The 461,373-nt window shown below is 70.9% G+C and carries 369 protein-coding genes, 4 pseudogenes and 1 riboswitch (2 of these 374 cut by a window edge); of the genes and pseudogenes, 149 read left to right on the top strand and 224 right to left on the bottom strand.

Going from position 1 to position 461,373, the window contains the following annotated elements; genetic code table 11:
- Both OG917_RS27735 and allB read right to left on the bottom strand, forming a co-directional pair.
- Positions 1-144 carry the 5' portion of an AIM24 family protein gene (locus OG917_RS27735; RefSeq protein WP_328320701.1) on the bottom strand. Its footprint begins 678 nt before the window's first position, so only the first 144 of its 822 coding nucleotides appear in the window; the start codon lies at positions 142-144; its stop codon lies off the left edge, out of view.
- Positions 145-532: 388 nt separating this feature from the next.
- Positions 533-1,870: an allantoinase AllB gene (allB, locus tag OG917_RS27730; RefSeq protein WP_328320699.1), complete on the bottom strand. Its 1,338-nt coding sequence runs from the start codon at positions 1,868-1,870 to the stop codon at positions 533-535.
- A gap of 297 nt (positions 1,871-2,167) precedes the next feature.
- On the opposite strand from allB, the gene OG917_RS27725 reads away from it, so the two are divergent.
- On the top strand, positions 2,168-2,971 hold the full coding sequence (locus OG917_RS27725; RefSeq protein WP_328320697.1) for an IclR family transcriptional regulator: 804 nt from the start codon (positions 2,168-2,170) through the stop codon (positions 2,969-2,971).
- A 93-nt stretch (positions 2,972-3,064) separates the two neighbouring features.
- Here the strand turns inward: OG917_RS27725 and OG917_RS27720 are convergent, their stop codons facing one another.
- Both OG917_RS27720 and OG917_RS27715 read right to left on the bottom strand, forming a co-directional pair.
- Positions 3,065-3,763 (bottom strand): ABC transporter ATP-binding protein, encoded by a 699-nt coding sequence (locus OG917_RS27720; RefSeq protein WP_328320695.1) that lies wholly within the window; start codon positions 3,761-3,763, stop codon positions 3,065-3,067.
- Positions 3,760-4,803 carry an ABC transporter permease gene (locus tag OG917_RS27715; protein WP_328320693.1) on the bottom strand — a complete coding sequence of 348 codons (1,044 nt, stop codon included), beginning with the start codon at positions 4,801-4,803 and terminating at the stop codon, positions 3,760-3,762. Before OG917_RS27715 ends, OG917_RS27720 begins: the two co-directional genes overlap by 4 nt.
- Positions 4,804-4,938: 135 nt before the next feature.
- On the opposite strand from OG917_RS27715, the gene OG917_RS27710 reads away from it, so the two are divergent.
- Both OG917_RS27710 and OG917_RS27705 read left to right on the top strand, forming a co-directional pair.
- Positions 4,939-6,144, top strand: a complete 1,206-nt coding sequence (locus tag OG917_RS27710) for a sensor histidine kinase (protein ID WP_328320691.1) — start codon at positions 4,939-4,941, stop codon at positions 6,142-6,144.
- Positions 6,141-6,785 (top strand): response regulator transcription factor, encoded by a 645-nt coding sequence (locus OG917_RS27705; RefSeq protein ID WP_328320689.1) that lies wholly within the window; start codon positions 6,141-6,143, stop codon positions 6,783-6,785. Before OG917_RS27710 ends, OG917_RS27705 begins: the two co-directional genes overlap by 4 nt.
- A gap of 72 nt (positions 6,786-6,857) precedes the next feature.
- On the opposite strand, the gene OG917_RS27700 is transcribed toward OG917_RS27705, so the two are convergent.
- Positions 6,858-7,166 carry a DUF5955 family protein gene (locus tag OG917_RS27700; protein WP_328320687.1) on the bottom strand — a complete coding sequence of 103 codons (309 nt, stop codon included), beginning with the start codon at positions 7,164-7,166 and terminating at the stop codon, positions 6,858-6,860.
- Positions 7,167-7,501: 335 nt separating this feature from the next.
- Here OG917_RS27700 and OG917_RS27695 point away from each other — a divergent pair, with 335 nt between their 5' ends.
- Both OG917_RS27695 and aceB read left to right on the top strand, forming a co-directional pair.
- A complete protein-coding gene (locus OG917_RS27695; RefSeq protein WP_443059104.1) occupies positions 7,502-8,071 on the top strand; it encodes a nucleotidyltransferase family protein in 570 nt (189 codons plus the stop codon).
- A gap of 213 nt (positions 8,072-8,284) precedes the next feature.
- Positions 8,285-9,907, top strand: coding sequence for a malate synthase A (gene aceB / locus OG917_RS27690; RefSeq protein ID WP_328320685.1), 1,623 nt, complete (start codon positions 8,285-8,287; stop codon positions 9,905-9,907).
- Between the two features lie 225 nt (positions 9,908-10,132).
- Here aceB and OG917_RS27685 read toward each other — a convergent pair whose 3' ends face one another.
- Complete coding sequence (locus OG917_RS27685; protein ID WP_328320683.1) at positions 10,133-10,657, bottom strand: hypothetical protein; 525 nt, start codon at positions 10,655-10,657, stop codon at positions 10,133-10,135.
- 424 nt (positions 10,658-11,081) lie between these two features.
- Here OG917_RS27685 and OG917_RS27680 point away from each other — a divergent pair, with 424 nt between their 5' ends.
- Both OG917_RS27680 and OG917_RS27675 read left to right on the top strand, forming a co-directional pair.
- Positions 11,082-12,644, top strand: coding sequence for an NCS1 family nucleobase:cation symporter-1 (locus OG917_RS27680; RefSeq protein ID WP_328320681.1), 1,563 nt, complete (start codon positions 11,082-11,084; stop codon positions 12,642-12,644).
- A 77-nt stretch (positions 12,645-12,721) separates the two neighbouring features.
- Positions 12,722-13,483: an aspartate/glutamate racemase family protein gene (locus OG917_RS27675; RefSeq protein ID WP_328320679.1), complete on the top strand. Its 762-nt coding sequence runs from the start codon at positions 12,722-12,724 to the stop codon at positions 13,481-13,483.
- A 31-nt stretch (positions 13,484-13,514) separates the two neighbouring features.
- Here OG917_RS27675 and OG917_RS27670 read toward each other — a convergent pair whose 3' ends face one another.
- The gene (locus OG917_RS27670) at positions 13,515-15,044 is read right to left on the bottom strand and encodes a YfcC family protein (RefSeq protein WP_328320677.1); all 1,530 of its coding nucleotides are present in this window, start codon (positions 15,042-15,044) and stop codon (positions 13,515-13,517) included.
- 602 nt (positions 15,045-15,646) lie between these two features.
- Between OG917_RS27670 and OG917_RS27665 the strand changes: the two genes are divergently transcribed.
- Positions 15,647-16,189: a TIGR03086 family metal-binding protein gene (locus OG917_RS27665; protein WP_328320675.1), complete on the top strand. Its 543-nt coding sequence runs from the start codon at positions 15,647-15,649 to the stop codon at positions 16,187-16,189.
- A 51-nt stretch (positions 16,190-16,240) separates the two neighbouring features.
- Here OG917_RS27665 and OG917_RS27660 read toward each other — a convergent pair whose 3' ends face one another.
- Entirely contained in the window at positions 16,241-16,924 is a 684-nt protein-coding gene (locus OG917_RS27660; RefSeq protein ID WP_328320674.1) for an alpha/beta fold hydrolase, read from the bottom strand.
- A 255-nt stretch (positions 16,925-17,179) separates the two neighbouring features.
- Between OG917_RS27660 and OG917_RS27655 the strand changes: the two genes are divergently transcribed.
- On the top strand, positions 17,180-18,049 hold the full coding sequence (locus OG917_RS27655; protein WP_328320672.1) for a chitosanase: 870 nt from the start codon (positions 17,180-17,182) through the stop codon (positions 18,047-18,049).
- Positions 18,050-18,121: 72 nt separating this feature from the next.
- Here the strand turns inward: OG917_RS27655 and OG917_RS27650 are convergent, their stop codons facing one another.
- The 7 genes from OG917_RS27650 to OG917_RS27620 all read right to left on the bottom strand — a co-directional run bounded on the left by OG917_RS27650 (position 18,122) and on the right by OG917_RS27620 (position 24,181).
- On the bottom strand, positions 18,122-19,471 hold the full coding sequence (locus tag OG917_RS27650) for a nucleobase:cation symporter-2 family protein (protein ID WP_328322231.1): 1,350 nt from the start codon (positions 19,469-19,471) through the stop codon (positions 18,122-18,124).
- Between the two features lie 451 nt (positions 19,472-19,922).
- Complete coding sequence (locus OG917_RS27645; protein ID WP_328320670.1) at positions 19,923-21,308, bottom strand: 8-oxoguanine deaminase; 1,386 nt, start codon at positions 21,306-21,308, stop codon at positions 19,923-19,925.
- A gap of 165 nt (positions 21,309-21,473) precedes the next feature.
- A complete protein-coding gene (pucL, locus tag OG917_RS27640; RefSeq protein ID WP_328320668.1) occupies positions 21,474-22,397 on the bottom strand; it encodes a factor-independent urate hydroxylase in 924 nt (307 codons plus the stop codon).
- 7 nt (positions 22,398-22,404) lie between these two features.
- Positions 22,405-22,794 carry a hydroxyisourate hydrolase gene (uraH, locus tag OG917_RS27635; protein WP_328320666.1) on the bottom strand — a complete coding sequence of 130 codons (390 nt, stop codon included), beginning with the start codon at positions 22,792-22,794 and terminating at the stop codon, positions 22,405-22,407.
- 5 nt (positions 22,795-22,799) lie between these two features.
- Positions 22,800-23,369, bottom strand: a complete 570-nt coding sequence (gene uraD / locus OG917_RS27630; protein ID WP_328320664.1) for a 2-oxo-4-hydroxy-4-carboxy-5-ureidoimidazoline decarboxylase — start codon at positions 23,367-23,369, stop codon at positions 22,800-22,802.
- Positions 23,370-23,546: 177 nt separating this feature from the next.
- Positions 23,547-23,924, bottom strand: coding sequence for a helix-turn-helix domain-containing protein (locus OG917_RS27625; protein ID WP_328320662.1), 378 nt, complete (start codon positions 23,922-23,924; stop codon positions 23,547-23,549).
- On the bottom strand, positions 23,921-24,181 hold the full coding sequence (locus tag OG917_RS27620) for a hypothetical protein (RefSeq protein WP_328320661.1): 261 nt from the start codon (positions 24,179-24,181) through the stop codon (positions 23,921-23,923). The genes OG917_RS27625 and OG917_RS27620 overlap by 4 nt, the downstream gene beginning before the upstream one ends.
- A 125-nt stretch (positions 24,182-24,306) precedes the next feature.
- On the opposite strand from OG917_RS27620, the gene OG917_RS27615 reads away from it, so the two are divergent.
- The 4 genes from OG917_RS27615 (at position 24,307) to OG917_RS27600 (ending at position 29,163) form a co-directional block, all read left to right on the top strand.
- Positions 24,307-25,128 carry a TIM barrel protein gene (locus OG917_RS27615; RefSeq protein ID WP_328320660.1) on the top strand — a complete coding sequence of 274 codons (822 nt, stop codon included), beginning with the start codon at positions 24,307-24,309 and terminating at the stop codon, positions 25,126-25,128.
- Between the two features lie 35 nt (positions 25,129-25,163).
- Complete coding sequence (locus OG917_RS27610; RefSeq protein WP_328320658.1) at positions 25,164-26,054, top strand: 2-hydroxy-3-oxopropionate reductase; 891 nt, start codon at positions 25,164-25,166, stop codon at positions 26,052-26,054.
- Between the two features lie 194 nt (positions 26,055-26,248).
- The gene (locus OG917_RS27605; protein WP_328320656.1) at positions 26,249-27,706 is read left to right on the top strand and encodes a catalase; all 1,458 of its coding nucleotides are present in this window, start codon (positions 26,249-26,251) and stop codon (positions 27,704-27,706) included.
- An 890-nt stretch (positions 27,707-28,596) separates the two neighbouring features.
- Entirely contained in the window at positions 28,597-29,163 is a 567-nt protein-coding gene (locus OG917_RS27600) for an alpha/beta hydrolase (RefSeq protein ID WP_328322229.1), read from the top strand.
- Between the two features lie 321 nt (positions 29,164-29,484).
- Here the strand turns inward: OG917_RS27600 and gcl are convergent, their stop codons facing one another.
- Positions 29,485-31,269, bottom strand: a complete 1,785-nt coding sequence (gene gcl / locus OG917_RS27595; protein WP_328320654.1) for a glyoxylate carboligase — start codon at positions 31,267-31,269, stop codon at positions 29,485-29,487.
- A gap of 203 nt (positions 31,270-31,472) precedes the next feature.
- On the opposite strand from gcl, the gene OG917_RS27590 reads away from it, so the two are divergent.
- Entirely contained in the window at positions 31,473-32,321 is an 849-nt protein-coding gene (locus OG917_RS27590) for a hypothetical protein (RefSeq protein ID WP_328320652.1), read from the top strand.
- Between the two features lie 30 nt (positions 32,322-32,351).
- Here OG917_RS27590 and OG917_RS27585 read toward each other — a convergent pair whose 3' ends face one another.
- The 3 genes from OG917_RS27585 to OG917_RS27575 form a co-directional block, all read right to left on the bottom strand.
- A complete protein-coding gene (locus tag OG917_RS27585; protein WP_328320650.1) occupies positions 32,352-33,119 on the bottom strand; it encodes a polysaccharide deacetylase family protein in 768 nt (255 codons plus the stop codon).
- Between the two features lie 77 nt (positions 33,120-33,196).
- Positions 33,197-34,792: an AMP-binding protein gene (locus OG917_RS27580; RefSeq protein ID WP_328320648.1), complete on the bottom strand. Its 1,596-nt coding sequence runs from the start codon at positions 34,790-34,792 to the stop codon at positions 33,197-33,199.
- Positions 34,789-36,468 (bottom strand): AMP-binding protein, encoded by a 1,680-nt coding sequence (locus OG917_RS27575; RefSeq protein WP_328320646.1) that lies wholly within the window; start codon positions 36,466-36,468, stop codon positions 34,789-34,791. The genes OG917_RS27580 and OG917_RS27575 overlap by 4 nt, the downstream gene beginning before the upstream one ends.
- Before the next feature lie 141 nt (positions 36,469-36,609).
- Here OG917_RS27575 and OG917_RS27570 point away from each other — a divergent pair, with 141 nt between their 5' ends.
- A complete protein-coding gene (locus tag OG917_RS27570) occupies positions 36,610-37,437 on the top strand; it encodes a helix-turn-helix transcriptional regulator (RefSeq protein WP_328320644.1) in 828 nt (275 codons plus the stop codon).
- 114 nt (positions 37,438-37,551) lie between these two features.
- On the top strand, positions 37,552-38,406 hold the full coding sequence (locus OG917_RS27565) for a GNAT family N-acetyltransferase (protein WP_328320642.1): 855 nt from the start codon (positions 37,552-37,554) through the stop codon (positions 38,404-38,406).
- Positions 38,407-38,432: 26 nt separating this feature from the next.
- On the opposite strand, the gene OG917_RS27560 is transcribed toward OG917_RS27565, so the two are convergent.
- The 6 genes from OG917_RS27560 to OG917_RS27535 form a co-directional block, all read right to left on the bottom strand.
- Positions 38,433-39,527, bottom strand: coding sequence for a winged helix DNA-binding domain-containing protein (locus tag OG917_RS27560; protein ID WP_328320640.1), 1,095 nt, complete (start codon positions 39,525-39,527; stop codon positions 38,433-38,435).
- Positions 39,528-39,568: 41 nt separating this feature from the next.
- Entirely contained in the window at positions 39,569-40,426 is an 858-nt protein-coding gene (locus OG917_RS27555; RefSeq protein WP_328320638.1) for a hypothetical protein, read from the bottom strand.
- Between the two features lie 237 nt (positions 40,427-40,663).
- The gene (locus OG917_RS27550; RefSeq protein ID WP_328320636.1) at positions 40,664-41,368 is read right to left on the bottom strand and encodes a M24 family metallopeptidase; all 705 of its coding nucleotides are present in this window, start codon (positions 41,366-41,368) and stop codon (positions 40,664-40,666) included.
- A complete protein-coding gene (locus OG917_RS27545) occupies positions 41,355-42,185 on the bottom strand; it encodes a class I SAM-dependent methyltransferase (RefSeq protein ID WP_328320634.1) in 831 nt (276 codons plus the stop codon). Before OG917_RS27545 ends, OG917_RS27550 begins: the two co-directional genes overlap by 14 nt.
- A 709-nt stretch (positions 42,186-42,894) precedes the next feature.
- Positions 42,895-43,491, bottom strand: coding sequence for an ankyrin repeat domain-containing protein (locus OG917_RS27540; RefSeq protein WP_328320632.1), 597 nt, complete (start codon positions 43,489-43,491; stop codon positions 42,895-42,897).
- A 128-nt stretch (positions 43,492-43,619) separates the two neighbouring features.
- The gene (locus tag OG917_RS27535; protein ID WP_328320630.1) at positions 43,620-44,192 is read right to left on the bottom strand and encodes a GlcG/HbpS family heme-binding protein; all 573 of its coding nucleotides are present in this window, start codon (positions 44,190-44,192) and stop codon (positions 43,620-43,622) included.
- Between the two features lie 303 nt (positions 44,193-44,495).
- Between OG917_RS27535 and OG917_RS27530 the strand changes: the two genes are divergently transcribed.
- Positions 44,496-45,728, top strand: a complete 1,233-nt coding sequence (locus OG917_RS27530) for a sensor histidine kinase (RefSeq protein ID WP_443059027.1) — start codon at positions 44,496-44,498, stop codon at positions 45,726-45,728.
- Positions 45,725-46,369, top strand: a complete 645-nt coding sequence (locus tag OG917_RS27525; RefSeq protein WP_328320628.1) for a response regulator transcription factor — start codon at positions 45,725-45,727, stop codon at positions 46,367-46,369. The genes OG917_RS27530 and OG917_RS27525 overlap by 4 nt, the downstream gene beginning before the upstream one ends.
- 146 nt (positions 46,370-46,515) lie before the next feature.
- Here the strand turns inward: OG917_RS27525 and OG917_RS27520 are convergent, their stop codons facing one another.
- The 8 genes from OG917_RS27520 to OG917_RS27485 all read right to left on the bottom strand — a co-directional run bounded on the left by OG917_RS27520 (position 46,516) and on the right by OG917_RS27485 (position 53,574).
- The gene (locus OG917_RS27520; protein ID WP_443059026.1) at positions 46,516-47,493 is read right to left on the bottom strand and encodes an alpha/beta fold hydrolase; all 978 of its coding nucleotides are present in this window, start codon (positions 47,491-47,493) and stop codon (positions 46,516-46,518) included.
- 94 nt (positions 47,494-47,587) lie between these two features.
- Positions 47,588-48,529: an urease accessory protein UreD gene (locus OG917_RS27515; protein WP_443059025.1), complete on the bottom strand. Its 942-nt coding sequence runs from the start codon at positions 48,527-48,529 to the stop codon at positions 47,588-47,590.
- Positions 48,526-49,203 (bottom strand): urease accessory protein UreG, encoded by a 678-nt coding sequence (ureG, locus tag OG917_RS27510; protein ID WP_328322223.1) that lies wholly within the window; start codon positions 49,201-49,203, stop codon positions 48,526-48,528. The genes OG917_RS27515 and ureG overlap by 4 nt, the downstream gene beginning before the upstream one ends.
- Positions 49,204-49,306: 103 nt before the next feature.
- A complete protein-coding gene (locus OG917_RS27505) occupies positions 49,307-49,993 on the bottom strand; it encodes an urease accessory protein UreF (RefSeq protein WP_328322221.1) in 687 nt (228 codons plus the stop codon).
- A gap of 73 nt (positions 49,994-50,066) precedes the next feature.
- Positions 50,067-51,791, bottom strand: a complete 1,725-nt coding sequence (gene ureC, locus OG917_RS27500) for an urease subunit alpha (RefSeq protein ID WP_328320626.1) — start codon at positions 51,789-51,791, stop codon at positions 50,067-50,069.
- On the bottom strand, positions 51,791-52,258 hold the full coding sequence (locus OG917_RS27495) for an urease subunit beta (RefSeq protein WP_328320623.1): 468 nt from the start codon (positions 52,256-52,258) through the stop codon (positions 51,791-51,793). The genes ureC and OG917_RS27495 overlap by 1 nt, the downstream gene beginning before the upstream one ends.
- A 52-nt stretch (positions 52,259-52,310) precedes the next feature.
- Positions 52,311-52,616: an urease subunit gamma gene (locus tag OG917_RS27490; RefSeq protein WP_328320619.1), complete on the bottom strand. Its 306-nt coding sequence runs from the start codon at positions 52,614-52,616 to the stop codon at positions 52,311-52,313.
- A gap of 4 nt (positions 52,617-52,620) precedes the next feature.
- On the bottom strand, positions 52,621-53,574 hold the full coding sequence (locus tag OG917_RS27485; RefSeq protein ID WP_328320617.1) for an urea transporter: 954 nt from the start codon (positions 53,572-53,574) through the stop codon (positions 52,621-52,623).
- A gap of 557 nt (positions 53,575-54,131) precedes the next feature.
- Here OG917_RS27485 and OG917_RS27480 point away from each other — a divergent pair.
- Positions 54,132-54,536, top strand: a complete 405-nt coding sequence (locus tag OG917_RS27480) for a hypothetical protein (RefSeq protein ID WP_328320615.1) — start codon at positions 54,132-54,134, stop codon at positions 54,534-54,536.
- Between the two features lie 82 nt (positions 54,537-54,618).
- Here OG917_RS27480 and OG917_RS27475 read toward each other — a convergent pair whose 3' ends face one another.
- The gene (locus tag OG917_RS27475) at positions 54,619-55,098 is read right to left on the bottom strand and encodes a hypothetical protein (protein WP_328320613.1); all 480 of its coding nucleotides are present in this window, start codon (positions 55,096-55,098) and stop codon (positions 54,619-54,621) included.
- Positions 55,099-55,465: 367 nt separating this feature from the next.
- On the opposite strand from OG917_RS27475, the gene OG917_RS27470 reads away from it, so the two are divergent.
- Positions 55,466-56,611 carry a D-alanyl-D-alanine carboxypeptidase family protein gene (locus OG917_RS27470; protein WP_328320611.1) on the top strand — a complete coding sequence of 382 codons (1,146 nt, stop codon included), beginning with the start codon at positions 55,466-55,468 and terminating at the stop codon, positions 56,609-56,611.
- A 78-nt stretch (positions 56,612-56,689) separates the two neighbouring features.
- Here OG917_RS27470 and OG917_RS27465 read toward each other — a convergent pair whose 3' ends face one another.
- Complete coding sequence (locus OG917_RS27465; RefSeq protein ID WP_443059024.1) at positions 56,690-57,559, bottom strand: UbiA family prenyltransferase; 870 nt, start codon at positions 57,557-57,559, stop codon at positions 56,690-56,692.
- Positions 57,560-57,724: 165 nt separating this feature from the next.
- On the opposite strand from OG917_RS27465, the gene OG917_RS27460 reads away from it, so the two are divergent.
- The 4 genes from OG917_RS27460 to OG917_RS27445 all read left to right on the top strand — a co-directional run bounded on the left by OG917_RS27460 (position 57,725) and on the right by OG917_RS27445 (position 64,921).
- Positions 57,725-58,792 carry a type III polyketide synthase gene (locus tag OG917_RS27460; RefSeq protein ID WP_328320609.1) on the top strand — a complete coding sequence of 356 codons (1,068 nt, stop codon included), beginning with the start codon at positions 57,725-57,727 and terminating at the stop codon, positions 58,790-58,792.
- A 53-nt stretch (positions 58,793-58,845) separates the two neighbouring features.
- The gene (locus OG917_RS27455; RefSeq protein ID WP_328320607.1) at positions 58,846-59,391 is read left to right on the top strand and encodes an isoprenylcysteine carboxyl methyltransferase family protein; all 546 of its coding nucleotides are present in this window, start codon (positions 58,846-58,848) and stop codon (positions 59,389-59,391) included.
- Entirely contained in the window at positions 59,388-60,401 is a 1,014-nt protein-coding gene (locus OG917_RS27450; protein ID WP_328320605.1) for an NAD(P)/FAD-dependent oxidoreductase, read from the top strand. The genes OG917_RS27455 and OG917_RS27450 overlap by 4 nt, the downstream gene beginning before the upstream one ends.
- 227 nt (positions 60,402-60,628) lie before the next feature.
- Positions 60,629-64,921: a discoidin domain-containing protein gene (locus OG917_RS27445; protein WP_328320603.1), complete on the top strand. Its 4,293-nt coding sequence runs from the start codon at positions 60,629-60,631 to the stop codon at positions 64,919-64,921.
- An 81-nt stretch (positions 64,922-65,002) separates the two neighbouring features.
- Here the strand turns inward: OG917_RS27445 and OG917_RS27440 are convergent, their stop codons facing one another.
- Positions 65,003-66,220 carry a cytochrome P450 family protein gene (locus OG917_RS27440; RefSeq protein ID WP_328322217.1) on the bottom strand — a complete coding sequence of 406 codons (1,218 nt, stop codon included), beginning with the start codon at positions 66,218-66,220 and terminating at the stop codon, positions 65,003-65,005.
- A gap of 199 nt (positions 66,221-66,419) precedes the next feature.
- Between OG917_RS27440 and OG917_RS27435 the strand changes: the two genes are divergently transcribed.
- From OG917_RS27435 to OG917_RS27425, 3 genes are all read left to right on the top strand, one after another.
- Positions 66,420-66,599: a hypothetical protein gene (locus OG917_RS27435; protein ID WP_328320601.1), complete on the top strand. Its 180-nt coding sequence runs from the start codon at positions 66,420-66,422 to the stop codon at positions 66,597-66,599.
- Between the two features lie 199 nt (positions 66,600-66,798).
- Positions 66,799-67,782 carry a glycosyltransferase family 2 protein gene (locus tag OG917_RS27430; RefSeq protein ID WP_328320599.1) on the top strand — a complete coding sequence of 328 codons (984 nt, stop codon included), beginning with the start codon at positions 66,799-66,801 and terminating at the stop codon, positions 67,780-67,782.
- Entirely contained in the window at positions 67,779-68,273 is a 495-nt protein-coding gene (locus tag OG917_RS27425) for a GtrA family protein (protein ID WP_328320597.1), read from the top strand. The genes OG917_RS27430 and OG917_RS27425 overlap by 4 nt, the downstream gene beginning before the upstream one ends.
- On the opposite strand, the gene OG917_RS27420 is transcribed toward OG917_RS27425, so the two are convergent.
- From OG917_RS27420 to OG917_RS27395, 6 genes are all read right to left on the bottom strand, one after another.
- Positions 68,248-69,744 (bottom strand): DUF6056 family protein, encoded by a 1,497-nt coding sequence (locus OG917_RS27420; protein ID WP_328320595.1) that lies wholly within the window; start codon positions 69,742-69,744, stop codon positions 68,248-68,250. The genes OG917_RS27425 and OG917_RS27420 overlap by 26 nt on opposite strands.
- Before the next feature lie 144 nt (positions 69,745-69,888).
- A complete protein-coding gene (locus tag OG917_RS27415) occupies positions 69,889-71,040 on the bottom strand; it encodes an XdhC/CoxI family protein (RefSeq protein ID WP_328320593.1) in 1,152 nt (383 codons plus the stop codon).
- A gap of 36 nt (positions 71,041-71,076) precedes the next feature.
- Entirely contained in the window at positions 71,077-72,555 is a 1,479-nt protein-coding gene (locus OG917_RS27410) for an NCS2 family permease (RefSeq protein ID WP_328320591.1), read from the bottom strand.
- Between the two features lie 227 nt (positions 72,556-72,782).
- The gene (locus OG917_RS27405) at positions 72,783-75,167 is read right to left on the bottom strand and encodes a xanthine dehydrogenase family protein molybdopterin-binding subunit (protein WP_328320589.1); all 2,385 of its coding nucleotides are present in this window, start codon (positions 75,165-75,167) and stop codon (positions 72,783-72,785) included.
- Between the two features lie 2 nt (positions 75,168-75,169).
- Positions 75,170-75,763 carry a (2Fe-2S)-binding protein gene (locus OG917_RS27400; protein WP_328320587.1) on the bottom strand — a complete coding sequence of 198 codons (594 nt, stop codon included), beginning with the start codon at positions 75,761-75,763 and terminating at the stop codon, positions 75,170-75,172.
- Positions 75,763-76,653 carry an FAD binding domain-containing protein gene (locus tag OG917_RS27395; RefSeq protein ID WP_328320585.1) on the bottom strand — a complete coding sequence of 297 codons (891 nt, stop codon included), beginning with the start codon at positions 76,651-76,653 and terminating at the stop codon, positions 75,763-75,765. Before OG917_RS27395 ends, OG917_RS27400 begins: the two co-directional genes overlap by 1 nt.
- Positions 76,654-76,939: 286 nt before the next feature.
- Here OG917_RS27395 and OG917_RS27390 point away from each other — a divergent pair, with 286 nt between their 5' ends.
- Positions 76,940-78,643: a PucR family transcriptional regulator gene (locus OG917_RS27390; protein WP_328320583.1), complete on the top strand. Its 1,704-nt coding sequence runs from the start codon at positions 76,940-76,942 to the stop codon at positions 78,641-78,643.
- Between the two features lie 153 nt (positions 78,644-78,796).
- On the top strand, positions 78,797-79,567 hold the full coding sequence (locus OG917_RS27385; protein ID WP_328320581.1) for a hypothetical protein: 771 nt from the start codon (positions 78,797-78,799) through the stop codon (positions 79,565-79,567).
- 34 nt (positions 79,568-79,601) lie between these two features.
- Here OG917_RS27385 and OG917_RS27380 read toward each other — a convergent pair whose 3' ends face one another.
- Positions 79,602-80,417: a GntR family transcriptional regulator gene (locus OG917_RS27380; RefSeq protein WP_328320579.1), complete on the bottom strand. Its 816-nt coding sequence runs from the start codon at positions 80,415-80,417 to the stop codon at positions 79,602-79,604.
- Positions 80,418-80,537: 120 nt separating this feature from the next.
- Here OG917_RS27380 and OG917_RS27375 point away from each other — a divergent pair, with 120 nt between their 5' ends.
- Both OG917_RS27375 and OG917_RS27370 read left to right on the top strand, forming a co-directional pair.
- Complete coding sequence (locus OG917_RS27375; protein WP_328320577.1) at positions 80,538-81,386, top strand: (2Fe-2S)-binding protein; 849 nt, start codon at positions 80,538-80,540, stop codon at positions 81,384-81,386.
- Positions 81,387-81,552: 166 nt separating this feature from the next.
- A complete protein-coding gene (locus OG917_RS27370) occupies positions 81,553-82,623 on the top strand; it encodes a DUF2637 domain-containing protein (protein ID WP_328320575.1) in 1,071 nt (356 codons plus the stop codon).
- Between the two features lie 48 nt (positions 82,624-82,671).
- On the opposite strand, the gene OG917_RS27365 is transcribed toward OG917_RS27370, so the two are convergent.
- Positions 82,672-83,112: an ATP-binding protein gene (locus OG917_RS27365; RefSeq protein ID WP_328320573.1), complete on the bottom strand. Its 441-nt coding sequence runs from the start codon at positions 83,110-83,112 to the stop codon at positions 82,672-82,674.
- A 181-nt stretch (positions 83,113-83,293) separates the two neighbouring features.
- Between OG917_RS27365 and OG917_RS27360 the strand changes: the two genes are divergently transcribed.
- Positions 83,294-86,377: an alpha-mannosidase gene (locus tag OG917_RS27360; RefSeq protein WP_328320571.1), complete on the top strand. Its 3,084-nt coding sequence runs from the start codon at positions 83,294-83,296 to the stop codon at positions 86,375-86,377.
- Positions 86,378-86,423: 46 nt separating this feature from the next.
- On the opposite strand, the gene OG917_RS27355 is transcribed toward OG917_RS27360, so the two are convergent.
- Both OG917_RS27355 and OG917_RS27350 read right to left on the bottom strand, forming a co-directional pair.
- On the bottom strand, positions 86,424-88,166 hold the full coding sequence (locus tag OG917_RS27355) for a pyruvate dehydrogenase (RefSeq protein ID WP_328320569.1): 1,743 nt from the start codon (positions 88,164-88,166) through the stop codon (positions 86,424-86,426).
- 106 nt (positions 88,167-88,272) lie between these two features.
- On the bottom strand, positions 88,273-89,904 hold the full coding sequence (locus OG917_RS27350) for a protein phosphatase 2C domain-containing protein (RefSeq protein WP_328320567.1): 1,632 nt from the start codon (positions 89,902-89,904) through the stop codon (positions 88,273-88,275).
- A 265-nt stretch (positions 89,905-90,169) separates the two neighbouring features.
- On the opposite strand from OG917_RS27350, the gene OG917_RS27345 reads away from it, so the two are divergent.
- The 4 genes from OG917_RS27345 (at position 90,170) to OG917_RS27330 (ending at position 94,726) form a co-directional block, all read left to right on the top strand.
- Positions 90,170-91,174 (top strand): helix-turn-helix domain-containing protein, encoded by a 1,005-nt coding sequence (locus tag OG917_RS27345; protein WP_328322215.1) that lies wholly within the window; start codon positions 90,170-90,172, stop codon positions 91,172-91,174.
- Positions 91,175-91,322: 148 nt separating this feature from the next.
- On the top strand, positions 91,323-91,805 hold the full coding sequence (locus tag OG917_RS27340; protein WP_328320565.1) for a DUF456 domain-containing protein: 483 nt from the start codon (positions 91,323-91,325) through the stop codon (positions 91,803-91,805).
- Positions 91,806-91,942: 137 nt separating this feature from the next.
- Positions 91,943-94,297, top strand: a complete 2,355-nt coding sequence (locus OG917_RS27335; protein WP_328320563.1) for a glycosyl hydrolase family 95 catalytic domain-containing protein — start codon at positions 91,943-91,945, stop codon at positions 94,295-94,297.
- Positions 94,298-94,360: 63 nt separating this feature from the next.
- Positions 94,361-94,726, top strand: coding sequence for a PPOX class F420-dependent oxidoreductase (locus tag OG917_RS27330; protein ID WP_328320561.1), 366 nt, complete (start codon positions 94,361-94,363; stop codon positions 94,724-94,726).
- Positions 94,727-94,760: 34 nt separating this feature from the next.
- Here OG917_RS27330 and OG917_RS27325 read toward each other — a convergent pair whose 3' ends face one another.
- Both OG917_RS27325 and rsgA read right to left on the bottom strand, forming a co-directional pair.
- Entirely contained in the window at positions 94,761-96,089 is a 1,329-nt protein-coding gene (locus OG917_RS27325) for a DNA-3-methyladenine glycosylase 2 family protein (protein WP_328322213.1), read from the bottom strand.
- Positions 96,090-96,186: 97 nt separating this feature from the next.
- Positions 96,187-97,350, bottom strand: coding sequence for a ribosome small subunit-dependent GTPase A (gene rsgA, locus OG917_RS27320; RefSeq protein ID WP_328320559.1), 1,164 nt, complete (start codon positions 97,348-97,350; stop codon positions 96,187-96,189).
- A 628-nt stretch (positions 97,351-97,978) separates the two neighbouring features.
- Between rsgA and OG917_RS27315 the strand changes: the two genes are divergently transcribed.
- Complete coding sequence (locus OG917_RS27315) at positions 97,979-101,065, top strand: BTAD domain-containing putative transcriptional regulator (protein ID WP_328320557.1); 3,087 nt, start codon at positions 97,979-97,981, stop codon at positions 101,063-101,065.
- 67 nt (positions 101,066-101,132) lie between these two features.
- Here the strand turns inward: OG917_RS27315 and OG917_RS27310 are convergent, their stop codons facing one another.
- From OG917_RS27310 to OG917_RS27300, 3 genes are all read right to left on the bottom strand, one after another.
- Positions 101,133-102,404, bottom strand: a complete 1,272-nt coding sequence (locus tag OG917_RS27310; RefSeq protein WP_328320555.1) for an MDR family MFS transporter — start codon at positions 102,402-102,404, stop codon at positions 101,133-101,135.
- On the bottom strand, positions 102,401-103,669 hold the full coding sequence (locus OG917_RS27305) for an ATP-grasp domain-containing protein (protein ID WP_328320553.1): 1,269 nt from the start codon (positions 103,667-103,669) through the stop codon (positions 102,401-102,403). Before OG917_RS27305 ends, OG917_RS27310 begins: the two co-directional genes overlap by 4 nt.
- Positions 103,670-103,803: 134 nt before the next feature.
- A complete protein-coding gene (locus tag OG917_RS27300) occupies positions 103,804-105,168 on the bottom strand; it encodes an aminotransferase family protein (protein WP_328320551.1) in 1,365 nt (454 codons plus the stop codon).
- Positions 105,169-105,393: 225 nt separating this feature from the next.
- Between OG917_RS27300 and OG917_RS27295 the strand changes: the two genes are divergently transcribed.
- Both OG917_RS27295 and OG917_RS27290 read left to right on the top strand, forming a co-directional pair.
- The gene (locus OG917_RS27295; protein ID WP_328320549.1) at positions 105,394-106,578 is read left to right on the top strand and encodes an LLM class flavin-dependent oxidoreductase; all 1,185 of its coding nucleotides are present in this window, start codon (positions 105,394-105,396) and stop codon (positions 106,576-106,578) included.
- Positions 106,545-107,597, top strand: coding sequence for an alpha/beta fold hydrolase (locus OG917_RS27290; RefSeq protein ID WP_328320547.1), 1,053 nt, complete (start codon positions 106,545-106,547; stop codon positions 107,595-107,597). Before OG917_RS27295 ends, OG917_RS27290 begins: the two co-directional genes overlap by 34 nt.
- A 72-nt stretch (positions 107,598-107,669) precedes the next feature.
- Here OG917_RS27290 and argJ read toward each other — a convergent pair whose 3' ends face one another.
- From argJ to OG917_RS27265, 5 genes are all read right to left on the bottom strand, one after another.
- Entirely contained in the window at positions 107,670-108,851 is a 1,182-nt protein-coding gene (gene argJ / locus OG917_RS27285; protein WP_328320545.1) for a bifunctional glutamate N-acetyltransferase/amino-acid acetyltransferase ArgJ, read from the bottom strand.
- Positions 108,852-109,018: 167 nt separating this feature from the next.
- Positions 109,019-109,993, bottom strand: coding sequence for a clavaminate synthase Cs1 (cs1, locus tag OG917_RS27280; protein ID WP_328320543.1), 975 nt, complete (start codon positions 109,991-109,993; stop codon positions 109,019-109,021).
- A complete protein-coding gene (gene speB / locus OG917_RS27275; RefSeq protein WP_328320541.1) occupies positions 109,990-110,940 on the bottom strand; it encodes an agmatinase in 951 nt (316 codons plus the stop codon). Before speB ends, cs1 begins: the two co-directional genes overlap by 4 nt.
- 42 nt (positions 110,941-110,982) lie before the next feature.
- On the bottom strand, positions 110,983-112,503 hold the full coding sequence (locus OG917_RS27270) for an asparagine synthase-related protein (protein WP_328320539.1): 1,521 nt from the start codon (positions 112,501-112,503) through the stop codon (positions 110,983-110,985).
- A gap of 1 nt (position 112,504) precedes the next feature.
- The gene (locus OG917_RS27265; protein WP_328320537.1) at positions 112,505-114,220 is read right to left on the bottom strand and encodes a thiamine pyrophosphate-binding protein; all 1,716 of its coding nucleotides are present in this window, start codon (positions 114,218-114,220) and stop codon (positions 112,505-112,507) included.
- A 378-nt stretch (positions 114,221-114,598) separates the two neighbouring features.
- On the opposite strand from OG917_RS27265, the gene OG917_RS27260 reads away from it, so the two are divergent.
- The 4 genes from OG917_RS27260 (at position 114,599) to OG917_RS27245 (ending at position 118,067) form a co-directional block, all read left to right on the top strand.
- Positions 114,599-115,594, top strand: a complete 996-nt coding sequence (locus OG917_RS27260; RefSeq protein ID WP_328320535.1) for an aldo/keto reductase — start codon at positions 114,599-114,601, stop codon at positions 115,592-115,594.
- Positions 115,595-115,734: 140 nt separating this feature from the next.
- A complete protein-coding gene (locus tag OG917_RS27255) occupies positions 115,735-116,190 on the top strand; it encodes a nuclear transport factor 2 family protein (protein WP_328320533.1) in 456 nt (151 codons plus the stop codon).
- A gap of 49 nt (positions 116,191-116,239) precedes the next feature.
- Complete coding sequence (locus tag OG917_RS27250) at positions 116,240-117,439, top strand: serine hydroxymethyltransferase (RefSeq protein WP_328320531.1); 1,200 nt, start codon at positions 116,240-116,242, stop codon at positions 117,437-117,439.
- Positions 117,440-117,512: 73 nt separating this feature from the next.
- A complete protein-coding gene (locus OG917_RS27245; RefSeq protein WP_328320529.1) occupies positions 117,513-118,067 on the top strand; it encodes a flavin reductase family protein in 555 nt (184 codons plus the stop codon).
- A gap of 115 nt (positions 118,068-118,182) precedes the next feature.
- Here OG917_RS27245 and OG917_RS27240 read toward each other — a convergent pair whose 3' ends face one another.
- From OG917_RS27240 to OG917_RS27230, 3 genes are all read right to left on the bottom strand, one after another.
- Entirely contained in the window at positions 118,183-120,171 is a 1,989-nt protein-coding gene (locus tag OG917_RS27240; RefSeq protein WP_328320527.1) for an AfsR/SARP family transcriptional regulator, read from the bottom strand.
- An 85-nt stretch (positions 120,172-120,256) separates the two neighbouring features.
- Positions 120,257-121,459, bottom strand: coding sequence for a low temperature requirement protein A (locus OG917_RS27235; protein ID WP_328320525.1), 1,203 nt, complete (start codon positions 121,457-121,459; stop codon positions 120,257-120,259).
- A 216-nt stretch (positions 121,460-121,675) separates the two neighbouring features.
- Positions 121,676-122,659, bottom strand: a complete 984-nt coding sequence (locus OG917_RS27230) for a L,D-transpeptidase (protein WP_328322211.1) — start codon at positions 122,657-122,659, stop codon at positions 121,676-121,678.
- Positions 122,660-122,920: 261 nt separating this feature from the next.
- Here OG917_RS27230 and OG917_RS27225 point away from each other — a divergent pair, with 261 nt between their 5' ends.
- Together OG917_RS27225 and OG917_RS27220 are read left to right on the top strand one after the other, a co-directional pair.
- Complete coding sequence (locus OG917_RS27225; RefSeq protein WP_328320523.1) at positions 122,921-126,961, top strand: amino acid adenylation domain-containing protein; 4,041 nt, start codon at positions 122,921-122,923, stop codon at positions 126,959-126,961.
- An 89-nt stretch (positions 126,962-127,050) separates the two neighbouring features.
- Positions 127,051-127,401 carry a hypothetical protein gene (locus tag OG917_RS27220; protein WP_328320521.1) on the top strand — a complete coding sequence of 117 codons (351 nt, stop codon included), beginning with the start codon at positions 127,051-127,053 and terminating at the stop codon, positions 127,399-127,401.
- Between the two features lie 206 nt (positions 127,402-127,607).
- Here the strand turns inward: OG917_RS27220 and OG917_RS27215 are convergent, their stop codons facing one another.
- Positions 127,608-129,920, bottom strand: coding sequence for an ATP-binding protein (locus tag OG917_RS27215; RefSeq protein WP_328320519.1), 2,313 nt, complete (start codon positions 129,918-129,920; stop codon positions 127,608-127,610).
- 199 nt (positions 129,921-130,119) lie between these two features.
- Here OG917_RS27215 and OG917_RS27210 point away from each other — a divergent pair, with 199 nt between their 5' ends.
- Positions 130,120-130,548, top strand: coding sequence for a VOC family protein (locus OG917_RS27210; RefSeq protein WP_328320517.1), 429 nt, complete (start codon positions 130,120-130,122; stop codon positions 130,546-130,548).
- A 280-nt stretch (positions 130,549-130,828) separates the two neighbouring features.
- On the opposite strand, the gene OG917_RS27205 is transcribed toward OG917_RS27210, so the two are convergent.
- On the bottom strand, positions 130,829-131,983 hold the full coding sequence (locus OG917_RS27205) for a YihY/virulence factor BrkB family protein (protein WP_328320515.1): 1,155 nt from the start codon (positions 131,981-131,983) through the stop codon (positions 130,829-130,831).
- Between the two features lie 17 nt (positions 131,984-132,000).
- Between OG917_RS27205 and OG917_RS27200 the strand changes: the two genes are divergently transcribed.
- The 15 genes from OG917_RS27200 to OG917_RS27130 all read left to right on the top strand — a co-directional run bounded on the left by OG917_RS27200 (position 132,001) and on the right by OG917_RS27130 (position 148,101).
- Positions 132,001-133,638: an acyl-CoA dehydrogenase family protein gene (locus tag OG917_RS27200; RefSeq protein WP_328320513.1), complete on the top strand. Its 1,638-nt coding sequence runs from the start codon at positions 132,001-132,003 to the stop codon at positions 133,636-133,638.
- 226 nt (positions 133,639-133,864) lie between these two features.
- Positions 133,865-135,163, top strand: a complete 1,299-nt coding sequence (locus OG917_RS27195; protein ID WP_328320511.1) for a helix-turn-helix domain-containing protein — start codon at positions 133,865-133,867, stop codon at positions 135,161-135,163.
- Positions 135,164-135,299: 136 nt separating this feature from the next.
- Positions 135,300-137,894 (top strand): GNAT family N-acetyltransferase, encoded by a 2,595-nt coding sequence (locus OG917_RS27190; RefSeq protein WP_328320509.1) that lies wholly within the window; start codon positions 135,300-135,302, stop codon positions 137,892-137,894.
- Positions 137,895-137,926: 32 nt separating this feature from the next.
- The gene (locus OG917_RS27185) at positions 137,927-138,505 is read left to right on the top strand and encodes a GNAT family N-acetyltransferase (RefSeq protein ID WP_328320507.1); all 579 of its coding nucleotides are present in this window, start codon (positions 137,927-137,929) and stop codon (positions 138,503-138,505) included.
- Between the two features lie 106 nt (positions 138,506-138,611).
- Complete coding sequence (locus tag OG917_RS27180) at positions 138,612-138,695, top strand: putative leader peptide (protein ID WP_317824784.1); 84 nt, start codon at positions 138,612-138,614, stop codon at positions 138,693-138,695.
- Between the two features lie 172 nt (positions 138,696-138,867).
- The gene (locus OG917_RS27175; RefSeq protein ID WP_328320505.1) at positions 138,868-140,565 is read left to right on the top strand and encodes a nitrite/sulfite reductase; all 1,698 of its coding nucleotides are present in this window, start codon (positions 138,868-138,870) and stop codon (positions 140,563-140,565) included.
- Complete coding sequence (locus OG917_RS27170) at positions 140,562-140,750, top strand: hypothetical protein (RefSeq protein ID WP_328320503.1); 189 nt, start codon at positions 140,562-140,564, stop codon at positions 140,748-140,750. The genes OG917_RS27175 and OG917_RS27170 overlap by 4 nt, the downstream gene beginning before the upstream one ends.
- Positions 140,747-141,448 carry a phosphoadenylyl-sulfate reductase gene (locus tag OG917_RS27165; RefSeq protein ID WP_328320501.1) on the top strand — a complete coding sequence of 234 codons (702 nt, stop codon included), beginning with the start codon at positions 140,747-140,749 and terminating at the stop codon, positions 141,446-141,448. Before OG917_RS27170 ends, OG917_RS27165 begins: the two co-directional genes overlap by 4 nt.
- Positions 141,448-142,017 carry an adenylyl-sulfate kinase gene (cysC, locus tag OG917_RS27160; protein WP_328320499.1) on the top strand — a complete coding sequence of 190 codons (570 nt, stop codon included), beginning with the start codon at positions 141,448-141,450 and terminating at the stop codon, positions 142,015-142,017. The genes OG917_RS27165 and cysC overlap by 1 nt, the downstream gene beginning before the upstream one ends.
- A complete protein-coding gene (cysD, locus tag OG917_RS27155; protein WP_328320497.1) occupies positions 142,014-142,949 on the top strand; it encodes a sulfate adenylyltransferase subunit CysD in 936 nt (311 codons plus the stop codon). The genes cysC and cysD overlap by 4 nt, the downstream gene beginning before the upstream one ends.
- Complete coding sequence (locus tag OG917_RS27150) at positions 142,950-144,308, top strand: sulfate adenylyltransferase subunit 1 (protein WP_328320495.1); 1,359 nt, start codon at positions 142,950-142,952, stop codon at positions 144,306-144,308.
- 237 nt (positions 144,309-144,545) lie between these two features.
- A complete protein-coding gene (locus OG917_RS27145) occupies positions 144,546-145,658 on the top strand; it encodes an ABC transporter substrate-binding protein (RefSeq protein ID WP_328320493.1) in 1,113 nt (370 codons plus the stop codon).
- A gap of 36 nt (positions 145,659-145,694) precedes the next feature.
- The gene (locus OG917_RS27140) at positions 145,695-146,480 is read left to right on the top strand and encodes an ABC transporter ATP-binding protein (RefSeq protein WP_328320491.1); all 786 of its coding nucleotides are present in this window, start codon (positions 145,695-145,697) and stop codon (positions 146,478-146,480) included.
- Positions 146,467-147,345, top strand: coding sequence for an ABC transporter permease (locus tag OG917_RS27135; protein ID WP_328320489.1), 879 nt, complete (start codon positions 146,467-146,469; stop codon positions 147,343-147,345). The genes OG917_RS27140 and OG917_RS27135 overlap by 14 nt, the downstream gene beginning before the upstream one ends.
- A 6-nt stretch (positions 147,346-147,351) precedes the next feature.
- Positions 147,352-148,101, top strand: coding sequence for a sirohydrochlorin chelatase (locus OG917_RS27130; RefSeq protein WP_328320487.1), 750 nt, complete (start codon positions 147,352-147,354; stop codon positions 148,099-148,101).
- Positions 148,102-148,240: 139 nt separating this feature from the next.
- On the opposite strand, the pseudogene OG917_RS27125 reads toward OG917_RS27130, so the two are convergent.
- Together OG917_RS27125 and OG917_RS27120 are read right to left on the bottom strand one after the other, a co-directional pair.
- Positions 148,241-148,479, bottom strand: a pseudogene (locus tag OG917_RS27125) (mycothiol-dependent nitroreductase Rv2466c family protein); the annotation flags it as partial.
- 138 nt (positions 148,480-148,617) lie between these two features.
- Positions 148,618-149,634, bottom strand: coding sequence for a ketopantoate reductase family protein (locus tag OG917_RS27120; RefSeq protein ID WP_328320485.1), 1,017 nt, complete (start codon positions 149,632-149,634; stop codon positions 148,618-148,620).
- 416 nt (positions 149,635-150,050) lie between these two features.
- Between OG917_RS27120 and OG917_RS27115 the strand changes: the two genes are divergently transcribed.
- Complete coding sequence (locus OG917_RS27115) at positions 150,051-150,851, top strand: ABC transporter ATP-binding protein (protein WP_328320483.1); 801 nt, start codon at positions 150,051-150,053, stop codon at positions 150,849-150,851.
- Positions 150,852-150,870: 19 nt separating this feature from the next.
- On the opposite strand, the gene OG917_RS27110 is transcribed toward OG917_RS27115, so the two are convergent.
- The gene (locus tag OG917_RS27110; protein WP_328320481.1) at positions 150,871-151,419 is read right to left on the bottom strand and encodes a DUF1697 domain-containing protein; all 549 of its coding nucleotides are present in this window, start codon (positions 151,417-151,419) and stop codon (positions 150,871-150,873) included.
- 61 nt (positions 151,420-151,480) lie between these two features.
- Positions 151,481-152,692 (bottom strand): macrolide-inactivating glycosyltransferase, encoded by a 1,212-nt coding sequence (gene mgt, locus OG917_RS27105; protein ID WP_328320479.1) that lies wholly within the window; start codon positions 152,690-152,692, stop codon positions 151,481-151,483.
- A 132-nt stretch (positions 152,693-152,824) separates the two neighbouring features.
- Between mgt and OG917_RS27100 the strand changes: the two genes are divergently transcribed.
- Complete coding sequence (locus tag OG917_RS27100; protein ID WP_328320477.1) at positions 152,825-153,676, top strand: phosphotransferase enzyme family protein; 852 nt, start codon at positions 152,825-152,827, stop codon at positions 153,674-153,676.
- Positions 153,677-153,867: 191 nt separating this feature from the next.
- On the opposite strand, the gene OG917_RS27095 is transcribed toward OG917_RS27100, so the two are convergent.
- The 3 genes from OG917_RS27095 to OG917_RS27085 form a co-directional block, all read right to left on the bottom strand.
- A complete protein-coding gene (locus OG917_RS27095; protein ID WP_328320475.1) occupies positions 153,868-154,581 on the bottom strand; it encodes a 3'-5' exonuclease in 714 nt (237 codons plus the stop codon).
- Between the two features lie 87 nt (positions 154,582-154,668).
- Complete coding sequence (locus OG917_RS27090; protein WP_328320474.1) at positions 154,669-154,932, bottom strand: GlsB/YeaQ/YmgE family stress response membrane protein; 264 nt, start codon at positions 154,930-154,932, stop codon at positions 154,669-154,671.
- A gap of 107 nt (positions 154,933-155,039) precedes the next feature.
- Entirely contained in the window at positions 155,040-156,272 is a 1,233-nt protein-coding gene (locus OG917_RS27085; protein WP_328320472.1) for an SAV2148 family HEPN domain-containing protein, read from the bottom strand.
- A 217-nt stretch (positions 156,273-156,489) separates the two neighbouring features.
- Here OG917_RS27085 and glgX point away from each other — a divergent pair, with 217 nt between their 5' ends.
- Complete coding sequence (glgX, locus tag OG917_RS27080) at positions 156,490-158,658, top strand: glycogen debranching protein GlgX (protein ID WP_328320470.1); 2,169 nt, start codon at positions 156,490-156,492, stop codon at positions 158,656-158,658.
- Between the two features lie 48 nt (positions 158,659-158,706).
- Positions 158,707-161,055: a malto-oligosyltrehalose synthase gene (gene treY, locus OG917_RS27075; protein ID WP_328320468.1), complete on the top strand. Its 2,349-nt coding sequence runs from the start codon at positions 158,707-158,709 to the stop codon at positions 161,053-161,055.
- A gap of 40 nt (positions 161,056-161,095) precedes the next feature.
- Here the strand turns inward: treY and OG917_RS27070 are convergent, their stop codons facing one another.
- Positions 161,096-161,620, bottom strand: a complete 525-nt coding sequence (locus OG917_RS27070) for a DUF1707 and FHA domain-containing protein (protein ID WP_328322208.1) — start codon at positions 161,618-161,620, stop codon at positions 161,096-161,098.
- Positions 161,621-161,781: 161 nt separating this feature from the next.
- On the opposite strand from OG917_RS27070, the gene OG917_RS27065 reads away from it, so the two are divergent.
- On the top strand, positions 161,782-162,744 hold the full coding sequence (locus tag OG917_RS27065) for a GNAT family N-acetyltransferase (RefSeq protein ID WP_328320466.1): 963 nt from the start codon (positions 161,782-161,784) through the stop codon (positions 162,742-162,744).
- Here OG917_RS27065 and OG917_RS27060 read toward each other — a convergent pair.
- Both OG917_RS27060 and OG917_RS27055 read right to left on the bottom strand, forming a co-directional pair.
- On the bottom strand, positions 162,725-163,819 hold the full coding sequence (locus OG917_RS27060; protein ID WP_328320463.1) for an alpha-L-fucosidase: 1,095 nt from the start codon (positions 163,817-163,819) through the stop codon (positions 162,725-162,727). The two genes, OG917_RS27065 and OG917_RS27060, sit on opposite strands and share 20 nt — an antisense overlap.
- A 14-nt stretch (positions 163,820-163,833) precedes the next feature.
- Complete coding sequence (locus OG917_RS27055; RefSeq protein ID WP_328320461.1) at positions 163,834-165,213, bottom strand: GH1 family beta-glucosidase; 1,380 nt, start codon at positions 165,211-165,213, stop codon at positions 163,834-163,836.
- A gap of 121 nt (positions 165,214-165,334) precedes the next feature.
- On the opposite strand from OG917_RS27055, the gene treZ reads away from it, so the two are divergent.
- On the top strand, positions 165,335-167,080 hold the full coding sequence (gene treZ / locus OG917_RS27050; protein ID WP_328320459.1) for a malto-oligosyltrehalose trehalohydrolase: 1,746 nt from the start codon (positions 165,335-165,337) through the stop codon (positions 167,078-167,080).
- A gap of 48 nt (positions 167,081-167,128) precedes the next feature.
- Here treZ and OG917_RS27045 read toward each other — a convergent pair whose 3' ends face one another.
- Together OG917_RS27045 and OG917_RS27040 are read right to left on the bottom strand one after the other, a co-directional pair.
- Positions 167,129-168,253, bottom strand: coding sequence for an aminopeptidase P family protein (locus OG917_RS27045; protein WP_328320457.1), 1,125 nt, complete (start codon positions 168,251-168,253; stop codon positions 167,129-167,131).
- A gap of 48 nt (positions 168,254-168,301) precedes the next feature.
- Positions 168,302-168,958, bottom strand: a complete 657-nt coding sequence (locus OG917_RS27040) for a nucleoside/nucleotide kinase family protein (protein ID WP_328320455.1) — start codon at positions 168,956-168,958, stop codon at positions 168,302-168,304.
- A gap of 75 nt (positions 168,959-169,033) precedes the next feature.
- On the opposite strand from OG917_RS27040, the gene OG917_RS27035 reads away from it, so the two are divergent.
- The gene (locus OG917_RS27035; RefSeq protein WP_328320453.1) at positions 169,034-169,423 is read left to right on the top strand and encodes a VOC family protein; all 390 of its coding nucleotides are present in this window, start codon (positions 169,034-169,036) and stop codon (positions 169,421-169,423) included.
- Between the two features lie 34 nt (positions 169,424-169,457).
- Positions 169,458-170,933 (top strand): hypothetical protein, encoded by a 1,476-nt coding sequence (locus OG917_RS27030; protein WP_328320451.1) that lies wholly within the window; start codon positions 169,458-169,460, stop codon positions 170,931-170,933.
- A gap of 70 nt (positions 170,934-171,003) precedes the next feature.
- Here OG917_RS27030 and OG917_RS27025 read toward each other — a convergent pair whose 3' ends face one another.
- The gene (locus OG917_RS27025) at positions 171,004-171,861 is read right to left on the bottom strand and encodes a class II fructose-bisphosphate aldolase (RefSeq protein ID WP_328320449.1); all 858 of its coding nucleotides are present in this window, start codon (positions 171,859-171,861) and stop codon (positions 171,004-171,006) included.
- Between the two features lie 3 nt (positions 171,862-171,864).
- The gene (locus tag OG917_RS27020; protein WP_328320447.1) at positions 171,865-172,749 is read right to left on the bottom strand and encodes an SIS domain-containing protein; all 885 of its coding nucleotides are present in this window, start codon (positions 172,747-172,749) and stop codon (positions 171,865-171,867) included.
- 126 nt (positions 172,750-172,875) lie between these two features.
- On the opposite strand from OG917_RS27020, the gene OG917_RS27015 reads away from it, so the two are divergent.
- A complete protein-coding gene (locus OG917_RS27015; protein ID WP_328320445.1) occupies positions 172,876-173,661 on the top strand; it encodes a DeoR/GlpR family DNA-binding transcription regulator in 786 nt (261 codons plus the stop codon).
- Here the strand turns inward: OG917_RS27015 and OG917_RS27010 are convergent.
- The 11 genes from OG917_RS27010 to OG917_RS26960 form a co-directional block, all read right to left on the bottom strand.
- The gene (locus OG917_RS27010) at positions 173,648-174,856 is read right to left on the bottom strand and encodes a Gfo/Idh/MocA family protein (protein ID WP_328320443.1); all 1,209 of its coding nucleotides are present in this window, start codon (positions 174,854-174,856) and stop codon (positions 173,648-173,650) included. The genes OG917_RS27015 and OG917_RS27010 overlap by 14 nt on opposite strands.
- A gap of 46 nt (positions 174,857-174,902) precedes the next feature.
- Positions 174,903-176,552 carry an extracellular solute-binding protein gene (locus tag OG917_RS27005; protein WP_328320442.1) on the bottom strand — a complete coding sequence of 550 codons (1,650 nt, stop codon included), beginning with the start codon at positions 176,550-176,552 and terminating at the stop codon, positions 174,903-174,905.
- A gap of 34 nt (positions 176,553-176,586) precedes the next feature.
- Positions 176,587-177,534 (bottom strand): carbohydrate ABC transporter permease, encoded by a 948-nt coding sequence (locus OG917_RS27000; RefSeq protein ID WP_443059023.1) that lies wholly within the window; start codon positions 177,532-177,534, stop codon positions 176,587-176,589.
- Positions 177,531-178,463, bottom strand: a complete 933-nt coding sequence (locus OG917_RS26995; RefSeq protein ID WP_328320441.1) for an ABC transporter permease — start codon at positions 178,461-178,463, stop codon at positions 177,531-177,533. Before OG917_RS26995 ends, OG917_RS27000 begins: the two co-directional genes overlap by 4 nt.
- Positions 178,464-178,750: 287 nt before the next feature.
- A complete protein-coding gene (locus OG917_RS26990; protein WP_328320440.1) occupies positions 178,751-179,491 on the bottom strand; it encodes a 4'-phosphopantetheinyl transferase family protein in 741 nt (246 codons plus the stop codon).
- A complete protein-coding gene (locus tag OG917_RS26985; RefSeq protein WP_328320439.1) occupies positions 179,488-180,108 on the bottom strand; it encodes an acyl-CoA-like ligand-binding transcription factor in 621 nt (206 codons plus the stop codon). Before OG917_RS26985 ends, OG917_RS26990 begins: the two co-directional genes overlap by 4 nt.
- A 197-nt stretch (positions 180,109-180,305) precedes the next feature.
- On the bottom strand, positions 180,306-181,811 hold the full coding sequence (locus tag OG917_RS26980) for an arabinofuranosidase catalytic domain-containing protein (protein WP_328320437.1): 1,506 nt from the start codon (positions 181,809-181,811) through the stop codon (positions 180,306-180,308).
- Between the two features lie 326 nt (positions 181,812-182,137).
- Positions 182,138-182,545 (bottom strand): peptide-methionine (R)-S-oxide reductase MsrB, encoded by a 408-nt coding sequence (msrB, locus tag OG917_RS26975; protein ID WP_328320435.1) that lies wholly within the window; start codon positions 182,543-182,545, stop codon positions 182,138-182,140.
- Between the two features lie 9 nt (positions 182,546-182,554).
- On the bottom strand, positions 182,555-183,949 hold the full coding sequence (gene murC / locus OG917_RS26970; protein ID WP_328320433.1) for a UDP-N-acetylmuramate--L-alanine ligase: 1,395 nt from the start codon (positions 183,947-183,949) through the stop codon (positions 182,555-182,557).
- Between the two features lie 46 nt (positions 183,950-183,995).
- Positions 183,996-184,466 (bottom strand): indole-3-glycerol phosphate synthase, encoded by a 471-nt coding sequence (locus tag OG917_RS26965; protein ID WP_328320431.1) that lies wholly within the window; start codon positions 184,464-184,466, stop codon positions 183,996-183,998.
- Positions 184,467-184,570: 104 nt separating this feature from the next.
- Positions 184,571-185,368 (bottom strand): pyrimidine reductase family protein, encoded by a 798-nt coding sequence (locus OG917_RS26960; RefSeq protein WP_328320429.1) that lies wholly within the window; start codon positions 185,366-185,368, stop codon positions 184,571-184,573.
- Between the two features lie 35 nt (positions 185,369-185,403).
- On the opposite strand from OG917_RS26960, the gene zapE reads away from it, so the two are divergent.
- Both zapE and OG917_RS26950 read left to right on the top strand, forming a co-directional pair.
- The gene (gene zapE, locus OG917_RS26955) at positions 185,404-186,474 is read left to right on the top strand and encodes a cell division protein ZapE (RefSeq protein WP_328320427.1); all 1,071 of its coding nucleotides are present in this window, start codon (positions 185,404-185,406) and stop codon (positions 186,472-186,474) included.
- A gap of 31 nt (positions 186,475-186,505) precedes the next feature.
- Complete coding sequence (locus OG917_RS26950) at positions 186,506-186,931, top strand: OsmC family protein (RefSeq protein WP_328320425.1); 426 nt, start codon at positions 186,506-186,508, stop codon at positions 186,929-186,931.
- A 37-nt stretch (positions 186,932-186,968) separates the two neighbouring features.
- On the opposite strand, the gene OG917_RS26945 is transcribed toward OG917_RS26950, so the two are convergent.
- Together OG917_RS26945 and OG917_RS26940 are read right to left on the bottom strand one after the other, a co-directional pair.
- Positions 186,969-187,145: a hypothetical protein gene (locus OG917_RS26945; protein WP_328320423.1), complete on the bottom strand. Its 177-nt coding sequence runs from the start codon at positions 187,143-187,145 to the stop codon at positions 186,969-186,971.
- 36 nt (positions 187,146-187,181) lie between these two features.
- Entirely contained in the window at positions 187,182-187,859 is a 678-nt protein-coding gene (locus OG917_RS26940) for an AIM24 family protein (protein ID WP_328320421.1), read from the bottom strand.
- A gap of 103 nt (positions 187,860-187,962) precedes the next feature.
- Here OG917_RS26940 and OG917_RS26935 point away from each other — a divergent pair, with 103 nt between their 5' ends.
- Positions 187,963-188,691: a peptidyl-tRNA hydrolase gene (locus OG917_RS26935; protein WP_328320419.1), complete on the top strand. Its 729-nt coding sequence runs from the start codon at positions 187,963-187,965 to the stop codon at positions 188,689-188,691.
- A gap of 224 nt (positions 188,692-188,915) precedes the next feature.
- Here OG917_RS26935 and OG917_RS26930 read toward each other — a convergent pair whose 3' ends face one another.
- The gene (locus tag OG917_RS26930; protein WP_328320417.1) at positions 188,916-189,122 is read right to left on the bottom strand and encodes a hypothetical protein; all 207 of its coding nucleotides are present in this window, start codon (positions 189,120-189,122) and stop codon (positions 188,916-188,918) included.
- Between the two features lie 176 nt (positions 189,123-189,298).
- Here OG917_RS26930 and OG917_RS26925 point away from each other — a divergent pair, with 176 nt between their 5' ends.
- Together OG917_RS26925 and OG917_RS26920 are read left to right on the top strand one after the other, a co-directional pair.
- Positions 189,299-190,708, top strand: a complete 1,410-nt coding sequence (locus OG917_RS26925) for a DUF692 domain-containing protein (protein WP_328320415.1) — start codon at positions 189,299-189,301, stop codon at positions 190,706-190,708.
- Between the two features lie 124 nt (positions 190,709-190,832).
- Entirely contained in the window at positions 190,833-192,470 is a 1,638-nt protein-coding gene (locus tag OG917_RS26920; protein ID WP_328320413.1) for an alpha/beta hydrolase, read from the top strand.
- 30 nt (positions 192,471-192,500) lie between these two features.
- Here the strand turns inward: OG917_RS26920 and hemQ are convergent, their stop codons facing one another.
- Positions 192,501-193,238: a hydrogen peroxide-dependent heme synthase gene (hemQ, locus tag OG917_RS26915; protein WP_328320411.1), complete on the bottom strand. Its 738-nt coding sequence runs from the start codon at positions 193,236-193,238 to the stop codon at positions 192,501-192,503.
- Between the two features lie 4 nt (positions 193,239-193,242).
- Positions 193,243-194,661, bottom strand: a complete 1,419-nt coding sequence (hemG, locus tag OG917_RS26910) for a protoporphyrinogen oxidase (protein WP_328320409.1) — start codon at positions 194,659-194,661, stop codon at positions 193,243-193,245.
- 170 nt (positions 194,662-194,831) lie between these two features.
- Between hemG and OG917_RS26905 the strand changes: the two genes are divergently transcribed.
- The gene (locus OG917_RS26905; RefSeq protein WP_328320407.1) at positions 194,832-196,211 is read left to right on the top strand and encodes an FAD-dependent oxidoreductase; all 1,380 of its coding nucleotides are present in this window, start codon (positions 194,832-194,834) and stop codon (positions 196,209-196,211) included.
- A 225-nt stretch (positions 196,212-196,436) separates the two neighbouring features.
- Here OG917_RS26905 and hemE read toward each other — a convergent pair whose 3' ends face one another.
- Positions 196,437-197,501: a uroporphyrinogen decarboxylase gene (hemE, locus tag OG917_RS26900; RefSeq protein ID WP_443059022.1), complete on the bottom strand. Its 1,065-nt coding sequence runs from the start codon at positions 197,499-197,501 to the stop codon at positions 196,437-196,439.
- 92 nt (positions 197,502-197,593) lie between these two features.
- On the opposite strand from hemE, the gene OG917_RS26895 reads away from it, so the two are divergent.
- The 6 genes from OG917_RS26895 (at position 197,594) to OG917_RS26870 (ending at position 206,055) form a co-directional block, all read left to right on the top strand.
- A complete protein-coding gene (locus OG917_RS26895; RefSeq protein WP_328320405.1) occupies positions 197,594-198,244 on the top strand; it encodes a DUF3000 domain-containing protein in 651 nt (216 codons plus the stop codon).
- 407 nt (positions 198,245-198,651) lie between these two features.
- Complete coding sequence (locus tag OG917_RS26890) at positions 198,652-199,308, top strand: response regulator transcription factor (protein WP_328320403.1); 657 nt, start codon at positions 198,652-198,654, stop codon at positions 199,306-199,308.
- 115 nt (positions 199,309-199,423) lie between these two features.
- Positions 199,424-200,707, top strand: a complete 1,284-nt coding sequence (locus OG917_RS26885; protein ID WP_328320400.1) for a ribonuclease D — start codon at positions 199,424-199,426, stop codon at positions 200,705-200,707.
- A 582-nt stretch (positions 200,708-201,289) separates the two neighbouring features.
- A complete protein-coding gene (locus tag OG917_RS26880) occupies positions 201,290-202,519 on the top strand; it encodes a thiolase family protein (RefSeq protein WP_328320398.1) in 1,230 nt (409 codons plus the stop codon).
- On the top strand, positions 202,516-204,648 hold the full coding sequence (locus tag OG917_RS26875) for a 3-hydroxyacyl-CoA dehydrogenase NAD-binding domain-containing protein (protein WP_328320396.1): 2,133 nt from the start codon (positions 202,516-202,518) through the stop codon (positions 204,646-204,648). The genes OG917_RS26880 and OG917_RS26875 overlap by 4 nt, the downstream gene beginning before the upstream one ends.
- Before the next feature lie 339 nt (positions 204,649-204,987).
- The gene (locus OG917_RS26870) at positions 204,988-206,055 is read left to right on the top strand and encodes an LCP family protein (RefSeq protein WP_328320394.1); all 1,068 of its coding nucleotides are present in this window, start codon (positions 204,988-204,990) and stop codon (positions 206,053-206,055) included.
- Positions 206,056-206,200: 145 nt separating this feature from the next.
- Here the strand turns inward: OG917_RS26870 and OG917_RS26865 are convergent, their stop codons facing one another.
- The 10 genes from OG917_RS26865 to ngcE form a co-directional block, all read right to left on the bottom strand.
- Complete coding sequence (locus OG917_RS26865) at positions 206,201-207,247, bottom strand: hypothetical protein (RefSeq protein WP_328320392.1); 1,047 nt, start codon at positions 207,245-207,247, stop codon at positions 206,201-206,203.
- 110 nt (positions 207,248-207,357) lie between these two features.
- Positions 207,358-208,833, bottom strand: coding sequence for an amino acid permease (locus OG917_RS26860; RefSeq protein ID WP_328320390.1), 1,476 nt, complete (start codon positions 208,831-208,833; stop codon positions 207,358-207,360).
- Positions 208,834-208,998: 165 nt separating this feature from the next.
- The gene (gene dxs / locus OG917_RS26855; protein WP_328320388.1) at positions 208,999-210,921 is read right to left on the bottom strand and encodes a 1-deoxy-D-xylulose-5-phosphate synthase; all 1,923 of its coding nucleotides are present in this window, start codon (positions 210,919-210,921) and stop codon (positions 208,999-209,001) included.
- 189 nt (positions 210,922-211,110) lie between these two features.
- The gene (locus OG917_RS26850) at positions 211,111-212,397 is read right to left on the bottom strand and encodes a sugar ABC transporter permease (RefSeq protein WP_328320386.1); all 1,287 of its coding nucleotides are present in this window, start codon (positions 212,395-212,397) and stop codon (positions 211,111-211,113) included.
- Complete coding sequence (locus OG917_RS26845; protein ID WP_266851920.1) at positions 212,394-213,182, bottom strand: ATP-binding cassette domain-containing protein; 789 nt, start codon at positions 213,180-213,182, stop codon at positions 212,394-212,396. The genes OG917_RS26850 and OG917_RS26845 overlap by 4 nt, the downstream gene beginning before the upstream one ends.
- Positions 213,183-213,344: 162 nt before the next feature.
- Positions 213,345-214,454 (bottom strand): ABC transporter substrate-binding protein, encoded by a 1,110-nt coding sequence (locus OG917_RS26840; RefSeq protein WP_328322202.1) that lies wholly within the window; start codon positions 214,452-214,454, stop codon positions 213,345-213,347.
- A 132-nt stretch (positions 214,455-214,586) separates the two neighbouring features.
- The gene (locus tag OG917_RS26835) at positions 214,587-215,786 is read right to left on the bottom strand and encodes an ROK family transcriptional regulator (RefSeq protein ID WP_328322200.1); all 1,200 of its coding nucleotides are present in this window, start codon (positions 215,784-215,786) and stop codon (positions 214,587-214,589) included.
- 265 nt (positions 215,787-216,051) lie between these two features.
- Positions 216,052-216,966, bottom strand: a complete 915-nt coding sequence (locus tag OG917_RS26830) for a carbohydrate ABC transporter permease (protein WP_328320375.1) — start codon at positions 216,964-216,966, stop codon at positions 216,052-216,054.
- 1 nt (position 216,967) lies between these two features.
- Positions 216,968-217,891 carry a carbohydrate ABC transporter permease gene (locus OG917_RS26825; protein ID WP_328320373.1) on the bottom strand — a complete coding sequence of 308 codons (924 nt, stop codon included), beginning with the start codon at positions 217,889-217,891 and terminating at the stop codon, positions 216,968-216,970.
- Between the two features lie 49 nt (positions 217,892-217,940).
- Positions 217,941-219,386 carry an N-acetylglucosamine/diacetylchitobiose ABC transporter substrate-binding protein gene (gene ngcE, locus OG917_RS26820; protein ID WP_328320371.1) on the bottom strand — a complete coding sequence of 482 codons (1,446 nt, stop codon included), beginning with the start codon at positions 219,384-219,386 and terminating at the stop codon, positions 217,941-217,943.
- A gap of 475 nt (positions 219,387-219,861) precedes the next feature.
- Between ngcE and OG917_RS26815 the strand changes: the two genes are divergently transcribed.
- The 3 genes from OG917_RS26815 to xylA all read left to right on the top strand — a co-directional run bounded on the left by OG917_RS26815 (position 219,862) and on the right by xylA (position 226,272).
- On the top strand, positions 219,862-223,686 hold the full coding sequence (locus OG917_RS26815; protein WP_328320369.1) for a GH92 family glycosyl hydrolase: 3,825 nt from the start codon (positions 219,862-219,864) through the stop codon (positions 223,684-223,686).
- Positions 223,687-223,838: 152 nt separating this feature from the next.
- The gene (locus OG917_RS26810) at positions 223,839-224,828 is read left to right on the top strand and encodes an aldo/keto reductase (protein ID WP_328320367.1); all 990 of its coding nucleotides are present in this window, start codon (positions 223,839-223,841) and stop codon (positions 224,826-224,828) included.
- A 274-nt stretch (positions 224,829-225,102) separates the two neighbouring features.
- On the top strand, positions 225,103-226,272 hold the full coding sequence (xylA, locus tag OG917_RS26805; RefSeq protein ID WP_328320365.1) for a xylose isomerase: 1,170 nt from the start codon (positions 225,103-225,105) through the stop codon (positions 226,270-226,272).
- 82 nt (positions 226,273-226,354) lie between these two features.
- Here the strand turns inward: xylA and acnA are convergent, their stop codons facing one another.
- From acnA to OG917_RS26790, 3 genes are all read right to left on the bottom strand, one after another.
- Positions 226,355-229,069 carry an aconitate hydratase AcnA gene (gene acnA, locus OG917_RS26800; protein ID WP_328320363.1) on the bottom strand — a complete coding sequence of 905 codons (2,715 nt, stop codon included), beginning with the start codon at positions 229,067-229,069 and terminating at the stop codon, positions 226,355-226,357.
- Positions 229,070-229,591: 522 nt separating this feature from the next.
- Entirely contained in the window at positions 229,592-230,632 is a 1,041-nt protein-coding gene (locus OG917_RS26795; RefSeq protein WP_328320361.1) for a hypothetical protein, read from the bottom strand.
- A 255-nt stretch (positions 230,633-230,887) separates the two neighbouring features.
- On the bottom strand, positions 230,888-231,562 hold the full coding sequence (locus OG917_RS26790; RefSeq protein ID WP_328320359.1) for a TMEM175 family protein: 675 nt from the start codon (positions 231,560-231,562) through the stop codon (positions 230,888-230,890).
- Positions 231,563-231,820: 258 nt separating this feature from the next.
- Between OG917_RS26790 and OG917_RS26785 the strand changes: the two genes are divergently transcribed.
- Positions 231,821-233,350, top strand: a complete 1,530-nt coding sequence (locus tag OG917_RS26785) for a helix-turn-helix domain-containing protein (RefSeq protein WP_328320357.1) — start codon at positions 231,821-231,823, stop codon at positions 233,348-233,350.
- Here the strand turns inward: OG917_RS26785 and OG917_RS30675 are convergent.
- The 5 genes and pseudogenes from OG917_RS30675 to OG917_RS26765 all read right to left on the bottom strand — a co-directional run.
- A complete protein-coding gene (locus tag OG917_RS30675; RefSeq protein WP_443059021.1) occupies positions 233,307-233,939 on the bottom strand; it encodes a DUF6328 family protein in 633 nt (210 codons plus the stop codon). The genes OG917_RS26785 and OG917_RS30675 overlap by 44 nt on opposite strands.
- Positions 233,940-234,341: 402 nt before the next feature.
- On the bottom strand, positions 234,342-234,620 hold the full coding sequence (locus OG917_RS26780; RefSeq protein ID WP_328320355.1) for a hypothetical protein: 279 nt from the start codon (positions 234,618-234,620) through the stop codon (positions 234,342-234,344).
- Positions 234,621-234,961: 341 nt separating this feature from the next.
- Complete coding sequence (locus OG917_RS26775) at positions 234,962-235,390, bottom strand: hypothetical protein (RefSeq protein ID WP_328320353.1); 429 nt, start codon at positions 235,388-235,390, stop codon at positions 234,962-234,964.
- A 464-nt stretch (positions 235,391-235,854) separates the two neighbouring features.
- Complete coding sequence (locus tag OG917_RS26770; RefSeq protein WP_328320350.1) at positions 235,855-236,325, bottom strand: NUDIX domain-containing protein; 471 nt, start codon at positions 236,323-236,325, stop codon at positions 235,855-235,857.
- A 2-nt stretch (positions 236,326-236,327) separates the two neighbouring features.
- Positions 236,328-236,558 (bottom strand): annotated as a pseudogene (locus tag OG917_RS26765) (XRE family transcriptional regulator); the annotation flags it as partial.
- Positions 236,559-236,942: 384 nt separating this feature from the next.
- Here OG917_RS26765 and OG917_RS26760 point away from each other — a divergent pair.
- Positions 236,943-238,007, top strand: a pseudogene (locus OG917_RS26760) (tyrosine-type recombinase/integrase); the annotation flags it as partial.
- Positions 238,008-238,219: 212 nt separating this feature from the next.
- On the opposite strand, the gene OG917_RS26755 reads toward OG917_RS26760, so the two are convergent.
- The 4 genes from OG917_RS26755 to OG917_RS26740 all read right to left on the bottom strand — a co-directional run bounded on the left by OG917_RS26755 (position 238,220) and on the right by OG917_RS26740 (position 239,745).
- Positions 238,220-238,609: a hypothetical protein gene (locus OG917_RS26755; RefSeq protein ID WP_328320348.1), complete on the bottom strand. Its 390-nt coding sequence runs from the start codon at positions 238,607-238,609 to the stop codon at positions 238,220-238,222.
- A 6-nt stretch (positions 238,610-238,615) separates the two neighbouring features.
- Complete coding sequence (locus OG917_RS26750; protein WP_328320346.1) at positions 238,616-238,798, bottom strand: hypothetical protein; 183 nt, start codon at positions 238,796-238,798, stop codon at positions 238,616-238,618.
- A gap of 325 nt (positions 238,799-239,123) precedes the next feature.
- Positions 239,124-239,411: a DUF7848 domain-containing protein gene (locus tag OG917_RS26745; RefSeq protein ID WP_328320344.1), complete on the bottom strand. Its 288-nt coding sequence runs from the start codon at positions 239,409-239,411 to the stop codon at positions 239,124-239,126.
- Entirely contained in the window at positions 239,404-239,745 is a 342-nt protein-coding gene (locus OG917_RS26740) for a hypothetical protein (RefSeq protein ID WP_328320342.1), read from the bottom strand. Before OG917_RS26740 ends, OG917_RS26745 begins: the two co-directional genes overlap by 8 nt.
- 109 nt (positions 239,746-239,854) lie before the next feature.
- On the opposite strand from OG917_RS26740, the pseudogene OG917_RS26735 reads away from it, so the two are divergent.
- Both OG917_RS26735 and OG917_RS26730 read left to right on the top strand, forming a co-directional pair.
- Positions 239,855-240,058, top strand: a pseudogene (locus OG917_RS26735) (helix-turn-helix domain-containing protein); the annotation flags it as partial.
- Positions 240,059-240,115: 57 nt separating this feature from the next.
- Complete coding sequence (locus OG917_RS26730; RefSeq protein ID WP_328322198.1) at positions 240,116-241,057, top strand: hypothetical protein; 942 nt, start codon at positions 240,116-240,118, stop codon at positions 241,055-241,057.
- Positions 241,058-241,577: 520 nt separating this feature from the next.
- Here OG917_RS26730 and OG917_RS26725 read toward each other — a convergent pair.
- Positions 241,578-242,468: a GntR family transcriptional regulator gene (locus tag OG917_RS26725; protein ID WP_328320340.1), complete on the bottom strand. Its 891-nt coding sequence runs from the start codon at positions 242,466-242,468 to the stop codon at positions 241,578-241,580.
- Positions 242,469-242,676: 208 nt separating this feature from the next.
- Between OG917_RS26725 and OG917_RS26720 the strand changes: the two genes are divergently transcribed.
- The 7 genes from OG917_RS26720 (at position 242,677) to OG917_RS26690 (ending at position 248,449) form a co-directional block, all read left to right on the top strand.
- Positions 242,677-242,988: an SCO3933 family regulatory protein gene (locus OG917_RS26720; RefSeq protein ID WP_328320338.1), complete on the top strand. Its 312-nt coding sequence runs from the start codon at positions 242,677-242,679 to the stop codon at positions 242,986-242,988.
- Positions 242,985-243,173: a hypothetical protein gene (locus tag OG917_RS26715; protein ID WP_328320336.1), complete on the top strand. Its 189-nt coding sequence runs from the start codon at positions 242,985-242,987 to the stop codon at positions 243,171-243,173. The genes OG917_RS26720 and OG917_RS26715 overlap by 4 nt, the downstream gene beginning before the upstream one ends.
- A 1-nt stretch (position 243,174) precedes the next feature.
- Entirely contained in the window at positions 243,175-244,566 is a 1,392-nt protein-coding gene (locus OG917_RS26710; RefSeq protein ID WP_328320334.1) for a cell division protein FtsK, read from the top strand.
- Between the two features lie 35 nt (positions 244,567-244,601).
- Positions 244,602-245,321, top strand: a complete 720-nt coding sequence (locus OG917_RS26705) for a DUF2637 domain-containing protein (RefSeq protein ID WP_328320332.1) — start codon at positions 244,602-244,604, stop codon at positions 245,319-245,321.
- Between the two features lie 151 nt (positions 245,322-245,472).
- Complete coding sequence (locus tag OG917_RS26700; RefSeq protein ID WP_328320330.1) at positions 245,473-246,918, top strand: replication initiator; 1,446 nt, start codon at positions 245,473-245,475, stop codon at positions 246,916-246,918.
- Positions 246,918-247,142, top strand: a complete 225-nt coding sequence (locus OG917_RS26695; RefSeq protein ID WP_328320328.1) for a helix-turn-helix domain-containing protein — start codon at positions 246,918-246,920, stop codon at positions 247,140-247,142. The genes OG917_RS26700 and OG917_RS26695 overlap by 1 nt, the downstream gene beginning before the upstream one ends.
- The gene (locus OG917_RS26690; protein WP_328320326.1) at positions 247,142-248,449 is read left to right on the top strand and encodes a tyrosine-type recombinase/integrase; all 1,308 of its coding nucleotides are present in this window, start codon (positions 247,142-247,144) and stop codon (positions 248,447-248,449) included. The genes OG917_RS26695 and OG917_RS26690 overlap by 1 nt, the downstream gene beginning before the upstream one ends.
- A 169-nt stretch (positions 248,450-248,618) precedes the next feature.
- On the opposite strand, the gene OG917_RS26685 is transcribed toward OG917_RS26690, so the two are convergent.
- The 3 genes from OG917_RS26685 to OG917_RS26675 all read right to left on the bottom strand — a co-directional run bounded on the left by OG917_RS26685 (position 248,619) and on the right by OG917_RS26675 (position 260,072).
- A complete protein-coding gene (locus OG917_RS26685; protein ID WP_328320324.1) occupies positions 248,619-248,870 on the bottom strand; it encodes a hypothetical protein in 252 nt (83 codons plus the stop codon).
- A 4-nt stretch (positions 248,871-248,874) separates the two neighbouring features.
- On the bottom strand, positions 248,875-255,243 hold the full coding sequence (locus OG917_RS26680; RefSeq protein ID WP_328320322.1) for a polymorphic toxin-type HINT domain-containing protein: 6,369 nt from the start codon (positions 255,241-255,243) through the stop codon (positions 248,875-248,877).
- A 518-nt stretch (positions 255,244-255,761) separates the two neighbouring features.
- Positions 255,762-260,072: a LamG-like jellyroll fold domain-containing protein gene (locus tag OG917_RS26675; protein WP_443059020.1), complete on the bottom strand. Its 4,311-nt coding sequence runs from the start codon at positions 260,070-260,072 to the stop codon at positions 255,762-255,764.
- Between the two features lie 1,965 nt (positions 260,073-262,037).
- Here OG917_RS26675 and OG917_RS26670 point away from each other — a divergent pair.
- Positions 262,038-262,259: a hypothetical protein gene (locus OG917_RS26670; protein WP_328320318.1), complete on the top strand. Its 222-nt coding sequence runs from the start codon at positions 262,038-262,040 to the stop codon at positions 262,257-262,259.
- A gap of 307 nt (positions 262,260-262,566) precedes the next feature.
- On the opposite strand, the gene OG917_RS26665 is transcribed toward OG917_RS26670, so the two are convergent.
- A complete protein-coding gene (locus tag OG917_RS26665) occupies positions 262,567-263,550 on the bottom strand; it encodes an Lrp/AsnC family transcriptional regulator (RefSeq protein WP_328320316.1) in 984 nt (327 codons plus the stop codon).
- A gap of 96 nt (positions 263,551-263,646) precedes the next feature.
- Here OG917_RS26665 and OG917_RS26660 point away from each other — a divergent pair, with 96 nt between their 5' ends.
- Both OG917_RS26660 and OG917_RS26655 read left to right on the top strand, forming a co-directional pair.
- Positions 263,647-264,435: an inositol monophosphatase family protein gene (locus OG917_RS26660; protein ID WP_328320314.1), complete on the top strand. Its 789-nt coding sequence runs from the start codon at positions 263,647-263,649 to the stop codon at positions 264,433-264,435.
- Positions 264,436-264,514: 79 nt separating this feature from the next.
- Positions 264,515-264,826: a putative quinol monooxygenase gene (locus tag OG917_RS26655; RefSeq protein WP_328320312.1), complete on the top strand. Its 312-nt coding sequence runs from the start codon at positions 264,515-264,517 to the stop codon at positions 264,824-264,826.
- Positions 264,827-264,965: 139 nt separating this feature from the next.
- On the opposite strand, the gene OG917_RS26650 is transcribed toward OG917_RS26655, so the two are convergent.
- Complete coding sequence (locus tag OG917_RS26650; protein ID WP_328320310.1) at positions 264,966-265,484, bottom strand: hypothetical protein; 519 nt, start codon at positions 265,482-265,484, stop codon at positions 264,966-264,968.
- Between the two features lie 190 nt (positions 265,485-265,674).
- Here OG917_RS26650 and OG917_RS26645 point away from each other — a divergent pair, with 190 nt between their 5' ends.
- The 6 genes from OG917_RS26645 (at position 265,675) to OG917_RS26620 (ending at position 271,177) form a co-directional block, all read left to right on the top strand.
- The gene (locus OG917_RS26645) at positions 265,675-266,790 is read left to right on the top strand and encodes a PP2C family protein-serine/threonine phosphatase (RefSeq protein WP_328320308.1); all 1,116 of its coding nucleotides are present in this window, start codon (positions 265,675-265,677) and stop codon (positions 266,788-266,790) included.
- A gap of 508 nt (positions 266,791-267,298) precedes the next feature.
- Positions 267,299-268,456 carry an ATP-binding protein gene (locus tag OG917_RS26640; protein WP_328320306.1) on the top strand — a complete coding sequence of 386 codons (1,158 nt, stop codon included), beginning with the start codon at positions 267,299-267,301 and terminating at the stop codon, positions 268,454-268,456.
- Entirely contained in the window at positions 268,453-268,857 is a 405-nt protein-coding gene (locus tag OG917_RS26635) for a roadblock/LC7 domain-containing protein (protein ID WP_328320304.1), read from the top strand. The genes OG917_RS26640 and OG917_RS26635 overlap by 4 nt, the downstream gene beginning before the upstream one ends.
- Positions 268,854-269,234 carry a DUF742 domain-containing protein gene (locus tag OG917_RS26630; RefSeq protein ID WP_328320302.1) on the top strand — a complete coding sequence of 127 codons (381 nt, stop codon included), beginning with the start codon at positions 268,854-268,856 and terminating at the stop codon, positions 269,232-269,234. The genes OG917_RS26635 and OG917_RS26630 overlap by 4 nt, the downstream gene beginning before the upstream one ends.
- The gene (locus tag OG917_RS26625; protein ID WP_328320300.1) at positions 269,209-269,799 is read left to right on the top strand and encodes a GTP-binding protein; all 591 of its coding nucleotides are present in this window, start codon (positions 269,209-269,211) and stop codon (positions 269,797-269,799) included. Before OG917_RS26630 ends, OG917_RS26625 begins: the two co-directional genes overlap by 26 nt.
- 10 nt (positions 269,800-269,809) lie before the next feature.
- Positions 269,810-271,177 (top strand): cytochrome P450, encoded by a 1,368-nt coding sequence (locus tag OG917_RS26620; protein ID WP_328320298.1) that lies wholly within the window; start codon positions 269,810-269,812, stop codon positions 271,175-271,177.
- A gap of 8 nt (positions 271,178-271,185) precedes the next feature.
- Here OG917_RS26620 and OG917_RS26615 read toward each other — a convergent pair whose 3' ends face one another.
- From OG917_RS26615 to OG917_RS26600, 4 genes are all read right to left on the bottom strand, one after another.
- Positions 271,186-273,117: an acyl-CoA dehydrogenase family protein gene (locus OG917_RS26615; RefSeq protein ID WP_328320296.1), complete on the bottom strand. Its 1,932-nt coding sequence runs from the start codon at positions 273,115-273,117 to the stop codon at positions 271,186-271,188.
- 582 nt (positions 273,118-273,699) lie between these two features.
- Positions 273,700-274,533: an alpha/beta fold hydrolase gene (locus tag OG917_RS26610; protein ID WP_328320294.1), complete on the bottom strand. Its 834-nt coding sequence runs from the start codon at positions 274,531-274,533 to the stop codon at positions 273,700-273,702.
- A gap of 1 nt (position 274,534) precedes the next feature.
- Positions 274,535-274,933 carry a RidA family protein gene (locus tag OG917_RS26605; protein ID WP_328320292.1) on the bottom strand — a complete coding sequence of 133 codons (399 nt, stop codon included), beginning with the start codon at positions 274,931-274,933 and terminating at the stop codon, positions 274,535-274,537.
- Positions 274,930-276,039 (bottom strand): acyl-CoA dehydrogenase family protein, encoded by a 1,110-nt coding sequence (locus tag OG917_RS26600; RefSeq protein WP_328320290.1) that lies wholly within the window; start codon positions 276,037-276,039, stop codon positions 274,930-274,932. Before OG917_RS26600 ends, OG917_RS26605 begins: the two co-directional genes overlap by 4 nt.
- An 88-nt stretch (positions 276,040-276,127) precedes the next feature.
- On the opposite strand from OG917_RS26600, the gene OG917_RS26595 reads away from it, so the two are divergent.
- Entirely contained in the window at positions 276,128-277,723 is a 1,596-nt protein-coding gene (locus OG917_RS26595; RefSeq protein ID WP_328320288.1) for an AMP-binding protein, read from the top strand.
- Between the two features lie 269 nt (positions 277,724-277,992).
- On the opposite strand, the gene OG917_RS26590 is transcribed toward OG917_RS26595, so the two are convergent.
- Together OG917_RS26590 and OG917_RS26585 are read right to left on the bottom strand one after the other, a co-directional pair.
- On the bottom strand, positions 277,993-280,287 hold the full coding sequence (locus tag OG917_RS26590; protein ID WP_328322196.1) for a bifunctional salicylyl-CoA 5-hydroxylase/oxidoreductase: 2,295 nt from the start codon (positions 280,285-280,287) through the stop codon (positions 277,993-277,995).
- Between the two features lie 2 nt (positions 280,288-280,289).
- Positions 280,290-281,117, bottom strand: a complete 828-nt coding sequence (locus OG917_RS26585; protein WP_328320284.1) for an enoyl-CoA hydratase family protein — start codon at positions 281,115-281,117, stop codon at positions 280,290-280,292.
- Positions 281,118-281,385: 268 nt separating this feature from the next.
- Between OG917_RS26585 and OG917_RS26580 the strand changes: the two genes are divergently transcribed.
- The gene (locus tag OG917_RS26580; RefSeq protein ID WP_328320282.1) at positions 281,386-281,817 is read left to right on the top strand and encodes an ATP-binding protein; all 432 of its coding nucleotides are present in this window, start codon (positions 281,386-281,388) and stop codon (positions 281,815-281,817) included.
- Here the strand turns inward: OG917_RS26580 and OG917_RS26575 are convergent.
- The 12 genes from OG917_RS26575 to OG917_RS26520 form a co-directional block, all read right to left on the bottom strand.
- A complete protein-coding gene (locus OG917_RS26575) occupies positions 281,789-283,240 on the bottom strand; it encodes an amino acid permease (RefSeq protein WP_328320280.1) in 1,452 nt (483 codons plus the stop codon). The two genes, OG917_RS26580 and OG917_RS26575, sit on opposite strands and share 29 nt — an antisense overlap.
- A gap of 143 nt (positions 283,241-283,383) precedes the next feature.
- Positions 283,384-284,391, bottom strand: a complete 1,008-nt coding sequence (gene argF, locus OG917_RS26570) for an ornithine carbamoyltransferase (RefSeq protein WP_328320278.1) — start codon at positions 284,389-284,391, stop codon at positions 283,384-283,386.
- A 62-nt stretch (positions 284,392-284,453) separates the two neighbouring features.
- Positions 284,454-285,680, bottom strand: a complete 1,227-nt coding sequence (locus OG917_RS26565) for an arginine deiminase (protein WP_328320276.1) — start codon at positions 285,678-285,680, stop codon at positions 284,454-284,456.
- An 88-nt stretch (positions 285,681-285,768) separates the two neighbouring features.
- Positions 285,769-288,510 carry a polynucleotide kinase-phosphatase gene (locus OG917_RS26560; RefSeq protein WP_328320274.1) on the bottom strand — a complete coding sequence of 914 codons (2,742 nt, stop codon included), beginning with the start codon at positions 288,508-288,510 and terminating at the stop codon, positions 285,769-285,771.
- Positions 288,507-289,967 (bottom strand): 3' terminal RNA ribose 2'-O-methyltransferase Hen1, encoded by a 1,461-nt coding sequence (locus OG917_RS26555; RefSeq protein ID WP_328320272.1) that lies wholly within the window; start codon positions 289,965-289,967, stop codon positions 288,507-288,509. Before OG917_RS26555 ends, OG917_RS26560 begins: the two co-directional genes overlap by 4 nt.
- 43 nt (positions 289,968-290,010) lie before the next feature.
- On the bottom strand, positions 290,011-290,925 hold the full coding sequence (gene mmuM, locus OG917_RS26550) for a homocysteine S-methyltransferase (RefSeq protein ID WP_328320270.1): 915 nt from the start codon (positions 290,923-290,925) through the stop codon (positions 290,011-290,013).
- Positions 290,926-290,933: 8 nt separating this feature from the next.
- Positions 290,934-291,854, bottom strand: coding sequence for an LLM class F420-dependent oxidoreductase (locus OG917_RS26545; RefSeq protein ID WP_328320268.1), 921 nt, complete (start codon positions 291,852-291,854; stop codon positions 290,934-290,936).
- Positions 291,855-291,959: 105 nt separating this feature from the next.
- Positions 291,960-292,421, bottom strand: a complete 462-nt coding sequence (locus tag OG917_RS26540) for a DUF6099 family protein (protein ID WP_328320266.1) — start codon at positions 292,419-292,421, stop codon at positions 291,960-291,962.
- 122 nt (positions 292,422-292,543) lie between these two features.
- Positions 292,544-292,894 carry a nucleotide pyrophosphohydrolase gene (locus OG917_RS26535; protein WP_328320264.1) on the bottom strand — a complete coding sequence of 117 codons (351 nt, stop codon included), beginning with the start codon at positions 292,892-292,894 and terminating at the stop codon, positions 292,544-292,546.
- The gene (locus OG917_RS26530; protein WP_328320262.1) at positions 292,891-294,015 is read right to left on the bottom strand and encodes an AAA family ATPase; all 1,125 of its coding nucleotides are present in this window, start codon (positions 294,013-294,015) and stop codon (positions 292,891-292,893) included. Before OG917_RS26530 ends, OG917_RS26535 begins: the two co-directional genes overlap by 4 nt.
- 56 nt (positions 294,016-294,071) lie before the next feature.
- Positions 294,072-294,467 (bottom strand): cell division protein SepF, encoded by a 396-nt coding sequence (locus tag OG917_RS26525; RefSeq protein WP_328320260.1) that lies wholly within the window; start codon positions 294,465-294,467, stop codon positions 294,072-294,074.
- 114 nt (positions 294,468-294,581) lie between these two features.
- Entirely contained in the window at positions 294,582-295,460 is an 879-nt protein-coding gene (locus OG917_RS26520; RefSeq protein ID WP_328320258.1) for an ABC transporter substrate-binding protein, read from the bottom strand.
- A gap of 476 nt (positions 295,461-295,936) precedes the next feature.
- On the opposite strand from OG917_RS26520, the gene OG917_RS26515 reads away from it, so the two are divergent.
- Entirely contained in the window at positions 295,937-296,269 is a 333-nt protein-coding gene (locus tag OG917_RS26515; RefSeq protein WP_328320256.1) for a cupin domain-containing protein, read from the top strand.
- A 66-nt stretch (positions 296,270-296,335) separates the two neighbouring features.
- Here the strand turns inward: OG917_RS26515 and hypB are convergent, their stop codons facing one another.
- Together hypB and OG917_RS26505 are read right to left on the bottom strand one after the other, a co-directional pair.
- Entirely contained in the window at positions 296,336-297,190 is an 855-nt protein-coding gene (gene hypB / locus OG917_RS26510) for a hydrogenase nickel incorporation protein HypB (protein ID WP_328320253.1), read from the bottom strand.
- Positions 297,191-297,193: 3 nt separating this feature from the next.
- Positions 297,194-297,523: a hydrogenase maturation nickel metallochaperone HypA/HybF gene (locus OG917_RS26505; protein ID WP_328320251.1), complete on the bottom strand. Its 330-nt coding sequence runs from the start codon at positions 297,521-297,523 to the stop codon at positions 297,194-297,196.
- Between the two features lie 350 nt (positions 297,524-297,873).
- Here OG917_RS26505 and OG917_RS26500 point away from each other — a divergent pair, with 350 nt between their 5' ends.
- The 15 genes from OG917_RS26500 to OG917_RS26435 all read left to right on the top strand — a co-directional run bounded on the left by OG917_RS26500 (position 297,874) and on the right by OG917_RS26435 (position 313,180).
- Positions 297,874-298,929 (top strand): hydrogenase expression protein HypE, encoded by a 1,056-nt coding sequence (locus tag OG917_RS26500; protein ID WP_328320249.1) that lies wholly within the window; start codon positions 297,874-297,876, stop codon positions 298,927-298,929.
- A gap of 34 nt (positions 298,930-298,963) precedes the next feature.
- Positions 298,964-300,757, top strand: a complete 1,794-nt coding sequence (locus tag OG917_RS26495; protein WP_328320247.1) for a nickel-dependent hydrogenase large subunit — start codon at positions 298,964-298,966, stop codon at positions 300,755-300,757.
- The gene (locus tag OG917_RS26490) at positions 300,757-301,701 is read left to right on the top strand and encodes a NifU family protein (RefSeq protein ID WP_328320245.1); all 945 of its coding nucleotides are present in this window, start codon (positions 300,757-300,759) and stop codon (positions 301,699-301,701) included. Before OG917_RS26495 ends, OG917_RS26490 begins: the two co-directional genes overlap by 1 nt.
- Positions 301,698-302,351, top strand: coding sequence for a DUF5947 family protein (locus OG917_RS26485; RefSeq protein ID WP_328320243.1), 654 nt, complete (start codon positions 301,698-301,700; stop codon positions 302,349-302,351). The genes OG917_RS26490 and OG917_RS26485 overlap by 4 nt, the downstream gene beginning before the upstream one ends.
- On the top strand, positions 302,348-303,004 hold the full coding sequence (locus OG917_RS26480; RefSeq protein WP_328320241.1) for a DUF6084 family protein: 657 nt from the start codon (positions 302,348-302,350) through the stop codon (positions 303,002-303,004). The genes OG917_RS26485 and OG917_RS26480 overlap by 4 nt, the downstream gene beginning before the upstream one ends.
- Entirely contained in the window at positions 303,001-304,416 is a 1,416-nt protein-coding gene (locus OG917_RS26475) for a hypothetical protein (RefSeq protein WP_328320239.1), read from the top strand. Before OG917_RS26480 ends, OG917_RS26475 begins: the two co-directional genes overlap by 4 nt.
- Positions 304,413-304,532 carry a DUF6893 family small protein gene (locus tag OG917_RS30670; protein ID WP_443059019.1) on the top strand — a complete coding sequence of 40 codons (120 nt, stop codon included), beginning with the start codon at positions 304,413-304,415 and terminating at the stop codon, positions 304,530-304,532. Before OG917_RS26475 ends, OG917_RS30670 begins: the two co-directional genes overlap by 4 nt.
- Positions 304,533-304,584: 52 nt before the next feature.
- A complete protein-coding gene (locus OG917_RS26470) occupies positions 304,585-305,079 on the top strand; it encodes a hydrogenase maturation protease (protein ID WP_328320236.1) in 495 nt (164 codons plus the stop codon).
- Positions 305,080-305,081: 2 nt separating this feature from the next.
- Positions 305,082-307,688 carry a carbamoyltransferase HypF gene (gene hypF / locus OG917_RS26465; RefSeq protein WP_328320234.1) on the top strand — a complete coding sequence of 869 codons (2,607 nt, stop codon included), beginning with the start codon at positions 305,082-305,084 and terminating at the stop codon, positions 307,686-307,688.
- 82 nt (positions 307,689-307,770) lie between these two features.
- Complete coding sequence (locus OG917_RS26460) at positions 307,771-308,073, top strand: HypC/HybG/HupF family hydrogenase formation chaperone (protein WP_328320232.1); 303 nt, start codon at positions 307,771-307,773, stop codon at positions 308,071-308,073.
- Positions 308,070-309,173, top strand: coding sequence for a hydrogenase formation protein HypD (gene hypD / locus OG917_RS26455; RefSeq protein ID WP_328320231.1), 1,104 nt, complete (start codon positions 308,070-308,072; stop codon positions 309,171-309,173). The genes OG917_RS26460 and hypD overlap by 4 nt, the downstream gene beginning before the upstream one ends.
- An 8-nt stretch (positions 309,174-309,181) precedes the next feature.
- Positions 309,182-310,249, top strand: coding sequence for a hydrogenase expression/formation protein HypE (gene hypE / locus OG917_RS26450; protein ID WP_328322194.1), 1,068 nt, complete (start codon positions 309,182-309,184; stop codon positions 310,247-310,249).
- The gene (locus tag OG917_RS26445) at positions 310,250-310,966 is read left to right on the top strand and encodes a DUF6390 family protein (protein WP_328320229.1); all 717 of its coding nucleotides are present in this window, start codon (positions 310,250-310,252) and stop codon (positions 310,964-310,966) included.
- A 187-nt stretch (positions 310,967-311,153) separates the two neighbouring features.
- Positions 311,154-311,909 (top strand): FadR/GntR family transcriptional regulator, encoded by a 756-nt coding sequence (locus OG917_RS26440; protein ID WP_328320227.1) that lies wholly within the window; start codon positions 311,154-311,156, stop codon positions 311,907-311,909.
- A complete protein-coding gene (locus OG917_RS26435; RefSeq protein WP_328320225.1) occupies positions 311,906-313,180 on the top strand; it encodes a CynX/NimT family MFS transporter in 1,275 nt (424 codons plus the stop codon). The genes OG917_RS26440 and OG917_RS26435 overlap by 4 nt, the downstream gene beginning before the upstream one ends.
- A 107-nt stretch (positions 313,181-313,287) precedes the next feature.
- On the opposite strand, the gene OG917_RS26430 is transcribed toward OG917_RS26435, so the two are convergent.
- The 3 genes from OG917_RS26430 to proP all read right to left on the bottom strand — a co-directional run bounded on the left by OG917_RS26430 (position 313,288) and on the right by proP (position 318,356).
- Positions 313,288-316,161, bottom strand: coding sequence for an FUSC family protein (locus tag OG917_RS26430; RefSeq protein ID WP_328320223.1), 2,874 nt, complete (start codon positions 316,159-316,161; stop codon positions 313,288-313,290).
- Positions 316,158-316,616 carry a MarR family winged helix-turn-helix transcriptional regulator gene (locus tag OG917_RS26425; RefSeq protein WP_328320221.1) on the bottom strand — a complete coding sequence of 153 codons (459 nt, stop codon included), beginning with the start codon at positions 316,614-316,616 and terminating at the stop codon, positions 316,158-316,160. Before OG917_RS26425 ends, OG917_RS26430 begins: the two co-directional genes overlap by 4 nt.
- A 114-nt stretch (positions 316,617-316,730) precedes the next feature.
- Positions 316,731-318,356, bottom strand: a complete 1,626-nt coding sequence (gene proP, locus OG917_RS26420; protein ID WP_443059018.1) for a glycine betaine/L-proline transporter ProP — start codon at positions 318,354-318,356, stop codon at positions 316,731-316,733.
- Positions 318,357-318,639: 283 nt separating this feature from the next.
- On the opposite strand from proP, the gene OG917_RS26415 reads away from it, so the two are divergent.
- Positions 318,640-319,947: an MFS transporter gene (locus OG917_RS26415; RefSeq protein ID WP_328320217.1), complete on the top strand. Its 1,308-nt coding sequence runs from the start codon at positions 318,640-318,642 to the stop codon at positions 319,945-319,947.
- 197 nt (positions 319,948-320,144) lie between these two features.
- Positions 320,145-320,720 (top strand): DUF4232 domain-containing protein, encoded by a 576-nt coding sequence (locus OG917_RS26410; protein ID WP_328320215.1) that lies wholly within the window; start codon positions 320,145-320,147, stop codon positions 320,718-320,720.
- A 174-nt stretch (positions 320,721-320,894) separates the two neighbouring features.
- Here OG917_RS26410 and OG917_RS26405 read toward each other — a convergent pair whose 3' ends face one another.
- Both OG917_RS26405 and OG917_RS26400 read right to left on the bottom strand, forming a co-directional pair.
- Positions 320,895-321,695, bottom strand: a complete 801-nt coding sequence (locus OG917_RS26405) for a DUF4232 domain-containing protein (RefSeq protein ID WP_328320213.1) — start codon at positions 321,693-321,695, stop codon at positions 320,895-320,897.
- A 65-nt stretch (positions 321,696-321,760) separates the two neighbouring features.
- A complete protein-coding gene (locus tag OG917_RS26400) occupies positions 321,761-323,524 on the bottom strand; it encodes a serine/threonine-protein kinase (RefSeq protein WP_328320211.1) in 1,764 nt (587 codons plus the stop codon).
- Positions 323,525-323,588: 64 nt separating this feature from the next.
- Between OG917_RS26400 and OG917_RS26395 the strand changes: the two genes are divergently transcribed.
- Together OG917_RS26395 and OG917_RS26390 are read left to right on the top strand one after the other, a co-directional pair.
- Positions 323,589-324,176 carry an RNA polymerase sigma factor gene (locus OG917_RS26395; protein WP_328320209.1) on the top strand — a complete coding sequence of 196 codons (588 nt, stop codon included), beginning with the start codon at positions 323,589-323,591 and terminating at the stop codon, positions 324,174-324,176.
- 349 nt (positions 324,177-324,525) lie between these two features.
- On the top strand, positions 324,526-324,678 hold the full coding sequence (locus OG917_RS26390; protein WP_328320207.1) for a hypothetical protein: 153 nt from the start codon (positions 324,526-324,528) through the stop codon (positions 324,676-324,678).
- On the opposite strand, the gene OG917_RS26385 is transcribed toward OG917_RS26390, so the two are convergent.
- A complete protein-coding gene (locus OG917_RS26385) occupies positions 324,647-326,101 on the bottom strand; it encodes a class-II fumarase/aspartase family protein (protein ID WP_328320205.1) in 1,455 nt (484 codons plus the stop codon). The genes OG917_RS26390 and OG917_RS26385 overlap by 32 nt on opposite strands.
- 68 nt (positions 326,102-326,169) lie before the next feature.
- On the opposite strand from OG917_RS26385, the gene OG917_RS26380 reads away from it, so the two are divergent.
- Positions 326,170-326,646 carry an RrF2 family transcriptional regulator gene (locus OG917_RS26380; protein WP_328320203.1) on the top strand — a complete coding sequence of 159 codons (477 nt, stop codon included), beginning with the start codon at positions 326,170-326,172 and terminating at the stop codon, positions 326,644-326,646.
- Here the strand turns inward: OG917_RS26380 and OG917_RS26375 are convergent.
- From OG917_RS26375 to OG917_RS26360, 4 genes are read right to left on the bottom strand one after another with little or no spacing between them, the layout of a single operon-like run.
- A complete protein-coding gene (locus OG917_RS26375) occupies positions 326,640-328,586 on the bottom strand; it encodes an FAD/NAD(P)-binding protein (protein ID WP_328320201.1) in 1,947 nt (648 codons plus the stop codon). The genes OG917_RS26380 and OG917_RS26375 overlap by 7 nt on opposite strands.
- A gap of 32 nt (positions 328,587-328,618) precedes the next feature.
- Entirely contained in the window at positions 328,619-328,810 is a 192-nt protein-coding gene (locus OG917_RS26370; RefSeq protein ID WP_328320199.1) for a hypothetical protein, read from the bottom strand.
- Entirely contained in the window at positions 328,719-329,240 is a 522-nt protein-coding gene (locus OG917_RS26365) for a hypothetical protein (RefSeq protein WP_328320197.1), read from the bottom strand. The genes OG917_RS26370 and OG917_RS26365 overlap by 92 nt, the downstream gene beginning before the upstream one ends.
- 58 nt (positions 329,241-329,298) lie before the next feature.
- Positions 329,299-330,315, bottom strand: a complete 1,017-nt coding sequence (locus tag OG917_RS26360) for an Lrp/AsnC family transcriptional regulator (RefSeq protein WP_328320195.1) — start codon at positions 330,313-330,315, stop codon at positions 329,299-329,301.
- Between the two features lie 200 nt (positions 330,316-330,515).
- On the opposite strand from OG917_RS26360, the gene OG917_RS26355 reads away from it, so the two are divergent.
- Positions 330,516-331,895, top strand: coding sequence for an MFS transporter (locus tag OG917_RS26355; RefSeq protein WP_328320193.1), 1,380 nt, complete (start codon positions 330,516-330,518; stop codon positions 331,893-331,895).
- Entirely contained in the window at positions 331,892-333,118 is a 1,227-nt protein-coding gene (locus OG917_RS26350) for an amidohydrolase (RefSeq protein ID WP_328320191.1), read from the top strand. The genes OG917_RS26355 and OG917_RS26350 overlap by 4 nt, the downstream gene beginning before the upstream one ends.
- Positions 333,119-333,205: 87 nt before the next feature.
- Here the strand turns inward: OG917_RS26350 and OG917_RS26345 are convergent, their stop codons facing one another.
- From OG917_RS26345 to OG917_RS26320, 6 genes are all read right to left on the bottom strand, one after another.
- Complete coding sequence (locus OG917_RS26345) at positions 333,206-340,828, bottom strand: non-ribosomal peptide synthetase (protein ID WP_328320189.1); 7,623 nt, start codon at positions 340,826-340,828, stop codon at positions 333,206-333,208.
- Positions 340,825-355,359 (bottom strand): non-ribosomal peptide synthetase, encoded by a 14,535-nt coding sequence (locus OG917_RS26340; RefSeq protein WP_328320187.1) that lies wholly within the window; start codon positions 355,357-355,359, stop codon positions 340,825-340,827. The genes OG917_RS26345 and OG917_RS26340 overlap by 4 nt, the downstream gene beginning before the upstream one ends.
- A gap of 393 nt (positions 355,360-355,752) precedes the next feature.
- Positions 355,753-355,971, bottom strand: coding sequence for an MbtH family protein (locus OG917_RS26335; RefSeq protein ID WP_328320185.1), 219 nt, complete (start codon positions 355,969-355,971; stop codon positions 355,753-355,755).
- Positions 355,972-356,345: 374 nt separating this feature from the next.
- A complete protein-coding gene (locus tag OG917_RS26330; protein WP_328320183.1) occupies positions 356,346-356,945 on the bottom strand; it encodes an ATP-binding cassette domain-containing protein in 600 nt (199 codons plus the stop codon).
- The gene (locus tag OG917_RS26325; RefSeq protein WP_328320181.1) at positions 356,924-357,154 is read right to left on the bottom strand and encodes an ATP-binding cassette domain-containing protein; all 231 of its coding nucleotides are present in this window, start codon (positions 357,152-357,154) and stop codon (positions 356,924-356,926) included. Before OG917_RS26325 ends, OG917_RS26330 begins: the two co-directional genes overlap by 22 nt.
- A gap of 1 nt (position 357,155) precedes the next feature.
- A complete protein-coding gene (locus tag OG917_RS26320) occupies positions 357,156-357,494 on the bottom strand; it encodes an ABC transporter permease subunit (RefSeq protein ID WP_443059017.1) in 339 nt (112 codons plus the stop codon).
- 58 nt (positions 357,495-357,552) lie between these two features.
- Between OG917_RS26320 and OG917_RS26315 the strand changes: the two genes are divergently transcribed.
- Positions 357,553-358,683 carry an agmatine deiminase family protein gene (locus tag OG917_RS26315; protein ID WP_328320177.1) on the top strand — a complete coding sequence of 377 codons (1,131 nt, stop codon included), beginning with the start codon at positions 357,553-357,555 and terminating at the stop codon, positions 358,681-358,683.
- 355 nt (positions 358,684-359,038) lie between these two features.
- Here OG917_RS26315 and OG917_RS26310 read toward each other — a convergent pair whose 3' ends face one another.
- The 4 genes from OG917_RS26310 to OG917_RS26295 form a co-directional block, all read right to left on the bottom strand.
- Positions 359,039-359,431: a type II toxin-antitoxin system death-on-curing family toxin gene (locus OG917_RS26310; RefSeq protein WP_328320175.1), complete on the bottom strand. Its 393-nt coding sequence runs from the start codon at positions 359,429-359,431 to the stop codon at positions 359,039-359,041.
- Positions 359,428-359,622, bottom strand: a complete 195-nt coding sequence (locus tag OG917_RS26305; protein ID WP_328320173.1) for a ribbon-helix-helix protein, CopG family — start codon at positions 359,620-359,622, stop codon at positions 359,428-359,430. Before OG917_RS26305 ends, OG917_RS26310 begins: the two co-directional genes overlap by 4 nt.
- A 166-nt stretch (positions 359,623-359,788) precedes the next feature.
- Entirely contained in the window at positions 359,789-361,117 is a 1,329-nt protein-coding gene (locus OG917_RS26300; protein ID WP_328320170.1) for a class I SAM-dependent RNA methyltransferase, read from the bottom strand.
- A gap of 115 nt (positions 361,118-361,232) precedes the next feature.
- Positions 361,233-363,368 (bottom strand): APC family permease, encoded by a 2,136-nt coding sequence (locus OG917_RS26295; protein ID WP_328320168.1) that lies wholly within the window; start codon positions 363,366-363,368, stop codon positions 361,233-361,235.
- Between the two features lie 236 nt (positions 363,369-363,604).
- Here OG917_RS26295 and OG917_RS26290 point away from each other — a divergent pair, with 236 nt between their 5' ends.
- Positions 363,605-364,273, top strand: coding sequence for a potassium channel family protein (locus OG917_RS26290; protein WP_328320166.1), 669 nt, complete (start codon positions 363,605-363,607; stop codon positions 364,271-364,273).
- Positions 364,273-364,950: a potassium channel family protein gene (locus OG917_RS26285; RefSeq protein ID WP_328320164.1), complete on the top strand. Its 678-nt coding sequence runs from the start codon at positions 364,273-364,275 to the stop codon at positions 364,948-364,950. The genes OG917_RS26290 and OG917_RS26285 overlap by 1 nt, the downstream gene beginning before the upstream one ends.
- 157 nt (positions 364,951-365,107) lie before the next feature.
- Here OG917_RS26285 and OG917_RS26280 read toward each other — a convergent pair whose 3' ends face one another.
- From OG917_RS26280 to OG917_RS26225, 12 genes are all read right to left on the bottom strand, one after another.
- The gene (locus OG917_RS26280; RefSeq protein ID WP_328320162.1) at positions 365,108-365,842 is read right to left on the bottom strand and encodes a DUF3159 domain-containing protein; all 735 of its coding nucleotides are present in this window, start codon (positions 365,840-365,842) and stop codon (positions 365,108-365,110) included.
- 3 nt (positions 365,843-365,845) lie between these two features.
- Positions 365,846-366,196, bottom strand: a complete 351-nt coding sequence (locus tag OG917_RS26275; RefSeq protein ID WP_203599219.1) for an OB-fold nucleic acid binding domain-containing protein — start codon at positions 366,194-366,196, stop codon at positions 365,846-365,848.
- Between the two features lie 124 nt (positions 366,197-366,320).
- Complete coding sequence (locus OG917_RS26270) at positions 366,321-367,019, bottom strand: response regulator (RefSeq protein ID WP_328320160.1); 699 nt, start codon at positions 367,017-367,019, stop codon at positions 366,321-366,323.
- Positions 367,016-369,592, bottom strand: a complete 2,577-nt coding sequence (locus tag OG917_RS26265) for an ATP-binding protein (RefSeq protein WP_328320158.1) — start codon at positions 369,590-369,592, stop codon at positions 367,016-367,018. Before OG917_RS26265 ends, OG917_RS26270 begins: the two co-directional genes overlap by 4 nt.
- 276 nt (positions 369,593-369,868) lie before the next feature.
- Positions 369,869-370,534: a potassium-transporting ATPase subunit C gene (locus tag OG917_RS26260; RefSeq protein ID WP_328320156.1), complete on the bottom strand. Its 666-nt coding sequence runs from the start codon at positions 370,532-370,534 to the stop codon at positions 369,869-369,871.
- A 5-nt stretch (positions 370,535-370,539) separates the two neighbouring features.
- Positions 370,540-372,636: a potassium-transporting ATPase subunit KdpB gene (kdpB, locus tag OG917_RS26255; RefSeq protein WP_328320154.1), complete on the bottom strand. Its 2,097-nt coding sequence runs from the start codon at positions 372,634-372,636 to the stop codon at positions 370,540-370,542.
- Positions 372,633-374,312: a potassium-transporting ATPase subunit KdpA gene (gene kdpA, locus OG917_RS26250; RefSeq protein ID WP_328320152.1), complete on the bottom strand. Its 1,680-nt coding sequence runs from the start codon at positions 374,310-374,312 to the stop codon at positions 372,633-372,635. Before kdpA ends, kdpB begins: the two co-directional genes overlap by 4 nt.
- A 5-nt stretch (positions 374,313-374,317) precedes the next feature.
- The gene (kdpF, locus tag OG917_RS26245; RefSeq protein ID WP_164260163.1) at positions 374,318-374,401 is read right to left on the bottom strand and encodes a K(+)-transporting ATPase subunit F; all 84 of its coding nucleotides are present in this window, start codon (positions 374,399-374,401) and stop codon (positions 374,318-374,320) included.
- A gap of 11 nt (positions 374,402-374,412) precedes the next feature.
- Positions 374,413-374,547, bottom strand: a complete 135-nt coding sequence (locus OG917_RS26240) for a hypothetical protein (protein WP_328320150.1) — start codon at positions 374,545-374,547, stop codon at positions 374,413-374,415.
- Positions 374,548-374,753: 206 nt separating this feature from the next.
- Entirely contained in the window at positions 374,754-375,524 is a 771-nt protein-coding gene (locus tag OG917_RS26235; protein WP_328320148.1) for a DUF3710 domain-containing protein, read from the bottom strand.
- Position 375,525: 1 nt separating this feature from the next.
- On the bottom strand, positions 375,526-376,041 hold the full coding sequence (dut, locus tag OG917_RS26230; protein ID WP_328320146.1) for a dUTP diphosphatase: 516 nt from the start codon (positions 376,039-376,041) through the stop codon (positions 375,526-375,528).
- Entirely contained in the window at positions 376,038-376,634 is a 597-nt protein-coding gene (locus OG917_RS26225) for a PaaI family thioesterase (RefSeq protein WP_443059016.1), read from the bottom strand. The genes dut and OG917_RS26225 overlap by 4 nt, the downstream gene beginning before the upstream one ends.
- A gap of 46 nt (positions 376,635-376,680) precedes the next feature.
- On the opposite strand from OG917_RS26225, the gene OG917_RS26220 reads away from it, so the two are divergent.
- Positions 376,681-377,157: a DUF3093 domain-containing protein gene (locus tag OG917_RS26220; protein ID WP_328320142.1), complete on the top strand. Its 477-nt coding sequence runs from the start codon at positions 376,681-376,683 to the stop codon at positions 377,155-377,157.
- On the opposite strand, the gene OG917_RS26215 is transcribed toward OG917_RS26220, so the two are convergent.
- The 4 genes from OG917_RS26215 to OG917_RS26200 form a co-directional block, all read right to left on the bottom strand.
- Positions 377,154-378,134 (bottom strand): hypothetical protein, encoded by a 981-nt coding sequence (locus OG917_RS26215; RefSeq protein WP_328320140.1) that lies wholly within the window; start codon positions 378,132-378,134, stop codon positions 377,154-377,156. The two genes, OG917_RS26220 and OG917_RS26215, sit on opposite strands and share 4 nt — an antisense overlap.
- Positions 378,135-378,145: 11 nt before the next feature.
- Positions 378,146-378,442, bottom strand: coding sequence for a DUF4193 domain-containing protein (locus tag OG917_RS26210; RefSeq protein ID WP_164260119.1), 297 nt, complete (start codon positions 378,440-378,442; stop codon positions 378,146-378,148).
- Positions 378,443-378,837: 395 nt separating this feature from the next.
- Positions 378,838-380,070, bottom strand: a complete 1,233-nt coding sequence (locus OG917_RS26205; RefSeq protein ID WP_328320138.1) for a sensor histidine kinase — start codon at positions 380,068-380,070, stop codon at positions 378,838-378,840.
- Between the two features lie 7 nt (positions 380,071-380,077).
- Entirely contained in the window at positions 380,078-380,731 is a 654-nt protein-coding gene (locus OG917_RS26200) for a response regulator transcription factor (protein ID WP_327294825.1), read from the bottom strand.
- A gap of 310 nt (positions 380,732-381,041) precedes the next feature.
- Here OG917_RS26200 and OG917_RS26195 point away from each other — a divergent pair, with 310 nt between their 5' ends.
- The gene (locus tag OG917_RS26195) at positions 381,042-381,251 is read left to right on the top strand and encodes a hypothetical protein (protein WP_328320136.1); all 210 of its coding nucleotides are present in this window, start codon (positions 381,042-381,044) and stop codon (positions 381,249-381,251) included.
- 120 nt (positions 381,252-381,371) lie between these two features.
- Here OG917_RS26195 and OG917_RS26190 read toward each other — a convergent pair whose 3' ends face one another.
- Complete coding sequence (locus tag OG917_RS26190) at positions 381,372-382,172, bottom strand: inositol monophosphatase family protein (protein WP_328320134.1); 801 nt, start codon at positions 382,170-382,172, stop codon at positions 381,372-381,374.
- A gap of 34 nt (positions 382,173-382,206) precedes the next feature.
- A complete protein-coding gene (locus OG917_RS26185) occupies positions 382,207-383,319 on the bottom strand; it encodes a ferrochelatase (RefSeq protein WP_328320132.1) in 1,113 nt (370 codons plus the stop codon).
- Between the two features lie 139 nt (positions 383,320-383,458).
- On the opposite strand from OG917_RS26185, the gene OG917_RS26180 reads away from it, so the two are divergent.
- Both OG917_RS26180 and OG917_RS26175 read left to right on the top strand, forming a co-directional pair.
- Positions 383,459-384,733 carry an MFS transporter gene (locus OG917_RS26180; RefSeq protein ID WP_328320130.1) on the top strand — a complete coding sequence of 425 codons (1,275 nt, stop codon included), beginning with the start codon at positions 383,459-383,461 and terminating at the stop codon, positions 384,731-384,733.
- On the top strand, positions 384,663-386,012 hold the full coding sequence (locus tag OG917_RS26175; protein WP_328320128.1) for a D-arabinono-1,4-lactone oxidase: 1,350 nt from the start codon (positions 384,663-384,665) through the stop codon (positions 386,010-386,012). The genes OG917_RS26180 and OG917_RS26175 overlap by 71 nt, the downstream gene beginning before the upstream one ends.
- 64 nt (positions 386,013-386,076) lie before the next feature.
- Here OG917_RS26175 and OG917_RS26170 read toward each other — a convergent pair whose 3' ends face one another.
- Positions 386,077-387,039 (bottom strand): hypothetical protein, encoded by a 963-nt coding sequence (locus OG917_RS26170; protein ID WP_443059103.1) that lies wholly within the window; start codon positions 387,037-387,039, stop codon positions 386,077-386,079.
- A 497-nt stretch (positions 387,040-387,536) separates the two neighbouring features.
- Between OG917_RS26170 and sepH the strand changes: the two genes are divergently transcribed.
- Entirely contained in the window at positions 387,537-388,595 is a 1,059-nt protein-coding gene (gene sepH, locus OG917_RS26165; protein WP_328320124.1) for a septation protein SepH, read from the top strand.
- Between the two features lie 78 nt (positions 388,596-388,673).
- Here the strand turns inward: sepH and OG917_RS26160 are convergent, their stop codons facing one another.
- Complete coding sequence (locus tag OG917_RS26160; protein ID WP_328320122.1) at positions 388,674-389,501, bottom strand: sulfurtransferase; 828 nt, start codon at positions 389,499-389,501, stop codon at positions 388,674-388,676.
- Positions 389,502-389,705: 204 nt separating this feature from the next.
- On the opposite strand from OG917_RS26160, the gene OG917_RS26155 reads away from it, so the two are divergent.
- Positions 389,706-390,479, top strand: coding sequence for a VOC family protein (locus OG917_RS26155; protein WP_328320120.1), 774 nt, complete (start codon positions 389,706-389,708; stop codon positions 390,477-390,479).
- Here the strand turns inward: OG917_RS26155 and OG917_RS26150 are convergent.
- From OG917_RS26150 to OG917_RS26135, 4 genes are read right to left on the bottom strand one after another with little or no spacing between them, the layout of a single operon-like run.
- A complete protein-coding gene (locus tag OG917_RS26150; protein ID WP_328320118.1) occupies positions 390,463-391,131 on the bottom strand; it encodes a thymidine kinase in 669 nt (222 codons plus the stop codon). The genes OG917_RS26155 and OG917_RS26150 overlap by 17 nt on opposite strands.
- 52 nt (positions 391,132-391,183) lie before the next feature.
- Positions 391,184-392,380 (bottom strand): alkaline phosphatase family protein, encoded by a 1,197-nt coding sequence (locus OG917_RS26145; RefSeq protein ID WP_328320116.1) that lies wholly within the window; start codon positions 392,378-392,380, stop codon positions 391,184-391,186.
- Positions 392,380-392,976, bottom strand: a complete 597-nt coding sequence (locus OG917_RS26140) for a DUF5998 family protein (protein ID WP_328320114.1) — start codon at positions 392,974-392,976, stop codon at positions 392,380-392,382. The genes OG917_RS26145 and OG917_RS26140 overlap by 1 nt, the downstream gene beginning before the upstream one ends.
- Before the next feature lie 58 nt (positions 392,977-393,034).
- On the bottom strand, positions 393,035-396,007 hold the full coding sequence (locus OG917_RS26135; protein WP_328320112.1) for a bifunctional acetate--CoA ligase family protein/GNAT family N-acetyltransferase: 2,973 nt from the start codon (positions 396,005-396,007) through the stop codon (positions 393,035-393,037).
- A 126-nt stretch (positions 396,008-396,133) separates the two neighbouring features.
- Between OG917_RS26135 and OG917_RS26130 the strand changes: the two genes are divergently transcribed.
- Positions 396,134-396,415, top strand: a complete 282-nt coding sequence (locus OG917_RS26130; protein WP_328320110.1) for an HPr family phosphocarrier protein — start codon at positions 396,134-396,136, stop codon at positions 396,413-396,415.
- A gap of 296 nt (positions 396,416-396,711) precedes the next feature.
- Here OG917_RS26130 and OG917_RS26125 read toward each other — a convergent pair whose 3' ends face one another.
- The 4 genes from OG917_RS26125 to OG917_RS26110 all read right to left on the bottom strand — a co-directional run bounded on the left by OG917_RS26125 (position 396,712) and on the right by OG917_RS26110 (position 401,565).
- Complete coding sequence (locus tag OG917_RS26125) at positions 396,712-397,389, bottom strand: GntR family transcriptional regulator (protein WP_328320108.1); 678 nt, start codon at positions 397,387-397,389, stop codon at positions 396,712-396,714.
- A 216-nt stretch (positions 397,390-397,605) separates the two neighbouring features.
- Positions 397,606-398,388, bottom strand: a complete 783-nt coding sequence (locus OG917_RS26120) for a M23 family metallopeptidase (protein ID WP_328320106.1) — start codon at positions 398,386-398,388, stop codon at positions 397,606-397,608.
- Positions 398,389-398,400: 12 nt separating this feature from the next.
- A riboswitch (cyclic di-AMP (ydaO/yuaA leader) is annotated at positions 398,401-398,560 on the bottom strand.
- 231 nt (positions 398,561-398,791) lie between these two features.
- Entirely contained in the window at positions 398,792-400,159 is a 1,368-nt protein-coding gene (locus tag OG917_RS26115) for a M16 family metallopeptidase (protein WP_328322190.1), read from the bottom strand.
- Between the two features lie 20 nt (positions 400,160-400,179).
- Positions 400,180-401,565, bottom strand: coding sequence for a M16 family metallopeptidase (locus OG917_RS26110; RefSeq protein ID WP_328320104.1), 1,386 nt, complete (start codon positions 401,563-401,565; stop codon positions 400,180-400,182).
- A gap of 181 nt (positions 401,566-401,746) precedes the next feature.
- Here OG917_RS26110 and OG917_RS26105 point away from each other — a divergent pair, with 181 nt between their 5' ends.
- Complete coding sequence (locus OG917_RS26105) at positions 401,747-404,194, top strand: DNA gyrase/topoisomerase IV subunit A (protein ID WP_328320102.1); 2,448 nt, start codon at positions 401,747-401,749, stop codon at positions 404,192-404,194.
- 113 nt (positions 404,195-404,307) lie between these two features.
- On the opposite strand, the gene OG917_RS26100 is transcribed toward OG917_RS26105, so the two are convergent.
- Positions 404,308-405,435, bottom strand: a complete 1,128-nt coding sequence (locus OG917_RS26100; RefSeq protein WP_328320100.1) for a CobW family GTP-binding protein — start codon at positions 405,433-405,435, stop codon at positions 404,308-404,310.
- A gap of 95 nt (positions 405,436-405,530) precedes the next feature.
- A complete protein-coding gene (locus OG917_RS26095) occupies positions 405,531-406,670 on the bottom strand; it encodes a citrate synthase/methylcitrate synthase (RefSeq protein ID WP_328320098.1) in 1,140 nt (379 codons plus the stop codon).
- Positions 406,671-406,876: 206 nt separating this feature from the next.
- Between OG917_RS26095 and OG917_RS26090 the strand changes: the two genes are divergently transcribed.
- A complete protein-coding gene (locus OG917_RS26090) occupies positions 406,877-408,136 on the top strand; it encodes a citrate/2-methylcitrate synthase (protein WP_328320096.1) in 1,260 nt (419 codons plus the stop codon).
- 106 nt (positions 408,137-408,242) lie between these two features.
- On the opposite strand, the gene OG917_RS26085 is transcribed toward OG917_RS26090, so the two are convergent.
- The 5 genes from OG917_RS26085 to OG917_RS26065 form a co-directional block, all read right to left on the bottom strand.
- A complete protein-coding gene (locus OG917_RS26085; RefSeq protein ID WP_328320094.1) occupies positions 408,243-409,832 on the bottom strand; it encodes a glycoside hydrolase family 13 protein in 1,590 nt (529 codons plus the stop codon).
- A 108-nt stretch (positions 409,833-409,940) separates the two neighbouring features.
- Positions 409,941-410,816 carry a carbohydrate ABC transporter permease gene (locus OG917_RS26080; RefSeq protein WP_328320092.1) on the bottom strand — a complete coding sequence of 292 codons (876 nt, stop codon included), beginning with the start codon at positions 410,814-410,816 and terminating at the stop codon, positions 409,941-409,943.
- A gap of 13 nt (positions 410,817-410,829) precedes the next feature.
- Positions 410,830-411,786, bottom strand: a complete 957-nt coding sequence (locus OG917_RS26075; protein WP_328320090.1) for a carbohydrate ABC transporter permease — start codon at positions 411,784-411,786, stop codon at positions 410,830-410,832.
- Between the two features lie 82 nt (positions 411,787-411,868).
- The gene (locus OG917_RS26070; RefSeq protein ID WP_328320088.1) at positions 411,869-413,281 is read right to left on the bottom strand and encodes an extracellular solute-binding protein; all 1,413 of its coding nucleotides are present in this window, start codon (positions 413,279-413,281) and stop codon (positions 411,869-411,871) included.
- Between the two features lie 125 nt (positions 413,282-413,406).
- Entirely contained in the window at positions 413,407-414,426 is a 1,020-nt protein-coding gene (locus tag OG917_RS26065) for a LacI family DNA-binding transcriptional regulator (RefSeq protein WP_328320086.1), read from the bottom strand.
- Positions 414,427-414,514: 88 nt separating this feature from the next.
- Between OG917_RS26065 and OG917_RS26060 the strand changes: the two genes are divergently transcribed.
- Positions 414,515-416,149 (top strand): sensor histidine kinase, encoded by a 1,635-nt coding sequence (locus OG917_RS26060; RefSeq protein WP_328320084.1) that lies wholly within the window; start codon positions 414,515-414,517, stop codon positions 416,147-416,149.
- A gap of 175 nt (positions 416,150-416,324) precedes the next feature.
- The gene (locus OG917_RS26055) at positions 416,325-417,275 is read left to right on the top strand and encodes an SDR family NAD(P)-dependent oxidoreductase (protein WP_328320083.1); all 951 of its coding nucleotides are present in this window, start codon (positions 416,325-416,327) and stop codon (positions 417,273-417,275) included.
- 136 nt (positions 417,276-417,411) lie between these two features.
- Here OG917_RS26055 and OG917_RS26050 read toward each other — a convergent pair whose 3' ends face one another.
- The 3 genes from OG917_RS26050 to OG917_RS26040 all read right to left on the bottom strand — a co-directional run bounded on the left by OG917_RS26050 (position 417,412) and on the right by OG917_RS26040 (position 420,360).
- Positions 417,412-418,443 carry an ABC transporter substrate-binding protein gene (locus OG917_RS26050; protein WP_328320081.1) on the bottom strand — a complete coding sequence of 344 codons (1,032 nt, stop codon included), beginning with the start codon at positions 418,441-418,443 and terminating at the stop codon, positions 417,412-417,414.
- A 206-nt stretch (positions 418,444-418,649) separates the two neighbouring features.
- Entirely contained in the window at positions 418,650-419,555 is a 906-nt protein-coding gene (locus OG917_RS26045) for an ABC transporter permease (protein WP_328320079.1), read from the bottom strand.
- The gene (locus OG917_RS26040) at positions 419,545-420,360 is read right to left on the bottom strand and encodes an ABC transporter ATP-binding protein (protein ID WP_328320077.1); all 816 of its coding nucleotides are present in this window, start codon (positions 420,358-420,360) and stop codon (positions 419,545-419,547) included. Before OG917_RS26040 ends, OG917_RS26045 begins: the two co-directional genes overlap by 11 nt.
- 169 nt (positions 420,361-420,529) lie before the next feature.
- Between OG917_RS26040 and OG917_RS26035 the strand changes: the two genes are divergently transcribed.
- Positions 420,530-421,252: a response regulator gene (locus OG917_RS26035; protein WP_328320075.1), complete on the top strand. Its 723-nt coding sequence runs from the start codon at positions 420,530-420,532 to the stop codon at positions 421,250-421,252.
- Here OG917_RS26035 and OG917_RS26030 read toward each other — a convergent pair.
- From OG917_RS26030 to OG917_RS26005, 6 genes are all read right to left on the bottom strand, one after another.
- Complete coding sequence (locus OG917_RS26030) at positions 421,226-422,818, bottom strand: solute symporter family protein (protein WP_328322188.1); 1,593 nt, start codon at positions 422,816-422,818, stop codon at positions 421,226-421,228. The two genes, OG917_RS26035 and OG917_RS26030, sit on opposite strands and share 27 nt — an antisense overlap.
- A gap of 11 nt (positions 422,819-422,829) precedes the next feature.
- The gene (locus tag OG917_RS26025; RefSeq protein ID WP_328320073.1) at positions 422,830-423,300 is read right to left on the bottom strand and encodes a DUF485 domain-containing protein; all 471 of its coding nucleotides are present in this window, start codon (positions 423,298-423,300) and stop codon (positions 422,830-422,832) included.
- A gap of 97 nt (positions 423,301-423,397) precedes the next feature.
- Positions 423,398-424,072: a response regulator transcription factor gene (locus tag OG917_RS26020; protein ID WP_328320071.1), complete on the bottom strand. Its 675-nt coding sequence runs from the start codon at positions 424,070-424,072 to the stop codon at positions 423,398-423,400.
- The gene (locus OG917_RS26015) at positions 424,069-425,217 is read right to left on the bottom strand and encodes a sensor histidine kinase (RefSeq protein ID WP_328320069.1); all 1,149 of its coding nucleotides are present in this window, start codon (positions 425,215-425,217) and stop codon (positions 424,069-424,071) included. Before OG917_RS26015 ends, OG917_RS26020 begins: the two co-directional genes overlap by 4 nt.
- On the bottom strand, positions 425,214-425,735 hold the full coding sequence (locus OG917_RS26010; RefSeq protein ID WP_328320067.1) for a DUF1453 domain-containing protein: 522 nt from the start codon (positions 425,733-425,735) through the stop codon (positions 425,214-425,216). Before OG917_RS26010 ends, OG917_RS26015 begins: the two co-directional genes overlap by 4 nt.
- Before the next feature lie 176 nt (positions 425,736-425,911).
- On the bottom strand, positions 425,912-428,032 hold the full coding sequence (locus OG917_RS26005) for a DNA gyrase/topoisomerase IV subunit B (RefSeq protein ID WP_328320065.1): 2,121 nt from the start codon (positions 428,030-428,032) through the stop codon (positions 425,912-425,914).
- A 432-nt stretch (positions 428,033-428,464) separates the two neighbouring features.
- Here OG917_RS26005 and OG917_RS26000 point away from each other — a divergent pair, with 432 nt between their 5' ends.
- The gene (locus tag OG917_RS26000; protein ID WP_328320063.1) at positions 428,465-428,695 is read left to right on the top strand and encodes a DUF7455 domain-containing protein; all 231 of its coding nucleotides are present in this window, start codon (positions 428,465-428,467) and stop codon (positions 428,693-428,695) included.
- A 222-nt stretch (positions 428,696-428,917) separates the two neighbouring features.
- Here the strand turns inward: OG917_RS26000 and OG917_RS25995 are convergent, their stop codons facing one another.
- The 8 genes from OG917_RS25995 to OG917_RS25960 all read right to left on the bottom strand — a co-directional run bounded on the left by OG917_RS25995 (position 428,918) and on the right by OG917_RS25960 (position 441,816).
- Entirely contained in the window at positions 428,918-429,745 is an 828-nt protein-coding gene (locus OG917_RS25995) for a S1 family peptidase (RefSeq protein WP_328320061.1), read from the bottom strand.
- A 153-nt stretch (positions 429,746-429,898) separates the two neighbouring features.
- A complete protein-coding gene (locus OG917_RS25990; protein WP_328320059.1) occupies positions 429,899-431,446 on the bottom strand; it encodes an RNA polymerase sigma factor in 1,548 nt (515 codons plus the stop codon).
- 330 nt (positions 431,447-431,776) lie between these two features.
- On the bottom strand, positions 431,777-432,661 hold the full coding sequence (locus OG917_RS25985) for a FadR/GntR family transcriptional regulator (RefSeq protein WP_328320057.1): 885 nt from the start codon (positions 432,659-432,661) through the stop codon (positions 431,777-431,779).
- A 159-nt stretch (positions 432,662-432,820) separates the two neighbouring features.
- Positions 432,821-434,716 carry an ABC transporter ATP-binding protein gene (locus OG917_RS25980; RefSeq protein ID WP_328320055.1) on the bottom strand — a complete coding sequence of 632 codons (1,896 nt, stop codon included), beginning with the start codon at positions 434,714-434,716 and terminating at the stop codon, positions 432,821-432,823.
- 100 nt (positions 434,717-434,816) lie between these two features.
- A complete protein-coding gene (locus OG917_RS25975; RefSeq protein WP_328320053.1) occupies positions 434,817-435,587 on the bottom strand; it encodes an NUDIX hydrolase in 771 nt (256 codons plus the stop codon).
- Between the two features lie 97 nt (positions 435,588-435,684).
- A complete protein-coding gene (locus OG917_RS25970) occupies positions 435,685-437,718 on the bottom strand; it encodes a glycogen debranching N-terminal domain-containing protein (protein ID WP_328320051.1) in 2,034 nt (677 codons plus the stop codon).
- Between the two features lie 122 nt (positions 437,719-437,840).
- Positions 437,841-439,136, bottom strand: coding sequence for a DUF4192 domain-containing protein (locus tag OG917_RS25965; RefSeq protein WP_328320049.1), 1,296 nt, complete (start codon positions 439,134-439,136; stop codon positions 437,841-437,843).
- A gap of 520 nt (positions 439,137-439,656) precedes the next feature.
- Positions 439,657-441,816 (bottom strand): RecQ family ATP-dependent DNA helicase, encoded by a 2,160-nt coding sequence (locus OG917_RS25960; RefSeq protein ID WP_328322186.1) that lies wholly within the window; start codon positions 441,814-441,816, stop codon positions 439,657-439,659.
- 563 nt (positions 441,817-442,379) lie between these two features.
- Here OG917_RS25960 and OG917_RS25955 point away from each other — a divergent pair.
- Positions 442,380-443,012, top strand: coding sequence for a hypothetical protein (locus OG917_RS25955; RefSeq protein WP_328320047.1), 633 nt, complete (start codon positions 442,380-442,382; stop codon positions 443,010-443,012).
- Between the two features lie 175 nt (positions 443,013-443,187).
- On the opposite strand, the gene OG917_RS25950 is transcribed toward OG917_RS25955, so the two are convergent.
- The 7 genes from OG917_RS25950 to nrdR all read right to left on the bottom strand — a co-directional run bounded on the left by OG917_RS25950 (position 443,188) and on the right by nrdR (position 451,144).
- Entirely contained in the window at positions 443,188-443,841 is a 654-nt protein-coding gene (locus OG917_RS25950) for a hypothetical protein (RefSeq protein WP_328320045.1), read from the bottom strand.
- 96 nt (positions 443,842-443,937) lie between these two features.
- The gene (locus OG917_RS25945; protein ID WP_328320043.1) at positions 443,938-444,648 is read right to left on the bottom strand and encodes a ribonuclease HII; all 711 of its coding nucleotides are present in this window, start codon (positions 444,646-444,648) and stop codon (positions 443,938-443,940) included.
- A 432-nt stretch (positions 444,649-445,080) separates the two neighbouring features.
- Positions 445,081-446,010, bottom strand: coding sequence for an ADP-ribosylglycohydrolase family protein (locus OG917_RS25940; RefSeq protein ID WP_328320041.1), 930 nt, complete (start codon positions 446,008-446,010; stop codon positions 445,081-445,083).
- Positions 446,011-446,022: 12 nt separating this feature from the next.
- A complete protein-coding gene (locus OG917_RS25935) occupies positions 446,023-446,682 on the bottom strand; it encodes a histidine phosphatase family protein (RefSeq protein ID WP_328320039.1) in 660 nt (219 codons plus the stop codon).
- A gap of 46 nt (positions 446,683-446,728) precedes the next feature.
- Complete coding sequence (locus OG917_RS25930; RefSeq protein WP_328320037.1) at positions 446,729-447,334, bottom strand: YdbC family protein; 606 nt, start codon at positions 447,332-447,334, stop codon at positions 446,729-446,731.
- Between the two features lie 286 nt (positions 447,335-447,620).
- Positions 447,621-450,506 (bottom strand): vitamin B12-dependent ribonucleotide reductase, encoded by a 2,886-nt coding sequence (locus OG917_RS25925; RefSeq protein WP_328320035.1) that lies wholly within the window; start codon positions 450,504-450,506, stop codon positions 447,621-447,623.
- Between the two features lie 125 nt (positions 450,507-450,631).
- A complete protein-coding gene (nrdR, locus tag OG917_RS25920) occupies positions 450,632-451,144 on the bottom strand; it encodes a transcriptional regulator NrdR (RefSeq protein ID WP_328320033.1) in 513 nt (170 codons plus the stop codon).
- 541 nt (positions 451,145-451,685) lie between these two features.
- Between nrdR and lexA the strand changes: the two genes are divergently transcribed.
- Positions 451,686-452,480: a transcriptional repressor LexA gene (lexA, locus tag OG917_RS25915; RefSeq protein ID WP_328320031.1), complete on the top strand. Its 795-nt coding sequence runs from the start codon at positions 451,686-451,688 to the stop codon at positions 452,478-452,480.
- 195 nt (positions 452,481-452,675) lie between these two features.
- Here the strand turns inward: lexA and OG917_RS25910 are convergent, their stop codons facing one another.
- The 5 genes from OG917_RS25910 to OG917_RS25890 form a co-directional block, all read right to left on the bottom strand.
- Positions 452,676-454,646: an ATP-dependent DNA helicase gene (locus OG917_RS25910; RefSeq protein WP_328320029.1), complete on the bottom strand. Its 1,971-nt coding sequence runs from the start codon at positions 454,644-454,646 to the stop codon at positions 452,676-452,678.
- Positions 454,647-454,684: 38 nt separating this feature from the next.
- The gene (locus OG917_RS25905) at positions 454,685-456,490 is read right to left on the bottom strand and encodes an IucA/IucC family protein (protein WP_328320027.1); all 1,806 of its coding nucleotides are present in this window, start codon (positions 456,488-456,490) and stop codon (positions 454,685-454,687) included.
- Positions 456,491-456,616: 126 nt separating this feature from the next.
- On the bottom strand, positions 456,617-457,357 hold the full coding sequence (locus OG917_RS25900) for a GNAT family N-acetyltransferase (RefSeq protein ID WP_443059015.1): 741 nt from the start codon (positions 457,355-457,357) through the stop codon (positions 456,617-456,619).
- A 38-nt stretch (positions 457,358-457,395) separates the two neighbouring features.
- Complete coding sequence (locus OG917_RS25895; RefSeq protein WP_328320025.1) at positions 457,396-459,339, bottom strand: IucA/IucC family protein; 1,944 nt, start codon at positions 459,337-459,339, stop codon at positions 457,396-457,398.
- Positions 459,340-459,378: 39 nt separating this feature from the next.
- Positions 459,379-460,776 carry a diaminobutyrate--2-oxoglutarate transaminase family protein gene (locus tag OG917_RS25890; protein WP_328320023.1) on the bottom strand — a complete coding sequence of 466 codons (1,398 nt, stop codon included), beginning with the start codon at positions 460,774-460,776 and terminating at the stop codon, positions 459,379-459,381.
- A 276-nt stretch (positions 460,777-461,052) separates the two neighbouring features.
- On the opposite strand from OG917_RS25890, the gene OG917_RS25885 reads away from it, so the two are divergent.
- Positions 461,053-461,373, top strand: partial view of a trypsin-like serine peptidase gene (locus OG917_RS25885; protein WP_328320021.1) — the beginning only. The gene runs 900 nt beyond the window's last position; only the first 321 of its 1,221 coding nucleotides appear in the window; it begins with the start codon at positions 461,053-461,055; its stop codon lies beyond the right edge, outside the window.

Raw genomic sequence — 461,373 nt, 5'->3', positions numbered from 1 at the left:
GGGGCCGGAGAGACGGGTCTCCATGCTCACGTTCGACGTCTTGAAGAGGAACTTGCCCGCCTCGCAGTAGACGGTCTGACCTGGCTGAAGGCTGACGACGGCCATCTGCATGGCGTTGCCGACGATCTCTTGCTGGAGGGTCACGGCCGGTTCTCCTTGAGGGCAGGGGATGGGCGGGCCGGTACGTCCGCACCGGCAGGTGAACGGCCGGCACCGGTCGTTCGGTTCCGGACCGCGCCGACCGGACTCGCAGTCCGTTTCCTGCTGGCGGAGGCGGCCGTCCGCCGCTTCGCCGGCGCAGGCGAACACTACCGACGAAACCGGTGGACGGGGCACACCGTGCCGTCTCGGCACCGGGCACGGTCCCGGCCGTCCGCCGCCCACCGGGCACGCCGCGCTGACCGGACCGCCCGGATCCCCCCGCCCGGGAGCGGGGCATCAGGTGCTGCCGCGCTCCCCGGCTCCGGCCGTCCGGAGCCCGGGTGCGGGCTCCCCGGCTGCCGGACATCCCGGGAGACCGGGAGCGGCAGACTCAGCTGTTGCGTTCGATCAGCCGGCCCACCGGCTCACCCAGGACTCCGTTCTCCGCGATCCGCTCGCCGCGCAGCCAGGTGGAGCGCACGACCCCGTACAGGGTCTTCCCCGCGTACGCGGTCACCTGGTTGCGGTGGTACAGCTCGGCCGGGTCGACGGTGAACGTGTCGTCCGGCGCGAGCACCGCGAAATCGGCGTCCCGGCCGGCTTCGATCGCACCCTTGCCGCCCAGCCCGGCGAGCTCGGCGGGGGCCGTGGACATCCAGCGCACCACGTCTTCGAGGCTGTGCCCGCGCTCGCGCGCCGCCGTCCAGATCGCCGGGAGCCCCAGCTGGAGCGAGGAGATCCCGCCCCAGGCGTCGGCGAAGTCGGGGGTCTTGAGATCGGTGGTGCAGGGCGAGTGGTCGGAGACGATGCAGTCGATCGTCCCGTCGGCCAGTCCCTGCCAGAGCGCGTCCTGGTTCGCCGCCTCACGGATCGGCGGGCAGCACTTGAACTCCGTTGCCCCGTCCGGGACTTCCTCCGCCGTCAGGGTGAGGAAGTGCGGACAGGACTCCACGGTGACCCGGACGCCCTCGTTCTTGGCGGCGGCGATCAGCGGCAGCGCGTCGCTGGACGAGAGGTGCAGGACGTGGATCCGCGCGTCCAGCCGGCGGGCGAGTGCGATGAGGCCCTCGATCGCCGCGTTCTCGGCGGCGCGCGGGCGGGATGCCAGGAAGTCCGCGTACTGCGGGCCGCTGCGCTGCGGGGCGTCGGCCAGCTGGTGCGGGTCCTCGGCGTGGACGATCAACAGCCCGCCGAAGCCGGCGATCTCGGCCATGGAGCGGGCGAGCTCCTCCTGGTCGAGCTCGGGGAACTCCTCGACCCCCGAAGGCGACAGGAAGCACTTGAAGCCGAAGACCCCGGCGTCGTACAGCGGGCGCAGATCCTTGACGTTGGAGGGGATCGCACCACCCCAGAAGCCGACGTCGATGTGCGCCTTGCTGCGGGCCACATCCTGCTTCGTCCGCAGGTTGTCTGCGGTCGTGGTCGGCGGCAGCGAGTTGAGCGGCATGTCGAGCAGGGTGGTGATCCCGCCGGCGGCGGCGGCCCTGGTCGCGGTCCAGAAGCCCTCCCACTCGGTGCGGCCCGGGTCGTTCACGTGGACATGGGTGTCGACGAGGCCGGGCAGCAGCACGTCATCCCCGAAGTCCGCGAGCCGGGCGCCGTCCGGCACCTCCGCGTCGTAGGGCAGCACTGCTGCGATCTTCCCCTCGGCGACGGCGACCGATGCGGCGCGTGTCCCCTGGGGGGTGATGACACGCGTCGAGCGCAGTACCAGTTCGGTGATGGACACCCGGGCCCCTCTTTCCATATAGCGAAATTCACATTCCAGTAATGGAGTGTTCGCTGCACACCGTGGCTCGTCAAGAGTCGACCGGCCGCCTGGATGATTCCACAAAGCAAAAGCCAAATTTCGGCTACCGGAATGTGCTTCTCGTGGTGCGCCTGGGTCCGGATCGTACCCATCGGGCGCCCCGATCCGGACAAAGGGGTCCTGACCGGCCCCGACGCCGGTCGGCTGAGGGGAGACCGCGGACCGCGGCCCGGTAGGCTGGCGCCTTGCCCCGCCCGCCTCGAAAGGACCGCCGCCGTGCCGCAGTCCCACGCCAGCGCACCCGACGCCAAGACCGCAGCACCGAGCGGTGGCGTGCAGTCCCTGGAGCGCGCCTTCGATCTGCTGGAGCGGATGGCCGACGCGGGCGGAGAGGTCGGCCTGAGCGAGCTCTCGGCCGCCAGCGGCCTGCCGCTGCCCACGATCCACCGGCTGATGCGCACCCTGGTCGCCTGCGGCTACGTACGCCAGCAGCCCAACCGGCGCTACGCCCTGGGCCCGCGCCTGATCCGGCTCGGCGAGTCATCGGCCCGGCTGCTGGGCACCTGGGCGCGCCCCTATCTCGCGCGACTGGTCGAGGAGACCGGCGAGACGGCGAACATGGCCCTGCTTGACGGGGACGAGGTCGTGTACGTGGCGCAGGTCCCTTCGAAGCACTCGATGCGGATGTTCACCGAGGTGGGGCGGCGGGTCCTGCCGCACTCCACCGGCGTCGGCAAGGCACTGCTCGCGCACACCTCACCGCCCGAGGTCAGGGCGCTGCTCGCCAGGACCGGGATGCCGGCCGCAACCGAGAAGACGATCACCACACCCGAGGGGTTCCTGGACGCGCTGGACGTCGTGCGCCGCGCGGGCTACGCGGTGGACGACAACGAACAGGAGATCGGGGTCCGCTGCCTCGCGGTCCAGGTCCCCAACTCCCCCACGGCCGCCGCGATCTCCATCTCGGGCCCGGCGGGCCGGGTGACGGAGGAGGCCACCGAGAGGATCGTGCCGATCCTGCAAGGCATCGCGCTCGAACTCTCGGCCACCCTCGCCAGCGCGGCGCCCCAGCAGAGCTGAGCCCGGCGGACCGGCGGCCGGGGCCCGGCCGATTCCGCACCACCGTGCCGGCCGGCGGTCGGGTACCCGCCCCCGGTCCGTACGGTTCCTGATTCAGGCACCCGGCGTAGTGGCCCGGCTTACCGGCACGGTGAGCCTGCCGTCCACCATCGACACCGTACGGTCCATCCGGTCCAGATGCGCGTGGTCGTGGGTGACCAGCACGGTCGCGGTCCCCCGCGCCCGGGTCAGTGTGACCAGCAGGTCCAGCACGCTCGCCCCCCGCTCGTGGTCGAGGGCGCTGGTGGGCTCGTCGACCAGCAGGACCGAGGGCTCGTTCATCAGGGCGCGGGCGATGTTGACCCGCTGCCGCTGACCGCCGGAGAGCTGGTGCGGACGCCGGTCCGCCTGGCCGGCCAGGCCCACCGCGTCCAGCAACTCCCCGGCACGCCCCCGGGCTTGCCCGTGAGGCCGGCCCGCCAGATGCGCCATCACCATGAGTTGCTCGGCGGCGGTCAGCGCGGGAAGCAGATTGGGCTGCTGGAAGACGATCCCGATGCGTTCACGCCGCAGCGCCGCCTTCCCGGCGCTGCTCAGCGAAGCCGTGTCCGTTCCGTCGACGACCACCCGGCCCCGGTCGGGGGTCACCAGTGTCGCCGCCACGGCCAGCAGACTGGACTTGCCCGATCCGGAGGGCCCGACCACCGCCGTCAGCGAACCCGCTGCCACATCGAGGGTCACCGAGTCCAGCGCCACCACCCGGCCGTCGCCGTCCGGGTAGCTCAGCGTCACATCGTCGAGGGTCAGGGTCATCGTGCGCTCCCGAGGGCGGCCAGGGGGTCGACGGAGGTGATCCGCCGGATGGACAGGGCTGCGCCCAGCACCCCGAGGACGACCGTCACGGCAGCGGGGACGACGGTGGTCAGCGGGTCGAGTTCGAAGGGGACGCTCCCGGGGACGACGGCCCCGATCCCGGCGGCCACAGCGGTGCCGAGCAGGGTCCCGGCCAGCAGTATCAGCACCGCCTGGCCGAGTGCGTCGCGCAGCAGATACGGCGTGGACGCGCCCAGCGCCTTCAGCACCGCGATGTCGCCGCTGCGCTGGATCGTCCAGACCGTGAAGAAGGCACCGATCACCAGGGCGGAGATGACGAAGAGGAAACCCCGCATCAGCTGGAGCGAACCGTTCTCCGCCTGGTACGAGGGGAGCGCGCTCAGCGAGCCGTCCAGGGTGAGCGTCTTCGTACCGGCCGCCCGGTCTCCCGCACCGAGGCCGGCCCCCGCCGTCGTGGTCAGGGCGACCACGCTTGCCTTCTCGCCCGCACGGAGCGAGGTCCACACGACGGGCGTGTGGCTGTACGAGTCGTCCCCGGCGACCGCCGTCACCGTGAGGCTCCGTCCCGCGACCGTGACGGTGTCACCGGCCGCCGCGCCCAGGTCGTCCGCCGCGCCCCTGGAGAGCACCACACCTGAGATCCCGGGTTCCCCGGGGGCCAGGCCGGAGCCGGGCCGCACCGCGAACGCCGAGACAGCGGCGGTCCGGCTCCCCGCTTCGGCGTTGCCGGTGCGGATCGCGAGGGGCTGCGCACCCGTCACCCCGGGCTGCGCGGCCCAGGTCCGCCAGGCGCGCTGGGCCAGCTGCGACCCGGTGAAGGAAGCGGACTGCCCCGCCGGCGGCGCGGCGAAGGCCAGATGGTCGGCGGGCAGGCCGGTGACGGCCGACGTGTTGTCCCTGGCCAGTCCGGCGGTCAGCCCGGACAGCAGGCCGACCAGCAGGGTGATGAGCACGATGACCGTCCCCATCAGGGCGAACCTTCCCCGGGCGAATCTCAGATCTCTCCATGCGACGAACATGGACCCAACCCTGCTGGCACGGAGGGCGCGTGGGCATCGCGCCACGGATGGCATCGCGCGGATCAAAAGACGGAGCCGGCAATCAAACTTTCGATTGAGGGCGTTCCGGGACGATCCGCCTACGCTGGACGGATCATGGATCCACGTGCACTGACGCCCGCGCTGCTCGTCCTGCGGCTCTGCCTCCACCTGCTGATGGCGGGGCTGCTGGCACTGGCCGCGGCGCGAGCACTCGCCGGCCACGCGGCGAACACACCCGGGGTGGTGGCAGCGGCGGCAGTGCTCGGCGCCGTGTACGCGGCGGGTGCGGTCCGGCCGGCGGTACGGGCCTCGCGCCGGTCCGCCGCCGTCTGGCTCGGGGTGCTGGGCCTGGCCTGGGCGGGGCTGCTCATCGTCTCCCCCGACGGCCTGTGGGTGGCGTTCCCGCTGTACTTCCTCCAGCTGCACCTGCTGCCGGTGCGGTGGTCGGTACCTGTGGTCGCCCTGACGGCGGGCGCGGCCATCGCCTCGTATGTGGGACACGGTGCACCCCTCAATCCGGGCGCCTTCATCGGTCCGCCGCTGGGGGCGGCGGTCGCCGTGGCAACCGCCCTCGGCTACCAGGTGCTCTACCGCGAGAGTGAGAGCCGGCGCCGGCTCATCGAGGAGCTGATCGCCACCCGGGCCGAACTCGCCGACGCCGAGAGGGCGGCAGGCACCCTGGCCGAGCGCGAGCGGCTCGCCCGGGAGATCCACGACACGCTCGCGCAGGGCCTCTCCTCGATCCAGCTGCTGCTGCGGGCCGCCGGACGCACCCTGCCCCCCGGCGCTCCAGCCGCCGCCCACATCGAACAGGCCAGGCAGGCGGCGCAGGACAATCTGGCCGAGGCCCGCCGCTTCGTGCGGGCACTGTCGCCGCCCGCCCTGGAGCACGGTTCGCTGGCGGCCGCACTCGACCGCCTCTGCACAGACGGGCCAGGACCGCGCGTCCGCTTCTCGACCAGCGGGACACCGGCCGCGCTCCCCACACCGTACGAGGTGGCGCTGTTGCGCATCGCGCAGTCGGCCCTCGCCAACACAGTCCGGCATGCCGGGGCCTCCCGGGCCGAGATCACCCTGAGCTTCATGGAGACCGCTGTCGCCCTGGACGTCGTCGACGACGGCTCGGGCTTCGATCCGCTGCGCGCCGAGCCCGCGTCGGGTGACAGCGGCTTCGGGCTGCCCGCCATGCGCTCGCGCGCCGAATCACTGGGCGGCACCTTCGCCGTCGAGTCCGCACCGGGCCAGGGGACGGCCGTCGCGGTCACGCTGCCGCTGTCCGAATCCGGCGAGGTGCCCGCATCCGGAGGGGTGTCGTCATGACCATCCGGCTGCTGCTCGCGGACGACCATCCGGTGGTCCGGGCCGGGCTGCGCGCCGTCCTCGACACCGAGCCCGGCTTCCGGGTCGGCGGGGAGGCGGCAACCGCCGAACGGGCCGTGGAGCTGGCCGCTTCGGGAGAGTTCGATGTCGTCCTGATGGATCTCCAGTTCGGCGCGGGCATGCACGGAGCGGAGGCGACGGCCTTGATCGCCTCCGTCGCAGGAGCGCCGCGGGTCCTGGTGCTGACGACGTACGACACGGACGCGGACATCCTGGCCGCGGTCGAGGCGGGCGCGTCCGGCTATCTGCTCAAGGACGCGCCGCCGGAGGAACTGGCCGCCGCCGTGCGCACGGCGGCGGCGGGCCGCTCGGCGCTGGCACCTGCCGTCGCCCACCGGCTGATGGACCGGATGCGCGCGCCGGGCGCGTCACTCACCCGCCGTGAGCTGGAGGTGCTGCAGCTGGTCGCGGACGGTCTGTCGAACCAGCAGATCAGCAAGGAGCTGTTCCTCAGCCAGGCGACGGTGAAATCCCATCTGGTGCACATCTACGCCAAGCTGGGTGTCGACTCCCGGACCTCCGCGGTGGCCGCGGCCTCGGCGCGGCGGCTCATCCGCCGGGCCGGTGGCTCGGCACACTGACGGCCCTGCCGTTCGGACCGCGGAGGAAGAACCGCCGGGCGCCCCCGTCCGGCACGGCTCGGCGGACCGGGATCAGGAGCCGGATCCGAACAGCTCCACCGCGTTTCGGACCTCCGAGAGCGATACCGCGAGGGCGCTGACCGAGCCGATCGCCCCCGCGACCAGGAGCAGGGAACGGCGCAGCGGCAGGATGTCGGGCACCCCGCTCCGCGCCATCGTCTCCAGGGCGGCCAGTTCCTCCTCGGCGATGGCCCGGTCCGCGAACTGAGCCGGGTGAGCGGCCAGTTCACGGCGGAGGCGGGAGACGGACGCGCCGAGCCCCGTCACTCTGGGGTCGTCACTGGTCCCTGTTACGCGCTTCTGCCCCGCACTTCGCAACAAAGCTCCCCCTCGCACCACTCTGTGCCGTTTGTTCCCTGCGGCGGTTCGACCGTGTGGTGCTGGTCGGACACCGCGGGTCACGAGTCAGTTAACGTCACCGCGCGTCGTTCTCGCCACTCCACGACGGGAATTCAGCCGGACGAGGTGATGACATGAGGTATCCAGTCCTCATGCAGGACACGCGGGAGACGGAAGCGGAGTCGCGAGTGCACACGGAACACGGGCAGTCGGAACAGGGCCGGACGCCCGGAACGAGCAGGGAAGCAGCCGCGGAAGCCGGGGCGCGGACGGCACCGCACGGCGCGGACCGGCCCCCCGGGCCGGTGGTCGCCGGGTTGCTGCTCGCCGCCGGCGGCGGCCGGCGGCTGGGCGGCCGCCCCAAGGCCCTGCTGGAACACCGCGGCCGGCCACTGGTCGAACATGCCGTCCGGGTGCTGCGCGAGGGCGGCTGCGGTCCGGTGCATGTCGTCCTGGGCGCGGCGGCGGACGACGTCCGGAAACGGGCCAACCTCTCCGGATGCGTACAGGCGGACAACCCCCGGTGGGAGGAGGGCATGGGGACCTCCCTGCGCGCCGGACTCGCGTCGCTCGCCGCGTCGGGTGCGGACGCCGCCCTCGTCCTCCTGGTGGACCAGCCGGGGATCGGGCCGGCGGCGGTGGCCCGGGTCCGGGCGGCGGGTTCCTCCCCGGCCGGCCTCGTGGCAGCGTCGTACGACGGGAAGCGGGGCCACCCCGTACTGTTCGGCGCCGACCGCTGGGCGGACATCGCGGCGACGGCGGTCGGGGACCGCGGGGCCCGCAGCTACCTGAAGGCCCACGAGCGGGACATCACGCTCGTGGAGTGCTCCGACATCGCCGAGGCGTACGACATCGACACCGTCGAAGACCTGTTCCACTTGGAGTGACCGACCTGGCACTCAGCGACGGCTTCTGTCGATCCGGAGAATCTCGATGTCAACATAGCGTTGAACTTCCACTATGAGGAAACTAGTATCCACACGTCAGAAGCGCTCCGTGTCTCACAGAGCGCCCGCGACCGTATCGCGACCCCTTGGCACTCCGTGCCACCATGAGAGTCCTGCGGCCGCAGATACCGCCCGCTGAAGGAGTGACAGCTCATGTCCGCACCAGCGCCGTCTCCGCTGGCCATCGTCGATGCCGAGCCCCTGCCCCGGCAGGACGAGGTCCTCACCGATGCGGCCCTGGCCTTCGTGGCCGAGCTGCACCGGCGGTTCACCCACCGCCGTGATGAGCTGCTCGCCCGCCGTGCCGAGCGCCGTGCCGAGATCGCCCGGACGTCCTCGCTCGATTTCCTCCCGGAGACCGCGAGCATCCGTGACGACGACAGCTGGAAGGTCGCGCCGGCTCCGGCCGCGCTGAACGACCGCCGCGTCGAGATCACCGGCCCGACCGACCGCAAGATGACCATCAACGCCCTGAACTCGGGCGCCAGGGTCTGGCTCGCAGATTTCGAGGACGCGTCCGCCCCCACCTGGGAGAACGTTGTCACAGGCCAGCTCAATCTGACCGACGCCTACGAGCGCAGGATCGACTTCACGGACCCGGGGTCCGGCAAGTCGTACGCACTGAAGCCCGCCGCCGAACTCGCGACCGTCGTGATGCGTCCGCGCGGCTGGCACCTCGACGAGCGCCACCTGGTGCTGGACGACCGCCCCGTGCCCGGCGCGCTGGTCGACTTCGGCCTGTACTTCTTCCACAACGCCAAGCGTCTCGTCGAGCTCGGCAAGGGACCCTACTTCTACCTGCCGAAGACCGAGTCCCACCTGGAGGCGCGCCTCTGGAACGAGATCTTCGTCTTCGCCCAGGACTACGTCGGGATCCCGCAGGGCACCGTCCGCGCGACCGTCCTGATCGAGACGATCACGGCGGCGTACGAGATGGAGGAGATCCTCTACGAGCTGCGCGACCACGCCTCCGGGCTGAACGCGGGGCGCTGGGACTACCTGTTCTCCATCGTCAAGAACTTCCGTGACGGCGGCGCCAAGTTCGTCCTCCCGGACCGCAACCTGGTGACGATGACGGCGCCGTTCATGCGCGCCTACACCGAACTCCTGGTCCGCACCTGCCACAAGCGCGGCGCGCACGCCATCGGCGGCATGGCGGCCTTCATCCCCTCGCGGCGCGACGCCGAGGTGAACAAGGTGGCCTTCGAGAAGGTCAAGGCGGACAAGGACCGCGAGGCCGCCGACGGCTTCGACGGCTCCTGGGTCGCCCACCCGGACCTCGTGCCGATCGCCCTGAAGTCGTTCGACGCGGTCCTCGGCGAGAACCCGAACCAGAAGCAGCGGCTTCGCGAGGACGTCGCGGTGGCACCGGGTGACCTGATCGCGATCGACTCCCTGGACGCCAGGCCGACGTACGAGGGCCTGGTCAACGCGGTCCAGGTCGGTATCCGCTACATCGAGGCCTGGCTGCGCGGCATGGGCGCGGTGGCCATCTTCAACCTGATGGAGGACGCCGCGACGGCGGAGATCTCCCGCTCGCAGATCTGGCAGTGGATCAACGCGAACGTCGTCTTCGAGAACGGCGAGCAGGCGACCGCCGAGCTGGCCCGGAAGATCGCGGCGGAGGAACTGGCCGCGATCCAGCTGGAGATCGGCGAGGAGGCCTTCGCGGCCGGCAAGTGGCAGCAGGCGCACGACCTCCTGCTGACCGTGTCCCTGGACGCCGACTACGCGGACTTCCTGACCCTGCCTGCCTACGAGCAGCTGGGGAACTGAGGCACCACTTCTCACGCGGGGCAGCCCCGGTGCCGCACGGCGCCGGGGCTGCCCCGTTCGCCGTTCTCCCCGGAACGGCGCCACGCGTCATCCGCGAGGACGCGGGACGGGCGTCATCCGCCGGGGCAGGGTCCGGGCGTCATCCCCTCACCGCCGTCCCCGCCGGCACGGCAGGGCCTGCGCCACGGCGACGAACGGGGCGGTACAGGCACGCAGCGCCGGAGCTCAGGCGCCGGGCGGGACGCCGAGGTCGCGGCGCATCTCAGCCCTCATGGCCCGGAGCAGGTCCCAGATCTCGTCCTGGGCCCGAGCCGCGGCCTCCACGGCATCGGCCTGCCGGGGGTCACCGCGTTCGAGACGTTTGACCTGCCCGTAGACCGCGGTGAGTGCTTGGTTGACGGCGCTCGCACGCCGCAGCACTTCGTCAGGGGCGATCATCTGCGCTTCGGAGTACCGGTCACGGTGAGCTCTCTTCGCCTCTTCGAGCATGTCCCGGTCCGGCTCCGCCACGTCCCGTTCCCTCATGACATGCAAGTGACGGTTGAGCGCCGTGGTGAACTGGCGTGCTTCCCGGTTGAGTTCCACGAAGCAGGTCCGCCGCAGTGAACGGTTCTCGCGGGCTTCCTCCTGCCCGCTGACGAGCTCGATCTCGCGGCGCTTCGCGCGCTCCGAGGCCCGCTGGGTGAGTAACGATCCCCCCAGCGTTCCCCCGACACCTGCTACCGCGATGAGCACGGAACCGAGATCCACCGTGTACCCCCGTCAGCGACTCCGGCCTCGCACGCGCTGCACGCGGCCCCGGGGTCAAGTCTGCTGCCCTGCCGTGCTCCTGAGGCCCGGAGGTCCGCATCCCGCGCCTCGCCACGCCTCGGGCCTGGCCATCGCCCGGCCACGGCCTGCGCGTCGGGGACCCGGCCGGGGCGGGCCGGCCCACCGGCGGGCGGGAGCGCGTGCGGACGGCGGATCCGAGGCGGCCCACCCAGGAATGACACCGGAATCCAAGCCTCCGGTATGCCCCGGTCTCACCCTTCTTGGGGCTTCACAACCGCGCTCACCAGGCATGTTGGCGAAAGCCACAATCCCTTGACAGCCTACTTGGACGAATCTAGCCTTGCCGCATCCCGATACTTATATTCCACATTATGGAATCTACTCAAGGATGAGTGGCCCGGTGATGAGCGCAGAACCGCCCCGAGCAACCCCCTCCGTCGACGCCACCGACCTCGCCACCGCCGTCCGCGACGCATCGGTCCCGCCGGCGGACGGCGGCCGGGCACAGGCCCGCGATGCACCCGCACTGAGCCCCCGGCTGTACAGCGGCGACCTGGCACCGACCGAGGTCCACGGGCGCCGCTGGGGCAGCTACAACATCTTCACCCTGTGGGCGAACGACGTGCACAGCCTGGGCAACTACACCTTCGCCACCGGCCTGTTCGCCCTCGGGCTCGGCGCCTGGCAGGTCCTGCTCGCCCTGGCCATCGGCGCGGCCCTGCTCTTCGGGATCCTGAACCTGTCGGGCTACATGGGCCAGCGGACCGGGATCCCGTTCCCGGTCATGAGCCGTATCAGCTTCGGCGTCCGGGGCGCCCAGATCCCGGCTCTCATCCGTGGCGCCGTCGCCATCGCATGGTTCGGCATCCAGACGTACCTCGCGTCCCACGTACTGAACGTCCTGCTGATCACGGTGCACCACCCGTTCGTGCGGCTGACCGAGAACTCGGTCCTCGGCCTGTCCACCCTCGGCTGGATCTCCTTCGGGTTCCTCTGGTGCGTGCAGATCGGCATCCTCATGTACGGCATCGAAATGGTGCGGAAGTACGAGGCGTTCGCGGGACCGGTCATCCTGTTCACGCTGTCCGCGCTCGCCGTCTGGATGTTCTGGAAGGCCGGCGGCTCCATCGCACTCTCCAACAACCACCCGCTGACCGGCGGGAGGATGTGGCGCGAGATCTTCGCGGGAGCCTCTCTCTGGGTCGCCGTCTACGGCACGTTCGCACTGAACTTCTGCGACTTCACCCGGTCCTGCAAGAGCAGGAAGTCGATCACGATCGGCAACTTCTGCGGGATTCCCGTCAACATCATGCTCTTCGGGACCATCACGGTCGTGCTGGCCGGGGCCCAGTTCAGGATCAACGGGAAGGTCATCAACAGCCCGGCGGACGTCGTGCAGGCCATCCCCAGCACCTGGTTCGTGGTGCTCGCCAGTCTGGCGCTGATCGTCCTCACCGTCGCGGTGAACCTCATGGCCAACTTCGTGGCCCCCGCATACGCGCTCGCCAACCTCTTCCCCAAGCAGCTCGACTTCCGGCGCGCCGGAATCGTCAGCGGGGTGATCGGCATCGTCATCCTGCCGTGGAACCTCTACAACAACCCGACGGTCGTCAACTACTTCCTCGGCGGCCTCGGGGCCTTCCTCGGCCCGCTGTTCGGCGTGATCATCGCCGACTACTGGCTGATCAGGAAGGGCCGGGTCAATGTGCCCGAGCTCTACACCATGGACACGTCGGCCGCGTACCACTACACACGCGGGATCAACCTCCGCGCGCTCGCGGCCTTCGCACCCGCGGCCGTCGCCGCCATCGTCTGCGCGCTCGTCCCGTGGTTCTCGCCCGTCGCGCCCTTCGCCTGGTTCATCGGCGCCGGAATCGCCGCCGCCGTGTACGTCTGCGTCTCGGACCGGAACGCCGTCCACCAGGACGTCCCCGGCGCCTCCATAGCCGTTCCGAACGTGCACTGAACCGGGGCGGGTCGCTGACCTGCGCCCGCCGGGAACCACCAGCCGAACCACCCGACCCTCTGTGAGGTACCACCGGTATGCGGATACTCGTCGTGAACGTGAACACCACCGAATCCATCACGGAGGCGATCGCCGCACAGGCGAGGTCGGTGGCGTCGGACGGCACGGAGATCGTGGGCCTGACACCGCGGTTCGGCGCCGAGTCCATCGAGGGGAACTTCGAGAGCTACCTCGCGGCGATCGCGGTGATGGACCGTGTCCGCTCCTACCCGGAGCCCTTCGACGCGGTGATCCAGGCCGGCTACGGCGAGCACGGCAGGGAGGGGCTCCAGGAACTGCTGGACGTCCCCGTCGTGGACATCACGGAGGCGGCGGCGAGCACCGCCATGTTCCTCGGCCACACCTACTCGGTCGTCACCACACTCGACCGGACCGTTCCCCTGATCGAGGACCGGCTCAAGCTCGCGGGGCTCTACGGCCGGTGCGCCTCGGTCCGGGCCAGCGGCCTGGCCGTACTGGAGCTCGAAGAGGACCCGGTGGCCGCCGTCGCGTCGATCGTGGCCCAGGCCGAGTACGCCGTGAACGAGGACAGGGCCGAGGTGATCTGTCTGGGCTGCGGTGGCATGGCAGGGCTGGACGAGCAGATCAGGCGGCGCACCGGTGTTCCGGTCGTGGACGGCGTCAGCGCCGCCGTCGCCCTCGCGGAGTCGCTGGTGCGGCTCGGGCTCTCCACCTCGAAGGTGCGCACCTACGCGCACCCGCGTCCCAAACGGATCACCGGCTGGCCGGCCGGCGCCTTCGCCGCCGCGGGCCGCGCGGCGGGTCACTCACCCGGCTGAACCTCTGCGGGCCCGCACGCCGGGACCCGCGTCACGTCCACACCGCTCCGAGCGCCACGAACCCCCCGATCAGCACGAACAGGATCGCCAGCAGCGGCCAGACGAACCTCAGGTACCTGTCGTAGCCCACCTTCGCCAGCGCGACCCCGCCGATGGTGACGGCGGTCGTCGGGACCCACAGGTTCATCCAGCCGCTCGCCGACTGCCAGGCCGTGACGACCAGCGCCCGCGACACCCCGGCGAAATCGGCCAGCGGTGCCAGGATCGGCATCGCGAGCGTGGCGTGGCCCGATGTGGAGGGGATCAGGAACGCCAGCGGGAGATTGACGAGGAAGACGAAGAAGGCGAAGACCGAAGAGGACGTGCCGGAGACCAGCCCCTCGATGGAGTGCAGCACGGTGTCCGTGACCTGCGAGTTGTTCATGATGACCGTGACACCGCGCGCCAGCACGATCACCAGCGCGGGCGAGATGAAGTCTGCGGCGCCCTGCACGATCGTGGCGCTCAGCCTCTGCTCCCCGAACCGGGCCACGATGCCGACGATCACCCCGGCGACCAGGAAGAGCGAAGCCAACTGGGGGAAGGACCAGCCCAGTTCGAAACCGTAAGGGGTGGCGGCTGCGTCCCCGGTGAGGGCGCTCGCCCAGGGGACGACCGAGAAGATCATGAACGCGAAGGTCAGGGCGACCAGGACCAGGACGACCTTGTGCAGGGCGGTCAGCGCCGGGGGCTCCTCGGCACCGGTGGCGCTCTGTTCCCGGTCGCCGGGCAGGAAGCCGGAGAGTGACCGCTCAGGGTCCCTTCTGACCCGCCTCGCGTAGCGGATGACGTAGGCGATGGTCACCGAGGTCAGGACGGCCCACATCAGCGCGCGCAGCACGATGCCGTCACCGAGGGAGATGTCGGCCGCCGACGAAGCCACCCCGGTCGCGAAGGGGTTGACGGTGGAGCACAGCACGCCGATCCCCGCGCCCAGGATGATCGTGCCGGTCGCCACCATCCGGTCGTAGCCGAGCGCCAGCATCAGCGGGACGATCAGTCCGTAGAACCCCAGGGTCTCCTCGGCGAAGCCCTCCACCGTCCCGAGGAGCGCGAACACCAGCATCACACCCGCGATGAGAAGCGCTCCGCGCTCGCGGAGCCGGTGGGCCAGGCGGCCGATGCCCAGGTCGAGCGCACCGGTCGCGAAGACGACCGTGATGAAGGCGCCGATCGCGATGACGAAGAGGAAGACGCCGGCGCTGCCGTAGAGCGCGCCGACCATGTCGGGGCCGACCTGGCCGGTTTTCGCGTCCTGGACGCCGTAGAGCCCGTTGACCGGAGAGAGGAAGAGGTCGTCGAGCCTGCGGACGAGACCCCGGTCGGATGCGACACGGTGGTACGTGCCGTGGATCGGCGCCCCTGACTTGTTCCTGTCGTAGGCGCCCGGCGGGACGAGGAAGGCGAGCGCCCAGACCGCGACGGTGACAGCGGCCAGGATAGTGAGGGCGCTCGGGAAGACGAATCCGCCCTTCTCCGGTGGTTCCTCCTCAGGGGCCTGCGGGGCCCGGACCGTGCTCACCGGGCGCCCCCGGCCGCTGGCCCGGGGCCGGCTCCCCCTGTGGTGACGCGGAGCGCGACGCCGAGGGGGAGCGCGGCGCCGGACGGGCGCGGCGCCGCCGGGTGGGTGATGCGGCAGCGCCGGGCCTCCGGGGGTCCCTGCCGCGCATGAGGACGGAGGTTCGGCGGCGCCGTCGCGTACGGCGCCACGGCCGGCGCGCCACGGCCGGGCGGCGGGGCGGCGGTTCCCACGGCGGTGACCGCCGGTCCGCTCCGGAGCCGCGCACCGGGGCCGCCCCGCAGGCCCGTCGTGCGGGCGGGGCTGCCCGGGCGGATGTTGCCCGTGTCTGCGACCATCCGCCCACACGACCACAGGGAGCCCGGCCCCGCACGTTGTCCGCCGTCCCGCCGGTGCGGTCGTACTCCCCGACGACGCGCCGGGCGGGGACGGGGTCCAGGGGCTCCGCATCGTGCGCCCACGGCCCCGGCTGACTCCGCTTTTCCGCCCGACCGATGAGTTCTCGTACCGGATCCGGTCTGAAGGGTATGGACACGGATACGCAGAGAGACGCAGACAGGACTCCGGACGGCGGGCTGCCCGACCTGGCACCGCCGGCCCGGCACATGGCTCAGCTCGCCGGGGCCGTGGGCGAGGGGCAGCTGGACGACGCGACCCCCTGTCCGGACTTCACGGTACGGGACCTGCTCGCCCATATCGCGGGTCTGACGGCCGCGTTCCGCAGCGTGGCCGCGAAGGAGTTCGGCCCGGACACCGACACCGCACCCGGCAGCGTGCCGGGCCCCGAGCTGGCCGCGGACTGGCGCACGGAGCTGCCCCTCCGGCTGGAGGAGATGATCACGGCCTGGCGCTCCCCCGCCGCGTGGGAGGGCGAGACCCGGGCGGGCGGATTCACCCTGCCGGCCCCGGTCGCAGGGCGGGTCGCGCTGAACGAGCTGGTGGTGCACGGCTGGGACCTGGCCCGTGCGACCGGCCAGCGCTACGCACCCGATCCGGCGAGCCTCGGTGTCTCGTACGCGCTGCTCGGACAGGCGGACGGTGCGGCGCGCGCCCCTGCCTTCGGCCCGGCTGTCGGCGTTCCGCAGGACGCGCCGTTCCTCGACCGGGTGATCGGGCTCAGCGGGCGCAGCCCGGAGTGGAAGCCGTAGTGCCCCCGCGGCGGGCGCGGGGGCCCGCCGCTCAGCCGCCGGTCCCGCAGGTCAGCTGGTGAAGAAGTCGCTGACCGCGGCCGAGAACTGCCCGGGCGCCAAGGCGTGCACGGTGTGACCGACCGGGATCGTGATGGTCCGGGCGTCGGGGATCGCCGCCGCCATGTCGGGGATGCGGTCCTGCGGCATGGTGCTGTCAGGGCCGCCGGTCACGATCAGGGTCGGCGCGACGATCTCGCCGAGCCGGTCGGCCCACTCCGACCCGGGCTTCCGGATCTCGCCCCGGATGGCGGGCACCACGTTCCAGTCGTAGTCGACCGGCGCCTCGGGGCGCACCGGTTCGGCCACCTCCCTGGGGTACGGCGGCGGGGTCTCCTCAAGGACGAGCCGCTCCACCCGGTCCGCGTGCTCCTGGGCCAGCAGGTAGGCGACGACACCACCCATGGAGTGGCCGACGACCCCGACCCGGTCAAGCTCCAGCTCGTCGAGGAAACCCAGTACGTCGTCGCGCATGAGCTCGAACGAGTAGGTGTCCGGCCAGTCGCTCTCCCCGTGTCCCCGCAGGTCGAGGGCGTACACCCGCCATTCGTTACCGAGCACCCGCCCGGTCTCCTCCCAGGTCGCGGACGACCCGCCGAGGCCGTGCAGCAGCACCACCGGCGCGCCGAAGGGGTCGCCCCAGGTGCGGTACGCGAGCCGTACGTCGCCGACATCGACTACTGAGTGATCGTCCATACCGCAGACGCTACCGCGCCAGGACAGACACCTCCGCCGCAGTCACTCAACGACATCGCGTGATTACCAGGCGTGATATTCGGGCAAAGTAGCTCATAGAACCTGCCTCGATCATCGAGCTACTGATCACGAACGGTCCTGGACATGCTCCATTCGCTCAACTCCTTTCTCTCCAGGGCTATACGACCTCGTGGGCAGCTGATAGGAAAGCTTCCTAACAGAACCCCCGACGGACGAACTCCCCCTGGAGGACCCGTGACAACCCCCCACCGCAACTCCGCCGGCCGCAGCAGGCGGATCCTCACGCGCACCGTGCTCGGGCTGGCGCTGGTCGCCGTACCGGCCACCGCGTATGCCGCCAACGCCCCAGCACAGCACGTGAGTTCACACAGCGCACGGCAGGTCTCCGCCGCGGCGACCGGACTCGACGACCCGGCGAAGAAGGAGATCGCCATGAAGCTGGTCTCCAGCGCCGAGAACTCCTCGCTGGACTGGAAGGCCCAGTACAAGTACATCGAGGACATAGGTGACGGGCGCGGTTACACCGCCGGCATCATCGGATTCTGCTCCGGCACCGGCGACATGCTGGACCTGGTGAAGCTGTACACCGACCGGGAGCCCGGCAACCCGCTCGCCAAGTACCTCCCCGCCCTGGAGAAGGTCAACGGCAGCGACTCCCACTCGGGCCTCGGCTCCGCCTTCGAGAGCGCCTGGAAGACCGCGGCCAAGGACACGGCCTTCCAGACCGCGCAGAACGACGAGCGCGACCGGGTGTACTTCGACCCCGCGGTCGAGCAGGGCAAGACGGACGGCATCGGCGTGCTGGGCCAGTTCGCCTATTACGACGCCCTCGTCATGCACGGTGACGGCGACGACGGGACGAGCTTCGGCGCCATCCGCAAGAGGGCCCTGGCCAAGGCCAAGACGCCGGCCCAGGGCGGCGACGAGACCACGTATCTCAACGCCTTCCTCGATGCCCGCGTCTGGGCGATGCAGCAGGAGGAGGCCCACAGCGACACCAGCCGGGTCGACACCGAGCAGCGCGTCTTCCTGAAGAACGGCAACCTGGATCTGCACACGCCGCTCAGCTGGAAGGTCTACGGAGACCCGTACAGCATCAGCTGACCGGGGACCGGAAACGGGCGGGGCGCGTTCTGCACCAGTGGTGCGGAACGCGCCCCGAATGTCATGCCACGGTCAGTGCAGTGCGGCGGCCGCCTTGGCGACGGCCTGCTGCGTGGAGTTGTCGTCGACCGCGGGCTCCCCCGCGGTCTCCACATCCGTGGCGTCCTTGCGGCGTCCCAGGTGGTTGAAGGCCAGGTTGAGCACGATCGCCACCACGCAGCCGGTGGATATGCCCGAATCGAGCACCACCAGCACGTTCTTCGGAAACGCGTGGTAGAAGTCCGGCGCCGCGATCGGTATGAGCCCGATCCCCAGGGAGGTGGCGACGATCAGGGCGTTCTCACCCTTCTCCATGGCCGCGCCCGCCAGCGTCTGGACACCGCTCGCGGCGACCGAGCCGAAGAGCACGATCCCCGCACCGCCCAGCACCGGCAGCGGTACGAGTGCTATCGCCGCCGCGGCCATCGGACAGAGACCCAGCAGGATCAGGATCCCGCCGCCGGTCGCCACGACGTAACGGCTGCGCACCTTGGTCATCGCCACCAGGCCGATGTTCTGTGCGAAGGCGCTCGCCATGAAGCTGTTGAAGAACGGGCTGATCAGGCTGGAGAGGGTGTCGGCCCGCAGGCCCCCCTCGATGATCCGCTCGTCGGCGGGGCGCCCGACGACCTTGCCGAGCGCCAGCATGTCGGCGGTCGACTCCGTCATACAGACCAGCATCACGATGCACATCGAGATGATGGCGGAGATCTCGAACTGCGGGGCGCCGAAGTGGAAGGGCGTCGGGAATCCGACCGGGTCGGCGGTGCGCATCGCGTCGAAGCTGGTCATGCCCATCGGTATCGCGGCGACCGTACCGATCACCAGACCGAGCAGGATGGCGATCTGCTGGAGGAAACCGCGGAGCAGTTTCCGCAGTGCCAGGACTATCACCAGGGTGAGAGCGGCCAGGCCGATGTTCTTCATCGACCCGTAGTCCGCCGCCCCCTGAGTGCCCTGCGCCCACCCGAAGGCGACCGGCAGCAGCGAGACCCCGATGAGGGTGATGACGGTCCCGGTGACGACCGGCGGGAAGAAGCGGAGCAACTTGCTGAAGTACGGGGCGAGTATGAACCCCAGTATGCTCGCCACGATGATCGCGCCGAATATCACGGCGATGCCGTCGTGCCCCCGGCCCTTGCCGATGGCGATCATCGGGCTGACACCGCCGAACGAGACTCCGTTGACGAACGGCAGCCGGGAGCCGACCCGCCAGAACCCGAGGGTCTGGAGCAGGGTGGCGATTCCCGCGGTGAAGAGGCTTGCCCCTACGAGAAAAGCGGTCTCCTTGGCGCTGAGCCCCACGGCGGGGCCCACGATCATGGGCGGGGCGACAACTCCCGCATACATGGCGGCCACATGCTGAAGGCCGCTGCTGAACATCTTGAAGGGCGGAAGGACTTCGTCGACCGGGTGACGCTTCACGATGGTCGCTCCCTGTCCCGCTGAAGTGGTGCCGGGGTCCTCGGAGGTCGCTCCGGGGGCTCCGGTCGATTCGGTGTCGGCGGCTGTTTCTGCTGCATCAGTGCGAAACCTGGGCTCGGCGGCCACGGTGGCTCCTCCGGTCGGGTACACGTCAGCGGTGACGTGGGTGTCAGGGAGGTGGTGCGGAATGCAGGTGCGGCTGCGGGAGGGGTGAAGGCGGTACTGCAGTTGTCACGCGTCAAGTACCGGGCGGGGCCCGGGGTTCCGGGCAGGGCTTCCGGGTACGTCACCGCCCCGGAGGGCGTATGCACTCTGGGCACACACCCCCCGGTCACGGCTGCCGTGAACCCCGCTCGGGTTCGCGGCCGCCGGCCGGGGACCGTCCTCCCCGGCCGGAGCTTGTCGGACGTCAGCCCTGGGCGGCGATCTGCGCCAGACGCCGGGCCTCGTCCCGCGTGGAGCGGGCGATGGCGTCCTCGTCCACCGTGATCAGGTGGTTGTCCTCGACGACGGGCTTGCCGTTCACGAGGGAGAGGGTGACGGGGGCCGCGGCTCCGAAGACGAGCGCGGTCACCGGGTCGGCGATGGAGGCATGGGCGAGGGTGTCCATCTTCCACAGCACGAGGTCGGCGAGCTTCCCCGGTTCCAGCGAACCGATCTCCGCGGCACGGCCCAGGACCTGGGCTCCGCCGTACGTTCCGAGGCGCAGCGCCTGACGGGCGTTGAGGGCCGCTTCGCGGTGGGCGCCGAGGCGGTTGATCAGCAGGGCGTTGCGCAGTTCGGTGTGCAGCTCGCCGGACTCGTTGGACGCGGTGCCGTCGACCCCGAGGCCGACCGGTACGCCGGCCTTGAGCATGTCGGGAACGCGGGCGATCCCGGCCGCCAGACGGGCGTTGGAGGACGGGCAGTGGGCGACGCCGGTGCCGGTGCGGGCGAAGGCGGCGATGTCGGAGTCGTTCATATGGACGCAGTGCGCCATCCACACGTCGTCACCGAGCCAGCCGGTCGACTCGAAGTAGTCGGTCGGGCCCATCCCGAACAGCTCCTTGCAGAACTGCTCCTCCTCGACGGTCTCGCTGCCGTGGGTGTGCAGGCGTACGCCCTTGCGGCGCGCCAGTTCCGCCCCCTGCTTGAGCAGTTCGGTCGAGACGGAGAAGGGCGAGCAGGGTGCGACGGCGACCTGGGTCATCGCGTCGAACGAGGCGTCGTGGTGCTGGTCGACGGTCGCCTCGGTGGCCGCGAGCGCGCCTTCGAGGGTCTCGACGGCGAAGTCCGGGGGCAGTCCGCCGTCCTTCTTGCTGCGGTCCATGGATCCGCGGGCCAGCGTGAACCGTACGCCCATCTCGGCGGCGGCGCCGATGACGGCGCTCGACAGGTCGCCGGAGCCCTGCGGGAAGACATAGTGGTGGTCCATCGCGGTGGTGACACCACCGCGGGCCATCATCGCGAGGGATCCCTGCGCGGCCGAGCGGACCATCTGCTCGTCGATGCGCGCCCAGGTCGGGTAGAGCGCGACGAGCCAGTCGAAGAGATTGTGGTCGGTCGCCACACCCCGGGTGATCCACTGGTAGAAGTGGTGGTGGGTGTTGACGAGACCCGGGGTCACCAGGTGCCCGGTGCCGTCGATCCGGCGTACCACGCCGGTGAGCCCGTCGGGGGCCTTGCCCGCGCCGACGGATTCGATGCGATTCCCTGCGACCACGACATGACCCGATGCGTACTCGGTGTCGTGGGCGTCGACTGTCGCGATGGCTACGTTCTCAATGACCGTGCGCGCGGCTGCCGTTGCTGCCATGGGGATACCTTCTCTCGCAGTAGCGATGTGGGCACGGCAGGACCCCAGGAGGATTTGAGTACCGCAGCCGCGTGGCTCCGGGTGCCGAAGTAGTGAAGCGAAGCGATTCCGGTCCGGTGCGCCGCCGCCGGCGGAAGCGGCGGGCGGCGGCGCGCCGGTCGGGTATCAGAGGTTGGTCATGTCGACCGGGATACGGGCCTCGGCGCCGTCCCGCAGGATGGTCGCCTCGATGAGCCCGTACGGCCGGTCGGCCGCGTAGTAGACCTCGTTGTCGTTCTTGAGCCCGAAGGGCTCCAGGTCCACCAGGAAGTGGTGCTTGTTCGGCAGCGAGAAGCGGATCTCGTCTATCTCGCTGCGGCTGTTGATGATGCGCGAGCCCATCTGGTACATGGTCTGCTGCAGGGAGAGCGAGTACGTCTCGGCGAAGGCCTGGAGCATGTGCTTCTTGCTCTGCTCGTAGGACTTCTCCCAGTTCGGCATACGGTCCGCGTCGCTGGCCCAGCTGTACCGCCACTGGGCGGACACCGCGGTCGCGAGGATGCGGTCGTACGCCTCCTTGAGCGTCGTGTACTTGTCCTTGGCGTAGCCCCAGAACTCCGAGTTGGTGGAGTTCATCACCGTCAGGTCCTTCAGACCCGAGATGACCTGCCACTTCTCACCGTCGTAGGTGATCTCGGCGGTGCGCAGCTCCTGGCCCTTGCGGACGAAGGAGTGCTGCACGTCGTCGGCCCCGATGAACTGCGAGCTGGCGTCGGAGGTGGCGATGCGCTCCCAGGCGTACTCCTCGATCCGGATCCGGGCCCGGTGGATCCCTTCCTGGGTGGTCACGAAGTGCCGCGCCAGGTGGATGCCGAACTGCTCGGCGGACTCGATGCCGTACTCCTTGGCGAACGCGAACACCGTGTTCTTGGTGGTGTCGGTCGGCAGGACGCTGGCGTTCGAGCCGGAGTAGTGGACGTCGTCCATGTCGCCGGAGAGGGCGACCGAGACGTTGAGGTCCTTGATGTGGTGGGTGTCGCCGTCCCGCGTGATCTTGACTACGCGGTTCTCTGCTTTGCCGTACTGGTTCTGGCCGAGAATCGTGGGCATGTCGGTGCTAGCTCCCTCGGTATACGGAGTAGCCGAACGGGTTGAGCAGCAGCGGTACGTGGAAGTGCTCACCCGGGACGACGGCGAACGTGATCGCCACCTCCGGGAAGAAAGCGCCGCTGTCCCTTACGCGGGGGGCGTCCTGCTGTGCCTCGGCTTGTTTCTTGGAGAAGTACGTCTCGGTATCGAAGTCGAGGCGTACGTGGGTGGTTCCTTCCGGCAGGGCCGGCAGGTCCTTGCAGCGCCCGTCCGCGTCGGTCGCGGATCCGCCGAGTGCCGTCCACTCCGCAGCGGGGCCACTGCGGGCCCCGAGCGAGATGGCGACACCCCCGGCGGGGCGCCCGACGCTGGTGTCCAGGATGTGCGTGGACACCGAGGCGGTGGTCTGCGTGCTCAAGACCTTCACTCTCCTTCTTCCGCGGCCGCCGCGTTCTCCGCGGCTGCCGCTGCGACCAGGTTCAGCCGGATGCGGTTGATCTTGCCCAGTTCGGTGCGCACGATCGCGCGTTCCTGCTCGGGCGTATGACCGGACCGGGCTTTCATCGCGTCGCGCATCTGCTCGCCGGTGGCACCGGTCGCGCAGATCAGAAAGACATGTCCGAACCTCTCCTGGTAGGCCAGGTTCAGTTCGAGCATCTCGGCCTTGAGCTCCTCGGTCGCTCCGGCCATCCCCCGCTGTTCACGGGAGGATGTCGGGTCTCCGGGTTTGGGCCGCCCGATCGGCGGGTGCCCTGCCATCGCCTCGGCCAGGTCCTCCTCGGTCAGTTCGGCCGTGGCGGCGTCACTGGCGAGAAAGAGGGCTTCGGTGGTGGCGTACGGGCGCTGGGCGAGGATTTTGCTCCCCCAGACCGAACTGGCGCAGACCTCGTGGAGCACGGCTCGCGCCGCGCTGTCCCGCAGGGTGTTGAACCGGGCAAGACCCTCGGGGGTTCCGGGGCTCTCCCCCGGCAAGCGCTCTGGACTCGAAGTCACGGGGACCTCCGTGGCCTTGTATGGGCCTTGTGCTGGACGGGCTGCGGATAGCTAACGCCCTCGGAAACACCACGTCAACACTTTGTTGAAAACTTGGTGAGACAAAAACCGCCGCCCGGTATCCCGGACGGCGGCTGTCGGCTCCGGCGGGGCCCAGTGCCGCCGCGTCGGGGACGCTCAGTCGCCCTTGGCGACGTTTTCCCTGTTCAGGTAGTTGTAGACGGTGAAACGGCTGACCCCGAGCGCGCCGGCGACCGTCTCCACGCCGTGGCGCACGGAGAACGCGCCCCGCGCCTCCAGTATCCGCACCACGGCCTGCTTCGTCCTGCGGTCGAGCTCCGCGAGCGGCACCCCGTGGCGGCGCTCCAGCCCCGCCAGGATGTGATCGAGGGAGTCCGAGAGCTGAGGCAGCCGCACGGCCAGGACATCCACGCCTTCCCAGGCGAGCACCACATCGTCCTCCGTCGCCTGGCCCGGTACGAGGATCTCGGCCCCCATGGCGTCCACCAGCGGCTTCACCGCGGCGACGAGCGGGTGGTCTCCCGGCTCGGTCACTTCTCGTCCTCCCCGTCCTGCCCGATCACGTTCACCTGGAGGGAGACCCGGGTGGCGCCCGCACCCAGGGCCCGGCGGAGCAGCGCGTCCACAGCGGTCAGGACCGCGTCCGAGCCGCCCTCGGCGGTGTTGCCGAACGGCCCGACGTCCACCGCGTCCAGCTCGGCGGCCTGGATGACCTCCCGCGCGACCACCGCATGCGGCGGCGCATCGTCGAGATCAAAGGGCTCCGTCGTGAATTCCACTCTCAATCGCACGCGCACAACCTACTGCGCGGGCCAGGAAAAAAGGCAGGCCCACTTGACAGCTCCGCAGGACGGCAGGCAATCTTCCATCAAGTAGAAAGTAACTTCCGCAATACGGAAGGAGCGCCGAACGCCTTATGGGCTACACGGACCAGCGCTTCGATGTGAACCTCTCGATCCTCTTCACGGAACTCCCGCTCCTGGAGCGTCCCGCGGCTGCCGCCGCGGCCGGCTTCACGGCGGTCGAGCTGTGGTGGCCCTGGATCGAGTCCCCCACCCCTCCGCAGGCCGAGCTCGACGCGCTCAAAAAGGCGCTCGACGACGCCGGCACCCAGCTGGTGGGTCTCAATTTCTACGCCGGCCGGCTCCCCGGCCCGGACCGCGGCGCACTCTCCGTCCCCGGTCAGGAGTCCGAGCGCTTCCGCGCCAACATCGACGTGGCGGCCGACTTCGCCGCATCGGTGGGCTGCAAGGCCCTCAACGCGCTGTACGGCAACCGCGTCGAGGGTGTGGACCCGGCCGTCCAGGACGAGCTCGCCCTGGAGAACCTCACGGTAGCGGCCCGCGCCGCCGACCGGGTGGGAGCGATCCTGCTCATCGAGGCGCTCAACAAGCCGGAGTCGCCGCTCTGCCCGCTGGTGAGCGCACCGGCGGCGATCGACGTGGTCAACAAGGTCAACGCCCTGACGGGGCTCGGGAACGCCAAGTTCCTGCTCGACCTCTACCACCTGTCGATGAACGGCGAGGACCTCAACGAGGTCATCGACACCTACGCCGCGCAGACCGGCCACGTACAGATCGCGGACAACCCCGGCCGCGGTGCGCCCGGTACGGGTTCGCTGCCGCTGGAGGACCTGCTCGACCGGCTCGCCAAGGCCGGTTACGACGGCTGGGTCGGCCTGGAGTACAAGCCGGGTGACCGCCCCAGCGCGGACGCCTTCGGCTGGCTCCCCAACTGACCATCTTCACCCGCGTGTTGAAAGAGGAACCCCGCATGAGCAATCTCCCCAAGGTCGCATGGATCGGCCTCGGCATCATGGGCTCCCCGATGTCCGAGAACCTGATCAAGGCCGGCTACTCGGTGACCGGCTACACCCTGGAGCAGGACAAGCTGGACCGGCTTGCCTCCGCAGGCGGCACGGCCGCGTCCTCGATCGCCGAAGCGGTGCGCGACGCCGACGTGGTGATCACCATGGTGCCCGCATCCCCGCACGTCGAGGCCATCGCGTACGGCCCCGACGGCATCCTGGAGAACGCCAAGCAGGGCGCGCTGCTGATCGACATGTCGTCGATCACCCCGCAGACCTCGGTCGACCTGGGCAAGGCCGGCGGCGAGAAGGGCCTGCGGGTCCTGGACGCCCCGGTCTCCGGCGGCGAGGCCGGTGCCATCGAGGCCGTACTGTCGATCATGGTCGGCGGCGAGCAGGCCGACTTCGACACCGCGAAGCCGATCCTGGACGCGCTGGGCAAGACCATCGTGCTCTGCGGTCCGCACGGCGCCGGCCAGACGGTGAAGGCGGCCAACCAGCTGATCGTCGCCGTCAACATCCAGGCGTGCGCCGAGGCCGTGGTCTTCCTGGAGAAGTCCGGGGTGAACCTCACCGCGGCCCTCGACGTCCTCAACGGCGGGCTGGCCGGTTCCACGGTCCTGACGCGCAAGAAGGACAACTTCCTGAACCGGGACTTCAAGCCCGGCTTCCGGATCGACCTCCACCACAAGGACATGGGCATCGTCACCGACGCCGCCCGCAACGTCGGCGCCGCGCTGCCCGTCGGCGCGGTCGTCGCCCAGCTGGTCGCCTCGCTGCGCGCGCAGGGTGACGGCAACCTCGACCACTCCGCGCTGCTGCGCTCGGTCGAGCGGCTGTCCGGCTCCCAGGCCTGACCCTCCGTCCTGCATCCGGGGCTCCGGCCCCCCTCCGCACTCCGGCCCGCGGCAGCGCTGACACCTGTCCTGTCGCGCCCAGGCGCTGCCGCGGTCCGGTCTCCTCCACTTCAATTTCAACAAACTGTTGACGCGGCGTTCGCAGCGTATTTACGCTCCTCAAGCCGTCAGCAGCCCAGTACGGAAGGTCCACGATGTCGAAGCGCGTGCTTACGACCGAGTCAGGCGCCCCGGTCGCCGACAACCAGAACTCAGCCACCGCCGGCGTCGGCGGCCCTGTCCTCATCCAGGACCAGCACCTGCTGGAGAAGCTCGCCCGGTTCAACCGGGAGCGCATCCCGGAGCGCGTCGTCCACGCCCGCGGCTCCGGCGCCTACGGCTACTTCGAGGTCACGGACGACGTCACCGGCTTCACCCGTGCCGACTTCCTCTCCAGCGTGGGCAAGCGCACCGACACGTTCATCCGCTTCTCCACCGTGGCCGACTCGCTGGGCGGCTCGGACGCGGTCCGCGACCCCCGCGGCTTCGCGCTGAAGTTCTACACGGACGAGGGCAACTACGACCTCGTCGGGAACAACACCCCGGTCTTCTTCATCAAGGACCCCATCAAGTTCCCTGACTTCATCCACTCGCAGAAGCGTGACCCGTTCACGGGCAAGCAGGAGCCCAACAACGTCTGGGACTTCTGGGCGCACTCCCCCGAGGCCACCCACCAGGTCACCTGGCTGATGGGCGACCGCGGCATCCCCGCCTCGTACCGGCACATGAACGGCTACGGCTCGCACACCTACCAGTGGACGAACGCCCAGGGCGAGGCCTTCTTCGTCAAGTACCACTTCAAGACGAACCAGGGTGTTCGCAGCCTCTCCGCCGACCAGGCCGCCGAACTGGTGGGCAAGGACGGCAACAGCCACCAGACCGACCTGCTGCAGGCGATCGAGCGGGGCGTCAACCCGTCCTGGACGCTGCACGTCCAGATCATGCCGGCGGCCGAAGCGGCCGACTACCGCTTCAACCCGTTCGACGTCACCAAGGTGTGGCCGCACAGCGACTACCCGCTGCAGCGTGTGGGCCGCCTCGTGCTGGACCGCAACCCGGACAACGTCTTCGCCGAGGTCGAGCAGGCCGCGTTCTCGCCGAACAACTTCGTTCCCGGCATCGGCCCCTCGCCCGACAAAATGCTCCAGGGCCGTCTCTTCGCGTACGCCGACGCCCAGCGCTACCGCGTGGGCATCAACCACACGCAGCTGCCGGTCAACGCCCCGCGGAACGCGACCGTCGACAACTACGGCCGCGACGGCTCCATGGCGACCCGCTACGGCTCGCGCTACGACAAGAACTACGAGCCCAACTCCCACGCGGGCCCGGCCCAGACGGACGCGCCGCTGGCCGCCCCGATCGCCGTGACCGGCTGGACCGGAGCACAGGGCGCAGCCGAGCACGTGAAGGACGACGACTTCTTCCAGGCCGGCGAGCTCTACCGGCTGATGTCGGAAGACGAGAAGTCGCGCCTGATCTCCAACATCGCCGGCGGCCTCTCGCAGGTCACCCTCGACCAGGTGATCGAGAAGAACCTCGCGCACTTCCACGCCGCCGACACGGAGTACGGCAAGCGCGTCGAGGAAGCGGTCCGCGCACTGCGCGAGGCCTGAGCAGTACCGAACCGATAGACGGCGCAGGTGACTTGACGGGAGGTCAGGTCATCGGCGCAGTCCGGTCCGCCGTCCCGATGAGGGGTGGCCGGTGGTCCGGACAAGCCTGCGGACCGCGGCGGAGTGACGATGCCAGTGCGGTGGTCAAGGCTCCTCCGGCGCTCTCCTGATGTGAAGGAGAGGGGCCGGTCGGCCGATCGCACTCCGCCGCGGTCCCCTGCTGTTCCACCGTGCGCATGCCGCACCGCGGTCCCACCGCGAAGAGCATCACCACAAGCTCCGCCCGGCGGCGCGAACGTCCTGTCGCGCCCAGTCTCGTGCCGCCGGGCGGTACACAGCAGCACGAGCCGGAGTGCGGAACAGGGTCCACGATCCCTTGTTCCGCACTCCTTTTCGTATGCCGGGGCCCGGCGGCTCCACAGCCCCGGGCGGCGGGCGCCACGGGAGCAACTGCCGGAAGCGCGGCCCGGAGAGCCGCCGCGGATCGAAGAGCGAAGAGCGTCGGATCGGGCAGCGGGCAGTGCTGGTGAAGGTCCTTGCCCAGGAGACTGTCCCGGAGCCGGATCGTTCGGATCGTTCGGATCGTTCGGATCAGGCTGGCATCCTGGCCCGCACGGCCGAACCGACAGACCGACCGACCGCTCGCCGATGCCGGGCTCACCGCCTTCATCAGGGCTGTTCGACAGGACCCCGGGCCTCCCGCCCGTGCCGTAGGCGCGGCAGAGCTGCGGCATGCGCAGCGACTCCGCGCCGGGGCCCGGCCTCCGGGCCCCGGGATCGCCCGCGTCGAGGATCTGACGGTCGGGCAGGCTGCCGTGGGGGCCCGCCTCTACCGGCCTTCGGCGGCGCTCCGGCCGCTTGTGGTGTTCCTCCATGGAGGGATGTGAACGATCGGCGATCTGGAGTCGCACGACCGGGCATGCCGGCGACTGGCACTCAGGACCGGCGCCGCCGTGCTGAGCGTCGACTTCCGCCGGGCCCCTGAACACCCGTGGCCGGCCGCGGTCGACGACTGCGTGGATGCCATCCGGTGGGCGACGGCCGGCGGCGTTTCCCGCGCCGGGAGCTCAGGCCCGGCTGTCGTCATGGGCGACAGTTCCGGCGGGAACCTCGCCACGCTCGCCTGCCTGCGTCTGCGCGACGAGGGCGGGCCCCTGCCGGCCGCCCAGATCCTGGTGTACCCCAGCACCGATCTGACACTCTCCAGCCCCAGCGCACGGTCGAAGGCCACAGGATGGGGGCTGACGACCGACGACGTCGCGTGGGGGGCCGAGCAATGGGTCCCGGACCCGTCCCGGCGCGGCGACCCCGGGGTCAGCCCCTTGTATGCCGCCGACCTCGGCGGGCTGCCGCCCGCGGTTGTCGTCACCGCGGAGCACGACCCCCTTCGGGGACGAGGGCGACGCCTGTGCCGCCCGGCTCTCCGACGCGGGCGTTCCCGTCAGACACCGCAGTGAGGCCGGGATGGTCCACGGATTCCTCACCCTCGACACCCTTTCTCCCGCCGCCGCTGAGGCGGGAGAAAGGGTCTTCGCGGACGTCGCCGACGTGCTCGCCCACATCCGCTGACGCCTCGCCACACGGCGACGGCCTCGGCGCACTCGGCGCGTGCGGCCCGATGGGCCCGAGGCCCGGCCGGACCCGCACGCAAACACGCATTCGCCGGGCCCCCGCACCGGCTGGGCGCCGCGCTCCCTCGCCCTCCGGCCGGGGCTCCCGGGCCAACGCGAACAGGGGCGGGCCGCCGTTGCCGGCAGCCCGCCCCTGTTCGCGCGAGGTCAGGAGGTGATCAGGGGACGGATCGCGGTCGGGCTGTGGCCCGGCTCGGTCGCGATGTCCTCGAACTCGTTGACGCTGGCGATGTCCGTGCCGCTCATCGAGATGTTGGTGATCCGCTCCAGGATCGCCTCGACGACGACCGGCACGCGGTACTGCGCGGCCAGCTTCTTCGCCTCCTCGAAGGCGGGCAGCAGCTGGTCGGGCTCGGTCACCCGGATCGCCTTGCAGCCGAGGCCCTCGGCGACCTTGACGTGGTCCACACCGTAGACACCGAGCTCGGGAGAGTTGATGTTCTCGAACTCCAGGTTGACCTCGAAGTTGATGTCCAGGTTCCGCTGCGCCTGGCGGATGAGGCCCAGGTAGGCGTTGTTCACCAGGACGTGCACGTACGGGATGTTGTGCTGCGCACCGACAGCCAGCTCTTCGATCATGAACTGGAAGTCGTAGTCACCGGAGAGCGCGACGACCGTCGCACCGGGGTCGGCGGTGGCGACACCCAGCGCGGCCGGGATCGTCCAGCCCAGCGGGCCGGCCTGGCCGCAGTTGATCCAGTGGCGCGGCTTGTAGACGTGCAGCATCTGCGCGCCGGCGATCTGGGAGAGCCCGATGGTGGTGACGTAACGGGTGTCGGGGCCGAACGCGCGGTTCATCTCCTCGTACACACGCTGCGGCTTCATCGGCACGTTGTCGAAGTGCGTACGGCGCTGGAGCCTGGCCTTGCGGTCCTGAGCCGATGCGGCCCACTCCGTGCGGTCCGGGAGCTTGCCGGCGGCCTTCAGCTCGCGCGCGACCTCGACGAACAGCTCCAGGGCGGCCTTGGCGTCGGAAGCGATCCCGAAGTCGGGGGCGAAGATCTTGCCCAGCTGGGTGGGCTCGATGTCGACGTGGACGAACTTGCGGCCCTTGGTGTACGTGTCGAGCTTGCCCGTGTGGCGGTTGGCCCAGCGGTTGCCGATGCCCAGGACGAAGTCCGACTCCAGGAACGTGGCGTTCCCGTAGCGGTGCGAGGTCTGGAGTCCGACCATGCCGGCGTTCAGCTCGTGGTCGTCGGCGAGGATGCCCCAGCCCATCAGGGTCGGGATGACCGGCGTACCGGTCAGCTCGGCGAACTCCACCAGCAGCTCGGAGGCGTCGGCGTTGATGATGCCGCCGCCCGCGACGATCAGCGGACGCTCCGACTCGTTGAGGAGCGTGATCGCCTTCTCGACCTGGGCGCGGGACGCGACCGGCTTGTAGACCGGCAGCGGGGTGTACGTCTCCGGGTCGAACTCGATCTCGGTGAGCTGCACGTCGATCGGCAGGTCGATGAGGACCGGGCCCGGGCGGCCCGAGCGCATCAGGTGGAACGCCTGCTGGAAGACGCCGGGGACCTGTGCGGCCTCCATGACGGTGGTCGCCGCCTTGGTGACCGGCTTGGCGATCGAGGCGATGTCGACGGCCTGGAAGTCCTCCTTCTGCATCACCGCGGTCGGAGCCTGACCGGTGATGCAGAGGATCGGGATGGAGTCACCGGTGGCGGAGTAGAGACCGGTGATCATGTCGGTGCCCGCGGGGCCCGACGTACCGATGCAGACGCCGATGTTGCCGGGGTGGGTACGGGTGTACCCCTCAGCCATGTGCGAAGCGCCCTCGACGTGGCGGGCGAGCGTGTGCTGCACACCGCCGGCGGCCTTGAGAGCCGCGTAGAACGGGTTGATCGCCGCGCCCGGCACGCCGAACGCATTGCTGACGCCCTCGCGCTTGAGAATCTCGACTGCCGCTCGGGCAGCGGTCATACGAGGCATTGAATACTCCTGCTCGCCAGTCGGAGTGGGCCTCCTGTCGCGCCAACCTGAGATCGCCCAATTCCGTATTACGGAAGTTCATTTCTGCTATACGGAAGCAATGTAAGAGCTGGCTCCGCCTGCCGTCAAGAGAGGGAGGGCGGACTTGCGTCACCTGTGCGAAGTGCGCCCCCCGGCCGGGCCGGTTGATGGACGATGTCTCCATGGGAGAGGGAGCGGGAAAGGGTGCGGGAAGCGCGGACGAGTGGGCGACGAGCGCGGTGGTGTGCTGCCCGGTCTGCCGCAAGGAACATGCCTATCTGGCGACGGTCCTGCCCTGCGCCTGCGGCGCTCCGCTCGCCCCGCCACTGCTGACGGGCGCCCCGCCGGTGCCCATCACCCGCCGGAGCTGGTCGGACGAGTGGGTCGCGGTCCGCTGCGCCCTGTGCGGACGGCAGGACGAATGGCCGCAGCCCGAGCTCGGCTGCTCCTGCGGGACGGTCCTGCGGCTCGCGGTGCGCCCGGCCGCAGCACCCCCGGAAACGTCTTCGCCGGACGCAGCGGCCCCCGACCCGGCGGATCCCTCCGCCCCGGACGGCGCGGGCGCGGATCCGGGCGCGGGCGCCTCCGCCGGGGCGCGGCCCCCGGCCCACATCCCGCTGCCGCGCACGGCCGCGACCCCCAGGCCGGCCTTCCGGCCCGTGATGATCCGCACCTCGGCCGACGTGGTGTCGGCGGCAGCCCGCTATCTGGAGTGGCTGGGCTTCCGCGAGGTCGTGCAGCCGGGGCGGCGCCCCGCCTCCGGGATCGATCTGCACGGGCCGGGCCTGATCGCCACCGTCGAGACCACGACCCGGCCGGCCGCCCTGCGGGACATCGAGTGCCTGTGGCTGCACGGGATGACGTCGGCCGCGGCGTGCGTCTTCTTCTCGCTGTCCGGGTACGCGGACGACGCGCACAGCCGGGCCGGCGAACTCGGCGTTCCGCTCTTCGCGCTCGATCTCACCGGCACCCCGCAACCGGTCAACGGACCGGCCGACGAGCTGGTCAGTACGGGCGCCGCAGCGAGCTGAGCGACGGCCGCCCCGGCCGCAGAGGACGCGCTACGGGCGGTAGATCTCGCCCGGCTTCAGCTTCGCGGGGGCGATCAGCTGCGGCACGGTCACGAAGTGATAGCCGCGCTTCTGCAGCGTGTCGATGATGCCGGAGACCGCGGGCACCGTGCCCTTGTAGATGTCGTGCAGCAGGATGATGCCGTCGGGCTCGGCCTGCTTGAGCGTCCGCTTCTCGATGAGCGCGGTGTCGTTCGTGGAGTAGTCCTTGGCCGTGGTGCTCCACAGCACCTGCGAGACGCCGAGCTCCTTGCAGATCCTGGAGACGTCGTCGTTGGTACGGCCCTGCGGCGGGCGCATCACGCGGGGGCGCTTGCCGGTGAGCTTCTCCACCGCGACCTCGGTCCTGTCGATCTCCGCGCGGACGACTCCGGCCTTCTGCTTGGTGAGGATCTTGTGGGTCCAGGTGTGGTTGCCCACCTCATGCCCCTCGGCCGCTTCGCGCTTGACCAGTCCGGGGTACTTCATCACATGGTCCCGGCCGAGAAGGAAGAAGGTCGCATGGACCTTCTTCTCCTTCAGGACGTCGAGGAGGTGCGCGGTGTTCGGTCCCGGCCCGGCGTCGAAGGTCAGCGCGATGCACTTCACCTTGCGGCAGTCTGCAGGCCCCAGCGGCGCCGCGTCCTTCTTGTCCGCGTGGTCACGCGCGTCGGACGGCGATGTGGTGTCCATGGAGCAGCCGCTCAGCGCCAGGGATATGAGCGCGGCCACGGCAGCGGCGGCCCCGAGCCGTCCTGCCTTCTTCTTCAGCGATGACATGCCCAGGACTATACACAGTATGTATAAACCGAGTGTATAGCGGGTGCCCGGTACCGGGCACCCCGTGGCCCGCCCGGCTAGACGTCCACCGCGCCGTACAGGTTGCGCAGTTCCACCTTTCTGACCTTGCCGCTCACCGTCATGGGGAAGGTGTCCAGGATCCGCAGCCCGCGTGGGACCTTGTAGTGGGCCAGCCGGTCCCGGCAGAACTCCCGGAGGCCTTCCAGCGTCGGCGGGTCGCCCGGATCCCGCGGGATGACACAGGCCAGGATCTCTTCGCCGTAGCGCTCGTCCGGCACCCCGATCACCTGCACGTCGGCGACCTGGGGATGCCCGTGCAGGAACTCCTCGATCTCGCGCGGATAGACGTTCTCCCCACCCCGGATGATCATGTCCTTGATCCGGCCGACGATCTGGACGTACCCGTCCTCGCGGATGACGGCCTGGTCCCCGGTGTGCATCCACCGGCCGGCGTCGATCACCTCGGCGGTCTTCTGCGGCTCCTCCCAGTAGCCGAGCATCACGCTGTAGCCCCGGGTGCACAGTTCGCCCGGCTCACCGCGCTCCACCGTGGCCCCGGTCGCCGGGTCGACGACCTTCACCTCCAGATGCGGCAGGACCCGCCCCGCCGTTCCGGTACGGCGCTCCAGATCGTCGTCGCGGCGGGTCTGCGTGGACACCGGCGAGGTCTCGGTCATCCCGTAACAGATCGACACCTCGGCCATGTGCATCTCGGCGACGACCCGCTTCATCACCTCGGCCGGGCAGGGAGAGCCCGCCATGATCCCGGTGCGCAGCGAACTCAGGTCGTATGCCCGGAAATCGGGGTGGTTCAGCTCCGCGATGAACATCGTGGGCACGCCGTAGAGCGAGGTGCAGCGTTCCTGCTGGACGGCGCGGAGGGTCGCCCCGGGGTCGAAGGAGGGCGCCGGGATGACGATGCACGCGCCGTGCGAGGTGGCCGCCAGGTTGCCCATCACCATGCCGAAGCAGTGGTAGAAGGGGACGGGCAGGCAGATCCGGTCCTGCTCCGTGTACCCCACGAGCTCCCCGACGGAGAAGCCGTTGTTGAGGATGTTGTGGTGGGAGAGGGTGGCGCCCTTCGGGAAGCCGGTGGTGCCCGATGTGTACTGGATATTGATCGGGTCGTCGCAGGAGAGCACCGTGTCGAGCGCCATGTGGCCCCCGGCGGAGGTCAGTTCGTCCCAGGTGGGGTCACCGATGAAGTGGACGGACCGCAGCTGCGGGCAGGCGGAGCGCACCTCGCCGACCAGGGCCCGGTAGTCGCTGCCCTTGTGCTCCGTCGACGCGACCAGGAGACGGACGCCTGCCTGGCGCAGCACGAACTCCAACTCGTGGGCGCGGTAGGCCGGGTTGATGTTGACCATGATCGCGCCGATCCGGGCGGTCGCGTACTGGACGAGCACCCACTCCGGGCAGTTGACCGCCCAGATCCCGACCCGGTCGCCCTTGCCGGTCCCGCGCGCGAGGAGGCCGCGGGCCAGGCCGTCCACCGCCGCACCGAACTGCGCGTACGTCCAGCGCCTGCCGGACGGCACATCGACGAGTGCCTCGCGGTCCGGGAAGGCCGCGACCGCGCGGTCCAGACTCGCGCCGATCGTGTCGCCCAGGAGTTCCTTCGTACCGGTGCCGTGTGTGTAGGAGAGGGTCATCGCAGCTCTCCCTCGGCGTATTCGGCGGTGGAGCCCTCGGCGGTCGCCCTGCGCAGTTCGATCCTGCGGATCTTCCCTGAGACCGTCTTGGGCAGCTCGGCGAACTCGATCCGGCGGATCCGTTTGTACGGGGCGAGCACCGCCCGCGAGTGCGCGAAGAGCACCTTCGCCACATCGGGGCCGGGCTCCCACCCCTCCGCGAGGACCACATAGGCCTTGGGGACGGCGAGCCGCAGCGCGTCCGGAGCGGGCACCACCGCGGCCTCCGCCACCGCCTCGTGCTCCAGGAGCGCACTCTCCAGCTCGAACGGGGAGATCTTGTAGTCGGACGCCTTGAATACGTCGTCGGAGCGGCCGATGTAGGTGATGTAGCCGTCCGCGTCCCGCGAGCCGATGTCGCCGGTGCGGTAGAAGCCCCCCGCCATCGCCTCCGCCGTGCGTTCCGGGTCGCCGTGGTACCCGGTCATCAGGCCGACGGGCCGGGCGGAGAGGTCCAGACAGATCTCGCCCTCGCTCACGCCCGGCTCACCCGTGACGGGGTCGAGCAGTTCGACGCGGTAGCCGGGCGTCGGGCGGCCCATGGATCCGGCCTTGAGGAGCTGGCCCGGGCTGTTGGCCACCTGGACTGCGGTCTCCGTCTGCCCGAAGCCGTCGCGGATGGTGGTCCCCCAGGCCCGCCGTACGGTCTCGATGACCTCGGGGTTCAAGGGCTCACCGGCTGCCACGACCTCACGCGGTGGTGTCCGCAGCCGGGTGAGGTCCGCCTGGATCAGCATCCGCCAGACGGTCGGCGGTGCGCAGAAGGACGTGACTCCTGCCCGGTCCATCTCGTCCATCAGCCGGGCCGGGTCGAAGCGCGTGTAGTTGTGGATGAAGACGGTCGCCTCGGCGTTCCAGGGGGCGAAGAGGTTCGACCAGGCGTGTTTGGCCCATCCGGGTGAGGAGATGTTGAGATGGACGTCGCCGGGGCGCAGACCGATCCAGTACATCGTCGCCAGATGGCCGACCGGGTACGAGGTGTGGGTCTGCTCCACCAGCTTGGGCCGGGCCGTCGTCCCCGAGGTGAAGTACAGCATGAGCGGATCGTCAGCGCCGGTGACCCCGTCGGGCGCGAAGTCGGCGGACGCACCCGCGGCGTCCCCGTAGGACAGCCAGCCCTCCGGGGTGTCCGCGCCGACCGCGATCCGGGTGTAATCGCCCGGCACCTCCGTGAACTTGGCGGTGTCCTCGGTCCGTACGAGCACGTGCCCGACGCCGCCGCGGTCGACCCGGTCGCGCAGATCGGCCGGCCCCAGCAGCGGAGTTGCCGGGATGACGACGGCGCGCAGCTTCATCGCGGCGAGCGCCGTCTCCCAGAGTTCCTGCTGGTTGCCGAGCACGACCAGGATGCGGTCACCTGCCCCGACGCCCTGCGCCCGGAGCCAGTTGGCCGCACGGTCGGACCGCTGAGCCATCTCGGCGAACGACACCGTGGTCTCGCCACCGTCCTCCTCGACGATGTGCAGCGCTGTGCTCTCGTTGCCCCGCGCGATGGTGTCGAACCAGTCGAGCGCCCAGTTGAAGTGTTCGGGGCGCGGCCAGCTGAAGCCCTCGTAGGCCGTGCGGTACTCCTCACGGTGACGGAGCAGGAAGTCCCGTGCGGCCCGGAACTCCTCCGTCGCGTTGTTCGACGTCATGTGTCCTCCTCGTTGCGGGACTGCTGCTCAGCATCGTGTAATCAGTGCCGCGGGTCCCACCACCCCCGAACGGGGGCAATGCCGGTGTGTCCCGCCCGAGGAGCACGGGCGGCTCTGCCCCCGGCGGAGAGGAGCGGCCGCGTGCCGGAGCCGTTCGAGGCAGTGGACATGCGGACGGCGCTGCTGCGGATGCGCCGCGCCACCGGACTGCCGGTGGCGTTCGGCGGGCTGCTGACGGGGACCGGGCAGCTGCGGATCGCCGAGCTGAGCGGTACCGCGACACCGGCGCTGCGCGGCCTCGCGGTGTCGGCGGGCAACGGGCTCGGCGGCAAGTCGATCGCGCTGTCCCGGCCGTGTGCGGTGACGGACTACCGTGCCTCGCTGCACATCAGCCATGAGTACGACACGGCCGTGGGCGCGGAAGGGCTGCACGCGGTGCTGGCCGTGCCCGTGGTGGTGCGCCGGAAGGTGCGCGGTGTGCTGTACGGGGCGGTCCGTGAACGGCTGTCCTTCGGCGACCGTACGTACAACGCGGCGGTCGAGGCGGCCCGCGACGTGGAACAGGCGCTCGTGGTGCGGGACGAGGTGCAGCGGCAGCTGGCCGCGGCACGTGAGCCGGCGATCGAACCGGGGGCGTGGGAGCAGGTGCGTGAGGCGCACGGTGAACTGCGCGCGCTGGCAACGCGCATCGCAGACCCGGAACTGAGCGGTGCGCTCCTCGCCGTCTGCACCCGGCTGGCCGCCGGTGTCGCCTCCCCCGGACACGGCGGGCCCGTGGCGCTGGCACCGCGCGAGGTGGACGTACTGGCCTGGGTGGCGACCGGCGCGACGAACGCGTCGGCCGGTGCACGGCTCGGTCTTAAGACGGAGACCGTGAAGGGCTATCTGCGGTCCGCGATGCGCAAACTGGGCGCACACACCCGGCTGGAGGCGGTCGTGGCGGCCCGCCGGGCGGGTCTGCTGCCGTAACATCCCGGCCGAAGCCATCGGAGAACGCCCCCCGGGAGGATATGCCGTCGCGGAGGTGCGGGCCCCTGGCTCGTACCCAACTCACGGCTTGTCCATATGACTTACGGAGCATGCATGACGTACTCATCCGCCGGGCAGCTCGTCGTCGGACCGGCGGCCGTGGAGGACTGGCCCGTCATCAGCGGGTGGGCGCACGACGAGGGATGGAATCCGGGGCTCAGCGACGCCCGGAGCTTCTTCGCCCAGGACCCCGGCGGATTCTTCCTCGGCCGCCTGGACGGGGAGCCGGTCTCCGCGGTCTCGGTCGTCAACTACGGCGATCACTACGCGTTCCTCGGCTGCTATCTGGTCCGTCCGGACCTGCGCGGGCGCGGTCACGGGCTGGCGACCTGGGAGGCGGCGCGGGCCCATGCGGGAGACCGGACCATCGGTCTCGACGGGGTCGTCGCCCAGCAGGGCAACTACCGCAAGTCCGGGTTCGTGCTCTCCCACACCACGTTCCGCCACACCGGAGTGCTGCCGCCCCGCACGACGACGGGGGTGCGGGGGATCCGGCCCGTGGACCACGAGCCGATCGCGGCGTACGACAGCGCGTGCTACCCGGCCGACCGCCCCCGCTTCCTGGACCAGTGGCTGACCACGGACGGCCACCGCGCGTTCGTACGTCTCGACGCAGGGCGGCTGGCGGGGTACGCGGTGATCCGTCCCGCGGCCGGCGGGATCCTGCGGATCGGTCCGCTCTTCGCCAATACGCCCGCCGACGCCGAGGCGCTGTACGGAGCACTGGCCGAGGAGGCCGGCACGGCGCAGGTCGCCGTGGACGTCCCCGAGTCCAACCCGGCCGCCGTCGCGCTGGTCAGGTCCCTGGGGCTCACTCCCTCCTTCGAGACGGCCCGGATGTACACGGGCCCGGTCCGCCCGATCGCCGGCAAGTGCATCTACGGCGTCACGACACTCGAACTCGGATAGCGCCCGCCCGGGAGCCCGCCCCCGGTTCAGGCGTCCAGGGCGCCGAACCCGATGTCGTGGACGCCGGCCCGTGTCATGCCGGCCAGCAGCCGCTCGCCCTCGTCCGCGAGGGCCGCCCGGTCGGCTCGGGCGAGCCGGGCGAACGGCTCGATGCGCAGCGTGGCCGTGGTCCCGTGCTCCTTCAGCCGCCAGATTCCGGCGAGGAACCCGTCCAGCAGGAAGCTTCCGAAGACCTGGTTGCCCACGCCGTTCCGGCCCCGGTACTCGGCGGGGACGACCCGCGTACGGTCCGCGTGCGCCAGCAGCAGATTGTCGAACTCGGGCAGGAAACGCGGCGGGGCGGGAGTGTCCTCGTCCGGCCGGGGCGCGCCGGGCAGATCGAACAGTTCGTCACCGCCGGGGCCTCGGAAGGTGATCAGCTGCGGTCGCAGCCGCTCGAACGCACCCGACAGCCGGGTCAGCCCCGCCCACCTCTGCATGTCCTTGACCGAGGCGGGCCCGAAAGCACCGAGGTAGCGCAGCACGGTCCCGTCGGGAGCCGGTGCGGGTGCGGAGGCACGGCCGAGCCACTGCTCGGCCGTGGTGAGCACGACCTGCCCGCTGTGCCCCCACAGCCCGCGCGGCGTGACCTGCACCAGCGGCAGGCGGCAGCGGGCGGCGACGGAGAGGGCGGGCGGGTCGGCGTCCGGCCACTCCGTGAGCAGGTGCTCCCTGAGCTCTTTCATGGTCCGGGGACGCTCCTCCACGAGCTCGCGCGCGAGCTCCGTCAGCCGGTCGATGTCGACCCCGGCCAGCCCGGCGCGGAATCCCTTCAGCTCACGCTCCCGCGCGGCCTGGACGAGCGGACGCAGCGTCAGGGCGTCGTCGGCGGTGTGGAGATGCAGGGTGGAGCGCATGGTCACCATCCGTACGGCCGCACGGGACTCCAGCAGCCCCGACAACTCGTGCGGGTCGAAGTCCGCGAGCCGGGACCAGAGCTGGAAATACGGTGGCCTGGTGTTCTGCGCCTGCAGGCCCAGCAGCCGCGTGACGGCTTCCCCGGCGGGCAGCTCGGCGCGGCGGAGCAGGAACTGGCGTTCCAGGGTGGCGCGGTTGAGTGCGCGGGTGCTGATCAGGGCCATGCGGGCATGCTAAGGGCGGACGGGCACCGCCCGGACGGCTCTCACCGGTCTCCGCGGGGGCTCCCGCTGGAGCGGGTCAGCGCTGCCCGCCGGCGGACCACCACCCCGGTGACGACCAGCAGCAGCGCGCACCCTGCCGCGTACCGGACGGCCGCGGGGGCCGCGGCGAGTCCGCGGCGGGACTCTGGTGCGGCCGGGGCGGGGAGGGAGGCGGACGGCCGGTGGTCCTCTTCCGCGCGGGTCACCGGTGCCTGGCTCCGGGGCGGCGGCCCGGCCGTGAACTGCCTGACGACGACCGGGCTCCCGACGACGGACGCGTAGACACCCCTGAGGTGCGCACGGGAGACGGAGGCCGCTGCTTCCAGGGCCTCTCCCCCGGCCGGCGCGGGCCCGCTCACCGGCTCCGGCTGCCACGGCCGGTACGAGCACCGTTCACCCGAGATGCTGACGTGCTCGGGTGCGTGCCAGGTGAACGCGTTGTTGACGGCGGCCGGGTGGTGGCCCGCGGGCGGACGCTTCAAAGGCTGCGAGTTGCCGGGGCGACCGTCGTACGACGTGGCGTGCGACCGCGAACCGGGGATGAGGCCGTGCCCCGCGGGCACCGGCCGCCTGATGCTCGCGGGCCAGAACACCGCCCGGCCGGGCGCCGGTTCTCCGTTCGCGCCCGGAGGCCGGCCACCGGCCGGGTACCAGGCGTCCGCGCCGCTCCCGGCCTCTGCGAGCAGCGCCGTCGGGTGGTAGCCCACGGGTGCGGTGAGCACGTCGGGGGTGTGCAGCGCGACGTGGTAGCCGTGCCCTGCGGGGGCCCCTTCGGAGGCCAGGGCCCTGTCGCGCTCGGTGGGGGCTGCGGCCGGGCACATGGCGCAGGCGGTCACGGAGAGAAGGCTGGTGGGACTCATGCCCGGCACGTTAAGCACATGATTCACGGCTCACCGGGGTGTCGGGCGCTGTCGGGCACCAACGCCCTCCGCACGGGCGCCCGGTGTCCGCCGGATGGCCGCCGCCCGACTGCCCCGGCCGGGCCCGGCGAGGCTCCGGCCGGATGTTCGGGCCCGGGCGGTCGGGAGGGGCGCATGAGGCGGGCGGTGCTGCGGTGCGCCGCCCCGCACCCCTGGCGGGGCCGGGCGGCGTCCGGGTCAGGCGAGGTCGAGGAGTTGCTCGTAGAAACCGCCGAAGTGGTTCTCCTCGTCGACCAGGTGAATCTCCAGGATCCAGTGGCAGCGCCACCCGGCCCGGTCGGTGCGCAGGAGCGGGGTGTCGTTGTCGGGGGTGATGTACGACTCCGTCCTGGCCCCGTCGATCAGCTCGTGCGGGAACTCGCCGACGAGATGGCCCGCGTGCCAGCCGCCCAGCGTCCAGCCCGCTTCGGCGGCCAAGCGCCCGATCTCCGTGTGCAGTTGCTTCCCGGTGATGCCGGGGTCGGCCCGGAACGCCTCCCGCCCGGCCGCGAACACCTCCGCCAGGTCGTCCCGCAGCCGGAGCTTGCCCCGGTCGTCGCCGAAGACGAAGGTGCGCCCGAAGTCCGCCTCGTACTCCTCGAAGATCGGCCCGAAATCGACGAACGCGATGTCGTCGTCCCGGATCACCCGGTCCGGGGGGTTCTCCTGGTAGGGGAACATCGTGTGCGGGCCGGAGCGGACGATCCGCTTGTGCCAGTGCTTCGTCGTCCCGAACATCTCGTTCGCGAGGTCCCGGATCCGGTCGCTGACCTCCCGCTCACCGGCGCCCGGCGCCACCAGGCCCCGCGCTGCGACCTCCGCGAAGAGGGCCACCGCCTTGCGCTGGGCCTCCACCAGCCCGAGGGCGCGCAGTTGCTCGTCCATCCGGTCAGGTACCGCCATGGTGCTGTTCCTCTGCTTCCCGGGATGCTTCCCGTGGTTCCGGCGGGGTCGCGCGCACGATGACGAGCGACCCCTCGTAGTACGGGCGGCTCCGCAGCCGGCCGAAGCGCGCGTCCCACGCTCCGGAGTCCAGATCCGCGCGCAGCCGGTCGGTGAACCGCTCCCGCACCCCGTCGTCCACGAAGCTCCATGCCGAGCACGCCTGCCGGGCCGCGGGGTCGAGCAGCATTTCGGGGCGCCCGTAGTACGCCTCGTTGAACCCGTCCGTGCAGTCCAGCGGGATCGGTACGGCCTGCACGCCGACGGTGCCGCCGAGCGCCTCGGCCATCATCTCGATCGCCGGGTAGCGCCGGGCCTCGGTGTCGAGGACCTCGGGTGCGTACTCGTACAGCCAGAAGTCCCTCACCCGTTCCGGATCGCAGGTCAGCACGGCCACCGGGCCGCGGGTCACCCGGCGCATCTCCCGCAGCCCCTCCTCGACGTCGGACCACTGGTGCACGCTGAAGAGGGTCATCGCCCCGTCGAACTCGTCGTCCGCGAACGGCAGGCTCTCCGCGACCGCGTCCACCGCCCTCGGCAGACCTGTCGAGCGCTGGGCGCGCATCGACTCGGACGGTTCCACCGCCGTGACGGCCTGCGCCGCGGTCTCGTACGAGCCCGCTCCCGCGCCCACGTTGACGACCTTCCTGGCACCACCCAGCGCCTCGGCGATGACCTGGGCGATCCGGGGATCGGGCCGCCGGTAGTGCGCGTAGCCGTTGCCGATGCTGCCGTAGTCGACGTCACCGGCGCTGCCGTCGGAGCTGTGGACATCCATGAAGATCCAAACCTCGCCTCGTGAGCAGGAATCAGAGAAGTGCGGGCCGGGGCGCCCGGTGGAGCGCGGTGGGCCGGGCGTGCGGGGTTTCGGCACGGCACGGCACCGGACGGACGCGGCGGTCGGCCGCCGCGCCAGCGGACACGGGCCACGGATCCCTGCCCCGTGTCCGCCCGGCGGGCGGACCGGACGGACACGGGGCTTCCCGCGTCCTGGAACCCTCCGCGACTCCAGCCACCGTCTCTGCCTCCGCATCTGCCGGGGATCCGCCACCCCATACTGCATCTGCCGCACCCATGACGTAAATCAGCTGGTGAATGCTCGTCCCATCCACCAAATGCCTGGCAGATGTGACCTGTGGACACCTCCAGGGGAAGCCTGCGGGCCCGGCACCCGGCCGAACGCCCTTCTGCCGCATGCGACCGATTCCGATTCTGCCTGCCGGGGGCTCCTGGGTGCCGGACCGCGCTCCGGCGCGGCTGCGGCGGTGACGCCGGCGCTGCGGGTCCGGCGCCTCGCGCTCGTTCCGCGCATGGGTGTCCCCCGGGTGTCCGAGCGGTGGCCCCGGTGCCCGGGCCGCCCGGCACCATGGACCGGGCCGCCCGGGACGCTCACCGTCGCCGGGTCCGGGGCCCGGACCCGGGGGTGGCTGACTCCGCCTCAGGGCCGGTGCGGTGTCACCCCCATCGCTGCGGGCACGGCCGGAGCCTCACCCGGCGGCCCGCAACAGGTCCGCGATCCGGGTGAATCCGCGCTGCTCCGCGTGGTGCAGCGCGGTCACCCCTTCGCCGTCCGGCAGACCGGGCGTGGCACCTGCCGTGATGAGCAGCCCGACGATCTCCTGGTGCGCCCGCCCGCCGTCCCCGAGGATGACGGCCTCCAGCAGGGCGGTCCAGCCGAGGTCGTTGACGTGGTCCACGTCGATGTCCGTCTCCCTCAGGAGGGCGCGTACGTAGTCGACATGGCCGCGCTCGCACGCCGGGATCAGTGCGATCCCGCCGAAGCGGTTGCGGAGCTCCAGATCGGGGCCGGCCGCCAGCAGGACCCGCATCATCTCCACGCTTCCGGTGACCCCGGTGGCCAGCCAGGGACTGTCGTCGCGGTGGTCCTGCGCGTCGGGGTCGGCCCCCTCGGCCACCAGGACCCGGGCGGCCCCGGCGTGGTCGCCGAGGGACGCGAGGAGGAGGGCGGTACGGCCGTGCGCGTCACGGGCCTCGCGGTCGGCGCCGGCGGCCAGTGCGGCGCGTACCGCGGTCGCGTCCCCCGTACCGGCCGCGTCCAGTACGGCCCGGTCCTGCTCGTTCATCCCGTTCCTCCTGTGCTCGCCCGTGCCCGGGTGCCCCGGCCGGCGTTCCGGTCCGGGCCGGGGCCCTGACGGTGTGTATGCGTGCTGCTCATCCTGCTGCTGTCCCTCCGCGCCCCGCGCGGCGCCGCCTACTCGGTGAGGGCCGCGGCGCCCGCCCGGGCGAACTTCTCGTCCAGGTCACCGGAGGGCGCACCCGCCACACCGATGCCCGCGACCGGGGTGCCCTTCACCGTGACGGGCACCCCGCCCGCGAGGAAGAGCGTGCCGGGGATGTCCTTCAGCTGAGGAGTCTGCTCCAGACGCTTGACCAGCTCCGAGGTGGGGGCGCTCCAGGACACCGCCGTGTACGCCTTCTTCGCGGCCGACTCGTAGGACTGCGGGCCCGAGCCGTCCCCGCGGAGGGTGACGACCGTGTTGCCGTCGCGGTCGACGACGGCGACCGACACGTGCTGGTTCTCCTTCTCGGCGGCGTCGAGGGCGGCCTGCGCCGCCCTGGCCGCGCCGTCGACACCCAGATGGGTGGAGACAGTGAGGTCGCCCCTGGGCACGTCCTTGTGCGCGGCCGTACCGGAGGCGGCGGGCGCCGGGGAGGACGCGCTGGCGGAGACCGCGCCGAGCGTGGTCCCTGCGGCCGTCGCCACGAGGACCGCGCCGGCGACGGCGAGGCGGGTGCGCCCGGTGATGTTCTTGAGGTGCTTCACGGGTCCGGCTCCTGAGGGATCGGGGATGGTGGTGGTCGGCGGACGCGGCCGGGCGGGGTGGCTGCCGTGCAGTTCCCGTCCCGTCGTCCGCTCCGGTCTCCATCCTGGGTCCGGACCCGGGCCCGGCCCGTCGGCGTACCGGCTGCGTACCGGGCGCGGACCGGCTGATGGCCGGGTCATCCGATCGGTTGACGCAGCCCTCGCCGCGATCGACCACAATGAGGGTGTTTGCCCTGTGGGGCGGTCCGAGGCCGGCCGCAGGCCTGCGCCGCACGACGCGAACGAGACGAGGGGAGCCCCGCCGTGGCCCAGCACGCAGAAGCCGACCCGGACGCCGGGTGGCTCGCCGCCGTCATGCACGTGGCGTTCTTCCTGCTGCTCGGCGGCGCCCTCACCCGCTTCCTGGTCCGGCACCCGGGCGAGGCGCGCCTCCCCTGGATCATCGCGCTCTCCGGCGTGCTGGCCGTGCTGTACGTGTTCGGCCCTCCGCTCGGCGCGCGCCCCACGCCCCGTCGGCTGGCCTGGCTGACCGTGGTGGTCGCGGTCTGGGTGGTCCTCGTCCTGCTGGCGCCGAGTTTCGCGTGGTGCGCGGTGCCGCTCTTCTACACGGGTCTGCGCACGCTGCCGACGCGCGCCGCCCTCGTCCTCGTGGGGCTGCTGACCGCTCTGGTCGTCGCCGCGCAGCTGGAACTCGCCGGCCGGTTCGACGCCGACCGGCTCCTCGCCCCGCCCGCCGTCGCCGCGCTCGCCACCGCTGTCTTCCTCCATATGGAGCGCCAGACGGACCGGCAGCGCGCCCTGATCGGCGACCTGCTCCGCACCCGCCGCGAACTGGCCGCCACCGAGCGCCGCGAGGGCATGCTCGCCGAGCGCCAGCGGCTGTCCATGGAGATCCACGACACCCTCGCGCAGTCCCTCTCCAGTCAGCAGATGCTGCTCCAGGCGGCCGACCGGATCTGGGAGACCGACCGGGCGCTCGCCCGCACCCACGTGCGTACGGCGGAGTCGGTCACCGAGCGCGGACTCGCCGAGGCGCGCCGCTTCGTGAGGGATCTGGCCCCCGTCGACCTGGCGGAGTCAGAGGCACCGGACGGCGGCCTTGAGGAGGCGCTGCGGGCCCTGGCCCAGCGGGAGTCCGGCGCCGGGGTCGCCGTACGCTTCCACGCCGAAGGCGCCGGAGCGGCGCTGCCCGAACGGGTGCGGTACGCGCTGCTGCGGATCGCCCAGGGGGGTCTGGCCAATGTGCGCGAGCACTCCGGTGCCACGACCGCAGCGCTGACCCTGACCAGCCTGGACGACCAGGTGGTCCTCGACATCGCGGACGACGGACGGGGTTTCGAAGCCGGGCCGTCCGGGGTGCGGCCGTCCCGGTCAGGGCAGGGCGGGCGCGGGCACGGACTTCCGGCCATCCGGGCGCGCGCCCGGCAGCTCGGGGGGACCCTCACCATCGAATCGGCGCCGGGCCACGGCACCGTCCTGTCCGTGTCGGTCCCGCTGACCGCACCCGTCCCGCCGCCGCCCCCGGAGAGCCCGTGAGTACGCCGTCCCCGGTCCGTATCGTCGTCTGCGACGACCACGCCGTCGTCCGCGCGGGGCTGCTCGCCCTGCTCGGCAGCGCGCCCGGCATCGATGTGGTGGGCGAGGCGGGCACCGGCGACGAGGCCGTGGCGCTCGCCGCCAAGCTGATCCCGGACGTCGTCCTCATGGACCTCCAGCTCGGCACGGGCATGGACGGTGTCGAGACCACTCGACGCATCACGTCCGCCGCACTCCCCCCGCACGGCCCCCGCGTCCTCGTCCTGACCACGTACGACACGGACGCGGACGTCACGCGCGCGATCGAGGCCGGGGCGACCGGCTATCTGCTGAAGGCCGAGCGCCCCGAGGAGCTGTTCGCCGCGATCCACGCGGCCGCGCAGGGCCGTACGGCGCTCTCGCCGCCGGTCGCCAGCCGGGTGATGGCACGGATGCGCAGCCCACAGCCCTCGCTCACCGCACGGGAACTGGACATCCTCGCCCAGCTCGCCCACGGACTCGGCAACCGCGATATCGCCCGGGCCCTGTTCATCAGCGAAGCGACCGTCAAGACCCACCTGGGCCGTATCTACAGCAAGCTGGGCGTCGAGACGCGGGCGGGCGCGGTCGTGGTGGCGAAGGAGCAGCGCCTCATCCCCTAAGGGCTGCCCTGTAATCCCCGGCGGGCGCACGACGACAGCTACGGCGCCTCGCCGCGTCGTCGGAACGCCCGAATACATCCAGTATGCGAGCGCCCCTCCGCCTTGCGATGCACCGCATCTGACGCCCCGCGCTGATCCACCAGGGATTACGGGACAGCCCTCAGGAAGGCAAGCGGGTCGGCCGCGCTGCCTGGTGTTCCCTCCGGAGCCCTCCCCCGGCCCGGCGGCAGGGCGCACAGCCCGGGGCCGGTCCCGGGGAACCCGTGCGGGAGGGAGCGCTCAGCGGGTGTGCGCGTCCAGCGCGTCGATGATCCTGGGCCAGAGTTCGCGGGGGCGGTCGTGCCCCATGTCGGGGATGGCTTCCCGCCGTCGGAATCGATCAGTGTGTCGTCCAGACCATGAATCACCAGGGTCGGCACCCGAAGCCCGCGGAGCGCGTCCGCGCGGGAGCCACCGAGGATCATGGCCCCGAGCTGCCGGCCCGCTCCGGCCGGGTAGTACGCGCGGTCGTAGCTCTCGGCGGCCAGCTCGCGCAGGAGCGCCGGGCTGCCGTACCGCCTGGAGGCCCACACCATCTCTGCCTCCGCCGCCGCGATGTACCCCTCGCGATCCGATGGCTTCGAGCTGAGGAGCACGGCCTGGGCCCCGGCGCCGGCCCGGCCGTAGCCGGGCTCGCCGGTCGAGGACATCATCGACGTCAGGCTCAGCACGCGCGCCGGCCGGCTGATGGCCATGGTCTGGGCGATCATGCCGCCCATCGACGATCCGACCACGTGAGCCCGGTCGATACCGAGCCGGGTGAGTAGGCCGAGGCCGTCGTCGGCCATGTCCTGAAGCGTGTAGGGCACCATCGCGAGGGCGGAGGGGATGTTCCCCGAGCTCACCGCGTCGATGAACCGGCCCCTGTCGACGGGGTGGTCGTCGAATGTGGTGGAGAGCCCGCAGTCACGGTTGTCGTACCGGATCACATACCGGCCGCGTGCCGCGAGAGCACGGCAGAAGTCCTCGTGCCAGGCGATCATCTGAGCACTGAAGCCCATCACCAGCAGGACCGCCGGATCAGAGGCGTCGCCGAAGGTCTCGTACGCGAGGGACACTCCGGGCGAGACTTCGGCGATCGGCATACCGGGAGTCTCCCAGCACCGCCCGCCCGCGCGCACCCGGGCCGATCGCACGGCCTGGGCCCCGGCGCCGCGCGGGCGGGTGGTGCGGCCGTCCTCAGGTCTTGCGCAGATCCGGGGCCGGCACCCCGATGAGCAGGCGGCGCACGGCGTCCCACGCGGTGCGCAGCGCGCGGGTGACCGCCGGGGAATCGCTGCCCATGAGGCGGACCCACGCCCCCGCGTCGTCCGGCAGGACACTCACACCGAAGATCAGGCCGGAGTCGAGCAGGGCGTCGTGGAGAGTGTCGGCGACGAGGGCGGCGGGCGCCAGCGGGGTGAGTACGTACAGCGATGCCATCAGATCGTGGCCGGCGAAGACCGCGGGTCCGCTCACCCCGCCCGGCCCGTCCGGTACGAGGCGCACCGAGTCGACCGCCAGCAGCGAGCCGCCGGGGCGCTGGACCTCCAGGTCGCTGAAGAGCATGCGGTAGGCGTGCCGTTCGCCCCGGGCGAGGCGCCCGGCCGCGATCGTCTCGCCCAGCAGCACGGTCGCCGTGGGATCGGCGGTCACCAGGGTGTGCTGGTAGAAGCGCGCGTCCCGGTAGGGGATCAGCGGATCGGGCAGGTACTCGACGTAACTGTCCGCCCCGGCGGTGAGGTTGACGGTCTGGGTCGCGTGGTCGAATTCCATGCGGTGCACTTTGGTGGCGGCCTGCGTCGTGAGGTGCACCGATGATCCAGGGCCGCAGTCGATGTCGATCCGGTTCCGGTCGGCCTGCAGGATGCCTCCCCCGGTCGACATCAGATAGGTCACCGGCAGGTCGGGCCGCTGCGGGTCGATGTACAGCGGACGCATGATCTGGAGCGGTGACTTCTGGTAGCGGTCGACGAGTTCGGTGCGGTCGCCGATGCGCGCGTACCGCAGTTCGAGCAGGCCGACCTTGCCGGGGCGCCCGGCGGCCAGGGTGTCCGGCGGGCCGGCGAGGCCAAGCAGCCGGGCCGGGGTCCGCCGGGGTTCGTAGTGCGCGGGGTCCAGCCGCGCGGGCGCCGTGGTCACGCGGAAGCCGCCGCCTGGGCGGCTTCGTGGGCCAGGACGAAATCGGCGATGGTGTCGAGGCCTTCTCCGGTGAGGGAGTTGGTCAGCACCACCGGGCGCCCCTCCCGGACACGGCGCGCGTCCGACTCCATCACGCCCAGATCGCACCGTACGTACTGGGCGATGTCGACCTTGTTGATGACCAGCAGTTCGCACTCGGTGATGCCGGGGCCCCGCTTGCGCGGCATCTTGTCACCCTCGGCGGTGTCCAGGACGAACAGGAAGAGGTCGACCAGCGCGGGGCTGAAGGTGAGGGTCAGGTTGTCGCCGCCGCTCTCGAAGAGCAGCGTGTCCACATCGGGGTGGCGCTCCAGGAGTTCGTCGGCGGCCGCCTGGTTCATCGTGGGGTCGTCCCGGACCGCGGTGTGCGGGCAGGCTCCGGTCTCGACACCGACGATACGGTCCGCGTCGAGGATCCCGTCCAGCGTGCGCCGGACGTGCTCGGCGTCCTCTGAGGTGAAGATGTCGTTGGTGATGACGGCGGGGGTGCGGCCGCGCGCGAACAGTATGGGGACGAGCGCCTCGATGAGAGCCGTCTTCCCCGAACCGACCGGACCTGCGATCCCGACCCGCAGGACGCCGTCCTTCGGGCGGCGCAGGAGCTCGTCGTCGCTGTGGTGGTGCCGGGCCTGCATGGGGTCGTGCATGGTGATCCTTCTCTGGTGTGGTGTCTTCGCGGGGGTGGCACGCGGTGCCGTCCTGGTCCGTACGGCCGGCCGGGCACGCACCGCACTCCGCCTAACTGGCGAACAGCCGTGCCTCCGCACGCTCGTGGCGGCCGGCCATGACGTCGGCCATCGGGACGAAGCCGCCGATGTCGCCGGCCTCCCGCTGCAGTGCGGCTTCCACCGCCTCCTCGATCACCGGCGCCGCCCGGTGCAGGACGACCTGCGCCTGCCGGTGGTCCGTCAGCCGCAGCCGGAGGGCGGCCCCCACGAAACTGGCCGCGAAAGCGAACAGTTCGCAGGTGACCGCCTGCCGTACGGGTACCGCGTTGCCCGCGTGGACCACGGCGGCGACGACCGGCTGGCAGCCGGGTACGGCGCCGTCGCGGTACAGGGTGCGGTACTGCTCGATCTGCGGGGTCCCGTAGACCTCCGCTGCGAGGTCGAGCAGCTGGCGCCCGGTGCGGACGCATGCCTGCCGGGCCTCACGGCCCAGTTTGGTGGCGTGCAGCCGCTGTTCCACCGCGGTCAGTTCCGCCCAGTCGCCGGCGGTGGCGGCGCGGTGGGCGAGCGCGAGCGCGGTGGCGTCGGCGGGCCCCGCACTGTGGCGCAGCAGGTCGTGCAGGAGCCCGGGCAGGGTGCGCGGGGTCACCGCGCGGGCCTGCTGGAAGCCCTCCAGGCCGTGGGAGAGGGTGTAGTAGCCGCTGGGGAAGGCCGAGTCGGTCAGCTGGAGCCCGGTCAGCAGCGCGGCCGTGGGCATCGGGTCGTTCACGCCGGGGCTCCGTTCGTGCGAGATGGTGGTCCTGGTCCGCGGCCGTCCGGCCGCCGGGCGGTCAGACGATGTAGAAGAGGTGGTTGAGCGGGAGGCGCTCGGCCGGTTCGATCGTCGCGGGTTCGCCGTCGACCGTGACCTTGTACGTCTCAGGGTCCACCTCGATGCGGGGCAGCGCGTCGTTGCGCACCATGTTCTGCTTGCCGATGGTCCGGCAGCGCTGCACGGGCTCGGCCCGCCGCTGCAGGCCCAGCTCGCCGGGGACGCCGGCGGCGATGGACGCCTGCGACATGAAGGTGACCGACGTCTGCTGCTTGGCGCGGCCGTACGAGCCGAACATCGGGCGGTAGTAGACGGGCTGCGGCGTCGGCAGGGACGCGTTGGGGTCGCCCATCAGGGCCCAGTTGACCATGCCGCCCTTGATGATCATCTTGGGCTTGGCGCCGAAGGAGTGGATCGGCCAGAGCACGATGTCGGCGAGCTTGCCCGGCTCCAGGGACCCGATCACGTCGGCGGCCCCGACCGCGATGGCCGGGTTGATCGTCAGCTTGGCCAGGTACCGCAGCACGCGCGCGTTGTCGTTGCGGGAGCTGTCCTCCGCGAGCGGGCCCCGCAGTTCCTTGCAGTGGTGCGCGGTCTGGAAGGCCCGGATGAACGACTCGCCGACCCGGCCCATGGCCTGGGAGTCCGACGAGAAGATGCTGATCACCCCGAGGTCGTGCAGCACGGTCTCGGCGGCGATCGTCTCGGCCCGGACCCGGCTGTCGGCGAACGAGACGTCCTCGGGGATGTCGCGGGACAGGTGGTGACAGACCATCACCATGTCGAGCAGCTCGTCGACCGCGTTGACCGTGTACGGCAGCGTGGGGTTGGTCGAGGCCGGCAGGACGTTGGCCTCGCCCGAGACCCGGATGATGTCCGGGGCGTGGCCGCCGCCCGCGCCCTCGGTGTGGAAGGTGTGGATGGTCCGGCCATTGATCGCGGACAGGGTGTCCTCGAAGAAGCCGCCTTCGTTGAGGGTGTCCGTGTGGATGGCCATCTGGACGTCGTACTCGTCCGCGACCCGGAGGGCGGTGTCGATGGTGGCCGGGGTCGCGCCCCAGTCCTCGTGCACCTTCAGCCCGGCCGCGCCCGCCTCGATCTGCTCGCGGAGTGCCTCGGGCTGGCTGCCGTTGCCCTTGCCGAGCAGACCCACGTTGACCGGCAGGTCCTCCACCGCCTCCAGCATCCGGTGGATGTTCCACGGGCCGGGGGTGCAAGTCGTGCCGTTGGTGCCGTCGGTGGGGCCGGTGCCGCCGCCGAAGAAGGTGGTGATGCCGTTGGACAGCCCCTCCTGGGCCTGCTGCGGCGAGATGAAGTGGATGTGTGTGTCGACGCCGCCCGCGGTGGCGATCATGTGCTCGCCGGAGATCACCTCGGTGCCGGGGCCGATCACGAGCTTGGGGTCGACGCCGTTCTGCAGGTGCGGGTTGCCGGCCTTGCCGACGCCGACGATCAGACCGCCGCGGACACCGATGTCGCCCTTGACGATGCCGAGCACCGGGTCCATGACCACCACGTTGGTGATGACCAGGTCGAGTGCGCCCTCGCGGCTGAGGGCGGACGGGTCCTGGGCCATGCCGTCGCGGATGGCCTTGCCGCCGCCGTAGACGGCCTCCTCGCCGTAGGAGCCGGCGTTGTGGTCGTACTCGACCTCGACGACCAGGTTGGTGTCGGCGAGGTGGAACCGGTCGCCCACGGTGGGGCCGAACAGGTCCGTGTACTGCTTGCGCGGGATGATCGCCATCAGTTGTGAGCTCCCTTGGTGCCCTTGGCGCCCTTGGCGCTCCTGGTGCTGCCGGCGCCTGGCGTGTTCCCCTCGACGCCCGTAGCCGGGGCGCCGGCGGGCTGGGTGAACCCGAGCTCCGCGGCGCGGCGCAGCGCGTTGCGTTTGGTGTCGGGTGCCGACAGGCCCCCGTCGACGAGCCCGGCGAATCCGACGAGCCGCCCGGTGCCGGCGAACGCGCAGAGGCCGACCTCCCGGGTGTCGCCGGGCTCGAAGCGCACGGCGGTGCCGGAGGGGATGTCCAGGCGCATACCGTAGGCGGCTTCACGGTCGAAGCGCAGCGCGCGGTTGATCTCGAAGAAGTGGTAGTGGGAGCCGATCTGGACGGCTCGGTCGCCGGTGTTGGCGACCGTGAGCCTGACCGTGGCCCGGTTGGCGTTGATCTCCACGGGGTCGTCCCCGTAGAGGTAATGGGCTCCGCCCGACATCTCTGTCTCCTCGTGGTTCAGGCTTCGGGGTTCAGGCTTCGGGGTTCAGGCTTCAGGCGCTGATCGGGTCGTGACAGGTGACCAGCTTCGTCCCGTCGACGAATGCCGTCTCGACCTGGAGGACCGTGAGCATCTCGCGCACTCCGGGCATCACGTCGTCCTGAGCGACGATCTTGCGGCCGAGCTCCATGCACTCGGCGACCGTGTGCCCGTCGCGGGCCGCCTCCAGGACGGCTTCGGTGATCAGGGCGGCGGCTTCGCTGTAGTTGAGCTTGGTCCCCCTGGCCCTGCGGCGGCGGGCCAGGTCGGCCACCACATAGACGTGGAGTTTGTCGATTTCACGTGGGGAGAGATTCATGGCGTCACTCTGCTTTCTCGAATGAGATGCCGGGCCGGCCCAGCGCTGGACCCGCCGCGAGGAAGAGCCAGGTCGTCACAACGAACGGCCAGGTGAAGGGGGATCCGCCGGACGGCCGGGTGAACGCCTCCCAGGCGGCGGTGAAGGGGACCGAGGCCACGACAGCGAGCGCGGCGTACCCGGCGGTCCACGGAGTGAGTGTGAGGAAGGTGGCGGCCAGCGCGATGGCACAGAGCACGGCGTTGTACCCGTAGAGGCCTTCGGTGATGCGGTCGGCGGGCAGCCCTGCCGTGCAGGCGGTCAGCAGCGCGAGGGCGCTGGCACCGGCAGCCGCGGCGGCGGCGACGCGTGAGGTGACGAGGAGTCCGACGAGCACGATCAGGCCCGCGTACCACTTGTCGAGGAAGAAGACCTGACCGACGTTGTCGCAGAAGGCCCGGCCGGCCTGGGCGGCGGTCAGTGCGGTGAACCCGCCGGCCCGCGGAGCGGCCCCGGCCACGGCGGGGGCGGTCGGGAGCGCGATCACCAGCACTCCGGCGACCAGGCAGTACGGGGCCGTCAGCACGGGCAGTCCGACGCGCCCGAAGAGCCGGCCGGCCGCCGCGCTCAGGACCGCGCAGACAGCGGCGCCGAGCACCGCCAGCAGGAGGGTCCGCCCCGAGGAGCCGAAAGTGGCGAGGAGGGCTATACCGGTCAGGCAACCGCAGTAGCCGTCAAGTCCCTTGACGAGATTGCCGCGCTCGGCCCCCAGTAAGGCCGCGGTCGCGGTGGACACGCCGGCACCGAGCAGCCCGTAGACCCCGGTGCGCCATCCCCCGGCGAACAGCGCGACAGTGAACAGCAGTCCGGTCCACGGGTTCGCGCTGAGTGCCACCTGGGCTATGCCCCTCAGCTGCACCTGCCCGATCCGGAGCGGCGCCCGGCTCTTTCGCTGCACCGCCTGTTCCGCCGCAGACATGTCTACTCCCTTGAGGACATGGCGATTTGACCAGATCCCCTTGTCGAGCGCGGGCTGGCGCGAGATCAACTTTCTGTTGAAAACCGTACGCCCGGCGAAAGCGGCACAGTGTCGCGCACTTCGGACACCGAGCGTGTCCGGAGCGGTACGGTACGGCATAACCGCTGTTGGGATACGGCGCAGGACCGGCCCGCCGCGGCCTGCACCTGCCGGTCGGGCCGCAAGTCTTGGTAAGAGGTTGAACTTTTGTTGAATGCTTCATACCTGTCATTTGACCCAACCTGGCCTGGGCTGCGGCGCACCCCGCCCACCAGGCATTTCGCCCCGGAATTCGTACCCGGTTGCGGGGCCCTGACGCCACGGCCATGCTGGAACGGCTCCGGCAGCTTCTGCCCCACGCCTCCCCGCCGTCCCGGCAGAGCGACATCTCTCCCAGCGCGGCGGAGTCCGGCCGCACCGTCGCCGCGATCGCCGCGACGGCCGTGCGAGGACCCGCGCAGACCGCCTCTCGGCGGCTCGCCCCGCCACCGCCTTCGACGAGCCGAAGGAGCCCCGCCATGCACCCCGTACTGATCCGTACCGCGCTCGCCACGGCAGTCCTGTGCGCCACCCTCACCGCGGGCGCGGTCACCCCGGGCCATACGGCCCGCCCGGCAGCCGCGGAGCCGGCGGCCGGGCGGGCGGCAGCCGCGGAGCCGTCGGCCAGGCGGGCGGCAGCCGCGGAGCCGTCGGCCAGGCGGGCGGCAGCCGCGGAGCCGTCGGCGCCGCGCACGGAGGGCGACACCAATCCCCCGCCGTACGACCGGCGCGCGTTCACCGAGCAGACCGTACGGCTCAGCTGGCGGGGCACCACCGCGGCGGGCCGCGCCCGGATGTGCGCGCATCCGGACAGCTTCTCCAGTCCGGCTCTCGACGCGCGGTACGCGGCGCGTCTGATCAGGGCGGAGTGCGCGGCACGGTGAGCCCGGGCAGCACGGACCCCGGCGGCGCGGCAGCCCGCCGGGGTCCGCGCCGCCGGACCGTCACGGACGGCGCCCCCCGGGGCTACCGTGCCAGGGCGGCGCGGCGGCGCAGGTGAAGAACCCCGCCGAGGGCCGCGGCGATGAGGACACCGCCCGCGACCAGCTCGGTGGTGTCCAGGTCGGTCAGCGAACCGCTGAGGACGGCCGCTACGCGCTTGTCCCGGGCGCCGGAGAGCGCCAGTGAGGCGGCGCCCCGCTGCCCCGCACAGGCGAAGGTCACGTCGTACCGCTTCCCGGCCCTGGCGTCCGGGTCGACGACGACGGTCGCCGGCTGTCCGTGATGGAGCGTGACGGGGCGGAAGGCGCCGGACGACACGGTCACGGCGGACGCACGGCACCCGGTGGCACCGAGGGTGACCGAGCCGCCGGGGGCGACCGAGCCGGGTGACACGGTGTAGGCGAACGCGGGGGCGCCGCTGCCGTCGCCCGCGGCGGCCGGGTGGGCCGGCGACAGCACAGCGGCACTCAGCAGGACGGCCGCCCCGATACTCGACAAGCGCATTGGACACCTCCGGGCACACGATGCGGGTACTGGACCGCGACAGCGGGACTGCGGCGAGGGCGCTGCGGCGACCGGCTGCGGCCGGCAGAGCCGCGGGGCACGGCAGCACGCGCACGGGCAGGCTACGTCCCGCGGACCGGCGCTCAGCGGGGAACGGACACCACTGCCGGGCCACGGTAGGCCGGTTCGTCCTCGCACGCGAGTCCGGCCACCCGAACGGGGCGCCGGATTGCGCCGGACAGGTCAGCGTCGCCGTCCCGGCACCTCCGAGGGCCTCCGAGATGCGCCGCAGGCGGGCTTCGGCCGTTCGTACCCCTCCGCGGGCCTCCGAGATGCGGGTAACGCCCAGTGTTTTTACCGTGACTGAATGATCATCAGACCAATCGTACAAATCCTCTGCACGGGAGCTGCGGTGGTGGCCACGAGCGTCGCCGCGATCGCCCCCTGCGCCGCGCTGGCCCCGCAGCCCGGCGTGGGACGGCCCGGCGCGACGGGAGGCGGGGCCGGCGCCCCGGCGCTGCCCGGGCAGGTGTCGGCGCTCTCCTGGGTGGTCGCCGACGCCACCACCGGCGATGTGCTGGCCTCGAAGGACTCCCACCGCCGTCTGCCCCCGGCCAGCACCCTCAAGACGCTGTTCGCCCTCACGGTGCTGCCGCACCTGCCGGCGCAGAAGCTGCACACCGTGACCAGCGCGGATCTGAACGGACTCGGTGAGGGAAGCAGCCAGGTCGGAGTCGTCGAGGGGCGCGCCTACCGGGTGGACGACCTGTGGCGGGGGGTCTTCCTCCGCTCGGGCGGCGACGCGGTCCACGTACTGGCCTCCATGAACGGCGGCTGGCAGAAGACCACGGACGAGATGCGCGAGCGCGCCGCGCAGCTGGGGGCCAGGGACACCCACGTCATGTCCCCTGACGGTTACGACACGCCCGGCCAGTACTCCTCGGCTTTCGACCTCGCGGTCTTCGGCAGGACCGGGCTGGCCGACCCGGCGTTCGCCCGGTACTGCTCCACGAGCCTCGCGAAGTTCCCCGGCGGGCTGGACAGGACCGGCCGGGCGGGCGCCCCGTTCGAGATCCAGAACACCAACCGCCTGCTGGCGGGGACGCCGGACGTCAGCCCCTACCCGGGTCTCATCGGGGTCAAGAACGGCTACACCACCGAGGCGGGCAACACCTTGATCGCGGCGGCCCACCGGGGCAGCCGCACGCTGATCGTCACCGTGATGAACCCTCAGGAGGGCACCGTCTACGAGGACGCACGCGCGCTCCTCGACTGGGGTTTCGCCGCGTCCGGCCGAGTACGGCCGACCGGCTCGCTCCGGCCCGCGGTCGCGACCACCACCACCGGCTCGGCCCCTGGCCCGGCGCAGCCGCCCCAGGGCGCGGCCCTCGTGGCGAGCCATCACTCCACGACCAAGAAGGCATCGACGCTGGGAGGCATCGCGGCCGTCGGGGCCCTGCTCGTCTCGCTCTCCGCGTCGCTCTGGCTGATGCGGCGGCGGATGCGCCGGTGACCCGCTTCCAGGGCCGCCGCGGCCCGCCCTGATCCGGTGGGGCCCGAGCGGCCGTCCCGGGGCGGCGCGGGGGTCCGGTCAGGCGATGGCGGCGCCGCTGTACAGCAGCAGCGCCACATCGACCGCGGCCACACAGACCGCCGCGGCGAACGCGGCCCGCTCCCGGCGGCGGCCGATCAGCGTCCCCGCGACGGCAGCCGCCGTCGCAGCGGCGAGCGCCACGAGGGCCCCGCCGGAGGGCGGCCCCGCGGGGCCCAGTACGAGGACGGCCGACGCGGCCACCAGCGGGACCGGGAGCAGCAGCCGTGCTCCGCCGGGGCCGAACCGGTGGGGCCAGCCGCGCACCCCGAGCGCCAGGTCGCTGCGGATGTCGGGCAGGACGTCGCCCAGGTGGGCGCCGATCCCCAGCAGGGCGCCCACCGTGACGATCCACCAGGCGGGCCACGGCTGTCCCGGCAGCCCGAGGGCGACGAAGGCGGGCAGCGCGGCGAAACCCACCGCGTACGGCAGCCAGGACCAGACAGTCGCCTTGAGCCCGAGGTCGTACGCCCAGGCCCAGGCGACCCCGGTCAGATGGACGGCGCCCGCCCACGGGCCGCAGCCGAACGACAGCGGTACGCAGAGCGCCAGCGCGGTGAACGCGGCGGCCCATACGGTCCGTACGCCGACCGAGCCGTCCACGACCGGCTTGCCGCGGCGGCCCGCCGCCCTGTCCCGGCGGGCGTCGACCGCGTCGTTGCACCAGCCGACGGACAGCTGCCCGGTGAGGACGGCGGACGCCGTCAGCACGGACCGCGCGGGGCCCTGGCCCGCCGACACCGCGAGCGCGGTCATCAGTGCGGTGACCGCGGCGACAGGACCGGGATGGCACGAACCGGCCAGGGCCACCGCGACACCGCCCCGGCGGACGGCGGGCGCATCTGCCAGGGGCTGCTCGGGAGTTCCCACCCGGTGATCGTAGGCGCGGCCCGCCTCGCACCGCGGTTGCCCGCGCCCTCCACGCGAAAGGGCGAATCGGCGGCCGGGCCGGGCCGCGGGCCAGGGTGTCGGGGGCCGCGCCCGGGGCAGGGATGCTGCAATGCAGGGCACGTCATCCCCGAGGTGGGAGAACACATGACCCGGATCGCAGCCGTCCACGGTGTCCTGGCACCACACCGCCACGCCCAGCACGAGATCACCGACATGGTCGCTCGGGTCTGCCTACCCGAAGGCACCGACCGGCGGGTCCTCGACCGGCTGCACCACAGCTCCCGGGTCCGCTCCCGGCACATGACGCTGCCGCTCGACGCCTACGAGAAGCTGGACGGGTTCGGGGCCGCCAACGACGCGTTCATCACCGGGGCGACGGAGCTCGGCGCCACCGCGGTCCGTGGCGCCCTGCACGCGGCCGGGCTGCGTCCCGAGGATGTGGATCTGCTGGTCTTCACCTCGGTCACCGGCATCGCCACTCCCTCGATCGACGCACGCCTCGCCGGGCGGCTCGGGCTGCGCCCCGATCTCAGGCGGCTGCCGCTCTTCGGACTGGGCTGCGCCGGGGGCGCGGCGGGCCTGGCCCGGGTGCACGACTACCTCCTCGGCCATCCGGACCACGTCGCGGTGCTGCTCTCCGTCGAGCTCTGCTCCCTCACCTTCCAGCGCGACGACAGCTCGATGGCCAACCTGATCGCGACCGCCCTCTTCGGCGACGGCGCCGCTGCGGTCGTGGCGTGCGGCCCGGACCGCCCGGCCCCGGAGGGGAGCGCGCCGGGGCCGACCGTGGTGGACACCCGCAGCCGGCTCTACCCCGACACCGGTCACGTCATGGGCTGGAAGATCAGGAGCTCCGGCTTCCAGGTGGTGCTCGACCCCTCGGTCCCGGACGTGATCCGCCGTCACCTCTCCGATGACGTGACCGCTTTCCTCGCCGGCCACGGGCTGAAGCCGAAGGACGTGGCCGCGTGGGTCTGCCATCCGGGCGGGCCCAAGGTGCTCGACGCCGTCACCGAGGCGCTGGGGCTCCCCGATGAGGCGCTCGGCGTCACCTGGCGCCACCTCGCCGACGTGGGGAATCTGTCCTCCTCGTCGGTGCTGCACGTACTGCGCGACACCCTGGCAGGCGATCCCCCGGCGCCGGGCACGCCGGGGCTGCTGCTGGCGATGGGGCCGGGCTTCAGCTGCGAACTGGTGCTGCTGCGCTGGTAGGCCGCCCTCTGACGCGCAGGACGCCGTGAAGACGCAGTGATTCGGAGGACCTCATGATCTGGTACGTGCTGCTGGTGGCGGCTGTCGCGGCCGAGCGCATCGCCGAGCTCGTCGTCGCCCGGCGCAACGAGCGCTGGAGCATGGCGCGCGGCGCGACGGTCGCAGGGCAGGGCCACTATCCGGCGATGGTCGCCCTGCACACCGGTCTGCTGGCGGCGTGTGTGGCCGAGGCCTGGCTGGGGGGCCGGCCGTTCGTCCCCGCGCTGGCCTGGCCGATGGCCGCCGTGCTGGTGGCGGCCCAGGGGCTGCGCTGGTGGTGCATCAGCACACTGGGGCCGCGCTGGAACACCCGGGTGATCGTCGTCCCCGGGCTGCCCCTGGTGGAGGGCGGCCCCTACCGGTGGTTGCGGCACCCGAACTACGTGGCCGTCGTCGCCGAGGGGGTGGCGCTGCCGCTGGTGCACACCGCCTGGCTCACCGCGGTGGCGTTCACCGTGCTCAACGCGGTGCTGCTGACCGTCCGCATCCGCTGCGAGAACGCCGCCCTGGCAGGCGCCTGGTCCGCACGGTCCGCCCCGGCGGGAGACATCGCGGCGTGATCGACGTCCTGGTGGTGGGCGGCGGACCCGCCGGACTCGCCACCGCGATCCATGCCGCGCTGGCCGGACTGGAGGCCGTCGTCGTGGAGCCCAGGACCTCGCCGGTCGACAAGGCCTGCGGCGAAGGGGTCATGCCCGGCGGGGTCGACGCGCTCCGTGCGCTGGGGGTCGGGCCGGCGGGGCACGCGCTGCGCGGCATCCGCTATGTCGACGGCCGGCGCCGCGCCGAGGCGGCCTTCAGGGGCGGTACCGGTCTCGGGATCCGCCGCACGGTGCTGCATGCGGCGCTGCACGAGCGCGCCCGTGAACTGGGTGTACGGATCGTCGCGGGCAAGGCGGGCGACGTCCGTCAGGGGCCCGACCGGGTCACCGCCGCAGGGCTCACCGCGCGCTGGCTGGTGGCGGCGGACGGTCTGCACTCGCCGGTCCGCCGCGGTCTGGGGCTCGACCTGCCCGGCCGCTCCCCCGGCCGCTACGGGCTGCGGCGGCACTACCGGTGCGCCCCGTGGACCGACTTCGTGGAGGTCCACTGGTCCGCGGACGGCGAGGCGTATGTGACCCCGGTCGGCGACGAGCTCGTCGGGGTCGCGGTGCTGAGCCGCAGCCGTCGCGGATACGACGACCACCTGGCCGGGTTCCCGGCCCTCCGCGCGGCGCTGGACGGGCCGCACGCGAGCAGCGTGCGGGGAGCGGGGCCGCTCCGCCAGCGGGTACGGCGCAGGGTCGCAGGCCGGGTGCTGCTCGTCGGTGACGCCGCGGGATACGTCGACGCGCTCACCGGCGAGGGCATCGCCCTGGCCCTGGCCGGTGCCGCTGCGGCGGTGCGCTGTCTCGCCGCCGGCCGACCGGCCGACTACGAGGCTGCCTGGCAGCGGCTGACCCGGCGTCACCGGATGCTGACGGGAGCCCTGCTGTCCTTCAGCGGCAGCCCCCGCGCCGCGGGCCTCGTCGTGCCCGCGGCGGCCCGGATGCCCGCCGCTTTCGCGGCGGCGGTCCACCTCCTGCAGTGATCGGCCGGCCCGTCCAACACGGCCTCTGTATGCAGTAGTTGCAGGTAGAGCCAGGGTAATTCCGTTTCTCTGCACACATCTTGCAGCAGCACGCGATGCGACACCCGGGCTCACTTGGCATGAACCCGCCGATTACCTCGGTCAGACCTGTAGACCTCCGTACAACTCTCTGCAATTCTCCAACAATTGAACGCAAGACTCGGACTTGACGAGTATGGGGACAGTAGATGACACGTCACAGAAGCAGCTGGCGGGCCTTGACGGCCGCCTTCGCGACAGCCCTGTTACTGCTCGGACTGCCGGCCCTGTCCGCCGCGGCCGCAGGCGGACCCGACCTCGCCTCCGGCCGGCCCGCCCGCGCGTCCAGCTCGGCGGCCGAGTACGGAGCGGCGAACATCACCGACGGCAACCCCAGTACGTACTGGGAGAGTTCCAGCGGCACCTTCCCCCAGTGGGTGGAGGCCGACCTCGGCTCGACCGCCCGGGTCGACCAGGTCGTACTGAAGCTGCCGGCCGGCTGGGAGAGCCGCAGCCAGACCTTCTCCGTGCAGGGCAGTACCGACGGAACCGGCTACAGCACCCTCGCCGCGTCCGCGGCCCACACCTTCGCCCCTGGCGACAGCAACACCGTGACGGTCGACTTCCCCGCCACCCGGGCCAGGTACGTCCGCATCGACATCACCGCCAACTCCGGCTGGCCCAAGGCCCAGCTCTCCGGGCTCGAAGTCCACTCCGCCGACACGTCCGACTCCTCGGGCAATCTCGCCCTCGGCAGGACACTGACGGCCAGCAGCTACACGGAGACCTACACAGCGGGCCAGGCGAACGACGGCAACCGCGCTTCCTACTGGGAGAGCAAGAACAACGCCCTGCCGCAGTGGGTCCAGGCCGATCTCGGCTCGGCGGTACGGATCAACCAGGTCGTCCTGCGACTGCCGGACGGCTGGGGTGCCCGCACCCAGACCCTGAAGATCCAGGGCAGTACCGACAACACGGACTTCACGGATCTGACCGCGTCCAAGGACTACACCTTCAACGCGGCGGGCGGGCAGGCCGCAACGATCTCCTTCGACGCCACGACCACCCGCTACCTGCGCGTACTGATCACGGCCAACTCCGTCCAGGCGGCGGGCCAGTTGTCGGAACTCGAAATCTACGGTCCCGCGGCCGGCGACGTGACGGCGCCGACCGCTCCCCAGGGGCTCGCGTACACCGAGCCCGCCGGCGGCCAGATCAAGCTCGCCTGGCAGGCATCGACCGACGCGGTGGGTGTCACCGGCTACGACATCTACGCCAACGGAGAGCTGCGCTCCTCCGTCGCGGGGAACGTCACTGCATACACCGACACCCAGCCGGCGGGCACCACGGTCGCCTACTACGTACGGGCCCACGACGCCGCGGGGAACCAGTCGGCGAACAGCAACACCGTGACCCGCAAGGGCAGCACCGGGGACACCCAGGCGCCCACCGCGCCGTCGAATCTGGCGTTCACCCAGTCCGCCGGTGACATCAGACTGACCTGGGGCGCCTCCACCGACAACGTGAAGGTCACCGGGTACGACATCTACGCCAACGGCGACCTGGCCAAGTCCGTCGCGGGCGATGTGACCACGTACACCGACAGCCGGGCCGCCGGTGCCACGGTCTCCTACTACGTACGGGCCAAGGACGCGGCGGGGAACGTCTCGGGCAACAGCAACACCGTCACCCGCCCCGGCTCCTCCGGGAGCGGCTCCGATCTGGCCAGGTCCAAGCCGATCAGCGCCTCCTCCACCGTCTTCACCTTCGCCGCCGAGAACGCCAACGACGGGCAGACCAGCACCTACTGGGAGGGCGCCGGAGGCAGCTACCCGAACACGCTGACCGTGAAGCTCGGCTCCAACGCCGATGTCGGCTCCGTCGTCCTGAAGCTCAGCCCGGACAGCTCCTGGGCCACCAGGACCCAGAACATCCAGGTACTGGGGCGTGAGCAGAGCGCCACGTCGTTCACCGGTCTGGCGGCGGGCAAGGACTACACCTTTGATCCCGCGAGCCAGAACACGGTCACCATCCCGGTGAACGGGCGGGTTGCCGACGTCCAGCTGAAGATCACCTCCAACACCGGTTCCGCCGCGGGGCAGATAGCGGAGTTCCAGGTCATGGGCGTCCCCGCGCCCAACCCCGATCTCCAGGTCACCAAGATCACCTCATCCCCCGCAGCGCCGGTCGAGTCCGATGACATCAGCCTCTCGGCCACCGTCACCAACAGCGGCACCCAGGCATCGGCCGCCACCGACCTCGACTTCGCCCTCGGCGGCACCAAAGCGGGAACAGCCGCCGTACCCGCACTGGCAGCGGGTGAGTCGAAGACCGTCACCGGCTCCGTCGGGGCCAGGGACGCGGGCAGCTACCCGCTGAGCGCCGAGGCCGACCCGGCGAACAAGGTCGTCGAGACGAACGAGGGAAACAACACCTTCACCGCCGCCTCCCCGCTGGTGGTCAAGCCGGTCGCCAGCTCCGACCTGGTGGCATCCCCGGTCGGCTGGTCGCCCAGCTCCGCCTCCGCGGGGGACACGGTGAAGTTCTCGGTGGCACTCAAGAACCAGGGCAGCGTCGCCTCGGCCCCGGGCGCCCACGCCGTCACCCTCACCGTGACCGACTCCAAGGGCGCCACGGTCAAGACCCTCACCGGCTCCTACTCCGGGACGATCGCGGCGGGTGACACCGCTCCCCCGCTGGATCTCGGCAGCTGGACCGCGGTGAACGGCACGTACCGGATCAAGACCGTGATCGCGGACGACGGCAACGAACTGCCGGTCAAGCGCGGCAACAACACCTCCACGCAGTCGCTGTTCATCGGGCGGGGCGCGGACATGCCGTACGACAGCTACGAGGCCGAGGACGGCGTACTGGCGGGCGGCGCCAAGGTCGTCGGACCGAACCGCACCGTCGGAGACCTCGCGGGCGAGGCATCGGGCCGCAAGGCCGTCACGCTCAACAGCACGGGGCAGTCGGTCGAGTTCACCACCAAGGCCGCCACCAACACGCTCGTCACCCGCTTCTCCATACCGGACGCACCGGCCGGTGGCGGTATCAACTCCACGCTGGACCTCTATGTCGACGGCACCTTCCTCAAAGCCGTCGACCTCACCTCCAAGTACGCCTGGCTGTACGGCGCCGAGACCGGACCCGGCAACGACCCGGGGTCCGGCGCTCCCCGTCACATCTACGACGAGGCCAATGTCCAGCTGGGGATGACCGTCCCCGCGGGCCACAAGATCAAGCTGCAGAAGGACGCCGCCAACACCACCACGTACGCGATCGACTTCGTCAACACCGAACAGGCCACGGCGGCCCCCAACCCGGACCCGGCCGCCTACACCGTCCCGGCCGGGTTCTCCCAGCAGGACGTGCAGAACGCGCTCGACAAGGTGCGGATGGACACCACGGGCAAGCTGACCGGGGTCTATCTGCCTGCCGGTGACTACGAGACATCCAGCAAGTTCCAGGTGTACGGCAAGGCCGTCCACGTGGTCGGCGCCGGGCCCTGGTTCACCCGGTTCCACGCGCCGTCGTCGCAGGACAACACCGACATCGGCTTCCGCGCCGAAGCCACGGCCAACGGCTCGTCGTTCGCCGGCTTCGCCTACTTCGGGAACTACACCTCACGGATCGACGGCCCCGGCAAGGTCTTCGACTTCTCCAACGTCTCCGACATCACCATCGACAACATCTGGGACGAACACACCGTGTGCCTCTACTGGGGCGCCAACACGGACCGCGTCACCATCAAGAACTCCCGGATCCGGGACACCTACGCCGACGGCATCAACATGACCAACGGCAGCACGGACAACCATGTGACCAACAACGAGTCACGGGCCACCGGCGACGACAGCTTCGCGCTGTTCTCGGCGATCGACGCCGGGGGCGCGGACGAGAAGAACAACGTCTTCGAGAACCTGACCTCCCTGCTCACCTGGCGTGCGGCGGGGGTGGCCGTCTACGGCGGTTACGACAACACCTTCCGCAACATCCGGGTGGCGGACACCCTGGTGTACGCGGGCGTCACGGTCAGCTCGCTGGACTTCGGGTACGCGATGAACGGCTTCGGCACCGATCCGACCACCCTGGAGAACATCACACTGGAGCGGACGGGCGGTCACTTCTGGAACGGTCAGACGTTCCCGGGGATCTGGCTGTTCTCCGCGTCGAAGGTGTTCCAGGGCATCCGGATCAACGATGTGGACATCGTCGACCCGACGTACAGCGGGATCATGTTCCAGACCAACTACGTGGGAGGACAGCCGCAGTTCCCGATCAAGGACACCGTCCTGACCGACGTCACGATCACCGGCGCCAAGAAGAGCGGCGACGCCTATGACGCCAGGTCCGGCTTCGGCGTCTGGGCCAACGAGCTGCCGGAGTCGGGCCAGGGCCCGGCGGTCGGCGAGGTCACGTTCCACAACCTGAAGATGAGCGGCAACGCTCAGGACATCAAGAACACCACGTCCACGTTCACCATCAACAACCTGCCGTAGCGGCACACGGCGCGCGGGCCCCGGCCGGGACATCCGGCCGGGGCCCGCTGCGCCGTACCGGGTGAGCGGCCACCGCGGGGATCAGCGCGGCGGGGCACCCCGGCCGGGGCCGAGCCGTACGGGAAGCTCCTGCACCCCGTTGCCCACGAAGCCGCCGTGCCGGGGCAGCTCCCCCTCGGGTACCGCCTGCTCCAGCCCGGGGAAGCGGGTGAAGAGGCGTTCCAGGGCGATGGTGGCCTCCAGCCTCGCCAGTGGTGCGCCGAGGCAGAAGTGCGGACCGTGCCCGAGCGAGAGATGGCGGGCATCCCGGGTGACGTCGAAGCGCCCGGCATCCGCTCCGTGGGCCTCCGGGTCGCGGCCGGCGGCCGAGTACCCCGCCAGTACCGGGGTCCCCCGCGGAATGACCGTGCCCCCGACGGAGAGATCGCGGGTGGGGTAACGGAAGGGGAAGAAACTGACCGGACTGTCCCAGCGCAGCGTCTCCTCGACGACGGCCGCCCAGGTCACCCGGCCCTCCTGCACCAGGGCGAGCTGGTCCCGGTGGGCGCAGAGCGCGCGGACCGCGTTGACGACGAGGTTCATCGTCGTCTCATGACCGGCGACCACCATGAGGAGCAGCGTGCCGATCAGTTCCTGCTCGCTCAGCCGGTCGCCGTCCTCCTCACGGGCCGCGATCAGCGCGCTGGTGAGATCGCTGCCCGGCCGCTCGCGCCGGGCCGCCACCACCGCGGCGAGCGCCGCGATCATCTCCCCGTTGGCGGCCACCACCTCCTCGGGTCCGATGCCGGTCGAGACCACCTGCTCCGACAGATGGTGCAGCCGCTCCCGGTGCTCGGGACCGACCCCGAGGAGTTCGCAGATGACACCCATCGGCAGCGGCAGGGCGTAGTGCCGGCGCAGATCGACGGTGCCCGCGCCGTCCGCGACGGCCGTGACCTCGTCGAGCAGCCCGGAGGCCAGCTCCTCGATGCGCGGCCGCAGCGCCTCCACCCGCCGCCCGGTGAACGCCCGGCTCACCAAGGAGCGAAGTCTGCGGTGGTCGGCACCGTCGGCCGTGGTCATCGACCGCACCGTGGCGAAGGTCCGCAGCGGCCAGCCCTCCCCGATCCGGCCCTCCTGGAGCGCGGTGAAGTACCCCGCCCCCTTGGCGACGTCGGGGTGCGCGAGGAACTCCCGCAGCGCCGCGTGCCCGAGGACCGCGGCCCCGGCGACCTCACCGGGGAGAACGACCGGGACCACCGCGCCGCCGGCCAGGAGCCGCGCGTTGGCCGCGTGCGGGCAGCCACCGGACGGATCCATCCGGTGCGGGGAGACAGGTGAGGTGTTCAACTCGTCACTCCTGGCGGGGGCTGGTGGGCGGTGTTCCCGGCCGGCGAGAGGCCGGGGAGGGCCGGGGCGACCGGCCCGCCGCAGGCCCGGCCCGCCGGTCACGCATGGTCCGGCGCTTTCCGGGCAGCAGCGGCAGGACAGGAACCCGAGATCTAAGGAACGTACGACAGTGAGCTACCTCTCCACCCCAGGTTCGCCGATATACGACCAGCTGGTCCAGGAGCAGGGCGATGTTCTCGCCGAAGCGCGGAAACTCGCGGAGGAGGCCCTCCAGAAGGCGGACCCCGCGCAGTACTGGGAGGGCGCCCTGACCCACCGGCCCACACCGGAGAAGGTCGCGCAGAGCTGAGCGATACACCGGCCCGCGCTCCCGCGACAGGTCCGACTCGCACCGTTCGGAACCTTTTCGATCGTCATGCCCCGGTGACGCAAAGTCTGAATCGTTTTGGTCACGACAGGCAACCCCTGCGTCCTCACCACCGTTCTTGATGGGTAGCGATTTCCGGAGGGAAATCGCCGTTCGCACGACAGACACGGAGTGAATGACGATGGTCCACCTTTCGGTTGTCGTACCGTGCTACAACGAAGCAGAGGTGATCGGCTCCTTCCATACCGCGCTGGTCACCGCGCTCGAACCGACCGGGGAGACATTCGAGATCTGCTACGTCGACGACGGCAGCGGTGACCGGACCCTGAGCGAACTGCGCCGGCTGGCAGCCGGCGACTCACGAGTGCGCTTCACCTCCTTCAGCCGCAACTTCGGCAAGGAGTCGGCGATGCTCGCCGGACTGCGGATGGCCGCGGGCGACGCAGCCGTCCTGATGGACGCCGACCTCCAGCATCCGCCCACCCTCCTGCCGCGCATGCTCGACCTGCACCGGCACGGCTACGACCAGGTCGTCGCCCAGCGTGACCGTACGGGCGAGGGCGCGCTCAGGTCCGCGCTCAGCCGGATGTACTACCGGCTGGTGCGGCGCTGCATGGACGTCGAAGTCATCGACGGAGCGGGGGACTTCCGGCTGCTGTCCCGCCGTGCGGTGGACAGTGTCCTGTCCCTCCCCGAGAGCAACCGCTTCTCCAAGGGGATCTTCTCCTGGATCGGGTTCAACACCGTCAGCTTCACCTACCGCAACGTCGAGCGGGCCGCCGGAGAGTCCAAGTGGGGCGGCCGCCATCTGCTGAACTACGGCATCGACGGGCTGCTCTCCTTCAACAGCAAGCCGCTGCGGCTGGCCATCCACACCGGGCTCTGCCTCTTCCTCTCGGCGCTCGTCTACGCGGCGTACATCATCGCGAACGTCGTGCTCGACGGTGTCGACACCCCCGGATACACCACGCTGCTCACGGCGATCGTCGCGCTCAGCGGCATCCAGCTCGCCACCCTCGGGGTCATCGGCGAGTACGTCGGGCGGATCTACCACGAGTCGAAGCGCAGGCCGCACTACGTGGTCAGCGAGACCGACGACCGTCCCAGGGACTTCTCACCGCGCTCCCCGCTGGAGAGCGCGGGTCAGGCGCGGCCGGCCTCATGAGTCCCGAGGAGACCCGCCCGTCCCCCGGGCCTTCCGAGTCACAGGACGGGTCCGGGCAGCCGCAGGGCAGGACCCGCACCCTGGGCCAGTTCGCCACCTTCGCCGCGATCGGGGTCGCGAACACCGCCGTCTACTACGCGGTGTTCGCCACGCTGAACCACTGGCTGCCGTATCTGGCGGCCCATGTGCTGGGCTGGGCCGTGGGCATCACGGTGTCGTTCCTGCTCAACTCGTACATCACCTGCCGCACCCGCCCCACCTGGCGCGCGTTCGCGCGCTACCCGCTCTCCGGCATCGTGAACGTCGTCGGCAGCGGGATCCTGCTCTACCTCGCGGTGAGCATGCTGGGGATGAACGAGGACATCGCCGCTGTGGCGGCCGGTGTCCTCGTCACTCCCGTCTCGTTCCTGCTGGCCCGGTGGGCCATCAGCTCCGGCGCCTCTCCCGCGCAGGGAGAGGACGGGGTCAGGGCAGCCGCTTCGCGTGGGTGACGCGGTCGACGTGGTAGTAGTCGGCGACGCAACCGGCGGGCCAGCCGTTCGGCTTCTTCCCGAAGGGCTCCAGCATCCTGGCCACATGGAGCGGCTTGTAGGGCAGCACCTCGGCCCCGGCCGCCGACTGCTGCCGCATCCACTGGTCCTGCCGGTCCCACTTCCCTGCCCTGACATGCATCTGGTGGCCGAGGGTGTGCAGCGGGACGGCCAGCGAGAGGCAGACCCCGGCGCACACGACGCCCGCCGCCGCGGTCACGGCCAGCGTCCCGGCCGGGCGCCGCCGGACCGCGCGTCCCAGCAGCGCACCGATACCGGTGAGCAGCAGGACGTACAGCAGCAGATAGTCGTTCCAGGTCCGCTCGGTGGTCAGGAGGTGCTCTCCGAACACCGGGTACGTGATGACGGAGCACAGGAAGCCGGAGACCAGGACGGCCACCATGCCGATGCCCGTGAGGAGGAAGGGGCGGCACGGCAGCAGGGCCCCGGGCCGCTCCCGGCGTGCGACCAGGCCGAGCACCAGTCCCGCGGCGACCGCCCCCAGGTACTGCCAGGTCGACAGGACCGTCGCGACGATGTGGACGTACTGGTGCAGTGAGGCGGTGAGCGAGTCCGGGGCCAGCATCGACGTGCCGGCGCCGAACTTCTCCCGGCGGTGGCGTGAACCGGGCGATGTCACGAGCAGCACCACGCCGATCGCGACCCCGGCCATCATGGCGAGTGCCCAGCGGCGGGCGTACCCGCGTACGCCGGTGGTGAAGACCTGCCCCGCGAAGAGCACCACGGCCGCGAGGACCACCAGGAGCACCACGGAGGTCTCTTCGGAGAGCGTCCCCAGGAACGTCCCCGCGAACACGGCGGCGACCAGGGCGGCGATCCTGCCCCGGGGGCCGCGGGCGAGCAGGACCGGGATGACAGCGGCGCAGGCCAGCACGGGTGCCACCGTGTGCGAGACGGAGGCAGCCGGCCAGTAGAACGTCTTGTACGTGTTGGTCGTGGCGAGCAGGAAGACCACCGCCGTGACGGATGCCACGAGCAGCGGCACCCCACGCGGCACGGTCATCCGGCCGGCCCGCAGGGCAAGGGCGGTCACCGCCCAGAGCAGCCCCACCATCAGAGCGCCGCTGACCAGTCCGAACCACTGGTGGCCCGGGACCCCCGGCTCGGCGTAGAGGCCGACGAGCCATCCGTTGGCGATCCGGCCGTTGTCGTGGAAGTAGAACTTGCCGGTGAGCCCGGAGATGCCGTGGTCGCGCACGAAGGGGAGGAAGCACCACTCGTCGGCGCTGGGGCGCACGTACTGCCCGTACCAGGCGGCTGCGGCGAGCAGACCGAGCGGCACCACCGAGAGAAGCAGTGCCCAGGATCCGGCCAGTGCCCGGAGCGGTCCTTCACGTCCTGGGCCTCCCGACGTCCGGTCTCCGCCGCCCGGTTGTCTGGGGACGGTGACGCTCGATGCGTCGACGGCCATGTGCACCACTGCCTCTCGGGGTTGTTACCGGTCTGCCCCGAAGACGTTTCTCGTTGCCCCCGCGTTCCATCCCGTACCCCCTCAGGCCACCTCAATGACCCGATCGGGTGAAAGCCGGACAGCAGATGGCCCAGCGCCGGTGCGTCAGGCGACGGAACCTATCCGGCCGGCCGGGCCCTTCGAGCCGTCGTGGTGGATGGGGGTGTGCGCGCCGGTGAGCGGGGCGCCGGTGCCGCCGCGCCGGTGGGCGACGATCTCCGCGCCGATCGAGAGGGCGGTCTCCTCCGGGGTCCTGGCGCCGAGGTCGAGGCCGATGGGCGAGCGCAGGCGGGCCAGTTCCAGCTCGGTGACGCCGACGTCGCGGAGCCGGGCGTTCCGGTCGAGGTGGGTACGGCGGGAGCCCATCGCGCCCACATAGGCGACCGGCAGGGTGAGGGCCAGTTCCAGCAGCGGCACATCGAACTTGGCGTCGTGCGTGAGGACGCAGAGCACGGTCCTGCTGTCGACCTCGGTCGACTTCAGATAGCGGTGCGGCCAGTCGACGACGATCTCGTCGGCGTCCGGGAAGCGGGTGGCGGTCGCGAAGACCGGGCGGGCGTCGCAGACGGTGACCCGGTAGCCGAGCAGTTTGCCGACCCTGACCAGGGCCGAAGCGAAGTCGATCGCGCCGAAGACGATCATCCGGGGCGGGGGCACGCTCGATTCGACGAGCAGGGTGAGCGGGCGGCCGCAGCGGGAACCGTCCGCGCCGATCGTGACGGTCTCGGTGCGGCCCGCGTCCAGCAGGGCCAGCGCCTCGGCGACGGCGGTGCGGTCCAGCTCCCGGTGGCCGCCCAGCGTGCCTTCGTACGATCCGTCGGTGTGGACCAGTACGGCCCGGCCGAGCAGGTCGTCCGGGCCGTCGGTGATCCGCGCGACGGCCGCCGACGTCCCCTGCGCGGCAGCGGCCAGCGCGGCCGTGCAGGTCTGCCGGGACGGTGCGTCGGCGCGGAGTGGCGTGATCAGTATGTCGATGACTCCGCCGCAGGTCAGACCCACGGCGAAGGCATCCTCGTCGCTGTAGCCGAAGCGTTCGACGACCGTGCGGCCCGTTTCCAGGGCCTCCTTGCAGAGTTCGTAGACCGCCCCTTCCACACATCCGCCGGAGACCGAGCCGATCGCGGTGCCCTCGGTGTCCACCGCGAGCGCGGCTCCCGGGCGGCGCGGTGCGCTCCCGCCGACCGCCACCACGGTGGCGACGGCGAATTCGCGGCCCTGCTCGACCCACCGGTTCAGTTCTTCGGCGATGTCCAGCATGTCGGTCTCCTCACGGATGTGTGAAAGGGGGGCGGGCTAACTGACGCCCAGCCAGCTCTCAATGGGATGGAGTGCGAAGTAAGCGACGAACACTGCGGTGAGCACCCACATCAGCCAGCCGATCTCCCGGAACTTGCCCTGGACGGCCTTGATGAGGACGTGGGAGATGACACCGGCCGCGATGCCCACGGTGATGGAGTAGGCGAACGGCATCAGAACGGTGGTCAGGAACACCGGGATGGAGGTGGCCTGGTCGTTCCAGTCGATGTGCTTGGCGTTGGTCAGCATCATCGAGCCGATGACGACGAGCGCGGCGGACGCGACCTGGGTGGGGATGAGCTGGGCGAGCGGGGTGAAGACCAGGCAGAGCGCGAAGCCGACACCGGTGACGACGCTGGCCAGGCCGGTGCGCGCGCCGTCGCCGACGCCGGCGGTGGACTCGACGAAGACCGTCTGGCCCGATGCCCCGGCGAGACCGCCGACGATGCCGCCGGCGCCGTCGATGGTCAGGGCCTTGTTGAGCCCCGGCATCTTCCCGTCCTTGTCGACGAGGTTGGCCTGCTGGCCGACACCGATGATCGTGCCGATCGCGTCGAAGAATCCGGCGAGCACCAGCGTGAAGACGATGACGCCGACCGTGATGCCACCGACATGGCCGATACCGCTGAACGAGACGCTGCCGAAGAGACCGAAGTCCGGCGCGCTCACGGGCGAGCCCTTGAGCGCGGGGGCGTTGAGTCCCCAGTCCTTCTGGCTGAGCCCGGCGACCTGGTGGACGATCGCGGCGAAGACGGTGCCGCCGACGATGCCGATCAGGATCGCGCCGGGGACCTTGCGGACCTGGAGCGCGAAGATCAGCAGCAGCGTGACGGCGAAGCAGACCACCGGCCAGCCGGTGAGCATGTCCGCGGTGCCCAGCTGGAGCGGCTTCGCTCCGGAGATGCCGCCGGGTCCCTTCATCCCGGTGACGAAGCCGGCCTGGACGAGGCCGATGAGGCAGACGAAGAGGCCGATTCCCATGGTGATGGCGTGCTTCAGCGCCAGTGGGATGGCGTTCATGATGAGTTCGCGCAGGCCGGTGACCACCAGCAGCACGATGATGGCGCCGTAGATGATGCACATCGCGAACGCGTTGCCCCAGGTCATCTCCGGGGCGACCTGGTAGGCCATGACGGCGGAGACGCCGAGTCCCGCCGCGAGGGCCAGCGGGACGTTGCCGATGAAGCCCATCACCAGGGTGGTGACGGCCGCGGCGAGCGCGGTGGCGGTGGTGATCTGGCCGCCGTCCAGGTGGTGGCCTGTGACGTCGGCCCCGGAGAGGATCACCGGGTTCAGGAGGATGATGTACGCCATCGCCATGAAGGTGGTGATGCCGCCGCGCACCTCCGTCCCGACGGTGGACCCTCTCTTGGTTATGTGGAAGTACCGGTCCAGCCAGGACCTTCCGGCCGGCTGGCGTGTGCCCGTGCCTGCGTCTTCCGGCACGGTCTCTGGCTCAAGGGACTGCTGGGTCATGGTGCCTACTCCCAAGGTTCAAAGGGGCACCCGCGTGGAGATTGGAGATGCGGGATTTGGGATGGTGCGTGGGCTGCACGACCCGGGGGACGGCCCGAGGCGAACTGGGTACTGCACTTCGTGGGGGCCAGGACCGCGAGCGGGGCGGTACTGGGGGCTCCGGGCGGCGCGCGCTGGGAAGTGTGACGTTCCTAGGAGGCACACGCCGCCCGGAGAGCTGGGGCGGGTCAGGTGGCGGTGAGGTGCTCCGGCCTGACGGGTGTCCGGTTCAGTTCGAGACCGGTGGCGTTGCGGATCGCCGCGAGGACGGCCGGGGTCGAGGAGAGGGTCGGGGCCTCACCGATGCCGCGCAGACCGTACGGCGCGTGCTCGTCGGCCAGTTCGAGGACGTCGACCGGGATCGTCGGGGTGTCGAGGATCGTCGGGATCAGGTAGTCCGTGAAGGAGGGGTTGCGCACCTTCGCGGTCTTCGGATCGACGATGATCTCCTCCATCACGGCGACGCCCAGGCCCTGGGTCGTGCCGCCCTGGATCTGGCCGACGACCGAGAGCGGGTTGAGCGCCTTCCCGACATCCTGGGCCACCGCGAGCTCGATGACCTTCACCAGGCCGAGCTCGGTGTCCACCTCGACGACCGCGCGGTGCGCGGCGAACGAGTACTGGACGTGGCCGTCGCCCTGGCCGGTGACGAGGTCGAAGGGGACGGTGGGACGGTGGCGCCACTCCAGCTCCAGGTCCACCGCCTCGTCCTCCAGCACGTCGACCAGGTCGGCCAGGACCTCGCCGCCGTCGGTGACGACCTTGCCGCCTTCCAGGAGCAGCTCGGCCGTGGCCCAGGCCGGGTGGTACGTGCCGAGCTTGGCCCGGCCGATCTCCAGGACCTTCTCGCGGACGGCCTCGGCGGTGTTCTTCACCGCGCCGCCTGTCATGTACGTCTGCCGGGAGGCGGACGTCGAACCGGCCGAGCCGACCTGGGTATCGGCCGGGTGGATCGTCACCTGGTTGACACCGAGCTCGGTGCGGACGATCTGCGCGTGGACGGTGACGCCGCCCTGGCCGACTTCGGCCATCGCGGTGTGCACGGTCGCGACGGGCTCGCCGTTGATGACCTCCATCCGCACCCGGGCGGTGGAGTAGTCGTCGAAGCCCTCGGAGAAGCCGACGTTCTTGAGGCCGACCGCGTAGCCGACACCGCGTACGACGCCTTCGCCGTGTGTGGTGTTGGAGAGCCCGCCGGGCAGTGCGCGGACGTCCGCCTCCTCGCCGGCCGAGAGCCACTGCTGCTCGGGCGGCAGGGGGCGGGACTTGACCAGGCGCAGCAGCTCGACCACGGGCGCGGGCGAGTCACAGATCTGGCCTGTGGGCAGCCGGGTGCCCTGCTCCATGGCGTTGAGCTGGCGGAACTCCACCGGGTCCATGTCCAGCTTCGCCGCGAGCTTGTCCATCTGGGCCTCGTACGCGAAGCACGCCTGGACCGCGCCGAAGCCGCGCATGGCGCCGCAGGGCGGGTTGTTGGTGTACAGCGCGATGGCCTCGATGTCGACGTCCTCGATGACATAGGGGCCGACCGCGAGCGAGGAGGCGTTGCCGACCACGGCCGGGGACGCGGACGCGTAGGCGCCGCCGTCCAGCACGATCCGGCACTTCATGTGCGTGAGCTTGCCGTCCTTGGTGGCCCCGTGCTCGTAGTGGAGCTTCGCAGGGTGGCGGTGCACGTGGCCGAAGAAGGACTCGAACCGGTTGTAGACGATCTTCACCGGCTTGCCGGTGCGGAGTGCCAGGAGGCAGGCGTGGATCTGCATCGACAGGTCCTCGCGGCCGCCGAACGCGCCGCCGACCCCGGAGAGCGTCATCCGGACCTTGTCCTCGGGCAGGCCGAGGACCGGGGCGATCTGCCGGAGGTCGGAGTGCAGCCACTGGGTGGCGACGTACAGGTCGACGCCGCCGTCCTCGGCGGGCACCGCGAGCCCGGACTCCGGGCCGAGGAACGCCTGGTCCTGCATGCCGAAGACGTAGTCGCCCGAGACGATGACGTCGGCGCGCTCGGCTGCCTTGTCGGCGTCGCCGCGGATGATCGGCTGGCGGTGCACGATGTTCGGGTGCGGGACGTGGCCGATGTGGTGGTCGTCGCGGCCCTCGTGGATGAGCAGCGCGTCCGGAGCCGTCGCCGACGCCTCGTCGGTGATGACGGGCAGTTCGGCGTACTCGATCTTGATCTTGGCCGCGGCCCGGCGCGCGGTCTCCGGGTGGTCGGCGGCGACGATGGCCACCGGCTCCCCGTGGTGGCGGACCTTCCCGTGGGCGAGAACCGGCGTGTCCTGGATCTCCAGGCCGTAGTTCTTCATCCCGGTGGGCAGGTCGTCGTAGGTGAGTACGGAGTACACACCGGAGGTCGCCAGCGCCTCGGAGACGTCGATCGACTTGATCTCGGCGTGCGCGGTGGTGGAGCGGAGGGTGAAGCCCCAGAGCATGTCCTCGTGCCACATGTCGGACGAGTACGCGAACTCGCCCGTGACCTTGAGGGTGCCGTCGGGGCGGAGCGTGGACTCGCCGATGCCGCCCTTGGTCTTCGACCCCTGCTGGATGTTGGTGGGTGAACCAGTGACGCCCATGATCAGACCGTCTCTTCCTGGCGAGCGGCCGCGAGGCGGACCGCGTCGAGGATCTTCTCGTATCCGGTGCAGCGGCAGAGGTTGCCGGAGAGCGCCTCACGGATGTCCGCGTCGGACGGTGAGTCGTTCTGTTCCAGCAGCTCGTCGGCGGCGACCAGGAGCCCCGGGGTGCAGAAACCGCACTGCACGGCGCCGGCGTCGATGAACGCCTGCTGGATCGGGGAGAGCTCGCCGGCCTCGCCGGTACGGCCGTCGGTCGGCTTGGACTGCCAGCGCTTGGCGTCGTCCAGGCTGGTGCCGCAGCCGGACGTGCCGCACCCCGTGCCCGGGTGGGCGCCCTCGCGGTGCTTGGCGTAGTCCGCCAGGCCCTCGACCGTGACGATCTCGCGGCCCTCTGCCTGACCGGCGGCGACCAGGCAGGAACAGACCGGGACGCCGTCGAGGCGCACCGTGCAGGAACCGCATTCGCCCTGCTCACAGGCGTTCTTGGAGCCGGGCAGGCCCATGCGCTCGCGGAGCACGTAGAGCAGGCTCTCGCCCTCCCATACGTCGTCGGCCTCCTGCGGACGGCCGTTGACCGTGAAGTTCACGCGCATTATGCGACTCCCTCTGTGCTGCGGCCGTTGCCGCGGTACGACTCCCAGGTCCAGCCGAGCGTGCGGCGGGCCATGATGCCGACGGCGTGGCGGCGGTAGCTGGCCGTGCCGCGGACATCGTCGATCGGGTTCGCGGCGCCGGAGACCAGCTGGGCGAACTGCTTGGCGATCGACGGGGTGATGATCTTTCCGCTCTCCCAGAAGCCGCCCTCGTCGAGCGCGGCGTTCAGGAAGTCCTCGGCCGCCTTCGCCCGGATCGGGGTCGGGGCCGCCGAGCCGATGCCGGTGCGGACGGTGCGGGTCTCGGGGTGCAGCGCGATCCCGAAGGCGCACACCGCGATGACCATGGCGTTGCGGGTGCCGACCTTGGAGTACTGCTGCGGGCCGTCGGCCTTCTTGAGGTGGACGGACTTGATGAGCTCGTCGGGGGCGAGTGCGTTGCGCTTCACGCCCGTGTAGAAGTCGTCGATGGGGATCAGCCGCGAGCCGCGCACCGACTCGGCCTCGACCTGGCAGCCGGCGGCGAGCAGCGCCGGGTGGGCGTCACCGGCGGGCGACGCGGTGCCGAGGTTGCCGCCGACTCCGCCGCGGTTGCGGATCTGCGGGGAGGCCACGGTGTGCGAGGCCAGCGCGAGACCGGGCAGCTCCGTGCGGAGGTTCTCCATGATCTTGGCGTACGGAACGGACGCGCCCAGCTGGACGGTCTCCTCGCCGACATGCCACTCGCTGAGGAGGCCGATGCGGTTCAGATCCAGGAGGTACTGGGGCCGGCGGTGGTCGAAGTTGATCTCGACCATGATGTCGGTACCACCGGCGATCGGCACAGCCGTGGGGTGCTCGGCCTTGGCGGCGAGCGCCTCCTCCCAGCTGGCGGGGCGAAGGAAGTCCATGAAGCGGCTCTCTTCTTCTCATTCGGGGTTGTTCGCTGGGACCCGGGACGGCCGGCCCTCGACTGGACGTTCATCTGCTGTTAACGCTTGACGGCACAAGTACACAAGCCGGGCCGCGCGGGGTGCAGTCACCGAAACCATGAAGGAGTTGGCTGGTGACCTTCGTCGTCTTGTATGTTCGAACGAAAGACGAGGGTGAGTTACCTCCTGGCTTTCCTCTGGAAACGACAAGTTCCGCCGACCGGGTGCACCGGAACGGCGGACGACACGGATCGGCGGCGACGAGATGCGGCTGCGCGCACTGCTGGAAACGGACGCACTGGGCCTGCGGCTGCTCGGCGGTGAGGACGAGCTGGACCGCACGGTCCGCGGCGTGATGACCACGGATCTGCGGGACCCGAGCCGGTACCTCACCGGGGGCGAACTGGTGCTGACCGGGCTCGCCTGGCGGCGCTCCGCCGAGGACTCCGAGCCGTTCGTACGGATCCTCGTGGGCGCCGGGGTCGTCGGGCTCGCGGCGGGCGAGGCGGAGCTGGGAGACATCCCCGACGACCTGGTGGCGGCCTGTGTGCGCCACCGGCTGCCCATCTTCGCGGTGGAGGAGTCGGTCGCCTTCGCCGTCGTCACCGAGTACGTGGTGCGGCAGGTCTCGGGCGAGCGGGCCGGGGATCTCGCCGCCGTCGTGGACCGGCACCGCAGGCTGATGACGTCGGGCCCGGCGGGCGGCGGCCCCGACGTGGTGCTCGACCTGCTGACCACCGACCTCGATCTGCACGCGTGGGTGCTCTCCCCCACCGGCCGCCAGATCGCCGGAGCGGGCGCTCCCCTGCCGGAAGGGACCGGCGCCGTGCTCGCGGCCGGACACCTCGCGGCGACCCGGACCGGGCGCCGCGGGCCGCACCGGGTCACCGTGCACTCCACCTCGTACTCGCTGTTCCCGGTGCGGGGCGGCGGGCGCGGCGTGCCGTCCGGCCACCGCGACGTGCGCGAGACGGTGCTCTCCGACTGGCTGCTCGCCGTCGAGGCCGACGCCGGCGACTGGCCCGCCGCCCGGCTGGACCTGCTGCAGGGTGTGACCCAGCTGATCGCCGTGGAACGCGACCGCCGCGACGCGGCCCGTACCGTACGGCGCAGACTCGCCCAGGAAGTGCTCGAACTGGTCCAGACGGGTGCGCCGCCCGCCGAGATCGCGGCCAGGCTGCGGGTGGCCGCGCCGGTACTGATGCCCGGGATCGGGGCGGCGCCGCGCTGGCAGGTCGTCGTCGCCAGGGTCGACTGGGACCAGCAGGACGGCCCGGTGATCGAATCGGGGCCGGTGGCCCAGTCCCTGCTGGAGGAGATCCTGGTCGAGCAGGCCCTGCCTGGCGGCTCGGGCCCCGGGTCGTCCGACCGGATCGCGGTCGCGCACACCGGTGACGAGGCCATCGCGCTGGTCCCGCTGCCGCCCCTCGCACCGGAGGCCGGCGGTGACGGGGCGGCCGAGGGCCCGGACACCGGACTGCACGCGGACGAGCTGCTCACCTCGGTACGCGAACCGCTCACGGCCGGTCTCGCCGACGACGGGCGGCTGACCCTGGGCGTCTCCGCCTCGGTGCACTCGGCCGAGGGGCTGCGCGGCGCCCTGGAGGAGGCCAGGCACGCCCGCCGGGTCGCCGCGGCCCGGCCGGGCCGGGTCTGCGCGGCGGGCCACCACGAGCTCGCCTCGCACGTCCTGCTGCTGCCGTTCGTCCCCGACGACGTGCGCCGGGCGTTCACCGCCAGGCTGCTCGACCCGCTGCGGGACTACGACCGGCGCCACCGGGCGGAGCTGATCCCGACCCTGGAGGCCTTCCTCGACTGCGACGGTTCCTGGACCCGCTGCGCGACCCGGCTCCACCTGCACGTCAACACGCTGCGCTACCGCGTCGGCCGGATCGAGCAGTTGACGGGACGCGATCTCTCGCGCCTGGAGGACAAGCTCGATTTCTTCCTGGCCCTGCGGATGAGCTGACCCGCGGGCCCCGGCGGGGGCCCGCGACGGAGCCGCAACATTGTGAATTGATTCACCCAACCCCTTGGCCCGGCGTGCCAATCCGTGCTGAGATGCGCGCAGACCCATCAGCTCAATGGTGCGCTCGGGGAGGGCAATGTGGCCTATACCGCCATGTCTGGTTACGGAACGACAGCTGATGACGATCCTCCACTCCAGACCGCGGTATGGCGGTTGCGCTCGCGCGGCTGCTGGGCGGACGCGGCCGCCCTGCTGGAACCGCACGCGAAGCACGACGCCGAAGCGGCCCTGCAGCGGGCCGCGCTGCTGATCGAGCGGTGCCTCTACACGGAGCAGGGCTGGACGGACGCGGAGGACGCCCTGCGGACGGCCGAAGCACTCGCCCGCAGTGACGAGGCACGCGGCGCCGCGGCCTGCGAACGCGGCCAACTCGGTTACGCCTCGACGCTGTTGGGCGTACGCGACCGGGCCGACGAGGCGCGGGCCGCGATGGGCAGGGCGGCCGCCCTGATCGCGCCCGGCTCACCGGGCCGCCCGCTCCTCGACTTCCGCCGCGGGCTGATCGCGCAGAATCTCGCCGACTCGGCCCAGTCGGCGCGCGCCGCCTACCGCCGGGCCCACGCGGGCGCCACAGCCCACGGCCAGACGCTGCTGCTCTCCTTCACCTGGCGCCACCTGGCCTCGCTCGCCCTGCGGGAGGGTGAGCTCGCCGAGGCCAGGCACGGCTTCGCCGAATCGCTGCGGATACGGGAGGAGCTGGGCTATCTCGTCGGTACGGCACCCGCGCTCGCCGCGCTCGCCGACGCGGAGCCCGAACCTGAGGCGGCCAGACTGCGGGCCGAGGCGGCCAGGCTCTTCCGGCTGCTCGGCGGCGTACCGACCTGGCTGGCCGCACAGCTCACCCCGCCGGCAACGGCGGTGTGAGCCGAACGGCGGCAGCGGCAGGGGCGGGCGCGGTTCAGCCTGCCGCGCCGGTGAAGTGCTCCCGTACGAGGGACTGGACGACCACGAGATCGCGGGCGATCAGGGCGTCCAGCAGAGCGGTGTGCTCCGAGGCGTCGGCGAGGAGGTCGGCGCGGCGGGTGACCGGCGCGCTCACCAGCGGCCACTGGGCCTTGCGGTGCAGGTCGTCGGCGACGGCCACCAGCTGCTCGTTCCCCGAGAGACCGAGGACGGCCCCGTGGAAAGCACGGTCGCACTCGGCGTAGCGGGCGCGGTCGCCGACCGCGGCCGCCGAGACCGTGGCCTCGGCGAGCGGCCGCAGCTCGGCCCACCGCCCTGGCGGGACGGCGCGCGCCAGCCGCAGCATCACCGGGACCTCGATCAGGGCCCGCACCTCGGCCAGCTCCGCGAGCTCCCTGGGGCTCCGTTCGGCGACCCGGAAGCCCCGGTTCGGGACGACCTCGACCGCGCCCTCGACCGCGAGCTGCTGCATGGCCTCCCGCACCGGGGTGGCGGAGACGCCGAAGCGCTCGCCGAGCACGGGCCCGGAGTAGACCTCGCCGGGGACCAGCTCGCCGTCCACCAGGGCGGTGCGCAGGGCGTCGAGGATCTGGCCGCGCACCGAGTGACGCCGTACCGGCTTCGCGACGGCGCCCGCCGCGAAGCCCTGCCCCCCGGACACCGGCCGCACGGCGGAGGCGTCGGGCCCGCTGCGGCTGTGCTCACCGCCGGCCGGCTGTTCGGGGCTGCGGGCGGGATCGGGAACCCGGGCCGGGCCGGAGTACGCGGGCGCGTACGCCTGTACGGCATCACGCGCTCTGCCCTGTTCCACCTGGCTCCTCCTCCGGCGTCCTGTTCAGCACGATAGGCGGACCGGGCCACAGTTCAAACATCGACCGGATCGGATAAGGTAAGGCTTACCTGCAAACGATCGCGATTCGGTGGTCCCTGCATGACCCTTTCCACCCTGCTGCGCTCCCCCGTCACCGCCTCCTACGAGCGGCTGACCGAGGTGTTCCCCAGCCTCTCCGTCACCGAGTCGGAGGGCGGCCCCACCCCGTCGGGCGACGGCTGGGTGACCGCCACCGACCTGGCGGCGGGCGGCAACGCACTCGACGCCTTCCTCGACTGGGACAGCGCGCAGGTGCTGCGCGACTACGGGCGCCCGGCCCGGCCCGACGTGGTCGCGGGCTTCGGATTCCACCGGTACGCGTGGCCGGCCTGTCTGCTGATCACGGTCCCGTGGTTCCTGCACCGCAGGGTGCCGAGGCTCCCGGTCGGCGCTGTCGCCTTCCAGCGCACGCTGGGCCGGATGGCCGTACGCACCGGCTCCTTCGCCTGCCTGCCGGACGATCCGGCCGCCGGGCTCCCCGGGGCGCGCGTGGTCGCGGACGAGGACGCACTGCGCGCCGAGGTCCGGGCCGCCGTGGCGGAGCACCTGGAGCCGGTGCTCGACGGTTTCGGGCCGCGGATGCGCCGCGGCCGGCGGGCCCTGTGGGGAATGGCGACCGACGAGATCGTCGAGAGCCTCTGGTACATCGGCCATCTGCTGGGCGAGGAGCAGCGCGCGGTGGCGGAGCTGGGGCTGCTGCTGCCGGGGTCGACCGCGCCGTACGTCGGCACCGCCGGTTTCCGGGAGCTGGCCGGCCCGCAGGGGGGCCCGCTGCCGACGCGGGACCGCGCGAGCTGCTGCTTCTTCTACACGGTGAGTCCCGGGGACACCTGCGTTACCTGTCCCCGCACCTGCGACGCCGACCGAGTGGCCCGGCTCAGCGCCGACACCGCTCGTTCGGCTGACTGAATTCGAACTCAACACGGCGTACACGCAAGGCAGTTCGATCAGATCGCCCCTATCCGGTGCTCCCTGCACTCCGTTGGCGTGCTCTTGTCCCGAAACGCTCTGAGGCCCCCGGGATCTGAGCCAATATTGCGGCCGCAAGGCACTGACGCGATGCAAGGGACACCGCATGCGACTGACCGACATATCTCTGGACTGGCTGCTTCCCGGTGGCGTGATGATCGCGGGGGTCCTGGTCGCTGTGGCGGTGCTCGTGCGCGGCAGGCGCTCCGCCGACAAGGGATCCGCCGACGACACCTGGGAGCGCAGCGAGGAACGCAGACGGCACAAGGAGGCGGTCTACGGCACCGCCTCGTATCTGTTGCTGTTCTGCTGCGCGGCGGTCGCCGCCGCGCTGTCCTTCCACGGCCTGGTCGGCTTCGGCCGGCAGAACCTCAACCTCACGGGCGGCTGGGAGTACCTGGTCCCGTTCGGCCTCGACGGCGCCGCCATGTTCTGTTCCGTACTGGCGGTGCGCGAGGCGAGCCACGGCGACGCCGCGCTCGGCTCGCGGCTGCTGGTGTGGACGTTCGCCGGAGCGGCTGCCTGGTTCAACTGGGTGCACGCGCCGCGCGGACTGGCCCACGCGGGCGCCCCGCAGTTCTTCGCGGGGATGTCGCTCTCGGCGGCCGTGCTGTTCGACCGCGCGCTGAAGCAGACCAGGGTGGCGGCCCTGCGCGAGCAGGGGCTCGTGCCCCGGCCGCTGCCGCAGATCCGGATCGTGCGGTGGCTGCGCGCCCCGCGGGAGACGTTCGGCGCCTGGTCGCTGATGCTCCTGGAGGGTGTGCGGACGCTGGACGAGGCCGTCGACGAGGTCCGCGACGACCGGCGCCAGAAGGAGCAGAACCGGCTCAGGAAACGGGAGCACGACAAGCTGGAGCGCGCCCACCTCAAGGCGATCAACCGCCAGCACAGGTCGCTGGGGCGCGGTCGCGGCAGCCGTCAGGTGGAGGCGGCGGCCCCGCCTCCCGCCGTGGGCGCGGCGAAGGCAGTTTCGGAGCCTGCCATACCCGAGCCGGGACAGCTGCCCTTACGCACCAGGCCCTCCCTGCAGGCCGTGACCGGCCATGAATCCGACCGGACCGCGGCCGGGGCCGATGCGGTGACGGTCGACCTCACCGCCGAGGACGACACCCAGACCCTCCCCCGTCTCGACTCCCTGGAGCAGAAGCTGAAGGATCTCGAACAGCAATTCGGCTGAACCGGCCGCCGGATCCCGGCGCGCGGAGCGAAGGCGGTCAGGTATGTCTCATGCCTGGCCGCCTTCGAGTTCGAACCAGACTGATTTCCCCACCTCGTGCGTCCTCACGCCCCAGGCGTCCGCGAGGGCCTGGACCAGGACAAGCCCCCGCCCGTGTGTGCTCTCGTCGCCGGCTCTGCCCGGCTCCGGCTGCCCGGCCGTGAAGTCCCGGACCTCCACCCGGAGCCCCGCCGGGCCTACCCCGGCGGTGACGACCGCCCCCCGGTCGGTGTGGATCAGTGCGTTCGTCACCAGCTCGCTGGTGAGCAGCTCGGCCACATCGGCGCTGCCCTGACGACCGCACCGGCGCAGCAGCTCCCTGAGCCCGTGCCGTACCTCCTTGACCGCCGGCAGATCCCCCCGGCCAAGCCTGCGGCGCAACCGTCCGCTGCGGCGCCCGCCGCCGGGCGTGCCGGATCCCTGGCCGCACCGGTCAGGTGCGGTACTCATGCCACTGTGACGCCCCGTCATATCCCCCGCCTGCACGTCGTGGTGCTGTGTCTTGCTCGAACAGCCTCAGGCAATGCATGCCCGGCAGGCGGGTGCTCACGCATGGCGGGCGGGTGCCGTGCGCTCCGGCGGGGAAGGCAAGCGGGGAACATCACCCCGAGCCGATCCCGTGGGAGCCGCGATGCACGACGACCGATCGCTGGTCGAGGGCCGCCTTGAGCGGGCCCTCAGCCAGTTCATCCGCCCCGCGCAGTACCCGGACCGGGTGGGGCTCGCCCTGTCCGTCTGGCACGTCCCGGGCGAGCCGGTGCCCGTGGCGGAGGCGTTGCGCGGCACGTACGAACCGTTCACGGCCGGGACCCGGTGGGGCAGGCCCTGGTCGACCAGCTGGTTCCGGCTGGAGGGCGCCGTCCCTGAGGCCTGGGCCGGCCGCCGGGTCGAGGCCGTGATCGATCCGGGGTTCACCGGCGAAGGCCCGGGCTTCCAGGCCGAGGGGATGGTCTACGACGCCGGGGGCGTACCGCTCAAAGGCATCCATCCGCGCAACCGCCATGTACCGGTGGCGGCGCCCGCGGCGGGCGGCGAACGGGTGCACCTGCTGGTGGAGGCAGCCGCCAACCCCGTGGTGCTGCGGCACGGCTTCGCACCGACGCAGCTGGGCGACGTACTGACCGCGGGCGACGAGCCGTCCTACCGCTTCACCGCCGCGGATCTCGCCGTGCTGGACGAGACCGTCTGGCAGCTGGTCATCGACATCGAGGTCCTCTCCGAGCTGATGCGGGAGCTGCCGGCCGACCGGAGCAGGCACCACGAGATCCTGCGCTCGCTGGAGGACATGCTGGACGCGCTGGACCTGCACGACGTGCCGGGCACGGCGGCGGCCGGGCGGGCGGCGCTCGCGCCCGCGCTCGCCAGGCCCGCCGACGCGGGCGCGCACCGGATCTCGGCCACCGGCCACGCCCATATCGACTCGGCCTGGCTGTGGCCGCTGCGTGAGACCGTGCGGAAGGCGTCCCGGACCTTCGCCAATGTGACGGCGCTGGCCGCCGACTACCCGGAGCTGGTCTTCGCCTGCTCACAGGCCCAGCAGTACGCATGGGTCAAGGAGCACCAGCCGCACATCTGGCAGCGGATCAAGAAGGCCGTGGCGGACGGGAACTGGGCGCCGGTCGGCTCCATGTGGGTCGAATCGGACGCCAACATGCCGGGTGGTGAGGCGCTGGCCCGCCAGATCGTGCACGGCCGGCGCTTCTTCGCCGAGGAGCTGGGTGCCACGACCGAGGAGATCTGGCTGCCGGACTCCTTCGGCTACACCGCCGCCTTCCCGCAGCTGGCGAAGCTCGCGGGGATCAGGTGGTTCCTCACCCAGAAGCTGTCCTGGAACCAGGCGAACCGGATGCCGCACCACTCCTTCTGGTGGGAGGGCATCGACGGGACCCGGGTCTTCACGCACTTCCCGCCGGTCGACACGTACAACTCCCAGCTCCACGGCGCGGAACTGGCCCACGCCGAACGGAACTTCGCGGAGAAGGGACGGGCGACACGCTCCCTGGTGCCCTTCGGATGGGGCGACGGTGGCGGCGGGCCGACCCGCGAGATGCTGGAGAAGGCGCGCCGGCTCCGGGACCTGGAGGGCTCACCGCGGGTGGAGATCGAGAAGCCCTCGGCGTTCTTCGCCGCGGCCGAGGAGGAGTACGGGCGGCAGGCGCCCGTCTGGTCGGGCGAGCTCTACCTGGAGCTGCACCGTGCCACGTACACCACGCAGGCGAAGACCAAGCAGGGCAACCGGCGCAGTGAACACCTGCTTCGCGAGGCCGAGTTGTGGGCTACGGCGGCAGCGCTCCGGTCGCCCGCGTACGCCTACCCCCACGACGATCTCGACCGGATCTGGAAGACGGTCCTGCTGCACCAGTTCCACGACATCCTGCCGGGTTCGTCGATCGCCTGGGTGCACCGGGAGGCGCGCGAGACCTACGCCCGGGTGCGGGAGGAGCTGGAGGCGGTCGTCGACGGGGCGGTCGCGGCGCTCGAACTCGGCCCCGATGTCCGGCCGTTGGGCGGCGCCCATGAGCCCAGGGCCGTACTCAACGCCTCGCCGTACGGGCGCCGCGAGGTCGTCGGCTCGGCGGACGGCCCCCTGCGTCTCGTGGATGTGCCCCCGCTCGGCTCCGGCCCGCTCACCGGCGCGGCGGACGCCGCAGCGGCGGCGGTGACACGGGACGGGCCGGCGGTCGTGCTCGACAACGGACTGCTGCGGGTCACGGTGGACGCGGACGGGCTGCTGTCCTCGGTACGCGACCTCACGGCAGACCGCGAGGTCCTGGCGCCCGGCAGCCGCGGCAATCTGCTCCAGCTGCACCCCGACCACCCGAATCAGTGGGACGCGTGGGACATCGACCGGCACTACCGGCGCAGCTGCACGGATCTCACCGGCGCCGATTCCGTCGAGGTCGTGAGCGAGGGGCCGCTGCGGGCCGCGGTCAGGGTCGTGCGGAGCTTCGGGTCCTCCCGTATCACGCAGGAGCTGCGGCTCGACGCGGCGAGCCCGCGTCTCGACATCCTCACGGAGGTGGACTGGCAGGAGTCCGAGAAGGTGCTGAAGGCGGCCTTCCCACTCGATGTGCACGCCGAACGCTCCACGGCCGAGATCCAGTTCGGTCATGTCCACCGTGCCACCCACACCAACACCGGCTGGGACGCGGCCCGCTTCGAGATCTGCGCACACCGCTGGCTGCGCGTCGCAGAGCCCGGGTACGGGGTCGCGCTGCTCAACGACTCGACGTACGGCCACGACGTGACCCGGGCGGAGCACCCGGACGGGCTGGGGACGACCGTACGGCTGACGCTGCTGCGCGCCCCGCACAGTCCGGATCCGGAGACCGATCTGGGCACCCACCGGTTCGGCTACGCGCTGTATCCCGGGGCCGGGACGACCGACGCCGTCCGGGAGGGGCTGGCGCTCAATCTGCCGCTCCGGGCGGCGGACGCCCCGGTGCTGGCGCCGCTGGTCACCACGGGCCATCCGGCCGTGACGGTGGAGTCGGTGAAGCTCGCCGATGACCGCAGCGGGGATGTGGTGGTACGGCTCTACGAGTCGGCGGGCGGGCGCGCGGACGCCACGGTCGGCTTCGGCTTCCCTGTCGGGCGGGCCGAGGTCACCGACCTGCTGGAACGGCCGCTGCGTGAGGTGGCGGCGGGCGGGGAGGAGCTGCGGGTGAGCCTGCGGCCGTTCCAGATCCTGACGCTGCGGCTGCGCCCGGCCTGACCCCGCGGTCTCGCCCGGACGGGGGGGGCGGGCGGCGGCAGGGGCGCTACGGCCTGGGCACGTTGCGCAGGTTGGAGCGGGCCATCTGCAGCATCCTGCCCACTCCGCCGTCCAGCACGATCTTCGACGCGGAGAGCGCGAATCCGCTGACCATGTCGGCGCTGATCCGCGGCGGGATGGAGAGTGCGTTCGGGTCGGTGACCACGTCGACCAGGGCGGGCCCCTTGTGCTTGAACGCGTCCGCGAGCGCCCCTGCCAGCTGCTTCGGCTTCTCCACACGGACGCCGTAGGCTCCGGCGGCGCGTGCGATGGCCGCGAAGTCGCACGGGTGGTGGGTGGTGCCGTACGAGGGGAGGCCGCCCACCATCATCTCCAGCTCGACCATGCCGAGCGCGGAGTTGTTGAAGACGACGACCTTCACCGGCAGGTCGTACTGCACCAGGGTCAGGAAGTCCCCCATCAGCATCGAGAAGCCGCCGTCGCCGGACATCGCGACGACCTGCCGGTTGCGGTCGGTGAACTGGGCACCGATGGCCTGCGGCAGCGCGTTCGCCATCGAGCCGTGGCTGAAGGAACCGATCACCCGGCGGCGGCCGTTGGGGGTCAGATAGCGCGCGGCCCATACGTTGTTCATCCCGGTGTCCACGGTGAACACGGCGTCCCCGTCGGCCACTTCGTCGAGCACGGACGCGACGTACTCGGGGTGGATCGGGGTGTGCTTCTCGACCTTGCGCGTGTAGGCCTTGACGACCCCCTCCAGCGCGTCCGCGTGCTTCTTCAGCATCTTGTCGAGGAACTTGCGGCTGGTCTTCGCCTTCACCCGGGGTGTCAGTGCCAGCAGCGTCTCGCGCACATCCCCCCAGACCGCGAGGTCCAGCTTGGTGCGGCGGCCGAGGTGCTCGGGGCGGATGTCGACCTGGGCGATCTTCACGTCGTCGGGCAGGAAGGCGTTGTACGGGAAGTCGGTGCCGAGCAGGAGCAGCAGATCGCACTCGTGCGTGGCCTCGTAGGCGGCCCCGTAGCCGAGGAGACCGCTCATGCCGACGTCGAACTTGTTGTCGTACTGGATCCACTCCTTGCCGCGCAGTGCGTGGCCCACCGGGGACTTGACCCGCTCGGCGAACTCCATCACCTCGGCGTGGGCGCCCGCCGTGCCACTGCCGCAGAACAGCGTCACCCGTTCGGCCTCGTCGATCAGCCGGGCGAGCTTCTCGATCTCCGCCTCTCCCGGGCGCACCGAGGGACGCGAGGTGACCAGCGCGGTCTCGCCGGTGCGGTCCGGGGCCTGGGCGCCCGCGATGTCGCCGGGGAGGGTGACGACGCTGACACCGCTCTGGCCGATGGCGTGCTGGATGGCCGTCTGGAGCAGCCGCGGCATCTGCTGCGGGCTGGAGATCATCTCGCTGTAGTGGCTGCACTCCTGGAAGAGCCGGTCGGGATGGGTCTCCTGGAAGTACCCGAGGCCGATCTCGCTGGAGGGGATGTGCGAGGCGAGGGCGAGCACCGGCGCCATGGAGCGGTGGGCGTCGAAAAGACCGTTGATCAGATGCAGGTTCCCGGGGCCGCAGGATCCGGCACAGGCCGCGAGCTTCCCGGTGACCTGGGCCTCGGCGCCGGCCGCGAAGGCGGCGGTCTCCTCGTGCTTGACCTGGATCCAGTCGATGGCTGCGTTGCGCCGGATGGCGTCGACGACAGGGTTCAGGCTGTCACCGACGACTCCGTACAGGCGCTCCACACCCGCCTGGACGAGGATGTCGACGAACTGCTCCGCGACGTTCTGTTTGGCCATACCTCCATCAACCCATGGGCGCCCCGGTCCCGCCTGCGCTGTTAGGCCTTCCCATCACCTCGCGCCGGGCCGCCCGCGGCCCGGCGCGGTGGGGAGCCGCCGGCCTCTAGGCCTCCCACACCGCTGCGGCCGTGCGGTCGTCGGCGTATCCCTTGACGCGGACCTGTGTGTCGGCGAGGAACTCGGCGAGTCCGGGCGGTTCGGCAGGCGCCCAGCGTGCGGCCAGTTCGTCGGAGAGAGCGGGCTCGCCCCGCAGTGGCTCGGCGAGACCCGCGCTGCACAGCAGCAGGGTGTCTCCCGGCCGGGCCACCGAGGCCCGGAAGCGGAAGGGGCCGGTGGGCGGCGGGTGGGGTGCGCCGTCCCCGGCGGGGAGCGGCGGCGCGGTGCCGGGGTCCGTGGCCGGCCGGTCGCCGGGCAGCGCCCGGCCGGGGCCCGCGCCGTCCTCCCCCGCGCTCCCGGGGCGCCCGGGCAGCTCGGGCTCCATGTCCTGCCAGACCCCGTCACGGAGGCGGAAGAGGCCGCCGCCCCCGACGCCGAAGAAGACCCGGGTGCGGCAGTCGGGGTCCCCGGAGAGCAGCAGGCAGTGCAGGGAAGCGGTGTACTCGTGCGGGGCGAGGCCCAGTTCGGCGGCGCGGGCGCGCAGTCTGCCGAAGCCGCGCCCGGTGAGCCGGTGCAGTCCCGATTTGAGGTCGCCCCTGCGGCCCGCCCTGATGTCCTCGGCGAGCCGCAGCCTGCTGCGTCCGACCGCTGCGCCGATCCAGCGGCAGGCGTCGGCCGCGGCGAGGTGTGCTCCGCCCGGTGTCCGGGCGCCGCCCGCGACGGCGACCAGCACGAGCGCGTTGTCGCCGCTCCCGAAACGGGCGGTGAGCAGGGCGTCCCTGCGGGGCTCGCCCCGGTAGCGCGCGGAGTCACCGCGTACCGAGGCGGCGCGCACGGTGTACGAGCCGTAGGAGGCTCCGTCGAGGACGGTGTCGGCGACCAGCTCGTCCAGGGTGTCGGGCCGGGCGTCGGGCAGCGCGGTGGGCTCGGCGTCGTAGGTGGGCGGCCCGTCACCCACGTGGGTGACGGCGGGGCGCGGGGCTGCGGCGGTGCGTGCCGGAGGTACGGGAGGCCCGGCGGGCGGGGACTCCGGTGCGGGGCCGGGCGGGGCCGCCACCGCTCCGCCCGGGGGCCGGCGGACGGGAAGGGGCGGATGTGCGGCTGGCCCGGCCACCGCGGTGGTCTCCGGCGCGGGGAGCTCCGGCGCCGCGTTCCCGGGCGCGGCGGTCCCGGGCGCGGCTGCCCCAGGCGCGGCGGTCCCGGGCGCGGCTGTCTCCGGCGTGGCGGTCCCGGGCGCGGCTGTCTCCGGCGTGGTGTCGGCCGTGGTGGCCCCGGTCCGCTGGAAGGGGAAGGTACGGGAGGGCAGTACGCCCTCGGCCGGGGGCTCCCACGGCGCCCGTTCCTCCGGCCCGGCAGCCGCTCGCGGGGCGGCAGCCGGAGCCCCTGCCCACGGGGGCGGTCCGGCCGCCGGATCCGGTGGTCCCTCCGGGGCGGGCGGACCGGCTCCCGGGCCCGGTGGTTCCGGGGACCTCGCACCGGGATCCGCATCCGGGGCGCCGCCCACCGCCCCGGCCGCGGATGCGAAGCGGTCGTCCAGGCTGTCCCCCTTGTCCGCGGTCGTCCGGTCCTCTGCGGTCCCGTCGTACAGCCGGCCCCACCAGTCGTCGGCGGCGGCGGGCCTCTCCCCCTGCTGACTCATGCCCCTATTGTCCATCGATGGGGTGGTCCCGGTACAGGGCGCGCGGAATTGCCCGTTGGGCCGCACCGCCCCCCACGGGGGTGCGGTCCAACGGAGTTGGGGGTGGGCCGCCGCAAACCACCCGATACGGTCGGGGAGGCCGGGCCGGCGGCCGGTTTCTGTTACACCAGTTCGATCACCCTGGCAGAAACCGGAGTTGAGCGGCGATGATGTGCCGCGGCGGGAACCCGCCGTGACTCAAAGCCGCCACCGGATCGAGGTCCCCTTGCTCGGCGTCATAGGTCTGGACGATCTGCAGGAGTCGGCGTACCGCTCGCTCGTCGCACTGGGCGCGGCCGAGGTCGCCGATCTCGCGCACCGGCTCCAGCTCTCCGAGACCGAAACGGAACGCGCCCTGCGCCGCCTCGAACGCCACGGCCTCGCCGCGCAGTCCTCCGGGCGGACGGGCCGGTGGGTGGCCGCGCCGCCGGGTGTCGCCCTGGGCGCACTGCTCACCCAGCACCGCCACGAGCTGGAACAGGCGGAGCTGGCAGCGGCGTTGCTGGTCGAGGAGTTCCGGGCGGAGGCGAGGGAGCCCGCTGTACTCGATCTGGTGGAGGTGGTCACCGGGGCGAACGCGGTCTCCCAGCGTTTTCTGCAGTTGCAGCTGGGCGCGACCGACGAGGTCTGCGCGCTGGTGACCGGCGGCAATCCGATCGCGGTGTCCGGCGGTGACAACGATGCCGAGGAGCGGGCCGCGACCCGTGGGGTCTCCTACCGGGTGGTGCTGGAGCGCGTCGTCCTGGAGGAGCCGGGCGGGACGGCCGCGCTGGCGGAGGCCCTCGGCCGCAAGGAGCGGGTACGGGTGGTGGACCGGGTACCGACGAAGCTGGTGATCGCGGACCGGAGCCTGGCGATGGTGCCGCTGACCGGCCGGGGCGCGCAGCCCTCAGCACTGGTCGTCCATGAGAGCGGGCTCCTGGAATCACTGCGCGGTCTGTTCGATGCCGTGTGGCGGGAGGCGCTGCCCCTGCGGCTGGGGCACGACGGAGAGGTCGCCGAGGACGGCGAGCCCGGCCCCGACGCCACGGATCTCCAGATCCTCTCCCTGCTGCTCGCCGGAATGACGGATGCCAGCGTCGCCAAGCAGCTGGAGCTGGGGCTGCGGACGGTGCAGCGGCGGGTGAAGGGCCTGATGGAGCTGACCGGGGTCACCACACGGCTGCAGCTCGGCTGGCACGCGTACGAGAAGGGATGGGTCGCCAGGACCCCGCGTCCGGCACGGAGCTGACCGCCGCACCCCACCGGCGGGGTGCGGCCGGCCGGTCCCCGCTTCGCGCGCCTGCCGGGCGGCGGGCCGGTACGGACGCCGGGCGGGAGGGGCGGCGCGGGTCCGTCGCCGCGCTGCGGGAGACGTGCGCTTACTGCACGCTTGACAGATGAGTCTGTGGCAGCTCGTCGCGGTCGGCCTGGTGATGCTGCTCGGCCTGGTGGGGGTCCTGGTCCCCGGCGTGCCTGGTCCTGCGATCGTATGGGCCGCCGTCGCGTGGTGGGCGCTGACCGACACCACCGGCCTGGCCTGGGGAATCCTCGCGGGTGCGACCGCTCTGCTGCTGCTCAGCCAGGCCCTGCGCCCGCTGCTGCCGACCCGCCGCCCGAAGGAGGCGGGGGTGCCGCGCAGGACGGTGTACACGGGCGGGGCCGCGGGGATCGTGGGCTTCTTCGTCGTTCCCGTGCTGGGCGGCATCGCCGGTTTCGTCGGAGGGATCTACGGAGCGGAGCGGGTACGGCTCGGCAGTCACCGGGCGGGCTGGGCCTCCACCCGGACGGTCATGCGGGCCATCGGTACGGCCCTGCTCGTCGAGCTGCTCGCCTGCCTCTCCGTCACCGGCGCCTGGATCGGCGCCCTCCTGCGCGGCTAGAGCGCTTCACCCACACCGACTCGGACAGCAATACATGGGATCTCTCTCGACTCATTGACGCACCTCTACGCCCTGTCTACCTTTCTCCGGGGGATAGCTCGGATGAATTCTTGGGTTACGAGTCGCCGGGAGGCGTCATGGCCGCTGCACCTGAACCACCGAAGCGACGCACCTTCCTCGCCACCGGCACCGCTGTCGGCGGCGCCCTGCTCACCGGGGGCCTCGCCGCGGTGCCCGCGCAGGCGGCCCCGGGTGGCGCCACGGGTCCGGCGCCCCACCTCACACCGACCGCCGTACAGGCACCGGAGGACAGCTGGGAGGCGATCCTGGCGGACGCCGACCTCGTCTGGCAGAGGATGCCGCAGACCTGGTACGAGGGTCCGTATCTCGGCAACGGCTACCTGGGCTCCGGCATCTACGCCGAGCCCGGCAGGAACGCGGTCCGCTTCAACGTCCAGCACACCGAGGTCACCGACCACCGCCCCGAGTTCGGTTCGCTCTTCGGCCTCGCCCGGCTGCCCATCGGGTACTTCACGCTGGAACCGGCCGGCACCATCACCGCCCTCGACTGGCGGCTGGGGCTGCGCGACGCCGAACTGACGGGCACTCTGACCACCGACCGCGGCACCCTCACGCTGCGCGCGCTGGTCCACGACTCGCTCTCCGTCCTGGCCGTCGAGATCACCCCGAGCGCGGGCGAGAAGGGCTTCCGCTGGGTCTTCCACCCGGCCGATTCGATCAGTCCGCGCGCCGCTTCGATGCCCCTCCCCGACGGGTACACGGCCAATCCGCCCGCCGTGACCGAGCAGCACGGCGGGGTGACGACCGCGGTCCAGCCGCTGCTCGCCGGCGGCCAGCACGTGACCGCGTGGCAGGAGCACACCCATGGTGCGCGGCGCACGCTGTACGCCGCCGTGACGCACTCCCACCCGGAGAACACCGCCCGCGACCGGGCCGTACGGCTGATCCGCAGGGCCGCGCCGCTCCCCTACGACGTGCATGCCCTGACCCACCGCGCCTGGTGGCACGCCTACTACCGCAAGAGCTTCGTCTCGGTGCCCGACGCCCGGATCCAGCGCTTCTACTGGATCCAGCTCTACAAGGTGGCGTCCGCCGCCCGGGCCGACGCGCCCGTCATGGCCACCTCCGGGCCCTGGCTGGAGCCGACACCCTGGCCCAACACCTGGTGGAACCTCAACGTCCAGCTGGAGTACTGGCTGATCCATGGCTCCAACCACCTGGAACTCGACGCGGTGACCAGGGCGTTGGGCGAATTCCGGGAGAACCTGTCGAATCAGCTGGCAGCGCCGTACCGGAAGGACTCGGCGGGCATCCCGCGCACCACCGACCCCCAGCTGGTCAACGGCGCGGCCGTCGCCAACGGCGGTTACGGCGTGGGCATCCCCGGCGAGGATCCGCCCACCCCGGAGGTCGGCAACCTCACCTGGGCCCTGCACAACGTCTGGCTGAGCTACCGCCACACCATGGACGAGCGGATCCTGCGCGACACGCTCTTCCCGCTGCTGCGCAAGGCCGTCAACTACTACCTGCACTTCCTGACCCCGGGGAAGGACGGGAAGCTGCACCTGCCCGCCACCTTCTCACCCGAGTACGGGGTCGACGCCCCGGACACCAACTACGACCTGATGCTGCTGCGCTGGGGCTGCCGCACCCTGGTCGAGTCCGCCGCCACTCTCCGCGTCAAGGACCCGCTGACGGAGCGCTGGCAGGAGGTGCTGGCGAAGCTGGCGCCCTACCCGGTCGACGAGAACGGCTTCATGATCGGCGCGGGTGTCCCCTTCGCGATGTCCCACCGCCACTACTCGCATCTCCTCGCGGTCTACCCGCTCTACGAGCTGACCGGCCGCACCCCGGACGAGCGGGCGCTGATCGAGAAGTCGCTGGCGCACTGGGTCGGCTTCGAAGGGGCCCTCCAGGGCTATACGTTCACCGGTGCCACGTCGATGTCAGCGCTGCTCGGCAAGGGTGACGACGCGCTGAAGTACCTGGGTGAGCTGATGGCCCGCTTCATCCAGGCCAACACCATGTACAAGGAGTCCGGCCCGGTCATCGAGACACCGCTGTCGGCCGCACAGTCGCTGCACGACATGCTCTGCCAGTCGTGGGGCGGTGTGATCAGGGTCTTTCCCGCCGTCCCCGCGGCCTGGCGGGACCTGGTGCTCCATGACTTCCGCACCCAGGGCGCGTTCCTGGTCAGTGCGGTACGGGAGAAGGGGGTGACCCGCTGGGTCAGGGTGACCAGTGAGGCGGGTGCGCCGTGCACGGTGCGCCACGGAGTCACGGGTCCCCTCGACGTACGCGACGCCCACGGCCGCGCCCTGCGGTACGAGGACGGTGGCGACGGCACTGTCTCCGTCCCGCTCCGCGAGGGCGAGTCCGCGCTCATCACCGCGGCGGGCGACCGCCCGGACCTGACGGTCCGGCCGGTCGCCCCCTCCGCACAGGCCCCCCGCTGGGGTCTGCCCGCGTGAGACACGGACGTCCCTGGCCCCGCTGACGCTGCGGTGGCGGGGCAGGCACGCGATGCTTGGCGCATGACTGAATTCACCGAAGCCGAGCGCGCCTATCTCGCCACCCAGCGCCTGGGGCGGCTGGCCACCGTCGACCCCAGGGGGCAGCCGCAGGCCAATCCGGTCGGTTTCTTCCCGCAGGAGGACGGGACGATCCTGATCGGCGGATACGCCCTCGGCACGACCAAGAAGTGGCGGAATCTGCTGGCCAATCCGAAGGTCGCCCTGGTCGTCGACGACGTGGTGAGCCTGCAGCCGTGGCAGGTTCGCGGGGTGGACATCAGGGGCGAGGCCGAGCTGCTGACCGGGCCGCACGAGCTCGGCCCGCACTTCAGCGAAGAGCTGATCCGCATCCACCCCGCGAAGATCCACAGCTGGGGTCTTGACTGAACCGGGGAGTCCCGCCCCGCAACTCCCCGGCTCCTCAGCTCTGTTCGAGCCAGAGGTGGCGCAGCGCGTACGAACGCCAGGGCCGCCAGTTCTCCGCGCCCGCCTCCCCGGTGAACACCACGTCCGGGTCGCCCAGCGCGCGCATCCGGATCAGCGCCGCCGCGTGCGGGATCATGCCGGGCAGCGCGAGCAGGGCCTGTTCGGCCTCGTCGCGGTCGGCTCCGGGGTCCAGGCGCACTCCGGACACGGCGCCCAGTGAGGGCTCGTCGGCCAGCAGTTCGGCCGGGGCCGGGAAGAGATGGGTGAGTCCCCCGGAGGGCCGGTCGAGCGGTGTGCCGAAGCGCTCGACCAGCCACTGCGACTTCTCCCGCCCGGCCAGCGCCCGTACCGCGAACTCCTCGGGCTCCGCGGTACCGGGCGAACGCAGCCCGGGACGGCGTGCGATCAGCGGCGCGAGGCGCGGGTCTGCGGAGAGGCGCTCGTCGATGGCGTACGGGTCCGCGTCCAGGTCGAAGAGCCGGCGCAGACGCTGCACCGCTGTGGTCAGGTCCCGCAGATCGGTGAGGTGGATCCGGGCGTCCAGCCAGCGCCCCGCCGCCCGTTCGCCCACGGACGCGATGCCCGAGCCGTACGGCAGCCGCAGGGTGCGCCGGTAGGTGCGGGAGCCCGGCTTGCCGAGCATCTCCTCGATCCGCGGGATCGCCTCGCGCGCCAGGAGATCGAAGACCTCCCGTGCCGCGTACGGGCCGCGGTGGGCGAGTCGCAGCGGGATACCGCCTGCTGTCCCTGCGGCGCCGGGCACGGACGCGACGGCCTCGGCGCGCAGCTCGCTCGGCGTACGCGCGTAGATCTGCCTGATGGTGTCGTTGAACTGCCGCACGCTCGCGAAGCCGGAGGCGAACGCGACCTCCGTGACGGGCAGCCCGGTGGTCTGGAGGAGGATCCGCGCGGTGTGCGAGCGCTGCGCGCGGGCCAGCGCGACCGGGCCCGCCCCGACCTCGGCTGTCAGCTGCCGCTGGACCTGCCGGGTGCTGTATCCGAGCCGTCCCGCGAGGCCCGGGACGCCCTCGCGGTCGACCACGCCGTCGCCGATCATCCGCATGGCGCGGCCGACCACGTCGGCGCGGACGTCCCAGGCCGCAGAGCCGGGGACGGCGTCCGGCCGGCAGCGGCGGCAGGCCCGGAATCCGCCGCCCTGAGCCGCCGCCGCTGTCGGGTAGAAGCAGACGTTCCTGCGTTTGGGGGTCACCGCCGGACAGCTGGGCCGGCAGTAGATCCCCGTGGTGCGCACGGCGAAGAAGAACTCCCCGTCGAAACGCGCGTCGCGGCTGCTCACCGCCTCGTACCTGGTCTCTTCGTCCATCACGGGGTCCAGTGTGCCCCGGCCCCAGGCCTCCGTCCGGCGGAAATCGGACGGCACACCCGGGGGCCGGGGCCCGGCCCCCGGCCCAGGACAGCCCTCAGCGGATCCTGCCGCGCTTGGCCGCCATGTTCGCCCGGCCCTCCGCGCCCTTCAGCTTCCAGTTCCGCCTGATGTCGGCGCGCATCCGCGCGTCGGTCCTCGCGAGGATGCGCTGGTTCTCCCGGAACAGCTTGCGGTAGCTCTCCAGACGGCGGACCGGCAGCGAGCCGTCATCGATGGCCCTGAGCACCGCGCACCCCGGCTCCGATTCATGGGCGCAGTCGTGGAACCGGCACTCGCCGGCAAGGGCGTCGATCTCGGAGAAGACCTGGCTGACCCCGCTCGACGCGTCCCAGAGCCCGACTCCGCGCAGCCCCGGAGTGTCGATGAGGACACCGCCACCCGGCAGGACGAGCAGATTGCGGGTGGTGGTGGTGTGGCGGCCCTTGCCGTCCACATCCCGGGCGGCCCGCACCTCCATCACGTCCTCGCCGACCAGGGCGTTGGCCAGGGTCGACTTGCCCGCTCCCGATGCGCCGAGCAGGACGCTCGTCCCCCCGGCCACCACGGCGGCCAGGACGTCGACGCCCTCGCCCGTCGTGGCGCTGACGGGCAGCACCTGTACGCCGGGCGCGGTGGTCCCGACGTCCTCGACGAGATACGAGAGCCCGGTGGGGCCGGGCACCAGATCGGACTTGGTGAGTACGACCAGGGGTGTGGCGCCCGGCTGCCGGGAGAGCGCCGCGCCAGGCGGTGGTACCTCACTGCCCGCGCCCGACATGGCGAGGGCGAGGAATCGCTCGATCCGGCCGAGATGCAATTCGGTGGCGAGCGAGACACAGATGACGATGTGGTCGATATTGGTCGCCAGTACCTGGCCCTCGGAACGCTTCGACGATGTCGAGCGCACGAAGGCCGTACGCCGCGGGAGCAGTGTCCGCACGTATCGCGGATCGCGGTCTCCGGGGTCGACCGCGGCCCAGTCCCCCGTGCACACGACCTTCATCGGGTCACGCGGAACCACGAACTCGGTGTCGGCACGTACGGTGCCGGACGCCGTGACCACGTCGCACTGCCCGCGGTCGACCCGCACGACCCGGCCGGGGACCAGACCGCGTTCGGCGTACGGGGTGAACTCGGCTTCCCGGTCCGCGTCCCAGCCGTACGGCGCAAGGGGGTGCGAGGACGCGGAGGAATCCTGGGAGAGAGAGGAGAAAGACAAGGGGTGACCCTTCACAAGGGTGGCCCGGCACCACGCTCACCGGCGTGGAGGAAGAGAGGTCAGCCGGAGGCCACGGAGGTGGACTGGATGAGCTTCCGGGTGCGAGCAGCACCCACCATGACGACAGCCATCGGTCACGCCTCCTTCGTCTTGCGCCGGCCGGTCCGGCAGCGGTCGGCCGCCGGAGGAACGCCCGAACCATAACCACGGGCTCCGGCAGCCCGCCACCTCTTTTCCCGCAGGGCACCGACGCCGTCGGCGTCGGGGCGGGTTCCCGGGCCGCCCTGCGGCCCGCAGCGGGCAGGCAGGATCGTCGGTCCCGGTCCCGCGCCCGCCGTGCACCCCGCTGCGGAAGGTGGGGAAGTGGGACGATACCTCCGGCGGTACACGCCGGATCCCGGAGCGGTAGCGGGCGGGGATTGCGCCGGAACTCCGGTACTGCATATTCACGGGTGTCGGGAGCAGGTCGGGTGACCGGGCCCCCGAAGCGGCACCGAGGGTTGTGGTGCCCGGAACGGTCGTGCATTCCTGCAGGGTTCCAGCGAAGGGTCCGATTCGTTTGAGCCACGGTAACCCGTTGCCCTACAACGCTCTTGAATCCGAACTCCGATTCGAAATCCTCGGCCCGATGAACATCAGTTCCGGCGGGAAACACGTCGCCCTCGGCCCGCCCCGCCAGCGCGCGCTGCTCGCGGTCCTCCTGATCAACGTCGGCCGTGTGGTGCCCCTCGCCTCGATCATCCAGGCCGTCTGGGGGCAGAACCCCCCGCGGCGGGTCACCGGAACGCTCCAGGCGTACGTCTCCCGGCTGAGGAAGGTACTGAGGCACCACGACAAATCGGTGCGGCTCACCCACCATCTCCATGGATATCTGCTGGAGGCCGACGCCCGGCTGGTCGACGCCGTGGTCTTCGAGGCGCGGGCGAAGGACTGCAGGAAGCTCCTTGAGGGCGGTGATGCGCAAGCCGCGCGCTCGGCGGCCTGGTCGGTCCTGGAACTGTGGAAGGGCAAACCCCTGGAGGAGCTCTGTGATTACGAGTTCGCCGTGATGGAGGCGGACCGCCTCGAACAGATACGCCTTCGTGTCCTCGATGTGTGGGCCCAGGCATGCCTTCAGCTGGGTGCCTACGAAGAGGTGACGATCCAGCTCGGTGAGGAGCTGCGCCGGGACCCGGGTCTGGAGCGGCTGGGCGGGCAGTTGATGCTGGCTCAATATCACTCCGGACAGCCCGCGGAAGCACTGCACACGTACGAACGGATCCGGATCTCGGTGGCGAAGGACCTGGGGGCCGATCTCAGCCGGGAACTGCAAGCCCTGCACGGAAAGATCCTCCGCCAGGAGCTCGCGGACCCGGCGGTGCCGGGCCCGTCCTCCCCCGCCGCCCCGGCGTCGCGCACCGCCCCTCCGTCCGGTCCTGCGGCGCCGGAGGACCGGTCGGAAATATCGCCGCCCGGGGCCGCGGCTGCCCGGCCGGCCCCGCTGCCGGGCCGGTGGCTCGCCGGCAGACAGGCCGAGGTGGAGCAACTCCGGGGCCTGCTGGAGGACGCACGTCGCGGCCGGGGCCATCTGCTGCTGGTGATGGGCGAACAGGGCATCGGAAAGACCGAGTTGTTACGGGAGATGGCACAACAGGTCAGTCCCGAGGTGCGCGTGGTCCGCTCGTCCTGCAGCGCGATCCCCTCGTCCCCCATCTACTGGATCTGGGAACAGGCCGTCCAGCAGGTGGGAGACGCGACCGCGCACAGCCCGGATCCGCAGCCCCAGACCGACTGGACGCCTGCCCAGCACTTCGCCCACCAGATGCGCACCTGCCAGGCCTTACTCACCGCCGCGGAACACGGCCCCCTGGTCGTGCTGCTGGAGGACCTGCACTTCGCCGACCCACGCGTACTGGATCTGCTTCACCTGCTGACCCGGCAGATCACCCATGCCCAGGTGGTGGTGCTCGCCTCGATGCGTGACCACGCTCTGGCCGGGGACCGGTCGCTGCGGCGCGCCGTGGGCCGCATCCTCCAGGAGAGCAACACCACCGCGGTCCGGCTGAAGGGCCTCACCGACGCACAGAGCCGCGACCTGATCACCGCGGTCCGGGGCACGGCGCCCCCGCAGGACGAGGTGCGCCGGCTCCAGGAGGCCACCGGCGGCAACCCGTTCCTGCTGCACAGTCTGCTCGCCACCCGGACGACGGCGCGGCCGGAGGGGCAACCTGTGCCCTTCGAGGTGCGTGAGGTGCTGTACGAACGCCTCAGCCAGTGCTCTGCCGACGCGCGCGACGTCCTCACCCTGTGCGCCGTGATCGGCACCCGCGTATGGCGTCCCCTGCTCGCGGGTCCGCTGTCCTCGCGCGGGCTGCCACCGGACCTCGTCGACGAGGTTCTGCGCACCGGTCTGCTGCGGCCCGACGCCGCCGACGAGAGCCACCTCTCCTTCACCCACGGGCTCGTGCGCGACTTCCTCCTGGAGGGCGCACAGCCCCTCACCCGCGCCCGCTGGCACCAGGAGGTCGCCGCCGTCCTGGTCAAGCGGTACCAGCCGGGGGACGACACCGCCGAGATCCGCCATCACTGCCTGCAGGCCGCTCGGATCCTCGGCGCCGACGAAGGCGTGCGCCCCCTCCTCGTCCTGGCCGACCAGGCACAGGGACGCTTCTTCCACCACGAGGCGCAGCGTCACCTGGAGGACGTGGCCTCCGTCATCGCGGCGCTGCCCGGGGACGAGAGGACCTCGGCGGTCGAACTGTGCCTGCACAAGCGGATGATGTGGCTCTACGCCCTGCTGGAGGGCTACGGATCCCCGCGGGTCAAGCGCGCCTTCGGCCAGGCACGGCAGCTGGAGCGGTCCCTGGACAACACGAAGCCCACGGAGCTGCTCCACACCCGGGCGATCGTGGCCATCGCCGAAGGCCAGTACACCACCGCGGCGGAGACAGCCAGCCTGCTGTACGAACTGGCCGAACACGGCGGGGGCCAGGAGGCGAGAACAGCGGCCTGCTACGCGGACGGTGTCACCCTGCATGTGCGGGGCCGCCTCGACGAGGCACTCGCCACGCTCGGGCAGGGGGTCGGCATCATCGACCGGCTCCTGGACGCGTCCGGCGGCCGGAAACGCATGGACAACGGTCTCCTGCACGACCAGCGGATCGACTACCGGGCCTATCTGGCACTCACCCACTGGCTGAACGGCGACCAGTCACAGGCCACGCAGTACCGCTCGGAGATACTGCAGCTGACCCAGTCGGACCGCTACGACCGGCCGTGGGACCGCGCCTTCGCCCGCTACGTGGACGCCCTGCTCGCCATGGCGGAGGGCGACGTCCAGGGCGCCTGGACGGCCGGCAGGGCCGGGGTGGATCTCACCACCAGATGTCAGCTCGTCTACTGGCACGACATGCTCGCCGTTCCGCTCGGCTGGGCCGAGGTGCGCCAGGGCATGCACGAGAGTGGACTGGCGCGGATACGAGGGGCTCTGCAGGCAGCGGCCGGTCACCGGACCCTGCTGCGCCGCACCCTGCATCTGGGGCTGCTCGCCGACGCCCTGCGGCACGCGGGTCGCGAGGACGAGGCGCGGCAGACCATCGCCCTGGCCGCCCGGGAGATCGGGGAGCGGGGCGAGTACGTCTATCTGCGCCCGCAATGGCCCTTCGCCTCCCTCCTGCACGAACACGGCGTCGACGAGACGGCCGCCGGTGTGATGCCGGGGCGCCGGGTGCAGTGATCACGAGCGTCGCCGGCCGTCACAGGGCCCGGTCGCGAGACGCCCGCCCGCCCGGACGCCGCACAGCTCAGCCGACCGACATGTCCGTGTCGACCGGTGCCGTGGTGACCGGCGCCGGCCGACGCATCCGGGCCAGCAGCAGGTGCGCGGAGGCGGCCGAAAGCGCCAGGGCCACACAGGCGGCCCAGACGACGGCAGAACCGAACGCCTGGATGAGCTGCCCGCTGAGCAGCGGCGCCAAGGCCACGGACGCACTCCATACGGACAGGAACCACCCCTGGTAGGTGCCGTGCCCGTCCGGCGGAGCCGAGGCGGCGACCAGCGCCATGCAGGTCGGCCATACCACGATCTCCCCCAGGCTCCACAGCACGACCGTCGCCGCGTACCCGGGAACGGAGTGGACGACGGCGGTCAGTCCCAGACCCGTACCGGTGACCAGCGTGGCCGCGGCCAGCGCGATCTCGGGGCGCATCCGCCCCGCAAGCCTGGTCAACGGCAACTGCAACACGGCGATGACCAGGCCGTTCATCATCATGACGAGGCCGTAGTCGGCCGGGGAGAGGTGATCGGCCGTCATGGTCAGCGGCAGCGCGACCAACGGCTGCTGGAAGAGCACGCCGAGCAGCAGCACCGAACCGAGCAGCACCAGGAACGGCTTGTCGCGGTGGACGGACCGGGCCGGCCGGGCGGGCGTCCCCCGGCTCGTGACGGCCGTCTCGGGACGCGTCTCCGGCACCCACCGGTAGACCATGGCACCGGCGGCCACGTTGGCCAGCGCGTTGACCGCGAACAAGATCAGGAAACCGTGCTCGGCCGCCGCACCCGCGGTCACGGCGGCGGCCGAGAACCCCAGGTTGGTGGCCCAGTACAGCAAGGAGTAGGCGCGCGGCCGGTCGGCCTCGTCCACCAGGTCGGCGACGGCCGCCGCCCTGGCGGGCCTGGATGCGTTGAGCCCCAGGCCCACCACCAGCGTTCCCGCGAGGACCACACCCTCGGAGCGCGCCGTACCGAGCAGCACCATGCCGGTGACGGCCAGGGCCTCACTGGCCAGCAGGACCGCCCGGCGGCCGACCCGGTCCGCGAGTACGCCGCCCAGCAGCGAGGCGATCCCGCTGCCGACGCCGAACACGGCGAGTGTCAGACCCGTGAACGAGGCGGAGTAGCCCCGCGCGGTGGTCAGGTAGATCGCCAGGAACGGCACCACGAACCCGCCGGCCGACGTGATGAGCATGCCGCCCCAGAGCCACCAGTAGGAGCGCGGCAGTCCGCCCACAGTGGGCCGGAGCGATGTCACGAGTCGTTTCGCGCCCCGGCGGGCCGCACCGTCCTCCGTGCTCAACCCTGTTCCTCGTACTCGACGTGCAGGGTCCGGGCGAGATGGTCGCGGTAGGCCACGGCCGCGGCATCCGACTCGTGCCGGGACAGCACGATCGCCGGGTACCCGGACCAGTCCGGGTAGGAGCGCAGCAGCGCTCCGGGTCCGACGGTCTGCACCACGTAGTCCACCTGCGGGTCGGTACGCACGGCGTCCAGGCCGCGCACCCGGTTGATCCGTCCGCCCTTGCCGACCGGCACGAGGTAGGCGGCCACATGGCCGGCCGGTACCGGTTCCTCGCTCCAGCAGACCGGTTGCCGGCCCACATGGATGCGCAGCGCCTCGGCGGCCAGGTCGATCCCGCTGCTGCCGTGGACGAGGTGGTGCATGAAGCCCCCGCCGCCGATGCGCGCGCCCATTTCGAGCAGCACCGGCCGCACCCCGCCGACCAGCCTGAGCTCGGTGTGCGTGGTGCCTTCCGTGACGCCGAAGGCGTGGTGGGCGCCGATCACCTCCGCCTCGATCGCGGCCAGTATCTCGGCGGGCAGCTGGGCGGGGGCCCGCAGCGTGGTCTCCTCGAAGTAGGGGCCCGTCAGTTCCCCTTTCCAGCTGATGGCGCAGACCCGCACCTGCCCCTGGAACACCAGGGACTCGGCGGAGATCTCCGGCCCGTCCAGGTACTCCTCGACCAGCACGCCGGCGTTCTCGGCCGACCCGCCGCCGGGAGCCAGGTGGGTGTCGACGAGCTGCCAGGTGCGGGCGACGGCCTGCTCCAGGCTGTCCTTGTCGTCGACGCGGATCACACCGAGGCTGGAGAACCCGCTCGCCGGTTTGACCACGACGGGGAACCGCAGGGTCAGTGCCCCGGTCCAGGCGTCAGGATCGTCGACGACCGTGAAGCCGGGCGCCCCCAGGCCGGCGTCCCGCAGCCGCCGGCGCATACTGCGCTTGTCGCGCACCACCGCCGCGGCGTCCTCCGACAGGCCGGGGAGACCGAGCTCCCGCGCGGCGCGCGCCACGAACGGCACGACTTTCTCGTTGCCCGCCATGACTCCGGCGAACGGCTCGCGCCGGTAGCGGTCGGCGAGCGTGGACAGCGCCGCCTCCGGGTCCCCGTCGATGTCGAGCGGCAGCACTTCGACGACCCCGCCGGCCCGCGCGGCGGCCTCTGCCGAATCGTCCCCCCTCGGGACGAGGATCAGGTCGATACCGGCCCGCCCCGCGGCGTCGAACACCCAGGGAAGCGTGGACAACTGACCGACGAGGACGAGCTTCGGGCGCTGTGGCATGACGGCTCTCCGAGGGTTCTGCGTGGGCGGGTCCGGGGTACGGTGCGCCAACCGGAACGATCGCGGCACAGACTACCCAGGCGATCTTGATGCCGGCTTGCAAACCGTTTGATGTGGGGGCTCCGTGGGAGCGCTCAGCGCACGTGACCGTCGGGACCGGTCCGGCTGAGCACCGATCGCAGCCCGTCCGCGAGTTCGTCCGCGTCCTCACGGGTGAAGATGAGTGGCGGGTTGACGACCAGGGCGTAGGGGTTGGTACGCAGGATGATGCCCGCCTGTTCGCGCAAGGCGTCCGACACCTCCGGCGTTCCGTGCGGCAGCGGCCGGCGGCTCGCCCGGTCGGAGGTCAGTTCCACGGCCATCAGCAGGCCCAGCCGGCGGACCTCGCCCACGACCGGCAGGTCGGCCAGTTCCTCCAGCCGCCGGCCCAGGTATTCACCGACCGCCGTGGCGTTGTCCAGCAACCCCTCGCGTTCGATGATGTCGATGTTGGCCAGTCCCACAGCACAGGCCGTGGGGTGGCCCGTGTAGGTGTAGCCCACCGGAAAGCCGAGGTCGCCGGTCACTTCGGCGGCGACCTCCTCGGTGGTGAGGACGGCGCCGTGCGGGAGATATCCGGAGGTGATGCCCTTGGCCGTGACCATGATGTCGGGGGTCACGCCGAAGTGCTCCGCAGCGAACCAGTGGCCGGTGCGTCCGTAGGCCGTGACCACTTCGTCGGAGATCAGCAGGATGCCGTAGGAACGCAGGAGTTCCGCCACCCCCGGCCAGTAGCCGGCCGGCGGGACGACCGCGCCGCCGCCGCCCATGACCGGCTCACCGATCATCGCCGCGATCCGCTCAGGGCCGATCCGCTCGATGGTCTCGCGCAGTTCGGCCAGGCAGAAGTCGGTCACGTCGGCGCCGTCGAACAGCTCCCGGCGGTAGGGGTGCGGCGGGGTCAGGAAGTCGACGTCCGGCAGTGAGGGCCCGAATCCCTCGTGGTAGACGGGGAAGCCCGAGACCCCGCCGCTCCCGTAGCCGATCCCGTGGTAGGCCATGCGCCGGGACAGCACCCAGGTCCGCTGGGGCTCGCCGCGCCGGTGGTGGTAGAGGCGGGCCATGCGGAGCGCGATCTCGTTCCCCTCGGCCCCGCCGCTGGTGAAGTACACCCGGTTCAGCCCGTCCGGGGCCAGCCCGGCCAGCCGCGTGGCCAGTTCGACCGCACGGTCGTTGCTGATGGTCCCCCAGGTGTGGAAGTACTCCAGCCGGGTCATCTGCTCGGCCGCGGCCTGTGCGAGTTCCTCGCGGCCGTGACCCACCTGGCAGACGCCGAGCACGGCCGAAGCGTCCAGGTACTCCCGGCCGGCGGCGTCGCGCACCCGGCTGCCGGAGCCGGACACCAGCATCGTCCGGTCGGTGCGGTGCCCGGGGAGTGTGGGGTGGATGAGCGTGGCACGGTCCGCGGCGGCGAGCCCTGCGGCGAGCGCGTCGGGCACGGCGGAGGTTACAGAGGTCACGGTGGGCTCCTTCGTAACGGCTGGGGCTCCCGTCCACCCTCACGGCAGCCGCTTGCCGGACGCTGGACGTTCCGCTGTGTGCCGGACGGGCCCCCGCGCACCGGGCACGGGCCGGGCCGGGCCGCCCGGCAGGCGCCGCGTCAAACGGACGCCAAGAGTTCGGTGGGACAGTCGAGCCGCCTCCCCCACTCTCGCGTCCTGGCGCTGCGACCCGAAAGGACCCTGGTGAAGTCCATCCTCTTCTACCTGCCCACAGTCGGCAGCCACGAGCAGATCCTGCGCGGCATGTCCGGCGTCAACCCGCAGAACTACCAGAACATGCTCTGGCAGCTCACCCGCCAGGCCCAGGCCGCCGACGAACTCGGCTACTGGGGCCTGTCCTTCACCGAACACCACTTCCACATCGAGGGGTTCGAGGTCTCCAACAACCCCATCATGCTGGGGCTCTACCTGGCCATGCAGACCAAGCACATCCGGGTCGGCCAGATGGCGAACGTGCTGCCCTTCCACAACCCCGTACGGCTCGCCGAGGATCTGGCGATGCTCGACCACATGACCCGGGGCCGCACGTTCGTCGGGATCGCACGGGGATTCCAGAAGCGGTGGGCCGAGGTCATGGGCCAGGTGTACGGGGTGGGCGGAACGCTCTCCGACGCCGGCGACAAGGACCGGCGCAACCGCGCGCTCTTCGAGGAGCACTGGGAGATCCTCAAGAAGGCGTGGACCACCGAGACCTTCTCGCACTCGGGCGACCAGTGGACGATCCCCGTCAAGGACCTGGAGTTCCCCTTCGAGGCGGTCCGCCGGTACGGCCGCGGCGTCGACGAGAACGGGATCGTCCAGGAGGTCGGCATCGCGCCCAAGCCGTACCAGCGCCCCCACCCGCCGGTCTTCCAGCCGTTCAGCTTCAGCGAGGACACCTTCCGTTTCTGCGCCCGTGAGGGTGTGGTGCCCATCCTGATGCACACCGACGACCAGATCGTCCGGCGTCTGATGGACCTCTACCAGGAGGAGGCCGAGGCGGCGGGGCACGGCAGGCTGCGGCACGGCGAGCGGGTGGGCGTGATGAAGGACGTCCTGGTGTCGAGGGACTCCGGCGAGGCCCATCACTGGGCGGCCCGCGGCGGCGGCTTCATCTTCGAGAACTGGTTCGGCCCCATGGGCTTCACCGAGGCACTGCGCAACGTCGGTGAGACGGGGCCGATCGGCTCGGACTACGGAACGCTCGTCGAGCGGGGCCTGGAGTGGGTCGGCACCCCGGACGACATCAACCGCAAGATCGAGAAGCTGGTGGAGAAGCACGACCCGGAGTACCTGCTCCAGTGCCAGTACTCCGGTCTCATCCCGCACGAGGTGCAGATGCGCAGCCTGGAGCTGTGGGCCACCGAGATCGCACCGAACTGGCTGTGACAGGAGTGGTGACGGTGGACCACCAGGTCTATGAGATCGGCGAACTCCCGCTGCTCAGCGGCGAGATACTCACCCGCGCCCGGATCGGGTACGCCGTGCAGGGCAGGCTCGACCCGGACGGCAGGAACGCCGTGCTGTGCCCGTCCTTCTTCGGCGGTGACCACACCGGCTACGACTGGCTGATCGGCGAGGGCCGGCCGCTGGACACCGGCCGGTACTGCGTCATCACGGCGGGGCTGTTCGGCAACGGCGTCTCCAGCTCTCCGAGCAACCACGCGTCGGGTGCGGACTTCCCGCTGATCACCCCGCAGGACAACGTCGCCGCGCAGCACCGGCTCCTGACCGGACACCTGGGTGTGACGGAGCTGGCCCTGGTCACCGGATGGTCGATGGGCGCGGCGCACACCTACCAGTGGGCGGTCTCCCATCCGGGGATGGTGCGGCGGATCGCGCCGGTCTGCGGCTCGGCGGTGACCAGCGAGCACAATCAGGTCTTCCTGACCGGTCTGGCCGCGGCGCTGGCCGCCGACGGCGGGGCGGGGCGGGGGCAACGGGCCGCCGGCCGGGTCTTCGCCGGCTGGGCGGCTTCGCACCCCTTCTGGGCCGGGCAGGCCTACCGGGAGCTCGGGTTCACGGACAGGGAGGACTATCTCACCAGGTTCTGGGAGCAGTTCTTCGTGGCAGGGCCCGCCGCCGCGGACCTGCTGTCCATGGTCCGCACCTGGGAACACGCGGACGTGGGGGCGACTCCTGGCTGCGACGGAAGCGCCGAGGCAGCCCTGTCCTCGGTCACGGCCGATGCCGTGCTGCTCCCCGCCGCCCTGGACCAGTGCTTCGCGGTCTCGGACGAGGAGCGGGCCGCCGGTCTGGTGCCGCACACGTCTCTGGAGGTGATCCCGGGAGTGTGGGGGCATCTGGCAGGGGCCGGAGCGAGCCCCGCCGACCGGGAGTTCATCGGGCGCGTGCTGCGCGGGCTGCTGGCGCGAGTGCCCACGTCCGCCGGGGCGCCGGCCATGTGACGGCCGGCGGCCGGGAAGGGGGAAGCGGACGGTGCCCGGCGCACCGTCCGCTTCCGTGCCGGTCGCGCCCGATCACGTCGAGTAGTCGGCGTTCAGGCGCACATAGCCCTCGGTCAGGTCGCAGCCGTACACGGTGAACGCCCCTCCCCCGATGCCGAGTTCGATGCCGATGACGACCTCGCTCCCGGCCATCTCGGCGGCGACGGCGGCCCGTACCCCGTCCTCGTCGCGTGCGCCCGGCAGCCCGGGCGGATAGACCGCCACGTCGCCGAAGCGGATGACCACCCGGTCCTGCTCGATATCGGTGTCGTCGGAACACTTGCCGATCGCCATGGCGACGCGGCCCCAGTTGGGATCACCACCGTGTACCGCGGTCTTCACCAGCGGGGAGTTGACCACGGCCTTGCCCACGCGCTTCGCCTGGGCGTCGTCCCGGGCCCCGGCCACTCGCACCTCGATCAGCTTGCCGGCGCCCTCGCCGTCGGCTGCGATGTCCTTCACCAGCTCCAGCGCCACCTCGTACAGCGCCTCTTCGAACGCGGCCGGGCTCACGTCGCCCGCCAGGCCGTTGGTGAAGAGGGCCGCCGTGTCACTGGTGGAGGTATCGGTGTCGATGCTGACGGCGTTGAAGGTACGGTCCATCACCCGGCGGAAGATGCGGTCCTGCTCGCCGGGGTCCAGCCGGGCGTCGCTGGCGAAGAAGGTGAGCAGGGTGGCCATGTCGGGTTCCATCATCCCGACCCCCTTGGCGATGCCGGTCAGGACCGCGTCGCCGACACGCCGGCGGACCAGCTTGGGCCGGGTGTCCGTGGTCATGATGGCCCGGGCGGCCCGGTCGAAGCCGCCCTCGGGCAGCGTGGCCTTCAGCGTCCCCAGGTGGTCGCGGATGGACGGCATCGGGTACTGACGGCCGATCACTCCCGTCGAGGCGATGAGCAGTTCGCCCTCGGGCACCCCGAGCGCCCGGGCCGTCAGCGCGCGCACCTCGCGGGCGTTGCGCTCCCCCTCGTCCCCGGTGGCGACGTTCGCGTTACGGGCCAGCACCACCACACCCCGGGCGTTGCGGTCCGCGCAGGCGGCACGGCTGATCACCACGCTGGGGCCCGCGAAACGGGACCGGGTAAAGACCGCGCTCACCGTGCCCGGCACGGTGGACATCAGGACGGTGAAGTCGTCGCGTCCGTCGTCCAGGAGACCGACGGGCGCGGTGTGCACCACGAATCCCCGTGGGGCGCAGTCATCGTTGTCTGTCATTCTCGCTCGTCTCCCGGAGCAGTCGTGGGCAGATGATTATCTATACCATGTGATGCATATAAATGTGATCCCGGTGTCGTATTCCGTCCCCGGCGCACACACATGCGGCCGGCCGGCAGGGGCTCGTGCGAGATCCTGCCGGCCGGCTCCCGGGACGGCGCCGCGGCTCAGCCGCGCGGCGTGAAGCTCACCACGTCACCCGCCCTCTCCCCGCCCGAGAGCTGTCCGTTGCGGTCGGTGCGGATGTAGACGCGGTGCAGCCACCGGTCCCGGCCGTCCCAGCGGGGGCTGAAAGGCGTACGGGCGTGCGTGGTACGGAAGTTGTCCACGATCAGCACGTCGCCGGGGGTCAGGTGGACCGCCTCGGTGACCTGGTCGAGCGCCTTCGACAGCGCGTCGACCGCCTTCGCGTCCTCGGGGTCGTCCGGTGTGAGCAGTTCCCGGTCGTAGCCGAGGAAGGGATCGTCCGGGTCCCCGTACAGCGGCTTGACCCGTGCGATCGCGCCCGGATCCGGTACGCCGCCGCGGAACGCGACGTCCACGGAGCACGGCATCCTGCGGTCGTACAGCCGCGCGCGCTCATCGGCGGTGAGCAGCGGCAGTGCCTTGCGGATCGAAGCGACCAGGGTGGCCGCCGTGCGCTCGTGGTCCGCCCGTGAGCAGGCCAGCAGCACGTAGTTCGGCTGGAGGGTGTGGTACGTCATCTCCGTGTGGAACTCCAGCAGTACCTCGGAGGTCTCGGAGGACAGGTAGTGGGCGTTCGGTGAGGGGTACACGTCGTGGTAGACGGTGCCCGCGCGCAGCTCCTGGTAGCCCGTGTGCAGACCCAGGCGGCGGCCGACGGCACCGAGCATGGCCTCCATGACCAGCAGCGGACGGTCCACCGGGGCGGGGGTGCTGTTCGGGGTCGTCGGCAGCGCGTCGTCCTCCTCCACGGGCAGGCCCCGCAGGAGCAGGTAACCGTCCTGATTTCCCCCGGTGTTGAAGGAGTCCAGGGCGGACGCCAGCCCGGCCGGCAGCCCGGTGGCGGCGGTCTTCGCGGCTTCGAGGAAGGTGTACAGGTCGGCGCGGGGGACCCGCGGCAGCGACGCGGCGAGGGCGCGCAGGTCCCCGGCGAATGCGGTGCAGTCCACGACTGTCACAGGGATTTCCTTTCATCGGTGTGGGCGCGGGCGTACTGGTACAGGAGCTCCGCGCCGATTTCGGTGGCGAGGATCGAGGTGATGCCGCCGTGGTCGTAGAGCGGCGAGACCTCCATGACGTCGAATCCGACCGGCCGCAGGTCGCCCACCCCGCGCAGCAGGGCAAGCACCTCCCGGGAGGACGGACCGCCGGGGGCCGGTGTCCCGGTCCCCGGGGCGAACGCCGGGTCCACGACGTCGACGTCGACCGACACATAGAGCGGGGCGTCGCCGATGATGTCCCGGGCCAGCCGTGCGGTGGCCTGGACGCCGAGCTCGGCGAACTCGTCGGATGTGACGATGCGCACGCCGTGTCCGCGGGCGTAGTCGAGTGAGTCGGGCTGCGGGTTGTGTCCCCGGATGCCGATCTGCACCATCCGCTGCGGATCCACCAGCTTCTCGTCGATGGCGTGGCGGAACGGGGTGCCGTGGTGGTATTCGCCGCCGTAGAAGGCGGGGTTGGTGTCGCTGTGGGCGTCCAGGTGGAGCACGGCCAGCGGCCCGTGCTTGGCCGAGACGGCCCGCAGCGCGGCGAGCGTCAGCGAGTGGTCCCCGCCGAGCATGAGGAACGCCGCGTTGTCGGCGAGCAGTTCGGTCAGCCGCTGCTGGGCGGTGTCCATCGCGATGTGCATGTTGAACGGGGTGAGGTCGATGTCCCCCACATCGGCGCACCGGATCAGATCGAAGGTGCCGGGACCGCGGTCGATGCCCACGCCGTGGATGAGCCCGGACTCGTTCCGGATGGCCCGGGGACCGAAGCGTGCGCCCGGCCGGTAACTGGTGCCCCCGTCGTACGGGGCGCCGACGACCACGACGTCCAGGCCGCTGGGGTCCGGATCGTGCGGCAGGCGCATGAAAGTGGGGAGCTGTGCGTAGCGGGGGGAGACGTTGATGTCGATGCGTTCCACGCCGTCATGACTCCTTCGATGTCAGCTGGATGACGGGGACCGTCAGGAAGTCGTCCGTGCGCTGCTCCGCAGCCGGTCGGCGACCAGCTGCACGGTCTGCGCGGTGTCCACCTCGTCCGGGTGCCGTCCCGCCACCACCACCTCGTCGAACAGTTCCTGCACGACGAGGCGCTTGGCGTGGTGCACACCGGCCTCGTCGACACCCGCCCCGGCGAGCAGCCGGCTGAACGACGAGGTGGTGCCTGACCCCTCGTGCACGCCGAGCTTGGGGCGGAGTACGGTCCGGGACGGCAACAGGTCGCCCATGGCGGCGCGGAGCACCCACTTGTCCTGCCCGTAGCGGCGCTTGAGCCCCGCCTCCAGGGAGACCAGGAGGTCGAGGACCTCGCGGTCCCAGTAGGGGTGGGTGGACCAGTGGCCGCCGACGCCGGAGAGCACGGGCGACATCTCGTTGAGGCCGTCGAAGGTCGCCATGTCGTGGGACAGAGCGGTGTCCAGGGCCGGCAACCGGTCCTCGCGGTGCATGCCGCCCAGCGGGATGTCGGCGCCGTATCCGGTCAGGATGCGCCGGCCTGGACCCTCCATCCGCAGGTAGAGGGCGGTGAGCGGGAGCAGGTATTCGATGATGTCCGGGTCGAGGGACTCCGCGGCCCACACGGTGTGGGGCAGTCTGCGCAGCAGTTCCGCGGTGGTGATGGTGATCTCGCTGTGCGCGGTGGCGAGGTGGTCGGCGACGACGCGGGCCTCCGGGAACTCGTCCGCGTCGTCGGTGCCCATCGACACGGTGTCGATGGGGTCTTCCCGCCCGAGGGCGGCCAGTGCGGCCACGCTGGAGGAGTCGATACCGCCCGACAGGACCACCAGCGGTGTCCCGGGGCCGGTGCGGGCCCGGACCGCGCGCTCCAGGCTCTGACGGACCGCTTCCACCGCCTCCTTCTCCGGCAGGATCCGGCGGGAGAGCGGCGGCGTCCAGGTCCGGTGGGCCGTGCAGACACCGGTGCCGAGCGCGATGTCCAGGACCGTTCCGGCCGGGACCTGATGGACTCCGGGGAGCCGGCGGACCGGCCGGGCGGCGGGCAGCGGCCGGCCCTCGGGAGCGCCGCGCAGCGCCTTGGCCTCGGTGGCGGCCACCACCCGGCCCGGTGCGGCAGTCACGTAGAGCGGTACCGAGCCGGCGTGGTCGGTGGCGAGCACGACCCGGTCCGCGGTGTGCACCAGCGCCGCGAAGCGTCCGTTGAGCAGCCGGAACCCGTGCAGGTCGTAGTGGTCGAAGAGCGCGAGGACGAGCCCGGCGTCATCGGCCGGGTCGGTGCCGCGGGGCAGCACCGACCTGAGTTCGCCCTGGTTGTAGAGCTCCCCGGCGAAGACCAGCGCCGACCCCCGTCCCCACGCCCGGGCCCCTTCCGGAGCCCCGGCGTGCAGCAGACTGGTGTGCACGGTGTGACCGCCCGGTTCCTCCCGCGTGTCGGCGCGGAGTCCCAGCGACGCGAAGGTCCCCTGCGGGACCGGCCCAGTACCTCGGTGCACTGCGGTGAGGAAGCCGATGGCGGCAGGCAGTGTCATCTCAGATGCTCAGGGCGCCGAAACCACCGGCCTTGAAGTCATAGTTCACCGGCACCTCGATGAGGAACGGCCGGCCGAGAGCGGCGCCCTTGCGCAGCGCGGCGAGCAGCTCGTCGCGGGTGCCGGCCCGCACCGCCTCCACACCGTTGGCCTGGGCCAGCTTGGTGAAGTCGACCCCGGTGAACTTCACCGCGGGGTCGAAGGAGCGCCGGTGGCCGAGGTTCTGGTACAGCTCGATCAGCCCGTTGGTGTCGTTGTTGACGACCACGGTGACAATGGGCAGGTTGAGCCGTGCGATGGTCTCCAGGTCGGCGCTGTTGGAGTGGAAGCCGCCGTCGCCCGCGATGAGGAACGTGGGCTGTCCGGGCCGCGCCATCTGCGCGCCCATCGCCGCGGGTATGCCGTATCCGAAGCTGGAGCAGCCGGCCGAGGTCAGGAAGCCGAACGGCTGGTCGGCGCGGGCGAAGAGCACCCCGTAGTGCCGGAAGAAGCCGATATCGGACACGATGGTGCCCTCCCCCGACTCGGCGGACTCGTCCATCACGGTGTTCATGCAGTCGATCACCTGGTGGACCCGCATGCCGTCCTCGTAGTGCTCGGGGTCGGCGAGGAACTCGGCGACCCGCTCACGCAGCGGGGTGATGTCGTGCGGGGTCTTCGGCGCGAGCCCCGCTGTCCGGCCTTCCAGGTAGTCGACGAAGGCGTGTACGTCCGCGACGACGTCCACGTCGGGCCGGAACACCCGGGGGACGGGGTTGACCGTCGGGGACACCCGGACGGTCCGCTTCGGACCGCCGCGCTGCCACATCGACGGGCGCAGGTCCTCGGCGTAGTCGTAGCCGAGGGTGAGGATCACGTCGGCCGGGCCGAAGAGGGACTCCAGCGCGGGGAAGGAGAGGATGCCGTCCATGTAGCCGGTGACGGCGCCGTAGTTGAGCCGGTGCCCCTGCGGCAGCACACCCTTGGCGATGTAGGTGGTGATGACGGGGATGTTCAGCCGCTCGGACAGGGCCCGGATCGCCGGAACGGCACCCGACCGGATCGCCGCCGCTCCGACCACCAGCACCGGGTGCTCGGCCCCCGAGAGCAGTTCGGCGGCCTTTTCGGCCGCGTCCTGCCAGCCGTCCTGGACCGCGCCGACGGGCTTGCCCGGTGTACTGGCCGGGGGGACGGCCAGCGTGGTGTCGATCTCGCTGCCGAGCAGGTCGACCGGGAGCGAGATGAAGCTGGGGCCGACCGGCTCGGTCATGGCCGCCGCGACCGCGGAGTCCACGAGGTCGGTGATGTCGTCGGGACGCTGAAGCTCCACGGCGTACTTGGTCAGCGGACGCATCACGCCGACCGCGTCCAGGCACTGGTGGGTGTCGTTGGGGAAGATGTCGTACGACTCGGACTGAGCGGCCAGCGCGATGACCGGCGAGCGGTCCAGGACCGACGTGGCGACACCGGTGGACAGATTCGTCATGCCGGGGCCCAGCGTGGCCCAGCAGGCCTGCGGCCGTCCGCTGATCCGCGCCAGCACGTCGGCGGCGACGCCCGCCGTGAACTCGTGGCGGGTCAGGACGAAGTCGATCCCCTCCACCTCGTCGAAGAGGATGGACGCGGCCTCCCGGCCGACCACGCCGAAGACCGTCTCGACTCCGTGGTCCCGCAGGCGCTGGAGCAGCGCGTGAGCGGTCGTCGGTTTGTTGCTCGGGGTGGTGGACACGCGCGACATGGAAACTCCTCGTGGCTTACGGATACTGCCTCGGTAGAGGGCGGAGATTTCGACCTGAGCCGCTGCGCACCGTTGAATCGGCCCGCCCGGCACGCAGTTCCCACTGTGCTGACATGGCCTTGCACACACATGTATGCCGCGCTTGCAGGAAATTCGCCACGGCCACGGAAATCAATGAGCGGTATTCCAGCGAAGCGTCAAACGCTCACCCCTGCCGGGCGTTGTGGGCTCACGTGCGAGCAGATACCGTGCAGCGGACAGGACATCACAGCCAATTCCACTGTGCGGCCGGGCAATTCGCCGCTCCCCCGCATTCGAGCCATATGTCTTCAGCCATACGTCCGGATTCCGGCGTACGCGTCCATCGGAGGTCCCTTCATGCCCGCGTTCCGCGATCTGCCCACGCGCGACCTGCGCGGTCTGCCGGTCAGCGCCCAGGGGCTGGGCTGCCTGCCGACCACGAGCTTCTACGGCCGGCCGGACCCCGAACGGTCGGTCGCCGCCATCCGCGCCGCCCTCGACGCCGGGGTCACGCTGGTGGACACCGCCGACGTCCAGGGCCAGGGGGCGGGCGAGGAACTGCTCGGCCGCGCCATCGCCGGGCGCCGGGACTGCGTGGTGATCGCCAGCAAGTTCGGCATGGTGCGGGCCGCCGACGGCGCCTTCGAGGGACTGTGCGGCGAACCCTCCTACGTGCGCGCCGCCTGCGAACGTTCGCTGCGTCGCCTGGGCGTGGACCACATCGACCTGTACTACCAGCACTGGACCGACCCGGCCGTTCCCGTCGAGGAGACCGCCGGCGCCGTGGCCGGACTGATCCAGGAGGGCAAGGTCCGGCACTTCGGACTCAGCGAGCCCTCCGCGGCCACCCTGCGCAGGGCCGACGCCGAACACCCCGTGACCGCGGTGCAGAGCGAATGGAGCCTGTGGACCCGGGGCATCGAGGACGAGGTGGTCCCCGCCTGCCGGGCGCTGGGGGTCGGCATCGTGGCGTACGCCCCGCTGGGACGCGGCTTTCTGACGGGCCGGATCCGCACCACCGACGACCTCGCCCCCGAGGACTTCCGCAGGGGCCAGCCACGGTTCAGCCCCGCCGGGCTAGCGCACAACCAGCTGTTGCTGCGACGGCTGCGCCCGGTCGCAGAGCGGCTCGGGCTCTCCCTGGCCCAGCTCGGGCTGGCCTGGCTCCACCACCAGGGGCCTGACGTGGTCCCCATCCCGGGAACCAGTGATCCGGCCCATCTGGCGGAGAACCTGGCCGCCGCCTCGGTCCGGCTGGACGAGGACGGCCTGGCCGCGGTGGCGCGTGCGGTGGATGTTCCGGTGCACGGAGCCCGCTACGCGCCCGCGATGCTCGCCATGACGGGTAACTGAGCACGCTGCAAGCCGCGCGGCAGAACGACGTCAAGGCCTCGCCAAGCGCCCCCTGCGATCGTGGATCACAGCCGCACGGACACCCCGGCCCCGATTGCGGCGAGCCCTTCCGGTCATTCCGGCAGTTTTGGAGGTCGTTCATGCCCGCGGCAGTAACCCCCATGACGGACGAACAGCGAAAGGCTGTCGTCATCGCCTACCTCAAGGCCTTCGACAACGGCGGGACCGGCCACGACGGAACCCCCATTCTCGACTTCTTCGCCGAGGACGCCCAATTCTTTTTCCCCAAGTGGGGACTGGCACACGGAAAAGCCGATATCAGCCGGACGTTCGGAGATCTCGGCGGCACCGTCAAGTCGGTCGAGCACCATTTCTCGTCCTTCAACTGGATCGTCACGGGCACCGACGTGCTCGCGGTCGAGGGCACCACGCACGGCGAACACCTGGACGGGCCGTGGCGGGTGGGCGTGCCCGAGTGGGGGGCGGGGCGCTGGTGCGGGGTCTTCGAGGTGCGTGACCACCTCATCCAGCGGGCCTTCATCTACCTGGATCCCGACTACGCGGGCAAGGACACCGCCCGCTATCCGTGGCTCTGACGCCGCCGTCCCGACCGTCCCGCCCCTCTCCCCCAGCACAGGAGCACTGATGGATGTACTGGCCGCTCTTCAGCGCAAGCCCAGCCTCAACCTCTTCCCGATCGAGAACCGGCTCTCGCCGAGGGCCGCCGCCGCGCTCGCCACCGACGCGGTCAACCGCTACCCGTACTCCGAGACGCCGGTGGCCGTCTACGGCGACGTCGCGGGTCTCAGCGACGTCTACGACTACTGCGTGGACCTCACCAAGGAGTTCTACGGCGCACGCCACGCCTTCGTGCAGTTCCTCTCCGGACTGCACACCATGCACACCGTGCTCACCGCCGTGACACCGCACAGCGGCCGGGTCATGGTGCTGGCGCCCGAGAACGGCGGGCACTACGCCACGGTGACCATCTGCGAGAGCTTCGGATACCAGGTCGACTTCCTCCCGTACGACCGGGAGCGCCTGCAGATCGACCACAGCGCACTCGCCGCGCGCATAGCCGAACAGCCGGTCGACGTCATCTACCTGGACGCCTCCACGACCCTGCACTTCCCGGACGCCCGGGCACTGCGGGCCGCCGCTCCCGGCGCGACCATCTGCCTGGACGCCTCCCACCTGCTCGGCCTGCTGCCCGCCGCGCCGCAGACCCTCGTACTCGACGGTGGATTCGACAGCATCTCCGGCAGTACGCACAAGACGCTGCCCGGCCCGCAGAAGGGCCTGTTCGTCACCGACAGCGACACCATCGCGGAGAAAGTGGCAGCGCGGATCCCGTTCACCGCGTCGAGCTCCCACTCGGCGACGGTCGGCAGTCTGGCGATCACGCTGGAGGAACTGCTGCCGCACCGGGTGGACTACGCGCGCCAGACCATCGCCAACGCCCGCCGGCTGGGTGAGGAACTGGCCCGGCGCGGCTTCGACCTGCCCGGTGGGGACTTCGGCTACACCGACACGCATCAGGTGTGGGTGCACCTTCCCAGGGAGAGCTCCCCGCACGAGTGGGGCCGGATGCTCACCCGCGCCGATATCCGCACCACGACGGTGGTGCTGCCGAGCAACGGCCGCCCCGGCCTCCGCCTCGGCTCCCAGGAGCTGACCCGCTGGGGCATGAAGGAGGCCGACATGCCCGCGGTCGCCGAACTGCTGGCCCGTCTCCTGCTGCGCCGCGAGGACTCCGGCAAGGTGGCCGCGGACGTCGCCGATCTGGCCCGCGAGTTCCCCGGCGTGGCCTACGCCGGGCAAGCCGCCCCGGCGACCGCCACCTGAGCCCCCGCGGGGACGCGCCGCGCCGCTGCGGCACGTCCCCGGCCGGCCGGACGGACCGGAGGAACTCCCCCAGATGTCCCAGTCGATGGAGAACGCCCTTCCGGAGCACGGCAGTCCACCGGCGGCGACCGCCGAGCGGTTCCGCCGGGTGGCCGGCCACTACCCGACCGGGCTTGTCCTGGTCACCGCTCCGCGCCCGGCCCCGCACCAGCCCCCGCCAGCCATGATCATGGGCACCTTCACGTCCGTGTCGCTGCAGCCGGCCCTGGTGGGCTTCCTTCCCGCCAAGTCCTCGACCACCTGGCCCCGCATCCGGGCGGCCGGCCGGTTCTGCGTCAACGTGCTCGCCGCGGACCAGGAGCACCTGTGCCGCAGCTTCACCAGCGCCGCCCCCGGCCGCTGGGACGTACCGCACCGGGAGACGGCCACCGGCTCCACCGCGCTGCTGGACGCCATCGCCTGGTTCGACTGCGAGATGGCCGGTGAAGTGGAAGCGGGCGACCACTGGTTCGTGACCGGCGCCGTCCGTGATCTGGGGGTCCAGCGGCCGGGCCCGCCCCTGCTCTTCTTCCAGGGCGGGTACGGCGCGTGCGGCCCGCTCCCCGAAGCGGCCGTGGCCCAGCCGTGAAGGGCGCGTGCCGGTGGGAGCCGGTGCCGTGTCCGGGCCGGGTCACCCGCCGGCCCGGACCGGGCCGGCGCGCCTTCCGGCCGGCCCGCGGCGCACCCCGCTCCCGGCCGGAGGGTCAGATGGTCGGGTCCGGCTCCAGCCGCAGATGCGTCCTGTCGGCGTCGTCTGCCGCCCGCCAGGACGAGTACCGCGCGCTCACGGCGTAGGACGCGGCGCAGGCATGCTCCACGCCACTCGGGGTGTGCGCGGCGGCCGGGCAGGGCGCAGCGACGGGCCGCTGTGCGGGTTCCGCGGCCGGCAGGGTCCTGGCGAACCAGCGGACCAGGTCGTGGAAGGAGTACCGGCCGAGTTCGAACTGCTCCATGAGATGGACGTCCAGCAGATGTTCCAGCGTCTCCTCCGCCCGGCGCGGCCCGGTGCCCAGGAGCGCGGCCGCGGTGGCGACGTCGAGGTCGGCCCCGGTGTACAGGCTCAGCCGCCGGAAGTCGGCCTGGTGGTGTGGCCGCATCACTTCGTATGAGACCCGCAGCACGCTCGCGACGCTGCGGTCGCCGGACTCCAGCTCTCCCAGGATGCGGGAGCTGTCCCGCAGCCGGTCGGCCAGAAAGCCCAGGGTCCAGTGCGGTCGCTTGCGCAGCCGGGCCCCCGAGATACGCAGGGCCAGGGGAAGATTCCCGCAGAGCCGCACGAGCTCGGAGGCCGCGTGGGGCTCAATGGCGATCCGCTCCGCGCCGAGAATCCTGCTCATCAGCTCGGTGCTGTCGTCATCGTCGAGCAGGCCGAGGGACAGCCCGGCGGACCCTTCGATCTCGGGCAGCCGGACCCTGCTCGTGATGACGACGAGGCTGCCCCGGCAGGTCGGGAGCAGCGGTCGCAACTGTGCGGCCTCGGCAACGTTGTCAAGAATCAGCAGAAGTCGCCGCCGAGCGGTCGTGGACCGCCACAGGGCCATACGGCCGAGTGCATCACCGCTCATGGAGTCCTCCGGTACCCCCAGAGCCCCCAGCAGCGCCCCCAGTGCCGCTCCCGCGGACAGCGGCTCCTCGCCCGAGGTGAAGCCGCGCAGGTCGAGGTAGAGCTGCCCGCCTGTGTATTCGTCCGCCAGCAGGTGCGCCACGTGCACGGCCAGCGCTGTCTTGCCGCTGCCGCCCATGCCGTCGATCACCAGGACGCGCGGACCCGGATGGTCCCCGTTCGTGGGGACGTCCCCGATGAGCCGGCGCACTTCCTCCTTCCGTCCGGTGAAGTCCACCAGGTCGTGGGGCAAGGTGCACGGGGCCGTTCCGGTCACCCCCGGCGGCCGGTCCGGCACGTTCGCCACAGCCCGGCGCGGAACCTCCAGCTCGGATGCCCCGCGCAGGATCGCCATGTGCAGTTCCGCCAGCCGGAAGCCGGGCTCTATGCCCAGATCCTCGGACAGCAGGGTGCGCAGCCGGGCGTACTCCTCCACGGCCTCGGCGTGGCGCCCCGAGCGGTGGAGGGCGAGCATCAACTGGCCGCGCATGGTCTCCCGGAACGGGTGCGCGGCGATGAACTCCCGTAACTCGCTGATCAGTTCACCTGCCTCGCCGCGCGCGAGGCGGAGGTCGAAGCAGTGTTCGGCCGCGGCGATACGGCGCTCCTCCAGACCGGTCGCCGCGGCCTCGATGACGTGTCCGCCGGCGCCGGCGAGGATGGATCCGCGCCACAGGTCCAGCCCGGCCCTCAAGTGGGTCACGGCCTCGTCCAGGAGTCCTTCCGCGTGCGCCCCCTGGGCATGGCGCACCCGCGCGTCGAACACCTTGAGATCCACCTGGCTCTCCGCCACCGTCATCCGGTAGCCGGGAGGTTCGGTGACGATCAGTTCACGTCCCGAGGGGATTCGCCGGCGCAGGGCCGCCACAGCCTTGCGGATCTGCTGGAGGGCCGTGAAGGGGGGCTTCTGGTCCCAGACCGCCTGGATCAGCCGTGCGACCGGCACCACACGTCCCGCCTCCAGCAGCAACATCACCAGGACACGCTCGTTGACAACGCCGCCGAGTTTCAGACGGCGCTCCCCCTCCCATCCTTCCAACGGCCCGAGGATCCCGAAAAAGACGTCGTCATGACTGGAGTTCGACTGCATTGCCCGTGCTCCAACTAGTGTCGGCCCCGTAGCCGTCTATCTGCCCCTGGGACGTCGGCGCCATGCCACTTTTGAGTGGACTTCTTCACGCTCGGACGGGGCCGCGCCGCCCCAGGGTGACGCCGGCGACGACGGCCAGGGCGACGACGAGTCCGGCCAGCGGCACCGCCCAGTGCCCGGCGAAGGTGGTCGCCAGGACCAGGGGCACGCTCACCGGCAGCAGGGACCGCTGGGCCGCGCCCCGTTTGAAATGGCGGGTGTGCAGCAGCGACACGGTGAGCAGGAACAGTGCGGTGGGAACGGTGACCGTGGCCGCCGCGGCGACGGCCGAGAGGTCCGCGTGCCCCGTCACCTGCTCGACGGTGACCTCGATGCCCGAGCCAATCGCAGCGGCCGAAGCGAAGACCAGGTAGTGGCCGTAACCCCAGAGGAAAGCCTGCCGGTTGGAGACCAGATGCTCGTGGATGGGGACCGCGAAGTAGATCCAGTAGGCGCCGAAGACGATGACGAGACCGCCCGCCGCGATCGGCAGCAGCTCACCGAGCGCGGCCGACTCGTCCACCGCCGACTGCACGGCGACGGTGGCGGCAGCGACGGTCTCACCGAGCATGATGATGGTGAAGAGCCCATAGCGCTCGGCGATGTGGCTCGGATGCCAGGGGGTCCGGTGGCGGTGCTCGGCGAAGGCCGGGACCGCCAGGTCGGCCACGGCCATGGGCACGAAACCCCACGTCCACGCGGCGTCCGGCAGGAGCAGCAGCACGACCCAGCCGATCTGCACGATCACGAGCCCGGCCGCGTACCGCAGGGCCGTCGTCCGGGCGGCGCCCGTCTCGCCGCGCGCCGCCCTGAGCCACTGGAGCGTCAGCACGACCCGCATGATCAGATAGCCGACGATCGCGAGCGTGTAGTCCTCGTGGTCGAAGGCGCGCGGGACGCCCGCCGCGAGGACGAGCACCCCGGCGATCTGGATCAGGGTGGCGACCCGGTAGAGCACGTCGTCGGTGTCGTACGCGGACGCGAACCAGGAGAAGTTGGCCCACGCCCAGTAGATCGCGAAGAACACGAACAGGTAGCCGGCGATCCCGTGGGCCGGAGCGCCTGCGGCCAGGGCGTGCACCAGGCGGCTGCCCGCCTGGGAGACCGCGACGACGAAGCACAGGTCGAAGAAGAGCTCCAGCGGGGTCGAGGCGCGGTGCGGCTCGGCGGGATCCCTGGCCCGCATCCGGATCCCCTGCACCGGGAAGCCGCCGTGTGCCGGCCCGGACGCCGCCGTCTCGTCGCTCATCTGCGCGCCATTCCTCCGCTCGCACCCGTCACCGGCCCTGCCCAGGGCCCTCCGCACCACACCCTCGCGCAGATCGTGGCACAGGGCGCCGCCGACACGGCAGCACGGCAGGAGCGGGCAGCACGCGAACCGGCCCGCAGCGAGAGCTGCGGGCCGGCCGGACGCGGTGCGGGATGCTGTGCTGGGCGGTGCTGTGCTGAGCGGTGCGGCGGCGGGTCAGCCGGTGGTCGTCGTCTGCTGACCGGTGGCGCTGTCCTTCAGCCACTGCGACCAGGAGAGGTTGAAGTCGGCGTAGCCGTTGTCACCGGCCGCCTTGCCACGCGGGGAGCCGGTGATGGTGACCGGGTCGCCCTGCTTGACGAAGTCGTAGAACCACTTGGAATCGGCGAGCGACAGGTGCACACAGCCGTGCGAGCCGTAGCTGTGGCCCGGGTAGGGGTCACCGGTCGAGTAGTGGATGTAGGTGCCGGAGTTGGTGAGGTGCACGTCCCACGGCAGGGTCAGGTCGTAGAAGTCGGGGCTGCCCTTGGTGCAGCTGATCCCGACGCTGCACGAGGTCATGTGGACCTCGCGCGCCTTGTCCATCACGGCCATCGTGCCGTCCCACGAGGGGAAGCTGGGGCTGCCCGCGTCGATCGGGAGGGTACGGACCACCTTGCCGTTCCGCATCACCTTCATCGAGTGGCCGGGCACCGAAGCGGTGGCCTCGACGTCGTCACCGATGGTGAACTTGTGCTGGTAATTGTGCGTTCCGTAACGGCCGTTGCCGTTGCTCACGTCCTTCAGTTCCGCGTTCAGCGTCACCTTGGTGCCGGGCTGCCAGTACTTCTCGGGCCGCCAGTCGGCGCGGGTGCTGCTGAACCAGTGCCAGGCGCCGGTGACCGGCGCGGACGCGGAGACCTTGAGGTGCTTCTCCACCCCGGCGCGGGCCGAGGTGGCCACCGGATTGCTGAAGGTCACCGATACCGGCATGGCCACCCCGACGGTCGCCCCGGTCTTGGGGGCGATCGTCTCCAACAGCATGGGCGGGCCCGCCGGGTGGGTGGGTTTCGGGTGCGCGCTCGCCGACGCCTTCCCTGAAGCGCCGTTCGCGGAGTCGCCCGAGGCGGACGCCGAGGCATTTCCCCCACAGGCGCTCGTGCCCGCCAGCACCGCGCTGACCAGCAGTGCGATCCCTATGCTGCCCTTGACCCGGCCCATGCTCATGCTCCGCTCACATCACTTCCCGCTGGACACAACACCCCTAGAGACAGCTGTCCGGGCGGACCGGTTGCAGAACTTCTCGTAAAGCGCAGGCCAAGTCTTGGGACGCGTCCCGGGCCGGGCCGGCCGTTCGGCGCACGGAACTCCGGCACCACCCGTCCCAAAGAGTTTTGCCCGGGACCAATACACCTGTCCGGTGCTGCTCGTTGGCCCTGATGGCCCGTAGAGAACAAGCACCTGCGTCAGGAGACGGCACGCATGAACAGGAAGTCCGGCAACCGGAACGGTCGCTTGCCGCTGACCGCCTCACAGACGGGGATGTGGTTCTCCCAGGAGCTGGACGCGGAGAATCCCAACTACCGCGCGGCCGAATTCGTCGAGATCCGGGGACCGCTCGACCTGGAGCTGCTTGAGGAGTCCCTGCGCGAGGCCGTCGGCGAGACCCAGGTGCTGCGGGCCGGCTTCGAGGCCGACGACGAGGGCCGTACCTGGCAGCGGATCGGGGCCCCGCCGCAGTGGTCGCTGCCGCTGGTGGACCTGCGCGGCACGGACGACCCGTGGGCCGCCGCGCGCGCGTGGATGTGGGACGACATGCGGCGCCCCCTCGACCTCGGGCGTCCGCCGCTCTTCACGTTCGCGGTGCTGAGGACGGCCGGTGACTGCTTCCTGCTGTACATCAGCGTGCACCACATCGCGCTCGACGGTTACGGCTTCTCGCTCTTCATCCAGCGGGTCGCCGAGCTCTACTCCGCGCTGGAGGCCGGCCGGTTCCGTCCCGACTCCTCCTGGGGCACGCTGGAGGAGCTCCTGGCCGACGAGGCGGCGTACCACGCTTCGGAGCGGTTCGCGGAGGACCGGGAGTACTGGGCCGGGCAGCTCGCCGGGTGCGCGACGGCGCCGGACGCCGCGGGCCGGCTGAAGTCGGTCCCGCACCGTTTCGTACGGGTCAGCGGCCCGGTCGGCGCCCAGGCGGCGGCCGGGCTGCGGGCTCTGGCCCGGCAGGCCAGGACGGGTCTTCCCTCGGTCGCGATGGCCGCGCTCGCGCTGTACGTGCACCGGCTGAGCGGACGGGACGAGGTCTCGCTGGACCTGACCGTGACGGGCCGCACCGGCCCGGTCGCCCGTACCGTCCCGGTGATGCTGGCCAATGTGCTTCCGCTGTCGGTACGCCCCGAGCCCGGCGCCACCCTGGCCGGGCTGGTGCGCCACACCGCACGGCAGGCGCGCGGACTGCTGCGCCACCAGCGCTACCCGGCCCCGTACCTCGTCAAGGACCTCGGCGGCATCCCCACCGGCGGGTACCTGGGTGACTGGGGCATCAACATCATGGGATACGACCCGCAGCTGATGTTCGGGCGGCACCCCGCCGTCCTGCACAACCTCTCCAACGGCCCGGTGACCGGGCTCGGCGTGAACGTGTACGAGCGCCAGGCGGACGGCTCGCTGCGGATCGACTTCAACGCGGACCCGGCCCTGTACGACGCCGGGGTCACCGCCGCACACCACCGCCGGTTCCTGGCCCTGCTCGGCACACTGGCAGCGGCCGGCCCCGACCGGCCCGTCGCGGGGATCGGACTGCTGACGGCGGACGAGCGGCACCGGGTGGTGAGCGCCTGGAACGACACCGGGCGCCCCGTGCCCGCCACCACACTGACCGGGATGTTCGAGGCTCACGCCCGCCGTACGCCGGAAGCGACCGCGCTGGTGTGCGGCCAGGACGTCCTCTCGTACGGTGAGGTGAACGCGCGCGCCAACCGGCTGGCCCGGGTGCTGATCGCGCGCGGCGCGGGCCCCGGGAGCTTCGTCGCGCTGGCGCTGCCGCGCACCGCCGACTACCCGGTGGCGCTGCTCGCCGTGCTCAAGTCGGGCGCCGCGTGCGTACCGGTGGACCCCGGGCACCCCGCCGAGCGCATCCGGTACCTGCTCACCGACGCCGCCCCGCTCTGCGCCGTCACCACGGCCGCGGGCGCTTCCGCACTGCCGCCCGCTGTGGCCCCCTTGCTGATCGACGCCCCCGGCAGCATCCGTGAACTGGCCGCCCAGCCGGACACCGACCCCGGCGACAGCGACCGTCTCGCCCCCTTGCTGCCGCACCATCCCGCGTACGTCAGCTACACATCCGGGTCCACCGGGGCCCCGAAGGGCGTGGTCGTCGAGCACCGTTCGCTCAGCAATCTCTGCGCCGACCACCACAGCGAGCTGATCGCGCCGGCGGTCGCGGCGGCGGGCCGGCCGCTGCGGTCCGCGCTCACCGCGACGTTCACCTTCGACACCGCGTGGGAGGGCCCGCTCTTCCTGGCCGCGGGCCAGGAACTCCATGTGATCGACGACGCCGTCCGGCTCGATCCGGCGGCGCTGGCCGACTACGTCGACCGGCACGCGATCGACTTCCTGGATGTCACTCCCTCCTATCTGCACCAGCTGATCGCCGCAGGTCTGCTGACGGGCGCCCGGCACCGGCCGCGGCTGCTGATGGTCGGCGGTGAGCCGCTGGACGCGACGCTGTGGCGGACGCTGCGGGAGTGCCCGGAGACGACGGCCTACAACTACTACGGTCCGACCGAGTGCACGGTCGACGCCGTGTACTGCCGGCTGGACGCGGAGGGGGACGTGCCGGTCATCGGGCGCCCCGGTCACAACGTCCGCGCGTACGTCCTGGACTCCGCCCTGAAACCGGTGCCGCCCGGGGTGCCGGGCGAACTGCACCTGGCCGGCGACCAGGTGGCCCGCGGCTACCTCAACCGGCCCGCGCTGACGGCCGAACGTTTCCTCGCTGATCCGTTCGGTGCGCCGGGCGGCCGGATGTACCGCACGGGCGATCTGGTGCGGTGGACCGGGCAGGGCGCGCTGGAGTACCTCGGGCGCACCGACGACCAGCTCACGCTCCGGGGTCTGCGGATCGAGCCCGGCGAGATCGAGGCGGTGCTCGGCCGGCACCCCCAGGTGGCGCGTGCGGCGGTCGCGGTACGGCGGTCCCCGCAGGGCGAGCCGGTCCTGGCCGCGTACGTGGTCCCCGCCGGCCGGCACGCGCCGCGGGCGGTGCCGGGACCGAGGGCGGCCTCGGACACCGCCCTCGACTCCGCCACGCTGCGCGCCTGGGCCACGGAGCGGCTGCCGGGGTACCTGGTGCCCGCCGCGTACCTGCTGCTCGGCACGCTGCCGCTCACACCGCACGGCAAACTCGACCGGGCCGCGCTTCCGGCGCCGGAGACGGCGGCCGAGCGGAGGGGGAGGCCGGCCCGCAGCGCACAGGAGAAGAAGCTCTGCGCGCTCTTCACCGAGGTGCTGGGCGTCGGCGACGTCAGCATCGACGACGACTTCTTCGCCCTGGGCGGGTATTCGCTGCTGGCCGCCAGGCTCATCGGCCGTATCCGTACCTCCCTGGGGGCGGCCCTCTCCATCGGCGCGGTCTTCGAGGCGCCGACCGTCGCCGGTCTGGCCCGGCTGCTCGACAGCGGTACCGCGCGGGATCCCTTCGCGATGCTGCTGCCGCTGCGCACCGACGGATCCCGGCCGCCGCTGTTCTGCGTCCACCCGGCGGGTGGCCTGAGCTGGTGCTACGCGGGAATGCCGCGCCATCTCGCCTCGGACCTCCCGGTGTACGGGCTGCAGGCGCGGGGGCTTTCGGGACCGGGCGGGCTGCCGGTGACCTTCGAGGAGATGGTCGGCGACTATGTGGCGCACATCCGCTCCGTCCAGCCGTCCGGCCCCTACCATCTGCTGGGCTGGTCCCTGGGCGGTGCGCTGTCGCACGCCATCGCGGTCCGGCTCCAGGACCGGGGCGAGCGGGTGGCGCTGCTGGCCATGCTGGACTCCCGGCCCATCGACCCGCGCAGCCGACTGCGGCCGCTGCCCGACGACCACGCCGCCCTGGCCCTGCTGCTCGAAGCCGCAGGACATACCCCGCAGGGCCCCGGGCTCTCGGCGCTGACCGCCACCGATGTCGCCGCGATCCTCAGCAGCGACGGCGGGAACGGGCGCCCTGCTGCCCTCACCGAGCACGAGGGGCTCGCCGAGCACCATGTGGCGGCGATGACGTCGGTCCTCACCAACTCGGTCCGGCTCCAGCCGACCTTCGTGGAGGGTGTGTTCGAGGGGGATCTGCTGTACTTCCACGCCACCCAGGGGAAGTCGGCCCAGGCCCTCACCGGGGAGGCGTGGCGCCCCTGGGTGACCGGCCGGATCGAGTCGCAGGACATCGCGTGCACCCACCACGCGATGACCCAGGCTGCGCCGCTCGCGCACATCGGGCGATCAGTCAGCCGCCATCTCGACGCCGCGGGCGCCTCTCCCCGCTGACCCGGGCACGGAGGCGCTGCCGCGCCGGAGCCGTCCCCGCGGGGCCCCGCGGAGACATCACCACGAAGGAATCGGACACACTCAGAGGTATGAGCACCCCGGAGAGAGAACCATTCGACGACGAACGCGTGGGTACGAGGTACCGCGCCGAAGTGGAGGCGGCATACCGGAAGGTGGCAGCGGCCGCGGCTCCCGACGCACAGCCGCAGCTCTCACGCGGCGTCCTGAGCGGGTACGAGTGGGCCCTGGGCCGGGCGGCGGCGGCGCCGGTCACCGGTATCACCGGCGGCGCACCCGATCTCGGGCTGCTGACCGCGGAGGTGGACGCGGTGACCGTACAGCTGGAGGACGCGGTGCAGCGCGGTGTCCCGGACGACTACGCGCGGGGGATGTACGACGCGCTGTCCTGGATCTGCGGTCAGAACGACCAGCGGCCCTGACGACCCGCGTTCCGCCGGGGCGGAGGGCGGGGCCTGACGCCGTGCCAGGGAGCGGCCCGGGGCCCGCCCCCTGGCGGCTCCGTCCCGGCGGCTCCGCCCGGCCGGGTACGGCAGCCCGCACCGGTGGGGTTCCACGCGGTACGGGAGCAGCCCGCGGGACCCGAGTCCGCACGCACCCTGCCCCTGCGGGCAGGGCCTGCCCCGCTTCACTCCGCCGCCGCTGCTCCGGTCTCCTCTGTCCGCCCGGCCAGCGCCGCGATCTGCGCGCGGGAGGAGAACCCGAGTTTGGCCAGGATGTGTTCGACATGGGCGTCGGCCGTGCGTTTGGAGATCACCAGCTGTTCGGAGATCTCCCGGTTCGTGAGCCCTTCGGAGACCAGTGCGGCGACCTGCCGCTCACGGCGGGTCAGCGTGTCGCCCTGAGCCGAGTCCTGCTGCCTGGGCAGGGGGGCGGCCGGGGTCTCGGCGTCCATGAGCGCCAGCTCGACGGCCCGGTCCAGCGGAAGTTCGGCGCCCAGTCCGAAGAGCCGGGCGAACTCCGTCTCCCCCAGCTCGGCGCGGACGGCGCTCTCCACCCGGGTGTGGTCGTCGAGGTAGACGGCGGCCCCCATCATCGGTGAGCCGACCCTGCGCCACAGCGCCCCCGCGGCGCCCAGCAGCCAGGCCGCCCTGCTGGGGGAGGCCAGTTCGGCGGCGCCCCAGGCCAGCAGCTCCAGGCTGTTCGCCGCGCCGAACATCTCGCGGACCTCCCGGCTGCGCTGCAGAGCGGAGCGGGCCAGCGCCACGCACTCGGCGGCATCCCCCCGCCCCCACGCGGCCATGGCCTCGACGACCAGGATCTGTCCCTTGATGATGCACTCGCCGCTCTCGTCGCCGAGCAGCAGCAGGGCCTTCTCGCACTCCTCGACCGCGGCGGCCGATTCGCGCAGCACCGCGTGCATATAGCCCTTCTGATAGTGGAAGACGACCAGCCCCAGCCGGTCGTTGATCCGGTGCTGGCGCGCCAGTGCGTCGTCGAGCAGCAGCTGGCCGCCCTCGGGGTCGCCGAGCAGCCAGCGGACACCGCCCGTGTAGCCGGTGGCGAGGGCCAGGTCGAGCTCCGAGCCCGCCTCGCCGGCCGCCTCGCGGGTCGCCTCGAATCCGGCGAGAGCCGGTTCGAGATCTCCCTGTACCAGGGCGAGAAGGCTGCGCCAGAGCATGGCGAGGGCCCGTTCGCGGCAGGGCTCCGGGTCGGCGTCGATGCCCTTGCCCAGCCAGTAGCGGCCCTCCTTGGAGAGCCCGGCCGTCACCCAGAAAGGCCAGAGCCTGGCCGCCATCTCCAGGCCGGGCCTGATGCCGTCGGGCCGGGAGAGCGAGTAGTCGAGTGCGCTCCGCAGGTCGGGCAGGTCCCGGTACAACTCCCAGTAGAGCGGCACCTGTTCGGAGGTGAGCACCGTGTCGTAGAAGTGCTGGACCCGGGCCAGGTAGTGGGTGCGGTGCAGAGCGCGGCAGCGTTCCTGCTCGCCGCCCAGAGCGGCGCAGCGGTCCGTGCCGTACTCCCTGATGGTGTCGAGCAGCCGGTAGCGGGAGCCGTCCGTGCTGTCCCGCAGCACTACCGACTTGTCGACCAGCCCGATGAGGTGTTCGAGGATCTCGTCCCGCGGAAGGCCGTCGCCCGAGCAGACCTCTTCGACGGCCGTCAGATCGAACGGCCCGGCGAACACCGAGAGCCGCGCCCAGAGCAGCCGTTCCTCGGCCGAACACAGGTCGTGGCTCCAGTCGATGGCGGTGCGCAGCGTCTGGTGGCGGGGCAGCGAGGCGCTCCGGCGTCCGCCGGTGAGCACCCGGAAACGGTGTTCGAGCCGGGCGGTCAGCTGATCGAGCGGGATGGCCCGGAGCCGTACGGTGGCCAGCTCGATGGCGAGCGGAATGCCGTCCAGACGGCGGCAGAGGGCCAGCACGTCCTGGTGGTTGCCGGCGTTGATCCGGAAGCCGGGCACCACCGCGGCCGCGCGCTGCTCGAAGAGTGTCGCCGCGTCGTCGCACCCCAGGGGCGGTACGGGCAGGGTGTGCTCACCCGGGACGTCCAGCGGCTGACGGCTGGTGGCCAGCACCGTCACCCCCGGCGCCTCGCGCAACAGCAGGTCGGCGAGGAACGCGCAGGCGTCGAGATGGTGTTCACAGGTGTCGAGGACGAGGAGCAGCCTGCACTCCTGGAGGTGCTCCATGACGACGTCCAGCAGGAGGCGCCCCGGCTGCTCGACCAGTCCGAGCGCGCCCGCCACGGCCTGGGGCAGCATCTCGGGGTCGTGCAGCGAGGAGAGCTCGGCCAGTACGACGCCGTCCGGGTAGTGCCCCTTGAGCGTGAGCGCCGCGCGCAGCGCCAGCCGGCTCTTGCCCACTCCCCCGGGGCCTACGAGGGTCACCAGCCTCGCCCGCGCCGCCAGCTCACGGATCCGGTCGAGCTCCGCGGAGCGGCCGACGAATCCGGTGACCTCCGCCGGCAGTTCACCGGTGCGCCGACTGTAACCGAGTGCCATATCGCCCCCGCCGCACTTGCTGAACGTCTCTGCGCACTCCGCGCCCCTCTGTCGCGCACCCCAGCGTACGGGGTGGACCACGGTCAGTGACACCGCGCGGGTGGCAGAGCCACCGGACGAGCGACCGCAGGGCGCCGTTTCCGCAAGGGCGTCCGATTCGTACAAGACCCCCGGCGCGGCGGCTGTCTACGGTGACGTCATGACCACACCACACCTGGACACCGCTCCCGCCGTTCGATTCGACGCGATCGGCCTGGTCGTCGCCGACATGGCCGCTTCGCTGGCCTTCTACCGCCGTCTCGGCGTGGACGTCCCGGCGGGATCCGACACCCTCCCGCACGCAGAGGCGGTGCTCCCCGGCGGGCTGCGAATCCTCTGGGACACCGAGGAGACAGTCCGGTCGTACGATCCGCGGTGGCGTCCGGCGCCGGGCGGCCGGACCGGGCTCTGTTTCGCCTGCGCGTCCCCCGCCGGGGTCGACGATCTGTACGCGGCCCTGGTCGGGGCGGGTCACCGCGGGCATCTGGAGCCCTGGGACGCGGTCTGGGGTCAGCGGTACGCGACGCTCCTCGATCCGGACGGCTGCGAGGTGTCGCTCTTCGCCGGTCTTCCCCGGGCCACCTCGTAGGCGCTGAGGGTCATACCGGCCAGATCCCGCATCTCACGGGCGAGATACGCCTGGTCGGTGCCGCCGGCGGACGCCGAGGCCCACGGCGTCCGCGCTGGCGGCCACGGAGCGCCCCGCCGCGAGTTGCGCGGCGACGGCTCCCGGCAGCGGTCCGGGCGCGGCGGTGACCTCCGCGCGGCGCAGGACGAGCCCCGATCGAGATCCGGAGGCTCCGGCGTGGGCGGACACACCGGCCGGGCCGTCCGGCGGTCGAACCGTCCTGTCGATGATCCCGGCGCCCTCAGTCCTGGTCGTGCGGGGTGTGCCTGTCCTCGGACTTCTTCGAGCGGAGGCGCGACGTGACGTCCTCGGGGGGCAGGAACTTCGACCAGCGCTCCGGGAATTCGGACGGCATGTCCGATCCGTCCTCGTCCGCCCCGGGGGCTCCGGCGCCCGGGTGTTCCGGGACGTGCGCCCCGCCCTCGGGGCGGGCGGTCTGCTGGAGGCGGAGGCGTTCGTTCGCCGCGCGGGCCGCAGCCGTCGCCACCGATGGCCAGATGCGGTCGATCGCGGCGTTGACCGCGGCGCCGACCAGCACGGCGAAGGCGGAGACACCGATCCAGAGCAGCACCGCGACGGGCGCGGCCAGCGAGCCGTAGATCGTCGGCCCCTCGACCGTGCTCGTGAGGTAGATGCGCAGCAGCAGACTCCCCAGGAACCACATGCCCAGCGCCACCAGGGCGCCCGGCACGTCCTCGATCCAGGGCGAGCGCACCGGTACCGAGACGTGGTAGAGCGTGGTGAGGAAGGCGATCGACAGCAGGATCACCACCGGCCAGTACAGGACCGAGATGAGCTGCTCACCGCCGGGCACGAACTGCACGACCCGGTCGGGGCCCGCCACCGCGAGCGGCAGCACCACCGCCCCGATCACCAGCGCGACGACGTACAGCACGATGGAGAGCAGCCGGGTCATGACGATGCCGCGCCTGCCGTCGAGTCCGTACATCACCGTGATGGTGTCGATGAAGACGTTCACCGCCCGCGATCCGGACCACAGGGCGAACGCGAAGCCGATGGACACGACATCGGGGCGCTTGCCGTGCGTGACGTTCTCCAGCAGGGGCTCGGCGAAGTCGTGGACGCCGCGGTCGGAGAGGACCGTGCTCGCCGCGTGCAGGATGTTCGTCTCCAGGCTGGCGACGGTGTGCGTGTCGGTCCAGCCGTCGACATAGCCGAGCAGGGCGATCAGGCTGAGCAGCAGCGGCGGCAGGGAGAGCAGCGTGAAGAACGCCGCCTCGGCCGCCAGACCCAGGATCCGGTACTCCATGCACGAGTTGACGGTGTCCTTGAGGAGCAACCACGCCATCCGGCGTTTGGAGACGTTGCGATAGAGGGCTCTGGCCCGACGGAGCAGACCTGAATGCCGCTCCCCTGTTTCATTTGCTGCCTGCACCTCCATACCGTAGCCCCATGGCACCGAGCACTCACACCGTGACCAACCAGCCTCCTCCCCTGGTGGGGCATGACGTCTTCACCACGGACCGGGTCCTGTCCGAGGCCGTGGACCGGCACACCGCACCGGACCTCGTCGGCGGTGTGCGGGAGGAGCTGGCCCTGCTGGGCCGCAGCGCCGGGTCCGCGCAGGCACAGGAGTGGGGCTTCCAGGCGAACGAGAACCCACCGCGGCTGCGCACCCACGACCGCTACGGGCACCGGATCGACGAGGTGGAGTTCCATCCCGCCTGGCACCGGCTGCTCGGCAAGGCCGTTTCGGCGGGACTGACGGACGCCTGGGGCAGGCCGGCCGGGCATGTGCGGCGGGCCGCCGGGTTCCTGGTGTGGTCGCAGGCCGAGGCGGGGCACAGCTGCCCGGTGTCGATGACGCATGCGGCGGTGCCCGCGCTGCGGGCCGATCCGGTGCTCGCCGCCGAGTGGGAGCCCCGGCTGACCTCGCACGTGTACGAGCGGGAGCTCGGTGCCCCGGGCAGCAAACCGGGCGCCCTGTTCGGGATGGCCATGACGGAGAAGCAGGGCGGCAGCGACGTCCGGGCCAACACGACCACCGCGGTCCCGGAGCCGGGTGACGACGGGGCCTATCTGCTCACCGGGCACAAGTGGTTCTGCTCGGCACCGATGTCCGACGGTTTCCTGGTGCTGGCACAGGCGCCGGAAGGACCCACCTGCTTCCTGGTGCCCCGGGTGTCCGCGGACGGGTCGCGCAACGTCTTCGCGATCCAGCGGCTCAAGGACAAGCTCGGCAACCGGTCCAACGCGTCGGCGGAGGTCGAGTTCGACGGCACCCGGGCCCGCCGGGTGGGCGATGAGGGCCGGGGGGTGCGCACCATCATCGAGATGGTGGCGGCGACCCGGCTCGACTGCGCGATCGGTTCCGCCGCGCTGATGCGCCAGGCGGTGGCCCAGGCGGTGCACCACGCCACGTACCGGCGGGCGTTCGGCGGTGAGCTGATCGGCAAACCGCTGATGCGCAACGTCCTGGCCGATCTGGCGCTGGAGTCGGAGGCGGCGACGACGCTGGCGATGCGGCTGGCCGCCGCGTACGACAGTGACACGGAGGAGGAACGGGCCTTCCTCCGGCTCGCGGTACCGGCCGCCAAGTACTGGGTGACGAAACGCTGCACGCCGGTGGTGGCGGAGGCCCTGGAATGCCTGGGCGGCAACGGGTACGTGGAGGAGTCCGGGCTGCCCCGGCTGCTGCGTGAGTCGCCGCTCAACTCCATCTGGGAGGGCTCGGGGAACGTACAGGCGCTCGATGTGCTGCGGGCTCTCCAGCGTGAGCCGCAGGCGCTCGACGCCTTCCTTCGGGAGGTCGGCCGGGCCCGTGGCGCCGACCACCGGCTGGACCGGGCCATCAGGGACCTCCTGACCGAACTCGCCGATCTGGAGGGCATCGAGGCCCGCGCCCGCCGGGTCGCCGAGCGCATCGCGCTGGTGCTGCAGGGATCGCTGCTGGTGCGCTGGGCGCCGCCCCAGGTCGCCGACGCGTTCTGCGCCTCGCGGCTCGGCGGTGACTGGGGTACGGCCTTCGGCACCCTGCCGCACACGCTGGATCTCGCGTCCGTCGTCGACCGGGCCCGGGCCGCCGGTTAGCGTGCGGGCCAGCCGGGGTCGATGCTGCGCCGACACGGCACCACCCCGGCTGGCCTCCCACCGTGGAACAACCGGCCGCGCTTACGCCAGGGTTGCAGACGGTTGCACGGGTTGTTCCGAGTCCGGGGCGGCCGGCCCACCGGAGATGCACCATGGGGCACCGCCCCGGACAGGGCCCCGGGCCCTGTCCGGCCCCAGCCGTCACGCATCACACTCGGGAGTACCCATGAGGACCGGAGCCCCCAGGACGGCTTACCCCACGACCGGGCACACCCGGGAGAGCGCCCGCACGCTGCACGGCATACGCGAGGCGGCGCTGTCGGGGGACCGCCCGGAGCTCGCCCCGCGGCCCGTCATCGGTGCGTCCTGGCAGCGGATGCTCCGGATCGGCCTCGACCCGGAGCGGGACACCAGCAGTGTGCTGCTGGGCGCGGAAGAGCTGGAGCACCGGCGCAGGTCCACCGCGCTCGGCGAGCTGCTGCCGACACTCAGCCGCGGACTCGCCTCGGTCGCCGACGCCTCGATGCAGGTCATGGTGGTCACCGACACCGAGGGCAGGGTGCTGTGGCGGGAGGGCAACCGGGCCGTCCTGCGCCGGGCCGAGGGCATCTGCCTGCAGGAGGGTGCGGCCTGGAGCGAGGGATCCACCGGCACCAACGCGGTGGGCACCGTCCTGGCCACGGGTCAGACCGTCCAGGTGCACTCCGCCGAGCACTTCGTCCGCACGCTGCAGGACTGGACCTGCGCCGCCGCCCCCGTGCAGGATCCGCGCGACGGGCGGATGCTCGGCGTCATCGATGTCAGCGGACCCGACTCCACCTTCCACCCGGCGATACTCCCCCTGGTGGACTCGGTGGCACGGCTGGCGGGCGCCGAGCTGCGCGACCGGCACCTCGACGCCGTCGAACGGCTGCGGTCGGTGGCCGCGCCGATCCTGAGCAGGGTGGGCGGCCGGGCCCTGGTGGTGGACGCGCACGGCTGGCCCGCCGCCGTGGCGGGGATGCCGCCGTCCGGCCGGCTTCCGCTGCCCAAGTCCTTCGGTGCGGGCCGTGTCTGGCTGCCCGCACTCGGTATGTGCGCGGTGGAGCCGCTCCCCGGGGGATGGCTGATCCGGCCCGACGGGGAGGGCCCAGGACCGCACGGCCCGGCCGGCGGGGCGGTGAGCCGGGTCGTCCTCGATCTGAGCGGGCACAGGCGCTGGTCGGTGACCGTGTCGGGGGCATCCGGCAGTTGGACCCAGGACCTGACGCCCCGCCACGCGGAGCTGCTGTACGTGCTGAGCATGCACCCCGGGGGCCGTACCGCTGCCGAGCTGGCGGATGACCTCTTCGGTGACCCGACGCGTACGGTGACGGTCCGCGCGGAGATGTCGCGGGTGCGCCGGGGCCTCGCCGAGGTGCTGGCACACCGCCCCTACCGCTTCGCCGAGGGGGTCGAGGTGGAGGTGAAGGGCCCGGCCGAACCGTCGGAGCTGCTCCCGCACTCGACGGCGCCCGCGGTACGCAGGTCCGTTCCGCGGCCCTGACCGTTCCACCGGCGCAGTCCCCGTGGCGCCGCCCTGTCCGCCACCGTCGCGGCCGTCCGCGGACACCCCGGATTGTCTCCCGACCAGGCATGTATTAGCTTAGGCGAGCCTAACCTAATGGGAATGGGGGTGACCGGTGAGCACCGAGGTGCACCGCGACCAGTGGGGCATTCCGCATCTGCGGGCGGACAACGCGCTGGCCCTGGCCCACGCACAGGGCCGCAACGCCGCGACGGACCGCGCCTGGCAGATCGAGACCGAGCGGCACCGGGCCCAGGGGACCACCGCCGCCTTCCTCGGCGCGGATGCCGTCGGCTGGGACCGCTTCGCCCGGCAGGCCAGGCTGGCGGACACCGCCAGGCGCTGCTACGCACACCTGGACGCGGAGACCGCGGAGTGGGTCGGCGCGTACACCGGGGGCGTCAACGCCGGGCTGGCCGAAGGGGCCCTCAACGCACCCGAGTTCGCCGCGACCGGCCTGGAGCCCGGCACCTGGCAGCCGTGGACGCCGCTGGCGGTCTGGCTCTCCACCCACATCCTCTTCGCCGGGTTCCCCGCCAAGCTGTGGCGCGACGCGGCAGCCCGCGTACTCGGCGAACGGGCCGCCGGCCTCTTCGCCACCGACGGGCCGCACTCATCGGGCAGCAACGGCTGGCTGGTCACCGGGGAGCGGACCGCGAGCGGCGCACCGATCCTCGCGGGCGACCCGCACCGCTTCATCGAGGCGCCCGGCGTCTACCAGCAGATCCACCTGTCCTGCCCGGAGTTCGACGTGGCGGGCCTCGCCGTGCCCGGCGTCCCGGGCATCGCGCACTTCGGGCACGCGTCGACGGTGGCCTGGTCGATCACCAACGCCATGGCCGACTACCAGGACCTCTACCGGGAACGCCTGCGGCGCACCGGCACCGCGGTGGAGGCCCTCGGGCCGGACGGGTGGGAGCCCGCCACGGCGCACACCGAGACCGTCGAGGTGGCCGGCGGCGAGCCGGTCGCGGTGGAGGTCGTCGAGACCCGGCGCGGCCCGGTCGTCATCGGCGGCCCCGGGGCCCCCTCGGCGATCAGCCTCCGGTACCCCCCGCGGGTGACCGGTGAACTCGGCTTCGAAGCGCTGCCGCTGCTGCTGCGCGCCCGTACGGCCGACGACGTGGACAAGGCCTTCGACCGGTGGGCCGAGCCGGTCAACGTCGTCCAGGCGGCGGACACCCGGGGCGGCCTGCTGCACCGGGTCGCCGGCGCCGTACCGGTGCGCGACCGGGAGAACGGAGTGCGGCCCGTCCCCGCCTGGGAAGCGCGGTACGCCTGGCGTGCCCCGCGCGCGCCGCTGCCGCGCGAGGCGGTCGAGGGGGTGGCGGTGATGGCCAACCAGCGGGAGCTCGCGGCCCCGCTCGGCGTCGAGTTCGCGTCCCCGCACCGGGCCCGGCGGATACGTGAGCTGCTCTCCGCGGCGGACGACTGGTCGGCGCCGGGGATGGCTGCGGTGCACATGGACGCCCGGCTGCCCGTGGAGCAGCCGCTGCTGGATCTGCTGGACGGGCTCGGCGACCCCGGGCCCGGCGTGACCGCCCTGCGGAAGCGGCTGGCCGGCTGGGACCGCAGGATGGACGCCAAGAGCACGCAGGCCGCCGCGTACGCCGCGCTCAGGGCGTCCGTGGTGCGGCGGCTGGCCGGGCACCCGGAGCTCGCCGCCCTGGCCGGGCCCGGGATGCTCGCGGACCGTCCCGAGATCTTCCACCCCTGGCTGGCGCTGGTCACCCGGGTCGCCTTCGCGGTGGACGGCCTGCTCGCGTCGGAGCTGCTGCCCGGGATCGACCGGGCGGCGGTCGTCAGGGCGGCAGCCGAGGAAACGGCGCTCCCGGACGTCCCGTGGGGCGACCTGCACCGGCTCGCCCCGTGGCAGGCGCTGCCCGACACCCCGGCCGTCGAATGGCCCGGCCTGTCGGGCGACCACGACTGCGTCCTGTCCACCTCCAGCGTGCCCGGACTCACCCATCGCACCACCCGCGCCCCCGCCGCCCGGTACGTCTGGGATCTGGCCCGTCGCGACGACAGCCTCTGGGCGGTCCCGCTCGGGGCGGCCGGATCGCCCGGCGACCCCCACCGGCTCGATCAGCTGCCGCTGTGGGCGAGCGGCGGGCTCGTCCCCGTGATCACCGACTGGAACCGGCTGAGGAGCTCCATGACCACCGTGCACGAGCAGCAGATCGACGGATTCGGGACGGTCCGGATCAGCCCGGTCGACCCGCGGCGCGACAGCGCCCTGATCCACCGCTGGGTCGGCCAGGAGCGCGCCCGCTTCTGGGGCATGGGCGACGCGAGTGCCGAGGACGTCCTGGAGACCTACACCTACCTGGACTCGCTGACCACCCACCACGCCTACCTGCTGTACCGCGACGGTGAACCGGTGGCGCTCTTCCAGAGCTACGAGCCGGAGGCCGATCCGGTCGGCGAGTGCTACGACGTCCTCCCCGGCGACCACGGGATCCATCTGCTGATCGGCCCGGCCGGCGGCAGGCCCGAGCACGGCTTCACCACCACGCTGCTGAGCGTGTTCCTGCGCTTCGTCCTCGCGGACCCCGCCAGGCAGCGCATCGTCGTCGAGCCGGACGTCCGCAACCAGAAGGTGATCGACCGGCTGCAGGGCTTCGGCTTCGAACTCGGCCCGGAGATCGAGAAGCCCGAGAAGCGGGCCCGGCTGGCCTTTCTGCGCCGGGGGACCGCGGGGCTGCTGTGAGCGGCAGCGCCGCCCCGTGATTCGCTGGCCCCATGAGCAGCGTCGAGACGGTCACCGTGACCACCTGGTACCTGGAGCAGACCTCCCCCGCCGATCTCCGCCCGGCCGCCGAGCCCGGCGAGGGCATCCGGATCGTCCGGGCCGAGGTCCCGTCCCCCGAGTTCAGCAGGTACCTCTACGCCTCCGTGGGCGCGGACATCCGCTGGACCGACCGGCTCGCGATGCCGTACGCCCAGTGGCAGGAGCTGCTGGCCCGGCCGGGGACCGAGACCTGGGTGGCGTACGACCGGGGCACCCCGGCCGGTTTCGTGGAGCTATACGCGCACGGCGACGGGGCCGTGGAGATCATGTACTTCGGGCTGATCCCGGCCTTCAGGGGACGGCGCATCGGCGGTCACCTGCTCACGCACGGCGTGCGCCGTGCCTGGGATCTCGCCGACCGCACCCCCGGACTCGCCGCGACCGGACGCGTCTGGCTGCACACCTGCAGCAAGGACGGCGCCCACGCGATGGACAACTACCTGAGCCGCGGATTCCGGCTCTTCAGGACCGAGACCGCGGAGGAAGCGGATGTGCCGACTCCGGGCCCTTGGCCCGGTGCCGCCGGATGACCCCCGGCGAGTGACGGACACCACATCGTCCCACGATGCGGGACCATCCCGTCCATATTTTGGATAGCAGTGGACTGGCGCGAGATCGCCGTGACACGCTTCCGTCATGTCTGGAACTGGAATTGCCTTGGTGAGTCGACGCCACGTCGATCTCTGCCGCATGTCCAGCGCCATCTGTCCGGCGCGCTGATCTCCACCAGCCACGCCGTTATCCCGCCGTCCCCGTCGTAGCGGACGAGCGAAGCCCCCCGCTGGGTCCAGCATTCCCAACGCCACCGTGCCCTGCCCTGAACAGGCAGGTCACAGGGGTTCCTTCCGCTTGATCGACCGCCCCTTGAGCCGCCACAGAAGGACGAAGCATCATGGCCGCCAGCTCTGAAACGCCCCCGCCAGCCACGCCCCGACGCAAGGTGAGCCGTCACCGTGGCGAAGGCCAGTGGGCCAAGGGCCACTTCACCCCGCTGAACGGCAATGAGCAGACCAAGAAGGACGACGACGGTCTCAATGTGCGGACACGCATTGAGACGATCTACTCCAAGCGCGGCTTCGACTCGATCGACGGCGGCGATCTGCGCGGCCGGATGCGCTGGTGGGGTCTCTACACCCAGCGCAGGGAAGGGATCGACGGCGGCAAGACCGCGATCCTGGAACCGGAGGAGCTGGACGCCGAGTTCTTCATGATGCGGGTACGCATCGACGGCGGCCGGCTCACCACCGGGCAGCTCCGCGTGATCGGTGAGATCTCTCAGGAGTTCGCCCGCGGCACCGCGGACCTCACCGACCGGCAGAACATCCAGTTCCACTGGATCCGGATCGAGGACGTCCCGGAGATCTGGCGGCGGCTGGAGGAAGTCGGCCTCTCGACCACCGAGGCCTGCGGTGACACCCCCCGCACCATCCTCGGCTCCCCGGTGGCGGGCGTCGCCGAGAACGAGATCATCGACGGCACCTGGGCCATCGACGAGATCAACCGGCGCTTCATCGGCAACCCGGCGTTCTCCAACCTGCCCCGGAAGTTCAAGACCGCGATCTCCGGCTCCCCGCAGCTCGATGTGGCGCACGAGATCAACGACATCGCGTTCGTCGGCGTCGACCACCCCGGGAACGGCCCCGGTTTCGACCTCTGGGTCGGTGGCGGGCTCTCCACCAACCCCAAGCTCGGTGTCCGGCTCGGCGCCTGGGTGCCGCTGGACGAGGTGCCCGACGTCTTCGAGGGTGTCATCTCGATCTTCCGCGACTACGGCTACCGCCGGCTGCGCACCCGCGCCCGGCTGAAGTTCCTCGTCGCCGACTGGGGCCCGGAGAAGTTCCGGCAGATCCTGGAGGACGAGTACCTCGGGCGGAAGCTGACCGACGGGCCCGCGCCCGAGCAGCCCGCAGACGTCTGGCGTGACCACCTCGGGGTGCACAAGCAGCAGGACGGCCGCTTCTACGTCGGCTTCGCGCCCCGCGTCGGACGCGTGGACGGCGCCACCCTGACGAAGATCGCCGAGGTGGCCGAGGCCCATGGCTCCGGCCGGCTGCGGACCACCACCGAGCAGAAGATGATCGTGCTGGACATCGAGGAGGCGCAGCTCGACCCGGTGGTCTCCGCCCTCGAAGCGCTCGATCTCAAGGTGAACGCCTCGCCCTTCCGCCGCTCCACCATGGCCTGCACCGGCATCGAGTACTGCAAGCTGGCGATCGTCGAGACCAAGGCGCGCGGCGCCTCGCTCATCGACGAACTGGAGCGCCGGATACCCGAGTTCGACGAACCGATCACGATCAACATCAACGGCTGCCCGAACGCCTGCGCCCGGATCCAGGTCGCCGACATCGGCCTCAAGGGCCAGCTGATGCTGGACGGCGACGGCAACCAGGTCGAGGGCTTCCAGGTCCACCTGGGCGGCGCGCTGGGCCTGGAGGCGGGGTTCGGCCGCAAGGTCCGCGGGCTGAAGGTCACTTCGGACGAGCTGCCCGACTACGTCGAGCGGGTACTGAAGAACTTCCGGGCCGAGCGGGAGGACGGCGAGCGGTTCGCGGCCTGGGCCGCGCGCGCGGACGCGGAGTCCCTCTCATGAGCGAGCGAGCGGCGCCCTTCTTCTGCCCGTACTGCGGCGACGAGGACCTGCGCCCCCACGAGGCAGGACACGGCGCCTGGGAGTGCGCTGCGTGCAACCGCGCTTTCCAGCTGAAGTTCCTCGGGCTGCTGGCCCGCGGGCTCCAGCCGAACAAGACCAACGGCGTTGAAGGGGACGGGATATGACCGGCACTCCGGAGACCGGGGATCCGAAGGCCCTCGCCGAGCGCGCGGGCCGCGAACTGGAGGACGCGTCGCCCCTGGAGATACTCCGCTGGGCGGCCGGCACCTTCGGCGAGCGCTTCTGTGTGACCTCCTCCATGGAGGACGCGGTCGTCGCCCATCTGGCGTCCCGCGCCTTCCCGGGCGTCGACGTCGTCTTCCTCGACACCGGCTACCACTTCCCGGAGACCATCGGCACCCGCGACGCCGTCGGGGCCGTGATGGACGTCAACGTCATCACGCTGCTGCCCTGGCAGACCGTCGCCGAGCAGGACGCCGAGTACGGCCCGAAGCTGCACGACCGCGACCCCGACCTGTGCTGCGCCCTGCGCAAGGTCAAGCCGCTTGAGGACGGGCTGAAGAACTACGCGGCCTGGGCGACCGGCCTGCGCCGCGACGAGTCCCCCACCCGGGCGGGCACGCCCGTCGTCGGCTGGGACGAGAAGCGCCAGAAGGTCAAGATCTCGCCGATCGCCCGCTGGACGCAGGACGACGTGGACGCGTACGTCGCCGAGCACGGCGTCCTCACCAACCCGCTGCTGACGGACGGTTACCCGTCCATCGGCTGCGCCCCCTGCACCCGGCGGGTCGCGGAGGGCGAGGACGCCCGCGCCGGCCGCTGGGCCGGCCGGAACAAGACCGAGTGCGGGCTGCACGGCTGATGACGAAGGATCAGGAGAACGAGATGACGACGGACCAGGGAGCCACTGTCTGGCTCACCGGTCTGCCGAGCGCGGGCAAGACCACCATCGCCCGTGAACTCGCGGACACCCTCCGCGGCGAGGGTCACCGCGTGGAGGTGCTCGACGGGGACGAGATCCGCGAGTTCCTCTCGGCGGGCCTCGGCTTCAGCCGCGAGGACCGGCACACCAACGTGCAGCGGATCGGCTTCGTCGCCGAACTGCTGGCGTCCAACGGCGTGAAGGCGCTGGTGCCGGTCATCGCGCCGTTCGCGGACAGCCGCGATGCGGTGCGCAAGCGGCACGCGAGCACCGGCACCGCGTATCTGGAGGTGCATGTCGCGACACCGGTCGAGGTCTGCTCCGTGCGCGATGTGAAGGGCCTGTACGCCAGGCAGGCGGCGGGCGAGATCTCCGGTCTCACCGGGGTGGACGACCCCTACGAGGCGCCCGAGACCCCTGACCTGCGCATCGAGTCGCACACCCAGACCGTGCAGGAGTCCGCAGCCGCGCTGTACGCGCTGCTCACCGAGAGGGGCCTGGCCCGATGACGACCGCAGCCACTGTCACCGAAGGCACCGACAGCCCGTTCGCCCTGAGCCACCTGGACGCCCTGGAGTCCGAGGCCGTCCACATCTTCCGCGAGGTCGCGGGCGAGTTCGAGCGGCCGGTGATCCTCTTCTCCGGCGGCAAGGACTCCATCGTCATGCTGCATCTGGCGCTGAAGGCCTTCGCCCCGGCCGCCGTGCCATTCTCGCTGCTGCACGTCGACACCGGGCACAACTTCCCCGAGGTGCTGGCCTACCGCGACAGCGTGGTGGCCGAGCACGGGCTGCGGCTCCACGTGGCCTCCGTCCAGGAGTACATCGACGCGGGGAAGCTCCGTGAGCGGCCCGACGGGCTGCGCAACCCGCTCCAGACGGTCCCGCTGACCGAGGGCATCCAGCAGCACCGCTTCGACGCGGTGTTCGGCGGCGGGCGCCGCGACGAGGAGAAGGCGCGCGCCAAGGAGCGGGTCTTCTCGCTGCGCGACGAGTTCTCCCAGTGGGACCCGCGCCGCCAGCGCCCCGAGCTGTGGCAGCTGTACAACGGCCGCCACGCCCCCGGTGAGCACGTCCGGGTCTTCCCGCTCTCCAACTGGACCGAGCTGGACGTCTGGCAGTACATCGAGCGGGAGCAGATCGCCCTCCCGGAGATCTACTTCGCGCACGAGCGTGAGGTGTTCAAGCGCTCCGGCATGTGGCTGACCCCCGGCGAGTGGGGCGGTGCCAAGGAGTCCGAGACCGTCGAGACCCGCCTGGTGCGCTACCGCACCGTCGGCGACATGTCCTGCACGGGCGCGGTCGACTCCGACGCCACCACGCTCGACGCCGTGATCACCGAGATCGCCGCGTCCCGGCTGACCGAGCGGGGCGCGACCCGCGCCGACGACAAGGTGTCCGAGGCCGCGATGGAAGACCGCAAGCGTGAGGGGTACTTCTAAATGACCACATCGACCACCCGGACGGCCGAGCACCTGTCGGCCACCACGCTGCTGCGATTCGCCACCGCAGGCTCCGTCGACGACGGCAAGTCCACCCTGGTGGGGCGGCTGCTGCACGACTCCAAGTCGATCTTCACGGATCAGCTGGAGGCCGTCGAGCAGGCCTCGATGAGCCGCGGCCAGGACACCCCCGACCTGGCGCTGCTGACCGACGGCCTGCGCGCCGAACGCGAGCAGGGCATCACCATCGATGTCGCCTACCGCTACTTCGCCACCCCCCGGCGCCGGTTCATCCTCGCGGACACCCCGGGCCATGTGCAGTACACCCGGAACATGGTGACCGGGGCCTCCACCGCCGAGCTCGCCGTGGTGCTGGTCGACGCCCGCAACGGGGTGGTCGAGCAGACCCGCCGCCATGCCGCCGTCGCCGCGCTGCTGCGCGTGCCGCATGTCGTACTCGCCGTGAACAAGATGGACCTGGTCGACTACGCCGAGCCGGTGTTCGCGGCCATCGCCGAGGAGTTCACCGCGTACGCCGCCTCGCTCGGCGTCCCGGAGATCACCGCGATCCCGATATCGGCCCTGGCGGGTGACAACGTGGTGGAGCCCTCCGCCCACATGGACTGGTACGGCGGTCCGACCGTCCTGGAACACCTGGAGACGGTCCCCTCCAGCCACGACCTCACCGGCTGCAAGGCGCGCTTCCCCGTGCAGTACGTCATCCGCCCGCAGACCGCCGAGCACCCCGACTACCGCGGCTACGCGGGCCAGATCGCCTCGGGCGCGCTGCGGGTCGGCGAGGCGGTCACGGTGCTGCCGTCGGGCCGTACGTCGACGATCGCGGGGATCGACGTCCTGGGGCAGAGCGCGGACGTCGCGTGGGCCCCGCAGTCGGTGACCGTACGGCTCGCCGACGACCTCGATGTCTCCCGCGGCGATCTGATCGCCCCGACCGCGCACGCGCCGGTGCCCACCCAGGACGTCCTGGCGACGGTCTGCCACGTGGCCGACTCGGCGCTCGTGGTGGGCCAGCGGGTGCTCCTCAAGCACACCACCCGCACGGTCAAGGCGATCGTCAAGGACATCCCGTCCCGGCTCACCCTGGACGACCTGTCCCAGCACCCGGCGCCCGGCCGGCTGGTCGCCAACGACATCGGCAGGGTGGTGATCCGCACCGCCGAGCCGCTGGCGCTCGACGCGTACGCGGACTCCCGGCGCACCGGCTCCTTCCTGCTGATCGACCCGGCCGACGGCACCACACTGGCCGCGGGGATGGCGGGCGATGCCTTCGCCGTCACGGCACAGAGCGCGGCGGAGGCGGCGGAGGCCGCACCGGACGAAGCCGGGTGGGACTTCTAGTCATGGCAGTCGACATCTACGCGACCTTCGCGAAGGAGGGCGGCCGCATCGGCAGCGGCGCCCTCGGCAGTGGTCAGGGCGGGGTCTCGCGATGTGTGTGAAGGCGTACGCGCACTGCCTGCGCGCCCGGAAGCTCCACTCGCCGCGTCCGACCCGGCGAAGACCTGGAAGAACAGCCGACCGCCCGGCGGCGTCCTGAGGGACGTCCGCACCGGGCCACCGAGAGGAAACCCTCCCGTGCCTGCCAATCTCCCCCTGCGCCGCAGCCTCGCGGCTGCCGCCGCCCTTCCGCTGCTGGCCGTGGCGCTCAGCGCCTGCGGCTACGGATCGGCCAAGTCCGAGGACGATCCGGGGAAGTCCGGGGTCGCGGCGGGGGCCAAGAAGCTCTCCGCCGACTCGGTGAAGATCGGCTACTTCCCGAATCTCACCCATGCCACCGCTCTCGTCGGTGACCAGCAGGGGATATTCCAGAAGGAGCTGGGCGGCACCCGGCTCAAGACGTCCACCTTCAACGCCGGGCCGTCCGAGATCGAGGCGCTCAACTCCGGCTCGATCGACATCGGCTGGATCGGCCCGTCCCCTGCCATCAACGGTTACACCAAGTCCCAGGGCAAGAGCCTGCGCATCATCGGCGGCTCCGCGTCCGGCGGTGTCAAGCTGGTGGTGAACCCGAAGAAGATCAAGTCCCTGAACGACGTCAAGGGCAAGAAGATCGCCACCCCGCAGCTCGGCAACACCCAGGATGTGGCGTTCCTCAACTGGATCGCGAGCAAGGGCTGGAAGACCGACGCCACCAGCGGCAAGGGAGATGTCTCCGTCGTCCGCACGGACAACAAGGTGACACCGGACGCCTATGCCTCCGGCTCCATCGACGGGGCGTGGGTGCCGGAGCCGACCGCTTCCAAGCTGGTCCAGCAGGGCGGCAAGGTACTGCTCGACGAGAGCGACCTGTGGCCGCAGAAGAAGTTCGTGATCACGAACATCATCGTGTCGCAGAAGTTCCTCAAGGAGCACCCTGACGTCGTCGAGGCCGTGCTGCGCGGCTCGGTGAAGACCAACGCGTGGATCAAGGGCCACCCGGACGCGGCGAAGGCGTCGGCCAACGCCGCGCTGAAGAAGCTGTCGGGCAAGGCGCTGCCCGCCGATGTGCTCGACCCGGCGTGGAAGTCCATCCAGACCACGGACGACCCGCTCGCCTCGACGCTCAGCACCGAGGCCTCGCACGCGGTCAAGGCGGGCCTGCTGGAGAAGCCGGACCTCAAGGGCATCTACGACCTGCGGCCGCTCAACAAGGTACTGAAGGCGGCAGGCAGCCCGGCCGTCCCCGACGCCGGTCTCGGCGTCAAGTAAGCCCGGATCCAGACCCGTTCCCAGGAGGTGACGACCATGGCCACAGCACTCGCCAAGGCCGATGACGGGACCGCTGTCACGCACGCGGCCCGTATCGGCCACGTATCGAAGTCCTTCGGCGGACCCGCCGGGCAGCTCGTTCTCGACGACATCACCCTCGACGTCGCGCCGGGTGAGTTCGTCACCCTCCTGGGGGCGTCCGGCTGCGGCAAGTCCACCCTGCTCAATCTGGTGGCCGGACTCGACGCGCCGTCGTCGGGGTCCATCACGACCCCGGGCGGGCGGCCCGCGCTGATGTTCCAGGAGCACGCGCTGTTCCCGTGGCTGACCGCGGGCAAGAACATCGAACTTGCCCTGCGGCTGCGGGGCGTGCCCAAGGCGGACCGCAGGACCGAGGCGGAGCGCCTGCTCGCCCTGGTGCGGCTGGAGGGCGCGTACGCCAAGCGGGTGCACGAGCTGTCCGGCGGTATGCGCCAGCGGGTCGCGCTGGCGCGCGCGCTGGCGCAGGACAGCCAGCTGCTGCTGATGGACGAGCCGTTCGCCGCGCTCGACGCCATCACCCGCGATGTGCTGCACGACGAACTGACCAGGATCTGGCGGGAGACGAACGTCTCCGTCCTGTTCGTCACCCACAACGTGCGCGAGGCGGTGCGGCTCGCCGAGCGGGTGGTGCTGCTCTCCTCGCGCCCGGGCCGGGTGGCGCACGAGTGGACGGTCGACATTCCGCATCCGCGCCGGATCGAGGACTCCGCGGTGGCGGAGCTCTCGGTGGAGATCACTGAACAACTGCGTGGGGAGATCCGCCGACATGGCCAACACTGACGTCAGGACGGACGAGCTGGCCGGCCTGGAAGCAGGCCTGGACGCGCTCGACACCGTACGGGTCGACCGGGTCCCGGTCCGCCAGGTGCTGGTGGGCAAGGTACTGCCACCGGTGGTGGCCGTGGTGCTGGTGCTGGTCGTCTGGCAGATCCTCATCTGGGCGAAGGTCACCGACAGCTACAAGCTCCCCTCGCCCGGCCAGGTCTGGGGCGAGGTGTCCGACGCCTGGGAGCAGGGCACCCTGCTCGGCTACATCTGGACGAGCGTCTCGCGCGGTCTCCTGGGCTTCCTGCTGGCACTGGTGATCGGCACCCCGCTGGGGCTGCTCGTGGCGCGGGTGAAGTTCGTCCGTGCGGCGATCGGCCCGATCCTCTCCGGCCTGCAGTCCCTGCCGTCCGTCGCCTGGGTGCCGCCCGCGGTGATCTGGCTGGGGCTCAACGACACGATGATGTACGCGGTCATCCTGCTGGGCGCCGTCCCCTCGATCGCCAACGGCCTGGTCTCGGGCATCGACCAGGTACCGCCGCTCTATCTGCGGGCCGGCCGTACGCTCGGCGCCTCGGGTCTGCGGGGCACCTGGCATGTGGTGCTGCCCGCGTCGCTGCCGGGATATCTGGCGGGCCTGAAGCAGGGCTGGGCGTTCTCCTGGCGGTCGCTGATGGCCGCGGAGATCATCGCGTCCTCGCCCGATCTGGGCATAGGGCTCGGCCAGTTGCTGGAGCAGGGCCGGGAGACCAGCAGCATGTCGATGGTGTTCCTGGCCATCTTCCTGATCCTCATCGTCGGGATCGCCATCGACCTGCTCATCTTCAGCCCCCTGGAGCGGCGTGTGCTGCGCAGCCGCGGCTTGCTGGTCAGGAGCTGAAGCGGGATGCACGACCACCGCCCGGTGCTCCTCGTCGTCGCGCACGGCAGCCGTGACCCCCGGCATGCCGCGACCGTCCACGCGCTCGTCGAGCGGGTGCGGTCGCTGCGTCCCGGGGTGCGGGTGGAGACCGGATTCCTGGACTTCGCCGCGCCGTCGGTCCCCCGGATGCTGGAGCGTCTGGCGTCGGACGGCGTCCGGGAGGTGGTGGCGGCTCCGCTGCTGCTGACCCGCGCGTACCACGCGAAGTGGGACATCCCGGGGGTGCTCCGTGGTGCCCCGGCCGGGATGCGGGTGCGCCAGGCCGATGTGCTGGGCCCGTCCCCGCTGCTGCTGACCGCGCTGGAACGGCGGTTGTACGAGGCGGGGCTCGCCCCGTCACGGAAGCGCTCGACGGGGCTCGTCCTGGCCTCGGCGGGCTCATCGGACCCGGAGGCGATCGCAGTGATCGCTGAAATGGCGCGGGAGCTGCGGCACACCGGTTGGTGCGCCGTGCGGCCTGCGTTCGCCTCCGCTGCTCTGCCCCGTACCGAGGACGCGGTACGGGAGCTGCGGGCATCCGGCGTCGGCCGTGTCGCGGTGGCGCCCTGTGTGATCGCTCCGGGCCGGCTGCCGGACCGTATCGAGGCCGGGGCCCGCGCGGCCGGCGCCGATGTACTCGCCGGTGTGCTGGGCCCCTGCGGTGAGCTGGCCCGGCTGCTGGTGACCAGGTACGACGAGGCGCTGGTCGCCGGGCCTGCGGCCCTGAGCGCCTGACCCGGCCGGCCCGGCCCCGGCCCCGGCCGACAGCGTCGCGGTCGGCCGGAGTCGGGGCTGCCGGTGCGCGTGCGCTTCAGCTCGAAGGAGTCCCGGCATCCGGCGAGCACCCGGACGCTGTCGAAGATCCGGGCGGCCTCCTCAGCACCTGGCCCCCGTGCTCCTGAGCAGCCGCGGCGGCCACCGCACCGGTCCCATCGACTTGTCGACCAGCTCCCGGTACCAGCCGGGGAGTTCGTTGCCCTCGTTGTGCAGACAGAGGCTCATCCCCCGGAAGCGGACGTCGATGTCACGGTGCTGCTCGACTTCGAGGGTCCAGCGTGAGGTGATCCAGGCGAAGGGGCAGGCGGGGTCGGAGCAGAAGTCGAGAGTCGTCATACGGACGAGGCCAGGACCGCGATGGCGTGCTCCGGTGGGCCACTTGAGGATCGATTCCGCGGGCCACTGCGGTGCCCTCCCGGCGCGGCCCGACGGCCTTGTCCCGCTCCCCGGTGCGCTCTGTGATCGCTCGCCGGTTCAGTACCGCTCCGCGTCGGCGACCATGGCGGCCAGCTCCGCCGCCGGGAGGGAGCCCGCGGGCCTGCGCTCCCGCGCGAAGATGCCGGCCACCCGCTGGAGGACGTCGTTGACCGGGGTCGGGACCCCGTGCACCCGCCCCAGCAGGGCGATCTCGCCGTTGAGGAAGTCGGCCTCGACCGTGCCGGTGCCCCGGCTGAGGCTCTGCCACGAGGAGCCGCCGCCACGCTGCTGCCCGAGTGGCTGCTGGGCGATCTTGTCGCCGCGCGTCCGCTGCTGCTCATCGGGGCTCGCGGCGTCGATCCCGGCCGCCGCGTAGACGGCGAGGCCCTCCTCGTTCGCCCGCCTGAGGAGTACGGCAGCGGGACCGGCGGGGTCGGCGGCGCCGGTCCCGCAGACCGCCTCCAGCGAATTGGCCAAGTTCGAGAGGAGTTTGGCGTACTTCCAGCGCATCACGTCCGTGGTGACCGGCGCCTCGAACGGCGCCTTCTCCAGGTCCGCCGAGATCTGCCGGGCGGTGCTGTCCGCACCCGACGGATAACGGCCGATGTGCAGCATCCCGCTGAGCGGGGAGCCGGCGGCGGCGACGGACCCCGGCTCCAGGAAGGTCGCGGGCAGCCAGACGCACATGCCGTACACCCGGCGGAAGCGGCGCAGCGCGAGGCGTTCACTCTCCACGCCGTTCTGCGCGCAGACCAGCGGCAGCGCCTCGGCGGCCGTCGCACCGGTGCCGGCCACCGGGCGCGGGCCCCAGGCGTCGAGGGCCGCGACGCTGTCCTGGGTCTTCACCGTCAGGACCAGAACGTCGTCGGCGCGCAGCTCCACCGCTCCGGGGCCATCGGCGACCGGCAGCGCGAGGGTGCGGACACCCTCCGGGGTCTCGAACCGCAGTCCGCCGTCCCGCAGGGCTTCGTAGTGCGCCCCGCGGGCCACCAGGACCACCTCGCTGCCACTCTCCGACAGCCGGCCGCCGATGGTGCCGCCGACGGCACCCGCCCCGATGATGATGTAGCGCATACGGAGACTCTGGCACAGCGGATGAGCGCCGGTCCATGATCCGTGACACCTTTCCTGCGCCGGCCACGGACCGCCCGGCCGGGCTGGACAGGGGCGGCACGGGGCAGCGCCGGGCGGCCATCGGGCACACCGCGGCAGGAAGGTAGGATCCGTTCCACCGGCCAGGCCACACTTGCCCGCCGGCCCCTCTGAGCAGGCCCTCTCCCCGACCGGGACCGCCTCGGTGCAGAACGGCTCCGCACTCATCGGTCGCCGCCCGCCGTGCCGGCACCAGGGGCCGGACCGGCGTGACTGCTGCACCGCTCCCCCGTTCGGCCGCCGGCATCCGGCACCGGTCCTCCCGGCTGCCCGGACGGGAACACCGCCGCGGCGCGGCTGCGCCCGGCCGGGACAGAGAAGAAGGAGCTGAACGACCTGTGAGCACCGTCGTGATCCGTGCGGACGACGTCGATTTCGTACGGGACGGGAACCTGCTGCTGGACTCCGTATCGCTGACCGTGCACAGCGGGGAGCACTGGGCCCTGCTCGGCGCCAACGGCGCGGGCAAGTCGACCCTGCTCGGGCTGCTGGGCGCGGTGACGCACCCCACCCGGGGCACGGTGGAGATCCTGGGACGGACCCTGGGCCGGGTGGACCTGCGGGAGCTCCGTTCCCATCTGGGTCACATCAACCCGCGCCATCCGCTGCACTCGCCGCTGCGGGTCCGCGACGTCGTCCTGACCGGTCTCACCAACTCCATCGAGCCGGTGCCGCGCTGGTCGCCGACGGAGGAGCAGGTCCGGCGGGCCGACCGGCTGCTGACCATGCTCGGCATGGGCGGCGAGAAGGCCGGGGCGCGGTGGCCGACGCTCTCGCAGGGCGAGCGCGGGCGGACCCTCATCGCCCGGGCGCTGATGCCGAGTCCGCGTCTCGTCCTGCTCGACGAACCGGCCACCGGACTCGATCTGGCCGCCCGCGAGCAGCTGCTGACCAGCCTGGACGAGCTGCGCGCCGAGCATCCGGAGCTGGCCACGATCCTGGTCACCCACCACCTGGAGGAGCTGCCCGCGTCCACGACCCACGCGATGCTGCTGCGCGACGGCGCGTGCCTGGGCTCGGGCTCCGCCGATGAGGTGCTCACCACCGATCAGGTCAGCAAGTGCTTCGACCACCCGGTGCGGATCACCCGCACGGACGGCCGGTGGGCGGCTCGTTCGGAACGGGCCGCCCGGCGATGACGACGGGCGGCAGGCGAGCTCAGCCGCCCGTCATCTCCGCGAGTCTGAGCACCGTGTTCCAGTTGCGGGAGGTGCCGGTGACGCCCTTGTTCACGGCGGGCCTGTTCAGGGCCACCGCGAGCTTGGAGCGTCCGAGCCCGTCCGGTGCGTAGAGGTAGAGCGCCCGGTCCCCGAGCCTGAACTCCTCGGGCAGGTACGCCTGCTGGTCGATGGCGGCGAACCGCCCGGCGTCCACCGGACCCGAGAAATAGGTGACGTGCAGCTGCTTGCCCTGGAGCCCCGCGGCCGGGAACGGGCATCCGTCAGTCACCGCCCGCAGATAGGCCGCGCCGCGGACGAGGCAGTCCACCGTGAACCCGAAGCGGGCCACGATGGCCTCCTCCACTCCGGCGGCCAGCTGGTCCTCGTCGCGGGTCTCGCTGCTGAAGACGGCGTTCCCGCTGTTCAGGTAGGTGCGGACGTCGCCGTGACCGAGTCCGGTGAGCAGCTCCCTGAGGTCCGCCATGGGGACCTTCCTGTTGCCGCCCACGTTGATCCCGCGCAGCAGCACCGCGTATGTGGTCGTCATGGGTCGAACTTAGACCGCGCGCCGCCCGGCTCCGGCCACCGCGGGGGCCCTGCCGCCAGGGCTACCGCGCGGGGAGTTCCTCCTCGATGAGGTCGGCAGCCCGCCGGGCGCCGCCTTCCTCAGCCATCCCGGCGCCGATACGCGCGAGCCGCCGGGCGACCTCCGGGTCACCGGCCAGGGTGAGCACCGCTTCACGCAGGGCCGCCGCGGTGGCGTCGGCCATCGGGATGTGCCGGGCCACCCCCAGCGACTGGAGCATGTCCGCGTTGGAGAACTGGTCCACGGCGTGCGGCACCGCGACCATCGGTGTCGCGGTGGCCAGCCCCTCCTGGCTGCCGCCCGCGCCCGCGTGGGTGATGAAGGCGTCGGCCTGCCGGAGCACGGCGAGCTGCGGGACCCAGCGCGCCACCTCGAAGTTGGCCGGGATCCGGCCCAGTTCCGGCATCCCGACGTACTTGCCGATCTGCAGCACCACATGCCAGCCGGGCAGATCCCCGAAGGCCGCGATGCACTCACGGTAGAAGGCCGGCTCTTTGGTGAAGGCCGAACCGAGCGAGACGAGCAGCACCTTTTCGGCGCCCGCGGGGCGCTGCCAGCCGCCCTGGTCCTCGCGGTCGCCCTGGCAGGCGCCGACGAAGGTGTACGTGGTGTCGTCCACCCGGTCACCGTGGGGCTGCATCACGCGCGGGATGAGGACGATGCTCCGGCGGGGGTGACCGACGAACGCGTCGGGGTGCCCGTCGATGCCGTTCTCCTCCAGCCACGCGCGGAACCGCGCGTAGTAGGCCCGGCCCCGCTCGGTCGCCATGAGCCGGGCGGTCATCGGCTCGCCGACCTCTTCCTCGGCCCCCTGCCAGGCGACCAGGTTCGGGGAGAGCGAGATGGCGGGGACGCCCCAGCGGCGGGCCAGCACCTTCGCCGGGTAGGAGGTGATGTCGTGCAGGACCATGTCGGGTACGCCCGCCCCGCCCGGCCCTTCGTGCGCCTCGGTCAGGTGCGGCAGCGCGGCGATGGCGTCGTGGAGGAAGAGTTCGACGTTGTCGATCATCTCGGTGCCCCAGCCCCCGGGGTCTTCATCGGTGGGCAGGGTCGACGGGTAGAGGACGGGTTCGGCGCCGGTCTCCGCGACCTTTCCTGCGAAGGACGCCGGGATCGCGTAGGTGACGCGGTGGCCGCGGGCGACGAGCTCCCGGATCACTTCGAGGCCGGGGTTCACGTGCCCGGCCGCAGCGATCGAGAACATGGCGATATGTGCAGGCTTCGGGGAGGTCATGCCGCGACGGTAAACGAGACGATACGTCTCGTGCAACTAGATTCCCCGGGGCTCCCGGCCGCCATCGGATGTCCGGCGCTGCCCGCACGGATGCGAAACTTGGCGCGTTCCATCGAGAGCGGGAGACACCACATGGACGAGTCATCGGCACGGGACATCCTGCGGGCGGCCGGTCTGGCCCCGGATGCGGAGCTGCTGGCACTGGGCGAGAACGCGGTCTTCGCGGCCGGCGGGCTCGTCGTCAAGGTGGGCAGGGCGCCGGAGCTGCTGCAGCGGGCGGAGCGCGAGGTGTCCGTGGCGGGCTGGCTCGCGGAGGCAGGCATCCCCGCGGTGCGCGCGGCCGAACCGTCACCCCGGCTGGTCGACGGCCACCCGGTCACGCTCTGGCACCGGCTGCCGGAGGCGGTACGGCCCGCGGGACCGGAGGACCTCGCGACGCTGCTCCGTTCCGTCCACGCCCTGCCCGCCCCGGCCTTCGCCCTTCCCGGGCGTGAGCTCCTGGGCGGGGTCGAGCGCTGGCTGCGGCTCGCCGGGGACGCCGTCGACCCGGCGGACGCGGAGTACCTCCGCGAGCGCCGCGACGGCTTCGCCTCCGCGGCGGCAGCGCTGACCCCCCGTCTGACACCGGGGCCGCTGCACGGCGACGCGCTCCCGCGCAACGTCCATGTCACCCCGGACGGGCCGGTCCTGGTCGACCTGGAGACCTTCTCGTCGGATCTGCGGGAACACGATCTGGTCGTCATGGCTCTCTCCCGCGACCGCTACGGGCTGCCCGCGGAGGCGTACGGCTCCTTCGTCCGCGCCTACGGCTGGGACGTACGCGAGTGGGAGGGATGCACGGTCCTGCGCGGCGCCCGCGAGACGGCGAGTTGCGCCTGGGTCGCCCAGCACGCCCCGTCGAACCCCCGGGCGCTCGACGAGTTCCGCCGCAGGGTGGCATCGCTGCGGGAGAACGACCCGGCGGTGCGGTGGTATCCGTTCTAGACCCGGTCGCCGCGCACCGCGCCCGCCCGGCACGGCCGGCCGCACGCATCGCCGGGCATGAGTACCGGCAGGGCGGTCCGATGTCCCCCGCCGGGACCGGCTCATGAGAGCCCGTCAGCCGACACCGGCCTGCCGGGCCGGCCTGGCTGCGGCGCCACCGGCTCAGCGGGACGGCCCGCGCGCGGTGCCCCTCACCGGCTCCGGGGGATGACCGGCCAGGCCGCCTCGACGACCGCAGCCGGATCGGCCGTGCGCCGCAGATAGGCCTGCAGCGAGGCCGACTGCTCGGCCGCTGCGCGCACCTGGAGCCCGTGCAGGTCCGCAAGCGGCAGCACCGCGACGGGCTGGTGCATCTCCCCCATGCGGCGCACCACACGGGCGGCCGCCACCGCGTCCGCGCTCGCGTCGTGCGCGGCGTCGAGCGTCACCCCGTAGTAGTCGCACAGCGCCTGGAGGGCGCGCTTGCCCTTGCGGTACTTGTCGACGTGCTTGTCGATCACCAGCGGGTCGATGACCGGCGAAGGCGCCGTGCCGAGCCGCTCGCTGACCGATGCCACCCCGTGCCGCCGGCACTCACGGTCCAGCAGGGACAGGTCGTACCGTGCGTTCATCACCACCAGCGGCACGCCCGAGCGCAGTACCCCGGCGACGGTGTGCGCGATCTCCTCGACGGCGGAGACGGCCGGGACGCCGTGCTCGCGGGCGTGGCCGGTCGTGATGCCGTGGATCGCCGCCGCCTGCTCGGGTATCACCACCCCGGGGTCGAGCAGCCAGAGGCGCTGCTCCCGCACGGCCCCGTCCGCCTCCAGCCGTACGACCGCGGCGGTCACGATGCGGTCGGTCTCGACGTCGGTCCCGGTCGTCTCCAGGTCGAAGCCGACCAGTGGTCCCCGATGCCAGCTCATGGCGGCCCTCCTTCGTGGTGCGTCCCCCAAGTGGTGACCACCCTCGCACGCGCCACTGACAACGGGCCCCGCCGTCCTGTCACCGGGTCAGCGGCGTCCCCTGGAACGGTCGAGCGCGGCGACACCGACGGCCGCCAGCCCGATCTGGATGAGCCACTCGATCCAGTCGACGCCGTTGGTGTCGTCCACCCCGAGGGCATGGGCGATGAACGCGCCGACGAAGGCGGCCACGATACCGACCACGATCGTCAGCAGGATGCCGATGCGCTGGCGGCCGGGTACGACGAGCCGGCCGAGCACCCCGATGACGATGCCGATCACGATCGCGCTGATGATGCCTGAAATCTCCATGGCTCCTCGATCTGTCCGACACGGGGTCCGGCTGCCCGGCAGGGCACCCGGCACGACCCCCGACGCTGATGTCCGCCCCTGTACCCCCGAAGCGGGGATGCACTCCGTCAGGACACCGGCCGGGAGTCCCCCCACACGGACTCGAACTCGTCCCGGTACGTCTCGAAGAGGCCGTGCTCGGCGTCCTGCCCGTGCCGCACGACCGCGCGCCCGCCGCCCCTGAGCACCAGGACCGGTGCCTCCATCCCGCGCGCCCTGCGCAGATACGACTGGACGACCGCGAGACCGTCCGTACCGTCCCCGTCGACCAGGCAGGCCATGAACCGCGGCGTCTCGTCGAACACATGGATCTCGAAGGCACCCGGGTCCCGGAGCCGCGACCGCACCCGGCGCATGTGCAGGATGTTCGTCTCCACCGCGCGGCTCAGCTCACCCTTCTTCAGTCCCAGCTCGCGCTCGCGCCGCTTGACCGCGCTGCTCGCGGGGTTGAGGAAGAGCAGCCTGACCCGGCACCCCGACTCGGCCAGCCGGACGAGCCGGCGGCCCGAGAAGTTCTGGACGAGGAGGTTCAGGCCTATCCCGATCGCGTCCAGCCGCCGCGCCCCGCCGAACAGGTCCTCGGCCGGCAGCTGCCGCTGGAGACGGACACGGTCCGGATGCACCCCGATGACGTCCGCGTACCTGTCCCCCACCAGGTCCTCCACCGCGTCCACCGGCAGCCGGTCGGCGGACGGCGCGCCCGATCCCGCGCCCAGGATGTTCAGCAGCCGCGACGAGGCCCGCTCCGCCTGCGCCAGCACGGCCTCGGAGAGCGCGCGGTTGCGGGAGACCACATTGCGGGTGACCTCCAGCTCGTCCAGGGCCAGTTCCACGTCGCGCCGGTCGTCGTAGTACGGCTCGAAGCACGGCCAGTGCTGGACCATCAGTTCCCGCAGCTGCGGGAGGGTGAGGAAGCTCAGGACGTTGTCGTCGGCCGGGTCGAGCAGATAGCCCTTGCGGCGCGAGACCTCCCGTACGGCCACGGCGCGCTGCACCCACTCCTGGCCGGCCGGGCCGGCCGCCGCGACCACCCAGTCGTCGGCGTGCACAGGCTCGTAGATCGGGCGCAGCACGGCGGCGACCACCGCGCGGAGCCGCTGCTCGACCAGATTCAGCCAGATGTAGGCGCGCCCGGCCCGCTGCGCGCGGGTGCGCACCTCGTTCCACGCGTCCGCACCCCAGTCGAGCTCCGCCCCGATCTCCATGGGCCTCGCCAGGGAGACCGCCCCGGGCGGGACCTCCGTGGAGCCCCCGCCGTGACCCGGGTCACCCGGTGGCAGTTCCAGCCCTCCCGAGCCCACCCGCGTACCGCCTTTCACTGCCCCTGCAACGATCAAGGAAGGGTACTCCGCGCGCGGGAGCCGGTGCAGCCGGATGCACAGGCTCCTTCCCAACTCCCTTGTTCGTGGTGAGCGTTCCCCGCGAAGGCATGGGGCCGAGTGAGGGGATTCATAGCGGTTCGTGGCGAGGACGCGATGACACGCGTGACTCGGCGCCGGATGTGGAAGAGTCGTGCCCATGCAGGTCTGGCCGGGACAGACATACCCGCTCGGCGCCACGTACGACGGCGCCGGGACCAATTTCGCGGTCTTTTCGGAGGCCGCCGACCGAATCGAGTTGTGCCTCCTGCACGACGACGGCTCAGAGACGGCGGTGGAGCTGAGAGAGACGGACGCCTTCGTGCGTCATGCCTATCTGCCCGGCATCATGCCGGGCCAGCGGTACGGGTTCCGGGTGCACGGGCCGTACGAACCCGAGAACGGGCAGCGCTGCAACTCCTCGAAGCTGCTCCTCGATCCGTACGCCAAAGCGGTGAGCGGAGAGGTCAAGTGGGACGAGTCGGTGTACGGCTACCACTTCGGCCGGCCGAACTCGCGCAACGACCTGGACTCCGCCCCGCACACCATGACCTCGGTGGTGGTCAACCCCTACTTCGACTGGGGCGACGACCGGCTGCCGCGGACCCCGTACCACGAGACCGTGCTCTACGAGGCCCATGTGAAGGGCCTCACGATGCTCCATCCGGCGCTCCCCGACGAGATGCGCGGGACGTACGCGGCGCTGGCGCATCCGGCGGTCATCGAGCACCTGACCGGTCTCGGGGTCACGGCGCTGGAGCTGATGCCCGTTCACCAGTTCGTCAACGACCACCGGCTGGCGGACAGCGGGCTCTCGAACTACTGGGGCTACAACACCATCGGATTCTTCGCCCCGCACAACGCATACGCCTCCTGGGGCGACCGTGGCGAACAGGTGCTCGAATTCAAGCAGGCGGTACGGGCGCTCCACGAGGCCGGGATCGAGGTCATCCTCGACGTGGTCTACAACCACACGGCCGAGGGGAACCACCTGGGCCCGACCCTCTCCTTCCGCGGCCTGGACAACGCCTCCTACTACCGGCTGACGGACGATCCGCGCTACTACATGGACACCACGGGCACCGGCAACAGCCTGCTGATGCGCTCTCCGCACGTGCTCCAGCTGATCATGGACTCGCTGCGGTACTGGGTGACCGAGATGCACGTCGACGGATTCCGTTTCGACCTCGCGGCCACCCTCGCCCGCCAGTTCCACGAGGTGGACCGGCTGTCGTCCTTCTTCGACCTGGTGCAGCAGGACCCGGTGGTCTCCCAGGTGAAGCTGATCGCCGAGCCGTGGGACGTCGGCGAGGGCGGCTACCAGGTGGGGAACTTCCCGCCGCTGTGGACCGAGTGGAACGGGAAGTACCGGGACACCGTACGAGACCTGTGGCGGGGCGAACCCCGGACGCTCGCGGAGTTCGCCGGACGGCTGACGGGCTCGTCCGACCTGTACCAGGACGACGGGCGGCGCCCGCTCGCCTCCATCAACTTCACCACCTGCCACGACGGGTTCACGCTGCACGACCTGGTGGCGTACAACGACAAGCACAACGAGGCGAACGGCGAGAACAACCAGGACGGCGAGAGTCACAACCGCTCCTGGAACTGCGGCGCCGAGGGCGAGAGCGACGACCCCGGTGTGCTGGAGCTGAGGGACCGCCAGATGCGGAACTTCATGGCCACGCTGCTGCTCTCGCAGGGGGTGCCGATGCTGAGCCACGGGGACGAGTTCGGGCGTACCCAGCACGGCAACAACAACGCGTACTGCCAGGACAGCAAGCTGGCCTGGGTGCACTGGCCGGGCCAGGAGGCGGCGGGGGCGGAGCAGGAGGAGGACACCGGCCGGGACGGACCGGCGCGGGGCGGGAGCAGCACCCTGCTGACCTTCACCCGTGCGATGGTGGCGCTGCGGCGCGAGCACCCGGTCTTCCGGCGGCGCCGCTTCTTCCACGGCCGCCCGGTGGAGGGCACCCACGACGATCTCTCCGATATCGCCTGGTTCACTCCCGAGGGCGAGGAGATGGTCCAGCGCGACTGGCAGGCGGCGCACGCCAAGGCCCTGTCCGTCTTCCTGAACGGGAACGCCATCTCGGAGCCGGGGACGCGCGGTGAGCGGATCACCGACGACTCGTTCCTCCTGATGTTCAACGCGAGCGCGGAGGAGATCGAGTTCCTGGTGCCGGTGAGCCACGGCAGGCAGTGGGAGGTCGTCGTGGACACCGCCCACGAGGACGGTGTGCCGCCGGGACGGGGCCCGAAGGTGGACGCCGGTGACCGGCTGGCGCTGATCGGGCGGAGTCTGACCGTGCTGAAACGGCCGGCCTGACGGCGCCCAGGTGACAGGGAGCCCGCGAAACGGGGTACGTAGGTTCCCATGACGCCCACAGCGACGTACCGGCTCCAGATCCAGCCGGAGTTCCCGTTCTCGGCCGCCGAGGCAGCGGTGCCGTATCTGGCGGCCCTCGGCGTCTCGCACCTCCATCTGTCGCCGGTCCTTGACGCCGTCCCCGGCTCCACCCACGGCTACGACGTCGTGGACCACACCCGGGTCCGCGACGAGCTGGGGGGCGAGACCGGGCTGCGTGCGCTGGCGCACACCGCGCGGACGCACGGGCTCGGGCTGGTCGTGGACATCGTGCCGAACCATATGGCGGCGGCTCCCCGGTTCAACCGGCCGCTGTGGGAGGTGCTGCGGGACGGGCCCGTCTCGCCGTACGCCCGCTGGTTCGACATCGACTGGGAGTCGGGCGGCGGCAAGGTGCTGCTGCCCGTCCTCGGCCACCGGCTCGGGGACGAACTGGAGCGGCTGCGGGTCGAAGGGGACGTGCTGCACTATTACGACCACTCCTTTCCGCTGCGCGAGGGGACGGCGGAGCTGCCGCTGCCCGAGCTGCTCGACGCCCAGTGGTACCGGCTCGCCTGGTGGCGGCTCGCCCGCACCGAGCTCAACTACCGCCGCTTCTTCACCATCTCCGATCTGATCGGGGTGCGTGTCGAGGACCCGGAGGTCTTCGACGCCACCCACGCCAAGATCCTGGAGCTGATGGACGACGGCGTCATCGAGGGGCTGCGCGTCGACCACCCGGACGGGCTCGCGGATCCCGGCGCCTACCTGCGGAGGCTCGGCGAGGCGACGGGCGGACGCTGGACGGTCGTGGAGAAGATCCTCACCGGCGACGAGCGGCTGCCCGCCGACTGGGCGGTCGCGGGGACGACCGGGTACGACGCGCTGCACCGGATCGACGGTCTCTTCACCGACCCGGCGGGCGCCGCCGGGCTGGCCGGCCGCTACCGCGACTACGCGGAGCCCGCGGGCGACCGCGGCGGGTACTGGGAGCCGACGGTCCGCCGCGCCGCGTACAAGGTCGTCACCCATGAGCTGGCGGCCGAGACCGCGTTCCTGGCCCGCACGGCGGAGCGGATCTGCGCGGCCGATCCGGCGCTGCGCGACCACGCCCCCTGGGCACTGCGGGCAGCTCTGCGTGAGCTCCTCGTACGGATGCCGGTCTACCGGCCGTACGTGACGGCGGGCGGGCCCACGCCCGATACCGCTGAGGCCACGCTCGGCCCGGAGGCGGTGCGGCAGGCAGCCGCGTCCTTCACGGTGGCCGAGGAGTCCGCCGCCGTCGGGGTCGTACGGGATCTGGCACTCGGCAAACTGGGCGGCGGCCCCGACCACACGGCCTTCTGCGTGCGGTTCGCGCAGACCGCTTCGGCGCTGCACGCCAAGTCCGTCGAGGACACCGCCTTCTACCGCTATACGCCGCTGGTCTCGGCGGGCGAGGTGGGCGGTGACCCGGGAGCGCCCGCGGTGAGTCCGGCCGCGTTCCACGCGTTCTGCGCGCGGACGGCCCGCGACTGGCCGGCCGGCGGGACGGTGCTGACCACGCACGACACCAAGCGGAGCGCTGACGTCCGGGCGCGGATCGCGGTCCTCACCGAGTGCCCTGACGCCTGGGCGTCGCTGCTGGCCCGGCTGGACACTCCGGCGCCCGATCCCCAGGTGGCCTGGGTGGCCTGGCAGACCTCGTTCGGCTTCGGGCTCCCCGACGGGGAACGGCTCGGCCCCGCGCTGCTCAAGTCGGTGCGCGAGGCGGGACTGCACACCAGCTGGACCGAGCAGGACGAGGCGTACGAGCAGGCGGTCGCCGACTTCGTCGCCGCGGGGCCCGCGGGTCCGCCGCACGCGGTCGTCGCCGAGTTCGCCCGCGGGCTCGGCGCATACGTACGGGCCAATGTGCTCGGCGCCGCACTGGTCCACCTCACGATGCCCGGCGTCCCCGACGTCTACCAGGGCACCGAGGGGCCGTACATCGCGCTGGTGGACCCCGACAACCGCAGGCCGCCGCTGCCCGTCGACCCGGCGGACGAGAAGGCGGCGCTGACGACCACGGCGCTGCTCCTGCGCCGCGAGTGCCCGGAGGTATTCGGCGAGTCGGGCACGTACACACCGCTGACCGCCGAGGGCTCCGCAGCCGCCCACTGTCTTGCCTTCTGCCGTTCGGGCGAGACGGTCACCGCGGTGACCCGGCTGTCGCTGCGCCTCGAACAGGCAGGCGGCTGGGGGGAGACGGAACTCCCGCTGCCCGCCGGGGTCTGGCTCGATCTGCTCGCTCCCGACCGGGAGTTCACCGGGCGGGCCTCCCTGCGCGAGCTGTTCGCCGTACGGCCGGTGGCCCTGCTCAGGCGGGTCGCGCCGGAAAGGGCCGGGGAGGCGGGCTGAGCGGCCGGGCCGGGAGCCCACTGGCCGGTCCGCCCGCCGGTCACCGGGCGGAGAGCCGGAAGTACATCCGGCCGAAGCCGACACAGTCGCCCTCGCGCACGACCGCCGCGCCGGTGACGCGGATCCCTTCGACCGTCGTCCCGTTGGCCGAACCGAGGTCACGCAGCACCCATACCCCTGCCTGCAGGCCGAGTTCCGCGTGCAGCCGCGACACCGTCTCGTGGTTGAGCCGCAGCCCGTTGACCGGGTCGCGGCCGATACGCAGCGGATACGGGCCGGGCGCCGGCAGCAGCAGCTTCGGCAGCCGCTCGGACGCCCAGGCCCTGCGCATCCGGCCGGGGAAGGCCGACACCCGGCCCACCGCGCCGAGCAGCCGGTGCGACCATCCCGCCTCCGACTCCAGGTCGGCGGTGAGAGCGGCCAGTTCGGCGGGCCTGTGGGTGGCCAGGGCCACTTCCATCCGGCGCATGAAGGTGTCCTGGGACAGCCTGCCCTGAACCGCCCCTTCCTTGAGGACCCCGAGCACCCGGTCCCGCTGGGCGTCGGAGAGCCGGGCCTGCGCCATGTGCGGCTCGTAGGCGGGGGACTCGGAAGAGGAGGTCACAGATCGATTGTCGGCCGGACCCGAGGGGGTGTCCAGGTGGGCCGGGGATTCCGATATCCATGTGACCGGGCCGGATGCCGATTGTTACGGTCTGCGGACATCCGTACTCGCCTGGAGCCGACTTGCCCCCTCCGCCGCACGAACACGAGCTGGTGATCCGCCCGTTGACCGGGCCGGACGAGCTCACTCTCTTCCGCGCGCTGCCCTACGTCCTCGACCACGAACTCGCCGGCGACCTCGCGGGCGGACTGCGCCGCCCCGAGTGGATGTGGGTGGCGCTGCGCGGCGACCGGGTGGTGGCACGGGCTGCCTGGTGGGCCCCCGCGCCCGGCGCCGCTCCGTACGCCCTCGACTTCTTCGACCTCGACGACACCCTGCCAGGACCGGAACGCGGCGACATCGGGGTGCGGCTTCTGGAGACGGCGATGGCGCGGCTCTTCCCCGCAGGCGCGGCGCGCCCCGAGTACGGCAGGTTCGTCCCGCCGGACTGGCACACCGATCCGGTCGCCCGCGATGCGACGGGGGCGCGCATGCGGGCCGTGGAGCGGACCGGGGCCCGGCTGCTGGTCGAACGGCTGCGCCTGGAGTGGACGCCCGGGACCGCGGCGGCCCCGGCGGCCGGCGGCCGGCTGGTGTTCCGCGCGGTGCGCGGCCGGGAGGATCTCGTCCCGCTGCTGGCCCTGGCCGCCGAGGGCACGCTCGACGCGCACAGCAGGGCGTCCCTGGAGTCGGGGCTCAGCCCGCGCGCGGTGGCCGAGGAGCAGTACGACGAGGAGTTCGCGCGCTACCGGAGCCCGGCCGGGTGGTGGCGGATCGCGGAGCTGCCGGACGGGGACCCGGTCGGCTTCGTCGTCCCGGCCCGCAACAACTACCACGCGATCATCGCGTACACCGGGGTGCTCCCCGCTCACCGGGGACACGGGTACATCGACGAGATCCTCACCGAGGGGACCCGGATCCTCGCGGCCCAGGACGTGCCCCGCATCCGCGCGTCGACCGACGTCGGCAACGTCCCGATGGCGCGGGCCTTCGAGCGGGCCGGCTACGTGAACTTCGAGCGGGCGGTCAACATGGTGTGGGACTGACCCCGGCCTCACCGAGCCAGTCCAGCCGGCGCTGCTGCTCGGCCGGGATAGTGGCGTCCTCACCGCGCGGGCCGACGTTGAGCAGCAGGTTGCCGCCGTCGGACCGGACCGTCCGGAGCAGCCCGGCCAGCGCTTCACGGCCGATGAAGGAGTCCTCGCCCGAGTTCCTGTTGTAGCCGAAACTGTGGTCGACGCCGCGGGTGATCTCGAAGGGGTCGGGCCCCGTGTACCGGGAGTACTCCGGGGTCCTGAAGTCGTAGTACGGGGGCTTCCTGGGCACGAACCCCTCGTCGCTGACGACCGTGCGGCGCTCCCAGCTGTTGTAGGCGGCCCGCAGCCCGGGGACCCGGAGCGCCCGCCACAGCGGGTTGCGGGGGAAGAGCCGGTCGTTGACGACGCCGTGCGGCACGGTGAACCGGTAGTACTCGACCAGGCTCCGGATTGCCGCGCGCCCCGCGGGCCAGGCGATGTCGTTCCAGAGGATGTCGGGGTGGTAGCGCCTGATCAGCTCCCGCACCTGGGCGTCCGCGTACGCCGGGTAGGCGCCGCCAGGGACGGCGGCGACGGTATCGGCGCCGGTCGCGATCGGGCGCGGCTGGAACGTCCAGTCCAGACCGCCCGAGTAGTAGACACCGAAACGCAGCCCCTCGGCCCTGACCGCTTCGGCGAACTCCCCGACGACGTCACGCGGGGTGTGCCAGCCGGGGCGGTGGGGGTTGCGCACCTCGGAGGGCCAGAGGCAGTAGCCGTCGTGGTGCTTGGTGACGAGGACCGCGTAGCGGGCGCCGGCCGCGCGGAAGCGGCGCGCCCACTGGGCCGGGTCCCAGCTGCTGAGCGCGTCCGCGAAGTCTCCCCCGAACGCCGTGTAGGGGCGGTCGCCGTAGGTCTCCCGGTGATGGGCGGAGACCGGGCTGTCCGGGAAGCGCAGCGAGTTCTCGTACCACTCGCCGTACGAGGTCCAGCCGAGGTGCCCGCGCCGGGCGGCGTCGTACGGCGGGGCCCAGCCCGGCACGGACGCGGGCGTCCAGTGCACGAAGATCCCCAGCTGAGCCTGTTGCCACCACGGAGCGACCATGGAGGAAGTATTGATCATCCCCGGGGGTGTTCGTAAGGGCGTCCGGCCTGTGAACTGCGGATCACCTCGCGGTACCAGTGGTAGGAGTCCTTGGGGGTGCGCCGCATCGTCGCGTAGTCCACGTGGACGAGGCCGAAACGCTGGGCGTTCCCCTCGATCCACTCGAAATTGTCGGTGAGCGACCAGGTGAAGTAGCCACGGACGTCGACCCCCTGGGCCATCGCGGCGTGCAGGGCGCGCAGATGGCCGTCGAGGAAGTCGATCCTGCGGGAGTCCCGCAGGCCCTCGAAGCTGCAGCCGTTCTCGGTGATGTAGAGCGGCGGCAGCCGGTCGCCGTAGCGGGTCTCCAGCCGGACGAGCATGTCGCGCAGGCCGTCGGGGACCACGGGCCAGCCGGAGCCGGTGCGTTCGTACCCGTCGATCTCCCTTATGCCGAAGGGAAGTTCGGGCGGTATCCCGAAACCGGCGAACGTGTCGAGCGCCTGGGGGGCGGGGGCGCCGACGAGGGTGGGGTTGTAGTAGTTGACCCCGTACCAGTCGAGCGGGGCCGCGATGGTCTTCAGGTCCTCGGCCACGGGCCCCGGCATCAGGGCGGCGAAGTTCTCGTCCGGGTAGGCGCCGGTGAGCAGCGGATCGGCGAACAGCCAGTTGGAGAGCGTGTCGTACAGCGCGGACCCGAAGCGGTCCTCCTCGCTCCCGCCCGCCGTCCAGACCGGGGTGTGCGAGACGGCGATGCCGATGCGGGAGGCCCCGGCCGCGCGCAGCGCGCCGACGGCCAGACCGTGGGCGAGGAGCTGGTGGTGGGCGGCGGGCAGGGCATCGAAGAGCAGCCTCCTGCCGGGGGCGTGCTCGCCCAGCGCGTAGCCGAGGAGCGTCACCTCGGCCGGTTCGTTGAGTGTGATCCACATCGGGACCCGGTCGGCGAGGCGCTCCGCGACGGCGCCCGCGTACTCGGCGAAGCGGAACGCGGTGTCGCGGTTGAGCCAGCCGCCTCCGTGTTCGAGGGCGAGCGGGGTGTCCCAGTGGTAGAGCGTCGGCGCGGGGGTGATGCCGTGGCCGCACAGCTCGTCGACGAGCCGGTCGTAGAAGTCGAGGCCCGCCGGATTGAGGGGGCCCGAGCCGTCCGGCACGACACGCGGCCAGCTCACCGAGAAGCGGAAGGCCCCGGCGCCCAGCTCCGCGAGCAGCGCCACGTCCTCGCGGTAGCGGTCGTAGAAGCCGGTGCCGCGTGAGCCGTCGGTGCCGTCCTTGATGCGGCCCGGCCGGGCCGCGAAGACGTCCCAGCCGGACGGTCCCTTGCCGTCGGTGCCCGCCGCGCCCTCGGTCTGGAAGGCGGAGGCCGACGCACCCCACAGGAAACCGGGCGGGAAGGCGGGCAGTGGCGGAATCGTCATGGCTCGCGACCCTAATGGCCCGAGTGCGCTCGCTCCAGCCCCTGATCTTGCCAAGATGAGACCTGGCGGCCGTTGGTGATCCCGACGACATGATCCGAACGAGTGCTCTGGAGGGGATGCTGTGCTGTTCGAGGTGTGGGCACCGGAGAAGAGCCACGTCACGCTGGAACTGGCCGGGCGGGAGCTGGCCATGGAGCGTGATCTGCAGCGGGACGGCTGGTGGGGCGTCACCGCGGAGGCCGCGGGGGGCGAGCACTACGGCTTCCGGCTCGACGGCGGGCCGGTGCTGCCCGACCCGCGGTCGCGCCGTCAGCCCGCCGGCCCCGACGGCCTCAGCGCCGTCGTCGCGCACGACGCGTACGAGTGGCGCGAGGAGTGGCCGGGCCTGGGCCTGCCGGGCGCCGTGCTGTACGAGCTGCACATCGGTACGTACACGCCCGAGGGCACCTTCGACGCGGCTGCCGCGCGGCTGGACCACCTGGCCGCGCTGGGCGTCACCCATGTGGAGCTGATGCCCGTCTGCCCGTTCCCCGGCCGGCACGGCTGGGGGTACGAGGGTGTCTCGCTGTGGGCGGTGCACGAACCGTACGGCGGCCCCGAGGGGCTCAAGCGCTTCGTCGACGCGGCTCACGAGCGCGGGCTCGGGGTGGTGCTGGACGTGGTCCACAACCACCTCGGCCCTTCGGGCAACCATCTGCCCTCCTACGGACCGTACTTCACCGACACCCACCACACCCCGTGGGGCTCGGCGGTGAACCTGGACGCGCCCGGCTCCGACGAGGTCCGCGCGTATCTGCTGGGCAGCGCACTGGCCTGGCTGCGCGACTACCGGATCGACGGGCTGCGCCTCGACGCCGTGCACGCCCTCGCCGACGGACGGGCGCTGACCTTCCTGGAGGAGCTGTCGGCGGCCACCGACACCCTCTCGGCGGGGCTCGGGCGGCCGCTCTTCCTGATCGCCGAATCCGATCTCTGCGACCCGCGGACGACGACCCCGCGGGAGGCGGGCGGGCTGGGGCTGCACGCCCAGTGGAACGACGACTTCCACCACGCCCTGCACACGGCGCTGACCGGTGAGTCCCAGGGGTACTACGCGGATTTCGCCCGGGAGCCCATGGCCGCGCTGGCCAAGACGCTCACCCGGGTCTTCTTCCACGACGGCACGTATTCGACGTTCCGCGGGCGGACCCACGGGCGCCCGGTGCACCGCGCGTCCACACCCGCACACCGCTTCGTCGCCTTCTCGCAGACCCATGACCAGATCGGCAACCGGGCGCTGGGCGACCGGCTCGCGGCGAACGTGCCGCCCGGTCTGCTGGCCTGCGCGGCGACGCTGGTGCTCACCGGGCCCTCGGTGCCGATGCTGTTCATGGGCGAGGAGTGGGGGGCGGGCACCCCGTGGCAGTTCTTCACCGACCACACCGACCCGGATCTGGCCGAGGCCGTACGGAACGGCCGGCGCCGGGAGTTCGCCGGGCACGGCTGGGCGGAGGCGGACATCCCGGACCCGCAGTCCCCCGCCACCAGGGACCGGTCCTGTCTGAACTGGGCGGAGCTGGACGGCGGCCACCACTCACGGCTGCTCTCCTGGTACCGGGAGCTGGTCGCGCTGCGCCGTACCTGCCCCGACCTGGTCGACGCGGACCTGGCCGCGGTCAAGGTGGCGTACGACGAGGAAGCGCGGTGGCTGGCGCTCCGCAGGGGCGATCTGCGGATCGCGGTCAACCTCGGTGACCAGGAGGCGCGGGTCCCGGTGGACGGGCGCGGCAGCAGGGTCCTGGCCGCCTGGGAGCCGGTCCGGCCGCCGGGCCCCGACGGTCTTCTCCTGCTGCCGCCCGCGTCGTGCGCCGTACTGACCGACTCCTGAGCCCGAGCGGCCGGCGGGGAGGGGGAGGGAGGGAGGGGGCGGCGGACGTTACCCGACGACCGCCAGCTCCCTGCGGGTGGTGTTCAGCCGCCGGCCGCCGTCCTCGGTGACGGTGACGATGTCCTCGATCCGGACGCCGAAACGGCCGGGGAGGTAGATACCCGGCTCGACGGAGAAGCACATACCGGGCACCAGCGGCTGCTCCTCGCCCTCGATCATGTACGGGGGCTCGTGCGTGGTGACGCCGATACCGTGGCCCGTGCGGTGGATGAACCGCTCGCCGTACCCGGCGTCGGTGATCACCGCGCGCGCCGCCCGGTCGATCTCCTGGCAGGCGACGCCTGGACGCACCGCCCGGCACCCCGCCTCCTGGGCCGCACGGACGATGTCGTGCACCCGCTGCTCCTCGGCTCCCGGAGGGCCGACGTGGACGGTGCGGGACGTGTCCGACCCGTATCCGTCCTTGAGGCCGCCGAAGTCCAGTACGACCATGTCGCCGGTGCCGATGACGCGTTCGCCGGCCTCGTGGTGCGGGCTGGCGCCGTTGGGGCCCGAACCGACAACCGTGAAGTCCACCTGTGAGTGCCCGAACTGCCTCAGCAGCGCGGCCAGATCGGCTGCGACCTCGGTCTCCCTGCGCCCGGAGAAGCGCACCTTGAGGATCTCCTCGTAGGTCGCGTCCGCGGCGGCCCCCGCCGCTTCGAGACGGGCCAGCTCGGGCGCGTCCTTCACGGCGCGCAGCATCGGCAGGGCCTCCGTCAGCGACTGGTACGAGCTGTCGGGCAGGGCGCGCTGAAGCCCGAGCAGATGCATCGCCCAGCCGTTGTCGCTGACCGCGAACCGGCCGTCCGGGCCGAGGAGCGCGGCGGTGATGCCGTACGGGTCCTTCCCGTCCGTCCAGTCCAGCAGGGTGAGTGCGGGGGCGCCGACGGCGTGTTCGGCGTCCGCGGCCTCCAGGGCCGGTACGACGAGGACCGGGTCCCGGTCCTCCGTGATCACCAGCAGGGTCATCCGCTCGGTGGCGGCGGTCGGCCGGTAACCGGTGAGGTGGACGAGGTCGGGGCCGGGTGCGACGAGCACCCCGGCGAGTCCGGCGTCCGCCGCGCTCCGTGCGGCACGGGCCATACGGGCGCGGTAGTCGTCGGCGGTGAACGGTACGGGTTCCATGGACATGGACCCATCCTGCCGGGCCCCGCCACGGGACGCGATGCCCAGGACGGTTCAGAGGAGCGGCACGAACAGGTCGGCGCGGTCCCTGCTGCGCTCGACGGTCCGGGCGTTGGCCTCGTCCGACCCGTACACCCAGCGTTCGGCCTCCGCCCGGCTCCTGCCGTATTCCATGTGCCGCTCGATGAGCCTGCGGACGCGTGCGGCCTGCGCGGCGCTCCCTGGCTCCCCTGCCGGCCGGAGGTCCCCAGGAGCCCCGGGGCCGGCGGCGCCGACGAACCACGCCTCGTCCAGCAGGGCCCGCACGCGGGGCCAGTGCAGCAGATAGTTGCCCTCGGTGATCACCAGCGGGACGTCCGGCGCGACCGGCACGGATCCCGCGACCGCTTCCTCCAGCGCACGGTCGAAGGACGGCGCGTACACCACATCGGGTCCCGGCGCCCGCAGCCGGGCGAGGAGCGCCGCATATCCGGCTTCGTCGAAGGTGTCGGGGGCGCCCTTGCGGCCGGCTCGGCCGAGGCGGCGCAGTTCGGCCCCGGCGAGGTGGAAGCCGTCCATCGGGACCACGACGGCGCTCGCGCCGAGCGCGTCGGCGAGCCCGGCGGCGAGGGTGGACTTTCCCGCGCCCGGCGGGCCCGCGATGCCGAGGATCCGCCGGTACCCGGCCCCGGCGAGCAGCCGGGCACGGTCGACGAGGTGCTGCGGAGTCATGACGGTCATTGTGTCCGGGTGATCCCGCTCCCCGCGAGTGGTACGTATAACGCCTCTCCGGTTAGCCTTCCTGCCATGTCCCACATCGCACTGATCACCCTGGTCGTCCACGACTACGACGAGGCCATCGGCTTCTACACCGGCGCACTCGGTTTCGCGCTGACCGAGGACACCGACCGCGGCGACGGCAGCCGCTGGGTGGTCGTCACCCCGCCCGGCGGCGGACCCGGCACCGGTCTGCTGCTGGCCCGCGCGAAGGACGACGCGCAGCGCGCGAGCGTCGGCTCCCAGACCGGCGGCCGGGTCGGCTTCTTCCTGCACACCGGGGAGTTCGCCCGGGACCACGCCCGGATGCGGGCGGCGGGCGTCCGATTCCTGGAGGAGCCGCGCCATGAGCCCTACGGTTCGGTCGCCGTCTTCGAGGACCTCTACGGGAACCGCTGGGACCTCCTGCAACCGGCGTGAGAGTCATGTCCGACATGGCTGTTACGTTTCCCGTATGACGGTTTACGGACGTGCCATCGCTCTCCTCGGGGAGCGGCCCGAGCTGGCCGAAATGGCCGCGCGTACCTTCGGTTTCGACCTGAAGGGGGCCGGCCGGGGCGTGGCGGTACGGCTGGCGTCGGGCGCCCCGCTGCAGGCGGTGGCCGGGGACAGCGCGGGCGGCACGTACTCCGTGTGCGGGGGCGGGTCCGTGCTGTACGCCTCGTCCCGCGGAGCGGCCGGCCTCGTCGCCGCGAGCGCGGACGAGGCGCTGGAGCTGGTCGTCGGGCTGCCCGGCTGGCACGGCCTGCTGCACCTGTCGCCCACCGGCGACGAGTCCGCGCTGCGGGCCGGGCTGGCCGCTTCGGAGGAGGCGGCCCGAGCGTCAGTGCCGGATCTCGGCGACCGGCGGGCCGCGCTGCGCGGGGCGCTGGGGCTTCCGGACCGCTCCCCCGCCGAGCTGTTCGCCCGGCTGCACACCGCCCTGCTCCGTACCGAACCGGACCATCTGCTGCTCGACGCGGCCTGCGGCCGCGCCCACCCCCTGCTGGATCCGCATCCGCGCCCGCCCCTGCGCGAGACGGTCCTGCGTCCCGGTCTCGCTGATCTGGCGCGGCTGCGGGACGATCCGGCGGAGTGGGGCGACGTGGCCGGGGACCCGGTGCGGCGCGCCACGGTGCTGCGCGCGGCGCAGAGCGACCGGCAGGACCGCGATCTGCCGTTGCTGCGCCGTCTGCTGGCCGCCGAGACCGCCGACCCGGGAGCCGGCGATGAGCTGCGCCTCGCCGCTGTGCTGGTCGCCCTGCACAGCGCCCCGGAGGACCTGCCGCTGCTGCGGGCGGCCCAGGCGGCGCCGCAGGCAGCCCGGTGGGGACAGGACGCGATACCCGGGCGGCCAGGGGCCGTCGTGGAGTGGGCGCGCGGACTCGACGGTTCGCCCCCGGGCGGGGACCTCGCACCGGAACCGGAGCTGACCTGGATACGGCTGGCCAGGAGACAGGGTCGCACCGAGCACGCGCGGGTGGCGCTGCTGCGCATCCTGGACGCGAGCGGGCAACAGGCCGATCTGCTGCGGGTGCTGAGCACCGAGCTGGAGGCGCTCGGCGACCTCGGCCAGGCGGCACGGGCCCAGTCCGGGCACGCCGCCCTGGCGGAAGGGGCGCGCGAGCGGGGTGTGGCCTGCCGCAGGCTCGCCGGGCTGCAGCGGCGTACCGGTGAGCTGTCCGCAGCCTGGCGGACCCTGCGGCCGGTCCCGGAGATCCTCGACGCCGACGGCTCCGACCGCCGCTGGCGGCAGCTGGGGCTGGGGCGGCTGGTCGCCGCCGAACACTTCGAACTCGCCCGCGCGGCGGCCGGGGCGGGGCTCGTGTCCATCGCCCGCGAATCGCTGGCCGTCGCCAGGGAACTGCACACCGGCATGGGCAAGGCCGCCCAGCGGAGCCTCGGCATGCTGGCCCAGGAGACCGCGTGGGCCGTGGCCCGGCTGAAGTAGCCCGCCCGCGTGGCGCTCGCGCCGCCGGTGGCGTCACCCGCCCCGCGCGCCGGCCGCCCGGGACATCCCGTCAGGCGCCGGACGCGACCAGCTCGACCAGCCCGGTGACCGTGTCGGCCATCGCCTGCCGGCCGGCCTTGAGGTACTTCCGGGAGTCGACGGCTTCGGGCTGCGCGGTGAGCACCTCACGGATGGCCGCGGTCATGGCGATGTTCAGCGCCGTCCCTATGTTGACCTTGGCGATGCCGCCGGTGACCGCCGCCGACAGTTCGGCGTCCGGCACCCCCGATGAGCCGTGCAGCACCAGCGGGACCCCGAGGGCGTCCCGCAGCCGGCCGAGCAGCTCGTGGTCGAGGACCGCGGTGCGCGAGGTCATCGCGTGCGAGCTGCCGACCGCGACGGCGAGCGCGTCCACGCCGGACTCGGCCACATAGGCCGCAGCCTCGTCCGGCCGGGTCCGCGCGCCCGGCGCGTGCGCGTCGAGCGGCGCCGCGCCGTCCTTGCCGCCGACCTCGCCGAGCTCGGCCTCGATCCACAGCCCCCTGGCGTGTGCCCAGGCGGCCGCGTCCCGGGTCGCGGCGAGGTTCTCCGCGTACGGGAGGTGCGCGGCGTCGTACATCACCGAGCTGAAACCGGCGTCGGCGGCCTGCCGCAGCAGCGCGTCGCTCTTCACATGGTCGAGGTGGAGTGCGACCGGCACACCCGCCGCCCCGGCCAGTTCGGCGGCGGCACGGGCCAGCGGAAGCACCTGGCCCTGCCGGTACTTCACCGCGTTCTCGCTGATCTGGAGGATGACCGGGGAACCGGCAGCCTCGGCCCCGGAGATCACGGCCTCCGCGTGTTCCAGCGTGATGATGTTGAACGCGGCCACCGCGCCGCGGCGCGCCGCGGCGTCGGCGACGAGCGCTCCGGTCCTGGCGAGGGGCATCGCTCAGCCCTCGTCGAGGATGACGGAGCGGGTGAGGTGGCGCGGCGAGTCCGGGTCGAGGCCGCGCACGGCCGCGACGGCGACGGCGAGGCGCTGCGCCCGTACCAGCTCGGCGAGCGGGTCGAGACCGCCCGCCACCCACATCCCGCCGGTGGCACGGACCTGCTTCTCAAGGCCCTCGGGGGCCTCGCCGAACATCCAGGTGGCGGTGGAGTCGGTGGTGATGCTGATCGGACCGTGGCGGTACTCCATGGCCGGGTACGCCTCGGTCCAGGAGAGCGAGGCCTCCCGCATCTTCAGCGCGGCCTCCTGCGCCAGGCCGTTGCTCCAGCCGCGACCGAGGAAGGTGAACTGCGAGCAGTCGACCAGCCCTTCGGGCAGCGGCTCGGCGAGCGCGGTCCGCGCGTCGGCCACGACGGCGTCCGAGTGCAGGCCGAGATGGGCGCGGAGCAGGGTCAGCGCGGTGGTGGCGAAGCGGGTCTGGACGACGGACTGCTCGTCGGCGAAGTCCAGGACGACGATGTCGTCGGCCGCCTGCATCACCGGGGTCTCCGGGTCACCCGTGATGGCCGTCGTCCTGGCCTGTCCGCGCACCCTGGCGAGGAGTTCGAGCACCTCGGTCGTGGTGCCCGAGCGGCTGAGAGCGATCACCCGGTCGTAGGTGCGGCTGAAGGGGAACTCGGACGCGGCGAACGCGTCCGTCTCGCCCTGACCGGCCGCCTCCCGCAGCGCGGCCACGGCCTGCGCCATGAACCACGAGGTGCCACAGCCGACGATCGCGACACGCTCGCCGGCGACCGGCAGGGCCGCCGCCTGGCTCCCCGCCATCGCCGCAGCGCGCTCCCAGCACTCGGGCTGACTGGACAGCTCGTTCTGGACATGACTCATGCTGGTTTCCACCCCTCAGAGTAATGATTGTTTCTGCAAGATACTGCGTTGTTTCAAGCACAATCAAGCACGTGACCGTTTCTGGGTTAAGGTCACAGCGTTCCACCGAAGAGGAGAGTGCGAGAGATGTCCCAGTCCCGCGACGCGCGTTGGAAGGCACTCCTGGAACTGCTCGTCGAGCAGGGCCGCCTCGACGTCGAGGCGGCGGCCCTCGCGCTCGACGTCTCGGCCGCCACCATCAGGCGCGATTTCGACCAACTCGCCCAGCAGCAGATGCTGGTGCGCACCCGCGGCGGCGCCGTCGTCCACGGCGTCAGCTATGAACTCCCGCTCCGCTACAAGACCGCCCGGCGCGCCTCCGAGAAGCAGCGCATCGCGCAGGCCGTCGCCGAGCTGATCACCGCCGGCGAGGCGGTCGGGCTGACCGGCGGCACCACCACCACGGAGGTGGCACGCGCCCTCGCGGTCCGGCCCGACCTGGCGTCCGGCACTCCGGCGCTCACCATTGTGACCAATGCGCTGAACATCGCCAACGAGCTCGCGATCAGGCCCCAGTTCAAGATCGTGGTGACCGGCGGGGTGGCCCGCCCCCAGTCCTACGAGCTGACGGGCCCCCTCGCCGACGGCGTCCTCGGCCAGATCACCATGGACACCGCCGTGCTCGGGGTGAACGGATTCGACGTCGTCCACGGAGCCGCGGCGCACCACGAGGACGAGGCGGGCATCAACCGGCTGCTGTGCGAGCGTGCCGAGCGGGTGGTCGTCGCAGCGGACTCCACCAAGCTCGGCACCCGCGCCTTCGCCAGGATCTGCACCACCGACCAGGTCGACACCCTGGTCACGGACACCGGCATCAGCGAGGAGATGACCACTCTCTTCACCGATGCCGGTGTCGAGGTCATCGCGGTGTGAGCACCGGGGCCGTGCCCCGCCCGTCCTGCTGCTGGCCCGACTCGAAGTAGGCGACCAGCTCCGGGTCCAGCGGCGGTACGTCGTAGGGCGTACCGCCGTCGCGCAGCGACCGCGTGGCCATCACACCGGCGGCCACACTCATCCGGGCGGCGACGGGCGAGGTGTCCGTCACCCCGCCGTGCCTGGCGAAGCGGCAGAACTCGCCGACGATCCGCTCGTCCGCGCCGCCGTGGGAGCCCTTCGACTCCGGCACCCTGTAGACGGCGTCGGCGTCGGCCCGGTATCCGGTCGGCCCGGTGTTCCAGACCTTCACCTCGTCGCCCGGCCGGTCGCCGAAGTTCTCCAGCCGCCCCTCGGTGCCGATGACCGTGTAGTTACGGAAGTAGTCGGGGGTGAAGTGGCACTGCTGGTAGGCGGCGATCACGCCGTTGTCCAGCCTCATGTTCATGACGGACACGTCCTCGACGTCCACCACGTGGTTGAGGTCCTTGCGGGTGGCCGGCGGCCAGTCGAACTCCCGCAGCCATCCGTCGGGCCTCGGAGTACCGGGCTCGCGGCGCGGCAGGTCCCCGTACATCATCAGGTCACCCATGGCGTTGACGCGTGAGGTGTAGCCGTTCGCCAGCCAGTGCACCACGTCGAGGTCGTGCGCGGCCTTCTGGAGGAGCAGCCCGGTGGTGCGGGTGCGGTCGGCGTGCCAGTCCTTGAAGTAGTAGTCGCCGCCGTACGAGACGAAGTGCCGTACCCAGACGGTCTTCGGCTCACCGATGTCGCCGCGCGCGATGATGTCGCGCATCAGCCGCACCACACCCATGTGCCGCATGTTGTGGCCGACGTAGAGCCGGGTGCCCGTCTCGTGCGCCGTCCGCAGGATGGTGTCGCACTGCTCGACCGTGATCCCGAGCGGCTTCTCCACGTACACCGGCTTGCCCGCACGCAGGATGTCGCAGGCGACTTCCTCGTGGGTGTCGTCGGGCGTGGCGACGATGAAGGCGTCCACCGTGTCGTCGTCGAGCAGCTTGCGGTAGTCGTCCACCGCGGCGGCCCCGGGGTACCGGTCCTCCACCCCGGCGCGGACAGCGGGGTCGGTGTCGGCTACGGCGGTCACGACGGACCCGGCGCCCGGACGGTGGGCGGCATCGGCCAGGCTGGCCCGCAGCCCGAGGCCGACCACGCCGATACGGAGGTCTTCCATGGTGCTCCTTAAACGCAGTTGTGCGGAGGGGTGCCGGTACGGCCGGTCACTTGCCGGTGAGCGCGATGGACTTCTCGAACTCGGCGCGGATCCTGTCGCCGCCACCGGAGCGCCAGGTGCGCACCAGACCGTCGTACGCCGAGATCGGCTTGCGGCCGGCGACGATGTCCTTGATGCCGTCGTTGACGTCCGTCGTCAGGGAGGCGCCCTGGCTGGCGTTCGTGTCGGAGTAGTGGCCGACCGTCGGGTTGATCACGGCCATGGCGATGAGCTTCTTCTGCCAGTCGTGGATCCGGCGGGTCAGACCGGACTGGCCCGGCAGGTAGAGGTACTCGGGTGCGTTGGCCAGGAAGGAGACGGGCATACCTGTCGTCACCGCTTCCGCGTTGCCCTTGTCCGTCAGCTCCACGTCACCCTTCGCGGTGCGGTGGAAGTGCGTCCCCTCGATGCCGTTGTCGAGGAAGAGCCGCTCCTCGGTACCGAACGGGGCCGCGAGGTAGTCCAGGACCTTGAGGAGCATCTCCAGCCGCTTCTTGTCGGCCTTCTTGTTGATCGCGGTGAAGCCGACCGAGCCGAGGCCGTAGTAGAAGTGCGGGGTCGCTCCGGCCTTCGCCGCGAACGGAAGGATCATCCCGAAGGGGAAGTTGTACGTCTTGACGTCCACCAGGAAGGACGGGAAGGACTGGACGTACGCCCCGAGCGAGCCCTGTGCCATCTTCTCGCGGGTCGTGGTGAGGTTCGGGTCCGGCCAGAACAGTCCGGCCTTGCTCACCTTCACCCCGAATTCCAGGGCCTCACGGAATTCGTCGGTCTCGAACTGGTGGACCAGCTTGCCCTTCCTCAGCGCCCACCCGGAGGGGGCGCCGAACCACTGGGCGTACATATTGACGTGGTTCGTGTAGGCCGGTTCGAGCACGTATTTGTGACGCTTGGCGTCCAGCAGTTCCTTGCCCTTGGCGAGGAAGTCGTCGGCGCTGGAGAAGGTGGCACCGCCGACCGGCTTCCAGAAGTCCTCATTGGTCACGTAGACCTGGCCCATGCGGCCGTACGCCACCGGCACGCCGAAGATCTTGCCGTTGATGACGGCCGTCTTCCAGGCGAATTCCGGGAGGTTGGCGAGGTTCGGGTACTTCTTGACCGCATTGCCCGAGAGGTGCGGGGTGAGGTCCTGGAATTTCGCTTCCAGCAGTTCGGGGATCCGGCGCAGCCCCTGGTTCGGGGGAATCCACACGAGGTCGGGAATCTCACCGCCCGCTATCGCCGCGTTGAACTTCGACGAGTAGCTGTCGTCGGTCGTCTCGACGACGATGTTCATCCTGAACTCGGAGCCCAGCCGCTTGTTGAGCTCCTTCCAGTACGCGTTCTTCCCCATCGCGGGGGCCGGTGTCGTGAAGGTCTCCGTCAGCGCGGTGATCGGGGAGCCGTCACCGGGCGGGGCGGCGACCGACTTGACCAGGTTCTTCGGGTAGCGGAGGTAGGCGGCGTCCAGTCCTTCGGCGCTGCCCGCGAGGTCCGGCGCCGCGACCTTCGCCGGGACGAAGGCGGGGAGCTCGACCTTGCTGAACGCCTCGGCGCCCTTGCCCGCGGCCGCGGTCCCGGTGGAACACCCGGTGAGGGCCGACATTCCGGTGGCGGTGAGTCCGAGGACGCCCGCGGCGCCGAGGAACGTACGCCTGTTGACGTGCTGAGAGGACATGATTCTCCTGGAAGGACAGGATCGGTGAGCGGGGTCAGCCCTTGACTGCGCCCGTGAGGACGCCCTTGGCGAAGTGCTTCTGCAGGAACGGGTAGACCAGCAGGATCGGCACGAGCGCGATGATCAGCACGGCCATCTGGAGGGAGATCGATGGCGGCAGCACATTCACTCCGAGCGCGTGGGCGTTGATCGTCTCGCCCTGGACGACATACGAGCGCAGGATGACCTGGAGCGGGTACTTTCCCGAATCGTTCATGAACAGCAGGGCGTTGAAGAAGCTGTTCCAGTAACTGACCGCGTAGAAAAGGCCAGCCACGGCTATGACTGCCTTGGACAGCGGCAGCACGATGCGCCGGAGAATGGCCAGTTCACCCGCGCCGTCAAGCCGTGCGGCCTCGTACAGCTCGGTGGGTATTCCCTGGAAGAACGCCCGCACCACGATCACGTTGAACACATTCAGCAGTACCGGCAGGATCAGCGACGCATAGCTGTCGAGCAGACCGAGCTGCTGCACCACGAGATACGTGGGGATGATGCCCGGCGCGAAGAGAAAGGTGCCGAGCACGATCAGCAGGATGGGCTTGCCCATCAGCATGCCGGGCCGCGAGAGGCCGTAGGCCAGCGTGATCGTGCAGAGCAGGCTGAGCGCGGTGCCGATCAGGGTGATCCCGATACTCACCAGCGTCGCCCGTGTGACCACGCCGCCCTGGAGCAGCACGCTGTACGCCTGGAACGTCGGGTGGTGCGGGATGAGGACGTAACCGCCGCGCGCCTCCAGCTCCTTCTGGCCGGCCAGGCTGGTGCCCAGCGCCAGCAGGAACGGGTACGTCACCATGACCACGATCAGCGCGAGCGCGAGTGCCTTGGCGCCCTGGCCGAACCAGCTGGGGCGTTCCATCCACGGCGGCCGCTGCCCCCCGGCCCGCAGCCGGGCCAGGTAGTTCTCCCGCTTCGGAGCGTTCGGAGCGACTGATGACGTCATCGGTAGACCCCCTGCTCACCGAAGCGGTGGGCCAGCTTGTTCGCCGCGATGATCAGCCCGAGGCCGATCACGCCCTTCATCAGCCCCGCGGCCGTGCTCATGCCCCAGTCCCCGTCGATCACCCCGTGGTAGTAGACGTAGGTGTCGAGCACTTCCGACGCGTCGGGTCCGACCGCGTCCCGCTGGAGCAGCATCTGCTCGAAACCGACCGAGAGGATGTCGCCGAGGCGCAGGATCAGCATCATGATGATCACCGGCCGGATCCCGGGAAGGGTGACGTGCCACATGCGCCGCCAGGTGCCCGCCCCGTCCATCGCGGCCGACTCGTACTGCGTCATGTCGATGGAGGCCATCGCGGCGAGGAAGATGATCGCGCCGTAGCCGCAGTCCTTCCAGATCATCTCCGAGGTGACGAGCACCTTGAAGGTGTCGGGGTTGCTCATGATGTTGCCGACCGCGAGGCCGTGGTTCTGCAGCAGGCTGGTGACCGTGCCGGTGCCGCCGAAGACCTGCTGGAACATCGCCACGACCACGACCCAGGACAGGAAATGCGGGAGGTACACGACGGTCTGGACGAGCCGCCTGACCTTCTCCCCGACCAGGGAGTTGAGCAGCAGCGCCAGGGCGATGGGGGCCGGGAAGTAGAGGATCAGCTGGAGGACGGTGATCTCCAGCGTGTTGCGCACGGCGGACCAGAACGCGGGCTGGGCGAGGAGCTCGGTGAAGTTCTGGAAGCCGACGAACGGGCTCGACTTGAAGCCGAGGAACGGCTGGTAGTCCTGGAACGCGACGACGTTGCCCGCCAGCGGCAGGTAGAAGAAGACCGCGAAGTACAGGACGCCCGGCACACAGAGCAGCAGAAGCATGCGGTCGCGCCGGAACCGCTGGCGGAACGACTTCTGCCCGGGAGGGCGTGCAGCCGGAGTCACGACAGGGGAGGGCGGCTTGCCGTCAGGGGCTTCCGGCTGGAATGGGGCCGGACGGGGCGAAGTGGGCACAGCGGCCGACACAGTCACCTCCGCTAGAGGGTGGTCAGGGAGCGCAGACCTGCCGAACCCCGGTGCAAAAGCGGAATCTGGTGTTCTGGCCTGCAAGATGCACTGATCCTGCACTGCCTTCCATAGAATGACAAGACCTGCTCGAAAAAACCTTTGTTAGTGCAGTTGCGAGCAAACTTCGCGCACCATTCGAGCATGGGGCCCACCCGCCCCCGGCCTCATCGGCCGATGGCGACAGCGGTACGGATCAGTCCGTCCTGGACGGTCCAGCTCCCCTCGAACCCGGTGACCCGCTCCCCCGACAGCACAGGCCCCGGCACCAGCAGCCGGGCGGTGAACGTGCCCGTCCCCGGGTCCGGCGTGATCACGGCCTCGTCGAAGCCGAGCCACCGGCCGGTGACCGGGTACCAGGCCTTGTACACACTCTCCTTGGCGCTGAAGAGCAGCCGGTCCCAGCAGATGTCCGGGCGGCGGGCCGACAGCAGCGGGAGGTTGCGCCGCTCCTCGGCCACCGTGACCAGCCCCAGCTCCCCCTCGCCCGGCATCGGCAGGTGGGGCTCGGCGTCCAGGCCGAGCGACACGACGTCCTCGGCGCGGGCCACCGCGGCGGCGCGGTAGCCGGCGCAGTGCGTCATGGCACCGACGGTACCGGCGGGCCACAGCGGCTCGCCCCGCCCGCCGCGCAGGATGGCGGCGGGTTCCACACCGAGCTGGGCCAGCGCCGCGCGGGCGCAGGCACGCGCCGTCGCGAACTCGGCCCTGCGACCGGCCACCACGCCGGCTACCAGCCGCTCCTCCCCGGGGAAGAGCGGGGGCGGATCGGCGGGGTCGCCGTACGACTCGACGAGCACGACCGGGCCGGGCAGCGCCCCCTGCGCGCCCGGCAGTGACGGCCCGAACCGGCCCGTCCGCAGACCCGGTCCCGGGGTCTCCCCCGGCTGCCCTTTCGTCCCGGTCATACCCTCAACCCATGCGCGAGCAATGAGAGCTGGCGGTCGTAGAGCCGCGCGAGATCGCCGGCGCCGCCGCCCTCGGCCCAGTGCCGGACGACCGTGGCGAAGACGGCGGTGATCGCCGCGGCCGCGCAGCGCACCTCCAGGTCACCCAGCGGGCGGCCCGTCCGCTCCACGATCAGCTCGGCGACGGCGTCCTGGCTGCGCAGCTGCTCCTCCACCGCCCGGATCCGGATGGCCGGCACGGTGAGGGCGAGCCGGATCCTGAACAGCAGCTCCTCCCGGTCGGCGTCCAGGAGCCCGGCCAGCGACCCGGTGAGCGCGTGCCGGATCGCGTCCACGACCGGTTCACCGGCCGGCCGGGACCGCAGCGCCGCGGAGACCATGGGGGCGTACTCGTCGTCGAGGACCACGTCCTCCTTGGTGGGGAAGTACCGGAAGAAGGTACTGGGAGAGACCTCGGCCGCCCCGGCGATGCGCTCGACCGTCGTCGCCGCGTACCCGTGCTCGGCGAAGAGGCGGTATGCCTCGCGCCGGATGGCCTGCCGGGTCTTCAGCTTCTTGCGCTCGCGCAGCCCGGGGGCGGGCGGTGCGGAGGGGGCCGGGGTCTCCCTGGGACTCATACCGGTGATTCTCCGTGCCCGGCCACCGGCCCGGCCACCTCGGGCTGCCCTTCCGGGGCGCCGCAGCCCATCCGGCCCGACGGGGGACGCGTCACGGGGGCACGGGGGCCCTCCCCCGTACCCCCGCGCCCGTACGCCGTACCGTGCCTGAGGCCTCAGCGCTGAGTGCTCACGCCTCAGGCCTCAGTGGTCATGCCTCAGTGCAGAGCGAACTTCTGTGCGGCCGAGCCGTTGCAGTCCCAGATCCGCAGCCGGGTTCCGTTGCCGGTCGCACCGTTGGGCGAGTCCAGGCAGCGGCCGGACTGCGGGTTGAGCAGCGATCCGTCGGACTGCTGCTTCCACACCTGGCCGCCGACGCCGTTGCAGCTCCACAGCTCGACCTCGGTGCCGTTGGCCGTGCCGTTCCCGTTGATGTCCAGGCAGCGGCCGATGGTGCTGAGCGACCCGTTGGTGTGGTGCGTCCAGAACTGGTCCTCGGCGTACGACTGGCAGTTCCAGAGCTGGACCGCCGTCCCGTTCACCCCGGTGTCGTCCGCCGCCACGTCGACACACTGGCTTCCGGGGCCGGTGATCGTCCCCTGCGGGCCGTTGGGCACATTGGTCTGGCCCGAGTAGCCGACCGAGACGATGTTCGCCTGGACCGCGTTCTCGGCCGCGTCGGTCGGATAGCCGGAGACCATCACGCCCTCGAAGAACGTGCCCATGTTCCGGTTGCTGTTGTCCCCGCCGGTCCCCAGGATGATGCCGCCCTCCTGCTGCATCGGCCGGTAGCCGCTCCGCGTCGGAAGGGCCCCGTCCCACTGGGTTCTGAGCCCGCCGGACTGCGAATTGCCCCCCTTGAGCGCGTAGGTCGTCTGCCCGTTGTTCTTGAGCATGGCGGTGACATAGGTGCTGTTGTTACCCGTGTTGGCGGTGTTGGATCCGTTGTCGCCCTGGAACATGCCGTTCTCCATGTCGGCCTCGACCCACGGCCCCGAGCCGGTGCACGGCGCGAAGTAGCAGGTGGTGGCGATGGATACGGCGTCCATGTGACCGTTGCCGGTGTCGGCCGGGGTGCTCTCGGCATTGCCGTAGTCGAAGCAGCAGTCGGAGCCGACATGGGTCCCGCTGGCCACCATGTAGGCGCCCTCGGCCTGCCCGTTGACCGCGGTGCCGGACGCCGCACCGCTGGAACGGTAGCCGACTCCCGGCGAGATCCAGATGCCGTACGCCTTGTGACCGCCTGCCGTGACCGAGAGCTCGGCCGCGTCCGCCCCGCGGTCGGCCGCGCCTGCGGTGCCCGCGGGTCCGGGGTTGAGGTCGTTGTGCCGCGAGGTCTGGTCGTAGACCTTCGTGATGGCACAGGTGCTGTCCCCGCAGAACGTGTCCTGCTGGGCGGCGTTGGCGTATCCGCCCTGGGTCAGCAGTCCGATGTCGGCGGTGGCCCCGTCCGAGGCGCGAGTGACCCGGTACAGGGGCCCGTTGTATGACGAGAAGAGGGCGCGCACCGTGCTGTGCGCGGCGACACAGGGGGTGTTGGCGGCCCCGTAGATGTCGCACGGCAGCGAGCCGGCGGCCTGTGCCGCGCCGGGGAGGGCGGTCAGGGCTCCGAGGACGAGCCCGACGGCCGCGACACCGGAGAGCAGGGCCCGCCAGTACCGATGGCCTGGCCGGACCGCGATCTTCTGGACGACTCCCGCAACGGCAGATCTGGTTCTGCGCATGGCGTGCTCCTGAAATGGGGGGGATGGAGCTCCAACTGGCCTGCACGGCAAGCACGTTCACGCTGCCGGGCGACTCGATCGGAAGTTACGCCCGCTGGTCGATTGCGTCAATGTTTGTTGCTTTTATTTTCTTGAGCGCGACGCGTTGTGGGAATTTGTTGCTTCCGTGCTGCCGGCGATCGGCCCCGGCCCGCAGACCGGCCGCACGGTCCGCACCCGGCCCGCCCGGGCGCACAGCAAGGAGCGGACGGCGCCGCGATCGGCTCCGTCCGCTCCCTCACCTTGCGGGCCGCCCCGTCCGGCAGGACGGAGCGGGCCCGTGACTCTCAGCCCGCGTCCGGCGCCAGCCGCAGCGAGATGGAGTTGATGCAGTACCGCTGGTCGGTCGGTGTCGGATAGCCCTCACCCTCGAAGACATGCCCGAGGTGCGAGCCGCACTTCGCGCACCGCACCTCGATCCGGCGCATCCCGTGCGAGCGGTCCTCGATCAGCTCGACCGCGTCCGTGTCCTTCGGGTCGTAGAAGGACGGCCAGCCGCAGTGCGACGCGAATTTGGTATCCGAGCGGAAGAGCTCGGAGCCGCAGGCGCGGCACGCGTAGACACCGGTCGTCTCGGTGTCCGTGTACTCCCCGGCGAAAGCGGGCTCCGTGCCGGCCTTGCGCAGCACCGCGTACTCCGCTTCGGACAGCTCCGCCCGCCACTGCTCGTCCGGCTTCTCGATGTCGTACGGCATGGCGCTCCCTCAGCTCGACAGGTGTTCCAGGATCTGCGGGCCGAGGTCGGTGACGTCGCCCGCTCCCATGGTGAGAACGAGATCACCGGGCTTCGCCATTCCCGCGACCGTCCCGGCGACCTGATCCTTGTCGTGCACGGCGGTGACATCGGCGCCGGCCGCGCGGGCGGCGCCGATGATCAGCTCGCTGGTGATGCCCGGGATCGGGTCCTCGCGGGCCGGGTAGATGTCCAGGACGACCGAGGCGTCGGCGAGCCGCAGCGCCTGGCCCATCTCGGTTCCCAGCTCCTGGGTACGCGAGAACAGGTGGGGCTGGAAGACGACCAGGATCCGCGCGTCGCCGACCGCTCCGCGCATGGCTTCGAGGTCGGCGGTCATCTCGGTCGGGTGGTGGGCGTACGAGTCGACGACCTGGACCCCTGCCGCTTCGCCCTTGAGCTGGAGACGGCGCTTGACGCCGGTGTACTTGCCGAGCGCGGAGGCCAGGTTGTGCGCCGGGATACCGAGGGCGACACCGGCGGCCAGGGCGGCGACCGCGTTGTGGGCGTAGTGCCGTCCGGGTACGGAGACGGTGAAGGTCAGGAACTTCCCGTTGAGCAGGACCGTGACCTCGCTGGTCAGGCCGCGCGGGGTGACCTTGTGGACGCGCACGTCGGCCGTGCCGGACTCGCCGTAGGTGACGACCTTCAGCGTGGAGAGGTCGCGGACCCTGGCGGTCAGCTCGACCGCACCCGGCTGGTCGGCGTTGATCACCAGGGTGCCACCGGGGACGACCTTGCCCACGAACGTCTCGAAGGAGTCGTAGATCTCCTCCATCGAGGCGTAGTTGGCGTGGTGGTCCAGCTCGACGTTGAGGACGACGGCGACATCGGGGTCGTACTTCTGGAAGCTGCGGTCGCTCTCGTCGGCCTCCGCGACGAAGATGTCGCCCGCGCCGTGCCGGGCATTGGTGCCGGGGCCCGCGAGGTCGCCGCCGATGGCGTACGCCGGGTCGAGGGCGAGCTCGGTCAGGGCCACGGCCAGCATCGAGGTGGTCGTCGTCTTGCCGTGCGTACCGGCCACCGCGATCGAGCGCAGCCCCCGCATCAGCGCGGCCAGCGCGTCCGAGCGGTGCACCACGGGGATGGACAGCTCCGCGGCGCGGAGCAGCTCCGGGTTGTCCTCGCGGATGGCGCTGGAGACGACCACACAGGTCGCGTCGTCCGCCAGATGGCCGGCCGCGTGGCCCACGTGCACCGTCACGCCGAGCCCCCGCAGCGCCTCGGCGGCCGGCGAGTCACGGGCGTCGCTGCCCGCGACCCGCGCCCCGCGCTCGGCGAGGATCTTCGCGATGCCCGACATCCCGGCGCCGCCGATGCCGATGAAGTGCGGTCGGTCCATGGCGGTCGGGCTACCGGGTGCCATACGGGTGTCTCCCCAAGCTGTACGTCTGCGGAATGGAAGCCCCAGCCTATTCGCTGTGCGCGAAGAGCTTGAGCACCGGTACGCCGACCTTGTGGCGGGCCCGCGAGGCCCAGTCCCGGTGGAAGAACTCCTCCACGTAGTGCGGTGCGGTGAGGACGATCACCTCATCGGCCGAGTGCTCCCCCACCACGGACTGCAGCACATCGAGCGGCTGCTTCTCGACGACCCGGCCCGCCGCCTCGCAGCCCGCGGACCGCAGCGCCTCCAGTGACTGCAGGAGGGCGGACTCCGCCGGAATCCTGGCCTCCGTCCCCTCCGGCACCTCGTTCTCCCGGCCCGCCTCGTCCAGCTCACCGAGGGCCACATCGTCGATCGCCCGGAGCAGGAAGTCCGCCTGGTCGCCCCGGGGCTGCATGAGCACGACGAAGGAGACCCGCTCCTCCCCGTGCAGCGTGGTCACGAATTCCACGTCCTCGGACGACAGCGGCTTCTCGATCATCAATACGCTCGTGAACAACTGAGGGCCCTTCTGCTGAAACCATCCTTCCCCGTGCCCGCACGGGGTCTGCGTACTAAGTCTGCCCACTGAACAGAAAGCGGAACGGAAGATTCCGCAGATTGTCAGATCCGAAGGTATCGGGCGAAAAGGAACCCGGCCTCTTCGAGCAGCGCGGCCAGCGCGAACCGGTCGGGCACCGTGAGCCCCGGGCCGCCGACGATCCGCTGGGCGTCACCCGATGTGAGCACCGGTGAGAGCGTCAGACACAGCTCGTCCAGTACCCCCGCCGCCACGAACTGACCGAGCATCCGCGGTCCGCCCTCGGTCAGCAGCCGCCGGAATCCGAGACCCGCCAGCTCGCGCACCGCCCTGGCCGGATCCACCGCGCTCGCGTCCCCGGCGATCACGATCCGCGCACCCGCCCGACGCGCCGCTTCCAGCCGGTCGGCCGGGGCCCCGGCGCCGGTGACCACCAGGGTCGGCACGAGCGGGGCGGTGAACAGCGGAAGCGAGAAGTCCAGCTCCAGACTCGCGCTGACCACGGCGATCGCGGGGGCGGGGCCCTGTCCTGCCGCCTCGCGCCGGGCCGCGAAGGCGTCCCGCGCACGCGCCGGCCGGTACCCCTCCCGGCGGGCCGTCTCCGCACCGACCACCACCACGTCGGCCAGCCCCCGCAGCGTGCCGAAGATCCGCATGTCCGTCTCGGTCGAGATCGGCTGCGAGCGCCCGTCGTGCTGGGCCGCGCCGTCGAGGGACGAGACCATGTTGGCGCGCAGCCACGCTCGGCCCGTACCGGTTCCGGCGGGATACGCGTAAGCGTCGGCGAGCTCGTCGAGGCTCCACTCGCGAGCAGCCCCGTCCGGGCCGTCCTTACCGGGGTCAGCAGTTGTCCGGTCGGTCACAGGGAGCAGGCGTCGCATGTCAGGCAGTGTGGCACGGCCCTTACCCTGGGAACGTGTCGACGCCCATAGCTGAAGTGGTCCCCCAGTCCCTGTGCGCCCGCGAGCCTCGCGTCCCCGCCGACCGTCTGGTCGCGGAGATGGTGCCGCCGCCGCGCTTCGACTCGGTCCGCTTCGATACCTACGTACCGGACCCGAACCAGCCGAGCCAGAGCGAGGCGGTGACCGTGCTCAGCTCGTTCGCCGCAGGACTCGGCGGGGCGACGGCGGGCGGGACGGGCCGCAAGCGCTGGTTCGGCGGCCGCAAGCCCGCCGCGCCCACGGGGCCGCGCGGTGTCTATCTCGACGGCGGCTACGGCGTCGGCAAGACCCACCTCCTCGCCTCGCTCTGGCACGCGACGCCCGCCCCCGCCGAGCACAAGGCGTTCGGCACCTTCGTCGAACTCACCAACCTGGTCGGCGCGCTGGGCTTCCAGCAGACCGTCCGCACGCTGAGCAGCCACCGGCTGCTCTGCATCGACGAGTTCGAGCTGGACGACCCGGGCGATACCGTCCTGGTCTCCTCCCTGCTCAGCAGGCTGGTCGAAGCGGGCGTCGCGCTCGCCGCCACCTCCAACACGCTGCCCGGCAAGCTCGGTGAGGGGCGGTTCGCCGCAGCCGACTTCCTGCGGGAGATCCAGGGGCTCTCGGCCCACTTCCGGCCCCTGCGGATCGACGGCGACGACTACCGCCACCGCGGTCTGCCCGAGGCCCCCGCGCCCTACGACGACGAGCAGGTCACCAAGGCCGCGTACGCGACCGCCGGAGCCTCGCTCGACCCCTTCCCCGCGCTCCTCGACCATGTCGCACGGATCCATCCGAGCCGCTACGGCGCCCTGACCGAGGACATCACCGCGGTCTGCCTCACCGGAGTGCGCCCGGTGGACGACCAGTCGACGGCGCTGCGTCTGGTCGTACTCGCGGACCGGCTCTACGACCGCGAGGTCCCGGTTCTCGCCTCCGGACTCCCGTTCGACCAGCTGTTCAGCGACGAGATGCTGAACGGCGGATACCGGAAGAAGTACTTCCGGGCGATCTCCCGGCTGACGGCGCTGGCACGCGACGCGAAGCCGCTGGTGCGCCAGTAGCTTGGGAGAACGCCACCAGAAGGGAATCATCATGGCCACCACGCGTGTCGCTCATACGGTCTGGGAGGGCGAGCTCTTCAAGGGCTCGGGCACCGTCACCTTCGACACCTCGGGCATCGGCGACTACCCGGTCACCTGGGCCTCCCGCGCCGAGACGGCGAACGGCAGGACCAGCCCGGAGGAGCTCATCGCGGCGGCCCACTCCAGCTGCTTCTCGATGGCCCTGTCGAACGGCCTGACCGGCGCGGGCAAGCCGCCCACCAGGCTGACCACGCAGGCGGAGGTCACCTTCCAGCCGGGCGACGGCATCACCGGCATCCACCTGACCGTGTCCGGGGAGGTCCCCGGCATCGACGCGGACGGATTCACCGCGGCCGCCGAGGACGCCAAGGCCAACTGCCCGGTCAGCCAGGCCCTCACCGGTACGAGGATCACGCTCACCGCCACGCTGGGCTGACCCGTGCGGCCGGCCGGCCCGCACCCGGCCGGCCCCCTCAGCCGGAACAGGCGTTCCGGCCTGCCTCCTGCCACTCGCAGACGGGACAGAGCGTCGCACCGCGCGTCGACTCCGGGTACTCGGTCGGTGCGCGGCACAGCACGCACTCGGCGTACGGAGGGCCGCCCGGCGTGGCGGCGGGTGCGGCCGGGGCGTCGCAGTAGGACTCGTCCATGGGTACGAGCCTACTCAGCCCCGCCGGGCGCCCGCCTCAGTGCTGCTGGGCTTTCTCGGGCCTGGCCTCGCTGGGCCGTACGATCACGAACCCCTCGCCCTGGAGCATCAGCTGGACGGCCTCGCCCGAACCGCCGCGGATCATCGAGCCGATCGACTGCGAGCGGTGCAGCGAGGTCTGCAGATGCGCGGACCAGCCGACGATGGCGTCCGTGTCGACGTAGACCGGCTGCTGCGGGGTCACCGGGATGACGAGGGGGTTGCCCTCGCAGATCAGACCGAGCTTGCCGTGCCCGGTGAAGAGGCTGTTGAAGAGCCCTCCGCCGGTGATACCCGAACCCTTCACCGTCTTGATCTCATAGGACAGGGTGGAGTCGAAGCACAGCACGTTGCGGCCGTTGATGGTGAGCGCGTCGCCCTGCTCCACATCGACGATGAAGCAGTTTGCCGCCTCGTGCGCGAACCAGGCCTCGCCCTGCCCGGTGACGGACATCAGCGGCAGGCCCTCGCCGGTGACGGCCCGCTTGAGCATGCCGCCTATGCCCTGGCCCTTGCGCTCGAACTGGAGGTTCCCGCGGAAAGCGATCATGGCGCCCTGCCGGGCGAGCATGTCCCCGTTGACGGCGTACTTGATCGATTTGGCGTTCTCCAGGGTCATGCCGGGGGCCGTCGCCTGCTGTGCCATGTTCTCGGTCCTGAACAGATCGCTCTTCATGGAGGCATCCTCACCCGGAAGATCCCCCTCCGCCAAGAAGCCGCAGAACTCCGCCGGGAATGCGCGGGGATGGCGCCGGGAGCGGGCTGGCAGACTGGGGCGGGTGAGCAGCAACGACAGCCCTTTCCGCGCGGAGCCCACGGCACGCGACGAGGCCCCGCAGTTCGTCCTCCCGCTGGTGGTCCACCTGGAGAAGACCGACCCCCCGGCCCGTACGGACGCTCTGGAGACCGCGGCGCGTGCGGTGCTCGTGATGCTGTCGGACGAGCGCTCGCTGGATGACGGCGAGTGGGCGCAGGCGATGCGGGACTGGGAGGACGCCCGGATCCGCAAGGTCGTGCGCCGGGCGCGCGGCGCCGAGTGGCGCAAGGCGTCGCAGCTGCCGGGCAGCACCGTGACGGGGATGGCCGCCGAGGTGCGGGTCTACCCGCCGGTACCGCTGGACGGCTGGCCCAAGGAGCTGGCGAAGCTCCAGGTCAGCGGTACCGATCTGGAGGACACCGGGCCGCTGCCCGCGCCCGACCCCGGCTCACCGGTCATCTGGCTCAACCCCGGACTGGAGATGTCGGCGGGCAAGTCCATGGCGCAGACCGGGCACGGCGCGCAGCTCGCCTGGTGGGAGCTCTCGGGCTCCGAGCGGGTCGCGTGGCGGGCCGCGCGTTTCCCGCTGTCGGTGCGCACGGCGGAACCCGGGCAGTGGAAGGAGCTGACCGCGAGCGGTCTGCCCGCTGTGCTGGACGCCGGGTTCACCGAGATCGCACCCGGCTCCTGCACCGTGGTCGTCGAAGGGGGCGGCCGTTTCTGCCCGCTCCCGCGCGAGCGGCGGGCCTGAGGGCTGTCCCGTAATTCCTGGTGGATCAGCGCGCGGCGTCGGACGCGGCGCCCCGCGAGGCGGAGGGGCGTTCGCGCACTGGATGTATCCGGGCGTTCCGACGACGCGGCGATGTGCCTCAGCTGTCGTCACGCCCGGCCCGGAGTGCGCGCCCGAGGGCTGTTCCATGATCCCTGGGGGGGCGGCACGACGACAGCTGAACCCCGCGCCGGTGGGCTCGGCGTTCACCCTCCGCCGGACTGCAGGTCGGGCGCGTCGGGATCGGCGGACTTGCGGGGCCTGACCGAGGTGTCCGACATCGCGTCGCCGGTGCCGGCCGGCCGGTCCGACGGGCCGCCCGACGGGTGCTCCGAACCGGTGTCGCGTGACCCCTTCGCGCCCCGCTCCGCCTGCGGTTCTTCCCTGTGTTCGGCACCTCGTGCGTCGGCCATGGACTCCACTTCCCTGCTCGTGTCCCCGTTTCCATGGTCTCTCCCGCCGAAGGGGCCCGCATCCGCTCCGGGAACCTCAAATGAAGCTCTGAACGTCCCACCGGATGGATTCACCGCGGCCCCGCGGGGTCATCACCCCTGCACGCGCCGCGGCAGCTGCGGCTGAGGGGGACACGATGGAGAAGCTGGGAACCGGTATCGGGTGGCGGCCGGAGATCGCCACGGCGGTGGAGGAACTGCCGGGCATCGACTGGGTCGAGGTGGTCGCGGAGAATCTCTGCCCCGGCCATCTCCCGGACTCCCTGCGCCGGCTGCGCGAGCGTGGCGTGACGGTGATCCCGCACGGTGTCTCACTGGGGATCGGCGGCGCCGGACGCCCGGCTGCCGACCGGCTCGCCGCGCTGGCCGAGCGCGCCCTCCTCCTGGAGTCGCCGCTCGTCACCGAGCACATCGCGTTCGTCAGAGCCGGGGGCCCGCTCACCGCGTCCCCAGGTCTTGAGGCGGGACATCTGCTGCCCGTCCCGCGCACCTGGGACGCGCTGCACGTGCTCTGCGAGAACGTCCGGGCCGCCCAGGACTCCCTGCCCGTCCCGCTCGCCCTGGAGAACATCGCCGCGCTGATCTCGTGGCCCGGTGACCAGCTGACGGAGGGGCAGTTCCTGGCGGAGCTGGTGGAGCGCACCGGCGTACGCCTGCTGATCGACGTGGCCAACCTCCACACCAACCACGTGAACCGCGGCGAGGACCCCGCAGCAGCCCTGGACGAACTCCCGGTGGAGGCCATCGCGTACGTCCATGTCGCCGGCGGTGTGGAGAAGGACGGCGTCTGGCACGACACCCACGCCCACCCGGTGACCGCGCCGGTCCTCGACGTGCTGGCGCAGCTGCGCGACCGGGTGGACCCGCCGGGTGTACTGCTGGAGCGGGACGACGACTTCCCGCCGGCGGCGGAGCTTGCCGGTGAACTGTCCGCGATACGGGCGACGCTGGCGGCCGGCGGGGCTGCGGCCGTCCGGGCGTCCGGGCCCGTCCGCCGGGAGGCACTCGCGGTGCGGGGAGCGGCGTCGCCCGGCCGGAACGGCCCGGCTTCCCGGGAGACCGTGACCGCCGGGGCCCCGGGGGCGGCCAGGGAGCGTCCGGCGGCGGAGGCCGCCGCGCCCGCTTCGGCGGAGGCCGCCCGGCAGCGCCTCGCCGTCGCGGAGACCGCGCTGCTCTCCGCCCTGGTCGCCGGCACGCCGCCCCCCGAGGGCTTCGACGCGAGGCGGCTGGGTGTGCAGAGCCGTGCGCTCGCGGCCAAGCGCGCCGACGTCGTATCGCATGTCGCCCCCGAGCTGCCCGTCCTGCTCGGCGCCGGGTACCGGCCCGCGTTCCTGGCGTACGCCACGTCCCGCCCTTTGAGCGGCGGCTACCGGCGCGACGCGCTGGACTTCGCCGAGCAGCTGCTGGACGCCGGACAACCCGCCGACGCCGCCGCCAGGCGACGTCTCGCCCTCTGGTGGCAGGAGCGGGCGGCCCCGCGCCGGCCGACCAGGGCGGCCAGGTTCGCCCGCGCGGCCCGCACCAGGATCGGCCGTACGTACGGCTGACTCCCCGGCTCCTCCGTCGCGGGTCAGCGGGGTCAATGACACCCGACACCGCCGGGCGGTCCTTTACAACGCCGACTACCGGACGAATTATCCCTTTATTCACCAGCTGTGCGAAGGGGAACCGATGAAGGCAGTCGCGCTGTACGGAACAGCCGGCGTTCTGGTGCTGTCCGGCCTCGCCGCCCTCGCAGCGGCGCCGCCCAGCAGCGCGGACGCTCCGGCCGGCACGTACGCGGACGGCGGTAGGGCCGCGGCCACCGGCGCCGCGGAGACCGCGGGCACCCTGGCTGCCGCCGCCCGGGCCGCCGCGGCGGGGATCGCCTTCGGCGCCTGCGCCAAGGCCGAGTCGCTGCCCGCAACCGTGCGGTGCGGCCGCGTCCGCGTCCCGCTCGACTACGCCCGGCCGGACGGCACGCAGATCTCCCTGACCGTCAGCAGGGGGCAGGCCACCGGGAGAGCGGCCGCCCGCCAGGGCGCGCTGATCTACAACCCGGGCGGCCCCGGCGCCTCCAGCATGTTCTTCCCGATGGCGGCAGCCGTCCCCGCGTGGAAGCCGCTGGCCGCCGCGTACGACCTGGTGGGGTACGCGCCGCGCGGGGTAGGGCGGTCGGCGCCGCTCTCCTGCGAGGACCCCGCCGCGTACGCGAAGCCGGCGACGGCGGCCCCGATCCATCCGCCGGAGGCCTTCAAGCGGAAGAAGATCGCCCAGGCGAAGGCCTATGCCCAGGGCTGCGCCCGCCGGGCGGGTGCGGCCCTGGGGCAGTACAACTCCCTGAACAACGCCCGGGACCTGGATGTCCTGCGGGCCGCGCTCGGCGAGCGGAAGCTGACCTTCATGGGCGCCTCCTACGGCACGTACTTCGGTGCGGTGTACGCGACGCTCTTCCCCTCTCACGTACGCCGGATGGTCTTCGACTCCGCGGTCGACCCGGATCCCGCCAAGATCTGGTACCGCGACAACCTCGACCAGTCGCTCGCCTTCGAGCGGCGCTGGACGGACTTCCGTACCTGGGTGGCGCAGCACGACACCACGTACCACCTGGGGAGCGACGCGTCGGACGTGCTGGCCGCTTACGAGACGGCGCGGGCCCGCCTCGCTGAGCGGCCTGCGGGGGGCGTAGGACCGGCGCAGCTGCAGAGCGCCTTCCTCCAGGCCGGTTACTACGACGACGTCTGGCCTGCCGACGCCCGTGCTCTCGCGCGATATCTGCAAGGGGACCCGAAGCCGCTGATCAAACTGGCAGCGCCGGACCCGGCGACAGCGCGGGCGGACGAGAACGGCACGGCGGTCTACACGGCGGTCGAGTGCAACGACGCGGACTGGCCTGCCGACTGGCGGGTCTGGGACACCGACAACACCGCGCTGGCGAGCCGGGCGCCCTTCGAGACCTGGGACAACGTCTGGATGAATCTGCCGTGCGCCTACTGGCCCGCGCCGCGGCAGAAGCCGCTCGATATCGGCAGCTCGGACGGCACGCTGCCGCCGACACTGATCCTGGCCGCCGAGCGGGACGCGGCCACCCCCTACCCGGGCGCGCTGGAGCTCCAGCGGCGGCTCAGGGGGTCGGTGCTGATCACTGAACGGGGAGCGGGTACGCACGGTATCGGCGGCGGCCCCAACTCTTGCGTCAACAAATATCTGGACGACTACCTGCTGACGGGGCGGACGCCGGTGCGGCGCGCGTCATGCGCGCCGCACCCGCTGCCGGACCCGGTGTCGCTGGAGAAGCGGACGCTGCCTCGGCCGCGGCCCGCTCTCTGATCTTCCGGGTCATGGACGACCGGGTCCGCCTCAGGCGAGCCCGGCCACCAGGTCGGCAACCGACTTGCGCCGGCCGGTGTAGAAGGGAACCTCTTCGCGTACGTGCATCCGCGTCTCGGAGCCCCGGAGGTGGCGCATCAGGTCGACGATCCGGTACAGCTCGTCGGCCTCGAAGGCCAGCAGCCACTCGTAGTCGCCGAGCGAGAACGACGCTACCGTGTTGGCCCGCACGTCGGGATAGCCGCGTGCCATCTTGCCGTGCTCGGCGAGCATCCTGCGGCGGTCCTCGTCGGGCAGCAGGTACCAGTCGTAGGAGCGCACGAAGGGGTAGACCGAGATGTAGTCGCGGGGCGTCTCGTCGGCGAGGAACGCCGGGATGTGCGACTTGTTGAACTCGGCGGGGCGGTGCAGGGCCATGTTCGACCAGACCGGCTCCAGAGCGCGGCCGAGGCGGGTGCGGCGGAACAGGTTGTACGCGGACTGCAGTTCGTCCGCGGTCTCCGCGTGCCACCAGACCATCACGTCGGCGTCGGCGCGCAGCCCGGAGACGTCGTAGGTGCCGCGGACGGTGACGTCCTTGGCCGCGAGCCGGTCGAACAGCTCCTGGACCTCGGCGGCCACCGCGGTGCGGTCGGTGTCACCGGGGAGCACGTCGCGCAGCTTGAAGACGGACCACAGCGTGTAGCGCACGACCTCGTTGAGGTCCTTTGCCTTCTTGCCCGCGTTCGGGGCCTTGGAGGACGTCACGGTCTCCGGAGCATCAGTCATGCGGCTATTCTCCCGTGCCGCCGGCGGTGCCCGACGCCAGGGTTGCTGTGATCTCCTTCGCAGCCTGCTGGGCACTGGCGACGCAGGCCGGAATGCCCACCCCGTCGTAGGCCGCGCCGCAGATCCGCAGGGCCGGCAGAGCGGCGACCGCCTCCCGCACCCGGGCCACCCGGGCGAGGTGGCCCACGGGGTACTGCGGCAGCCCGCCGATCCACCGGGTCACATCGGATGCGACCGGCTTCGCCGTGAGGCCGACGGCCTCGCCCAGGTCGCGCAGGGAGAGTTCCACCAGATCGGTGTCCTCAAGGTGGAGATGCTCCTCGTCGCCGTAGCGCCCGAGCGAGGTCCGCAGCACGACGAGGTCCGGATCGGCATCGGACCAGGCCCACTTGCGGCTGGAGAAGGTGGCGGCCTTGATGGCGTGGCCGTCCACGGGCGGTACCAGGAAGCCGGTGCCGTCGGGGAGGTCGAGCTCCGTACGCCGGAAGGCCAGGGTGACGAGCGACATCGACGCGTACTCGACGGCGGCCAGCTCGGCCGAGGCCGCCGGCGCCTCACCGGCCAGCAGCGCGGAGGCCGCCCAGGCGGGCACGGCGAGCACCACGGCGTCGGCTTCGATCTCGCCGCCGTCCGGCCCGCCGGTGCGGATCAGCCAGCCGTCCACGGTGCGGCGCAGCTCCAGCGCGGGCCGGTGCAGCAGGACCTCACCGCCCTGGGCGCGGACCGCGCCGGCCACCGCGGGCGGGAGCGTGCCGATGCCACCGTCGAGCCCCATGAAGACCGGGCCGGACGCGGGCGTGCCGCGCTGCTGGAGCGAGCGCACCGCGGCGCCGAGCGTGGCGTGGCCGCGCGCGGCCTCGTAGAGCGCGGGCACCGCGGCGCGCATCGAGGTGCGGTAGACGTCGCCGGCGTAGACGCCGCCGAGCAGCGGCTCCACGAGCCGGTCGACGACCTCGCGGCCCATCCGGTCCGCCACGTACGCGCCGAGCGCGATGTCCTCGCCGACCTCGGCGGGCGGCAGTTCGGCGTCCCGGCCGATCCGGCGCAGCCCCTCGTCGGAGAGCACGCCGCCGAGCCCGGCGGGACCGGCCGGGACCCCCATGACATGGCCGGTGGGCATCGGGGTCAGGGCGCCCCGGTTCCAGAGGGCGGCGCCGCTGGTCGCGGGCGGCTGGAGCGCCGTCCCCAGGCCGGCCTCACGCGCGAGGGCCACCGCCTCGGGGCGCCGGGCGAGCATCGACTCGGCGCCGAGGTCGATCCGTACGCCCTCGATCTCGCCCGTGCGGAGCTTGCCGCCGACCCGGCCCGATCCCTCCAGGACCGTCACCCGGGCCCCGCCGCCTGCCAGCCGGTGCGCTGCCGCGAGACCGGAGATCCCGCCTCCGATGACGACGACGTGGGCCGTACGCGTGTCCGCATTCATGCCCCTACTCTCTCAAATCCGTTCGGGTGCGCGGTCAGGGCCATGCACCCGAACGCATCCGGCGGGCCCGTGGAGGGAAAGATCCACCGCCCGCGGACGTACGGTCCCTGGAGAGGACCGAGCGGGAGACCCCGAGCGAAGAGCGGCAACAAGCCCCGGAGGGAAGCGCAATGGCAGCGGAGCGACTGGTGGTCATCGGCGGGGACGCGGCGGGAATGTCCGCCGCGTCCCAGGCCCGCAGACTCAGAGGGCCGGAGGAGCTGGAGATCATCGCCTTCGAGCGCGGCCACTTCACCTCATTCTCCGCGTGCGGCATCCCCTACTGGGTGGGCGGTGAGGTCGGTGAGCGCGACGACCTGATCGCCCGCACGCCCGAGGAGCACCGTGCCCGGGACATCGGCCTGCGGATGCGGACCGAGGTGACGGAGATCGATGTCGCGGGGCAGCGGGTGCACGCCCGTGACCTGGAGTCGGGTGAGGCCGGCTGGACCGCGTACGACAAGCTCGTCATCGCCACCGGAGCGCGGCCGGTGCGCCCCGGGCTGCCGGGCATCGACGCGCCGGGCGTGCACGGAGTGCAGACGCTGGACGACGGCCAGGCCCTCATCGAGTCGCTGCGCGCCACGTCCGGCAGCCGCGCGGTGATCGTCGGCGCCGGTTACATCGGCGTCGAGATGGCGGAGGCGCTGCTGCACCGCGGGTACGAGGTGACGGTCCTGACCCGGGGCGCCCAGCCGATGTCCACGCTCGACCCGGACATGGGACGGCTGGTGCACGACGCGATGGACGGCATGGGCATCACCACCGTGACGGGCGCGGAGGTCACCGCGATCCGCACGGACGGACAGGGGCGGGCCCGCGCGGTCGTCACGGACTCCGCCGAACACCCGGCGGACATCGTGGTCCTGGGCATCGGCGTGGAGCCCCAGACGGGCCTGGCCGCCGCCGCGGGGCTGCCACTGGGCGAGTACGGCGGACTGCTGACCGACCTGTCGATGCGCGTGCGCGGCCACCGGAACATCTGGGCCGGCGGCGACTGCGTCGAGGTCCTCGACCTGGTCTCCGGCCGGACCCGGCACATCGCGCTCGGGACCCACGCGAACAAGCACGGCCAGGTCATCGGAGCCAACGCGGGCGGCGGATACGGCACGTTCCCCGGGGTCGTCGGTACCGCGGTGTCCAAGGTCTGCGATCTGGAGATCGCCAGGACCGGGCTGCGGGAGAAGGACGCGGACGCGGCGGGCCTGCGCTATGTGACGGCGACCGTCGAGTCCACCAACAGCGCCGGCTACTACCCGGGCGCGGCCCTGATGACGGTGAAGATACTGGCCGAACTGCGGACCGGGCGGCTGCTCGGCACCCAGATCGTGGGGCGCGACGGTGCGGCGAAGCGGGTGGACATCGCGGCGGTGGCGCTCACCGCGCGGATGACGGTCGAGCAGATGGTCTCGCTGGACCTCGGGTACGCGCCGCCGTTCTCACCGGTCTGGGACCCGGTCCTGGTCGCCGCGCGCAAGGCGGTCACGGCGGTGCGCGAGGCGGGCGGCTGAGGGCTGCCCCGTCATCCCCGGTGGATCAGCGTGCGGCGCCGGACGCGGCGCCTCGCAAGGCGGAGGAATGTTCGCCCACGGGATGCGTCCGGGCGTTACGACAACGCGGCGAGGTGCCTCGGCTGTCGTCGTGCGCCCGCCAGGGACGACCGGACAGCCCTCAGGTCGCGCGGTCGTTCCCGGTGCGCGGGACCATATGGTCCCGCGCACCGGGAGCGGAGCGGCTCAGCGGGACGTGCGGGCGTGTACGTGCTCCACCAGGCGGGTCAGCGCGTCCGGGTCCATCGTCGGCATGACGCCGTGGCCGAGGTTGAAGACATGGCCTTCGAGGCCGGCCGCCGCGGCCAGGACCTCGTCCGTCTTGGCCTCGACCGCCTCGCGGGTGGCGAAGAGAACGGCGGGGTCGAGGTTGCCCTGGAGGGCCTTGCCCGGGCCCACCCGCCGGGCCGCCTCGTCCAGCGGCACCCGCCAGTCGACGCCGACGACATCCGCGCCGGCCTCGCCCATCAGGCCCAGCAGCTCACCGGTGCCGACACCGAAGTGGATGCGCGGGACGCCGTACGGGGCAACCGCGTCGAAGACCTTCGCCGACGCGGGCATCACCGAGCGCCGGTAGTCGGCAGGGGAGAGCGCGCCCACCCAGGAGTCGAAGAGCTGGACGGCGCTCGCGCCCGCCTCGATCTGGATGGTGAGGAAGGCCGACGTGATCTCGGCGAGCCGGTCCAGCAGCTCGGCCCAGAGCTCCGGGTCGCCGTACATCATCGCCTTGGTGTGCTCGTGGTTGCGGGACGGCCCGCCCTCCACGAGGTAGCTGGCGAGCGTGAAGGGCGCGCCGGCGAAACCGATGAGCGGGGTCCCGCCCAGCTCGGCCGTGAGCATGCCGATCGCCTCGGTGACGTACCAGACGTCGGCGGGCTCCAGACCGCGCAGCTGCGCGAGGTCGGCCCGGGTGCGGATCGGCCGGGCGATCACCGGCCCGACACCGGGCTTGATGTCGAGGTCGATACCGATGGCCTTGAGCGGTACGACGATGTCACTGAAGTAGATCGCGGCGTCCACCTTGTGGCGGCGGACGGGCTGGAGGGTGATCTCGGTGACCAGGTCGGGCCGCATGCACGATTCGAGCATGGCGACCCCCTCGCGCACCTTCAGGTACTCGGGGAGTGAGCGTCCTGCCTGCCGCATGAACCAGACCGGCGTGTACGGCACCGGCTCACGCCTGCACGCCTTGAGGAAAACGGAGTCATATGTCGGGTTCTGGGCGCCCATGGGGCGGTCGTTGGCACTCACGTGCAGAAGTTTCGCATGTGCACGGGAAGCGGTTGCCCCGGGCCGGGTGTCCCTCCCCCCGCAACTGCCTCGTTCCGCCTAGTCTTCCCGGCATGGCTGCGGCTCAGGGACGATTTTCAGATGGCACTGACGGTATGAACGGCGCGGAGACGGACTCCGCCCCGCCCGCCTTCAGGCAGGCGGTCGACGCCTTGCAGTCGGCGCGCCTGCGGCCGGAGATGGAGATCGACCCGACCAAGGCGCCCCGCAAACTCGCGCCGTACGCCTACGCCCTGGAGGCCGCGGTCGTCGAGGAGGACAACGATCTGGCGGACGGCAGGCTGGTCCTGCTGCACGACCCCGCGGGGCACGATGCCTGGCAGGGGACCTTCCGGCTGGTGACGCTCGTCCGTGCGGAGCTGGAGCCGGAGATGGCCGCCGACCCGCTGCTGCCCGAGGTCTGCTGGTCGTGGCTGACGGGCGCCCTGCAGGGGCGCGGACTGGCGTACGGGGAGGCCAGCGGCACCGTCACCCGCGCCGGGTCGCACTATTTCGGCGGACTGTCGGAGCGCAAGCCCGCCACGCAGATCGAGATCCGGGCGTCCTGGACTCCGCGCGAGGGCCTGGGCGGCGTGCCGGACACCGGCGCGCATCTGGCGGCCTGGTGCGATCTGCTCTGCCAGATCGCCGGGCTGCCACCGGTCGGGCCGCCGGACTCCGGCGTGGTCTCCCTGCCGCAGCGGCGCGGACCGCGCACGCACTGATCCGCAGGCCCGTCGCCACGCGCCGGCCCTCCACGCCGCACACCCGCCGATCCGCGACCCTCCGGCACCGCAGTCCTCCGGCACCACAGTCCTCCGGCACCGCGCCGATCCACTGCCCCGCGGGGGCGCAGCCGCCCGCCGCCGCACCGGGATACGGGCGCCCGGCGGGGCGTCCGCACCGCGCGCCGGACGGCGCTCCGACGGCACGATCAGCGCCTTCGCGGACACGGGCATCTTTCGAACGATCGGTCATCCATCCGATTTGCCCGAATTGTTACTCACTAAATCGTGATCATTCTCTAAAGGCGGGCGGGTTTGCTGCCGAAGAAGTCTGTGACCCATCAAGCACGGTTCGCCCCGGCTCATCCCCCGGCCGGCACTCGTTCCGCACCTTCCCAGGAGGCCTGGTGTCCGTTCTCCTCGAGCAGCCCGCAAGCCTGGTCGCCTACCGCCCGAACAAGCCGACGGCCATGGTCGTCGTGGCCGACCCCCGCGTCCGCTCCACCGTGACCCGCCATCTGTGGGCCCTCGGAGTACGTGACGTCATCGAGGCGTCGTCCATCGCGGAGGCACGCCCCCGCGTCGGCAAACCACGTGACATCTGCGTGGCCGACGTCCACCTGCCCGACGGTTCCGGGCTGACCCTGCTGTCCGAGACCCGGGCCGCAGGCTGGCCCAACGGTCTGGCACTCTCCGCCGCCGACGACATCGGCGCCGTACGCAATGCCCTCGCGGGCGGCGTCAAGGGCTACGTCGTCACCGGCACCCGTAACAACATCGGTCACCCGACCCGGCCCGGCGCCGCACCCATCGGCGCCGCCCGGATGCAGCGCCGCCCCCCGGGCGCCCCGAGCCACCCGGGTGGATACCGCGAGCTCTCCGGCCGTGAGGTCGAAGTGCTGCGGCTGGTCGCCGAAGGCCAGTCCAACAAGGCCATCGGCGTCTCCATGGGGCTCTCCGCCCTGACCGTCAAGAGCCACCTCGCCCGGATCGCGCGCAAGCTCGGCACGGGTGACCGTGCCGGGATGGTCGCGGTCGCCCTCCGTACCGGAATCATCCACTGACGCACTCCGCCCCGGCCGGGCGGCGCCGCTGCACTGACTGATTTCAGCCCCCTCAGCACCCGTCGACGCAACGTTACGTCGGCGGGTGCTGTGCGTTCACCGATACCCTTGACGGGTGACCGACGCTCAAGAGACCGCAGCAGAGACAGCACTGCGAACCACTGGGGGCGCTCCCCCGGACGACGTCGAACAGGCGCCGATCCCCTTGCTGGAGCCCCGCGAGGGCATTCCGCCGGTGGTTGCCACCGATGAGGCACTGGCCGATGTCGTGGCCGCCTTCGCCGCGGGTACGGGGCCTGTCGCCGTCGACGCCGAACGCGCGTCCGGCTACCGGTACGGGCAGCGGGCGTACCTGGTACAGCTGCGCCGCGAGGGCGCGGGCAGTGCCCTCGTCGACCCGGTCGGCTGCCCCGACCTCTCCGCACTCGGCGAGGCCCTCGCCGACGCCGAGTGGGTGCTGCACGCCGCCACACAGGACCTGCCGTGCCTGCGGGAAATAGGCATGATCCCCACCCGGATCTTCGACACCGAGCTGGCCGGACGGCTGGCCGGCTTCCCGCGGGTCGGTCTCGGAGCCATGGTCGAGAGCGTGCTGGGCTTCACGCTCGAGAAGGGCCACTCCGCCGTCGACTGGTCGACCCGCCCGCTGCCCGAGCCCTGGCTGCGCTACGCCGCGCTCGACGTGGAGCTGCTGGTCGATCTCCGGGACGCCCTGGAGGAGGAGCTGGACCGGCAGGGGAAGCTGGGCTGGGCGATGGAGGAGTTCGACGCCATCGCCTCGGCTCCGCCCGCCCCGCCGCGCAAGGACCCCTGGCGCCGTACCTCGGGTATGCACAAGGTGCGCAGGCGCCGCCAGATGGCGGTGGTGCGGGAGCTGTGGAACACCCGCGACGCGGTGGCGCAGCGGCGCGACGTCTCGCCCGGGAAGGTGCTCGGGGACGGCGCGATCGTCGAGGCGGCCCTCGGCCTCCCGTTGAACCTCCAGGAGCTCACCGCACTGCCTGGTTTCGGCCACCGGATGGGCAAGCGCCAGCTGGAGCAGTGGCAGGCGGCCGTGGACCGGGCCAAGGCGCTCCCCGACTTGGAGCTCCCGCAGCCCGGCCAGCAGGTGGCGGGCCCGCCGCCACCGCGCGCCTGGGCGGACAAGGACCCGGCGGCGGCGGCCCGGCTCTCGGCGGCGCGTGCGGCCGTGTCGGCCCTCGCCGAGGAACTGAACATGCCGCAGGAGAACCTGATGACCCCGGACACCGTCCGCCGGGTGTGCTGGGAGCCGCCGCGCGAGCGGACGGTGGAGTCGGTCTCAGCCGTTCTCGCCGGGCTCGGCGCCCGCAACTGGCAGATCGAGCAGGTCGCCCCGCTGCTGACGGCGGCGGTCCAGGACGGTCCTGGCCAGAGCTGACCCTCCGGGGTTGCGGCGGTCCGCCGCAGCCCCGGAAGCGCCATCCGGCCGCGCCGGACAGTGGCTCTCCGCGATCGACCCCGCCGCCCCCGGGCACCGGATGCCCCGGCGACCACAACGGCGTCATCGCCGGGGCATCCCGGACATCGACGGGCACGGCTCGTATCCGCGGGACTTCATCTGCTCAAGCCCGGACAAGTGGAACGGACCATCCGATCTCCCCGGTGCGAAGAAGGCCGGACAACCGCTATTTCTGGCCGAATTTCAGGGTGGTTCTTCCGCCTCCTTCACCGCCGCCCGGGGAGGGGCCCGGCGGAGCGCGACAGCCCCCAGGGCGGGGAGGCGGCCGGAGACGGCCCCGGCCACGCGGGCCGGGGGCCGCGCCGGTGGGCCTTACCCGCTGAGCACCGTCCCGCCGCGCACGCCGGGCGGTCCGTTCGCGGGCCCGCCCGGCGTGTGACCTTCGACGCTCCCGCCCGAAGGACTGGGCAGCATGGTTACCCGTGGGTAGCATGGCCTTGCGCAGCGCGCCCCGGCGTGCCCGCAGCAGCAGTGCCATCCCGCACCTGGAGGAGAGCCATCGTGCCTCGTACCATCCGGGACGTCGTCTTCGTCGACGGCGTCCGCACCCCGTTCGGCAAGGCGGGCCCGAAGGGCATCTACCACGAGACCCGCGCCGACGATCTCGTCGTGAAGGCGATCCGGGAGCTGCTGCGCCGCAACCCGGATCTCGACCCCGCGAAGATCGACGAGGTGGCCATCGCGGCGACCACCCAGATCGGCGACCAGGGTCTGACCCTCGGGCGCACCGCGGGCATCCTCGCCGGGCTGCCGCAGTCGGTCCCCGGTTTCTCCGTCGACCGCATGTGTGCGGGCGCTATGACCGCGGTGACGGCGACCGCCGGATCGATCGCCTTCGGCGCGTACGACATCGTCCTCGCGGGCGGCGTCGAGCACATGGGACGCCACCCCATGGGTGAGGGCGTCGACCCGAACCCCCGGTTCGTCTCCGAGAAGCTGGTCGACGAGTCGGCCCTCTTCATGGGCATGACCGCGGAGAACCTGCACGACCGCTACCCCACGATCACCAAGCAGCGTACGGACGAGTACGCGGTGCGCTCGCAGGAGAAGGCCGCCAAGGCGTACGCCAACGGCAAGATCCAGCAGGACCTGGTGCCCGTCTCGGTGCGCAGGACCAACCCCGAGGCCGGCGAGACCGGCTGGGGTCTGGCCACCGCCGACGAGCCGATGCGTCCGGGCACCAGCCTGGAGTCGCTCGCCGGGCTCAAGACGCCGTTCCGGGCGCACGGCCGGGTCACCGCCGGCAACGCCGCCGGGCTCAACGACGGCGCCACCGCCTCGCTGCTCGCCTCCGAGGAGACCGCGCGCGAGCTCGGGCTGCCGGTCAAGATGCGCCTGGTGTCGTACGCGTACGCGGGCGTCGAGCCCGAGGTCATGGGGTACGGGCCGATTCCGTCGACCGAGAAGGCCCTCGCCAAGGCGGGGCTCTCCATCGACGACATCGGTCTCTTCGAGATCAATGAGGCCTTCGCCGTCCAGGTGCTCGCCTTCCTTGAGCACTACGGCATCGCCGACGACGACGCGCGCGTCAACCAGTACGGCGGCGCCATCGCCTTCGGCCACCCCCTCGCCTCCTCCGGTGTGCGTCTGATGACGCAGCTGGCGCGGCAGTTCGAGGAGCAGCCGCAGGTCCGCTACGGCCTGACCACCATGTGTGTCGGCTTCGGCATGGGCGCCTCGGTCATCTGGGAGAACCCTCACTTCGACACGACTGCCGGAGGCACCAAGTGAGCACCACCACCTCTGAGCTCCTGAAGGGCGCAGCCGAGCTGTTCCCCGGTGAGGTCGTCACCCAGGCGCATGTGCGCCACCTCGATCTGCCCGGCGGCGCAGGCCGGTTCGCGCTGATCACGCTCGACAACGGCCTGGACCACACCAAGCCGACCACCTTCGGCCCGCAGTCGCTGGCCAACCTCGACGCCGCGATCGACCAGGTCGAGAAGGAGGCCGCCGAGGGTGCGGTCGTCGGTGTGGGCATCACCGGCAAGCCGTTCATCTTCGCGGTAGGCGCCGACCTCAAGGGCGTCGAACTGCTGAAGAGCCACTCGGACGCGCTCGCCATCGGCAAGGGCGGCCACGACGTCTTCAAGCGGCTCTCCGCGCTGGCCGTGCCCACCTTCGCGTACTACAACGGCGCCGCGATGGGCGGTGGCGTGGAGGTCGGTCTGCACTGCGCGTACCGCACGGTGACCAAGTCGCTGCCCGCCTTCGCGCTCCCCGAGGTCTTCCTCGGCCTGGTGCCCGGCTGGGGCGGCTGCGCACTGCTCCCCAACCTGATCGGCGCGGACCGCGCGGTCTCGGTCATCATCGAGAACTCGCTGAACCAGAACCGGCAGTTGAAGGGCGCGCAGGTCTACGAGCTCGGGATCGCGGACGCGATCTTCGAGGGCGCGGACTTCCTTGAGCAGTCGCTGATCTGGACCTCCGCGGTCCTGCGCGGCGAGATCGAGGTCGTACGCCCGGAGGTCGACCGCGGCGACGCCTGGGACCAGGCGGTCGAGCGCGGCAGGGCCATCGCCGACTCCAAGGTGCACGGCGCGGCCCCGGCCGCCTACCGCGCGCTGGACATCATCGCCGCCGCCAAGAACGGCGACCTGGACCAGGGCTTCGACTCCGAGGACCAGGCTCTCGCCGACCTGATCATGGGCGGCGAACTGCGCAGCGGCATCTACGCGTTCAACCTGGTCCAGAAGCGCGCCAAGCGCCCGGCCGGCGCCCCGGACAAGAGCCTGGCGCGCCCGGTGACCAAGGTCGGCGTCGTCGGCGCCGGTCTGATGGCCTCGCAGCTGGCGCTGCTCTTCCTGCGCCGCCTCGAAGTGCCGGTCGTGCTCACGGACATCGACCAGGAGCGTGTCGACAAGGGTGTGGGCTATGTGCACGCCGAGATCGACAAGCTGCTGCTGAAGTCCCGTATCAACCAGGACAAGGCCAACCGCCTCAAGGCCCTGGTGAGCGGTGTGCTCGACAAGGCCGAAGGGTTCTCGGACGCCGACTTCATCATCGAGGCGGTCTTCGAGGAGATCGGCGTCAAGCAGCAGGTGTTCGCGGAGGTCGAGGCGGTCGCCCCGGCGCACGCGATCCTCGCCACCAACACCTCCTCGCTCTCGGTCTCCGAGATGGCGTCGAAGCTGAAGCACCCCGAGCGGGTCGTCGGCTTCCACTTCTTCAACCCGGTCGCGATCCTGCCGCTCCTGGAGATCGTGCGTGGCGAGCAGACCGACGACGCCTCGCTGGCCACGGCGTTCGGTGTCGCACGGAAGCTGAAGAAGACCGCGGTCCTGGTGAAGGACGCCCCGGCGTTCGTCGTCAACCGGATCCTCACCCGCTTCATGGGCGAGATCCAGAACGTCATCGACGAGGGCACCCCGGTCGAGGTGGCCGAGAAGGCCGTGGAGCCGCTCGGCCTCCCGATGTCCCCGCTGGTGCTGCTCGAACTGGTCGGCCCGGCCATCGGTCTGCACGTCTCGGAGACCCTGCACCGCGCCTTCCCCGAGCGTTTCACCGTCTCGGAGAACCTGGCCGCTGTCGTCAAGGCGGGGAAGCGTGGCTTCTACGTCTACGACTCGGGCAAGCCGGAGCTGGACCCGGAGGTCGCGGCCCTCCTCAAGCAGGGCACGTCGGTGCTCTCCGAGGAGCAGACCCGCGACCGTGTCCTGGACGCGGTGGCCCAGGAGATCGGTCTGATGCTGCAGGAGGGTGTCGTGGCCGAGGCCCAGGACATCGACCTCTGCCTGATCACCGGCGCAGGCTGGCCCTTCCACCTGGGCGGCATCACGCCGTACCTGGACCGTGAAGGCGTGTCGCAGCGGGTGAACGGCAAGCCGTTCCTCGCGCAGGGTGTGGCGAGCGTTCCTGCCTGACCCGGTGCTCCGCACGTCCGGAGCCGTCCGTGTGCGTGCCCGTCCCGGCAAGTCCGGGGCGGGCACGTGCCGTTGGCGGCGCGCACGTGCCGTACGGCGGACCCCCCGGCCCGGGCCGTGGGCCGCGGTGGCGACCGGCACCCCGTACGTACGCCAGCACGACAGGCGCACACAAGACGCACACATTTGGCTATATGCTCTGGTGCCAATCGAATCCGGCGGCAACGCCACCCCCCTCCTCGCGCTGTCGCACCCGACCGACCGCCAGTCCCCCCATGCCAGACGCGGTCACCAGTCCGCCACAACCGCCGATCACCGGGACCAGAGGACAACTACGGCATGAGTCAGGCCACCACCACCCCGCCCCACTCGCGCAGAGCCCCCCGGCAGCGCCGTCGCGGGCGCCGGCTGCGCATCGTTCTGCTCGTTCTCCTGGTGCTGTTGCTCGCCGCGGGCGGAACCGCGTGGTGGCTCTACAGCAACCTGAACGGCAACATCAAGGGCGTCGACATCAACAGGTCGCTCGGCAGGGACCGCCCGGAGAAATTGCCCACCACCGGACAGAATCTGCTGGTCCTGGGGTCGGACTCACGCGCCGGGGCGAACGGGAGGATAGCCGGCGGCAACGTCAGCGGGGCCCGCTCCGACACCGCGCTGGTGATCCATGTGCCCGAGGGGCGCAGCCGGGCGACCGCGGTCAGCATCCCCCGCGACACCCTGGTCACCAGGCCCGCGTGCGCCGGGCGGGACGGCTCGGCGGTGCCGGCCGCGAAGCGGGTCATGTTCAACTCCGTCTACTCGCAGGTCGGTCCGGCCTGTGTGGTGAAGACCGTCGAGACGATGTCCCATGTCCGGATCGACCACTACGTGGAGGTCGACTTCGCCGGGTTCAAGGGGCTCGTGGACGCGATCGGCGGCGTGACCGTCGACGTGCCGCAGAACATCCACGGCGGTGCGAACGGCCTCAGCCTCAGGGCCGGTCCGCAGAAGCTGAACGGCACCCAGTCGCTGGAGTTCGTGCGGACCAGGTACGGCATAGGGGACGGCAGCGACCTCGGCCGGATCGGGCTCCAGCAGCAGTTCCTGCTCGACCTGCTCAGCGAGGTGCAGAAGCAGGACCTGCTGAGCAGCCCCACCAAGACGTACAAGATCGCCAACTCGGCGACCAAGTCGCTGACGACCGACTCGGATCTGGCGTCGCTCACCTCGCTCGCGGAGTTCGCCCGCAGCATGAAGGGCGTCGACCCGGACACCATGGAGACCATCATGCTCCCGGTGGCGTACGACAAGGCGGACCCCAACCGGGTGGTGGCGGCCGAGCCGCAGGCCACCCAGTTGTGGAAGGCGATCCGTACGGACTCCGAGGTCCCGGAGTCGGCGAAGAAGTCCCCGGCGCACGGCGGCTGACGGACGGCCCGGCGCCGTACGGACGAGGTCCGGTCCCGGAACGGCGCCGGGTCCGCTGCCCGGGGCGGCTCCGGCGGCATGCCGGGGCCGGGATCAGCTCCGGCGGCTGTCTGCCGAAGGGGAACCGGCTCCGCGCTCCGGCGGCTCAGGCCCGGGTCCACGCCGCCAGGGCGAGGCCCGGTTCGGCTTTCTGCCGCGCCACCCGCAGCGTGCCGTCCGCCGCGATGGCGGCGAGGACCACCCGGCCCTCCCCGTCGACGGCGAGCGCGGGCGCCCCGTGTGACGCCTCTCCGGTCTCCGTCCACCACAGACCGTCCGCCTCGCCCTCGGTGGGGCAGGCGGCGATCGCGGGGCGGCCGTCCCTGCCGCGGTAGGCGAGGACCGTGCAGTCGTAGCCCTCTATCGGGGTCCGCAGCACCGCCACCGCACCGCCGTCCGGCGCGCCGCCCAGAGCGAGGGTGCCACCGCCCGCCCGGTGCGCGCTCACCCCGGCTCCCCCGGGGTCGCAGCCGTAGTACGTGGCGCGGCCGTCCGCCGTGCACAGCCCGGTGACGGATCCGGCCGCGGCCTTCGCGGCGAACGGGTCCGCTTCGGCGAAGTCGCCGCCGGCCTCCTCCTGACACCAGCGCGACAGCTGCTTCTCCGCGGGGGCGAGCACCTCGACACGGTCGCCGACCGCGACGGCGGCGGGCATCGCGTCCAGGAGGTGGCCGCCCTTCAGGTCCTTCCACCCCTCCCACTTGCCGGCCTTGCCCTGTCTGCGCATGCTGAGGCCGCCGTCCGCGTTCCGTACGAAGACATGGACCCGGCCGTCCGCGCCGACAGCGGCGGCCGGGGCGCCGAGGGCACGGGCGCGGTCCTCGTCCTTGTGCGGGTTGCCGAGGGAGTGCCAGGGGCCGAAAGGACGGCCTGTCTGGTACTGGGTCGTGTGCATCAGCTCGACGCCGCGGGCAGTGCTCCGACGGGTGATCAGATGGACGTAGGTGTCCGGGCCCTGCGACAGGGTGGCGTGGGTGAGACCGGGGGCCTCGATGAAATCCGGCCCCGTCCAGTCGGGCCCGCCGGGCCGCTGTTCGGTCCAGCGGAGCAGACCGCCGTCCGCCGGGGCATACGCGCTGAGGCTGCCGTCCTTGCCGCGCAGCAGCCAGCAGCTCGCGACGGGGCCTGCGGCCTGTGCGGAACGCGACGACATGGCTGGCTGCCAGCCTTCCCTCAACCGGTCATACGGTACCGCTGAGAATAACATTCCAGCTGGTGAGAGCGGTGGGTGCCCGGGCCGACCGGCCCGGGCACCCGGCCGGGCTACTGTTCGGCGCGCTCGGACATCCGGCTGTGCGTCCGCCCGTACCAGGCGTACACGACGGCGCCGATGACCATCCAGATACCGAACCGGATCCAGGTCTCGGCCGGCAGGTTCAGCATCAGCCAGAACGAGGCCAGCGCCGAGAGGACCGGCACCAGCGGGACCAGCGGGGTCCGGAAGGAACGCGGCAGATCGGGGCGCTTGCGGCGCAGGACGATGACGCCGACAGCCACCAGGATGAACGCGAACAGCGTCCCGATGTTGACCAGTTCGGCGAGTTCGCTGATCGAGGTGAAGCCCGCCACCAGCGCCACGATCAGGCCGAGCAGGATCGTGGAGCGGTAGGGCGTGCCGAATTTGGGGTGCACCCGCGAGAAGACCTTGGGGAGCAGTCCGTCACGGCTCATGGCGAAGAAGACCCGGCTCTGGCCCAGCAGCAGGAGCATGCAGACGGAGGTGAGGCCGACGGCCGCGCCGAAGCTGATGACACCCGCCCAGAAGGGATGTCCGACCGACTTGAACGCGTCGGCGAGCGGGGCGTCCGTGGACAGCTGGGTGTACTTCTGCATCCCGGTGACGACGATCGACACCGCCACGTAGAGCACGGTGCAGACCGCGAGCGAGCCCAGGATGCCGCGCGGCACATCGCGCTGCGGGTTGCGGGTCTCCTCGGCAGCCGTGGCGACGATGTCGAAGCCGATGAAGGCGAAGAACACGACAGCCGCGGCGGTGAAGATGCCCATCACGCCGAAGGAGCCGGGCGCGAAACCGAAGAGCTGGACGAGCGGGGCGCTGAGGCTGCTGCCTGCTGATCCCTTGACGGTGGGCGGGATGAAGGGGTGGTAGTTCGATCCGGTGATGTAGAACGCGCCCACAATGATCACCAGGAGGACGACCGTGACCTTCACGGCCACGATGATCGTCGTCACGCGCGAGGACAGCTTCATGCCCAGGACCAGGATCCCGGTCAGCACCAGCACCAGGACGGCCGCCAGCAGGTCGAAGCCGAACTTCCCGCCATGCGTTCCCGAGAGGACCTGCGGCATGCCGATACCGGCCGTGTCCATCAGCGAACGCACATACCCGGACCAGCCGACCGCCACCACCGCGCAGCCCAGGGCCAGTTCGAGGACCAGGTCCCAGCCGATGATCCAGGCCGGCAGCTCGCCGAGGGACGCGTACGAGAAGGTGTAGGCGGATCCCGCGACGGGCACCGTCGAGGCGAACTCCGCGTAACACAGCGCCGCGAGGGCGCAGACCACACCGGCCACCACGAAGGCCAGGGCCACCGAGGGGCCCGCGGTCTGTTTGGCGATCAGCCCGGTCAGGACGAAGATCCCGGTACCGATGACGACTCCGATACCGAAGACCGTCAGATCCAGTGCGGACAGGGACTTCTTGAGTGCGTGCTCCGGTTCCTCCGTGTCCCGGATCGACTGCTCCACGGATTTCGTCCGGAAGAGACTGCTGCTCACGGGTGTACCTCCACGCTTGTAGTCCTCGCCATGATTGGGAGCGCGTGAGAGCCATGTACCCCCCGGCGAGGACCTTTCACACGAATGAGCCGGCGGGACCACCCGTACAGGTAGACCCACCGGCTCGTCCGGTGCCGCGCGGCCGGGCGCGGGCGTGGTGCGGGGTCAGTCGCGGGCGGGCTCCGCGGACTCGGCGGAGTGGCTCTCGTACCGGCCGTCGATCTTCGCGACGAGGCCGGTGACCTGCCGCGCGATGTCCGGCGCGGTCAGCCCGATCTCGGCCATGACCTGCTTGCGCGACGCGTGGTCGAGGAAGCGCGGCGGAATGCCGAAGTCCCGCAGCGGCACATCGACCCCGGCGTCGCGGAGCGCCTGTGCGACCGCTGAACCGACGCCCCCTGCGCGGCTGTTGTCCTCGACGGTGACGACCACCCGGTGCTGCTCGGCGAGCGGGGCGAGCGCCTCGTCGACGGGCTTGACCCAGCGCGGGTCGACCACGGTGGTGGAGATGCCCTGCTTGTTGAGCAGTTCGGCGATCTCCAGGCACATCGGGGCGAGCGCGCCGACGGAGACGAGCAGGACGTCCGGCGTGCCGGTGCCCGCCTCGCGCAGCACGTCCATCCCGCCGACCCTGCCCACGGCGGGGACGGCCGGGCCGACCACGCCCTTCGAGTAGCGCACCACGGTCGGCGCGTCCTCGACCCGGACGGCCTCCCGCAGCTGTGCACGTACCTGCTCCGCGTCGCGCGGCGCGGCGATACGCAGCGTCGGGACGCACTGGAGGATGGACATGTCCCACATGCCGTTGTGCGAGGCGCCGTCGTCACCGGTGACCCCGGCCCGGTCCAGCACGAAGGTGACGCCGCACTTGTGCAGGGCGACATCCATCAGCAGCTGGTCGAAGGCGCGGTTGAGGAAGGTCGCGTAGACGGCGAAGACGGGGTGCAGGCCGCCCGTCGCGAGGCCGGCCGCGGAGACCGCCGCGTGCTGCTCCGCGATCCCGACGTCGTACACGCGGCCGGGGAACTCCTTGGCGAACTTGGTCAGGCCGACCGGCTGGAGCATGGCCGCCGTGATGGCGACGATGTCCTCGCGCTCCCGGCCGAGCTTGACCATCTCGTCGCCGAAGACCGAGGTCCAGCTGGCGGCTGCGGTCTTGATCGGCAGTCCGGTGTCCGGGTGGATGGGGCCGATGCCGTGGAAGTGGTCGGCCTCGTCCTGCTCGGCCGGCTGGTAGCCGCGTCCCTTCTCCGTGAGGCAGTGCACGATGACGGGGCCGCCGAAGCCCTTGGCCCGCTCCAGGGCGGACTCCAGGGCCTCGATGTCGTGGCCGTCGATCGGGCCGACGTACTTCAGCCCGAGGTCCTCGAACATGCCCTGCGGGGCGATGAAGTCCTTGAGCCCCTTCTTCGCGCCGTGCAGGGTCTCGTACAGCGGCTTGCCGACCACCGGAGTGCGGCCCAGGAGGTCCTTGCCGCGGGCCAGGAAGCGTTCGTACCCGTCGGTCGTACGGAGCGTGGCGAGGTGGTTGGCCATGCCGCCGATGGTGGGCGCGTAGGAGCGCTCGTTGTCGTTCACGACGATGACGAGCGGGCGGTCCTTGGCGTCGGCGATGTTGTTCAGCGCCTCCCAGGCCATACCGCCGGTGAGCGCGCCGTCACCGATCACGGCGACGACGTGGTCGTCCTTCTTCAGGACCTGGTTGGCCTTGGCGAGGCCGTCGGCCCAGCCCAGGACCGTCGAGGCATGCGAGTTCTCGATGACGTCGTGCTCGGACTCGGCGCGCGAGGGGTACCCGGAGAGGCCGCCCTTGGTGCGCAGCATCCCGAAGTCCTGGCGGCCGGTGAGGAGCTTGTGCACGTAGCTCTGGTGACCGGTGTCGAAGAGCACCCGGTCCTTCGGCGAGTCGAAGACGCGGTGCAGAGCGATGGTCAGCTCGACGACGCCCAGATTGGGGCCGAGATGGCCACCGGTCTTGGACACGGCGTCGACGAGGAAGGTCCGGATCTCGCCGGCCAGCTGTTCCAGCTGCTCCGGGCCCAGCCTGTCCAGATCGCGCGGTCCCCTGATGCGGGTCAGCAGCGGCACCCGTGCCTCCTTGCGTTCGAACTGTGATCGAGCTTTGCCGGGTCTGTCGAGTCTAATGTTCCATCCGGGGAGGTCGTCATCGGGCGGTGCGTTGTACGTCACCCGTTCGGCGTACCCGGACGCACGGGAGCCCGGCACGGGAGAGCCTCCCGGCCGGGCGTCCGATGTGCGGTGCGGGGCTGCGCGTGGTCAGGCGCGGCCCGCGGACTTCTGGGTCTTGCGGGTCACGGCGTCGATCACGACCGTGGCGAGCAGGACACCACCGGTGATCATGTACTGGATGGGCGAGGCGATGCCCTGCAGCGACAGGCCGTACTGGATCGAGATGATCACGAGTACGCCGAGCAGCGCGTTCCAGGTGCGGCCCCGGCCTCCGAAGAGGCTGGTGCCACCGATGACGGCCGCCGCGATGGCGTTCATCAGCAGGTCACCACTGCCGGCGCCCTGGTTGGCGGTGGCAATCTTGGAGGCCAGGAAGAGGCCGCCGACCGCGGCGAACGTACCGGCGATGGAGAAGACAGAGACCCGGATCAGCGTGACGTTGATACCGGCCCTGCGCGAGGCCTCGACGCTGCCGCCGAGCGCGAAGACCTTACGGCCGTACGTGGTGCGGCGGAGCACGAAGTCGGTGCCGATCAGCACCACCAGGAAGATCAGGACGGCGAGCGGCATGCCCTTGTACTGGTTGTACATGTACGCGACGGCGAAGGCCACGACCGCGAGCACACCGGTACGCAGCAGGATCTCGCTGAGCGGCCGGGACGGCACGCCCGCGGCCTCACGGCGCCGGGCGTCGACGAACGAGGTGAGGAAGAAGATCACCACACCGGCCAGCGCGATGCCGTAGGCCACGGCCACGTCGGCGAAGTAGTAGCCGGTCATGTTGGCGATCGGGCCGTCACCGGGCAGGTTGATCGTCCCGTTGTCGCCGAGGATCTGGAGCATGAAGCCGTTCCAGAACAGCAGACCTGCCAGGGTCACCGCGAACGCGGGAACGCCGATACGGGCGAAGAAGAAACCGTGGATCGCGCCGGCGACCGTGCCGGTGAGGATGGCCAGCAGCAGGGCCAGCCACTGGTTCATCCCGTGTGTGACGTTCAGCACGGCGAAGGCGGCACTGGCCACACCGCTCACCGAACCGACCGAGAGGTCGATCTCGCCGAGCAGCAGGACGAAGACGATCCCGACGGCGATCATGCCCGTACCGACCATGGTGACGGAGATGTCGGTCAGGTTGCCCGCGGTGAGGAAGCGCGAATTCAGGCTCTGGAAGACCGCGGCGATGACGATCAGGCCGACGATCACCGGGATGGAGCCGAGCTCACCGGCGCGTATCTTGCGCCTGAACTCGGACAGGTAGCCGGCGAAGCCCTGTTCGCGGACCAGCAGCCGGGGGTCGACGGCGGTCACCGCTTCGGCGGCCGGAGCGGGCGCGTCCACCGGCTCGGGCGCGGTGGAAGTCTTGTCCATGCTCACTTCTGAACCTCCACACCGCGCGACGCACGACGGGTCACAGCGTTGTCCGTGGCGCCGGTGATGGCGGCGATGATCTCTTCCTGCGAGGTGGTCTTCACGTCGAAGACACCGTTGTTGCGTCCGAGCCTGAGCACCGCGACCTTGTCAGCCACTGCCTTGACGTCGGCCATGTTGTGGCTGATGAGCAGGACCGCGTGGCCGCGCTCGCGCAGTCGCTCGACGAGGTCGAGCACCTGCGCGGTCTGCTCCACACCGAGGGCCGCCGTCGGCTCGTCGAGGATGACGAGCTGGGGCTCACCGAGCATGGAACGCGCGATGGCCACGGTCTGGCGCTGTCCGCCGGAGAGCGAGGCGATCGGGATGCGCACGCTGGGGATGCGGATCGAGAGCGTGGTCAGCAGCTCACGGGAGCGGCGCTCCATCTCGACCTCGTCGAGGATGCCGCGCTTGCGCAGCTCCCGGCCGAGGTAGAGGTTGCCGACGACATCGATGTTGTCGCAGAGCGAGAGGTCCTGGTACACCGTCGCGATGCCCAGGTTCTGCGCATCGTGCGGCTTGTTGATCTGCACTGCCTTGCCTTCCCACTCGATGACACCGTCATCGATGGGGTGCACGCCTGCGATCGTCTTGACCAGCGTGGACTTTCCGGCTCCGTTGTCGCCGACCAGGGCGAGCACTTCACCGCCGTAGGCCTCAAGCTCCACATCGGTGAGCGCCTGGACGGCACCGAATCGCTTGGAGACCCCACGCAACGCCAGCACGGGCGTAGCGGACACTTGAACCATCTCCTTCGCCGCCTGACCGGCGGGGATACCGCGCTGCCATGAGAGCGCGGTGGCTGAGCGGGGGTGTGCCGTCCGGCGCCCCGCCCCGGTAGCGGGACGATGAGTGGGGCGGGGCGCCGGACGGGCTTCAGTGGTACGTAACTCCCTTGCGGAGCAAGGGGGTTACTTCAGACCGATCTTGTCGCACGCGGCCTTGTAGGCCGGGGTGCAGATGTCGCTGACCGTGTAGATGCCGTCCTTGATGACGGTGTCCTGGATGTTGGCCTTGGTCAGGGAGTAGACCGGGAAGATCACCGAGGGGATGCTCTTCGTGGTGGCGCTGTCGACCTTGGTCTTGGCGATCGAGTCGAGCTTCTGGCCCTTGGCGAGCGCCACGGCCATCTCGGCCGCGACCGGGCCCTCACGCAGGTACGGCTTGTAGACGCTCATGTACTGCGTACCGGCCACGATGCGCTGCACACCGGCGAGTTCGGCGTCCTGGCCGGTGACCGGCGGGATCGGGTTGATACCGGCGGACTTGAGGGCGGTGATCACGCCGCCTGCCATGCCGTCGTTGGCGGAGAGGACGCCGATGACGTTCTTCTTGCCGATGGCGGTGATCGCACCGTCCATGTTGGAGTTGGCGTTCTCCGGCTTCCACTCCTTGGTGTCGTACTCCTTGCCGATGTTCACCTTGCCGTCGAGGACGGAGTGAGCGCCCTTCTTGTAGTCGGCGGCGTTCGGGTCGGTGGAGGAGCCGTTCATCATGACGATCTTGCCGGACTTGGCCTTGGAGCCGAGCGCCTTCAGCAGGGCGGTGCCCTGCGTCTTGCCGACGGTCTGGTTGTCGAAGGAGACGTACGAGTCGATCGGGCCCGTAGCGAGGCGGTCGAAGGCGACGACGGGGATACCGGCGTCCTTGGCCTTCTTGACCGAGGCGGCTATCGACTTGGCGTCGACGGCGTCCACGATGATGGCGTCCACCCGGTTGGTGACCATGGTGTCCATCTGCTGGCTCTGCTGCGACGCGTCCTGCTTGGCGTTGACGTAAGTGATCTTGCCCTTGCCGTTCGTCAGCTCCTTGACCTTCTTCTCGATCAGGGGCTTGTCGAACTTCTCGTACCGCGCGGTCTGGTTCTCCGGCAGGAGCAGACCGATGTTGAGGGCATCGCCCTTCTTGGCGGAGTTCGAGGACGCGTTGTCCTTGCTCCCGCCCGAGTCCTTGGCGCTGCCACAGGCAGCGAGAGAGACAGCCATCGCGGTGGCGGCCACGGCCACGGCGGCACGACGCATCTGCGTGTTCACTTCAGAAACCTCCCTGACGAGGCCGCGACATTGCGGCCGAGGTGCCTGGAGTCAACTCGGCCGCCAGGCCAGCGTCAAGGAGTAAATCCTTAACGAGATGGCAACGGTGTCATTCGTTATCTAAGTGAAGGCAGGAGTACCCGTCGGCAGCGCAGCGTCCAAAAGACTCGAATCGCCCATTTCGCTGAGCACCAGGGCCAGCGCGCCCAGCACCTCCGCCCGGCCTCCGAGGGCCCCGGGGAGCACCGAGAGCTGTCGCGCCGCGCTGGGGATCGCGTACCTGCCGACGGACTCGCGGATCGGTCCGAGCACCAGCTCACCGGCTTCGGCGAGGTCTCCTCCGAGCACCACCCTGGTGGGGTTGAGGAGGTTGCAGAGATTGGCCACGCCGCTGCCGATGTGCCGGCCCACGTCCGCGATCACCCGGCGGCAGCCCGGATCGCCCCCGCGGGCGAGCTGGACGACCCGCTCGATGGTCAGACCGGTGCCGTGACTGGACTCCAGCAGGGGCAGGACGTACCGCGCGGCCGTGAAGGTCTCCAGGCACCCCCGGTTGCCGCAGCGGCACACAGGGCCCGATTCATCGAGCGTGATGTGCCCGATCTCGCCGGCCGTGCCGCCCGGGCCCCGGTAGATCTGCCCGTCGATCACCAGGCCGGCCCCCACACCGCTGGCCACCTTGATGTAGGCGAGGTCCCTGACCCCGCGCCCGCTCCCCCAGACCAGCTCACCGAGAGCGCCCAGGTTGGCGTCGTTGTCGACGTACACCGGCACTCCGAGCCTGGCCTGCAGCTCGTCGCTCGGGTTGATGCCCGACCACCCCGGCAGGATCGATGTGGAGCCGAGAGTGCCCGACTCGACGTCGATCGGCCCGGGCACCCCGAGCCCGACACCGACCACCTTGTCGGCGCCGATGCCGGTGGCCTCGATCAGCCGGTTGACCAGCTCCTCGGCCCTTCCGAAGCCCTCGGCGGACGAGGCGTCCACGTCGAGCGGCTCGGACTCCTCGGCGAGCACCTGGTGGGCGAGGTTGCCCACCGCCACCCGCAGATGCGTGTGCCCGAAGTCGACCCCGATCACGATCCCCGCCGAGCCGCTCAGCGAGACGCTGCGCGCCCTGCGTCCGCCCGCGGAGGTCGGGGTCACCTCTACGGTGCCGCCCTCTTTCAGTTCGCGAACGATATTGGAGACGGTGGCTGCCGAGAGCCCCGTGCTGCGGGCGATCTCCGCCTGGGTGAGCGAGCCCGCCATACGCACCGCGCGCACGACCCGCTCAAGGTTGGCCCGGTGCAGAGATGTCTGCGACCCCGGAGTCTCCATCGACTCATCCACTCCTGCCATGGGTGGACGGCACGACCGCCGTCCCCGCGCGGGGCGCGTCTACTGAGCCCCGCCCTATCTCCAACATGTGAACTCTCAGCTGACCCTTTAGCGCTCTCTCCCGTCAAGACCTTGAGCAAGGGCAGACACGGATGAGCGGCACACCTCCAGGATGAAACGGGCGAACCGCCCGACAGCGGGTGCCGTCGGGCGGTTCGGGTGGAGAGACGCCTGGCGACAGGCGTACGGAGCGGAAGGGGAACCCTTACTTCAGCGCTCCCGCGGTCAGACCGGCGACGACCTGACGCTGGAAGATGATGTACGCCGCCAGGACCGGCAGCATCGCCATCACCAGTCCGGCGAAGAGGCCGGAGTAGTCGCCCTTGTACCCCTGACTGGTGGCCAGTTCGACGAGGCCCTGGGCCAGCACGCGCTGCTTCGGGTCGGTGTTCAGGACCGTGGGAAGCAGGTACTGGTTCCACTGGCCCAGGAAGTTGAAGATGCCGACGCTGATCAGACCGGGCTTGGCCATCGGCAGCATCACCTGGAAGAAGGTCCGGGTGTGCGAGGCACCGTCGAGTGTCGCCGCTTCGGCCACTTCTCCCGGCAGGGTGCGGAAGAAGGAGGTGAGGAAGAAGACGGTGAACGGCAGTGAGTAGGCGATGTAGACCAGGACCAGGCCCTGGGTCGTGTTCAGCAGACTCATGTTGTTCATGACGAAGAACAACGGCACGAGCGCCAGGATGATCGGGAAGCTCATCCCTCCCACGAACAGGAAGTAGATGAACCGGTTCCCCGGGAAGTCGAAGCGTGCCAGCACGTAGGCGGCCATGGAGCCGAGCAGCAGCGTGCCGACGAGCGAGCAGCCGACGACCACGATGGTGTGCCCGAAGTACTGGCCCATGTGTGCCTGGCCCCAGGCACGCGACCAGTTCTCGAAGTGCAGCCGGTCGGGCAGGTTCCACGGCTTGGCGAGGATGTCGTGGTCGTTCTTGAACGAGGACATCACCGCCCACAGCAGCGGTACGACGACCAGCACCGCCCAGATGATCAGGACGCCGTGCGAGAAGACGTTGAGGGTGGAGCCGCTCTTCCTCTCCGGGGGCGCCGCGGGCTTGGTCAGCCGGGTGGGCTCCGGGTCCTTGGTGACCTCGGCCGGAGCGGTGTCAGTGGTCTTCATCTCAGAACTCCAGCCGCTCGCGCCGGCCCAGCCGCATCACGATGGCGGCGAACACCATGGTGAGTACGAGGAGGGCGACGCCGATCGTTGTCGCGTATCCGGCCTGCCCGTCGCGGAACGCCGTCTGGTAGACGAACAGCGGCAGCACGGTGGTCGATTGGGCGGGGCCGCCCGGGCCCACGCTCATGATGTTCACCGCGGCGAACGCCTCGGCACCGAGCGACAGGATGCCCATGTACACCCAGCCCGACTGCACGGTGTCCCAGAGCAGCGGAAGGGTGATCCGGAAGAAGGTCGTGACCCGGCTCGCCCCGTCCAGCAGCGCCGCTTCGTAGAAGTCCTTCGGGATGGACGCCATACCCGCGGAGAAGAGCACCACGAAGAAGCCGACCTGGGACCAGACGAGGACGGCGAAGATGCACCAGAGGGCCAGCTTCGGGTCGCCGAGCCAGTCCGGCTGGATGCTGTCCAGGTGGACCGCGCTCAGGGCGCCGTTGAGGATGCCCCCGTCGGGGTTGTAGATGAACCTGAAGAGCAGGGCCACGATCGCGATCGACAGCACCTGCGGGAAGAAGTACGCGATCTTGTAGAACCCTGAGCCGCGTACACCGGCGATGGCGGCGCCCTTACGGCGCCGGCCACCGACATTCAGCATGAAGGCGAAGAACAGCGCGAGGCCGAGCGTCACCAGCGGCAGCAACAACACCAACAGCGCGCTGTGTTCCAGTGACTTCCAGAAAGTGGAGTCGTGGAACATCCGGCTGTAGTTGTCGAAGCCGACCATCTCGAAGTCCGGGCTCAGGCCGGTCCAGTCGGTGAACGAGTAATAGATCGACTGAATGAACGGCCATATGACGAAGACTGCGTACAACGCCAGTGGGAGTATCAAAAATCCCACAATGAACCGGTACTTACCTTGTTGCATGGTTACCGACCCCGATCTTCCGGCGGGTGCCGCCGCTGGTGACGCGTGCTCACTGGTGCTTGTAGTGCTTGATCGAAGAGTCCTTGGCCGCCGCGTCCGCGTACTGCTGACACTTCTTGACGGCCTCGGCCGGGGTCATACGGCCGGCCATCATCTCGCCGAGTACGGACACGCCGATCTGCTCCTTCTGGAGCTTCACGTACCAGTCCTGGAGCCGCGGGTTGACCACGTTGTCGCCCGCTGCCTTCAGCACGTCGATGCCCGACTGCAGGGCCGTCGAGAGCTGGAGCCCCTCGGTGCCGCCGTTGAAGGCGGACAGCGACTTCACCTTGGTGGTGAAGTTCTTGGAGGAGGCCTCGCTGAGCATGATGCGCAGCTGGTCCATTCCGGCCTGCGGGTTCTTCGCGTTCTTCGGCACGATGAAGGGCTCACCGCCCGCGGCCCAGATGGTGCCGTACGGCATCTTGTCCGAGGAGTCCAGGCTGGACGGCGCGCCGACCTTCATCTGGAAGTCCTTGGGCGTGGTCTTCGCCGCCTCGTTCTCCACCCAGGAGCCGTCGGGGATGAAGAGCGCCTTGCCCTCGGTCCACGCCGTCTGGGACTGGATGTGGTCGATGCCGGGCGTGCCCTTGAGGATGTAGCCCTTCTTGAAGAGCTCGTAGTAGGCGTCGAACCCGGCCTTGACCGCGGGGTGCTTCCAGGCGTTCGGCGCCAGGTCGTCGATGTCGTCGAGGACCTTGCGGCCGCCGATCTTCCCGATGAAGGGGAAGAGCGAGAACGGCAGGTAGTACGGGTACTTCCCCGCGTACGTCCAGCCCGCGATGCCCTTCTTCTTCGCCTTGGCGCAGACGGCGAGCATGTCGTCCCAGGTCTTGGGGTACTCGACGCCGAGCTTGTCCAGGTTGGTCTGCGAGTACCAGACGCCGTAGACGGTGTACGCGTAGTTCAGGATCCAGCACGGCTCACCGTCGTACTGGCCCATCTCCACGATGCCCGGGCGCAGGGTGTCCCTGACCTTCTTGCTCGGGTCGTCGACGGACGGCGCGTCCAGCAGCGGCGTCAGGTCGGTCAGCTGGTTCTTGCCGACCAGGACACCCATGTCCATCTGCTCGGCGCCCGAGTTGTCGATCAGGTCCGGCGGGGTGCCACCGTTGAAGCGCGGCTGCAGCTCGGACTGGATCTTCTGGGTGGACGAGAAGTGCACCTTCGACTTCGGGTGCGCCTTCGCGTACAGCTTGTTCGCGTCCCTGGCGTACTCGGTGCCGAAGCCGCCGTCGAAGATGACCATGTCGAGCGGGGCGGTCTCGTTCACGCCGAGCGGGTTGCTCGCGGACGTCTTGCCCTTTTTGACCTTGTTGTCGCCGCTGCTGTCACTGCTCGCGCAGGCAGAGAGGAAACTCATCGTCGGAACGGTGATCAGGCCGAGAGCGGCAGACCGCTTGATCAGATCACGACGGCCGAGGCCCTCATTGGTGCGGGCGGAGGTGGATCCCATGCTCAAGTCCTCGCCTTCTACAGGACTCAGGCGGTGTACCGGTCGCCCGTTGAGAATTCGCCTCAGGCGAAGGGCCCCGCCACCGCGGTCAGTTGACGCTGGGGTTGCACTGGCTGGCAGGGGGGAAAGATGGGAATACGGCTGGGGTGCCGAAGCCCCCCCCGTCGTGATCCCCTGTCCCCCCTGGTCCGCCGCCGAAGACACGGCTAGGCGGACGTCGACAGGTATAGTCCACTTCCCTTCGACTGGGCAAGATCGAATGCAGGTTTGAACGCCAGTCTTTCCCGAGTTGAGACCTCACAGACATCTGGTGCACTCCGCCCACCGCGTGACACCCCCGCCTGAGAGCGCGACCAATTCATCCGCCCGCGCGCCGTCAACACCCTTGACTCGGATGCCACTTACCTTCCTACTGGACCATGCGCATCAGCGTGACAACGTTGTCCAAAGCGTTTAGGTGAGAGGAAAGACCCTCATGCAGACCAGACCTCGGCACCGGGCCGGCTCGGCCGCCGCCCTGGTGGCGGCGGCTTTTGTGCTCGTCGTGACGGGGCAGGGCGCGGCTGTCGCCCAGCCCGCCCAACCCCATGTAGGGGACAAGGGATTCAGCTCCTCGTTCGAAACGGACCAGCCGCAGCCCGACTGGCGCAATACCGTAGAAGTGGGCCCGGACGGCCATAAACGCGCCTCAGGTATTGATGGCACGATCAATGCGGGAATACCCGGCAATGTCACGGACCATGTCGTCACTCTGCGCGCCAGTGACGAGAACGCCGGAAGCGGTGAGGGCAAGGGCAGCCTCATCGACATCAACCCGGACACCAAGTGGCTGGCTTTCCATCCCACGGGATGGGTGGAGTTCGATCTGGACGAGGCGGTCACGCTCAAGACGTACGCGATGACGTCCGCCAACGACCACGACGAGCGTGACCCGAAGGACTGGACCCTCCAGGGCTCCACCGACGGGAAGGACTGGAAGACCCTCAGCACCCAGCAGGGCCAGGACTTCGACAAGCGGCTGCAGACGAAGTCGTACGACATCGCGGGCGCGGACACGGCGTACGCGCACTACCGGCTGGACATCACCGCCAACCACGGGGCCACGGACGCGGTGCAGCTCGCCGACGTCCAGTTCTCCGACGGGGACACCAGCACGCCCCCGCCGTCGGACATGGTCACCCGGGTGGACAGCGGGCCCACCTCGTCGCCGACCGCCAAGACGGGCGCCGGCTTCACCGGCACCAGGTCGCTCCGGTACGAAGGTACACAGAAGGGCACGGGCCGCGCGTACTCGTACAACAAGGTCTTCGATGTCAATACCCGGATCAGCCGGAACACCGAGCTGTCCTACAAGGTCTTCCCGGAGATGGGCAAGACCGATCTGGACTACCCGTCCACCGATGTGGCGGTCGATCTGGCCTTCACGGACGGCACCTATCTGAGCGACCTCAAGGCCACCGACTCCAGCGGCGGGCTGCTCACGCCGCAGGGGCAGGGCGCCGCGAAGCGGCTGTACGTCAACCAGTGGAACGCCGTCTCGGCCGACATCGGGACGGTCGCCGCGGGCAAGACCGTCGACCGCATCCTGGTGGCGTACGACTCCCCCAAGGGCCCGGCCACCTTCCGCGGCTGGATCGACGACATCGCGCTGGCCGCCAAGAAGGCGGAGAAGCCGTCCGCGCACCTCTCGGACTACGCCCTCACCACCCGGGGCACCAATTCGAGCGGCTCCTTCTCGCGCGGCAACAACTTCCCGGCGACCGCCGTCCCGAACGGCTTCAACTTCTGGACGCCGGTCACCGACGCCGGCTCCACCAGCTGGCTGTACAACTACGCGAGCGGCAACAACGCCGACAATCTCCCCACTCTCCAGGCCTTCAGCGCCAGCCATGAGCCCAGCCCCTGGATGGGTGACCGGCAGACCTTCCAGCTGATGCCGTCGGTGGCGTCCGGAACCCCGGACGCCTCGCGGACCAAGCGCGCGCTCCCCTTCAAGCACGAGAACGAGGTGGCGAAGCCCGACTACTACGGGGTCACCTTCGAGAACGGCCTCAAGGCGGAGATGACGCCGACCGACCACGCGGCGATGATGCGGTTCACCTACCCCGGTGACAACGCCAGCATGATCTTCGACAACATCTCCAACGACGGCGGCCTCACCCTCGACCCGAAGACCGGCACCTTCAGCGGCTACTCGGACGTCAAGAGCGGCGGCTCCACCGGCGCCACCCGGATGTTCGTGTACGGCGTCGCCGACACCCCGGTCACCGCGAGCTCCAAGCTCACCGGCGGGGGCGGTGACAACGTCACCGGCTACATGCGCTTCAAGCCGGGCAAGAACCGTACGGTCACCCTGCGCATGGCCACCTCGCTCATCGGCGTGGACCAGGCGAAGTCCAACCTCGCCCAGGAGCTCCCCGCGTCGTTGACGTTCGCGGGCACCGAGGCCAAGGCCCGCTCCCAGTGGGACAAGATCCTCGGCAAGATCGAGGTGCAGGGCGCCACGCACGACCAGCTGACCTCGCTCTACTCCTCCATGTACCGGCTGTACCTCTACCCGAACTCCGGCTCGGAGAAGGTCGGTTCGAAGACGCAGTACGCAAGCCCCTTCTCGGCCAAGGCCGGTGACAACACCCCGACGCACACCGGCGCCAAGGTCGTGGACGGCTCGGTGTATGTCAACAACGGGTTCTGGGACACCTACCGGACGACCTGGCCCGCGTACTCCTTCCTCACCCCGAAGAAGGCGGGGAAGCTGGTCGACGGCTTCGTCCAGCAGTACAAGGACGGCGGCTGGATCTCCCGCTGGTCCTCCCCCGGCTACTCCGACCTGATGACCGGCACCAGCTCGGATGTGGCCTTCGCGGACGCCTACGTGAAGGGTGTGAAGTTCGACGCGAAGGCGGCGTACGAGGCGGCCCTGAAGAACGCCACGGTCGTCCCGCCCAGCTCGGGCGTCGGCCGCAAGGGCATGGACACCTCGCCCTTCACCGGCTACGCCTCCACCGCGACCAACGAGGGCATGTCGTGGTCGATGGAGGGCTACGTCAACGACTACGGCATCGCACAGATGGGCCAGGCCCTCTACAAGAAGACGCATGAGGCCCGGTACAAGGAGGAGTCCGAGTACTTCCTCAACCGGGCGCAGAACTACGTCAAGCTCTTCGACCCCCAGGTGGGCTTCTTCCAGGGCAGGACCCCGGACGGCGACTGGCGTCTCCCGGCGGACCAGTACGACCCGAGGGTCTGGGGCTACGACTACACCGAGACCGACGGCTGGGGGTACGCGTTCACCGCTCCGCAGGACTCGCGCGGTCTGGCCAACCTCTACGGGGGCCAGGCGGGCCTGGCGAAGAAGCTGGACACCTACTTCTCCACGCCCGAGACGGCGGGCCCCGAGTACACCGGTTCGTACGGCGGTGTCATCCACGAGATGACCGAGGCACGCGACGTACGGATGGGCCAGTACGGGCACAGCAACCAGGTCGCGCACCACGTCACCTATATGTACGACGCGGCGGGTCAGCCCTGGAAGGCACAGGAGAAGATCCGCGAGGTGCTCGGCCGGCTGTACACCGGCAGTGACATCGGTCAGGGCTACCACGGCGACGAGGACAACGGCGAGCAGTCGGCCTGGTACATCTTCTCCTCGCTCGGCTTCTACCCCCTGGTGATGGGCAGCGGCGAATTCGCCGTCGGCTCACCGCAGTTCACCAAGGCCACCGTGCACCTGGACAACGGCCGGGACCTGGTGGTCAAGGCTCCGAAGAACAGCACGGAGAACATCTACGTGCAGGGCCTCAAGGTGAACGGCAAGGCCTGGAACTCCACCGCGCTGCCCAATGACGTACTGGAGCACGGCGGCACCCTGGACTTCGCCATGGGCCCGCGGCCGTCGAAGTGGGGCACGGGCAAGAAGGCGGCTCCGGTCTCCATCGCCAAGGACGACAAGGTGCCGTCCCCGCGCGAGGACGCGATCAGCGGTTCCGGTGCGCTCTTCGACAACACGTCGAAGACGGACGCGTCGTTCACCTCGGCCGACCTGCCCGTCAAGTCGGCCACGCGAACCGTCCAGTACACGCTCACCTCGTCGGACAGGGCCAAGGCCCCGACCGGGTGGCAGCTGGAGGGCTCCGACGACGGCACGAAGTGGACCACGCTGGACAAGCGCGCGGGCGAGTCGTTCTCCTACGACAAGCAGACGCGGGTGTTCTCCGTGGCCCACCCGGGCACCTACAAGAACTACCGCCTGGTGAACACGGGAACCGCGACCCTGGCGGAGGTGGAACTGCTCTCCTGACCGGGTGAACACCCCCGCGCGGGGTGAACTGCCGGGGCGGGCGCCGGATTTCCGGTGCCCGCCCTCGGCGTGTGCGGATGCGTGTGGCCGGATCGCGTCCGGCTTGGAGTCCACTTGACCTGGAGTGCACTCCAGTGCCTACGGTCAGTCGTATGAATCCCACGCTCCCTCTCCGCCGCCTCGGCCAACTGTCCGTCTCCGCCCAGGGTCTGGGCTGCATGGGGATGAGTCACGGCTACGGCGCGTCGGACGACGACCAGTCCGTCGCGACCATCCACCGCGCCCTCGAACTGGGTGTCACACTGCTCGACACTGCGGACTTCTACGGCGCGGGCCACAACGAGGAGCTCATCGGCCGGGCGCTGGCCGGGCGTCGCGACCAGGCCGTGGTGGCCACCAAGTTCGGCTTCGCCAGCCGGCTGGGCGAGCCGGTCCGGATCCGGGGCGACGCCGCGTACGTCAGGCAGGCCTGCGACGCGTCGCTGCGCAGGCTCGGCACCGACCACATCGACCTCTACTACCAGCACCGGGTTGACCCGGACGTCCCCATCGAGGAGACGGTCGGGGCGATGGCGGAGCTGGTCGCGGCCGGCAAGGTCCGCCATCTGGGGCTCTCCGAGGCGAGCGCACGGACTCTGCGGCGCGCCCACGCCGTACACCCGATCGCCGCCCTGCAGAGCGAGTGGTCCCTGTGGACCAGGGACCTCGAAGCGGAGATCGCCCCGGCCTGCCGTGAGCTCGGTATCGGGCTGGTGCCGTTCTCACCGCTCGGCCGCGGCTTCCTGACCGGCCGGTACACCTCGCTCGACGGCCTGCCCGACGGCGACCTGCGCCGCAGCCAGCCCCGCTTCGCCGACGGCAATCTGGAGCAGAACCTCGCCATCGTGGACCGGCTCGGCGAGCTGGCCGCCGCACGGGGTGTGACAGCCGGCCAGCTGGCACTGGCCTGGGTGCAGCACAGGGGCACCGACGTGGTGCCGATCCCGGGGACCCGCAGGGAGAAGTACCTGGAGGAGAACGTCCGGGCGGCGACCCTGGAACTGTCGGACGCCGAAATCGCGGCGATCGACGAGGCGGCCCCGGCGGGATCGGTCGCGGGCACCCGCTACGACCAGGGCAGTCTGGCCTTCGTCGACCGCTGAGCCGGCGGCGGGGCGGCCGGTGGCGGCGCCGCGGTTTCGATCATACGCACAACAAATACAGAGCAGCAGAAACCCGCGGGCGCCCAGGACGTATCCAGCCGATACGCCCCGGGCGCCCGCATCTGCGAACGGGGCTTCTCACCAGGCATCTCGGGCCGGTGGCATCAGGACCTCTGGAAACATCCGCAGCGATGGCGTATTAGTACTGTCAGCAAACAAATTCGGCGGGCAGCAGCCTGCAGCCGCCCGCGCCCTCGTCGACAAGAGGCTGATCATGCCGGACCGTTTCACCCCCACCGCCGCGGACAGGTTCACCTTCGGTCTGTGGACCGTCGGCTGGAAGGGCAACGACCCCTTCGGTGATCCCACCCGCACCGCCCTCGATCCGGTCGAGTCCGTGGAGCGCCTCGCGGAGCTGGGCGCACACGGGGTGACCTTCCACGACGACGACCTGATCCCGTTCGGCTCGTCCGAGAGCGAGCGCACGGAGCTCGTCCAGCGCTTCCGGAAGGCGCTGGACCGCACCGGCCTCACGGTGCCGATGGCCACGACGAACCTGTTCACCCACCCGGTGTTCAAGGACGGCGGGTTCACGTCCAACGACCGCGACGTGCGGCGCTTCGCCCTGCGGAAGACCCTGCGCAACATGGATCTGGCGGTGGAGCTGGGGGCGCGGACCTATGTCGCCTGGGGCGGCCGCGAGGGCGCCGAGTCCGGTGCGGCCAAGGACGTCCGGGCGGCGCTCGACCGGATGAAGGAGGCCTTCGACCTGCTCGGCGAGTACGTCGTGGAGCAGGGGTACGACCTGCGCTTCGCCATCGAGCCCAAGCCGAACGAGCCGCGCGGCGACATCCTCCTGCCCACCGTCGGCCACGCTCTCGCGTTCATCGAGCGGCTGGAGCGCCCGGAGCTGTACGGGGTGAATCCGGAGGTCGGCCACGAGCAGATGGCAGGGCTGAACGTCAGCCACTCCGTCGCCCAGGCGATCTGGGCGGACAAGCTCTTCCACATCGACCTCAACGGCCAGTCCGGCATCAAGTACGACCAGGACCTGCGCTTCGGGGCGGGCGATCTCCGCCAGGCGTTCTGGCTCGTCGACCTCCTGGAGAGCTCCGGTTACGCGGGCCCGCGCCACTTCGACTTCAAGCCGGTCCGCACCGACGGCTTCGACGGCGTCTGGGAGTCGGCGAAGAACTGTATGCGCAACTACCTGATCCTCAGGGAGCGTGCGCTGGCGTTCCGCGCCGACCCGGCCGTCCGGGAGGCGCTGGCCGCGTCCCGGCTGGACGAACTGGCCCTGCCCACGGCGCCCGACGGCCTCAAGGGTCTGCTGGCGGACCACTCCGCGTACGAGGAGTTCGACGCCGCGGCGGCCGCGGACCGCAGCATGGCCTTCGAGGCTCTCGACCAGCTGGCCATGGAGCACCTGCTCGGCCTGCGCTGACCTCACGGGCCCATGGCGAAGGGCCGTACCCCCGCGGTGCTCAGCGGGGGTACGGCCCTTCGTGGCCTCGCGGCCCGTCCGCCTACTTGCGGATCAGGTTGCGCAGCACGTACTGCATGATGCCGCCGTTGCGGTAGTAGTCCGCCTCGCCGGGGGTGTCGATGCGGACGACCGCGTCGAACTCCACTCCGGTGTCGGTGGTGACCTTGACCGTGCGGGGCGTGGTGCCGTTGTTCAGCTCGGTGACCCCGGTGAAGGAGAAGGTCTCCTGGCCGGTCAGCCCGAGCGACTCGGCGGTCTTGCCCTCCGGGAACTGGAGCGGCAGGACGCCCATGCCGATGAGGTTCGAGCGGTGGATGCGCTCGTACGACTCGGCGATGACGGTCCGGACGCCGAGCAGCGCGGTGCCCTTGGCCGCCCAGTCACGGGACGAGCCCGAGCCGTACTCCTTGCCCGCCAGGACGGTCAGCGGGATGCCGGCGGCCTGGTAGTTCTGGGAGGCGTCGTAGATGAACGACACCGGCCCGTCCGCCTGGGTGAAGTCGCGGGTGTAGCCGCCCTCGGTACCGGGCGCGATCTGGTTGCGCAGGCGGATGTTGGCGAAGGTCCCGCGGATCATGACCTCGTGGTTGCCCCGGCGCGAGCCGTAGGAGTTGAAGTCGCGGCGCTCGACGCCGTGCTCCGTGAGGTACTTGCCGGCCGGGGTGTCGGCCTTGATCGCGCTGGCCGGGGAGATGTGGTCGGTGGTGACCGAGTCGCCCAGCTTGGCGAGGACCCGGGCCCCGGTGATGTCCTCGACCGGGGTCGTCTCCATCGTCATGCCCTCGAAGTAGGGGGGCTTACGGACGTAGGTGGACTCCGGGTCCCACTCGAAGGTGTTGCCGGTCGGGATCGACAGGGCCTGCCACTGGGCGTCACCCGCGAAGACGTCCTGGTAGGACTTGTTGAACATGTCCTCGCCGATGGTGTTCGCCACGACGTCGTTGACCTCGGCCTCGGTGGGCCAGATGTCCGCCAGGTGGACCGGCTTGCCGTCCTGGTCCGTCCCGAGCGCGTCCTTGGTGATGTCCACCTTCATGGAGCCCGCGATGGCGTACGCGACGACGAGCGGCGGGGACGCCAGGTAGTTCATCTTGACGTCGGGGTTGATGCGCCCCTCGAAGTTGCGGTTGCCCGAGAGCACCGACGTCACGGCCAGGTCGTGGTCGTTGACGGCCTTCGAGACCTCCTCGGGCAGCGGGCCCGAGTTGCCGATGCAGGTGGTGCAGCCGTAGCCGACGAGGTTGAAGCCGACCTTGTCGAGGTAGGGGGTGAGCCCGGCCTTGTCGAAGTAGTCGGTGACGACCTTGGAGCCGGGGGCGAGCGTGGTCTTGACCCAGGGCTTGCGGGTCAGGCCCTTCTCCACGGCCTTCTTGGCGACGAGCGCCGCGGCGACCATGACGTACGGGTTCGAGGTGTTGGTGCAGGAGGTGATCGCGGCGACGGTGACGGCGCCGTGGTCGATCTCGTACGTCGAACCGTCGGGGGCCGTGACCGTGGTGGGACGGCTCGGCACACCGTTGTGGGTGGCCGGGGCGTCGGAGGCCGGGAAGGACTCCTTGCCCGACTCCTCGTCCTCGGAGACGTAGTTGCGGACGTCCTGTGCGAACTGCGCCTTGGCGTTGGCGAGGACGATGCGGTCCTGCGGGCGCTTCGGGCCGGCGATGGAGGGGACGACCGCGGCGAGGTCGAGCTCCAGCTTCTCGGAGAAGTCGGGCTCGGCGGCCGGGTCGAGCCAGAGGCCCTGCTCCTTGGAGTACGCCTCGACGAGCGCGACCTGCTTCTCGTCACGGCCGGTCAGGCGCAGGTACTTCAGCGTCTCGTCGTCGATCGGGAAGATCGCGGCGGTGGAGCCGAACTCCGGCGACATGTTGCCGATGGTGGCGCGGTTGGCGAGCGAGGTGGCGGCGACGCCCTCACCGTAGAACTCGACGAACTTGCCGACGACGCCGTGCTTGCGCAGCATCTCGGTGATCGTGAGGACCAGGTCGGTGGCGGTGGTGCCGGCATTGAGCTCGCCGGTCAGCTTGAAGCCGACGACGCGCGGGATGAGCATCGAGACCGGCTGGCCGAGCATCGCGGCCTCGGCCTCGATCCCGCCGACGCCCCAGCCCAGCACGCCCAGGCCGTTGACCATGGTGGTGTGCGAGTCGGTGCCGACGAGGGTGTCGGGGTACGCCTGGCCGTTGCGGACCATGACGGTGCGGGCCAGGTGCTCGATGTTCACCTGGTGGACGATGCCGGTGCCCGGGGGGACGACCTTGAACTCGTCGAAGGCGGTCTGGCCCCAGCGCAGGAACTGGTAGCGCTCCTTGTTGCGGCCGTACTCCAGCTCGACGTTCTGCGCGAAGGAGTCCGACGTACCGAACTTGTCGGCGATGACGGAGTGGTCGATGACCAGCTCGGCCGGGGCGAGCGGGTTGATCTGCGCCGCGTCACCGCCGAGCTCCTTCACGGCCTCGCGCATGGTGGCGAGGTCGACGACGCAGGGGACGCCGGTGAAGTCCTGCATGATCACGCGAGCCGGCGTGAACTGGATCTCCTGGCTCGGCTGGGCCTGCGAGTCCCAGCCGCCGAGCGCCCGGATGTGGTCGGCGGTGATGTTCGCGCCGTCCTCGGTACGCAGCAGGTTCTCCAGCAGGACCTTCAGGCTGTAAGGCAGGCGCGCGGAGCCCTCGACCTTGTCCAGCTTGAAGATCTCGTACGACTCGTCGCCCACGCGCAGCGTGCTGCGGGCGTCGAAGCTGTTCGCCGACACGACAGTCTCCTTCATCAAAGTGCGCGTTCTACCGCGCCGCGCCTCGTTTGCGGCCGGCGCCGAGTGGTGCCGCCTACGGCTGCTCGGCCATCCGCTACAGTGAGGGCTAGTTAGGTAACCCTTACCGAGGTGACGGCCGCGATGCGCCTCGGCAGATATCTCGATGTCGAGATAACTCTAGTACACGTCCGCGCGGAGGTCATGCGGGGCTGCCCCCGACCGCTCCCATCCGGCCGGGGCGCTTGCCCGTCCGACCCGGTCGCTCCTGCTCGCCCGCCAGTCAACCAGGACCTGGCGTTTCCGACGTGTGCGGTGGCCGTGGCAGTCGTCCGTCCATGCGGCCGCGCCCCACCCCCGGCCGGGAGGGGGGCTGCCACCACCCGAGGGGGCCCGCCCGCACGCCCGGCGGGTTCCGGAAGCCGAGGTCGCCGGGTGATCGCCCGGGTCGGGAGCGCGGCAGCTGCGGAGCCGGCGCCCGGCGCCCGCCCCGACGCCGAGCAGCGCACCGAGCAGCGCACGGACTCAGAACGACACGGTGAGGGCGATCACGACGATGTTGGCGAGGAGGTACGAGCCGGTCGCGGTGGCGAAAATGCGGTTGTTGAAGCGGCGCGCCGCCGGCAGGGCCATGGGATCGGTCAACAGCTTCATGAGGTAGGTGGTGTTGGCGACACCGACCAGTACGTAGAGCAGACTCATGAAGTGGATCTCTTCGACCAGCGTCACGTTCAGGAAGGTGCCAAGCGCCTCGTCGACCGCCCGCAGGTTGAGCATGATCGTGAAGAGCGCGGTCCCGAGAATCCCGAGCCGCGCGACCATGGCGACCTCGTTGTCCTTCGACCAGATAAGAAACGAGACCAGGGCGACCAGGAGAGCCACGTACACCGGCAGGATCTGCTTGCCGAAACTCGTGATGTCCTCTCGGGTGAGCTGGAACTCGACCACCAGCTGGGAGTAGTGGCTGCTGCCTCCTTGCTTGAGCCGGGGATCGCCGAAGTTCGTCCTGTAGGGCGCGTCCCCGATACCGATCCGGAATTTCGTGATCTTGAAGTCGGCGGGATGGATCCTGGGGTTGTACGTGGAGTTCTTCGCATCCGCCCGGTAGACGAACCGCGACTTGTCCAGCCTGTTCTCCTCGACCTGGATCCGGACGACCTGTTTGTCGAACGGAAAGTTCGTCAGGTCCAGGGTCTGCCGGAAGGTCCCGGACACTTTGACCTGCGTCCAGTACTCGTTGCCCACCTTCTCGCTGGACGGCGCGGTCAGCATCGTCTTCGTCGCGTTCGTGAATTCGAGACGCTGGACAGCGGCAAGGTCCTTGCGCGGGCACACGCTCCAGAGCCACAGGTCCGCGTTCACGGTGCCCTCGACCGGATCCACCGCGTAGAGGTCGGTGACGTAAGCCCCGACGACGCAACTGGGCACCGCCGCAGCGGCGGGCGGGGCGATGATCAGCGCGCTCAGCACCGCGGCGGCCGCTGCGAGCAGGACCCCCGCTCCACACCTCAGCCGGGCCAGGAAGTCACGCCTCCCGTCCACCGGCCCGCCGTACGAACGGGGCATACCTGCGAGCCTCCAAGAACACCGGCGGGAGCAGCAGGAACTGCCTCAGGGGAGCGTTTCCACGCGGGACCATAACCCGGCGGCCGAGGCAACATCGTGATCACAGCGGCTCACCCCCGCGGACCGGCCCGGGATGCACCCGTACGGCCCATGCCCGGGGCCGCGGCGCGGCTGTCGACGCGGCTCGCCGACCGCCGCACCAGCCCGCGCAACGGCTCCGGCGGCCCACGGCTCCGGCAGAACCCCGCTCCGCGGCTACGCGTCCGGGCGGTTCTCCCGCGCCGTGTCCCTGCGATCGCGCCGCGCGCGGTCCGGCCCGTCCGCCTGCGAGCGCTGCCTGCGGCCGAGCGCCAGCTTGACGGGGGCCAGGACCAGCCATGTCCAGATGGCCGCCTTCGGGAAGAAGAAGGCGACCGGCACCGTCGCAGCGAAGACCAGGATGGTCGAGCCCAGATCCAGGACGATGTTCTGGGCGACGTGGCGCGAGATCGGGTGGGCCATCCACGGGCGGAACCAGACCGTGAGAAAGAGCGCCAGTTCCAGCAGGTCGATGACGACGACGGTCGCGGCGTAACAGGCCACGGCCGGCGGCTTGGACGCGTAGTCCGACAGCAGGGTGGTCGGGAAGGGGACCAGCGCGATGGCCCCCAGCCCGGCCAGAGCCAGCCGCAGCGTCAGCCCGTCCACCTGGCGGACCAGGTTCAGGATGCGCCGGTGGTCGCGCCAGAACCCCGCGAGGATCGTGAAACTCAGCGCGTAGGCGCCGAGTGCGGGCAGCATCCCGCTCAGGGCCTCACGGAAGGCGTCCGCATGGAGGCCGCTCGCCACCCGGATGTCCAGCACGAGCAGCGTCATGGCGATGGCGAAGATCCCGTCGGAGAGCGCCACAAGCCGCTCCGGCCCCTTCTCGTCCACTCCGCCGGTGCGCATCCGGCCCAGCGTGATCGGGACCGGGCGCAGGACCCCTCCATTACGCCGACGGCGGGCAAGCCGGACGGTCTGCGGGTACGGCGCAGGTCAGCGTGCGGCACGGCTCCGGCCATGGCACGGCGCGGACGCCGGCCCTCCCGCGCCGGCCGGCCACCGGACGGCGCGCTGCCGCTGCCCACGCCGGCCGCCGGACGGCCCTCTCACTCCAATGGCCCACCCGGAGAGTCGGCATCTCATATGTGAGATAGCGTCTGCTCCATGGCAGATGACTACCTCGTACGCATCGGCAAGCTCATCCGTGACGCCCGTCAGCACCGGGGCTGGACACAGACTCAGCTGGCCGATGCGCTCGCCACAAGCCAGAGCGCCGTGAACCGCATCGAGCGCGGAAACCAGAACATCAGCCTTGAGATGATCGCCCGGATCGGCGAGGCCCTCGACAGCGAGATCGTCTCCCTGGGCTACGCCGGGCCGATGCACCTGCGCGTGGTCGGCGGCCGCCGGCTCTCCGGCGCGATCGACGTCAAGACGAGCAAGAACGCCTGTGTGGCGCTGCTCTGCGCCTCGTTGCTCAACAAGGGGCGGACGGTGCTGCGCAGAGTCGCGCGCATCGAGGAGGTGTACCGCCTGCTGGAGGTCCTCAACTCCATCGGCGTACGCACCCGTTGGATCAACGACGGCAAGGACCTGGAGATCGCGCCGGGCGCCGAGGTGGACATGGCCGCCATCGACGCGTCCGCGGCGCGCCGTACCCGCTCGATCATCATGTTCCTCGGCCCGCTGCTGCACCGGCTGGACAGCTTCAAGCTGCCGTACGCGGGCGGCTGCGACCTGGGCACCCGCACCATCGAGCCCCACATGATCGCGCTGCGCCGCTTCGGACTCGACATCACGGCGACGGAAGGGCTCTACCACGCCCGGGTGGAGCGGGGCGCCGCGCCCGACCGCCCGATCGTGCTGACCGAGCGCGGCGACACGGTCACCGAGAACGCGCTGCTCGCGGCGGCGCGCAGCGCCGGTGTGACCGTCATCCGCAACGCGTCGTCCAACTACATGGTCCAGGACCTGTGTTTCTTCCTGGAGGCCCTGGGCGTACGGGTCGACGGCGTGGGCACGACGACGCTGACCGTGCACGGGGTGCCGGACATCGACGTCGACGTCGACTACTCCCCGTCCGAGGACCCGGTCGAGGCGATGAGCCTGCTGGCCGCCGCCGTGGTGACGGAATCGGAGCTGACGATCCGCCGGGTCCCCGTCGAGTTCATGGAGATCGAGCTCGCGGTGCTGGAGGAGATGGGCCTCGACCACGACCGCGGCGCCGAGTACCCGGCCGACAACGGGCGGACCCGGCTGGTCGACCTGACGGTACGGCCCTCCAAACTCGAAGCGCCCATCGACAAGATCCACCCGATGCCCTTCCCGGGGCTCAACATCGACAATGTGCCGTTCTTCGCGGCCATCGCGGCGGTCGCCCAGGGCCAGACCCTGATCCACGACTGGGTCTACGACAACCGCGCGATCTACCTGACGGACCTCAACCGGCTGGGCGGCAGGCTGCAACTCCTCGACCCGCACCGGGTGCTGGTGGAGGGACCGACCCGGTGGCGCGCGGCGGAGATGATGTGCCCGCCCGCGCTGCGCCCGGCGGTGGTGGTGCTGCTGGCGATGATGGCGGCCGAGGGCACCTCGGTTCTGCGCAACGTGTACGTGATCAACCGCGGGTACGAGGAGCTGGCCGAGCGCCTCAACTCGGTGGGCGCGCAGATCGAGATCTTCCGCGACATCTGAAAGCCCGCAGAAGAAGCACCGTCACACCCCTCCTGACCTGCATAAATGCGAGGTGAGGTGGGGCGTGACGATGTCTCTGGGACTTCTCTGGGACTTTGAACCAGGAGCGACGGATTACGTGCACCGCGCAGTGGTAGATCCTCCTTGCCCTTTTGCATGACCTGCGTGACGCCGACCCTCTCACCTGCCGTGTACGCCCGTCGTACGGGCCGTGGCGCAGGCCGGGAACACGAGCCAGAGGACAAGGAACCACGCGGCGATGGGCGATTGCGCCGACCAGCCACAACGCCATGGTGTCGGCCAGTGCCACTGGGAGAACGAGCGGGAGCGCCGAGCGCATCGTGCGGAGCAGCAAAGCGGGTCCGAGGACGGCCGGTCGCGACTCCCAGACGCTGGCCTGGAATTTCAGTTGCCGGCCATTGAGGAGCCGGCGGAACGAAACGAATGCGATCAGTGCGGCCACGGTGGCGGGGGCCCGGGTCGCTGCGACCACGCAGATGGTGCGGTCGTCCGCGCTGGACAGATCGGCGAAGCGCGGCTGGAAGGGGCCTGGAGCGTGGGAGCCGCGCCTCTTCACGTGATGGGTCATCGGAAGAGCGTCATCAGAAGTGACATCCAGAGAACCAGCAGGTCAGCTGGGGCTTGGGCCTCGCAAGGAGCTGCTTCCAGTTGTCCGGAGCGTCAAACGAGCGTCACGGTCAAGGCACGTCGGTCCGCTCGCCGGGCGTGAGCCGCCGCCCGGACCAGGTTCCACGTCCAGCGACCCTGCCGCCAACGACGAGCGCGGCCGGCGATGTGGCGACATGGCGCTGTCCCCCACAGGCAGGGGGACGGCCGACTACCACGGTCACCCTCCAACGGCGCTACGGCCAATACGTGCAGGCCCGGCTGCGTGACGTGCCGTCTCCTCCGCTCCGGCCTTCAGGTGTCAGAGCCCTCCCAAGCGGATACCTTCCGCGTGATGCTGGTATTGCCGCCCCTCTCGATCAGGTCATTTGGACAGGACATCCTGGGTGAGGAAGAGCGGCATCGAGTCCTCCCACTGGCTGTCGGTCAGCATCGTCTTGTCGGAACCGTCCGCGTTCATGCTGAAGATCTGGCCGTACGGCTGGAAAGTGTCGTCGTACAGCGCGGCTTCTTCCTGGAAGCCGTACATACCGCTGCTGTAGAGAATGCGGCCGTCGTAGTTCCAGACGGCGTGGCCGTCGTTGGCACCAGCCCAGACCGACGTCGCCCGCCGCCAGACCGAGAAGATCATCACCGAGTGCATGCTCCCGCCCCTCGGTCAGAAGCTGATCGTCGGCGAGCTCGAACAGATCCTCCTCGACACCTCCCGCGGTGCGGACGCCACCGAGTTCGTCGAGCTCCTCTACGACGACATCGAGCGCCACGTCGAGTCCATCAACAACCGCATGGAACTCGCCGCAACCCTGCGGAGATCACCGGCGGCCCCGACGACAGCGACGAACCACCCATCGTGGGAGCCGCCGTCCGCTGACGTTGCCGTCAGGTACTGCCGTCAACCACCCCAGAAGCCCGCCAGGACTCACCTGACGGGGCTTCGGTTTTGCACTCGCAACCACCCTGGAAGCGCGCTGCAGATCTGTGGACTCACGACTCGGCGAATCTCGCATAGAGATCACGATCACGCCAGAAATCAGAGAAGGAATCCAGCATCGCCTCGTAAAACCGAATGTTGCTGACATTCCCCCGGGGGCGACTGATCCTTTCTTCGACCGCCTCTCGGACAGCCTCCCAACGCAGCACGTGCATTAGGAAAGAAACTACCTCGACAACGCCTTCCTCTGGCGAGTCGATCAGCGCAATCAGTTGACTCTCAAATTGCCCTCGGAAATCAGGGTTCCTCTGCAGAATCGCGAGCGTACGCTCCAAGCCCGGCTCAAGCGCCTCGACGCCACAAGTCTCCTCCGCCGTAGCGAGAACCCCTTGGACGGCCCGCCTGAGCTCCGCGACCGGATCAGCAGCTTGGCCGCCATGCTTCGATGTATTTTCCACCAGCGCCGAGTCCATTCCTTTCATAGGCATCCACTGCCGCCTTTTGAGCGTTAGCCCCGTAAGGCTGATAATGGCCAGATTTATTGTCGAGGAACACGACTTCGCCACCCTTGGTTTTGAACTCGCCAGCAGCCAAAACATCCCGCCCCTGGGCGAGGCTCACATGGCCAGCCGTTCGCTTCCCGATAACGAGTTCACCGCCTCCGGTCACTACGTATGCATAGTTTCCAGAGCGAGACAGCACGGTGCCGGGAGCAATCGGCTTGAACCATTCCGGCGTGTCTGTCGGTATCAAGTTCGAGAAAGAGGTTGGGTCCGGGCCCGCTCCGCTGTTGTGAACGAGGACCGGCGTCTGACCAGTGAGTACATAGTACGTGTGCTACGCGGTACCCTTCTACCTGCTTCTTCGCTGGTCAGCGTGTTTTTTGCGTTCCGCTGATGTGCGTGGAAATCCGTGGTTGTTGCCGTCGCTACTGCCGTCAGGCGGTTCATCCCAGGTACGGCTTCTCGCGTTGTTCCAGGAAGTGCTGGAGCCTGAGTCGTTGGGTGTGGTGCATCGACAACTGCTCGATCTCTTCCGGCGGTACAAACCGGAGTTCGGTGGATTCGTTGGAGATTGCCAGCCGGCCGCTGGTGATGCGGGCGGTGAAGCAGATGTTGAACTGGCGGCGGACCTCGCCGTCGGTGTAGGCGATGATGTGTTTCGGGTCGGTGTAGGTGCCGACCAGGCCGGTGATCTCGACGTCGAGGCCGGTCTCTTCCTTGACCTCGCGGACTGCCGTGCCTGGCAGGGAGTCGGTGAGGTCCATGCCTCCGCCAGGCAGTGCCCACAGGTCGTTGTCGCGGCGGCGCTGGAGGAGGATGCGCCCGTGGTCGTCGGTGACGACGGCGGATGCGGCGACGACCATGCTGTTCGGCTTGGGCGCGCTGGGGTCGTCGTAGTACTCGGTGCGGGCCACGGTCAGCCTTCCTCTCGTACGGGGGTCGCTGTCGCCCATACCGCGTCGAAGCTCTCTGCGTAGGTGTCGAACATGCCGCCTGTCTCGTGTCGGCGAAGATGCCATACGGGGGCGGCGTAGGCGTTGACGCCCCAGACGTGTGCGTTGACGAGTTGCTGGTCGTCGGCGCGGTAGAGGGAGTTGTAGAGCGTGGTTTCGTGGGAGCGGACCTCGATGCCGGGGGTACCGGCGACTCCCTCGTCGGTCGGGCAGCTTCGCCGTGCCAGGGTTCCCCGGGGGCCGCCAGGGCTCACCGCGTGACGCGTGCGCTTGGCCTTGGCGGCCCCCGGGGGTTCCTGGTCCGCCTCCGGTGACCGGGCGACGAGGGACCCCTCCCGCGACCTCGACCCCACACCACGACGAAGCTGCACCCGCACTCGGGCCCCCTGCCCCTCAGAGAGAGGGCCGGGGTCTGGGGCAGCGCCCCAGGTGGTTCGCTGTGCTGGCTGTTGCGCGCCCGGACCGGCGGGGCCGTCGGCAAGCGGGGCGGAGACAGGAGCGGGCGGCGGCCCCGCAGGGCCGGAGCGCGCGCGGGCCGCGCCAGCGGACCGCCTTGATCAAGTAAAGAAACTCTGAACAGCTCACCCGACAGCACCCTGAGCGCCTACCTCGCGTACTGGCTGGACGGCGTCGCCGTTCACCACCTGCGGGAGAACACCCACACCCGCTACGCCGCCTCCATCCGCCTCCACCTCAACCCCGGCCTCGGTAGCAAGAAGCTCGCCCGGCTCACCACCCGCGACGTCCGCACCTTCCTCGACGGACTCCGCACCACCTGCCAGTGCTGTACCCAGGAACGGGACACGAACCAGCGGTCCTGCTGCGCCATCGGCCACTGCTGCGAAAAGCGGCTCTCACCGCTGACCGTCACGTACGTCCACGCGGTCCTCAAGTCGGCCCTGGAACACGCCGTCCGCGAGGACGAACTTCCCCGTAACGTCGCCCGGAACGTCAAGACGACCACGCCCCGGCCCAGGCGCTTCCAGCCCCTCACCGCCGCCGAAGCCCGGCAACTCCTCCAGGCGGCCAACGGCGACCGGCTTCACGCCCTGTACGAACTCGCGCTGCGCACCGGGCTCCGCAAGGGCGAACTCCTCGGCCTCCACTGGGAAGACCTCGACCTCACCGGCGGCACCGCCACCATCCACCGCTCCCTCCAGCGCACCCGCAGCCAGGGCCTGACCGTCCTGAACACCAAGACCCTGGCCTCCGAACGCCGCATCGCCCTCCCCACCGAGTGCCTCAGCTCCCTCAAGATTCACCAGGAACGGCAGCAGGAAGAACGCCAGGCGGCCGGAACGGGCTGGACAGACAACGGACTCGTCTTCACCACCCTGAAGGGCAGGCCGCTCGACCCGACCAACCTCACCCGCCGCTTTCGGCGCCTCCTCCACGGTGCGGAACTCCGGACGATCCGCTTCCACGACCTCCGCCACTCGACCGCGACCCTGCTCCTGGAACAGGGCATCGACCTCGTCGTCATCAAGGAACTCCTCGGACACGCCCACATCGGCGTCACCGCCGGCGTCTACGCCCACGTACGCCTCCGCCTCCAGCGCCAGGCCATCGACACCCTCGGCAGCATCCTCGGCCCGACCGCTGACGGACCGGACGCCCCACCCTCCGCAGTAGTCGTCCGCTGACGTTGCCGTCGCCGTCGCCGTCAAACGCCTCTGGGGCCCGCTGAACATCAGCGGGCCCCAGAGGCGTTTGGGTCGGTGCGAAAAATCTCCGCGCTTCGGATTCTTTTAGCTCAAGGAGCCTTCAGAAATGAGGATTCGACCAAATCCACGATTCCCTAAATTCTCCTGAACCGATCAACTCGACGTTCAAGCGCGGACATCGGCGGAGTTTGTCATTTCTTCGAGACCACCGAAATCCCACCCGTCGCAAGGGAGAACATTCGAACAAGAGCCTTCCGAACATCCGGATCGCGATCAAGTCGCTCCAACGATTCGAATCTTGCCGGATCAAGATCGATCGTGGCAATTCCGCCAGCTTCCTTGCCATCTGCGGACGAGAACAACACGAAGCACCTGTACGCCCACACCGCTCCCCCCCGCTCCTCCCGCATCAGCGACTGGAGGATGACAGCGCCATCCCTGACCTGACTGCGGAGTGCATCCACCGAGGACCAGCGAGTTGCCCAGGATCGTTCCTCCGCTTCCAGCTGGATCGCCAACAGCGTTTCGAAGCTGATCTGGCATACACGAAAGTCTGGGTCATTCGAATGAATCAGAGCCATCAGGAACTACTCCGGATCGTAGACATCGATTCTTATTTCCGTATCGGGGTCTATGCGCCCGTCCTCGATCCTTCTTCGGAGTTCGTCCTTGCGGTGATGTCCTCCAAGAATCGTGCCGTCACGCGAGACGAGGATTCCGTCTCCGTCGCCAGGGTTGTTGATCCCATCCAGGAGCTCTTCATTGCTCAATTCCTCGTGATACCACTGCGACGCCGGATCCCGGGTCTTCTGCCCGTCGGTGTAATTACCGATATCACCAGCCCGCTCGTGACGTGTCGAGATTCCGCACGGTCCGGAATTGTGGACGAGTACCGGGGTCGCACCCGCCAGCACATAGTACGTGTGCTACGCGACCCCGCTCTATCTGCGTATTCGCAGATCAGCGCCGGTTTCGGGTTCCGCTGGTGTCCGTGGTTGTGCGGGGGAATCCGCGGGTGTTGCCGTCGCTACTGCCGTCAGGAGCGCGGGGCGCACGGTGGTGCTGCCGCTGACGCGGTGTCGGCGCAGGGGGACTTTACTGCCACGCTCCGGGCTCGGCACGGACGAGGGCGCGGACGGTCTGCTCGTAGTGCTGGTGGCCGGTTCGGGCGCAGTGTTCGGCGATCCAGCGGGTGAGTTCGTCCGGGGTGTGCAGGGTGCCGGATTCAGCGCCGCAGTTGTGTTCCTCGCCGGTGACGCAGACCGCTTCGTGGCCGGGCAGTGCCAGGGGGTCGGGGACGGTGGTCACGTGGTATTCGCGGTAGCGGTAGCGGCCTCCTGTGGCGCTGCGGGACTGCACGTCGGTGTTCGCGGAGTCAGGCATCCTCGGTCACCTCTTCCGGGTCGGTGAGGCGTTGACCGCGCGAGTCGGCGACCCTGAGCGCGTCGGAGAGGGCTTCGGTCAGCCGGCGGGCCAGCCAACGGTATTCGGTCGCCGACAAGGTCTTCGCGTCAGGGGCCATGGCGTCTCGGGCGTATCCCAGCAGGTCCTCGCCCATGCCCAGCTGTATGGCTTCGATGTTGTCGGCGAGGTTGGCGAGGTAGCCCTGGCCATCGGTGCTCAGGTAACAGGGGTGCCCACCCTCGGTGGTCCACGGCAGCAGTCGCGGCCCCTGCGTGGAGAGCCCTCCGGGCTCTTGTGTCGCTCGATCGGCCATCCTGATTCCCTCTCCTCAGCTCGACTCGGGGCTACTGATCACGGTCTCGCTGAAGTGAGCCTTTGGGAGTAGCCAGCCTGTCTGCCTTTCTGTCTGCCAAGCTGGTTGGGTGCGGGAGACGATCGGGGAACTGGTCAGGCGGCTGCGTCTGGCGCGTGGGTGGAGTCAAGGGCGGCTCGCCGAGGCGCTGGCTGAGGCTGCTCCTGGGCGTGTTCCTCCGACACGAAATGACGTGTCCCGCTGGGAGATTGGGAAGCGGTCCCCGCGCGAGTGGCTGCCGTACCTCGCGCGGGTGCTTCAGGTCCCGCGCGAGATGTTGGAAGCGGCGAAGGCTGTTGCGCCTGTCGAGTCCGCTGCGCACGTACGGTCCGTGGCCGACTTCCTGCCCGAGGGCGACCCGCCATCCCCACTGAGCGCCCGTTCGGGCCGCCGGATCGGATCCGGGCAGGTGGCCGACCTGGCCCAGCGGGTTCACGGCCTGCGGCTGGCCGACGACGTGGTGTACGGCAAGGATCTGATCGGACCCGCCCTGCGCGAGCTGCGGGCGGCGGTGAAGCTCTACCGCGAGGGAGTGCATACCGATGAGGTCGGCCGCGAACTGCTGCGGACTATTGGCGAGTTGGCACAGATCGCCGGGTGGGTCGCTTCCGACGCTGGAGAGCATGCCGAGGCGGAGCGTATCTACCGGCTCGGCATGAGCGCCGCACGGGCCGCCGGGGACGGCGTACTGTCCGGGAACGTCGCGGGCTCGCTGGCCTATCGTTGGAGCAATACCGGGCGGACTGCCGACGCGGTCGGGCTGGCCCGCGCCGCACTGGAGGACGCCGGTCTGGACGCCCCGCCGAAGGCTCGTGCGCTGTACCTGGACCGGGTGGCTTGGGCGCATACCCGTGCCGGGCAGGACCGCCCGGCGATGGCCGCACTGGGAGAAGCGGCCGAGGCCCTGGTTGAGGACTCGGCCGGCACCGAATCGCCGTCGTACCTGTACTGGATGGACGCCGGGGAATTGCAGGTCTTGGAGGCCCGCGTCTACACCGAGCTGAGACGCCCCCTGCGCGCCGTGCCGCTGCTGACGGACGTGCTCGAACGCTACGACGCCAGCCACTCCCGGGAGTTGGCTTTGTACCTTTCATGGCTGGCCGTGGCCTACGCCGACGCCAACGAGCCCGAGGCCGCCGCCGCGACGACGAGTCGCATGCTCGCTCTTGGACAGAGCGGCAGCGAACGCACGGCAGAGCGCACGCGGATCGTGCTGGACCGCCTGCGAGCCTTTCGAGACGTGCCCGAAGTCGCCGAGCTGCTGGTGTCCTGATCACCCGTGGTGCACCACGGCACGGAAGAGACCGCATACTGGCTGGCGCCGAGGCATCCGGTAAGAAGCCGGCCTGAGCGGGAGGGGTCCCTCGTCGGTCGGGCAGCTTCGCCGTGCCAGGGTTCCCCGGGGGCCGCCAAGGCTCACCTCGTGACGCGTGCGCTCGGCCTTGGCGGCCCCCGGGGGTTCCTGGTACGCCTCCGGTGACCGGGCGACGAGGGACCCCTCCCGCGACCTCGACCCCACACCACGACGAAGCTGCACCCGCACTCGGGCCCCCTGCCCCTCAGAGAGGGCCGGGGTCTGGGGCAGCGCCCCAGGTGCTTCGCTGTGCTGGCTGTTGCGCGCCCGGACCGGCGGGGCCGTTGCCAGCGGGGCGGAGACAGGAGCGGGCGGCGGCCCCGCGGGGCCGGAGCGCGCGCGGGCCGCGCCAGCGGACCGCCTTGAACCAGTAAAGAAACTCTGAACAGCTCACCCACCCGGTACTGCGTGTCCTGCTACTCCGTCGGGTGCGGCCGATTCAGCGTCGGCGTCTGCCTTCGTTCAGCCGGTCGTGCAGACGCTGGGCCTTGGCGGCAGTCTCCTCGGGCGTGTAGTTGCCGCTGAGGCGCTTGCGTTGCTCCATGACGGCGCGCATGGCGTCGCGGTGGGCGGTGGCGGCTTCGAACTCGGTGCTGGCCTTGGTGAACCTTTCTTCGGCAGCGACGAGTTCGGCGGCTACCTCTTCATCGGACTTGCCGCTGAGCCGTACCGCTTCCTCGTCCGCCTGGCGCTGGACGATGCTCTCGTCGAGCATCTCGTTGTAGCGGTTGAGGAGCTGATCGCGCGGGCTGAGTTCGCGGACGAAGACGCCTCGGCCCTGCACGGAGTAGATCAGCCCCTCCTCCTTGAGGACCCGCAGGGCGTTCTGCGCGGTGGAGTTGGCGATGCCGAACTGTTCTTGCATTTCGCGGGCGGACGGCAGCTTGGCACCGGATGCGAGCTGGCCGTCCTGGATCTGCTTGCGGAGCGTGTCCGCGGTCCGCACGTATGGGGGGCGGGGATCGTCAGCGGGGCTGGTGGCGGTCTGCCATCCGCGCTGGAGATCGCCGAGGCCTGTGTACGCGGGATCGGACTCGCCGGGATCAGCCCCGTCGTTTGCCGCTGGGGCCTCTGGCTCCCCTTCGGCCGGCGTCTCCTGCGTGCGGACGTAGCTGCCCCTGCCGAGGACGGAGTAGATCAGCCCCTCGCGCTTGAGGAGCCGCAGGGCGTTTTGGACCGTGGAGCTGGCGATGCCGAAGCGTCGTTGCAGCTCGCGCGCGGCCGGAAGGCGCTCGCCTGGGCGCAACTCGCCGTCGTGGATGGCGGCGCGCAGGACATCGGCGGCCTGGACGTACGGCGGCCGGGGGTCCTCTCCCAGGGGCAGCTTCATGGCACGAGGGTAGCGGCGTCAGCACTCATGGCACACCCGGGTGTCCTCGGCGTACCAGACGTATCGGTGTAGCGATACGAATCGACCGTTGCGCGTGTAGCGGGCGTACCGCTAGTGTTGCGGCGAGTCGATCAACCGGCTCCACCGAAACAAGGGGTGTGATGGCATGGCCATGACTCGTATCCGTGTTGCCCTGCTGCCGTAGGCGGTGTGCATCGCGGGCACCGAGCCGGTTCTGAAGATCAAGGACCAGCAGACCGGGGAGGTCGCTACCGACCGGGAGACCGGGGCGTCGCTGTACACGGTGACGGTGATGCTCATGGAGGACGGCCGCGCCGAGGTCCTGAAGATCACGGTTCCGGAGACGGGTCTTGCGGCCGGGCTCAAGCCGGGGGCGATGGTGCGGCCGGTGGACCTGTTCGCGACCCCGTGGGCGCGGATCTTCAACGGTCAGCTCTCCGACGGCGTCGCCTACCGGGCCGCCCATCTGGAGCTGGTGACAGTGGAGGCGGCCCAGTGATCCGCTTCGAAAACGCCGCGCCAGAGCGGGAGTTGCACTCGCTCCGGCCCCTGCCGGGGACCGAGGGCAAGGCCACGTTCTTCGCCTCGTCGGCGGTGCTCGATCTGCTCGGCCTGAGCCCGGAGCAGGCGGCCCGCCTGGACCTGGCCCACGTGCTCCGCCTGATACACGAAGAGGGGGCCTGACATGGAAGCCGTGACGGAATACGCGCCGTACGCGCTGCTGGTCGTGGTCGTGCTGATGGGTGTGTGGCTGCTGGTGACGGTGGTGCGCTACGTGCGGGCCGACCGGGGCACGCGGGTCAGCATGCGGCAGGCCGTGCGGGTGCGCTGGGGCTGGGTACGGCTCGCGCGGATGGCCGGGCTGACGGTCACCGACAAGACCCCGGGCCTCTTCGCGCAGATCACCGCATCCAAGGACGGCTCCACCCCCGCGCCCCGGGTACTGACTCCCCGGATCAAGGTCAAGCCCGACCCGTTCGGCGTGATCGTCCAGGCGCGCACGCTGCCGAAGGTCGGGTTGGAGGAGTACCAGAAGTCGGCGCGGTTCCTCGCCGACGCCTGGCGGTGCACGCGGGTCTCCGTCCTGCCGGACGGCCCCGGCAGAGTGGTGATCCGGGGCGTGCGCTCCGACCCACTGACCACGCCGACCACACACCGGCCCACCGGCCTCCCGCCCGTGGACCTGACGCGCTGGGAACTGGGCATCGACGAGTACGCCACGAAGGTGCACGTGTCCTTGGCCAACGTGCCCGGGGTGACGGTGGCCGGCGTCCCCGGTGCGGGCAAGACCTCGGGGGTCAACAAGTTCGTCTGCGACTTCGCGCCCTCTGCGTCCGTGCAGATCGTGACGGCGGACGGCAAGGTGTCGCGGGCCTCGGAGGGCGACTACGCCGACCTCGTCAAGCGGATGTTCGCGTTCTGCGGAGACGACCTCGATGAGGCGAATGCACTGTTCAAGCGCCTGGTGGAACTGCGCAAGCGGCGCTCGGCGACCATCCGTGACGTGCTGGGTGTGAAGAACATGTGGCACGTCGGTCCTTCTCCGGAGTGGCCGCTCACGGTCCTGATCATTGATGAGGCGCACACGTTCTTCCGTGAGTACAAGGGCAGCGATGCCGAGACGAAGCGTTTGGCCGCGCTGACGGCGGAGAACGCCCGGCTGGTGGAGGATCTGGTCAAGAAGGGCCGCAGCGTCGGCGTCCTGGTGATCCTGATCAGCCAGAAGACCACCGGCGATGCCATCCCGACCTTCATCCGCGACGTGTGCCCCATCGGGCTGTCCTTCGCGCAGAAGACCGTGGAAGCCGCGGTGGCCGCGCTGGGGGACGACATTCGTAACTGGCCTGATGCCAGCCCGGTCACCTTGCAGGACCCCGCCTACGTCGGCGTCGCGGTGATGGCGATGCAAGGCCGCCCCGGCTACACCCGCATCCGCACCCCCTACGTCTCCGACGCCGACGCGGCCCGCGTCGCCGAAGCCACCTCGCACCTGACCGCCGACCCAGACCTGTGCCTGGACGCCCTCCTCGCCTCGCCCGGCCGGACCACGGCACCCCTGCCGTCGCTCACCAAGTAGCCGCAAAAGCCCACACTGGAAAGGAGGTTGAGGACATGGCGGAGGAACGGTTCACCCGGCGCACCGTGACCGTGGTCATGGCGGTCATCGCGGCCCTGGCCTTCGTCTTCTCCTTCGGCAACGTCTGGGCCCTCGCCCTGCGACTCGGCGTCCCCCACCCGATCGCGCCACTGATCGCCCCCATGGTCGACCTGTCCGTCGTCGGGCTTCTGGTCGCCCTGCGGTTCCTGGCCCTGCGCGGCGTCCCCAAGGCGGAGTTGAAGGCCGGTACCCGGCTGCTGCACCTGTGCAGCCTGCTCACCCTCGCGCTGAACACCGCCGAACCGTTGCTGGCCGGCCGCTACGGACGGGCTTGCCTGGACACCGTCGCCCCGCTCCTGCTCCTCGGCTGGGGCCACGTCGGCCCCGCCTTCCTCGCCCAGTTCCACACCCTCACCCACCCCACCCCGCACCTGGAGGACGCCACCGCTTCTGTCTCCGAGCTGGTGCCCGACGAAGCACCCGCACCCGAGCCCCCGACGCCCGCCCCAGTCGAGGAACCGCAGCCCGCTCCGGCCGCCGCTCTGCCCGTCGCCGTCGCCAAGACGACTCGGCCCGCCTCCGGCCCGGCCCTTCCGGCCGCCCTGCTGGACGCGGCCCGGCGTATCGCTGACACCCATCGCGCCGAGCACGGAACACCGATCACCGCCGCCCACCTGGGCACACGCATGGGCATCGCCCTGCCGGTGGCCACCACCGCACTCGCTCAGCTCTGAGCACCGGCCCTCACCGGCCGAATCCCCCTCGCTGAACCCACGCCCGCCCCCGGGCCTGGTTCGTCATGCCCCGAGCAGCACCAACATGCCTCCCTGACTTGCTGGTTGCTGCTCGGGGGCCACCCACCCGAACAGAAGGGACACGCCCCGAATGGTCACCCTGGACCTGCGCCACGTGGCAAGCCCCGCCGTACGGGACCTGCTCCACCTCGTCAACCACCCCGACTTCGACCGTGCACAGCAGCAGATCGAACACCTGGGCGGCTGCACCGAACCTGTCCGCCTGACTGGCCTCACGACCACCGTCGACGCCACGACCGGCGAGGTGCTGCGTACCTACAACACGTCGGACGAGCCGACGGGCAGTCTGCTCACCGCGTGCGGCAACCGCCGTGCTTCCCGCTGCCCGGCCTGCTCCCGCATCTACGCCGCCGACACCTACCACCTCATCCGCGCCGGCCTCTCCGGCGGCAAGACCGTGCCCGACACCGTCAGCACCCACCCCCGCGTCTTCGTCACCCTCACCCCGCCGTCCTTCGGCCCCGTCCACAACCGCCTCACCACCCCCGGCGGCGATGTCCGGTCCTGCCGCTGCCGCAAGCTCCACGAGCCCACGGACGCCCTGCTGGGCACGCCGCTGAACCCGGCGACGTACGACTACGAAGGCGCGGTCCTGTTCAACGCCCACGCCTCCGCCCTGTGGGCCCGCTTCACCACCTACCTGCGCCGCGAGCTGGCCGCCGAACTCGGCATGACCCAGAAGGCCGCCCACGCGGCCCTGCGGGTGTCCTTCGCGAAGGTCGCCGAATACCAGCAGCGCGGCCTGGTCCACTTCCACGCCGTCATCCGACTCGACGGCCCCGACGGCAGCAGCCAGCCCCCGCCGCCGTACGCCACCGTCGCCGTACTCACCAAGGCCGCCCGCGCCGCCGCCAAGCGGGTCCGCGCCACGGTGAAATCGGATGCGGTCGGGGAACGCGAACTCGGCTGGGGCAAACAGTTCGACGTGCGCGAGATCGCCTCCTCCGGCACCGACGCCGAATTCACCGACCAGGCCGTGGCCGCCTACGTGGCGAAGTACGCCACCAAGTCCGCCGACGCCTCCGGCACCCTCGACCACACCCTCCTCTGCCGCCCCTGCCAGGGACGCGGCGCCACCCTCCTGCCCCACGGAACGCCGCTCCCGTGCACCGCCTGCGACGGGACCGGACAGGCCCGCCCGCTGACCCGGCTCCCCGTCGCCCGGCACGTCCGGCAGATGATCCGCACCTGCTGGGAGCTGGGAGAGCTGCCGGAGTTCGCCCACCTCAAGCTCCGGAAGTGGGCCCACATGCTCGGCTTCCGGGGCCACTTCTCCACCAAGTCCCGCCGCTACTCCACCACCCTCGGCGCGCTGCGCGACGCCCGCCGCACCTGGCGCACCGAACAGGCCCGCGCCCACGCCGGACTGCCCGAGTCCGACCCGACGACCACGCTCGTCGTCGGTCGCTGGGACTACCTCGGCTCGGGTTACAGCCCCGGCGGCGCACTCCTCGCAGCCCACATCTGGCACCGCAAGGAACTGGAACGGCAGGTCGCGGCCGAAGGGGGCTGTTGATGACCTCGCCCCCGCTCACTGTCCTCCACGCGGAGGCGGCACCGGCGCTGGATCTGCTCACGGTGCCCCAGGTCATGGCCCGCCTCCAGCTCGGCCGCTCCGCCGTCTACGACCTGCTCCGCACCGGACAGCTCACCTCGATCACCCTCGGCCGCGCCCGCCGCATCCCCACCCACGCCCTCACCGACTTCATCCGCACCCGCCTCGAACAGGACGCCGCCTGATGACCACACCCCGCGACACCCCCGCCTCCCGCCGCGTTCGCGCCAACGGCGACGGAACCGTCTACCAGCGCAAGGACAGCCGCTGGGAGGCCGCCGGATACGTCCTCGCTCCCGGCAACACCCGCAAGCGCGTCCGCGTCTACGGCACCACCCGCAAGGAAGCCCTCGCCAAGCTCACCGAGAAGATCGCCGCCAGCAACCGTGGTGTCCCCGCTCCGTCCGCGCAGGGCAGCCTGGCTACGTACCTGACGTACTGGCTTCAGAACGTTGCCGTCCATCAGCTCCGCGAGAACACCCACACCCGCTACACCGCCGTCGCCCGGCTCTACATCATCCCCGGCCTCGGACGGAAGAAGCTCGCCAAGCTCACCGCCAAGGACGTCCGCACCTGGCTCAACCAGCTCCGAACCACCTGCCAGTGCTGCGTCCGTGGGCTCGACAGGGACCGGGACCAGCCCGTCTGCTGCGCTGCCGGGAAGTGCTGCTCCAAGCGGCTCTCACCTCTGACCCTGAGCTACGTGCACTCCGTGCTCAAGTCCGCGCTGGAGCACGCCGTGCGCGAGGAGGAAATCCCGCGCAATGTCGCCCGCAACGTCCGCACCGGCACACCACGGCCCCGCCGCTTCGAACCCCTCACTGCCGAGGAAGCGCGCACGTTCCTGACCGCGACCAACAGTCACCGGTTGCAGCCGCTGTTCGAACTCGCTCTGCACACCGGGCTCCGCAGGGGCGAACTCCTCGGCCTGCGCTGGGAAGACCTCGACCTGGCCGGCGGAACCGCCAGCATCCGACGCACCCTCCAACGCACCAACTCCAGCGGTCTGACCGCCCTCCCGACCAAGACCAAGAGCTCCGAGCGGCGCATCGCCCTGCCCACGCCGTGCCTGCACTCCCTCGAACAGCATCGCGACCGACAACTCCAAGAACGCGAAACGGCAGGCGGGAGCTGGCAGGACAGCGGCTACGTCTTCACCCGCCCCGACGGCGCCCCGATCGAAGGGTCCACCCTCACACGGCACTTCAACGCCTTGCTCCGCCAGGCCAGGCTCCGCCGCATCCGCTTCCACGACCTCCGCCACTCGACCGCCACCCTCCTCCTGGAACAGGGCGTCGAACTCGTCGTCATCAAGGAACTGCTCGGCCACGCCCACATCGGCGTCACCGCAACCGTCTACGCCCACGTCCGAATCCGTCTCCAACGCGACGCCATCAACCTCCTCGGCCACGCCCTCCGCAATCCCACCGAGATCACCGGCAGGCCCGACGACGGCGACGAACCACCCCTCGCCGGAGCCGCCGTCCGCTGACGTTGCCGTCAACTACTGCCGTCAGACCACACTGAAGCCCTGCCTGGTGACACCTGGCAGGGCTTCAGATTTGCACCCGTGGATTCACTCCGGGCACCGTTGACTGGGCATTCTCACCGGAAGCGTCGCAACGCATCCGGAGCGGCCCTCCTCTCTTGCGGGAGAGGAGTCAGAGCGTATCGATTTCGTTCCCCTTTGAGTCAATGATCGCGTAGTCGCCGGGGTAGGGGACCCAAACCCCAATCCCGTTAGGCCACGAGACGATCTCAAGCGAGGCCACGTTTGAGATTGCGGTCCGGAGAAAGACCGCCTCGCCGTCACTCAGGGAGAAGGTGGTTCCTACCGGCTCGAAGCACACCTCGACGCTTTCCCCTCGCGCCGCCACAAATTTCAGGTCTACGACCTGCTCTCCCTTGCTCACCTGACTATCTCCAAGCATCGATGATCTCCTGAGTCAGCACCACGCGCGCCGGTGCAGTCTTTCCGCCCTTTCCTGCGAGCGCTGCACTCTGGTAGAAGTCCTGCAATTTCTCCGCATCACCCCTGCTTGCCAACCCGCGCAAATCAGCCGGAGAGCGTGTTCCTACAAGGTGGGAGGGATCTCCGGAACCCCATACGCGCCCGCCCACTTCTTGCAGGGTGCCACCTTCAAGTTTCGGAACGCCAACCCTGCCGCCCGGATTGGCGAGATCGGTGGTGTTCCCCTTGGAGTCGACCGAGAAGCGAGGATCACAGTTGCTGTTGTGAACCAGGACCGGCGTCTGACCAGCGAGTACATAGTACGTGTGCAACTCGTCCACAGTCAGGTTGTACGTACGGGCATGCTTCGTGAAGGCCTTGTTTGCCGTGACGATGGCGGTGGAGCCGTCATCGGTCAGGAGCGTCATACCGGGGGCAAGGTCTCCGGCCTCCACCCACGCGTGTTCCGAAGGAGACCAGAACGGGTGCTCGTCCGTAGCCGTGATCGAGGTGATGCCATCTTCCGCGGCGATGGAGATCTTGTTGAAGAACTTGTCGCCGTTGGTTCTGATGAGGCGCGTCACCTTGCGGGCGCGAGTCTTCCCGGTCACCGGGTCGGTTGCCCGAACCTTGTCGCCTACCTTTACGTCCTCAATGTCCTTGGTCGAACCGTCAGCCATGAGGATGTCCGTGCCGGCCAAGAAGCATTTGCAGTGTTTCGCGGCTTCCGCAACCCTGCCCGCCTTCTCGAGCTTGGCCACCTTCGCGATCTTCCCGACGGGGAGATCAGCAAGCAACCAGCCGCATTCCGCAGTGATCTCGTCGGCGCACTTCGAGGCCAGTTTGGTGTCGAATACCAGGAAATCGAAAGTGTCCCTCAATATCCTGAGATAACGGTTCCCGCGTTCGGGCAGCTTTCCGTAATAGATCTCCCCCGACTCACTGACCGTCAAAAACTGCTTGGCAACGACCTTTCCATTTACGTAGTGCTTATTGGTGAAGACATTGCTTCCGTCGTTCCGGGAATTCTGATGTGTCGTGGTCAGTTCCTGAGTCCACACTCCGGAATCATTGATCTTGAAGTGTTCCCTTGTGCCGTCCGAGCAGATTCCCGCAGGCCCGCACATGCCAGTGGGCTTCAATCCATCGGGATCGCTCTTCGTGACCGGGTTGTTGTTGCCGTAGGTGTAGCCGTTCATCTGCTGCGGATCGGTCAGATCCATGACCGGGTCGACCGAAAGGAAGCGGCCGGTGGCGGGGTCGTACTCGCGGGCGCCCAGGTGCTGGAGACCGGTCGTCCCGCTGTCGTCGGTGCCTCCGACGAATCCCTTCGATCCCGGCCAGTCCGCAGGCGCACTGCCCCGAGCACCACCGAAGGGGGTAGTGCGGCGTTGCTGGATGGCAAGGTTCGTGGCGTCGACGGCGAGCAGGCCGGTGCCCTGGTGGTCCGGGATGGTGTAGGAGAAGGTGCGGTCGTCGTCCTGGACGGCTGTGTTGCCGCCGCCGAGGTCGGTGTAGCGAGTGGCTCTGGGCTTGTCGGCCCCCTTGGCCAGGGTGAGTTCGGTCCCGCCCAGGTACAGGGTGGTTCCGGTAGGTGCCCGGGCGATGAGCCGGTTGCCGTCCGGGTCGTACAGATACTGGGTGGTCTTGCCGCCCTCGGCGACGGATGCGAGATGCCCCTCGGCGTCCCAGGTCAGGGTCTGACCAGGACGGGTTTTGGTGTTGCCGGCCTGGTCATAGGTGTACTTGTCCGTCGACGTGCCGGTAGGCCCGGACGTGGTCACGGCGCCGAGACTGTGAGCCTGCGATGTGCCGGCCGGTGGATAGCTGTATTCGTGCGTGGTGTCTTTACCCGCACGGTGGGCAGGGTCGTGCTCGGTCTCGGCCGTCCGGTTGCCGGTTACGTCGTAGCTGTAGCTCTGCCAGTACGGGGCGGCTCCCCCGATCGCCGCAGCGCCCGGAGTGGCGCTGCACGCAGTTGACGCCTGGCTCCAGGCATCCGTGAGGCGCCCCAGGTAGTCGTATCCGTAACACTGGTTGTCCGCGCCGGTGCGGGAGGTGTCCGCGACGGAGGTGATGTTGCCGGCCTCGTCGTAGTGGTAGGCCGCGCTGCGGTCGATGCCCGGCTGCTCCATCCGGGAGACCACGGACGAGGCGAGGCGGCGGGTCCCCCATTCGTAGCCGTTCTTGATCTCGGTCGTCCGGGTGCCGCCGGACAGACCGAGCGTCACGGTGTCAGGCAGTCCGACGTGTGTGTAGGTGGTCTTCCCGGACATGCCGTCCGTCGTGACACCGGTCGGCCAGAGCGTCGTGTCGTCGTAGCTGTAGACCGTGGTTGCCCCCGGCAGAGCCCCCGCGGGCGAGGACGAGGTACCGGCCACCAGACCGGAGGGCTTGTAGAGGGTGCCGGACTGGTAAGTACCGGCCAGTGCCCCTTCAACTGCCGGAATGACGACCGCGGTCCGGTAGGGGCGGCTCAGTGCGTCGTAGGCGGTCACCTTCGAGGTGTACGGCTGCCCGTCCTCGTAACGGGTCGATTCAGCCGGGAGCCCCTTTCCGCCGGGCACCGTGTCGTACGTCCATTTCGCCCGCAGCGTTCCGCCAGGAGTCCCCTCGTGCAGCTCGGTCCGGCGGCCCTGGTTGTCGTAGCCGGTGTAGAGGAGAACGCCTCGGCTGTCCTTGGTGTGATCGACCTGGCCACGGTCGTCGTAGAAGGTCTCGGTAGCGCCCTTGTCCGGGTCGACCGTCTTGGTCTGGCGGCCCATCTGGTCGTAGGTGTACGACCAGCTGTTACCAGCCGGGTCGGTGACCGATTTCAGGGACCCCCGTGCGTCATACACGTAGCGCGTCGTGTCCGCGGCCGCACCGAGGGCGCGCTGATGCAGCGTCTGGACTTGAGTGGTGTGCCCCCTCGCATCCGTGACGGTGGTGGTGGCGGTCCCGCCGGCCGGTGGTATGACCGTGGTGCGGTCACCGCCGTACACCGTCTTCGTGGTGCTGAGGACCGCTCCGCCGTCCCCGTTGCCGGCGATCTGCTTGCTCAGGACGGATCGTCCGAGCCCGTCGTAGTCGGTGCGGGTCTGCGACTCCACCGCGAGGGCATCCTCGGGTTGGAAGATCTTCTTCGCAGGTCCGCCAGTGGTGAAGTACGGGGCGAACGTCTTGGTGCTGAGGCCGCGTTCGTCGTAGAAGACGTCGCTGACGATGCTGCCGCCGTCCGGGCCGGGATCCTGAGTCTGCCTTTCGCGCAGCAGGCCGTCGTAGAGGGTGTAGGCCGGGGCCGTCTGTCCGTCGTTGTTGTTGACCTTCCGTGTGCCCACGACGGTGGGCTGGCCGTCCGCGACCTGGTAGGTGAACTGATAGCTCGGGACCCTGGTGGTAGCGCGGCCTGGTTCCCACACCTCGGTGGTCCGCCCCGCGGCGTCGTAACGCGTCTCCGCGGTGTTGCCGTTGGGATCCGTCTCCTTGGTCACCTGGCCCCTGACCGGGTCCAGTTCCTGGACGGACGTGAGGCTCGTGGAGCTGTCCCCGGCCTTGGCGGGCGGACCGGTGGTCCTGACCTGAGTGGCCCTGCCGGTTGCGGGGCTGTAGGCAGTCGTGGTGGTACGGCCGTCGCCCCGTGCGGTACGCACAGGGGCTGAATCCCCGTCGACGGTGACTTCGGCTGTCAGGTCGTTCACTGCCAGCGGACGACCGTAGGCATCGTAGGTCGTGCCTGTCTCCAGGTACGTGGCCTTGGTCCCGGTGTGGCTCTTGAGCCCGGCGGTCCCGGTGGGATCGCCCTTGACGGGCTCGGCGCCGTAGGCGCCACCGTCATAGGCCGTACGGACGTCGGAGATGACGTCCTTGGCGCGGTCGGGTGTCTGGGTGCACGCTTTCGCCACGGTTTCGATGCGGCCGACGGTGTCGAGGATGTTCGCCGTCGCGTTGGTGGCGTAAGTGGTTCGGCTGCACTGGTCGTCGTCGGGCGTAGACGTGTCGCCGAGGTCGTTCACCTCGGTGACGCGGCCGGCCACGGTGTCCTGTGTGGTCTCGGTGTCGGTCGTCCGCCATTTGACGCCTGCGCCATCGTCGAGGCTGGTCCAGGTACGTGCCTCGGCGGTGCCGATGAAGTCGGCCGTGACCGTGCCCCAGGCTCGGACCTTCTTCGCTGTCTCGTGGTGCCAGGGGCGGCTCACGGACTTGGTGAGGATCTTGCCGTCGGGCTTGTCGTACGTGGCGGACTTGTAGGCGAAGCCGGCGAGTGCCTCATGGTCGGTGATCGGCTCACCCTCACCTGTGCCCAGAGCCACGCTCACCGGCTTGGTGCCACCGCTCTTGTCCTTGCGGTCTCCGTCCATGCCGCGCAGAAAGAAGCTGTCCTGCTGCGACTTCATGGAATCGAGGCCACCGCTCCTGACGTGGACCTGTCCGTAGCCGCGCCACTGCGACCAGGTGCGGTACTTCTCCTTGGTGAGACCGTCGTCATCCGCGTAGTGCCAGGCCGCAGGACCCTCGTACGCGTAGCGGGTGATCTGGTCGGGTGCGCCGCCGGTGCGGTCCGAGACCGTCACGGCCGTGGTCACGTACTTGTTGAACCACTGCACGTCCGGGGCGTCAGCGGTCTGTTCCTGGTCGAGGACCTGTGGGAAGCAGCGTGTGGTGTTGCTCTCCGGCGCGGGCAGTGCCTTCCAGTCGCACACGGGATCGGAGTACTCGACGTCGGTCCTGCTCCCCGTCTCCCCGTCGACGCTGGTGAGCCGGTCCTTGATGAAGGGTGCGTAGCCGTCGCCGGTCTTGTCCAGCCGGTTGGCCAACTGGCCGTAGGCGAAGGAGGTCTTTGGCAGGGTGACCGCGGGCGTGGCGGACTGCCCCGTGTGCTGCACGCTCTCCAGCAGCAGCTGGTAGTCCGTATCGGCCATGCCCCAGCGGTGACTGAACGCCCAGGAGTCGCTCTTGTCATAGGCGCCGGCTGCGTTCAGCACCTGCGTCGTGATCCCCGTCAGGCGCTTGCGGGTCCAGAACGTCGGTGCGAAGCGCCCCTTGTCGCACTTGGCCCCGGAGTCGCAGTTGAGGTCCCAGGGCGTGTCGTACCAGTAGAACGACTTGTCGTCGACCGTCGACGCCGCACAGGTGACGCCGGTCTCCGGCAGGCACCGTTCGGCGCTGCTGAACACCGCCTGCGCCATCGGTTTGTCGGCGAACATCCGGTTCGACTTCAGGCCGTAGTCGATGCGCGTCAGGTAACCACCGCGCGTGTAGGAGGTGTCGTCGTCCTCCTTGAGATTGCGACCGTAGGAGTTGGACTCCTTCTCGTAGTGATAGGCCATGGCATTGCCATGGGTATCCACCACGTAGTCCAGGTTCCAGCGCCATGCCTGCTGGCACCAGGACGAGGCGAAGTCGTCCTGGTGGCACTTCTCGCCGCTGTTGTTGCCGAAGACAGGTACGTTGAAGGTCGAGTTGGTCTCGTCCTTGCCGGCGGCCCAGCCGGGGAGACGGTTGTATCCGAAGTAATAGCGCACGCCGCTGGGGTCGGTCAGCCTCCAGTACTCGCCGTCGGCGTCGCCGTTGTCCCGCGCCGTCGAGTACAAGCGGTCGATGCGGGTTCCGTCGTCCTGCTTGAGTTTGAACTCGTCCTTGCTCACGGGGACGAGTTCGCCGCCCTTCCCGTTGAAGCTGAGGAAGGCGTTGTCGTAGGCCCAGCACAGGTCACCGGGTTTGCTGCCGTCCGCGTTCTTCACGCCGTCGTCGGAACACGGCTTGTAGCGGCGCTCGATGGAACCTGTCCCGAGATCGAATCCGTCCCCGACCCAGGCACCCTGGTTGTTGGTATTGGTGGTACGGCCGTCGATGGCTCCGGAGGAGTAAGAGAGTTTCAGATCGGGCTGGAGGTCGCCGGGGGTGTGGGGCACGGTGATGTCGTAGGACCAGTTGAAATCACCGGAGTTCAGGCTGGTGGACCAGGAACCCGAGTCCGACAGGGAGGTGGCTTTGTAATCCCCCTTGTCTCCCGCCGGCGCGGCGGCGGCCGCGAGGACCGTCGGCCCGCCGCTTCGGAGAGTCATCGCCTGGGCAGTGAGCGTGTGTGCCGTCGTGTCGTTGTCGGCCTTGAGCGGGGTTGCGGTACGGCAGGACCGCTTGTCCGGACTGGTGAGGAGGCACGCCGGGTAGCGCACGAGCCGAAGCCGGGAGGAGTAGGCACCGCCGTACGCGCCGGAGAACGTGTCGTAGTCCACCGAGACGGATACAGGTCCCTCGCTGACGCCGCCCTTGTCCTGGGGTGTGAGCGCGAACACGAGTCCTTCGACGCCCGCCTTCCGGGCCTGGCTCCGGCTGAGGACCCGGGCGTTCACCTGGCCGGGATCCGCGGGAGAGGCACCGCCCTTCTGCTTTGCCGCGAGGCGGCCTTTCGCCCCGTGCGGAGCCACCGGAGCGACCTTTATCAGGCCACCGTCGGCGCTGTTCGGCGGTTGGGAACCGGCGCCACGCGTTGCCGTGGGAGCGAGGGTCTTCGTGGTGGCGCCCGGCCACGCATGATGCGGGACTCCTGCGGGGGTTCGTGGCCCCTTGGTGACAGCGCGCGGCTCAGCTTCGCTGCCCCTCGTGCCCTCGACCGGGCTGTCCGAGGACACTTGAGTCTTGGCCGAGTCCGCCGCTGCCACGTCTTCGGTCAGGGCGGTGGCCTGCAGGAGGCCTGCCGCCAGGGTGCCGCACAGCACCAGGGATATCCGCTGCCGTGAGGCGCGGAAGAACCGGGGTGTTCGCCTTCTCATATGGGTGGGTCTCTCAACTGCCGGGCGCACAGAGGGCGCGGGAGGGCGGGAGTCAGAAGTACGGCTGCCGGTCGCTGGACCGCTCTGCCGGTGAGTGCTCAGTCGATGGGAGGAACCTCGGTGGGGACGCCGAACCAGGAGGCGGCCAGATACTCGACCTGACTGTCGCTCAGCGATCCCTGGAAGGCCCACACGTCGTCGACGGTGCCGGGAAAGAAACGGGCGCTCTTGCCCGCTGTGACGGCGGCCCCGACCTGGAAGCCCTTCGTCGCCTTGTGCGTCAGGACGTTCTCGCCCCAGGCGATCAGGTCTGCACAGCCGGACGTGTCGGACATGCCATCGCCGTCGTCGTCGGCGCAGGCCACCTCCTGGAGCACGCCGTTGACGAAGAGGCGGGCCTCCTTGGCGAACCCGTCGTAGACGACTGCCAGGTGGTTCCAGTTGGTCACGTCCTCGAAGGAGGTGGATGCGACCCTCGACACTCCAGCATCCGAACTGTCCTTGTCCGAGAGGGACATCTCCCAGCTCCCCTGGCTCTCGGGGTCTTTCGCGTCCGGAACATAGTGGACGTCCAGAGCGCTGTGGCCCGCGCTTTCCGCGCTCAGAGCGGTGACTTCCTTCGACGGTTGCGCCGCTGCCTGCACCCAGGCCGTGACCGTGAAACTCGTGCTGGTGTCCACAGGCATAGCGGTCGTGGAGGCGTAGGCGTCGGTTCCGTTCAGCTGAAGGCCGTGGTCGCCGACCCAGCCCGCGCCGAGCCCCGCGCCGCCTTTGAGCGCCATCGGCCGGTTCTCCTGGGAGGCATCCGGTGATGTGACGGGTGTGGACGTCGTGGCTTCCTCGAACTGCCAGCGCCCCTTCAGCAACGGGTGCTGCTTGAACATCTGCGCGACTTCCTCCGCCGAGACCGGGCGGTCGTACAGACGAATGTCATCAATCTGTCCGGGGAAGAAGGAGCGTGGCTTTTCCTCGAAGGACCCGGCGCCGATCTGCACAGGGCCACCCGCGTACCAGGTCGTGGAGAGGCCGGTACTGCCCGCCTGCGCACCGTTGACATACAGCGTGAGCTTGTCGGCAACGGTGTCGTGGACCCCGACGAGGTGCACCCAGTCGCCACCGTGCGCAGTGACGCCGTCGGCCTGGATGGCGCTGACCGGAGTGGCATCGGATTCGTCTGCGGAGTACTGGTTGAAGGCCCACCGGTCATAGGTGGAGGAGTAGTAGAGCTCGAACCCCGCGGTGTGGGCTCCTGCCTGGGTGGCGACCATCGCCGCGTGATCGGGTTTCTTCTCGGGAAGCTTCACCCAGGCCGAGACCGCGAACCCGCGCTGGTTGTTGACGTGCGGCGAGACCGTGGTGGCGTAGTCGTCGGTCCCGTCAAGGGCCAACGACCGCCCGTTGACTCCGGGCTGACCGCTTCTGGCACCCCCCTTGAGGATCATGGCATCCACATCGGCGTGACCCGTGACATGGGCTGCACCGGCTGGCTCGTCCAGGGGGAAGACCGCACGGGCCTGACGGCCTGGAGTGGTGAGGGGTTCGTGGTTATAGAGGTGAGCGACGTCCGCCCCCGTCAGCGGCTTGTCATAGATCCGCAGGTCGTCGATGGTGCCCGGGAAGAAGGACTTGGGCGTTCCGTTGTAGGACCCGGCACCGATCTGCAGACCGCGCCGGGCGTCCCAGGGGGTGTCATAGGTAGTGCTGCCCGCTGGTTGTCCCTGGACGTAGAGGATGAGCTGCCCGGTGCCGGTGCTGTAGGTACCGACGAGGTGTGTCCACTGCCCGGCCTTCGCTCCACCGGGGGCGGACTGCATGGCCCGGGCGATGGGGGCGTCGGGGGTGTCGCTCGTGTACTGGTTGAACGCCCATCGGTCGTAGGTCTTCGAGTAGTACAGCTCGAAGCCTGGGGAATGGTTGCCGGGCTGTGCGGCGATGATGGCGGCCGTCGGAGGCATCGCGGACAGGTTCACCCAGGCAGAGACCGAGAATCCAGCATCGGTGGCGACGACGGGTATGTCGGTGTCGGCGTAATCGTCGACTCCGTCGAAGACAACACCCGTCTTGGTCACACCAGGCGCGCCCGGAGCGGCACCGCCGTGCAGAGTTGCCTCACGATCGGGGGTGCTGCCCTTGGCCTCGCTCGCGCCGGCCTGTTCGTCCAGCTGCCAGGTCGCACGCTCCGGCTGCCCGGCCCGGACCCTGAAGAGATACGTACGGATCTCACTTCCGTTGCCCGCGCTGTCGAATGCCTGCGCCGTGACAAAGTTCAGACCGGGCTTCGAGGGCAGCATCCTGACGGCCTGTGCCGCACCCTTTGACGTACTGATCTTGTTCTTGGATGTCGGGTCCGTATTGATCCCGTACCAGTAGGAGGTCACATCCGTATCGGCCGCGGTGACGTCGAAGGTGCCGTACTTGCCGACGCCGTCGTACCAGGGGTCCTCCGCGTCGTCAGGATCGAGCGCGGGGTAATCGCCGGATACCAGCCCGGGCGCCTTGGGAACCTTCGTGTCGTAGTTGAAGTAGCAGGCTTCCGGGTCGCCGCTGGACGACCAGGGGGAGTACTGCGCCCCGTCCCATACACGTACCTGCCAACTGATCTTCTTGTTGGCCGGCAGCGAGGGGGGCAGCGTCACGGCGAACGCCGAGCCCGATTTCTTGGCCGGTGTACGAGCGGGAGTCCAGTGCGGGGAGTTGCCCTTGCCGTCCCCCGAGTCCCAGGAGACCTGGAACTGCACCGCGACCGAGTCCCCATCCGGGTCGGTGATGTTGTTCGCGTAGATCTTCCCGAGGGTGCGCACGGGGGCTGCGAGAGCCGACTTCTTGCAGACGCCGCCGTACTCCATGGTCAGCTGCGAAGACCTCACCTGCGCGGGCGGTCGGTTGAACTTGACGCGCAGGTACGCCTTGTCGGAGAAGCGCTTCCAGCTCAGACCGTCTGATTCGCTGCCCGCCTTCAGGCCGAACGTCATGCTGGATGTCTTGCTGGTGGCCGCCGACTGCACGGCCGACCTGACGTCGAACTCGGCGTCCTTGGCCGCGCAGCCCGTGTACCCGTAGGCGAAGCTGGCGGACTTGAGGTTCTTGATCCAGAACCCCGAGGCGTTCTGGGAGTTCCATGTCGTGGACGCGGAGATGCCCTTCGTCTGCCACAACTGGACGGTGCGCTCGCTGCATGAGGCCGACCACGTGTTGCGCACGACGAACTCTGCCGACAGGATCGACTTTCCTGCGAATTTAGAGACGGGGATCTGGTAGAAAAGCCGCTTCGTGTCATGCGGCTGGCAGTAGTTCCAGTCGCACAACCCCAGGCCGGCGTCCGAGTCACCGTTGAACTTCCACTGCGGTGACGACGCCCAGTACTTCGACGCCATCGTCCACGACGACGCACGCGGCGAGTACCACTGCGGATCAATGAATACCGGGTACTGCGTGTCCTCGCCGCGCAGGAGGTCCTGATCCGGAGTCAGGACCAGTTCGTGGCCGTCGGCCGGCACCGCTACATCGACCGGTGCGAGCTTGCCCGACTCTCCGGCCCCCGGTTCGTCCTGGACACCGGCACTTCTCACACGGGCGTTCTTCGCCTGGACACCGGCGGGTCCGACGCTGGAGTCCCACATCTGCGGAGTCGGCGCCTCGAATACAGCGCTGCCCGCGCCACGGTCGACAGCTTCCAGGCCCCCTTGCTCGGTCTTCCGGACGTCCATACCGTCTGCCGCAAGCTTCAACCGAAGTTTCGTCAGCTCCTCGCTCTGCGCCGCCTCCGCGCTCTTCACCACCAAGAGCTGAGTGAAGCCGTCTTCCTGGGCCTGCATCCTGAGGTCCACCCCGGGAAGCACATCGTGGTAGGAGGCTGTGGTTCCCTCGATCTCCGGCTTCGGCAACGGCTGTGGCCAGGAGAGGGCCAGTTCACGACCGCTCTTCTTCATCCGTACCAAGGGCTGTTGCGCGCCTGCGGAGAACATCAGCTCTGACGCTGTGGCCTTCGTCTTCACACCATCAGGCGTCAGTATCAGGTTCGCGTCGACCGGCTTCCATTCGCCGTTGATGCGTGTACGAACGGGGCGCAGATATTCCCGCGCCTCCAGATTCCCGTCAGCCGTCGCATAGACGTCGCTCGACTCGCCCCTCATCGACGGGATTTCCACGGGTTGACCGGACTGCCTGGCCTCGGCCAGAGCCTGTTCCGTCGTGCGGTTCGCGGTGTCGTCTGCCGTGGCTCCGGCAGACGCTGCGCTCGGCGCGCCGGTGTCCAGGGGGGCAGCATGCGCATTCACTGTGGTCAGAGGCAACAGGCCAACCGTGACAGCCATCCCCAGCCCGGCCACCACCCATCGACGGCCCCGTGCGGTGTACGGCCTCCCCCACGGCGATACAACGCGGCCACTACGCCCGCCCACTCTCCCCATAACCCACCCCTACTTCACAGGAAACCCACAAACACGCAGAGTTAACGTGTCACCACGCGTCAACGTCAAGGGTTGACTCAGCAGCAAAGGACCGATTCGTCCCGCGAACAACGCATCTCGCCACCGAAGGGAATCAGCCAACTACGCGGCAAAAACGCGTACGGGCATGGGTACGCCAGATGCACATCCGCTGTTCCACCGGGTCCGCCGTCAGGGCATGCGGAAAATCGTCCGAAGGATGATGCGGGAGAGGGCTCACTCCGGGAGGGGGCGAAGCCCGACGCGATGCAGGCCGGCACGCGGGGTAAGCGGCGGCAGACGAGCCGGCCTGTACGCCGGGTTCTGTCGCCCGACCAAGGACAAGGGCACCAGCCAATCTTGGCCGATCAGGTCGCGCGATTCACCGCTTGAGCTTCCAGCCATGCCTCTACCCCCGACCAGTGGTAGCGCAAATAACGGCAGACCTTGCGGGCTCGCGGACCCTGGTGTCGGCGATTCCATATGTCGACCGTATTCAGAGGTGCGCCCAGGAAGTCGGCCAGCTCCTCCGCGCCCATCAGGGGACAACGGCCCGCGGGCCACTAGCGGCTCCTTCCGCGCGGGCAGTGGTTCGACGCATGGGCACTCCAGAACGGTTCGAAGCGGGCAGGAAAGAACCACGTGAGCGGTATTCCGCCGTGGTAGTACACAGGACGTTTGCATTAAATTCCGGCCGGACCAAACAGAGGGCCTTTCGCCGAAACGCCTACGACTCTTGTGAACTCTCGAAGGACACAGATGAATCTTCTCTTAGGGTTCGGCGAGCCCTCGTCGAACCCTAAGAGAGCATTGCCTAGGAGAAATCCTCTCGACCACTCTGCACCATTTGTCGCGAAAACCCCAAGAATACATTTGACATCCTCGACTCGCCTGGATCAACATCCAATTCACTCAGGGAGCGATGAACGGGCAGACAATCTCGCCGCCGACGATGGCCCTGATTAAAAAGAGTCCACAAATAGAATCAAAGGGCCGCTGGAAACTAGGAGTTAAGTCGATTCCGACGACCGCTGGCACAAGTCGCGCCCGAAAGACGGGGAGTCGCCCCGCAAGGAACACGGCAAAGTTCCGGCGCGGGATCACGGGACGGGGAAGCGGTGGCAGGCCCGATGGCGCAACAGGGAAGACGTACAGCAGACAGAGCTGTTCCGCACCGAGGTCGAAGCCCGCAGGCATGAAACCAAGATGCGGTCCGGAGTGGACGACGGTTCGTACATCAACCCTCGCGACAGGGGAGGTCAGGGTCGGTGAACTCGCCCTTACATGGCTCAAGGGGCACGAACACAAGAATCCACGGACTTACCGACGCCACAAGGAACGGTTCTCCTGCACGTCATTCCTACCGCAGTTGGGAAGATGCGCGTAAAGGACGTGAACGCCTCGTCTTTGCTGGACTGGCTGCACGACCGTCGCAGGCTGCTCGAAAGTTCCACGCTGCGCCTGGTCTTCGACAATCTTCGGGCTGTCTTTGATCTGGCCGTGGACGACGGCCTGATGAGGAAGTGGAGGCCGGGCATATCTGACCGTCGCCTGGGATGACACCGAGAAGATCCGCGCCGAATTGCCGGACCGTTTCAAGGTACTCGTCGACTGCGGTCGCGGCCTGGGTCTTCGTCAAGGAGAGATATTCCGCCTGTCTCCAGATGACATCGACTGGGCGCACCCGGACGGCCCGATGGTGCACGTGCAACGGCAAGTAGTCCACGACGGCTCGTTCCTGGCATACGCCCTCCCCAAGGGTGGAAGCGACCAGGATCCGAAGGACCGGTGGGTCGAGTTGACCGACGACGTGGCCATCCCCCTGTGCGAGCACATGCAGAAGTACCCGCCGGTCGAGGTAACCCGACCGTGGGGCAGCAAAGGCGGCGACCCGGTCACGGTGCGGCTGATCTTCTACACCCGGGAGAAGACCGCCATTCAGTCGAATTGGTTCAACTCCTACCGCTGGAAGCCGCCCTGGCGTCGGCCGGCCTCATCAAGCCCCTTGAGCCCGACGCGAAGGGACGACGCTGGCAGAAGTCCCGCGACGTGATGATGCACGCGCTCCGACACCTGTACGCGTCGATGGTGATCAACGGCGGGGTAGACGTGTACACGCTCGCGGACCGCCTCGGACACGCCGATCCCGCGTTCGCCCTGCGTAAATAAGTGGACCGGGTCGTGGGAGCCGGTTCCACGGTCCGCATCGCGGTCCGGAGCGACTACACCAGGGCTGCGTGACTCCTGCTCCGCTCGGCTCGTGCAACAACCGTGCAAGGTGATCTTCGAGAGGAGGCATTTGCACAAGTCAGAAGCTTGTCTATGAGTTCCGCGACATCTGAGGTCACCCGGGTGACAGGCCCGGCGCCCCACGCCCCCTCCGGACCGGACTGCGCGCACGCGGTCCGGAGGGGGCGTTCCGGCATCGGCAGGTCTTGTCGCGTGCTCGGCGCCGGCCTGCGCGCCCCGGCATGATTCACCCCTCGGGGGACGGCCGGCCGGACGGCGTGCTGCCCGGCCGCTTCACTGCGTGGCCCACCAGCACGGTGTCGATGCTGGTGATGGACAAGGACGCGAGGTCCTGGGTGATGAAGCGGTGGAGGTCTTCCAGGTCACGCAGCCACACGGCGGCGCTCAGATTGGCCGGTCCGGTCAGGGCGAGGACACCGTGCACAGCCGGGTGGGCTGCCAGGACGCGCCCGGCGGCGTCGAGATACGCGGGCGGGACCTGGAGGTAGAGGTTGGCGTCGACGTCCAGGCCGAGTCGGCGGGGGTCGACGATGACGTGGGGGATCAGCGCGCGTCCCCGCAGCAGTGCCCCCAGCCGGCGCCGGACCGTCGACTCGGGGTGCCCGGTACGCGCGGCCAGGGCGGCGGCACTGACCCGTGCGTCGCCCAGGAGGACGTCCGCCAGCTCCCGGTCGAGCGCGTCCAGCCCGGGCACGGGCCCACTCGGCGGCGGCGCCGGGGTGAGCTGGCCGCGCTCCGCCCCGGTGAGGGCGTCCAGCTTCCAGTCGGTGGCGTCCGCGTAGACGTGCAGTACCGTCTGGGCGCTGACAGAGGTGATGGCACTGGTGGCCGGAAGCTGCCGGAACACCAGCCGGCCGCGCTGCCCGGCGGAGGCGGACACGACGGCGGTGATCTCGTCACCGCCGGCGGACATGTCGATGAACGGGATGTCCGGGCGGGCCGCGAGGGCCGCACTGATCGTGTCGAGTCTGCCGCGCAGCACCTTGATACGCAGCAGCATCGTCGTCCCCGGTGCCCCGCGATGCGGCACTGCGATGACCCGGGCGGCCCCGCTGCCCAGCAGTCCCGCCAAGCGCTGGTTGACCACGCGGGGACTCAGGCCCAGGACGCGTGCCGCGCGCTCCGTGGTCAACCGGCCGTCGCACTGGAGAGCCGCGATCAGCCGCTGATCGAGCTGATCCAGCACCTCTGGCTCCACGTGTGTCTTCATATTGGTGAGTTTCGCTCATTCCAGTGCCGGTATCGGCCGGTCACGCCCACGGGTTCGCCAAGGTTGGGACATCAGCCCCCACGACGGGAGAACACCATGAGCAACGCCGCACTGCTGCCCCCGATGGTCCAGGCCGCCCGCACGGTCGGGTCCTGGCTGGCGGAGCGGGACCGCCCTCGGCCGGCCCGCACCATGGCCGGGTTCAGGGACGTCTTCGACGCCGTCGACGCTCCGGCAGCCGCGCTGCTGCGCGAGCGGTTGGACACGCTGCGGCCGGGCGTGCCGTGGGCCGACGGCCTCTACTCACGGCCGCTGCCGGACGGTGAGTGGTGGGTGGTGGACGTCATGGACGGGGCCGTGCAGTACCTGCAGGGCCTGCCGCACTGGTGCGTCAGCCTCACCCTGGTGCAGGACCGGGAGCCGGTCGCTGCCGTACTGCACAGCCCCGTACTGGAGGAGACCTACACGGCAGCGCGCGGCCACGGCGCCCACCGGGGCGGCGCACCGATCTCGCCTTCGGCCAAGCAGGATCTCGCGGTCACCCTGCTGGCCACCAGTCAGCCGCCGTTCACAGCCGCCCAGCCCTGGGCCGCAGCCGCTGCCGGCCACTCCCTGAGCGCGCTCCTGCCGCTGGCCGGCGCCATCCGTAACTTCGGCCCCACGTCCTGGCAGATCGCCGACACCGCCTCCGGCCGCATCGACGCGTTCTGGCAGTACGGCCGCGACGACGAGAACCTGCTCGGCGCCGCACTGATCGCACGCGAAGCCGGCGCGCTGGTCACCGACGCCTCAGGCGCGGCGTGGGAAGCCGGATCGGACAGCTTCCTGGCCGCACCGCGCGCCCTGTACCAACAGATACTGGCTCCCCTCGCCGGGCACCGCTGAGCCCCGGCCGCTCCCCGGCCACGAGGTGCGAGCCTTACCGGTACGACCATCAATGCGTTGCCGAACCATGGAGGTCAGCGTGAGCGTCCAGGCCACGAATACCTTTCACACCAAGGCCGGCCGGGGCGGCGAACTCATCGCCACCCTGCGGCAGGTCCTGCCCGGCACACTCACACACGACGGCTGCGAGGAGATCCGGCTGTGGCGTGACCAGGACGACGAGGACAGGGTCGTGTCCGTCACCCGCTGGGCCACCCGCGACGACTACGAGGCGTACCTCAAGTGGCGGGACCTCAAGGGCGACACCGCGATGTTCCGGGAGATGCTGACCGAGGACATGGAGATCCACTACTACGACGAGGTGTGCGCAGGCGGGCCGAAGGCGACCTGACGAAGGAGCCCTTCAGAGCCGTACTCCGGAGGCTGCCGCCCGCTCAGCGGCTCGGTGGATCGGTGGCTCAACGGCTCGGTGGCTGTGTGGATCAGTGGCTATACGGCTCGGTGGCTGTGTGGCTCAGCGGCTCAGTGGCTCAGTGGCTCAGGATGTTCGCCGCCACGATGAAGAGGCCGAGGAGCATGTCCACGCAGCCGGTCCGGCACGACCGGGGCCAGCCCCGCCCGGCCACGCGCGCGGCCCAGAGCCCCCAGCCGAACAGCGCCAGGGTGTTGATGAGCAGGGCGACCGCGATCGCCCCGTCCTCACTCCACCATCCCGCGTACGCGCCGAGCAGGGCAGCCACCGTGGGCAGGGCCGCGGCGGGCAGCGGCCACTCGACGAGCACCGAACGTACGGTGCTCGTGGTGACCCGGTCCCCGTCGGCCGTCCGGTGGGCGATGGCATGGGCGTAACCGTGCGCAGCCGCCGACGCGAGCGAAGTGAACATGATCCAGAGCGCGTCGTACCCGGGATTCGGGCTGCCGTGGTCGTTGTCCAGCGCGGCAGCCAGCGCACTGGCGAGAATCGTTCCGTAGATGCCGCCGAACAGCAGTCGTTGCAGCGGCTCACCGCGCCGGGCCGGCGGCGGGGGGACGCTCGGGCTGTCGGGCAAGGTGCTTCCTCCCACGGCGAAGAGTCATTCCGTACAGAGGGATACAACCGCATACCACCCTGATTGACCCGTATCTGCGCACCGGCGCCCCGGAAGCGCGACCCGGCACGGAGGCCATCGTGCCGCCGCGCCGTTGGCCGCGGCGGCTGTCACGGGGAGCGGGCGCGGCCCCGGTGAGGTATCCAGAGATATGAGCCCGCTGCGGATACTGCGCCCGCTCCACGAGCCCCGAACGCACTTCAGGGCGCTCCTCGTGGTGCCGTTCGCTCTGATCGCCGCCGTCACGGTGCTCGATGTCACCTCGTCGCCGGACGTCCACCTCGGCCCGTTCCTCGTGGCGGCCCCGGCGATCACGGCGTCGTTCGCCGGAGCACGTACGACCGCTGCCGTCGGCGCCGTCGCCGTCCTGGCCCAGTCGCTGGTCGCCGGCGCGCGCACCAGCATCACCGACCTCAATCACATGTACCAGATCGTGGCACTATTCCTGATCTCCGTCATCGTCACGTTCTTCGCCCATCTGAGGGACCGGCACGCGCGGGAGATGAGCCATCTGCGCTGGGTGGCGGAGGCGGTGCAGCGCGTCGTGATGCCCCCGCTGCCCGAGCGGATCGGGACGCTGCGGATCGCGTCGCGCTACCTGGCCGCGGAGGCCGAGGCGCAGCTCGGCGGTGATCTGTACGCGGTCACCCGCGCGTCCGGCGGGACACGGGTGATCGTGGGCGACGTACGCGGCAAGGGGCTCGACGCGATCGGCGAAGCCGCCCAGGTCCTGGGGGCGTTCCGGGCCCTGGCCCACGAGGAGCCGGGGCTCTCGCAGACCGTCGCCCTGCTGGAGGCCGGGGTCGCGGCGAGCAGCGAGGGGACCCCCGCGGACGACGACGAACGCGGTACGGAGACCTTCGTGACTGCGGCCGTGCTGGACGTCCCCGACTCCGAGCCGGAGCTCCGGCTCGTCAGCTGCGGCCACCCGCCTCCCCTGGTGCTGGGGTCCGGCCAGGTGCGCTCGCTCGACGTCCGGGAACCCGCGCCTCCGCTCGGACTCGGAAGGCTGGGCGGCCCCTCCTTCGCGGCCCAGACATTCACCTTCGGCGTCGGGGACATCCTGCTGCTGTACACGGACGGCGTCATCGAGGCACGCGACTCCGCGGGCCGGTTCTATCCGCTGGCCGACCGGATCACCTCGTGCCGCACCGACGCCCCGGACGCGCTGCTGTCGGATCTGTGCGCCGATCTGCTGCGGCACGCGGACGGCCACCTGGGCGACGACGCGGCCATGGTCGCCATCGAACGGCTCGCGGGTCCCTGACAAGGCGGCGCGCCGGCGTGACGGCCCACGGAGCGCGAACCCCGGTCCGGCGGCTCGCGCACGGCTCTGCGCCCGATTTCCGGTGCATGGTGTCCGGCCGGCGGTCCCGGACGTCCTGCGGACATCCATCCCGAAGAATTATCAATCGTGACCAAACGGGCACGTCCGGCAAATAACCAACGCCCACAAGACCCCATTTGAGAACCTTGCTGAATTTCCGTCAGATGCCAGAAACACAACGATTCCCCGGGAACGTCACCCCATCGTGTGGTGCTAAGATCATCACGCTTGCCAGGCGGAACCAAACCCGCTATGGCGCTTAATCGCGCAGCGCGTCGGGCCAGAATTCCGCCATCTCGGGGGGAACTATGCCATCAGCCGGGCCTTTCGAGGCAGTCGGGCAGGAGAACGCGCGCGATCGATCCCGAATGTCTGCGGCTACGAGTGCACTCGACCGCGCCCCCGAGACATCAAGCACCCGGCGGCCCCGCCACCCGAAGAGAGCCTTATGACTCAGTACCTCCAGGATCCAGCACTCTGGGCTTTGATAGCTGGTACGCCTGTCGCCGCAACCGCGATCGTCCGCGGAAGAAAGTCGCTTTCGAAGCTGCGCACGGAGAAGCAGGAACTCCGAAGCCACTACGCGACTCTCGAAGAACATTACGCGGAGTCCGTCGAAGAGGCGAAGGACCGGGCCGAAGAGGCCACCAAGACCGCTCTGAAATCTGCCATGCGGACACTTCAGGGTCTTGCGAGTGAACAGCAGCTCGCCATTTCCAAACTCCAGGACAAATACGGAGAGCTCCAGATTCTCCAGGACCTCCTGGACATCGATCACATGAATTCCCAGTTCGCACGGCGTGCCCAGTCCATCGCCGTGCTCTGCGACGGCTGGCTCGGCCGTCAGCGCACGGACGCGTCGCTCTACGACGTGGTCCGCAGCGCGAAGGGCCGCATCCGCCACTTCACCCGTGTGGAGATCCGGACCCAGAGCCACTTCGCCATCGTGAGCCGCGCCGTCGAACCGGTCGCGCTGACACTGGCCGAACTGCTGGACAACGCCACCAGTTACTCCGCGCCGGAAACCATGATCGAGATCAACATCCGGCCGGTTCCCAAGGGCGTCTGCATCATCGTCGACGACGCAGGTGTCGGCATGAACGAGGAAGAGAAGAGCCGCGCCGCCAAGCTCCTCTCGAGTGAGCGCTCCCCCGGTGTCGCGGGGCTCGGCAACCCGCCGCAGTTCGGATTCACCGTGATCGGCGTGCTCGCCGCACGCTACGGATTCAGTGTCTCCGTGGACACCACGTCGCCCTACGGCGGTGTGCGCGCGGTCGTGCTCCTGCCCGACGATCTCCTCACCTCGATGCCGGAGCCCGCCCCCCAGCCCGAGGCGAAGGAGATTCCCACCGTGGCCGCGTCCGCCCCGATGCCGCCCGAAGAGGATTCGGCGGCAGCACCCGCAACGGCCCCTGCGACCACCTTCGGCGGACTGCCGAAACGCAGCAGAAGGGGACCGATCTCCATCGTGCCGGAAGCCGGCGCCGAGGCCGCTCCTGCCAGGTCCACCGAGCAGATCGCCTCCGTCATGGGGGCGTTCCAGCGGGGGACCCAGTCGGGACGCCGTTCCACCAGTGCAAGCAGCGAAGGGCCTGAGACTCAGTGAACTACGACCTGTCATGGATGCTTGACAGCGCCCTTGAAGTCCCCGAAGCGCGGCACGCGATCCTCGTCTCGGCCGACGGCCTGCTCATGGCCCGCTCGAAGGAGGTCGGCAAGGACCACGGAGACACCATCGCAGCCGCGATGAGCGGCATGCAGTCCCTGAGCCGCACGGTCGCCGACTTCTGCGGCGGCCCGCCGAGCAACCGGCCCCAGTGGCGCCAGACGCTGGTCGAGTTCGAGCACGGCTGGGTGTTCCTCATCTCCGCGGGAGAGGGCGCCTACCTCGCCGTCTCCGCCTCCCCCGAGGTCGACATGGCGGAGATCTCCTTCCGTATGCAGCAGCTCGTGGGCCAGCTCGGCAAGGCACTGACCAGTCCCCCGCGCGAGATTGCCGACGCATGACCGGCACAGAGGAACCGGACCAGGAGCCGGAAGCCCCGCAATTAGTGCGTCCTTACGTCATCACCAACGGCCGCAGCCTGGTGGACGACCACGAGCTCTCGCTGATCACGCTGATCACGGTGGCCGAGAACTGCCCGGCGACCGGCCAACTCGACCCGGAGAAAAAGCGGTTGGTCGAGCTCTGTTCGGGGGGCTACCTCGCGGTCGCCGAGATAGCCGGACACACCCAGTTGCCCGTCGGTATTGTCCGCGTCCTGCTCGCCGATCTCACCGATGCGGGATACCTCTACACACGCAAACCCATCCCGCGGGCCGAGCGTGTCGAACGGCGCATACTCGAGGAGGTGCTGAATGGCCTTCAAGCCCGTTTCGGATAGCGGCGTCTATCTGAACGAATCAGTGCAGACCGCGGCGAAGATACTCGTGGTCGGTCACTTCGCAGTCGGCAAGACCACGTTCATCGGCACCATGTCGGAGATCCCTCCGCTGCGGACCGAAGAAGTCATGACGCGGGCCGGCGAGCAGATAGACGACCTCAAGGGAACGCGCGGCAAGACCACGACCACCGTCGCGATGGACTTCGGCAGGCTCACGCTCAGTGAGAACCTGGTGCTCTATCTCTTCGGAACACCGGGCCAGCAGCGCTTCGTCCAGGTGTGGGAAGACATGTCGCGCGGAGCGCTCGGCGCCCTCGTACTGGTCGATCCCGAGCGTCTCCAGGAGTCGTTCCCCGTGATGGACCTGGTGGAGCAGTACGGCATTCCGTACACCATCGCCGTCAACCGGTTCGACATCGGGACGCATCACGAGGACAGGGAGATCAGGGAGGCGCTCGACCTGCTTCCCGAGACGCCCCTCGTGAGTTGCGATGCGCGCGATCAGCGCTCGTCCGCGAATGCGCTGATCGTCCTCGTGCGCTACCTCCAATCCCGCCTCACCTAGGAGTTCCCCCATGCGATCCCACTCGGAGCCCTCCCCGCCGCCGGGCTGCCCGGCCCACGACACCGCCCCGCGCACCCCGCTGTACACCCAAGAATTCGCCAGGGACCCGCAGGCCCACTACACCTACCTGCGGCAGTTCGGTCCCGTCGCACCCGTCGAGCTTGCCCCCGGTGTGGATGCTTCGCTCGTCACCGACTACGCCGCGGCGCTCCATGTGCTGCAGAGCCCCGACACCTTCGTCCGCGACTCGCGGCGCTGGCGCGCCCTGAACGAGGGGCAGGTGCCGCTGGACAGTCCCGTGCTGCCGATGATGGCGTACCGCCCTGGGCCCCTCTTCGAGGACGGCGCGCGGCATCTGCGGCTGCGCCAGGCCGTGACGGACAGTCTGGGGAAGCTCGACACACACCAGTTGACCCGGATGGTGGAGCGCACCGCCAGCTACCTGATCAGTCAGTTCAGCGGACGCGGCACGGTCGATCTGATCGGCGACTACGCGCGCCTCGTGCCGCTGCTGGTCTTCAACGACCTCTTCGGCTGCCCGGGCGATCTGGGCGACCGTGTCGCCTTCGGCATTTCCGGGATCTTCGACGGTACCGACGCACAGCGGGCGAACGAGGTGCTCACGGAGGCGCTGCTCGAACTGGTCGCGCTGAAGCGGGCCCAGCCCGGCGACGACATCCTCACCCACCTGCTGCAGCACCCGGCCGGGCTGAGCGACGAGGAGATGCTCCCTCAGCTCATCCAGCTCATCGGTGGCGGATTCGAGCCGATGTCGAATCTGATCGGGAACGCCCTGCGGGTCCTGCTCGCGCAGGGCGGCCAGGGCGACGGCCCGAACGATGGTGTCGTCCTCGTGGAGGACGCCATCAACGACGTCCTGTGGAACAGCTGCCCGATAGCCAACTACGCCACACACTTCCCTCTGTATGACGTCGATCTGTCGGGCAGCAGGCTGAACGCCGGGGACCCGGTACTCATCTCCTTCGCCGCGGCGAACGCCGACCCGAGCCTCTCCGCAGGCCGTGGCACGGTGAGCAGGCGCGCCCATCTGGCCTGGGGGGCGGGCCCGCACGCCTGCCCGGCGAAAGACCCGGCGATGATCATCGCCGTACAGGCCATCGAGAAGCTGCTCAACGAACTGCCGGATATCGAGATCTCGGTGGACCCCGACGCTCTGGCCTACCGGCCGGGCCCCTTCCACCGGGCACTCGGCGCACTGCCCGCCCGGTTCACCCCGGTCAGGAGCGTACCGGCGCGAACCGGCACCACCCAGGACGCGGTTCGCACCCCCGGAGGCGGCCACCCGGCGGCGGCAGCCCCCGCCACCGCCCAGAAGGGCAAGTTCTGGAGCGGGTTCCTGGCCTGGTGGAAGGGGTGATCGGACCGCTACCGCGCGGCAGGCTCCAGAGCGCCTGACCCGCGCAGGTGCCAGGCGGACCAGGTGTCTTCCTCGTCGCCGATCCGTCCGCCACTGGCGATCGGCACGGCGGCGAGGAATTCGTCCGGCAGGGCAAAGGCATCCACCAGGGTCAGCATGTGAGGCGCGAGAGCGGCAATGACTTCGGTGGTGGCATCGGGGATCGCACGGACGTGGTCGGCGGTCAGCCGACCGTCCGCGAGCAACTCCCCCGTATGCCCGCCCAGCTGACGGAGCATGAACAGCCTGCACAGGTCCTCCAGCAGGGTTCGCGCCACCGGGTCCGCAGCCCTCGCCGCGGCGTCGATGAACGCGTCGGCAGCCCGGCGGCAGGCGTGCATGGAGACCATCTCCAGAGCGGGCGTGGATGCCGCGTTCCAGCGTCCGAGCGGGTCACCCGCCGGGCCTCGGCGCAGAGCGGTCCTCGCCCGGCTCTGTGCGGCGGACTCGGCCTCCACGAGAAGAGCACGCAGAAAAGAGAGCTCGCTCAACGACCGCTCGGCGAGCGGCACATGGGGCAGGTGGTCATGTTCCACCTCATGGCCGAAGATCATTTCAGCCCCGGCCTTCACCCAGATGACGAGGTTGTCGCCCTCCGCGGTGATGCCCCCCTCTATGCTCGACGGCAGATCCGAGATCCCGTTGGCCGGGAAGAGCCCCTGCGCCCCGCACCGCTCCCGGGACTCGATCGCGATGGCCCTGGCCTGCCAGCTGATCCAGCCCTTCGCGACAGCGACCAGACGCTCGGTCTCCGCCCGGTTCTCCGCCGTGTGCCCGGCCCACCGGGAGACGACCTCCCGGTGCAGGAACGTCATGGCGTACGCCATCGCTGTCGCGTCGAGCAGCCTGCCGTGATGGCTGCGATGAGCCACCAACGGCACCCGCTCCCCGAGCCTCGGCCCGCTGATGTGCCGGGTATGGGCATGCCGCACAGCGATCGTCAGCGCCGCCCGTGCCATCCCGAGGGTGCCCGCGCTCATGCAGAGCTTGCCGCTGGTGACCCGGCCGATCGAATGCAGGAACCGCTTTCGCGCGCTGCCCAGGCTGCTGTGGAGTGTCCCGTCCTGATCCAGCCTGCCGTGCTCCGCCTCAAGCAACGCCTCACGCGGTAAACGCACTTGGTCGAACGAGGTGAGGCAGTGGTCCACAGGAGTACCGGTACGGTCCGGAAGCTCCCGTACATGGACTCCGGGAACACGGCCTTCGTCGTCACTCAGCGGCGCCAGGAAGAGGAAGCATCCCTGATCCACTCCTTCGACCAGCAGCCGCGCGGCGACCACGGCGCTCTTCGGACCGCCGGCCAGGCTGGTGTTCGGCATGAACTTCTGGGCGCCGGGCGTGGGCGTGTGGAGGATGAAGCCGCCCGTCTCCCCGTCGAACTCGGCGGTCGTCCCCAGCGCCGCAGCGTCATTGCCGTGGTCCAGCTCCGTACAGAGGAACGTCCCGGTGCGGCGCATCGACGTGAACTCGGACACGTCGCGCCCGGTCGTGCCGGCGCTCTGGTCCAGCAGGCTTCCCAGGAACAGGTTGTAGTGGATGCTCGCCAGGGTGCAGAGCCCGCCGTCCACCACCCCGGTCCACTCGTGCAACGCGGACAGCCGCCGGACATCGAAGGCCAGTTCTGCGGCATCACCGGCCGCGTCGTTCACCAGACGCAGCCGGGAGTAGGCGAGCCGAACACGCTCCGCGGGTGAGAGCCCGGGACGGTACCGGAAGCCCTCCGTGGCGATGAGGTCCCGCCAGGCTCCGTGCACCCGGGCCCGGTCCCCGCCGTCGAAGAGGAGATGGGTCAGCGCGCGGCGCCGGGCGGAGACACTTGCCGCTTCCCGCTCAATCGACAAGCGGCTCCGTTCCGACGCGGCTTCAAGGAAATCCTTGTCGTAGAGGGGCTGCACGGTCACGAAGCACTCCGCAAGAAAGCTTTACACCAGTGAATGGAAAGTTGAAACAAGTGAATACCGGCCGACACGCCTTCTCCAGAGCCGGCGTGGTTTTTTTTTGAGTGGAAGATCACTGCGGAAACAGCTTGAGCAAGAGACCCGTCTCCATTACCCTCGGCGCTCGCGCGACTCCAGTGCGTAAGATGACAGAGTGGGCAAAATGGGAGTTTTAGCGGATACCGCTGGCGAGCAGGCGATGTTTATCCATCGGATCTGGCGGGGTATTCTCATCGACGGCGGTACTGGAGTGACGCAATACATCGTCTCATCCGCCGCACAGAGCGCCGCACCCGGGCGGGTGTCAGCTCTTCCGTCATAGCCCGCTGCTAAAGGGAATAGCCGGACGATTTACCGGCGACAAAGTGGACGCGTGTCATGCCAGTGAATTGAGGGCTTCTCATGCGATCGGGCGGAAACGTCCCGGTTGTCCGCGACCCGTGTGAGGATTCGGCCGTTCGTCAAGGGACGACCGGCCGGCCGTGGCGCGTGGACGGTGCGGGCCGGCCGGCGAACGCCTCGCGCGTCCCGCCCGTGGTGGACCCGTCAGCCCGTGGTGGAGATGAACTCCCCCAGGGCCGCGATCAGTTGTTCCGGCTGATCCTCGGCGATCAGGGTGCCGCTGTCCTCGATCTCCAGGAGCCGCCCCTGCGGCAGCAGCTCGGCGAGGCGCCGCCCGTGGGCCCGGGGCATCATGCGGTCATCCAGCGCCCAGACCACCAGGGCGGGCCTGTCGAACGTTCGCAGGCCTTCGGCGGCCTCCAGCAGTTCCGTCCTGCGCACGCCCAGGCCGTAGCGGCGGAAGTCCTCGCGGATCGCCTTGTCGGTGAGGAGAGGGCGCAGCCATCCGTCGACGATCTCATCGGGGACCGGCCGCCTGGTGAGCGCCCCGATGCCGGCCGGCAGCCGGCGCAGCGGCCTGAGCGCGAGCGTACGGACCAGCAGGGGGATACCGCCCGGCACCCGGCAGGCCAGCACGATCAGCTTGCCCGGGAGCCCCGGCGGGTAGTTGTCGAACGCTTCGCAGGAGATCAGGACCAGCCGGGCGAGCCGCTGCGGATGCCTGGCGGCGACGGTCTGGGCGCGGCCGCAGTCGCTCTCGACGAGGGTGACGTCACGCAGCTCCAGCCGGTCGAGGAACTCGGCGATGAGCTCCGCCACCGAATCCGGGGTCAGCGGTACGTCGGGGCGCATGGGGATGCGGTGCGCGCCGTACGGCAGGGTGGGGGCGATCACGCGGTGGCCTGGGCGAAGGCCCTCGATCACCTTGCGCCAGACGGTGGCGTCCTGCACGAGTCCGTGGAGGAGTACGACGGCGGGGCCTGAGCCGCCGGTGTCCACGTAGTCGACGGTGCCTGCGGTGAGTGCGATCTCGGGCATGTCAGGACAGTACGGCGACTCCGTCGATTTCCACCATCGCCTGCTCGTCCCAGAGCCGCGTGGCACCGATCACCGCCATCGCCGGGTAGTCCCGCCCGGCCAGCTTCCGCCAGATACGGCCCAGTTCGGCGGCGTGGGCGCGGTAGTCGGCGACATCGGTGGCGTACACCGTGACCCGCGCGAGGTCGGCGGGATCGCCGCCCGCGGCGCGCAGCGCGGTGAGCAGGTTGGCGAGCGCCACCTCGAACTGGGCCGGAAGGGTGGCCCCGGTGACCTCCCCCGCACCGTCCAGGGCGGTCTGCCCGGCCAGGAAGACCAGCCGGGTCCCGGTGGCGGCGACGGCGTGGGAGAAACCGGTGGGCGGTGAGAGCTCCGGTGGGTTGACCCGTTCGACGCTCATCGGTACAGCTCCTTGGCGATGATGGTCCGCTGGACCTCGGTGGCGCCCTCGTAGATCCGCGGGGCGCGCACCTCGCGGTAGAGGTGTTCGAGGAGGTGGCCCCGCTGGAGGGCCCGGGCTCCGTGCAGCTGGACGGCGGCGTCCACGACGTACTGGGCGGTCTCGGTGGCGAAGAGCTTGGCCATGGCGGAGCGCTTCGCGATGCCGGGGTCGCCCGCGTCGCAGGAGGCCGCGGCCGCGTGGACCAGCAGACGTGCGGCCTCGGTGCGGGTGGCCATCTCGGCGACCTGGTGGGCCACGCTCTGCAGGTCCTTCAGCGGGCCGCCGAACGCGGTGCGACGGGAGGTGTGGCCGATGGCGGCGTCCAGGGCCGCCTGCGCCATACCGACCGCGAAGGCGCCCACGCTGGGGCGGAAGAGGTTCAGGGTGTTCATCGCGACCCGGAACCCCCGGTCCGGCTCGCCCAGGACGTCCTGCGGCCCGGCCGGCACCGCGTCGAAGTCCAGCGTGCCGATGGGGTGCGGCGAGAGCATCTCCAGCCGGGAGCCGGTCAGCCCCGGCCGGCCGGCAGGCACCAGGAACGCGGTGATGCCGCGGGCTCCGGCGCCCTCGGTCGTACGGGCGAAGACGGTGTAGAAGTCGGCGTCCGGCGCGTTGGAGATCCAGCACTTCTCGCCGGTGAGGCGCCATCCCCCGCCGTCCGGTTCGGCCTTGAGCTCCAGCGCGGCGGCGTCGGACCCCGCGCCCGGCTCGCTCAGCGCGAAGGCGGCGACCGCCCGGCCGGCGATCACCTCGGGAAGCAGCCGCTCCCGCTGGTGCGCGGTGCCCGCCTGGACGAGCGGGTAACTCCCGAGTCCCTGAAGCGCGAGGGCGGTCTCCGCCTCGGTGCAGCCGTACGCCAGGGACTCGCGCAGCAGGCAGAGGTCCAGCGCTCCCGCCTCGAACAGCCTTTCCAGCAGGCCGAGTTCACCGAGGGCGGCGACCAGGGGGCGGTTGACGCGGCCGGGTTCGCCCGCCGCGGCGAGCGGTGCGAGCCGCTCGGCGGCCAGGGCGCGCAGCTCGGCGCACCACTTCCGCTGCTCCGGATCCAGTGCGAATGCGGTCATCCCCGATCCCCTCTATCGTGAACCGTTGACTGTCGTCACGCAAACGATACGCTCCATATGCGATGCCGCCTAAGGGGGCGATCCTGTGATGGAGCTGAAAACCTCAGCGCACGTCGACACTTTTCCCCGCGAGCAGCTGCCGCCCGCCGACCAGTGGCCCCGGCTGCTCCTCGATCTTCCCGGCCCGGCGTATCCGGACCGGCTCAACTGCGGCGCGGAGCTGCTGGACCGTACCGTGGAGCGCTTCGGCCCGGGCCGCCCCGCCTTCCGCACCGGCGCCGGTGAGCTGTGGACCTACGGCGAGCTCCGGGCCGAGGTCGACCGCATCGCGCATACGCTCACCTCGGATCTCGGCGTCGTACCGGGGAACCGGGTACTGCTGCGCGGTCCCACCACACCGCATCTGGCCGCCTGCTGGCTCGCGGTGATGAAGGCGGGCGCGGTGGCCGTGACCGTGCTGGCCACCCAGCGTCCGCACGAACTGGCCGAGATCTGCTCCCTCGCCCGGATCAGCCACGCGCTGTGCGACGTACGCTCCGTCGACGACCTGGCCAAGGCGCAGGCCCCCGGGCTGCGGATCACCACCTACGGCGGCGAGGCGCCCGGGGATCTGCTGCGGCTGGCCGCGGACCGGCCGGATGTGTACGAAGCCGTCGCGACCTCCTGCGACGACGTGGCGCTGATCGCCTTCACCTCGGGCACCACCGGCCGGCCGAAGGGCTGTATGCACTTCCACCGCGATGTGCTGGCCGTCGCGGACACCTTCGCGCGACATGTGCTGAAGCCCCGGCCCGACGACGTCTTCGCGGGCAGCCCGCCCCTCGGATTCACCTTCGGCCTGGGCGGTCTGGTGCTCTTCCCGCTGCGCGCGGGGGCCTGCGCCGTGCTGCTGGAGCGGTCCGGCCCGCGCGAGCTGCTGCCGGCACTCGCAAGACACCGGGTGTCGGTGCTGTTCACGGCGCCGACCGCGTACCGCACGATGCTGGCGGGGCTCGACGCGTACGACGTCACCGCGCTGCGGCGCTGCGTCTCGGCCGGGGAGAACCTGCCCGCGGCCACCTGGCACGCCTGGCACCGGCGGACCGGGCTGCGCATCATCAACGGCATCGGCGCCACGGAGCTCCTGCACATATTCGTCTCGGCGGCGGACGGGGCGGCCCGCCCCGGGACGACGGGGGTTCCGGTGCCCGGCTGGCAGGCGCGGGTGGTGGACGGCGCCGGGTGCCCGGTGCCGGACGGCGAGCCCGGGCTGCTCGCGGTGCGCGGCCCGGTGGGCTGCCGCTACCTGGCCGGCGCGCGCCAGTCGGAGTACGTACGGGACGGCTGGAACATCACCGGCGATACGTATCTGCGCGACCGGGACGGCTACTTCACCTATGTGGCGCGCGCCGACGACATGATCATCTCCAGCGGCTACAACATCGCGGGCCCCGAGGTCGAGGAGGCGCTGCTCCGTCACCCGGACGTCCTGGAGGCGGCGGTGGTGGGCCGCCCCGACGCCGGGCGCGGGCAGGTGGTGGTGGCGCATGTGGTGCTGCGCGAGGGGGCGGCGCGGGAGGCTGAGCCGTTGCGCGCGTTCGTGAAGGCCGAGCTGGCCCCGCACAAGTGCCCCCGGGAGGTGGTGTTCGCCGAGGCCCTGCCACGCACCGGGACGGGAAAGCTCCAGCGGTTCCGGCTGGGGTGAGCGGGGTGCGGGCGGCCCCTCCCGGAAACCCGGGTGCCCCGCAGGCTCGCAGCCCCGCACCATGTGCCGCATGACATGGCCCCTCACCCGCGGCCCCGACGCCTTTCTCACCACCGCGGGGCCGGCCGCCGACACGCACCCCCGTGCCGTCACCCGCGCGTGCCTTCGGGGAGTGTGGGGTGACCACCGTCAGCGCCGAACGGTCCGTGCCGATGACTTCACAGCGCCCTGGCCCGGCCGGGTCATCGTCACCAGGACGGCCGCCTCCGTCATCCGAGTGTGAGCCTCGGCCTCGGTGCGTCCGTCCTGCCCGTCCTGGGGGCACGGCTGCCCGCCCGGTACGGGAGGGGCCAGGGTGCGGCCGGGCCCTCGTAGCCCTGGTCCGCTGCCGCGTGCAGGGTCCACTGCGGGTCGTACAGGTGCGGGCGGGCCAGCGCGCAGAGGTCCGTACGGCCGGCCAGCAACAGCGAGTTGACGTCGTCCCAGGAGGAGATCGCCCCCACCGCGATCACCGGGACGCCCAGTCCGTTGCGGATGCGGTCGGCGAACGGGGTCTGGTAGGAGCGGCCGTACGCGGGCTTCTCGCCGGGGACGACCTGTCCCGTCGAGACGTCGATCGCGTCCGCCCCGTGCGCGGCGAACGCGCGGGCGATCCCGACCGCCTCGTCGGGCGTCGTGCCGCCGGGCGCCCAGTCGGCTGCCGAGATCCGCACCGTCATCGGCCGGCCGCCGGGCCAGACGGCCCGGACCGCGTCGAAGACCTCCAGCGGGAAGCGTAGCCGGCCCCGGAGGGAGCCTCCGTACCCGTCGGTGCGCAGATTGGTGAGCGGGGAGAGGAAGCCGGAGAGCAGATAGCCGTGCGCACAGTGCAGTTCGAGGAGGTCGAAGCCCGCCGAAGCGGCGCGGCGGGCGGCCGCGGTGAACTGCTCGCGCACCGCGGCGAGCCCGGCAGCGCCGAGCTCCGCCGGGACCTGGCTGACGCCCGGCCGGTAGGGAAGCGGGGAGGCCGCCGACAGGGGCCAGTTGCCGTACGGGAGGGGCTCGTCCATCCCGTCCCACATGAGGCGGGTGGAGCCCTTGCGGCCGGAGTGCCCGAGCTGGACACCGATGGCGGTGCCGGGCGACTGCTCGTGCACGAAGGAGGTGATACGCCGCCAGGCCATGGCCTGTTCGCCGGTGTAGAGGCCGGCGCAGCCGGGGGTGATACGGCCCTCGTGGCTCACGCACACCATCTCGGTCATCACGAGCCCGGCGCCGCCGAGGGCGCGGGCACCCAGGTGGACGAGGTGGAAGTCGCCGGGGACGCCGTCGTGCGCCGAGTACATGTCCATGGGCGACACGACGACCCGGTTGCGCAGTTCGAGGCCGCGCAGCCGCAGCGGCGTGAACATGGGGGGTGTGCCGTCCCGGCAGCCGAAGTCGCGTTCCACCGTGTCCGTGAAGGCGGTGTCGCGCAGCCGCAGGTTTCCGTGCGTGACACGCCGGCTCCGGGTCAGCAGGTTGAAGGCGAACTGCCGCGGCGGCTGGCCGAGATACGTCTCCAGCTGCTCGAACCACTCCAGACTGGCTGCGGCAGCCCGCTGGGTGGAGGCCACGACCGGGCGGCGCTCGCTCTCGTACGCGGCCAGGGCCGACGGCAGGTCGGGGTGTTCCCCGATGTTCGCCGCCAGCGTGAGGGCGTCCTCGACGGCGAGCTTGGTGCCGGAGCCGATGGAGAAGTGCGCGGTGTGGGCCGCGTCACCGATCAGCACCGTGTTCCCGTGCGACCAGCGGTCGTTGACGACGGTGCGGAAAGCCGTCCAGGTGGAGTTGTTGCCGGTGAGGGGCTGTCCGCCGAGGGCGCCGGCGAAGATCCGGGCGCACCGCGCGGTGGACTCCCGCTCGTCGCAGTGGTCGAGGCCGGCGGCGCGCCAGACCTCCTCGCGCATCTCGATGATGACGGTGGAGGCCCTGGGGCCGTACGGGTAGCCGTGCAGCTGCATCACCCCGTGCTCGGTCTCGGCGATCTCGAAGCGGAAGGCGTCGAAGGCGAAGGGCGCGGAGAGCCAGATGTAGCGGCAGCGGTGGGTGGTGACGCGAGGGGCGAAGACCTCGGCGTACGCCCGGCGGGTGGCGCTGTGGAGGCCGTCCGCGGCGACCACCAGGTCGTGGGTCGCCGCCAGTTCGTCCGGCGGCGGCGCCTCGGTGCGGAAGCGGATGCGCACGCCGAGGGAGCGGCAGCGCTCGTGCAGGATCTCCAGCAGCCTGCGCCGGCCGAGGGCGGCGAAGCCGTGGCCGCCCGAGGTCAGGGTCGTACCGCGGTGGACGATGTCGATGTCGTCCCAGCGTACGAACTCCTCCTGCAGCGCGCGGTGGACGGCCGGGTCCCCCTGTTCGATGCCGCCGAGGGTCTCGTCGGAGAGGACGACACCGAAGCCGAAGGTGTCGTCGGGGGCGTTGCGCTCCCAGACGGTGACGGACCTGGCGGGGTCGAGCCGCTTGAGGAGGGCCGCCGCGTAGAGACCGCCGGGACCGCCGCCGACCACCGCGACCCGCAGGGCGCGCGGCCCCGCTCCGGCCGCCATGGCTACCTGCCCTGCCACTTCGGGGGCCGTTTCTCGGTGAAGGCGGCATGGAACTCGGCGTAGTCCCGGCCGTTCATGAGCAGTGCCTGGGTGGTGGCGTCGAGCTCGACCGCGGCGGCGAGCGGCATGTCGAGCTCGGCGGTGAGCAGCGCCTTGGTCTGCGCGTACGCCAGTGCCGGCCCCTCGGCGAGCCGCCGGGCCAGCGCGGCGGCCCGCTCGTCGGCCAGGCCCTCTTCGGCCAGGTCGCTGATGAGACCGATCCGCTCGGCCTCGGGTGCCAGGACCGGCTCCCCCAGCATCAGCAGCCGGGTCGCGTGCCCGAGGCCCACGACGCGCGGCAGCAGATAGGCGGCGCCCATGTCACCGCCGGACAGTCCCACCCGGGTGAAGAGGAACGCGAAACGGGCGGTCGGGTCGGCGACCCGGAAGTCCGCGGCCAGCGCGAGGACCGCGCCCGCGCCCGCGGCGACCCCGTGCACGGCGGCGATCACCGGGAAGGGGCATTCGCGCAGCGCCCGGACGACCTGTCCGGTCATCCGGTTGAAGTCGAGGAGCTGGGCGGTGTCCAGGGCAAGGGTGGCGCCGATGATCTCCTCGACGTCACCGCCCGAGCAGAATCCGCGGCCCTCACCGGCGAGGACCAGCGCCCGCACCGAACGCTCGCGGGACAGCTCGGCCAGCAGATCGCGCAGATCGGCGTAGGCACCGAAGGTGAGGGCGTTGAGCTTCCCCGGGCGCGCGAAGGTGACGGTCACTACCCCGTCCTGTCTGGTCACCCGGAGGTGCTCCCAGTGCTCCACGCGTGCTGCCGAGCCGGTAAAGGGGCTCATGGGGTGCGGCCTCCTTCGGTCGGGGGACTCGTCCGGAGACCGGCCGGAGACCCGGGGGAAGAGCGGCTTGCACCCTCAAATTATCACTCCTCCGTGACTACCGTCACGAGTGCGCGATACACCAAATGGACGGGCTTGCGGGCGGAAGACCCGTCAGAATGTGGCGCACGTCCCTTTTCCTCCCGGCCGCCGCCTCTACTCGCAACGCCTCCGGCTCCGTATCGTTGAAATCAGGACAACCCCCTCCACACCGATCGGAACACCAGCCGTGCCGGACACCTCGCGCCCCGCCTCATGGCGCATCGCGCTGCCGCACACCGCGGCCGCGGTGCCGATAGCGCGCGCCCTGATCCGCACGGTGCTCGCCGACCTGGAGGGCGAGGAAGCGGCGGACAGCGACACGGCGGAACTCCTCACATCCGAGCTGGTCGCCAACGCCGTGGAGCACACGAGCGGCGAGGACCCCATCGAGCTGGTCGTCGAGGTCCTGCACGCCGGCTGCCAGGTCGAGGTGCACGACCGGGACCCGGCCCCGCCCGGCGGTCTTGTCCACACACCGCCGGCCGGTCCGCCCGACCCCTGGCAGGAGCACGGCCGCGGCCTGCTGCTCATCCGGACGCTCAGCTCGTCCTACGGCCACCGTCCCACCGAGCACGGCAAGGCCATCTGGTTCACACTGCCGGCGGGGCCTGCGTACTGAGCCGGGAGCGGCGGCGCCCGTAGCCCGCGTAGACGGCGGCGCCGGCCACCAGGAAGACCGCGAACTGCAACCAGGTCCGCCACCCGGTCCCGTACATGAGATACACGCAGAACCCGACACCCAGGACCGGGCTGACGGGGAAGAGCGGCACCCTGAAGGTACGGGGGAGCTCCGGATGGCTGCGGCGCAGCGCGACGACGGCGACGTTCACCGCGACCATGGTGGCCAGCGCCCCGATGGTCGTCAGGTTCACCACGACGTCGAGCGAGGCGAACGCGGCCGGGACCGCGACGACCGTCGCGACGATCCAGGTGTTGGCGACCGGCGTCGAGGTCTTCGGCGAGACCTTCTCGAAGACCGCGGGGATCAGACCGTCGCGGGACATCGACATCAGGATGCGGGTCTGCCCGTACATCACGGCGAGCACCACCGAGGCGATGGCGACTACCGCGCCGAAGGCGATGACGCCGCCGCCGACCGACGATCCGGTGACCTGGTTGACGATCAGGGAGAGCGCGGCGGGCCGGTCGGCGACGGAGCGCGCGCCGAACGCCCCGATGGCCGCCACGGCCACCGCGCAGTAGAGCACCGTGACGATGCCGATACAGATCATGATCGCGAGCGGGATGTTGCGCCGCGGGTTCCTGACCTCCTCACCGGCCGTCGTGATCGCGTCGAACCCGATGTACGAGAAGAAGGCGATCGAGGCGCCGGAGGTGATGCCGCCGATGCCGTCGGCCGCGAACGGCACCAGGTGGCCGTCCCGGAACGCGGTGAAGGCGACGGCGCAGAAGACCAGCAGGATGCCGATCTTCAGGACGGCCATCGCCGCCGTGGCACGTGCGCTCTCCCGCACGCCCCGCACCAGCAGCGCGGCGGCGAGCCCGACCACGACCACGGCGGGCAGGTTGATCACTCCGCCGTCGCCGGGGCCGCTGGAGACCACGGCGGGCAGTTGCCATCCCACGAGGCTGTTCAGCAGTTCGTTGAGGTACTGGCTCCAGCCGACGGCGACCGCGCTCACCGAGATCCCGTATTCGAGCAGCAGACACCAGCCGACGAGGAAGGCGGTGCGCTCGCCGAGGGTGGCGTACGCGAAGGAGTACGAGCTGCCGGACACCGGGATGGCGCCGCCCAGCTCCGCGAAGGAGAACGCCGTGAAGACGCAGGTCACGGCGGCGAGCACGAACGAGACGATGACCGCGGGCCCCGCCTTGGCCACGGTGTCGGAGAGACCGACGAAGATCCCGGTTCCGACGATGGCCCCGACGCCGAAGCACACCAGCTGGAAGAGCCCCATGGTGCGGCGCAGGCCGTGCCCCTCCAGATCCGCGCCGGATTCGGCGATCAGGAGTTCGGGGGACTTGACGCGGAGCCCCTGCGGGCGGGGCGGACGCGGAGCCGGGAGGCGGGGGGAACGCATGGAGGCGGGTCTCTTTCCGGACGTGCGCGGACAGCGCACACAGCAGCACACAGCAAAGTGGGGTTCGAGCGTGCGAGCCCGAACCCCACCAGGAGGTGCCATAGTAGCCACCCCGGCGCATATTCACCCAATTGGGTGTATGGCTATTCCCTGTCCGCCAGGGTGGCGACCATGACCGCCTTGATCGTGTGCATGCGGTTCTCGGCCTCGTCGAAGACCACCGAGTACTCCGACTCGAAGACCTCGTCGGTGACCTCCAGCTCGCTCAGTCCGAACTGCGCGTGGATCTCCCGCCCGACCCGGGTACCCAGGTCGTGGAAGGCGGGCAGGCAGTGCAGGAACCTGACCCGCGGGTTGCCGGTGGCGCGCAGCACGTCCATCGTCACGGCGTACGGTGCCAGCGCGGCGATGCGCTCCGCCCAGACCTCCTTGGGCTCCCCCATGGACACCCAGACGTCGGTGACGACGAAGTCGCAGCCCTCGACGGCCTCGGTGATGTCCTCGGTGAGCGTGACGGTCCCGCCGCTCGCCGCGGCCAGCTCGCGCGCCCGCCCGACGATCTCAGCGGCGGGCCAGTAGGCCCGGGGAGCGGCGATCCGGACGTCCAGGCCCAGCAGCGCACCGGTGATCAGATACGAGTTGCCCATGTTGAAGCGGGCGTCACCGAGGTAGGCGAAGACGATCTGCTCAAGCGGCTTGTCGCTGTGCTCGGTCATGGTGAGCACATCGGCCAGCATCTGGGTGGGGTGCCAGTCGTCGGTGAGGCCGTTGTAGACGGGGACCCCGGCGTGCGCGGCGAGCTCCTCCACCTGCGGCTGGCTGTCGCCCCGGTACTCGATGGCGTCGAACATCCGGCCCAGCACCCGCGCGGTGTCCTTGAAGGACTCCTTGTGCCCGATCTGCGACCCGGAAGGGTCCAGGTAGGTCGTCGAGGCGCCCTGGTCGGCTGCCGCCACCTCGAAGGCGCACCGCGTCCTGGTCGAGGTCTTCTCGAAGATCAGGGCGACGTTCCGGCCGCGCAGCCGCTGCACTTCGGTGCCCGACTTCTTGGCCGCCTTGAGCTCGGCCGCCAGCTCGACCAGAGCGCGGAACTCCTCCGCGGTGAAGTCGAGCTCCTTGAGGAAGTGGCGGCCTGCGAGGTCTATCGCCATGGTGGCTGCTCCTGGGTCCCGAAGGCGGGACGGGTTGGAATTCTATGCGTATGAACGCATCACTATACGGCATCCCGCTGGACCGGACAGCTCATGCACCGCGGCCCTCCCCTGCCCCGCCCCAGTTCGCTGCCGGGGATCTCGATGACTTCGATGCCCTCCTTGCGCAGATGTGTGTTGGTGGTGAAGTTCCGCTCGTACGCCACGACCACCCCCGGCTCGACGGCGAGGACGTTGCACCCGTCGTCCCACTGCTCGCGCTCCGCCGAGTGCACGTCCTGGGTCGCGGTCAGCACCCGGATGCCGCCGAGTCCCAGCGCACCGGCGATGGCCTGGTGCATCTGCTCCGGCGGGTGGTCGGTCACCTTCAGCTCCGTCTCGTTGCCGCCCGGTTCGATGGTGTACGAGCGCAGCATCCCGAGCCCCGCGTACTGGGTGAAGGTGTCCCCGTCCACCATCGTCATCACGGTGTCCAGGTGCATGAAGGCCCGCCGCTTGGGCATGTCGAGCGCCACGATGGTGCGCGCCGATCCGGCCGCGAACAGTCCGCGGGCCAGCATCTCGACGGCCTGCGGGGTGGTCCGCTCGCTCATGCCGATCAGGACCGCGCCGTTGCCGATGACCAGGACGTCACCGCCCTCGATCGTGGACGGGTAGTCGACCTGCCCCTGTGACCAGTGGTGGAAGGCGCCGGACCCGGTGAAGAGCGGATGGTGCCGGTAGATCGCCTCGAAGTGGACGGTCTCGCGCTGCCTGGCCGGCCAGCGCATCGCGTTGATCGAGACGCCGTCGTAGATCCAGGCCGAAGTGTCGCGTGTGAAGAGGTGGTTGGGCAGCGGGTCCAGGAGGAAGTCGTCCAGGTCCATCACATGGAAGCGGACCGAGACCGGCTCCCGGTACCGCTCCAGGAACTCCCGTTTCGTCATCCCGCCGACCAGTACCTCCGCCAGGTCGCCGACGGACAGCTCGTCGAAGACCGTCCGCAGATGGTGGGTGGCGAGCGGGCCGTACTCCTTCTCGTCGAAGACCCGGTCCAGGACGAGGGTGCGGGCCTCGGGCACTTCCAGCGACTCCCGCAGCAGGTCGTCGAAGAGATGCACCTCCACGCCCCGCTCACGCAGTACGCCGGCGAAACCGTCGTGCTCCTGGCGGGCGCGGCGCACCCACAGCACGTCGTCGAAGAGCAGTGCGTCCTTGTTGCTGGGGGTCAGCCGCTTCAGTTCCAGACCCGGCCGGTGGAGGATGACGCGGCGCAGCGGCCCCGTCTCGGAGTCGACATGGAATCCCATGTCCCCCATCCTGTCCCCGCCCGGCCCCGCTCACCCCCGTAAGGCGGTGAGCGGGGCGTGTCCGGCCGTACCCTCCCGGCGGTGCCCCTCAGAGCCGCGGGTCGACGGGCTCCGACTCCAGGGCCAGTACGGCGAAGACCGCCTCGTGGATCCGCCAGAGCGGTTCGCCGTCCGCGAGCCGGTCCAGCGCCTCCAGGCCCAGGGCGTACTCGCGCAGCGCGAGGGAGCGCTTGTGACCGAGGGAGCGCTGGCGGAGCCTGGCCAGGTGGTCCGGGCGGGTGTACTCGGGGCCGTAGATGATCCGCAGGTACTCCCGTCCGCGCACCTTGATCCCGGGCTGGACGAGCCGCCCCTTCCCGTCGCGCACCAGCGCCTGCAGCGGCTTGACGACCATGCCCTCGCCGCCGCGTCCGGTCATCTCCAGCCACCAGTCGGTGCCCGCGCGGACGGACTCCTTGTCGCCGGTGTCGACAACGAGCCGCCGGGTGGTCTGCAGGAGGCCGCTCTGGTCGTGCTCGACGAGCCGGTCGAGCCAGGCCAGCTGCTCGTCGTGCGGCACCGCCGCGAGCGAGCGGCCCTCCGCGGCGAGCAGCTGGAACGGTGCGAGCCGCACCCCGTCCAGGCCGTCCGTCGTCCAGCAGTAGCGCCGGTAGGCCTCGGTGAAGGCGACCGCGTCGTCCGCCCGCGCGCGCTGCCCTTCGAGCAGCCCGCCGACCTCCACACCCCGGGCGGCGGCAGCTTCCAGCGCCCCGAGGACGTCCGGGAAGACGGCGCGGGACGCGGCGCCCACCGCCGCGTACTGCTTGCGCAGCAGCCCGGTCGCCTTGAGCGACCAGGGCATCAGCTCCGCATCGATCAGCAGCCAGCCGGTGGACAGCTCGTCCCAGAGCCCCGCGTCGGTGACGGCCGTGCGCAGCCGCCCCAGGATCTCCTCGGTGACGCGGGGGTCGTCGAAGAACGGGCGGCCGGTCCTGGTGTGCAGCGAACCGGTCGGGCCGGACACCCCGAAGCGTTCCCGCGCGGTCCCGGCATCCCGGCAGACGAGCGCGACCGCGCGCGAGCCCATGTGCTTCTCCTCGCACACGACCTTCGCGACCCCGTCCGACCTGTACTGCGCGAAGGCCTCGGCGGGGTGCTCCAGATAGCCCTCCAGGTGCGAGGTCCCCGTCGGGGACATGGTCGGGGGGAGGTAGGCGAGCAGCCGCGGGTCGACCGCGAAACGGCTCATGACCTCCAGCGCCGCGGCGGCGTTCTCCTCCCGGACCGAGACCCGGCCGGTGTGCCGGGTCTCCACGACACGGCGGCCGGTGACGTCGGCGAGGTCGAGCGGACGGCCGTCGTGACCGCCCGGCGCCTCACTGGTGAGCGGGCGGGCCGGCTCGTACCAGACCTGTTCGGCGGGGACGTCGACCAGTTCGCGCTCGGGCCAGCGCAGCGCCGTCATCCGTCCGCCGAAGACCGCGCCGGTGTCCAGGCAGAGGGTGTTGTTGATCCAGCTGGTGCTCGGTACGGGCGTGTGCCCGTAGACGACGGCGGCGCGGCCCCGGTAGTCCTCGGCCCACGGGTAGCGCACGGGCAGCCCGAACTCGTCGGTCTCGCCCGTCGTGTCCCCGTACAGCGCGTGCGAGCGGACCCGGCCCGAGGTGCGGCCGTGGTACTTCTCGGGCAGCCCGGCGTGGCAGACGACGAGCCTCCCACCGTCCAGGACGTAGTGGCTGACGAGTCCGTCGATGAACTCCCGCACCCGCTCGCGGAAGTCCGGGTCCCGCGCGTCCTCCTTCTCCAGCTGCTCGATGGTCTCGGCCAGCCCGTGGCTGTGCTGGACCTTGCGGCCCTTGAGGTAACGGCCCAGCTTGTTCTCGTGGTTCCCGGGCACACAGAGCGCGCTGCCAGCGGCGACCATCGCCATGACCCGGCGCAGCACCCCCGGGCTGTCGGGCCCCCGGTCCACCAGGTCTCCGACGAAGACGGCGGTGCGGCCTTCGGGGTGCACCCCGTCCGCGTAGCCGAGCCGGGTGAGCAGGGTTTCCAGCTCGGAGCTGCAGCCGTGGATGTCGCCGATGATGTCGAAGGGGCCGGTGAGGTGGGTGAGGTCGTTGTACCGCTTCTCCAGGACGACTCCGGCCGTCTCCACCTCTGTCTCGCCGCGCAGGATGTGGACCTTGCGGAAGCCTTCGCGCTCCAGGCCGCGCAGGGAGCGCCGCAGCTCGCGCCGGTGCCGCTGGATGACATGGCGGGGCATACCGGCCCGGTCGGGGCGTCCCGCGTTGCGCTCCGCGCAGACCTCCTCGGGGATGTCGAGCACGATCGCGATGGGCAGTACGTCGTGCTCGCGCGCCAGCCGCACCAGCTGCCTGCGGCTCTCGGACTGCACGTTCGTCGCGTCCACCACGGTCAGCCGGCCGGCGGCCAGCCGCTTCCCCGCGATGTAGTGGAGGACGTCGAAGGCGTCGCCGCTGGCGCTCTGGTCGTTCTCGTCGTCGGCCACCAGGCCGCGGCAGAAGTCGGAGGAGATGATCTCGGTGGGCTTGAAGTGCCGCCGCGCGAACGTGGACTTGCCCGCTCCGGTGGCCCCGACGAGGACCACGAGGGAGAGGTCGGTCACCGGGAGAACCCGCCCTCGGCCGGGCACATGGCTCCCGGCGGCCGTGCCGGGTCCGGTGGCGCTGTTGGGTTCGGCGGCGCCGGTGGTGCCGGTGGATTCGGTGGTGCCGTGGTTCGCGCTGGTGCTGCTGACATCCGTGTCGCCGGTGTCCGTGCCGCTGGTGTCCGTGCCGCTGGTGTCCGTGCCGCTGGTGTCCGTGCCGCTGGTGTCGCCGGTACCGCTCATGCCGCTTTCGCCTCCTTCGGGGCCATGGTGAATATCGCCATCTGGGTCGGCGGACCGACCTCGGGGTCGTCGGGGCCCACCGGCCTGAACTCCACGCTGTATCCGTGCCGTTCGGCCACCTCCGCGGCCCAGCGCCGGAACTCCGCGCGGGTCCACTCGAAACGGTGGTCGGCATGGCGCGCCTGCCCGGCGGGCAGGGTCTCCCAGCGCACGTTGTACTCCACGTTCGGCGTCGTCACCAGGACGGTCTGTGGCCTGGCGGCCCCGAAGACCGCGTACTCCAGTGCGGGCAGCCGCTCCGGGTCCACGTGCTCGACGACCTCGCTCAGCACCGCGGCGTCGTACCGCTTGAGCCGCTTGTCGGTGTACGCGAGAGAGCCCTGGATGAGCTTCACCCGGGCCGCCCGGCGCTCGCCCAGCTGGTCGAGGCGGAGCCTGCGGGCCGCGATGTGCAGCGCCCGCATCGACACATCGACACCGACGACTTCGGTGATGCGGGCGTCCTTCAGCAACTCCTGCACCAACTGGCCCTGGCCACAGCCCAGATCGAGCACCCGGCCGGCACCCGCCGTGCGCAGGGCGTCCACGATCGCGGCCCGCCGCTGCGCCGCGAGCGGTACCGGCGTCTCCTCGGTGTCCACCGTCTCGTCGACGGCGTTGTCGATCGACTCGACCTCGGTGTCGTCGGCCTCCGCGAGCCGCACCAGCTCCAGGGCCTCCATCGCCTGCCGGGTCAGCCCCCAGCGCCGCGAGAGATAGCGGCTGGTGATCAGCTTCTGCTCGGGGTGCCCGGCCAGCCAGCCCTCGCCGGCCCGCAGCAGTTTGCCGACCTCGTCCGGTGCCACCCAGTAGTGCTTGGCATCGTCGAGGACAGGCAGCAGCACATAGAGCTGCCGCAGCGCGTCGGCGAGCCGCAGCTCACCCTCGAGCACGAGGCGTACGTACCGCGATTCGCCCCACTCCGGGAACTTCTCGTCCAGGGCGACCGGCTCGGCCTTCACCCGCTCCCAGCCGAGCGGGGCGAAGAGTCGGTGGACCAGGCCCGGGCCGCCCCTGGCCGGCAGCGCGGGGATCTCGATCCGCAGCGGCATCGGGGCGGCGGCCCGCTCCGGGAGCGCGGTGCACACACCGCGCAGGGCGCTCTTGAAGACGGTGGTCACGGCGACCGCCAGCAGCGAGGACGCGGCATACGGGCGGTCGTTGACGTACTGCGCGAGCGCGGAGTCCGGAGCGCCGCCGCGCCCCTTGCCCCGGCCTCGCCGGACCAGCGCCACCGGGTCCACCTCCAGCAGCAGCGCGGCCGTGCAGCGCTCGGCGGTGGCCTCCGGGTAGAGGACGTGCGCCGTGCCGTGCGAGGTGGAGAACGCCTGCGCCTTGCCAGGGTGTTTGTGCAGCAGGAAACCGAGGTCGGTGGCGGGACGCTCTGGGGTGCCGGTGGTGCTGATCGTCAGGAACACGGGTCCGAGTATCGCCCGCTTGCGCTGCCCCGACCAGAGGTTTTCATCCGCTCAGGGGCGGTGTCCTGAGCCGCGCCAGCTCCGCGATCCCGTCCGGGCCGACCCGGCAGCAGCCGCCGACCAGTCCGGCCCCTGCCAGCTCCCAGCCGCGTACCCGGCCGGCCGCGAAGGTGGCGCCGCCGTGCCAGCCGCGGCGCTCCGCGTCCCACTGCTCACCACTGTTCGGATAGACCACCACGGGCTTGCCGGTGACCGAAGCGGCCAGCTCCACGGCCCGGTCCGCGTCCCGGGGGTCACAGCAGTTCACCCCCACGGCGACGACCTGCTCCCGGTCCGCCGCCAGCGCGAAGGCCTCTGCCAGCGGCTGCCCGGCCCGGGTCCGCTCCCCCGTGATGCTGTACGAGAGCCAGACCGGCGTCCCGCAGCCGCCGGCCGCCCGCAGCAGCGCCTGTGCCTCGTCGGTGTCCGGCACTGTCTCCAGCGCGAGCACATCGGGCCCCGCGGCGGCCAGTGCCTCGATCCGCGGCCGGTGGAAACGCTCCAGCTCCCCCACCGAGAGCCCGTACCGCCCGCGGTACTCGCTGCCGTCGGCGAGCATCGCACCGTAGGGGCCGACGGATGCGGCGACCCAGACCTCCCGGTCCGCCGTCGCCGCGGCCTCGCGGGCCAGCCGGACACTGCGGGCCATCAGCCCTGCGGCCTCGGCCCGGCCCGCCCCGCGCCGCGCGAAGCCCTCGAAGGTGGCCTGGTAGCTCGCCGTGATGAGCACCTGGGCACCCGCCCGTACATATGCCGTGTGCGCCGCGACGATCTGCTGCGGATCGTCGGCGAGCAGCCGGGCCGACCAGAGCGCGTCGGAGAGATCGCAGCCCTGTGCCTCCAGCTGGTTGGAGAGCCCGCCGTCGAGGACGAGGACCTGCTCCGTGAGTGCTGCGGCGAACGTACGGACGGGGCGCACGGTGGCTCCTACTTCAGCTGGGAGAGGACCTGCGAGGAGATCAGTTCGAGGTGATCCAGATCGTCGAGGTCCAGCACCTGGAGATAGACGCGCGAGGAGCCGATCGCCTCATAGCGGCCGATCTTGTCGACGACCTCGGCGGGCGAACCGCCGAGCCCGTTGGCCTTCACATCCGCCGTGTCCCGGCCGATGGCGTCCGCGCGGCGCGCCACCTCGGCGTCGTCCTTGCCGACACAGACGACCAGTGCGTTGGAGTACACCAGGTCGTCCGCCCGCCCGGCCGCCTTGGCCGCGGCCGCGACCCGCCCGAACTGCCGCTCGCTGTCCTCGATCGAGGCGAAGGGGATATTGAACTCGTCGGCATACCGTGCGGCGAGCCGCGGGGTACGGGTCGCCCCGTGTCCGCCGATCAGCACGGGCACCTTCGCCTGGGCGGGCTTGGGCAGCGCGGGCGAGTCCGAGAGCTGGTAATACGTACCGTCATAGCTGAAGGTCTCACCGGTCCGGGTCTCCCAGAGCCCGGTGATGATGGCCAGCTGCTCCTCCAGACGGCCGAACTTCTCCTTGGGGAACGGGATGCCGTACGCCCGGTGCTCCTCCTCGAACCAGCCTGCGCCCAGGCCCAGTTCGACGCGGCCCCCGGACATCTGGTCGACCTGCGCCACCTGGATGGCGAGGACACCGGGAAGCCGGAACGTGCCCGCTGTCATCAGCGTCCCGAGACGGATCCGCCGGGTCTCGCGGGCGAGACCCGCCAGTGTGATCCAGGCGTCGGTGGGGCCGGGCAGGCCGTCACCCGACCCCATCCGCAGATAGTGGTCCGAGCGGTAGAAGGCGTCGAAGCCGAGGTCCTCGGTGGCCTTGGCGACGGTCAGCAGCGTGTCATAGTCGGCCCCTTGCTGGGGCTCGGTGAAGATTCGAAGATCCATGCATCCATCCTGCACCTTCACCCCTCCCGCAGCGCCTCCCGCACGGCCCGGCCGGCCGGTGTCCCGCGATTTCCCGCGGTACCGGAGGACTTCACCCGGCACGCGCTACCCCGGAGCCCTCTCCGCGTCGCGCTCCTCCAGCTTCCGCAGCATTCCGCGCACCCGGTCCCCCGACTCGTCCGCCGCGTCCATGGCCTCGATGCACTGCCAGTAGACCGCCTCCTCCTCGGTCCCGCAGGCGACACTCACCAGGGCCATGCCCACCTCGCCGAGCAGCACCCCGAGGGCCGTCAGCACCTCGCGCACATCGGACACTTCGGTCAGCTGCGCCGCGCGTATCAGCCCGCCGCGCACGGTCGGCACGTCGAGCGCCCCGCAGCCCCGGCCGCCCGATTCGCCGAGCGCCCGCGCGTCGGACCGCAGCTCCTGCGGACCGCGCATCGCCAGATGCCCGCCCACGGCGCCCGAGAGCGCCTGCGCCTGCCAGGCCTCCACCATGGTGTCCAGTTCCGGAAGGCTCCGCGCCAGAGCATCCCGGCTGATCGCAATGAGCCGCACCCCGTCCATCCCAGTCCCCGTTCGTATGACTTACCGTCTCCCCTTTCATTACCCAGCGTGAAGGAGGATGGACCATAAAGCCAGGGGAATTCGGAAATCTGTGGACGCAAGACGCATTGTTGATAACTCACTCACTCCGGAGAGTGACGATCCACGGAACGCTTCGCCGGGAAACGTGTCTCATTTCGGTCAATTTTGTCCGAAAGTGCCGCAAGAAGATCGATCCCCAGGACCTCGCAGAACTGCAGCAGATACGCCAGGACATCGGCGGCCTCGTCCCTCACCCGGTGCGCCGACCCGGGGTCCTCCATCACCCGGGCCGACTCCTCGGGCGTCAGCCACTGAAAGATCTCGACCAGTTCGGACGCCTCGACGCTCAGCGCCGCCGCCAGGTTCTTGGGCGTGTGATAGGGCTGCCACTCACGTGCCACGGCGAACTCGGCCAGCCTGCGCTGCAATTGCGCTACATCCAGTTCTGTCACACGCCCAGGTCTACCACTGAGACACCCTCAAGATCGCGGGCCCACTGCGCGTGCGCCGCCGTGCCCACCACCCTGATGTGGCCCTGGCCGCAGATCGCCGCGGCGAGCGCGGCCAGCTCCCGTGCCTGCCGCGGATCGAGCGAACGGTCGAAGCCGTCGGCCAGGACCGTGAGCGACTGCATCGCGGGCGGCACCTCGCCCGCGGGATCCACCGCCAGCACCCCGGGACCGGTCAGCAGCACCAGGGCGAGCGCCAGATAGCGCAGCTCACCCTCGCCCAGCCGCTCCACCGGTGTCCCCGCACCGCCGCCCCGGCCGAGCACCGCCCGTACCCGCCCGTCCTTCAGCTCCTCGGCCGCGAGCCCCGCGACCGGGCCCACACACCCCGCACGCGCCGCGGCCACCAGCTGACGGTGCCGGTTCCCGCACTCGGACTGGGTGCGGTAGAGCACCGATGCCAGGTTGTCGCACCCCCGCCGGAGCAGCCCCGCGCCCGCGGCCACCGGACGCCGCATCCGGTGCGGCTGGGGGTCGCAGGCGAAGACCGAGCGCAGCGCCACCACCACCTGCTCGGCGGCGGCCAGCACCTTCAGCTGGCCTTCCGTCTTGCCCGCGACCCGCAGCGGGAGCAGCGCGGTCCCCATCCGGTCGTCGGGGAGCGGCGCCCGGGTCACCGGGACCGTGCCCGCCGTGTGCCAGGCGGCCTGCACGGTCCTGCGCGCGGGGTCGCGCAGCGCCGTGGAGAGCAGCAACTGGCCTTCCCCGGTGAGTCGTTCGCCGACCACGCGCAGTTCGGGTTCGGCCTGCACCGCGAGGTCGAGCTGTACGGGACCGGCCGGACCGTCCACGGTGCAGCCGATCCGGAACCCCCGCCGCCCCTGTGCGTCCGCGCAGGCCCGCTCCGGGACGCAGCTGCCCGGATCCTCGAAGACCTCACCGAGCTCGTCCCCCGCGCCGAGCCGCGCCAGCGCCTCGTACACCTGGAGGGCGCTCGTCTTACCGCTCCCGCTCGCCCCCGTGAACAGGGTCAGCGGGGCGAGCGGAAAGGCGGCGCCGCGGTGCGACTTGAAGGCGGAGAGCCGCAGTTCGGTGACGGTGGGGCGTGCGTAGGTTGCGTCCATGGTCCGGACGGTACGCACGCGTCACGGTGGCGAACCGTTCCGTCTGCCCGACCTTCCTACGATCGGGGGACTGCGGTCGCTGCGATGCCCTCCACCTCCGTGCCGGCCGGGGCGAGCAGGAAGACGTTCTTGTCGACCCGGTGCATCCCGCTGCCGAGCCCGAAGACCACACCGCTGCTGAAGTCCAGGATGCGCTTGGCCACTTCGGTCTCCGCCCCGGTCAGGTCGAGCAGCACCGGCACCTGCCCGACGAGGTACTCGGCGACCTCCCTTGCGTCCGCGAAGACCTGGACGCGCAGCACCACGAAGCGGCGCTGCTCGGCCGCGTACTCATGGGGGATCGTCTCGTGATCGACTCGCGAGGGCCATTCGTTGCGTCCCCGCAGCGGTACTACCTGGGCGAGCCCCTCCCACTGTTCGTCGGTGACGTCGTACTCGTCGTACCTGCTCACCGGACCACCTCGGCTGGGCTTTCTATCTGCATCAGCCAATTCTGACCCCCTTCACCCGTTCGGCCCAACACCGACACGGATGAGTGCCCGTCTGAGCGCCGGGTGTGAGCGCACTCACTCCGCGGCGACGGCCTCCAGCGCTCCCGCCACCGAGGTGAAGAAACGGCTGTGGGACCGCGCGCTCGCCGGGGATTCCGGATTCCAGGGCAGGACCCGGGCCCCGCCGGTGAGGCGCATCCATGCCTCGATGCCGCTGAGTTCGCTGACGGGCACCGCATTCGACCTGATATCGACGAGCACCACACCGGCCCGCAGCTCCGCCGCCTCCGCCCAGCCGACGGTCGCCCAGTTCGCGCCCGCGCCATCGGGCGGCCGCACCGTGCTGACGCCGTGCCCGGCCAGGGCCCGCAGTTCGGGCCAGGCGTCGGGGCGGGCCAGATGCACCTGGTCGGGGCCGGCCGGCGAAAGCGCCAGGATCCCCGGCCGGGAGGGTATCTCCGCCGCCGCGCGCAGCCGTTGCGCTGCGGCGTCCAGCAACTGTTCCTGGTCCCCCTCGCCGGCGGCGCCCAGCGAGCGGGCGAGCGCGTCGAACCTGCCCCTGATCCCGTCCAGGGTGTGGTTCTGCCCCACGTCGAGGACCACGAAGGGGACCTGCTCCTCCAGATGCTTGGCGGTGTCCGGGTCCAGTCCGTACACCTGGCCGCCGCCGTAGCTGACCGCCACCACGAGATCCGGTTCGCCGCTCAGCAGCGTGTCCGTATCCAGCGCGCTGCCCGCCCCGAGGTAGCGGAGATCACCGGCCGGCAGCGAGCCCGCCTTCGCCGGGTCGGCCGCCGCGCCGTCGTGGAGCGAGCCGAACACCGCGTGCGGGGCGAGGCCGTGGTCCCACAGCGTGGCTCCGGCGCGGATGTACGCCGTCACCCGCGTGGGTGTCCGCCCGGCCGTCGACAGCTGTCCACGGTCGTCCGAAAACTGCCAGCCAGCGTGTTCCATGACGTTTCGCTCCCCCTCCGGGTCAGCACCGTCCGGCCTTCCGGGCGCCGCACATCCGTACCTGCCCAGCTCTGGTGTACGGCATTCGGGGTGAGGCGCCCCACGTCCGGGAATCGTGCCCGCTCCGGTACCCGGCAGCGGATGAGTACCGGTACTCACGCCCCGGCAGCCCTGCCCGGGCAGCCTGGAGGCAGAGGGGAAACACGGGCGTGGGCCGGATCCTGCTCACCGCACCGGCAAGTATGTTCCTGCTGCTGCCCGGCGTCGGAGGACCTCCGGCCTCTGTGGTGCTTGCGGCCGCGGCCCTGGTCAACTCGACGGTCAGAGGCCTGATCGTACGCCGGGCCTGCGGACCCGGACACGGCCGCGGCGCCGGCCCCGGCGCGGCGCCGGCCCGGTGAGCTGCGGCGCCCCACCGGGGCTCCGCCCGGTCCCTTCCGCGTTGCCCGGGCGGGCGGATGCGGGAGAATGACCGCATGCAGAGACTCTCTCTCGAAGCCCTGGCCCGCCAGCAGATCGAGCTGGCGGCCACGGCCGGTGGCGGTCACACAGCGGACACCGTCTACGGCGGTCATGAGAAGGTCCTGCGCCAGACGGTCATCGGGATGACGCGCGGCTCGCACCTCGCCGAGCACGAGAATCCGGGCGAGGCCACGGTGCAGGTGCTGCGGGGCCGGGTGCGTCTGACGGCGGGCGAGCTGTCCTGGGAGGCCCGCCAGGGCGATCTGATCTTCGTGCCCGACGGCCGCCACCGGCTGGAAGCCCTGGAGGACTCCGCGCTCCTGCTCACCGTGGCCAAGCTCCCCTGACGGGCACGGTCTCCGCCGCGGCCGTCACGGGGCAGGCGCCCGCCCCGTGACGGTTCTGTCGCCACGTCAGCTCAGCAGCGCCGGATCGTCCAGTGCCGCGACCCAGTCGTACCACCGGTCCATCCCCTCGCCCGTCGTCGCGGACACGGTCAGCACCTGTACGTCCGGGCTGACCGAGCGCGCGTACGAAGTGCACAGGTCCACGTCGAAATCGACATGGGGCAGCAGATCGATCTTGTTGATGAGCACCAGGTCCGCGGCGCCGAACATATAGGGATACTTGAGCGGCTTGTCCGTGCCCTCGGTGACCGAGATGATCACGATCCTGCTGCGCTCCCCCAGGTCGAAGAGGGCCGGGCACACCAGGTTCCCCACGTTCTCCACGAGGACCAGCGACCCCGGCTCCGGCGCGAGGGTCTCCAGCGCGCCCTGCATCATCTCCGCGTCGAGGTGACAGCCGGCGCCGGTGTTCACCTGCACGACCGCGCATCCGGCCCGCTTGATGCGGTCGGCGTCGAGCATGGTCTCCTGGTCGCCTTCGACCACGGCCACCGGACGGCGCCCGGAGAAGTCCCTGATGGTGCGCTCCAGCAGGGTGGTCTTGCCCGCCCCGGGGGAACTCATCAGGTTCACCGCCAGGATGTGCCGCTCGGCGAGCCAGGCTCGGTTGCGCTCCGCCCGGAGCTCGTTCTTGGCGAGCACCCGCTGCTCCAGGGTGATCGTCTCCCCGCCGCCGGACACGCCCTCGTGGGCGTGCCCGTGCCCCGGCCCGTGGCCGTGGCCGTGGTCCCGCACGCCGCCGTGCTCGTGCTCGTGCTCGTGCTCGTGGTGCGGGTGGCCGGCCGCCCCCGCGTGGTCCTCGCGGGGCAGCGCGATCCGCGTGCCGCCGCCCTCTTCGCCGCAACCGCAGGTACCGCACATGGGTCAGCCCACTTTCATCGAGATGATCTGCAGTTCACGTCCCGACGTGATCTCCACGTCGGCGCTGCCGCACGGGCAGAGCAGCACGGGGTCGGTCAGCGTGAACTCCTGTGCGCACGCGCGGCACCGCCCCGCTCCCGGGGGCTGGTCGATCTCCAGCCGGGCGCCTTCGGCCACCGTGCCCTCCGTGACCAGGTCGAAGCAGAACCGCATCGACTCCGCCACGACCGCGGTGAGCACGCCGACCCGCACACTGACCGTGCGGACCGGTCTGTCCCCGGCACGTTCGCAGACCATGTCGACGACGCTCTGCGTGATCGACAACTCATGCATCTCTGCCTCGCTCCCGCGTCGGTGGCACGACCGTAGGACCTGAAACGGGCACGCGCCTCTTACCGCCGATTCGACCGGCTCTATTGCCTGTCCGATTCATTCGACCGGCGCAATGAGCGAACGGTTCGCGACCGGAATGAATGACGGGTGGCCGGGCCTCCGGCTCGCGCTCCGCGATTACTGCGCCGAATGCTGTGAACGGGCAAACCCGAACGGATTTCTTCTCGCGTTGACAGGGCGCATATGCCGGGCCTAGATGGTAGCAATGTGAGCGAAACCACACGCGAGAGCCAGGCGCCCCGATCCTTCGCTGACCGGAATGGGCACGCCGGCCCTGGAAGGCGGCAGCTATGCCGACAGAAGCAGCGGTAAAGGCCGAAGAAACCCTGATCCACGTGCTCTGGATCAATGCCGGGCTCAGCTGTGACGGCGATTCCGTGGCCCTGACGGCGGCGACTCAGCCCAGCATCGAGGAGATCGCCCTGGGGGCGCTGCCCGGCCTCCCCCAGGTCGCGGTGCACTGGCCGCTCATCGACTTCGAGTGCGGGCCGAACGGCGGGGCCGACGACTTCCTCGAATGGTTCTTCAAGGCCGACAGAGGAGAGCTGGAGCCGTTCGTGCTGGTCGTCGAGGGGTCGATCCCCAACGAGCAGCTGCACGCCGAGGGCTACTGGTCCGGCTTCGGCAACGACCCCGCCACCGGGCAGCCGATGACCACCAGCGAGTGGATCGACCGGCTGGCGCCGAAGGCCACCGCGATCGTCGCGGTCGGGACCTGTGCGACGTACGGCGGCATCCACGCCATGTCGGGCAACCCGACGGGCGCGATGGGGCTCCCGGACTATCTCGGCTGGGACTGGAAGTCCAAGGCCGGAATTCCGATCGTGTGCGTCCCCGGATGCCCGATCCAGCCGGACAACCTGTCCGAGACACTCACGTATCTGCTGTACATGGCCACCGACCAGGCCCCGATGATTCCGCTCGACGACGCGCTGCGCCCCACTTGGCTCTTCGGGCAGACGGTGCACGAGGGCTGCGACAGGGCCGGTTACTACGAGCAGGGCGATTTCGCAACGGAATACGGATCGCCGAAGTGCATCGTGAAACTCGGCTGCTGGGGACCCACAGTCAAGTGCAATGTGCCGAAGCGCGGCTGGATGAACGGTATCGGCGGCTGCCCCAATGTCGGCGGAATCTGTATCGGCTGCACCATGCCCGGGTTCCCCGACAAGTTCATGCCCTTCATGGACGAGCCGCCCGGCGGCAAACTCTCGTCGAACGCGGTCGGGCTGTACGGGGCGACCATGCGCCGGCTGCGTCACATCACCACTCACACGCTGGACCAGGAGCCGAAGTGGCGCAGGCCCGGCAGGACCCTCACGACCGGTGCCACCCGCACCTGGTGACCGACCGCAACGGACAGAAAGATGAGGCGGCGCAATGACCGCGACGCAACGCAGGGGTGGCAGCGGGAAGCAGGGCAAGGACGACCTTGTCGAGATGGCGTGGGACCCCATCACCCGCATCGTCGGCAGCCTGGGCATCTACACGAAGATCGACTTCAAGCAGAAGGTGGTGGCCGAGTGCCACAGCACCAGCTCCATCTTCCGCGGCTACTCGGTCTTCATGAAGGGCAAGGACCCGCGCGACGCGCACTTCATCACCAGCCGCATCTGCGGGATCTGCGGGGACAACCACGCCACGTGTTCCTGCTACGCGCAGAACATGGCGTACGGCGTGAAGCCGCCGCACATCGGTGAGTGGATCGTCAACCTCGGCGAAGCCGCGGAGTACATGTTCGACCACAACATCTTCCAGGAGAACCTGGTCGGGGTCGACTACTGCGAGAAGATGGTCGCCGAGACCAATCCGGGGGTGCTGGAGCAGGCCAACCGCACCCCCTCGCCGCACGCCGAGGCCCACGGGTACAAGACCATCGGCGACATCATGCGCTCGCTGAACCCGTTCACCGGGGAGTTCTACCGTGAGGCGCTCCAGGTCAGCCGGATGACCCGGGAGATGTTCTGCCTCATGGAGGGCAGGCATGTGCACCCCTCCACGCTCTACCCGGGCGGCGTGGGCACCGTGGCGACCGTGCAGCTGATGACGGACTACATCACGCGGCTCCAGCGCTATGTCGAGTTCATGAAGAAGGTCGTGCCGATGCACGACGACCTCTTCGACTTCTTCTACGAGGCCCTGCCCGGCTACGAGCAGGTCGGCAACCGGCGCATCCTGCTGGGCTGCTGGGGCTCGTTCCAGGACCCGGAGTACTGCAACTTCAAGTACCAGGACATGACCGAGTGGGGACGGAAGATGTACGTCACCCCCGGTGTGGTCGTGGACGGGAAGCTGGTCACCACCGACCTGGTGAAGATCAACCTGGGCATCCGGATCCTCCTCGGCTCGTCGTACTACGGCGACTGGGAGGACCAGGAGACGTTCGTGACCCACGACCCGCTCGGCAACCCCGTCGACCGCAGGCACCCCTGGAACCAGCACACCAACCCGCAGCCGCAGAAGCGGGACCTGGACGACAAGTACAGCTGGGTCATGTCGCCGCGCTGGTTCGACGGCAAGGACTACCTGGCGCTCGACACCGGCGGCGGCCCGCTGGCCCGGCTGTGGACCACCGCGCTGGCCGGGCTCGTCGACATCGGGTACATCCAGGCCACCGGCAACAGCGTCAAGATCAACCTCCCCAAGACCGCGCTGAAGGGCCCGGTCGAGCTGGAGTGGCACGTGCCGAAGTGGAGCAACACGATCGAGCGCAACCGGGCGCGCACCTACTTCCAGGCCTACGCGGCCGCCTGCGCACTGCACTTCGCGGAGAAGGCACTGGTGGAGATCCGCGCGGGCCGGACGAAGACCTGGGAGAAGTTCGAGGTCCCCGAGGAGGGCGTCGGCTGCGGCTTCACCGAGGCGGTGCGCGGAGTCCTCTCGCACCACATGGTGATCCGGGACGGCAAGATCGCCAACTACCACCCGTACCCGCCCACCCCGTGGAACGCGAGCCCCCGCGACACATTCGGCACACCGGGCCCCTACGAGGACGCGGTGCAGGGCCAGCCGATCTTCGAGGAGAACGACCGGGAGCATTTCAAGGGCATCGACATCATGCGTACGGTGCGCAGCTTCGACCCCTGTCTGCCCTGCGGAGTGCACATGTATCTCGGTGAGGGCAAGAAGCTGGAACTGCTGCACTCCCCCACGCAGTCCGCGGGCAGCGAGTGATGGCACAGGAGACCGTGGCCGGGCCCGCCGACTGGCGGGCCACCGGCGACCGCATCGACACCCTGATCGCCGCCAGCGCCGCCGGCGGCGCCGTCGCCCGGGAGCGGAGCGAGGAACTGGTCCGGCTCGTCACGGACTTCTACGGCGCCGGGCTCGAACGGCTGCTGGACCTCGTCCACGAGCACGGCCGGCTGGACGACGGGGTGCTCGCGGCCCTCGCGGACGACGATCTGGTGGCCAGTCTGCTGCTGGTGCACGGGCTGCACCCGTACAGCGTGGAGACACGGGTCGAGGAGGCGCTGGCCGGCGTACGGCCGTATCTCGGCTCGCACGGTGGCGATGTGGAGCTGCTGGGCGTCACCGCGGACGGCGTGGTGACGCTGCGGCTGCTCGGCAGCTGTGACGGCTGTCCCTCGTCGTCGGCCACGCTCAAGCTGGCCGTGCAGAGCGCGGTCGAGGCGGCCGCCCCCGAGGTCACCGGCATCGAGGTGGAGGCACCGGCCGGGAGCGGGACGGGGGAACCGGGCCCGCTGGTCACGGTGGACTCGCTGTTCTCCAGGCTCCACGAGGCGGCGTCGGCGCCGGGCGACGGCGCTCCGTCCTGGGAGACGGTGCCCGGGCTCGACGCCCTGGAGCCCGGCGGCGTACAGCACTTCACCGTGGGGACGATCCCGGCGCTGGCCTGCCGGATCGGCGCCGACCTGTTCGCGTTCCGTGACTGGTGCGCACGGTGCGAACGGTCCCTGGAGGGCGCAGCCCTCGCCCGCAGGCTGGGCGGCGGGTCCGGGGACGCCGTGCTGCGGTGCCCCGGCTGCCACGCGCACTACGACGTACGGCGGGCCGGTGCCTGTCTCGACGCGGAGGGGCTGCATCTCGACCCGCTGCCCCTGCTCATGGACGGTGCCGCGGTCTCCGTCGCGGTGCCGGGGCCGGTCTCCGCGTGAGCGCCCCCGGGCGTACCGCGACCCCGGTGTCCGCGCTGCGGCGGATCACCCGCAACCGGCCGCAGCGCGCGGCCGGAGAACGCTGCGAGATGTGCGCGGAGCCGGTGGCCCCCGGGCACGCGCACGTGGTGAACCTGGAGAGCCGGGCGCTGATGTGCAGCTGCCGGCCCTGCTATCTCCTCTTCACCGGGGAGGACGCGCGGCTGCGGTACCGGGCGGTGCCGGAGCGGTACGTCCGCTTCGACGGAGTGCCGCTGGACGCACGGGCCTGGGACGAACTCCAGATCCCGGTGGGCCTGGCGTTCCTCTTCCGCAATTCGGTGCAGGACCGCACGGTCGCGTTCTACCCCGGGCCCGCCGGGGCCACCGAGTCCGAACTGCCGCTGGACGCCTGGGACACGGTCGTCGCCTCCGCGCCCGCACTGGCGATGCTGCGTCCGGACGTCGAGGCGCTGCTGATCCGCCGCCCGGGGACCGGGGACGGTTCCTGCCACCTGGTCCCCATCGACGCCTGCTACGAGCTGGTGGGACGGCTGCGGACGCTGTGGCGCGGCTTCGACGGCGGCAAGGAGGCCCACGCGGCGATGGACGGCTTCTTCGCGCAGGTACGGGACCGCAGCAGGGCCGCCTCCGCCGGGGAGGTCGCGTGAGCGGCACGGACTTCTCCGTACTGGACTTCTCCGTACTCGACGTGGTGGCCGAACCGTACTCTGCCGCGCCCCGGTTGACGGCCCGGCTGCGGATCGAGGAGAGCAGCGGGGAGCGTATCCACGCGATGGTGCTGCAGTGCCAGGTGCGCATCGAACCGCAGCGGCGCTCCTACGACGCGGCCGAGGAGGAGGAGCTGCGCGGGCTGTTCGGGGAGCGCGCCCGGTGGGCGGACACCCTCCGGCCGTTCCTCTGGATGCAGTGCAACACCACGGTCCAGGGGTTCACCGGAGCCACCGAGATCGACCTCGCGCTGCCCTGCACCTACGACTTCGACGTGACCGGCTCGCGGTATCTGCACGCCCTCGGCGAGGGCGCGGTCCCGCTGACGCTGCTCTTCTCGGGCACCGTCTTCACCAAGGGCAGCGCCGGTTTCGGGGTGCGGCAGGTGCCCTGGGACTGCGAGGCGCGCCATCCGATGCCCGTCGCCGTGTGGCGGGAGCTGATCGCCGCCCACTTCCCCCACTCCGGGTGGATCAGGCTCGACCACGATGTCATCGCGGAGTTCGCCGGCTTCCGTGCGCGGCACGGCCTGATCAGCTGGGAAGAGACGGTCCACACCCTGCTGGCCGAGACCGGAGAGGTGGTCCCGTGACCCCCGTGAACGCCCTGGGCCTGGAGCACGTCCGTACGGTCGCCGACGCGGTGCTGTACGAGGGGTACCTCCTGTACCCGTACCGTGCCAGCTCCCACAAGAACCGGTCCCGCTGGCAGTTCGGGGTCCTCGGCCCCCCGTCCGCGGCGCCGTCCTGCTTCGGCGAGGAGCCGGACATGGCGATGGAGTGCCTGCTGGAGCCCGAGGGGCCCGCGGCAGTAACCGTTCATCTGCGCTTCCTCCAGGTGCAGGTCCGTGAGGTGCAGCGGCTCGGGGCCGACGGCGGGCACACCCCGGTCGCGGAGCTCACCGTGGCAGGTGCTCAGGTGCTGAGCTGGGAGGAGGCGGTGGAGCAGGAGATCGCGCTGCCCGCGCTCTCCCTGGCGGAGCCGGCCGATGTGCGGCGCACGGTGCCCGGCGGCGAGGACGTGGAGCAGCTGACGGACACGGACGGCAGGCCGGCCGGCCGTATCGTACGGCGCAGAGTGCCGCTGGACGTCCGGATCAGGGTGGGCGCCACGGCCGACGAAGGTCTGCTCCGGCTGTCGCTGTCCGTGGCCAACGAGCATCCGGGCACGGCCGGTTCCAAGGACGACGCGATCCGCAGCTCGCTGATCGGGGCCCATCTGATCCTGCGGGCGCACGGCGGCCGGTTCGTCTCGCTGCTCGATCCCCCGGCGCACGCGGCGGCTGCCGCCGCACGCTGCCGCCAGCGCAGGTGCTGGCCGGTCCTGGCCGGCGCCAAGGGCTCGGACGACACGGTCCTGGGCGCGCCGATCATCCTCTACGACCACCCGGAGGTGGCCGAGCAGAGTCCGGGCGCGCTCTTCGACTCCACCGAGATCGACGAGATCCTGACCCTGCGGGTGATGACGATGACCGAGCGGGAGAAGGCCGAGGCACGGGCCACCGACCCCCGGGCCAGGGAGATCATCGAGCGCTGTGACTCCATGTCGCCTGCGGACCTCCAGCAGCTGCACGGGCTGCTGCGTGACCCGCACGCGGTCGCGGCGCCGGATCCGCCGCCGGGCGCCGGTGCCGGGGACGGTGAGCCGCCCGCGTTCGACACCGGCGGGGCGCCCTGGTGGGACCCCGCTGCGGACGCGAGCGTGTCGCCGGGGTCCGACGCGGTCCTGATCGACGGCGTCAGGGTCTCCCAGGGCAGCCTGGTGCGAGTCCATCCCTCGCGCCGCGCCGACGCCCAGGACCTCTTCTTCGCCGGCCAGGTGGCGCGGGTGACCGCGGTGCTCTCCGATGTCGACGGCGGAACGCATGTCGCCCTGGTACTCGTCGACGACCCCGCGGCGGACATGCACGACTGGTACGGCCGCTACTTCTACTTCGCCCCCGACGAGCTGGAGCCCCTGCCCGCCGGGACCACCCCCGAGAACCGAGAGGAGAGCCCATCGTGAGGACCCTTGGCGTGATCACCGCAGTCGCGGGCGCAGCCCTGGCGGCTGCCGCAGTGGCCCTGGGAGTGCAGTCCATTCCGGACATCCGCCGGTATCTGCGAATGCGTTCGATGTGAGCGCGGCCCCGGCCCCCGTGCCCGGTCCGCCGGCGGCCGGGGCGCGGCGCCGATGACGGACCGCGTCCTGGTCGCCGGGGTCGGCAACCTCTTCCTGGGCGACGACGGTTTCGGCCCCGAGGTGGTCCGCGCGCTCGCCCGTTCGGTACCGCTGCCGCCCGGCGTCCGCGTCGTGGACTACGGCATCCGCGGCATGCATCTCGCGTACGACCTGCTGGACGGGTACGACGCGCTGGTGCTGGTCGACGCCTGCCCCGGCGGGGGGCCGCCCGGTGAGGTGACCGTCCTCGAAGTGGGGCCCGACGACCTCGGTTCGGGTGAATTCGATGCACACGGGATGAATCCGGTAGCAGTGCTGGCGAATCTGGAGCAACTGGGCGGTACCCTTCCGTCCACCTACGTCGTGGGCTGCACCCCCGCCGATGTCGGTGAGGGCATCGGGCTCAGCGGCCCGGTGCTCGCGGCCGTACCGGAGGCCCTGGACGCCGTACGGATTCTGGTGGGCCGCCTGCTGCCGTACGAGTCCGCGCCGACCAGGAGGTCCTGATCATGTGCCTTGGCATCCCGGGGCGGGTCGTGGAGCTCGTCGACGGGTACGCGGGCCAGCTGGCACTCGTCGATGTCGAGGGGGCGCGGCGGCGCATCAACGTCGGGATGCTCGACACCCCTCCGGCCGGCGGCGACTGGGTGCTCCTGCACATGGGATTCGCGCTGGAGGTCATCGACGCGGCGAAGGCCGGGGAGGCTCTCTCCGGGCTGGAGATGATGGGCCGGGGCCGCGCAGCGGAACCCGCTCCGGCGGAGGCCGCCTCCCCCGGTCCTCCTCCGGTCCCGGTGGACCGGCTGCGGCGGCGGTTCGAGGTCCACGGGGTGGTCCAGGGGGTCGGTTTCCGGCCCTTCGTCTACGTCAGCGCCCGTGAACTGGCCCTCAGCGGTTCGGTGGTCAACACCGGATCCGGCGTCGTCGCGGAAGTCGAGGGTTCCGAGGCGGCGGTGGCGGAGTTCGGCAGGAGGCTGCGGGCCGACGCCCCGGTACTCGCCGTGGTGGAGGCCGTGCACGAGTCGGACCTGGCACCCCTGGGCCGCGCCGGGTTCACCATCGGGGAGTCCCGCGGGGAGGGCGCGTCCCGCACCCTGGTCTCCCCCGACGCGGCGACCTGCGGGGAGTGCCTGGCCGAGATGGGCGATCCGGCGAACCGCCGCTACCGTCACCCCTTCATCACCTGCACCCACTGCGGTCCCCGGTTCACCATCGTCACCGGAGTGCCGTACGACCGGGCGGCCACCACGATGGCCGCGTTCGGGATGTGCGGCGGCTGCCGGGCCGAGTACGAGGATCCGGACGACCGGCGCTTCCACGCCCAGCCGGTCTCCTGTCATGAGTGCGGTCCCGCCCTCGAACTGGTCCGCAAGGACGGGGCGCCCCCGCTGAGCGGCGAGGACGCGTTGCGGGCCGCCCGGGAGCTGCTCGCCGCCGGGCGGATCCTCGCGGTGAAGGGGCTGGGCGGATACCACCTCGCGTGCGACGCCCGCAATGACGCGGCGGTGGCCGAACTGCGGCGGCGCAAAAGGCGCGGCGCCAAACCGTTCGCGGTGATGGTCGCCGACTGCCGGGCCGCGGCGCAGCTGGTGACGGTGGGCGAGGACGAGGAGCGGCTGCTGACGGGCGGCCGCAGGCCGATCGTGCTGCTGCCGCGGCGCGCGACGCCGGCCGGCGCCGGGATCTCCGGCGCGGTGGCACCGGGCAGCCCGGATCTGGGGCTGATGCTCCCGTACACCCCCCTGCACGCCCTGCTCCTCGGTATCGGGGACGATCCGCCGGGCCCCGGCGCGCTGGTGATGACCTCGGGCAACCGGGCCGGCGAGCCGATCGTCACCGACGACACGGAAGCCCTCGGCACGCTCGCGCCGCTGGCCGACGCCTGGCTGCGCCACGACCGGCGGATCGAGGTGCCCTGCGACGACTCGGTGAGCCGGTTCGTGGCGGGCGCGGAGCTCCCGCTGCGCCGGTCACGCGGCCACGCCCCGCTGCCGATCTCGCTGCCCTTCGACGTACCTCCGCTCCTCGCGGTCGGCGCGGACCTGAAGAACACCTGCGCGCTGGGCGAAGGACGGTACGCCTGGGTGAGCCAGCACATCGGCGACATGGCCGATCTGGCCACGTCCGAGGCGCTGACCCGGGCCGAGCGCCACCTGGAGCGGCTCACCGGCGTGGTGCCCGGGCAGCTGGTGGCCGATCTGCACCCCGGCTACCGGTCGGGCGGCTGGGCGATGGCACACGCGGGCTCCCGGCCGGTGCGGCGGGTGCAGCACCATCACGCCCATATCGCGTCGGTGATGGGCGAACACGGCGTCGCGGCGGACGCGAGGGTGATCGGTGTCGCCTTCGACGGCACGGGCGCCGGTTCGGACGGGGCCGCGTGGGGCGGCGAGGTGCTGATCGCCGGCTATCCGTCGTTCGAGCGGGCGGCGCACCTGGGGTACGTGCCGCTGGCGGGCGGCGACGCGAGCGTGCTGCGGCCGTACCGGATGGCACTGGCCCACCTCCGGGCGGCCGGGGTCGCCTGGGACGGGGAACTGCCGCCCGTCCGCGCCTGCCCGAAGCGTGAACGGGACGTGCTGGCGCACCAGTTCGGCACCGGGTTCGGGTGTGTGCCGACGTCCAGCATGGGCCGGCTCTTCGACGCGGTGGCCTCGCTGGCCGGGGTCCGGCACGAGGTGGAGTACGAGGCCGAGGCGGCGATCGGGCTGGAGGCACTGGCCAGGGCCGCCGGGCCGGACGCCGCCGCGGGGGACGGCCGGTACGCCTTCGGGATCCGGGAAGCGGCGCCGGGGGAGCCCGTCGTCGCCGACCCGGCGCCGGTCGTGCGCGCGGTGGTGTCGGACGTACGGGCGGGGGCACCTGCCGAGCTGATCGCGGCGCGGTTCCACGCCTGCGTCGCCGCCCTGACGGTCTCTCTCGCCGGGCTCGCCCGTGAGCGGTCCGGTCTCTCGGTGGTGGCCCTGGGCGGGGGCGTCTTCCAGAACGCCGTACTGCTCGAATCCGTCCAACGGGGCCTGGAGGCAGCTGACTTCACGGTGCTGCGGCCGCGAGTCCTGCCGCCGAACGACGGGGGCATCGCCTTGGGGCAGCTCCTGATCGCGGCGTCGGGCTGACCCCGTACCCCGAACCCGCGCCCAGCCCCCGCGCCCAGGCCCACCAGCAGAGATCCACCGGGATCCACAGAGAAGAGGAACCATGTGTCTGGCAGTTCCGGGGCGCGTCCTCAGTACCGCGGAGGTCGACGGCACGCTGATGGCCGATGTCGACTTCGGCGGCGTGCGCAAGGAGGTGTGCCTCCAGTACATCCCGGATGTGACGGCCGGTGAGTACGTCGTCGTACACGTCGGGTTCGCCATCCAGCGCCTCGACGAGGAGTCGGCCCGGCGGACGCTGGCCGAATTCGACAGGCTCGGCATCCTTGAGGAGGAGTTCGGCGACGGCTTCGAACTCGCCGCACGGGCCGCGCAGCAGGAGTCTTCCGAAGGAGCCGGCCGGTGAAGTACCTCGACGAGTTCAGCAACCCCGCGGCGGCGAAGAAGCTGCTCGACCAGATCCGTGCGGCGACCACACGGCCGTGGGCGCTGATGGAGGTCTGCGGCGGCCAGACGCACTCGATCATCCGCCACGGCATCGACCAGCTGCTCCCCGACGGGATCGAGCTGATCCACGGGCCCGGCTGCCCGGTCTGCGTCACCCCGCTGGAGATCATCGACCGGGCGCTCGCCATCGCGGCGAGGCCCGGGGTCATCTTCTGCTCCTTCGGTGACATGCTCCGGGTGCCGGGCAGCAGCCGGGACCTCTTCTCGGTGAAGAGCGCGGGAGGGGACGTCCGGGTGGTGTACTCACCGCTGGACGCGCTGAAGGTGGCCCGGGAGAATCCGGACCGCGAGGTCGTGTTCTTCGGGATCGGCTTCGAGACCACCGCTCCGGCCAACGCGATGACGGTGCACCAGGCCGGACGGCTCGGCGTACGCAACTTCTCCATGCTCGTCTCGCACGTCCTGGTGCCGCCCGCGATCTCGGCGATCATGGAATCCGCCACCTGCCGGGTGCAGGCCTTCCTCGCCGCGGGTCATGTGTGCAGCGTGATGGGGACCGCGGAGTACCCGCCGCTCGCGGAGAAGTACCGGGTACCGATCGTCGTCACCGGCTTCGAGCCGCTGGACATCCTCGAGGGCATCCGCCGTACGGTCGTCCAGCTCGAAGAGGGCCGTCATGAAGTGGAGAACGCCTATCCCCGCGCGGTCCGCGCGGAGGGCAACCTGCCCGCCATGGAGATGCTGCGGGACGTCTTCGAGGTGACCGACCGGACATGGCGCGGCATCGGGATGATCCCGCGCAGCGGCTGGCGGCTGTCGCCGGAGTACGCCGCGTTCGACGCGGAACAGCGGTTCGACGTGTCCGGTATCCGGACGTCCGAGTCCGCGCTGTGCCGCTCGGGCGAGGTGCTCCAGGGCCTGATCAAACCGCACGAGTGCGCGGCCTTCGGCAAGGAGTGCACTCCGCGCAAACCGCTGGGCGCCACGATGGTGTCGTCCGAGGGCGCCTGCGCCGCCTACCACACCTACCGACGACTGGAACTGGTAGAAGCCACGTGACCGACGCCATGCAGTACCCCACCGGCCTGGACTTCGAGAGCTGGGTCTGCCCGGTCCCGCTGCGCGAGACGCCCTCCGTGGTGATGGGCCACGGAGGAGGGGGCGCGATGTCGGGCGAGCTCGTCGAGCATCTGTTCCTTCCCGCGTACGGGGATGCGGCAGCGGCCGAACTGGGCGACTCCGCCGTCCTGTCCGTCGGCGGCGGCCCGCGGCTCGCCTTCTCCACCGACTCCTATGTGGTGAAGCCGATGTTCTTCCCCGGCGGGTCGATCGGCGACCTGGCGGTGAACGGGACGGTGAACGACCTCGCGATGTCGGGCGCTGTGCCGCTCTTCCTCTCGACGGCGTTCATCCTGCAGGAGGGCACCGGGCTCGGCGAACTCGGGCGGATCGCCGAGGCGCTGGGCGCGGCGGCGCGGTCCGCCGGTGTCCGGCTGGTCACCGGGGACACCAAGGTCGTCGACAGTGCCAGCGGTGACGGCGTCTTCATCAACACGTCCGGGATCGGCATGGTGCCCGACGGTGTCGACATCGGCCCGGCCCGTGCGCGGCCCGGGGACGCCGTCCTCATCAGCGGTGACATCGGGGTGCACGGGGTGGCGGTGCTGAGCTGCCGCGAGGGGCTGGAGTTCGGCACCACGGTCGAGAGCGACACCGCCGCGCTGCACGGGCTGGTCGCCGGCATGATCGCCACCGGAGCGGACCTGCATGTACTGCGGGACCCCACCCGGGGCGGTGTCGCGGCCTCGCTGAACGAGATCGCCCGCGCGTCCGACGTCGGCGTCGAGCTGGTGGAGAGCCGGCTCCCGGTCCCGGCGACGGTGCGCGACGCGTGCAGCCTGCTGGGCCTCGATCCGCTCCAGGTGGCCAACGAGGGGAAGCTGATCGCGGTGGTGCCGGGCGAGAGCGCCGACCAGGTCCTGGCGGCGATGCGGGCGCACCCCCTCGGCGGTTCGGCCTGCCGCATCGGCACCTGCGTGCCCGACCACACCGGGATGGTGGTGGCGAGGACCGGGCTCGGTGGCAGCCGGGTGGTGGGCCTGCCGATCGGCGAGCAGCTGCCCCGGATCTGCTGAATGAGCGCCGAGGGCGCGCTGATGTTCGCGCGCTACGCCTATCCCCCCAACGAGCTCGGCTACTGCGGCCCCGACGACGCGGGAGCGCTGCTGCGGCCGGGAGCGGTGGCCGGGATGGAGGAGCAGGCCCGGCAGTTCGAGGGGGCCTGGTGCTATCTCGAATTCCTGGCGGAGTCCGCGGGTGTCGCCGACCCACTCGACCTGCGCGTGGTGGAGGCGTACTGGATCGGCAACGACCTGCTGGACCAGGCCGATCCCGGGGCGCTGCTCGACCGCCTGCTGGTCCGGTTCCGGGGGCAGACGGGCGGCACCTGGCGGGAGGCGGCGCACCGGGCCGTCGCGCACCACAGCTTCCAGGTGTTCGACGTGTACCCGTGGGCGGCGCTGCTGCGCGCCGGCGGGCACCCCGTGGCGCTGTCCGTGCTCGACCGGTGCCGCATCCGTACGGGTGTCGTCACCGGGGTGGACGGTGAGTCCGCCACCGTGGAGTCCGCCCCGCTGGGCTGGGACGGGACTGCGCTGCTGCCGGGGGCGCCGCGCCAGGAGACGGTCCGCTGGTCCACGGGCGGCAGGTCGCTGATCGCCGGGGTCTCCCCCGGCGACCGGGTGGCGCTGCACTGGGACTGGGTCTGCGACGTGCTCACCGACGAGCAGGCCGCGCGCATCGAGTCGATCGAGAGCCGGCGGCGTGACGAGATCAACTCGCTGACGGTCTGACGGCGGCCCGCACGGCCACCGCCTCCGGCGCGTCCGGAGGCGGTGCGCGCGTGCGCGCCACCACCCTGCGATGCCACCACCCTGCGATGCCACCACCCTGCGATGCCGCCCCCTCTGCGCTCCGGCGGCGTCATCCGTCAAACATGGGATGTTAGGTTGTCCGGAGGTATTGAGCCTGGAGGTGGACATGCCGCTGCGCGCGACGGAGCGTTCCAGTCTGGTCGGACGCGTGATCGATCAGCTGCAGACCTTGATCGAGTCCCGGGAATGGCCGGTCGGCACGAAGATCCCGGCCGAGCCGGTCCTGGTGGACCTGCTCGGGGTCGGGCGCAACACGGTGCGTGAGGCGGTCCGTGCGCTGGTGCACAGCGGGATGCTGGAGCCCCGCCAGGGTGACGGGACCTATGTGCGCGCCGCCGACGACCTCGGCGCCGCGCTGCTGCGGCGGCTGCGCAGGGCCGGCCTTCTGGAGGCGCTGGAGGTCCGCGCCGGGCTGGAGCGCGACGCGGCCCGGCTGGCGGCCGAACGCCGCACCCCGGAGGACGTGGCCGCGCTGCGCGCCGCGCTGCGGCGCCGCGACGAGACGAGGCACGAACCCGGCCACGCCGGGTTCGTGGACGCCGACGTCGCCTTCCACCACACGGTGGTGGCCGCCGCGCACAACGGGATGCTCGCCGATCTCTACAGCCACCTCACCGAAGGGCTGCGGGCCACGGTCACCTCCGTCGCCCACGCCCCGCTGCCGGACGGGCCGCGCTTCCAGCTCGACTCGCACGCGGCCCTCGTCGACGCCATCGAGAAAGCGGATGCCGATCGGGCGATCCGCTGCGTCGAGGAGTACATCAACGAGACCATCGCCTCCGTACGGGCCCTCCAGGACGCCGATCCGCTGCCCGGCCGGGCAGGCGGCGGCCCGGACCGGAACGCGGGAGGCCGCTCATGAAGGGGACCCGTACCGGACAGGCCGCCGCGCGGCCGGAGCGGATACCGGCCGGCCCGGCGCCCGCGGTGCGGCCGGGCGGTCTGCTCGCCTTCGGTGTCATCGTCCTGGCGCTGAATCTGCGCCCCGCCGTGGTCGCCGCATCGCCGCTGCTGGACACCATCCGCACCGACACGGGGATGTCCGCCACCACCGTCGGGCTGCTGACCACTCTGCCGCTGCTCTGCTTCGGCCTGCTCGCCCCCTTCGCGCCGCGCCTGGGCCGCAGATTCGGCATGGAGCCCGCGCTGCTCGGCACCATGGTGCTGATCTGCGCCGGAACCGCGCTGCGGCTCGTGCCGTCGATGGCCGCGCTGCTCGGCGGCACGGCCGTCGTCGGCGCGGGCATCGCCGTCGCCAACGTCCTGCTGCCCGGAGTCATCAAGCGCGACTTCCCGCACCGGGTCGGGCTGATGACGGGCCTGTACTCGATGTCGCTGTTCGGCGGGGCCGCGCTCGCGGCCGGTGTCACCGTCCCCGTCGAGCACGCCGCCCATCTGGACTGGCGCACCACGCTGGCGCTGTGGGGGCTGCTCGGTCTGCTGGCCGTGGCCGTCTGGGCTCCGCAGATCCGCCGCCACACCCGGGCCACGGCGGCCGAGGCGCGCGGCGCGGCCCATCCCGTCCGGGGGCTCTGGCGGCACCCGGTCGCCTGGCTCGTCACCGGCTACATGGGTCTGCAGTCCCTCTCGTACTACGCCGCCGCCGCATGGCTGCCGACGATCCTGGGCAACGCGGGCATGGCCGAGGGCGCAGCGGGATGGATGCTCTCCTTCTCCAGCCTGCTGGGGATCGCAGGAGCCTTCCTCACCCCGGTCCTCGCCTCGCGGGGGGTGCGCCCCGGGCTGCTCGCGACGGCCGGGGCCGTGCTGACGGTGGCCGGTTTCGCGGGGCTGATCGCCGCACCGGTGAGCGGGGCGTACCTCTGGATGGCGCTGCTCGGGCTCGGCCAGGGCGCGGCGATCTCGCTGGCGATGCTGTTCATCGTGGAGCGGGCGCCGGACGGCCGCCATGCCGCGCAGCTCTCCAGCATGGCGCAGTGCTTCGGCTATCTGCTGGCCTCCGCCGGGCCGCTCGCGCTGGGGGCCGTGCACCAGCTGACCGGCAGCTGGACGGCGCCCCTGGTGATGCTCGTCGTACTGCTGGTGCCGCAGGCCCTCATCGGTATCGGCGCCGCCCGCGACCGGCACGCTGCGCCCGGCCAGGGCGCGCGGGAGCCGGGGACCGGGGGCTGACGGGCCCCGCCGGGACGGGAGCGCCGTGGAGACACACCGCCGCCGGCCGGGTCCGGCTGTACGGGCCGTTCGCCCGTACAGCCGGTCCGGCCGGCGGCGGTGGTGTCCTACTGCCCCGACGCGGGATGGAGCCGGATGTCGTGGTGCATCTCGCCCTCGGTCCGGGTCACCGAGAGGAACTCGGCACGCGGAGCGTGTGACGAGCCGGCCGCGATGAGCGTGTACGTGCCGGGCTCAAGACCGGTGATCCGGTAACGGCCACCGAGCGTGCGCACGCCGGCCCGGCGCTTGCCCCGGGAGCTGACCACCGTGATCCACGCATCGCAGTCGGCCGGGTGATCCGGACACCGCACGGACCCGCTGACCGTGACCGCGCCCGCGGTGTCGCGTGCCCGGTCCCGTCCGCCGTCCTGTGTGCGGGCGGCGGGCACCGCGCCCCGTTCGGCGTCGTCCGGCGCGGGGGCCGGGGCCCCGGGGCCCGCCGGACGGACGGCGTGGGCCATGGCCGGCACCTGTACGTCCGGCGTGCCGCCCGTATCGTGCCCGGCGGCCTGCCGGGTGTGCGCGGCCCAGGCGGCCAGGACCTCCTGGGTGCGCCGCTCCCGCGGCGTGACGGGCGCGGTGCCCGCGGATCCGGTGTTTCCGGCAGCCGCGGGGAGCTGACCGGCGGACGCGGTCACGGTCCGCAGACCGCGGCCCCCGGCGAATCCGGCCAGCACCTCGTCCAGCGCGGCCAGCTCCCTGAGCGCGGTGTGCAGCCGGTCGGCGCGGGGGCCCGCCGGGGCCCGCAGCTCCCCTTCGAGGTCCCGGATGAGCGGACTGACCCGGACCCAGGTGCCGCCGGGTTCGCCGGTCGAGAAGTGCAGGTCGAGGGCGCGCAGGGACTCCAGGAGCGTCTGGGTGATCCGTTCGACGTGCCCGGTGAGCCGGGGCCCGAGGTCGATGTCGACATCGGCCGCCGCGGCGAGTGCGCGGGCGTGCGCGGTGGCGGTGGCGAGCAGGGCGAGCCGGTTCTCGGCGCCGCGTCCGCGTACCCCCAGCGGCATCCGGACCAGCGGCCGGGCCACGCTGCGGATCTGGAAGAGCGCCGCGTCGACCCCGCGGGCCGCGCCGCGCAGCCGGACGGGGGCCTCGGGGTCGTCCCACCGCTCACGGACCTGGGTCACCAGGTGCTCCAGCGCCGCGACGTATCCGCGGTCCGCCTCCTGGGCGACCTTGCGCGTGGAGAGCGGGAAGATCAGCGCGGCGCAGGCGGTGGCGACCAGGATGCCGAGCCCGTTGTCCAGCAGCCGCTCGGCCAGCAGGTGGTCCATGCCGCTGTACGGGGTGGACATGCCGTACAGCTGGACGAGGGCGGTGACGAGCCCCACCACCCAGTAGGCGTACTGGCGCTGCATGCCCAGCGCGCCCAGGGCAAGCCCGGCCACGATGACCAGCAGTGTCCAGTAGATGTGGCCGGGGCCGATGAGCCGGAGCAGCCAGATGCCGATCACCGCTCCGGCGATGGTGCCGACCATCCGGTGGGCGAGCTTGCGCAGCCGCTCGTGCGTGGTGTTGGTGCCGAAGAGCGTGATCATCACGCCGACCAGGCCCCAGTAGAAGCGCCGGGGGTCGATGGCGTCGGTGATCGGGCAGACGATGGCGCAGGCCACCGCGGCGTGCAGCGGTACGCGCACATAGGGGACGATCCGCCGCCATCCCGTCAGCTCCTGGGCCGCGGCGATCCGCCGGGCGACCGCGCCGGTTCCGGCGGGCCGGTTCTGCTCCAGGGCGACGGTGGGCTGGAAGGGGACCTTGGCGCGGGCCTTCGGCGCGTTCCATCCGAGGTCGAGCCAGTGCGCGAGGGAGTCGGCGAGCGAGTCGAGCAGATGGGCGACGCGCCGGGCCAGCACCGCGGCCTCGGCCTCGTCGGGGCTGGTGTTCCGGTCACCGAGGACGTCGGTGGCCTGCTGCTCGATGAGCCGGGCCGCCGGGTGCAGGGCGTCGGCCCGGCCGAGCGGGGTGTCGCGGGCGACGACGAGCGCGACGACCATCGCCTCGCGCAGGTGCGGGGGTACGGGCAGCCGGGCGAGCCGCTGCGCGGCCTGGCCGATGCCCTGCAGGGCGAGCTCGGCGTCGAAGAGGTACTGGTGGAGCAGTTCGGCGGTGTGCGGGTCGGCGGCGACCTCGGGCTGGGCGAGACGGCCGTCGATGGTGACGGTGGTGATGTTGAGACGGCGCAGGCTCCGCCGGATGCGCTTGATGGCGACGTCGTGGTCGGCATCGGGGTCGAGCGCGGCCGTGGCGGCGTCACCGACCCTGCGCGCCTCGACGACGAAGGCCCGCTGGGTACGGAGCAGATCCTCCCGGGGCATCGGGCAGCAGAGCAGCAGCCGGGCGGCGAGGATGGCGGCCGATGAGACCAGGGCGACGACGAACAGCTTCCCGCACAGGTTCAGCGGGATGTTCGCCATCATGCCGACCATGAAGGAGTTGAAGAGCATCATGCCGGTGAGCAGCGCGAGCGACCCGAACCGGGCCAGGAAGAACGTCAGCGCCAGCGCCACCACCATCAGCGTGAGTTCCAGCGCACGGTCCTGGTGCAGCCACGCGGCGAGCGGCAGCACGGCCGAGTAGGGGAACGGCATCCACAGGATGGCGCGGGTGAGCCGGAGCGGGGTGTTCTCCGCGATGGCGAACGCGCTCATCAGCCCCATCATGCCGCCGACCATCATGCCGAGCATGGCCGGAAGGGTGAGGGCGACGGACATCCCGTAACCGACGGCGAGGCCGGTGGTGACGGCGACGAGCGAGCGCCACCCGGCCTGCAGCTGACCGAGCCCGGGGTCGGCGGCGAGCACCCCGTCCCACCAGCGTCTGGGGCCGCCGACCCGGCGGGGTGCGACGGAACCTCCCGTACGGGGTGGCCGGCCCCCCTTCGGTCCGGCTGCGGGAGCCGTGGTGTCGGGGGCCGGGGCGGCTTCGGCGGCTGGGGTGGTCAACTGACCTCCGGTTCGACGGCGTGCAGAAGGGTGGACACCGCATCCCGGGCCAGTCCCACGGCCCGCTCCGGATCGTCGACGCCGGTCCGCAGGCCTTCGAGCAGGGCCGAGGCCATACGCTGCCGCGCCCGCTCCAGGAGCTCCGCACCCGCGGGTGTGAGCGACGCCTCGACGGCGCGGCGGTCCTTGGCGCAGCGTTCGCGCGTGGTGAGCCCGCGTTCTTCCAGTTCCTGGAGGACGACGGTCACCCGGGGCTGGGCGAGGCCGGTGTACGCGGCGATCTCGGTGACCCGGCGCGGCCTGGGCTCCAGGGCGTCGAGTACGGCGGTGTGGCTGCGCGGCAGTCCGAATTCCCCGGCCCTGAAGAGCGCCTGGGAGAGCCGTCCGATGCCTCGAAGGAGTCCTCGGGCGGCGTCCTCGATCCGCTGCTCGTCGGAGGCCGGGGATAGATGCATATGGCAATTATATATTGCCGCCACGGGTGCTGAGCACCACGACCGCGGGAGACGCCGGAGGACCGGCCGCCCGCGGGGACGGCACGGCCCCTGCGGCCGTCACTCGTGGGGCTGTCAGTCCTGCTTGTGGTTTCCGTCACGCCGGGCCCACGGGTGGCGCAGATGGATCCAGACGTCCCGCGCCCGCCGTCCGGCCTCGGTGCGGCTCTCGGCGACCAGGGAGCGCGCCTGGTCGTGGGTCTCCACCATGGGTCCCGAGCCGCGCAGGGGGCGGCCCGCCGTCTCGTGCAGGAAGTAGGTGGCGACGAGTCCGATGACCCCGGCGACCATCAGGTAGTACGCGGGGACCATGTCGTTGCCTGTGGCCTCCACCAGGCCGGAGGCGATCAGGGGTGTCGTGCCGCCGAAGAGCGAGACGGAGACGTTGAACGAGATCGACAGGGCGCCGTACCGCAGCCGGGTCGGGAAGAGCGCCGGCAGGGTGGACGCCGAGGTGCCGGCGAAGCACACCAGCAGCAGGCCCAGGATGAGGCAGCCGAACGCGGGCAGCACGATGCCGCCCTGCCGGATCAGCAGGAACGCGGGGATCGCGAGGATGATGAGCGCGACACTGCCCGCCATGAAGACGGGCCTGCGGCCCCAGCGGTCGGACGTGCGGCCCACCGTCGTGATGGTGAGCACCACCACGATCATGGTGCCGAGCACCAGCAGCTGGGCGGTGAGCGCGTCCTGGCCGAGCGTCTCCGTCATGAAGGTCGGCAGGTACGAGGTCACCATGTAGTTGGTGACGTTGTAGAGCAGGACCAGCCCCATGCAGATGAGCACGGCCTGCCAGTGGTCGGTGAAGATCTCCTTCAGCCGTCCCTTGCCGGACTGCCTGGCCACCTCCACCGGGTCCTCGTCACCCTCGGCGTGCGACTCCTTCGCGTACTCGGCCGCGTTCTCCTCGGCCTGCTGCTTGAAGGCAGGGGTCTCCTCCAGCCGCAGCCGCATGTACAGGCCGATCAGCCCGAGCGGCCCGGCGACCAGGAACGGGATCCGCCAGCCCCAGTCCACCATTCCGTCGTCCCCGAGGACCGCGGTCAGGATGGTGACGATGCCGGAACCGAGCGAGTAACCGACGAAGGTGCCGAAGTCCAGCCAGCTGCCCAGGAATCCCCGCCTCTTGTCCGGTGAGTACTCGGCGATATAGGTGGTCGCACCGGCATATTCGCCACCGGTGGAGAAACCCTGGACGAGACGGCAGACGAGAAGCAGGATCGGCGCTGCGAACCCGATCGAGTTGTAACTCGGCAGGAACGCGACGGCGAAGGTACTGATCGCCATCATGATCATGGTGGCGGCGAGTACGCGTTTACGTCCGATACGGTCGCCGAGGGGCCCGAAGACCAGGCCGCCGAGGGGCCGTACGAGGAATGCGGCGGCGAAGGTCGCGAAGGTGGAAACGACCTGCGCGCCGGGCGAACTCGACGGGAAGAAGACCTCGCCCAGAGTGCCCGCCAAATAGGCGTACACACCGAAGTCGAACCACTCCATCATGTTCCCGAGCGCGGAAGCGGACACCGCCCGGCGCACTTCGGGCTTGTCGGTGACCGTCACGTCCTCGGCGCTCAGCGCCTTTTTGCGGCGCCTCAGCAGGATACGGAGGAGCCGGTCATTGCCGGGGTTCGATCCGCCGGATGGCCGTGTTTCCCGTCGGGGGCGTCCCTTGGTCATGTCATCCCGTCTGCAGAGCGGCATTGCCGCGTTTCATCATCGCTTCGGTCTCCGCTGTCCAGTTTCGTCGGAGAAACACAGGAGACCGTGTGTCGGCGCGCCCTCACGCACAACCCTCCTCATTACGGAGCGCCGGACCGCTCCGTAACCCGCATTGCCTGGACAATGCAGCTGCAAACGGCCCCGGCGCCACCGTCGCCCGCACCGTCCGCGCAGGACAGCACAGGGACGGTCCACGCCCGCCGCCGGCCCGCAGCACAGAACACGAAACACAGACCGTGAACCATGAACAGATCCGGAGAAAGGCATGATCCCCCAGGAGACAGGCGATTTCGGTACGGAAGCTGGGGAAACGGCGGACGGGGAGACCGGGAAAGTCACACCCGAGCAGTGGAAATGGTCGGTCCTCGCCGGTATGGCCTCCTATATGGACGCCGGATCCATCGTGGCACTGGGCGCTGGGCTGGTGATGTTCCAGTCGTATCTGCACCTGAGTTCGAATGCGGTGGGGCTGCTCGCGGCGCTGGGACCCAATGCGGTCGGCTGTGCCATCGGCGCGTTCGTCGGCGGCCGGCTGGGTGACACGCTGGGCCGCAAACGCATCTACAAGTACGACTTGCTGGTATATGCGGCGGGAATCCTCTGCATCGCCCTCGCGGTCGACTCGCTGATGCTCTTTCTGGGCACCTTCGTCGTCGGACTTGCCGTGGGCGCCGACGTCCCCACCTCTCTCGCCCTGGTGGGCGAGTTCGCACCGGCGTCGGCACGCGGAAAGCTTCTGGGATTCACCCAGATCGCCTGGAGCCTGGGCCCGGTCATCGTGCTGCTGCTCGCCCTCGTCCTCGCCCCGTTCGGTCTGCTCGGTATCCGGCTCGTGTTTCTCCAGCTGTTCGTCGTGGCGCTGGTGACCTGGGCGCTCCGGCGCGGTCTGGCCGAGTCGGTGCGCTGGAGAACGGCCTCCGACGCGGCCGAGTCGGCCAGGCCCACGGCGCGCGCCCTCTTCCGGGGTCCCAACCGGAACGCACTGATCTGGACCGGGACGATCTACCTCTTCTGGGGGCTGGCGGCGGCGACCAACGGGATCTTCACCCCGTACATGATCAGGACCCTGCACGCCGGCAGCCAGTCGGCGGGCGTGGCCCTCGCCTGTGCCGGATTCGTGGTGAGCATCGGCGCGGCGCTGCTGTTCATGAGCTACGTCGACCGCAGCCACCTCACACGCAAGTGGATGTGGGGCACGGGCGGAGCCATGCAGGTCATCGCCTACGTGAGTTACCTGGTGCTGCCGTTCACCATTCCGGTGATCATCCTGAACATCGTGCTCTTCGCGGTGGGCGGGACATTCGCCGGGGAACCGCTCTACAAGATCTTCAGCCAGGAGCTGTTCCCGACCATGCTGCGCGGTACGGCCCAGGGCTTCACCTTCGGGCTCTCCCGCACCTTCGTCGGTATCTGGAGCCTGTTCGTACCGGCGCTCGCCAGCACCGGCATCCGTCCGGTGGCCGGAATGCTGGCAGTGTTCCTGGTGATCAGCGGATCGGTCGGCTTCTTCTTCATGCCGGACACGGCGGGCAAGTCACTGGAGGAGATCGAGGCGGAGCGCGCCTTCGCCTGAGCGGCCCCCCTGCCTGCCCGGGGATCCGGGGATCCGGGGGCCCGGGTGACGGGTGCGGCAGCTGCGGCGGGTACCCGCCGAAAACCGTACGATCCACGTGAACTTTCCCGCCGTCATCCGCATCCCACTCAGTGAAGAAAGCGAGGAGAACGCGCACCGCACGCGTTCCGCGCTTGTGAGAGTGGAGATCGATCGACATGGCTGAGCAGCATCGCAACAGCACCACCCGGAGCGCCGGAGCCCGCACCCGTACAGCCCGCCGCATAGGGGGCGCGGGGCTCGCTGTCGTCGCCGTGGCCGGACTCGGACTCGCCGGGGCCGGGGCGGCGCAGGCCGCGTCCGCGTCCACCTGTGCCGCCTCCGGACTCACGGCCTCCTTCGGGCAGCAGCTGGCCGGCGGGATGAATCACCAGGGCGTCGTCCTGAAGCTCAAGAACACCAGCGGGCACACCTGTGAACTGCGCGGATACCCGGGCCTCGGGCTTCAGGACGCCGGTCACCACGCACTCGCCTCCTCGGTGCACTGGGGCAGCACGTGGTACGCGAAGGGCCCCGCCAAGCAGACGCTGAGCCTGAAGGACGGCCAGAGCGCCGAGGCGGTCATCGCCTGGACGCACGCCAACACCGGCACGTCCGGCGCCCGGCACGCCGCCTACCTGGTGGTGACACCGCCCGCGTCCACCGCGCACAAGACCCTCAAGTTCCCCCAGTGGGTCGACAACGGCAACCTCGCTGTCACCGCACTCGCCTCGCACATCAGCGTCACCGGCTGAGGCGGTCCGGCCGCAGAGGCCGGGCCGGACAAGGACGAGCGCGGACAAGGACGAGCGAGGAGGGGCGGGCCGCAGCTGCGGCCCGCCCCTTCCGGCTGTCCTGTTCACTTGGCCGTTCCGCTCTTCCTGCCCGTCGGTCCGGCCGCGCTCCGTACGCGGCCGGACCGGCCGTGCTCAGCCCGAGCCGGCCGAGAACGATCCGACGCGCGGCGCCGAGGTCTTGCCGTCCGGCACCGGGCCGCCGTCCCACGGCACGATCAGGGCGACCTTCTCGTCCGGCGGGGTGACCCGTACGGTCGGCGGGGTCACCTCGCCCGACCCCGACACATCCGGGTTGGCGTAGGACAGCGGCGCCCACGCGCTCGCTCCGGGCGCCAGCTTCACCGGACTGCCGGAGGAACCGGTGCGTTCGGGATTCACCGAGACCTGACGGCCTGAACTATCGACGAAGGCGAGCCCCGGGAAGCCGCTGACGGTGCAGGTGTGGCTGGACGTGTTGGTGACGACCAGCGGGAAGTTCTCCTGCCCGGCGCCGGGGTCCTCGCCACCGACCGACAGCCGCAGTTCCGAGGTGTGGCAGCGGGTCGAGGCCGCCGGTGCGGGCGTCGGCCCGCCGCCGGTGCCTCCGGCGCTGCTGCCGCCCTTGCCCGGCGGCGTCGCACCGCCGGTGCCGGAGCTCTTCCCTCCGCCCGAGGAGGCAGGAGTGTCCGTTCCGTTTCCCTGCGGAGCCGAGGACGGGGTCGCGTCCTTACCGCCGCCGGGCTCGGCGGCGGACGCGCCGCTGACCACCGGGCCGCCGGCGCTGACCACCTTCTGCGGTCCCGTGTCACCGCTGCCGCACCCGGTGAGCAGCAGCGCACCGGCGACGGCTGCCGTGGCGGCTCCGGCCACCAGACCCCGTCGCGCACCCGGTGCGGCCCTCCCGCCGGTCCCGGTCATCCGGTCCTGCCCGCCCTGCTGTCCTGGCTTCGGCATGGTTCCGACCGTCCCTTCTGTAGCGTCCCTACTCCTAACTCCGATGACCCGGGGGGCCGAAAAGTTCACGCCGCCGCCCGCACACTCCGCAGGACGCGGTCCGTGTCCTCGGCTGAGAAGCTCTGCGCGCATCTGATCTGCACGTACACGGGCGGACTGTTCCTGGCGACCGGGACCAGCGCGACCTCTCTGAGGCTTCTGCCCCCGGTTCCGCAGGAATCCCAGGTGCGGACGGTGCCGTGCCACCGGCTGTCCGTGTAGCTCCGCGTGCCGGCATCCCGGCAGCCGGGGTGCGTGCTCTGCTTCACCTTGGCGGTCAGGGCCGCCGAGTCCGTGCCGGGGCCGAGGGCGCCGGCGAAGACCCCCTCGTCCGACACCCGCAGATCGGACCATCCGGAGACGGAGTCCGCCACCGTCAGACCGGCCCGGTGCGTGCCGCCGAGGCCGAGGGCGCCGGGCGACCAGCCCGAGTCGGACAGCTGCCGGGCCCACGCGTGCGGGACATCCACCGTGACCTTGCCGGTCGCGTCGCTGACCCGTTCGGTACTCGGCGCCCTGCGCTCCCGCAGGGTCACCGCAGTCCCCGCGCCGGCGGCGACAACAACGACCGTCAGCAGGGTCAGCACGGTCCGCAGCCTGGGCCGCCGTGCGCGGGCAGGGGGCGGTACGGCGGCCGGGCCGTCACCGGGGGCGCCGGGCACCGGGGACGCGGCGGAGGCCGGCTCGCCCGCGGCCGCGGGGGACGCGAAGGACGCGGCGGGCTCCCCGGGCGCGGTGGGTCCGTACACGACGGGCTCCGGGGACGCAGGGTGCCCGGCAGGGAACCGCACGGCGGAGGCGGCCAGGTCCGGAGGTGGAGGTACGGACGATGCGGAGGATGCGGTGGATGCGGTGGAGCCCTCCAGGACACCGGATACGGGCGAGCCACCCGGGATCGGGGGTACGGGCGAGCCACCCGGGGCCGCCGGCACGGGCGAGCCCCCCGGAGCCGGGCGCACGAACGAGTCCGCCGGGGACGGTTCCGTTATCGCGGACCCGGACAGCCCCCGGAGCCGCTCCAGCTCATCGCTGAACGCCCTCGCGCTCTCCCAGCGCTTCTCCCGGTCCGGCTCCAGGGCCCGCAGGACCGCGGCCACGACCGGTGCGGGGAGGCCGGGCCTCAACTCGTCGGCCGGGAGCACCTTGCCGGGAGGGCCGGGGACCGTACCGGTCAGCAGGTGGTGGACGACGGCGCCGAGGCTGTAGACGTCGGCGCGCGCGTCGATGCCGTCGTACGGCTCGGCCTGCTCGGGTGCCATATAACCGCTGCTGCCCGCGATCACGGTGAGACCGGAGGCCTGCGCCAGGTTCTTCGCCAGGCCGAGGTCGGCGATGAGGACCCGCTCACCGCCGCCCGGCTGCCCCTTGAGCAGGATGTTCGACGGTTTGATGTCCCGGTGCACGATGTCCGCGTCGTGCAGTGACGCCGCACCGCGTGCCGCCTCCGCGGTCAGCCGCAGCGCCTCGTCCACATCGAGCTCGCCCGCGGTCAACAGGTCGTCCAGGGTGCCGTGGTCGGCGTACTCCATGACGAAGTAGGGCCGCCCGTCCGGCAGATCACCGATGTCGAAGACCTGGACCACGCCGCCCGAGTTGGCTCTGCGCAGGTGTCGTGCCTCCGCTACGAAGCGCTCGCGGATGTCCAGGCGGTACGACCAGTTGTCGGCCATCACCTTGACCGCCACATCCGCGTGCAGCCGTTCGTCGTGGGCCAGCCACACCACGGCGAACGCCCCCGTACCGAGGCGCCTCAGTACGCGGTAACGGCCAATCTCTTCTGGTACGGACATGTGGCTATCATGCATGGGTGATGCCCCAGCGAGTCCAGCCGGCCCGACCGGCGGAAACCCTCCCGTGACCCGGCCCGCCGATGTGACCGAAGCCCTGGCCGCCCGCGCCGCGGGCGGTGACCGGGAGGCCCTGGACGCGCTGCTGCGGGACATCGGCCCCGATGTCCTGCGCCGCTGTGCCCGGTTCCTGCTCTACCGCGAGGACGCCGAGGAAGCCGCCCAGGACGTGCTCGTCCAGGTGGCGCGGAACATCCACCGCTTCGAGGGCCGCAGCAAGTTCAGCACCTGGCTGTACACGGTGGTTGCCAACTGTTCGCGGCAGAAGTACCGCGAGCTCAAGCGGCGCGCGGCCGAGACTCCCCTCACCACGGCGGAGACGACGCACCCCGACCCGCGTACCACCAGCGTGATCGCGGGCAGCCGCGTCGATCTCCTCGAAGCCCTCGACCGGCTGGAGCGTGAGGCTCCGCAGCTGGTGACACCGCTGGTCTACCGGGACATCTGCGAACTCGACTACGCGGAGATCGCGGACCGGATGAACCTGCCCGTCGGTACCGTGAAGTCCCGTCTGCACCGCGCCCGCCAGCAGCTCAGGCCCTGGCTGCTGGACGGCGGCGACCCCACCGTGCAGCCGGACGGCGCCGGAGCCTGAGGGCTGTCCCGTAATCCCTGGCGGGCGCACGACGACAGCCAGGGCCCGCGTCGTCGGAACGCCCGAATACATTCAGCAGGCGAACGCCCCTCCGCCTTCCGACGCCGCGCGCTGAGCCACCACGGATTACGGCACAGGCCTTGGGAGATACCACCGGCATCGTGATTTTCGCCGCCACCGCGGGAATGGGAAGGTCGGCGCCGACTGTCTCGCTGCTCTGCTTCTCCATCGCCTTCGGCAGACTGACGGTCAATATGCTGAGCGTCCACGGCGGATTCATGTCCCTGGTGACCGGCATCGGTGGATTCCCCAGGCAACAACCGGTCAGCCCCGGGCCAGAACCTGCTACGTGTTCGGCATCGTGGTCGCGGGAACGGCCCTCGCCCTCCTGGGCAACCGCGGCTTCGGCCCGGAGGGCGAGGGTTCCGTACGCCTGGATTTCGGCACGTCCCCCGCCCTCCTCAAGGAGATCACCCGGCGGATGAGCGAGGCCCTGGGCTGAGGTCCCCGGCCGGGCGTGCGCGGTAGGCCGTCAGCGCCCGGTCGACCAGGACACCCGCCGCACCGGTGTAGTGGGCGGGGTCCAGCAGGTCGAGCACCTCCGCGGCCCCGGCCACCCCGGCCAGCTCCGGCGCCCCGGTGAGCATGTCGGCCAGCGGCTTCCCGGTACGGGCCGCTTCGGCGCTGGCCCGGTTCAGCAGAGCCCGCGCAGGCCCCTTGCCCAGGGCGGGCGTGAGGACGGCCGCGATGCGCTCGGACACCACCAGGCCGCCGGTCAGCGTGAGGTTGTCCCGCATGCGCTCCGGGAAGACCGTCAGCCCCTCCACCAGCTGCACGGCCGTGTGCGCCGCACCGCCCGTCAGCCGCAGACTCTCCCGCAGGGGCTGCCACTCCGCGTGCCAGGCACCCGCGGGCCGCTCGTCCTCCGCTGCCATCGCCTGGGCCAGGACCAGGACCAGGGGCGGGACCTGCAGACCCGCGGTGCGGATCAGCGTGGCCAGCGCGGGATTGCGCTTGTGCGGCATCGCGGAGGAGACCCCGCGGCCGGGCGCCGCCGGTTCCGCCACCTCGGCGATCTCGGTACGGGACAGCACCTGGACGTCCACCGCCACCTTGTCCAGCGCCCCGGCGCACAGCACGAGTGCGTGACCCAGCTCCACCAGCGGGCCGCGCGTGGTGTGCCAGGGCAACAGCGGCTCGGCGAGGCCCAGTTCGGACGCGTACGCGCCGAGCAGGCGGGGCGCGGTCTCCTCCGCCTGCGGCACCTGCTGGATCCGGGCCTGCTCGACATAGCCCGCGAGGGTCCCCGCCGCGCCGCCCAGCTGGACCGGCAGCCCGGAGGAGAGGACCCCGGCGAGCCGGTCGGCGGCCCGCAGCACCCCGTCCAGCCAGCCCGCGACCTTCAGCCCGAAGGTGGTCGGCACGGCGTGCGCGCCCAGGGTGCGGCCGGCCATGAGGGTGTCCCGGTGGCGCTCGGCCAGGGCGGCCAGCGCGGCAGCGGTGCGTGTCAGGTCCGCGTGGATCAGCGCTCCGGCCCGCCGCCCCACCAGCATGGCCGCGGTGTCCATGATGTCCTGGCTGGTCGAGCCGCGGTGCACGTACTCGGCGGCGTCCGGGTCATCGGCGGCGACGTGGGCGGTGAACGCCTCGACCACGGCGACCACCGGGTTGGCCGCGCCCCGGGTGCGTACCGCGAGGTCGTTCAGGTCGAGCCGGGACGCGTCGGCCAGCCGGCTGATCGTCCCGGCGGCCCCTGCGGGCACGAGGCCGAGCCGGGCCTGCGCCCTGACCAGGCCGGCCTCGGCGTCCAGCATCGCCTGGAGCCAGGCGATGTCGGCCGTCTCGGCCTCGACGGGCGTACCCGCCCGCACCGGTGTCAGCAGACCGGTGTCCAGGAACGCGGTGCTCTCGGACGGTTGGGTCATCGCTCATCCTTTCCCTGGGCGGAAACAGTTTCTGGGTATTCCGGATATTGCATGACTAGACTGTCCGCATGAAGCTGTCACAAGGCGTGGAGTGGGGTCTGCACTGTGCGATGTTGCTCGCGCAGGTACCACAGGGCGGCTTGCTGCGCCGTGATGCGCTGGCCGACCACTTCGGGCTGCCCGAGGCGTATCTCTCCAAGCACCTGCAGGCGATGACCCGGGCCGGTGTGCTGTACGCGAACTCCGGGCCGAAGGGCGGCTACCGGCTGGCGCGGGACGCCGGGTCGGTCACCGTGCTGGATGTGGTCGAAGCCATCGAGGGCACCGCTCCCCCCTTCGTCTGCCAGGAGATCCGGCAGCGCGGCACCGGCGCCTCCTCCCCCGAGGAGTGCCGGCGTACCTGCATGGTCAGCACCGTCATGAACGACGCCGACAGGGCGTGGCGCTCCTCGCTGCGCTCGGTCACGATCGCCGGACTCGTCGCGCGCCTGCCCGGTTCCGTGCACACGCGCAACGAGGAGACGCTCCCCCAGCTCGCTCACTGAGCCGGGACGCCGTCTCCGGCGGAGGCCGGCGCCGCCCGCAGCGCCGCGCGGGCGATCACATCGGCGTCGCTGAGTATCACCGAGTTCACCCCGGGCCGGATCCCGGCCGCGGTCACCCAGTGCACCGTCTCGGTGGGGACTCCGAACGCGAACCGCCGGGGATGCGCCCGGCCTGCGGCGTCCACCACGCGGTAGGGCCGTCTCGTCACGGCGAGCCCGCCGGTCCGGTACTCCGTACCGCTCTCGTCGGGCATCCCGTACCCCGAGCACTGCCCGCTCGCCAGCAGATGGCGCAGCAGCGGATCGGTGGTCCGGCGGATGTCGACCTCCGGCAGCCTCGCCTCCACCAGGCTGGTGACCTGGACCGCGGGGCCGGGGACGGTGTCCGACTCCACCTGGAAGCACTTGCCGGAGGAGTCCGGCAGCACCCGGAAACCGGGCCCGAGCAGCGTCAGCACCCCAGCCTCGACGAGCGCGATCATCTCCTCGATCCGGCTGGCGGGCGGGCCGATGGAGAGGAAGGCGTTGAGCGGCGTGTACCACTCCTGGAGGTCGCTGCGGTACGAACTCCCGGTGATCCCGCCGTGGTCCACGATCAGCCGGATCTCGTTCCGCAGGTCGCGCAGCACGTCCAGGGCGGCCTTCAGCGGGCCGCGTACATTCCCGCGGGCGGCCTCGTGGAGGTCGCTGCGCAGATACTCCAGCAGCCACGCGCGGTAGTCGTCCTGGTTCTCGAAGGTCCGCGCGCCGTACGGCCGTATCACCCGGTCCCAGTCCCAGCGCAGCTGCCGGGCGACACGGAAGCGGTCGAGCAGGGCCCGTTCGGCCTCGGCGCCGTCGCCGGCGGCGAGGACGGTGAAGACCCTGGCGAAGGACTCGGCGGACTCGATGCCGTCCCGCGCGGTGAGCAGCGTCCGGTAGTAGACCAGGCGCACCTCCCGGGAGACGATCGGCCAGATGTCCCGGCGGAACCGGAGCCGCCGCCCCGCCTCGCTCTCGGCCTGCAGTGCGCGTACGGCCTCCGGGGTGAGGAACACCGGCTCGTGACGGACCGTCGGGCCCTTCTGGTTCTCACCCCGGGCGTGGTAGGGGACGCCCCGCCGCGACCCCGCGTACATCACGGGCTCGGCTCCCGAGGGCCGGTAGACCAGCCGGCCGCCGACCCGCTCGAACCGTCCGCCGCGGCCCGCTGTGAGCATGGCCATGTGGTCGAAGAAGTTCAGACCGAGCCCGCGCAGCGCCACCGGCTCGCCCGGCTTGATGGCGTCCTGCGGGGAGTCGGCGGGGTTGCCGGGGGGAAAGTAGCCGAGGTCGTGCTCGCGCGCGAAGACCGACAGCGCCTGCTCGTCGGGGGTGAGTTCCATCCCCACGTGGCCCTGGGCGAGGACCACGGCGGTCAGGCCCCGCAGCGTGGTGCCGTCGTCGAGCCGCAGTGTCTGTGTGCCGTCGTCGGCGTCGTCCAGGGCCAGGGCGACGGCGCGGTGCAGGATCAGCTCGATGGTGTCCGGGAGGCCGGCGGAGACCCGGGCCAGCGCCCAGTCCACGTAGTGGCCGTACAGGGAGCGGGACGCGTAGGAGTCGGGGCCCAGCAGGCCCGCCTCGGCCAGGACCTGTGCCGGGTAGCGGCCGGGCCGGTCGGTGCCGCCGAGGGCCTGTGCCCATTCGTGCAGGCTCGGCCCGTTCACCACCGGGCCTTCGCCCTCCACGCTGTCGTCCATGAACATCGAGACCTGGGAGGCGACCGTGTTCATCAGCAGTTCCGACGGCTGGTCGGTACGCCACACCTGCCCACCGCCGCTGTGCCGGGCGTCGACGAGGTGGATGGTCACCCGGTCGCCCGGCGATCCGAGCACGGGGGCGTTCGCACACATCCGTTCCACGACCGAGATCCCCCTCGGCCCCGCTCCGATCACGCACAGTTCAGCACTTCTGGACAGCAACGTTCCTCCTCGTGTTCGCGGCCTGCGGCCGGTCAGGACATCAGGGGGAGTGACGGGTTCCGCGGCGCGCACAGAGTCAGCCTGCCGGCCGGCGGTAGCCCTTCGCGTACAGTCTCGCCGAGCTCCTTCAGATCACGGTCTCCGAGCGCCTGTGGCCCGTCGCACAGCGCCGTCTCCGGCGCCGGGTGGACGTCGGCCATCGCCCCGCCGGCCCCCACGGCCATACCCGCGCGGACGAGCGGAACCACCAGACCTGCACGTCCTCCCGCGTGCGAAGGGGTCGACAATGACCGGCAGATGCGACAGCTGCTGAGCCACCGGAACCGCCGAGAGGTCCAGAGTATTGCGTGTTGCTCGCTCATAGGTGCGAATGCCTCTTTCGCACAGCACCACACCGAGATTTCCCCGGTGCGCAATGTACTCGGCAGCCGGCAGCCACTCCCCGATCGTTGCGCTCGTCCCCCGCTTGAGCAGTACCGGCCTGCCGGTGTCCGCGACCGCTTCGGGCAGCGGGGGACTCCGCGTGCTGCGGGCGGCGATCGGCTTCGACTGGCGCAACGACCACGGCCCCGCCCCTGGGTGGAGGGAACCGCTTGAGGACGGGCCGGCGCCCCGCGACCCGTGCCGTTCCCGGTAGCGGGCGAAGTCCGGCACGGTGGGCAGCGGTTCGCCGGTGATCCCGCCGAATCCGGTGTCCGGAGGGGCGGTGACGTCACCAGGGGGAGATCGGCTGCACGCCCACCCGGCGGCCCTCCTCGTCGAGCAGATGTCCCATCCGTTTGACCGTGTGCAGGCCGACGATGCGGTCGGTGACCGTGAGGCTGGGCAGCCGGGCGCACAGTGCGGTCTCGCGCCGCTGGATGTCGCCGAGGTCGTGCACCCAGAGCGTGGCGAAGATGTTCGCCGGGCCGGTGACCGCCGCGACCAGACGGCATTCGGGCAGGGCGGCCAGGGTGCGGTGGACGGCGGCGATGTCCCGTGCGGGCACCCGCCCGAGCAGCGAGACCGGGACCGGATGTCCGGCGGGCGCCGATGCGAGGTCGCAGCGGAAGGTCAGGACCGACGAGTCCGTGAGACGGCGCACCCGGCGCCTCACGGTGGCCGGGCTGGTGGCCGTGCGCTCGGCGAGGTCGGCCAGGCCGAGCCGCCCGTCGCGGACCAGTTCGTCGAGCAGGGCCCGGTCGACGGCGTCGAGGGTGAGCGTCCGGGAGGGCTCCCCAGCGGACGCCGGGCTGCCAAGCGCCGTCAGCTGGGCGGGGTCCAGGGAGCGCAGCCGCCAGCGGCTGCCCTCGACGTACAGCGACGTGGTGAACAGACAGTTCACCGAGAGGATGCCCGGCATCCGGTCCAGCTTCTCGCCGAGGAACCGGCCGAGCGCCGTCAGATCCGGGGCGAGCACATCGAGCAGGAGATCAGCGCTGCCGGGGCCTGTCAGCTCGATCGTCACCGCCTCCGGGAGCGCGCTCAGCCCGGCCGCGAGCCGGGCCCGGTCCTGGGGGAGGCAGCGCAGCAGCACGAAGGCCGAGCACCGGTTGCGGGAGAACTCACGGCCGGGCGCCGCGTACACCCAGGCGAGCCCCTCCGCGCTGAGCCGTTCCCAGCGTCGAGCCAGCGTGCCCGCGGTCACGCCGAGCAGCGGCGCGAGCTCCGACCACGAGGCCCGGGGCCGCAGCTGGAGGGCGTTCACCAGGGCGAGGTCGAGCTCGCTGACGGTGACCGTTTCTCGCATCACAAGCCCTCCGTACGGACGAATCCATGAATATTCGGGGACGTTCGTGCCTCCGCCCGCACAGTAGCCACGACATTCGGTTCCGGCCATCCGTCTCCACCGGCCACCAGTGATCCAGAGGTGAAGCTGTGCCCACACACATACCGGGAGCGGAACGCGGACCCGGAGCGCTGAGTTCCGGACGCGTCATGCTCGGGACGATGGCAGTCGTGATCCTGCTGGGCGGCATCGTCCAGGGCTATCTGACACCGCTGCTGCCCGAGGTGGGTCTGAGCCTGCACATCAGCACCGTCGGGCAGAACAACATCTATCTGCTGTCCCAGGTGGCCTTCGCGGTGATGACGCCGCTGCTCTCGCGGCTGGGCGACCTCTACGGGCACCGCAGGCTCCTGCGGGTGGCCATCGCGATGGTGGCGGGCGGCTCGCTGCTGATCGCCGTCCGTCCGTCCGCCGTGACGCTCGCCGCCGGGGTGGTGCTGCAGGGGGCTCTGGTCGGCTTCTTCCCGCTTCTCGTGGGGATCCTGCGCTCCCGCGCACCCGAGCGGAACCGCGGCGGGATCTCCCTCCTCGTGGGCGTCCTGCTCCTCTCCATCGGCGTGGGCGGCCTCGTCGCCGGCGCGCTCAGCGAGCGGCACGCGGAGGCGGGGCTGTGGACGGCCGTGCCGGTCGCCGCGCTCGCCGTGGTGGCGGGCGTCCTCCTGCCGGCCGGCGGCGCACCGCGCGGCGGGCGCTTCCACTTCGGGGCGGCGGTGCTGCTCACCGCGGGTCTCGTCGCGCTCGTACTGGTCCTCGCGCAAGGCAGCGTGTGGGGATGGGGCGCACCGCGCACCCTGGCGCTCGCCGCCGGTGCGGTCGTCCTGCTCGCCCTCTGGGTGGCGGTCGAGCGGCGCTCGGCGCATCCGCTGGTCAGCGTGCGGATGCTGAGCAATCCACGGCTCGCGGTGGTCAGCGGCTTCACCTTCTGCGCGGCCTTCGGGACGATCGGATTCCTCGGTGCCAACGCCCTCTTCCTGGGCGCCTCACGGTCCGCCACCGGGTACGGCATGGGCCTGGGGCCGCAGGCCATCGCCACGATCTCGCTCGCCATGGTGACCGCGGGATTCGCCGGGTCCACGCTGACGCCCCGCCTCACCCGGAGGCTCGGCGACCGCGCCGTGCTCGCGTCGGGCGGCGGCCTCGTCGCCACGGGCTTCCTCGGGATGGTCCTCTTCCACCGCACCCTGACCGAGTACGTGATCTGCGCCCTGGTGGTGGGACTCGCCACCGGGCTCTTCGAGTCGGTCACACGGACCCTGTCGGCCGAGGCGGTCGCGGAACAGGAGACCGCTCTCGCCGTGGGCCTCAACGAACTGGCCCTGTCCCTCGGCGCCGCCATCGGCGCCGCCGTGATCGGCGCGTTCTTCGCGGCCCACGTCACGGCGGGCACCGCGCACATCGCCGAGTCCGGCTACCTGTGGGGCTGGGGCGCCTGCGCCGTCACCGCCCTCGCCGGCACGGGCCTTGCGCTGCGCTACCGCAGCCCGGGCACGACGGACGCCGCACAGCAACAGCACCTGGCACGGAGTGGAGAGCTCGCATGACGGACGAAACCCCGGACGGGAGCGGGACCGTGGACACCGCGGACGCGCGCAGGACCGTGACCGACACGGTGCGCTCCTGGCGCGAGCAGCTCGTGGGCCTCAGCCACGGACTGCACGACGAACCCGAGACGGCCCTCCAGGAACACCGCGCGGCGGCCAGGATCGGGAACCTCCTGGAGAGCGCGGGCTTCACGGTGACCCGGGGGGCCGCCGGCCTCCCCACCGCCCTCGTCGCCACCTGCGGGACGGGCGGTCTGGTCATCGCGTTCTGCGCCGAGTACGACGCCCTCCCCGGCATCGGTCACGCCTGCGGGCACAACGTCAACGGCGCGGCCGCTGTCGGCGCCGCCATCGGACTCGCTGCGGTGGCGGACGAACTGGGCCTGACGGTCAAGCTGATCGGCACGCCGGCCGAGGAGGACATCGGCGGAAAGGTCCTCCTCCTGGACGCCGGGGTCTTCGACGACGTGGCCGCTGCGATGATGGTGCACGCGGCCCCGGACGACAGCGTGGGCGCCTCGTCGCTGGCCGTCGGCGCCTGGGACATCACCTACCGGGGCAAGCCCTCGCACGCCGCACTCGCCCCCTGGGAGGGCATCAACGCCCTCGACGCGATGACCGTCGCCCACACCGCCGTCGGGCTGCTCCGCCAGCAGCTGCCGCCGGGGGTGGCCGTGCACGGCATCGTCACCGACGGCGGCCAGGCCGTGAACATCATCCCCGCCCGCACCAGCTCTCGCTGGGAGGTCAGGGCGCCGACCGTGGAGCAGCTGGGTGAGGCGTACGCACGGGTGCGTGCCTGCTTCGAGGCAGGGGCGCTGGCCACCGGCGCCGCACTCGAACTCGACGCACACGGCGAGCAGTTCGCCGACCTGCGCCAGGACAGGGCCATGACGGAGGCGTACGTGGAGGCCCTGGCCGGACTGGGCCGCACGGCGACGTCACGGTGCGGCGAGGCGATGGCGTCGACCGACATGGGCAACGTCTCGCAGCGCATCCCCTCGATCCACCCCACCATCGGGTACGAGACGGGAGGCGCAAGGCAGCACACCCCCGGGTTCACGGCGTACGGCAAGAGCCCCGGCGCCGACCGTGCCGTGCTCGACGGAGCCACCGCACTCGCCCTGACGGGCACCGTGCTGGCAACGTCCGCACCCGAGCGGGCCCGACTGCTCGCCGGGGTGCGGGAACGGGCGGGGCTCCCGGGGCCGCGCTCCGGCTGAGTCCGGACCGCGGCCCGCCCCCGCCCCCGGCGACGCCGGGGGCGGTCGTGGCCGCGGACCGCTTCCCCGTCCTGTGCGCCCCCCCTCTTACGGCGAGACCGGCGCCCCCGGCGCGGGCAGGAAGCCCGTCCCGTGGAAGTAGCCCAGGTAGCGGGCCAGGATCTCGTCGGTCAGCGGAGTCGGGTGTACGCCGAGTTCCGCTGCGGCAGCCGCTGTCCGGCGGGAGTCGAAGCGGCGGTGGTCCGCCGCCTCGTGCCGGGTCTGGTCCTCGTCCCCGAGGAACAGCTGCGCCGCGTTGTCGGGTTGCGCCGCCACCCGGGCCTGCCACTCCGCGGCGGGAACGCTGTCCAGTGCGTGCCCCAGGCGGGCGGCCGCCGCGAAGACACGGTCCAGGCCCGGGGCGTCCGGGTTGGTGAAGTGGTACGTCTGCGCGCCGGCCCGGCCGGAGAGGCAGAGCGCCACGACCCCCGCGCTGACGTAGTCCACGGGCACCCAGTCGGTCGAGCCGTACGGCAGGTCGGGCACCGCGCCCGCCTGGAGGCAGCCCTTGATGAGCTGCCACAGCAGGTCCCGGTCCTGGCAGGCGCCGGTGGCGGTGTCTCCGCTGATACGGCCGGGCCGGTGGATGGTCACCGGCAGGCCCCGTTCGCGGGCCAGGCCGGCGAGCCCCTCCGCGACCCACTTGCTCTGCGCGTACCCGTCCGGCAGACCGGACGCGGGACCCGTCGGGCTGGACTCCGTGAGGGTGACGGGGTCGGGGCCGGACGCCGGGGCGTAGACGCTGGTGGTCGAGACGTAGTGCATCCCGGGTGAGGCGGAGTCGGCGAGCAGACGCAGCAGTTCCTCCGTGCCGGACACATTGGAGGCGCGCAGATCGCCGTACGGGGCGGCGAAGTTGACGCGTGCACCGTTGTGCAGGACCGGGCCGAGCCGCCGGGCCAGGGCGGCCCTCTCCCCCGGCGGCAGGCCGAGGCCGGGGGCCGCGAGGTCGCCGGGTACGGGGCGGATCAGGTCCGCGTACCGGGGGCGCCACAGGCCGTAGTGCTCCAGGTTGGCCCGCAGCCGCTGGGCCGCGCGGTGCTCGTCCCCGGCCCGTACGAGACAGTCGACCGGGCTGTCGGTGGTCTCGACGAGGTCGCGCAGGAGGAAGGCGCCCAGGAAGCCGGACGCGCCGGTCAGCAGGGGCCGTGCGGAAGGACGGAGGGTCCTGCGCGCGGGTGCGGGCACCGAGGCCGCGGTGCCCGTGATGTCCGGGGCCAGCCGGACCTCGGCGGTCAGGTCCAGCGGGGCCGCGCCACCCCGCTCGTCGCCCCGTCCGCCGGCGCCCGGGCCGTGCCCGGGGCCCTGGCCGGTGCTCTCCTGGTCCTGCTCCCCCCGTGTGCTGCCCAGCAGACGGTCGACGCCCTCGACGGTGGGCGCGGCGAACACCGCCCGCAGGGAGGGCCGCACACCGCACCGCTCCCCGATCCGCCGTGCGAGGGTCACCGCGAGCAGGGAGTGGCCGCCCAGGGCGAAGAAGTCGTCGGTGACACCCACGTCGGGCACACCGAGCGTCTCCGCGAACACCTCGCACAGGGCCCGCTCCCGCTCGGTACGCGGTGCCCGGCCTGCCGCCGCCGGTGCCTCACGGTGCGGTGCGGGCAGGGCGCGCCGGTCGGTCTTGCCGTTGGGGGTGAGGGGCAGGGCGCCGAGACGCACATGGGCCGCGGGGACCATATGGCCGGGCAGCGTCGCGGCGAGGTGGGCGCGCACCTCCGCCTCGTCCGGGCCGGACGCACCGTCCGCGGCCACGGTGTACGCGACGAGACGCCGGTCGCCCGGCCGGTCCTCGCGCACCGCGGCGCAGGCCGCCGCGATGCCGGGCAGCGCGGTGAGCACGGCCTCGATCTCGCCGAGTTCGATGCGGAAGCCGCGGAGCTTGACCTGATCGTCGACGCGCGAGACGTAGACGAGCTGCCCGTCGGCCGTCCACCGCACCAGATCGCCTGTGCGGTACATGCGGCCCCCCGTACGGGCGGTGGGGTCGGCCACGAAACGGGACGCGGTCAGGGCGGCCCGGCCGTGGTACCCGCGGGCCACCCCCTCACCCGACACGTACAGCTCGCCGACGACGCCGGGCGGCACGGGTGCCAGCCGGTCGTCCAGGACATGGACCCGGGTGCCGTCCACGGGGGCGCCGATGGATACGGTGCGGCCGGGCGCGAGCGGCCCGTCCGCGTGCTGGAAGGGGCTCATGGTGGCGCAGACGGTCGTCTCGGTGGGGCCGTAGGCGTTGACGAGGAAGCGGTCCCGCGCCCAGGCGTGCACCAGGGCCGGCGGGCACGCCTCACCGGCGAGCACCAGGGTGGTCCCCCGGGGCAGCGAGCCCGGCGGCATCACCGCGAGTGCGGCGGGCGGCAGCGTGAGGTGGGTGATGCCGCGCTCGCGGACCAGAGCGGCCAGTCCGGGGCCGGGCAGCAGCGCGTCACGTTCGTCGATCTCCAGGCAGGCCCCGGAGAGCAGGCCCATGCACAGCTCCCAGAACGCGGCGTCGAAGCTGACGGACGCCATGTGCAGCACCCGGCTGCCGGGGGCGGCGCGCAGCCGCTCGCTCTGGGTCCTGGCCATCGCGCCGGCGCCGCGGTGGGTGACCACGACGCCCTTGGGGCGGCCGGTGGAGCCGGACGTGTAGATGACGTACGCCGGGTGCGCCGGGAGCGGGACGGGAGCCGGGCCGGCCGCGGCGGGCGGGGTGCTGCCCGCGAGGTCCTCGGTGTACAGGTGCGGCACGGCGGACTCCGGGAGGCCGCGGTGGAGCCCCGGGGTGGTGAGGAGCAGCCGCGGCCGGGCGTCGTCGAGCATGTAGGACAGGCGCTGGGCCGGGTAGTCGGGGTCGAGCGGCACATAGGCGGCGCCGGCCTTGAGGATGCCGAGGAGGGCCACGACGAGCTCGTGGGTGCGGGGCAGCGCGACGGCCACCCGGTCCTCGGGCCCGATGCCCCGCGCGGCGAGATGACGCGCGAGGGTGTCGGCCCTGGCGTCGAGTTCACCGTAGGTGAGGGTGGTGCGGGCGTCGCGGACCGCCGGGGCGCCGGGGGTGCGCCGGGCCCACTGCTCGAACAGCGCGGGGACGGTCGCGGCGGGCGCGCCCCCGGCCGGTCCCGTTCCCCAGGCGGCGATGCGCGTGTGCTCGGCCGTGGTCAGCACGTCGTACGTGCGCAGCGGGCGGCCGGGGTCGGCGGTGACAGCGCCGAGCAGCAGGACGAGCCGGTCGGCGAGGCCGCGGACCGTCGGCGCGTCGAAGAGCTCCGTCGCGTAGTCGACGGCCGCCCGCATGTCGCCGGGCGCGCCGCTGTCGTCGTACGTCTCGGTGAAGGTGAACGACAGGTCGAACTTGCTGACCCCGGTGTCGACGGGCACGCCGCTGACGGCGAGGCCCGGCAGGCCGACGGCGGCGGCCGGGGTGTGGTTCTGGAGGACGAGCATCGTCTGGAAGAGCGGATGGTGGCTCTGCCCGCGTGCGGGGTTGAGCAGTTCCACCAGGCGCTCGAAGGGCACGTCCTGGTGTGCGTACGCGGAGAGGTCGGACTCCTTGACGCGGTCGAGGAGTTCGAGGAACGTCGGGTCGCCCGTGAGGTCCGTGCGCAGCACGAGCGTGTTCACGAAGAACCCGACGAGACCGGACGCGGCCTCGTCGGTGCGTCCGGCGACCGCTGTGCCCAGCGGGATGTCGTCACCGGCGCCGTGCCGGGAGAGCACGAGGGACAGGGCGGCCTGGAGCACCATGAAGACGCTGCACCCGCTGGTGCGGGCGAGGTCGGCGACCCGCGCGGCGACGGCGGGGTCGACAGTGAAGTCGCAGGTGGCTCCGGTGTGCCGGGGGACAGCGGGCCGCGAACGGTCCCAAGGCAGCTCGACCCTCTCCGGCAGCCCGGCCAACGCATCTTTCCAGTAGGCGAGTTGGCGTGACACGAGGCTTTGCGGGTCGTGCTCGTCCCCGAGCAGGCGGCGCTGCCAGAGCGTGTGGTCGGCGTAGTCGACGGGCAGCCGGGCCCACTCCGGCTCCCCGCCGCGGGTACGGGCCCGGTAGGCGGTCCCGAGGTCCTGGACGAGGGGCGCGAGCGACGATCCGTCGGCGGCGATGTGATGGATCACGAGCACCAGGACGTGGGCGTCGTCGGCGAGGCGCAGCACGGTCGCCCGGAGCGGGAGATGGTGCTCGATGTCGATCGGTTCGGCCGTGGCGGCGCGGATCAGGCCGGGGAGCTTCTCCTCGTCGGCAGCCTCCACGGCGAACGGGATCCGGGCGTCCTCCTGGGCGGTGATGTGCTGGTACGGTCCGCGGTCGTTCTCGGGAAACACGGTGCGCAGGACGGCATGCCGTCCTGCGACGTCGCCGAACGCCCGCCGCAGGGCCTCCGTGTCGAGCGGCCCGTCGAGGCGCACCGCGAAGGGGATGTTGTACGTGGCGGAGGGACCTTCGAGCCGGTGGAGGAACCACAGGCGCTGCTGCGCGTACGACAGCGGGAGCCGGGCGGGACGTTCCTGCGGCACGAGGGCGGGGCGGGCGGGGCGGCCCGCGTCCGCGAGGGCGGTGGCGAGCGCGGCGACGGTGGGATTCTCGAACAGGGTGCGGATCTCGGCCTCGGCGCCGAGCGCCGTGCGGATGCGGCCCACGAGCCGGGTGGCGAGCAGGGAGTGGCCGCCCAGGGCGAAGAAGTTGTCGTCGACACGGACGCGGCCCACCCCGAGCACGTCGGCGAACAGCCCGGCGAGGATCTCCTCGTGGGCGCCGCGCGGTGCCCGGCCCGCCGCGCCGGGCACCGCGGCGGGCGCGGGCAGCGCCGTCCGGTCGACCTTCCCGTTGGCGGTCAGCGGCAGCACGTCCAGCGCCTGGATCACCGTCGGCACCAGGTAGGCGGGCAGCGCGTGGCCGAGCCGCGCGGCGAGCACGTCCCGGTCGGGGGTGTGCCCGGGCGCGGGGACGACGTACGCGGTGAGGGTGCGGTCGCCGGGCAGGTCCTCGCGGACGAGGACGCAGGCGGCGCGTACGGACGGGTCGGCGAGCAGGGCCGCCTCGATCTCGCCGGGTTCGATGCGGTGGCCGCGCAGTTTGATCTGCTGGTCGGCGCGGGCGACGTAGTGCAGCGCGCCGTCGGTGGCCCGGCGCACCAGGTCGCCGGTGCGGTACATACGAGCCCCGGTGCCGGCGAACGGGTCGGCGACGAACCGGGCGGCGGTCAGGCCCGGGCGCCCCAGGTAGCCGCGCGCGACACCGGCGCCCGAGACATAGAGCTCGCCCTCGGCGCCGGGCGGTACGGGCCGCATCGCCGCGTCCAGGACGTAGGTGCGCATGCCGTCGAGCGGCCTGCCGATCGGGGGCACGGCGCCCGGGGCGTCATCGGGGCGGACGGGGTGGAGGGTGGCGAAGGTGGTGGTCTCGGTCGGCCCGTAGGCGTTGAGGACCGTGGTGCCGGGGTGGGCGGCGGCCAGGCCCCGGTGGACGCCGGGGGCGGCGGCCTCACCTCCGGCGGCGGCCAGGCGCAGCAGCCCGAGGGCGCCCGGGTCGGTCTCGGCGAAGACGTTGAACAGGGCGGTCGTCAGGAAGGCCGCCGTCACACCGTGCTCAGCGACCAGGTCGCGGAGCACGGCGGGCTGGAGGGGTCCTGCCGGAGCCACCACCACGCGGCCGCCGTTGAGGAGGGGGACCCAGATCTCGAAGGTGGAGGCGTCGAAGACATACGCCGAGTGCAGCAGGACGGCGACGGCCGCGCCGTCGCCCCAGGTCCGGTCGGCGGCGAGGGCGCCGATGTCCGCGTGGGTGACACCGACCCCCTTGGGCAGGCCGGTGGAGCCGGAGGTGAACATGACGTACGCGAGACGGGCGCCGCCCGTGACGGCGGGCAGGGCCCCAGGAGCGGCCGGGCCTCCCCCGCGGACCCGTCCGGCGGTGTCGACGGTCAGCACGGCCACGTCCCGGCCGAGCCGGCGCACCCAGGGGTGGTTCCGGGTGGTCTCGTCGGCGATCAGGACGCGCAGCCCGGCGACTTCGGCTACCCGCTCCAGCCGTTCGGCGGGCCAGTCCGGGTCGAGGGGCACATAGGCGGCGCCCGCGCGCAGGGCCGCGAGCGAGGCGGTGACCAGGGCGGCCGAACGGCCCATGAGGACGCCGACGCCGTCCTCGGCCCCGGCCCCGAGCCCGGTCAGGGCGCCGGCCAGCTCATCGGAGAGAGCGTGCAGCTGCCGGTAGGTCAGCTGCTCCCCGGCCCCGGACACCGCGACCGTGTCCGGATGCCGGCGGGCGAGCCGGGCGAAGGCGTCCGGGATGCTCATGTGCCCTGATCCGGTGGCCGGTTCACCGCCCCGGCCCTGCGCGGTCAGTGCCTCGTGCTCGCCCTCGAGGAGGACGGGGACGGTATCGGCGCGCCGGTCGAGCCCCTGCGCCAGCTCCGTCAGCAGCCCCCGCATACGGGCGACCGTGCGCGCCACCTCGTCGCGGCCGAGGACGGCGGCCCGGTACCCGAAGGTGATTCTCAGCGAATCGCCGGGAGCGATGGTGAGGGTGAGCGGGTAGTGGGCCGCGTCGGATCCGCTGAACCCGGTGACCGCGAGGCCGGGCAGCCGGCCCTGCGCCGTGCGCAGGGCCTCGGCGTCCATCGGGTAGTTCTCGAACACGGCCAGGGTGTCGAAGAGTTCGTCCAGGCCGGTGACGCCCCGGATCTCGGTCAGGCCCACGTGCTGGCTGCCGAGCAGGCGGCCCTGTTCCTCCTGGAGCCGGGTCAGCAGCGCGGCCAGGGTCTCGCCCGGTTCGGGGCGCAGCCGCACCGGCACGGTGTTGATGAACAGCCCGACCATCGTCTCGATGCCCGGGACCTCCGGCGGCCGGCCGGAGACCGTGGTGCCGAACACGACGTCGGGGCGTCCGGTGAGGTGGCCGAGCAGGAGGCCCCAGGCGCCCTGCACCAGGGTGTTGAGGGTGAGCCGGTGGGCGCGGGCGGTCTCCCGCAGCCGCTGTGTCGTGGCCGCTCCCAGGTCGAGGACGAGGGTCCCCGGCAGGTCGCCGGAGTCCGGTACGTCCGCGCCGCGCCGCCCGGCGAGCAGGGTCGGCGCCTCGATCCCGGCCAGGGCGGTGCGCCAGGTGTCCAGCGCGGCGGCCCGGTCCTGCCGGGCCAGCCAGGCGAGGTAGGTGCGGTAGGGGGCGACGCGGGGCAGGGCGCTGTCGTCGCCCTGGCCGGCGTACAGCTCGAAGAGCTCGCGTACGAGCAGCGGCATCGACCAGCCGTCGAGGAGGATGTGATGGCTGGTCATGACCAGCCGGTGGCGCTGTGGCGCGGTGCGCACCAGTGTGAACCGCATCAGGGGCGGGGTCGCGAGGTCGAAGCGGCGGGTGCGGTCGGCGGCGAGGAAGGCGGCGAGCCGCTCGTCCGTCGTGCCTTCGCCGTCCGCCCCGGTCAGGTCCAGTTCCTCCAGGGGCACCGGTACGTCGGCGGCGATGGCCTGCACGGGCTCGTCCAGGTCCTCGTGGAGGAAGCCGGCCCGCAGGTTGGCATGGCGTCGCAGCAGGCCGCCGATGGCGGCGTGCAGTGCGGAACCGCTGACGGGGCCTTCGAGGTCGAAGACGAACTGCGCGGTGTAGACGTCCACGGTGTGGGAGTCGTACAGCGCGTGGAAGAGCATGCCCGCCTGAAGCGGCGTCAGCGGCAGTACGTCCTCCAGCTGGAACCCGGTCACTTGCGTCCACCCCATCTGTTCTGCAGTCGGTCGATCTGGGCCTGGTTGAGCGAGACCAGGGGAAGGTCGGACGGCGTGTAGCCGCCCGCGTCGGGTCGTCCGGCGTGTTCCGCGATGGCGCGCAGTGCGCGGCCGAACGCGTCGGACAGCGCCCCCACGTCCTCCTCCTTGAGGAGGTCGCTGGGCCAGGTCCAGCGGGTCACAAGCCGGGGTCCGTCCGGCAGGTCCTCGGTGTGCGCGTTGATGTCGATGACGTGGTGGACGGGCATGTCCGGGTCCTGGCTGCGCGGGCCGCCGCCGTCGAGCAGTACGTCCCAGTCCGCGCCTGCGCCGCCTCCTGCCGTATCCGGTGAAGCGGTGTACCGGCCGAGGTAGTTGAAGCCGATCTGGGGTTCGGGCGCGGCGGCCAGCAGGGGGCGGGTCGCCGGGTTGAGGTGGCGCAGCATTCCGTAGCCGACACCGCGGTCCGGCACCGCCCGCAGCTGCTCCTTGACGCGTTTGACGGCGCGTTCCACCAGTGCGGCGTCGAAGTGTCCGGGGGCGCCGGCGGGTCCGGGGTCGAGCCGGACCGGGTAGAGGCTGGTGAACCAGCCGACCGTGCGGGACAGGTCGGTGTGGTCGGCGATCTGCTCGCGGCCGTGGCCCTCCAGGTCGAGGAGGACCGCGGTGCCGCCGGGCCCGGGTCCGCCGATGCGGGCCGCCCGCTCCTCCCGCCAGGCGCAGACGGCCAGGGCGAGGCCCGTGAGCAGGACGTCGTCCACGCCGGCGTGGAAGGCTCCGGGGGCGGTGGTGAGCAGCGCCTTCGCCCAGGTGGCGGGGAGATGGGTGACCACGGTGCGCGTGCCGTCCGCGGTGTCCAGGTCGGGGTCGAGCGGCCGGTAGCCGAGCTGTGGGTCCGGGGTGCTCAGTGCCGCCTGCCACAAGGGGAGTTCGGCTTCCCTGGCGGCGTCGCGGGCCTGGGAGGCGAGGAGTTGGGCCCAGCCCCGGTAGGAGGTGGTGACGGCCGGCAGCGCCGCAGCGTCCGGGGGTGTCCCGCCGCCGGTGACCGCCTGCCAGGCGGTCGCGAGGTCGGCGGCGAGGATGCGCCAGGAGACCGCGTCGACGGCCAGATGGTGCACGACGAGCAGCAGGCGCCCCTGGGCGTGCGGGCCCGCGTCGCACCAGACGGCTTCGATCACATTGCCCTGCGCGGGCCGCAGCCTTCTGCGGACCTGTTCGCCCGCGGCGGTGAGGGCGGTGCGGACGGCGTCGGCGCCGAGGCCCGTGACATCGATACGGGTCAGGCGGCGGCGGGCGGGTACGGCGCCGGGCGGCAGGGCTTCGACGACGGGTTCGCCCGCGGCCGGACGGACGACCCGCAGCCGCAGCATGTCGTGGTGGTCGATGAGGAGTTGGAGGGCGGCGACGAGACTGTCCTCACCGGCCCCCACCGGTGTGCGCAGCACCCCGGACTGGTTGTACCCGTCCGTCGTGCCGGGCCGCTCCAGGAGCCAGGCGGCGATGGGCGTCGGCGGCATCTCGCCGGTGCCCTGTTCGGCCGGGGCTGCGGCCGGGCCCAGCGGGCCGGCGACGGCCGCGATGCCCTCGGGCGTCCGGTGGACGAAGACATCGCGGGGTGTGACGGCGAGACCGGCCTCGCGGACGCGGCTGACGAGCTGGATGGAGAGGATGCTGTCGCCGCCCAGCGCGAAGAAGTCGTCGTCCGTGCGGACGGCGGGGGCGTGCAGGACGGAGGCGAACACGTCGCACAGGACGTGTTCCTGCGCCGTACGCGGCTGCCCGCCGGGCCGGGTGGCCGCGGGCCGCGCCGGGGCGGGCAGGGCGCGCCGGTCGGTCTTGCCGTTGGGGAGCAGGGGCAGCGCGTCGAGTGCGACGAAGACGGCGGGCACCATGTAGGGCGGCAGGGCCGACGTGAGCCGGGAGCGCAGTTCGGCGTCGTCCGGCCGGCCGGCGCCTTCGTGCACGGTGTAGGCGACCAGCCGCCGCTCACCGGGCCGGTCCTCACGGACGAGGACGCAGGCCGCGCCGACGCCTTCGAGCGCGGTGAGCGCGGCCTCGATCTCGCCCGGTTCGATCCGGAAGCCGTGCAGCTTGACCTGGTCGTCGGCGCGGGAGACATAGGTGAGCAGCCCCCCGGCGTCCCGCCGCACGAGGTCGCCCGTGCGGTACATACGGCTCCCGGGGGGGCCGTACGGATCGGCGACGAAGCGCGCTGCGGTCAGGCCGGGGCGCCCCAGGTAGCCGCGCGCGAGACCGTCGCCTGCGGCGTACAGCTCGCCGGTGACACCCGGCGGGACCGGGCGGAGGCCGGTGTCGAGGACATACGCACGGGTGTTGTCGACGGGCCGGCCGAGCGGCACGGTCCCCTCCCCCGCCGGGAGCCCCGCCGCCCCCGCGCGGTAGTGGTGGGCGGTGGCGTCGATGGTCGTCTCGGTGGGCCCGTACAGGTTGTGCACCTCGGTTTGCCAGGCCTCCTGGACGCGCTGCGCCAGGGACCTGGGCAGAGGTTCGCCGCCGCACAGGACGGCCCGCAGGGTCGCGGGTGCCTCGCCGGGGCGGGTCTCGGTGAGGACGACGGAGAGGTGCGAGGGCACGAACTGTGCGACGGTCACGCCCGCGTCGCGCATCCGGGCCAGCAACCCGGCCGGGTCGTGGTTGGCGGCGGGCGGCACGGGGCAGGTGGAGCCGCCGTGCAGCAGAGGCAGCCAGGTCTCCCAGACCGACGCGTCGAAGCTCGGCGACGTGCGCGCGAGGACCCGGTCGTCGCCGGTCAGACCGAGGTGGTCCGCCATCCAGGCCATGTGGTTGGTCAGGGAGGCGTGGGTGACGACGACACCCTTGGGGCGGCCGGTTGAGCCCGAGGTGTAGATGACGTACGCGGCGTCCTGCGGGCCCGGTGCGGCGGCTGGCGGGACGGCGGCGGGCCCGCCGGCCCAGGCCGCCCGGTCGTCGAGCGCGAGGCACGGGACGGACAGCCCGTGCCGTGCCGTACGGGCGGTGCCGTGGGTGAGGAGCAGCGCCGGGCGGGCGTCGTCGAGCATGTGGGCGATACGCGCCGCGGGGTACTCCAGGTCGACCGGCAGGCAGACCGCCCCGGCCCTGGCCACCGCCAGCATCGCGACGGCCTGGTCGGCGGTGCCCTCCAGGGCGACAGCGACGAGGTCGCCGCGTCCGATGCCCCGGCCGTGCAGATGGCCCGCCAAGTCGCCGGAGAGGGAGTTCAGTTCGGCGAAGGTGAGCAGCCGCGCCCCGTCCCGTACGGCGATCGCGCCGGGGGTACGGCCGCACTGCGCACGGAAGGCTTCCGGCGCCGTGCGCGCCGTGGACGGCCGGACCGGTCCCCGTGCGGCGTACTCCAGGCTCCGCAGCTCGTCCGTGTCCAGGACGTCGACGGTGTGGACGCGTACGCCGGGGTCGGCGGCGAGCACGGCGAGCAGCCTGGTGAGACGGGCGGCAAGACCGTGCGCCGTGGCGGGCAGGAAGAGTGCGGTGGAGAACTCCAGGACGCCGTCGAGACCGGCGGGCCGGCCCGCGCCGTCACGCGTCTCGGTGAAGGTGAAGGTCAGATCGAACTTGCTGATACCGGTGCGCACGGGCTGTTCGGTGACGGCGAGGCCGTGCAGGCCGAGCACGGTGTCGGCCTGGTTCTGGAGGACGAGCATGGTCTGGAAGAGCGGATGGTGGTCCTGGGCACGGGACGGGCTGAGGACGTCCACCAGCCGCTCGAAGGGCACGTCCTGGTGGGCGTAGGCGGCCAGGTCGAACTCCCGCACCCGGTCCACCACTTCACCGAAGGTGGGGTCCCCGGTCAGGTCGGTGCGCAGGACAAGGGTGTTGACGAAGAACCCCACCAGGTCGTCGAGTGCTTCGTCGGTGCGTCCGGCGACCGCGGTACCGAGCGGGATGTCCTCGCCGGCGCCGTGCCGGGAGAGGAGCACCGCAAGGGCCGCCTGCAGCACCATGAAGAGGCTGCAGCCGCGGGCCCGGGCGAGATCCGTGAGAGCCCGGTGGGTGTCCGGGTCCACCGGGAAGGCGAACGCGTCACCGTGGTACGCCGTGACGGCGGGGCGCGGCCGGTCGCAGGGAAGGTCCAGCAGGCCGGGGGCGCCGGCCAGCGCGGTGCGCCAGAAGTCCAGCTGTCGGGCTGTCTGGCTGGACGGATCGTCCTCGGCGCCGAGCAGGGCGCGCTGCCACAGGGTGTAGTCGGCGTACTGGACGCCCAGTTCCGTCCAGGCGGGCTCCTCGCCCTCGACGCGCGCCCGGTAGGCCTCGCCCAGGTCCCGGGCGAGCGGGGCGAGGGACCAGCCGTCGCCCGCGATGTGGTGGACGATCAGCACGAGGACGTGGATGTCGGCGCCGAGCCGCATCAGCCGGGCCCGTACGGGGAGTTCGGCGGCCACGTCGAAGGGGTGCGCCACCTCGGCCGTCAGCACCTCGTCCAGGCGGGCGGGGTCGGTGTCCCGGGGTGTCAGGTCGAGGTCGGCGCCGCCGGCGTCGATTACCAGCTGGCGCGCCACCCCGTCCGTTTCGGGAAAGACGGTGCGCAGGCTCTCGTGGCGCTCCACGACATCGGCCAGGGCGCTCTCCAGGGCATCCGCTTCGAGCGGCCCCTCCAGGCGGAGCACGAGCGGCACGTTGTACGTGGCGCTCGGCCCCTCGAACCGGTTGAGGAACCACAGACGCTGCTGGGCGAAGGAGAGCGGCAGCGGATCGGGCCGGTGCCCGGCGCGCTCCAGCGGGGCCCTGGCCTCCCCCGCGCTGTCCAGCGTGGCGGCGAGCGCGGCCGGTGTGGGGTGCTCGAAGAGGTCCTTGACCTGGACCTCGACGGCAAGCGCCGTCCGGATGCGCGCGGCCAGACGGGTGGCGAGCAGGGAGTGGCCGCCCAGCGCGAAGAAGTCGTCGTCGGCGCCGGCCGTGCCGAGCCCGAGTACGTCGGCGAAGAGGCCGCAGAGGATCTCCTCGCGTGCGGTGCGGGCGGCGCGCCCGGGCGCCGGAGCACCCTGCGCGGGCTCCGGCAGGGCACGCCGGTCCACCTTGCCGTTGAGCGTCAGCGGCAGCGCGCCGATCAGGACGAACGCCGAGGGCACCATGTAGGCGGGCAGGGACCGGCCGACGGCCCGGGCGAGGTCGCCGGAGTCGGGTCGCGCCCCGGCGGCCGGCACTACGTACGCCACGAGCCGCCGGTCGCCCGGCATGTCCTCGCGGACGACGGCGAAGGAGTCGGCGACGCCCTCGCAGCAGGCCAGCACGGACTCGATCTCGCCCAGTTCGATGCGGTAGCCGCGCAGTTTGACCTGGCTGTCGGCCCGGGCGACGTAGGTGATCTGCCCGTCGCCCGTCCACCGGACGAGGTCGCCCGTGCGGTACATACGGCCGCCTGCCGGATCGAACGGGTCGGCCACGAAGCGCGCGGCGGTCAGCCCCGGGAGCCCGGTGTACCCGCGTGCCACCCCGCGCCCCGCGAGGTACAGCTCGCCCACGACACCCGGCGGGACCGGGCCGAGCGAGCCGTCGAGCACGTACAGCCGCATGCCGTCCAGGGAGCGCCCGATGGGGGGCGGGCCCGGCGGCAGATCGGCTGCCACGTCGTAACGGGTGGCGAAGGTGGTGGTCTCGGTGGGCCCGTACACATGGAGGACGCGAACGCCGGGGGCGGTCCCGGCGACCCGCTGCATGGCGTCGGGCGATGCCAGCTCTCCCCCGGCGCACACCAGCCGCAGGCCGCCGAACGCGCCGGGGTCGGTCTCGGCGATCACGTTGAACAGGGCCGTCGTCAGGAAGACGGCGCTCACCCCGTGTTCGTGGACGGCGTCGCCGAGAGAGCGGGCCTCCAGGACACCGTCCGGTGCGACGACGACCCGGCCGCCGTGCAGCAGCGGAGCCCAGATCTCGAAGGTGGAGGCGTCGAAGACGTACGCCGAGTGCATCAGGACCGCGTCGGCCGCACCGTCCTGCCAGGCACTGTCGGCCGTCAGCGCCACGACGTCGGCGTGGGTGACTCCGACGCCCTTGGGCAGGCCGGTGGAGCCGGAGGTGAACATCACGTAGGCGAGGGCTCCGGGGCCCGGCACGGCGGCCGGGCGGCCCGGCCGCGCGGGCGCGCCCCGCAGGATCCGGCCGAGCCGGTCCACGACCAGGACCGGCATCCTGCGGGCCGTCTCGGCCACCCAGGGTGAGGCGTACGCGTCCTCGTCGACGACGAGGACGCGTACGGCGGCCACCCCTGCGACCTGTGCGAGCCGCTCCGCCGGCCAGCGCGCGTCGAGCGGGACGTAGGCGCCGGCCGCACGGACCGCGCCGAGGGACACCGACACCACGGCGGGCGACCGGGTGAGCAGCACGCCGATCCCGGACTCGGGGGCGGCGCCGAGGCCCGCGAGTGCGCGGGCGAGGTCGGCGGAGATCCGGTCCAGTTCGGCGTAGGTGAGGGCGGCGCGGTCGTCGCTGACGGCCACGGCATCCGGTGTGCGGTGGGCCTGGACGGCGAAGAGCGCGGGCAGAGTTGCGTCACCGGCGGGTGCGGGCAGTGCCCGGCCGGTGCCCCAGCGCGCGACCCGGGCGTGTTCGTCCGGTGTCATCAGGTCGTAGCCCTGGAGCGGCCGGGCGGGATCGGCGGCCACCTGCTCCAGGAGGCGGACCAGACGGTCGGCGAGGGATGCGACAGTGCTCCGGTCGAAGAGGGCGGTGGCGTACTCGATCCCGGCGGTCAGGCCGCCCTCGCCCGGCTCCTCGCTGAAGGCGAAGGTGAGGTCGAACTTGCTCAGGCCGTTGTGGACGAGCCGGTCCTCGACGGTGAGGCCGGGCAGCTCGGGGCGGGCGGTCTCCTGGTTCTGCAGGACCAGCATGGTCTGGAACAGCGGATGGTGGTTGCGCGCCCGCGCGGGGTTGACGCTCTCGACGAGACGCTCGAAGGGTACGTCCTGGTGCGTATAGGCAGCCAGGTCGAACTCCCTCACACGCAACAGCAGTTCACTGAAGGTCGGGTTGCCGGACAGGTCGTTGCGCAGGACGAGTGTGTTGACGAAGAAACCGACCAGATCCTCCAGCGCCTCGTCGGTGCGGCCGGCGACGGGCGAGCCGAGCGGGATGTCGTCGCCGGCGCCGTGCCGGTGCAGCAAGGTGGCGACCGCCGCCTGGAGCACCATGAACAGGCTGCTGCCCGACTCCCCCGCCAGGCGCAGGAGCCCGCTGTACAGGGCAGGCGGTACGTCGAAGGTGTGGACGGCGCCCCTGGGGTCCGTGGTGGCGGGGCGTGGCCGGTCGAGCGGCAGGTCGATCAGCCCGGGCAGGCCCGCAAGGGCGGTGTTCCAGTGGTCGAGCTGCCGGCGGAGCACGCTCTGCGGGGCGACACCGTCGCCCAGGGCGGCGTGCTGCCAGAGCGTGTAGTCGGCGTACTGGAGCGGGATTCCGGCCGCCCGCTCCGGCGGCCGTCCCGCGAGGCGGGCCCGGTAGGCGTCGCCGAGATGGCGGGCGAGCGGGGCGAGGGACCAGCCGTCGCCCGCGATGTGGTGCAGAACGAGCACCAGCACGTGGTGGGCGGGTGCGGAGCGCAGCAGCAGGGCACGCATCGGCGGGTCGGTCATGACGTCGAACGGCTCGCGCACGGCGGCCAGCACCGCCGCCTCCAGGCCGGCGGGCGCCGTGCTCACCACCGGCAGAGGAGGTGCGGCGTCTTCGACGGGCAGCACCGACTGGTGCGGTGTGCCGTCCCGTTCGGGGAAGAGCGTGCGCAGTGCCTCGTGCCGCTCCACGACGTCGCGCAGGGCGGCGCGCAGGGCGTCCGGGTCCAGGGCTCCGTCGAGTTCGAGGACGAGCGGGATGTTGTAGGCGGAGCTGGGGCCTTCGAGCCGGTTGAGGAACCAGAGGCGCTGCTGGGCGAAGGAGAGCGGCAGCGGATCGGGCCGCCGCACGGCGGGCAGCACCGGCGGCCGGGCCCGGCCCGGGGCGTCGAGGACGCGGGCCAGGCCCGCGACGGTGGGGTGTTCGAAGAGGGTGCGCACGGCGATCTCGGCGCCCAGGACGGCGCGGACCCGGCTGACGACCCGCATGGCGAGGAGCGAGTGCCCGCCGAGGTCGAAGAAGCTGTCGTGCGGGCGCACTCTGGGCCGTTGCAGGACGTCGGCGAAGATACCGGCGAGCAGGTCCTCACGGAGGGTGCGCTGCCCCGCCGCCGCGGAGAGGTCCGCGGGGTCCGCCCCGGGCTCCGGCAGGGCCCGCCGGTCCACCTTGCCGCTGGGCAGGAGCGGCAGGTCGTCCAGGACGACGACGATCCCGGGCACCATGTAGTGCGGCAGGGTCTCGGCGAGCGCGTCGCGCAGGGCGACGGGGCGCAGGGCCGGGTCCCCGGTGACGGCGTACGCGACGAGGCGGCCCCGGCCGGGTGCGTCCTCACGGATCACCGCACAGGCGGCCGTGACACCGCGGCGCGCCAGGAGCGCGGCCTCGACCTCTCCCAACTCGATGCGGAAGCCGCGGAGTTTGACCTGGTCGTCGGCGCGGGCCACGTAGTCGAGGAGGCCGCGGCTGTTCCACCGTACGAGGTCGCCCGTCCGGTACATGCGGGCGCCGGTGGCGTCGAACGGGTCGGCGACGAACCGGGAGGCGGTCAGGCCCCGGCGGTCCAGGTAGCCGCGGGCGAGGTTCGGCCCCGACAGGTAGAGCTCCCCGGTGACGCCGGGCGGTACGGGCCGCAGCCGGCCGTCGAGGACGTAGGTCTGCATGGTGTCGACGGGCCGGCCGATCGGCACGGTCTCGTACGGCGAGCCGGCGGACGCGTGGGCGCCGCTCTCCGGGCCGCCGGCCCGGTGGGCGGTCGCGTCGATGGTGGCCTCGGTCGGCCCGTAGAGGTTGTGCACCTCGGCCCGCCACAGCGCTGCGGCATCGTCGGCGAGGGTCCGCGGCAGCGGTTCGCCGCCGCAGAGTACGGCGCGCAGGGCGGGCAGCGGTGCGGCGTGCGCGGCCTCGGTGAGGACGAGGGCCAGGTGGGACGGGACGAACTGGGCGACCGTGACACCGAACCGGCTCATCCAGGAGACCAGCGTCGCGGGCTCCGTGTTGGCCCCGTGCGGCAGCACACAGACTTCCGCGCCGTTCATCAGCGGGAGCCACAGCTCCCAGACGGAGGCGTCGAAACTGGACGAGGTACGGGCGAGGACCCGGTCGTCCGGGGTGATCGCCAGGTGCCGCGCCATCCAGGCCATGTGGTTCGCCAGGGCGGCGTGCGACACGACGACCCCCTTGGGGCGGCCGGTGGAGCCCGAGGTGTAGATGACGTACGCGGGGTCCGCAGGGCGGGGTGCGTCCGGCAGAGGCGCGCAGGGGTCTGCGGGCGGGGCCGCCGCCGGGTCGTCGAGGGCGAGCCACGGTACGTCGCAGGCGGGCAGGGCCGGGTGCACGCCGGTGGTGGTGAGCAGCAGGACGGGACGGGCGTCGTCCAGCATGTGGCGGATCCGGGCGGGCGGGTACTGCGGGTCGACGGGCAGATAGGCGGCGCCGGCCCGCAGGACGGCCAGCATGGCCACGACGGTGTCGACGGAGGGCGGCGCGGCGATGGCCACCCGCTGTTCGGGGCCCGCGCCGCGCTCGCGCAGGACGCGGGCGAGGTCGTCGGCACGGGAGTCGAGCGCGGTGTACGTGAGGCTGGTGCGGGCGTCGCGTACGGCGACCGCGTGCGGGGTGCGTGCGGCCCGCTCCCGTACCGCTTCGGGGACGGTGAGGACGGGCAGCGGCCGCTCGGCCCCGCGCCCCAGGGCGATGAGGTGGTCCCGCTCGCCGGGGGCGAGCAGGTCCAGTTCGCTGACAGCCAGGTCGGGCCGGGTCACGGCCAGGGTCAGGACGCGGGCGAAGCGGGTGCACAGGGCGCGGGCGGTGGCGGCGTCGAAGAGCTCGGTGGCGTATTCCAGGTAGCCGCCGATGCCTCCTGGGCCGGACGGGGCGTCCGCGGCCCCACGCGCTGCCCGGACGGCGGGTGCGGCGCCTTCGCCGGGTCCGGTGGCTCCGGGGGCTCTTCCGGTGCCGGCGGAGCTGCTGTCGCCGGCGGGGCCGCTGTTTTCGGTGAGGGAGAACGTCAGGTCGAACTTGCTGCCCCCGCGGTGCCGGGAGCGGTCGTGGACGGTGACGCCGGGCAGGTCGAGCCCCGCCCGCTCCTGGTTCTGCAGGACCAGCATGGTCTGGAACAGCGGGTGGTGGTCACCGGACCGTTCGGGGTTGAGCGCCTCGACGATCCGCTCGAAGGGGACGTCGCCGTGGCTGAGCGCGGCGATGTCGAACTCCTTGACCCGGACGAGCAGTTCACGGAAGGCCGGGTCGCCTGACAGGTCCGTGCGCAGGACGACGGTGTTGACGAAGAACCCGACGAGGTCGTCGAGGGCCTCGTCGGTACGTCCGGCCACCGCGGTGCCGAGCGGGATGTCGGTGCCGGCGCCGTGGGCGTGCAGCGTCACGGCGAGCGCCGCCTGGAGCACCATGAAGGGGGTGCAGCCGACGCTGCGGGCGAGCCGGACGAGCGCGGCGTGCGCGTCGGCGGGCAGCTCGAAGGGGACGGCGCCGCCCCCGTGGCCGGCCACCGCGGGGCGGGGCCGGTCGAGGGGCAGGTCCAGCAGGTCGGGGGCGCCGCGCAGCGCCTCCTCCCAGAAGGCGAGCTGACGTGCGGCGAGGCTGTCCGGATCGCTGTCGTCGCCGAGCAGCCGGCGCTGCCAGAGCGCGTAGTCGGCGTACTGCACCCGCAGCGGGGCCCAGTCGGGGGTGCCCGCGCCCTCGGTCCTGGCGCGGTAGGCGGCGCCGAGATCCCGGCAGAGCGGGGCGAGGGACCAGCCGTCGGCGACGACGTGGTGGAGGACGAGGACCAGGGTGTGGCGGCCGGGGCCCTGCCGGAGCAGATGGACGCGGACAGCGGGCTCACCGGTGAGGTCGAAGGGCGCGGTCGTCAGACGGCGCACGGCCTCCTCCGCCCACGCTTCCTCCCCCGGCGGCCCGGCCGCGGTCTCCCCGTCCGGTGCCGGTTCGATGACGAGGGGGACGAGCGACCCTGCGGCGTCCGCCTCGCGTACCTCCTGCCGGGCGACGCCGTCGTGTTCGGCGAAGACGGTGCGCAGGCTCTCGTGCCGGGCGACCACATCGGCGAGTGCGCCGCGCAGGGCGTCCGTGTCCAGCGGACCGTCGAGTTCGAGGACGAGCGGCACGTTGTAGCTGTCGCCGGGGCCCTCGGCCCGGTTGAGGAACCAGAGGCGCTGCTGGGCGAAGGACAGCGGAACCGCTTCGGGCCGGGGCTGCGGGGAGAGCACGGGCCTGGCCGGTCCTGTGGTGTCCAGGACGGCGGCCAGCGAGGCGACGGTGGGGTGCTCGAAGAGGGTGCTCAGGCCGAGTTCGGCGCCGAGGGCCGTCCGCACCCGGCCGGCGAGGCGGGTGGCGAGCAGCGAGTGGCCGCCCAGCGAGAAGAAGCTGTCGTCGATGCCGACCGCGGTCACGCCCAGGACGTCGGCGAACAGACCGGCCAGGACCTCCTCATAGGCGGTGCGCGGGGCCCGGCCCGAGGTGGCGGCGGCGCGGGGGGCCGGCAGGGCGCGGCGGTCGACCTTGCCGTTGGGGTTCAGGGGCAGCGCGTCGAGCGGCACGAACGCGGAGGGCACCATGTACGCGGGCAGGGCGCGCCCGGCCCTGCGGGCCAGTGCGGAGACGTCCAGCCGGGCACCGGGGGCGGGCACGACGTAGGCGACGAGCCTGCGGTCGCCGCCTGTGTCCTCGCGGACCAGGACACAGGCGGCGCGCACATCCGCGTCGGCGAGCAGGACGTTCTCGGTCTCGGCCGGCTCGATGCGGAAGCCGCGGAGTTTGACCTGCCCGTCCGTGCGCCCGACGTACTCGATGTCGCCACCCGCGGTCCAGCGGACGAGGTCACCCGTGCGGTACATCCGGGCCCCGCCCGCTCCGTACGGGTCGGCGACGAACCGGGTGGCGGTCAGCGCGGTACGGCCCTGGTAGCCGCGCGCGACGCCGTGGCCGCTCACGTACAACTCCCCCACGACGCCGGGCGGAACGAGGGCGAGGGCGTCGTCGAGCACGTACAGGGCCATCCCGTCGAGGGCCCGGCCGATGGGCGGCACGCCGCCGGTGGCGGGGGCGACCTGATGACGGGCGGCGAAGGTCGTGGTCTCCGTCGGGCCGTACACGTGCAGGACACGCGTGCCGGGTACGGCGGCAGCCACCCGCTGCATCAGCTCCGGGGTCGCGGCCTCGCCGCCCGCTGCGACCAGGCGCAGCCCGGCGAACGCCTTCGGGTCCGTCTCGGCCACCACGTTGAACAGCGCCGTCGTCAGGAACAGCGCGGTCACCCCGTGCAGGTCCACCATGTCGCGGAGGACCGTGGCCTCCAGGACGCCGCCGGGTGCGACGACCACACGGCCGCCGTTCAGGAGCGGCGCCCAGATCTCGAAGGTGGAGGCGTCGAACACATAGGCCGAGTGCAGCAGCACCGCGTCGGACACACCACCCGCCCAGGTGGCGTCGGCGGCCAGGGCGAGAACGTCGGCGTGGGTGACGCCGACGCCCTTGGGCAGGCCGGTGGAGCCCGAGGTGAACATCACGTAGGCGAGCCGGTCGCCGCGGGTGACGCGCGGCAGTGGTCCGGGCCGCGGCGGAGCACCGCGCACGATCCGGCCGAGGGCGTCGACGACGATCAGCGGCAGCACGGCCGAGGCCTCCTGCACCCAGGGCTCTCCTGCGGTGGCTTCGTCGGTCACCAGGGCACGGACCCGGGCGATCTCCGTGACACGGTCGAGCCGTTCGGCCGGCCAGGCGGGGTCCATCGGTACGTAGGCCGCGCCCGCGCCGACGGCGCCGAGGGTGGCGGGCACCACGGCGGCCGAGCGGGCCACGAGAACGCCGACGCCGTCCTCGGGTCCGACTCCCCAGCCGGTCAGGGCGCCGGAGAGAGCGTCGGCGGCCCGCGCCAGTTCCCGGTACGAGAGGGTGGCGGAGCCGTCCACCACCGCCGGGGCGCCGGGTGCGCGGCGGGCGCACGCACGGAACGCCTCCGGCAGGCCCGTCTCCACGGTTTCCGCGGGCAGCCCGTCGCCGCGGCCCTGCGCACGCAGGGAGAGGGCGGCGGCCTCGTCGAGGAAGGGCAGGTCACGCAGGAGGACACCGTCGTCCGCACCGGCCAGGGCCGTGACGAAGGCGACGACGGCCCGCTGGTGCAGCTGCACGTCCTCGGGCCGGTACAGCCCGGGGTTGGCGTCGAAGCCGATCAACGGCCCCTTGCCCTCGGAGCGTTCGGACACGAAGAGCGACACGTCGTCGACCGGTCCGATCGACAGCACCCGGGAGGCGCCGGGGGCGCCGTCGAAGTCGAGGTCGTAGTCGTAGCCCATGATGTTGACGACGACACCGGCCAGCCGCGCCGCGCCGTCGGTCATGTTCAGTTCGCGGGCCAGCTGTTCGCGGGAGAAGCGGCGGTGGCGCAGGGCGCCGCGCATCTCGGCCGCGACGGCGCGCACGAAGGCGCCGACCGTCATGTCCGCGGCGAGGGTCAGGCGCAGCGGCAGGATGTTGGCGGTCATGCCGACGATGTGCCGCAGCCCGCCGTGGCGGCCGTTCGAGGCGAGCCCCACGGTGATGTCCTGCGTCCCGGTGGCCCGGCCGGTGTAGGCGGCGACCGCGCTCACCAGGACGGCGGACCAGGTGGTGCGGTGGGCGGAGGCGAGCCGCCGCAGACCGTCGAGGACGGCGACGGGCAGGGTGTCACCGGTGTGCAGCCGGACGTCCTGGCCGTCGGAACCGGCCGGCGCGGGGGTGTCGGTGCGCCGCCGGATGAGCGCTCTGCTGCCGTGCGCGTCCGGTCCGGCCCCGGCATCCGCCGGATCACCGGTGCCGTCGGCGGCGAGGTCCGCGAACCTGCCGGTCCAGTAGGCGCGATCGGCCTCGTACCGCTCCGAACCGCGGTAGGCCGCCTCGTCGGCGACAAGGTCGGCCAGGGGCGCGGCCGGCAGCACGGCAGCGGCGAGGTCCTCACCCCGCGCGGCACGCCCGTAGAGATCGGCCACCGTACGGGCGAAGACGGCGCCGCCGAGCCCGTCGGTGGCGATGTGGTGGAAGCGGACGTACCAGTAGTGCAGCCGGGCGCCGAGACGCAGCAGCGCGAAGTGGTGGTGCGGGGCGTCGAGCCTGTCGACGGCGGCCATGTCGGCGGTCAGATAGCGCTCGGCCGCGGCGGCCGGATCGGCGTCCCCGGTCAGGTCGACGAGACGGAGCCGGCTGGTTCCGTCCTGCGGCCGGCGTACGACACGCTGGCGTACGGTGTCGCCGTCCGTGACGAACTCGGTGTTGAGGCTGTCGCACAGGGCCGCGGCCCGGTCTAGGGCCGCGGCGAATAACGTCTCGTCGAGGTCACCGCGGATCTCGAAGCATTCCCCGATGTTGTATTTCGGGCTGTCCGGGTCGACCAGTTGCCCATACCAGACGCCCTGTTGGGCCGCGGTGATTTCCATGAGTTCTTCGGTGCCTATGTATGACGGGGTGGAGCCGTTTTCGTGCATGCCGATCCACACCTTCGATGAGAGTTTTCGGGATGGCGAAGAAGGCGGAACGAAACCGGCCTCGCCGTTGCGGCATCTGTCGCCGACGGCGGCCCGGGTGAAAGCGGAGAAGAACATCGCCGTGCCCATGGCGTCAGGCATCGACGGGGGACCCTGCCGGTGCAGGTATCCGGCAGGGCACTCCGCTGTCTTCGCGCATTTATGGACGCGTCACGAGGCAGTTCACCGAGGGTTCATGAACGTCACGTGAACGCTTTTTAACAAGGCATGACCGACTACTATCCATGCCTGATCGATTCTGCTCGAATTGAAGCGAGATCGATCAGGCGGGAGCGCCGGCACCCCCTCGGCCCGCAGCGGCACACACCGCCCGCGACCGGCCCGGACACCGGTCTATCCGGCGTCGGCCTCCATCGCCCGCACCAGGCTGGCGGGCCGCATATCGGTCCACGCGCCCTCGATCACGTCCAGACACTCCTGGCGCGACCCCTCCGCGCCTTCGACGCGCCAGCCACCAGGAATATCGATATGCGCGGGCCACAGCGAGTACTGACCCTCGCCATTCACCAGCGTCACGAACCGTCCCGACTCGTCATCGAAAGGATTGGCCACGACCGTCCCCCACCTGTTTTCGCACTTTCCACGGCATGTTCATCATGTATTTCCGGGCACGCTGCGCCGATCACTACAACCACGCGTCCGAGCCATCCGCCCCCCGGCGTTACGCTCCCGGCCCCACAGAGCGGAGATACGTTACGCCGCCGGATATCGGCGATACACCAGTGGCCGAGTCAGGCTCCCCCGACTCCGCCCGTTCATGCCAATCACACTAGAGGACCCTCGGCGGCCAGTGATGCAAATCGGCCCCATTACTTATGAGTACTAAATCGAACGAGTGAAGGAGAGATGAGACCGAGACATATGCCAACTCACCCTCTCTGTACGGATCCAGCCAGCCCATGTCCGTGTCATACACGTTTCCACGCTTACGACCCGCACCTTTCCGGATAGCCGCGAGCAGGATCCCGCAGACTCTGTGACACACAGAGATCGCACTGCGCTACCGTGCGCCGGGCGCGCGCCCCACACGGTCCCGCACCCGCGCAGGAGGGAAGGCGCCCGCGACGCCTGCCCGAGGCCGGCCGGATGGCTGAGCGACGACGTTTCGGGGGAGCCCGGGGAGTGAAGGGGCGGCGGTCGCGCAGGTCGGCCAGGAGGGCGATGATCTCGGCCTGGGTGGTGGAGTCGAGGGCGGTGGTGGGTTCGTCGGCCAGCAGGAGTCGCGGGCCGGGCATGAGGGCCGCGGCGATGGCGACGCGCTGGAGCATGCCGCCCGACAGTTCGTGCGGGTACTGGCGCAGTGCCCTCTCGGGCAGGCGGACTGCCGCGCACAGTTCGAGGGCGCGGGCGAGGGGGTCGCCGGTGCAGGCGGGCCGCGCGTGACGAGCGGCCTCGGTGAGGAAGTCACCGGTGCGGTGCAGCGGGTTGATGGCTGCCTTGGGGTCCTGGAAGACCATGGAGGCGGTACGGGATCGCAGTCTCCGCAACTGGCCGGGGTCCGCGGTCAGGACCGGCGGTCCTGCCACGGCGACGCTGCCGGTGATCCGGCCGGGGTGAGTCCGAGGGCGCTGCGAGCGGTGAGGGACTTCCCCGAGCCTGATTCCCCGGCCAGGGAGACGGTCTCGCCGGCCTCGACGGTCAGGGTGACACCGGCGAGTACGGGGCGTGCCTGCCGGAGAAGGCACAGGGTCAGGCGGTCGATGTGCAGGACCGGGGAGTTGTCGGGGCCTGGCATGTCAGGACCTCCGCGCGACAGTGTCGGCCACGCGCTCGCTGACGACGTTGAAGGCCACCACCGTCAGGACGATCGCCAGGCAGGGCACGGCGGCGGACAGCGGACTGCCTTGCAGGATGGCGGACTGGCCGTCGTCGACCATGCTTCCCCAGTCGGGTTCGAGGGGCGGGGTACCGAGTCCGAGGTACGACAGGGAGGCGAGGTCGAGGAGGGCGTAGCCGAAGTTCACCGCGGACTGCGCCAGGACGACGGCGACGGTGTTCGGGAGGAGGTGGCGCAGGCAGACCGCCCAGCCGGAGAAGCCCTTAATGGTGCAGGCGACAAGGTAGGACTTGTTCATCTCGCTCAGGGCGAGGGAGCGTGCCAGGCGGCTGACGCAGGCAGTCAGGAGATCGGAAATGGAAATGCCCAGGCGCCGAACGCTGCGGACGGCCCTTGCCGCCGCACTCGGTGCCGCAGGCGTGGGCGCCTGCGGCACGACCGGTGGCAGCCCGGCCGCCTCGGCGACACCGGCCGGACTGCCACCGGCCGGCGAGTGGCGCCTGCCCGGCGAGTCCCATCCGCACGAGCTGACCTTCATGGCCTGGCCCACCCGGCGTATCTGGGCTTCGGACATCCACGGAGTACGGGACGACATCGCGGGGATCGCGAGGGCCGTCGCACGGTTCGAACCGGTGACGCTCCTGGCCAATGCGCAGGACGTCAAGGATGCGGAGCGCGCGTGCGGCACCGGTGTGACGGTCGTGCCCGTCCCGGTGGACGATCTGTGGATGCGCGACACCGGGCCGGACTTCGTCCTCGGTCCGCAGGGCATCGCCGGCGTCGATCTCGGCTTCAACGGATGGGGCGACAAGCAGACGCACGCCCGGGACGCCCGCATCGCCCGGAGGATCCTGGACAGCAAGCGCATCAAGAGGATCCAGGCCCCGGTCACAGGGGAAGGCGGCGGCATCGAGGTCGACGGCCAGGGCACCCTGCTGGCGACCGAGAGCTGCTGGGCGAACGACAACCGGAACCCCGGCCAGTCGCGCGCCGGCATCGAACGCGCGATGAAGGCCCTCTTCGGCGTCACCACCGTGATCTGGGTCAAGGGCGCCAAGGGGCACGACATCACGGACTACCACATCGACGCACTGGCCCGGTTCTCCGAACCGGGAGTCGTGGTCATGAGCACTCCGCCCGGGGACGCCCCTCGTGACGTGTGGACCCGCGCCTACGAACAGGCCCGTGCCGTACTGGAACAGGCCAGGGACGCCCGGGACAGGCGACTCGAAATCGTCGAACTGCCGGAAGCGACCGATCTGGACGGCCACAGCGAGGATTTCCTGGCGAGTTACGTGAACTACTACGTGTGCAACGGCGGGGTGGTCCTCCCGCGCTTCGGCGACACGCGGGCCGACAGGAACGCCCTGTCCGTCGTGCAGGAGCTCTATCCGGGCCGCGAGGTGGTACAGGTCCCCGTCGACACGCTCGGCGAGGGCGGGGGCGGCATCCACTGCTCGACCAAGCAGCTGCCGAAGTCGCCCTGAGGGCGGGGCAGTCGGGGGAATCCGGTGAGCTCCCCCTCTGCCTCAGGGGTCCAGCACGCCGGTGCGGGTGCTCAGCAACCCGGTCCGGCTGCTCAGCAGCCTCACTGGCCGGCTTCCGGAAGGCGGGGCGGCCGGGTCCGGGGGCCACGGCAGCAGTACCCCGGCCCGTTCGGAGCAGTCGCCGCTTCAGCGGGAGGCACAGGAGGCCGTGGATGCCTTCACGTCGCCGAGCGCTTGTCGCGCGATCTCACCGAAGTCGCCGCCTGCGGCCCGTAGCGCGCCCGCACCACCCGTCACGCGGCCCAACACCGCTCACGGAACCTCCTCTCGTTCCGCACCTCATGACGTCCGAAGGTCAGGAAACGGGGAACCAGACTGACAAACGCTTGGCGATGGCCGGTACATCGACGTTGTCCTGCGCGACGTCCTCGACGAACGGGCCGGCGATGGAGGCGGGTGGTGGGACGGTACTGGCGCTGCCGCCATTGAGCCGCAGGAAGACACGCAAGGCGAGCCAGGCGGTGCACTTGTTACCGTCGATCAGCGCATGGTTGCGGGCGACGGAGTGCAGCAGTGCCGCGCCCTTCTCGTGCAGCGTGGGGTAGAGCTCGGCCCCGAACATATGGGTCCGGGGCCGTTCGATCGCTGATACCAGCAGCCCCATGTCACGCACGCTGTGCTCCGCGCCGTTGACCCTGCGAGCAATGGCCAGAATCTCGTCGATCTGGATGTAACGCACCTCGGTCACTTCAGGTAGTCCAGGATCTCCGCATCGCTGTCCATCAGCTCGGCCAAGACGTCATCGACCCTCAACTCGGCCCGATTCTGGGCCTCGCGGATGGCTTCGATGGCGAGTTCCTGCTTGCTGCGGCCCTCACGACGGGCACGCTCGGTGAGCTTCGCGTCAAGGTCATCGGGGAGTCGGAGTGTCATCGCCATACAGCCATGATACCGGACTGGTATCAAGGTGCGAGGTGATACCAGCTGCTCGGGACGAGACCTCGGATCACGGCGTCTCCGTCGCCCTGACGGGCCAAGCTCTCGGCTTCAGCCCGACCCATTACTCGGAGGGAAACCGATCAAGCACACCACCCGGACCCGCAGGTCAGGCGTCCTTCGCGATGGGCTCAAGAATCGCCACGCACTCCACGTGATGCGTCATCGGAAACAGATCGAACGCCCGCAGCACCCGCACCTTGTACCCCCCGTCCCGGAAGTAGGCCAGGTCCCGCGCCAGCGCCGCCGGGTCGCAGGCGACGTACGCGATGCGCCGGGCGCCCAGGGACGCCAGGTGCTTGACCGTCTGCTTGCCCGCGCCCGCGCGGGGCGGGTCCAGGACGATCAGGTCGGTCTCGGTGATGCCGGTGCGGGGCAGGGCCGCCTCGACCTTGCCGTGTTCGATGCGGACCCTGGGCAGTTCCCTGAGGTTGTGCCGGGCGTCCTCGCACGCGCGCTTCGACGACTCGATGCCGAGCACCGCGCCCTGCTCGCCGACCCGTTCGGCGATGGCGCCCGCGAACAGGCCGACACCGCAGTACAGGTCGAGTGCCGAATCGCCCTTGCGCGGCATCAGGCCCTGCATCACGGCCTTCATGAGCGTGTCGGCGGCCTGCGGGTGGACCTGCCAGAAGCCGCCCATGCCGACGCGGTACGTGCGGCCGTCGGCCCGCTCGCGGACGAAGGGGCGGCCGTGTACCCGGTGCACTCCCCCGTCGTGCTCCTCCACGCGCAGCACCGAGACCGGCTGGTCGAGCTCGACCAGCGGCAGGCGGCCGCCCGGCTTCGGGGTGAGGACGACCTGGCGGTCGCTGGAGCCGGTCGCAGCGATGGCCTCGACCGATGCGAGCTGCGGCCACTCGCGCTTCTCGATGCCCAGTTCCGTGACGCCGGGCGCCGCGATCATGCAGTGGTCGACGGGCTCGACCTCGTGCGAGCGGTGCTTGCGCAGCCCCGCCCTGCCCTGCTCGTCCACCGTGTACTGGACCCGGGTGCGCCACGCCGGCACCTCGCCCGGCGGCAGCTTGTCACCCTCGGCGGGCATCACGGTGCCGTCCCAGCCCGCTTCCTCCGGGGTCAGGCCCGCCAGCCGCTGGAGCTGCTCGGTGATCACCTCGCCCTTGAGCCGGCGCTGTGCGCCCGGCTTGGCGTGCTGCCAGTCGCAGCCGCCGCACCGGCCGGGGCCCGAGTAGGGGCACGGGGCCTCGACCCTGTCCTTGGACGCCTCGATGATCCGGACGGCGTCGGCCCGCAGGAAGCGGGCGCTCTCGTCGCCGTCGGTCACGCGGGCGACGACCTTCTCGCCCGGCAGTGTGTGCCGTACGAAGAGGACCCGGCCCTCCGCGTTGCGGGCGATGCAGTGGCCGCCGTGTGCGACGGGGCCGACCTCGACCTCGTACTCCTCCCCGACCAGCGATGACGTGGGTTCTGTCTGCATGGCGGGGGACTCCAGAAGATCAAAAAAGGGACAGCCGGACAACGACCCACCAGTCTACGTGGGTGCTGTCCGGCCGTTCACCAGTCGGATGCCGCGCAGGCCTGCGGCCGCCGGCTCAGCTCTTGCCCTTCGGGTCCCTGGCACCCTTCGTGTCCTTGGCGCCCTTGCCGTTCCTGGCACCCTTCGAGCCGCCCGCCCCCTTGGCGGACGAGCCCGCGAACTCGTCGGGCCGCCGGGCCACCGGGCCGCGGCGCACCGCGCCGGGCGCGTTCCAGTCGGCCCGCTTCCGCGCGCGCTTCTTCGCGAGCTCCGAGGACTCCAGCTGGTACGGGACCGAGGTGACCATGACACCGGGGGTGAAGAGCAGCCGCCCCTTCAGGCGCAGCGCGCTCTGGTTGTGCAGCACGTGCTCGTACCAGTGCCCCACCACGTACTCGGGGATGTAGATGGAGACCACGTCACGCGGGCTCTCGCGTCGCAGGCCCCGCACGTACTCGATGATCGGCCGGGTGATCTCGCGGTACGGCGAGTCGAGGATCTTCAGCGGCACGTTGATGCCGCGTCGCTCCCAGTCGTCCCTGAGCGCCTTCGTCTCGGCAGGGTCCACGCCGATGGAGAGCGCCTCCAGATGGTCGGAGCGCATCAGCTTCGCGTAGCCGAGCGCGCGCAGCGTCGGCTTGTGGACCTTGGAGACCAGCACGATCGAGTGGACACGGGACGGGCGCAGGCTGTCGTCGGACGGTTCGTCCGGCGCCGCGATCTCCTCCGCCACCCGGTCGTAGTGCTTGCGGATCGCGGTCATCGTCCCGAAGAAGATCACCATGCCGAGCAGGGCGACCCACGCGCCGTGGGTGAACTTGGTGGCGAGGACGACGACCAGCACCAGGCCGGTGAAGAAGGCGCCGAAGGTGTTGATCGCACGCGACCGGATCATGTGGCGGCGCTTGTTCGGGTCCTTCTCGGTCGCCAGATGGCGGTTCCAGTGCCGGACCATGCCGGTCTGGCTGAGGGTGAAGGAGACGAAGACACCGACGATGTACAGCTGGATCAGCCGGGTCGAGTCCGCCCCGTAGATCACCACCAGCAGCACGGCCGCGCCCGCCAGCAGCACGATGCCGTTGGAGAAGGCCAGCCGGTCGCCGCGGGTGTGCAGCTGGCGCGGCAGGTAGCGGTCCTGCGCGAGGATCGAGCCGAGCAGCGGGAAGCCGTTGTACGCGGTGTTGGCGGCGAGGAAGAGGACCAGCGCGGTCGCGGCCGCGAGGACCACGAAGAGGAAGGTGCCGTTGCCGAAGACCGCGGCGGCCACCTGCGAGATCACCGGGTCCTGGTTGTACCCCGCTCCCAGCGGGACACCGTGGTTGAGGAGGTCGGTGCCGGGGTTGGACGCCATCCGGACCTTGGTGACCATGGCGAGGCCGATGATCCCGCAGAACATCGTGACGGCCAGGATGCCCATGAGCGCCAGCGTGGAGGCGGCGTTCTTGCTCTTGGGCTTGCGGAAGGCCGGTACGCCGTTACTGATCGCCTCGACGCCGGTGAGCGCCGCACAGCCGGAGGAGAAGGCCCGCAGCAGCAGGAAGACCATCGCGAAGCCGCCGAGGCCGCTCCGCTCCGCGTGGACGGTGAAGCCCGCGGTCGGCGCCTTCATGGTGTCGCCGAGCACGATCCCCCGGAAGGCGCCCCACGCGATCATGATGAAGACGCCCGCGACGAAGACGTACGTCGGGATGGCGAAGAGCTTCCCCGACTCCTTCACTCCGCGCAGGTTCATCAGGGTCAGCAGCACGATGGTGCCGACGGCGCAGAGGACCTTGTGCTCGACGACGAAGGGGATCGCCGAGCCGAGGTTCTCGACACCGGAGGCGATCGACACGGCGACGGTGAGTACGTAGTCGACGAGCAGGGCGCTGGCCACGGTGAGCCCGGCCTTGGGCCCGAGGTTGGTGGTGGCGACCTCGTAGTCACCGCCGCCGCTCGGGTAGGCGTGCACGTTCTGCCGGTAGGACGCCACCACGGTGAACATCAGGACCACGACGGCGACCGCGATCCAGGGGCTGAAGTGGTAGGCCGACACACCCGCGACGGAGAGGACGAGCAGTACCTCTCCCGGGGCATACGCCACCGAGGACAGGGGGTCGGAGGCGAAGACGGGAAGCGCGATGCGTTTGGGGAGAAGGGTCTCGCCCAGCTTGTCGCTGCGCAGCGCCCGGCCGATCAGGATGCGTTTGGGCACGTCGGTCAGTTTGGACACGGTGAGGATCGTAAGCGTTCGATATAGGGAGCGCGCACCCCCCACCCCCTCATCGCCACGGACTCGTCACGACAGCGCGGCATCCCGGAATCTCCCGCTCCCCCGTACAGGGCTCCCCACCCGCACCGTGCGTGTGTAGCTTGGCCGCACGTCTGAGAGTCTTTATTCCTCGGCCGGGGCCATTTTCCGGTGGAACAGTTATGACCGAAAATTTACGGACGTGTGGAAGGACGGTCGTGCACATCGTCATCATGGGCTGCGGGCGAGTGGGAGCCGCTCTCGCGCAGACCCTGGAACAGCAGGGGCACACGGTCGCGGTGATCGACCAGGACCCCACGGCCTTCCGCCGTCTGGGCGCCGGGTTCGGCGGCCGCCGGGTCACCGGAGTCGGTTTCGACCAGGACACCCTCCGTGAGGCGGGTGTCGAGGAGGCCGGTGCGTTCGCCGCGGTGAGCAGCGGGGACAACTCGAACATCATCGCGGCGCGGGTCGCCCGCGAGATGTTCGGGATCGAGAACGTCGCCGCCCGCATCTACGACCCCCGCCGTGCCGAGGTCTACCAGCGCCTGGGCATCCCCACCGTCGCCACGGTCCGCTGGACCGCCGACCAGATGCTGCGGCGGCTGCTGCCGTCCGGCGCCGAACCGCTGTGGCGGGACCCGAGCGGCGGTGTGCAGCTCGCGGAGGTGCACACGTCGGCTGCCTGGATCGGCCGCAGGATCAGCCAGCTCCAGGAGGAGACGGGCGTGCGCGTCGCGTTTCTCACACGTCTGGGGGAGGCGACGCTGCCCACCTCGCGGACGGTGCTCCAAGAGGGTGATCTGGTGCACGTCATGATGCACACGGCCGAGGTCGAAAAGGTCGAGGCGGCCTTCGCCCGAGGTCCCGAGGAGGGCGGTCACTGATGCGTGTGGCTATTGCCGGGGCCGGCGCGGTGGGACGTTCCATCGCGGGCGAGCTGCTGGAGAACGGGCACGAGGTCCTGTTGGTCGACAAGGCGCCCACCGCCATCTCGGTGGAGCGGGTGCCGCAGGCCGAGTGGCTGCTCGCGGACGCCTGCGAGATCACCTCGCTGGACGAGGCGGCGCTGCAGCGGTGCAACGTGGTGATCGCCGCGACCGGCGACGACAAGGTCAACCTGGTGGTCTCGCTCCTCGCCAAGACGGAGTACGGGGTGCCGCGGGTCGTGGCCCGGGTGAACAACCCCAAGAACGAGTGGCTCTTCAACGAGTCCTGGGGCGTCGATGTGGCCGTCTCCACTCCCCGGCTGATGTCGGCGCTGGTCGAGGAGGCCGTGAGCGTCGGTGATCTCGTCCGGCTGCTGCGCTTCAGCCACGGCGACGCCAACCTCGTCGAGCTGACGCTGCCGCCGGAGTCGGCGCTGGCCGGTACCCAGGTCAGTGATGTGGCGTGGCCCGAGGACACCTCTCTGGTCACCATCATCCGTGGCACCCGGGTCCTGACGCCGAGTCCGGAGGAGACCCTGGAGCCGGGCGACGAGCTGCTGTTCGTGGCGGCCCAGGCGCGCGAGGAGCAGCTGGAGGACCTGCTGTCGGTGCGCCGGGAGGGCGCGGCCGGCTAGGTCCTGCCCTGCCGGGCCTCCCAGGAACTGCCCTCCCGGGCTTCGTGGGCCCGCGAAGCCCGGACAGGCCGGGAGCCCCGGTATCGCACCGGAACACGAGAACGCCGTACCGGGACTGCCCCGGTACGGCGTTCTCGCTGTGTGCTGTGTGCGGCTGTTACGCCTCGCCGCGCTGCGCCTCGGCGGCGGCCGCCTTGCGGGCCTTCTCGGCCTCCTCCTCGGCTTCCATCTCCGCGAACACGTCGATGGGCGGCGGAGCCTTCGCCAGGAAGACCCAGGTGAGGTAGACCGCGAGCAGGAACGGCGGGATCTTCAGCGCGATCAGCACCCAGCCGAACTGGGTGGTGTCGGCCCACCAGTACAGCGGGAAGAGGATCGCGCACTTGGCGAGGAGGATCAGCCCCCAGGCCCAACTCGACTTGGTGTAAGCCGACTTGCGGCCGGGGTTACGGCTGCGCCAGGAGAGGTTCTCCTTGAAGACCGGCCCCAGGATCACGCCGATCAGCGGGAAACCCACTGCGGCCGTGACGATGTAGGCGAGGGCGAGGCCCAGCGTGTAGAGCATGCCCGGCAGATAGAAGTCCTTGGCGTTGCCGGTCATCATCGCGAAGACCACACCGAAGGCGACGCCGAAGACACCGCTGAAGGCGTGCTTGACGGTGTCCCTGCGGACCAGCCGGACCACGACGAGCACCAGGGACACGGCGACGGCGGCGATCGCCGAGGTCTTCAGGTCCTTGTTGATCGTGAAGATCGTGACGAACAGCAGGCCGGGGAGCACGGTCTCCACCATGCCCCGCACCCCGCCGAAGGCTTCGAAGAGAGCCGCCTCCGTGACGGCTCTTGCATCGGTGTCCTGGTCGGTTGTGGTCGGCTTGTCGAGAGACGTCACCGGCTACTCCTGTCCGAGCGGTCGCAGTTCGTATTTGGGGTTGAACAGCACCCGCCGGCCGTGGCTCATCGAGATCCGGCCGGAGGCGATCAGCTTGCGGCCGGGCTCGATGCCGACGATCGAGCGCCGCCCGAGCCACACCACGTCCAGCGGGGCCGTGCCGTCGAACAGCTCGGCCTCCAGGGCGGGCACACCGGCCCGGGGACGCAGGGTGACCGTGCGCAAGGTACCAGTCACCTTGACGATCTGGCGGTCGGTGCACTCGGAGATCCGGGTGCACCCCGTGGCCTGCGTGTCCTCCTGCAGCTCCGCGGAGTGCAGATCCTCCTGCGAGGTCGACAGCCGGTCGATCATCCGGCGGAAGCGGCCGGTCGGCTTAACACTCATACCTGAAGGGTACCGGGGGCCCCGGCCCCTGCCGCCCGGCCCGGCTGCCGCTCTCCCCCGCGCCGCTGCGGCCCCGCACGGCCGCCCGCCCTCAGTGCTCGAAGCGGTACCCCATGCCCGGCTCGGTGACGAAGTGCCGGGGGTGCGAGGGGTCGGCCTCCAGCTTGCGGCGCAGCTGGGCCATGTAGACCCGCAGGTAGTTCGTCTCCGTGCCGTAGGAGGGCCCCCAGACCTCCTGGAGCAGCTGCTTCTGGCTGACCAGTCGGCCGGTGTTCCGCACGAGCACCTCCAGGAGGTGCCATTCGGTCGGGGTCAGGCGTACGTCACGCCCTGCGCGCCGGACCTTCTTGGCGGCCAGGTCGACCGTGAACTCCTCGGTCTCCACCAGGGAGACGTCCTCGCCCCCGGGCCCGGAGTCCGGCCCGGCGGGCTCGGCCCTGCGGACCGCGGCGCGCAGCCGGGCGAGCAGCTCGTCCATACCGAAGGGCTTGGTCACGTAGTCGTCGGCGCCCGCGTCGAGTGCCTCGACCTTCTCGTCCGATGTGTGGCGTGCGGAGAGCACCAGGACGGGGACCCGGGTCCAGCCGCGCAGGCCCTTGATGACCTCCACCCCGTCCATGTCGGGAAGCCCGAGGTCGAGGAGGACCACATCGGGGTGGCGGGCGGCGGCCAGCCGGAGCGCGGTGGCCCCGTCGGGGGCGGCGTCCACCTCGTACTTGCGGGCCTTCAGGTTGATCACAAGGGCGCGCACAATCTGCGGATCGTCCTCGACCACGAGCACCCGGGTCATCTCTGGGTCTGCCTTTCTGCCGGTGGGGTGGCCGCTGTGGGGCCGGGCGGCTGGGCGGTGCCCGTGCCTGCCGGTCCCGCGGCCGCTCTCAGGGTGAGGACCATGGTCATTCCGCCGCCCGGGGTGTCCTCGGCGCCGAGCGTGCCGCCCATGGCCTCGGCGAATCCGCGGGCGACCGCGAGTCCCAGCCCGACGCCGACACCGCGCGGGGCGTCGCCGAGCCGCTGGAAGGGTTCGAAGATGCGTTCCTTGGCCTCGTCGGGAACGCCGGGCCCCCGGTCGGCGACGCGCAGCTCCACACGGTCGCCCAGGGCGCTGGCCGCCACGGTGACGGGAACGTCGCCGGGGTTGTACTTGACGGCGTTCTCGACGATGTTGGCGACCGCCCGCTCCAGCAGGCCGGGGTCGACGGCCACCATGGGCAGTGTCTCCGGGATGTCGAGTTCGGCGCTGCCCTCGGGGACCCCGCCCAGCGCCATCGGGACGACCTCGTCCAGGTCGATCTCGCGGATCAGCGGGGTGACGGTGCCGGTCTGGAGCCGGGAGACGTCGAGGAGGTTGCCGACGAGGTGGTCCAGGCGGTCAGCGCCGTCCTCGATGCCCGCGAGCAGCTCCGCCTCGTCCGCATCCGACCAGGAGACGTCGTCGGAGCGCAGCGAGCTGACGGCCGCCTTGATGGCCGCGAGCGGGGTCCGCAGATCGTGGCTGACGGCGGCGAGCAGCGCCGTACGGATGCGGTTGCCCTCGGCCAGTCTGCGGGCCTCCTCCGCCTCGCCCACGAGCCGCTGGCGGTCCAGCACCACGGCGGCCTGGGCGGCGAACGCGCCGAGCACCCTGCGGTCCTCGGCGGGCAGCACCCGGCCGGTGAGGGCCATCGCCATGTGGTCGCCGATCGGCATGTCCACGTCCGCGTCCTCGGGGCGGGCGAGCGGCCGGGGGCCGACGCTGCCGACACAGATCCAGGGATCGACATCGCTTGTACGTTCGAGGAGTGCGACGGATTCCATCGCGAACGTCTCCCTCACCCGTTCGAGCAGGGCGTCCAGCGTGGTCTCGCCCCGCAGCACGCTGCCGGCCAGGAAGGAGAGGATCTCCGACTCGGCGCGCAGCCGGGCGGCCTGATGGGTACGGCGGGCCGCCTGGTCCACCACCGATGCCACCGCGACGGCCACCGAAACGAAGATCACGATGGCGACGATGTTCTTGGAGTTCGAGATCGTCAGCAGATGCAGCGGCGGCGCGAAGTAGTAGTTCAGCAGCAGCGAACCGAAGGCCGCCGACGCGAGCGCCGGCAGCAGGCCGCCGAGCAGCGCGGCGGCCACCGTCAGCGACAGGAAGAGCAGCATGTCGTTGGCGAGACCGAGCTCGGCGTCGACATTGGTCAGCAGCACGGTCAGGACGGCGGGGCCGACCACCCCGGCAAGCCAGCCCCAGATGATCCGCACGTGCCCCAGGCGCGCCCCGCGCGCGACCGGCAGCCCGCGCCCCTTGGCGGCCTCCTCGTGCGTGACGATGTGGACGTCCAGGTCCGGCCCGGAGTCCCGGGCCACGGTCTGCCCCACGCCTGGGCCGAAGATGTACTGCCAGGTCTTGCGGCGGCTGGAGCCGAGCACGATCTGGGTGGCGTTGACCCCGCGGGCGAATTCCAGCAGGGCCGAGGGGATGTCCTCCCCTATGACGTGGTGGAAGGTGCCGCCCAGGTCCTCGACGAGCGTCCGCTGGAACGCCAGCTCCTTGGGGGACGCGGAGGTCAGGCCGTCGCTGCGGGCGATGTAGACGGCGAGGACCTCGCTGCCCGACCCCTTCGCGGCCACCCTGGCCGCACGCCGGATGAGCGTACGGCCCTCGGGACCTCCGGTGAGCCCCACCACGATGCGTTCGCGGGCCTGCCAGGTGGAGCGGATGTTGTGCTCGCCGCGGTACTGCTGGAGGTACTCGTCGACCCGGTCGGCGACCCAGAGCAGGGCGAGCTCGCGCAGGGCGGTGAGGTTGCCGGGCCGGAAGTAGTTGGAGAGGGCCGCGTCGACCTTGTCGGGCTTGTAGATGTTGCCGTGGGCCATCCGGCGGCGCAGCGACTGGGGCGACATGTCGACCAGCTCCAGCTGGTCGGCCCGGCGGACCACCTCGTCGGGGACGGTCTCGCGCTGGGCGATGCCAGTGATCGACTCCACGACGTCGCCGAGCGACTCCAGATGCTGGATGTTGACGGCCGAGACGACGTCGATGCCTGCCTGGAGCAGCTCCTCCACGTCCTGCCAGCGCTTGGCGTTGCGCGAACCGGGGACGTTCGTGTGGGCCAGCTCGTCCACCAGGGCGACGGCCGGCGCCCGCTCCAGGACCGCGTCCACGTCCATTTCGGTGAAGACACCGCCGCGGTAGGCGATCTCACGCCGCTGGATCTGCTCCAGGCCGTGCATCATCACCTCGGTGCGCGGCCGGTCATGGTGCTCGACGAGGGCGACGACACAGTCGGTCCCGCGCTCCACCCTGCGGTGGGCCTCGGACAGCATCGCGTACGTCTTGCCGACGCCCGGCGCCGCGCCGAGGAATATTCGAAGCTTGCCTCGTGCCATGGCCCCATTGTCTTTCGGAGAACAGCTGAGTACCCTCCGTCGACCTTACGGCCAGCGATTCCGGCATAACGGGCGGGGGGCTGCTGGTGCGGGTGTCTTGACGCGATCCTGATGGGACGCGGCGGCCCCCGGCCGGCTGCCGCAGGACAGGGCTGACCGGGTACCACCGTGGCCGTTCCCGGTTCCCGCGAGGCCGGCTCCCCGTGGCCGGGTACGTACGCCGGCGGGCCCGCGGGGGCCGGGATCCGCGGCCCCCGGCGGACGGCCGTCCGCCTGTCAGTCTCCGACCAACTGCCTCAGCGCCGCGTTGAGCTCCAGGACATTGACCCGCGGCTCTCCGACGAAGCCGAGGGCGCGGCCGGTGGTGTGGTCGGCGACCAGCCGCTCCACCCGGGCGACGGAGAGGTGGTCGCGCGCGGCGATCCGGTGCACCTGGAGCTTCGCGTACTGCGGGGAGATGTCCGGATCGAGCCCGGAGCCGGACGAGGTGACGGCGTCGGCCGGCACGTCGGACGGCCGTACCCGGTACCCGGCCGTCGAGTTGTCCCTGATGACGGCGGATTTGGCGTCCTCGACCCACTTGATCAGCCCGGCGTTGTCCCCGGACCGGTTGGTCGCACCGGACACCAGCAGCTTGTACCGGGTGTTGACGCTGTTGGTGCCCAGGCCGTCGGAGGGGCGCGGCTGGAACCACCTGAGGTCGGGCGCCGGGGTCTGCTGCCCCTTCTTCAGGGGCAGGGTGTAGCTCTGCCCGATGAGGGACGAGCCGACGACCCTGCCGCCGGACCTGACCTCCGAGCCGTCGGCCCGGTGGCCCATGAACGCCTGGGCGACACCGGTGACGGCGAGCGGGTAGATCACGCCGCAGACGACGGTCAGGACGAGAAGGGCGCGCAGACCGGCCCAGAGCAGGCGGCCGGTTCCGCTCACGGAGTTGTTCATGGTGGTCACCCGATACCAGGTATGAGGGAGATGAGCAGGTCGATGATCTTGATGCCGGCGAAGGGCGCGATCAGTCCGCCGAGCCCGTAGATCCCGAGGTTGCGGCGGAGCATCCGGTCGGCGCCGGTCGGCTTGTAGCGCACGCCCTTCAGCGCCAGCGGCACCAGCGCGACGATGATCAGCGCGTTGAAGACGACGGCCGAGAGGATCGCGGACTCGGGCGACGCGAGACGCATGATGTTCAGCCGGTCCAGGCTCGGGTAGGCCACGGCGAACATCGCCGGGATGATCGCGAAGTACTTCGCGACGTCATTGGCGATCGAGAACGTCGTCAGCGCGCCCCGGGTGATGAGCAGCTGCTTGCCGATCTCCACGATCTCGATCAGCTTGGTCGGGTTGGAGTCCAGGTCCACCATGTTCCCGGCCTCCTTGGCGGCCGAGGTCCCGGTGTTCATGGCCACTCCGACGTCCGCCTGGGCCAGCGCGGGGGCGTCGTTCGTCCCGTCACCGGTCATCGCCACGAGTTTGCCGCCGGCCTGCTCGCGCTTGATCAGCGCCATCTTGTCCTCGGGGGTGGCCTCGGCGAGGAAGTCGTCGACACCCGCCTCCTGGGCGATGGCCCTGGCCGTCAGCGGGTTGTCGCCCGTGATCATGACGGTCCTGATGCCCATCCGGCGGAGCTCGGCGAACCGCTCCCGCATGCCCTCCTTGACCACGTCCTTCAGGTGGATGACGCCCAGCACCCGGGCGCCCTCCCCGTCCTCGACCGCGACGAGCAGCGGGGTGCCGCCCGCCTCCGCGATCGCGTCGGTGAGCGTCCGCGCGTCCTCGGAGACCTCGCCGCCGCGCTCCCTGACCCAGGCGGCCACCGAGCCGCTCGCGCCCTTGCGGATCCGGCGGCCGCCGGTGTCCACGCCCGACATACGGGTCTGCGCGGTGAAGGCGACCCACTCGGCCGCGGCCAGCTCGCCGCGGCTGCGCTCGCGCAGGCCGTACTTCTCCTTGGCGAGTACGACGACCGAGCGGCCCTCCGGCGTCTCGTCGGCCAGCGAGGAGAGCTGCGCCGCGTCGGCGAGCACGGCCTCGGTGACCCCTCTGACGGGGACGAAGGCGGCGGCCTGCCGGTTGCCGAGGGTGATGGTGCCGGTCTTGTCGAGCAGCAGGGTCGACACGTCGCCCGCCGCCTCGACGGCGCGTCCGGACATGGCCAGCACATTGCGCTGGACGAGCCGGTCCATGCCCGCGATACCGATCGCGGAGAGCAGCGCGCCGATGGTCGTCGGGATCAGGCAGACCAGCAGTGCGGTCAGCACGATCATCGACTGTTTCGCACCGGCGTACGCGGCGAACGGCTGGAGCGTCACGACCGCCAGCAGGAAGACGATGGTGAGGGAGGCGAGCAGGATGTTCAGGGCGATCTCGTTCGGTGTCTTCTGCCGGGCGGCGCCCTCCACCAGTCTGATCATCCGGTCGATGAAGGTCTCACCGGGCTTCGTCATGATCTTGATGACGATCCGGTCGGAGAGCACCTTCGTACCGCCGGTGACAGCCGAACGGTCACCGCCCGACTCCCTGATGACGGGGGCCGATTCACCGGTGATCGCGGACTCGTCGACCGATGCCACCCCCTCCACGACATCACCGTCCCCGGGGATGGTGTCCCCGGCCTCGCAGACCACCAGGTCGCCGATGCGCAGCTCGGTGCCGGGCACCTGTGCCTCCGCATCGCCGTCCAGCCTGCGCGCGACGGTGTCGCTCTTGGCCTTGCGGAGGGTGTCGGCCTGGGCCTTGCCGCGGCCCTCGGCCACCGCCTCCGCCAGATTGGCGAAGACCGTGGTCAGCCAGAGCCAGCCGGTGATGGCCCAGCCGAACCAGTCGCCCGGATCCTTCAGGGCGAACCCCGTGGTGACCACGGAGCCCACCTCCACCACGAACATCACGGGCGACTTGACCATGATCCGCGGGTCGAGCTTGCGCAGCGCGTCGGGGAAGGACCTGAGCAGCTGCCGGGGGTCGAACAGTCCGCTGCCCGCGCGGCCTTCGGATGTGGAGCCCTGTGGCGCGTCCTGGTGGGGGGCGCGGGCCGGGGTGAGGGTACTCATGACGCCAGCCCTTCAGCGAGCGGGCCCAGCGCGAGCGCCGGGAAGTAGGTGAGACCAGCGATGATCATGATCGTGGCGACGAGGAGCCCGGCGAAGAGGGGCTTGTCGGTACGGAGGGTCCCTGCGGTCTCGGGGACCCGGCGCTGTCCGGCGAACGAGCCCGCGAGCGCCAGGACGAACACCATCGGCACGAAACGGCCGAGCAGCATGGCGAGCCCGATGGTGGTGTTGAACCACTGGGTGTCCGCGCCGAGTCCGGCGAAGGCCGAGCCGTTGTTGTTGGCGCCGGACGTGTAGGCGTAGAGGATCTCCGAGAAGCCGTGCGCCCCGGAGTTGGTCATCGAGTGGCCCGGGGTCGGGAGCGCCATCGCGGCCGCGGTGAAACAGAGCACGAGCGCCGGGGTGACGAGGATGTAGCAGGCCGCGAGCTTGATCTCGCGGACGCCTATCTTCTTGCCCAGGTACTCGGGTGTGCGGCCGACCATGAGGCCCGCGATGAACACCGCGATGACCGCCATGATCAGCATCCCGTAGAGGCCGGAGCCGACGCCGCCGGGCGCGATCTCGCCCAGCTGCATGCCGAGCATCGTGATGCCGCCGCCGAAGCCGGTGAACGACGAGTGGAAGGAGTTGACCGCGCCGGTCGACGTGAGTGTGGTCGCCACCGAGAAGATCGACGAACCGCCGATCCCGAAGCGGGTCTCCTTGCCCTCCATGGCGCCGCCCGCGATGTCGAAGGCGGGGCCGCCGTGGTGGAACTCGGTCCACATCATCAGGGCGGTGAAGGCGATCCAGATGGTCACCATGGTCGCCAGGATCGCGTAGCCCTGCCTGAGGGAGCCCGCCATGCGGCCGAAGGTGCGCGTCATCGCGAAGGGGATGACCAGGATCAGGAAGACTTCCAGGAGGTTGGAGAAGCCGTTCGGATTCTCGAAGGGGTGGGCGGAGTTGGCGTTGAAGTAACCGCCGCCGTTGGTGCCCAGTTCCTTGATGGCCTCCTGGGAGGCGACGGCGCCGCCGTTCCACTGCTGCGAACCGCCGGCGAACTGGCCGACCTCGTGGATCCCCGAGAAGTTCTGGATGGCGCCGCACGCCACGAGCACCAGAGCGCTCACGACGGCCACCGGGATCAGGATGCGGACGGTGCCGCGGACCAGGTCGGCCCAGAAGTTGCCCAGTTCACCGCCGCCGGACGCGGTGGTGCGGGAGCGGGCGAAGCCCCGTACGAGAGCGATCGCGACGGCCATGCCGACGGCCGCCGAGACGAAGTTCTGCACCGCGAGGCCGCCGGTCTGCACGACGTGGCCCATAGCCTGCTCGCCGGAGTACGACTGCCAGTTGGTGTTGGCGACGAAGGAGGCGGCCGTGTTGAAGGCCTGGTCCGGGTCGATCGAGCGGAAGCCCAGCGAGCCGGGCAGCCCGCCCTGCACCCGCTGGAGGAGATAGAGGAAGAGGATGCTCACCAGCGAGAAGGCGAGGACCCCGCGGAGATACGCCGGCCAGCGCATCGCGGAGTCGGGGTTGGCGCCGATGGCCTTGTAGATCCACTTCTCGACCCGCAGATGCCGGTCGGACGAGTAGACACGGGCCATGAAGTCGCCGAGCGGTCGGTAGACCAGACCAAGCGCCACGACGAGCGCGAGCATCTGGAGCACACCGGCAAGGACGGGGCTCATCGGGCTCAGAACCTCTCCGGGTGAACGAGGGCGAGAACGAGATAGCCCAGCAGGGCGACGGCCACCACGAGGCCGATCACCGCTTCCACAGCAGAACCGGTCACAGCTTCGTCACCCCCTTGGCGATGAGCGCCACCAGCGCGAAGACCGCGACCATGGTGACGACGAAGGCCACATCGGCCATCGTGAGCTCCTGAAGAGTTCGGGAATTCGGAAGAACGGACTCTCCGAGCAAACCCCCTCGAACACCGCGCGGGCCGTTCGTTGACGCCTCCCATACGGTGAGCGGCCCGCCCTTGACGCGATCCCTACGCGGCGCCCCGTGACCCCCCGCTCGCACCGCTGTGACCAGCACAAAGGCCGGTGGCCCGCGCTCCCGTCGGGGAGTGCGGGCCACCGGCCTGCTGTGCTGTGCTGTGCTGTGCTGTGCTGTGCTGTGGGTCAGCGGATCTCGGTGATCTCCGGTCCGCGCTGGAGCTGGCCCATGCCACCGGAGAAGCGCGAGCCCTCCTGCTCCTCCTGCTGGACGCCGTCGGGCATCATCTGCGCGTCGTCCGGCAGCTTGAGGACGATCGGGTCCCGGGGAGCCATCGGGCCCTCACCGCGCACGACCACGGTGTCCCGGAAGATCTGCTCCAGCACACCGGCCGCCTCGGGCTGGACCGCGCCCTGCCCCGAGATGACACCGCGCAGGAACCAGCGCGGCCCGTCGACGCCGACGAAGCGCACCAGCTGCACGCCGTTCGTACCGTCCGGGAGCTGGACGGGCACCTGCGCCCGCAGCTCCCAGCCGAGCGGGCCCTCGACCTCGTCGATGACACCGCCCTGCTGGGTGATGCCCGAGGCGATCTCCTCGCGCACCTCGCCCCAGATGCCTTCCTTCTTCGGTGCAGCGAAGCCCTGGAGCTGGACGGCGCTGTCGCGCAGGACGACCGTGGCGGCCACGATCGCGTCCCCCGCGACCTCGACGCGCAGCTCCATGCCCTCGACCCCGGGGACGAACAGACCGCCGAGGTCCACCCGCCCCTCGGCAGCCTCACGGACCTCGGAGATGTCCCACGGACCGTCGGGGCGCGGCGCGGGGGGCAGGCCGGACCTGCGCACACCGCTCACCTCTGCCGACTCATCGCCCTCGGCGCCGTCGGATGCGAACTGACCGGCCTCGCCCGTCGCGTCCTCGTCGGAACCGCTGTTCTTGCGACGTCCGAACACGTCACTGTCCTTCCCGGTCGGATACGACCGATGCGTATCGATTCCCACCCTGTGGCCCGCCCACAGCGGCATGTCCGCCGGTGGACCCGAAGCCCCCTCCGGCCCGTGCCGAGCCGGGAAGCTCCGCCACCTCGTGGAAGCGCACCTTCTCGACCTGCTGCACTACCAGCTGGGCGATCCGGTCGAAGCGCTCGAACCGCACCGTCTCGCGCGGATCGAGATTGACCACGATCACCTTGATCTCTCCACGGTACCCGGCATCCACCGTCCCCGGGGCATTCACCAGGGCAACTCCGCAACGGGCCGCGAGCCCGGAGCGCGGGTGCACGAAGGCGGCGTACCCGTCGGGCAGCGCCACCGAGATCCCGGTGGGCAGGACGGCCCGCTCCCCCGGCGCCAGCTCGGCGGCCTCGGTGGTCATCAGATCGGCGCCGGCGTCGCCCGGGTGCCCGTAAGCGGGGAGCGGCACATCGGGGTCGACACGGCGGATCAGTACATCTACGGGGTCACGGCTCATGGGTTCACCTCGAAGGCGCGGGCGCGCTTGATCTGGTCGGGGTCGTCCATCGCGGCCCGGATCTCCTCCGGCCGTCCGTTCTCGGTGAAGTGGTCGACCTTGACCTCGATGAACAGGGCCTCGGCGCGGACCGCGACGGGTCCTTCGGGACCGCCGATCCGGCCGGTCGCGGTGGAGTAGATCTTCCGGCCGCTCACCGCGGTGACCCGGGCCTCCAGGTGGAGCGCGGTGCCCACCGGGACGGGACGTACGAAGTCGGTCTCCAGCCGGCCGGTCACCGCGATCACCCGCAGCAGCCAGTTCAGCGAGCCGAGCGTCTCGTCCAGCGCGGAGGCCAGCACCCCGCCGTGCGCGAGACCCGGTGCGCCCTGGTGGGCGGGCTGCACGGTGAATTCGGCGGTGACGGTCACACCTTCGCCGGCCCGCGCCTGGAGGTGCAGCCCGTGGGGCTGCCCCTCGCCGCAGCCGAAACAGTGCGCGTAGTGCGCTCCGAGAAGCTCTCCGGGGACCGGGGCATCGAGGTGGCGCACGGGCGCTATGGCGTCGGCCGGGGGCGTCAGCCCTGAAGATGTTCGTGTCACAGCCGCAGACATTACCCGCGCGGCAAGGCGGGGAGCGCACCGTGCCAAGCTTGGCGTTATGCAGCCTTACGAAGAACGACTCACCGCGCCCCGTTCCTGGTGGCTCATCGCCCTGCTCGTCGGGATCGCGGGCGGGCTGATCACCCTGCCGCTCGGCACCCTGCCGATGCTCGGCGGCCTGGTCGGCGGGGCGGCGGTGGCGGGCGTGATCGTGAGTTCGTACGGCTCGGTCCGCATCCGGGTCGTCGCGGGCTCGCTCGTCGCGGGCGACGCGAAGATCCCGCTGACCGCGCTCGGCGAGGCCACGGTGCTGGACGCCGAGGAGACGATCGCCTGGCGCTCGTACAAGGCGGACCCGCGCGCCTTCATGCTGATGCGCAGCTATGTACGGACGGCCCTGCGGGTGAAGATCACGGACCCGGCCGACCCGACGCCGTACGCCTACCTCTCGACCCGCGACCCCGAGGCGCTCAAGGCGGCACTGACCGCGGTCCCCGCAGCCCAGGGCCCGGCGGCCGGGACCGCGGGAGCCTAGTCCTCGCCGGGCTCCCCGCCGGGAAGCCCCTTCGGCTGCTTCAGCGGTGGCAGCTCCGGAAGGGCGTCCCAGGGGACCTGGCGCTTGCGCATGTCCTTGCGCACCTTGTCGGCGAGCTTCCTGGTGTCCCTGCGGTTCATCACGGCCCCGACGGTCGCCCCCACCATGAACGGCATCAGATTCGGCAGGTCGCGAACGGTGCGCTTCATGATCTGCTGGCTCATCTCGCGCTTCATCTGACCGCCCAGCGCCGTGAACGTGGCCGGCTTGGTGATGTCGAAGCCCCGCTCACCGGACCACGCGTGCAGATAGGCGGTGGACCGGTCCTTGAGGCCGCCGGGCGGGCGCATGCCGTAGACCTCGTGCAGTTCGGCGATGAGCTTCAGCTCGATCGCCGCGACCCCGGTGATCTCGGCGGCGATCTCGGCTGGCATGGCGAGCGGTACGGGCAGCATGGCTGCCGCCCCGATGCCCGCGCCGACGGTGGAGGTCGCGTTGGCCGCGCCCGCGACGAGCCGGTCGGCGATCTCTTCCGGACCCAGGCCGGGGAAGTGCTTGCGCAGCGTCCCGAGGTCGCGGACCGGGATCCGGGGCGCGATGTCGATGATGCGGTCGGTGATGTACGCGATCCCCGCCTTCGCGCCCGCACCGCCCTTCTGGATGCCGTGCTGTATCCCGTGCTGCACGCCGTGCCTGAGCGCGCTCAGCCGACGGGCCCCGGTCGTGGGTCCGTCCTGCGTGTCCTGTGCGGCTGCCGCGAAGGGCGCCGCTTCGTCGAGCGAGGCCTGCAGGCCCCGCCCGTCGTCACGTGCGCTGACGAGCGCGCTCGCCCCGTTGCCGTCCTCCTCCGGGGGCCGGAGGGCGAGGGGCTCGGCGGGTGCTTGCGCACCCTCTGCCGGGCCCGTACCGCCCTGCTGGTCCTCGGGGGAACCCTTCCGCCGGAAGCGCCGCTTCCGGGACGGTGTCGCGCCTGCCACGTCCGACTGCCTCAGTCGCAGTCGCGGCAGATGGGCTGGCCGTTCTTCTCGCGTGCCAGCTGACTGCGGTGGTGCACGAGGAAGCAGCTCATGCAGGTGAACTCGTCGGCCTGCCGGGGCAGCACCCGGACCGAGAGCTCTTCGTTGGACAGGTCGGCGCCGGGCAGCTCAAGGCCCTCGGCCTGCTCGAACTCGTCGACGTCGACAGCTGCTGTCGACTTGTCGTTCCGACGTGCCTTGAGCTCTTCCAGACTGTCCTGGTCGCTGTCGTCGTCGGTCTTGCGTGGAGTGTCGTAATCCGTAGCCATGTCGCGCTCTCCCCCTCTGGGTATTTGCGGTGTCTCCAGCGCACGTAACGCGTGAGAGGCCGGACTTGTGCCCGACCCGAGGCGGAGATTTTGCCTCACATCAAGGTCTGTTACTCAATCGACACCCAACCGGATCCCAGGGGAGAGATCCATTTGGATGGCGATCGGGACCGTACACGGTCCCGGGGTGGCGCTTTACGGGCGCCACCCCGTGTACTTCCCGTGATCACACCCCCTGGAAACCCAGGCTTTTCCCGGTTTTCCGGGGATTTGCGGATCACGGAGAGTAGGTGAAAGAAAAATCGAGTCTGTGACCGATCGCACATCCGTCCCACGGGAACGCGATTCGAAAATTCCGCGCAAAGCGAACATCCGGTCTACCCCCGCCGACCGGCTCAGACAGGCAACGTGACACGCATCACGAGGCCACCGCCCTCGCGGGGCTCCGCGATGATACGGCCTCCGTGGGCTCGCGCGACCGAGCGCGCGATGGACAGACCCAGCCCGACACCCTTGTCGCTGCCGGTCCGCTCGGTCCGCAGACGCCTGAACGGCTCGAAGAGGTTGTCGATCTCGTAAGCGGGAACCACGGGACCCGTGTTCGAGACCACCAGGAGCGCCTGGCCCGGCTGGAGTTCGGTCGTGACCTCCACCCAGCCGCCCTCCGCGACGTTGTAGCGCACGGCGTTCTGTACGAGGTTGAGGGCGATGCGCTCCAGCAGGATGCCGTTGCCCTGGACGACCGCCGGCGACTGCTCCCCGCGGACCTCCACCCCCTTCCCGGCCGCCTCAGCGAGGGTCTGGTCGATGGCGCGGGTGGCCACCTCCGCCAGGTCGACCGGCTTCCGCTCGACGATCTGGTTGTCGCTGCGGGCGAGCAGCAGCAGGCCTTCGACCAGCTGCTCACTGCGCTCGTTGGTGGCCAGCAGGGTCCTGCCGAGCTGGGTGAGCTCGACGGGCGCGCCCGGGTCGGAGAGGTGCACCTCCAGCAGCGTCCGGTTGATCGCCAGCGGCGTGCGGAGCTCGTGCGAGGCGTTGGCGACGAAGCGCTGCTGCGCGGTGAAGGCCCGCTCCAGCCGGTCGAGCATCTCGTCGAAGGTGTCGGCGAGCTCCTTGAGCTCGTCGTCGGGGCCGTCGAGCTCGATCCGCCGCGTCAGGTCCGTACCGGCCACCCGGCGGGCCGTACGGGTCATCCTGCCGAGCGGCGACAGGACCCGCCCGGCCACCGCGTAGCCGAAGGCGAAGGCGATGATGCTGAGGCCGACGAGGGCGTACAGCGAGCGCGCCAGCAGATGATCGAGTGCCTGCTGGCGCTGGTGGTTGACGCAGGAGTTCATCGCCTCGTTGAACTGGTCGGCCGAACCGTTCTTGGGCAGGTTGCACACCCCGCTGGTGACCTGCCCCGTGACGATCTTGAAAGGCAGCTCGCCGCCGACGTTCAGCGCCTGTGCCGCCAGCATGTAGATGATCGTCAGCAGCAGGATCCCGGCGATCAGGAACATCCCGCCGTAGAGCAGCGTCAGGCGTATCCGGATGGTCGGCCGCAGCAGCGGGGAGAGGGACTCCGAGCTCTTCGGGTCCCAGGTCGGTTTGGGCGGCGCTGCCGGCGCCGCCGGGCTGTTGGCCACCGGGCGGTCAGATCCGGTATCCGGAGCCGGGGACGGTCACGATGACCGGCGGCTCACCGAGCTTGCGGCGCAGCGTCATGACCGTGACCCGTACGACGTTGGTGAACGGATCGGTGTTCTCGTCCCAGGCCTTCTCCAGGAGCTGCTCGGCCGAGACGACCGCGCCCTCGCTGCGCATCAGCACTTCGAGCACGGCGAACTCCTTGGGGGCCAGCTGGATCTCGCGGCCCTCCCGGAAGACCTCGCGGCGGTTCGGGTCCAGCTTGATGCCGGCCCGTTCCAGGACCGGCGGCAGGGCGACCGTCGTGCGGCGTCCGAGCGCCCGGACCCGCGCGGTCAGCTCGGTGAAGGCGAACGGCTTCGGCAGATAGTCGTCCGCACCGAGCTCCAGGCCCTCCACGCGGTCGCTGACGTCGCCCGACGCCGTGAGCATCAGGACCCGGGTGGGCATGCCCAGTTCGACGATCTTGCGGCAGACGTCGTCGCCGTGGATGACCGGAAGGTCCCGGTCGAGCACGACGACGTCGTAGTCGTTGACCCCGATCCGCTCCAGGGCCGCGGCGCCGTCGTACACGACGTCGACGGCCATGGCCTCCCGGCGGAGTCCGGTGGCCACCGCATCGGCGAGCAGCTGCTCGTCCTCGACGACGAGTACGCGCACGGCGCTTGTCCTTCCGTTACAACCCGTGTCCGGGCAGGTCTGGCATGGGAGTGTGTGCTCCCATCCTGCCCCGTACGGCCGTAAACCGGCTGTAAGGCAGTGCCCGGCACCGGGCTCCGGGGAATTAGGGGATTCCCGGTGCGGTTGAGGTTTCTCGCGGGAGGAGCAGGGGGAGGACGACTGAACACCCGCCGATCACGCCCCGTACGGGGCGCACCACACCCCGCTCCGCCACAGGGCGGGGACGCGTGATCAGTTGATGACCCTCGGCACACCCCCGTGCCACCGACCCACGACGAGGGGGCGCACCATGGACGCATTCACCGCAGGTCTGCTGCAGCGCATAAAGGCCACCCAGACCGATCTGACACGCGCCCGCGAGTCCGGCGACGACTTCCTGGTGGAGGTCGAGCAGGGCGAGCTGGACGACCTCCACCGTCTCGCGGCCGAACACGGAGTGGCCGTCGGTCCTGCCCTGGCCACGAGCTCCGGCGCGGACATCCACACCGCGGGCGTCTGACCCGCACGGCACCCGGCAGCGCACATACGAGGCCCCCGGTACCGCGGGACGGTACCGGGGGCCTTGTATGTGCTCGCTCCGTCCGGAGGCGCACGCCTCACGGGCTCGGCGGCGTCGTGCTCAGTCGTGCCAGGCGCCGTACTCCTCCAGCAGCGCCTGGAGCGGCTCGAAGACTCCCGGCGACGCGGCAACCGTCAGATCGTCCGTCGGGCGCTCCCCCGGCCGCCCTCCGGTCAGCGCCCCCGCCTCGCGCGCGATCAGGTCTCCGGCCGCCCGGTCCCAGGGGTGCAGCCCCCGCTCGTAGTACCCGTCGAGCCGGCCCGCGGCCACGTCGCACAGGTCGATGGCTGCCGAGCCTCCGCGCCGGATGTCCCGCAGCTGCGGGATCAGCCGCTGAGACACGGCCGCCTGGTGGGCGCGCACCGTCGTGACGTAGTTGAAGCCCGTCGCCACCAGCGCCTGGTCGAGCGGGGGCGCGGGCCTGCACCGCAGCCGCGCCCCGGCCAGATGGGCCCCGCCGCCGCGCACCGCGTGGAAGGTCTCGCCGCGCACCGGGGCGGCCACCACTCCTGCGACCGTCTCGCCGTCCAGCTCGGCCGCGATCGATACGGACCAAGTGGGCAGCCCGTACAGGTAGTTGACGGTACCGTCCAGCGGGTCGATGACCCAGCGGACACCACTGGTGCCCTCGGAGCTCGCGCCCTCCTCGCCCAGGAAGCCGTCGTCGGGACGGAAGCCGGTGAGGTAGCCCGTGATCAGTCTCTCGGCCGCGATGTCCATCTCCGTGACGACATCGATGGGGCTGGACTTGGTCGCGGCCACTCCCAGGTCGGCGGGGCGCCCGTCCCGCAGCAGCGCTCCGGCGCGCCGGGCGGCCTCCAGGGCCAGTTCGAGCAGTTCGGTGTGGAGCGGGTCGGTCACGGTTCTCCCTCTGATCGCGCGTACGGGCTCTGCTTCACGCGTACGGGCTGTCGGCGCCCGCGGCAGCGGGCCTGGCCGTGCGGGCCGGGCAGCAGCCGGCCGGGCAGATGTCGTGCGAGGGGCCCAGCGCGCCCAGGGCGCAGCGCTCCACCGGGCGGCCCTGCTCGGTGGCGGCCCGCTCCAGCAGCAGGTCGCGCACCGCGGCGGCGAACCGCGGGTCGGCGCCGACGGTCGCCGACCGCACCGCGGGCAGGCCCAGTTCGGCGGCCCTGGCGACCGCCTCGGTGTCCAGGTCGTACAGGACTTCCATGTGGTCCGAGACGAAACCGATCGGCACCATGACGACGGCGGGCGCCCCCGCGCCGCGCAGCTCCGTGAGGTGGTCGCAGATGTCCGGTTCCAGCCACGGGGTCTGCGGGGAGCCGCTGCGCGACTGGTAGACCAGCTCCCAGGGGTGGTCGACACCCGTCTCGGCGCGGACCTTCTCGACGATCACCCGTGCCACGTCCAGGTGCTCGGCGACATACGCCCCGCCGCCTGGCCCCGAGCTGTCGGCCGCGGCCGTGGGGATGGAGTGCGTGGTGAAGGCCAGGTGCGCCCCGGCCCGCACCGCTTCGTCCAGCTCCGCGAGGGACTTCAGCACCCCGTCGGCCATGGGCCCGACGAACCCCGGGTGGTTGAAGTAGTGCCGCAGCTTGTCGACGCGCGGCGGCCGCAGCCCCTCCGCCTCCAGTGCGGCCAGCGCCTCCGCGAGGTCCTCGCGGTACTGCCGGCAGCCGGAGTACGAGGCGTACGCGCTGGTGGCGAGTACGGCGATACGGCGGTGCCCGTCGGCGGTCATCTCACGCAGGGTGTCGGTCAGGTACGGCGCCCAGTTGCGGTTGCCCCAGTAGACCGGCAGATCCAGGCCGTGCTCCGCGAAGTCCTTGCGGAGTGCGTCGAGCAGGGCGCGGTTCTGGCCGTTGATGGGGCTGACCCCGTCGAACAGGAAGTAGTGCCGGCCCACTTCCTTGAGCCGTTCCTTCGGGATGCCGCGGCCGCGGGTCACGTTCTCCAGGAACGGGACCACGTCGTCCGGACCCTCGGGGCCGCCGAAGGAGAGCAGCAGGAGGGCGTCGTAGGGAGCTGGATCACGCTGATCGGACATGCCCCAGATCCTGCCACCCGGGTCCGCCGGGCTCCCGGACCCCCCACGGATCGCCGGGCAGGAGCCGCCCCGCGGTACGGGGAGCCGGTCACCCCCCGTAAGCTGCGCGCACCATCAGTACGCCTTACCGGAGCCCTTCTTGACCAGCCCCTACCGCGCGATCTTCGCCGCCCCCGGCACCAAGGGCTTCTCGGCGGCCGGACTCCTCGGCCGGATGCCGCTGTCCATGCTGGGCATCGGCGTGGTGACCATGATCTCGCAGCTCACCGGGCGGTACGGACTCGCCGGCGCGCTCTCGGCGACGCTCGCCCTGTCCGCGGCCGCCATCGGCCCGCGGATCTCCCGGCTCGTCGACCGGCACGGTCAGCGGAGGGTGCTGCGCCGGGCGACCGCAGTCTCCGCCGTCGCCGTCGCGGGACTGCTCGTCGCGGCCCAGCAGCGGCTCCCGGACTGGACGCTCTTCGTCTTCGCGGCCGGCGCGGGCTGCGTCCCGAGCGTCGGCTCGATGGTCCGGGCGCGCTGGGCGGAGATCCACCGGGGGAATCCGCGCAAGCTGCACGCCGCGTACTCGTGGGAGTCGATCGTCGACGAGGTGTGCTTCATCTTCGGGCCGATCCTCTCCATCGGGCTCTCCACCGCCTGGTTCCCCGAGGCGGGCCCCCTGATGGCCGGCGGCTTCCTCGTCGCCGGCGTCTTCTGGCTGACCGCGCAGCGTGCCACCGAGCCGGCCCCGCATCCGCACGGGCACGGTCCCAGCGGTTCCGCCCTGGCCTCCCGGGGGCTGCGGCTGCTGGTGCTGACCTTCGTCGCGACGGGCGCGATCTTCGGGTCGGTCGACGTGGTGACGGTCGCCTTCGCCGACGAGCGCGGCCACAAGGCGCTGGCCAGTCTGGTCCTCGCCGTGTACGCGCTCGGCTCCTGTCTTGCCGGGGCGGTCTTCGGGCTGCTGCATCCGCGCGGGGCCGCTTCCCGCAGGTGGCTGGTGGGGGTCTGCGCGATGGCGCTGAGTATGATCCCCCTCCAACTGGCCGGGAACCTGCCGTTTCTGGCCGGGGCGCTCTTCGTCGCGGGGCTCTCCGTCGCACCCACGATGGTGACCACGATGGCCCTCGTCGAGCAGCACGTACCGCGCAGCAGGCTGACCGAGGGCATGACCTGGACCAGTACCGGGCTCGCTGTCGGTGTGGCACTCGGCTCCTCGGCCGCGGGCTGGGCGGTCGACGCCGGCGGGGCACGCCAGGGATATCTGGTGCCGCTCGTGGCGGGAGCGCTCGCGGCCGTGGTGGCGTTGCCCGGGTACCGCCGGCTCAATGTGCCGGCGTCACTAGACGGGAGCGGGGCGGATGACCGGTACACCACGAACACCAGCGGCGCGGACGGCGACTGCGGTGCGGGCGGCGGGGACCTGGCGTAACTGGGCGGGGAACGTCACCGCCCGCCCTGCGCGGGAGGTCACCCCGGCGTCCACCGCCGAGCTGGCCGACGCCGTCAGGCGGGCGGCGGACGAGGGTCTGCGGGTGAAGGCCGTCGGCACAGGTCACTCCTTCACCGCGGCGGCGGCCACCGACGGCCTGCTGATACGTCCTGGCCTGCTCACCGGCATCCGGGAGATCGACCGCGCGGCGGGCACGGTGACCGCCGAGGCCGGGACACCGCTGAAGCGGCTGAACCAGGCACTGGCGCGTGAGGGGCTGACCCTCACGAACATGGGCGACATCATGGACCAGACGGTGGCGGGCGCCACCAGTACCGGCACCCACGGCACCGGCCGCGAGTCCGCCTCGATATCCGCGCAGATCCGGGCGCTCGAACTGGTGACGGCCGACGGCTCGGTGCTGACGTGCTCGGCGACCGAGCACCCCGACGTCTTCGCCGCCGCCCGGATCGGGCTCGGCGCGCTGGGCGTGGTCACGGCCGTCACCTTCGCGGTGGAGCCGGTCTTCCTGCTGACGGCCCGCGAGGAGCCGATGGCCTTCGACCGGGTGACCTCCGACTTCGACCAGCTCGTCGCCGAGAACGAGCACTTCGAGTTCTACTGGTTCCCCCACACCGGGAACTGCAACACCAAGCGGAACAACCGCAGCGCCGGCCCGGCGGCCCCGCCCGGCCGGGTGTCCGGCTGGATCGAGGACGAGCTGCTCTCCAACGGCGTCTTCCAGGCGGCGTGTTCCGTGGGCCGGGCCGTGCCCGCGACGATTCCCGCGATCGCGAAGATCTCCAGCCGCGCGCTCTCCGCCCGTACCTACACGGACATCCCGTACAAGGTCTTCACAAGTCCGCGCCGGGTGCGCTTCGTGGAGATGGAGTACGCCCTGCCGCGCGAGGCCGCGATGGCCGCGCTGCGGGAGGTCAGGGCGATGGTGGAGCGCTCGCCGCTGCGGGTGAGCTTCCCCGTCGAGGTCCGTACGGCCCCCGCGGACGACATCGCGCTCTCCACGGCCTCGGGCCGGGAGAGCGCCTACATCGCGGTGCATCTGTACCGGGGCACGCCGCACCGGGCCTACTTCACCGCGGTGGAGCGGATCATGACCGCGCACGGCGGCCGGCCGCACTGGGGCAAGCTGCACACCCGTGACGCGGCGTACCTGGCCGGGGTGTACCCGCGCTTCGGCGAGTTCACCGCGGTACGCGACCGGCTCGACCCCCAGCGGCTGTTCGCCAACGACTATCTGCGCCGGGTCCTGGGCGACTGACCGCCGCTCGCGCGGTGCGGCGCCCGGGCCGGGTCGCCCCGGCCCGGGCGCCGCATCGCCGGGTTCATCCCGCCTGCCCCGCCGGGTTCTCCGCGCCGGTATCCGGTGCGCTGTCCTGCCGGCCGGCGCCGTCGTGGCCCGGAGTGGAGTCCGAGCCGTCCCCGGACGAGCCGGAGGGAGCCGGGGACGGGGACTGCGCGCCGTCGTCCTTCGAGGGCTTCGACGGGCTCGGCGTCGGGTCCGCCGACGTGCCGGTCCGGCCGGAGCCGGGCGTGGACCGGCCGGTGTCGCCCGAGCCGGTGCTCTGCGACGGGTCGGGCCCGGGGCTCTGCTGACCGTCGCGCCCCGACGGGTCCTGGCTCTGCTGCGGGTCCGCCGGACCGGCGGGCGCCGGCGAGTGGTGCCGGCCCCCGCCGCCCTGCACCACGGAGCCCACGGTCGTACCCGTACCGCCGCTGAGGCCGTGTCCGGAGACCAGCTCGAAACCGGTGATGCCGAGCATCGACACGGCGAACACGACCAGGGCCGCGAGCGAGGAGCGCTTCCAGCCCCGTACGCGCGTCCCGTGGGTCGTGGCCTCGGTGAACCCCTCGTCCCCGACCGGGCTCAGCACCCGGGTGGCGTCCGCCTGACCGTCGCCGGGCAGCCCCGCCGTCCACCCGGTCCGCTCCCCCGCGGACTGCCGGGGCCACGGCGCCGCGATCGTCGGAGGCGCCTCGCCGGGCTCCTGCCCGCCAGGTACCTGCCGTACCGGGACCTTCAGGACCTTCGGCTTGACCTGGACCGTCACCTCGCGGATCTGCTCGCCGGTGCGCCGGAAGAGGTGCTGGAAGACCGTGCCGCCACAGGTGGCGACCACGCTCACCAGGCCGGCCCCGATGATCGTTCCGTATACACCGAGCTGCGAGGCGAGCACGGCCGCCACCACAGCGGCGAACGCGCTGCCGGCGACCTGCGGGACGCTCAGATCGAGCTGCTTCCTCTTCGTGCCTTCGGTCTCCGTGCCGCCGTACGGCTTCTGCTCCATCACCAGCCCCTGTTTGTCCATCTGAGTACACCCTGCACCAGAAAGGGACATATGAGCGAAGCGGATAGTTCCACTTCGGGGGATTGTGTGAAGCACAACACCCGGAGGCATACGCTGGCGGCATCTTCGGGAGTCCCCCCGCACCGACCGGCGGGAAGTTCGACGGCGAGCCGTCCACCCACTTGGCCCGAATGGAGTACTGTGGCGAGCCCTGGGCCCGGCCTCCCTCAGGGGTGTCCGGACCAGCGGGAGAGGGCCTGAGGCGGCACTCGAACCGACGGCACCATGGCACTGCACGGGCGCCCTGCTGCACAGAGTGACCGACGGTCGCTCTGCGTTGCAAACAGGTAACCGTGCCATAACGGCGTTCCCGGGCTGAGGCCCGACACGCCGGATAACTCGGCAAGGTTGTGGCGTGCTGCACCCGGGCAGGCCACACTCGACTAGCGGAAGCAGCGACGCACGTGACGTCGGCAGGCACCACCCGGGAGGTTCCCATGCCCGAACTGCGTGTCGTGGCCGTCTCGAATGACGGCACACGACTGGTGCTCAAAGCTGCGGACAGTACGGAGTACACGCTTCCGATCGACGAACGGCTGCGTGCGGCGGTCCGCAACGACCGCGCCCGTCTCGGCCAGATCGAGATCGAGGTGGAGAGCCACCTCCGTCCGCGTGACATCCAGGCGCGCATAAGAGCCGGCGCGTCCGCCGAGGAAGTCGCCCAGATGGCCGGGATCCCGGTCGACCGGGTCCGCCGCTTCGAGGGACCGGTGCTCGCCGAGCGCGCGTTCATGGCCGAGCGGGCCCGCAAGACACCCGTACGGCGCGCCGGTGAGAACACCGGCACCGGCCCGCAGCTCGGCGAGGCGGTGAACGAGCGGCTGCTGCTGCGCGGCGCCGAGCGGGACACCGTCCTCTGGGACTCGTGGCGCCGCGACGACGGGACCTGGGAGGTCCTGCTGGTCTACCGGGTCGCCACCGAGACCCACTCGGCGAGCTGGTCCTACGACCCGCCGCGCCGCCTCGTCCAGGCCATGGACGACGAGGCACGGTCGCTGATCGGCGAGTCCGACGACTCGCTGGCCGCGCCGGAACCGAGCTTCCCGTTCGTCCCGAGGATCGCCCGGCTGCCCCGCGACCGGCCGCTGGACCGTGCCCTGGACCGGCAGATGGAGCGCCCCACCGCGCCGGTGCCCGCCCCTCCCGAACCGGAGGAGAGCGGCAGCGGTGAGCGGGACTCGCTGACCAGCCTGCTGGAGGCCGTGCCGAGCTTCCGCGGCGACATGGTCGTGCCCGAGCGTCCCGCGCCACCCGAGCCGCCGTCGGCCGAGCCCGCCGCCGAACCGGAGTCCGAGGAGCCGCCCGCAGCCTCCGCCGGGGCCGGTTCGGCGTACGCGGACGTCCTGATGCCCCGTGCGGTGGCCGGTCACCGCGACCGGCTGACCGGTACCACGGACCGGCAGGCCGAGGCGGACGGCGTCCGTCCGGGACGGCGTGCGGCTGTGCCGAGCTGGGACGAGATCGTCTTCGGTACCCGGCGCAAGAAGCAGGAGTAGCGGGCGGGGCAGCGTCCCCAGGAGCAGACCTGTGGCCCGTACGCCGTGCGTACGGGCCACAGTCGCACCTGCTCCGGACTACGGCGTGGGGCCCGTGGCCACCGGGCGGGACTCGTCCGACGACCACTGGGACCAGGACCCCGCGTAGAGCGCGGCCGGGATACCGGCGATCTCCAGGGCGAGCACCTCGTGCGCACCCGACACCCCTGACCCGCAGTAGACGCCGACCTGCGCCCCCTGGCCCGCCGCTCCCAACGCGGCGAACCGCGCGCTCAGTTCGTCCGGGGGCAGGAAGCGCCCGCCGGCCCCCGTGTTCTCCGATGTCGGGGCCGACAGCGCGCCGGGGATGTGGCCGCCGACGCGGTCGATGGGCTCCACATCACCCCGGTAGCGCTCGGCGGCGCGGGCGTCCAGCAGCACCCCCTTCCGGGCCAGCTCCGCCGCGCCGTCGGCGTCGAGGAGGGGCAGCGCACCGGGAACAGGGACGAAGTCGCCGGGGGACGGGGCGGGGATCCGCGTGGAGAGCTGTCCGGACCAGGATGCGAGACCACCGTCCAGCACCCGGACGTCCTGGTGTCCGGTCCAGCGCAGCAGCCACCAGGCCCGCGCGGCCGCCCATCCCTGGCCGCCGTCGTACACGACGACCGGGGTGTCCTGCGAGACGCCCGCCCGGCGCAGCACCACGCCCAGTTCCGCCGGATCCGGCAGTGGATGGCGTCCGCCGGCTCCGGGCGGCCCCGCCAGCTCCGCGTCCAGGTCGACGAAGACCGCGCCGGGGATGTGGCCCGCCTCGTACTCGGGCCTGAGGTTCGGGCCGCCGAGCTGCCAGCGGACATCGAGGAGCACCGGCGGACGCGGTCCGGCCGACTCGCTCGCGAGGTCGGATGCGGTGATGATGGGTGTCATGCCTGCCATCCTCGCCCACCGTCCGGCCCCTTCGTAACGCCGTAGAAACGGACGAGCAGTAGCAAAACAGGCATCCTCCTGCTGGAACGTGCAAAATGCGGCGCGGCCGGGGCGCGGCGCACGGCCGGTGGTGGAAGCATCGGGGCGGGGACGGCCCACCGCCCCCCGTACGGCCACCACCGATGGTCCGAGGAGAGAGCGAAAATGACCGAGGCAGCCTCGCGGCGCAGGCCCGGAGCCCCCTGCTGGGTGAGTCTGATGGTGCACGGCCTGACAGAGACCCAGGAGTTCTACAGCGACCTGTTCGGCTGGGAGTTCCGGCCCGGGCCCGGCCAACTGGGCCCCTACGTACGCGCGATGCTGAACGGCCGGGAGGTCGCGGGGATCGGGCAGATGCCGCCGGACCGTCATCTGCCGATCGCCTGGACGACATACCTGGCGTCCGACGACGCCGACGCGACAGCGGCGGCGGTCAGGCACTGCGGCGGAACGGTGGGGGTGGGGCCGCTCGACGCGGGAGACGCGGGCAGGCTGGCCATAGGGTCGGACCCCGACGGCGCGGTCTTCGGAATCTGGCAGGCGGCGGCCCACCTGGGGACCGCGGAGACGGGCGTGCCCGGAACGCCGGTGTGGAACGAGCTGGTGACGCGCGATACCGGGTCGGTCGGCAAGTTCTACCAGGCGGTGTTCGGCTACGAGTCGGAGGCGGTCGTCTCGGCCGACTTCGACTATCTGACGCTGTATCTGGAGGGGCGGGCGGTGGCCTCGCTGCACGGGGTCGGCCAGGCCCTCCCCCGCGACAGGGGCGCGCACTGGATGACGTACTTCGAGGTGGCGGACGTGGACGCGGCCGCACGCCGGGTGACCGAGCTGGGCGGGGATGTGCTGCAATCGCCGCGTCAGGGCGAGACCGGGCGGCTGGCCACGGTCGCCGACCCGGAGGGCGCGGTCTTCACCGTCGTCAGGACCGAGCGCTGACGTCCGTGCGGTCCACCGGGAGCACATCGGGCGAGAGGGCGGCCGCGCGGGCGGCCGACGCGGTCGTGCGGCGCCGGTGGTGGCGTCGGCAGAGCACCTCGTAACCGATCTCGCCCGGTGGGTTGTTGACGTCGCCGACGACCACCTGGGCGCCCTCCACGACCATCTCACCGTTGATCGTGCGGGCGTTGTGGGTGGCGCGGGCGCCGCACCAGCACAACGCCTCGACCTGGAGCACCTCGACCCGGTCGGCGATCTCCACCAGCCGCTGGGAGCCCGGGAAGAGCTTGGACCGGAAGTCGGTGGTGATCCCGAAGGCGAAGACGTCGACGCCGAGGTCGTCGACGACCCGGGCGAGCTGGTCGATCTGTTCGGGTGCGAGGAACTGCGCCTCGTCCGCGATGACGTAGTCCGCGCGGCCGCCCTGCGAGAGGTGGCCGACGAGATGGGCGTAGAAGTCGAAGCCCTCGCCCGCCTCGACCGCCTCGGTGACCAGACCGAGGCGGGACGAGAGCTTGCCCTGTCCCGCGCGGTCGTCGCGGGTGAAGATCATCCCCTGGAGTCCGCGCGCGGAGCGGTTGTGCTCGATCTGCAGAGCGAGAGTGCTCTTTCCGCAGTCCATCGTTCCGGAGAAGAACACCAGCTCAGGCATGGGGGGTCGCGGGCCTTTCGGGTCTGCGGGAGAGAGGGCGCGGCGGGCGCGGTTACGAGCGTACTTCGAACAGCGGTACCAGCTGTTCGACGGGGGTCATCGAGCCGTGCATCCCCGCCATGGCCGACTCGTGCGGTTCGCGGCGGGACGCGGTGATCGCCACGTCGGCGTGGGCCGCGGCGACGACGTCACCGATCCGCCCGTACACCCGCTCGTCGATCTCCGGGCCGAACCAGCCCGCCGCGATGGCCTCGTCGCGGCTCGCGACCCAGAACTGCTCACCGAGCACTTCGCGCCAGACGGCCAGTACGTCGTTCTGGGCGCCGGGCACCGCGTAGACGTGCCGGGCCCGCCCCTCGCCTCCCAGCAGGGCGACGCCCGCGCCCAGTTCCCAGTCCTCGTCGACATCGATGCGCGACTCCTCGTCGAACGGGATGTCGATCATGCCGTGGTCGGCGGTGACATACAGCGCCGACCGGGGCGGGAGCTGCTCGGCGAGGCGCTGGACGAGCCGGTCGACGTACATCAACTGCCCGCGCCAGGCGTCCGACGCCGTCCCGAAGCGGTGGCCCTTGGAGTCCACCTCGCTGTAGTACGTGTAGATCAACGAACGGTCGGCTGCGCCCAGTTGAGCGGCTGCCAGGTCCATCCGGTCCTCGCCCGTGAGCCGGCCCCTGAAGGTGCCGCCGCTCAGCGCGATCTTGGTGAGCGGGGTGTTCTGGAAGTCCGGGGACGACACCTGCGCGGTGTGCACGCCCGCCGCGTCGGCCAGCTGGAAGACCGTGGGGTAAGGCTGCCAGATGTGCGGGTCGGTCCAGGGCCGCCAGCGCAGCTGGTTCATCAGCTCGCCGGTGGCCGGGTTGCGGGTGGTGTACCCGGTGAGGCCGTGGGCGCCGGGCGGCAGTCCGGTGCCGACCGAGGCGAGCGAGGTCGCCGTGGTGGCGGGGAATCCGGCGGTCAGCGGACGGCCGGTGTTCCCGCGCGAGGTCGGCAGCAGCGAGTGGAGGTACGGGGCTTCGTCGGGGTGCGAGCGGATCTGCTCCCAGCCCAGGCCGTCGATCAGGAAGACACAGTTCCGGTCGGCGGGCGTCAGTTCCGGGATCGCCGCGGTGAGGCCGGGAACGCCCAGTCCGGCGGCGAGCGTCGGCAGCAGGTCGGCGAGCGAGCCCGAACCGTACTCGGGGACCGGGGCGGTGGAGAGGGGGAGCGGGTCGGCGTCGTCCTCGTACGGCCAGTCGGGCAGGGCCATCAGCGGCCGGCCGCCGCTGTCGCCTCGGAGAGCGCCTGGGAGAAGGCGAGGGTCTGGCGGACGGTGTCCGGGCCGTCGCCCGCCTCGCTCACCCGCAGGCTCAGGTCGTCGGCCGTGGAGCTGCCCGTGTAGCCGTGGTCCGCGTCGCAGTTGGGATCCCCGCACGCGGCGGGCTCCAGGTCGAGGCGGGCGACCGCGCCCCAGCCGATGGTCAGGACGACCTCACGGGGCAGGGTGCCGGGGACGTACTTCTCCGGGTTCGCCACGACGCGGCTGAGCACCACGGAGGAGATCCGGCCGAGCTTCACCGACTCGGTCGATGTGGTGGCGGACGGCGTCGGGGAGGTGCCGTCGGCGGCCTGCTCGTCGGTGTGGCTGACGATGAAACGGTTTCCCGTCAGGACGAGGACCGTGACATGGCGGCGGACCTCGTTGGAGTCGAACGTGGTCTCCTGGTGCACCAGGTACGAAGAGACCGGCTCGCCGCCGACAGCGGCCTCCACCGCCTCGGCCACGAGGGCCGGGTAGTAGCCGCTGCGCTCGATCGCCGCGCGGAGCCCCTGGGTCGTTGTACCGGTCTTCGCCATGGGCTCCATCTTAGACCGACGGCTGTGGGGCGGGAGGCCGCCGGAGCGGGGCCCGGCGGGCGGCGGCTCAGTAGCTGGGGAGGCGGCGCGGGCCGAGGTCGCCGAGCGCGCGGGACGGCGCGAGCCGCACGGCGGCGCCGAGGACGGAGACCCCGCTCTGCCCGACCACCACCGGTTCGAGCGCGACGGACACCACTTCGGGATGGTCGTCCACCAGCCGGGACACTCTCAGCAGCAGCTCCTCAAGGGCGGCGGTGTCGACGGGCGCGGAGCCCCGCCAGCCGAACAGGAGCGGCGCGGTCCTGATGGACCTGATGAGCTCAGCCGCGTCCCGGTCGGTGGCGGGGACGAGCCGGTGGGCGGTGTCGCCGAGCAGCTCGGACGGCGCACCGGAGAGGCCGAAGGAGAGGACGGCGCCGACAGCCGGGTCGATCGCGGACCGTACGACGGTGTCCACCCCGCGGCCCACCATGGCCTGCACCACGGGCCGGACCTCGGCGGGGCTGCCCAGACCGGCGGAGAGCTCCGTGTAGGCGCGGCGCAGCCCTGCCTCGGTCGCGATGTCGAGCCGCACTCCGCCGAGGTCGGGGCGGTGGCGGAGGTGGGGCGCCGTGGCCTTGAGCGCCACCGGGTAACCGAGATGTTCCGCGGCGGCGACGGCGGTGTCCGCGTCCGGGGCCGGCCTGGCCGGCCGGACACGGATGCCGTACAGGCCGAGCAGTTCGCACGTGTCGTCGGTGGAGAGCGCCAGGCCGCGTGTGACGTCGACGCGGGCTGTGCCGAGCAGCGCCTCGATCCGGTCGGCCGCGGCGTTCTCGTCGATGTCGTCGTACTCGGGGACCCGGCCGGGCTCGGCGGCCTGGCGGCGCCATTGCGCGTACCGGACGGCCTGGGCGAGGGCGCGGACGGCGCGCTCGGCGGCCGGGTAGGCGGGGATGCCGCGGGTGCGGGGGGCGGAGGGCGCTTCGCCCGGTTCCCCGCCGGTTCGGCCGGCCGTGCCGGACCGGCCATCGGTGCCGGAGGGGACAGAAGTGCCGGGAGCAGCGGGAGCGCCGGAGGTGCCGGGGGCGCCAGGAGCGCCGGACGTGCCGGGAGACGCCTCTTCCCCGTCGCCGTCCGCCGCCTCGTCGCCCTCCGCCGCCCGGTCCGGGGCCGCCGGCTCGGCCGGGCCGTGGGCGCCGCGCACCGTCCCGGTGGCCGCCGCCAGGGCCTCGGCGAGACCGCCGATCTCCAGGTGGACCACGGCGACCGGCTTGGCGGGGGCGTCCGCGGCCGCCTCGCGCAGGGCTGCGGCCAGCACCTCGCCGTCACCCGACTCGGTCACCCCGTTCTCACCCACCCAGGGGATCGCGGTCACCAGCACCGCGTCGCAGCCGTCGTCCGTGAGGGCCCGGCCGAGCGCGTCCCGGAAGTCCTGAGGGGTCGCGCCGGTCGTCAGGTCGACGGGCGGGAGCGGACGCAGGCGCTCCGTGAGGCAGGCGTCGTAGGTCAGCAGGCCGAGCGACTCGGAGTTGCCGAGGATCGCGACGCGCGGACCCGCCGGCAGCGGCTGGTCCGCCAGCAGCAGACCGGCGTCGACGAGTTCGGTGACGGTGTCGACCCTGATCACACCGGCCTGCCGCAGCAGCGCGGAGACCGTGGCGTCCGGGACCCGGGTGACCGGGACCGCGTGACCGGGCGGGGCGCTTCCGCTGTGCCGGGCGCCCTTGACCACCACGACCGGTTTCACCGCGGCGGTGCGCCGGGCGAGGCGGGTGAACTTCCGGGGGTTGCCGATCGATTCGAGGTAGAGCAGGGCGACATCCGTGTCGGGGTCGTCGTGCCAGTACTGCAGGAAGTCGTTGCCCGACAGATCGGCGCGGTTGCCGGCGGAGATGAAGGAGGAGAGCCCGGCGCCGCGCCGGTGCAGCGCGGAGAGCAGCGCGATACCGATGGCGCCGGACTGGGTGAAGAGCCCGATCCGGCCGCGCGCCGGGGACTCGGGGGCCAGCGAGGCGTTCAGCCGCACGTCTTCCGCGGTGTTGATCAGGCCGAAGGCGTTCGGGCCGATGATGCGCATCCCGTACGAGCGGGCCCTGCGAAGCAGGTCGCGCTGGCGCAGCAGCCCTTCGGGCCCGCTCTCCGCGTATCCGGCGGCGACCACGACGAGCCCCTGGACCCCGCTCCCCCCGCAGTCGGCGACCACGTCGGGCACCTGCGCGGCCGGTACGGCGACGACCGCGAGGTCGACCGCCTCCCCGGCAGCGGCGATGGACGCCACCGACCGGTGGGCGGGGGCGCCGTCCACGTCCGTGAGGCCTTCAGGGAAGGCGCGGTTCACCGCGTAGACGCGCCCGGTGAAGCCGGACGTGCGCAGATTGCGCAGGACCGCGCGCCCGACCCCGCCGGGTGAGCGGCCCACTCCGACGACGGCGACGGAGCGGGGTGCCAGCAGCCGCTGCACCGACCGCGCCTCCGCACGCTGTTCGCGGGCGCGCTGAACGGCGAGGGACGCCTCGGTCGGTTCCAGATCGAGCGTCAGGTGGACCGAGCCGTCCTCGAAGCTGCGCTTCTGCTCGTACCCGGCGTCCGTGAAGACCTTGATCATTTTGTTGTTGGCGGGCAGCACCTCGGCCACGAACCTGCTGACCTCGCGCTCCCGGGCGACCGCCGCGATGTGTTCGAGCAGCGCGGAGGCCACGCCGCGCCCCTGGTGCGCGTCCTGGACGAGGAAGGCGACCTCGGCCTCGTGCTCACCGATCCGGTCGTAGCGGACGGTCGCGATGAACTCACCGCCGACGGTCGCCGCGAGTCCCACCCGGTCGACGTAGTCGTGATGGGTGAAGTGGTGGACGTCCTTGGCCGAGAGGCGGGGGTACGGGGCGAAGAAGCGGTAGTACTTGGACTCCGGCGACACCAGCTCGTAGAAGCTGACGAGCCGTTCCGCGTCCTCGGTGGTGATGGGCCGGATCCGTGCGGTACCGCCGTCGCGGAGCACCACGTCCGCCTCCCAGTGGGCCGGGTACACGTGGTGCGCGTTCTCCTCCAGCGGGGGCTGCATGCTGAAAGCGTACGGGTCGCGGGGGTGCGGGGAGCGGTGCAGTCTGGGTTCCGGCGGACCCGCGTCACGAGGTACCCCGTGCAACACTGGTCTAGACAACAGTCGCAGAACTCGAAGGGCAACACCATGGCTGAGCGCCGCGTCAAGGTCGGGTGGACCGAGGGCCTGCACGCCCGCCCGGCCTCCATCTTCGTCCGAGCCACCACGGCTTCCGGCGTCCCCGTGACGATCGCGAAGGACGGCAGCAACCCGGTCAACGCGGCATCGATGCTCGCGGTCCTCGGCCTGGGAGTGGAGGGCGGCGAGGAGATCGTGCTCACCTCGGACGTGGACGACGCCGACGCCGCCCTGGACCGGCTGGCCAAGCTGGTCGCCGACGGGCTCGACGAACTCCCCGAGACCGTCTGACCGCCTCTACGGCACCTCTCGTTTTCGCGCGCACCTGTTTGCCACCCGGCCGCGCACCCGTTCACAGCGCACCCGTTCACAGCACCGAGCCGCAGTACCCCTTCCGGGGCACTGCGGTTCTGCGTTTCCCGCCTTTTCCCGGATTACCCTCCGGGGCGCCATTCACCGCATCACCGGAATCCGGCACACCGGAGGCCGGTATGCCGGAATACTGAAAAGCAGCGCGAAGGAAAAGGAACACGGAAAGCAGCAGGAGTCGTCACGGAAATGATTTCTCCCTGTATACGGCAGGACTGTTAATCAGTGATGCTCGCAATGTTTACACCATGTTGCGGATCCCTCACACGGCCCTGGTTCCGCAGCCGGTGGGCCCCCTTGGCACGCTCGGCGTGCACCGCCGTCAGCGCGCGGGCCCGCTCCGCGTCGCCGCGCGCCACCGCGTCCACGATCGAGCCGTGCTCGGCCCAGGACACGACCGGCCGGGCCGGCTGGTCCACTGCGTACATCCAGCTGATCTTCTGCCGCAGCTGGCCGAGCAGGGTGGCCAGCGCCGAGCTGCCCGATGCCTGCGCGAGCGTCTCGTGGAACCAGCCGCCGAGCGACCGCAGGTCCTCGCCCTGCCCCCGCCCGGCCCGCTCCTGTCCCAGCCTGACGAGACCGCGGAGCACCTTGAGGTGGGCCTCGGTCCGCCGCTGGGCGGCGCGCGCCGCGCCCATCGGTTCCAGCAGCATCCGCATCTCCAGCAGATCGGCCGCCTCCCGCTCGGTCGGTTCGGCGACACAGGCGCCCGCATGGCGGCGGGTGACCACGAACCCCTCGGACTCCAGGGTCCGCAGGGCCTCACGGACAGGCACTCGGGAGACGCCGTAACGGCGCGCGAGCACTTCCTCCGTCAGCCGGCCGCCCCGCTCGTACACCCCCGAGATGATGTCGTCACGGATTGCCGTGCATACCGAATGCGCCGGAATGCGCATGACCGAACCTCCGCATCGACGCCCGCCTGCCGCGGTCTGTCCGCACCTGTGCGGCGACTCTATGGCAGGCCAGGTTAATTCCCGAAGGCCCCCGGTAAATCATGGATATCTTTTGGCCATGCGGAAACCGGACGTACGAAAAACATCCGCGCGGACATACGGAACAGGTGTGGCCCCGGCGCGGGAAGCACCGGGGCCACACAGAACAGCGGGGGGTCAGACGTCGACGCCGTGCGAACGCAGATACGCGACGGGGTCGGTGTCCGAACCGTAGTCGGGGCCCGTGCGGGCCTCGAAGTGGAGGTGGGGGCCCGTGGCGTTGCCGGTGGCACCGGAGAGTGCGATCTGCTGGTCCGACGTGACGGCCTGGCCGACCGAGACACCGATGGAGGAGAGATGGCCGTACTGCGTGTACGTGCCGTCGTGCATCCTGATGACGATGTTGTTGCCGTAGGCGCCGCCCCAGCCGGCCTCCACGACCGTGCCCGCGCCGACGGCGTGGACCGGGGTGCCGCTCGCGGCGTGGAAGTCGATGCCGGTGTGGCTGCCGGACGACCAGAGGCTGCCACCGGTCTTGTAGCCGGTGGAGACGTACGAGCCGGCCACCGGGGGGACGAAGGCGTTGAGGCGCTTGCGGGCCGCGGCCCGGGCCGCGCGCTCCTTCGCCGCCTTCGCCTCGCGCTCCCGCTCGGCCTTCGCCCTGGCGACGGCCTTCGCTTTCGCCTCGGCCTTCGCCTTCGCCTTCGCGACGGCGGCCTCGTGCTCCTGAGCGGTCACCTGGGCCGCTATCCGGTCGGCGACCGTGTCACCGACGAGGATGGTCCGGTCGAGGCGGGCCTCCTGCGCGCTGGGGGTCCTCGGGCCGTCGGCCATCGCGGGCGAGGCGAGGGTGCCGATGACACCTGCCGTGGCGAGCGTGGCGACTCCGGCGACGCCCGCGGTCCTGCGAGTCAGGCGGTTCGGGGCACGGTGCTTACCGGTAGGGCGGCTGAACGCCATGAAGGGGCTGGTCCTTTCCTTCCCTCTCGCCTACCGGGTTAGCTGACGGGTTCGGAGCAGGAAGGTCTCCTACGGGCCCGCCCCTGCGGAGCGGCCCCGATTCACCCCAGGGACTGAGTGGGTCCCCGGCTCCCCAGGCTCGCGCCTGACGGGGACTCGGCGATCGCTGCCCGGCGCCGCGGTTGCGGCTGTGTCCGGCGGACAGCGAGTGCGACGGTAAGTGGTCGGTGCGGGCCGCGCCAAACGGACAGCGGATTTTGTCGCACATCCCACAGCCGCACCGGCCGGGACGGGCAGGGGTCCCGGTGGACGTGCTGTCCACCGGGACCCCCGGCCTGTCCGCACGGGCCGCCCGGGCCGCCCGGACCGCCCGGACCGCCCGGAACAGGGAGCTACCGGGGCGTCAGCTCGCGACCACCGTCACCTCGCCGATGCCGAGCGCCCTGACCGGCTCCGCGATCTGCGCCGCGTCTCCCACCAGCACCGTCACGAGCCGGTCGTCGGGGAAGGCGCTGACCACGGCGGCGGTCGCCTCGACCGTGCCGGTCGCGGCGAGGTGCGCGTACAGCTGCGCCTGGAAGTCGTCCGGCAGATGCTGCTCGACCTGATCGGCGAGCGTGGCCGCGACCGCGGCTGCCGTCTCGTACTTCAGCGGAGCGACGCCCACCAGATTCTGTACGGCGACATCCCGCTCGGCGTCGGTCAGCCCGCCCGCGGCAAGCGTCCTGAGCACCTTCCAGAGGTCGTCGAGCGCGGGCCCGGTCGACTCGGTGTCGACGGAACCACTGATGGCGAGCATGGCCGCACCGGTTCCGTCAGGCGCGGAGCGGAGCACCTGGCTGAACGCCCGCACCCCGTAGGTGTAGCCCTTCTCCTCGCGCAGGACACGGTCCAGGCGGGAGGTGAGCGTGCCGCCCAGGCAGTAGGTGCCGAGGACCTGGGCGGGCCAGACACGGTCGTGCCGGTCGGCGCCGATCCGGCCGATCAGCACCTGCGTCTGGACCGCTCCGGGGCGGTCCACCACGACCACCCGGCCGGTGTCGTCCGCGGTGATCGGGGGCACCGGGCGGGGCGTGCCCGCGTTGCCCTTCCACTCGCCGAGGCTCTCGGCGAGCACGGCGTCCAGGTCGGTCTCCGCCAGATCGCCGACGACCACGGCGGTCGCTGTCGCCGGCCGGACGTACGCGTCGTAGAAGGCGCGGACCGCGGCCGCGTCGATACGCGCCACCGTCTCCTCGGTGCCCTGGCGCGGGCGCGACATGCGCGCGGTCGCCGGGAACAGCTCCTTGGAGAGCTGCTTGGCCGCCCGGCGCGCCGGGTTGGCGAGCTCGTGCGGGATCTCGTCCAGCCGGTTGCCCACGATCCGCTCGACCTCGCTCGCGGCGAAGGCGGGCGCCCGCAGTGCGTCGGCGAGCAGGCCGAGCGCCTTGGGCAGCCGGGAGACCGGCACTTCGAGGGAGACCCGGACACCGGGGTGGTCCGCGTGCGCGTCGAGCGTGGCACCGCAGCGCTCCAGCTCCGCGGCGAACTCCTCGGCGCTGTGCTTGTCGGTCCCCTCGGAGAGGGCCCTCGCCATGATGGTGGCGATGCCGTCGAGCCCCTCGGGCTCGGCGTCCAGCGGGGCGTCGAGACTGATCTCGACGGCGACGACCTGCTGTCCGGGCCGGTGGCAGCGCAGCACCGTCAGGCCGTTGGGCAGGGTGGAGCGCTCGGGTGCCGGGAAGGCCCAGGGCCTGGGGGCGCCCGCCTGGGGCTGGGGGTGGAAGGTCATCGTCACGGCCGCGGGGTCGGTCACTGGTCCGCCTCGGTGGTCTCGGTGGTGGCGGAGGCGTCGTCGGACACGACGTCCGCGCCCGTCTCCTCGGGCTCATCGGCGGCGACGGGCTCGTACACCAGCACGGCCCTGTTGTCGGGGCGCAGCCGCGCCGCGGCGATCTCCTGCACCTCGCCGGCGGTGATGTCCAGCACCCGGCGCACCGCGGTCAGCGCCAGCTGCGGGTCACCGAACAGCACGGCGTACCTGCACAGTTCGTCGGCGCGGCCGGCCACCGTGCCGAGCCGGTCGAGCCACTCCCGCTCCAGCTGGGCCTGGGCGCGCTCCATCTCCTCGGCCGTGGGGCCCTCGGCGGCGAAGCGGGCCAGCTCCTCGTCGACGGCCGCCTCGATCTGCGGGACCTCGACACCGCCCGACGTCTTGACGTCCAGCCAGCCGAGCGAGGGGGCGCCGGAGAGCCGCAGCAGGCCGAAGCCCGCGGCGACCGCCGTACGGTCCCGCCGCACCAGCCTGTTGTGGAGCAGGGAGGACTCGCCGCCGCCCAGGATGGTCAGCGCGATGTCCGCAGCGTCGCACGCGCGGGAGCCGTCCTCGGGGAGCCGGTACGCGGCCATCAGCGCACGCGAGGGAACCTCCTCGTACAGCTCCTCACGCACCTCACCACCGAGGGTGTCGGGCAGGGAGCCGTCCCGCGGCGGCTGCTTGCCGTCGTGGGAGGGGATGGTCCCGAAGTACTTCTCGACCCAGGCGAGCGTCTGCTCCGGGTCGATGTCGCCGACGACCGAGAGCACGGCGTTGTTGGGCGCGTAGTTCGTGCGGAAGAACGCGCGCGCGTCCTCCAGCGTCGCCGCGTCCAGGTCGGCCATGGAGCCGATCGGAGTGTGGTGGTACGGGTGGCCCTCCGGGTACGAGAGGGCGGTCAGCTTCTCGAACGCCGTGCCGTACGGCACGTTGTCGTAGCGCTGGCGGCGCTCGTTCTTGACGACGTCCCGCTGGTTCTCCATGGACTCCTCGTCGAGCGCGGCGAGGAGGGAGCCCATCCGGTCGGCTTCGAGCCAGAGCGCCAACTCCAGCTGGTGCGCGGGCATCGTCTCGAAGTAGTTGGTGCGCTCGAAGCTGGTGGTGCCGTTGAGCGAGCCCCCGGCCCCCTGCACCAGCTCGAAGTGGCCGTTGCCCTTGACCTGCCCCGACCCCTGGAACATCAGGTGCTCGAAGAGGTGGGCGAGGCCGGTACGGCCCTTGACTTCGTGGCGTGAACCGACGTCGTACCAGAGGCAGACCGCGGCGACCGGGGTCAGGTGGTCCTCGGAGAGCACCACCCGCAGGCCGTTGGCCAGCCGGTGCTCGGTCGCTGTCAGGCCGCCGGAACCGGCCTCGGCTGTGGCCGTGTGACCCATGGGCATGTACGTCCCTTCGATCGCGTGTGTTGACCGCGTTGAAATGCAGTCCTGCCACTGTATGCAAGCGCGCCGACAGCCGGGAGCCATCCCGGTGTGCACGGGTCGCGGTCGGTGTTGTCAGTGGGACAGTCCACAATGGTCGGCGTCAGTACCGGACCAGGCACGTGAAGGAGCCGCAGCAGCGATGGCCCGCCGCAGCACGAAGACCCCGCCTCCGGAGGACTTCGAGGAGAAGATTCTCGACATCGACGTGGTCGATGAAATGCAGGGCTCCTTCCTTGAGTACGCGTACTCGGTGATCTACTCACGGGCCCTGCCGGATGCCCGTGACGGCATGAAGCCCGTGCACCGGCGCATTCTCTACCAGATGAACGAGATGGGGCTGCGGCCCGACCGCAGCTACGTGAAGTGCGCCCGCGTCGTCGGCGAGGTCATGGGCAAGCTGCACCCGCACGGTGACGCGTCGATCTACGACGCCCTGGTGCGGCTCTCCCAGCCGTTCTCGATGCGGCTCCCCCTCGTCGACGGCCACGGCAACTTCGGCTCGCTCGGCAACGACGACCCGCCGGCCGCGATGCGGTACACCGAGTGCCGGATGGCTGACGCCACCTCACTGATGACCGAGTCGATCGACGAGAACACGGTCGACTTCGAGCCGAACTACGACGGCCAGGAGCGCGAGCCCGTCGTGCTCCCGGCCGCCTATCCGAACCTGCTGGTCAACGGCTCGTCCGGGATCGCGGTCGGCATGGCGACCAATATGCCCCCGCACAATCTCGGCGAGATCATCGCGGCGGCCCGTCATCTGATCAAGCACCCGGGCGCGGACCTCGACACCCTCATGCGCTTCGTGCCGGGCCCCGACCTGCCGACCGGCGGCCGGATCGTCGGGCTGGACGGGATCAGGGACGCCTACGAGCGCGGGCGCGGCACCTTCAAGATCCGCGCGACGGCCACCGTGGAGAACGTCACGCCGCGCCGCAAGGGCATCGTCGTCACCGAACTGCCCTTCGCCGTCGGCCCGGAGAAGGTCCGAGCCAAGATCAAGGACCTGGTGGCGTCGAAGAAGCTCCAGGGCATCGCCGACCTGAAGGACCTCACCGACCGGTCGCACGGACTGCGGCTGGTCATCGAGGTGAAGAACGGCTTCGTGCCCGAGGCGGTGCTGGAGCAGCTCTACAAGCTCACCCCGATGGAGGAGTCCTTCGGTATCAACAACGTGGCGCTGGTCGACGGACAGCCGCTGACGCTGGGCCTCAAGGAGCTCCTGGAGGTCTATCTCGACCACCGCTTCTCGGTCGTCAGGCGGCGCAGCGAGTTCCGCAGGACCAAGCGGCAGGACCGTCTGCATCTGGTCCTCGGGCTGCTCGTGGCGCTGCTCGACATCGACGAGGTCATCCGCCTCATCCGGTCCAGCGACAACTCGGCGCAGGCCAAGGAGCGGCTGATCTCGCACTTCTCGCTCAGCGAGATCCAGACGCAGTACATCCTGGACACGCCGCTGCGCCGCCTCACCAAGTTCGACCGGATCGAGCTGGAGAGCGAGCGCGACCGGCTGAACAAGGAGATCGAGGAGCTGACCCGGATCCTGGACTCCGACGCGGAGCTGCGCAAACTGGTCTCGGGCGAACTGGCCGCGGTGGCGAAGAAGTTCTCCACCGACCGCCGTACGGTGCTGCTGGAGTCGGCGGGTACTCCGGTCGCCGCGGCCTCCCTGGAGGTCGCCGACGACCCGTGCCGGGTCCTGCTGTCGTCCACGGGGCTGCTGGCGCGTACGGCCACCGCCGAGATGCTCAGTACCGAGGGGCAGAAGCGCACCAAGCACGATGTGGTGGTCTCGGCCGTACCGGCGACCGCGCGCGGCGACATCGGTGTGGTGACATCGGCCGGCCGCCTGCTGCGGCTCGCGGTCATCGACCTGCCGCAGCTGCCGGACACGATGTCCGCCCCCAGCCTGGCGGGCGGCGCGCGGATCGCGGAGTTCGTCTCACTGGCCGACGGCGAGCGGGTGGTCTGCCTCACCACGGTCGACGAGTCGTCGCCCGGCCTGGCGATCGGCACGGAACAGGGCATCGTGAAGCGGGTCGTTCCCGACTATCCGGCCCACAAGGACGAGTTGGAGGTCATCGGCCTCAGGGACGGCGACCGGATCGTCGGCGCGGCCGAGCTGCGGACGGGCGACGAGGACCTGGTCTTCATCACCGACGACGCACAGCTGCTGCGCTATCCGGCCGGCCAGGTCAGGCCGCAGGGCCGGGCCGCCGGCGGTATGGCCGGCATCAAGCTGGCGGACGGAGCCAAGGTGATCTCGTTCACCGCGGTGGACCCGGCCGCCGGTGCGGTGGTCCTCACGGTCGCGAGCTCGCACGGCACACTGGACGACTCGGTGCGTACGGCGAAGCTGACCCCGTTCGACCAGTACCCGCGCAAGGGCCGGGCGACCGGCGGGGTGCGCTGTCAGCGCTTCCTGAAGGGCGAGGACCTGCTGGTGCTCGCCTGGGCCGGAGAGACACCGGTGCGGGCCGCAGCAGCGAACGGCGCCCCGGCCGAACTGCCGGAACCGGACCCGCGCCGGGACGGCTCGGGTCTGCCGCTCACGTCGGCGGTGGCGAAGCTCGCGGGACCGGTGTAGTCCGGCGGTTCCTGGCCTGACCGGCGGGGCCCGCGCCGGGCGGGCCCGGTGGCCGGGCGGGTCCGCGCCGGGCGGGTCCGGTGGCCGGGCCCGCCGGCCGACCTGATCCGCACTCAGTACGACAGCCCGGCCTCTTCGGTTCCGTCCGGTTCTCCCGGGCCCTCGGAGAGGCCGGGTACGTAGCGCAGGACACCCCACATGGCTTCGGCCGGGACCTCCTGCGGTGCGCTCTCGCGGCAGCCGTCCAGCCGGTCGCGTACCACTGCGGCGTCGATACCCGAGCCGATCAGGACCAGTTGGGTACGGGGCTCCTCGTCCCCCGCCCGGGGCGAGGGGTAGAAACGCAGGAAGTTGCCCACCGCGTGCAGGGTGTACCTCTCCGGATGCCCGGGGACCCCGAAGTGGACGAAACCCTTGATGCGGTAGAGGCCGTCGGGCCGGGTGTCGAGAAAATCCATGAACCGCCGCGGGTTCACCGGCTCCGCCGAGACGAACTCGACGCTCTCGTAGAGCGCGTGCAGATGGCCGCTGTGCTCCCCGCCACCCGCGCAGGGCCCGGCTTCCGGCTCTGCGGCGCCCGTACCGTCCGCCCCCGCGCCGTCGCGCAGGTCGTCGAAGGAGAGCTGGCCGACGCGTTCGCCTGCCGGTCTGCGGTCGATCAGCAGGCCCGGGTCGATCTGCCCGTACTCGGCGCCGATCACCGGGACGCCGACGGCGTGCTCGGCGACCACGGCCCGGATCCGCGCGCGGTCCTGCGCGTCGACCCGGTCCGCCTTGTTGAGGACCACCAGGTCGGCGAGGGCCAGATGGCGGTCGGTCTCCGGGTGGCGGCCGCGGGTCGCGTCGAACTCGGCGGCGTCGACGACCTGGACGAGCCCTCCGTACACGATGTCCGGGTTCCCGCTCGCCAGGATCATCCTGATGAGCTCCTGCGGCTCGGCGAGACCGCTCGCCTCGATGACGATGACGTCGATGCGCAGCTCGGGGCGGGAGAGCCGGCCCAGGTACTCGTCGAGTTCGCTGGTGTCGACTGCGCAGCACAGACAGCCGTCACCGAGCGAGACCATCGAGTCGACCTGGCCCGCGACCGTCATCGCGTCGATCTCGATGGCACCGAAGTCATTGACGACGGCGCCGATCCGGGTGCCTCTGCTCTGCCGGAGCAGATGGTTGAGCAGCGTGGTCTTGCCGGATCCGAGGAATCCCGCGAGGACGACGACGGGCACGGGTTTACTGGACATGGGCACCGATCCTAAGGGCTGTGGGCACCGCGCCGGCCGCCCCGGGCCGGTCCCCCGGCATGGTCCCGGCGCCCTCCCGCCCGGTGGCCTGCCGGTCAGCCGACGGCCGGCACCGGCTGCGGCGGGGGCGGCCCCACATAGCGGGCGGCAGGACGGATGATCTTGGAGTCGGCGGCCTGCTCCAGGATGTTGGCGCTCCAGCCGATCACCCGCGCCACACAGAAGGTCGGCGTGAACATGGAGCGCGGCAGCCCGCACTGCTCCATGACGACACCCGCGTAGAACTCGACGTTGGTGTGCAGCTCCCGGCCGGGCTTGAGCTCGGCGAGCAGTGCTTCCACCCGCTCCTCGACCTGGACGGCGAAACCGGCGAGGGGCCCGCCGAACCGCAGGGCGATATCGCGCAGCATCCGCGAGCGCGGGTCCTCGGTGCGGTAGACGGGATGCCCGAACCCCATGATCCGCTCCCCCGCCAGCACCTTCTCCCGTATCCACGGGTCGATGCGCTCCGGTGTGCCGATGGCGTCGAGGGTGTCCAGCGCCCGGCTCGGCGCTCCGCCGTGGAGCGGGCCCGAGAGCGCACCGACCGCCCCCACCAGACAGGCCGCCACATCCGCGCCGGTGGAGGCGATGACGCGCGCGGTGAAGGTGGAGGCGTTGAATCCGTGGTCGATGGTGGAGACCAGGTACTGCTCGACGGCGCGCGCCCGGTCCGGGTCCGGCTCCTCACCACTGATCATGTAGAGGTAGTTGGCCGCCGCGGGCAGATCGTCGCGCGGCTCGACGGGTTCCAGTCCCCGGCCGATCCGGTGCAGCGCGGCCAGCAGGGTCGGTACGACGGCGCAGGCAGCGAGGGTGTCGGCGACCCTGCGGTCCGTTCCGATGTCGTAGACCGGCCGGAAGTCCGCCTCCGCTCCGAGCAGGGAGAGCGCGGTCCGCAGCCCGGCGAGCGGCCCTGCGCCTGCCCGGGAGAGGGCCGGCAGCACCTCGCGGACGGCGTCGGGGAGCCGGCGCAGCGGGACGGTCCTGGCCGTGAAGGCTGCGCGCTGGGTGGCATCGGGGAGCTCGCCGTGGACCATCAGGTACCAGACGTCCTCGAAGGTGCGCAGATGCGCAAGCTCGACAGCCGAGTACTGCCGGTAGTGGTAGAAGCCCTCGCGGCCCCGCACGTCTCCCAGCTCGGTGTCCGTGACGACTACACCCGCGAGCCCTCGTGGAGCGGTGATGGTGGACATGGCTGCCTCCTTGGTCGGTGCGCCGCTTCATGTCATGTCATGGGCCACCCGGTATGAGCTGCTCCTCATGTGCGCCTCATGGGTGCCTCGCGACGCGCTCCCTCTTCCTTGATTCGACTGTCCATGATTGACTCTAATGCTGTCAACATTGATTTAATCAACATAGGTACTGCACATGGACACTCCACATGGATACGGTGAGCCACATGAGCGATCCATCAGCGGCAGCGGAGCCCCGGCGGCTGACCACCCGGGAAGCGGCGGACCGGCTCGGGGTGAAGCCCGAGACCGTGTACGCGTACGTCAGCCGGGGCCAGCTCGGCAGCCGTCGCGCCCCGGGCGGCCGGGGAAGCACCTTCGACGCCGCCGAGGTCGAGGCGCTGGCCGCGCGCGGTACGCGGCGGGAGGCCCAGCCGTCCGGCACCGATCTGACCTTCCGCACCGGGGTGACACTCATCGACCCGGACGCCGGCCGCTACTACTACCGGGGGGTGGACGCGGCCGCTCTCGCCGGGCAGTACGGCTACGAGGAGGTGGCCGAGTGGCTGTGGACCGGAAGGCTGCGCCCCGGAGTACGGTTCACCGCCCCGCCCGAGGCTCTGGCCGCCGGGCGACGGGCGGTCGGGGCGCTCCCCGCCCACAGCACGGCGATGGACCGGCTTCGGGCCGCGGCCGTCGCCGCCTCCGCGACCGATCCGCTGCGCTTCGACCTCTCGCCGGAATCCGTCCTCGGGACGGCACGCGCCCTGATCCCCACCCTGGTGGGCTCACTGCCGCCGGAGGGCTCACCGGACGAGGACGGTACGGACGGAGGACTGGCCGCCAGGCTCTGGCGACGGCTCACCGCGCGCGCCCCTGACGAGGCCTCACTGGCCGTACTGGAAGCGGCTCTTGTCCTGCTCATCGACCACGACCTGGCCGCTTCCACGCTGGCCACGAGGGTCGCGGCCTCCGCCCGCGCACATCCGTACGCCGTCGTCTCGGCCGGGCTCGGCGCACTGGAGGGGCCCCTGCACGGCGCCGCCAGCGGACTGGCCCACCGGATGCTCGCGGAAGTGCTGGAGCGGGGCGGGGCGGCCCCGGTCGTCGCCGACCACTTGCGGGCCGGCCGGCGCGTACCGGGCCTCGGCCACCGGCTGTACCGGGGCGAGGACCCCCGGGCCGGGGTGCTGTTCGCACTGCTCGACGAGGTCCCGGCGGCGGCTCCCGCGCTCGGCGCCGCCCGCGACGTGCTGACGACCGTGGCCCGCCACACCGAGCTGCACGCCAACGTCGATCTGGCGCTCGCCGTGTTCTCGGTGGCCTCGGGGATGCGCGCCGAGGCGGGGGAGGCACTCTTCGCCGTGGCCAGGACGGCGGGCTGGATCGCCCACGCGCAGGAGGAGTACGCGGAACGGCCGCTGCGGTTGCGGCCGGGCGGCCAGTACAACGGCCCTCCCCCGCCGCAGGACCTGCCCCGGCCGTGATCCGTCGCGGTCGTCGCCGTCCCCGTGCGCCGGCGGGGTGAGCGGGGACACCGTGCGACGGATCACGAGAGCCGTCCGGGGAGGAGCGGGCGGTCCGGCTGCGGAGTCAGGCCCGCAGCCAGACCGCCGTGTCCTGCGGAAGACGGCCCCCGCCGTCCAGGGGGCCGCTGCGGAGCAGGACGTGTGAGTGGGCGGGGAGCACGGCGGGCTCCGCGGCGAGGTTGACGACGCAGACGAGCCCCTCGGGGCGGGCGAAGGCCAGCACACCGTCGGCCGCGGGCAGCCAGCTCAGCGGCCCGTCCCCGAATCCGGCCTCCGACCGGCGGAGTCCGAGCGCCGTGCGGTAGAGCGAGAGCATCGAGTCCGTCTGCCCCGCCTGGAGTTCGGCCGCGTAGTGCGTCCAGGCCTCTGGCTGCGGGAGCCAGGGCTCGGCGGCGGGCGGTGCGGCCGTCCAGGGCAGCGGCACGCGGCAGCCGTCGCGGCCCGGATCCGTGCCGCCGGAACGGAAGTGCATCGGGTCCTGGATCCGGTCCAGCGGGATCTCCACCTCGGGCAGCCCGAGCTCCTCGCCCTGATAGAGGTAGACGGATCCGGGCAGTGCCAGCGAGAGCAGCGCGGCCGCGCGGGCTCTGCGGGTCCCGAGTTCCAGGTCGGTCGGGGTGCCGAAGGCCTTGGCCGCGAAGTCGAAGCCGGTCTCCCGCCGTCCGTAGCGGGTGACCGTGCGGGTCACGTCGTGGTTGCACAGCACCCACGTCGCCGGAGCGCCGACAGGGGCGTGCTCCGCGAGGGTCTCCTCCACCGCGGTCCGGAGCCGCGCCGCATCCCACGGGCAGGCCAGGAAGTTGAAGTTGAACGCCGTGTGCAGCTCGTCCGGGCGCAGATAGCGGGCGAAGCGCTCGGAGTCCGGCAGCCACACCTCACCGACGAAGACACCGCCGTACTCGTCGGCGACGGCCCGCCACGAGCGGTAGATGTCGTGAATCTCGTCCTGGTCGATATAGGGATGCGGATCGCGCCCCTCGACGAAGTCGGGCAGCCCGTCCGCCTTGGTGAGCAGCGCGGCCGAGTCGATCCGCACGCCGGCGACCCCCCGTTCGAACCAGAAGCGCAGCACGTTCTCGTGCTCCTCGCGCACCACGGGGTGGGTCCAGTTGAGGTCGGGCTGCTCCGGGGCGAAGAGATGGAGGTACCACTCGCCGTCCTCGACCCGGGTCCAGGTGGAACCGGCGAACTGGGACGGCCAGTCGTTGGGGGCGAGTTCGCCGTGCTCGCCCCGCCCGGGGCGGAAGTGGAAGAGTTCGCGCTCCGGGCTGCCCGGTCCCGCGGCGAGCGCCGCCCTGAACCAGGCGTGCTGGTCGGATACGTGGTTGGGCACGATGTCGACGATGGTGCGGATGCCCAGCTCACGTGCTTCGGCGATGAGCTTCTCGGCCTCGCCGAGGGTTCCGAAGGCAGGGTCGATGCTGCGGTAGTCGGCCACGTCGTAGCCGCCGTCCGCGAGTGGCGAAAGGTACCAGGGGGTGAACCAGAGCGCGTCGACGCCCAGTTCGGCGAGGTACGGAAGCCGGCCGCGTACACCCGCCAGATCGCCGGTGCCGTCACCGTCCGCATCGGCGAAACTGCGTACGTACACCTGGTAGATGGCGGCGGAACGCCACCAGTCCTCAGTGGCCTCGGGCGGAGGGATGGCTGCCACGTGACGGTCCTTTCGGGCAGGGGGGACTCCGCCGCCGGCCCCGGACAGCGGGGCGCCGGGACGGAGCCGGCGGCGGAGCGCAGAGGGGAGGTGGTCCGGAGGCGGTGGTCAGCCCTTCAGGCTGCCGGCGGTCAGACCGCTCATGATGTTGCGCTGGAAGATCAGGAAGATGATCAGCGTCGGCGCCGATGCCATGGCGAGTGCGGCGATGAGCCAGTTCTCGGGTACCCCCTGGGCCAGCGAGTAGATACCGACGTTGAGCGTCTGCTTGTTCGGGTCGGGCAGGGTGAGCATCGGCCAGAGGAAGTCCTTCCAGACGCCGACGATCGCGAAGATCGAGACCACTCCCAGGATGGGCCGGGAGATGGGCAGCACCACCGAGCGCAGGGTGCGCAGCGGCGAGGCCCCGTCGATGGACGCCGCGTCCAGCAGTTCCCGCGGGATGGAGTCGAAGAACCGCTTCAGCAGGAAGATGTTGAACGCGTTCGTCACCGAGGGAAGCCAGATCACCCAGGGCGAGTTGAGCAGGTTGCGCTGGAATAGCGGCACGTCGAGCACCGTGAGGTACTGCGGTACGACAAGCACCGTGGCCGGGATCATCAGCGTCGCCAGCATCATCCCGAGGATGGCCTTGCCGAAGACGGGCCTGAGCTTGGAGAGCGAGTAGGCCGCGGCGACGTCGAAGACCAGTTGGAAGGCGAGCGCCCCGAAGGCGTAGTAGAGCGTGTTGAGGAGCAGCTTGGACAGCTGCATCACGTGCCATGCCTTGGAGTAGTTGTCCGGGTGGAGGCTCTTGGGGAAGGCGGTGGGCGGTGACTGGGCGATCTCCTGCGCGGTCTTCAGGCCCCCGGTCACCATCCAGTACAGGGGGCCGAGGAAGACCAGGGTGAAGAAGAGGACGACCAGGGTGAGGACGCCCCAGTAGACGGCCTTCCCGCGGGGCCTGCCCAGTTGGGCGGGTGAGATCAGAGTGCGCTCTGCCATCGTCGTCGTACCCCTAGCTCTCGCTGTCGCGGCTCAGCCGGACGTACGCCGCCGAGAATCCGGCCAGCAGCACCAGCAGGACCAGGCCGAGTGCGGCGGCGCCGCCGTAGTTGTTGAAGTTGAAGGCGTACTGGTAGATGAGGTAGACGACGGTCGTCGTCGACCCCTCAGGTCCGGCGCCGTTGGTCAGCAGGAAGGGTTCGGTGAAGACCTGCATCGTCGCGATGATCTGCATCAGCAGGAGCAGCGAGAGGATCAGCCGGGTCTGCGGGACGGTGACGTGCCAGATCTTCCGCAGGAGGCCTGCGCCGTCGAGTTCGGCCGCCTCGTACAGCTCGCCCGGGATGCCCTGCAGGGCGGCGAGGTAGATCAGCGTGGCACCGCCCATGTTCATCCAGGTGGAGGCGATGACCACCGAGAGCATCGAGGTGCTGGTGGACTGGAGCCACTGCTGTTCCGGCAGGTGCAGAAAGTGCAGGATGCCGTTGAAGAGCCCGTAGCCGGGGTCGTAGAAGTACTTGAACAGCAGGACGGACGCGACCGGCGGCAGCATCACGGGGAGATACACGAGCAGGCGCAAGTACCCCTGGGCGTGCCGGAACTCATTGATCACGATCGCGATGACGAACGGTACGAGGAAGCCGAGCAGCAGCGCCAGGCCGGTGAAGAGCAGGGTGTTGCGCCAGGCCTGCCAGAAGGCCGGGTCATGGAACACGTAGTCCAGGTTGGCCAGGCCGACCCAGGTGGTCCTGCCCGCCTCGTTCTTCTGGAAGGCCAGGAGGAACTCCCTGACCATCGGGTACCAAGAGAAGAAGGCGAAGCAGAGCACGGCGCCGATCAGGAAGCCGTGCGCCGAGAGGTTGCGCCGCAGGTTGCGGACGAAGACCTCACGGCGGGCCGCCGGCTGCGGACCGGCGGGTTGCGGGGGCTTCACCGCCGTGCTGCTGGTGGACAGGGTGGGGGCCGACATCGTCTCTCCTTGGCGCCGGTTCGCGGGCTGGGCCGGGCCGGGACCTCCCGGTCCCGGCCCACACGGTGCTGTGCCGGGCTGCCTAGTTCGCCAGGACCTGGTTGACCTGCTGCTCAGCGGTGGAGAGCAGCGCGTCGACGTTGGCGTTCTTGTTGGTCAGCACGCCGGACATCGCGTTGTCGAGGATCTTGTAGATCTCCTGCGCCTTGGCCGGCTCGGCCTTGCCCTTGACGGGGTTGTCCATGAACGGCTTGAAGTTCTCCACCGGCATGGTCGCGTTGTCGGTCCTGGACTGGAGGTCCTTCGCCTTGGTGTCCCCGGTCCAGAAGTTCGGCTGCGGGAGGCCCACCGGCAGCTTGTCGGACTTGGAGCGCGCCCACTCGAACTGCCCCTTGCCGGGGGTGAGCGTCTTGAAGTTGACCCAGGCGATGGCTGCCTTGATCTTGTCCGGGGAACTGCCCTGCTTGATCATGTAGTCGTTGCCGCCGAAGAGCGTGGACCGGCCGCCGGGGATCGGGCCCATGCCGTAGTCCTCGTACGTGGCACCGAGCTGCTGGACCATGTAGGTGAGGTCGTCCGGGGCGGCGAGGAACATGCCGAGCTTGTCGGTGGAGATCTGCTTCTGCAGATCTCCCCACTTGAGCAGCTGGGTCTTGCCCATGCTGTCGTCGTCCCAGCGCATGGTCTTGAGGTTCGTCAGGACCTGCTTGCCGGTGGCGTTGTTGAAGGCGGCCTTCCTGCCGTCCGGGGTGACGACGTCGCCGCCGAGGCCGTACATCTCGGCGGTGAAGTGCCAGCCGCCCTGGTTGGTCGCGCTGTAGTCGCCGTAGCCCGCGATGCCGTTGCCGAGGCCCGCGATGGCCTTGGCGTCCTTGCGGACCTCTTCCCAGGTGGTCGGCGGCTTGTTGGGGTCGAGCCCGGCCTGCTTGAAGAGCTTGCGGTTGATCATCAAGCCCATCGTGTAGTTGCTGGTGGGCAGGCCGTAGGTCTTGCCGTCCCTCTTCAGGACGTTCATCACGTCCGGGTCGATGCTGCCCAGCGCGGGGACGGTCTTGGGGGTCACGTACGCCGAGATGTCGGCGGCTCCGCCGTTGTCCAGCACCTGCTGGAGGTCGGTGAAGTACGTGTAGAAGACGTCCGGCTGGGACTTCCCCTTGAGCGCGGCGGTGAAGCGCGTGGGCTCCTCGCACTGGCCGGGGGTGGACTTACCGTCGATCGTGACGTTCGGGTACTGCTCGTTGAACGCCTTGATGTCCTCCTTCCACTCCCGCAGCTCGGCCGCCTTCGCGGCCGGCGGCATGCAGTCCATGGTCAGCGTGACCTTGGTCTTCGGGTCGAGTGGAGCGGACGGGTCCGAACTGCCGCCACCTGATCCCTTGTTGCTGTCGTCGCTGCTGCTGGTGCCGCAGGCAGCCAGTGCGGTCAGAGCGAGCGCGGAGACAAGGGCAGCCGCCGCGGTACGGCGGTGGGTCGGGCGGAACCAGGTGCTTCTCATCGGTGGTCCCCTTGTGGGCAAGAGCGCTGGAAGCCCACAGCTGCGTCGCTGTGTGGCGGCGCAAACTCAACCACCGACAGCAGCACTCCGCAAGATGTCGCGCAGATTCCGCAAATTTTTGACAGCTAGCGCGCCCCACCCCGTGACACCTGTGCGGTGGAACCGCGCACCACGAGTTCGGGCTCGAAGAGCAGCTCGTCGGAGGGGACCGCACGGCCGCCGATCTGCACCGTGAGCAGCTCGACCGCGGCCCGCCCCATCGCCTCGATGGGCTGGCGGACCGTGGTCAGCGGAGGCTCCGTGCAGTTCATGAAGGCCGAGTCGTCGTAGCCGACGATCGAGACGTCCCCGGGCACCGAGAGACCCCGCCGGCGGGCGGCGCGCACCGCACCGAGGGCGAGCGGGTCGCTCGCGCAGATGACCCCGGTGACCCCCTGGTCCAGCAGCCTGGCCGCCGCCGCCTGGCCGCCCTCCAGCGAGAACATCGCCCGCACGACCCGCTCGTCGGGGAGTTCGGCGCCGAGCTCCGCCGCGATCACCCGGGCGGCTTCCAGCTTGCGCATCGACGGGAGGTGGTCGCTGGGCCCGAGCACCAGGCCGATCCGCTCGTGGCCGAGTGAGGCCAGATGGCGCCAGGCCTGGTCGAGGGCGACCGCGTCGTCGCAGGAGACCCCGGGGAAACCGAGGTGCGCGATGGCCGCGTTGATCAGAACGACCGGAATCCTGCGGTCCGCGAGTACCTTGTAGTGGTCGTGCGGGGCATCGAGCTGAGCGTAGAGCCCGCCCGCGAAGACGACCCCGGAGACCTGCTGCTCCAGCAGGAGTTCGACGTAGTCGGCCTCGGACACGCCGCCCTTGGTCTGGGTGCAGAGGACGGGCGTCAGCCCCTGCTGCGCGAGGGCGCCCCCGACCACTTCGGCGAAGGCGGGGAAGATGGGGTTCTGGAGCTCCGGGAGCACCAGGCCCACGAGCCGGGCCCGTTCACCCCGCAGCTGGGTAGGGCGTTCGTACCCCAGCACATCGAGTGCGGACAGCACAGCCTGGCGGGTGGCCTCCGAGACACCGGGCCTGCCGTTGAGTACCCGGCTGACCGTGGCCTCGCTGACCCCAACCTTCTGTGCCACCTGTGCAAGTCGTCGCGTCATACACGCAAGATTAGCGCAAGGCTCGCAAGCGGTTTGCGTAACCTTGGGAACTTCCGGTAGCTCCTCGCGGCCTCTACCGTTCTGCCACATGAACACCGGACAGCCCTGGAAACGTCGTATCGGACTGCCCCGCCGGGTGTTCTCCCAGGTGCTGCTGATGCAGCTGACCCTGGCCGGCGGGGTGCTCGTCCTGGCCACCGGCCTCTTCCTGCGCCCCCTCGGAGCGCAACTCGACGACCAGGCCATGCGTCGCGCTCTCGCGATCGCCGAGACTACTGCCTCACCCCGGCTGGCGGCGGAACTCCTCGCCTCCCGGCCGACGCCCGGCGGCCCCGTGCAGGCCGAGGCCGAGCGCATCCGCCGGGCCACCCGCGCCGAGTACATCGTGGTCATGGACGTACACGGGATCCGGTGGTCGCACACCACCCGCTCCGAGATCGGACAGCCCGTCTCGACCAGCGCCCGCGATCCGCTGGCCGGCCGCGAGGTCATGGGGATCGACAGCGGCACCCTCGGCCGCTCCGCCCGGGGCAAGGTCCCGCTGCGCGACAGCCACCACCGGATCGTCGGCGCGGTGTCGGTCGGTATCCGGTACGACAGCGTGCGCGCACACCTGCTCGCGACGATCCCGGGGCTTCTGGCGTACGCCGGCGGGGCGCTCGCCGCAGGGGCGCTGGCCGCGTATCTGATCTCCAGGCGGCTCCAGCGGCAGATGCACGACCTTGCGTTCTCCGACATCTCGGCGCTGCTCGCCGAACGCGAGGCGATGCTGCACGGCATCCGTGAGGGCGTCGTCGCCCTGGACGGCGGCGGCAGGATACGGCTCATGAACGACGAGGCCCAGCGGCTGCTCGACCTCGGCCCGGAGATCATCGGGCTCCCCCTCACCGAGGCCCTGGGCGAAGGGCGCACCACCGACGTGCTGGCCGGCCGGGTGACGGGTGAGGACCTGCTGGCGGTACGCGGCCGCCGTGTCCTGGTCGCCAACCGGATGCCCACCGACGACGGGGGCGCCGTGGCCACCCTCCGCGACCGGACGGAACTGGAGCGGCTGGGCCGCGAACTCGACTCCACGCGCGGGCTGATCGACGCGCTGCGCGCGCAGGACCACGAGCACGCCAACCGGATGCACACCCTGCTCGGCCTCCTCGAACTGGAGATGCACGACGAGGCGGCCGATTTCATCAGCGAGGTCGTCGGGGCGCACCGGGCCACCGCGGAACAGGTCACCGAGAAGATCCACGATCCGCTGCTGGCCGCCCTGCTGGTCGGCAAGGCCACCGTGGCGGCGGAGCGCGGGGTCGTCCTGTATCTCACCCCGGCGACCCTGCTGCCGGACCGGCTGGTCGACCCGCAGGGGCTGGTGACGATCGTGGGCAATCTGGTGGACAACGCCCTGGACGCGGTGTCCGGCTGCCCCGGTGCCCGGGTCGAGGTCGAGCTGATCGCCGACGGTCACACGGCGGTCCTGCGCGTCTGCGACAACGGCGCCGGGATACCGGAGGAGCAGCACGGGCAGATCTTCACCGAGGGCTGGTCGACCAAGAAGCTTCCCGCGCACGGGAAGCGAGGCCTGGGGCTGCCGCTGGTCCGCAGACTCGCCGAGCGGCAGGGCGGCAGCGCCCGAGTCGGCTCGGCCGCCGAGGGCGGCGCCGCGTTCACGGTCGTCCTCCCCGAGGCACTGGCCGGGCAGCGGGCGGCGGCCACGGGGGCAGCGGGCTGACGGGCTGACGGGCTGACGGGCCGGCGACGGGCAGATCCGCACCGAGGGCTTGAGGGTGGCGGGGGGCGGTGCGGTGTCGGACGCCTGTCGGCGAAATGTCGGCAGCGGCTGCGATCTTGAGGGGGCCGGATGCTCCCCTGAGCACGCCGCCCCAGAACACAAGGAGCCTGCCATCGTGTCTTCCTCACCCCGGAGCCGACCCTGGGACGTCCACCGGCTGCCTTCTGCCGAGGGCAGGGTCTTCCTGGTCACCGGGGGCAATGCCGGGATCGGCTACTTCGCCGCGGAGCAGCTCGCCGCCACCGGCGCCGTCGTCGTACTGGGCAGCCGGGATGCCACGAGGGCGGGCGCCGCCATGGCCTCGATCCGCTCACGGGTCTCCGGCGCCCGGGTACAGCACCTCCGCCTGGACATCGCCGACCTGGCGTCCCTGAAGAGCGCCGTGGACAGGCTGGACCTCGATCGACTCGACGCGGTGGTCCACAACGCAGGCGTCGCGCTCGACGCCCCGCCCCGCCGGGCGACCGGGGACGGGCACGAGCTGATGTTCGGCACCAACCATCTCGGCCACTTCGCGCTCACCCGGTGGCTGGCCCCCCTGCTGTCCGCGGCGCCGGCGGGCCGCGTCGTGACGGTGGGGAGCTTCGCGGCGCGGTCCGAGCGACTCGACCTGGACGATCTGCAGTCGGCCCGGGACTACCGGCCCAAGCGCACCTACGGCCGGTCGAAACTGGCGCAGATGTCGTTCGGTTTCGAACTCGACCGCCGCCTGCGTGCTGTCGGCAGCACGGTGCTCAGTGTGGTGGCCCACCCGGGCGGCGCACTGGACTCCCTCACCCCCTCCCGCCCGCCGGTACACAGGACAACCCCCGGCGAGCGGGTACGGGCCCTGCCTGCGGGGCTCTTGGTGCAGGGCAAGGACGCCGGAGCCTGGCCCGTCGTCCGCGCCGTCCTCGACCCGGATGTGCGGGGAGGGCAGTTGTGGGGGCCGAGGGTCTTCGGCCTCCGGGGCACGCCACGGCGTGAACCCGTCCCCGCCCACATGGCCGACCAGGCCGTCGCCACCGGCCTGTGGGCTGCCAGCACCGAGCTGGCCGGCACCGATCCGCACCTCGGCTTCCGGTAGGCACACGGCGCCGGGAGCAGCCATCCCGGTCTTCGGGTTCCGTCCCCGCGCGGGGACGGAACCCGAAGACCGGTCACCACCGCACCGGTCACCACCGCATCGATCACCACCGCATCGATCACCACCGCAGCAGGCTCTAGCGGGCCTTCTTCGCGAACTCCGTCGTGTACGTCCTGGACAGATCGACCGTGGTGTTCTTGAGGTTGGGGTTGAACGCCTTGAGCACCTTCTCGACGGTCTCGGGGCCGTTGGCCGGCATCACCCCGTCCTTGGTGAACATCGGCAGCGTCGCCTTGATGGACTGCGCGTAGAGGTCCTTGCCGCCCTGCGCGTAGTCGGCCGGCATCTTCGCCGCGATCTCCTCGGGCGAGTGCGACGACATCCACTTCAGGGTCTTCACGAAGGCGTTGACCAGCTTCTGCACCGCCGGCTTGTGCCCTTCGACCCAGTCGGCGTTCATGTAGAGACTCGACGAGGGGTAGGGGCCGCCCAGCGCCGCCTGCGAGCCCTCGGGCGTACGCATGTCGACGAGCACCTTGCCGAGCTTCTTGTCGAGGATGTTCGCCACCGTCGGGTCGGTCGTCATCCCGCCCTGGATCGATCCCTGCTGAAGCGCGGCGATGAACGTCTGTCCCGCGCCCACCGCGACAGGTGTGAAGTCTCCGCTCTTCCCGCCCGCCCGCACCGCCAGGTACTTGGTGAGGAAGTCGGTGGACGAACCGAGCCCGGTGACACCCAGCTTCTTGCCCTTGAAGTCCTTCGGACCGGTGAGAGATCCGGCAGCCTTGCTGGAGACCACTTCGACCTCACCGGGCGCATGCGAGAACTGCACCACCGACTCCACGTGCTTGCCCTTGGACTGGAGGTCGAGCGTGTGGTCGTAGAAGCCGACGGTCCCCTGGACGTCCCCGGAGACCAGCGCGGTCTCGGCCTGGACACCGGCGGGCTCGGTGAGCAGCGAGACGTCGACGCCCTCGTCCTTGAAGTATCCGAGCCGCTGGGTGAGCATCGCCGGCAGATAGATGACCTTGTCCAGGCCCCCCACCATGATCTTGATCTTGCCGCCGTCCTTGCCCTCCGCGGAGGAGCCACCACCACAACCGGTGAGCGCGGTCAGTGCCAGCGCGCCTGACACCACGACTGCCGACACTCTGCTGATGCTGCGCATGTTCATCACGTCCCTGAGATGTGTACGGAATTGCCAACGCGTTTGCATGGGTACGGAGACCGGTCCCGCATGAGCGGGCAGCCTCGACGAGCCCCGGGGCCGGGGCACCTGCGGGCTCCGGGAGAACGGGTTCGGAAAGGGGCGGGGCGGGCTTTCCGGGCCGGCGGGCCCGCAAGCGAAGGTGCGGCGCTGCCCCGTCCCGCCCGTCAGCGCTCGGTGCCGGCTTCGGCGGGCCGCCACCGGAACAGCCGCCGCTCGGCGAAGGTGAGCAGCCCTTCCGTGATCAGCGCGACGACCGCGAGGATCACCATCGCCGCGTACACACCGGCCGCGTTGAAAGTCCCCTGCGAGGCCGACACCAGCAGTCCGAGCCCCTTCGTCGCGCCGATGTACTCACCGACGATCGCCCCGATGAGGGCGAAGCCGAAGCTGACATGAAGGCTGGTGAAGATCCAGGAGGTGGCGGAGGGGATGACCACCTGGAAGGTGACGCGCCGGTTGCTCGCGCCGAGGATCCGGGCGTTGGCGACCAGGTTGCGGTCGACCTCCTTGGCGCCCTGGAAGGCGTTGAAGAACACCGGGAAGAAGACCAGCACGACAGCGGATGCGACCTTCGATGCCGGTCCGAGCCCGAACCAGATGAGGAAGACCGGGGCGAGGACGATCCGCGGAATGGCGTTGAGGACCTTGATGTACGGGCCGAGGACATCGGAGAGGAACCGGATGCGGCCGAGGGTGATGCCCAGGACCACACCGGCGACGACACCGATGACCCAGCCGAGCAGCGCCTCGTACATCGTGTACCAGATCTGTTCCCAGAGGGATCCCTGCGCGGTGCCGTGCAGCGCCCACTCCCGTATCTGGTCCCAGATCTTCGACGGCATGGAGAAGTTGAAGGGATCGATGACCTTGGCGCGGGCCAGGATCTCCCAGAGGGCGATCACCGCGATCAGCAACAGCGCGCGGCTCACGTACACCACGGCCCGGCGGTTGCGTGCGGCCCGCCGGCGCTCCTCGGTCCGGCCGGTCCTCTTGTCGAGGGCGGGCGCAGGGGCAGTGGACGCCAGGGTCGCGGTGGCCGTGCCCGGGGTCTGCTCGGTCTCAGGCGGCATCTGCGGCACCTCGCTCACGGGTGATACGGACTTCCTCGCCCAGCGAGGACCAGATCTCGCGGTAGAGCTCGACGAACCGGGGTTCGAGCCGCACGGCCTCGACCTTCCGGGGCCTGGGCAGGTCGATCTCGAAGACCTGTTTGACGGTCGCGGGGCCGGCCGTCATCACCACTACCCGGTCGGCGAGTGCGATGGACTCCTCCAGGTCGTGCGTGACGAAGACGACCGAGGTCCCGGTGCCGGCGCAGAGTTCCAGGAGTTCATCGGACATCAGCGCCCGGGTCTGGACGTCCAGCGCCGAGAACGGCTCGTCCATCAGCAGGATCTCGGGGTCGTTGACGAAGGTGGCGGCGAGGGCGACGCGCTTGCGCTGGCCCCCGGAGAGCTGGTGCGGGTAGCGGTCCTCGAACGAGGAGAGGCCGACACGGGCCAGCCACTCGCGGGCCTTCTCCCTGGCCTCCGCCTTCGCTGCGCCGCGGAAGCGCGGCCCCGCCATCACATTGGACAGAACGGTCCGCCAGGGGAAGACAGCATCCTGCTGGAAGACGAATCCGACCTTGTCGCCGATACCGCGTACCGGCTCACCGGCCACCAGTACCTCGCCCTCGGTGGGCTCCTCAAGGCCGCTGACCAGGGTGAGTGTGGTGGACTTGCCGCAGCCGGTGGGGCCGACGACGGCAACGAACTCGCCTCGGCCCACGGTGAGGTCCAAGTCCCGCACGGCGGTGTGCGGCACCCCTGACGGGGTGCGGAACACCTTGCTGGCGCCCCGCAGCTCAATGGCCGGGCTCGTGTCTGTGCTCATGGACCGGGACCGTAGATGTGGCACAGCGCACAGCGGCAGCCTTGTGGGCGCAAGGCATGCTTCTGCCTGCAGGAGACTGTTGTGCTCGTTTTGCGCGCGCTACAACTACGTCGTTGCAAGAACGTCTCAGCAAGAACGTCTCAGACCGGCACGGACAGAGAGCAGCCCGATGATTGATGTACTGGTGGTCGATGACGACTTCCGTGTCGCTGAGATCAACGCTGCGTACGTGGGGAAGGTTCCCGGATTCCATGTCGCCGCCCGTGCCCACAGCGCCGCCCAGGCCATGGCCGCACTGGAACGCGAGCGCATCGATCTGGTCCTGCTCGACCACTATCTCCCCGACGAGACAGGGCTCTCCCTCGTCCGCAGGATGCGGGAAAAGGGGCACCACACCGACGTGATCATGGTGACGGCCGCCGGCGACGTCGCTACCGTGCAGGCCGCCATGCGCCATGGTGCACTGCACTATCTGGTCAAACCGTTCAGCTTCTCGGTCCTGCGCACCAGGCTGGAGGGGTACGCGGCACTGCGGCGCACCGTGAGCCGCGTCGGGGGCAACGGGCAGTGCGCCGGGCAGGAACAGGTCGACCGGATCTTCGGCGCGCTGCGCACCACCGGGCCCGCCGCGTCCTCGGGACTGCCCAGCGGACACTCCGTACCGACGTCGGAACTGATCCGTGAGGTCCTGACCGGCGCCCGGCACCCGCTGTCCGCCCACGAGGTCGCCGCGAGGACGGGGCTGAGCCGCTCCACGGCACAGCGCTACCTGCGCCAGCTGGAACAGACGGGGCGGCTCAGGCTGACCCTCAAATACGGGGACACGGGGCGGCCCGAGCACCGCTATGCCTGGGCCGCCCCCGGATCAGACGGCTCCGGCGCCCGTCAGTGACCGCACTTCCGTCTCGGCGTGCCGGGCAGCGTCGGGCGGCTCGGGCGACGTGACCGTGCCGAGCCACCCGGCGAGGAAGCCGAGGGGGATGGAGAGCAGCCCCGGATTCTCCAGGGGGAAGAACTGGAAGTCCACGTCAGGGAAGAGCGAGGTGGGGCTCCCGGAGACGACCGGCGAGAGGATCACCAGGACGATCGCGGGGACGAGCCCTCCGTACACCGACCAGACCGCGCCGCGTGTGGTGAAGTTCCGCCAGAACAGCGAGAACAGCAGCACCGGGAGGTTGGCCGAAGCCGCCACGGCGAAGGCCAGCCCCACGAGGAACGCGACATTCAGGTCCTTGGCCAGCAGGCTGAGCCCGATGGCCACCGCCCCGATCCCGGCCGCCGCGACACGGGCGACGGCCACCTCGCTGCGCTGCCTGGTACTGCGGCGCCTGAGCGTCGCGTAGAGGTCGTGGGCGACGGAGGCCGACGAGGCGAGCGTGATGCCCGCGACGACGGCGAGGATGGTGGCGAAGGCCACGGCCGCGACCACGGCGAACAGCACCGTGCCTCCGGTGGACCCCTCTCCCCCGCCGACCTCAAGCGCGAGCAGCGGTACCGCGGTGTTCCCCGCCGGGTTCGACGCCTTCACCTGGTCGGAGCCCACGAGCGCGGCCGCACCGAAGCCGAGCACGATCGTCATCAGGTAGAAGCCGCCGATCAGCCCGATCGACCAGACGACCGAGCGGCGGGCGGCGCGGGCGGTCGGCACGGTGTAGAAGCGCGACAGGATGTGCGGAAGCCCGGCCGTCCCGAGGACCAGGGCGAGGCCGAGACTGATGAAGTCGATACGGGAGGTCCAGTCGCCTCCGTACTTGAGGCCGGGTGCCAGGAACTTCATGCCGTGGCCGCTGCGGTGCGCCGCGGCGTTGAGCAGGTGGTTGAAGTCCCCGTGGAAGCGCACCAGGACGAGGACGGTGAGCAGGATCGACCCCGCCATCAGCAGGACGGCCTTCACGATCTGGATCCAGGTGGTCGCTCGCATCCCGCCGAGCGTCACATAGATGACCATCAGCGCTCCGACACCGATCACGGTCCAGGCCTGGGCAGCGCCGCTGTTGCCGCCCAGCAGGAGCGAGACGAGGCTTCCGGCACCCACCATCTGCGCCACCAGGTAGAGCACGGAGACCGTGACGGACGACGACCCGACCGCGATCCGGACGGGATGCTCGCTCATCCGGGCCGCCACGACGTCGGCCAGGGTGAACCGGCCGCAGTTGCGCACCAGTTCGGCCACCAGCAGCAGAACGACCAGCCAGGCGACGAGGAAGCCGACGGAGTACAGCATGCCGTCATATCCGAAGAGGGCGATCAGCCCGGAGATACCGAGGAAGGACGCCGCCGACATGTAGTCGCCTGCGATGGCGAAACCGTTCTCCATCGGGGAGAAGAGCCGCCCGCCGACGTAGAACTCCTCCGCCGAACCGTGCCGGTTGCGACTCACCCAGGTGGTGATGGCGAGGGTCGCCACGACAAAGACGCTGAACAGCAGCAGTGCCAGGGTCTGGTGGTGCGTGGTGATCGTGTGGCTGCTCAACGGCTGATCCCTCGCGTCAATTCCTGTGTGTCCCAGCGGAGGTCGAGCGCCGCCCGGTCCCTGCGCAGCCGCGCGTGGCGGGTGTAGGCCCAGGTGAGCAGGAAGGTGGAGAGGAACTGCCCGAGCCCCGCCACCATCGCCACGTTCACCGCGCCGGCCACCGGGCGCGCCATGAAGCCCGGTGCGGTCGTGGCCGTGACGACATAGGCGAGGTACCAGGCGAAGAACGCGCACACCGCGGGCACGACGAACCTCCGGTAACGGCTGCGAACTTCCTGGAAGGCGGCGCTGCTCTGCACTTCCAGATAGATGTCGGCTGCGCTGCGGCCGGGCTCCGGAGCTGCCTGCGCCGGCACGGCCGCGGGGGCGCCCGTGCCGTCCAACTCGCCCCAGCCGGAGGCCAACGCGTCGTACCAGGGGTCGTCCAACCGCACCTCAGCGGCGTCGAGCCCATCGTCCTTCTCCACCGAACACCCTCTCCCTGTGCGCGACCGTTTCAGCCGCGTGCCCAAGGATGGATACTCCGGAAGGCCTCTGAACCCTTATCGCCCCCTCTTCACCCCTTTAGGTGAGAGAAGTGCCCGGCGGCAGGGCAAGGCCGTGCCGGTAGGCGTACAGCACGGCCTGGGCCCGGTCCCGCAGTCCGGTCTTGGCGAAGAGATTGTTGATGTGCGTCTTCACGGTCGCGGGCGAGATGTGCAGTGAGCGGGAGATCTCCGCGTTGGAGAGCCCTTCCGCGATCAGCGCCAGGATCTCGGCCTCGCGGGGAGTCAGGCCGTCGGGCAGCTCGACCGCGGCCTGCGGGGCCGGTGCGGGAGGAGCGGTGATGCGCTCGACGAGCAGCCGCTGCACGCTCGGCGACAGTCCGGCCTGTCCGGCCATGACGTCCTCGATGGCCCGGACGATCTCCTCCCCGCCCGCGTCCTTGGTCAGATAACCCCGCGCCCCGGCCCGCAGCGCGGGAAAGAGCGAGTCGTCGTCGGAGAACGTCGTCAGGACCACGACCTGCGTGGACGGGTACTGCTCGCGGATCAGCCTGGTCGCCTCCACCCCGTCGCACCGGGGCATCCTCAGGTCCATCAGGACCACGTCGGGAGCGTGTTCGCCGACGAGAGCGACAGCCTCCACACCGTCCTTGGCCGCGCCGACGACCTCGACCCCGGGCAGGAGCCCCAGCAGCATCACGATGCCCTCACGCACGACGGACTGGTCATCGGCGACCACCACCCGTGCCGTCACGCCGGCACCCTCAGCCGTACCAAGAAGCCCTCCTCGTCGGGTCCAGCCTCCAGCGTCCCGCCGAGTATCTCGGCGCGCTCCCGCATCCCGACCAAACCGTATCCCGAGCCACTGACAGCGAGTTCATCCACCGCTTCCCCGGGACCCGAGTCCCTTACCTCCAGGGCGATTTCACCCGGCAGATACTCCAGCCGCAGCCTGACGTCGGCGCCCGGGGCGTGCTTGCGCACATTCGTCATCGCCTCCTGCGCCACCCTCCGCACGGTCTGCGAGGCCTCGGCCGGCAGCGGTCTGCGCTCCCCCGTCACCGTGAGCCGCGAACTGCCCGCCATCTCGTCCAGGAACTCCTCCACCGGCGTCATCTCACCCCGCAGCGCCGAGAGTGCCTGTCTGGTCTCGACCAGACCTTCCCGCGCCATCCCGCGAGCCGCCACCACTCGCTCCAGGATCTGATCCCGTCCCGCACCACGCTCGATCAACAGCCTGGCCGCTTCCAGATGCACCATCTGCGCGGAAAGGCTGTGGGCGAGCACGTCGTGGATCTCCCGGGCGATACGTGAGCGCTCCACCAGGGCCGCGGACTCCGCCTCGGCCGCCAGGGCCGCTCTCTCCTGGGCCAGCAGCCGCTGAGCGCTGCCCCTGGCCTCCGCGTCGAGCCGCAACACGTATCCCGCAAGCGCCAGCCCGGCGGTGGTGACGGCGATCGTCAGGCTCTGGTCGTCGCTGAGCAGGGCGTAGGCGCCGAGGGCGGCCACCGTGCAGGGCAGGGCAGCCACCAGCGGCAGCCGCTCCAGTGCGATGACGGCGCAACCGCACCAGAGGGCGGCGGCCGGAGCGGAGAATCCTGCCTGCTTCGCCACCATGGCGGTGCCCAGCAGGACCACGAGCAGCGTCACGGAGGGCCACAACCGGTGTTCCAGGCTTGTCCGGTAGAAGGCCCAGGCCGCGGCGGCGCACACACAGGTGCCGAACGCCGCCGCTGCCAGCGCCCCGGGGTTGTCGCCGATCTTCGCGAAGACGCTCCACAGCAGGGCACCCACGGCAGCGAGCCGGACCGTCCAGCCGAGCGAGCGCCGCGCGCCGGTCAGACCTGTCCGCGAGAGGGCCTCCCGGGAGGGCCAGCTCGTCCAGGCGCCGGGCGTCATACGCGGTCCTTCCTTGCCCCTCCGGGGGATCCTGCCGCAGAGACACCGTACGACGGGTGTATCCGCCCGGCCCGCCAGGCGACCACCCCGGACCGTACAAGCAGCGAGGACGCCAGCGCGAGGAGCATGGCCCCGCTGCCCAGGCTCACTCCGGCCAGCGCGCCGAGTCCCGCCACCCCGAACCGCACGAGCAGGCCCACGACCCAGACGGCCGCCGTGGTCTTCGTGCCCCGGGTCCAGGTCGACCCGTCCGGCTCGTTCCACACCTTGGTGGTCCACGCCCAGCCGGCACCCATGAGAAGCCCGGCCAGCAGCTCTGCCCCGATCAGCAGGACGGACATGGCGCGGTGGTTCTCATCGAGCAGACCATGCTGCCGCAGGGCGACGAAGACCAGGATCGCGGGCAGCAGCCACCAGCGTTTGTCGTGATCGACCTGCTGGGGGCGGAACTGCCTCACGAGCACCAGGGCGACGACACCGACGCCCACCGCGACGTCGGTGAGTGTGGACGCTGACATGGGGTGCCTCCGGTGAGCGAGGAAGGTTGACGCCTTCGACGCTACGGAAATACGCAGGTCAGCAGATCGGAGCAGGGGTGGACCGTGGGTGGAGCTTGTGACTCCACCCACGGGTGGACACGAGACCGCGGGCAGGGGCGGGGCCCCTGTGGGGCGCCCGGCAGCCCGTGAACGGCTCAGGCGTCGATGCGGGAGCGGTCGAGTGTCGCCGCGGAGCTGGTGATGAATTCCTTGCGGGGTGCGACCTCGTTGCCCATCAGGAGGTCGAAGACCTGCTCAGCGGAGTCCAGATCACCGATGTTGATGCGCCGCAGTGTCCGGAACCGCGGATCCATCGTCGTCTCCGCCAGCTGGTCCGCGTCCATCTCCCCGAGGCCCTTGTAACGCTGGATCGAGTCCTTGTACCGGACGTTCTTGCGCTGGAACTCCAGCAGCTTCTGCCGCAGTTCACCGTCCGAGTACGTGTAGACGTACTTGTCCTGCCCCTTCTTCGGCTGGACCAGCTCGATCCGGTGCAGCGGCGGCACCGCGGCAAAAACCCGGCCCGCCTCCACCATCGGACGCATATACCGCTGGAACAGGGTCAGCAGCAGAATCCGGATATGCGCCCCGTCCACATCGGCGTCCACCAGCAGCACGATCTTCCCGTACCGCGCGGCGTCGATATCGAACGTCCGCCCCGACCCCGCCCCTATCACCTGGATGATCGCGCCGCACTCGGCGTTCTTCAGCATGTCCGACACGGACGCCTTCTGAACATTCAGGATCTTTCCCCGGATCGGCAACAACGCCTGGAACTCCGAGTTCCGCGCCAGCTTCGCCGTCCCCAGCGCAGAATCCCCCTCCACGATGAACAGCTCGCTGCGCCCCACGTCATCGCTGCGGCAGTCCGCCAGCTTCGCCGGCAACGACGACGACTCGAGCGCCGTCTTACGACGCTGGGCATCCTTGTGCTGACGTGCCGCGATCCGCGTACGAGCCGCCGCGACCGCCTTCTCGAGCACCGCCCGCGCCTGCGCCTTGGCATCACGCCGCGTCGACGCCAGGAACGCCTTCAACTCCCTGGCCACCACACCCGACACGATCCGGTTCGCCGCCGAGGTACCCAGCACCTCCTTGGTCTGACCCTCGAACTGCGGCTCGGCAAGACGCACCGTCACCACCGCCGTCAGACCCTCCAGCGCGTCATCCTTGACCACGTCGTCCTCGGCCACCCGCAACAACTTCTGCGCGCGCGCCACCTCATTGACCGTCCGCGTCAGGGACCGTTCGAATCCCGACACATGCGTGCCGCCCTTGGGCGTCGCGATGATGTTCACGAAGGACCGGACCGTGGTGTCGTACCCCGTCCCCCAGCGCAGCGCGATATCGACCGCGAGATCGCGAGTGACCTCCGTCGGCGTCATATGGCCACGCTCGTCCAGGACCGGCACCGTCTCCTTGAACGTTCCCTGGCCCGAAAGCCGCACCACGTCACACACAGCCTTGTCCTGCGCCAGATACTCGCAGAACTCACTGATCCCGCCGTCGAAACGGAAGGTCTCCTCGGTCTTCCCAGCGCCTTCCAGACCGCGCTCGTCACGCACCACCAGAGTCAGCCCCGGCACCAGAAACGCCGTCTGGCGAGCCCGCTGGTACAGATGATCCAGGGACAGCCTCGCGTCCTTGAGGAAGATCTGCCGGTCCGCCCAGTACCGGACACGGGTGCCCGTCCTGGCCTTCGGAACACGCTTGCCCTTGAGCAGCCCGTTGGCAGGATCGAAGGGGCTGTCGGGACCCATCTCGGTGAAGATCCCGGGGACGCCACGGCGGAAGCTGATGGAGTGGGTGGCGCTGTTGCGGTCGACTTCGACATCCAGCCTGGCCGAGAGGGCATTGACGACCGAGGCACCGACACCGTGCAGCCCGCCCGAGGCCGCGTACGAGCCGCCGCCGAACTTCCCGCCGGCGTGCAGCTTGGTCATCACGACTTCGACGCCGGAGAGCCCCGTCTTGGGCTCGACGTCGACCGGGATCCCCCGGCCGTTGTCCCGGACCTCGACTGAGCCGTCCTCATGGAGAATGACGTCGATGTGATCGCAGTAACCTCCGAGGGCCTCGTCAACCGAGTTGTCGATGATTTCCCAGAGGCAGTGCATCAGGCCACGGCTGTCGGTGGACCCGATGTACATACCGGGCCGCTTCCGGACCGCTTCGAGCCCTTCGAGGACGAGCAGGTGCCGCGCGGTGTAGTTGGAGCCGTCACGGTCTGCACCGCTCAGCAGCGCAGTGGAAGGCACGGACATATCGGCGGTCACGCGGTTCGCTCCTCGCTGAATTTATTTTGGGGCCCTAGGGGCAAGGACCGGGCGTCGGTCGCCGGTGAGAGCCTACCGAGCCCTGGTAGAGCCGTTGTTACGCCACCCTAGAAGAGGTGAGCTTCAAACCTGCACCGTACACCTGTTCGATCGCTCGATGGAGTGAAGCCCACATCACGTTCCCTTCGAGGCATGAACCATTTAGGCTCCGGGCACGTCCTCATCAACAACCGGCAGCCAGCCGGGAGGATCAACCGAAGACAAGCAACGCGAAACCGTAAAGCCACCGCAATACGGCTTATTCGCCGCCAACCGGCGACAGACAGCCACCTTGACGAAAAGTTTCAAGGAAAAGCCACGAGCGGGAACGTTTTGGGCCTGGTTGGATGTTGACCCTGGTACGACAGCTCGTCGAGCTAGAGAAGAGGCGACGTGACTACTGTTCTGACCCCCGCGAGCCAGCTGACGGCCGCTGACCGCTGCGACCGATGCGGCGCCCAGGCTTACCTGCGCGTTGTCCTCACCAGCGGTGGCGAACTGCTCTTCTGCGCCCACCACGGTCGCAAGTTCGAGCCAGAACTCAAGAAGATCGCCGCGGACATCCAGGATGAGACGGATCGCCTGACGGCCGTCCCGGGCCATTCCGAAGAAGAGGACCGCTGACACCTCGCACCCACGACGAGCAATGGACCGGTATCAGCCCGGTCGGCGGGCGGCCTCGCCTGAACCCACAGGAGAGGCCGTCCGTTCTCATGTCCGGGCTCCGGTACGGCTCCGTCTGCGCCCAGAGGGCTTCAGCCGGGCCCTGAGGCGCCGCGTACGGCCTCCGGGCCCCCTTTACCGCTGACCCACACGCCGGGCCCCTCCGGGGCCGTCAGGCGCCCGTCAGCGGTGCGACGTCACAGCCTTCGCCATCGCGGACATCCGCGTGTAGACACCCGGACTGTTCGCCCGGCCGCAGCCGGATCCCCAGGAGACCAGGCCGATGAGCCGCCCCCGGGCCACCAGCGGCCCTCCGCTGTCGCCCTGACACGCGTCATGACCCCCCTGCGGCTCCCCCGCGCACAGCATGGTCTCTGCCTGGAAAGTGCCGCTCGGCGACCCCGGGTACGCGGAGGCACACTGCGCGTCAGGCAGCACCGAGACGGAGGTCGCATGCAGTCCGGAGGGGTAGTCCCCCGTGCCGGCCGTGTCGCCCCAGCCGTAGACCGTCGCAGCCGTACCGGGCTGCTCCGCGGGGTCCTGCGGATCGGCGATGCCGATCGCATACGAGCCGGGCAGCGCGCGGGACAGCGTCAGCACGGCGAGATCCGCCGCATTGCTGACCCGGTCGTACCGCGGGTCGGTCCACGTGGACTTCACGCTCACCTCACGGCCGGCCGACGTTCGCAGGTCACTGCGGCCCGCCACGACCGAAAGGTCATGCACTTGGCCCAGCCCCGCCCCGAGGACTTCCTGGCTCAGGCAGTGGGCCGCCGTCACCACCTCCCGCGGTGACACCACCACTCCCCCGCAGAACTGGCCCGCCCGGCCGCCGCCGAACCGCTCACGGCTGGTCACCGCGACCACCCAGGGGCTGTCGGCCACGGAGACCCCCTTGCCTCCGATCACCGCCTTCGCCGCGGCGAAGGCCGGCACGGGCGCGCCGAGCGGCAGGGCTGCCGCGGCCAGCGCCAGCATCCCTGTGACTGCTCGGACGATAGGACGACACATACGGCTCCCTGACTCTGCAATGAACTCTTCTCACTCAGAGTGAAGCAGGCTCACGGGGCGCTCCACACACAGGAAACGCGAAGCGGGCCCGCATCCCCCCGCAAAGGGAGACCCGGACCCGCTCTGGCGCAGCTGTGACAGACCGGCCGGCTACTAGTCGAGGTAGTCGCGCAGCACCTGCGAACGCGACGGGTGACGCAGCTTCGACATGGTCTTCGACTCGATCTGGCGAATCCGCTCACGCGTCACGCCGTAGACCTTGCCGATCTCGTCCAGAGTCTTCGGCTGACCATCGGTGAGACCGAAGCGCATGGAGACCACGCCCGCCTCACGCTCGGACAGCGTGTCCAGGACCGAGTGCAGCTGCTCCTGGAGGAGCGTGAAGCTGACTGCGTCGGCCGGGACGACGGCCTCGGAGTCCTCGATGAGGTCACCGAACTCGCTGTCACCGTCCTCGCCCAGCGGGGTGTGCAGGGAGATCGGCTCACGGCCGTACTTCTGGACCTCGATGACCTTCTCAGGGGTCATGTCGAGCTCCTTGGCCAGCTCCTCAGGGGTGGGCTCGCGGCCCAGGTCCTGGAGCATCTGGCGCTGAACGCGCGCGAGCTTGTTGATGACCTCGACCATGTGCACCGGGATACGGATGGTGCGGGCCTGGTCGGCCATCGCGCGGGTGATCGCCTGGCGGATCCACCATGTGGCGTACGTGGAGAACTTGTAGCCCTTGGTGTAGTCGAACTTCTCGACCGCACGGATCAGACCGAGGTTGCCCTCCTGGATCAGGTCCAGGAAGAGCATGCCGCGGCCCGTGTAGCGCTTGGCGAGCGAGACGACCAGGCGGAGGTTGGCTTCGAGCAGGTGGTTCTTGGCCCGGCGCCCGTCCTCCGCGATGATCTCCAGCTCACGCTTGAGCTTCGGCGCGAGCTTGTCGGCGTTGGCCAGCTTGTCCTCGGCGAAGAGGCCGGCCTCGATCCGCTTGGCGAGCTCCACCTCCTGCTCCGCGTTGAGGAGCGGGACCTTGCCGATCTGCTTCAGGTAGTCCTTGACGGGGTCCGCGGTGGCACCGGCGACGGCGACCTGCTGCGCAGGCGCGTCGTCCTCGTCGTCGTCGGAGAGAACGAAGCCCTTGGCCTCGCCGCCCTCTTCCTCTTCCTCGCCGGCCTTGGCAGCCGGGGTCTCCTCAGCGGCCTCGTCGCCGTCCTGGAGCTCGTCGGCGTCCTTCTTGGAGGCGGTCTTCTTCGCTGCGGTCTTCTTGACTGCCGTCTTCTTCGCGGCGGTCTTCTTGGCAGCCGTCTTCTTGGCAGCGGCCTTCTTCGCGGGCTCGGCTTCGTCAGCCACGGCGTCCACACTGTCCGCGGAAGAACCGGCGGTGGCCGCCACAGTCCTCGCCGTGGTCGTCTTGACCGCGACAGTCCTGGTGGCGGTGCGCTTCACCGGGCTCTTCGCTGCGACGCTCTTGCGGGGGCGCTTCGGCGACTCCGCGGCACTGACCATCAGAGTCACACCCTCTTCCTCGAGGATCTGGTTGAGGCTGCGCAGAACGTTCTTCCACTGGGTGGCCGGAATCTGGTCAGCCTCGAAGGCCCGGCGTACGTCGTCGCCGGCGATCTGCCCATCAGCCTTTCCCCGCTCGATGAGCGCCATGACAGACTCGGACTCGGCGATCTCCGGCGGGAGAGTACGGGATGTGCTGGCCGACACGAACAACCTCTCGAAACGATGGAAACGGCTTCCGGCTCCGCCCTGACGGGCCTGGAACCGACGACCGCCGGCTGGGGATGTACCGGCGGCGCGGGCTGAGCCTCGGAGCTGTACAGCGCCGTCAACGACGCCTGCATTCCCTCTTCGGCTACCACCTCTTAGGTCATCGCGCTGCCTCAAAGAGTGTTACGCCCAATCCGCGTGGCCCGAGTCACACCCTATTCGCGACATACGGCTCCCCAAGGGACGCATACCCATAATCATGCCGCCGGACCCACTGCGGATCCGGCGGCAGCGGGTGCAGGCGCACATCCCGGTCGCACCGTGCGGTCAGTGCACGCGCGGCGCGGGAACGACACGCTCCACCTCGGGGTGGACCGTCAGCAGTTGACGCATGGCGGCCTCCGCCGCCTGGGGGTCGTTCGCCGCGAGCGCGTCGGCGATCCGTGCGTGATGAACGAGAGAGATCTCGGTGGGCCGGTCACACCCCGTGACCGGCCCACCGGAAACCTGGAGGGCGCCCGAGACGATGCCCGAGAGGTGATCGAGCATGCGGTTGCCCGCGAGCTGGATGAGCAGGGCGTGGAACTCGGCATCGGCGCGGGAGAAGGTGACCGGATCACCCTGGGCCAGAGCGTGGCTCATGATCTCGACCATGTCCGCGAGACGCTGCTGCATGTCCTCACGGCCGTGCCCGGCGGCAAGGCGCGCGGCCAGCGGCTCGATCGTCCAGCGCAGCTCGTTCAGCTCCCGCCGCTGGTCGTCGCGCTGCGGTCCGAACGCACGCCATTCGATGATGTCGGGGTCGAGCAGATTCCAGTCACTGACCGGGCGGACCCGGGTGCCGACATTGGGGCGGGCGCTGACCAGACCCTTGGCCTCAAGGACACGCAACGATTCCCGCACTACCGTGCGGGACACCTCGAAGCGCTGCCCGATCTCCTCAGGGACCAGCGGGCGGTCGGCACCGAGGTCGCCGGAGACAATCATCTGGCCGAGCTGCTGAACGAGCTGGCCGTGCAGGCCGCGGCCACGGCTGCCCGTCGCACGCCGGCCCGCTCTGCCCATCTCGGCATCCCCGCCCCAGGAAGGAGCTGCGGCACGGCCGGCACCGGGCGTCTCTGCGTACGGGTAGCGGCCGAGTTCACCCGAGCCTGCGAGTCCTGACTCGGCAGAGCGGGCGTTGGTCATCATGGAGTGCGCAAGGGTAGTCACGCATCCTTTGTCGGCGCGCCTCGGGCGCCCCTTGAGGGCTTTGGTGAAAAGCACACGAAAGGGTGATCATCGACCTCCCTGCAATTGACGCCTTATCGGAAAGAACCGGGCATTCTCCTCAGAGTTGCTTAGAAGGCGCTACCAGGCGGGCGAGACCTCTCACCAACGAGCCCTGCCGCGAAGGCCGGTGAGCAGATATGCGCAGAGCAGCACCGTGAGCGACAGCGCCAGGGCCGCACCGACGGGCTGGGACAGGAGCCTGAGAACCGCGATCAGCCAGCGGTCGGCCTCGTGGGGCCAGCCCCGGGCGAGCTCACGGACCCTGGCAGGGAACCCGGCGACCGAGCGCGCCGCCGGCGCGGCCAGCGCCGCCTGCACCATCGGCACGACGGCGACCGGGACCGACAGGACGGCCGCCAGCCCCGCGGTGGTGCTCTTGAAGACACCTGCACCCAGCAGTCCCGCCCATGCGCAGCCAATGGTCAGTCCCGACCAACCCACGGCCAGTGAGGGCCAGTTCCGCGGGATTGTCGCCAAATCGCCTCCGTACACAAGACGGAGCACTCCGGCGTTGGCGGCAGCCGTGATCAGGGCCAGCAGGAGGGCGATGACACCCGACACCGTCAGTTTGGCCGACAGCAGGCCGAACCGCCTCGGCACGCCCCCACGGCCGACGGCGAGCGCCGGATACCGGAATTCCTCGCCGAAGGCGAGCGCTCCGAGCAGTCCGGCCGCGAAGGCGGCGGGCGGCAGGGGGAGCAGCTCGGGCCACGCCATCAGCAGATGGGAGAGCGGAGGCTGTCCGGTTCCGGCGAGCACGGCGGACAGGGCAACGGAGACGACCAGGACGACGCCCGCTACGGCGAGAGCGGTGCGGACACCGAACACCCGGCGGAGCTCGTAACGCAGCGGCCTGAGCGGCCCCCTGGCGGGGAGCGGAGTGATGACCGGCTGCTGTTCGGACAGTTCGGAACGTGCGTCGATCAGCAGCTGGAGTTCCGGCAGCGCCGACCGGGCCGCGAGCACGGGGGCGTCGTGAGCGGGAACGCCGGAGACCTGTACCCCTTGTCCGGGCACGCAGGAAGAAGACGCATCAGGGGCGGGCGCCGCGGGGGCAAGGTGTCCGGCACCGAAGGGTTCGGAGCCGGACGCACCCGGACCAGGGGGGAGCTCGGCCGTCGGCCCCATATCGCCGGTCTCATCGGCGAGCTGATGAATCAGGACCCCGTTCCGGAACGCCGTCTCACCGACCTCGGCGCAACTGCTGCCGTAGACGGACAGCCTGCTGCCACCCTCCGCGACGACTTCCACGGAGCGGCGCCCCTCACGGGCTTCACGGCCGAGCAGACCGGCAAGGCGGGCCGTGTGAGGGGTACGCACGGCGACTCGGGGGCGCAGACGGGTGCGGGCGAACTCGGCGCCCTCCTGGTCCGCCACGAGCCGTCCGGCTTCGATGGTCACCACATGGTCGGCCGTGCGAGCCGCCGCCTTGGGATCGCTGGTGGTGTACAGGACGGTGCCGCCCTGCGCCGCGTGCTCACGGAGCAGCCCGAAGAGCCAGCTTGCGTCCTGCGGTGAGAGCCCCTCGGCGGGGTCGTCCAGCAGAAGCGTCTGCGGATCGGCGAGGAGGGCGATCGCGAGGCCCAGCCTGCGGTCCATCCCGTGGGAAAGCGTGCCGAGCCGCTGATGGGCGAGGCTGCCGAGGCCGACCCCTTCGAGCAGTTCACCGGCGCGCGAGACCGGTACTCCCGCCGCGGCACAGAGCATACGGAGCTGCCCTCGCACCGTACGTGCCGGATGCCCTGGCACGTCGCCGAGCAGGGTCCCCACTTCGGTGGCGGGGTGGGCGATCCGGTGCAGCGGAAGGCCGCGGAAGTACGTGATGCCGCGCCCCTGGTCCAGTTCGAGCATCAGGCGCAGAGCGGTGGTCTTGCCGGCGCCCGGCGCGCCGAGAAGTGCCGTGACCTGACCGGGTCCGGCCTGAAAGGACAGATCGTCCACCGCGGCCGGCAGGTCCTGGCGGGGCTGGCTGGTGAGTCCGATGGCCTGGAGCATCGCTTCTCTCGCGGGTAGCAGGGCCGCCTGGCGGCATGGGCGGCTACCGAAGCAAGATAACGCGACATTTGGGACTTTTGGCGCAGCTCGACTGCGGATCTCAGACCTCGGGGCGGAGCATCGGGGGGTTGAGCAGCGTCGCACCTCCCGCTCTGAACAATTGCGCCGGCCGGCCGCCCTGGCGGGTCGTGGTGCCGCCCGAAGGGACGAGGAAGCCCGGCGTGCCGGTGACCTTGCGGTGGAAATTGCGGGGGTCGAGGACAACGGCCCACACCGCCTCGTACACCCGGCGGAGCTCGCCGACCGTGAACTCCTGCGGGCAGAAAGCGGTGGCCAGCGACGAGTACTCGATCTTCGACCGGGCCCTCTCGACGCCGTCGGCGAGGATCCGCGCGTGATCGAAGGCGAGCGGTTCGGGCGGCTCGGCAGCCTTGCCGTCGGCGCCACCCTGGCCCAGCAGGGCTGCGACGGGCGCCCAGCGGGCACTGTGGGCGTCCCCACCTGCCCGGGGGGCAGGCAGATCGGGGGCGAGCGCCAGATGGGCCACGCTGACGACCCTCATACGAGGGTCACGTCTGGGGTCTCCATAGGTGCCCAGCTGTTCGAGATGAGCACCGTTGCCGGGGGCCGGGACCGTGGCCGAGGGCCCCAGCGCGCACAGACCGGTCTCCTCCGCCAGTTCGCGCGCGGCCGCGGCACCGAGATCCTCGTCCGTCTTGACGAAGCCGCCGGGCAGCGCCCACCGGCCTTGAAAGGGGGGCTCCCCACGGCGTACAGCCAGTGCGCACAGCGCATGACTGCGCACGGTGAGCACGACCAGATCGACGGTGACAGCGAAAGGCGGAAAGGCCGACGGGTCGTAGGGCGACATGGCATGATCATAGTCGTCTCCCTGACGATAAACACGCCCTTCCGCACCCACAGTCTCCCCCTGAATTCAGCCGTTCTCCGCTGTCCGCCCACCCCCTTCAGGACCCCAGCTGCAGTCCGGCTGCTGCTTCCTCGACCATCCCGAGGCCCAGTCTGCTGACGCGCACCGAAAAGGGTTCCCCGGCGACCGAGAGGCCCGAAAGCTGAATCGCACCGAGCGGGGCGCTGCTCATCGGGCGCAGAGCGACCGTTCCTGACGGGACATCAGGGCGGATACCCGCGAGACTCGCGAGGAGATGGATTCCGGCCGCCGCCGAAACAGCCGCGGGGCGGCAGGCCGCCGGATGCGGAAGCGGGACGCTGCCCTCGGTGCGCTGGACCCCCGCATACATCTCAGGAAGCCGGTACCCGAAGGCCTCGGCCGCGGCGAGCGCCCCGCTGAGCAGCGAGCAGGCCTCCTTCTCGAAGCCCGAGGCGGCCAGCCCGGCCACCGCAAGGGCTGTCTCGTGCAATCGAACGGCGCCACCCCGGTGCCCGAACGGATTATGGCCCCGCTCCCGCGCTCCGAGGCTGCGCAGCCCCCAGCCGGAGTCCATCGCCGGGCTGCCGAGCAGCCTGGCAAGCTGCTCCGTGGACACCTTGTCCAGCAGCCCCTCGGCAAATCTGCCGCCCCCAAGCAGTCCGGTGTCCAGCAGGTGAGCCGCACCGGCGCCCAGGTGGGGAACCAGCCGGCCGTCGGCGGTACGGGCGGCCGCGGGTCTGCCACCTGTCCGGTCCTCGATCCAGAACGCCTGCCGGAATGCGCTGCGGAGCCTGGCCGCCCACTCGCGCCAGCTGTCACCCCCGGGGCGACCGCACTCGTCGAGCAGTTCGGCGGAGAGCACCGCCGCTCGGTACGCATGCGCCTGGGTCTCCGCCCGCTGCAGGCCTCCCGCTCCGGGCTCACCGAGCAGGCTCTCCCCGTTCGCCGAAGCGCGAAGCCAGGCAAGGCAGCGTTCGGCCGCGGGGAGGAACCCCGCCACCTCACGGTCGGGCAAGCCCCAGCGCCTGGCCTCCGCAAGCAGTACGGGGAAGAGGAGTGTTGCCTCCACGCCGGTGCAGCTGGGTGGCAGATGAGGGCCGGCGTCCCTGAGGGGCCCCGGAATGCTTCCGGCCTCAGGCCCGCCGCCTTCGAGCTGAGTACGGGCGAGTCTGCGCAGCGCGGCAGCGGCAAGACGGGTACCGAGGGGAAGCGTCATCCGGGCCGTCCAGAGGACCTCGGCAGGCGCGAACCCGCAGCGCCATGGCACGCCCGCCACCGGATAGATATCGGCAGGATGACCCGGATCGCGGACCAGCATCGCGCGCAGATCGTCCAGGCTCGTGCGCAGCAAGGCCCGCGCCCTGGGGTCGTCCCCGTCAGCGCTTGCCGGGGACAGCGCACCTCCGAGCAGCGGGCCCGCCGGGCGGGATGACGCGTCCGTACGGATCCGGAGCTCGATGTCCCGGGAGCTCCCGGGCGGCAGCTCCAGGTCCCATCTGAGCAATCCGGTGGCGGCCAGCGCGTCCTCGGGCGGCGGGTCGGCCGTGACGACGGAATGGAATCCGGCCCCCGTCCAGCGCAGGCCCGCGCCATGGACCCCGGCGGGCAGCTCCGGCCCCGGGGATCCAGCCGCGACGGCCCCCAGAAAGGCCAGATCCGTACCGAGTGCGATCTCCACCGGCACGCGCAGAACCCGGTCCGAGGCGCTGCGCAGGGTGATCCGCTCGGTGCCCTCGGCCGAGCGCAGCCGCTCCACGACGAGCTCGGGGTCGGGCCCCGGCGCCCCGGGCAGACGCACCACGGCGACGAACCGCGCCCGGCCCGCTGCGATCAACCCGCCCCGGACGGCGACCGGTTCACGGCCGGACACCCGCACATGACAGCGCGAGAGGAGACGCCGCCCGGACTGGTAGTAACCGTCGAAGCCCTGGCCGGTGAGCTGGCCGTGCTCGGGCGAGACGGCGAGCCCGGGGAGGGCGACGCAGATCAACGCGTTGTGCACGGAGGGCAGTTCGCCCCGCCGGCGCGCTCCTGCCGGCGCGAATCCAGGAGAGGGCACGGCTGGTCGGTCGCCAGCCCAGCGGGTTCCTGGAGGAACGCTGAGAGCCATCTTCCGCCTCCTGAGCGCTGTGGCCAGTTGCGGCGGAGCCCCCGGCGCGGTCCGCCGTGCACCACCACCCTGGTGAACGGCGCAGGGCTCGACCGGGTCACGGCCGTGCCTGTATCCCGCTCTCATCGCCCGGCCCTCGTCCCGCGGCGGCCGCTGCGGCGGCGCGGGCGGCTGCGACCGGTGGACGCCCCTGGCCTGCCCGTCCCGGGGAGTGTGTCCTGGCGCGCGCCCGGCGGCTTGGGAGGGGTGCGCCGGCCACTCGTGGCGCCCGCGTTTCCCGGCGCCACCCGGCTGCTGCGCTCCCGGCGCAGACAGTGCCGGAGCGCCTCAGGGTCGAGGCCTTCATTGCAGGCCTGGTGAAGCAGGCGGGCGAAGACATAACCGGAGTCGATGGCAAGGGCTCGACCCAGGGCCACCCGGGCGCTCGGTTCATCCCCTGTCGACCAGGCCACCCAGCCCGCCAGGGTCAGTGGTGCTGCGGCGTATTCGGCGTACGGGCCGACACAGCGGCGGGCCAGGGCACGCCACAACCGCAGGACCGATCCGGCCGATGGTCCTTCCATCCACTCGGCGGCGCGGTCCCGGGTCGTGCGGTCCTGGAGCCCGAGAAGGACCAGAGCCGCCTCGTCGTCGCCGACCAGGCCGTCGTCCGCTTCATCGGCCTCGGCCCAGCTCCGCTGCTGTGGTGTGCGCCCGATACGGCGGACAAGTTTCCGGGCGGTGTCCAGCGTCTCCTCCCCGACCTGTTCACGGTCCGCACCGGCCAGGATCTTCGGCACCAGAACGCCCGCCGCCTCGTCCAGCGCGCGTTCCTGAGATGCCGTGCGGGGCGGCTGCCACGGTGTCAGCCTGGCCTCCATCTCACGGAGGGTTCCGCGCACCTGGATGCCCGCGTACGCGGCGGCCGCGGCCATCACCGACGTACCGGGCAGCGCCATGGGATTCCCGTCGGCTGGACAGCACCGGGAGTCGGGGCAGCAGTAGGAGAAGAATCTGCCGTCGGAGATGCAAAGAGCTTCGGGGACGGGCACATCCCGGGCTCCGCAGGCCGTACGCAGATGCTGAGCGAAGGGACGAAGCCGCTCCATGACCTCCGCAGGAGTCTCCCCCGGGCCCGGGTCCTGGCACAGGAACACGATGATGCCCTCAGGACGCCGGTCCCGGCTCTCGCTGCCGGTCACCAGCCCGTCGGCGAGCTGGTCGGCGACCGGCTGCCACTCCTGCGGCGAGCGTGGGATTCCGAGCCTGAGCCGTCCGCCGAAACGGCCGCGCGGGCCGTGCAGTGCCACCATCACGACCGAATCGGTCGGGTGAAATCCCAGCAGATAAGGGAGCGCGTCGGCGAGCTCCGCGGGGCCGCGCAGCGTGACCTGCTCCTGGACCGGCGAAGAACCGTTGGTGTCGTCGTGCTTGTTCATGGCTCGAAGGTCCCGCGATCCGCCCGAGTCCGCGACCCCTGTGGATAAAGTTATCCACAGGCAGACTGCCTCATTCGCGCGCGGTCAGCGCCATCAGGTTGCATGGGGCCATGACGAACTCGGACCGCTACGGCCTCAGACCCGGACACGCTCCGGGCGCGAGTGGTCGCAGGCGGGTCGGATGTCCTGCTGGTGTGCCCCGAAACGCCGCATCCTCCACCATCCCGGCGGGCCACTCGTATCGTGCTCGCCGCCTCGCCCGCGGAGGAGACCCGGGCGACAGCGGTTTGCCCGTCAGAGCCCCACGCGCGGCCAGGTCCGCATGGACGGCGCCAGCCCCACGCCTCCCCAACAGGCCCTGTCGCATGCCTGCTTGACCCAGGATGCGTACGGCTTCACCGGGCCGCTCCGGGAGAACCTCCACCAGCTCGGCGCGGACCGGGTGAGGGTCGTGAACACCCCACGCGCAATCACCCCACGCATGGTCACCGCACGCATAGTCACCAGACGCCTGGGTGGCCTACCCTGCCAGCGCCAGAACGAGCGGGAGTACCCGGTCGGCTCCGGCCTGGCGCAGGAGGCGTGCGCCTACGGCCAGGGTCCAGCCGGAGTCGGTGTAGTCGTCGACCAGCAGCACAGGGCCCGAGACACCGGCCAGAGCCTCGGCGAGATCGTCGGGCACCGTGAACGAATCGGCCAGGGCGCGCAGCCGCTGGGCGGAGTTACTGCGATGCGCGGCGTGCTCATCCGCGTGCGGCGTGTAGGCCAGGCTGCCCAGCAGCGGAAGGCGGCCGACCCTGGCCACGCCCTCAGCCAGTGACCCGACCAAGCGGGGCCGGGTACGTGACGGCATGGCCACGATCCCCACGGGCCGCGCCATCGCGTCAGCAGAGCCGCCGGCCCAGCCGTCCGGCGAGCGGGCCCAGTCCGCCAACACGGTCACCACGGCGTTCAGAACATCGTCCGGGACCTGTCCGTCCGGCGCCTGCGCCGACAGGATCGGCCGCAGCCGGTTGCCCCAGCCGATGTCCGACAGCCTGCCCAGCGCCCGCCCGGTACCCGCCAGCTGACCTGCGGGGATACGACCCTTGAGGTCCATGCCGACCGCAGCGAGGCCGGTCGGCCACATCTTGCGCGGTTCGACCTCGGCTCCCGGCCGGTCCAGCTCGCCCGTCGCAGCCGCGAGGGCCGCAGAAGGCACGTCCGTATCCAGCCAGGGCCCGGCGCAGTTGTCACAGCGACCGCACGGGACCGCCTTCTCGTCATCGAGCTGCCGCTGCAAAAACTCCATCCGGCACCCCGTGGCCGCCACGTAGTCCCGCATCGCCTGCTGCTCCGCCGCCCGCTGCTTCGCCACCCACGCGTACCGCTCCGCGTCGTACGCCCACGGCTGCCCGGTGACGGTCCAGCCGCCCTTCACGCGCTTGACGGCACCGTCCACGTCCAGGACCTTCAGCATCGTCTCCAGGCGTGAGCGCCGAAGATCCACCAACGGCTCCAGCGCCGGCAGCGACAGCGGACGGCCCGCCTCCTCCAGAACCGAGAGCGTTCGCCGCACCTGTTCCTCGGGCGGGAAACCCACCGAAGCGAAATACGCCCAGATCGCCTCGTCCTCCTTGCCCGGGAGCAGCAGTACATCCGCATGATCCACGCCGCGCCCTGCGCGCCCGACCTGCTGGTAGTAGGCAATCGGCGACGACGGCGACCCCATATGCACCACAAACCCCAGGTCCGGCTTGTCGAAGCCCATCCCCAGCGCCGAAGTGGCGACCAGCGCTTTCACCCGGTTGCCGAGCAGGTCTTCCTCCGCCTGCAACCGGTCGGCGTTCTCTGTCTTCCCCGTGTAGGAAGCCACCGGATAGCCGCGCTGCCGCAGGAACGCCGCGACCTCCTCCGCCGCCGCCACCGTCAGCGTGTAGATGATCCCCGAACCCTGCAGATCCCCGAGCCGCTCCCCCAGCCACGCCAGCCGGTGCGCCGCATTCGGCAACTCAAGCACCCCCAGCCGCAGGCTCTCCCGGTCGAGCGGTCCGCGCAGAACCAGAGCGTCCCCGCCACCCGTGCCCAGCTGCTCGGCCACATCCGCGGTCACCCGGGCGTTCGCGGTCGCCGTCGTGGCCAGCACCGGCACCCCCTCCGGCAGCTCCGCCAGCATCGTGCGCAGACGGCGGTAATCGGGCCGGAAATCATGACCCCAGTCCGAAATGCAGTGCGCCTCGTCGACCACCAGCAGACCAGTCGTCGCCGCCAGCTTCGGCAGCACCTGATCACGGAAATCCACGGAATTGAGACGTTCCGGGCTCACGAGCAGAACGTCGGTCTCACCGCGCTCCACCTCCCCGTAGATCGTCTCCCACTCCTCCGGATTGGCCGAGTTGATGGTCCGTGCCTGGATACCCGCCCGTGCTGCCGCATCGACCTGGTTACGCATCAACGCCAGCAGCGGGGAAATGATCACCGTGGGACCGGCTCCGCGGCGACGCAGCAGAGCCGTGGCCACGAAGTACACCGCCGACTTCCCCCAACCGGTGCGCTGCACCACCAGCGCACGACGGCGCTCCTCCACCAGGGCAGCCACCGCCTGCCACTGGTCCTCCCTGAGCCGCGCCGAACCCCCAGGGGCACCGACGAGCTCAGCGAGGACAGTGTCGGCTTCAGTGCGGAGTTCCAGGTTGTCCATGCCTCCATGCAACCCGATGGCACTGACAATCGGCGAATCCACCCAGCGCGGCAGAGGGCTCACGCCGAGTGCGCCAGAGGTCTCCTCGTGATGAACCAGGCGCGATCCATCTCCGACCGCCCCCCATCGGCACCGGCGCGGCTCCGTCCGACCGGACCGATCAACACCGCCCAGCACGAGCGGGCGCGGCACGAGGCAGCCACGGCGCCGCTCACCTCTGCGGACGACCCCGTACTTCCGGTCGACGACCGGTCAGCGAGTGGCTGGACGCGAGCCGCCACAGCCCGGCCGCTGTGCCGGTCCTGGGGCGGGGGAAGTGCTCCCGCTGGTCCTCGCCGTCCGGGGACGACGGCAGGAGTCGCCCGGCACCGACGTGGGCAGGGATATGTGAGTCATACCCGAAGATTCCCGTCAGTCGCGTGAATTGCTCGTTGCCGCCTGCCCGTACGGCAGGAAGAATCGGGACTGCTCCCGCACGGCCCTCTGTGGTTCGGATGGACTGTGTCCCGGCGCGCCTCACCCGTCCCTGCCCGCACCGTGGGTGCGTTCGCGAAGGGAGGACCGTGACCTTCGACTTCGCTCCGTCCGACGCCCTGACAGCCTCTTCGACCTCCCTGTCCGGCGACGCGGGCCACCGCACCGGGCGCCTGCTCGAACCTGCCGAATGGGCTGCCGCAGGCATACCTCTGCTCCGCAGCCCCCGCGATGTCGTAGCTGGTCTGCACTCCCGGCACCATCCCACCCCGTCGACCGCCGTCGTCGCCGTACTCGATCATGAGGAACGGGTCGTTGCCAGCGCCTCGTTCCGACGTCGCGCCACCGCGGCGGACGGCTGGGACTTCCGCAACGCGCTCCTCGCGCATCTGCGCCGGGTCATCCCGCACGATCTCCGCCGTCGCACGCCGGTACGCACCGCCGTACTGCTCTACTGCCGCGAGGGGGACGAGCGGTGGACCGAGGAGGACGGTGCGTGGATGTGGGGCCTGCGCGACGCCTGCACACTGCACGGGCTGCGCTGCGGGGCCTACATCACGCTCACCCGGGGCGGCTGGCAGGTGCTGGGCGAAGGCCGCGGCGGGCGGCGTCCCAACTCTCTTTCCCGGCCTGCCGACCTCGGCGGCAGTGGGACGGACTCGCCCTCCGCGCCGCTCCGTTCGGGCGCGCCGGCTGCACTCCGGCGGGTCGCGGCCCGCTGAACGCGGCTGCACGCGGGCAGCCAGTACGGCAGGCCGGGCCAACGGCATCAGGCCCGGCGTTCGCTGAACGGCCGTCATCACCGGTCAGCCCTTTCCGCCTGGTGGACCTGCCCCGGACATGCCTCCGCCCGGCCTGCTCCTTACCGGAGACGGCCGGGCGGACGGGACGTACGGTTCAGACGCCGGCGCCGAGCACGGCGTTGACCCGCTGCGGGTCGCCACAGACGATCAGCAGCGCTCCCGCGCACTCCCTGGCCGCGGGCAGCACCTGAGCCACGACGTCGTCGGTGCCGCCGTTGAGAGCGACCACCACGACAGGACGGGCCTTCGCCCGGCCCACGGCGGCAGCGCTCGCGTAGAAGACGTCCTCCTGGGCATCCTGCTGTGCCCAGTAGGCGGCTTCGCCGAAGGACAGCTCGTGCGCCGCCCACGGGTGCTGCTCACCAGTGGTGAGCAGCAGGACTTCGCCCGGTGCACGACCGGTGTCGAGCAGCAGGTCGACCGCTTCCTCCGCCGCGTCCAGTGAACCGTCCGCCGAAGCGGGGATCAGCTGGATCTGCGGCGCGGAAGCGTCTGCCGGCGGGGTCTCGGGACGGACGGCCGGCCGGTTGTCCTGCCGGTTGTCCGAACGCTGGGAAGAGGCTGTCCGCTGCACGGGAGGCGCAGGCCTGGCAGCGGGACGGGGCCCCGGGCGGGCGGGACGGGGTACGGCCGCGGGACGCGGACCGGGTACGGGACGAGGGGTCGACGCATTTCGGCCTGCGGCCGGAGCAACGCGGGGACCCTGGGCGCTCTCGTGAATCTGAGGCTCCTCGGGGATGAGAGGCATGAATGGATGTCTATCAAACGGCGGTGCACGAGGCACCACCGGGTGGGCACGTCAGTGCGATTCGGACGGAGTCTTCTCCGCCGGTCCACTGAAAGTTCAGAAATCGAAGCCGAGTTGGCCCCCGCTTTCCAGCGCGACGGCCTCTGCGGGGGAACGGGGCTTCTTCAGATGCCGCCACTGGGGCAACCCGTCCAGGTAGGACCAGGACAGCCGGTGGTGCGGGGTGGGCCCCCGCTCCTCCAGTGCAGCTTTGTGTACAGGCGAGGGATAACCCGCGTTCGCTTCGAAGGCAAAGCCCCCGCACGCATCGGACTCGGCGGCGAGCTCCGCCATCATCGCGTCCCTGCGCACCTTGGCGATCACCGAGGCGGCCGCGACAGCGATGCAGGACTGATCGCCCTTGATCACCGTACGGACCCGCCAGGGAACGCCGAGGTAATCGTGTTTGCCGTCGAGAATCACCGCGTCAGGGCGCACAGGAAGCGCTTCGAGCGCCCGCACCGCGGCGAGCCGCAGCGCTGCTGTCATCCCCAGACCGTCGATCTCCTGCGGAGAGGAGTGCCCGAGCGCGAAAGCAGTGACCCACGTTTCGAGCAGCCCCGCCAGCACCGTGCGGCGCTTGGGGCTGATCAGCTTGGAGTCGGTGAGTCCGGCCGGCGGTCGACGCAGTCCGGTGACTGCGGCGCAGACGGTGACGGGGCCGGCCCAGGCCCCGCGTCCGACCTCGTCGACGCCGGCGACGGTCTTGGCACCCGTCGTGGCGCGCAGTGAGCGCTCGACGGTGTGTGTGGGTGGTTCGTACGGCATGGCGCCAGCCAGGTTACGCCGCCGGGTACCCGCAGCGACACCCCGGTACCGCACCCGGATTCAGCCACTGTCGCGACGGAGCGGCGACGCCGTCACCGCGCCGGCCACCGGGACGACGCAGACAGCTAAGGATTTGCTGCCGCACACCCTTTTTCCATGCGGCATCAGCTCCGAAACGCACGGCAGTTCAGCGCTCCCCGCCCACCGAGGCGGACGCCTGCACGCCATTTCCTCAGCCTCATCACTTCTTTGAAGCATTACCTGGAGGGCTCGCCGATCGCGGGCGGTCGACTCGCGAGACCGCCCGACGGCCGACCGATCGCATCAGCGAAGCATAATACGCGGCGCAAATCCGGGGACGGGGAACCGGGCGCGGAGAACCGGGCACCAAGAACAGCGCGTCAACGCTTCACGTGCCCCCGCCGCATCGGCTCAGGACAGGCCGGACGGTGTCCACTCGGGGAGTTCCTCGGTCCGCTCCAGCCATCCGGTGGGCGGCATCCCGCCCACCGCGGCGGCCACGACGCCTCCCGCGATCGCACAGGTCGTGTCGACGTCACCGCCCACCTGGGCAGTCGTCCAGAACACGCGCTCGAAGTCGCCGAGGCCCCGCGCGGCCGACCACAGCGCGAACGGCACGGTGTCGTGCGCGCTGGTCCGCCGGCCGCACCCCAGCACCGCGGCGACGGTGCCCGCGTCGTCGTAGTCCAGCATGTCCTTGGCCCGCCGCAGCCCCGCTCCCACGGCGCTGCGCGGGACCAGCTCGATCACACCCGCCAGCAGCGCGTCGCCGGACGGGGGCCCCGTGGGGTCGGCGGCCAGGGCTGCGGCAGCAGCCACCGCCATGCTCCCCACCACGGCCTCGCGGTGCTGGTGAGTCGTGTACGCGGAGATCTCGGCCTGGTGTGTGGCCTGCTCAGGGTCGTGGGCGTACCAAGCGCCGAGCGGGGCGATCCGCATCGCGGCGCCGTTCCCCCAGGAGCCCTGGCCATTGAAGAGGGCACTGGCCAGTTCCCGCCAGTCGCCGCCCTCCCTGACCTGGCGCAGCATCCGGTTGACCGCCGGACCGTAGCCCCGGTCGAAGTCATGGTGCCGGGCGAATGAAGCGGCGAGTGCGTCCTGGTCGATCCGGCCATCGGAGGCCAGTACGGCCAGCACCGAGCAGGCCATCTCGGTGTCGTCGGTCCACTGCCAGGTGCCGGTGGGCAGCTCACGCCGGGCCAGCAGCGGATAGTTGTCCGGGACGAAGAACTGGGAGCCCAGAGCGTCGCCTACGGCGAGCCCGCGCAGGCTGGACCGGGCGCGCGCGAAGGCGTCGGGAAGAGATCCGGAAACGGTGGGAAAAGCGGAGTCAGCGGTCATCTCGCCCCCACTCTAACCGGTGGTGCCGTACGGTTCCGGAACGCGCCAGTGGTCGAACGGCCGGTCCATCGTGTACTTGCCGTCCGCCCCCAGCACCAGCGTCCGCGAGTCCGCGTTCCCGGGGTTGGACAGTGCCTCGAACTCCGCGACCGACCAGTGGAACCAGCGCATGCAGAAGAGCCGCATCGTCAGTCCGTGGGTGACCAGCAGGACGTTCGGCGGGTGATCCGGCGCCTCGAAACTGCGGTGGAGGCTCTCCAGGAACGACCCGACACGGTCGTAGACATCGGCGCCGGACTCGCCCTGGGCGAAGCGGTAGAAGAAGTGGCCGTAGGCGTCGCGGTACGCCTTCTGCAGGCGTACGTCGTCGCGGTCCTGCCAGTTCCCCCAGTCCTGCTCCCGCAGCCGGGGCTCCTCCCTGACCCGTACCCGCCCGGGATCGAGGCCGAAGGCCCGGAAGGTCTCATGGGTGCGCCGGTAGGGCGAGACGTAGGCACTCACCTCCTCGGGGCCGAAGAGCCGGCGCAGCCGCTCCCCCGTCGCCTCCGCCTGGGTCCAGCCGCTCGGGGTGAGGCTCAGCGCGTGGTCGGGTTCGCGTTCGTACACCGTGTCGTCAGCGTTGCCCTCCGACTCCCCGTGCCGGACGAGAACGATGCGTTGTGGTCGTGCCATGCCAAGACAGTAGATCGAATCGGCGCCGGCTGCGCCGACGGGCCCCTCACACGGTCCAGGCCGGTTCCAGCTGAACGACGTCTCCCGCCAGCGCCGCCACGTCCGCGTCGGTCTGGGCCCGGAGCGAGAGCCGCTCGATCCGCTCCGGCCGGTACTTCCCGCGCTCGGCCGCGGAGCGCCACATCGAGAGCACGAGGAATTCGTCTCCGGGCGCCTCTCCGAACAGCCCGCGCAGCATCCCGGGCGACCCGGCCATCGCCGGGTTCCAGACCTTCTCCTGCATCAGGGCGAAGTGCTCGGTCCGCTCGGTGTGCACCCGGCAGTGCGCGATGCGGACCACATCCGCGTCCGTGAAGCGCGGCTCGAACCCCGAACCCACGTCGAAGCGGTGCTCGAAGAGCTTGGCCTGCATGTCCTTGTGCGTGCCCGCCTGAGCGGCAGCGAGCCGGTCGTGCGCGCGGGCCATGAACGAGTCGTAGAAGGGCCGGCTCTCCCAGAAGGTGAAAACGTGCGCCACACGCTGCCTCCCGCGACTCCAACCGCCCCCCTGACCCCGGAATCCCGGCTCACCCAGCAGCCCCGCCCACCTCCGCTGCCCCTGTTCGAACCCTCTGGGGTCTGTCACCGTGCAGCGAATCCACTTGACCAGCACCGCGCCATAGTACGGCCAGGAGGGTGACGCAGGTCCCGGTCCGGCGGAGCGCATCGAGATCTACTGCCACAAACATCCGATCGGCTTGCACTACTGATCACATAGTCGGGAGTTCCGGTCAACTGAATGTCAGCGGTGCTCTGTTCACCTGCCCCGGCGGCGGTCCGACGGCAGACCCTGCCGGGGTACGCGGAGAGGGCACCGGCCGGTGGCCGGTGCCCTCTCCAGCGCGTTCGGCGCCCTCGGCGCCTCTCGCTCAGCCGCGTGTCAGCCGCGGATCACTGTGTCAGCTGCAACCGCTGGTCGAGCCGCAGCCCTCGCAGAGGTAGCAGCTGCCCGCACGGCGCATCTTCGTACCGCAGGAGAAGCAGAGCGGAGCGTCGGCGTTCAGGCCGAGCGTGATCTCCATCAGCTCCGTCGAATTGTGCGCCTGCTTCGGAGCGGGCACCTCGGCAGCGGCCTCCGGCTGCGGCGCGGCCGCCTTCGGGGCCTCCACCTGACGCGGTGCGGACTGGGACAGTCCCTCCACATCCACGTCGTCGTCACCGGGCTCGTACGAACCGGTGTCCAGGTGGCGCTGGCGCTCCGCCGCCGAGTGGATACCCAGCGCCGAACGCGTCTCGAAGGGCAGGAAGTCGAGCGCCAGACGGCGGAAGATGTAGTCGACGATCGACTGCGCCATCCGCACGTCCGGGTCGTCCGTCATACCGGCCGGCTCGAAGCGCATGTTGGTGAACTTGGAGACGTAGGTCTCCAGCGGCACGCCGTACTGCATACCGACCGAGACCGCGATCGAGAAGGCGTCCATCATGCCCGCGAGGGTCGACCCCTGCTTGGACATCTTCAGGAAGACCTCGCCGAGGCCGTCGTCCGGGTAGGAGTTCGCCGTCATGTACCCCTCGGCGCCGCCCACCGTGAAGGAGGTGGTGATCCCGGGGCGGCCCTTCGGCAGGCGCTTGCGGACCGGGCGGTACTCGATGACCTTCTCGGTCTTCGGCTCCGCCGTCTGCTCGGTGCCCGCCGAGGACTTGGTCTTGGCGGAGAGCGGCTGGCCGACCTTGGAGTTCTCGACGTAGACGGCGAGCGCCTTGGTGCCGAGCTTCCAGCCCTGGAGGTAGATCTCCTCGACGTCCTCGACCGTGCTGGACGCCGGCATGTTGACCGTCTTGGAGATGGCACCCGAGAGGAACGGCTGGGCCGCCGCCATCATCCGGACGTGGCCCATGGGCGCGATGGAACGCTCGCCCATGGCGCAGTCGAAGACCGAGTAGTGCTCCGGCTTGAGGCCCGGGGCATCCACGACGTTGCCGTGGTCGGCGATGTGGGCGACGATCGCGTCGACCTGCTCCGGCTGGTAGCCGAGGCGCTTGAGGGCCTTGGGGACCGTGTTGTTCACGATCTGCATCGAGCCGCCGCCGACGAGCTTCTTGAACTTGACCAGCGCCAGGTCGGGCTCGACGCCGGTGGTGTCGCAGTCCATCATCAGGCCGATGGTGCCGGTCGGCGCGAGCACCGAAGCCTGCGCATTGCGGAAGCCGTTCTTCTCACCGAGACGCAGGACGTCCTGCCAGGCCTCCGTCGCCGCGGCCCAGACCGGGCTGTCCAGGTCGTCGGTGCGCTTGGCCGACGCGTTGGCGTCCGAGTGCTGCTTCATGACGCGCTTGTGGGCGTCCGCGTTCCGGGCGTAGCCGTCGTACGGGCCGACGACCGCGGCGAGCTCGGCGGAGCGCCGGTACGAGGTACCGGTCATCAGCGAGGTGATGGAGCCGGCCAGCGCACGGCCGCCGTCGCTGTCGTACGCGTGTCCGGTCGCCATGAGCAGCGCGCCGAGGTTGGCGTAGCCGATGCCCAGCTGGCGGAAGGCGCGGGTCGTCTCGCCGATCTTCTCGGTCGGGAAGTCGGCGAAGCAGATCGAGATGTCCATCGCGGTGATGACCAGCTCGACGACCTTGGCGAAGCGCTCGGCGTCGAACGACTGGTTGCCGCGGTCGTCGTCGCGCAGGAACTTCATGAGGTTGAGCGAGGCGAGGTTGCACGACGAGTTGTCCAGGTGCATGTACTCGCTGCACGGGTTGGACGCGGTGATCCGGCCCGTCTCGGGCGAGGTGTGCCACCGGTTGATGATGTCGTCGTACTGGATCCCGGGGTCGGCACAGACATGTGCGGCCTCGGCCATCTTGCGGAAGAGCGCCTTGGCGTCGACCTTCTCGATGACCTCGCCCGTCATGCGCGAGCGCAGACCGAACTGGGCCCCGGCCTCGACGGCGTGCATGAACTCGTCATTGACGCGGACCGAGTTGTTGGCGTTCTGGTACTGGACGGACGTGATGTCGTCGCCGCCCAGGTCCATGTCGAAGCCCGCGTCGCGCAGGGCGCGGATCTTCTCCTCTTCCTTCACCTTGGTCTCGATGAAGGCCTCGACGTCCGGGTGGTCGACGTCGAGGACGACCATCTTGGCCGCGCGGCGGGTGGCGCCACCGGACTTGATCGTCCCGGCGGACGCGTCGGCGCCCCGCATGAAGGAGACCGGTCCCGAGGCGTTGCCACCGGAGGAGAGCAGCTCCTTGGAGGAGCGGATACGGGAGAGGTTGAGACCGGCGCCCGAGCCACCCTTGAAGATCATCCCCTCTTCCTTGTACCAGTCGAGGATGGACTCCATGGAGTCGTCGACCGAGAGGATGAAACAGGCGCTGACCTGCTGCGGCTGCGTGGTGCCGACGTTGAACCAGACCGGCGAGTTGAAGCTGAAGACCTGGTGCAGCAGCGCGTACGTGAGCTCGTGGTCGAAGAGCTCGGCGTCCTCCGGCGAGGCGAAGTAACCGTTCTCCTCGCCGGCCTTGCGGTACGTCTTCACCACACGGTCGATGAGCTGCCTGAGGCTGCTCTCGCGGTTCTCAGCGCCCACAGCGCCGCGGAAATACTTGCTGGTGACGATGTTGACCGCGTTCACCGACCAGAAGTCGGGGAACTCGACGCCACGCTGCTCGAAGTTGACCGAGCCGTCGCGCCAGTTGGTCATGACGACATCACGGCGTTCCCAGACGACCTCGTCGTACGGATGCACGCCGGGAGTGGTGTGGATGCGCTCGCTGCGCAGCCCCTGCCGATTAGCAGCCGCCTTGGCTCCCTTCGCGCGGGAACCTCGTGCCGGGCCGCTCGCCGTCTCTGTCATGCCGCCTCCCATATGCGGGCTAAAACGCCCAAAAGTGCCCAGTTCTTCCCATGGCACTGTGTCTGTCTGACACCTGCGGCGCAGGAAGCACCGCAGGCAGGTCTGTATGCGCCGACCCCGGGGGGTCAGTCGGTGGCAGTGGCGGGCACGGGGACCGCTGGGGTCCCTCCGCACTCGCATCCCACTGCGGGGGGCTGCGCGTCGCGGAGCTCCGCGATGGCGGCCTCGAAGTCTTCGAGCGAATTGAAGGCCCGGTAGACGGACGCGAAACGCAGATACGCGACGAGGTCGAGTTCCTGCAACGGGCCGAGTATGGCAAGCCCGACGTCGTGAGTGGTCAGCTCGGCGCCCCCGCTGGCGCGCAGCGCCTCCTCGACCTGCTGGCCGAGCTTGGCGAGAGCGTCCTCGGTGACCGGCCGCCCCTGGCACGCCTTGCGCACGCCCGAGATGACCTTCGTACGGCTGAACGGTTCGGTGACCCCGCTGCGCTTGATCACCATCAGCGAAGCCGTCTCGACCGTGGTGAAACGGCGGGAGCAGTCGGGGCACTGCCGACGCCGGCGGATCGACGTGCCGTCGTCCGTGGTGCGGCTGTCGACAACACGACTGTCAGGGTGCCTGCAGAAGGGGCAGTGCATGGTTCCCGAGCCTCCTTCGCAGTACGACTGAATAGCCTCGCCAGGCCCGGAACGAGCCCCTCGAAGCAGCCCCAAGCATAGGCGATGACCCGAGGCGGGGAAGACCAGGGACCACAACTTCTGGGCGGCTGTTTCAATCCAACCACTAGATCTGGGGTTCAGCCCCGAATTCCCGGCAGAGCGTGTCGCGCTCGGCCGCCGCGGCCGCCCGGCTCGCAAGAGGGTACGGGAAGGCCATCGGCCGCCGGACCGGGGGCCGCATCACCGACAGGGCGGGGCGGACGGAACGGCGGTCGATGACAGACTGGACATCCCTCGCGACACTCCGCACCGGACCGCCCCCGAAGCACGCGGCGCGACCGGCGGACGGTACCGTAATCGACCGAATTGCCTTTCGGTCACGGCAGCGCTCATACACCCGCCACTGTGCTCACGTGAAGGCTATTTTATTTTTTCACTCGAACGTGTGTTTGGCGCAACCTTTCGAAAGCCACTACCGTTGTCCAACCAGGGAGAGAAAATCTCGAGAGGGGCCGACGACGTGACCACGACCGCAGACACCGCCACCATCACCGCCCAGGACCGTTCGCAGAACCGACTCGAGCCGGGGCATGCCATGAACGACGCAGCACAGGGGCCCGAAGGTCAGCTGCCCCCGCGCCCCGCACGCTCGCTTCCCGGACGACCTCCCGGCATCCGGGCGGACAGCTCCGGGCTCACGGACCGGCAGCGGCGAGTGATCGAGGTGATCAGGGATTCCGTGCAGCGTCGTGGATATCCGCCCTCCATGCGCGAGATCGGTCAGGCGGTGGGGCTGTCCAGCACCTCGTCAGTCGCTCATCAGCTGATGGCTCTGGAGCGCAAGGGCTTCCTGCGCCGCGACCCGCACCGCCCCCGGGCGTACGAGGTCAGGGGCTCCGATCAGCCGAGCACCCAGACCACCGACACCACAGGCAAGCCCGCCGCTTCGTACGTGCCCCTGGTCGGCCGGATCGCCGCCGGTGGCCCGATCCTGGCCGAGGAGTCGGTCGAGGACGTCTTTCCGCTCCCCCGGCAGCTGGTCGGCGACGGCGAGCTGTTCGTTCTCAAGGTCGTCGGGGACTCGATGATCGAGGCCGCGATCTGTGACGGCGACTGGGTCACGGTGCGACGCCAGCCCGTCGCGGAGAACGGCGACATCGTGGCGGCCATGCTGGAGGGCGAGGCCACGGTCAAGCGCTTCAAGCGCGAGGACGGCCATGTGTGGCTGCTGCCTCACAACGCCGCCTACCAGCCGATTCCCGGTGACGAAGCCACCATCCTCGGCAAGGTGGTGGCTGTGCTCCGACGCGTGTGAGTTCCGCGTCGGCCCTGAACAGGGATCCGGAACTCACTGCGCCGGTTCCGGGTCCCTGCCTTTTCTCCGTATTTTCCTTTCGCGCTTTCCGGCGTGCTTCTCCATGCTTCCCGTTCGTATCGCCAGTTCTCGCTGTGCCATACAGGTTCTGAAGCATTCCTCGCACGCTGCCACGCGGTGGAGTGCCGACGAGGACTACTTGTCGGCTTCCTTGGCCACAGCGTCGATCGCGGCAAGAGACCGCCGGACCTGGTTGCGGTCCGTTGTGAACCAGAAATCGGGCAACGAAGCCCTGAGATAGCTGCCGTAACGCGCGGTGGCCAGCCTGGGATCCAGTACGGCGACGACACCCCGGTCCCCCATGGCCCTGACCAGCCTGCCGGCGCCCTGCGCCATGAGCAGGGCCGCATGGGTCGCGGCAACGGCCATGAACCCATTGCCCCCGTTCTCCTCGACCGCCTTCTGCCGAGCACTCATCAGCGGGTCGTCGGGGCGGGGGAAGGGGATCCTGTCCATCACGACGAGCTGGCAGCTGGGCCCCGGGACATCGACTCCCTGCCAGAGGGACAACGTCCCGAAGAGGCAGGTCTCGGGCTCAGCGGCGAAATTCTTGATCAACTCACCGAGCGTCTCCTCGCCCTGGAGGAGTACCCGCTTGTCCTGCCTGCTGCGGAGCTCCTCAGCGGCTGCCTGAGCGGCCCTCATGGAGGAGAAGAGGCCCAGCGTGCGACCACCCGACGCCTCCACCAGTTCGGCGAGCTCGTCCAGCATGTCCGTACGCGAGCCCTCGCGGCCGGGGGCCGACAGATGCTTGGCGACGTACAGGATGCCTTGCTTCGCGTAGTCGAAGGGCGAGCCGACGTCCAGGCCCTTCCACTGCGGGGCGTCCTCTCCTCCGGTCCCCTCGGGCGAGAGGCCGAGGGAGGCGCCGACCCCGTTGAAGTCACCGCCGAACTTGAGCGTCGCCGAGGTGAGGACGACCGAGCGGTCGGCGAAGAGCTTCTCCCGGAGCAGCCCCGACACCGAGAGCGGCGCGACACGCAGCGAAGCACCGAAACGGTCGTGGCGCTCGTACCAGACGACGTCGTACTCGGAACCCAGGGTGACCCGCTCGGCGACATCGTGAATGGACTCGACGGACGCCAGAGCCTGTTTCCGTACGACGTCCTCGTCCTGTACGGACTTGTCCCGGGTGGAGCCGAGAGCCGAGATGACCGTCCGGGCTGCGTCGCGCAGTGACATCAGCGCATAGCCGAGGTCTTCGGGAATCTCTTCGAGCCGACCGGGCAGGGCCAGCTCCATGACACGTTCGAAGGTTTCGGAAGCCGTCTGCAGGGAGTCTGCGGCCTTCTCGTTGACGAGCTTCGCCGCGCGCCGCACCGCCCTGTTGACCTGGCCCGGAGTGAGCTCGCCCGTCGCCACACCGGTGACCCGGGAGACCAGTTCGTGGGCCTCGTCGACGATGAGCACCTCGTGCTGCGGCAGGACCGGGGCGCCCTCGATCGCATCGATCGCGAGCAGGGCGTGGTTGGTCACGACGACATCGGCGAGTTTGGCGCGCTCACGAGCGGCTTCGGCGAAGCACTCGGCCCCGTAGGCGCATTTGCTCGCCCCCAGGCACTCCCGCGAGGAGACGGAGATCTGGCCCCAGGCGCGGTCCGAGACGCCCGGAGTGAGATCATCACGGTCACCCGTCTCCGTCTCGTCCGCCCAGTCCCGCATACGCAGCAGGTCCTGGCCGAGCTTGCTGGTGGGGGCGGCGGCCTCGAACTGGTCGAACAAGCCGTCCTCCTCTTCCTGCGGTACGCCCTCATGGAGGCGGTGCAGACAGAGGTAGTTGGACCGGCCCTTCAGCATGGCGAACTGAGGTCGCCGACGCAGCAGCGGATGAAGGGCTTCGACCGTACGCGGGAGGTCCCGCTCCACGAGCTGCCGCTGGAGAGCGAGTGTCGCGGTGGCCACGACGACACGCTCGCCATGGGCCAGCGCGGGCACCAGATAGCCCAGCGACTTTCCGGTACCGGTGCCGGCCTGGACCAGCAGGTGGGCGTTGTCGTCGACTGCTTCGGCAACAGCCTCGGCCATGGTGACCTGGCCGGGCCGCTCCGTACCGCCCACAGCGGTGACGGCGGCGTGCAGGAGCTCGGGGAGGGAGGGCTTCGTCATAGCGGAACCACCCTACGGGGCAGCACTGACAATCGGGGTCACACCTCATGGAGCGGGTTGGCGATCGTCCCGTGCACGGCTGCGTGGGGTCGGTTCGGGCGGTCGCGGTAGCCGTCGAGGTGGAGCCGGTTGCGATTGAGACAGAGCCGTTCGATCCGCGGGGTGAGCAGGTCGAACGTCTCGTAGCGCTCCTTGAGCTCCGGGAAACGGCCCTGGTGGCGCAGGATCTCGGCGCGCACCAGATGCCAGAAATCAGCCTCCGGAACTCCTAGTTGATCTTCGCAGAGAGGGGCGAGGTAGCGGAAGACTCCGACGAAGAGCCCGGAGTGGATGAACTGCGTCAGGAAGGCGGGCTCCTCGGTCAGCAGCACGTCCCGCACGTCGTCGGGCATCGAACCGTGCTCCGGCAGGGGCTCGGCGCTGACGTTGACGTCGTCCACGAAGTCCTTGATCGCCAGCCGCACGGGGACATCGTGGTCGTCGAAGACGACGATGGCGTTCTCTCCGTGCGGCGAGAAGACCGTTCCGTACCGGTAGAGGAAGCGCAGCAGCGGGGGAAGCAGCGCGGCGAAGAGCCGGCCGAGCCAGACGGCGGGCGCGAGCCCCGAGCGGGCGACGAGCTCGGCGGTGAAAGAGCGTCCGTGCAGGTCGGTATGGAGCAGGGAGGCGAGCGTCCTGGCCCCTTCCCCAGGGGCCAGCTGGCCGTCGAGCGGCTCGCGCCAGATGGCGCCGAGGAGCTCCCGGTACTGGTACGGGACCTCGGGCAGGTGGTCGTAGAGAGGGTGCTCGACCGAGACGGAGGCGACTTCGCCCAGCAGGATGACGCGGCACTCGTCGCGCAGGAACGCGTCGCCTTCCCGCAGTCCCTGGACCCAGGTGGTGACGGCAGGAGCTGCGAGGGTCCGCTCGGTGGGCAGACCGCGCCAGACCAGGGTGTTGAGGATCGAGAGCGGCAGTTTCACCGTGTGCCGCTCGGGGTGTTCGATGTTGAGGAAGGTCCGGATGGACTGCTGCGGCAGGCGCGGGTCGGCGTCGGCGTGAAGCGGGACGATCTGCTGGTGCGCGATGGCAGGCGCGTAGAGCGGAAGGATCACTTCGTCCCACTGCCAGGGGTGCACGGGAAGGTAGAGGTACCCCTCCGGGTCGAGTCCGCGTGCTGTTAATTCGGCGGCGAAGGACTCGCGGACACCGGCGTCGAGCTCACGGCTGTAGAGCCGGTCGGGCGTCGCCAGCCCGGTGACTCCGCGGTACTGGGCGAGGTCGGTGCTGACCGCGATCCACGGCAGCCGGGCGGGCCGGCGGGATTCGGGTGTCCAGCGAGCGGCGTCGGCCGCGGAGAACCCGATCCGGCCCTTGTTGAGTACGAGCCAGGGGTGACCCGTCTGATGGCCTTCCAGCTGTGCGTAGTCCAGGTCGGCGAGTTCGGCGGCGGGGAGCGCGGTGTGGTCGATGCGGGCGTCGGCGGCCAGGGTGGTGGTCAGCTCGCGTACCAGGTGGCCGAGCGTCGCCCCGTCCAGGCCGAGGAGTCTGCGGGCGAGGACGAGGAAGCCGAGCGGATCGCTGAAGGGCTCGCCCTGGAGCGCGATGGTGTCCGGGTCGACGTGCCAGTGCCCGTAGGCGCCGCGCCGCGCCTGGAAGGTCAGCGGCAGATCGTCGTCGAGCGTGAGCGTGTGGCGGCCGCCGGTCAGGCCCACCGGTTCGATGATCTCCTCGTAGGCGAAGGCGCTGAGCATCTTGGCCAGGAGGCGGCGGGCCGCACGGTCCCAGTCCTCGGGGTTCAGCTCGGCAGGATCGAGCAGCGTTGGTTCCGCTTCGGAGTCGAAGCGAGCAGACGGGTTCAGCACGGGGACTCCTCGGGGTGGAACCGATTCGGGACGGGCGGTGTATCAAAGGCAGGAGGTCGTCGGGGGCAGGGATCTGGGGGGTGGTTGCCCGGAGCGAGGTCGCTTCGGACCGCTGACGGGAGGTATTCACATCAGGTCACGGAAGGCGCGGTCGCGGACCATCAGCGCCGCACGTTTGCCGGGCAGGTCGACTTCGGCCGAGTAGCGGAATCCCGCGCCGAGAAAGGCCGATACGGAAGGGGTGTTGCGCAGGTCCGGTTCGGCTACGACGCGGGTGCACTGGGGGCGGTTGTCCAGTACGAGGTCGGAGACGGCGCGCAGGAGAGCGGTGCCGGCGCCGCGCCCCCGGTCCGCGACGCCGCCGATGAGGAGGTGCAGACCGGTGTCGTGCGGGCGCGCCGGATAGTGCCGGGCAAGCGGATCCAGGTCGGCCCGGTAGATCTCCCAGTAGCTCATGGGCGTGCCCTGGAGTACGCCGAGACAGGGCACGCTCCTGCCGTCGCCGTCCAGTTGGGGATCGAGGTGCGCGCGGGTGACGGATTCGGGACCGGCCAGCTCCCAGAATGCGGCGACAGCAGGGTCGTTCATCCAGTGGCTGATGAGAGGGAGGTCGCGTTCGATGTTCACGGGGACGAGTTGGAAGGCACCGTCCGGGGTGGCGGCGGGCTTCCAGGCACCGGGGCTGTCCAGCAGGCCGCCCCCGGGGTGGTCGGGGGCGGCCTGCCAGGGCCCGAGTGACGGGTCTCCGGTGCGCAGCAGTGACAGCAGGTCCTCGGACAACTGCAGATCGAGGGTGTCCTCGGACCCTTCGTCGGTCCGCGGTACAGGTCCTGTCCCGGTATGGGTGCTCGCATCCATGGGGGGCACAGCCACGCTCCTCGTCCTCTGCTCAGCTATCGGTCGGGTCATGCCCCAGTGGGGTGGAGGGGGTTGGTGAGACGGACATAGACGGACTGGGTGTCGACCGGGCCGACGAGTTCGTCGAGTCCGTGGAGCCGGGTCAGCAGGTTCGCCTTGGTACGCAGCACGGGGGTGTTGAGAAGTTGAGTGGGCAGAGGGGACCCGAGTGCGGTGGCTCGCGTGAGGAACTGACGGAAAGCCGCGATGAGCAGTCGTTCGTCGGCGAGGCGCTGGGCGCCGATAGCGCCGATCAGCCCGAAGACGTTGTTGATGGCGAGGTAGTAGGCAAAACGTTCGTCGGTGACGTCGTCGGCGACGAAGGTGTCGCTGACGGCGCCGACCCCGGGGAGCCGCTTCTCCAGTGCGTCGCGGTGGGATTCCCGGAAGTAGTAGCCCTGGTTGTCGCGGTAGCGGCCGCCGATGGGCCAGCCGTCGGGGCCGAGGATGACGATGGTGTTCTGCTGATGGGCTTCGAGGGCGATGCCCGCGGTGCCGTCCAGCCACAGCACAGGACGTACGACGTGGTCGAGATAGCGCAGGAACCATTCGGTGGCGACGGCTCCGGTGGTCCGTCCGGTCCGGGCCGCGAGCCGGGTCACGATATCGGCGAGCCTCGAACGCATGGCGCCTCCGCCGGGGCGGGGATGGACGGCGGTGAGACCCGCGACGCATACGGCGTCGTCGGTGGCGCTGAAGGGGTTGTGGCGCAGGACGACATCGAAGCCCGAAAGCGGTTCGCCGTCCGGGGTGTTCACGGCCAGCCAGGCCGGATCGCGGACGATGCCGAAACCGGGGTGTGCCGCCTGCCACGCGCTGCCGAGACCGCTCCGCAGGATCCGGTGCACCTCGACACCCCGGTGGAGTTCCTTGCGGAGGTTCTCCCGGCGGGAGTTGGTGATGCGGACCCCCAGCGACAGCTTCAGCATGGTGTCGACGCCCGGCCGGTGGACGGTGCGTACGGAGGAGGTGGGATGCCAGCGGTCACCGTGCGGGCCGAGGTCGTGCAGCAGTCCGGCGTCGAGCAGGGCTGTCACCGCTGGGCGGTGGACCACATCGCGGGCCTGCCAGGGGTGGAGGGGCAGAAGGACGGTGTTGTCGGGACGCCGCACTGTGCCTGCGAGGCGTTCTGTGAGCCGGTCGGCGGGGAGCGTGCGTCCCCCCTCCGTCCACACCGAGTCCTGTGCGAGTACGGAGCGGTCGACGGCCAACCAGTGCAGAGCGAAGGAGCCGTGCAGCTCTGGGGAGTACAGGCGGACTTCAGCGTCCGAGAGTCCCTCTCGGCTCTTCGGGGTGGGGTGCAGCGGGTGGCCGAGCAGGAGGGACTGCTCGGCGGTGAGGAAGAGGTCTGCCTCAGGGGAGGGCCCCGGGCTGAGGCGGCGGGCCGTGATGAAGGCCGCGGTCCGGTGCACCGAGTCGGCGACCCTCCCGACCAGTTCGGTGGAGTCGCTCTGGCCCGCCTCCCGGCCGAGCAGGGAGGCGACGGTGACGGCGTCGGCGCGTGGGGCGCCGACCGATGCCCCTTCCAGTACGGGGCTGCCGAACCGGTGCCAGCCGGTGGCCGACCAGTACAGGACGGGGACGAGCAGGGCGATGCCGCTGGCGTCCAGGGGGATACGCAGCGTGTCCCCTGCGGGGGCGGAAAGGTTGGTCTCCCGGACCCAGCAGCGGAGCAGGTTCTCGGCGGCGGCGGCGTCCGCAGCCGCCGCCGGGTCCGATGCGTCGACGGGATCGTCGAGGAGGGCCGGTGCCGGACGCCGCTCCGGCGTGCGGGCCCCGGACATCTGCCGCGGCACCGTCTCCGGTCCGCCCGAGAGCGAGCCGGTCGACACCGGGCCGACGGTGAGGGCGTCGGCCGGGAACGGGCGGGCCGGGTACGAACCGGGTGCACGGCTGCCGGGGATCGCGGAGTCACCGGTCTCGGGGGCATCGGGGTCGGGCGTGGGGTTCACGGGGTGCTTCCTTGCGCGGCCGGGGGGAAGGGGGGTGGTTCAGTGCGGGCGGCGGTTCTCGGGACGAGCACGTTCGGCGGCGGTCAGAGCATCGGCCAGCCGGTCCAGCACCGCCTCCGCCTGTTCATCGGTGAGGGTCAGGGGCGGCAGCAGGCGCACGACACCGGCGTGACGGCCGCCGAGTTCGACAATGAGTCCCCTGGCGAGACATTCCCGCTGTACGGAGGCCGCGAGCACCGGGTCGGCAGGCGAGGGCGCGGCGGCGCCCGGCGCAACAGCGTTCGCGCCGTTCGAGGCTTCGGCGGCTTCCGGGTCGACGAGCTCAAGGCCGATCATCAAGCCGCGGCCGCGCACGTCCCCGATGACGGGGTGGTCGGCGGCCAGTCCCCGCAACCTCGCGATCATGCGCGCGCCCAGATCGGCCGCACGCTCGGCGAGCCGGTTCTGACGGACATAGGCGAGGGTGGCGGCGCCGGCCGCCATGGCGAGCTGGTTACCGCGGAAGGTCCCCGCGTGGGCGCCCGGCTCCCAGCAGTCCAGTTCCGACCGGTAGACGATGACCGCCAGCGGGAGGGAGCCGCCGATGGCTTTGGACATCACCATCACGTCGGGAATGATCCCGCTGTGCTCGACGGCCCAGAAGGCACCGGTGCGGCCCACCCCGGTCTGCACCTCGTCCGCGATGAGCGGGATGGACCGGTCGGCGGTGATCTTCCGCATCCGGCGCATCCAGCTGTCCGGACCGGGGATCACCCCGCCCTCGCCCTGCACCGGTTCGAGGATCATTCCGGCCGGCGGGACCACACCGCTCTTGGGATCGTCGAGAAGGCTCTCGGTCCAATTCCCGGCGAGTTCCGCGCCCCGGGCTCCGCCGACTCCGAAGGGGCAGCGGTAGTCCTGCGGATAGGGCAGCCGGGTCACCCGTACGTCGGGTGCGCCGCCGGACACCGCCAGCGCCCCGGCCGTCATGCCGTGGTAGGCGCCGGTGAAGGCGAGGATCCCGCTGCGGCCTGTGGCGGTGCGGACGAGTTTGAGAGCCGCCTCCACCGCGTCCGTACCCGCGGGCCCGCAGAACTGCACCCGGGCCTGGTCCGCGAACTGTCGCGGCAGCGTCTCGAACAGCTCCGTGGTGAAGGCGTCCTTGACCGGGGTGGCGAGATCCAGCACATGCAGGGGTGCACCGGAGTCGAGCACCTTCTTGATCGCTTCGAGCACCACCGGATGGTTGTGCCCCAGCGCCAGGGTCCCCGCCCCCGACAGGCAGTCGAGGTAGCGCCGCCCGTCCGCGCCCTCGATGGTCAGCCCACGTGCGCGCACCGGCACGATCGGCAGCGACCGCGCGTACGTACGGGCCGCGGATTCACGCATCGACTGACGGCGCAGGATCCCCTCGTGCACTGTCGTCGTCGCCGACGGAGCAGGTTCGGTAACGGCCACTGCTGTTGGTCCTCCCGCTGTACGGATCGGCCGTCGCACCTCGCGCCCCCACGACCGTCGCCTCCGAGGCCGGGCACAGCCCAAAGGCCCCCAGCCGTACCAACGACGAAGTCGCCCCGGAATCACGGGTAAGTCGGAAGATCCTTGCGGTGCCGGAACCACAGCCCTGCCTTATGCCGTCCACATCGGCACCGGCATAGTGGGGCCCGCACTCTGGATCCGCACCGTTCCACAGTGCCGAATCCGTTGTTCCGTAGTCCCAGGGGGAATCACCACATGCGACCGCTACGCCCGACTTCCACCGAACGCCGCGGGGAACGCGTGTCCCGGCGGACCCTCCCCGCCATGGCGGCACTTGGCCTCACCGCTGTGCTCGCGCTCACTGCCACGGCCTGCGGTCCCGGCGACGACAACGCCAGTGACAAACCGTCCGGCACCCCTTCGTCGTCCCCGGACGGCAAGGTCGTCATACCGGACAACGTCAGGAGCGCGCTGAAGAAGCACGGCGTCAACCTCGACCAGTGGAAGCACGGTGAATGGAAGAACTGGAGCAGGGACAAGTGGCTGCGTGAGGCGCAGGACTTCGTCAACCCGGTC

Origin of the sequence: Streptomyces sp. NBC_00388 (assembly GCF_036061255.1) — a bacterium.
Lineage (GTDB): Bacteria > Actinomycetota > Actinomycetes > Streptomycetales > Streptomycetaceae > Streptomyces.
Note: the sequence above shows the minus strand (reverse complement) of the source record. Positions and strands in the feature narration are given on the sequence as shown.

Coding starts and splice junctions, on each gene's coding strand:
- OG917_RS26840 (WP_328322202.1), bottom strand. CDS start 214,454: ATGCGTCGTGCCGCCGTGGCCGTGGCCGCCACCGCGATGGCTGTCTCT.
- OG917_RS27255 (WP_328320533.1), top strand. CDS start 115,735: ATGCCCGCGGCAGTAACCCCCATGACGGACGAACAGCGAAAGGCTGTC.
- OG917_RS27110 (WP_328320481.1), bottom strand. CDS start 151,419: ATGACGACCACATACGCGGTGCTGCTGCGCGGGATCAACGTGGGCGGC.
- OG917_RS26585 (WP_328320284.1), bottom strand. CDS start 281,117: ATGAGCCCCTTTACCGGCTCGGCAGCACGCGTGGAGCACTGGGAGCAC.
- OG917_RS26320 (WP_443059017.1), bottom strand. CDS start 357,494: ATGAACAAGTCCTACCTTGTCGCCTGCACCATTAAGGGCTTCTCCGGC.
- OG917_RS26565 (WP_328320276.1), bottom strand. CDS start 285,680: ATGGGATTCCATGTCGACTCCGAGACGGGGCCGCTGCGCCGCGTCATC.
- OG917_RS27370 (WP_328320575.1), top strand. CDS start 81,553: ATGCGACTGACCGACATATCTCTGGACTGGCTGCTTCCCGGTGGCGTG.
- OG917_RS26960 (WP_328320429.1), bottom strand. CDS start 185,368: ATGCGACGCCTGCTCCCTGTGACCGACCGGACAACTGCTGACCCCGGT.
- OG917_RS26185 (WP_328320132.1), bottom strand. CDS start 383,319: ATGTCCGATCAGCGTGATCCAGCTCCCTACGACGCCCTCCTGCTGCTC.
- OG917_RS25950 (WP_328320045.1), bottom strand. CDS start 443,841: ATGCCTCTCATCCCCGAGGAGCCTCAGATTCACGAGAGCGCCCAGGGT.
- OG917_RS27325 (WP_328322213.1), bottom strand. CDS start 96,089: ATGGACGAAGAGACCAGGTACGAGGCGGTGAGCAGCCGCGACGCGCGT.
- argF (WP_328320278.1), bottom strand. CDS start 284,391: ATGGCGATAGACCTCGCAGGCCGCCACTTCCTCAAGGAGCTCGACTTC.
- murC (WP_328320433.1), bottom strand. CDS start 183,949: ATGGCACCCGGTAGCCCGACCGCCATGGACCGACCGCACTTCATCGGC.
- OG917_RS27715 (WP_328320693.1), bottom strand. CDS start 4,803: ATGTTCGTCGCATGGAGAGATCTGAGATTCGCCCGGGGAAGGTTCGCC.
- OG917_RS27060 (WP_328320463.1), bottom strand. CDS start 163,819: ATGGTCGCTCCGTGGTGGCAACAGGCTCAGCTGGGGATCTTCGTGCAC.
- ureG (WP_328322223.1), bottom strand. CDS start 49,203: ATGCAGGCCCGGCACCACCACAGCGACGACGAGCTCCTGCGCCGCCCG.
- OG917_RS27025 (WP_328320449.1), bottom strand. CDS start 171,861: ATGCCCCTCGCCAGGACCGGAGCGCTCGTCGCCGACGCCGCGGCGCGC.
- argJ (WP_328320545.1), bottom strand. CDS start 108,851: ATGACAGACAACGATGACTGCGCCCCACGGGGATTCGTGGTGCACACC.
- OG917_RS27540 (WP_328320632.1), bottom strand. CDS start 43,491: ATGAACGAGCAGGACCGGGCCGTACTGGACGCGGCCGGTACGGGGGAC.
- hypE (WP_328322194.1), top strand. CDS start 309,182: ATGCAGTACCCCACCGGCCTGGACTTCGAGAGCTGGGTCTGCCCGGTC.
- hemG (WP_328320409.1), bottom strand. CDS start 194,661: ATGAATGCGGACACGCGTACGGCCCACGTCGTCGTCATCGGAGGCGGG.
- hemQ (WP_328320411.1), bottom strand. CDS start 193,238: ATGACTGATGCTCCGGAGACCGTGACGTCCTCCAAGGCCCCGAACGCG.
- OG917_RS26610 (WP_328320294.1), bottom strand. CDS start 274,533: ATGCCCGAGATCGCACTCACCGCAGGCACCGTCGACTACGTGGACACC.
- OG917_RS26130 (WP_328320110.1), top strand. CDS start 396,134: ATGGCTGAGCGCCGCGTCAAGGTCGGGTGGACCGAGGGCCTGCACGCC.
- OG917_RS27705 (WP_328320689.1), top strand. CDS start 6,141: ATGACCATCCGGCTGCTGCTCGCGGACGACCATCCGGTGGTCCGGGCC.
- OG917_RS27200 (WP_328320513.1), top strand. CDS start 132,001: ATGGCACCGAGCACTCACACCGTGACCAACCAGCCTCCTCCCCTGGTG.
- kdpA (WP_328320152.1), bottom strand. CDS start 374,312: ATGAGCCCCGTCCTTGCCGGTGTGCTCCAGATGCTCGCGCTCGTCGTG.
- OG917_RS27245 (WP_328320529.1), top strand. CDS start 117,513: ATGTCCCAGTCGATGGAGAACGCCCTTCCGGAGCACGGCAGTCCACCG.
- OG917_RS26210 (WP_164260119.1), bottom strand. CDS start 378,442: ATGGCTACGGATTACGACACTCCACGCAAGACCGACGACGACAGCGAC.
- OG917_RS26600 (WP_328320290.1), bottom strand. CDS start 276,039: ATGACCGCATTCGCACTGGATCCGGAGCAGCGGAAGTGGTGCGCCGAG.
- OG917_RS25995 (WP_328320061.1), bottom strand. CDS start 429,745: ATGTGTCGTCCTATCGTCCGAGCAGTCACAGGGATGCTGGCGCTGGCC.
- OG917_RS30675 (WP_443059021.1), bottom strand. CDS start 233,939: ATGACCCATCACGTGAAGAGGCGCGGCTCCCACGCTCCAGGCCCCTTC.
- OG917_RS26275 (WP_203599219.1), bottom strand. CDS start 366,196: ATGATCGACCGGCTGTCGACCTCGCAGGAGGATCTGCACTCCGCGGAG.
- OG917_RS27270 (WP_328320539.1), bottom strand. CDS start 112,503: ATGACACTGCCTGCCGCCATCGGCTTCCTCACCGCAGTGCACCGAGGT.
- OG917_RS27485 (WP_328320617.1), bottom strand. CDS start 53,574: ATGTCTGCGGCGGAACAGGCGGTGCAGCGAAAGAGCCGGGCGCCGCTC.
- OG917_RS26740 (WP_328320342.1), bottom strand. CDS start 239,745: ATGGCCGATCGAGCGACACAAGAGCCCGGAGGGCTCTCCACGCAGGGG.
- OG917_RS26605 (WP_328320292.1), bottom strand. CDS start 274,933: ATGAGCGTCGAACGGGTCAACCCACCGGAGCTCTCACCGCCCACCGGT.
- OG917_RS26015 (WP_328320069.1), bottom strand. CDS start 425,217: ATGACGCCCGGCGCCTGGACGAGCTGGCCCTCCCGGGAGGCCCTCTCG.
- OG917_RS27360 (WP_328320571.1), top strand. CDS start 83,294: ATGCACGACGACCGATCGCTGGTCGAGGGCCGCCTTGAGCGGGCCCTC.
- OG917_RS27225 (WP_328320523.1), top strand. CDS start 122,921: ATGAACAGGAAGTCCGGCAACCGGAACGGTCGCTTGCCGCTGACCGCC.
- mgt (WP_328320479.1), bottom strand. CDS start 152,692: ATGACCTCCCCGAAGCCTGCACATATCGCCATGTTCTCGATCGCTGCG.
- OG917_RS27415 (WP_328320593.1), bottom strand. CDS start 71,040: ATGCTGGACATCGCCGAAGAACTGAACCGGTGGGTCGAGCAGGGCCGC.
- OG917_RS26545 (WP_328320268.1), bottom strand. CDS start 291,854: ATGGATCTTCGAATCTTCACCGAGCCCCAGCAAGGGGCCGACTATGAC.
- OG917_RS27185 (WP_328320507.1), top strand. CDS start 137,927: ATGAGCAGCGTCGAGACGGTCACCGTGACCACCTGGTACCTGGAGCAG.
- OG917_RS25935 (WP_328320039.1), bottom strand. CDS start 446,682: ATGGCACGACCACAACGCATCGTTCTCGTCCGGCACGGGGAGTCGGAG.
- OG917_RS27585 (WP_328320650.1), bottom strand. CDS start 33,119: ATGTCATCGCTGAAGAAGAAGGCAGGACGGCTCGGGGCCGCCGCTGCC.
- msrB (WP_328320435.1), bottom strand. CDS start 182,545: ATGCCGTACGACATCGAGAAGCCGGACGAGCAGTGGCGGGCGGAGCTG.
- OG917_RS27430 (WP_328320599.1), top strand. CDS start 66,799: ATGGTCCACCTTTCGGTTGTCGTACCGTGCTACAACGAAGCAGAGGTG.
- OG917_RS27090 (WP_328320474.1), bottom strand. CDS start 154,932: ATGGAGATTTCAGGCATCATCAGCGCGATCGTGATCGGCATCGTCATC.
- OG917_RS27350 (WP_328320567.1), bottom strand. CDS start 89,904: ATGAGTCAGCAGGGGGAGAGGCCCGCCGCCGCCGACGACTGGTGGGGC.
- OG917_RS26920 (WP_328320413.1), top strand. CDS start 190,833: ATGAAGGCAGTCGCGCTGTACGGAACAGCCGGCGTTCTGGTGCTGTCC.
- OG917_RS26460 (WP_328320232.1), top strand. CDS start 307,771: ATGTGTCTGGCAGTTCCGGGGCGCGTCCTCAGTACCGCGGAGGTCGAC.
- OG917_RS27420 (WP_328320595.1), bottom strand. CDS start 69,744: ATGGCCGTCGACGCATCGAGCGTCACCGTCCCCAGACAACCGGGCGGC.
- OG917_RS26630 (WP_328320302.1), top strand. CDS start 268,854: ATGACCGGCACAGAGGAACCGGACCAGGAGCCGGAAGCCCCGCAATTA.
- OG917_RS26040 (WP_328320077.1), bottom strand. CDS start 420,360: ATGAGCACAGACACGAGCCCGGCCATTGAGCTGCGGGGCGCCAGCAAG.
- aceB (WP_328320685.1), top strand. CDS start 8,285: ATGTCCGCACCAGCGCCGTCTCCGCTGGCCATCGTCGATGCCGAGCCC.
- OG917_RS27180 (WP_317824784.1), top strand. CDS start 138,612: ATGTCTGGAACTGGAATTGCCTTGGTGAGTCGACGCCACGTCGATCTC.
- OG917_RS25925 (WP_328320035.1), bottom strand. CDS start 450,506: ATGACAGAGACGGCGAGCGGCCCGGCACGAGGTTCCCGCGCGAAGGGA.
- OG917_RS27130 (WP_328320487.1), top strand. CDS start 147,352: ATGCACGACCACCGCCCGGTGCTCCTCGTCGTCGCGCACGGCAGCCGT.
- OG917_RS27375 (WP_328320577.1), top strand. CDS start 80,538: ATGACCCTTTCCACCCTGCTGCGCTCCCCCGTCACCGCCTCCTACGAG.
- OG917_RS26575 (WP_328320280.1), bottom strand. CDS start 283,240: ATGCGTTCCCCCCGCCTCCCGGCTCCGCGTCCGCCCCGCCCGCAGGGG.
- OG917_RS27565 (WP_328320642.1), top strand. CDS start 37,552: ATGACGTACTCATCCGCCGGGCAGCTCGTCGTCGGACCGGCGGCCGTG.
- OG917_RS25945 (WP_328320043.1), bottom strand. CDS start 444,648: ATGCCGTACGAACCACCCACACACACCGTCGAGCGCTCACTGCGCGCC.
- OG917_RS26300 (WP_328320170.1), bottom strand. CDS start 361,117: ATGCAGACAGAACCCACGTCATCGCTGGTCGGGGAGGAGTACGAGGTC.
- OG917_RS26830 (WP_328320375.1), bottom strand. CDS start 216,966: ATGAAGACCACTGACACCGCTCCGGCCGAGGTCACCAAGGACCCGGAG.
- OG917_RS27550 (WP_328320636.1), bottom strand. CDS start 41,368: ATGGCGGTACCTGACCGGATGGACGAGCAACTGCGCGCCCTCGGGCTG.
- nrdR (WP_328320033.1), bottom strand. CDS start 451,144: ATGCACTGCCCCTTCTGCAGGCACCCTGACAGTCGTGTTGTCGACAGC.
- OG917_RS26925 (WP_328320415.1), top strand. CDS start 189,299: ATGGAGAAGCTGGGAACCGGTATCGGGTGGCGGCCGGAGATCGCCACG.
- OG917_RS26590 (WP_328322196.1), bottom strand. CDS start 280,287: ATGGCGGCCGGAGCGGGGCCGCGCGCCCTGCGGGTCGCGGTGGTCGGC.
- OG917_RS27135 (WP_328320489.1), top strand. CDS start 146,467: ATGGCCAACACTGACGTCAGGACGGACGAGCTGGCCGGCCTGGAAGCA.
- OG917_RS26140 (WP_328320114.1), bottom strand. CDS start 392,976: ATGGAGCCCATGGCGAAGACCGGTACAACGACCCAGGGGCTCCGCGCG.
- OG917_RS27170 (WP_328320503.1), top strand. CDS start 140,562: ATGAGCGAGCGAGCGGCGCCCTTCTTCTGCCCGTACTGCGGCGACGAG.
- OG917_RS26325 (WP_328320181.1), bottom strand. CDS start 357,154: ATGCCAGGCCCCGACAACTCCCCGGTCCTGCACATCGACCGCCTGACC.
- ngcE (WP_328320371.1), bottom strand. CDS start 219,386: ATGGGATCCACCTCCGCCCGCACCAATGAGGGCCTCGGCCGTCGTGAT.
- OG917_RS27305 (WP_328320553.1), bottom strand. CDS start 103,669: ATGCCACAGCGCCCGAAGCTCGTCCTCGTCGGTCAGTTGTCCACGCTT.
- OG917_RS27445 (WP_328320603.1), top strand. CDS start 60,629: ATGACACGTCACAGAAGCAGCTGGCGGGCCTTGACGGCCGCCTTCGCG.
- OG917_RS26115 (WP_328322190.1), bottom strand. CDS start 400,159: ATGACCTTCCACCCCCAGCCCCAGGCGGGCGCCCCCAGGCCCTGGGCC.
- OG917_RS27495 (WP_328320623.1), bottom strand. CDS start 52,258: ATGTCGGGCGGAGCCCATTACCTCTACGGGGACGACCCCGTGGAGATC.
- OG917_RS25970 (WP_328320051.1), bottom strand. CDS start 437,718: ATGGCTCTCAGCGTTCCTCCAGGAACCCGCTGGGCTGGCGACCGACCA.
- OG917_RS25960 (WP_328322186.1), bottom strand. CDS start 441,816: ATGGACAACCTGGAACTCCGCACTGAAGCCGACACTGTCCTCGCTGAG.
- OG917_RS26990 (WP_328320440.1), bottom strand. CDS start 179,491: ATGACCGGGACGAAAGGGCAGCCGGGGGAGACCCCGGGACCGGGTCTG.
- OG917_RS26700 (WP_328320330.1), top strand. CDS start 245,473: ATGGTCACCCTGGACCTGCGCCACGTGGCAAGCCCCGCCGTACGGGAC.
- OG917_RS26560 (WP_328320274.1), bottom strand. CDS start 288,510: ATGAGCGGTACCGGCGACACCAGCGGCACGGACACCAGCGGCACGGAC.
- OG917_RS26440 (WP_328320227.1), top strand. CDS start 311,154: ATGCCGCTGCGCGCGACGGAGCGTTCCAGTCTGGTCGGACGCGTGATC.
- OG917_RS26105 (WP_328320102.1), top strand. CDS start 401,747: ATGGCCCGCCGCAGCACGAAGACCCCGCCTCCGGAGGACTTCGAGGAG.
- OG917_RS25910 (WP_328320029.1), bottom strand. CDS start 454,646: ATGACGAAGCCCTCCCTCCCCGAGCTCCTGCACGCCGCCGTCACCGCT.
- OG917_RS27710 (WP_328320691.1), top strand. CDS start 4,939: ATGGATCCACGTGCACTGACGCCCGCGCTGCTCGTCCTGCGGCTCTGC.
- OG917_RS26315 (WP_328320177.1), top strand. CDS start 357,553: ATGGAAATGCCCAGGCGCCGAACGCTGCGGACGGCCCTTGCCGCCGCA.
- OG917_RS26620 (WP_328320298.1), top strand. CDS start 269,810: ATGCGATCCCACTCGGAGCCCTCCCCGCCGCCGGGCTGCCCGGCCCAC.
- OG917_RS26305 (WP_328320173.1), bottom strand. CDS start 359,622: ATGGCGATGACACTCCGACTCCCCGATGACCTTGACGCGAAGCTCACC.
- OG917_RS27490 (WP_328320619.1), bottom strand. CDS start 52,616: ATGAATCTCTCCCCACGTGAAATCGACAAACTCCACGTCTATGTGGTG.
- OG917_RS27260 (WP_328320535.1), top strand. CDS start 114,599: ATGCCCGCGTTCCGCGATCTGCCCACGCGCGACCTGCGCGGTCTGCCG.
- OG917_RS27680 (WP_328320681.1), top strand. CDS start 11,082: ATGAGCGCAGAACCGCCCCGAGCAACCCCCTCCGTCGACGCCACCGAC.
- OG917_RS26695 (WP_328320328.1), top strand. CDS start 246,918: ATGACCTCGCCCCCGCTCACTGTCCTCCACGCGGAGGCGGCACCGGCG.
- OG917_RS26410 (WP_328320215.1), top strand. CDS start 320,145: ATGGCTGAGCAGCATCGCAACAGCACCACCCGGAGCGCCGGAGCCCGC.
- OG917_RS26135 (WP_328320112.1), bottom strand. CDS start 396,007: ATGCAGCCCCCGCTGGAGGAGAACGCGCACCACGTGTACCCGGCCCAC.
- OG917_RS27015 (WP_328320445.1), top strand. CDS start 172,876: ATGTCCCAGTCCCGCGACGCGCGTTGGAAGGCACTCCTGGAACTGCTC.
- OG917_RS27265 (WP_328320537.1), bottom strand. CDS start 114,220: ATGTCGCGCGTGTCCACCACCCCGAGCAACAAACCGACGACCGCTCAC.
- OG917_RS26125 (WP_328320108.1), bottom strand. CDS start 397,389: ATGCGCATTCCGGCGCATTCGGTATGCACGGCAATCCGTGACGACATC.
- OG917_RS26930 (WP_328320417.1), bottom strand. CDS start 189,122: ATGGCCGACGCACGAGGTGCCGAACACAGGGAAGAACCGCAGGCGGAG.
- OG917_RS27340 (WP_328320565.1), top strand. CDS start 91,323: ATGAGTCTGTGGCAGCTCGTCGCGGTCGGCCTGGTGATGCTGCTCGGC.
- OG917_RS26370 (WP_328320199.1), bottom strand. CDS start 328,810: ATGGCCGTGGGGGCCGGCGGGGCGATGGCCGACGTCCACCCGGCGCCG.
- OG917_RS27035 (WP_328320453.1), top strand. CDS start 169,034: ATGTCCCACATCGCACTGATCACCCTGGTCGTCCACGACTACGACGAG.
- OG917_RS26785 (WP_328320357.1), top strand. CDS start 231,821: ATGGCAGATGACTACCTCGTACGCATCGGCAAGCTCATCCGTGACGCC.
- OG917_RS27335 (WP_328320563.1), top strand. CDS start 91,943: ATGGCCGCTGCACCTGAACCACCGAAGCGACGCACCTTCCTCGCCACC.
- glgX (WP_328320470.1), top strand. CDS start 156,490: ATGCAGGTCTGGCCGGGACAGACATACCCGCTCGGCGCCACGTACGAC.
- OG917_RS26065 (WP_328320086.1), bottom strand. CDS start 414,426: ATGACGCGACGACTTGCACAGGTGGCACAGAAGGTTGGGGTCAGCGAG.
- OG917_RS26520 (WP_328320258.1), bottom strand. CDS start 295,460: ATGGAACACGCTGGCTGGCAGTTTTCGGACGACCGTGGACAGCTGTCG.
- OG917_RS26845 (WP_266851920.1), bottom strand. CDS start 213,182: ATGGTTCAAGTGTCCGCTACGCCCGTGCTGGCGTTGCGTGGGGTCTCC.
- OG917_RS26060 (WP_328320084.1), top strand. CDS start 414,515: ATGAACACCGGACAGCCCTGGAAACGTCGTATCGGACTGCCCCGCCGG.
- OG917_RS27235 (WP_328320525.1), bottom strand. CDS start 121,459: ATGAGCGACGAGACGGCGGCGTCCGGGCCGGCACACGGCGGCTTCCCG.
- OG917_RS27330 (WP_328320561.1), top strand. CDS start 94,361: ATGACTGAATTCACCGAAGCCGAGCGCGCCTATCTCGCCACCCAGCGC.
- hypB (WP_328320253.1), bottom strand. CDS start 297,190: ATGTGCGGTACCTGCGGTTGCGGCGAAGAGGGCGGCGGCACGCGGATC.
- OG917_RS27460 (WP_328320609.1), top strand. CDS start 57,725: ATGACCCGGATCGCAGCCGTCCACGGTGTCCTGGCACCACACCGCCAC.
- OG917_RS26045 (WP_328320079.1), bottom strand. CDS start 419,555: ATGCCGCCTGAGACCGAGCAGACCCCGGGCACGGCCACCGCGACCCTG.
- OG917_RS26075 (WP_328320090.1), bottom strand. CDS start 411,786: ATGTCGGCCCCCACCCTGTCCACCAGCAGCACGGCGGTGAAGCCCCCG.
- OG917_RS26415 (WP_328320217.1), top strand. CDS start 318,640: ATGATCCCCCAGGAGACAGGCGATTTCGGTACGGAAGCTGGGGAAACG.
- OG917_RS27425 (WP_328320597.1), top strand. CDS start 67,779: ATGAGTCCCGAGGAGACCCGCCCGTCCCCCGGGCCTTCCGAGTCACAG.
- OG917_RS27120 (WP_328320485.1), bottom strand. CDS start 149,634: ATGCGCTACATCATCATCGGGGCGGGTGCCGTCGGCGGCACCATCGGC.
- OG917_RS26625 (WP_328320300.1), top strand. CDS start 269,209: ATGGCCTTCAAGCCCGTTTCGGATAGCGGCGTCTATCTGAACGAATCA.
- OG917_RS26225 (WP_443059016.1), bottom strand. CDS start 376,634: ATGTCTGCGGCTGTGACACGAACATCTTCAGGGCTGACGCCCCCGGCC.
- OG917_RS25975 (WP_328320053.1), bottom strand. CDS start 435,587: ATGTCGCCCTACGACCCGTCGGCCTTTCCGCCTTTCGCTGTCACCGTC.
- OG917_RS26380 (WP_328320203.1), top strand. CDS start 326,170: ATGAAGCTGTCACAAGGCGTGGAGTGGGGTCTGCACTGTGCGATGTTG.
- OG917_RS27095 (WP_328320475.1), bottom strand. CDS start 154,581: ATGAGCTGGCATCGGGGACCACTGGTCGGCTTCGACCTGGAGACGACC.
- OG917_RS27650 (WP_328322231.1), bottom strand. CDS start 19,471: ATGTTCAGCAGCGGCCTTCAGCATGTGGCCGCCATGTATGCGGGAGTT.
- OG917_RS26405 (WP_328320213.1), bottom strand. CDS start 321,695: ATGCCGAAGCCAGGACAGCAGGGCGGGCAGGACCGGATGACCGGGACC.
- OG917_RS27400 (WP_328320587.1), bottom strand. CDS start 75,763: ATGCGCGTGAACTTCACGGTCAACGGCCGTCCGCAGGAGGCCGACGAC.
- OG917_RS26645 (WP_328320308.1), top strand. CDS start 265,675: ATGAGCCCGCTGCGGATACTGCGCCCGCTCCACGAGCCCCGAACGCAC.
- sepH (WP_328320124.1), top strand. CDS start 387,537: ATGCCCGAACTGCGTGTCGTGGCCGTCTCGAATGACGGCACACGACTG.
- OG917_RS26745 (WP_328320344.1), bottom strand. CDS start 239,411: ATGCCTGACTCCGCGAACACCGACGTGCAGTCCCGCAGCGCCACAGGA.
- OG917_RS26985 (WP_328320439.1), bottom strand. CDS start 180,108: ATGAGTCCCAGGGAGACCCCGGCCCCCTCCGCACCGCCCGCCCCCGGG.
- OG917_RS27365 (WP_328320573.1), bottom strand. CDS start 83,112: ATGAGTACCGCACCTGACCGGTGCGGCCAGGGATCCGGCACGCCCGGC.
- OG917_RS26340 (WP_328320187.1), bottom strand. CDS start 355,359: ATGCACGAAAACGGCTCCACCCCGTCATACATAGGCACCGAAGAACTC.
- dut (WP_328320146.1), bottom strand. CDS start 376,041: ATGAGCCGTGACCCCGTAGATGTACTGATCCGCCGTGTCGACCCCGAT.
- OG917_RS27645 (WP_328320670.1), bottom strand. CDS start 21,308: ATGGCAGCAACGGCAGCCGCGCGCACGGTCATTGAGAACGTAGCCATC.
- OG917_RS26660 (WP_328320314.1), top strand. CDS start 263,647: ATGAGCAACGCCGCACTGCTGCCCCCGATGGTCCAGGCCGCCCGCACG.
- cysC (WP_328320499.1), top strand. CDS start 141,448: ATGACGAAGGATCAGGAGAACGAGATGACGACGGACCAGGGAGCCACT.
- OG917_RS26780 (WP_328320355.1), bottom strand. CDS start 234,620: ATGCACTCGGTGATGATCTTCTCGGTCTGGCGGCGGGCGACGTCGGTC.
- OG917_RS26665 (WP_328320316.1), bottom strand. CDS start 263,550: ATGAAGACACACGTGGAGCCAGAGGTGCTGGATCAGCTCGATCAGCGG.
- OG917_RS27210 (WP_328320517.1), top strand. CDS start 130,120: ATGACCACACCACACCTGGACACCGCTCCCGCCGTTCGATTCGACGCG.
- OG917_RS26755 (WP_328320348.1), bottom strand. CDS start 238,609: ATGGCTCTGATTCATTCGAATGACCCAGACTTTCGTGTATGCCAGATC.
- OG917_RS26010 (WP_328320067.1), bottom strand. CDS start 425,735: ATGTCAGCGTCCACACTCACCGACGTCGCGGTGGGCGTCGGTGTCGTC.
- OG917_RS27480 (WP_328320615.1), top strand. CDS start 54,132: ATGCACCCCGTACTGATCCGTACCGCGCTCGCCACGGCAGTCCTGTGC.
- cysD (WP_328320497.1), top strand. CDS start 142,014: ATGACGACCGCAGCCACTGTCACCGAAGGCACCGACAGCCCGTTCGCC.
- OG917_RS26175 (WP_328320128.1), top strand. CDS start 384,663: ATGACCGGTACACCACGAACACCAGCGGCGCGGACGGCGACTGCGGTG.
- OG917_RS27175 (WP_328320505.1), top strand. CDS start 138,868: ATGGCCGCCAGCTCTGAAACGCCCCCGCCAGCCACGCCCCGACGCAAG.
- OG917_RS26690 (WP_328320326.1), top strand. CDS start 247,142: ATGACCACACCCCGCGACACCCCCGCCTCCCGCCGCGTTCGCGCCAAC.
- OG917_RS26540 (WP_328320266.1), bottom strand. CDS start 292,421: ATGGACGGGGTGCGGCTCATTGCGATCAGCCGGGATGCTCTGGCGCGG.
- OG917_RS27230 (WP_328322211.1), bottom strand. CDS start 122,659: ATGGGCCGGGTCAAGGGCAGCATAGGGATCGCACTGCTGGTCAGCGCG.
- OG917_RS26790 (WP_328320359.1), bottom strand. CDS start 231,562: ATGCGCACCGGCGGAGTGGACGAGAAGGGGCCGGAGCGGCTTGTGGCG.
- OG917_RS27615 (WP_328320660.1), top strand. CDS start 24,307: ATGGGCTACACGGACCAGCGCTTCGATGTGAACCTCTCGATCCTCTTC.
- OG917_RS27030 (WP_328320451.1), top strand. CDS start 169,458: ATGACGGTTTACGGACGTGCCATCGCTCTCCTCGGGGAGCGGCCCGAG.
- OG917_RS27070 (WP_328322208.1), bottom strand. CDS start 161,620: ATGGCGCAGGCCCGGCTCTCCGACGCCCAGCGGGACCGGGTGCTCGGG.
- OG917_RS27590 (WP_328320652.1), top strand. CDS start 31,473: ATGGGAGAGGGAGCGGGAAAGGGTGCGGGAAGCGCGGACGAGTGGGCG.
- OG917_RS27545 (WP_328320634.1), bottom strand. CDS start 42,185: ATGGATGTCCACAGCTCCGACGGCAGCGCCGGTGACGTCGACTACGGC.
- OG917_RS26050 (WP_328320081.1), bottom strand. CDS start 418,443: ATGCGCAGCATCAGCAGAGTGTCGGCAGTCGTGGTGTCAGGCGCGCTG.
- OG917_RS26155 (WP_328320120.1), top strand. CDS start 389,706: ATGACCGAGGCAGCCTCGCGGCGCAGGCCCGGAGCCCCCTGCTGGGTG.
- OG917_RS26495 (WP_328320247.1), top strand. CDS start 298,964: ATGACCGCGACGCAACGCAGGGGTGGCAGCGGGAAGCAGGGCAAGGAC.
- OG917_RS26470 (WP_328320236.1), top strand. CDS start 304,585: ATGACGGACCGCGTCCTGGTCGCCGGGGTCGGCAACCTCTTCCTGGGC.
- OG917_RS27250 (WP_328320531.1), top strand. CDS start 116,240: ATGGATGTACTGGCCGCTCTTCAGCGCAAGCCCAGCCTCAACCTCTTC.
- OG917_RS27440 (WP_328322217.1), bottom strand. CDS start 66,220: ATGGATCCGTCCGGTGGCTGCCCGCACGCGGCCAACGCGCGGCTCCTG.
- OG917_RS27560 (WP_328320640.1), bottom strand. CDS start 39,527: ATGGCCCTGATCAGCACCCGCGCACTCAACCGCGCCACCCTGGAACGC.
- OG917_RS27150 (WP_328320495.1), top strand. CDS start 142,950: ATGACCACATCGACCACCCGGACGGCCGAGCACCTGTCGGCCACCACG.
- OG917_RS26835 (WP_328322200.1), bottom strand. CDS start 215,786: ATGGAGACTCCGGGGTCGCAGACATCTCTGCACCGGGCCAACCTTGAG.
- OG917_RS26675 (WP_443059020.1), bottom strand. CDS start 260,072: ATGGGGAGAGTGGGCGGGCGTAGTGGCCGCGTTGTATCGCCGTGGGGG.
- ureC (WP_328320626.1), bottom strand. CDS start 51,791: ATGGCGATCATCCCGCGCAAGCAGTACACGGACCTGTTCGGCCCCACC.
- OG917_RS26505 (WP_328320251.1), bottom strand. CDS start 297,523: ATGCATGAGTTGTCGATCACGCAGAGCGTCGTCGACATGGTCTGCGAA.
- OG917_RS26870 (WP_328320394.1), top strand. CDS start 204,988: ATGAGTCAGGCCACCACCACCCCGCCCCACTCGCGCAGAGCCCCCCGG.
- OG917_RS26195 (WP_328320136.1), top strand. CDS start 381,042: ATGGACGCATTCACCGCAGGTCTGCTGCAGCGCATAAAGGCCACCCAG.
- OG917_RS27215 (WP_328320519.1), bottom strand. CDS start 129,920: ATGGCACTCGGTTACAGTCGGCGCACCGGTGAACTGCCGGCGGAGGTC.
- OG917_RS27055 (WP_328320461.1), bottom strand. CDS start 165,213: ATGACGATTCCGCCACTGCCCGCCTTCCCGCCCGGTTTCCTGTGGGGT.
- kdpB (WP_328320154.1), bottom strand. CDS start 372,636: ATGAGTACCCTCACCCCGGCCCGCGCCCCCCACCAGGACGCGCCACAG.
- OG917_RS26100 (WP_328320100.1), bottom strand. CDS start 405,435: ATGTCCAGTAAACCCGTGCCCGTCGTCGTCCTCGCGGGATTCCTCGGA.
- OG917_RS27240 (WP_328320527.1), bottom strand. CDS start 120,171: ATGCAGTCGAACTCCAGTCATGACGACGTCTTTTTCGGGATCCTCGGG.
- OG917_RS27390 (WP_328320583.1), top strand. CDS start 76,940: ATGCGGCTGCGCGCACTGCTGGAAACGGACGCACTGGGCCTGCGGCTG.
- OG917_RS27040 (WP_328320455.1), bottom strand. CDS start 168,958: ATGACTCCGCAGCACCTCGTCGACCGTGCCCGGCTGCTCGCCGGGGCC.
- OG917_RS26170 (WP_443059103.1), bottom strand. CDS start 387,039: ATGGAGCAGAAGCCGTACGGCGGCACGGAGACCGAAGGCACGAAGAGG.
- OG917_RS27165 (WP_328320501.1), top strand. CDS start 140,747: ATGACCGGCACTCCGGAGACCGGGGATCCGAAGGCCCTCGCCGAGCGC.
- OG917_RS27220 (WP_328320521.1), top strand. CDS start 127,051: ATGAGCACCCCGGAGAGAGAACCATTCGACGACGAACGCGTGGGTACG.
- hypF (WP_328320234.1), top strand. CDS start 305,082: ATGTGCCTTGGCATCCCGGGGCGGGTCGTGGAGCTCGTCGACGGGTAC.
- OG917_RS26895 (WP_328320405.1), top strand. CDS start 197,594: ATGGCTGCGGCTCAGGGACGATTTTCAGATGGCACTGACGGTATGAAC.
- OG917_RS27045 (WP_328320457.1), bottom strand. CDS start 168,253: ATGTCCATGGAACCCGTACCGTTCACCGCCGACGACTACCGCGCCCGT.
- OG917_RS27410 (WP_328320591.1), bottom strand. CDS start 72,555: ATGACCCAGCAGTCCCTTGAGCCAGAGACCGTGCCGGAAGACGCAGGC.
- OG917_RS26815 (WP_328320369.1), top strand. CDS start 219,862: ATGCAGACCAGACCTCGGCACCGGGCCGGCTCGGCCGCCGCCCTGGTG.
- OG917_RS27520 (WP_443059026.1), bottom strand. CDS start 47,493: ATGCCGATCGCCGAAGTCTCGCCCGGAGTGTCCCTCGCGTACGAGACC.
- OG917_RS26220 (WP_328320142.1), top strand. CDS start 376,681: ATGCAGCCTTACGAAGAACGACTCACCGCGCCCCGTTCCTGGTGGCTC.
- OG917_RS26070 (WP_328320088.1), bottom strand. CDS start 413,281: ATGAGAAGCACCTGGTTCCGCCCGACCCACCGCCGTACCGCGGCGGCT.
- OG917_RS27605 (WP_328320656.1), top strand. CDS start 26,249: ATGTCGAAGCGCGTGCTTACGACCGAGTCAGGCGCCCCGGTCGCCGAC.
- OG917_RS27355 (WP_328320569.1), bottom strand. CDS start 88,166: ATGGCCAAACAGAACGTCGCGGAGCAGTTCGTCGACATCCTCGTCCAG.
- OG917_RS26940 (WP_328320421.1), bottom strand. CDS start 187,859: ATGAAGAGCGATCTGTTCAGGACCGAGAACATGGCACAGCAGGCGACG.
- OG917_RS27195 (WP_328320511.1), top strand. CDS start 133,865: ATGAGGACCGGAGCCCCCAGGACGGCTTACCCCACGACCGGGCACACC.
- OG917_RS27660 (WP_328320674.1), bottom strand. CDS start 16,924: ATGGACGATCACTCAGTAGTCGATGTCGGCGACGTACGGCTCGCGTAC.
- OG917_RS26515 (WP_328320256.1), top strand. CDS start 295,937: ATGCAGAGACTCTCTCTCGAAGCCCTGGCCCGCCAGCAGATCGAGCTG.
- OG917_RS26425 (WP_328320221.1), bottom strand. CDS start 316,616: ATGCATCTATCCCCGGCCTCCGACGAGCAGCGGATCGAGGACGCCGCC.
- OG917_RS26725 (WP_328320340.1), bottom strand. CDS start 242,468: ATGAAGCTGCCCCTGGGAGAGGACCCCCGGCCGCCGTACGTCCAGGCC.
- OG917_RS26285 (WP_328320164.1), top strand. CDS start 364,273: ATGCGTGTGGCTATTGCCGGGGCCGGCGCGGTGGGACGTTCCATCGCG.
- OG917_RS26150 (WP_328320118.1), bottom strand. CDS start 391,131: ATGCCTGAGCTGGTGTTCTTCTCCGGAACGATGGACTGCGGAAAGAGC.
- OG917_RS27455 (WP_328320607.1), top strand. CDS start 58,846: ATGATCTGGTACGTGCTGCTGGTGGCGGCTGTCGCGGCCGAGCGCATC.
- OG917_RS26705 (WP_328320332.1), top strand. CDS start 244,602: ATGGCGGAGGAACGGTTCACCCGGCGCACCGTGACCGTGGTCATGGCG.
- OG917_RS25980 (WP_328320055.1), bottom strand. CDS start 434,716: ATGCTCCAGGCCATCGGACTCACCAGCCAGCCCCGCCAGGACCTGCCG.
- OG917_RS27405 (WP_328320589.1), bottom strand. CDS start 75,167: ATGGGCGTCACTGGTTCACCCACCAACATCCAGCAGGGGTCGAAGACC.
- OG917_RS26710 (WP_328320334.1), top strand. CDS start 243,175: ATGGAAGCCGTGACGGAATACGCGCCGTACGCGCTGCTGGTCGTGGTC.
- OG917_RS26945 (WP_328320423.1), bottom strand. CDS start 187,145: ATGGACGAGTCCTACTGCGACGCCCCGGCCGCACCCGCCGCCACGCCG.
- OG917_RS26355 (WP_328320193.1), top strand. CDS start 330,516: ATGGCAGTCGTGATCCTGCTGGGCGGCATCGTCCAGGGCTATCTGACA.
- OG917_RS27675 (WP_328320679.1), top strand. CDS start 12,722: ATGCGGATACTCGTCGTGAACGTGAACACCACCGAATCCATCACGGAG.
- OG917_RS26810 (WP_328320367.1), top strand. CDS start 223,839: ATGAATCCCACGCTCCCTCTCCGCCGCCTCGGCCAACTGTCCGTCTCC.
- OG917_RS26350 (WP_328320191.1), top strand. CDS start 331,892: ATGACGGACGAAACCCCGGACGGGAGCGGGACCGTGGACACCGCGGAC.
- OG917_RS26530 (WP_328320262.1), bottom strand. CDS start 294,015: ATGGACGCAACCTACGCACGCCCCACCGTCACCGAACTGCGGCTCTCC.
- OG917_RS27610 (WP_328320658.1), top strand. CDS start 25,164: ATGAGCAATCTCCCCAAGGTCGCATGGATCGGCCTCGGCATCATGGGC.
- OG917_RS26095 (WP_328320098.1), bottom strand. CDS start 406,670: ATGTCCACCATCACCGCTCCACGAGGGCTCGCGGGTGTAGTCGTCACG.
- OG917_RS27505 (WP_328322221.1), bottom strand. CDS start 49,993: ATGCCCACGGCCGCGCTGCTGACCGGGCTCCAGCTGACCGACTCGGCC.
- OG917_RS27575 (WP_328320646.1), bottom strand. CDS start 36,468: ATGACGTCGAACAACGCGACGGAGGAGTTCCGGGCCGCACGGGACTTC.
- OG917_RS25940 (WP_328320041.1), bottom strand. CDS start 446,010: ATGACCGCTGACTCCGCTTTTCCCACCGTTTCCGGATCTCTTCCCGAC.
- OG917_RS26400 (WP_328320211.1), bottom strand. CDS start 323,524: ATGTCCGTACCAGAAGAGATTGGCCGTTACCGCGTACTGAGGCGCCTC.
- OG917_RS26445 (WP_328320229.1), top strand. CDS start 310,250: ATGAGCGCCGAGGGCGCGCTGATGTTCGCGCGCTACGCCTATCCCCCC.
- OG917_RS26640 (WP_328320306.1), top strand. CDS start 267,299: ATGACTCAGTACCTCCAGGATCCAGCACTCTGGGCTTTGATAGCTGGT.
- OG917_RS26795 (WP_328320361.1), bottom strand. CDS start 230,632: ATGCCCCGTTCGTACGGCGGGCCGGTGGACGGGAGGCGTGACTTCCTG.
- OG917_RS27720 (WP_328320695.1), bottom strand. CDS start 3,763: ATGACCCTGACCCTCGACGATGTGACGCTGAGCTACCCGGACGGCGAC.
- OG917_RS26905 (WP_328320407.1), top strand. CDS start 194,832: ATGGCAGCGGAGCGACTGGTGGTCATCGGCGGGGACGCGGCGGGAATG.
- OG917_RS27005 (WP_328320442.1), bottom strand. CDS start 176,552: ATGTCCTCTCAGCACGTCAACAGGCGTACGTTCCTCGGCGCCGCGGGC.
- OG917_RS26595 (WP_328320288.1), top strand. CDS start 276,128: ATGGAGCTGAAAACCTCAGCGCACGTCGACACTTTTCCCCGCGAGCAG.
- treY (WP_328320468.1), top strand. CDS start 158,707: ATGACGCCCACAGCGACGTACCGGCTCCAGATCCAGCCGGAGTTCCCG.
- OG917_RS26950 (WP_328320425.1), top strand. CDS start 186,506: ATGGCCACCACGCGTGTCGCTCATACGGTCTGGGAGGGCGAGCTCTTC.
- OG917_RS26270 (WP_328320160.1), bottom strand. CDS start 367,019: ATGACCCGGGTGCTCGTGGTCGAGGACGATCCGCAGATTGTGCGCGCC.
- OG917_RS26265 (WP_328320158.1), bottom strand. CDS start 369,592: ATGGCACGAGGCAAGCTTCGAATATTCCTCGGCGCGGCGCCGGGCGTC.
- OG917_RS26360 (WP_328320195.1), bottom strand. CDS start 330,315: ATGCGAGAAACGGTCACCGTCAGCGAGCTCGACCTCGCCCTGGTGAAC.
- OG917_RS27140 (WP_328320491.1), top strand. CDS start 145,695: ATGGCCACAGCACTCGCCAAGGCCGATGACGGGACCGCTGTCACGCAC.
- OG917_RS26110 (WP_328320104.1), bottom strand. CDS start 401,565: ATGCCCATGGGTCACACGGCCACAGCCGAGGCCGGTTCCGGCGGCCTG.
- OG917_RS26260 (WP_328320156.1), bottom strand. CDS start 370,534: ATGAACAACTCCGTGAGCGGAACCGGCCGCCTGCTCTGGGCCGGTCTG.
- OG917_RS27000 (WP_443059023.1), bottom strand. CDS start 177,534: ATGACGTCATCAGTCGCTCCGAACGCTCCGAAGCGGGAGAACTACCTG.
- OG917_RS26825 (WP_328320373.1), bottom strand. CDS start 217,891: ATGCAACAAGGTAAGTACCGGTTCATTGTGGGATTTTTGATACTCCCA.
- xylA (WP_328320365.1), top strand. CDS start 225,103: ATGCCGGACCGTTTCACCCCCACCGCCGCGGACAGGTTCACCTTCGGT.
- pucL (WP_328320668.1), bottom strand. CDS start 22,397: ATGCCCACGATTCTCGGCCAGAACCAGTACGGCAAAGCAGAGAACCGC.
- OG917_RS27020 (WP_328320447.1), bottom strand. CDS start 172,749: ATGAGTCATGTCCAGAACGAGCTGTCCAGTCAGCCCGAGTGCTGGGAG.
- OG917_RS27010 (WP_328320443.1), bottom strand. CDS start 174,856: ATGGAAGACCTCCGTATCGGCGTGGTCGGCCTCGGGCTGCGGGCCAGC.
- OG917_RS26865 (WP_328320392.1), bottom strand. CDS start 207,247: ATGTCGTCGCGTTCCGCACAGGCCGCAGGCCCCGTCGCGAGCTGCTGG.
- OG917_RS27555 (WP_328320638.1), bottom strand. CDS start 40,426: ATGAGTCCCACCAGCCTTCTCTCCGTGACCGCCTGCGCCATGTGCCCG.
- OG917_RS27665 (WP_328320675.1), top strand. CDS start 15,647: ATGGCTCAGCTCGCCGGGGCCGTGGGCGAGGGGCAGCTGGACGACGCG.
- OG917_RS26980 (WP_328320437.1), bottom strand. CDS start 181,811: ATGCGCAGAACCAGATCTGCCGTTGCGGGAGTCGTCCAGAAGATCGCG.
- OG917_RS26435 (WP_328320225.1), top strand. CDS start 311,906: ATGAAGGGGACCCGTACCGGACAGGCCGCCGCGCGGCCGGAGCGGATA.
- OG917_RS26500 (WP_328320249.1), top strand. CDS start 297,874: ATGCCGACAGAAGCAGCGGTAAAGGCCGAAGAAACCCTGATCCACGTG.
- OG917_RS26145 (WP_328320116.1), bottom strand. CDS start 392,380: ATGGCCCTGCCCGACTGGCCGTACGAGGACGACGCCGACCCGCTCCCC.
- proP (WP_443059018.1), bottom strand. CDS start 318,356: ATGCCGCTCTGCAGACGGGATGACATGACCAAGGGACGCCCCCGACGG.
- OG917_RS27580 (WP_328320648.1), bottom strand. CDS start 34,792: ATGACCCTCTCCTACACACACGGCACCGGTACGAAGGAACTCCTGGGC.
- OG917_RS25965 (WP_328320049.1), bottom strand. CDS start 439,136: ATGAACAAGCACGACGACACCAACGGTTCTTCGCCGGTCCAGGAGCAG.
- OG917_RS27395 (WP_328320585.1), bottom strand. CDS start 76,653: ATGGACTTCCTTCGCCCCGCCAGCTGGGAGGAGGCGCTCGCCGCCAAG.
- OG917_RS26385 (WP_328320205.1), bottom strand. CDS start 326,101: ATGACCCAACCGTCCGAGAGCACCGCGTTCCTGGACACCGGTCTGCTG.
- OG917_RS27475 (WP_328320613.1), bottom strand. CDS start 55,098: ATGCGCTTGTCGAGTATCGGGGCGGCCGTCCTGCTGAGTGCCGCTGTG.
- OG917_RS27315 (WP_328320557.1), top strand. CDS start 97,979: ATGAACATCAGTTCCGGCGGGAAACACGTCGCCCTCGGCCCGCCCCGC.
- OG917_RS26490 (WP_328320245.1), top strand. CDS start 300,757: ATGGCACAGGAGACCGTGGCCGGGCCCGCCGACTGGCGGGCCACCGGC.
- OG917_RS26120 (WP_328320106.1), bottom strand. CDS start 398,388: ATGGCGTTCAGCCGCCCTACCGGTAAGCACCGTGCCCCGAACCGCCTG.
- OG917_RS26090 (WP_328320096.1), top strand. CDS start 406,877: ATGAGCGATCCATCAGCGGCAGCGGAGCCCCGGCGGCTGACCACCCGG.
- OG917_RS26775 (WP_328320353.1), bottom strand. CDS start 235,390: ATGAAAGGAATGGACTCGGCGCTGGTGGAAAATACATCGAAGCATGGC.
- OG917_RS26160 (WP_328320122.1), bottom strand. CDS start 389,501: ATGACACCCATCATCACCGCATCCGACCTCGCGAGCGAGTCGGCCGGA.
- OG917_RS26035 (WP_328320075.1), top strand. CDS start 420,530: ATGATTGATGTACTGGTGGTCGATGACGACTTCCGTGTCGCTGAGATC.
- OG917_RS27470 (WP_328320611.1), top strand. CDS start 55,466: ATGATCATCAGACCAATCGTACAAATCCTCTGCACGGGAGCTGCGGTG.
- gcl (WP_328320654.1), bottom strand. CDS start 31,269: ATGCCTCGTATGACCGCTGCCCGAGCGGCAGTCGAGATTCTCAAGCGC.
- OG917_RS27385 (WP_328320581.1), top strand. CDS start 78,797: ATGTCTGGTTACGGAACGACAGCTGATGACGATCCTCCACTCCAGACC.
- OG917_RS27100 (WP_328320477.1), top strand. CDS start 152,825: ATGGACGAGTCATCGGCACGGGACATCCTGCGGGCGGCCGGTCTGGCC.
- OG917_RS26080 (WP_328320092.1), bottom strand. CDS start 410,816: ATGGCAGAGCGCACTCTGATCTCACCCGCCCAACTGGGCAGGCCCCGC.